At 48.5% G+C, this 461,373-nt stretch carries 432 protein-coding genes, 9 pseudogenes, 1 CRISPR repeat array and 1 riboswitch (2 of these 443 running past the window's edge); of the genes and pseudogenes, 367 read left to right on the top strand and 74 right to left on the bottom strand.

Annotation, left to right across the window (positions count from 1 at the left end):
- The 27 genes from VV089_RS13400 to VV089_RS13270 form a co-directional block, all read left to right on the top strand.
- Positions 1–132, top strand: partial view of a baseplate J/gp47 family protein gene (locus VV089_RS13400; protein ID WP_334336191.1) — the final stretch only. The gene continues 1,020 nt to the left of window position 1, outside the view; only the last 132 of its 1,152 coding nucleotides appear in the window; its start codon lies beyond the left edge, outside the window; its stop codon occupies positions 130–132.
- Positions 133–139: 7 nt separating this feature from the next.
- On the top strand, positions 140–1,441 hold the full coding sequence (locus VV089_RS13395) for a hypothetical protein (RefSeq protein WP_334336190.1): 1,302 nt from the start codon (positions 140–142) through the stop codon (positions 1,439–1,441).
- A gap of 1 nt (position 1,442) precedes the next feature.
- Positions 1,443–1,823, top strand: a complete 381-nt coding sequence (locus VV089_RS13390) for a phage tail-collar fiber domain-containing protein (RefSeq protein ID WP_150838366.1) — start codon at positions 1,443–1,445, stop codon at positions 1,821–1,823.
- A 14-nt stretch (positions 1,824–1,837) separates the two neighbouring features.
- The gene (locus VV089_RS13385) at positions 1,838–2,761 is read left to right on the top strand and encodes a hypothetical protein (protein ID WP_334336189.1); all 924 of its coding nucleotides are present in this window, start codon (positions 1,838–1,840) and stop codon (positions 2,759–2,761) included.
- Positions 2,762–2,812: 51 nt separating this feature from the next.
- A complete protein-coding gene (locus VV089_RS13380) occupies positions 2,813–3,403 on the top strand; it encodes a hypothetical protein (protein ID WP_150838368.1) in 591 nt (196 codons plus the stop codon).
- A gap of 307 nt (positions 3,404–3,710) precedes the next feature.
- The gene (locus VV089_RS13375; RefSeq protein ID WP_334336188.1) at positions 3,711–4,910 is read left to right on the top strand and encodes an RNA-directed DNA polymerase; all 1,200 of its coding nucleotides are present in this window, start codon (positions 3,711–3,713) and stop codon (positions 4,908–4,910) included.
- Positions 4,882–5,133 (top strand): hypothetical protein, encoded by a 252-nt coding sequence (locus VV089_RS13370; RefSeq protein ID WP_334336187.1) that lies wholly within the window; start codon positions 4,882–4,884, stop codon positions 5,131–5,133. The genes VV089_RS13375 and VV089_RS13370 overlap by 29 nt, the downstream gene beginning before the upstream one ends.
- A gap of 75 nt (positions 5,134–5,208) precedes the next feature.
- Positions 5,209–5,937, top strand: coding sequence for a DNA adenine methylase (locus tag VV089_RS13365; protein WP_334336186.1), 729 nt, complete (start codon positions 5,209–5,211; stop codon positions 5,935–5,937).
- Positions 5,938–6,064: 127 nt separating this feature from the next.
- Positions 6,065–6,337, top strand: coding sequence for a helix-turn-helix domain-containing protein (locus tag VV089_RS13360; RefSeq protein WP_334336185.1), 273 nt, complete (start codon positions 6,065–6,067; stop codon positions 6,335–6,337).
- Positions 6,338–6,415: 78 nt separating this feature from the next.
- Positions 6,416–6,556, top strand: a complete 141-nt coding sequence (locus VV089_RS13355; protein ID WP_334336183.1) for a hypothetical protein — start codon at positions 6,416–6,418, stop codon at positions 6,554–6,556.
- Positions 6,557–6,625: 69 nt separating this feature from the next.
- A complete protein-coding gene (locus tag VV089_RS13350) occupies positions 6,626–7,084 on the top strand; it encodes a PTS sugar transporter subunit IIB (protein WP_172541023.1) in 459 nt (152 codons plus the stop codon).
- 39 nt (positions 7,085–7,123) lie between these two features.
- Positions 7,124–7,879 carry a PTS mannose/fructose/sorbose/N-acetylgalactosamine transporter subunit IIC gene (locus VV089_RS13345; RefSeq protein WP_334336182.1) on the top strand — a complete coding sequence of 252 codons (756 nt, stop codon included), beginning with the start codon at positions 7,124–7,126 and terminating at the stop codon, positions 7,877–7,879.
- Positions 7,876–8,724 carry a PTS system mannose/fructose/sorbose family transporter subunit IID gene (locus VV089_RS13340; protein ID WP_334336181.1) on the top strand — a complete coding sequence of 283 codons (849 nt, stop codon included), beginning with the start codon at positions 7,876–7,878 and terminating at the stop codon, positions 8,722–8,724. The genes VV089_RS13345 and VV089_RS13340 overlap by 4 nt, the downstream gene beginning before the upstream one ends.
- Before the next feature lie 45 nt (positions 8,725–8,769).
- Positions 8,770–9,576, top strand: a complete 807-nt coding sequence (locus VV089_RS13335; RefSeq protein ID WP_334336180.1) for a BtpA/SgcQ family protein — start codon at positions 8,770–8,772, stop codon at positions 9,574–9,576.
- 10 nt (positions 9,577–9,586) lie between these two features.
- Positions 9,587–10,468, top strand: a complete 882-nt coding sequence (locus VV089_RS13330; protein ID WP_334336179.1) for a class II fructose-bisphosphate aldolase — start codon at positions 9,587–9,589, stop codon at positions 10,466–10,468.
- 9 nt (positions 10,469–10,477) lie between these two features.
- Entirely contained in the window at positions 10,478–11,644 is a 1,167-nt protein-coding gene (locus VV089_RS13325) for an iron-containing alcohol dehydrogenase (protein ID WP_334336178.1), read from the top strand.
- Positions 11,645–11,659: 15 nt separating this feature from the next.
- Positions 11,660–12,706, top strand: a complete 1,047-nt coding sequence (locus tag VV089_RS13320) for a zinc-dependent alcohol dehydrogenase (RefSeq protein ID WP_334336177.1) — start codon at positions 11,660–11,662, stop codon at positions 12,704–12,706.
- A gap of 111 nt (positions 12,707–12,817) precedes the next feature.
- Positions 12,818–13,768: a sugar-binding transcriptional regulator gene (locus tag VV089_RS13315; RefSeq protein WP_172541764.1), complete on the top strand. Its 951-nt coding sequence runs from the start codon at positions 12,818–12,820 to the stop codon at positions 13,766–13,768.
- 218 nt (positions 13,769–13,986) lie between these two features.
- Positions 13,987–15,801, top strand: a complete 1,815-nt coding sequence (gene lepA / locus VV089_RS13310) for a translation elongation factor 4 (RefSeq protein ID WP_172541765.1) — start codon at positions 13,987–13,989, stop codon at positions 15,799–15,801.
- A 52-nt stretch (positions 15,802–15,853) separates the two neighbouring features.
- The gene (gene hemW, locus VV089_RS13305; RefSeq protein WP_172541766.1) at positions 15,854–16,966 is read left to right on the top strand and encodes a radical SAM family heme chaperone HemW; all 1,113 of its coding nucleotides are present in this window, start codon (positions 15,854–15,856) and stop codon (positions 16,964–16,966) included.
- 290 nt (positions 16,967–17,256) lie between these two features.
- Complete coding sequence (locus tag VV089_RS13300; RefSeq protein WP_172541778.1) at positions 17,257–18,003, top strand: HAD family hydrolase; 747 nt, start codon at positions 17,257–17,259, stop codon at positions 18,001–18,003.
- Positions 18,003–18,917 (top strand): AAA family ATPase, encoded by a 915-nt coding sequence (locus tag VV089_RS13295; protein ID WP_172541784.1) that lies wholly within the window; start codon positions 18,003–18,005, stop codon positions 18,915–18,917. The genes VV089_RS13300 and VV089_RS13295 overlap by 1 nt, the downstream gene beginning before the upstream one ends.
- A gap of 75 nt (positions 18,918–18,992) precedes the next feature.
- The gene (locus VV089_RS13290; RefSeq protein WP_172541779.1) at positions 18,993–20,762 is read left to right on the top strand and encodes a cobaltochelatase CobT-related protein; all 1,770 of its coding nucleotides are present in this window, start codon (positions 18,993–18,995) and stop codon (positions 20,760–20,762) included.
- Between the two features lie 56 nt (positions 20,763–20,818).
- Positions 20,819–21,046 carry a hypothetical protein gene (locus VV089_RS13285; RefSeq protein ID WP_172541780.1) on the top strand — a complete coding sequence of 76 codons (228 nt, stop codon included), beginning with the start codon at positions 20,819–20,821 and terminating at the stop codon, positions 21,044–21,046.
- A gap of 258 nt (positions 21,047–21,304) precedes the next feature.
- On the top strand, positions 21,305–21,532 hold the full coding sequence (locus VV089_RS13280; protein ID WP_172541781.1) for a hypothetical protein: 228 nt from the start codon (positions 21,305–21,307) through the stop codon (positions 21,530–21,532).
- Positions 21,533–21,541: 9 nt separating this feature from the next.
- The gene (locus VV089_RS13275; protein WP_334336176.1) at positions 21,542–22,090 is read left to right on the top strand and encodes a phosphatase PAP2 family protein; all 549 of its coding nucleotides are present in this window, start codon (positions 21,542–21,544) and stop codon (positions 22,088–22,090) included.
- Positions 22,083–23,654 (top strand): flotillin family protein, encoded by a 1,572-nt coding sequence (locus VV089_RS13270; protein WP_172541783.1) that lies wholly within the window; start codon positions 22,083–22,085, stop codon positions 23,652–23,654. The genes VV089_RS13275 and VV089_RS13270 overlap by 8 nt, the downstream gene beginning before the upstream one ends.
- Before the next feature lie 256 nt (positions 23,655–23,910).
- On the opposite strand, the pseudogene VV089_RS13265 reads toward VV089_RS13270, so the two are convergent.
- From VV089_RS13265 to VV089_RS13245, 5 genes and pseudogenes are all read right to left on the bottom strand, one after another.
- Positions 23,911–24,123: pseudogene (locus VV089_RS13265) on the bottom strand (DUF4368 domain-containing protein); the annotation flags it as partial.
- Positions 24,124–24,467: 344 nt separating this feature from the next.
- A complete protein-coding gene (locus tag VV089_RS13260) occupies positions 24,468–24,905 on the bottom strand; it encodes a hypothetical protein (protein WP_172541683.1) in 438 nt (145 codons plus the stop codon).
- A gap of 166 nt (positions 24,906–25,071) precedes the next feature.
- A complete protein-coding gene (locus VV089_RS13255; protein ID WP_334336175.1) occupies positions 25,072–25,704 on the bottom strand; it encodes an ABC-2 transporter permease in 633 nt (210 codons plus the stop codon).
- Positions 25,701–26,558: an ABC transporter ATP-binding protein gene (locus VV089_RS13250; RefSeq protein WP_334336174.1), complete on the bottom strand. Its 858-nt coding sequence runs from the start codon at positions 26,556–26,558 to the stop codon at positions 25,701–25,703. The genes VV089_RS13255 and VV089_RS13250 overlap by 4 nt, the downstream gene beginning before the upstream one ends.
- A gap of 15 nt (positions 26,559–26,573) precedes the next feature.
- The gene (locus VV089_RS13245; RefSeq protein WP_120487389.1) at positions 26,574–26,945 is read right to left on the bottom strand and encodes a GntR family transcriptional regulator; all 372 of its coding nucleotides are present in this window, start codon (positions 26,943–26,945) and stop codon (positions 26,574–26,576) included.
- Between the two features lie 406 nt (positions 26,946–27,351).
- Here VV089_RS13245 and VV089_RS13240 point away from each other — a divergent pair, with 406 nt between their 5' ends.
- From VV089_RS13240 to VV089_RS13230, 3 genes are read left to right on the top strand one after another with little or no spacing between them, the layout of a single operon-like run.
- Entirely contained in the window at positions 27,352–28,062 is a 711-nt protein-coding gene (locus VV089_RS13240; RefSeq protein WP_334336173.1) for a hypothetical protein, read from the top strand.
- Positions 28,007–28,291 carry a hypothetical protein gene (locus VV089_RS13235; protein WP_334336172.1) on the top strand — a complete coding sequence of 95 codons (285 nt, stop codon included), beginning with the start codon at positions 28,007–28,009 and terminating at the stop codon, positions 28,289–28,291. Before VV089_RS13240 ends, VV089_RS13235 begins: the two co-directional genes overlap by 56 nt.
- A gap of 12 nt (positions 28,292–28,303) precedes the next feature.
- Positions 28,304–29,758 carry a hypothetical protein gene (locus tag VV089_RS13230; RefSeq protein ID WP_334336171.1) on the top strand — a complete coding sequence of 485 codons (1,455 nt, stop codon included), beginning with the start codon at positions 28,304–28,306 and terminating at the stop codon, positions 29,756–29,758.
- A gap of 212 nt (positions 29,759–29,970) precedes the next feature.
- Here the strand turns inward: VV089_RS13230 and clpB are convergent, their stop codons facing one another.
- Positions 29,971–32,562, bottom strand: a complete 2,592-nt coding sequence (clpB, locus tag VV089_RS13225; RefSeq protein ID WP_334336170.1) for an ATP-dependent chaperone ClpB — start codon at positions 32,560–32,562, stop codon at positions 29,971–29,973.
- 370 nt (positions 32,563–32,932) lie between these two features.
- Here clpB and VV089_RS13220 point away from each other — a divergent pair, with 370 nt between their 5' ends.
- From VV089_RS13220 to dnaJ, 5 genes are all read left to right on the top strand, one after another.
- Positions 32,933–33,313 carry a hypothetical protein gene (locus VV089_RS13220; protein WP_334336169.1) on the top strand — a complete coding sequence of 127 codons (381 nt, stop codon included), beginning with the start codon at positions 32,933–32,935 and terminating at the stop codon, positions 33,311–33,313.
- Positions 33,314–33,758: 445 nt separating this feature from the next.
- Positions 33,759–34,793, top strand: coding sequence for a heat-inducible transcriptional repressor HrcA (gene hrcA, locus VV089_RS13215; protein WP_334336168.1), 1,035 nt, complete (start codon positions 33,759–33,761; stop codon positions 34,791–34,793).
- Positions 34,794–34,818: 25 nt separating this feature from the next.
- Positions 34,819–35,454 carry a nucleotide exchange factor GrpE gene (grpE, locus tag VV089_RS13210; RefSeq protein ID WP_442891532.1) on the top strand — a complete coding sequence of 212 codons (636 nt, stop codon included), beginning with the start codon at positions 34,819–34,821 and terminating at the stop codon, positions 35,452–35,454.
- A 109-nt stretch (positions 35,455–35,563) separates the two neighbouring features.
- Complete coding sequence (gene dnaK / locus VV089_RS13205; RefSeq protein ID WP_334336167.1) at positions 35,564–37,423, top strand: molecular chaperone DnaK; 1,860 nt, start codon at positions 35,564–35,566, stop codon at positions 37,421–37,423.
- A gap of 189 nt (positions 37,424–37,612) precedes the next feature.
- Positions 37,613–38,776 carry a molecular chaperone DnaJ gene (dnaJ, locus tag VV089_RS13200; protein WP_334336166.1) on the top strand — a complete coding sequence of 388 codons (1,164 nt, stop codon included), beginning with the start codon at positions 37,613–37,615 and terminating at the stop codon, positions 38,774–38,776.
- 87 nt (positions 38,777–38,863) lie between these two features.
- Here dnaJ and VV089_RS13195 read toward each other — a convergent pair whose 3' ends face one another.
- Both VV089_RS13195 and VV089_RS13190 read right to left on the bottom strand, forming a co-directional pair.
- Positions 38,864–39,292, bottom strand: a complete 429-nt coding sequence (locus tag VV089_RS13195; protein WP_172541645.1) for a hypothetical protein — start codon at positions 39,290–39,292, stop codon at positions 38,864–38,866.
- 354 nt (positions 39,293–39,646) lie between these two features.
- Positions 39,647–39,889: a hypothetical protein gene (locus VV089_RS13190; RefSeq protein ID WP_172541644.1), complete on the bottom strand. Its 243-nt coding sequence runs from the start codon at positions 39,887–39,889 to the stop codon at positions 39,647–39,649.
- 368 nt (positions 39,890–40,257) lie between these two features.
- On the opposite strand from VV089_RS13190, the gene nifJ reads away from it, so the two are divergent.
- From nifJ to VV089_RS13035, 32 genes are all read left to right on the top strand, one after another.
- A complete protein-coding gene (nifJ, locus tag VV089_RS13185; RefSeq protein ID WP_334336165.1) occupies positions 40,258–43,794 on the top strand; it encodes a pyruvate:ferredoxin (flavodoxin) oxidoreductase in 3,537 nt (1,178 codons plus the stop codon).
- Between the two features lie 224 nt (positions 43,795–44,018).
- Positions 44,019–45,245 carry an L-rhamnose isomerase gene (locus tag VV089_RS13180; RefSeq protein ID WP_334336164.1) on the top strand — a complete coding sequence of 409 codons (1,227 nt, stop codon included), beginning with the start codon at positions 44,019–44,021 and terminating at the stop codon, positions 45,243–45,245.
- Between the two features lie 132 nt (positions 45,246–45,377).
- Positions 45,378–46,352, top strand: a complete 975-nt coding sequence (locus VV089_RS13175) for an aldo/keto reductase (protein WP_334336163.1) — start codon at positions 45,378–45,380, stop codon at positions 46,350–46,352.
- A 208-nt stretch (positions 46,353–46,560) separates the two neighbouring features.
- On the top strand, positions 46,561–47,352 hold the full coding sequence (locus tag VV089_RS13170) for a DeoR/GlpR family DNA-binding transcription regulator (RefSeq protein WP_334336162.1): 792 nt from the start codon (positions 46,561–46,563) through the stop codon (positions 47,350–47,352).
- 121 nt (positions 47,353–47,473) lie between these two features.
- On the top strand, positions 47,474–48,895 hold the full coding sequence (locus tag VV089_RS13165; protein ID WP_172544113.1) for a rhamnulokinase: 1,422 nt from the start codon (positions 47,474–47,476) through the stop codon (positions 48,893–48,895).
- A gap of 115 nt (positions 48,896–49,010) precedes the next feature.
- Positions 49,011–49,652, top strand: coding sequence for an orotate phosphoribosyltransferase (locus VV089_RS13160; RefSeq protein ID WP_172544114.1), 642 nt, complete (start codon positions 49,011–49,013; stop codon positions 49,650–49,652).
- A gap of 318 nt (positions 49,653–49,970) precedes the next feature.
- Entirely contained in the window at positions 49,971–51,296 is a 1,326-nt protein-coding gene (locus VV089_RS13155; RefSeq protein ID WP_172544118.1) for a phosphoadenosine phosphosulfate reductase, read from the top strand.
- Between the two features lies 1 nt (position 51,297).
- A complete protein-coding gene (locus VV089_RS13150) occupies positions 51,298–51,831 on the top strand; it encodes an IbrB-like domain-containing protein (protein ID WP_172544115.1) in 534 nt (177 codons plus the stop codon).
- On the top strand, positions 51,828–53,000 hold the full coding sequence (locus VV089_RS13145) for an FG-GAP repeat domain-containing protein (protein WP_334336161.1): 1,173 nt from the start codon (positions 51,828–51,830) through the stop codon (positions 52,998–53,000). The genes VV089_RS13150 and VV089_RS13145 overlap by 4 nt, the downstream gene beginning before the upstream one ends.
- Positions 52,997–53,650 (top strand): response regulator transcription factor, encoded by a 654-nt coding sequence (locus VV089_RS13140; RefSeq protein WP_172544116.1) that lies wholly within the window; start codon positions 52,997–52,999, stop codon positions 53,648–53,650. The genes VV089_RS13145 and VV089_RS13140 overlap by 4 nt, the downstream gene beginning before the upstream one ends.
- 215 nt (positions 53,651–53,865) lie before the next feature.
- Positions 53,866–55,290: a sensor histidine kinase gene (locus VV089_RS13135; RefSeq protein ID WP_334336160.1), complete on the top strand. Its 1,425-nt coding sequence runs from the start codon at positions 53,866–53,868 to the stop codon at positions 55,288–55,290.
- An 86-nt stretch (positions 55,291–55,376) separates the two neighbouring features.
- Positions 55,377–56,216 carry a hypothetical protein gene (locus tag VV089_RS13130; RefSeq protein ID WP_334336159.1) on the top strand — a complete coding sequence of 280 codons (840 nt, stop codon included), beginning with the start codon at positions 55,377–55,379 and terminating at the stop codon, positions 56,214–56,216.
- A gap of 179 nt (positions 56,217–56,395) precedes the next feature.
- On the top strand, positions 56,396–57,850 hold the full coding sequence (locus tag VV089_RS13125; RefSeq protein WP_334336158.1) for an N-acetylmuramoyl-L-alanine amidase: 1,455 nt from the start codon (positions 56,396–56,398) through the stop codon (positions 57,848–57,850).
- A 352-nt stretch (positions 57,851–58,202) separates the two neighbouring features.
- Positions 58,203–59,081, top strand: coding sequence for a YicC/YloC family endoribonuclease (locus VV089_RS13120; protein ID WP_172541700.1), 879 nt, complete (start codon positions 58,203–58,205; stop codon positions 59,079–59,081).
- A 10-nt stretch (positions 59,082–59,091) separates the two neighbouring features.
- Positions 59,092–59,718 (top strand): guanylate kinase, encoded by a 627-nt coding sequence (gene gmk, locus VV089_RS13115; RefSeq protein ID WP_334336157.1) that lies wholly within the window; start codon positions 59,092–59,094, stop codon positions 59,716–59,718.
- A gap of 46 nt (positions 59,719–59,764) precedes the next feature.
- Entirely contained in the window at positions 59,765–60,127 is a 363-nt protein-coding gene (gene rpoZ / locus VV089_RS13110) for a DNA-directed RNA polymerase subunit omega (RefSeq protein WP_172541702.1), read from the top strand.
- Positions 60,128–60,218: 91 nt separating this feature from the next.
- Complete coding sequence (nagB, locus tag VV089_RS13105; RefSeq protein ID WP_172541703.1) at positions 60,219–60,950, top strand: glucosamine-6-phosphate deaminase; 732 nt, start codon at positions 60,219–60,221, stop codon at positions 60,948–60,950.
- 273 nt (positions 60,951–61,223) lie between these two features.
- On the top strand, positions 61,224–62,843 hold the full coding sequence (gene ptsP / locus VV089_RS13100) for a phosphoenolpyruvate--protein phosphotransferase (RefSeq protein ID WP_172541704.1): 1,620 nt from the start codon (positions 61,224–61,226) through the stop codon (positions 62,841–62,843).
- 195 nt (positions 62,844–63,038) lie between these two features.
- The gene (locus VV089_RS13095; protein WP_172541705.1) at positions 63,039–63,296 is read left to right on the top strand and encodes an HPr family phosphocarrier protein; all 258 of its coding nucleotides are present in this window, start codon (positions 63,039–63,041) and stop codon (positions 63,294–63,296) included.
- Between the two features lie 205 nt (positions 63,297–63,501).
- Positions 63,502–66,423 carry an insulinase family protein gene (locus VV089_RS13090; RefSeq protein ID WP_334336156.1) on the top strand — a complete coding sequence of 974 codons (2,922 nt, stop codon included), beginning with the start codon at positions 63,502–63,504 and terminating at the stop codon, positions 66,421–66,423.
- A gap of 131 nt (positions 66,424–66,554) precedes the next feature.
- Positions 66,555–68,108, top strand: a complete 1,554-nt coding sequence (locus tag VV089_RS13085) for a Na+/H+ antiporter NhaC family protein (RefSeq protein ID WP_172541707.1) — start codon at positions 66,555–66,557, stop codon at positions 68,106–68,108.
- A 103-nt stretch (positions 68,109–68,211) separates the two neighbouring features.
- Complete coding sequence (gene era / locus VV089_RS13080; RefSeq protein WP_334336155.1) at positions 68,212–69,123, top strand: GTPase Era; 912 nt, start codon at positions 68,212–68,214, stop codon at positions 69,121–69,123.
- Between the two features lie 201 nt (positions 69,124–69,324).
- Positions 69,325–69,513 carry a hypothetical protein gene (locus tag VV089_RS13075; RefSeq protein ID WP_334336154.1) on the top strand — a complete coding sequence of 63 codons (189 nt, stop codon included), beginning with the start codon at positions 69,325–69,327 and terminating at the stop codon, positions 69,511–69,513.
- A complete protein-coding gene (recO, locus tag VV089_RS13070) occupies positions 69,458–70,108 on the top strand; it encodes a DNA repair protein RecO (protein WP_334336153.1) in 651 nt (216 codons plus the stop codon). Before VV089_RS13075 ends, recO begins: the two co-directional genes overlap by 56 nt.
- A gap of 92 nt (positions 70,109–70,200) precedes the next feature.
- Complete coding sequence (locus VV089_RS13065) at positions 70,201–70,794, top strand: hypothetical protein (RefSeq protein WP_334336152.1); 594 nt, start codon at positions 70,201–70,203, stop codon at positions 70,792–70,794.
- A 43-nt stretch (positions 70,795–70,837) separates the two neighbouring features.
- Entirely contained in the window at positions 70,838–72,226 is a 1,389-nt protein-coding gene (locus VV089_RS13060) for a glycine--tRNA ligase (protein WP_334336151.1), read from the top strand.
- A gap of 158 nt (positions 72,227–72,384) precedes the next feature.
- Positions 72,385–74,043, top strand: coding sequence for a diphosphate--fructose-6-phosphate 1-phosphotransferase (locus VV089_RS13055; RefSeq protein WP_334336150.1), 1,659 nt, complete (start codon positions 72,385–72,387; stop codon positions 74,041–74,043).
- A 270-nt stretch (positions 74,044–74,313) separates the two neighbouring features.
- On the top strand, positions 74,314–76,938 hold the full coding sequence (gene ppdK, locus VV089_RS13050) for a pyruvate, phosphate dikinase (RefSeq protein WP_172544370.1): 2,625 nt from the start codon (positions 74,314–74,316) through the stop codon (positions 76,936–76,938).
- A gap of 465 nt (positions 76,939–77,403) precedes the next feature.
- Positions 77,404–78,078 (top strand): response regulator transcription factor, encoded by a 675-nt coding sequence (locus VV089_RS13045; RefSeq protein ID WP_334336149.1) that lies wholly within the window; start codon positions 77,404–77,406, stop codon positions 78,076–78,078.
- Positions 78,079–78,092: 14 nt separating this feature from the next.
- Complete coding sequence (locus tag VV089_RS13040) at positions 78,093–79,346, top strand: HAMP domain-containing sensor histidine kinase (protein ID WP_334336148.1); 1,254 nt, start codon at positions 78,093–78,095, stop codon at positions 79,344–79,346.
- 60 nt (positions 79,347–79,406) lie between these two features.
- On the top strand, positions 79,407–79,550 hold the full coding sequence (locus tag VV089_RS25265; protein ID WP_442891531.1) for a WxxxWxxW domain-containing protein: 144 nt from the start codon (positions 79,407–79,409) through the stop codon (positions 79,548–79,550).
- Positions 79,551–79,623: 73 nt separating this feature from the next.
- On the top strand, positions 79,624–80,376 hold the full coding sequence (locus VV089_RS13035; RefSeq protein WP_334336147.1) for an alpha/beta fold hydrolase: 753 nt from the start codon (positions 79,624–79,626) through the stop codon (positions 80,374–80,376).
- Positions 80,377–80,654: 278 nt separating this feature from the next.
- Here VV089_RS13035 and VV089_RS13030 read toward each other — a convergent pair whose 3' ends face one another.
- Entirely contained in the window at positions 80,655–81,830 is a 1,176-nt protein-coding gene (locus VV089_RS13030; RefSeq protein ID WP_334334785.1) for an IS91 family transposase, read from the bottom strand.
- A complete protein-coding gene (locus VV089_RS13025) occupies positions 81,827–82,675 on the bottom strand; it encodes a tyrosine-type recombinase/integrase (protein WP_172544120.1) in 849 nt (282 codons plus the stop codon). Before VV089_RS13025 ends, VV089_RS13030 begins: the two co-directional genes overlap by 4 nt.
- A 408-nt stretch (positions 82,676–83,083) precedes the next feature.
- On the opposite strand from VV089_RS13025, the gene VV089_RS13020 reads away from it, so the two are divergent.
- The 27 genes and pseudogenes from VV089_RS13020 to VV089_RS12890 all read left to right on the top strand — a co-directional run bounded on the left by VV089_RS13020 (position 83,084) and on the right by VV089_RS12890 (position 111,871).
- A complete protein-coding gene (locus VV089_RS13020; protein ID WP_334336146.1) occupies positions 83,084–83,500 on the top strand; it encodes an AraC family transcriptional regulator in 417 nt (138 codons plus the stop codon).
- On the top strand, positions 83,497–84,087 hold the full coding sequence (locus VV089_RS13015) for an ATP-dependent Clp protease proteolytic subunit (protein ID WP_159749999.1): 591 nt from the start codon (positions 83,497–83,499) through the stop codon (positions 84,085–84,087). Before VV089_RS13020 ends, VV089_RS13015 begins: the two co-directional genes overlap by 4 nt.
- Positions 84,088–84,649: 562 nt before the next feature.
- On the top strand, positions 84,650–85,165 hold the full coding sequence (locus VV089_RS13010; protein WP_334336145.1) for a sigma-70 family RNA polymerase sigma factor: 516 nt from the start codon (positions 84,650–84,652) through the stop codon (positions 85,163–85,165).
- An 87-nt stretch (positions 85,166–85,252) separates the two neighbouring features.
- A complete protein-coding gene (locus VV089_RS13005) occupies positions 85,253–85,678 on the top strand; it encodes a sigma-70 family RNA polymerase sigma factor (protein WP_334336144.1) in 426 nt (141 codons plus the stop codon).
- A gap of 83 nt (positions 85,679–85,761) precedes the next feature.
- Positions 85,762–85,922: pseudogene (locus VV089_RS13000) on the top strand (sigma-70 family RNA polymerase sigma factor); the annotation flags it as partial.
- Positions 85,923–85,986: 64 nt separating this feature from the next.
- Positions 85,987–86,604: pseudogene (locus tag VV089_RS12995) on the top strand (hypothetical protein); the annotation flags it as partial.
- A gap of 15 nt (positions 86,605–86,619) precedes the next feature.
- On the top strand, positions 86,620–86,985 hold the full coding sequence (locus VV089_RS12990) for a PrgI family protein (protein ID WP_334336143.1): 366 nt from the start codon (positions 86,620–86,622) through the stop codon (positions 86,983–86,985).
- A complete protein-coding gene (locus VV089_RS12985; RefSeq protein WP_334336142.1) occupies positions 86,978–89,317 on the top strand; it encodes a VirB4-like conjugal transfer ATPase, CD1110 family in 2,340 nt (779 codons plus the stop codon). Before VV089_RS12990 ends, VV089_RS12985 begins: the two co-directional genes overlap by 8 nt.
- Positions 89,318–89,420: 103 nt before the next feature.
- Positions 89,421–89,828, top strand: coding sequence for a DUF6075 family protein (locus tag VV089_RS12980; RefSeq protein WP_334336141.1), 408 nt, complete (start codon positions 89,421–89,423; stop codon positions 89,826–89,828).
- Positions 89,829–89,875: 47 nt separating this feature from the next.
- Positions 89,876–90,667 (top strand): class B sortase, encoded by a 792-nt coding sequence (gene srtB / locus VV089_RS12975; protein WP_334336140.1) that lies wholly within the window; start codon positions 89,876–89,878, stop codon positions 90,665–90,667.
- A 76-nt stretch (positions 90,668–90,743) separates the two neighbouring features.
- Positions 90,744–92,477, top strand: a complete 1,734-nt coding sequence (locus tag VV089_RS12970) for a lysozyme family protein (RefSeq protein WP_334336139.1) — start codon at positions 90,744–90,746, stop codon at positions 92,475–92,477.
- Between the two features lie 482 nt (positions 92,478–92,959).
- Positions 92,960–93,670 (top strand): LytR/AlgR family response regulator transcription factor, encoded by a 711-nt coding sequence (locus VV089_RS12965; protein WP_334336138.1) that lies wholly within the window; start codon positions 92,960–92,962, stop codon positions 93,668–93,670.
- The gene (locus VV089_RS12960) at positions 93,667–94,965 is read left to right on the top strand and encodes a sensor histidine kinase (RefSeq protein ID WP_334336137.1); all 1,299 of its coding nucleotides are present in this window, start codon (positions 93,667–93,669) and stop codon (positions 94,963–94,965) included. The genes VV089_RS12965 and VV089_RS12960 overlap by 4 nt, the downstream gene beginning before the upstream one ends.
- A gap of 116 nt (positions 94,966–95,081) precedes the next feature.
- Positions 95,082–95,816, top strand: a complete 735-nt coding sequence (locus VV089_RS12955) for a hypothetical protein (protein ID WP_334336136.1) — start codon at positions 95,082–95,084, stop codon at positions 95,814–95,816.
- A 10-nt stretch (positions 95,817–95,826) separates the two neighbouring features.
- A complete protein-coding gene (locus VV089_RS12950; RefSeq protein WP_334336135.1) occupies positions 95,827–96,852 on the top strand; it encodes a hypothetical protein in 1,026 nt (341 codons plus the stop codon).
- Positions 96,853–96,937: 85 nt separating this feature from the next.
- Positions 96,938–97,948 carry a hypothetical protein gene (locus VV089_RS12945; protein WP_334336134.1) on the top strand — a complete coding sequence of 337 codons (1,011 nt, stop codon included), beginning with the start codon at positions 96,938–96,940 and terminating at the stop codon, positions 97,946–97,948.
- A gap of 619 nt (positions 97,949–98,567) precedes the next feature.
- Entirely contained in the window at positions 98,568–99,020 is a 453-nt protein-coding gene (locus tag VV089_RS12940; RefSeq protein WP_334336133.1) for an RNA polymerase sigma factor, read from the top strand.
- A gap of 792 nt (positions 99,021–99,812) precedes the next feature.
- The gene (locus tag VV089_RS12935; protein ID WP_334336132.1) at positions 99,813–100,328 is read left to right on the top strand and encodes a type II toxin-antitoxin system PemK/MazF family toxin; all 516 of its coding nucleotides are present in this window, start codon (positions 99,813–99,815) and stop codon (positions 100,326–100,328) included.
- Between the two features lie 44 nt (positions 100,329–100,372).
- Positions 100,373–100,522, top strand: coding sequence for a hypothetical protein (locus VV089_RS12930; protein WP_334336131.1), 150 nt, complete (start codon positions 100,373–100,375; stop codon positions 100,520–100,522).
- A gap of 40 nt (positions 100,523–100,562) precedes the next feature.
- Positions 100,563–102,473: a recombinase family protein gene (locus tag VV089_RS12925; RefSeq protein ID WP_334336130.1), complete on the top strand. Its 1,911-nt coding sequence runs from the start codon at positions 100,563–100,565 to the stop codon at positions 102,471–102,473.
- A gap of 111 nt (positions 102,474–102,584) precedes the next feature.
- Positions 102,585–103,691 (top strand): hypothetical protein, encoded by a 1,107-nt coding sequence (locus VV089_RS12920; RefSeq protein ID WP_334336129.1) that lies wholly within the window; start codon positions 102,585–102,587, stop codon positions 103,689–103,691.
- Between the two features lies 1 nt (position 103,692).
- Entirely contained in the window at positions 103,693–104,958 is a 1,266-nt protein-coding gene (locus tag VV089_RS12915; RefSeq protein ID WP_334336128.1) for a hypothetical protein, read from the top strand.
- A gap of 6 nt (positions 104,959–104,964) precedes the next feature.
- On the top strand, positions 104,965–105,828 hold the full coding sequence (locus tag VV089_RS12910; RefSeq protein WP_172544281.1) for an ABC transporter ATP-binding protein: 864 nt from the start codon (positions 104,965–104,967) through the stop codon (positions 105,826–105,828).
- 17 nt (positions 105,829–105,845) lie between these two features.
- Positions 105,846–107,057 carry an ABC transporter permease gene (locus VV089_RS12905; protein ID WP_334336127.1) on the top strand — a complete coding sequence of 404 codons (1,212 nt, stop codon included), beginning with the start codon at positions 105,846–105,848 and terminating at the stop codon, positions 107,055–107,057.
- A 113-nt stretch (positions 107,058–107,170) separates the two neighbouring features.
- Positions 107,171–109,180: a DUF5050 domain-containing protein gene (locus tag VV089_RS12900; RefSeq protein ID WP_334336126.1), complete on the top strand. Its 2,010-nt coding sequence runs from the start codon at positions 107,171–107,173 to the stop codon at positions 109,178–109,180.
- Between the two features lie 48 nt (positions 109,181–109,228).
- On the top strand, positions 109,229–110,074 hold the full coding sequence (locus tag VV089_RS12895; protein ID WP_334336125.1) for an N-acetylmuramoyl-L-alanine amidase: 846 nt from the start codon (positions 109,229–109,231) through the stop codon (positions 110,072–110,074).
- A gap of 90 nt (positions 110,075–110,164) precedes the next feature.
- On the top strand, positions 110,165–111,871 hold the full coding sequence (locus tag VV089_RS12890; RefSeq protein WP_172544284.1) for a methyl-accepting chemotaxis protein: 1,707 nt from the start codon (positions 110,165–110,167) through the stop codon (positions 111,869–111,871).
- Between the two features lie 69 nt (positions 111,872–111,940).
- On the opposite strand, the gene VV089_RS12885 is transcribed toward VV089_RS12890, so the two are convergent.
- Together VV089_RS12885 and VV089_RS12880 are read right to left on the bottom strand one after the other, a co-directional pair.
- A complete protein-coding gene (locus VV089_RS12885) occupies positions 111,941–112,249 on the bottom strand; it encodes an AzlD domain-containing protein (RefSeq protein ID WP_172544285.1) in 309 nt (102 codons plus the stop codon).
- Positions 112,246–112,959, bottom strand: coding sequence for an AzlC family ABC transporter permease (locus tag VV089_RS12880; protein ID WP_442891547.1), 714 nt, complete (start codon positions 112,957–112,959; stop codon positions 112,246–112,248). The genes VV089_RS12885 and VV089_RS12880 overlap by 4 nt, the downstream gene beginning before the upstream one ends.
- 322 nt (positions 112,960–113,281) lie before the next feature.
- Between VV089_RS12880 and argB the strand changes: the two genes are divergently transcribed.
- The 9 genes from argB to VV089_RS12835 all read left to right on the top strand — a co-directional run bounded on the left by argB (position 113,282) and on the right by VV089_RS12835 (position 123,488).
- Positions 113,282–114,169 carry an acetylglutamate kinase gene (argB, locus tag VV089_RS12875; protein ID WP_442891546.1) on the top strand — a complete coding sequence of 296 codons (888 nt, stop codon included), beginning with the start codon at positions 113,282–113,284 and terminating at the stop codon, positions 114,167–114,169.
- On the top strand, positions 114,156–115,349 hold the full coding sequence (locus tag VV089_RS12870; protein ID WP_334336124.1) for an aspartate aminotransferase family protein: 1,194 nt from the start codon (positions 114,156–114,158) through the stop codon (positions 115,347–115,349). The genes argB and VV089_RS12870 overlap by 14 nt, the downstream gene beginning before the upstream one ends.
- A gap of 95 nt (positions 115,350–115,444) precedes the next feature.
- Positions 115,445–116,854 (top strand): sugar ABC transporter substrate-binding protein, encoded by a 1,410-nt coding sequence (locus VV089_RS12865; RefSeq protein ID WP_172544287.1) that lies wholly within the window; start codon positions 115,445–115,447, stop codon positions 116,852–116,854.
- A gap of 137 nt (positions 116,855–116,991) precedes the next feature.
- Positions 116,992–117,423, top strand: a complete 432-nt coding sequence (locus VV089_RS12860) for a DMT family transporter (protein ID WP_334336123.1) — start codon at positions 116,992–116,994, stop codon at positions 117,421–117,423.
- 122 nt (positions 117,424–117,545) lie between these two features.
- Positions 117,546–118,133: a helix-hairpin-helix domain-containing protein gene (locus VV089_RS12855; protein WP_172544289.1), complete on the top strand. Its 588-nt coding sequence runs from the start codon at positions 117,546–117,548 to the stop codon at positions 118,131–118,133.
- 13 nt (positions 118,134–118,146) lie between these two features.
- Positions 118,147–118,833, top strand: coding sequence for a response regulator transcription factor (locus VV089_RS12850; protein ID WP_172544290.1), 687 nt, complete (start codon positions 118,147–118,149; stop codon positions 118,831–118,833).
- A complete protein-coding gene (locus VV089_RS12845) occupies positions 118,790–120,247 on the top strand; it encodes a sensor histidine kinase (RefSeq protein ID WP_172544291.1) in 1,458 nt (485 codons plus the stop codon). The genes VV089_RS12850 and VV089_RS12845 overlap by 44 nt, the downstream gene beginning before the upstream one ends.
- 31 nt (positions 120,248–120,278) lie before the next feature.
- The gene (locus VV089_RS12840; RefSeq protein WP_334336122.1) at positions 120,279–121,211 is read left to right on the top strand and encodes a GerMN domain-containing protein; all 933 of its coding nucleotides are present in this window, start codon (positions 120,279–120,281) and stop codon (positions 121,209–121,211) included.
- Between the two features lie 3 nt (positions 121,212–121,214).
- Positions 121,215–123,488: a ComEC/Rec2 family competence protein gene (locus VV089_RS12835; protein ID WP_334336121.1), complete on the top strand. Its 2,274-nt coding sequence runs from the start codon at positions 121,215–121,217 to the stop codon at positions 123,486–123,488.
- On the opposite strand, the gene holA is transcribed toward VV089_RS12835, so the two are convergent.
- Both holA and rpsT read right to left on the bottom strand, forming a co-directional pair.
- Entirely contained in the window at positions 123,485–124,468 is a 984-nt protein-coding gene (holA, locus tag VV089_RS12830; protein WP_334336120.1) for a DNA polymerase III subunit delta, read from the bottom strand. The two genes, VV089_RS12835 and holA, sit on opposite strands and share 4 nt — an antisense overlap.
- Positions 124,469–124,544: 76 nt before the next feature.
- Positions 124,545–124,808 carry a 30S ribosomal protein S20 gene (gene rpsT, locus VV089_RS12825; protein ID WP_172544295.1) on the bottom strand — a complete coding sequence of 88 codons (264 nt, stop codon included), beginning with the start codon at positions 124,806–124,808 and terminating at the stop codon, positions 124,545–124,547.
- A gap of 222 nt (positions 124,809–125,030) precedes the next feature.
- Here rpsT and gpr point away from each other — a divergent pair, with 222 nt between their 5' ends.
- Positions 125,031–125,888, top strand: coding sequence for a GPR endopeptidase (gpr, locus tag VV089_RS12820; RefSeq protein ID WP_172544296.1), 858 nt, complete (start codon positions 125,031–125,033; stop codon positions 125,886–125,888).
- Positions 125,889–125,950: 62 nt separating this feature from the next.
- Positions 125,951–127,231 (top strand): stage II sporulation protein P, encoded by a 1,281-nt coding sequence (spoIIP, locus tag VV089_RS12815; RefSeq protein ID WP_334336119.1) that lies wholly within the window; start codon positions 125,951–125,953, stop codon positions 127,229–127,231.
- A 5-nt stretch (positions 127,232–127,236) separates the two neighbouring features.
- On the opposite strand, the gene nrdG is transcribed toward spoIIP, so the two are convergent.
- The 4 genes from nrdG to VV089_RS12795 all read right to left on the bottom strand — a co-directional run bounded on the left by nrdG (position 127,237) and on the right by VV089_RS12795 (position 132,268).
- Positions 127,237–127,800: an anaerobic ribonucleoside-triphosphate reductase activating protein gene (gene nrdG / locus VV089_RS12810; protein WP_334336118.1), complete on the bottom strand. Its 564-nt coding sequence runs from the start codon at positions 127,798–127,800 to the stop codon at positions 127,237–127,239.
- A gap of 145 nt (positions 127,801–127,945) precedes the next feature.
- Positions 127,946–130,123: an anaerobic ribonucleoside-triphosphate reductase gene (gene nrdD, locus VV089_RS12805; RefSeq protein WP_334336117.1), complete on the bottom strand. Its 2,178-nt coding sequence runs from the start codon at positions 130,121–130,123 to the stop codon at positions 127,946–127,948.
- Positions 130,124–130,404: 281 nt separating this feature from the next.
- A complete protein-coding gene (locus VV089_RS12800) occupies positions 130,405–132,081 on the bottom strand; it encodes an IS66 family transposase (protein WP_334334951.1) in 1,677 nt (558 codons plus the stop codon).
- A 4-nt stretch (positions 132,082–132,085) separates the two neighbouring features.
- Positions 132,086–132,268, bottom strand: a complete 183-nt coding sequence (locus VV089_RS12795) for a hypothetical protein (RefSeq protein ID WP_172541642.1) — start codon at positions 132,266–132,268, stop codon at positions 132,086–132,088.
- Between the two features lie 463 nt (positions 132,269–132,731).
- Between VV089_RS12795 and rd the strand changes: the two genes are divergently transcribed.
- From rd to VV089_RS12780, 3 genes are read left to right on the top strand one after another with little or no spacing between them, the layout of a single operon-like run.
- Positions 132,732–132,890: a rubredoxin gene (rd, locus tag VV089_RS12790; protein ID WP_334336116.1), complete on the top strand. Its 159-nt coding sequence runs from the start codon at positions 132,732–132,734 to the stop codon at positions 132,888–132,890.
- Positions 132,890–133,459 carry an NUDIX hydrolase gene (locus tag VV089_RS12785; protein ID WP_334336115.1) on the top strand — a complete coding sequence of 190 codons (570 nt, stop codon included), beginning with the start codon at positions 132,890–132,892 and terminating at the stop codon, positions 133,457–133,459. Before rd ends, VV089_RS12785 begins: the two co-directional genes overlap by 1 nt.
- On the top strand, positions 133,456–134,325 hold the full coding sequence (locus tag VV089_RS12780; protein WP_334336114.1) for an alpha-1,2-fucosyltransferase: 870 nt from the start codon (positions 133,456–133,458) through the stop codon (positions 134,323–134,325). Before VV089_RS12785 ends, VV089_RS12780 begins: the two co-directional genes overlap by 4 nt.
- An 8-nt stretch (positions 134,326–134,333) precedes the next feature.
- Here VV089_RS12780 and VV089_RS12775 read toward each other — a convergent pair whose 3' ends face one another.
- Complete coding sequence (locus tag VV089_RS12775) at positions 134,334–135,497, bottom strand: alanyl-tRNA editing protein (RefSeq protein ID WP_334336113.1); 1,164 nt, start codon at positions 135,495–135,497, stop codon at positions 134,334–134,336.
- A 147-nt stretch (positions 135,498–135,644) separates the two neighbouring features.
- On the opposite strand from VV089_RS12775, the gene VV089_RS12770 reads away from it, so the two are divergent.
- Positions 135,645–135,923 (top strand): GNAT family acetyltransferase, encoded by a 279-nt coding sequence (locus VV089_RS12770; protein ID WP_172544303.1) that lies wholly within the window; start codon positions 135,645–135,647, stop codon positions 135,921–135,923.
- Between the two features lie 116 nt (positions 135,924–136,039).
- On the opposite strand, the gene VV089_RS12765 is transcribed toward VV089_RS12770, so the two are convergent.
- Positions 136,040–138,052, bottom strand: a complete 2,013-nt coding sequence (locus VV089_RS12765; protein ID WP_334336111.1) for a glycosyltransferase — start codon at positions 138,050–138,052, stop codon at positions 136,040–136,042.
- Positions 138,053–138,189: 137 nt separating this feature from the next.
- Entirely contained in the window at positions 138,190–139,068 is an 879-nt protein-coding gene (locus tag VV089_RS12760; protein ID WP_334336110.1) for a flagellin N-terminal helical domain-containing protein, read from the bottom strand.
- Between the two features lie 305 nt (positions 139,069–139,373).
- Here VV089_RS12760 and VV089_RS12755 point away from each other — a divergent pair, with 305 nt between their 5' ends.
- The 3 genes and pseudogenes from VV089_RS12755 (at position 139,374) to VV089_RS12745 (ending at position 144,507) form a co-directional block, all read left to right on the top strand.
- Complete coding sequence (locus VV089_RS12755; protein ID WP_334336109.1) at positions 139,374–141,071, top strand: AAA family ATPase; 1,698 nt, start codon at positions 139,374–139,376, stop codon at positions 141,069–141,071.
- Positions 141,072–141,095: 24 nt separating this feature from the next.
- Positions 141,096–142,796 (top strand): AAA family ATPase, encoded by a 1,701-nt coding sequence (locus tag VV089_RS12750; protein WP_334336108.1) that lies wholly within the window; start codon positions 141,096–141,098, stop codon positions 142,794–142,796.
- A 24-nt stretch (positions 142,797–142,820) separates the two neighbouring features.
- A pseudogene (locus VV089_RS12745) lies at positions 142,821–144,507 on the top strand (AAA family ATPase).
- A 164-nt stretch (positions 144,508–144,671) separates the two neighbouring features.
- On the opposite strand, the gene VV089_RS12740 reads toward VV089_RS12745, so the two are convergent.
- The 4 genes from VV089_RS12740 to VV089_RS12725 form a co-directional block, all read right to left on the bottom strand.
- The gene (locus VV089_RS12740; protein ID WP_334336106.1) at positions 144,672–146,681 is read right to left on the bottom strand and encodes a tetratricopeptide repeat-containing glycosyltransferase; all 2,010 of its coding nucleotides are present in this window, start codon (positions 146,679–146,681) and stop codon (positions 144,672–144,674) included.
- 103 nt (positions 146,682–146,784) lie between these two features.
- On the bottom strand, positions 146,785–147,654 hold the full coding sequence (locus VV089_RS12735; RefSeq protein ID WP_334336105.1) for a flagellin N-terminal helical domain-containing protein: 870 nt from the start codon (positions 147,652–147,654) through the stop codon (positions 146,785–146,787).
- A gap of 203 nt (positions 147,655–147,857) precedes the next feature.
- Entirely contained in the window at positions 147,858–148,493 is a 636-nt protein-coding gene (locus VV089_RS12730; RefSeq protein ID WP_172541099.1) for a recombinase family protein, read from the bottom strand.
- Positions 148,494–148,638: 145 nt separating this feature from the next.
- Positions 148,639–150,327: an AAA family ATPase gene (locus tag VV089_RS12725; RefSeq protein ID WP_334336104.1), complete on the bottom strand. Its 1,689-nt coding sequence runs from the start codon at positions 150,325–150,327 to the stop codon at positions 148,639–148,641.
- 272 nt (positions 150,328–150,599) lie between these two features.
- Between VV089_RS12725 and VV089_RS12720 the strand changes: the two genes are divergently transcribed.
- From VV089_RS12720 to VV089_RS12695, 6 genes are all read left to right on the top strand, one after another.
- Positions 150,600–151,475, top strand: coding sequence for a flagellin N-terminal helical domain-containing protein (locus tag VV089_RS12720; RefSeq protein WP_334336103.1), 876 nt, complete (start codon positions 150,600–150,602; stop codon positions 151,473–151,475).
- A 104-nt stretch (positions 151,476–151,579) separates the two neighbouring features.
- Positions 151,580–153,598: a tetratricopeptide repeat-containing glycosyltransferase gene (locus VV089_RS12715; RefSeq protein WP_334336102.1), complete on the top strand. Its 2,019-nt coding sequence runs from the start codon at positions 151,580–151,582 to the stop codon at positions 153,596–153,598.
- 78 nt (positions 153,599–153,676) lie between these two features.
- Positions 153,677–154,756 (top strand): tetratricopeptide repeat-containing glycosyltransferase family 2 protein, encoded by a 1,080-nt coding sequence (locus VV089_RS12710; RefSeq protein WP_334336101.1) that lies wholly within the window; start codon positions 153,677–153,679, stop codon positions 154,754–154,756.
- Positions 154,757–154,771: 15 nt separating this feature from the next.
- Positions 154,772–155,482, top strand: a complete 711-nt coding sequence (locus tag VV089_RS12705) for an IspD/TarI family cytidylyltransferase (protein ID WP_334336100.1) — start codon at positions 154,772–154,774, stop codon at positions 155,480–155,482.
- Between the two features lie 14 nt (positions 155,483–155,496).
- A complete protein-coding gene (locus tag VV089_RS12700; RefSeq protein WP_334336099.1) occupies positions 155,497–156,207 on the top strand; it encodes an IspD/TarI family cytidylyltransferase in 711 nt (236 codons plus the stop codon).
- A 13-nt stretch (positions 156,208–156,220) separates the two neighbouring features.
- Positions 156,221–157,522: a CDP-glycerol glycerophosphotransferase family protein gene (locus VV089_RS12695; protein WP_334336098.1), complete on the top strand. Its 1,302-nt coding sequence runs from the start codon at positions 156,221–156,223 to the stop codon at positions 157,520–157,522.
- On the opposite strand, the gene VV089_RS12690 is transcribed toward VV089_RS12695, so the two are convergent.
- A complete protein-coding gene (locus tag VV089_RS12690; protein WP_334336097.1) occupies positions 157,422–159,143 on the bottom strand; it encodes an O-antigen ligase family protein in 1,722 nt (573 codons plus the stop codon). The two genes, VV089_RS12695 and VV089_RS12690, sit on opposite strands and share 101 nt — an antisense overlap.
- 201 nt (positions 159,144–159,344) lie before the next feature.
- On the opposite strand from VV089_RS12690, the gene VV089_RS12685 reads away from it, so the two are divergent.
- Together VV089_RS12685 and VV089_RS12680 are read left to right on the top strand one after the other, a co-directional pair.
- Positions 159,345–161,042: an AAA family ATPase gene (locus VV089_RS12685; RefSeq protein ID WP_334336096.1), complete on the top strand. Its 1,698-nt coding sequence runs from the start codon at positions 159,345–159,347 to the stop codon at positions 161,040–161,042.
- Positions 161,043–161,055: 13 nt separating this feature from the next.
- On the top strand, positions 161,056–162,738 hold the full coding sequence (locus VV089_RS12680) for an AAA family ATPase (RefSeq protein ID WP_334336095.1): 1,683 nt from the start codon (positions 161,056–161,058) through the stop codon (positions 162,736–162,738).
- A gap of 19 nt (positions 162,739–162,757) precedes the next feature.
- Here VV089_RS12680 and VV089_RS12675 read toward each other — a convergent pair whose 3' ends face one another.
- The 8 genes from VV089_RS12675 to VV089_RS12640 all read right to left on the bottom strand — a co-directional run bounded on the left by VV089_RS12675 (position 162,758) and on the right by VV089_RS12640 (position 169,456).
- Positions 162,758–163,771 carry an ABC transporter permease gene (locus VV089_RS12675; RefSeq protein WP_334336094.1) on the bottom strand — a complete coding sequence of 338 codons (1,014 nt, stop codon included), beginning with the start codon at positions 163,769–163,771 and terminating at the stop codon, positions 162,758–162,760.
- 2 nt (positions 163,772–163,773) lie between these two features.
- Complete coding sequence (locus tag VV089_RS12670) at positions 163,774–164,775, bottom strand: ABC transporter permease (protein ID WP_334336093.1); 1,002 nt, start codon at positions 164,773–164,775, stop codon at positions 163,774–163,776.
- Positions 164,772–165,620 (bottom strand): ABC transporter ATP-binding protein, encoded by an 849-nt coding sequence (locus tag VV089_RS12665; protein WP_334336092.1) that lies wholly within the window; start codon positions 165,618–165,620, stop codon positions 164,772–164,774. Before VV089_RS12665 ends, VV089_RS12670 begins: the two co-directional genes overlap by 4 nt.
- Entirely contained in the window at positions 165,617–165,766 is a 150-nt protein-coding gene (locus VV089_RS12660) for a hypothetical protein (protein ID WP_172542188.1), read from the bottom strand. Before VV089_RS12660 ends, VV089_RS12665 begins: the two co-directional genes overlap by 4 nt.
- Positions 165,767–165,931: 165 nt before the next feature.
- Positions 165,932–167,008 carry a HAMP domain-containing sensor histidine kinase gene (locus VV089_RS12655; protein ID WP_334336091.1) on the bottom strand — a complete coding sequence of 359 codons (1,077 nt, stop codon included), beginning with the start codon at positions 167,006–167,008 and terminating at the stop codon, positions 165,932–165,934.
- Positions 167,005–167,673: a response regulator transcription factor gene (locus VV089_RS12650; RefSeq protein WP_172542192.1), complete on the bottom strand. Its 669-nt coding sequence runs from the start codon at positions 167,671–167,673 to the stop codon at positions 167,005–167,007. Before VV089_RS12650 ends, VV089_RS12655 begins: the two co-directional genes overlap by 4 nt.
- Before the next feature lie 225 nt (positions 167,674–167,898).
- Positions 167,899–168,696: an ABC transporter permease gene (locus VV089_RS12645; RefSeq protein WP_172542194.1), complete on the bottom strand. Its 798-nt coding sequence runs from the start codon at positions 168,694–168,696 to the stop codon at positions 167,899–167,901.
- Positions 168,689–169,456: an ABC transporter ATP-binding protein gene (locus tag VV089_RS12640; RefSeq protein ID WP_334336090.1), complete on the bottom strand. Its 768-nt coding sequence runs from the start codon at positions 169,454–169,456 to the stop codon at positions 168,689–168,691. Before VV089_RS12640 ends, VV089_RS12645 begins: the two co-directional genes overlap by 8 nt.
- A gap of 147 nt (positions 169,457–169,603) precedes the next feature.
- On the opposite strand from VV089_RS12640, the gene VV089_RS12635 reads away from it, so the two are divergent.
- From VV089_RS12635 to argH, 6 genes are all read left to right on the top strand, one after another.
- Positions 169,604–170,257, top strand: a complete 654-nt coding sequence (locus VV089_RS12635) for a response regulator transcription factor (protein ID WP_334336089.1) — start codon at positions 169,604–169,606, stop codon at positions 170,255–170,257.
- Positions 170,258–171,670, top strand: coding sequence for a sensor histidine kinase (locus VV089_RS12630; protein ID WP_334336088.1), 1,413 nt, complete (start codon positions 170,258–170,260; stop codon positions 171,668–171,670).
- A 21-nt stretch (positions 171,671–171,691) separates the two neighbouring features.
- Complete coding sequence (locus tag VV089_RS12625; RefSeq protein WP_334336087.1) at positions 171,692–172,537, top strand: hypothetical protein; 846 nt, start codon at positions 171,692–171,694, stop codon at positions 172,535–172,537.
- A gap of 84 nt (positions 172,538–172,621) precedes the next feature.
- Positions 172,622–173,485: a M15 family metallopeptidase gene (locus VV089_RS12620; RefSeq protein ID WP_334336086.1), complete on the top strand. Its 864-nt coding sequence runs from the start codon at positions 172,622–172,624 to the stop codon at positions 173,483–173,485.
- 43 nt (positions 173,486–173,528) lie between these two features.
- Positions 173,529–174,149: an epoxyqueuosine reductase QueH gene (locus tag VV089_RS12615; RefSeq protein WP_334336085.1), complete on the top strand. Its 621-nt coding sequence runs from the start codon at positions 173,529–173,531 to the stop codon at positions 174,147–174,149.
- 147 nt (positions 174,150–174,296) lie between these two features.
- Positions 174,297–175,688, top strand: a complete 1,392-nt coding sequence (argH, locus tag VV089_RS12610; protein WP_172542206.1) for an argininosuccinate lyase — start codon at positions 174,297–174,299, stop codon at positions 175,686–175,688.
- A gap of 64 nt (positions 175,689–175,752) precedes the next feature.
- Here argH and VV089_RS12605 read toward each other — a convergent pair whose 3' ends face one another.
- Positions 175,753–176,439, bottom strand: coding sequence for a response regulator transcription factor (locus tag VV089_RS12605; protein WP_172542207.1), 687 nt, complete (start codon positions 176,437–176,439; stop codon positions 175,753–175,755).
- Positions 176,440–176,602: 163 nt separating this feature from the next.
- Here VV089_RS12605 and VV089_RS12600 point away from each other — a divergent pair, with 163 nt between their 5' ends.
- The 14 genes from VV089_RS12600 to VV089_RS12535 all read left to right on the top strand — a co-directional run bounded on the left by VV089_RS12600 (position 176,603) and on the right by VV089_RS12535 (position 190,835).
- Positions 176,603–178,078, top strand: a complete 1,476-nt coding sequence (locus tag VV089_RS12600) for a sensor histidine kinase (protein WP_172542209.1) — start codon at positions 176,603–176,605, stop codon at positions 178,076–178,078.
- A gap of 64 nt (positions 178,079–178,142) precedes the next feature.
- The gene (locus VV089_RS12595) at positions 178,143–178,412 is read left to right on the top strand and encodes an acylphosphatase (RefSeq protein WP_334336084.1); all 270 of its coding nucleotides are present in this window, start codon (positions 178,143–178,145) and stop codon (positions 178,410–178,412) included.
- Positions 178,413–178,571: 159 nt separating this feature from the next.
- Positions 178,572–180,089, top strand: coding sequence for a 4Fe-4S dicluster domain-containing protein (locus tag VV089_RS12590; RefSeq protein ID WP_172542213.1), 1,518 nt, complete (start codon positions 178,572–178,574; stop codon positions 180,087–180,089).
- On the top strand, positions 180,086–180,631 hold the full coding sequence (gene yfcE, locus VV089_RS12585; protein WP_172542215.1) for a phosphodiesterase: 546 nt from the start codon (positions 180,086–180,088) through the stop codon (positions 180,629–180,631). Before VV089_RS12590 ends, yfcE begins: the two co-directional genes overlap by 4 nt.
- A gap of 108 nt (positions 180,632–180,739) precedes the next feature.
- Complete coding sequence (locus VV089_RS12580; RefSeq protein WP_334336083.1) at positions 180,740–182,107, top strand: TrkH family potassium uptake protein; 1,368 nt, start codon at positions 180,740–180,742, stop codon at positions 182,105–182,107.
- Between the two features lie 34 nt (positions 182,108–182,141).
- A complete protein-coding gene (locus VV089_RS12575) occupies positions 182,142–182,792 on the top strand; it encodes a potassium channel family protein (protein WP_172542217.1) in 651 nt (216 codons plus the stop codon).
- Between the two features lie 46 nt (positions 182,793–182,838).
- Positions 182,839–183,474, top strand: coding sequence for a peptidoglycan recognition protein family protein (locus tag VV089_RS12570; RefSeq protein ID WP_334336082.1), 636 nt, complete (start codon positions 182,839–182,841; stop codon positions 183,472–183,474).
- A gap of 122 nt (positions 183,475–183,596) precedes the next feature.
- Positions 183,597–184,850: a C40 family peptidase gene (locus tag VV089_RS12565; RefSeq protein ID WP_172542221.1), complete on the top strand. Its 1,254-nt coding sequence runs from the start codon at positions 183,597–183,599 to the stop codon at positions 184,848–184,850.
- 173 nt (positions 184,851–185,023) lie between these two features.
- The gene (locus VV089_RS12560; protein WP_172542223.1) at positions 185,024–185,398 is read left to right on the top strand and encodes a GntR family transcriptional regulator; all 375 of its coding nucleotides are present in this window, start codon (positions 185,024–185,026) and stop codon (positions 185,396–185,398) included.
- A gap of 246 nt (positions 185,399–185,644) precedes the next feature.
- The gene (locus tag VV089_RS12555; protein WP_334336080.1) at positions 185,645–186,511 is read left to right on the top strand and encodes an ABC transporter ATP-binding protein; all 867 of its coding nucleotides are present in this window, start codon (positions 185,645–185,647) and stop codon (positions 186,509–186,511) included.
- 49 nt (positions 186,512–186,560) lie between these two features.
- Complete coding sequence (locus VV089_RS12550; RefSeq protein ID WP_172542227.1) at positions 186,561–187,205, top strand: ABC-2 transporter permease; 645 nt, start codon at positions 186,561–186,563, stop codon at positions 187,203–187,205.
- 201 nt (positions 187,206–187,406) lie between these two features.
- A complete protein-coding gene (locus VV089_RS12545) occupies positions 187,407–188,684 on the top strand; it encodes a M15 family metallopeptidase (protein ID WP_334336079.1) in 1,278 nt (425 codons plus the stop codon).
- A gap of 169 nt (positions 188,685–188,853) precedes the next feature.
- On the top strand, positions 188,854–190,389 hold the full coding sequence (cls, locus tag VV089_RS12540; RefSeq protein WP_172542231.1) for a cardiolipin synthase: 1,536 nt from the start codon (positions 188,854–188,856) through the stop codon (positions 190,387–190,389).
- Positions 190,390–190,418: 29 nt separating this feature from the next.
- Positions 190,419–190,835: a CBS domain-containing protein gene (locus tag VV089_RS12535; protein ID WP_172542233.1), complete on the top strand. Its 417-nt coding sequence runs from the start codon at positions 190,419–190,421 to the stop codon at positions 190,833–190,835.
- Between the two features lie 199 nt (positions 190,836–191,034).
- Here the strand turns inward: VV089_RS12535 and VV089_RS12530 are convergent, their stop codons facing one another.
- Entirely contained in the window at positions 191,035–192,939 is a 1,905-nt protein-coding gene (locus VV089_RS12530; protein WP_172542235.1) for an ABC-F family ATP-binding cassette domain-containing protein, read from the bottom strand.
- Positions 192,940–193,164: 225 nt separating this feature from the next.
- Here VV089_RS12530 and VV089_RS12525 point away from each other — a divergent pair, with 225 nt between their 5' ends.
- From VV089_RS12525 to VV089_RS12470, 12 genes are all read left to right on the top strand, one after another.
- Positions 193,165–193,806, top strand: a complete 642-nt coding sequence (locus tag VV089_RS12525; RefSeq protein WP_334336078.1) for a redox-sensing transcriptional repressor Rex — start codon at positions 193,165–193,167, stop codon at positions 193,804–193,806.
- Between the two features lie 179 nt (positions 193,807–193,985).
- Positions 193,986–195,197 (top strand): alanine racemase, encoded by a 1,212-nt coding sequence (gene alr / locus VV089_RS12520; RefSeq protein ID WP_334336077.1) that lies wholly within the window; start codon positions 193,986–193,988, stop codon positions 195,195–195,197.
- A 126-nt stretch (positions 195,198–195,323) separates the two neighbouring features.
- The gene (locus VV089_RS12515) at positions 195,324–195,671 is read left to right on the top strand and encodes a type II toxin-antitoxin system PemK/MazF family toxin (protein WP_172542249.1); all 348 of its coding nucleotides are present in this window, start codon (positions 195,324–195,326) and stop codon (positions 195,669–195,671) included.
- A 98-nt stretch (positions 195,672–195,769) separates the two neighbouring features.
- Complete coding sequence (locus tag VV089_RS12510) at positions 195,770–196,498, top strand: YebC/PmpR family DNA-binding transcriptional regulator (protein WP_172542241.1); 729 nt, start codon at positions 195,770–195,772, stop codon at positions 196,496–196,498.
- 224 nt (positions 196,499–196,722) lie between these two features.
- Positions 196,723–197,505, top strand: a complete 783-nt coding sequence (locus VV089_RS12505) for a CFI-box-CTERM domain-containing protein (protein ID WP_334336076.1) — start codon at positions 196,723–196,725, stop codon at positions 197,503–197,505.
- Positions 197,502–198,773 carry an O-acetylhomoserine aminocarboxypropyltransferase/cysteine synthase family protein gene (locus VV089_RS12500; RefSeq protein WP_334336075.1) on the top strand — a complete coding sequence of 424 codons (1,272 nt, stop codon included), beginning with the start codon at positions 197,502–197,504 and terminating at the stop codon, positions 198,771–198,773. Before VV089_RS12505 ends, VV089_RS12500 begins: the two co-directional genes overlap by 4 nt.
- Before the next feature lie 119 nt (positions 198,774–198,892).
- Positions 198,893–199,627, top strand: coding sequence for a ClpP family protease (locus tag VV089_RS12495; protein WP_172543703.1), 735 nt, complete (start codon positions 198,893–198,895; stop codon positions 199,625–199,627).
- Positions 199,628–199,761: 134 nt separating this feature from the next.
- Positions 199,762–201,468: a sensor histidine kinase gene (locus VV089_RS12490; protein WP_334336074.1), complete on the top strand. Its 1,707-nt coding sequence runs from the start codon at positions 199,762–199,764 to the stop codon at positions 201,466–201,468.
- Positions 201,446–202,222, top strand: a complete 777-nt coding sequence (locus tag VV089_RS12485; protein ID WP_172543701.1) for a response regulator transcription factor — start codon at positions 201,446–201,448, stop codon at positions 202,220–202,222. Before VV089_RS12490 ends, VV089_RS12485 begins: the two co-directional genes overlap by 23 nt.
- A 108-nt stretch (positions 202,223–202,330) precedes the next feature.
- On the top strand, positions 202,331–203,434 hold the full coding sequence (locus VV089_RS12480) for an ABC transporter substrate-binding protein (RefSeq protein ID WP_334336073.1): 1,104 nt from the start codon (positions 202,331–202,333) through the stop codon (positions 203,432–203,434).
- 48 nt (positions 203,435–203,482) lie between these two features.
- Complete coding sequence (locus VV089_RS12475) at positions 203,483–204,571, top strand: ABC transporter ATP-binding protein (protein ID WP_172543700.1); 1,089 nt, start codon at positions 203,483–203,485, stop codon at positions 204,569–204,571.
- A complete protein-coding gene (locus tag VV089_RS12470; RefSeq protein ID WP_334336072.1) occupies positions 204,558–206,213 on the top strand; it encodes an ABC transporter permease in 1,656 nt (551 codons plus the stop codon). The genes VV089_RS12475 and VV089_RS12470 overlap by 14 nt, the downstream gene beginning before the upstream one ends.
- Positions 206,214–206,416: 203 nt before the next feature.
- Here the strand turns inward: VV089_RS12470 and istB are convergent, their stop codons facing one another.
- Both istB and istA read right to left on the bottom strand, forming a co-directional pair.
- Positions 206,417–207,193 carry an IS21-like element helper ATPase IstB gene (gene istB, locus VV089_RS12465; RefSeq protein ID WP_334336071.1) on the bottom strand — a complete coding sequence of 259 codons (777 nt, stop codon included), beginning with the start codon at positions 207,191–207,193 and terminating at the stop codon, positions 206,417–206,419.
- An 8-nt stretch (positions 207,194–207,201) separates the two neighbouring features.
- A complete protein-coding gene (gene istA, locus VV089_RS12460) occupies positions 207,202–208,740 on the bottom strand; it encodes an IS21 family transposase (RefSeq protein ID WP_334336070.1) in 1,539 nt (512 codons plus the stop codon).
- 403 nt (positions 208,741–209,143) lie between these two features.
- Between istA and VV089_RS12455 the strand changes: the two genes are divergently transcribed.
- Entirely contained in the window at positions 209,144–209,362 is a 219-nt protein-coding gene (locus VV089_RS12455; protein ID WP_172542961.1) for a hypothetical protein, read from the top strand.
- Positions 209,363–209,424: 62 nt separating this feature from the next.
- Here VV089_RS12455 and VV089_RS12450 read toward each other — a convergent pair whose 3' ends face one another.
- A complete protein-coding gene (locus VV089_RS12450) occupies positions 209,425–210,210 on the bottom strand; it encodes a Cof-type HAD-IIB family hydrolase (protein WP_334336069.1) in 786 nt (261 codons plus the stop codon).
- Between the two features lie 208 nt (positions 210,211–210,418).
- On the opposite strand from VV089_RS12450, the gene VV089_RS12445 reads away from it, so the two are divergent.
- The 6 genes from VV089_RS12445 to VV089_RS12420 all read left to right on the top strand — a co-directional run bounded on the left by VV089_RS12445 (position 210,419) and on the right by VV089_RS12420 (position 214,287).
- Positions 210,419–210,871, top strand: coding sequence for an NUDIX hydrolase (locus VV089_RS12445; RefSeq protein ID WP_172542963.1), 453 nt, complete (start codon positions 210,419–210,421; stop codon positions 210,869–210,871).
- Positions 210,872–211,015: 144 nt separating this feature from the next.
- Positions 211,016–211,357 carry a hypothetical protein gene (locus tag VV089_RS12440; RefSeq protein ID WP_172542964.1) on the top strand — a complete coding sequence of 114 codons (342 nt, stop codon included), beginning with the start codon at positions 211,016–211,018 and terminating at the stop codon, positions 211,355–211,357.
- Positions 211,358–211,385: 28 nt separating this feature from the next.
- Positions 211,386–212,375 carry a DUF2953 domain-containing protein gene (locus VV089_RS12435; RefSeq protein WP_334336068.1) on the top strand — a complete coding sequence of 330 codons (990 nt, stop codon included), beginning with the start codon at positions 211,386–211,388 and terminating at the stop codon, positions 212,373–212,375.
- 154 nt (positions 212,376–212,529) lie between these two features.
- Positions 212,530–212,934, top strand: a complete 405-nt coding sequence (locus VV089_RS12430) for a GerW family sporulation protein (RefSeq protein WP_334336067.1) — start codon at positions 212,530–212,532, stop codon at positions 212,932–212,934.
- Between the two features lie 118 nt (positions 212,935–213,052).
- On the top strand, positions 213,053–213,214 hold the full coding sequence (locus VV089_RS12425) for a hypothetical protein (RefSeq protein WP_172542967.1): 162 nt from the start codon (positions 213,053–213,055) through the stop codon (positions 213,212–213,214).
- Between the two features lie 188 nt (positions 213,215–213,402).
- The gene (locus tag VV089_RS12420) at positions 213,403–214,287 is read left to right on the top strand and encodes a TraX family protein (protein WP_172542968.1); all 885 of its coding nucleotides are present in this window, start codon (positions 213,403–213,405) and stop codon (positions 214,285–214,287) included.
- 60 nt (positions 214,288–214,347) lie between these two features.
- Here the strand turns inward: VV089_RS12420 and VV089_RS12415 are convergent, their stop codons facing one another.
- Positions 214,348–214,602: a helix-turn-helix domain-containing protein gene (locus tag VV089_RS12415; protein ID WP_172542969.1), complete on the bottom strand. Its 255-nt coding sequence runs from the start codon at positions 214,600–214,602 to the stop codon at positions 214,348–214,350.
- A gap of 109 nt (positions 214,603–214,711) precedes the next feature.
- On the opposite strand from VV089_RS12415, the gene VV089_RS12410 reads away from it, so the two are divergent.
- The 30 genes from VV089_RS12410 to VV089_RS12265 all read left to right on the top strand — a co-directional run bounded on the left by VV089_RS12410 (position 214,712) and on the right by VV089_RS12265 (position 248,657).
- Positions 214,712–215,950 carry a response regulator gene (locus tag VV089_RS12410; RefSeq protein ID WP_334336066.1) on the top strand — a complete coding sequence of 413 codons (1,239 nt, stop codon included), beginning with the start codon at positions 214,712–214,714 and terminating at the stop codon, positions 215,948–215,950.
- A 422-nt stretch (positions 215,951–216,372) separates the two neighbouring features.
- A complete protein-coding gene (locus VV089_RS12405; RefSeq protein ID WP_334336065.1) occupies positions 216,373–217,449 on the top strand; it encodes a PD-(D/E)XK nuclease family transposase in 1,077 nt (358 codons plus the stop codon).
- 252 nt (positions 217,450–217,701) lie between these two features.
- Positions 217,702–219,333 carry an ABC transporter substrate-binding protein gene (locus tag VV089_RS12400; protein WP_334336064.1) on the top strand — a complete coding sequence of 544 codons (1,632 nt, stop codon included), beginning with the start codon at positions 217,702–217,704 and terminating at the stop codon, positions 219,331–219,333.
- 109 nt (positions 219,334–219,442) lie between these two features.
- Positions 219,443–220,393 carry an ABC transporter permease gene (locus VV089_RS12395; protein WP_334336260.1) on the top strand — a complete coding sequence of 317 codons (951 nt, stop codon included), beginning with the start codon at positions 219,443–219,445 and terminating at the stop codon, positions 220,391–220,393.
- Positions 220,390–221,214 (top strand): ABC transporter permease, encoded by an 825-nt coding sequence (locus VV089_RS12390; RefSeq protein ID WP_442891530.1) that lies wholly within the window; start codon positions 220,390–220,392, stop codon positions 221,212–221,214. Before VV089_RS12395 ends, VV089_RS12390 begins: the two co-directional genes overlap by 4 nt.
- A gap of 124 nt (positions 221,215–221,338) precedes the next feature.
- On the top strand, positions 221,339–222,268 hold the full coding sequence (locus VV089_RS12385; protein WP_334336063.1) for an ABC transporter ATP-binding protein: 930 nt from the start codon (positions 221,339–221,341) through the stop codon (positions 222,266–222,268).
- Positions 222,269–222,338: 70 nt separating this feature from the next.
- Positions 222,339–222,956 carry an ABC transporter ATP-binding protein gene (locus VV089_RS12380; RefSeq protein WP_172540912.1) on the top strand — a complete coding sequence of 206 codons (618 nt, stop codon included), beginning with the start codon at positions 222,339–222,341 and terminating at the stop codon, positions 222,954–222,956.
- Positions 222,957–223,205: 249 nt separating this feature from the next.
- On the top strand, positions 223,206–223,538 hold the full coding sequence (trxA, locus tag VV089_RS12375; protein ID WP_334336258.1) for a thioredoxin: 333 nt from the start codon (positions 223,206–223,208) through the stop codon (positions 223,536–223,538).
- Positions 223,539–223,568: 30 nt separating this feature from the next.
- On the top strand, positions 223,569–224,459 hold the full coding sequence (locus VV089_RS12370; RefSeq protein WP_334336062.1) for an NAD(P)/FAD-dependent oxidoreductase: 891 nt from the start codon (positions 223,569–223,571) through the stop codon (positions 224,457–224,459).
- A 24-nt stretch (positions 224,460–224,483) separates the two neighbouring features.
- The gene (locus VV089_RS12365) at positions 224,484–225,287 is read left to right on the top strand and encodes a sirohydrochlorin cobaltochelatase (protein WP_334336061.1); all 804 of its coding nucleotides are present in this window, start codon (positions 224,484–224,486) and stop codon (positions 225,285–225,287) included.
- A 60-nt stretch (positions 225,288–225,347) separates the two neighbouring features.
- Complete coding sequence (locus tag VV089_RS12360) at positions 225,348–225,758, top strand: NifB/NifX family molybdenum-iron cluster-binding protein (RefSeq protein ID WP_172540901.1); 411 nt, start codon at positions 225,348–225,350, stop codon at positions 225,756–225,758.
- Positions 225,759–225,873: 115 nt separating this feature from the next.
- On the top strand, positions 225,874–226,626 hold the full coding sequence (locus tag VV089_RS12355; RefSeq protein WP_334336060.1) for a cyclase family protein: 753 nt from the start codon (positions 225,874–225,876) through the stop codon (positions 226,624–226,626).
- Between the two features lie 275 nt (positions 226,627–226,901).
- On the top strand, positions 226,902–227,615 hold the full coding sequence (locus tag VV089_RS12350; RefSeq protein ID WP_172540899.1) for a LytR/AlgR family response regulator transcription factor: 714 nt from the start codon (positions 226,902–226,904) through the stop codon (positions 227,613–227,615).
- A gap of 1 nt (position 227,616) precedes the next feature.
- Positions 227,617–228,927, top strand: coding sequence for a sensor histidine kinase (locus tag VV089_RS12345; protein WP_334336059.1), 1,311 nt, complete (start codon positions 227,617–227,619; stop codon positions 228,925–228,927).
- Between the two features lie 72 nt (positions 228,928–228,999).
- Complete coding sequence (locus tag VV089_RS12340; RefSeq protein WP_334336058.1) at positions 229,000–229,461, top strand: ABC transporter C-terminal domain-containing protein; 462 nt, start codon at positions 229,000–229,002, stop codon at positions 229,459–229,461.
- Between the two features lie 215 nt (positions 229,462–229,676).
- Positions 229,677–231,032, top strand: a complete 1,356-nt coding sequence (locus tag VV089_RS12335) for an MATE family efflux transporter (protein WP_334336057.1) — start codon at positions 229,677–229,679, stop codon at positions 231,030–231,032.
- A gap of 109 nt (positions 231,033–231,141) precedes the next feature.
- Positions 231,142–231,735 (top strand): helix-turn-helix domain-containing protein, encoded by a 594-nt coding sequence (locus tag VV089_RS12330; protein WP_334336056.1) that lies wholly within the window; start codon positions 231,142–231,144, stop codon positions 231,733–231,735.
- Positions 231,684–231,956, top strand: a complete 273-nt coding sequence (locus VV089_RS12325; protein WP_172540891.1) for a sporulation initiation factor Spo0A C-terminal domain-containing protein — start codon at positions 231,684–231,686, stop codon at positions 231,954–231,956. Before VV089_RS12330 ends, VV089_RS12325 begins: the two co-directional genes overlap by 52 nt.
- Positions 231,957–232,363: 407 nt before the next feature.
- On the top strand, positions 232,364–233,527 hold the full coding sequence (locus tag VV089_RS12320; protein ID WP_334336055.1) for an FprA family A-type flavoprotein: 1,164 nt from the start codon (positions 232,364–232,366) through the stop codon (positions 233,525–233,527).
- 191 nt (positions 233,528–233,718) lie between these two features.
- Positions 233,719–234,696 carry an NYN domain-containing protein gene (locus VV089_RS12315; protein ID WP_334336054.1) on the top strand — a complete coding sequence of 326 codons (978 nt, stop codon included), beginning with the start codon at positions 233,719–233,721 and terminating at the stop codon, positions 234,694–234,696.
- Between the two features lie 298 nt (positions 234,697–234,994).
- A complete protein-coding gene (locus VV089_RS12310; protein WP_334336053.1) occupies positions 234,995–236,239 on the top strand; it encodes an ABC transporter substrate-binding protein in 1,245 nt (414 codons plus the stop codon).
- Between the two features lie 141 nt (positions 236,240–236,380).
- On the top strand, positions 236,381–237,262 hold the full coding sequence (locus tag VV089_RS12305; RefSeq protein ID WP_172540911.1) for a branched-chain amino acid ABC transporter permease: 882 nt from the start codon (positions 236,381–236,383) through the stop codon (positions 237,260–237,262).
- 9 nt (positions 237,263–237,271) lie between these two features.
- On the top strand, positions 237,272–238,345 hold the full coding sequence (locus tag VV089_RS12300) for a branched-chain amino acid ABC transporter permease (protein WP_172540887.1): 1,074 nt from the start codon (positions 237,272–237,274) through the stop codon (positions 238,343–238,345).
- 3 nt (positions 238,346–238,348) lie between these two features.
- Complete coding sequence (locus VV089_RS12295; RefSeq protein ID WP_334336052.1) at positions 238,349–239,107, top strand: ABC transporter ATP-binding protein; 759 nt, start codon at positions 238,349–238,351, stop codon at positions 239,105–239,107.
- A 14-nt stretch (positions 239,108–239,121) separates the two neighbouring features.
- Positions 239,122–239,832: an ABC transporter ATP-binding protein gene (locus VV089_RS12290; RefSeq protein WP_172540885.1), complete on the top strand. Its 711-nt coding sequence runs from the start codon at positions 239,122–239,124 to the stop codon at positions 239,830–239,832.
- 281 nt (positions 239,833–240,113) lie between these two features.
- The gene (locus tag VV089_RS12285) at positions 240,114–240,479 is read left to right on the top strand and encodes a response regulator (RefSeq protein ID WP_172540884.1); all 366 of its coding nucleotides are present in this window, start codon (positions 240,114–240,116) and stop codon (positions 240,477–240,479) included.
- Positions 240,476–243,445 carry a response regulator gene (locus tag VV089_RS12280; RefSeq protein WP_334336051.1) on the top strand — a complete coding sequence of 990 codons (2,970 nt, stop codon included), beginning with the start codon at positions 240,476–240,478 and terminating at the stop codon, positions 243,443–243,445. The genes VV089_RS12285 and VV089_RS12280 overlap by 4 nt, the downstream gene beginning before the upstream one ends.
- A gap of 24 nt (positions 243,446–243,469) precedes the next feature.
- Positions 243,470–246,163, top strand: coding sequence for a DegV family protein (locus VV089_RS12275; protein ID WP_334336050.1), 2,694 nt, complete (start codon positions 243,470–243,472; stop codon positions 246,161–246,163).
- Positions 246,164–246,363: 200 nt separating this feature from the next.
- Positions 246,364–246,474, top strand: a riboswitch (glycine riboswitch).
- Positions 246,475–246,617: 143 nt separating this feature from the next.
- Positions 246,618–247,967 carry an alanine/glycine:cation symporter family protein gene (locus VV089_RS12270; RefSeq protein WP_334336049.1) on the top strand — a complete coding sequence of 450 codons (1,350 nt, stop codon included), beginning with the start codon at positions 246,618–246,620 and terminating at the stop codon, positions 247,965–247,967.
- A gap of 21 nt (positions 247,968–247,988) precedes the next feature.
- Positions 247,989–248,657, top strand: coding sequence for a DUF3786 domain-containing protein (locus tag VV089_RS12265; RefSeq protein WP_334336048.1), 669 nt, complete (start codon positions 247,989–247,991; stop codon positions 248,655–248,657).
- Between the two features lie 17 nt (positions 248,658–248,674).
- Here the strand turns inward: VV089_RS12265 and VV089_RS12260 are convergent, their stop codons facing one another.
- Both VV089_RS12260 and VV089_RS12255 read right to left on the bottom strand, forming a co-directional pair.
- Positions 248,675–249,928 carry a coproporphyrinogen-III oxidase family protein gene (locus tag VV089_RS12260; RefSeq protein WP_334336047.1) on the bottom strand — a complete coding sequence of 418 codons (1,254 nt, stop codon included), beginning with the start codon at positions 249,926–249,928 and terminating at the stop codon, positions 248,675–248,677.
- Between the two features lie 97 nt (positions 249,929–250,025).
- Complete coding sequence (locus VV089_RS12255) at positions 250,026–250,928, bottom strand: radical SAM protein (RefSeq protein ID WP_334336046.1); 903 nt, start codon at positions 250,926–250,928, stop codon at positions 250,026–250,028.
- Between the two features lie 270 nt (positions 250,929–251,198).
- Between VV089_RS12255 and pyrH the strand changes: the two genes are divergently transcribed.
- The 6 genes from pyrH to rseP all read left to right on the top strand — a co-directional run bounded on the left by pyrH (position 251,199) and on the right by rseP (position 256,713).
- Positions 251,199–251,894, top strand: a complete 696-nt coding sequence (gene pyrH, locus VV089_RS12250; RefSeq protein ID WP_172544095.1) for a UMP kinase — start codon at positions 251,199–251,201, stop codon at positions 251,892–251,894.
- A gap of 17 nt (positions 251,895–251,911) precedes the next feature.
- Positions 251,912–252,466 (top strand): ribosome recycling factor, encoded by a 555-nt coding sequence (gene frr, locus VV089_RS12245; RefSeq protein ID WP_172544094.1) that lies wholly within the window; start codon positions 251,912–251,914, stop codon positions 252,464–252,466.
- 459 nt (positions 252,467–252,925) lie between these two features.
- Positions 252,926–253,636 carry an isoprenyl transferase gene (locus VV089_RS12240; RefSeq protein ID WP_442891545.1) on the top strand — a complete coding sequence of 237 codons (711 nt, stop codon included), beginning with the start codon at positions 252,926–252,928 and terminating at the stop codon, positions 253,634–253,636.
- The gene (locus tag VV089_RS12235) at positions 253,637–254,461 is read left to right on the top strand and encodes a phosphatidate cytidylyltransferase (protein WP_334336045.1); all 825 of its coding nucleotides are present in this window, start codon (positions 253,637–253,639) and stop codon (positions 254,459–254,461) included.
- A 67-nt stretch (positions 254,462–254,528) separates the two neighbouring features.
- Positions 254,529–255,671: a 1-deoxy-D-xylulose-5-phosphate reductoisomerase gene (locus VV089_RS12230; RefSeq protein ID WP_334336044.1), complete on the top strand. Its 1,143-nt coding sequence runs from the start codon at positions 254,529–254,531 to the stop codon at positions 255,669–255,671.
- A gap of 1 nt (position 255,672) precedes the next feature.
- Positions 255,673–256,713 carry an RIP metalloprotease RseP gene (gene rseP, locus VV089_RS12225; RefSeq protein WP_172544091.1) on the top strand — a complete coding sequence of 347 codons (1,041 nt, stop codon included), beginning with the start codon at positions 255,673–255,675 and terminating at the stop codon, positions 256,711–256,713.
- A gap of 439 nt (positions 256,714–257,152) precedes the next feature.
- On the opposite strand, the gene VV089_RS12220 is transcribed toward rseP, so the two are convergent.
- Positions 257,153–257,692: a MerR family transcriptional regulator gene (locus VV089_RS12220; protein ID WP_334336043.1), complete on the bottom strand. Its 540-nt coding sequence runs from the start codon at positions 257,690–257,692 to the stop codon at positions 257,153–257,155.
- 127 nt (positions 257,693–257,819) lie between these two features.
- Here VV089_RS12220 and VV089_RS12215 point away from each other — a divergent pair, with 127 nt between their 5' ends.
- Complete coding sequence (locus tag VV089_RS12215; protein ID WP_334336042.1) at positions 257,820–258,950, top strand: aldo/keto reductase; 1,131 nt, start codon at positions 257,820–257,822, stop codon at positions 258,948–258,950.
- A 106-nt stretch (positions 258,951–259,056) separates the two neighbouring features.
- On the opposite strand, the gene VV089_RS12210 is transcribed toward VV089_RS12215, so the two are convergent.
- Positions 259,057–261,600 carry a hybrid sensor histidine kinase/response regulator gene (locus VV089_RS12210; protein ID WP_334336041.1) on the bottom strand — a complete coding sequence of 848 codons (2,544 nt, stop codon included), beginning with the start codon at positions 261,598–261,600 and terminating at the stop codon, positions 259,057–259,059.
- Positions 261,601–261,934: 334 nt separating this feature from the next.
- Between VV089_RS12210 and acsB the strand changes: the two genes are divergently transcribed.
- The 13 genes from acsB to VV089_RS12145 all read left to right on the top strand — a co-directional run bounded on the left by acsB (position 261,935) and on the right by VV089_RS12145 (position 276,396).
- Positions 261,935–264,070, top strand: coding sequence for an acetyl-CoA decarbonylase/synthase complex subunit alpha/beta (acsB, locus tag VV089_RS12205; RefSeq protein WP_172544086.1), 2,136 nt, complete (start codon positions 261,935–261,937; stop codon positions 264,068–264,070).
- Positions 264,071–264,148: 78 nt separating this feature from the next.
- The gene (locus VV089_RS12200) at positions 264,149–264,514 is read left to right on the top strand and encodes an ACT domain-containing protein (RefSeq protein WP_334336040.1); all 366 of its coding nucleotides are present in this window, start codon (positions 264,149–264,151) and stop codon (positions 264,512–264,514) included.
- Between the two features lie 30 nt (positions 264,515–264,544).
- Positions 264,545–264,982, top strand: coding sequence for a hypothetical protein (locus tag VV089_RS12195; RefSeq protein WP_334336039.1), 438 nt, complete (start codon positions 264,545–264,547; stop codon positions 264,980–264,982).
- A gap of 137 nt (positions 264,983–265,119) precedes the next feature.
- A complete protein-coding gene (locus VV089_RS12190; protein ID WP_334336038.1) occupies positions 265,120–265,932 on the top strand; it encodes an MBL fold metallo-hydrolase in 813 nt (270 codons plus the stop codon).
- A gap of 202 nt (positions 265,933–266,134) precedes the next feature.
- Positions 266,135–268,276 carry a CRISPR-associated helicase Cas3' gene (cas3, locus tag VV089_RS12185; protein ID WP_334336037.1) on the top strand — a complete coding sequence of 714 codons (2,142 nt, stop codon included), beginning with the start codon at positions 266,135–266,137 and terminating at the stop codon, positions 268,274–268,276.
- A gap of 34 nt (positions 268,277–268,310) precedes the next feature.
- Positions 268,311–268,991, top strand: a complete 681-nt coding sequence (gene cas5c, locus VV089_RS12180; protein ID WP_334336036.1) for a type I-C CRISPR-associated protein Cas5c — start codon at positions 268,311–268,313, stop codon at positions 268,989–268,991.
- Positions 268,988–270,706 carry a type I-C CRISPR-associated protein Cas8c/Csd1 gene (cas8c, locus tag VV089_RS12175; protein WP_334336035.1) on the top strand — a complete coding sequence of 573 codons (1,719 nt, stop codon included), beginning with the start codon at positions 268,988–268,990 and terminating at the stop codon, positions 270,704–270,706. Before cas5c ends, cas8c begins: the two co-directional genes overlap by 4 nt.
- Positions 270,707–271,597: a type I-C CRISPR-associated protein Cas7/Csd2 gene (gene cas7c, locus VV089_RS12170; protein ID WP_334336034.1), complete on the top strand. Its 891-nt coding sequence runs from the start codon at positions 270,707–270,709 to the stop codon at positions 271,595–271,597.
- Positions 271,579–272,268, top strand: coding sequence for a CRISPR-associated protein Cas4 (cas4, locus tag VV089_RS12165; RefSeq protein ID WP_334336033.1), 690 nt, complete (start codon positions 271,579–271,581; stop codon positions 272,266–272,268). The genes cas7c and cas4 overlap by 19 nt, the downstream gene beginning before the upstream one ends.
- On the top strand, positions 272,265–273,296 hold the full coding sequence (cas1c, locus tag VV089_RS12160) for a type I-C CRISPR-associated endonuclease Cas1c (RefSeq protein WP_334336032.1): 1,032 nt from the start codon (positions 272,265–272,267) through the stop codon (positions 273,294–273,296). Before cas4 ends, cas1c begins: the two co-directional genes overlap by 4 nt.
- A gap of 68 nt (positions 273,297–273,364) precedes the next feature.
- A complete protein-coding gene (gene cas2, locus VV089_RS12155; RefSeq protein ID WP_334336031.1) occupies positions 273,365–273,655 on the top strand; it encodes a CRISPR-associated endonuclease Cas2 in 291 nt (96 codons plus the stop codon).
- Positions 273,656–273,824: 169 nt separating this feature from the next.
- Positions 273,825–275,407: a CRISPR direct-repeat array (repeat unit 33 nt; unit sequence GTCATCCTCCGCATGGAGGATGTGGATTGAAAT).
- A 37-nt stretch (positions 275,408–275,444) separates the two neighbouring features.
- Positions 275,445–275,663: a family 1 glycosylhydrolase gene (locus tag VV089_RS12150; protein WP_442891529.1), complete on the top strand. Its 219-nt coding sequence runs from the start codon at positions 275,445–275,447 to the stop codon at positions 275,661–275,663.
- Between the two features lie 184 nt (positions 275,664–275,847).
- Positions 275,848–276,396: a flavodoxin family protein gene (locus tag VV089_RS12145; RefSeq protein ID WP_334336030.1), complete on the top strand. Its 549-nt coding sequence runs from the start codon at positions 275,848–275,850 to the stop codon at positions 276,394–276,396.
- A 185-nt stretch (positions 276,397–276,581) separates the two neighbouring features.
- Here the strand turns inward: VV089_RS12145 and VV089_RS12140 are convergent, their stop codons facing one another.
- On the bottom strand, positions 276,582–277,247 hold the full coding sequence (locus tag VV089_RS12140) for an NAD(P)H-dependent oxidoreductase (RefSeq protein ID WP_334336029.1): 666 nt from the start codon (positions 277,245–277,247) through the stop codon (positions 276,582–276,584).
- A 322-nt stretch (positions 277,248–277,569) separates the two neighbouring features.
- Between VV089_RS12140 and VV089_RS12135 the strand changes: the two genes are divergently transcribed.
- The 15 genes and pseudogenes from VV089_RS12135 to VV089_RS12065 all read left to right on the top strand — a co-directional run bounded on the left by VV089_RS12135 (position 277,570) and on the right by VV089_RS12065 (position 290,089).
- Positions 277,570–279,231 carry a ParB/RepB/Spo0J family partition protein gene (locus VV089_RS12135; protein ID WP_334336028.1) on the top strand — a complete coding sequence of 554 codons (1,662 nt, stop codon included), beginning with the start codon at positions 277,570–277,572 and terminating at the stop codon, positions 279,229–279,231.
- A 90-nt stretch (positions 279,232–279,321) separates the two neighbouring features.
- A complete protein-coding gene (locus VV089_RS12130; RefSeq protein WP_016307082.1) occupies positions 279,322–279,675 on the top strand; it encodes a DUF7768 domain-containing protein in 354 nt (117 codons plus the stop codon).
- Positions 279,659–280,753, top strand: a complete 1,095-nt coding sequence (locus VV089_RS12125; RefSeq protein ID WP_334336027.1) for a DNA cytosine methyltransferase — start codon at positions 279,659–279,661, stop codon at positions 280,751–280,753. The genes VV089_RS12130 and VV089_RS12125 overlap by 17 nt, the downstream gene beginning before the upstream one ends.
- Positions 280,746–281,465 carry an antirestriction protein ArdA gene (locus VV089_RS12120; RefSeq protein WP_334336026.1) on the top strand — a complete coding sequence of 240 codons (720 nt, stop codon included), beginning with the start codon at positions 280,746–280,748 and terminating at the stop codon, positions 281,463–281,465. The genes VV089_RS12125 and VV089_RS12120 overlap by 8 nt, the downstream gene beginning before the upstream one ends.
- Before the next feature lie 62 nt (positions 281,466–281,527).
- Positions 281,528–282,472 (top strand): DUF3991 and TOPRIM domain-containing protein, encoded by a 945-nt coding sequence (locus VV089_RS12115; protein ID WP_334336025.1) that lies wholly within the window; start codon positions 281,528–281,530, stop codon positions 282,470–282,472.
- A gap of 118 nt (positions 282,473–282,590) precedes the next feature.
- Positions 282,591–283,061, top strand: coding sequence for a PcfB family protein (locus VV089_RS12110; RefSeq protein ID WP_334336024.1), 471 nt, complete (start codon positions 282,591–282,593; stop codon positions 283,059–283,061).
- A pseudogene (locus tag VV089_RS12105) lies at positions 283,058–284,011 on the top strand (type IV secretory system conjugative DNA transfer family protein); the annotation flags it as partial. The gene VV089_RS12110 and the pseudogene VV089_RS12105, both read left to right, overlap by 4 nt.
- A gap of 94 nt (positions 284,012–284,105) precedes the next feature.
- Positions 284,106–285,986 carry a DUF4368 domain-containing protein gene (locus VV089_RS12100; protein ID WP_334336023.1) on the top strand — a complete coding sequence of 627 codons (1,881 nt, stop codon included), beginning with the start codon at positions 284,106–284,108 and terminating at the stop codon, positions 285,984–285,986.
- Between the two features lie 39 nt (positions 285,987–286,025).
- The gene (locus VV089_RS12095) at positions 286,026–286,379 is read left to right on the top strand and encodes a TnpV protein (RefSeq protein WP_334336022.1); all 354 of its coding nucleotides are present in this window, start codon (positions 286,026–286,028) and stop codon (positions 286,377–286,379) included.
- 243 nt (positions 286,380–286,622) lie between these two features.
- Positions 286,623–286,901, top strand: a complete 279-nt coding sequence (locus VV089_RS12090) for a CD3324 family protein (RefSeq protein WP_016289807.1) — start codon at positions 286,623–286,625, stop codon at positions 286,899–286,901.
- A gap of 200 nt (positions 286,902–287,101) precedes the next feature.
- Positions 287,102–287,677 (top strand): DUF1062 domain-containing protein, encoded by a 576-nt coding sequence (locus tag VV089_RS12085; protein WP_334336021.1) that lies wholly within the window; start codon positions 287,102–287,104, stop codon positions 287,675–287,677.
- A 435-nt stretch (positions 287,678–288,112) separates the two neighbouring features.
- On the top strand, positions 288,113–288,508 hold the full coding sequence (locus VV089_RS12080) for an RNA polymerase sigma factor (protein WP_016289805.1): 396 nt from the start codon (positions 288,113–288,115) through the stop codon (positions 288,506–288,508).
- A gap of 123 nt (positions 288,509–288,631) precedes the next feature.
- The gene (locus tag VV089_RS12075; RefSeq protein WP_334336020.1) at positions 288,632–289,081 is read left to right on the top strand and encodes an RNA polymerase subunit sigma-24; all 450 of its coding nucleotides are present in this window, start codon (positions 288,632–288,634) and stop codon (positions 289,079–289,081) included.
- A gap of 10 nt (positions 289,082–289,091) precedes the next feature.
- Positions 289,092–289,550: a sigma-70 family RNA polymerase sigma factor gene (locus VV089_RS12070; protein WP_334336019.1), complete on the top strand. Its 459-nt coding sequence runs from the start codon at positions 289,092–289,094 to the stop codon at positions 289,548–289,550.
- Positions 289,551–289,555: 5 nt separating this feature from the next.
- Positions 289,556–290,089, top strand: a complete 534-nt coding sequence (locus VV089_RS12065) for a DUF5720 family protein (protein ID WP_121708538.1) — start codon at positions 289,556–289,558, stop codon at positions 290,087–290,089.
- 47 nt (positions 290,090–290,136) lie between these two features.
- Here VV089_RS12065 and VV089_RS12060 read toward each other — a convergent pair whose 3' ends face one another.
- Positions 290,137–290,349, bottom strand: a complete 213-nt coding sequence (locus VV089_RS12060; protein WP_016220459.1) for a helix-turn-helix domain-containing protein — start codon at positions 290,347–290,349, stop codon at positions 290,137–290,139.
- Positions 290,350–290,583: 234 nt separating this feature from the next.
- Here VV089_RS12060 and VV089_RS12055 point away from each other — a divergent pair, with 234 nt between their 5' ends.
- From VV089_RS12055 to VV089_RS12005, 11 genes and pseudogenes are all read left to right on the top strand, one after another.
- A complete protein-coding gene (locus VV089_RS12055) occupies positions 290,584–290,871 on the top strand; it encodes a DUF3847 domain-containing protein (protein WP_334336018.1) in 288 nt (95 codons plus the stop codon).
- Positions 290,837–292,498, top strand: a complete 1,662-nt coding sequence (gene mobQ / locus VV089_RS12050; protein ID WP_334336017.1) for a MobQ family relaxase — start codon at positions 290,837–290,839, stop codon at positions 292,496–292,498. The genes VV089_RS12055 and mobQ (VV089_RS12050) overlap by 35 nt, the downstream gene beginning before the upstream one ends.
- Positions 292,495–292,665 (top strand): hypothetical protein, encoded by a 171-nt coding sequence (locus tag VV089_RS12045; RefSeq protein WP_016307058.1) that lies wholly within the window; start codon positions 292,495–292,497, stop codon positions 292,663–292,665. Before mobQ (VV089_RS12050) ends, VV089_RS12045 begins: the two co-directional genes overlap by 4 nt.
- Complete coding sequence (locus VV089_RS12040; protein WP_334336016.1) at positions 292,646–293,044, top strand: cysteine-rich VLP domain-containing protein; 399 nt, start codon at positions 292,646–292,648, stop codon at positions 293,042–293,044. Before VV089_RS12045 ends, VV089_RS12040 begins: the two co-directional genes overlap by 20 nt.
- Before the next feature lie 122 nt (positions 293,045–293,166).
- On the top strand, positions 293,167–293,919 hold the full coding sequence (locus VV089_RS12035) for a phage replisome organizer N-terminal domain-containing protein (protein WP_334336015.1): 753 nt from the start codon (positions 293,167–293,169) through the stop codon (positions 293,917–293,919).
- A complete protein-coding gene (locus VV089_RS12030) occupies positions 293,916–294,773 on the top strand; it encodes an ATP-binding protein (protein WP_016289087.1) in 858 nt (285 codons plus the stop codon). The genes VV089_RS12035 and VV089_RS12030 overlap by 4 nt, the downstream gene beginning before the upstream one ends.
- Positions 294,774–294,803: 30 nt before the next feature.
- Positions 294,804–294,986: a transposon-encoded TnpW family protein gene (locus tag VV089_RS12025; protein WP_016289088.1), complete on the top strand. Its 183-nt coding sequence runs from the start codon at positions 294,804–294,806 to the stop codon at positions 294,984–294,986.
- A 114-nt stretch (positions 294,987–295,100) separates the two neighbouring features.
- The gene (locus VV089_RS12020; protein ID WP_334336257.1) at positions 295,101–295,904 is read left to right on the top strand and encodes a PD-(D/E)XK nuclease family transposase; all 804 of its coding nucleotides are present in this window, start codon (positions 295,101–295,103) and stop codon (positions 295,902–295,904) included.
- Positions 295,905–296,034: 130 nt separating this feature from the next.
- Positions 296,035–298,380: an SIR2 family protein gene (locus tag VV089_RS12015; protein WP_334336014.1), complete on the top strand. Its 2,346-nt coding sequence runs from the start codon at positions 296,035–296,037 to the stop codon at positions 298,378–298,380.
- A 118-nt stretch (positions 298,381–298,498) separates the two neighbouring features.
- A pseudogene (locus VV089_RS12010) lies at positions 298,499–299,371 on the top strand (VirD4-like conjugal transfer protein, CD1115 family); the annotation flags it as partial.
- Positions 299,372–299,479: 108 nt separating this feature from the next.
- Positions 299,480–299,620, top strand: coding sequence for a Maff2 family mobile element protein (locus VV089_RS12005; protein ID WP_442891526.1), 141 nt, complete (start codon positions 299,480–299,482; stop codon positions 299,618–299,620).
- 275 nt (positions 299,621–299,895) lie between these two features.
- Here VV089_RS12005 and VV089_RS12000 read toward each other — a convergent pair whose 3' ends face one another.
- Positions 299,896–300,453: a TetR/AcrR family transcriptional regulator gene (locus VV089_RS12000; protein ID WP_016292402.1), complete on the bottom strand. Its 558-nt coding sequence runs from the start codon at positions 300,451–300,453 to the stop codon at positions 299,896–299,898.
- Positions 300,454–300,613: 160 nt separating this feature from the next.
- Between VV089_RS12000 and VV089_RS11995 the strand changes: the two genes are divergently transcribed.
- From VV089_RS11995 to VV089_RS11980, 4 genes are all read left to right on the top strand, one after another.
- On the top strand, positions 300,614–301,510 hold the full coding sequence (locus VV089_RS11995; protein WP_016289762.1) for a cation transporter: 897 nt from the start codon (positions 300,614–300,616) through the stop codon (positions 301,508–301,510).
- Between the two features lie 136 nt (positions 301,511–301,646).
- Positions 301,647–302,090, top strand: coding sequence for an RNA polymerase sigma factor (locus VV089_RS11990; protein ID WP_016292401.1), 444 nt, complete (start codon positions 301,647–301,649; stop codon positions 302,088–302,090).
- On the top strand, positions 302,077–302,289 hold the full coding sequence (locus tag VV089_RS11985) for a helix-turn-helix domain-containing protein (RefSeq protein ID WP_016289764.1): 213 nt from the start codon (positions 302,077–302,079) through the stop codon (positions 302,287–302,289). Before VV089_RS11990 ends, VV089_RS11985 begins: the two co-directional genes overlap by 14 nt.
- Positions 302,290–302,319: 30 nt before the next feature.
- A complete protein-coding gene (locus VV089_RS11980) occupies positions 302,320–302,724 on the top strand; it encodes a winged helix-turn-helix domain-containing protein (RefSeq protein WP_016289765.1) in 405 nt (134 codons plus the stop codon).
- Positions 302,725–302,769: 45 nt separating this feature from the next.
- Here the strand turns inward: VV089_RS11980 and VV089_RS11975 are convergent, their stop codons facing one another.
- On the bottom strand, positions 302,770–303,192 hold the full coding sequence (locus VV089_RS11975; RefSeq protein ID WP_125129105.1) for a hypothetical protein: 423 nt from the start codon (positions 303,190–303,192) through the stop codon (positions 302,770–302,772).
- 127 nt (positions 303,193–303,319) lie between these two features.
- Between VV089_RS11975 and VV089_RS11970 the strand changes: the two genes are divergently transcribed.
- The 10 genes from VV089_RS11970 to VV089_RS11925 all read left to right on the top strand — a co-directional run bounded on the left by VV089_RS11970 (position 303,320) and on the right by VV089_RS11925 (position 310,860).
- Positions 303,320–303,715: a plasmid mobilization protein gene (locus VV089_RS11970; protein WP_016283895.1), complete on the top strand. Its 396-nt coding sequence runs from the start codon at positions 303,320–303,322 to the stop codon at positions 303,713–303,715.
- A complete protein-coding gene (locus VV089_RS11965; protein ID WP_016283896.1) occupies positions 303,687–305,318 on the top strand; it encodes a relaxase/mobilization nuclease domain-containing protein in 1,632 nt (543 codons plus the stop codon). Before VV089_RS11970 ends, VV089_RS11965 begins: the two co-directional genes overlap by 29 nt.
- 25 nt (positions 305,319–305,343) lie before the next feature.
- Entirely contained in the window at positions 305,344–305,865 is a 522-nt protein-coding gene (locus tag VV089_RS11960; RefSeq protein WP_334336013.1) for a DUF5720 family protein, read from the top strand.
- A 4-nt stretch (positions 305,866–305,869) separates the two neighbouring features.
- Entirely contained in the window at positions 305,870–306,256 is a 387-nt protein-coding gene (locus VV089_RS11955; RefSeq protein ID WP_016227617.1) for a cysteine-rich VLP domain-containing protein, read from the top strand.
- Positions 306,257–306,370: 114 nt separating this feature from the next.
- On the top strand, positions 306,371–307,135 hold the full coding sequence (locus VV089_RS11950; RefSeq protein ID WP_016227618.1) for a phage replisome organizer N-terminal domain-containing protein: 765 nt from the start codon (positions 306,371–306,373) through the stop codon (positions 307,133–307,135).
- Between the two features lie 63 nt (positions 307,136–307,198).
- Entirely contained in the window at positions 307,199–308,053 is an 855-nt protein-coding gene (locus VV089_RS11945) for an ATP-binding protein (RefSeq protein WP_334336012.1), read from the top strand.
- Positions 308,050–308,241 (top strand): transposon-encoded TnpW family protein, encoded by a 192-nt coding sequence (locus tag VV089_RS11940; RefSeq protein ID WP_334336011.1) that lies wholly within the window; start codon positions 308,050–308,052, stop codon positions 308,239–308,241. The genes VV089_RS11945 and VV089_RS11940 overlap by 4 nt, the downstream gene beginning before the upstream one ends.
- Positions 308,242–308,374: 133 nt before the next feature.
- Positions 308,375–309,997, top strand: coding sequence for a recombinase family protein (locus tag VV089_RS11935; protein WP_334336010.1), 1,623 nt, complete (start codon positions 308,375–308,377; stop codon positions 309,995–309,997).
- Positions 309,998–310,250: 253 nt separating this feature from the next.
- Entirely contained in the window at positions 310,251–310,523 is a 273-nt protein-coding gene (locus VV089_RS11930; protein ID WP_004060877.1) for a helix-turn-helix domain-containing protein, read from the top strand.
- On the top strand, positions 310,483–310,860 hold the full coding sequence (locus VV089_RS11925) for a TnpV protein (RefSeq protein WP_103242552.1): 378 nt from the start codon (positions 310,483–310,485) through the stop codon (positions 310,858–310,860). The genes VV089_RS11930 and VV089_RS11925 overlap by 41 nt, the downstream gene beginning before the upstream one ends.
- Positions 310,861–310,900: 40 nt before the next feature.
- On the opposite strand, the gene VV089_RS11920 is transcribed toward VV089_RS11925, so the two are convergent.
- Positions 310,901–311,227, bottom strand: coding sequence for a helix-turn-helix domain-containing protein (locus VV089_RS11920; protein ID WP_103242553.1), 327 nt, complete (start codon positions 311,225–311,227; stop codon positions 310,901–310,903).
- Between the two features lie 138 nt (positions 311,228–311,365).
- Here VV089_RS11920 and VV089_RS11915 point away from each other — a divergent pair, with 138 nt between their 5' ends.
- The 3 genes from VV089_RS11915 to VV089_RS11905 all read left to right on the top strand — a co-directional run bounded on the left by VV089_RS11915 (position 311,366) and on the right by VV089_RS11905 (position 312,227).
- Positions 311,366–311,554: a hypothetical protein gene (locus VV089_RS11915; protein ID WP_103242554.1), complete on the top strand. Its 189-nt coding sequence runs from the start codon at positions 311,366–311,368 to the stop codon at positions 311,552–311,554.
- A complete protein-coding gene (locus VV089_RS11910; RefSeq protein WP_016292393.1) occupies positions 311,536–311,724 on the top strand; it encodes a SymE family type I addiction module toxin in 189 nt (62 codons plus the stop codon). The genes VV089_RS11915 and VV089_RS11910 overlap by 19 nt, the downstream gene beginning before the upstream one ends.
- Before the next feature lie 101 nt (positions 311,725–311,825).
- Positions 311,826–312,227 carry a hypothetical protein gene (locus tag VV089_RS11905; protein ID WP_103242556.1) on the top strand — a complete coding sequence of 134 codons (402 nt, stop codon included), beginning with the start codon at positions 311,826–311,828 and terminating at the stop codon, positions 312,225–312,227.
- A 91-nt stretch (positions 312,228–312,318) separates the two neighbouring features.
- On the opposite strand, the gene VV089_RS11900 is transcribed toward VV089_RS11905, so the two are convergent.
- Positions 312,319–313,128 (bottom strand): helix-turn-helix domain-containing protein, encoded by an 810-nt coding sequence (locus VV089_RS11900; protein ID WP_103242557.1) that lies wholly within the window; start codon positions 313,126–313,128, stop codon positions 312,319–312,321.
- 652 nt (positions 313,129–313,780) lie between these two features.
- Here VV089_RS11900 and VV089_RS11895 point away from each other — a divergent pair.
- The 25 genes and pseudogenes from VV089_RS11895 (at position 313,781) to VV089_RS11775 (ending at position 332,073) form a co-directional block, all read left to right on the top strand.
- A complete protein-coding gene (locus tag VV089_RS11895; protein WP_103242559.1) occupies positions 313,781–313,972 on the top strand; it encodes a hypothetical protein in 192 nt (63 codons plus the stop codon).
- Positions 313,962–314,300, top strand: a complete 339-nt coding sequence (locus VV089_RS11890; RefSeq protein ID WP_103242560.1) for a MarR family transcriptional regulator — start codon at positions 313,962–313,964, stop codon at positions 314,298–314,300. The genes VV089_RS11895 and VV089_RS11890 overlap by 11 nt, the downstream gene beginning before the upstream one ends.
- Positions 314,293–314,586 carry a DUF3847 domain-containing protein gene (locus VV089_RS11885; protein ID WP_103242561.1) on the top strand — a complete coding sequence of 98 codons (294 nt, stop codon included), beginning with the start codon at positions 314,293–314,295 and terminating at the stop codon, positions 314,584–314,586. Before VV089_RS11890 ends, VV089_RS11885 begins: the two co-directional genes overlap by 8 nt.
- A complete protein-coding gene (locus tag VV089_RS11880; RefSeq protein WP_103242562.1) occupies positions 314,583–315,098 on the top strand; it encodes a DUF5720 family protein in 516 nt (171 codons plus the stop codon). The genes VV089_RS11885 and VV089_RS11880 overlap by 4 nt, the downstream gene beginning before the upstream one ends.
- A 577-nt stretch (positions 315,099–315,675) precedes the next feature.
- Positions 315,676–316,215 (top strand): hypothetical protein, encoded by a 540-nt coding sequence (locus tag VV089_RS11875; RefSeq protein ID WP_103242563.1) that lies wholly within the window; start codon positions 315,676–315,678, stop codon positions 316,213–316,215.
- A gap of 18 nt (positions 316,216–316,233) precedes the next feature.
- Entirely contained in the window at positions 316,234–316,692 is a 459-nt protein-coding gene (locus tag VV089_RS11870; RefSeq protein WP_103242564.1) for a hypothetical protein, read from the top strand.
- Positions 316,693–316,768: 76 nt separating this feature from the next.
- Positions 316,769–318,358 (top strand): MobQ family relaxase, encoded by a 1,590-nt coding sequence (mobQ, locus tag VV089_RS11865; protein WP_103242565.1) that lies wholly within the window; start codon positions 316,769–316,771, stop codon positions 318,356–318,358.
- Between the two features lie 124 nt (positions 318,359–318,482).
- Positions 318,483–319,130 carry a CHC2 zinc finger domain-containing protein gene (locus tag VV089_RS11860; protein ID WP_103242566.1) on the top strand — a complete coding sequence of 216 codons (648 nt, stop codon included), beginning with the start codon at positions 318,483–318,485 and terminating at the stop codon, positions 319,128–319,130.
- Positions 319,096–320,463: a virulence-associated E family protein gene (locus VV089_RS11855; protein WP_172474441.1), complete on the top strand. Its 1,368-nt coding sequence runs from the start codon at positions 319,096–319,098 to the stop codon at positions 320,461–320,463. Before VV089_RS11860 ends, VV089_RS11855 begins: the two co-directional genes overlap by 35 nt.
- A 253-nt stretch (positions 320,464–320,716) precedes the next feature.
- Positions 320,717–320,914, top strand: a complete 198-nt coding sequence (locus VV089_RS11850) for a hypothetical protein (RefSeq protein WP_103242568.1) — start codon at positions 320,717–320,719, stop codon at positions 320,912–320,914.
- 6 nt (positions 320,915–320,920) lie between these two features.
- Positions 320,921–322,585 carry a recombinase family protein gene (locus tag VV089_RS11845; RefSeq protein WP_103242569.1) on the top strand — a complete coding sequence of 555 codons (1,665 nt, stop codon included), beginning with the start codon at positions 320,921–320,923 and terminating at the stop codon, positions 322,583–322,585.
- A gap of 91 nt (positions 322,586–322,676) precedes the next feature.
- A complete protein-coding gene (locus VV089_RS11840) occupies positions 322,677–322,760 on the top strand; it encodes a Maff2 family mobile element protein (RefSeq protein ID WP_084706264.1) in 84 nt (27 codons plus the stop codon).
- A gap of 20 nt (positions 322,761–322,780) precedes the next feature.
- Positions 322,781–323,647: a VirB6/TrbL-like conjugal transfer protein, CD1112 family gene (locus VV089_RS11835; RefSeq protein ID WP_334336009.1), complete on the top strand. Its 867-nt coding sequence runs from the start codon at positions 322,781–322,783 to the stop codon at positions 323,645–323,647.
- A 45-nt stretch (positions 323,648–323,692) separates the two neighbouring features.
- Positions 323,693–323,890, top strand: a pseudogene (locus VV089_RS11830) (septation protein SpoVG family protein); the annotation flags it as partial.
- A gap of 39 nt (positions 323,891–323,929) precedes the next feature.
- Positions 323,930–324,382 (top strand): SpoVG family protein, encoded by a 453-nt coding sequence (locus VV089_RS11825; RefSeq protein WP_334336256.1) that lies wholly within the window; start codon positions 323,930–323,932, stop codon positions 324,380–324,382.
- 45 nt (positions 324,383–324,427) lie between these two features.
- Positions 324,428–324,823, top strand: a complete 396-nt coding sequence (locus tag VV089_RS11820) for a PrgI family protein (protein WP_334336008.1) — start codon at positions 324,428–324,430, stop codon at positions 324,821–324,823.
- On the top strand, positions 324,765–327,176 hold the full coding sequence (locus VV089_RS11815; RefSeq protein ID WP_442891525.1) for a VirB4-like conjugal transfer ATPase, CD1110 family: 2,412 nt from the start codon (positions 324,765–324,767) through the stop codon (positions 327,174–327,176). The genes VV089_RS11820 and VV089_RS11815 overlap by 59 nt, the downstream gene beginning before the upstream one ends.
- A 63-nt stretch (positions 327,177–327,239) precedes the next feature.
- Entirely contained in the window at positions 327,240–329,330 is a 2,091-nt protein-coding gene (locus VV089_RS11810) for a C40 family peptidase (protein WP_334336007.1), read from the top strand.
- Between the two features lie 21 nt (positions 329,331–329,351).
- A complete protein-coding gene (locus tag VV089_RS11805) occupies positions 329,352–329,606 on the top strand; it encodes a DUF4315 family protein (protein ID WP_334336006.1) in 255 nt (84 codons plus the stop codon).
- Positions 329,596–330,219 (top strand): DUF4366 domain-containing protein, encoded by a 624-nt coding sequence (locus VV089_RS11800; RefSeq protein WP_334336005.1) that lies wholly within the window; start codon positions 329,596–329,598, stop codon positions 330,217–330,219. Before VV089_RS11805 ends, VV089_RS11800 begins: the two co-directional genes overlap by 11 nt.
- Entirely contained in the window at positions 330,216–330,407 is a 192-nt protein-coding gene (locus VV089_RS11795; RefSeq protein ID WP_334336004.1) for a hypothetical protein, read from the top strand. The genes VV089_RS11800 and VV089_RS11795 overlap by 4 nt, the downstream gene beginning before the upstream one ends.
- A gap of 2 nt (positions 330,408–330,409) precedes the next feature.
- Complete coding sequence (locus tag VV089_RS11790) at positions 330,410–330,826, top strand: cysteine-rich VLP protein (protein ID WP_304429076.1); 417 nt, start codon at positions 330,410–330,412, stop codon at positions 330,824–330,826.
- Positions 330,827–330,977: 151 nt separating this feature from the next.
- The gene (locus tag VV089_RS11785; RefSeq protein ID WP_334336254.1) at positions 330,978–331,535 is read left to right on the top strand and encodes a hypothetical protein; all 558 of its coding nucleotides are present in this window, start codon (positions 330,978–330,980) and stop codon (positions 331,533–331,535) included.
- A gap of 8 nt (positions 331,536–331,543) precedes the next feature.
- Positions 331,544–331,729: a DUF4316 domain-containing protein gene (locus tag VV089_RS11780; RefSeq protein WP_334336003.1), complete on the top strand. Its 186-nt coding sequence runs from the start codon at positions 331,544–331,546 to the stop codon at positions 331,727–331,729.
- A complete protein-coding gene (locus VV089_RS11775; protein WP_442891544.1) occupies positions 331,726–332,073 on the top strand; it encodes a plasmid mobilization protein in 348 nt (115 codons plus the stop codon). The genes VV089_RS11780 and VV089_RS11775 overlap by 4 nt, the downstream gene beginning before the upstream one ends.
- A 42-nt stretch (positions 332,074–332,115) precedes the next feature.
- Here VV089_RS11775 and VV089_RS11770 read toward each other — a convergent pair whose 3' ends face one another.
- Positions 332,116–332,451, bottom strand: coding sequence for a terminase (locus VV089_RS11770; RefSeq protein ID WP_334336002.1), 336 nt, complete (start codon positions 332,449–332,451; stop codon positions 332,116–332,118).
- 160 nt (positions 332,452–332,611) lie between these two features.
- Here VV089_RS11770 and VV089_RS11765 point away from each other — a divergent pair, with 160 nt between their 5' ends.
- Both VV089_RS11765 and VV089_RS11760 read left to right on the top strand, forming a co-directional pair.
- Entirely contained in the window at positions 332,612–333,379 is a 768-nt protein-coding gene (locus VV089_RS11765; protein WP_334336001.1) for a hypothetical protein, read from the top strand.
- 80 nt (positions 333,380–333,459) lie between these two features.
- Positions 333,460–334,863 carry a relaxase/mobilization nuclease domain-containing protein gene (locus tag VV089_RS11760; RefSeq protein ID WP_442891543.1) on the top strand — a complete coding sequence of 468 codons (1,404 nt, stop codon included), beginning with the start codon at positions 333,460–333,462 and terminating at the stop codon, positions 334,861–334,863.
- Positions 334,864–335,067: 204 nt separating this feature from the next.
- On the opposite strand, the gene VV089_RS11755 is transcribed toward VV089_RS11760, so the two are convergent.
- The gene (locus VV089_RS11755) at positions 335,068–335,427 is read right to left on the bottom strand and encodes a helix-turn-helix domain-containing protein (protein WP_334335999.1); all 360 of its coding nucleotides are present in this window, start codon (positions 335,425–335,427) and stop codon (positions 335,068–335,070) included.
- Between the two features lie 227 nt (positions 335,428–335,654).
- Between VV089_RS11755 and VV089_RS11750 the strand changes: the two genes are divergently transcribed.
- The 5 genes from VV089_RS11750 to VV089_RS11730 all read left to right on the top strand — a co-directional run bounded on the left by VV089_RS11750 (position 335,655) and on the right by VV089_RS11730 (position 339,031).
- Positions 335,655–336,242 (top strand): TetR/AcrR family transcriptional regulator, encoded by a 588-nt coding sequence (locus tag VV089_RS11750; RefSeq protein WP_334335998.1) that lies wholly within the window; start codon positions 335,655–335,657, stop codon positions 336,240–336,242.
- A gap of 32 nt (positions 336,243–336,274) precedes the next feature.
- Positions 336,275–337,072 carry a class I SAM-dependent methyltransferase gene (locus VV089_RS11745; RefSeq protein ID WP_334335997.1) on the top strand — a complete coding sequence of 266 codons (798 nt, stop codon included), beginning with the start codon at positions 336,275–336,277 and terminating at the stop codon, positions 337,070–337,072.
- Between the two features lie 505 nt (positions 337,073–337,577).
- Positions 337,578–338,000: an RNA polymerase sigma factor gene (locus tag VV089_RS11740; RefSeq protein ID WP_334335996.1), complete on the top strand. Its 423-nt coding sequence runs from the start codon at positions 337,578–337,580 to the stop codon at positions 337,998–338,000.
- 514 nt (positions 338,001–338,514) lie between these two features.
- Complete coding sequence (locus VV089_RS11735; RefSeq protein WP_334335995.1) at positions 338,515–338,718, top strand: hypothetical protein; 204 nt, start codon at positions 338,515–338,517, stop codon at positions 338,716–338,718.
- A gap of 136 nt (positions 338,719–338,854) precedes the next feature.
- Positions 338,855–339,031: a hypothetical protein gene (locus VV089_RS11730; RefSeq protein WP_334335994.1), complete on the top strand. Its 177-nt coding sequence runs from the start codon at positions 338,855–338,857 to the stop codon at positions 339,029–339,031.
- Positions 339,032–339,171: 140 nt separating this feature from the next.
- Here the strand turns inward: VV089_RS11730 and VV089_RS11725 are convergent, their stop codons facing one another.
- The gene (locus VV089_RS11725) at positions 339,172–340,995 is read right to left on the bottom strand and encodes an IS1634 family transposase (RefSeq protein ID WP_334335993.1); all 1,824 of its coding nucleotides are present in this window, start codon (positions 340,993–340,995) and stop codon (positions 339,172–339,174) included.
- 291 nt (positions 340,996–341,286) lie between these two features.
- Between VV089_RS11725 and VV089_RS11720 the strand changes: the two genes are divergently transcribed.
- The gene (locus VV089_RS11720) at positions 341,287–342,792 is read left to right on the top strand and encodes a recombinase family protein (RefSeq protein WP_334335992.1); all 1,506 of its coding nucleotides are present in this window, start codon (positions 341,287–341,289) and stop codon (positions 342,790–342,792) included.
- On the opposite strand, the gene VV089_RS11715 is transcribed toward VV089_RS11720, so the two are convergent.
- Together VV089_RS11715 and VV089_RS11710 are read right to left on the bottom strand one after the other, a co-directional pair.
- On the bottom strand, positions 342,745–343,224 hold the full coding sequence (locus VV089_RS11715) for a flavodoxin family protein (RefSeq protein WP_334335991.1): 480 nt from the start codon (positions 343,222–343,224) through the stop codon (positions 342,745–342,747). The genes VV089_RS11720 and VV089_RS11715 overlap by 48 nt on opposite strands.
- A gap of 109 nt (positions 343,225–343,333) precedes the next feature.
- Positions 343,334–343,909, bottom strand: a complete 576-nt coding sequence (locus VV089_RS11710) for a TetR/AcrR family transcriptional regulator (RefSeq protein ID WP_172542782.1) — start codon at positions 343,907–343,909, stop codon at positions 343,334–343,336.
- A gap of 240 nt (positions 343,910–344,149) precedes the next feature.
- On the opposite strand from VV089_RS11710, the gene VV089_RS11705 reads away from it, so the two are divergent.
- From VV089_RS11705 to VV089_RS11685, 5 genes are all read left to right on the top strand, one after another.
- The gene (locus VV089_RS11705) at positions 344,150–344,248 is read left to right on the top strand and encodes a PTS transporter subunit EIIB (RefSeq protein ID WP_172542783.1); all 99 of its coding nucleotides are present in this window, start codon (positions 344,150–344,152) and stop codon (positions 344,246–344,248) included.
- A gap of 594 nt (positions 344,249–344,842) precedes the next feature.
- A complete protein-coding gene (locus VV089_RS11700; protein ID WP_172541642.1) occupies positions 344,843–345,025 on the top strand; it encodes a hypothetical protein in 183 nt (60 codons plus the stop codon).
- A 4-nt stretch (positions 345,026–345,029) separates the two neighbouring features.
- Positions 345,030–346,706, top strand: a complete 1,677-nt coding sequence (locus VV089_RS11695) for an IS66 family transposase (protein ID WP_334334951.1) — start codon at positions 345,030–345,032, stop codon at positions 346,704–346,706.
- A gap of 425 nt (positions 346,707–347,131) precedes the next feature.
- Positions 347,132–347,902, top strand: a complete 771-nt coding sequence (locus VV089_RS11690) for a Cof-type HAD-IIB family hydrolase (protein ID WP_172542785.1) — start codon at positions 347,132–347,134, stop codon at positions 347,900–347,902.
- Between the two features lie 154 nt (positions 347,903–348,056).
- Positions 348,057–349,082, top strand: a complete 1,026-nt coding sequence (locus VV089_RS11685; protein ID WP_172542786.1) for a threonine aldolase family protein — start codon at positions 348,057–348,059, stop codon at positions 349,080–349,082.
- 101 nt (positions 349,083–349,183) lie between these two features.
- Here the strand turns inward: VV089_RS11685 and VV089_RS11680 are convergent, their stop codons facing one another.
- Positions 349,184–350,065 (bottom strand): DUF362 domain-containing protein, encoded by an 882-nt coding sequence (locus tag VV089_RS11680; RefSeq protein ID WP_334335990.1) that lies wholly within the window; start codon positions 350,063–350,065, stop codon positions 349,184–349,186.
- A 239-nt stretch (positions 350,066–350,304) separates the two neighbouring features.
- On the opposite strand from VV089_RS11680, the gene VV089_RS11675 reads away from it, so the two are divergent.
- On the top strand, positions 350,305–351,669 hold the full coding sequence (locus VV089_RS11675) for a glycoside hydrolase family 3 protein (protein ID WP_334335989.1): 1,365 nt from the start codon (positions 350,305–350,307) through the stop codon (positions 351,667–351,669).
- 216 nt (positions 351,670–351,885) lie between these two features.
- On the top strand, positions 351,886–352,398 hold the full coding sequence (locus tag VV089_RS11670) for a CarD family transcriptional regulator (RefSeq protein WP_334335988.1): 513 nt from the start codon (positions 351,886–351,888) through the stop codon (positions 352,396–352,398).
- A 172-nt stretch (positions 352,399–352,570) separates the two neighbouring features.
- On the opposite strand, the gene VV089_RS11665 is transcribed toward VV089_RS11670, so the two are convergent.
- A complete protein-coding gene (locus VV089_RS11665) occupies positions 352,571–352,915 on the bottom strand; it encodes a DUF1292 domain-containing protein (protein ID WP_172542800.1) in 345 nt (114 codons plus the stop codon).
- Positions 352,916–353,238: 323 nt separating this feature from the next.
- On the opposite strand from VV089_RS11665, the gene VV089_RS11660 reads away from it, so the two are divergent.
- The 6 genes from VV089_RS11660 (at position 353,239) to VV089_RS11635 (ending at position 359,870) form a co-directional block, all read left to right on the top strand.
- On the top strand, positions 353,239–354,147 hold the full coding sequence (locus VV089_RS11660; protein ID WP_334335987.1) for a dihydrodipicolinate synthase family protein: 909 nt from the start codon (positions 353,239–353,241) through the stop codon (positions 354,145–354,147).
- A gap of 100 nt (positions 354,148–354,247) precedes the next feature.
- Positions 354,248–355,636 (top strand): FAD-dependent oxidoreductase, encoded by a 1,389-nt coding sequence (locus VV089_RS11655; RefSeq protein ID WP_334335986.1) that lies wholly within the window; start codon positions 354,248–354,250, stop codon positions 355,634–355,636.
- Between the two features lie 55 nt (positions 355,637–355,691).
- Entirely contained in the window at positions 355,692–356,795 is a 1,104-nt protein-coding gene (gene dctP, locus VV089_RS11650; protein WP_334335985.1) for a TRAP transporter substrate-binding protein DctP, read from the top strand.
- Positions 356,796–356,887: 92 nt separating this feature from the next.
- Positions 356,888–357,388, top strand: a complete 501-nt coding sequence (locus VV089_RS11645; RefSeq protein ID WP_334335984.1) for a TRAP transporter small permease — start codon at positions 356,888–356,890, stop codon at positions 357,386–357,388.
- A 39-nt stretch (positions 357,389–357,427) separates the two neighbouring features.
- On the top strand, positions 357,428–358,720 hold the full coding sequence (locus tag VV089_RS11640) for a TRAP transporter large permease (RefSeq protein ID WP_334335983.1): 1,293 nt from the start codon (positions 357,428–357,430) through the stop codon (positions 358,718–358,720).
- Between the two features lie 130 nt (positions 358,721–358,850).
- Entirely contained in the window at positions 358,851–359,870 is a 1,020-nt protein-coding gene (locus VV089_RS11635; RefSeq protein ID WP_334336252.1) for a LacI family DNA-binding transcriptional regulator, read from the top strand.
- Between the two features lie 41 nt (positions 359,871–359,911).
- On the opposite strand, the gene VV089_RS11630 is transcribed toward VV089_RS11635, so the two are convergent.
- From VV089_RS11630 to VV089_RS11620, 3 genes are all read right to left on the bottom strand, one after another.
- The gene (locus tag VV089_RS11630; RefSeq protein WP_334335982.1) at positions 359,912–360,214 is read right to left on the bottom strand and encodes a type II toxin-antitoxin system RelE/ParE family toxin; all 303 of its coding nucleotides are present in this window, start codon (positions 360,212–360,214) and stop codon (positions 359,912–359,914) included.
- Positions 360,207–360,470, bottom strand: coding sequence for a type II toxin-antitoxin system prevent-host-death family antitoxin (locus VV089_RS11625; RefSeq protein ID WP_172542794.1), 264 nt, complete (start codon positions 360,468–360,470; stop codon positions 360,207–360,209). The genes VV089_RS11630 and VV089_RS11625 overlap by 8 nt, the downstream gene beginning before the upstream one ends.
- 317 nt (positions 360,471–360,787) lie before the next feature.
- Positions 360,788–361,366: a D-sedoheptulose-7-phosphate isomerase gene (locus VV089_RS11620; protein WP_172542795.1), complete on the bottom strand. Its 579-nt coding sequence runs from the start codon at positions 361,364–361,366 to the stop codon at positions 360,788–360,790.
- A 189-nt stretch (positions 361,367–361,555) separates the two neighbouring features.
- Between VV089_RS11620 and VV089_RS11615 the strand changes: the two genes are divergently transcribed.
- A complete protein-coding gene (locus VV089_RS11615) occupies positions 361,556–362,641 on the top strand; it encodes a GntR family transcriptional regulator (RefSeq protein WP_334335981.1) in 1,086 nt (361 codons plus the stop codon).
- Positions 362,642–362,855: 214 nt separating this feature from the next.
- The gene (gene xylB / locus VV089_RS11610) at positions 362,856–364,355 is read left to right on the top strand and encodes a xylulokinase (protein ID WP_334335980.1); all 1,500 of its coding nucleotides are present in this window, start codon (positions 362,856–362,858) and stop codon (positions 364,353–364,355) included.
- An 88-nt stretch (positions 364,356–364,443) separates the two neighbouring features.
- Here xylB (VV089_RS11610) and VV089_RS11605 read toward each other — a convergent pair whose 3' ends face one another.
- Genes VV089_RS11605 through VV089_RS11595 form a run of 3 tightly spaced genes read right to left on the bottom strand, consistent with a single transcriptional unit; the run spans position 364,444 to position 367,207 of the window.
- Complete coding sequence (locus VV089_RS11605; protein ID WP_334335979.1) at positions 364,444–365,256, bottom strand: alpha/beta fold hydrolase; 813 nt, start codon at positions 365,254–365,256, stop codon at positions 364,444–364,446.
- Complete coding sequence (locus VV089_RS11600; protein WP_334335978.1) at positions 365,249–366,355, bottom strand: Gfo/Idh/MocA family protein; 1,107 nt, start codon at positions 366,353–366,355, stop codon at positions 365,249–365,251. Before VV089_RS11600 ends, VV089_RS11605 begins: the two co-directional genes overlap by 8 nt.
- A gap of 36 nt (positions 366,356–366,391) precedes the next feature.
- The gene (locus tag VV089_RS11595; protein WP_172542799.1) at positions 366,392–367,207 is read right to left on the bottom strand and encodes a sugar phosphate isomerase/epimerase family protein; all 816 of its coding nucleotides are present in this window, start codon (positions 367,205–367,207) and stop codon (positions 366,392–366,394) included.
- Positions 367,208–367,511: 304 nt separating this feature from the next.
- Here VV089_RS11595 and VV089_RS11590 point away from each other — a divergent pair, with 304 nt between their 5' ends.
- The 6 genes from VV089_RS11590 (at position 367,512) to VV089_RS11565 (ending at position 375,409) form a co-directional block, all read left to right on the top strand.
- Positions 367,512–368,711 carry an ROK family protein gene (locus VV089_RS11590; protein WP_334335977.1) on the top strand — a complete coding sequence of 400 codons (1,200 nt, stop codon included), beginning with the start codon at positions 367,512–367,514 and terminating at the stop codon, positions 368,709–368,711.
- A gap of 388 nt (positions 368,712–369,099) precedes the next feature.
- Positions 369,100–370,623, top strand: coding sequence for a sugar ABC transporter ATP-binding protein (locus tag VV089_RS11585; protein WP_172542255.1), 1,524 nt, complete (start codon positions 369,100–369,102; stop codon positions 370,621–370,623).
- Positions 370,624–370,797: 174 nt separating this feature from the next.
- The gene (locus VV089_RS11580) at positions 370,798–371,763 is read left to right on the top strand and encodes an ABC transporter permease (protein WP_172542257.1); all 966 of its coding nucleotides are present in this window, start codon (positions 370,798–370,800) and stop codon (positions 371,761–371,763) included.
- A 108-nt stretch (positions 371,764–371,871) separates the two neighbouring features.
- Positions 371,872–372,930, top strand: a complete 1,059-nt coding sequence (locus tag VV089_RS11575; RefSeq protein ID WP_334335976.1) for a substrate-binding domain-containing protein — start codon at positions 371,872–371,874, stop codon at positions 372,928–372,930.
- A gap of 294 nt (positions 372,931–373,224) precedes the next feature.
- Positions 373,225–374,073, top strand: coding sequence for a MurR/RpiR family transcriptional regulator (locus tag VV089_RS11570; protein WP_172542261.1), 849 nt, complete (start codon positions 373,225–373,227; stop codon positions 374,071–374,073).
- A 28-nt stretch (positions 374,074–374,101) separates the two neighbouring features.
- Positions 374,102–375,409 (top strand): sedoheptulokinase, encoded by a 1,308-nt coding sequence (locus VV089_RS11565; protein WP_334335975.1) that lies wholly within the window; start codon positions 374,102–374,104, stop codon positions 375,407–375,409.
- A 250-nt stretch (positions 375,410–375,659) separates the two neighbouring features.
- On the opposite strand, the gene VV089_RS11560 is transcribed toward VV089_RS11565, so the two are convergent.
- The 3 genes from VV089_RS11560 to deoC form a co-directional block, all read right to left on the bottom strand.
- Positions 375,660–376,439 carry a DeoR/GlpR family DNA-binding transcription regulator gene (locus VV089_RS11560; RefSeq protein ID WP_334335974.1) on the bottom strand — a complete coding sequence of 260 codons (780 nt, stop codon included), beginning with the start codon at positions 376,437–376,439 and terminating at the stop codon, positions 375,660–375,662.
- 236 nt (positions 376,440–376,675) lie between these two features.
- Positions 376,676–378,157 carry a xylulokinase gene (xylB, locus tag VV089_RS11555; RefSeq protein WP_334335973.1) on the bottom strand — a complete coding sequence of 494 codons (1,482 nt, stop codon included), beginning with the start codon at positions 378,155–378,157 and terminating at the stop codon, positions 376,676–376,678.
- Positions 378,158–378,204: 47 nt separating this feature from the next.
- A complete protein-coding gene (gene deoC, locus VV089_RS11550) occupies positions 378,205–378,858 on the bottom strand; it encodes a deoxyribose-phosphate aldolase (RefSeq protein WP_172542269.1) in 654 nt (217 codons plus the stop codon).
- Positions 378,859–379,114: 256 nt separating this feature from the next.
- Here deoC and VV089_RS11545 point away from each other — a divergent pair, with 256 nt between their 5' ends.
- From VV089_RS11545 to VV089_RS11480, 14 genes are all read left to right on the top strand, one after another.
- On the top strand, positions 379,115–380,263 hold the full coding sequence (locus tag VV089_RS11545; RefSeq protein WP_334335972.1) for a substrate-binding domain-containing protein: 1,149 nt from the start codon (positions 379,115–379,117) through the stop codon (positions 380,261–380,263).
- 112 nt (positions 380,264–380,375) lie between these two features.
- On the top strand, positions 380,376–381,869 hold the full coding sequence (locus tag VV089_RS11540) for a sugar ABC transporter ATP-binding protein (RefSeq protein ID WP_334335971.1): 1,494 nt from the start codon (positions 380,376–380,378) through the stop codon (positions 381,867–381,869).
- Between the two features lie 3 nt (positions 381,870–381,872).
- Positions 381,873–382,817, top strand: coding sequence for an ABC transporter permease (locus VV089_RS11535; protein ID WP_172542273.1), 945 nt, complete (start codon positions 381,873–381,875; stop codon positions 382,815–382,817).
- Between the two features lie 35 nt (positions 382,818–382,852).
- Positions 382,853–383,875, top strand: coding sequence for a zinc-dependent alcohol dehydrogenase family protein (locus VV089_RS11530; RefSeq protein WP_172542275.1), 1,023 nt, complete (start codon positions 382,853–382,855; stop codon positions 383,873–383,875).
- 12 nt (positions 383,876–383,887) lie between these two features.
- Positions 383,888–385,024 carry a glycerol dehydrogenase gene (locus tag VV089_RS11525; RefSeq protein WP_172542277.1) on the top strand — a complete coding sequence of 379 codons (1,137 nt, stop codon included), beginning with the start codon at positions 383,888–383,890 and terminating at the stop codon, positions 385,022–385,024.
- On the top strand, positions 385,014–385,847 hold the full coding sequence (locus tag VV089_RS11520) for a transketolase (protein ID WP_172542279.1): 834 nt from the start codon (positions 385,014–385,016) through the stop codon (positions 385,845–385,847). The genes VV089_RS11525 and VV089_RS11520 overlap by 11 nt, the downstream gene beginning before the upstream one ends.
- A 10-nt stretch (positions 385,848–385,857) precedes the next feature.
- The gene (locus tag VV089_RS11515; RefSeq protein WP_334335970.1) at positions 385,858–386,808 is read left to right on the top strand and encodes a transketolase family protein; all 951 of its coding nucleotides are present in this window, start codon (positions 385,858–385,860) and stop codon (positions 386,806–386,808) included.
- Positions 386,809–387,131: 323 nt separating this feature from the next.
- Positions 387,132–388,067 (top strand): Rpn family recombination-promoting nuclease/putative transposase, encoded by a 936-nt coding sequence (locus VV089_RS11510; RefSeq protein ID WP_334335969.1) that lies wholly within the window; start codon positions 387,132–387,134, stop codon positions 388,065–388,067.
- Positions 388,068–388,295: 228 nt separating this feature from the next.
- Positions 388,296–389,804: a sugar ABC transporter ATP-binding protein gene (locus VV089_RS11505; protein WP_334335968.1), complete on the top strand. Its 1,509-nt coding sequence runs from the start codon at positions 388,296–388,298 to the stop codon at positions 389,802–389,804.
- Between the two features lie 33 nt (positions 389,805–389,837).
- Positions 389,838–390,815 (top strand): ABC transporter permease, encoded by a 978-nt coding sequence (locus VV089_RS11500; protein ID WP_334335967.1) that lies wholly within the window; start codon positions 389,838–389,840, stop codon positions 390,813–390,815.
- Positions 390,816–390,917: 102 nt separating this feature from the next.
- A complete protein-coding gene (locus tag VV089_RS11495; protein WP_334335966.1) occupies positions 390,918–391,973 on the top strand; it encodes a substrate-binding domain-containing protein in 1,056 nt (351 codons plus the stop codon).
- A 169-nt stretch (positions 391,974–392,142) separates the two neighbouring features.
- Entirely contained in the window at positions 392,143–393,987 is a 1,845-nt protein-coding gene (locus tag VV089_RS11490; RefSeq protein WP_334335965.1) for a cache domain-containing sensor histidine kinase, read from the top strand.
- The gene (locus VV089_RS11485; RefSeq protein WP_334335964.1) at positions 393,962–395,164 is read left to right on the top strand and encodes a response regulator; all 1,203 of its coding nucleotides are present in this window, start codon (positions 393,962–393,964) and stop codon (positions 395,162–395,164) included. The genes VV089_RS11490 and VV089_RS11485 overlap by 26 nt, the downstream gene beginning before the upstream one ends.
- 41 nt (positions 395,165–395,205) lie before the next feature.
- Positions 395,206–396,120, top strand: coding sequence for a substrate-binding domain-containing protein (locus VV089_RS11480; RefSeq protein WP_334335963.1), 915 nt, complete (start codon positions 395,206–395,208; stop codon positions 396,118–396,120).
- On the opposite strand, the gene VV089_RS11475 is transcribed toward VV089_RS11480, so the two are convergent.
- A complete protein-coding gene (locus VV089_RS11475) occupies positions 396,117–398,222 on the bottom strand; it encodes a hybrid sensor histidine kinase/response regulator (protein ID WP_334335962.1) in 2,106 nt (701 codons plus the stop codon). The two genes, VV089_RS11480 and VV089_RS11475, sit on opposite strands and share 4 nt — an antisense overlap.
- A gap of 215 nt (positions 398,223–398,437) precedes the next feature.
- Between VV089_RS11475 and VV089_RS11470 the strand changes: the two genes are divergently transcribed.
- Positions 398,438–399,022 (top strand): YdcF family protein, encoded by a 585-nt coding sequence (locus VV089_RS11470; RefSeq protein ID WP_334335961.1) that lies wholly within the window; start codon positions 398,438–398,440, stop codon positions 399,020–399,022.
- A 223-nt stretch (positions 399,023–399,245) separates the two neighbouring features.
- On the opposite strand, the gene VV089_RS11465 is transcribed toward VV089_RS11470, so the two are convergent.
- A complete protein-coding gene (locus VV089_RS11465; RefSeq protein ID WP_334335960.1) occupies positions 399,246–400,130 on the bottom strand; it encodes a hypothetical protein in 885 nt (294 codons plus the stop codon).
- A 435-nt stretch (positions 400,131–400,565) separates the two neighbouring features.
- On the opposite strand from VV089_RS11465, the gene VV089_RS11460 reads away from it, so the two are divergent.
- Positions 400,566–401,483, top strand: a complete 918-nt coding sequence (locus tag VV089_RS11460; RefSeq protein ID WP_172543895.1) for an AEC family transporter — start codon at positions 400,566–400,568, stop codon at positions 401,481–401,483.
- A gap of 120 nt (positions 401,484–401,603) precedes the next feature.
- On the opposite strand, the gene VV089_RS11455 is transcribed toward VV089_RS11460, so the two are convergent.
- Positions 401,604–402,083, bottom strand: a complete 480-nt coding sequence (locus VV089_RS11455) for an S-ribosylhomocysteine lyase (RefSeq protein ID WP_172543896.1) — start codon at positions 402,081–402,083, stop codon at positions 401,604–401,606.
- 529 nt (positions 402,084–402,612) lie between these two features.
- On the opposite strand from VV089_RS11455, the gene mgtE reads away from it, so the two are divergent.
- Together mgtE and trpS are read left to right on the top strand one after the other, a co-directional pair.
- A complete protein-coding gene (gene mgtE, locus VV089_RS11450; protein WP_334336251.1) occupies positions 402,613–403,959 on the top strand; it encodes a magnesium transporter in 1,347 nt (448 codons plus the stop codon).
- 338 nt (positions 403,960–404,297) lie between these two features.
- The gene (gene trpS / locus VV089_RS11445) at positions 404,298–405,302 is read left to right on the top strand and encodes a tryptophan--tRNA ligase (protein WP_172543447.1); all 1,005 of its coding nucleotides are present in this window, start codon (positions 404,298–404,300) and stop codon (positions 405,300–405,302) included.
- Positions 405,303–405,417: 115 nt separating this feature from the next.
- Here trpS and VV089_RS11440 read toward each other — a convergent pair whose 3' ends face one another.
- Positions 405,418–406,533 (bottom strand): anaerobic sulfatase maturase, encoded by a 1,116-nt coding sequence (locus tag VV089_RS11440; protein WP_172543446.1) that lies wholly within the window; start codon positions 406,531–406,533, stop codon positions 405,418–405,420.
- A 203-nt stretch (positions 406,534–406,736) separates the two neighbouring features.
- Here VV089_RS11440 and VV089_RS11435 point away from each other — a divergent pair, with 203 nt between their 5' ends.
- From VV089_RS11435 to VV089_RS11380, 12 genes are all read left to right on the top strand, one after another.
- Entirely contained in the window at positions 406,737–407,525 is a 789-nt protein-coding gene (locus VV089_RS11435) for a DeoR/GlpR family DNA-binding transcription regulator (RefSeq protein ID WP_172543445.1), read from the top strand.
- A 418-nt stretch (positions 407,526–407,943) separates the two neighbouring features.
- Entirely contained in the window at positions 407,944–409,254 is a 1,311-nt protein-coding gene (locus tag VV089_RS11430) for a PTS sugar transporter subunit IIC (RefSeq protein ID WP_172543444.1), read from the top strand.
- Between the two features lie 134 nt (positions 409,255–409,388).
- Positions 409,389–409,706: a PTS sugar transporter subunit IIB gene (locus VV089_RS11425; RefSeq protein WP_172543443.1), complete on the top strand. Its 318-nt coding sequence runs from the start codon at positions 409,389–409,391 to the stop codon at positions 409,704–409,706.
- Between the two features lie 2 nt (positions 409,707–409,708).
- The gene (locus VV089_RS11420) at positions 409,709–411,193 is read left to right on the top strand and encodes a sulfatase (protein WP_334335959.1); all 1,485 of its coding nucleotides are present in this window, start codon (positions 409,709–409,711) and stop codon (positions 411,191–411,193) included.
- Between the two features lie 7 nt (positions 411,194–411,200).
- Positions 411,201–411,977 (top strand): sulfite exporter TauE/SafE family protein, encoded by a 777-nt coding sequence (locus VV089_RS11415; protein WP_172543441.1) that lies wholly within the window; start codon positions 411,201–411,203, stop codon positions 411,975–411,977.
- A 172-nt stretch (positions 411,978–412,149) separates the two neighbouring features.
- Positions 412,150–412,782 (top strand): sigma-70 family RNA polymerase sigma factor, encoded by a 633-nt coding sequence (locus tag VV089_RS11410; protein ID WP_172543440.1) that lies wholly within the window; start codon positions 412,150–412,152, stop codon positions 412,780–412,782.
- A gap of 18 nt (positions 412,783–412,800) precedes the next feature.
- Entirely contained in the window at positions 412,801–414,369 is a 1,569-nt protein-coding gene (locus VV089_RS11405; RefSeq protein WP_334335958.1) for a hypothetical protein, read from the top strand.
- A 264-nt stretch (positions 414,370–414,633) separates the two neighbouring features.
- Complete coding sequence (locus VV089_RS11400) at positions 414,634–415,155, top strand: hypothetical protein (RefSeq protein ID WP_334335957.1); 522 nt, start codon at positions 414,634–414,636, stop codon at positions 415,153–415,155.
- Positions 415,156–415,673: 518 nt separating this feature from the next.
- Positions 415,674–417,362 carry a formate--tetrahydrofolate ligase gene (locus VV089_RS11395; RefSeq protein ID WP_334335956.1) on the top strand — a complete coding sequence of 563 codons (1,689 nt, stop codon included), beginning with the start codon at positions 415,674–415,676 and terminating at the stop codon, positions 417,360–417,362.
- Positions 417,363–417,466: 104 nt separating this feature from the next.
- Complete coding sequence (locus VV089_RS11390) at positions 417,467–417,628, top strand: hypothetical protein (RefSeq protein ID WP_334335955.1); 162 nt, start codon at positions 417,467–417,469, stop codon at positions 417,626–417,628.
- Between the two features lie 60 nt (positions 417,629–417,688).
- Positions 417,689–418,318, top strand: a complete 630-nt coding sequence (locus tag VV089_RS11385) for a cyclodeaminase/cyclohydrolase family protein (protein ID WP_334335954.1) — start codon at positions 417,689–417,691, stop codon at positions 418,316–418,318.
- A gap of 39 nt (positions 418,319–418,357) precedes the next feature.
- The gene (locus VV089_RS11380; protein WP_172541034.1) at positions 418,358–419,209 is read left to right on the top strand and encodes a bifunctional 5,10-methylenetetrahydrofolate dehydrogenase/5,10-methenyltetrahydrofolate cyclohydrolase; all 852 of its coding nucleotides are present in this window, start codon (positions 418,358–418,360) and stop codon (positions 419,207–419,209) included.
- 144 nt (positions 419,210–419,353) lie between these two features.
- Here the strand turns inward: VV089_RS11380 and VV089_RS11375 are convergent, their stop codons facing one another.
- Complete coding sequence (locus VV089_RS11375; RefSeq protein ID WP_334335953.1) at positions 419,354–419,806, bottom strand: DUF6194 family protein; 453 nt, start codon at positions 419,804–419,806, stop codon at positions 419,354–419,356.
- A gap of 243 nt (positions 419,807–420,049) precedes the next feature.
- On the opposite strand from VV089_RS11375, the gene VV089_RS11370 reads away from it, so the two are divergent.
- The 6 genes from VV089_RS11370 (at position 420,050) to spoIVA (ending at position 426,984) form a co-directional block, all read left to right on the top strand.
- Complete coding sequence (locus VV089_RS11370) at positions 420,050–420,571, top strand: RNA polymerase sigma factor (protein ID WP_334335952.1); 522 nt, start codon at positions 420,050–420,052, stop codon at positions 420,569–420,571.
- Positions 420,572–420,629: 58 nt separating this feature from the next.
- The gene (locus VV089_RS11365; RefSeq protein WP_334335951.1) at positions 420,630–421,409 is read left to right on the top strand and encodes a hypothetical protein; all 780 of its coding nucleotides are present in this window, start codon (positions 420,630–420,632) and stop codon (positions 421,407–421,409) included.
- A gap of 181 nt (positions 421,410–421,590) precedes the next feature.
- Positions 421,591–422,466 (top strand): ABC transporter ATP-binding protein, encoded by an 876-nt coding sequence (locus VV089_RS11360; protein ID WP_334335950.1) that lies wholly within the window; start codon positions 421,591–421,593, stop codon positions 422,464–422,466.
- Entirely contained in the window at positions 422,463–423,548 is a 1,086-nt protein-coding gene (locus tag VV089_RS11355; RefSeq protein WP_334335949.1) for an ABC transporter permease subunit, read from the top strand. Before VV089_RS11360 ends, VV089_RS11355 begins: the two co-directional genes overlap by 4 nt.
- A gap of 338 nt (positions 423,549–423,886) precedes the next feature.
- Positions 423,887–425,407, top strand: coding sequence for a PucR family transcriptional regulator (locus VV089_RS11350; protein ID WP_334335948.1), 1,521 nt, complete (start codon positions 423,887–423,889; stop codon positions 425,405–425,407).
- 95 nt (positions 425,408–425,502) lie between these two features.
- Positions 425,503–426,984, top strand: a complete 1,482-nt coding sequence (gene spoIVA / locus VV089_RS11345; protein ID WP_172542096.1) for a stage IV sporulation protein A — start codon at positions 425,503–425,505, stop codon at positions 426,982–426,984.
- 248 nt (positions 426,985–427,232) lie between these two features.
- Here spoIVA and VV089_RS11340 read toward each other — a convergent pair whose 3' ends face one another.
- Positions 427,233–428,138, bottom strand: a complete 906-nt coding sequence (locus VV089_RS11340; RefSeq protein ID WP_334335947.1) for a hypothetical protein — start codon at positions 428,136–428,138, stop codon at positions 427,233–427,235.
- A gap of 727 nt (positions 428,139–428,865) precedes the next feature.
- On the opposite strand from VV089_RS11340, the gene VV089_RS11335 reads away from it, so the two are divergent.
- The 7 genes from VV089_RS11335 (at position 428,866) to VV089_RS11305 (ending at position 435,939) form a co-directional block, all read left to right on the top strand.
- A complete protein-coding gene (locus VV089_RS11335; protein ID WP_334335946.1) occupies positions 428,866–429,354 on the top strand; it encodes an RNA polymerase sigma factor in 489 nt (162 codons plus the stop codon).
- A complete protein-coding gene (locus tag VV089_RS11330; RefSeq protein ID WP_334335945.1) occupies positions 429,344–429,805 on the top strand; it encodes a zf-HC2 domain-containing protein in 462 nt (153 codons plus the stop codon). The genes VV089_RS11335 and VV089_RS11330 overlap by 11 nt, the downstream gene beginning before the upstream one ends.
- Before the next feature lie 103 nt (positions 429,806–429,908).
- The gene (locus VV089_RS11325; protein WP_334335944.1) at positions 429,909–430,598 is read left to right on the top strand and encodes a response regulator transcription factor; all 690 of its coding nucleotides are present in this window, start codon (positions 429,909–429,911) and stop codon (positions 430,596–430,598) included.
- Positions 430,599–430,606: 8 nt separating this feature from the next.
- On the top strand, positions 430,607–431,590 hold the full coding sequence (locus VV089_RS11320) for a sensor histidine kinase (RefSeq protein ID WP_334335943.1): 984 nt from the start codon (positions 430,607–430,609) through the stop codon (positions 431,588–431,590).
- Positions 431,591–431,786: 196 nt separating this feature from the next.
- A complete protein-coding gene (locus VV089_RS11315; RefSeq protein ID WP_172542110.1) occupies positions 431,787–432,554 on the top strand; it encodes an ABC transporter ATP-binding protein in 768 nt (255 codons plus the stop codon).
- Positions 432,541–434,565 carry an ABC transporter permease gene (locus VV089_RS11310; protein ID WP_334335942.1) on the top strand — a complete coding sequence of 675 codons (2,025 nt, stop codon included), beginning with the start codon at positions 432,541–432,543 and terminating at the stop codon, positions 434,563–434,565. Before VV089_RS11315 ends, VV089_RS11310 begins: the two co-directional genes overlap by 14 nt.
- A 591-nt stretch (positions 434,566–435,156) precedes the next feature.
- A complete protein-coding gene (locus tag VV089_RS11305) occupies positions 435,157–435,939 on the top strand; it encodes a hypothetical protein (RefSeq protein ID WP_172542112.1) in 783 nt (260 codons plus the stop codon).
- 99 nt (positions 435,940–436,038) lie between these two features.
- Here the strand turns inward: VV089_RS11305 and VV089_RS11300 are convergent.
- A pseudogene (locus VV089_RS11300) lies at positions 436,039–436,236 on the bottom strand (radical SAM protein); the annotation flags it as partial.
- A 29-nt stretch (positions 436,237–436,265) separates the two neighbouring features.
- Here VV089_RS11300 and VV089_RS11295 point away from each other — a divergent pair.
- The 14 genes and pseudogenes from VV089_RS11295 to VV089_RS11230 form a co-directional block, all read left to right on the top strand.
- Positions 436,266–436,553: pseudogene (locus VV089_RS11295) on the top strand (GNAT family N-acetyltransferase); the annotation flags it as partial.
- 299 nt (positions 436,554–436,852) lie between these two features.
- Positions 436,853–438,553, top strand: a complete 1,701-nt coding sequence (locus VV089_RS11290; protein ID WP_334335941.1) for a leucine-rich repeat domain-containing protein — start codon at positions 436,853–436,855, stop codon at positions 438,551–438,553.
- An 11-nt stretch (positions 438,554–438,564) separates the two neighbouring features.
- Positions 438,565–439,701, top strand: coding sequence for a sodium ion-translocating decarboxylase subunit beta (locus tag VV089_RS11285; RefSeq protein ID WP_334335940.1), 1,137 nt, complete (start codon positions 438,565–438,567; stop codon positions 439,699–439,701).
- Positions 439,702–439,814: 113 nt separating this feature from the next.
- Complete coding sequence (locus VV089_RS11280; protein ID WP_334335939.1) at positions 439,815–439,961, top strand: hypothetical protein; 147 nt, start codon at positions 439,815–439,817, stop codon at positions 439,959–439,961.
- A gap of 111 nt (positions 439,962–440,072) precedes the next feature.
- Positions 440,073–441,095: a hypothetical protein gene (locus VV089_RS11275; RefSeq protein ID WP_334335938.1), complete on the top strand. Its 1,023-nt coding sequence runs from the start codon at positions 440,073–440,075 to the stop codon at positions 441,093–441,095.
- Positions 441,096–441,255: 160 nt separating this feature from the next.
- Complete coding sequence (locus VV089_RS11270) at positions 441,256–441,450, top strand: hypothetical protein (protein ID WP_334335936.1); 195 nt, start codon at positions 441,256–441,258, stop codon at positions 441,448–441,450.
- A gap of 387 nt (positions 441,451–441,837) precedes the next feature.
- A complete protein-coding gene (locus VV089_RS11265; protein ID WP_334335935.1) occupies positions 441,838–442,308 on the top strand; it encodes a pyridoxamine 5'-phosphate oxidase family protein in 471 nt (156 codons plus the stop codon).
- 108 nt (positions 442,309–442,416) lie between these two features.
- Positions 442,417–442,551, top strand: coding sequence for a hypothetical protein (locus VV089_RS11260; RefSeq protein WP_334335934.1), 135 nt, complete (start codon positions 442,417–442,419; stop codon positions 442,549–442,551).
- 172 nt (positions 442,552–442,723) lie between these two features.
- Positions 442,724–444,187 (top strand): MBOAT family O-acyltransferase, encoded by a 1,464-nt coding sequence (locus tag VV089_RS11255; RefSeq protein ID WP_334335933.1) that lies wholly within the window; start codon positions 442,724–442,726, stop codon positions 444,185–444,187.
- Between the two features lie 78 nt (positions 444,188–444,265).
- On the top strand, positions 444,266–445,576 hold the full coding sequence (locus tag VV089_RS11250; RefSeq protein ID WP_334335932.1) for a hypothetical protein: 1,311 nt from the start codon (positions 444,266–444,268) through the stop codon (positions 445,574–445,576).
- 68 nt (positions 445,577–445,644) lie between these two features.
- A complete protein-coding gene (locus VV089_RS11245) occupies positions 445,645–446,316 on the top strand; it encodes a response regulator transcription factor (protein WP_334335931.1) in 672 nt (223 codons plus the stop codon).
- A gap of 87 nt (positions 446,317–446,403) precedes the next feature.
- A complete protein-coding gene (locus VV089_RS11240) occupies positions 446,404–447,381 on the top strand; it encodes a sensor histidine kinase (RefSeq protein ID WP_334335930.1) in 978 nt (325 codons plus the stop codon).
- Between the two features lie 316 nt (positions 447,382–447,697).
- Positions 447,698–448,381, top strand: coding sequence for an ABC transporter ATP-binding protein (locus tag VV089_RS11235; protein ID WP_172544183.1), 684 nt, complete (start codon positions 447,698–447,700; stop codon positions 448,379–448,381).
- Positions 448,378–451,086, top strand: a complete 2,709-nt coding sequence (locus VV089_RS11230) for an ABC transporter permease (RefSeq protein ID WP_334335929.1) — start codon at positions 448,378–448,380, stop codon at positions 451,084–451,086. Before VV089_RS11235 ends, VV089_RS11230 begins: the two co-directional genes overlap by 4 nt.
- 118 nt (positions 451,087–451,204) lie before the next feature.
- Here the strand turns inward: VV089_RS11230 and VV089_RS11225 are convergent, their stop codons facing one another.
- Positions 451,205–453,766, bottom strand: coding sequence for a hybrid sensor histidine kinase/response regulator (locus tag VV089_RS11225; protein WP_334335928.1), 2,562 nt, complete (start codon positions 453,764–453,766; stop codon positions 451,205–451,207).
- Positions 453,767–454,078: 312 nt separating this feature from the next.
- On the opposite strand from VV089_RS11225, the gene VV089_RS11220 reads away from it, so the two are divergent.
- The 4 genes from VV089_RS11220 to VV089_RS11205 all read left to right on the top strand — a co-directional run.
- Positions 454,079–457,768 (top strand): MBG domain-containing protein, encoded by a 3,690-nt coding sequence (locus VV089_RS11220; protein WP_334335927.1) that lies wholly within the window; start codon positions 454,079–454,081, stop codon positions 457,766–457,768.
- 184 nt (positions 457,769–457,952) lie between these two features.
- On the top strand, positions 457,953–458,690 hold the full coding sequence (rpsB, locus tag VV089_RS11215) for a 30S ribosomal protein S2 (protein ID WP_334335926.1): 738 nt from the start codon (positions 457,953–457,955) through the stop codon (positions 458,688–458,690).
- Between the two features lie 101 nt (positions 458,691–458,791).
- Entirely contained in the window at positions 458,792–459,730 is a 939-nt protein-coding gene (gene tsf / locus VV089_RS11210; RefSeq protein ID WP_334335925.1) for a translation elongation factor Ts, read from the top strand.
- Between the two features lie 315 nt (positions 459,731–460,045).
- Positions 460,046–461,373, top strand: partial view of a hypothetical protein gene (locus VV089_RS11205; RefSeq protein WP_334335924.1) — the 5' portion only. 811 nt of this gene lie beyond the right edge of the window; the window shows 1,328 of its 2,139 coding nt (coding positions 1–1,328); its start codon is at positions 460,046–460,048; its stop codon lies beyond the right edge, outside the window.

Genomic DNA, 461,373 nt, shown 5'->3' with positions numbered 1-461,373 from the left:
GACAATTACAGGAAGACGGACATCTTGCAGCCATCAGGGGACATGCTGCTTGGACAGGATAAGGTCATCATGGCAGGGGACATCAATGTGACTGTCAGGAACGTAGCACAGGGCACAAGGGGGAAGGAGTGATGCCGCCATGATAGAGAACTTCATTGAATACATGTGGTATCTGCTCACCACTCCGCTGAAGAAGCTGAAGAAAGCCCTGAATAAGTGGTACATCCTCTGCAAGGTGTTCGGCAGGAGGTTTGACGAAGCGAAAGAGAACATCCTCCGGGCAAGGGATGAGGGCATGGTTGCCACATGCAGCCATGAGATGCTCCCGGTACATGGAGCGGACAGGAGGCTGACCCGGTATGAGGGGGAGCATCCAGAGAACTACCGCTCAAGAATAGCCATGTATGATGAGCTCTGCAAGCTTGGGGGCACCAATGAAGGGGTTCTGCTTGCGGTGAAGACCCTTGGCTATGTCTCCCCGGTTCTTGTGAGGGCAAATGAGCTGACGGGCTTTGTACACTTCACGCTTGACGGAAGCTGGCTCCTTGACGGGAGCCGGACATTGGAGTCCGACACCCTTGAGAACAGGTGGGCGGAGTTCTACATAGTCATTGCCATGGATGCGGATGAGGAGCATCCCATCAGCTTTGACATCATGCGGAAGACCGTCAGGAAGTGGAAAGAAGTGGGAGCGAAGGACAACTACTTCTTCAGATACAACTTGAGCATCCGGGAGATATACAGCTCTAGCTTCCTTGCTGTGCTTTATAAGAAGTACCTCTACTATTATGACTATCTGAAGACAGATGGCATGTGGGAACTGGATGGGAGCCATGTACTGGATGCACAGATGTGTCCCATCAGCACCTGGATAGGGTACCGATATGAGAGCAGCTATGGGCTCCATGAAGCCAGGCTTGCAGCCATGGCATACATTTATTCCTGCTGTATGGCGGAGAGTGCCATCCTGAAGGCGGCATACAGCTTCAGGATGCACTATTATGACTACCTGAAGATGGATGGCTCATGGATGACAGACGGAAGCCATACAGTGGATGCGGAGCTGTCCCCAAGGGACATGAGATGGGGTACAACCTTCCGGCATCAGCATGAAGAGAGTCTGCTCCTGAAGCAACGGTACCGGATGCAGCCCTGCAAGGGCTCACACAGCATCAGGAAGGCATTGGAGCGGTACCGGATGGTCACCCATTATTTTGACTATCTGAAGCTCAACGGGCTTTGGAAGCTGAATGGCTCCCGGCTCATGGGGGCACAGAGGAGTGAATACACCACCAAGCAGGAATACCGCTTTGGTGTAGGATATACAAGGGAGTACAGGGTCATATGGCATGAAGAACACAACCTCATCTTCCTTGATGGAACATGGAGCCTTGATGGTTCCAAGACAATAGATGCTTGGCAGAAAACGGAGGTATTGTAGAATGGCAACAAAAAGCGTAATAACCAAAATCAGAAGAAAGAAGATGGCTGAAGCAAGCCATACAACCGGGAGCATTGCAAAGATAACGCACATTGCACTTGGTTCCGGCGGTGTCAATGCAGATGGCACCGTGATTGTGCCGCTTGCGGAGAATGTGGCACTGAAGAATGAGGTGGTGAGAAAGCCCTATACTTCATCAACCAAGATTTCAGACACATCCTATGAGTACACCATCAAGCTTGAAGAGAATGAGCTTGTGGGCACCTTCATCAGCGAGATGGCACTGATTGATGAGGACGGTGATGTGGTGGCGTTCTCAAATTTCCTTGCAAAAGGCAAGGATGAGACAGAGGTGACATTCACCATTGAAGATAACTATTAAGGAGGCAGAGGAAAATGGCAAATTTAACAGCAGCAGCTAACCCGGAACTTGTCCTTGAGATGGAGGCAATGGAGCGGACTACCCCGGCACACTGTGATGAGTGGAACCGGAGGCATCAGCAGCTCCTTGACAATGACAAGTTCCTGCATGAACAGATGAAGAATGTCTTTGTGGACAATGCAGGAGCACATAACTCCATCTACAGGGGAAAGAACCTGACCAATGTGTATTCAATAGATGAAATCTGCAAACGCATTTCATCAGGAACCTTTGAAGACCTGTATGTGGGTGACTATTTTGATGTAAGCATCACTACAAGCTTGGGAGGAGCGGAAACGGTCAGACTGATACTGGCAGGCTTTGACCTGTACTGGAATAATGGGGATACTGCATTGACAAAGCATCATGCAATAGTGGTTCCAAGGGACTGTTTTAAGACAAAGGCGAAGATGAATGATAGCAATGTGACTACAGGCGGATATGCAGGCTCCAAGATGCACACAACAGTGCTCCCTATTTATGAGGCGGCATTGAAAAATGTCCTGAATAATCATATAATAGCATACAGGGGTCTGCTGACAACAAGTGTATCCGAAACAGGAAATTCCAATGCAGGAGCCGGGTATACTGGCTATGCAAATAATTGGGAGTGGAAAGACACCAAGCTTAGACTGATGAGTGAGATACAGGTATATGGTTCCAATGTGTTCAGCTCTTCATTCTATGATACAGGCGAAGCAAACATCCAGTTTCCGCTGTTCAGGTTAGCCCCTGACCTGAAGGTAGCAGGTCTTGGACATAACGGAAGCCGGATGTGGTATTGGTTGAGTGCTGTGGTGTCTGCGGCGGCGTTTGCTATTTGTGTCAGTTATGGTTATAGTAACAATCTCGCCGCCGCCGGGGATGGTGGAGTCCGCCCGCATTTCTGTATCGGCTAATCTTTAATCTGCCCCCTATATGGGGGCAGATGACCGGAGGGAGGAAAAAGGTTGAGCGTACTGAAAAACAAGCGAAGCGTGTCGAGCATGGAATTTTACCATAATGCCATAATGCTCCGGAAGGAGATAACCCTGTTACTGCTCCGGGACTTTGGCATCAAGGACAAAGTGCGGAGTATCAAGGCATTGTATGGTGTGCAGGGCATGGAACCGGAGGATGAGAAAAAGTTCCGGGAAATAATTGCAAAGTATGAAATGACTGCAAAAATTATTGAGGAATACCCGGCATGGCTCATAGACAAGATGCGGAGCAGCATGATGAACATAATGCACAACATGGTAATGAACATCACACAGGCGAACACCATATATCCAGTATGCGAAAGTGAATTTTATGACCGAAGGAACTTCCAAAACCATGCCATAGGCAACTGTGAGCAGCTCCTTCAGGAGATGCAGTACATCATTTCCATCATCCCGGTGGATGCACAGAAGTACATGAGGTATGTGGACATGATTGAGAAGGAGATAGCCCTCCTGAAGGGATGGCGGAAGAGTGACAACAAAATACTGAAGAAGATTAAGGAGACCGAGGCAAAAAAGGCAGAAGGGACTTTCCAAAATCCGAAAAAGCAAGTATAATTATCCGGGGCAAGCTTTGTATCAAGTGAAACAGCATCCCGTTGAGTGCTGTGGTGTCTGCGGCGGCGTTTGCTAATTGTAACAATAATGGTAATAGTAACAATAACGCCGCCGCCGGGGATGGTGGAGTCCGCCCGATTTCGTGTATATATGCTAAGTGTAGGCTACGAGCCGACATATGATACAGGAAAGGAAAGCTTGTCCTTCCGAAAGGTAAAGAAGCTCATCTTTTGTGTAGAGGGAAGGTGAGCAACATCTTGATGCACCCTGATACGTCAGTTGGTGCTAGGAACGAGGTGAAAACTCTATGAAAAATATGGAGTCTGTATATGATGCCAATTCCCTGATTGATGCTTTTAACAAGTCAAAGAAGGGGACAGCGTGGAAGGAGTCAGTACAGAGGTATGAAGCCAACCTTTTGAGGAATGTCAATCAGACACAAAAGGAGCTGAAGGATGGAAGCTATGAGCAGAAGGACTTTTATGAGTTTGACCTGAATGAAAGAGGGCATATCCGCCATATAAAGTCCATGCACATCTCTGACAGGGTAGTGCAGAGGTCGGTTTGTGACAATGTGCTTGTCCCGGAGCTATCCAAATACCTCACATATGACAATGGGGCATCCATGGAAGGAAAGGGTATCCACTTTGCAAGGAAACGGATGAGCACCCACCTTCACAAGTTCTACAGGAAGCATAAGAGCAATGAGGGGTATGTGCTACTGATTGATTTCAGCAAATTCTTTGACAACATCCCACATGATGGGCTGATAAAGGAGATGCGGAAAAAGATTGGCGATAAGGAGACCATGGGCTTCATTGAGAAGCTCATAGACACCTTCCGGGTGGATGTTTCGTACATGTCGGAGGAAGAATACGCTGACTGCATGAATACCCTGTACAACGCACTGGAACACGCTAAAATTGATAAGGCAGAGCTGACAGGCGAGAAGTACATGAAAAAGTCCGTAGGCATTGGAAGCCAAATATCTCAAATATCCGGTGTGTACTATCCAACAAGGATAGACAACTACTGCAAGATTGTGAGGGGCATGAAATACTACGGACGGTATATGGATGACATCTATATCATCCATGAAAGCAAGGAGTTCCTGAAGGGGCTCCTGAACGACATCAGAGGGATATGTGATGAGTATGGGCTGTTTATCAATCCCAAAAAGACACAGATAGTCAAGCTGTCCCATGGCTTCACATTCCTTAAAATAAAGTACAGTTTAACGGAAACAGGCAAGGTGATTGAACGTATCAGCAAGGACTCTGTTGTCAGGCAGCGGAGGAAGATGAAAAAGCTCCGGAAGCTATTGGATGAAGGGAAAGTATCCTTTGCAGATGTGAGATGCTCCTATGCCTCATGGAGGGGTGGTGTGCAGCATTATGACTCCTACACCATTCTCAAAAACATGGACAAGCTTTTTGATGAGCTTTTCATCCACCCATTTATTGAAGGAGGACACAGAAATGAGCAAACAAACAATGAGCAGAAATGAGATAGAGCAGAAAATAAGAGACCTGAAGACCAAGCTCTCCTGCCAGGAGTCGGAGATTGGGGACTGGAAAATTGCCAAGTGTATGGAGTATTCTACACTTGGGATGGAGCCGCCTTATGACCTTCAGGAGCTCCACGGACAGAGGCAGCTTGTAAGGGATGAGATTGGAGCCCTTGAAGAAGAGCTTGCCAAGTGCAAGGAAGGTGATATTTCAGAAGAGTAGGCAATATAGCGAGTATTCATGATTATTCCTTATCATAGATAATGCCCAAATTATTATGAAAGAAGGAATGTAATTATGGATAGCTTTATGACTTGGATTGGCGGTAAAAAGGCACTTAGAGGCAAGATTGTAGAACAGTTCCCTGAACCGGGGACATATGGTCGTTACATTGAAGTGTTTGGTGGAGCTGGATGGGTTCTGTTTTCTTCTGACAGTCACGCCAAGATGGAAGTGTATAATGATGTCAATGGAAACCTTGTCAATTTGTTCCGGTGTATTAAATACCACCCTGATGCGGTTCAGAATGAGCTGCAATATATACTAATATCAAGGGAACAGTTTTATGATGCAAGGGAACAGATTGAGATGAGGGGAATGACGGATATACAAAGAGCAGCAAGGTTTTTCATCTTGATTAAGGAGAGTTTTGGTGGGGATGCCCGGTCTTTTGGTTTACGTCCAAGAGATATGGATAAAGCTAAGGAATACCTTTTTCAAGTTTCTAAGCGGTTGAATAAGGTTGTCATTGAGAACCTTGACTTCCAAAAAATTCTCAAAAATTATGACAAAAGTGATGCGTTATTTTATCTTGACCCTCCATATTATGAAACGGAGAAATATTATCCGGACAGATTTATGCCGGAAGACCATGTGAGGCTGAAAGAAGCATTGGATGTGATAAAGGGTAAATTTGTATTGTCATATAACGATTGCGAGTATATAAGGGAGCTGTATGAGGGCTATCATATCATTGAAGTGGAGCGGATACATAATTTAGTGATGAAAGAAAGAAAGCCTAAGTAAAAAGAACTGATAATCAAAAATTTCTAATATCGAAAAATGATACAAAAATACCGGAAAACAATATAAATGCTCAAAAGACACTCTAAAAACCCGAATTATGATATTATTGCTCCCAAGGGGCATTATTATGATAAGAATACATCTATCAAAGCTTCTTGGGGAACGGCGTATGACGCAGAAAAGATTGTCAGAGCTGACTGGAATAAGGCGAAATGCCATCAATGAATGGTACCATGAAATTGTTGTCAGTTTGAAGGTAGAGCATATAGACCGGATATGTGAGGTGTTAAATTGCTCTGTTGAAGAACTGATAGAGTATATTCCAGACAAGGTACCGAAAACGGGAAAGCACTTGGTAATCGAAGAGCATGGGAACCGGAAGACAGGAAAGGGACAGTGATAAAATCACTGCCCCTTTTTCTGTGAGTAAAATCGGGAAATATTTCCCGAAAGTTTTTGACATTTATTTTGAAAATCTTTGACAAAAATTTTGAGCGGCTACATGGAGATTCTTCCCTTTGCGGAGGATATGTCCTGTTCAGAATTAAAGGAAATGGCGCTTCGGGCCGGACGTGAAGGTATCCATGATTTGATGGAAGAGCTTAAGAACTCAGGTTAAAAGAGCAATGCTTTATTTATGCGGACAACAGGAAGTAATTTCACAAACAGATTGGGGTGGTAAAGGAACATGGAAGTAGTACTGTATCGGATTGACGAGCGTTTGATTCATGGGCAGATTATGACTGCATGGCAGGGAAGAACGGGTGCAAAAACAGTTGTGATTGTAGATGATACTGCGGCACAGGATGAGTTTATGATACAGATTTACCGGCTTGCCGCACCGCAGCTTCGCGTAGAAGTGGTGGACACTGCAAAATTTCACGAGATGGCAAAGGATGCGGATACCGGACGGACGATTGTTTTGTTTAAAGGTCCGGCTGAAGCCTTAAAGGCTCTGGAAGAAAAGATTGTGCCGGATGAATTGATCGTAGGAAACGTAGCTACAGCTCCCGGTCGGAAAAAGTATACGAAATATGCTTATTTGAGCGACGAGGAGAAAGGAATGCTGGAAAAGCTGCAGAACCTGGGCTGGAAGGTAAATATGCAGCTTTTGCCGGACGATGCAAAAAGCAGATTTGAGAGATAAGAACTGGAATATCACGGAACTGGAATGGAGGAATGAAGAATGAATCATGTTGTACTTGCATTAGTAATTGCGTTCATCACATGGTATGTGGCGACAGCAATGCCGATGTTTCTGCGGTGGTCCTGTTATCTGGGCGGTCCCCTGGTAGGAGGCTTTGTGTGTGGAATTTTGTTTGGGAATATTACATATGGTCTGGAGGTAGGCGCAACGATTCAGCTTGCTTATCTGGGGGCTATTGCAGTGGGAGGAACCCTTCCCAGTGAGCTGGCAATCGCCGGCTATCTTGGGACGGCTCTTACCATGTCTGCAGGATTATCCGCTGAGGCAGGGCTGACAGTAGCAGTAGCGCTTGGATCACTTGGCTTATTGTGCAGAAATGCTTACATGACACTGAACTCAATTGTTGTGCATAAAGCAGATCAGTATGCAGCTGAGGGAAATGCACGGATGGTCCGCCTTATGAACCAGTATGGTTCCCAGGTGGTCCCCTTCCTTTGCTATTTCATTCCCGGTTTTCTGGCTATGTATTTTGGCTCCCAGGCCATTGAAAGCCTCATGGCTGTAATTCCGGCAAAAGTGATTACGGCTCTTGGAGTAACGGGAGGATTGATTCCCGCTCTGGGAATCGGGCTCTTGCTTACGTATGTCTGGGACAAGCGTTTTCTGCCGTATGCATTTATAGGATTTTTCCTTGTAGCATATTTGAATCTTAGTATTATGTTTATTGCAATTCTTGGGGCATGTATTGCAGTACTGTACATGTTTGCCGCTGACAGGAGGGAGGATTCCAAATGACTGAAGAAAAGACGATGGTTACAGCTGAAAACGGAAACAGGGTTTTAAAGAGGAGCGATCTGCTCCGTACCTGGTTAAGATGGATTTGCTGGGCTCAGCGCTGTTACAATTATGAGCGTCTGATGGGCCTGGGATTCTGCCAGGCAATCAGTGCAGTGATAGAAAAGCTTTTTCCGGAAAAAGAGGAACGTGCGGCAGCTTTAAGCCGCCATATGCGCTTTTTTAATACGGAAAACAACTGGGGAGCCATGATTCTTGGCGCAACGGTTGCGCTGGAGGAAGAACGCGCTATGGGACATTCCGTGACGACGGATGTAATTGACAGTATGAAGAATGCGCTGATGGGGCCTTTAGCCGGTATCGGTGATTCTATAACGCAATCTATTGTAAAGGTGATTCTCCTTGGAATTTCCATTGAGCTGGCTACCCAGGGAAATGTACTGGGGCCGGTTCTTTATCTGCTGGGTTTTACCGTCTATGCACTGGCGGTCAGCTATATTACATTTTTTTCCGGCTATCGGATGGGACGGGGAGCAGCAACAAAGCTTTTAGCCTCCAGCAGCACGAAGAGCCTGACAGATGCGCTGAAGATTGTCAGTATGATTGTAATTGGCGCACTGGCAGCGGGAAATATCAAAGTAAATACGATTGTGGCCGGCACTTTTGGAGGTTCAGAGGTGGTGCTTCAAAATGTGCTGGACAGCATTTGTCCCAAATTACTTCCCCTTGGAGTATTGGCGCTTGTGATTTACCTGTTGAAGAAAAAAAGGAAATCTTCCGTATTTATTTTGATTACCTTGTTTGTGATTGGTTTTGCTCTCACATTTTTGAATTTTCTGGGGTGATTTATAAATATTGAAAGGGATATTACGGAACTAGGAGGAATTGGAATGAATTTAATGGAAAAGCATCGTTCTATTTTTAAAACAGATAAGCCGGTTATCGGCTGTGTTCACCTTACGGCATTACCGGGAACGCCCCACTATGATGCTTCTGTCAGCTTTAAAGAGCAGGTAGAACGGGCGAAACGGGAAATTAAGGCATTGCAGGAAGCGGGCTTTGACGCAATTGTATTTGCCAATGAAGGGGACAGACCTTATTTAAGCAAGGTGGGACCGGAAATCATAGCTTCCTACACACGGATTGTATCACAGACTCTGGACACAGTACAGATTCCTTATGGCTGCGGCGTTCTGGTAGATCCTTATGCGGCCATTGCCATTGCCAAAGCCATTGATGCCGGCTTTATCCGTGCTTATATCAGCGGAGTATATGCAGATATGTGCGGTCTGACAGAGTATCGCCCCGGAGAGCTTATGCGGTTCCGCAGAAATATTGGCGCAGAGAATGTGAATATTTATTGCTACTGTGATGCCCATGGAGGAACCTCTCTGGATACCAGAAGTCAGTCGGATATGGCGGATACAGCCTTCAGTGTACTGGACCCGGCAGGCGTACTGGTGCCCGGCCAGCATGCGGGACTGGCTCCGGATTTTTCAGAGGTAGAGCAGATAAAAAATCGTTTCCGGGATAAGCCGGTAATGATTGCAAGCGGCGTGACGCCGGATAATCTGAAAGAAGCCTTACGTATTTCGGATGGCATGGTGGTCGGAACCTTTGTAAAGAAGGATGGGATTCTCTGGAATGAAGTTGATCCGGAACGGGCAAAACGATTTATTGATATAGCGAAAGGATGATACATACATTATGCTGACTACATTGAACGAAATTCTGGGAAAAGCAAAACGTGAAGGCTATGGAGTGGCAGCGCCGGATGCCTACAGCAGCAGTTCTGTTATGGCGTGCTTTAAGGCAGCAGAGAATCTGAAAGCGCCGCTTATTGTGTCCTGTCTTGGGACAACAAATATGGAGGAAACAGGGGAGAACGTAAAATTCTATGCCCGAAAATATCCGGATGCAGTTGTAACTCTTCATCTGGATCACGGCGGCCCCTTTGAAGAAATTATGCGGGCTCTGCGCAGCGGATATACATCGGTTATGATTGACCGTTCAAAGCTTCCTTTTGAAGAAAATGTCCGGGAGGTCCGGGAGGTTGTGCGCATAGCTCATGCTATGGGTGTTTCCGTGGAGGCAGAGCTGGGACATGTGGGAACCGGTACGGAATATGACAAGACGCGTGACAGCGGCCTGACCCACAAAGAAGAGGCCCGGCGTTTTGTGGAAGAGACGGGCGTGGATGCGCTGGCAGTGGCAGTGGGAACATCCCATGGTGTTTATAAAGGAACGCCGAAACTGGAGTTTGAGCTTTTGAGGGAGATTGCTTCCCTTGTAACGGTGCCCCTGGTTCTGCACGGAGGTTCCGGAACCGGAGACGAGAATCTGAAGAAATGTATTGCCTGCGGAATTCAAAAGATCAATTTGTTTACAGATATGGCAAACCCGGCCGGGGAAGCAATGGCCTTGTATATGAGAGGAGAAAGCAGTGAAGAGCCGGATATATCAGCGGCACTGGAAATGTTCTCCGGCAAGAAAAAAAATTACTATGTTGCCCCTATGGTCGGAGCAGAGGTATATCAAAGAAAACTGGAGCATTATATCAGGCTGTTTGGATCGGCAGGCAGGGCGTAGGAGGGACAAATGAAAAATTACAAGTTTCAGAACGCTACAAAGATTCTCTTTGGACGCGGAATGGAACAGTGTGTGGGGGAGGAGATTCTCCCCTACGGTAAAAAGGTGCTGTTTCATCATTATGGAGATGATTTTATCCGGAATTCGGAGATCTATAAACGGGTTGTACATTCCCTTAAGGAGAGCGGACTGGAGATATTTGAACTGACCGGCGTGCAGCCCAATCCGGTATTGAGCAAGGTAAAAGAAGGCATTGAGCTGTGCAAAAGAGAAAAGATCGATTTTATCCTGGCTCTTGGAGGGGGCAGTGTAATTGATTCTTCGAAAGCGATTGGCCTTGGCGCAGTCTATGACGGGGATGTATGGGATCATTATACGAAAAAACATATTATTCAGGAATCTCTTCCGGTCGGCGTTGTGCTGACGATAGCGGCGACAGGAAGCGAGTCAAGCGCCGGCTCCGTGATTACCAATGAGGATGGCCATATTAAGCTTCTGGGCTCTAATGGCCACAGCCGTCCGGTATTTGCCATTATGAATCCTGAGGTTACATTTACTGTGCCGCGTTATCCCATGGCTGTGGGCGGTGTGGATATGATGAGTCATGTGATGGAGCGGTATTTTACAAACGAACCGAATGTAGAGCTGACAGATCGTTTATGCGAAGCTACGCTGCGCACAATCATCAACAACCTTCCCAGGACGCTGGAAAATCCTGCAGATTACAATGCCAGGTCTGAGATTGTCTGTGCAGGTAATCTGGCACATAACGGTGTTTTGGACTGCGGCCGCACTCCCGACTGGGCCTGCCATTTTATTTCTCATATTCTGGGCGGTTTTACGAATCTGGCCCATGGAGCAACACTTTCTATTCTGACGCCTCATTGGATGGAGTATGTATACCACGCCAATGTAGAAAAATTTGCTCAGTTTGCGGTACGTGTATGGGATATTGAGTATGATGAGAAGGCTCCGGAAAAGACGGCCCTTGGAGGAATAGAAGCCTTACGTACATTCTGGAAGGGACTGGGAGTTCCGCTGACATTGACAGAGGCCGGTGTAAATTGTGATCAATTGGAAAAAATTGCAGAACTGGTAGTGGAGGACGGACCGGTAGGCAATGTACGTAAGCTTTATAAAGAGGATGTTCTGAATATCCTTAAGGCTTGTGTATAGGGGAGGAATTGGATTATGAAAATAGAAAAAATGCGTTTTGGGGTATTGACAGAAAAAGGACATGCGGAAGTCCGGGAGCGGGCTCTGCCGCCCGTGGGCCCGGAGGATGTGCTGGTAAAGCAGGAGGCATGCAATATCTGTACTACAGATTATCAGCAATGGCTGGGACAGAGGGAAGGACGGGGCTATCCCATGGCAAGCGGCCATGAAAGCTCCGGAATTGTGGTTGAGACAGGCGAGGATGTAAAGGATTTAAAGCCGGGTGACAGAGTTGCCTTAGCCTATGTGACCTGTGGAATCTGCGACGGGTGCAAACGGGGGACCGGATGCAGCAACAATGAGATTGGACCCAAAAAGGTAAGCGGGGACGGCTACCGGGGAATGTTTGCCTATGCGGATTATGCGGTACGTCCGGCCCGGGCGCTGATTAAAATGAGAAAGGATCTGGAACCTGGTGAGGCGGCTTTTATGGAGCCTCTGGCTGCTGTTGTGAAAGGGCTTTCCAAGCTTCGGGTACAGCCCCTTGAAACCGTTGTGGTGGTAGGGGCAGGCACTATGGGATTGTTGAATGCCCAGGCAGCCCGGGCGCTTGGATGCCGTGTAATTGTGTCAGAGCTGATGGAGAATAAAATAAAGACAGCAAGGGAAATGGGGTTTGAGGTTATTGACGGCAATGTGACAGATCCGGTGGAAGAGGTGAAGCGTCTCACAGACGGAAAAGGAGCCGATGCAGTTATATTGGCGGTGGCGGCGACGGCGGTGAACAGGCAGGCCTTTGAACTGGTAAAAAAACTGGATGGCCGTATCCTGTATTTCGGGGCGGCTTATCCGGCACCGGAGCTGTCGATAGATTCCAATGTGATTCATTATCGCCGGCTGGAACTGATTGGTACATTTGGAGCGGATCTGGCTGATTTCTGTACTGCGGCAGATATGCTGAATCAGGGAGTTGTCCGTGTTTCGGCTCTGATTGAAAAGAACAGATATCCATTGGACCGGATTCAGGAGGCGTTTGCGGAGGCAGCGGTTCCAGGAAAATTCCGGGTGAGTGTATTGCTTTAAAAACAGGCTTTCAAAATAAGGAAGAGAATGGGAATTTGCTGAGGAGTACTTGCAAATTCCCGTTTTTCGTTTAAAATGTGTAGTAGTAAATATTTTCCGGGAGATAAAAAGATGAACATCAATCAGCTGACAGATGCACAAATTTCAGAATATACACGTGTTGCCTATTATTATTATAAGGAAGGGAGTACCCAGGAACAGATTGCAAAGCGGATGAATATGTCCCGCCAGAGAGTGAACAGGATCTTAAGCGCCTGTATAGAATACGGAATTGTTCAGATTACGATTAATGCCAACAGCAAGTCAAGACTGCTGGAGCTGGAGAGCGGACTAAAAGAAAAGTACGGCTTATTGGACATCCGTATTGTGGATAATGTAAATGAGACAGACATTTTTTTAGATCTTGGAAATGCGGCCGGAGAGTATCTGGCTACGATATTAAGGGACGGGGATGTGGTTGGATTTACCAGGGGAAGCACTCTGGCTGCCATGGCGGCACAGATGCCGGTAGTACACAGGAAGAATGTTACGGTGGTACAGATGATTGGCAGCAGAAATCAGGACCCCCAGAATACGGCGGCTGACGAGATTGTTCATAATATTTCAAACCGGCTGGGTGCGAAGGCAGTGATGCTGTTTGCGCCGATTATTGTAAGCGATGCGGGGCTGAAAGCCTCCCTGCAGAAGGAGCCTGCGTTTCAAGATACCTACCAAGTAATCCAATCCTGCAATATTGCCGTAGTCGGCATCGGCTCCCACGACAGCATTGATCCGCATTATGCATTTGTAGGGGTAGACATTCACAAAAACATTCGTTTAAAAGAAGGCCAGAGAGTGGCAGGGGAAGTGAGCACTCACATTTTCGATCAGAATGGAGCGCAGGTAGAGAACACCAGCAGAGAACGCATCATTGCAGTGGAATTGGAAGATTATATGAAAATCCCGGTCCGGATTGGAGTTGCGGGCCTGCCGGAAAAGTCCGAAGCAATCCGCGCCGCGATGCTTGGAAAGTACGTGAATGTTCTGGTGACAGACACGGCTACCGCAGAAAGCCTGCTTTGAAAAGAAATTTACATTTCTTCCTGTTTATGCTATACTACCCTCGATTGGCAAGGATATAGAAAGGACCCTGTCAGCCGGGGGCATTTTATATCGGAAAAGCGGCATTTGTCAAATGTCCATGCAGGCATGCTGCAAAGTCTTTGGCTTTCCTGTTCACTTTCGTGATCGGTAACGCTTTCCCGGCTGCCTGTTGGAATAAAAATACGGAGGAATATTTAATGGCATCCATGGACCAGAGTAAAATCAGAAATTTTTGCATTATCGCCCACATTGATCACGGCAAGTCCACCCTGGCGGACCGGATCATAGAGATGACGGGGCTTTTAACCAGCCGGGAAATGCAGGCCCAGGTGTTGGACAATATGGATTTGGAGCGGGAACGGGGCATCACCATCAAGGCTCAGACTGTGCGAACGGTATACAAGGCGGAAAACGGAGAGGAATATATTTTCAACCTGATTGACACGCCGGGACATGTGGACTTTAACTATGAGGTATCCAGAAGCCTGGCAGCCTGTGACGGGGCCATTCTGGTAGTAGATGCCGCCCAGGGCATTGAGGCCCAGACCCTGGCAAATGTGTATCTGGCCCTGGATCACGATCTGGACGTACTGCCAGTGATTAACAAAATCGATCTGCCCAGTGCGGAACCCCAGAGGGTCATTGACGAGATTGAAGATGTAATCGGCATCGAAGCCCAGGACGCCCCCCAGATTTCCGCCAAGACCGGGCAGAATGTGGAGAACGTGCTGGAGGCAATCGTCAATCGGATTCCTGCGCCTGCAGGAGATGCCGGGGCGCCCTTGAAGGCTCTTATATTTGATTCCGTGTACGATTCTTATAAGGGTGTCATTGTATTCTGCCGGATCAAGGAGGGAACCGTAAAAAGGGGAACGCCGATCCGCATGATGGCCACAGGGGCGGAGGCGGACGTAGTGGAGGTCGGCTACTTCGGCGCCGGACAGTTTATTCCCTGCGGGGAGCTGTCTGCCGGCATGGTCGGCTATCTCACTGCAAGCATTAAAAATGTAAAAGACACCCGTGTGGGCGATACTATAACCAGCCGGGAGAATCCCTGCGCAGAACCGCTGCCCGGCTATAAAAGGGTTCTTCCCATGGTATACTGCGGCATGTACCCGGCGGACGGAGCCAAGTATCCGGATCTTCGGGACGCCTTGGAAAAGCTGCAGCTCAATGACGCTTCCCTCCAGTTTGAACCGGAGACTTCCATTGCATTGGGCTTTGGATTCCGCTGCGGTTTCCTGGGCCTTTTGCATCTGGAAATCATCCAGGAGCGCCTGGAAAGGGAGTACGGGCTTGATCTGGTGACCACGGCGCCGGGTGTTATTTACAAAGTCCATCGGACGAACGGGGAAGTAATCGAATTGACCAATCCCTCCAACCTTCCGGATCCGGCGGAAATAGAGTATATGGAAGAGCCCATGGTAAGCGCGGAGATCATGGTGACTACAGAATTTATCGGCTCCATTATGGAGCTGTGCCAGGAACGCCGGGGCGTTTATCTTGGCATGGAATATATGGAGGAGACCCGGGCGCTTTTGAAATACGATCTTCCTTTGAATGAGATCATCTATGATTTCTTCGACGCGCTGAAATCCCGTTCCCGGGGCTATGCGTCCTTTGACTACGATATGAAGGGATATGTCCAGGCAGAGCTTGTGAAGCTTGATATTCTGATTAACAAGGAAGAGGTGGACGCTCTGTCCTTTATTGTTCACAGCAGCACAGCCTATGAACGGGGCCGCAAGATGTGCGAGAAGCTGAAAGAAGAGATTCCCCGTCATCTTTTTGAGATACCCATCCAGGCGGCGGTAGGCAGCAAGATCATTGCCCGGGAAACGGTAAAGGCTATGCGTAAAGACGTTTTGGCAAAGTGCTACGGCGGCGATATCACCAGAAAGAAAAAGCTCCTGGAAAAACAGAAGGAAGGCAAGAAGCGCATGCGCCAGATTGGAAACGTAGAGATTCCCCAGAAGGCGTTTATGAGCGTGCTGAAGCTGGATGATAAGTAGAGGTGCCGGAGGGGCGGATAGGGAGCAGGAAAACCGCATCGGCCCATCGGGTGTGCAAAAGGAGTTAGAGCTCTATATCCATATCCCTTTCTGCGTACAAAAATGCGCCTACTGCGACTTCCTGTCAGCGCCGGCGGACGAAGCAGTGCGGGCCAGGTATGTGGAAGCCCTAAAAGGGGAGATTCATAAGCGGAAGGCCTTTGGAAAGAATAAAAAAGTGACTTCTGTTTTCATAGGAGGCGGAACCCCGTCTATCTTGGCGGAAATGCAGACAGCACAGCTTCTTAAGGCAGTACACGACAGCTTTCCCATTGAAACAGATGCAGAAATTACCATCGAATGCAATCCGGGCACGCTGACAAAGGAGAAGCTGTCCTGTTACCGGCAATGGGGGGTAAACCGTCTGAGCATGGGGCTTCAGTCGGCAGACAATGGGGAACTGAAAATGCTCGGGCGGATTCACACCTGGGAGGAATTTCTGGAAAGCTTTTCCCTGACCCGTGAAATGGGCTTTGAGAATCTCAACGTAGATCTCATGTCCGCCCTTCCCGGACAGACCAGGGAGAGCTGGCAGAGCACCTTAAAAAAGGTTCTGGCCTTAAAACCGGAGCATCTCTCGGCCTACAGCTTAATCATAGAAGAAGGAACGCCGTTCTATAAGCGCTTCGGCCCTGGGGCCTGGGAAGAATGCCTGCTGCCGGATGAGGATGCGGAGCGGCAGATGTATTATGACACCAGGGATATGCTGAAGGCAGAAGGCTATGAGCGGTATGAGATCTCCAACTATGCCCGGCCGGGCTTTGCCTGCCGTCACAATCTCGGCTACTGGGAGAGGAAGGAATACTTAGGCCTGGGCCTTGGGGCATCCTCTCTGACAGAAGGCGTGCGCTGCCGGAATCACAGGAAGCTTTCTGCGTATCTGGCCGGTGATTATTCCCATGAGGAGGAGCAGCGGCTTACCCGAAAAGAAGAGCTGGAGGAGACGATGTTTCTGGGGCTTCGAAAGGCAGAGGGAGTGCTGCTCACAAAGGAGATTTCGGAAGCTTATCAAGAGGTATTCCCAAGACTTGAGCAGCAGGGCCTCCTGATACGGGAAAACGGCAGGGCGCGGCTGACGGATCTTGGGATAGACGTGAGTAACTATGCATTGGCGGAGTTTTTATAGATCCGTAAGTCCGGCTTAGTGCGATTGCGCAGCGACTTTTAACTGGACGGTAAAGCTGCAAAGGCGCACGAGAGGAACTTTTATGAGTGCTTTTTCGAATAAAAGTTTCTCTCATAACCGGTGTGCCGAAGCAGCTTTGCCCTTTAGTGCCGTCGCGCAGCGACTTTAAAACAGTAATATCCCTCACAGTGCACAAATTCATTTCCAGACACATAGGTTTGGGGTTGGAAATGGATTTCGGACCAGTGTACTGGGAGGGATATTACGGAACTGGAATAGGAGGATGACATATGATAAAGGAAGTAATTTTCGACATTGACAATACCCTTTACAGCTATGACAAAGGCCACGGCGAGGGGCTGAAAGCTCTCTGCAGTTATGCCAGGGAGCAGCTTGGGGTGGATTCGGAAGAATTTCTGGAAATGGTAAAGAGAACGAACCAGGAGATAACAGACCGCCTCGGAAAGGACAATGCATCCATCCACAGCCGGAGTATCCGTTTCCAGAATCTTCTGGAAAAATGGGAAAAGCCTCTGTTCCCCCATGTACAGGCTATGTACCATGTCTATTGGGACACCCTTCTCAAGGTGAGCGGGCCGGAACCGGGAGCCATTGCCTGCATGGAGGAATTGAAGTCCATGGGCATCCGCATCGGAATCGGGACGGATATGACGGCCATGATGCAGTATGAAAAGCTGTCAGCCTTTGGCTTCGCCCCCTACATCAGCCATATTGTGACAAGCCAGGAGGCCGGAGTGGAAAAGCCCCATCCTGTATTTATGGAGCTGTGCATCAAAAAAGCGGAGGCCCGGCCGGAGGAATGTGTCTTTGTGGGAGATAATTTTAAAAAGGATGCCCAGGGGGCCTCTGCCTGCGGAATGCATGGCGTGTGGTACAACCCCAAGGGAAAAGAGCTTCCCGGAGAAATAAAGCAGTCAGACGGAAAATACAAGGAAATACGCCATTTTGACGAACTGGCGCCCTATGTCCGGACGCTGCAGCACAGATCACATATCAATCAGAGGAATGAAGCATGATGAAGGAATTACAATTTTTAGAGGAGCAGCAGGTATCGCCCAGCCTTATCCGGGAGGTAGAAATATTCCGGGAGTCGTATGAGGTTTCAAAGGAAGTAAAGAACCGGATTGTAAAACCGCCGATTCCCTTTTACGGAAAAGAGATATTGGAGATGGCCATAGCCGCGCTCCTTCAGGGAGAAAATCTCCTGCTGAGCGGCTCCAAGGCTACAGGGAAAAACATTCTGGCAGAAAACCTGGCCTGGATTTTCTGCCGTCCCTCCTACAACATTTCCTTTAATGTGAATACGGACAGCAGTTCCCTTATCGGAACGGACACCTTTGCGGACAATGAGGTGCGCCTGCGAAAAGGGCCCGTATATCAATGTGCCGTAAACGGCGGCTTTGGAATCTTTGACGAGATCAACATGGCCAAAAACGACGCAGTTTCCGTGCTTCACGCCACCCTGGACTACCGCCGCATTATAGATGTGCCGGGTTATGACAAGATAGAGCTCCACCCGGCTGTCCGGTTTATTGGAACCATGAATTACGGCTATGCCGGGACAAAGGAGCTGAACGAGGCCCTGGTTTCCCGTTTTCTTGTAATTGACATGCCTCCTCTCGAAGAGGAAACCTTGATGATGATTTTAAAGGAAAATTTTCCCGACGCAAAGGAGGAGGGTTTGAAGCATTTTGCCGGCCTCTTTCTGGATCTGCAGCTTAAGGCGCAAAACAGTGAGATTTCCACGAAGCCCATGGATCTGAGGGGAATGATCGGGGCTTTAAAGACCATCCGGGCAGGCATTTCCCCTCGAAAGGCTGTTACCATGGGAATTACCAATAAAAGCTTTGATATTTTTGAAAAAGAGATTATCGGGGATATTGTGATGACACGGATACCGGAGGATTGGACAGGGGAGGAAGTGTTCTAGCGGTCTGTACGGGGAATCAATCCCTTTCCGGTACGGGTTACCAGGCAGGAGTGAGCAGCAGGTTAGGAGGAATTCATGGAAGAAGAGGCATTTGAGATTGGACAGTTTGAAATTGAAAACCGGCTTCGGAACCTTTGCTGGACGGTCAGCGGAGATTACGGCCTTAACTTGAAGCTGGATACCATATCTTACTCAAAATCCGTTTATGTATCTCTCTACGATGCCGTTAAGCAGGGAGCGTTTTCCAAATATTTTGACCGGGACGCCTTCGGACTTTATCTGGTAAAAAAGCTGTACTGCGGCGCGGAGGAACAGCCCTTGACCAGCCTGGCGCAGCTCTGTGTGGACAGCGCCGTTTACAAAAAAATCAGTAAGGAACGGCCGGGCATCCTGGAGATTCGGAAAAAGGCCTTTGAGGAGCTGATGGAATATGACTTTACCAGGCTTGCTGCGTCCTTCATCGGGCAGATCCGGCTTTCCCTTATGCAGGAGGCGGTTTTGGGGCCGAGAACCATGCAGAGCCGTATCCGGAAGGCGGTAGATATGCTGGAAAAGCTTTGGGATACCAGGGATACCATGGCGGTGATCCGGACTGTGGACGCCCTCTACAACTGGCTGGAGGATCCGCATTTTGAGGAGCGCCGCGGCTCCCTGGAGGCGGTTCTTTCTGTGACGATGGAGGAGCTGAGGGAGTTTCGGTGGAAGGATTTTCTGGAGGAAGAGGCATACGAGGAGGATTTTGACCGTTATCTGTCCCAGGTGACCAATGCGGCAGCCCAGTTCCAGGATCAGGAGGCCCAGGCGGAGGAGAAAAAGCGGCTTCGTACCAAACGGGTGCTGGTTGACCAGGAAGCGGCGGATAAAATGTATTCCTATATTGAGCTGAATTACGGCCGCTCTTATCTGTCAAAAACAGAGCAGGAACGGGTGAACCGCAGCCTCTGCCGGGGAGCCCACGCGGACTGCAGCCTTTATTTTACGGAAGGCATTCTCTCAGGCATGGTGAAGAAAAATTACCAGTCGGAGTATGCAAGACGGGCCAGGTCAGAGAATCTGAAGGCTTACGGCCACTGTATGCGCGTATCCAGGAGAAACATTGAGCAGCTCTCCGACACCCTGCGCCGGGCGCTTACGGCGCGCAGCGAACGGGAGATTCTGCGATCGGAGTTTGGAAGGATTGTGCCTGCAAAGCTGTGGAAGATAGGGCGGAGCAGGGACAAAAAGCTCTTTGAGCGTGAGCTTCGCAAAGACAGCTCCGACTTTGCGGTGCATGTGCTGATTGACGCCAGCGGTTCCCAGAAGCGGCGGCAGAGCCTGGTGGCGCTGCAGGGGTACATTATCAGCGAGGCCTTGAGCATGGCAGAGATTCCCCACCAGGTTATGGGTTTTTGCACCTTTTGGGATTACACGGTAATGCAGCGGTACCGGGATTACGATGACCCAAGGGAGGCCAATCAGCGGATTTTTGAGTTTTATGCTTCCTCCAACAACCGGGACGGCCTGGCAGTCCGGGCGGCAGCCGACAGTCTGATGGGAAGACCGGAGGAGCACAAGGTGTTAATCGTCTTAAGCGACGGGCGGCCCAACGACATTATTGTAAACCGGCCCGGCAGCCGGAACCCCATGCCTTACTCCGGCGATTATGCGGTGAGGGACACGGCTTTGGAGGTACGGAAGATTCGGGCTGCCGGAATCTCCGTCCTTGGCGTATTCGCAGGGGAGGAGCAGGACTTGCAGGCGGAACGGCGGATCTTCGGACGGGATTTCGCCTATATCCGGGATATTATGAATTTTTCCGCCGTGGTAGGGCGCTACCTGCGGCGGCAGCTGGATGATGTGGATTAAAAAACAGCATTACGGAACTGGAAAAACAGCATTATGGAACTGGAATAGGAGTCAATATGAAAGAATATGAAGTAGTACACGAAATTTTCAATCAATGCTCCGGCAATCAGATGCGGGACGTATTTATCGAGGAGACAGAGATTGCGGATCTGGAAGCCTACGTAACCAGCCGCCACCAGGACAAGGACTTCACCTTTGAGCGGGAGGACTTAGCGGACGGAACCGTCATTTACCATGTGAACACCTCCGGCATCCTGCAGCGCTATACCTTTACGGAGCTGTAAAAAGGCGGTCTGTCACAAAAAGACGCATCTTTTATGAAGGCTAAAACTGCTTTTGGCGAGAGCAAAAACAGGCAAAATTGTCCGGGATACAGATTTTGACAAATAACGAGAATATTTTTTCGGAATTATCAGAAAAAACCTTGCCGTCGTCTTTTCATAGGTGTAAAATAGAACCATGAAACCTTGAACTCTGCCGCAGCCTGATTGCAAAAGGGGCCCGGCAGGATATTTTCAGATGATACCAGGGAGGTAATGGGTATGAAGGCTTATGAGATGACCATCGAGAACTTAAACAAGTGTCCGGGAAATCAGATGCGCGATACGGAGATTCGCGAGATTGAGACTGCGGATCTGGATGCTTATGTACAGGGCTTACATAAGGACAAGAAAGTAAATATTGACAAAGAAACCATGAATGACGGCTCCGTTGTATATCACCTGGATCTGTCCGGCACATTGGTTCGCTACACCTTTACGGAGATCTAGGAGCAGTAGATGGGTTGGGAAGAACGTTTTCTATTGTTTTTACAAGAGAGTGTCCGTAATCCGCTTTTGGATAAGGTGATGCAGTTCGTCACAGCTTTGGGCGATGCAGGCTTTTTGGCTATCTTAGTCTGCATTGTCCTTTTGTGTATCAAAAAATACCGGAGAACCGGAGCGGCGGCAGCCCTGTCATTGAGCCTTGATTTTCTGGTGGTGAACCTGATTCTGAAAAATCTGGTTGCCAGGATCCGGCCATATGATATTCTGGAGGAGCTGATTTTGATTACAAAACGGCCCTCGGATCTGTCTTTTCCCTCAGGCCATGCAGGAGCCTGCTTTGCGGTGGCAAGCGTCATGTTTTTATGCCTTCCAAGGCGGTTTGGGATTGGAGCGCTGGTAACGGCAGGACTGATTTCCTTTTCCAGGCTGTATGTAGGCGCTCATTATCCTACCGATGTGCTGGGAGGGATGCTGATAGGCTGCATTACCGGATGGGCGGCCTGCCGGCTGCTCCAGGGAGGCAAACAAGTTCAGAAAAATACGGAGGAAAGCGATGTTTGATCTTACACAGAATATTTTGACATACTTAATTCCTGTTGTTTTAATCATTCTTTTGATTATGATTCTAGCCGTCGGATACGTAAAAGCTCCGCCGGACAGGGCATTTATCATCTCCGGCCTTAAGAAGGAGCCTAAGATACTCATTGGCCGGGCCGGGATCCGCGTGCCTTTTCTGGAGCGTCTGGATAAACTGTATCTGGGACAGATGACGGTGGACATCAAGACGGAGCAGTCGGTGCCGACGACTGATTTTATCAATGTAAATGTAGACGCAGTGGCTAAGGTGAGGATTGATCCAACCACAGAGGGCATCCGTCTGGCAGCGAAAAACTTTCTGAATAAAAATTCCGAGCAGATTACCCGGGATCTGCAGGATTCCCTTCAAGGCAATATGCGTGAAATTATCGGAACGCTGACCCTGAAGTCCATCAACACCGACCGGGATTCCTTCTCTGACCAGGTAATGGAGAAGGCGTCTAAGGATATGAAGAAGCTTGGAATTGAGGTGGTGTCCTGCAACATTCAGAATGTGACGGATGAGAACGGACTTATCAAGGATCTGGGCGCCGATAATACAGCAAAGATCAAGAAGGATGCTTCCATTGCCAGAGCACAGGCAGAGAGAGACGTAGCCATTGCCCAGGCGGAGGCGAATAAGGCCTCCAACGACGCCAGAGTGTTGGCCGAGACAGAGATAGCGGAGAAAAATAACGAGCTTGCCATCAAGAAGGCGGAGCTGCAGCAGGTATCCGACACCAAGCAGGCTATGGCAGACGCAGCCTACAAGATCCAGGAGCAGGAACAGGAAAAGGTGATTCAGACAGCTACGGTGAATGCTCAGATTGCAAAGGCCGAGCGCGAGGCGGAGCTTCGGAAGCAGGAGGTTCTTGTAAAGCAGCAGGCTTTGGAGGCGGAGATTAATAAAAAGGCGGATGCAGATCGTTATGCCGTAGAGCAGGCGGCAGCGGCGGCGCTGGCCAAGCGCCAGAGAGACGCAGAAGCTAAGAAATACGAGGCGGAGCAGGACGCTATGGCCCAGAAGTATGAAGCCGAGCAGGATGCCCTGGCGAAAAAGGCCCAGGCGGAGGCAAAGAAGTATGAAGCCGAGCAGGATGCCTTGGCAAAGAAGGCTCAGGCAGAGGCGAATAAGTACTCCATGGAGCAGGAGGCAGCTGGTATCCAGGCCAGAGGTTCGGCGGAGGCGGAAGCCATCCGCGCGAAGGGTATGGCAGAGGCAGAAGCCATGGAGAAGAAGGCCGAGGCTTATCAGAAGTACAACAAAGCGGCTATGGCGGAAATGCTCATCGGCGTGCTTCCGGATATTGCCGGAAAGATTGCCGAGCCTCTGGCCCAGATTGACAAGATCACCATTATCGGAGGCGGAGAGGACAAGGGCGTAGGCGATGTGGCCGGAAACGTGCCGGCTGTTATGACGAAGCTCTTCGAGACAATGAAGGAGACCGTAGGCATCGACCTGTCCGAGATTATTAAGGCGGAGACTTATGACGCCAAGGTGACGCGGAATATCAATGTTTCTGGGCTGCCGGAGAATGGCGGTGAGTAAATGTTTTGCATCGTATGGATTTGGATTCTGGACTATCAAGTATTGGCACAGATATATCAGCGGCTCTCATTTCCTTATTTTATACAGTATTTATAAATGCCGTATTGGCGCCGCTGTGAAATATTTATGTATGGCAGGACTGTGACTGTAATAGGTTACAGCCCTGCCTTTTTTTGCTCATGTGAGATAAAGAAGTAAAAGAAGTGTAAAAAATTTTGCCGTTCCCTGTCCGGCTGACTGCCAGACAGGTCGGGCTTTAGTCGGGCAATTCTACCTTGCCGACAAAAGAGTAATAGATTTCGATTTCCTGTCTGCGGAGCTTCCCCCGGCGTTTCCCGTCAAGGGATTCCGATTCGTGGATTACGATTTTCTCCACAAACTCCCGCAACAGGGTAGGGGTGAGTTCCTCAAAGCTGGTGTACTTGCGGACTACTTTCATAAACTTTTCAGCGTTTGCCGTGGCTTCCAGCGTTTCCTGGCGTTTTCTCTGGCAGTCACATTCTTGCTCTTAAAAAGTGGCGGCTTCCTCTGTGCTGACTTTCGTCAATACCTTTAGTGCCGCAAGCGGGGATTTTGTCAAAGCTGCGGCGGTATTTCTCCCCTACTACCTACAACACCACGCAAAGCAAAAATGACGGAGATTTGCGGAAATTTCTTTCTATCCCCTTTGCACGGCATAATACTGGCAATTTTTCAAAATGCCAAAAATGGACGCAAAAAAACAGGAAACCTTTTCTTGATTTCCTGTCTTGTTATACCATTTTATGTAATGGCGGTTATTCAGTTTTTGACTGCAATTCCATAAGTGGGAATTTATCGCTCTGACATATATTTCTGTATTTCATCAAACGTTAATTTTCTTACCTGTGTATTTGGGTATTCTTTGTATTCATCAACAATGAAAATAGGCTTCATTGTTTCACAAGTTTTTCCGTTATTGTTTTTTAGATATAATTGCATAGCCTCGCTGTCCGCAAAGATTTTGTATGAAAGTCTGTCATTTTCACTTTTTATCTCATAAATGCCACATGGCTTTTTCATACTGTAATCAGCAGTACGCAAATACATTTTTGCAATTTCTAACGACTTAAAAGGGAAATTCCACCGTTGCAATCCACGCTTGGGGTCATGTTCAATACAAATACACCGCCCACAAGTTCCACAAATGTATTGTGTGTGATTTGCTAAACAATCCAATGGCTTTAATAATGGTGTTATTCTGTTTTTATCAATATAACATTCCATGCACATTTCAATTCCACTTCCTTTGCAACTTTTACTTTTCCATTGCTTTATTATATATCCTTTTATCGAAAAACAAAAGGACTTCTTAGACTTTCATAGGGCAAAAGGTTCGGATTCCCCATGTGAAAACACCCCCCTTTCTCCCACACGGGGCGGCGCATGGTTTCAGCTTTTATTTTTTTCTGTTATAACCTATCATGCTTACTACCATTGAAACTATAAAGAGGACAATTACTGCAATCCCTGCCACAACAGCATAAGAGAGTATGGAACTTGTCATAGCAGAAAATCCAGCCCCGTCTTCAAAATACTTAACAAAATAGAACATGGGAATTACTGCAATAAGCCCCATTGTCTGCGCAGAACGGAAACCAAACCAATAGGTTAATGGCAGACAGATTCCAGTCCATAATAACGGAACAATCAGAGATACAGCAGCAGACACTCCCCAAACAGTAACATTGAAACTCTGAAAAGCAATGCTGGGTAAAAGATTAAATATAATGCTTCCCACAATGCTGACTGCCAATGTGCAGATAACGGAAATATATTTGCTTGTTACTACTGAAACCGCATTTACAGGCATTGCTAACTGATATTTTTTCCAACTTGCCTTTTCATCGCTTGCAAAACTCATTACATTCTGCATACCTATTGTCATGGCAAGCATTACAGATGCGAACAGCCCCGCATAAACTCCGGTATTGACCATGAGCAATATAATTGCGCCAACTGCTATCAGAATCAGCTTTTTGTCAATACTCTTAAAGAAGATTATAATATCTTTGTAAACCAAACCTTTCATACTGCACCTCCTTTGATGTAAAAAAGCATAATATCTTCCAGTGTTGCATTATCAACCACAATATCTTTGTATTTGCGCTTTATTGCTTCTTTGTCACGGACAAGGCACTCCACACTGACATTTGTAATCCTGTGGATAATATAATCATTCGGGGAAATGGAAGCAAACTTTTCCCTCCCACACTTCACTATCCCAAAATGATAAACAAGGTCGTCTTTTTGTTCCTCAAAAATAATTTTGCCTTGATGAATCAAGATTACATAATCCGCAATCTTTTGTATGTCCGACGTGATGTGAGAGGAAAAGAAAATAGAACATTCCTCGTCTTGTATAAATTCTAAAAATAAATCTAACATTTCATCACGCACAACCGGGTCAAGTCCCGTAGTCGCTTCATCTAAAATCAACAACTTCGGTTTATGTGCCATAGCGCAGATAATGGATAGCTTCATTTTCATGCCCTTTGAAAAAGAGCCTATTTGTTTTCTTTCGGGGATTTTAAATTTTTTTAGGTACTGTCTGTAAAGGCTGCTATCCCATGACTTATATACGCCGGACAGTATTTTTTCAATGTCTGACACATTAAATACATCATGGAAATTGCACTCGTCAAAGACAACGCCTATATCTTCCTTGACAGAAGAACTTGTATGTTCCCTGCCAAAAATCTGTATTTGCCCATTATCCTTTTTTAATTCATCAAGTATTAGGTTAATGGTCGTACTCTTGCCTGCCCCGTTTTCGCCAATAAAGCCGACAATCCTGCCTTTCGGAACTTGAAATGAAATATGGTCTAACAAAAATTCGTCAAACTGTTTGCATAAATCCCGTACTAAAATGTTGTTTTTTTCCATGTCCTCGCCTCCTGTTTATTCTTCGTAAAACAACTTTAAAATATTTGTCATTTGTTCATAGCTGATTCCATGTGCTCTGCCGATTTCCGCAACCTTTTGTAACAATTCCTCTGCTACACGCAACTGTTCTTCTTGGATAAACTCCTTGTTTTGGGCTGCAACAAAACTCCCTTTTCCAGATACAGTTTCTATGAATCCGTCACGGGTCAAATCTTCATAAGCCCTTTGAACAGTAATAACGCTGATATGCAAGTCTTTTGCTAATACCCTCATGGACGGTAACGCTTCACCAGCAGATAAAGTTCCGTTCATAATCAGATTTTTGACCTGCATACATATTTGCTCATAAATAGGCTTATCACTGCTGTTGCTTATGATTATTTCCATTTATTCACTCCTCTCTATGCGTATCGCCTGTAATGTGTGTACTTATTCGATAAGTACAGTATATGCGCTTTTGATGTCAGTGTCAATACCATTTTTATGAAAAGGTGGAGAGTGAGTGAGATTCCGCAGTAGTTCTGTTTTGCCTAGTGTACCGAGCGGCATTCCTGTTGATTATGTCAGAGCACAGTTGCTATTATAGGGATTTTGGGGTAAAATATGAAAATATATTGGACAAGTTGAGATTGCAGAAAGACAGTCAATTATGCCGGATTACATCAGCTTTATTAACAGGCTCAAGCAATCTTTTACTTATATTCTCATTAAGCAAAAAACTTTGGGAGAGTGGAATAAGCATTTAAGCGAATAGTAAGAGTTTCCAATAAGGTCGATTTACGAGGAGGTATATATGGAAAAGGCTGATTTTCCAGAGTTATGGGACAAAATAAGATCTGGCACCGACGATATGGTTGGCAAGGTAAAAGATACAAAAGACGGCTTTGTAAAGGTTGCAAAGCAATCCAAGCTAGTAGGGAAAGGGCTAAAATCTGATACGAAAGAAAAACTGCCTAAGAAAGAGACAGAGCCCAAAATAAAACTGGACGATGCACTCCGCATGGCAGTCGATCAATATAACGATGCATATACCATGATGAACGATAATGGCACTGCGCTTCATCGGGAGCGTACTCGTGCTGTTGATATGATTGTACATATCGAGGATTTGGTTAATAGTATTGCTAACCGTCCTAAAGCGTTCGATACGGAAATTGTAGAAATTCGAACCCATCGTGAATCCTTTTTGGATGTATGTGAAATTGCGAAAGAAAAACTCGATGTGGCTAAAAAGTCAGCATTAGGTGCTGGAGCTGGTGTCGCCACAGGTGCGGCCATTGTTAGTGTTGCGCCGACAATGGCTATGTGGGTAGCTACCACTTTCGGAACAGCATCTACTGGAACAGCAATCTCTGCATTATCTGGCGCAGCAGCCACGAATGCCGCACTTGCCTGGCTTGGAGGCGGTGCATTGGCCGCTGGAGGAGGCGGCATGGCTGCTGGGCACGGTGCTTTTCAATTTAAACAAATTAAAGCTGGGAAAAAAGAAGAAAGAAGAAATTGAAGCAGTAAAAAATAACACTGCCAATGCACAAAAAGTTGCCGCACAGATACAGGAACTACTGGATGAGATTACTGACCTGCGCGATAATTTGAGTCAACAGTACAATCGTTGTCTTGCTGATTACGGCAAAGATTTCATGTCGATTCCAAGGGAGCAGCAAATTCAGCTAGGGGCATTGGTAAATAACACCAAGGCGCTTGCAGCGTCTCTCGGAAAAAATATTCAGTAAAAGGTGTAAATTATGAACGCAGAAAAAGTAGTGAAAAGCGGTCAAGAGCAAGCTGTGGGTGCGTGGATAAATTACCTGAACCAAGTGCGTTTAGACAGGTTGGCTGAGGCACTGTCAAAACAGAATATTAACTTTGCCACTGCGATGGAGACTATTGAAACGGCATTTGCCGCCATTCGACATGACATTATTTTTCGTAACCGTGGTGGTGACAAGGGGATGCACGGCTTTATTGCAGAAATAGCTGAATATGGTATAGCTAATGCACGTCAGCAGATTGTTGCCAAGTCTGCTATTTATGTTTGGATTAACGATAACGGCCCGGATGATTTGCATCGTGGAGCAGATGTAATTCAGCAGAAATTTGTCCAAGCGGGCGGTCATTTGTCATTACGGGCAGTAGCAGAGCATCTGCGCCGCTATCCGGAATACCTTACTGAAGGTCACAAATACCAGATCCCGAAAGATCACTATGACAAGATAATGACCTATCTTGCGATGCCTGCAGATGTTGCAAATAAGTTACCGACGTCGACAGGGGAGTTTTCGTTACGCCAGTGGAAAGAGGTTCATGATTTCTTTGAGATAAATGGTATTGATCCAAGCAAGTTAGAACCATCAATACTTGAATATTGTGATGTACAGCAAGATGCGATTGCAGCTGCTTTCGACAGAGAAAAAGGACACTTGCAAGAAGCAGATCAAGAGCAACGGGATACTGCCTATCAAGAAAGCAGGCCTACATTGGCCGAAGGATTGAAAGCAACAACTACCGCCGCTGCGATTGAAGGTGCGACTACATTTGTGATGACTGTAGTTCGCAAGTACAAAGCAGGCAAGAAAATTAAGGATTTTAATCAAGCTGATTGGATGGAGATTGCTGAAGATTCGGGCAAGGGAACTATTAAAGGCGGAGTCCGCGGTGCGAGTATCTATACACTTACAAACTATACTGCTACCCCTGCAAGTGTTGCAAGTGCAATTACCACAGCAGCCTTTGGCGTTGCGGAGCAAGCACATTTATTTAGAAATGGCACTATTGATGAAGTTCAATTCATTGAGAACTCGGAAATCCTTTGCTTAGATGCATCGGTCAGTGTATTGTCCTCGTTTATCGGACAAGTCCTTATTCCAGTTCCGGTTCTTGGTGCAGTTATTGGTAATACTGTCGGAACGATGATTTACCAAGTTGGTAAAGAAAGTCTTTCCACAAAGGAAAAAGAACTTATTGAAAGGTATCTTAAAGAACTTACGGATTTGGATGAAAAGCTGGTAACCGAGTATGGTCAATACATTGAACAACTGAACCATTGCTTTGCAGAATATATGGAACTATTGACAGCTGCCTTTGACCCTGATATTAAAAAGGCACTTGATGGTTCAGTTGCGTTGGCAAGGTATATGGGTGTGCCAGATAAAGAAATCTTAGACAGCTACGATAAGATTGTAAATTACTTCTTTGAATGAGTGAATCTTTGTTATTCATATAATTGAACTTTATTATAGTTAATAAAATCTCCAAAAATTTTAATATATGATAGAGCCGGGGAGTCATAGTTTATGCCATGGCTCCCCGGCTCAAACGTAAATTAGTTCATTACAAAGTATTTCCTACACCCGATTTTTGGACACTGTTCGTCGTCAAAAAGTAGAGAATTATAAATGGGTTCACGATGGATTCAAGTAGCTGAACGAAGAGAAGCAGTCAATCCCTCCCCATCCGTATCAATCACAATCGTATCTCCAGCAGCAGCCTCCCCGCCCAGGATAAGCTTCGCAGCCAGTGTCTCCACATGTTTTTGCATATACCGCTTCAAAGGCCGTGCCCCATATACGGGATCGTACCCATGCTCCGTAATAAAAGCCTTGGCTCTTTCCGTAAGGGTAAGGGTCAGCTCCCGATCCTTCAGGCGCCCGTTCAGCTCATCCAAAAGCAGATGAATAATAGAAGCAATATCACTTTTACTGAGAGGCTTAAAGAGAATGGTCTCATCCAACCGGTTCAAAAATTCCGGCCGGAAATGAGCTCTTAAGTCATTCAGCACCAATTTCTGAGCCTCTTCCCGGATATTTCCCTCCTCATCAATCCCTTCCAGAAGATAAGCAGAACCAATATTGGAAGTCATAATAAGAATGGTATTCTTAAAGTCCACCGTGCGCCCCTGAGAGTCCGTAATCCGGCCGTCGTCCAATACCTGCAGAAGGACATTGAACACATCGGGATGAGCCTTCTCAATCTCGTCAAACAGCACTACAGAATAAGGCTTCCGGCGGACCGCCTCCGTAAGCTGGCCGCCCTCCTCATATCCCACATATCCGGGAGGCGCTCCGATAAGACGGGAGACAGAGTATTTCTCCATATATTCACTCATATCAATCCGCACCATATTCTGCTCATCGTCAAAAAGACTGGCGGCCAGAGCCTTGGCAAGCTCCGTCTTTCCCACGCCCGTAGGCCCGAGAAACAGGAAGGAGCCAATGGGCTTACTCGGATCCTTAATACCGGCTTTGGAGCGGATAATAGCCTCGGAAACCAGGGTCACGCCCTCATCCTGTCCAATCACACGTTTGTGAAGCTCTTCATCTAAGTGCAGAGTTTTATTCCGCTCGCTCTCCGTCAGCTTAGCCACAGGAATTCCCGTCCACCTGGAAATAATACGGGCAATCTCATCCTCCGTAACAGACTCGTGAACCAAGGAGAGATCCTTTTTATGAATCGCTTCCTCCTCCTGCTCCAGCTGCTTTTGCAGCTGCGGCAATTTGCCGTACTGCAGCTCGGCAGCCTTGTTGAGATCGTAGTTCTGCTGCGCCGTCTGAATCTGCTTATTAATATCCTCAATTTCCTCACGCAGTTTGGAGAGACGCTCCACCGAAGTTTTTTCATTGTCCCACTGGGCCTTTTTCCCGTTGAATTCATCCCGAAGTTCCGCAAGCTCTCTTTGAAGATGCTCAAGACGCTCCTGGCTCAGACGATCCGTCTCCTTTTTCAGAGCCGCCTCTTCAATCTCCAACTGCATGATTTTCCGGCTCAGCTCGTCAAGCTCCGCTGGCATGGAATCAAGCTCCGTCTTAATCAGAGCACAGGCTTCATCTACCAGGTCAATTGCCTTATCCGGCAGAAAACGGTCGGAAATATACCGGTTGGAGAGGACGGCAGCAGAGACTAGGGCTGCATCCGTGATCTTAACCCCGTGGAACACCTCATAGCGCTCCTTCAGACCTCTTAAGATAGAAATCGTATCCTCCACCGCAGGCTCATCCACCATCACCGGCTGGAACCGACGCTCCAGGGCCGCATCCTTCTCAATATACTGCCGGTATTCATCCAGGGTTGTAGCGCCGATACAGTGAAGCTCCCCTCTGGCAAGCATAGGCTTTAACATATTGCCGGCATCCATAGCCCCGTCCGTCTTACCTGCCCCTACAATCAAATGCAGCTCGTCAATAAAAAGGATAATCTGTCCGTCACTCTTGCGAACCTCATCCAATACAGCTTTTAGACGCTCCTCAAATTCTCCCCGGTACTTGGCGCCGGCCACCAGCGCGCCCATGTCCAGGGCAAAAAGCTTCTTATCCTTAAGCCCCTCCGGCACATCTCCGCGGACAATCCGCTGGGCCAGTCCCTCAATGGCCGCCGTCTTGCCCACGCCAGGCTCCCCGATAAGGACAGGATTATTTTTCGTCTTTCTGGAGAGAATGCGGATAATATTGCGGATCTCCGCATCCCGTCCAATCACCGGGTCAAGCTTCTGCTCCCGGGCACGTTCCACCAAATCAGAGCCATACTTATTCAAGGTATCATAAGTAGCCTCCGGATTATCACTGGTAACACGCTGATTGCCCCGAACCGTAGAGAGTGCCTTAAGAAAACGGTCCTTTGTAATACCGTATTCCTTGAAAATATCCTTAACAGAGGGACTCGGGCTGTCAAGCAGGGCAAGAAACAGATGCTCCACAGAAACATACTCATCCCCCATCTGCTTCGCCTCATCCTCAGCGCTAATGAGTACCTTATTTAAATACTGTCCCACATAAGGCTGGCCGCCGGAAACCTTCACCCTCTTATTAAGAGCCTGCTCCACCCGGTTCACAAAATGCTCCGGCTGAATCTCCATCTTCGAGATCAGTTTCAAAATCAGACTATCCTCCTGCCTAAGAAGACTCATAAGCAGATGCTCCTGTTCCAGCTCCTGGTTACCATATTCATAAGCGGTTTTTTCCAAATCATTCACAGCCTGTATAGATTTTTGTGTAAATTTGTTAATATTCATAATCTGCCTCCTATTCCAGTTTCGTAATATCCCTCCCGGTACACGGGTATGAAATCCATTTCCAACCGCAAAACATGCGTCTGTAAATCGATTTGTGCACTGTGAGGGATATTACTGTTCCGGTTCCGTAAAATGCAAAAGACCCTATACCACACACTTATGCATGTGATACAGGGCCTTGTTCACTTGTCTATACCTAGTATATATCACTCTCTATCAAAAAATGCAATACTTAATTTCTAAAATAATTCTAAACATTTCTAAACAAAGCATTCCGGCCAAACGTTCTTCCCAGCAGCCATCCATTGCAGGCATCAGGCAAATACTTTATAATTAGCATACAACCCAGAAAAGGAGAAAGCAGCCATAAATGAACTATAAGATAATGTTAAGCAATAGTCTGAAAGCAGCCATAAATGAACTGAAAGAAATAAATAATATAACTTGTACACAATATCATATACATATTTATCCGGATACAAGCGAAAAAGAATTGTCGAGATTATCCAGTAAGGATTTGTATTACAAAACCGCATTTTTAAAAGGAAAATACGAATTAAAAACATTTACCATAGAAGAAACAGCAAAAATATTCTCACCGCCAATGGGCCTGCCCTTGTGGATGGAGATGTCATTGCTGTCGCATAAGGAAAGTGAAATGCATATCAAGCTAAAAATAAGCATCAGATTCAGAAAGCCAAAAGACCTGCATAACAAAGAAACAAGCCATCCGCCAATCAGAGTATTATAAAAATAAAAACACAAAAAACAGTATCCTTGTCCACTGAGGGTACCCACAGCGCAAATCCATCAAGCAAAAGCAGAATCAGCAATTAAATACCGAAACAGGCATGACACATCAAACAGCATACAGCAGAAACACACATCCGAAAAGACAAAAAACTTCCGTCCCCAAGCAGTTCATCCAGGAGGAGGCGGAGGGTCAGAGCAGACAGCGTGTACGCGAACCGTCCGAACACAGATATGGAAAAGCCTGTGCCCCGGCCCTCCGCCTCCTCCTGGATGAACTGCCTCCTCCCCCAATTTCTAAAAAAAACATAAACTCGCTTGACAAACGCAACCCATAGTGCTATTTTAATGTTAGCACTCAAAAGGGCCGAGTGCTAATAGGAAAAAAGACACACAAGAGTATTTCCAATAAAAAAGGAAATCCTCTATAAAAATGAGGTGACGAATTGGATCTGGACGAGAGAAAATTAAAAATCCTGCAGGCAATCATCCGCAATTATATGGAAACAGGAGAACCCGTAGGCTCCAGAACCATTTCCAAATATTCCGATTTGAATCTAAGCTCCGCAACCATCCGCAACGAGATGTCAGACCTGGAGGAGATGGGCTACATCCTGCAGCCTCATACCTCAGCCGGAAGGATTCCTTCTGACAAAGGCTACCGTCTCTATGTGGATCGCATGATGAAAGAGAAGGAACAGGAAGTCAGAGAGCTGAAAGAACTGATGATTGAACGAACCGATAAGATGGAACGGGTACTGAAGCAAGTGGTGAAGGTCCTGGCGGCCAACACCAACTACGCCACCATGGTATCGGCCCCTGCCTGTCATCGGAACAAGCTGAAATTTATTCAGCTTTCCAAAGTAAGCTCCACCCAGATTCTCACCGTCATAATGATGGAAGGAAATCTGGTACGCAACAAAGTCATTCCCGTTACCGAGGAACTGGATCAGGAGACAGTGCTGAAGCTGAATATCCTTTTAAACAGCGTTCTCAACGGACTGGCCATTGAAGAAATCAACCTGGCCATGATTAAGAACCTGAAGGAGCAGGCAGGCATTCACAGCGGTCTGGTGGCAGATGTCATTGACGCAGTGGCAGAAGTCATTCATTCAGAGGAGGAGGTAGAGATATATACCTCCGGAACCACCAACATTTTCCGCTATCCGGAACTGTCCGAGAACGGAAAAGCCAGCGAGCTTTTGAGCACCTTTGAGGAAAAGCAGGAGCTGACGGATCTGGTGAACCGGACCTTGGAGGGAAGCGGGGAAAGGGATATCCAGGTGTACATCGGCCAGGAGCTTCCCGTACAGGCCATGAAAGACTGCAGCGTGGTGACAGCCACCTACGAGCTGGGAGACGGGCTTCGGGGCACCATCGGAATCATAGGGCCGAAGCGCATGGATTATGAAAATGTGGTGGATACCTTAAAGACCCTCACAGATCAGCTGGATGAGATATATAACCGAAAGCAGGAATAAAAGGAAGAGAAAGGGGTAAAGACCCGTGGAAAAGGAAATGAATCAGGAAGAAGCCATCCAGGAGGAAGAGCTTCAAAGAGAAGCGGCAGAAGCCCAAGACGAGGCCGTGCAGGAAGAGCCGGAAGCAAAAGCAGAGGAAGAACAGGAGCCGTCGTCTGAGGCGTCCAAGGAGCCGAAGGAAAAGTCAGAAAAATCCTTCCTTGGCAAGAAGAAAAAGAAGAAAGACCCGAAGGACGAGAAAATTGAGGAGCTTGAAGACCGGGTAAAGCGCCAGATGGCGGAGTTTGACAACTTCCGCAAACGCACCGAGAAGGAAAAGTCCCATATGTACGAGATAGGAGCCAGGGATGTGATTGAGAAGATTCTTCCGGTGGTGGACAATTTCGAGCGGGGACTTGCAGCCGTTCCCGAGGAAGAAAGAGCTAATCCCGTCATAGAGGGAATGGATAAGATCTACAAGCAGCTGATGACCGTATTGACCGACCTGGGCGTGGCTCCCATTGAGGCGGCAGGACAGGAGTTTGATCCCAATCTTCACAATGCAGTGATGCACATAGAGGATGAAGAACTTGGGGAAAATATTGTGGCCGAGGAATTCCAGAAGGGATATACCTACAAAGAAACCGTTATCCGGCACAGCATGGTGAAGGTTGCAAACTGATGCGACAGCTTGTGCACTCGGAAAAGCAAAGCTTTTCTGAGTGCACCGTGGAGTAAATATATCATCAAACCAACAACTTACAATCAAAATAAATGAGGAGGTCTCTATTATGAGCAAAATTATTGGAATCGACTTAGGAACAACAAATAGCTGTGTAGCAGTTATGGAGGGCGGCAAACCGGTGGTAATCGCCAACACCGAAGGCGCAAGAACCACACCGTCCGTAGTAGCATTTACAAAGACAGGAGAGCGTCTCGTAGGCGAGCCGGCAAAGCGTCAGGCCGTTACCAACTCCGAAAAAACCATTTCCTCCATCAAGAGAGACATGGGAACGGATCACAGAGTAGCCATTGACGACAAGAAATATTCTCCCCAGGAGATTTCCGCTATGATTCTCCAGAAGCTGAAAGCGGACGCGGAGAACTATTTAGGCGAAAAGGTAACGGAAGCCGTTATCACCGTACCGGCCTACTTCAATGACGCCCAGAGACAGGCGACCAAGGATGCAGGCAAGATTGCGGGACTGGACGTAAAGCGTATCATCAACGAGCCGACGGCTGCGGCACTGGCTTACGGCCTGGACAACGAAAAAGAGCAGAAAATCATGGTTTACGATTTGGGCGGCGGTACCTTCGACGTATCCATCATTGAGATTGGCGACGGCGTTATCGAGGTACTGGCAACAGCAGGCGACAACCGTCTGGGCGGCGATGATTTTGACCAGAAGGTTACCGACTATATGCTTGCAGAGTTCAAGCGCACCGAGGGCGTGGATCTCTCCGGCGACAAGATGGCCCTCCAGAGATTGAAGGAAGCGGCTGAGAAGGCAAAGAAGGAGCTGTCAAGCGCAACGACCACTAACATCAACCTTCCCTTTATCACAGCTACCTCCGAGGGGCCCAAGCACTTTGATATGAACCTTACAAGAGCAAAATTCGACGAGCTGACCCATGACCTGGTAGAGCGTACTGCCAACCCGGTACAGGCAGCCTTGAAGGATGCCGGCATTACGGCCTCCGAGCTTGGCAAGGTATTGCTGGTAGGCGGTTCCACCCGTGTTCCTGCCGTACAGGATAAGGTAAAACAGTTAACCGGACATGAGCCCAGTAAATCATTGAATCCCGACGAGTGCGTAGCCCTTGGCGCTTCCATTCAGGGCGGCAAGCTGGCAGGCGATGCAGGTGCAGGCGATATTCTTCTTCTGGACGTTACGCCCCTGTCCCTGTCCATCGAGACCCAGGGAGGCATTGCAACGCGTCTTATCGAGCGGAATACGACGATTCCCACCAAGAAGAGCCAGATTTTCTCCACAGCGGCAGACAACCAGACAGCCGTGGACATCAACGTGGTGCAGGGCGAGCGTCAGTTTGCAAGAGACAACAAGTCATTAGGGCAGTTCCGGCTGGACGGAATTCCGCCTGCAAGACGGGGAATGCCCCAGATCGAGGTTACCTTTGACATTGACGCCAACGGTATTGTGAATGTTTCCGCAAAGGATCTAGGAACCGGCAAGGAGCAGCACATCACCATCACCGCAGGCTCCAACATGTCTGACAGCGATATCGAGAAGGCCGTGAAGGAAGCTGCGGAATTCGAGGCACAGGACAAGAAGCGCAAAGAGGGCATTGATGCAAGAAATGACGCCGACGCCATGGTATTCCAGACCGAGAAGGCCCTGGAGGAAGTGGGCGAGCAGATAGACGCCGCCGACAAGTCTGCCGTAGAGGCAGAGCTTACCTCTTTGAAAGCCGTGATTGAGAGAACCAAGGATCAGCAGGAGCTTTCCGATTCCGAGCTGGATGAACTGAAATCCGGCAAGGAGAAGCTGATGAATGCGGCGCAGAAGGTATTCGAGAAGGTATATGCCCAGGCACAGGCAGCACAGGGCCAGGCAGGCCAGGGACCGGATATGGGCGCAGGCGCAGGCCCGGCAGATGATGTGGTTGACGGCGATTACCGAGAGGTGTAAAGTAAGAAAGCGATAAGAATGAATTCCAAGGAAGGTGAACGAAAAAAGCGGTCCTCTTTCCTTGGAATTCGGCCGTATTAAAATGATTATGTCCGGCAGCGAAGAAAAAGATGAGGTCAAACGTCCCCTTAGGCTGCTGCCCGTGAGAGTGAAAGCTAAGAGTATTTGGATAAAGAGGAAGATAAAAGAATGGCAGAGCAGAAAAGAGACTACTATGAGGTCTTAGGCATAGATAAAAATGCGGATGACGCCGCGATTAAAAAAGCATACCGCCAGCTGGCGAAAAAATATCATCCGGATATGAATCCCGGCGATCAGGAGGCGGAGAAAAAGTTTAAGGAGGCATCCGAGGCTTATGCGGTCTTGAGTGATCCGGATAAGCGCCGCCAGTACGATCAGTTCGGCCATGCGGCCTTTGAGGGCGGCGCCGGAGGAGGAGGCTTTGGCGGCTTCGATTTTACAGGTGCGGATATGGGAGATATCTTTGGGGATATTTTCGGCGATCTCTTTGGAGGCGGCCGCAGCAGGAGAGCCAGCAACGGGCCCATGCAGGGGGCAAATCTTCGGGCACAGGTACGCGTGACCTTTGAGGAAGCCGTATTTGGCTGCGATAAGGAAATTGAACTGACCTTAAAGGATGAGTGCGGAAAGTGCCACGGAACAGGCGCAAAGCCTGGAACGTCACCTATCACCTGTACAAAGTGCGGAGGCAAGGGCCAGGTGGTGTATACCCAGCAGTCTCTCTTCGGCATGGTGCAGAATGTGCGTACTTGTCCCGACTGTAACGGAACCGGCAAGGTAATTAAGGAAAAATGTCCGGACTGCTACGGAACCGGATATATTTCCAATAAGAAGAAGATTGCAGTCACTGTGCCGGCCGGAATAGACAATGGTCAGAGTATCCGTATCCGGGGCAAGGGAGAGCCGGGAGTGAACGGCGGTCCCAGAGGCGATCTGCTGGTGGAGGTTCTCGTAAGCAGGCACCCTATTTTCCAGAGACAGGATACGAATATCTATTCTACGGCGCCTATCAGCTTTGTGACAGCGGCCCTTGGAGGCACGGTGCGGATCAAAACCGTGGACGGCGAGGTAGAGTACGATGTAAAAGCCGGAACCCAGACGGACACCCGTGTTCGTCTGAAGGGAAAAGGCGTACCGTCGCTGCGGAACAAAAATGTGCGCGGCGATCATTATGTAACCTTAGTAGTACAGGTTCCGACAGATTTGAGCAAGGACGCCAAGGAAGCATTACGGGCCTATGACGATGCGGTAAATGGCATTGCTCCTTCCGGAAAAGGAGGGAAGGGGAAGAAGCGCTTTATGGATAAGGTAAAGGAAGCGCTGGACGAATAAGCCTTGTCAGAGCTTTAAAACAGCCCTGGCATTGCAGAATTCCGGAAGTACCGGCGCTCTGCAATGCCAGGGCTGTCTGTTTTACCCTTAAGCAGTTTTTACTTCCAGGGCATTGAGACGTTTTTCAAAATTGTCCATTGTACGAAGCAGAATACTGATGGTCTCCTGTTCGTTTTTTGTGACACGATAGATGTCTTTTAATCCATTAAGCTCACGCTCAATTTTATCAAAACGTTTTTCATTCTTTTTATCGTAGCGTTCCATCTCGTCCAGAAGCATAGACTCTGATTTGAACAGCATTTTTTTCATGCGTCTCGTCATTCTGTCTTCAGAAGCCTGGATGGACGTCTGAATCAGCTTGGTCATACGGGCCTCGGAAGCCTGGATGGATTCTTGAATCAGTCCGGTCATGCGGGCCTCAGATTCTTGAATCAGTCCAACCATCCTGGCCTCAGATTTCTGGACGGCTTTCTCGACTATTTCGGCAATAGCCGAAAGATCTTTTGCATCTAACAAGGTATCCTCCTTTCTCTTCCAATTTTTAGGAAGGAATATGATTCGAACAGCATCTTTTGAAGAGGTACTTTTAAGTATAATTGATTTTTTTTAAAAATACCAGTCCATTTTTAAAACCTTTTACAATTTTACAATTACAATAACATGTGTTGCTTTGATACTCCGTGACCGGCAGTATAAAACCTTTTAAGCTCTTCCTGAAAGAATTTGTTTAGAAGGAAGCATCCAGCCGCCTTGCTGGCAGCAGGGATGGAAAATAAGATGAAGGGGAACCGACAGAAGGAAAAGGGCTTAAATGCTTTTAGAATGCCGGCTGTTTCGGCGGTTCTTGGCCGCTTTTACAAGCGGATTCTGTTACATCCGGTTGATAAATTCTTCAACGGACCGTACCTGGCGCGCTAAAAGGAACCAGCGATCCAGTTGGAAAAAACTTGTCTGGCGTAAGATTTGTTCCTGGATTCCAAGGGGAACTTTTCCGTGATCGGACAAGGTTTCCAGGATACATTCGGCTTTGCTTTTTGCAGCGCCTTGTATCCAGAGAAATAAAGGACCAAAGCTTGAAGCAGGCTGCTGCATTTGATAATCGTTCGCTTTCAAAAAATCTCCTCTCTGTGTAAAAGGGAACCATGGCGAATTGCCAGATAATTTAGAAGCTGTTACAAGAGGGAGTATAGCAGAGAGGTTTTGCAAAATCAAGGAAAGTGAACCAATTGTATGAGAATGTATAAAGATGTCGTAAAAGCTCATCCAGATCGCAGTGGAACAGACTTTCCGGTGCTTTGCCGCAGCCAGGCCGAAGAACCACAGAAAAGCCGATTTTGTACATCAAAAAATACAACATTGAAATGGACAATTCCAAGTCAATATGATAGAATAATTTACATATGGGGTACTCGCAGGTATCCCCCAATGCGCACCTGGGAAAGACTGACCGGGGCGAAACAATTTAAGGAGGAAAAGACAAAATGGCTAGAAAAATGAAGACCATGGATGGTAATCATGCAGCGGCTCATGTATCTTATGCATATTCTGACGTTGCTGCAATCTATCCGATCACACCTTCATCTGTTATGGCAGAGGCGACGGATGAATGGGCAACACAGGGAAGAACCAATATCTTTGGACAGACTGTACAGGTGACGGAGATGCAGTCCGAGGCAGGTGCGGCAGGCGCCGTGCACGGTTCTCTGGCAGCAGGTGCGCTTACCACCACCTTTACGGCTTCCCAGGGTCTGCTGCTGATGATCCCCAACCTTTACAAGGTGGCCGGCGAGCAGCTTCCCGGCGTATTCAATGTATCTGCCCGTGCTCTTGCAAGCCATGCATTATCCATTTTCGGAGATCACTCCGACGTATATGCATGCCGCCAGACCGGCGCGGCTATGCTCTGTGAGTCCAGCGTACAGGAGGTTATGGACTTGACTCCCGTTGCTCATTGTGCAGGAATTAAGGGTAAGATTCCGTTCATCAATTTCTTTGACGGTTTCCGGACCTCTCACGAGATTCAGAAGATTGAAACCTGGGATTATGAGGATCTGAAGGATATGGTTGACATGGACGCCATCGACGCCTTCCGCAAGAACGCACTGAACCCCAATCATCCCTGCCAGAGAGGTTCCGCTCAGAACCCGGATATTTTCTTCCAGGCAAGAGAGGCCTGCAACCCCTATTACGATGCCCTTCCGGCTATCGTACAGGAGTACATGGACAAGGTAAATGCAAAGATTGGAACAGACTATAAGCTGTTTAACTACTATGGAGCCGCAGACGCAGAGCATGTGATCGTGGCAATGGGTTCCGTATGCGATACCATTGAGGAGACCATTGATTATCTGACAGCAGCAGGCGAGAAGGCAGGCGTTGTAAAGGTACGTCTCTATCGTCCGTTCAGCGCAGAGGCACTGGTTGCTGCCATTCCTGACAGCGTAAAGAGAATCACTGTTCTTGACAGAACAAAAGAGCCGGGCGCTCTTGGCGAGCCTCTGTACCTGGATGTAGTGGCTGCTCTGAAGGGCACCAAGTTCAATGATACACCTATCTTTACCGGCCGTTACGGACTTGGGTCCAAGGATACCACGCCGGCACAGATCGCTGCCGTTTACAAGAATGCAGACAAGCAGAAGTTCACCATCGGCATCGTAGATGATGTAACCGGCCTCTCCTTAGATCCGGGCGCTCCTCTGGTAACCACTCCGGAAGGAACCATCAACTGCAAGTTCTGGGGTCTGGGCGCTGACGGTACGGTTGGTGCGAACAAGAATTCCATCAAGATCATCGGCGACAACACAGATATGTACGCGCAGGCATACTTTGACTATGACTCCAAGAAGTCCGGCGGCGTAACCATGTCTCACCTGCGCTTTGGCAAGAGCCCCATTAAGTCTACTTATCTGATTCACAAGGCAAACTTTGTAGCCTGCCACAATCCGTCCTATGTACGCAAGTACAACATGGTACAGGAGCTGGTAGACGGAGGAACCTTCCTTCTGAACTGCCCCTGGGATATGGAAGGCATTGAGAAGCATCTGCCCGGACAGGTAAAGAGCTTTATTGCAAATCACGGCATTAAGTTCTATGTGATTGACGGTATTAAGATCGGCAAGGAGATCGGACTTGGCGGACGTATCAACACCGTTCTGCAGTCTGCATTCTTCAAGCTGGCTAACATCATTCCCGAGGAGCAGGCCATTGATCTGATGAAGGCTGCTGCAAAGGCAACCTACGGCCGTAAGGGTGATGCCATCGTTCAGATGAACTATGACGCCATTGACGCAGGAGCAAAGCAGATCGTAGAGATCGAAGTTCCTGAAAGCTGGAAGAGCGCAGCAGACGAAGGCTTAACCACCACTCATGCAGAGGGCGGCAGAGCTGACGTTGTGAGCTTTGTAAATGAGATTCAGGCAAAGGTAAACGCACAGGAGGGCAATTCCTTACCCGTATCCGCATTCAAGGATTACGTGGACGGCACCACTCCCAGCGGCTCCTCTGCTTACGAGAAGCGCGGCATCGCCGTAGATATCCCTGTATGGCAGCCGGAGAACTGTATCCAGTGTAACAGATGTTCCTATGTCTGCCCCCATGCAGTTATCCGTCCTATCGCTATGACCGCTGAGGAAGCGGCTGCAGCGCCGGAAGGCACCAAGATGCTGGATATGACCGGAATGCCGGAGTACAAGTTTGTAATGGCTATTTCCGCACTTGACTGTACAGGATGCGGTTCCTGTGCAAATGTCTGCCCGGGCAAGAAGGGCGCCAAGGCGCTTGCCATGGAGAATATGGAAGCCAATATCGAGTCCCAGAAGCTGTTTGATTATGCCGTAACTCTGCCGGAGAAGGCAGATGTGATTGCTAAGTTCAAGGAGGCAACCGTAAAGGGCAGCCAGTTCAAGAAGCCGCTTCTTGAGTTCTCCGGAGCATGTGCGGGCTGCGGCGAGACGCCTTATGCGAAGCTGATCACCCAGCTTTTCGGCGACAGAATGTATATTGCAAATGCAACAGGATGTTCCTCCATCTGGGGCAACTCCTCACCCTCCACGCCTTACACCGTAAATCAGAAGGGACAGGGTCCAGCATGGTCCAATTCCCTCTTTGAGGATGCGGCAGAGTTCGGTTATGGTATGAGCCTGGCACAGCGCGCCGTAAGAGACGGCCTGAAGGCAAAGGTAGAGGCTCTGATGGCTAAGGCCGGTGATGATGTGAAAGCAGCGGCACAGGAGTGGCTTGACACTTACAATGTAGGGGCAGCCAACGGAGCAGCTGCCGATAAGCTGGCTGCAGCTTTAGAGGCATGCGGATGCGAGGAAGGCAAAGCGATTCTCAAAGATAAGGATTTCCTGGCTAAGAAGTCTCAGTGGATCTTCGGCGGAGACGGCTGGGCATACGATATCGGCTTCGGCGGCGTAGACCATGTACTGGCAAGCGGACAGGATATAAATGTAATGGTATTCGATACCGAGGTTTACTCCAACACAGGCGGACAGTCCTCCAAGGCGACACCTACCGGCGCTATCGCACAGTTTGCAGCAGGCGGCAAGGATGTGAAGAAGAAGGATCTGGCTTCCATCGCTATGAGCTACGGCTATGTATACGTGGCACAGATTGCTATGGGCGCTGACTACAACCAGTGCGTTAAGGCAATCGCAGAGGCAGAGGCTTATCCGGGACCGTCCCTTATCATTGCTTACGCTCCCTGTATCAACCATGGTATTAAGAAGGGCATGAGCAAGGCTCAGACCGAGGAAGAACTGGCAGTTAAGGCTGGTTACTGGCACTGCTTCCGCTTCAATCCGGCAGCAGCCGCAGAGGGCAAAGATGCCTTTACTCTGGACAGCAAGGAGCCCACAGGCGACTACAAGGAGTTCCTGGACGGCGAGGTTCGCTACAATGCTCTGAAGCGGGCGAATCCGGAGAGAGCAGAAATGCTGTTTGACAAAGCAGCGGCAACAGCCAAGGCAAGATATGAGTATCTGAAAAAGCTCGGGGATCTGTATAAGGCTGAGTAAGACACTTGAAAAGAGTTAGATAAAATAGAAAAGCGGATATCCCAAAGCCGTAGAGCGGCGGAGGGATATCCGCTTTTTTCTTCAAAAGAAATACTTATACAAATACCGAATTCTTTGTTCTGCTTTTCTTGACTTTCCCGATTGCAGCAGGTATTCTAAAAGCAGGAAAGCTCGTTAAGGCAGCTTTAAAGCTTGATAATCTATTAGAAGGAGGAAAATGCAGCATGACAGTAACAGGAGAAAATTATAAAGCCGCAAGGGAGATATATGCCAGGGCAGGCGTAGATACGGATGAGGCATTGAGACTGCTGAATGAAATCCCTGTAAGTATCCATTGCTGGCAGATTGACGATCTTGGCGGATTCGAGAATCCGGATCGCGGCCTTTCCGGCGGCATACAGGCAACGGGAAGCGATCCAAGCAAGGCGCGTACAAAGGAAGAATTTATGACAAATCTGACCAAGGCGCTGAGCGTGGTGCCCGGAAAGAATAAGCTGGCGCTTCATGCGGTTTACCTGGATAATCTGGGGAAGTTTGTGGACAGGGATGAGATTACTCCGGAGAATTTTGCTTTTTGGGTGGAGTATGCAAAAGAGCATCAGCTGGGATTGGACTTTAATCCTACTTATTTCAGCCATGACAAGGCAGAGAGCAATTTTACGCTGTCAAGCTATGATCCGGCGATCCGGGAATTCTGGGTGGAGCATGGAAAGAGATGCCGTAAAATCAGCGAATATTTTGGCCGTGAGCTGGGACAGACCAGCGTCAACAACCACTGGATTCCCGACGGCTATAAGGATTATACCATTGATAAGCTGAAACACAGAGAGCTCTTAATGGAGAGCATGGATGAAATCTTAAAGGAGAAGATTGACTGGAAATACTGCGTAGATTCCTTTGAGAGCAAGCTGTTCGGCTTAGGTTTGGAGAGCTATACCGTAGGCTCCCATGAGTTTTATTCCAACTATGCAGCTATACGGAACAACTGCATTGTCTGCATGGATATGGGGCATTTTCATCCTACGGAAGCAGTATCGTCAAAGCTTTCCAGCTACCTGGTATTTGACCGTCAGGTACAGCTTCATGTCAGCCGTCCGGTGCGCTGGGACAGTGACCATGTGGTAGTATTGGATGACGAACTAAAAGAAGTGATGCTGGAGATTAAGCGTCAGAATGCCTTTGACAAGGTACATATCGGCACCGATTATTTTGACGGTTCCATCAACCGCATTGCGGCCCAGGCCCTTGGAGCCCGCAGTGTGAAAAAGGCGCTTCTGTATGCATTGCTGGAGCCTACGGATAAACTGAAGGAATATGAGGAAGCAGACGACCTGGTACGCCGGCTTGTATACAGCGAGGAGCATAAGGCAATGCCCTTCGGCCTGGTGTGGGAGCAGTTCTGCGAGATGAACAATGTGCCGGGCTCGGATTGGCTGGAGAAGGTATTATAAAAGCGGAACTTAAAACAGTAATATCCCTCAAAGTGCACAAATCGATTTACAGACGCATGTTTTTGCGGCTGGAAATTGATTTCATAACCGTGTGCTTTGAGGGATGTTACGGAACTGGAATAGGAGAGAAGGATGGAAAAAAGAATTGTAATACCAAATACAGACCTCTCCCTGTTTCCCATCGGCCTTGGCACAGTGGATGCAGGTCTTAAATGGGACGGGCCGGAGGCGGATCGGATTTTCGGATCTTATCTGGAACAGGGGGGCAATGTGATTGACACGGCCCATGTCTATTCCGACTGGGTGCCCGGGGAGAAGGCCCGGTCTGAACGGGTGGTGGGCGACTGGCTGTCCAGAAGCAGAAAGCGCAGTGAGATTGTGCTGATCACCAAGGGAGGCCACCCGGATATGACAAGACCTGTTCCGGATCTTCACGAGAGCCGCCTGACCCGTCAGGATATGGCGGAAGACCTGGACGGATCTTTAAAACAGCTTCGCACGGATTACATTGATCTCTATTTTTATCACAGGGACAATGAGGAGCAGTCCGTGGAGGAAGAGATTGACACCATGGAGGCATTTGTGAAGGCCGGAAAGATCCGCTATTACGGCTGTTCCAACTGGACGGCTAAGCGGATGCAGGAGGCGGACGCCTACTGCGCCAGGATGGGATACCGGGGATTTGCGGCTGATCAGAGCCTTTTGAATCTGGGGATGAAATATATGAAGCCCCTTGCCGACGATACCTTAGGTTACATAAAGGACGAAGCATTTCAGTATCATATAGACAATGCAGACAATCTGGCAATGCCCTATATGGGAAATTGCAGCGGCTTTTTCCATATCCTGGAGGCGAAGGGCGAGGAAGGCGTCAAGGAAAATCCTTACTATACGCCGGGAAATATGGAAGCTGCCCGCAGAATGAAAAAACTGCGTGAAAAATACGGGTGTTCCCTCACTCAGGCGATCCTCGGCTTTTTCTTCTGCCAGCCCTTTACCTGCGTGCCGCTGTACGGCTCTTCCAGCCCGGAACGCATCGCAGATGCCTGCCGCACCATGGAGATTCCCTTTACGGCGGAGGACTATAGGGAGATTCTGGGAGAATAAAAGAGGCGCAAAAGAAATATTTTTACAAAATTACAAAAGACTGTTGTAATGCGGATACCAAAAATCCTGCCCTTTTTGGGCAGATGCGTTACAGCAGTCTTATTATTTTATGTGATTTATGTTGATTTCGAAAAATTTTTACCAAAATGTCAACAAAAAAACCTATAAAAACAAAAAGAAATGTGTTAAACTAAACAAAGAGAAGAAAATGGAAATAGAAATGGAGACAGGTATGCTGGCCATTGAACGGAAAAATGAAATTCTGGCGATTTTGCAGAAGGAACAGAGAGTGCTCGTATCGGAACTCAGCAAACGTTATGATGTGACGGACGAGACCATCCGCCGGGATCTGGAGAAGCTGGAGAGCGAGGGCTATGTAAAAAAGACCTACGGCGGCGCCGTCCTCAACCAGAACACCAAGGTAGACATGCCTCTTCGGATCCGGGAGAAGACAAACCGCAGCGAAAAACAGATCATTGCGAAGCTGGTTGCAGATCTCATTGAAGAGGGCGACCGGATTATGCTTGACGCTTCCTCCACCACCCTGATGATAGCCAAGGAACTGAAACATAAAAACAAGCTGACCGTAATCACCAATTCCGTGGAGGTGCTCATTGAGCTGGCAGGTCATGAGGGGATACAAGTGATTTCCACAGGGGGAAACTTAAATGAAACCTCCCTCTCCTTAGTGGGTAATGCAGCCCAGAAGGTCTTGAACGGCTACCACGTAGACAAAGCCGTCCTTTCCTGCAAGGGAATCGATATCCGCAACGGATTGACCGATTCCAATGAGCTGGACAGCGATATTAAAAATGTTATGTACTCCTGTGCGGACACGGCGGTTCTGGCTGTGGACAGCAGCAAGTTTGAGCATGTTTCCTTTGTAAAAACCATGCAGATGAAGGAAGGGGACATCCTGGTAACAGACCGTGATCTGTCGAAGGAGTGGAGAGCCTTTCTTGCAGAGCGCGGCGTGCGCCTGGTGGTGCCGGAGGAATAAGGGTTCGGGACAGGCGGAAGCCTGGGAAAGAGAACAGCAGTGAGCAATGAATCCGCAAGCGGCGTCTCGGCGCCTGAGAGCAAGGCTTGCGGAAATATAGAAAGGGAAAGGAATTTTTACTATGGGAGAGGTTTTTTACAATCTGGCGTTTGACTTTGGAGCATCAAGCGGAAGAATGGTTTTGTGTAAGCTTGAGGATGGAAAGATGGAGCTTGAGGAGCTGCACCGTTTTCCCAATAACGAGATACGAATCGGAGGCCATATTTACTGGGATCTGTTCCGCCTGTACCATGAGATGAAACAGGGGCTTAAGAAGGCAGCTGCAAGGAAGGTGCCGATTCAGAGCCTTGCGGTGGATACCTGGGGCGTGGATTACGGTCTCTTTGACAAGGACGGCAACCTGATCGGCAATCCGGTTCACTACCGGGATTCCCGGACAGACGGGATGATGGAGGAGATTGGGAAGATCATTCCTCTGGAGGAGCTTTACAACCGGACAGGACTGGAATTTATGTATTTTAATTCCATTTTCCAGCTTTATGCGGAGAAGGGGATGCGCCCGGTGATTCTGGATCACGCCAAAAGACTTTTGTTTATGCCGGAGCTTTTCGGATATTTCCTGACGGGAATCATGTATACGGAGTATACCTTTGCCAGCACCTCTCAGCTTCTGGATGCCAGAAAGAGGGAGTGGGATTTTGAATTGATTGAGAAGCTTGGATTGAATAAGGAGCTGTTCGGCGATATTGTAATGCCGGGAACGATCATCGGGGATCTGCTTCCTGAGGTAGAGGAGGAGACGGGGCTTTCCGGTGTGAAGGTGATTGCAGTGGGAAGCCACGATACGGCCTCTGCTGTGGCAGGCGCTCCTATGGAATCCCAGGACGCAGCCTTTTTAAGCTGCGGTACCTGGTCTTTACTGGGAATGGTTCTGGATGAGCCGATTCTAAATGAGGCCTCTTACAAATACAATTACACCAATGAGGGAAGTATTGACGGGAAAATTCAGTTTTTAAAGAATATCAACGGTCTGTGGATTATGCAGAATCTGCGGAAAAACTGGTGCGAATTTGAAGCAGAGGTATCCTTCCCGGATATCATCAAGGCAGCCCGGGAGGCAAAGCGGAAGGACTTTATCATTGACCCGAAGGATCCCAGATTTACAGCGCCCTTGAATATGATGAAAGAGATTGTGGCCTACTGTGAGGAAAAAGGCCAGGGATGTCCCCAGGGACTGGGGGAGATGGCGATGGCTATTTACAATGGCTTGACGGAGGAGTACCGGAAGTCTATCGAAGGTATGGAGGAGATTACCGGTAAAAATATCCCCTGCATCAATATGGTGGGCGGAGGCATCCAGGATGAGCTTCTGTGCGAACTGACGGCCAAGGCTACGGGCAAGCGCGTGGCGGCAGGGCCTACGGAAGGCTCTGTGCTTGGCAACAGCATTGTACAGTTTGTAGCTGTGGGAGCCGTAAAGAGCATTGACGAGGGACGCAGGATTATTAAGAATTCCTTTGAGCTTAAGTTCTACGAGCCGTAATTTTTACATGGATACCTTTATGCACAAAAAGCATGTGCAAATTAAGGAAACACCTTAGCAGGCATACCTCTATGCACAAAAAGCGTGTGCAAATCAAAGAAAGGAGGCAGGATTTATGGAAACACGTATGTACAAGATTCCGGCACAGGCGGACAGGGAGGTTCTTCTTCGGGTAATTCCGGGACATTTTGCAACGAACCACTCCCACATCAATTACTACATTGATCTGGCCATGCTGAAAACAAGGCAGAAGGAGGCCCAGGCTGCGGCCCGGATTCTGGCGCAGTACTGCAATTACACGGTGGTGGATACCATTGTCTGTGTGGAGGGCTGCGCAGTGATTGGGGCTTACCTGGCGGAGGAGCTGACCAATGCGGGAATTATGTCCATGAACCGGCATAAGACCATTTACATAGCAAGTCCGGAGTCCCATACGGACGGGCAGATTATTTTCCGGGATAATATGCAGATGATGATACGGGATAAGAATGTGCTGCTGCTTCTGGCTACGGCTACCACAGGAAAGACCCTGGAGCAGAACTTGCAGTGCATTGAGTATTATGGCGGACGCATCCAGGGAATCAACGCCATCTTCAGTGCGGTGAATAAGGCGCGTTCCATAGAGGTAAAGTCCATTTTTACCCAGAAGGATATTCCGGACTACCATACCTATGAGTTCCATAACTGCCCCATGTGCAAGAATAACCAGAGAGTGGACGCTATTGTGAATACTTTTGGGTACAGTAAGATTGAATAAAAGGCAGCAGGATAAGAGTATTTTGCAGCAGCGTACCGGCCGGTAAGACGGCCAAAGACCCTTCGATAAAACCGGAAATTTCGGTGCGGAGGGTCTTTTTTGTGTGTGGAAAAGGGTATTTTTGGAGAAGGAGTTTTTGGTTTTAAGCCGGATATTTTCTGCGCTGGTTGAATTTAGTCTATCAATGTGATAAATTATTTGTTAACGGACAATGTCTGCCTGTCCCGAAGGGATACAGGAATAACGTATTTTAAGGGATAGGTATATACCATGCGATAAAATGCAAGCGTACATAAGGCAGCCAGGAGGAGATTCATGATGGTACGGGAGTATTTGGAGCAGAATGTGTATGAAGCTCTCAGAAAACGGCTGAAATTTATTTTTGAGGAATTTGACAATATTTACATCTCTTTTTCGGGAGGAAAAGACAGCGGACTGCTTCTGAATCTGGTCTTGGATTACCGGGCGGAATGTTTTCCGGGAAAGCGCATCGGCGTGTTCCACCAGGATTTTGAGGCACAGTATACGGTGACTACGGAATATGTGAAAAGGACTTTTGAGCGTCTGAAAAAGGAGCCGGGGGTGGAGCTTTACTGGGTGTGCCTTCCCATGGCGACCCGGACGGCTGTGGGAAGCTATGAGATGTACTGGTATCCCTGGGACGATAAAAAGGAAGAAAGCTGGGTCCGCAGGCTTCCCAAGGGGGATTATGTGATACATATGGGAAACAATCCCATGACTACGTATCATTACCGGATGCACCAGGAGGATCTGGCCAAGCAGTTCGGCAGATGGTACCGGATGGCCCATGAGGATAAGAAAACCGTCTGCCTTCTGGGAACAAGGGCCAATGAGTCCCTTCAGAGATACAGCGGATTTTTAAATAAGAAATACGGCTATCACGGGGAATGCTGGATCAGCAGAACCTTTAAGGATGTGTGGTGCGCCTCCCCGATGTACGACTGGGCCCTGGAGGACGTGTGGCATGCCAACTATCTGTTTGCATACGATTACAACCGTTTGTATGATCTTTACTATAAGGCAGGCTTAAAGGTATCCCAGATGCGCGTGGCCTCTCCCTTTAATGACTATTCGAAAGACTCTCTCAATCTTTACCGGGTCATTGATCCGGAGATCTGGGTGAAGCTGGTGGGACGGGTTCAGGGAGCTAACTTTGCGGCTATCTACGGAAAAACCAAGGCCATGGGCTATCGGAATGTGACGCTTCCCGAGGGACATACCTGGAAGTCCTATACCCAGTTCCTTCTGGACACACTGCCGGCCAGGCTTCGGAATAATTATGTGAAAAAGTTCAATACTTCTATAAAATTCTGGCATGAGACGGGAGGGGGACTGGATGAGGAAACCATCCAGGAGCTTTTGGAGCACGGCTACCACATCCGGCGGAACGGGGTTTCCAATTATACCTTAAACCGGAAGTCGCGGATTGTATTTATCGGGAAGATTCCGGATCACACAGATGATATCAAAACCACCAAGGATATTCCCAGCTGGAAGCGGATGTGCTACTGTATCTTGAAAAACGATCATACCTGCCGGTTTATGGGCTTTGGAATCAGCCGCCAGCAGCAGAAGCAGATTGATATCATCCGCAGTAAATATAAAAGTTTAGAGGAAATGTAATATGAAATTTAAAAGTCCTGTTTACCAGGTAATATCTGTACCTATTGGAAAAATTGAACCGAATACCTACAATCCCAACACCGTGGCGCCGCCGGAGATGAAGCTTCTTTACGACAGCATCCGGGAGGATGGTTACACCATGCCGATTGTCTGTTATTACGATAAGGCTAGGGATGTGTACATCATTGTAGACGGTTTTCACCGCTACCGGGTGATGCTGGATTATCCGGATATCTATGAGAGGGAGGGCGGAAAGCTTCCTGTGTCAGTGATTGACAAGCCCATTGATCAGAGAATGGCCAGCACCATCCGCCATAACCGGGCAAGGGGAAGCCATGATGTGGATTTGATGAGCAATATTGTGAAGGAGCTTCATGATCTGGGACGTTCGGATGCCTGGATTTCCAGACATCTGGGAATGGATCGGGATGAGATTCTGCGGCTGAAGCAGATCACAGGGCTTGCGGCCCTGTTTCAGGATGTGAAGTTCGGACAGGCCTGGCGGCCGGCTGAGGAGGAATGGGAGCAGCCATGAGGCGGAAGATGGAGAAGGGAAAGGCAGGGAAAGGAAGCCGGGAAAGGGCAGGGGGATTTTTGGGAATTGCTCTTTTGTCTGCGCTGCTGTTTTTTCCTGTGCTGACGGGAAAAGCGGCGGACGGGGAGGAAGAGCTTCGAAGGGAATACCGCATGTACCAGGAGGAAGAGCTTCGAAGGGAATACCGCATGTACCAGGAGCGGTTTGCTGCTATTGAGCGCATGGAAGATCTGGAGGAAAACGGATATGAGGTCATGGAGGAGCAGATATTTCCCGTGACGCTGGAATCCATTTGTCCGGAGGAGCTGACTATGGTTCCGGCGGTTGACCGGGCCTGCCGGCGGCTGGCCTTGTTTTTTCTGGATGATGAGGGGCAGGTGGTGTACCGCTACAACCAGCTGGAGGCCAATTACCGGATTCCGAGAGAGCTTCTGCAGGCGGTGGCGGATGTGACGGGAGTTGCCTTTTCCGATGTGAACGGGGATGGGCTTAAGGATATTATTTTAATCAGCCGCTGTGAGAATCCTTCAGGAGATTACGCCGGGATTCCCTATAAGGTGGGAGACGTGATTTTCCAGGGAAGCGGCAGTCTCTACCGGGACTGGCGCATTTCCGATAAAATCAACCGGTTCAGTATGAACAAGAGCACCAATCAGATTCTCTTTTATGCAAGGGACGGAATCTCAACGGAATTTTTGTATACGGCAACCACCTTGGATGAGCTTACTTCGAAGGGATTTTCGGTCTTCCAGGATCAATGCTATACGAGAGAATTTGAGCGCCTGGGGAGCCTTAAGGTGGTGCCGGGAGTGTTCAGCATGGCCTGGTATGATTTTTTTCTCATTTATCTGGTAAATGGACAGGGGGAGATCGTGTGGAGCCTTCAGCCTATGCTGGATTACGACGGGCTGTATTCTTTAAAGGGAATCAACGGACGGGACGTGGACGGGGACGGCATGAAGGATCTGGTGGTTCTGGCCCGTTACAGCCGGGAGGACGAGTCCGGCGAGAAGGTGGTGGAGAATATCTGCTCTATTTATTACCAGAGGACAAGCGGTTTTGAGACAGACAAGGGATTTGAGGAGTATTACCAGTATACGGAAGAGGATACCATGGAGGACATGATACAGAAGATCCGGGAATACTGGGGATGGCAGGTAGAAGAATGATTAAGATTTTGATTGTGGATGACGAAAAGCCTATTTGTGATTTGATAGACATTAACCTGTCGGCGGCAGGTTATCAGTGCAAAAGTGTCCAGGACGGCCTTGCGGCCATTGATTTGATTGAACGGGAAAGCTTTGATCTGATTCTTCTGGATATTATGCTTCCCGGGGCGGACGGCTTTGATATTATGGAATATATCCGTCCTTTGAAGGTTCCCGTGATTTTTATTACGGCCCGGGGAGAGGTTAAGAATAAAATCAAGGGCTTAAAGCTTGGAGCGGAGGACTATCTGGTGAAGCCCTTCGACGTGCTGGAGCTGGCCGCCCGGGTGGAGGTGGTGCTGCGCAGGTTCCACAAGACGGAGCAGACTCTGACAGCCGGGGACGTGACGGTGGATCTGGAGGCCCGGAAGGTCACAAGGGGCGGCAGGCCTGTGGTGCTGACCAACAAGGAGTACGGCCTGCTGGTGCTCTTTATCCGCAATAAGAATGTAGCTCTTTTCAAAGAAACGCTGTATGAGAAGGTCTGGGGGGACGAGTACCTGGCGGACAGCCGTACCTTGGAGCTTCACGTACAGAGGCTTCGGCGGAAGATGGGCTGGGAGAAGAATCTGGTAGCAGTCTATAAGGTGGGATACCGGCTGGAGATCTGACAGGGCGTTTCTCTCATTACCGGTGTGTCGAAGCAGCTTTACCCTTTAGAGCTGTCGCGCAGCGACTTTTAACTGGAAGGTAAAGCTGCAAAGGCGCACGAGAGGAACTTTTATGAGAGCTTTTTCGAATAAAAGTTTCTCTCATTACCGGTGTGTCGAAGCAGCTTTACCCTTTAGAGCTGTCGCGCAGCGACTTTTAATAGGAGGGCCTGATAGTGAAATTTTCTTATAAAATATTGCTGAGCTGTATCATTACCATGGCTGCGGCATTGGGCATCGGCGGATATTTCTTTGTGAATAATGTGTTCGAGACTTCCATGGAGAGGGAAATGGAGCAGGCGGCGGACGAGAATAATATTCTCCAGTTTGCATTTGAGACGGCGGCTCTCAATATCCCGGCCAAATACGATCTGCTTCAGAACTCCGCAGTAAAAGAGATAGGGGCGAATCTGGAAAAAAGGGGCCAGGGCACCGGACGCCTGCTGCGGCTTTCCGATGAAAACCGTGAGATTCTCTATGCCAGCGAGGGCTTTGTGGAGGATACAAGGCTGCTGGCCAGCATTGAGCAGCAGACAAGGGCCTATCAGGTGATTCATCCGGACGAGCACTATTATATTCAGACAGGCGCCGAGATTACGGCCCTTGACCGTACCCTGTACCTGGAAACCATGCGGGATGTGACATCGGTTTACGAGGAACGCACAAGGGGCTTCTTAGTGTACCGGAATATGATGCTGCTGATTCTGGTGATAAGCTCGGTGATTATGTTCTTTATCTCTACCTGGCTTACCAGGCCCATCCGCCTTTTGACAAAAGCCGCCAGGAAAATGACAGACGGAGATTACAGCTACCGGGCGGAGCAGGTGAGCACGGACGAGATGGGGCAGCTTACCCGGGACTTTAACCACATGGCCGGGGTGCTGGAAGAAAATATCCATGAATTGGAAGCGGAAGTACAGGCCAGAGAGGATTTTATCGCGGCATTTTCCCACGAATTAAAAACGCCTCTTACGGCGGTGATTGGCTATGCGGATCTATTGCGCTCCCGGAAGATGGATGAGGAGAAGCATTTTCTCTCGGCCAACTATATTTATACGGAGGGGAAGCGGCTGGAGGCCATGTCCCTGCGGCTTCTGGATATTATTGTGACCAAGAGGGGAGAGCTGATTCCTCAGGAGATGGACGTGGAGGTGCTGTTCCGTTATCTGAAGGATATGTATGAGGAACAGCAGAAGCATCTCTTTGCGTTTCGATACGAGCCGGGCCGTATCTATGGAGAGGCCGATCTGTTGAAATCCGTTCTCTTAAATCTGGCAGACAACGCCTGTAAAGCATCAGAACCGGGCAGCACCATTGAGGTTTTCGGCGAGAAGCGCAAGGAGGGGTACCTCTTTGGGGTGAAGGACGAGGGCGTGGGCATCTCACCCGAGGACTGCCGGCGGATTACGGAGGCATTCTACATGGTGGACAAATCACGTTCCAGAAGCCACAACGGCGCGGGTCTTGGGCTGGCCCTCTGTGCGGAGATTTTAAAGCTTCACGGCAGCAGCCTGGAGATTACCAGCACTCTGGGAGAGGGAAGCACCTTTGCCTTTGTGATTCCTTACGGGACAGGAACAGAGGGCGCCAGGGAGCTATAGAGAGGATACGGAATCAGAGAACCCGGTGAGGCAGCAGGCTGCGTCCGCCAAAGGATGCAGCGCCATACTTGTGAGGAGACAAAAAGATGATGGAACAAAAGAAGGCGGGAAATCTGGCGGTTATTGCACTGACAGCGCTGATTCTGCTTGCGGCCGTCTTAGGGCCGGAGCAGATAGCCCGTTACAAAGACCGTTCGGCTTTGAATGAGATTACCTTTGAGGAAACGGAGAATCTCAATCAAGGCTACCGTTATACCTTAAGCAGCAACGAAAAACTGTATCTGCTGTCAGAGTGCTTAAGCCGGCAGGTGCTTCCGGAGAGCGAGCTGAGCGCCGTGACCAGGGCGGATACCAGCGACGCAGACAGAAGCTATGAGGGGCTTATGGGTTCTTATGCCTTTGTGACGAACCGGCAGGGACCCTCGGAAAAGGAAATTGCGGATGAGGAGATATTTTCCATATGCAACCAGGAGCTTGAAGCCTTGAAGGAGCTTGGGGTTCTCTCAAAGAGTGTGAAGGAGGTAGATCCTTCCTCCTACAACGCCGTGCTTTATTCGGCAATTGACGTGCTGGAGCCTCAGAACAACATGGCTGTCTGGAGGGTGAGCCTTTCCACCAGCCATCAGAACGCAGACAAGGCCAACCGGCTGATTGACGCCTATATTGATGCGGATTCCGGGAAGATTTACAGCTTTTACGCTCGGACAGACAGTCTTTGGCCGCAGATGAACCCGGAAGAGATGATGGATGCCTGGGGCGGATATCTGGGACTTACGGGGAGGGAGGCTTATGATTCGGACAATCCCCTGATGGAGACTACGCCTGATTTTGTAAAGTACCGTTTTCCAGGAATGGAGGAGCGCAGCACGGTGGTTACGATAGGGTTTTATGAGGGCATTAATGAGTGGTTTATTAAATTAACATAGTTTACATAATATAAAAGACTATTGGGAAATACAGCATCAGCCATTTCTGTATCCCAACAGTCTTTTTCTTATCTATGGAAAAAAGATGCAAAAATGATGCCAAAAATATGAAGTTTTGATGTTGCCCCTGAATATGATGTATATAGAGAGTAAAAGCAGGATAAAAGGGGGCAGTACAAATGCAAAAATCTGGTCTGTACCTGTGGGGGCCGTATGGAGATTACGCCGGAAAATCCAGTGATTATGTAAAGTGGAGGGAGAAATCCATAGGCAGAACGGGGAAAAATATCATGATCTTCTTGCTGGCGGTTGTTATGACGGTTGTTTCCGTCAACCCCATGGCAAAGTATCGAATCCAGATAAAATCCGCTTCCGGCCAGGCATCCCAGGCGGCCATAGGGGAAGGCGTTGCGAAAGAACAGCTCTTCCTGGTTCCGGACAACCGGCAGGAGCCCCTATCCGGAATCCCCGTGGGAGATCTGAAAAAAGAGCCGGGAGAAACACTCATCGTCCTGGATCCCGGACACGGAGGAGAGGACGAGGGCTGCTCCAGGAACGGTGTACAGGAAAAGGAAATCAATCTTCACATCGTATGCCAGATACAGAAAGAGCTTTTGGAAATGGGCTATCGGGTACGCCTTACCCGAAACGGCGACCAGGAGCTGACCCTGGAGGAACGTGCAAAAGCAGCCAACGAAACAGGAGCCGACCTCTACATCAGTATCCATCAGAACGCAAGCGAGGAAGCAGACGCAGAGGGGATCGAGATCTGGTACAGCAGCCAGAACCAGAGAGAAGAAAGCCAACGCCTTTCCCGTATCATCCAGAAATACGCTGTCCGGAGCACAGGAGCCGTTTCACGGGAGCTGGTAGAAAACGAGGAGCTCTACGTAATCCGGGAGTGCACCATGCCCTCCTGCCTCATAGAAACCGGCTTCCTCACCAACAAAGCCGAGCGGAAAAAGCTGGAAAGCCCAGAGTATCAGGAGCAGCTTGCAAAAGGCATTGCAGAAGGCATAGACGCCTACCTGCATCCCAAAACCATGTACCTGACCTTCGACGACGGCCCCTCCGAGGAAAACACCGCCAGAGTTCTGGACATCCTGAAAGCCAGGAACATCAAGGCCACCTTCTTCCTGGTAGGCGAAAATGTAGAAAAGCACCCGGAAATGGCAAGAAGAATCCTCCAGGAAGGCCACACCATAGGAATCCACTGCTACAGCCACGACTACAAGGCCCTATACGCCAGCGTAGACAGCTACCTGGCCGACTTCGAAAAAGCCCAGGAAGCCATCAAAGCCGCAACCGGCACAGAAGCAAAGATCTTCCGCTTTCCCGGTGGCAGCATCAACGCCCACAATAAAAAAGTCTGCCAGCAGATAGCCCAGGAAATGACAGACCGCGGCTACATCTACTACGACTGGAACGCAAGCCTGGAAGACGCCGTATCCAGCCCCAAAGCCGAGACCCTCATCCAAAACGCCGTCACCAGCACCCTGGACCGAAAAAAAGTAATCATGCTCGCCCACGACGTAATAACCGAAACCAGCCAATGCCTAGAAACCCTCTTAGACCAATTCCCAGAATACCAGATGGAACCCCTATCCCCCCAAACACCCCCCATCCAATTCTAATCCAACCAAACCTTACCCCATCAACTCACACGTCACCAAAAACAGCCGGGCCGCGGCGAGATCCGGGCTCCGGCTTTTCCAATATCCAGTGTCCGGCTGTTCACGCACACCCTGTCTGATATGGACGGACATTATCAAAAACACCAGCTAAAAACACCTTCCCAAATGTCCGTCCAGAGCAGGCAGCGTGTACGTGAACCGTCCGAACACAAGATATGGAAAAGCCGGAGCCCGGATCTCGCCGCGGCCCGGCGTCCGTCCCCCTCAACAAAAATCCCCAACACCCTTGACGCTCCCCCCCATTTCCACTATAATAAAACCCAAATGACCATCATACAGGAGAGAAACCACCATGGTAAAAAGCATGACAGGCTTCGGCCGCTGCGAGGTATCCGAGGGCGACCGGAAAATGACGGTAGAGATGAAATCCGTAAATCACAGGTATCTGGACGTAAACATCAAGATGCCAAAAAAGCTGAACTTCTTCGAATCAGCTGTCCGCAGTCTTTTAAAGACCTATCTCCAGCGGGGAAAGGTAGATCTTTTCATCACCTATGAAGATCTTTCCGAGACAAAGGGTGTTCTCCGGTATAACCGGGAGCTTGCGGCAGAATATCTGAACTATCTGAAGCAGATGTCAGAGGAATTCTGTCTGGAAAGCGCCATAGACGCCGCCGCCCTTTCCCGTTACCCTGAAGTCCTGGTAATGGAAGAAACCCGGGATGACGAGGAAGAGCTGTGGAAGCTTTTGAAAGAGGCGCTGGAGGGCGCCTGCAGGCAGATGGTAGAGACCCGGTCGAAGGAAGGGGAGAACCTTAAGCGCGATCTCACAGCCAAGCTTGACGAGATGCTGGAGCATGTGGCCTTTATCGAGGAGCGCGCTCCCCAGATTGTGGCGGAATACCGCGGCAGGCTTAAGGAAAAGGTAGAGGAGCTTCTGCAGGATGCACAGATAGAGGAAAGCCGTCTTGCCACGGAGGTTACCATTTTTGCCGACAAGATCTGCGTGGATGAGGAGCTGGTGCGCTTAAGAAGCCATATGGAGCACACAAGGGCTGTCCTGAACGAGAAGGACAGCGTGGGCCGCAAGCTGGATTTCATTGCACAGGAGATGAACCGGGAGGCCAATACCATTCTCTCCAAAGCAAATGACCTGGAGGTTTCCAACCGGGCTATTGAGCTTAAGACAGGCATTGAGAAGGTGCGTGAGCAGATCCAGAACATCGAGTAGAGGGAGATATATGGGAAAAAAAGGAATCTTACTGGTGGTATCCGGTTTTTCCGGAGCCGGAAAAGGGACGCTGATGAGAGAACTCCTTCGTCAGCATGAAAATTATGCGCTTTCCATCTCCGCCACCACCCGGGCCCCCAGAGAGGGTGAGGCGGAAGGAAGAGAATACTTTTTTAAAACCCGGGAAGAATTCGAAGGAATGATTGCCCGGGAAGAGCTGATTGAGTATGCCTGCTATGTGGGCAACTACTATGGAACGCCAAAGGCTTACGTGGAGGAACAGCTGGAGCGGGGCCGGGACGTGGTTCTGGAGATCGAGATCCAGGGGGCCAGAAAGGTAAAGGAGCGGTTCCCGGATACGGTTCTTCTGTTTGTATCGCCTCCAAGCGCCCAGGAGCTTCGCCGGCGGCTGACAGACAGGGGAACGGAAAAGCCGGAGATTATTGAGAGCCGTCTTGCCAGGGCGGTAGAGGAAGCGAAAGGAATCGAAGATTACGATTATTTTGTAATCAACGACGATCTGAACGCCTGCGTGGAGCATGTGCACCAGATTGTAGAGTGCGAGCGGAGCCGGACATGCCGGGGGGCAGAGCGGATTGAAGCCATCCGCGAGGACTTAAAAGCATTTTCCAAGTAAGAAAACAAAAAATATTCAGAATGTATAGAAAGGATAGGGTGATTGTATGTTACATCCGTCATACACAGATTTAATGAAGGTAGTAAACAGCGGCGTGGAGGAAGGAGAAACTCCCGTAGTGAACAGCCGCTATTCAATTGTGCTGGCAACCTCCAAGCGCGCCCGCCAGATTATTGCGGGAGAGCAGCCGCTGGTGCCGGACAACGGAAAGAAGCCCCTTTCCCTGGCTATCCAGGAGCTGGAAAGCGGCCAGGTGAAGATTGTCTCCGAGGAGGATGTGAATGCAGAGGAGATGACCGTGGAATTGGAAGAGCTTGAGGCAGGCACGGCAGAAGCAGGAGAGGAAACGGATACCTTGGAAGAGGAGGCGCAGGCAGAAGAGGAAGCAGAATCCGTTGACAAAGAATAGGGGGTTTGTTAAGATAGAATTAACCGTTTAAGGTATCAAATACCAGCCGGAAATCAGGGAGAGATTACGGAACCGGAATAAGGAGGAAAACATGAGAATTATCGAAGCGAAAGACTATGCAGACATGAGCAGAAAGGCAGCCCATATCCTGGCAGCGCAGGTGACCTTGAAGCCGGAGAGCGTACTGGGACTGGCAACAGGCTCCACCCCCATCGGAACCTACGACTGCCTGGCCGAGTGGTGCAAGAGCGGAGATTTGGACTTTTCCAAGGCGGCTACAGTGAATCTGGACGAGTACCGCGGACTGGATCACAGCAACGATCAGAGTTACTATTATTTTATGAATAAGCATCTTTACAGCCGGATTAACATCGATCCGACCCGTACTCATGTGCCCGACGGCACACAGCCGGATGCGGAAAAAGAGGGACAGCGCTACGAGGAGCTGATCCGTTCCCTGGGCGGTGTGGATATCCAGCTTCTGGGTATCGGACATGACGGACACATCGGATTTAACGAGCCGGGCAGCTTTTTTGACGGCGATACGCACTGCGTGGATCTGACAGAGATGACCATTGAGGCCAACAAGCGTTTCTTCGCCTCTGCAGACGACGTGCCCCGTCAGGCTTACACCATGGGAATCGGCACCATTATGCGCGCAAGAAAGCTTCTGATGATTATAAGCGGCGAGGACAAGGCGGATATTACGGCTGCGGCTCTCTGCGGAGAGGTAACGCCCCAGGTGCCTGCCTCCATCATCCAGTTCCATCCGGATGTAACTGTAATTGCAGATCCTGCGGCTCTGTCTAAGGTAAAGAGATAGAATGTAAGAAAAAGGAGTTTTTTTACGGAATGCTGCCATAAAGAAACTCCTTTTTTGCAATATTACGAAGTTTTACATAAAAAGCTCTGGAGCGGTGGACATAAGTCCTAATTGCCATTGACTTTTATGGCAATAACTAGTATACTATTTACAATTCAAGTGTTACCCTCATTGTGCAGGAAGGCCGGGCTTTTCTGTATATTGAGGGTATACTAAAGGTAAAGAAGCTTTACCGGAATATCAGGGAACTTGGAATAGGGAGGTACGAATTCTATGGAAACACGTCAAGGCAAGAGCGTATTTGCCGGAGTGGCAATCGGAAAGCTGTTCGTGTACAAAAAAGCGGCGCAGGTAGTGGAGAAGAGATCCATTGAAGATCCCCAGGCCGAGATTGCGCGCTATATGGCAGCAAAGGAGAAGGCGGCCGGACAGCTTGCGCTTCTGAAAGAGAAAACCATGCGCGATGTGGGAGAGGCAGAGGCTGAGATTTTTGAGGCTCATCAGATGCTGCTGGAGGATTTGGATTTCGTAGAAGGCATTACAGGCATGATTGAGCAGGACAAGGTCAATGCGGAATATGCAGTGTTTGTGACAGGCGAGCAGTGCGCAGCCATTTTCCTGAGCATGGATGATGATTATATGCGCGGCCGTGCGGCGGATATCAATGATATTTCCAGCCGTCTGATTGCTATCTTAAGCGGCACCCAGGTAAGCGCCGAGGCCATGCCTGAGCCGGTGATTATTCTGGCGGAGGATCTGGCGCCCAGCGAGACCGTGCAGTTTGAGAAGGATAAGATTCTGGCCCTTGTAACGCAGAAGGGCTCCGCCAATTCCCACACAGCCATCCTGGCCCGTATGATGAACATTCCGTGCCTTGTGACCACGGACATTGTTCTGGATACAGAGCTGAATGGAAAGATGGGCGTTGTGGACGGCTTTACGGGAGAGATCCACATTGAGCCCGATGAAGTAACCCTGGCCGTGATGCAGGAGAAGAAGAAGCGCGAGGAGGAGAGAAAGCTTCTGCTCCAGAGCTTAAAGGGACTGCCCACTGTGACCAAGAGCGGCAAGGTGGTACATCTGTATGCCAATATCGGAAGCGAGGAGGACGTGGATTCCGTTCTGGAGAATGACTCCGAGGGTATCGGCCTCTTCCGAAGCGAGTTCCTGTACCTGGGAAGAGATGACTATCCCACAGAGGAGGAACAGTTTAACGTATATAAGAATGTGATTTCCAAGATGAACGGAAAGAAAGTGATTATCCGTACTCTGGATATCGGAGCCGACAAGCAGGCGGATTATTTCAAGATTCCGAAGGAAGAGAATCCGGCTATGGGCTTTAGGGCTATCCGGATCTGCCTGGAGCGGACGGAAGTGTTTAAGACACAGCTGCGCGCTATTTTCCGGGCAAGCGCTTACGGCACGGCTTCCATTATGTTCCCCATGATTATCTCTGTGGATGAGGTAAAGAAGATCAAGGGAATCGTGGAGGAAGTGAAGGCGGAGCTTACCAAGGCGGACATTCCCTTTGGCGATGTGGAGCTTGGTATTATGATTGAGACGCCGGCGGCCGTTATGATTGCGGATATGCTGGCGGCAGAGGTAGACTTCTTCAGTATCGGAACCAACGATCTGACCCAGTATACTCTGGCCATTGACCGTCAGAACCAGTCTTTGGATAATATTTACGATCCCCATCACGAGGCAGTGCTGCGGATGATTCAGCGGACCATTGAGTGTGCCCATGAGCATGGCGCATGGTGCGGAATCTGCGGCGAGCTGGGCGCGGACATGGAGCTCACACGCCGGTTCCTGCAGATGGGCATTGACGAGCTTTCCGTATCTCCCGTATTTACGCTGGAGCTGCGCAAGAAGATTCGTGAGGCGGAGTAAAACCTCTCGGCGTTCTTGAAGGGAAGCAAAAAAGGCAGCCTGGTTTTTGGAGATATTCCGGGAATGAAGCCTTTGGAATTTGTGAATAATTGTACGGGGCGGTTCCGCCGGCCATCGGCATGACTTTGGCCAAAGGGCGCCGCGGCCGCACCAGACAATTGGAAATATGAATAAACATAAAGGAGAGACAGAACAATGAAAGAGTTTAAGTATGTAGTACAGGATGAGTTAGGACTTCATGCAAGACCGGCGGGACTGCTGGTAAAGGAAGCAGCAAAGTATAAGAGTGCAGTGACGCTGGACAGCGGCGCTAAGAAGGCAGATGCCAAGAGAATTATGGCAGTGATGTCCATGGGCGTTAAGAAGGGCGTTGAGCTTACCGTAACCGTTGACGGTGAGGATGAGGATGCTGCAGCAGAGGCAATTGAGAACTTCTTCAAAGAAAATCTGTAAAAATCAGTTAAGTTAGTAAGAATAGATGCCGGGAAATCTTGTTTGTGCAGGTTTTCCGGCATTTTTGACTGAGAGCGGATGTAAGATAAGAAAATTTTTCCTTTTAAACAAGGCAAAAAGGTGGTATACTATACCAGATATTATAAGGAGTGCATCGTTGCGGTGCCTCTGTAGTGTATGAAAGTAAAAAGCCAGGAGTATAAAAATGACAATAGAACAATTAGAAGCCTACCAACTGATAGAAAAAAGAGCAATTAATGAGCTGAAATCCACCGGTTACTATTTGAAGCACAAAAAGACAGGCGCAAAGGTCTGTCTCCTTTCCAACGAGGACAATAATAAGGTCTTCTACATCGGTTTTCGGACACCGGCGCCGGACGACACCGGCGTGCCTCACATTCTGGAACACTCGGTTCTGTGCGGTTCCAAGGAATTCCCGGTTAAAGATCCCTTTGTGGAGCTGGCAAAGGGTTCTCTGAATACCTTTTTAAATGCCATGACCTACCCGGATAAGACGGTCTATCCCGTGGCAAGCTGCAATGAACGGGATTTCCAGAATCTGATCCACGTATATATGGACGCGGTTTTTTACCCCAATATCTACGAAAAGGAGGAGATCTTCCGACAGGAGGGCTGGCATTATGAGCTGGAATCCGAGGACGCTCCCTTGACCTTGAACGGCGTGGTGTACAACGAGATGAAGGGTGCGTTTTCCTCCCCGGAGGGCGTACTGGAGCGTGAGATTCTGAATTCCCTGTACCCGGACACCACCTATGCCAATGAATCCGGCGGCGATCCGGAGGCTATTCCCACCCTTAAGTACAGCGAATTTCTGGATTTCCACAGCCGGTACTATCATCCGTCCAACAGCTACATTTACCTCTACGGTGACTGTGACATGGCGGAAAAGCTCGACTGGCTTGACAAAAACTATCTGAGCAGATATGATTGTCTCCCCGTGGATTCCGAAGTGCGTACTCAGAAGCCCTTTACAGAGACACGGGAGGTAGTAAGGGAGTATTCCGTCTCTGCAGAGGAGGGAACCGAGGACAAAACCTACCTTTCTTATAATAAATCCGTGGGCGATACCATGGACAAAAAACTCTACCTTGCTATGCAGGTGCTGGAGTATGTGCTCCTCTCCATGCCGGGAGCGCCCTTGAAGCAGGCTCTTTTAGACGCCGGAATCGGCAGGGACATTATGAGCTCCTATGATAATGGGGTGAAGCAGCCTATTTTCTCTATCATAGCAAAGGAAGCCAATGAGGAGCAGAAGGGTGCTTTTGTGGAAGTGATTGAGAATACCCTCCGCAGTCTGCTGGAAAAAGGGCTGGATGAGAAGGCTCTCAGGGCAGGAATCAACTATTTTGAATTCCGTTACCGGGAGGCAGATTTCGGCAGTTATCCGGCCGGGCTGATGTATGGTCTTCAGGCCTTTGACAGCTGGCTCTACGATGAAAACAGTGTATTTCTTCATCTGGAGGCGGTGGAGACCTTTGCCTTTCTGAAGGAGCAGGCGGATAAGGGATATTTTGAGGGACTGATACGGACGTACCTGCTTGACAATCCCCATGCCTCTATTGTTATCATACGGCCCGAAAAGGGGCTGACAGCCCGGCAGGACGAGGAGCTTCAGAAGCGGCTCCGGGAATATAAGGATGGTCTTGACAAAAATCAGATTGCGGAACTGATTGCATTTACCAGACACTTGAAGGAGTATCAGAGCGAGCCTTCCTCCCAGGAGGACCTGGAGAAAATTCCGCTTCTGGAGCGTGAGGATATCGGGAAGAAAGCCCTTTCTTTCCAGAACGAGGTTTACTCACTGGGAGATGTACAGGTGGTGCACCACGATCTGTATACCAACGGAATCGGTTATGTGAATCTGATGTTCCGGGCCAATGAGATTCCGAGGAAGCTGGTGCCCTGTCTGGGGCTTTTAAAGGCAGTTCTTGGAAATGTGGACACGGAGCATTATACCTACGGTGAATTTGCCACGGAGCTGAACCTTCATACAGGGGGGATTTCCTGTGGGGTCAATTCCTACGAGAGCCTTAAGGAGCCGGGAACCTATACGGCCATGTTTGAAGTGCGCTGTAAGGCGCTCTATGAAGAGCTTCCCAGGGCATTTTCCATGATAGAGGAGATGCTGCTGACCTCGAAGCTTTGGGACCGGAAGCGGCTTACGGAGGTCTCGGCGGAGACAAGATCAAGGCTGCAGATGGTATTTACCACGGCAGGCCATTCCATGGCAGCTCTGCGCGCTATGTCTTATTTTTCGGAGAGCTCCTGTTTTGCGGACGAGACGGGCGGCGTGGCTTTCTATGAGTTTATGGAGAGGGTGCAGGAGAAGCTCTCTGAAGACTGGGAGCAGATTGCCGGCGGCCTTTCGGAACTGGCCCGCTGCCTGTTCCGGAAGGAGAATCTGACAGTCAGCTACACGGCGGAGAAAAAGAGCCTGGAGGATTTAAAGAAACAGGTGGGGGCTCTTCTTACAAAGCTTTACCGTGAGCCGGTGGAGAAGGAGCATTGGAGCCTGAAGGCAGCCCGGACAAACGAAGGCTTAAAGACCTCTTCCCAGATCCAGTATGTGGCAAGGGCCGGAAGCTTCGGGGAGGCCGGACTTCCCTATACAGGGGCCTTGTCCGTGCTGCGGACCATTATGAGTTACGATTATCTCTGGAATAATGTCCGGGTGAAGGGCGGCGCTTACGGCTGCATGAACAATTATACCCGGACTGGAGCGGGGTATATGATGTCTTATCGCGATCCCAATCTGGATAAGACCAATCAGATTTTTGAGGAAAGCGCAGATTATGTGGAGCAGTTTGAGGTATCGGAGCGTGATATGACAAAATATATCATCGGCACGGTCAGCAATCTGGATACGCCTTTGAATCCCAACGCAAAGGGAGCACGATCCATGAGCGCCTGGCTGCAGGGACTAAAAGAGGAGACCGTACAGCGCGAAAGAGATCAGGTGCTTACCTGTGAAAGTAAGGACATCCGAGCCCTTGCGCCTTATCTGAAAGCAGTGCTGTCGCAGAATCATCTCTGCGTGATTGGAAATGAAGCGAAGCTGGAGGAGCAGAAGGGACTTTTTGATACGGTGCGGAACCTGTTCCATTAGGAGGTCTCTTACCGGACAGATGCAGCAAATGCCTCTACGAGCCGGGCGTTAGGCGTCCGGCTCTGTAAGGATAGATAATGAATGGGGATTCTGTCCAATCCCTGTGAAAGGACAAAGGAGGGAGTTTGTAAATGGATACTTTACAACTGATACTGTCAATTCTGCCGCCGATTATTGCAATCGGCCTGGCGCTGATTACGAAGGAGGTTATTTCCTCCCTGCTCGTCGGAATTCTGGCCGGAACACTGATTTACAGCCAGGGCAATGTGGTGGGCATGGTGACCTCGGCCTTTGGGCTGATGGGAAGCAAGATCGGCGACAATGTGAACATTTTGATTTTCCTGGGGCTTCTGGGAGCACTGGTAGTCATTGTGACCCGTGCCGGAGGCTCTGCAGCCTATGGAGAGTGGGCTTCCAGAAAGCTGACAACAAGAAGAGGCGCCGCCCTTGCAACAAGCGCCCTGGGCTGCCTGATTTTTATTGACGACTATTTTAACTGCCTGTCTGTAGGAACGGTAATGCGTCCCGTGACGGATAAGCACCGCATCTCCCGGGCAAAGCTGGCCTATCTTCTGGACGCCACTGCCGCGCCTATCTGCATCATAGCTCCGGTGTCAAGCTGGGGCGCTTCCGTGGCCTCCTATATGTCAGACGCTACGGGAATGAACGGAATGACCACCTTTGTAAAGACCATTCCCTATAATTTTTACGCTATTTTAACAATCATAATGATTCTGGTTGTGTGTCTGACGAAGATCAATTACGGCCCCATGGCGAAATTTGAGAAAAACGCCATTGAAAAAGGCGATCTCTTTACCCACACGGAAAATGTAGTGACGGATGATTTCGGCGGCGGCAGCAAAAAGGCTCTGAAGGGAAAAGTGTATGACTTGGTAATTCCCATTCTTGCGCTGATTGTATGTACGGTGCTTGCCATGGTTTATACCGGAGGCGGCTTCTCGGGAACGCCCTTCTTGTCCTCCTTCGGCGAGTGCGATTCCTCCTTCTCCCTGGTGCTTGGAAGCTTCCTGGGACTGGTAGTGACTTTTATCCTCTATATTCCCCGTAAGGTTTTAAGCTTTGTGGACTTTATGGGCGGCATAACCGAGGGAATCAAATCCATGGTTCCGGCCTTTACCATTCTGATTCTGGCATGGACCATCGGCGGCGTGTGCAGCTCCGATTATCTGAACACGGGCGAGCTGGTAGGAAACGCTATTTCCAATTCTTCATTCCCCGTATTCCTGCTTCCGGCGGTAATTCTGATTGTAGCTGCATTCCTAGGATTTTCAACAGGAACCTCCTGGGGAACGATGGCTATCCTGATTCCCATCGGAGCAGCCATTGCAGGCACGCCTCAGACACAGCATCTGCTGCTGCCTATTTTTGGCTGTACGCTGGGCGGAGCCGTTTACGGAGACCATGTATCACCCATTTCCGACACCACGATACTCTCCTCAACAGGAGCCGGCTGCAACCATCTGGATCACGTATCCTCCCAGATGTACTATGCGTCAACCGTATTGGTATGCTGTTTCGCGGGTCATATACTGATGGGGCTCATGGGCGGAAGCCTGGTGGTGCCTCTGATTGTATCCGTTGCACTGCTGCTGTCTATTCTGTACATACTGAACCGGATGCAGAGTAAGAAAGAAAATATTGATTATTCCCAAGTGAAGTTTTAAAATAAGAAAAGAACCATAAGAAAAAGCGGTTACCGCTTGCCAGACAACTGACGGGCGGTAACCATTGTACTTTTAGGGAACTTAAAATAGGAGCACAATTTATATGAAGGCAGATAATAAGTCCGGCTTTGTCACTTTGATTGGCAGGCCAAACGTGGGAAAATCAACACTGATGAACCGGTTAATCGGCCAGAAGATCGCCATCACCTCCCACAAGCCTCAGACCACCCGGAACCGGATACAGACCGTGTACACCAGCCAGGAGGGGCAGATCGTCTTTGTAGACACCCCCGGCATTCACAAGGCAAAAAACAAGCTGGGAGAATACATGGTCAGCGTAGCAGAGCGCACACTCCGGGAGGTAGATGTCATACTCTGGCTGGTGGAGCCCTCAGACTTCGTCGGTCCCGGCGACCGGCATATCGCAGAACGGCTGAAAAAAGTGAACACACCGGTGATCCTTGTCATTAACAAAACAGATACGGTAAAAAAGGAAGAGCTTCTGCCTTTTATCGACACTTATCGGAAGATACACGATTTTGACGAAATCGTACCGGTATCCGCCCTCAAAGGCGACAACACAGATGTTCTGATACAGCAGATCTTCAAATACCTGCCCTACGGCCCCAGCTTTTTTGACGAGGACACCGTAACAGATCAGCCCATGCGCCAGATAGCAGCCGAGCTCATCCGTGAAAAAGCCCTCCGCTGCCTGGACGAAGAGATTCCCCACGGAATCGCCGTATCCATCGAGAGCATGAAAACCCGATCCGGCGGAAAGGTAACAGACATAGAAGCTGTCATCATCTGTGAAAAAGACAGCCACAAGGGCATCATCATCGGAAAGCAGGGAGCCATGCTGAAAAAGATAGGAAGCGCGGCCCGCTATGAGATCGAGCAGCAGCTGGAGCACAAAGTAAACCTGCAGCTCTGGGTAAAAGTAAAAAAAGACTGGCGCGACAGCGATTATCTCATCAAAAATTTCGGCTACAACAAAAATGACATAGAAATATAACTATCACAAAGCGCCTGAGTCACAGCCAGAAGCTCTGTATGACTGCCTGTCAAGGCATTTCAGAAAAAAAGATCTGGTATATTTTTAACAGGATAAGAAAGCCTCTCATGGAGATTCTATTTGTATACCAAAAAGCCACATAAAAAATATCCGCTTTCGAGCGGGTAACGTATACTTAGAACTAGAACAGGGGCGATAAAAATGACATGGGAGCAATTTGAAGAAACAGGCGCGGTGGAGGATTATCTATCCTACCGGGAATCCACAGGAAGGATAAGAACCCGGGCCCAGAGGAGAGAACCGGAAAGCATCACAGCCCGAAAAGAGATGGAACATGGGACAGACAATCACAGTGACCGGCATGGTACTGGCGGCATATCCGTACAATGATTACGATAAGCGGCTGATCGTGCTCACAAAAGAACGAGGAAAAATCACAGTATTTGCGAAGGGAGCCAGACGTCAGAACAGCTCTCTTCTTGCTGTGTGCAGTTCCTTTGTATTCGGCGAATTCTTTGTCTATGAAGGCCGCAGCTCCTTCAACCTTATGCAGGCAAAGGTGTTGAATTATTTCTCCGACCTTGGAACGGATGTAGAAGGAGCCTGCTATGGCTTCTACTTCTGCGAATTGGCAGAGTACTACACCCGGGAAGCAAACGACGAGCTCCCTATGCTGAAGCTTCTGTACCAGTCTCTTCGGGCCCTGTTGAATAAGCACATCCCGGATGAGCTGGTCCGCTACATATTCGAGCTGAAAACCCTGGTCATCAACGGCGATTGTCCCGTGGAATTCGATGAGTTCGAGATCAGTGATTCCGCCCGGTACGCCCTGTCCTTTGTAACGGCGTCCCCTCCCGAAAAACTCTACACCTTCACAGTCTCCGAGACTGTATTGGGAGAGCTTCGCTTCGTGCTCCGCCGCTTTAGAGACCTATATATGGAAGGAAAATTCAAATCTCTGGAGATTCTGGAGGAAATGAGTTGAAAAAAAAGGAAAAAGACGCTATACTATCATGGAATGAAGCTCCGGCGCGGGAACAACAGGATCGGATCTTCATATTATGAGGAGGAAAGCGTATGAAAAAGTTAATAAGTCTGTGCCTTTTGGCGCTCGTTCTTCTTCTGACAGGCTGCTCCGAGGAGATTCCGTCGGTGAATACCATTTCCGTAGATAAAAAGGGAGTGGTGACCTACACCGTCATAGAAGAGTTTGGAAAGGATTTTTATGATGCGGAAGGACTTCGGGCAGATATCGAACAGGAGGTAGGAGATTACAACCGGAATTTCGGCACCGATCCCCTGACCCTCAAAAGCCTGGAGGTGGAGGACGGTTCTGCCGTTATGCAGATGCAGTTTACGGAGGCCCGGTATTATGAGGATTACTACAAGGCTTATTCCGGAGGCACGCTTTTTGTGGGAACCATAAAGGAAGCCATGGACGCCGGATACGATCTGGCCGGAGAATTTATGGCGGCGGACGGCGCTCTTACGGATGTAAGCCAGCTGCCCAAAGCGGAGAGCCTGAAGGTACTGATAACCAGCGAGGCCCTTACCGTCCAGGTGCCGGGAGACATTCAGTGTGTCAGTCCTTCGGGGAGCGTGGAGATTGTAGGAAAGAAGGAGGCAGTCGTCAGCGAAGAGGCGCTGCAGGCCTGTATTATCTATAAATAAAAACGAAATATTACGGAACATAAAGTAAAAAGGAGATAGAGTGATGGAAAAGACAATGGACAAAATTGCAGCCCTGGCAAAGGCGAGAGGGTTTATCTACCCTGGCTCTGAGATTTACGGCGGCCTTGCCAACACCTGGGATTACGGCAACCTGGGCGTGGAGCTGAAAAACAATGTAAAGCGTGCCTGGTGGCAGAAGTTTGTACAGGAGAATCCCTACAACGTAGGCGTGGACTGTGCAATCCTTATGAATCCCCAGACCTGGGTAGCCTCCGGACATCTGGGAAGCTTTTCCGATCCGCTGATGGACTGTAAGAGCTGCAAGGCCCGTTTCCGCGCAGATCAGTTGATTGAGGATTATATGAAGGAAAACAATGTCACGGCAGAGGGCTCTGTGGATGCCTGGTCTCAGGAGGAGATGAAGGCTTACATTGACGAGCATGGAATTGCCTGCCCCTCCTGCGGAAAGCACGACTTTACAGATATCCGCCAGTTTAACCTGATGTTCAAGACCTTCCAGGGCGTTACCGAGGATGCCAAGAATACCGTATACCTGCGCCCGGAGACGGCACAGGGAATTTTCGTAAACTTTAAGAATGTACAGAGAACCTCCAGAAAGAAGGTTCCCTTCGGCATTGCCCAGATTGGAAAGTCCTTCCGGAATGAGATTACCCCCGGAAACTTTACCTTCCGTACCAGAGAGTTTGAGCAGATGGAGCTGGAATTCTTCTGCAAGCCTGATACAGACCTTGAGTGGTTTGCTTACTGGAAGCAGTACTGCATTGACTGGTTAAAGGCCCTTGGCATGAAGGACGGCGAGCTTCGGGCAAGGGATCATGAGAAAGAAGAGCTGAGCTTCTACAGCAAGGCTACTACAGACCTTGAGTTCCTGTTCCCCTTTGGCTGGGGCGAGCTGTGGGGCATTGCGGATCGTACCGATTACGATTTGACGCAGCATCAGAATGTATCTAAGGCGGATCTCTCCTACTTTGACGATGAGACAAAGGAAAAATACATTCCTTACGTCATTGAGCCCTCCCTGGGCGCAGACCGCGTGGTTCTGGCTTTCCTGTGCGCAGCCTATGACGAGGAGGAGCTTGAGGGCGGCGATATGCGTACCGTGATGCATTTCCATCCGGCCCTGGCCCCTGTGAAGATCGGCGTGCTGCCTTTGTCCAAGAAGCTGAACGAGGGAGCGGAAAAGATTTACCAGAAGCTGTGCAAGACCTGGAACTGCGAGTTTGACGATCGGGGCAATATCGGAAAGCGCTACCGCCGCCAGGATGAGATTGGAACGCCCTTCTGCGTTACCTATGACTTTGAGTCTGAGGAGGATGGGGCCGTGACGGTACGCAATCGGGATTCCATGGCCCAGGTTCGTGTGAAGATTGATGAGTTAGAGGCTTATTTTGCCGATAAATTTCAGTTTTAAGCTGAAAGTTTGAAAATATAAAAAGAGATAAATGACTATCAGAAGGTGCTGCAAACAATTAAGGCGGGCGGCCTAAAGGTTGACGAAACTGCCAAATAGTGATAGTTTAGAATCAGAGTGTCTGAAGCTCTGTAAAAAAATAACAAAGGAGTATGATTATGAATCTTTCACCACTTCAGAAAGCAAGATATGAATATGTTCCGAAACTTCCGGCAATGCTCAGAAACGGCATTACCGAGATTGCCGCTAAAGAGGGAAGCGCTACGGCCAGTGCAGCGGATCAGGAGAAAATCAAGGCGCTGTTCCCGAATACCTACGGAAAACCGGAGGTTACCTTTGAGAAGGGACAGAATACTTCTGCCGCTAAGAAGCAGGTAGTCGGCGTGATTCTTTCCGGCGGACAGGCGCCCGGCGGACATAATGTTGTGTGCGGCCTGTACGATGCGCTGAAGGCGACCAACAAAGAGAATGTCCTGATTGGCTTCAAGGGAGGTCCCAGCGGACTGATTGAGGATCAGTATATTGTCTTTGATGATGCTTACATTGATCAGTACAGAAATACCGGAGGGTTTGATATCATCGGCTCCGGAAGAACCAAGCTGGAGACCGAAGAGCAATTTGCGGTTGCTGTAGAGGTTTGCAAGAAGCACGGCATTACTGCCATTGTTATCATCGGCGGCGACGATTCGAACACCAATGCATGTGTGCTTGCGGAGTACATGGCTGCGCACAACACGGGCGTACAGGTCATCGGGTGTCCGAAGACCATCGACGGCGACTTAAAGAACGAGGACATTGAGATTTCCTTTGGTTTTGATACGGCAACCAAGACTTACAGCGAATTGATTGGAAACATTGAGAGAGACTGTAACTCTGCCAAGAAATACTGGCATTTCATCAAGGTTATGGGACGGAGCGCTTCTCATGTTGCGCTGGAGTGTGCGCTGGAGTGCCAGCCGAATATCTGCCTGATCTCCGAGGAGGTTAAGGAAAAGAAGCAGTCCCTGTCTGAGATCGCAGATTATATTGCGGATTCCGTGGAGAAGAGAGCAGCGAAGGGCCACAACTTTGGCGTTGTCGTGATTCCGGAGGGCGTGGTAGAATTCGTTCCGGAGTTCTCCGCTTTGATCAGCGAGATCAACGAACTTCTTGCAGGCAGCAAGGCAGATGCCTTTAATGCGCTTCCCAATTGGGGCGAGAAGTATGCGTTTATCGAGAAAGGCCTTTCCAAGGAGTCCATGGAAGTATTTGCGATTCTTCCGCAGGCGATTCAGCAGCAGCTTTTCCTTGAGAGAGATCCTCACGGCAATGTACAGGTTTCCCTGATTGAGTCCGAGAAACTGTTTGCTGCTCTCGTAGGCGATAAGCTGAAAGCAAGAAAAGCGGCCGGAACTTATGTGGGTAAGTATGCAGTCCAGACGCATTTCTTCGGTTATGAGGGAAGATGCGCATTTCCGTCTAATTTTGATGCCGACTATTGCTACTCTCTCGGCTACAATGCGTTCATGTTAATCCAGTATGGCTACAATGGTTACCTTTCCAAGGTTTCCAACCTGTCCAGGCCGGCGGAAGAGTGGGTTGCGGGCGGTATGCCGATTACCAAGATGATGAACATTGAGAGAAGACACGGCGAGGATAAGCCGGTTATCAAGAAGGCTCTTGTGGAACTGGATGGAAAGCCCTTCAAGTACTTTGAGGCTCACCGAGATGAGTGGGCGGCAGAGACTGCTTACGTATTTCCGGGAGCTATTCAGTATTATGGGCCGGCTGAGGTGTGCGATCTTACGACCAGAACGCTTGCGTTGGAGAAATCATAAGACTTAGAAATGTGAATCAGAATAAATGTTAAAAAATAAACAAAATCGGGTGCTTTTGCACCCGATTTTATTGTCAAAATATGCTAAAAACGCCTTGACAATTTTTACAAATGTGTTACACTATTTATGTGCGCAGGGTTTGGTCGTTGACCACATATCCGGCGCTGTCTTTGCGTGTGGGTGCGTTTACCTGAACCTTAACCATGTAAAGGACAAGCTCCATGCGAAAACTGCACCGGTGAAACTATTTTTTAGGAGGGAAACAGATAAATGGCAAAATGGGTTTATTTATTCAAGGAAGGCAATGCTGAGATGCGGAACCTTCTGGGCGGAAAAGGTGCGAATCTGGCAGAGATGACAGGCTTGGGACTGCCGATTCCCCAAGGCTTTACTGTTACGACAGAAGCATGTACCGACTACTACAACAATGGAAAGCAGATTTCCGATGAGATCAAGGAGCAGATCTTTACTGCCCTTGCACATCTGGAAGAGCTTCAGGGCAAGACCTTCGGCGACACGGAAGATCCCCTTCTGGTATCCGTTCGTTCCGGCGCAAGAGCTTCCATGCCTGGTATGATGGACACGATTCTGAACCTTGGTCTGAACGACGAGGCAGTAGAAGGCTTTGCAAAGAAAACCGGCAATCCCAGATTCGCATATGACTCCTACCGCAGATTTATTCAGATGTTCTCCGATGTAGTTATGGAGATGAGCAAGACCTTCTTTGAGGGAATTCTGGACGAGATCAAAGAGTCAAAGGGCGCCAAGTATGACACCGATTTGACAGCAGATGATTTGAAAGAGGTTATTGCAAGATACAAAGCCATTTATAAGGAAAAGATGGGCGAGGACTTCCCCCAGGAGCCCAAAGTGCAGCTTATGGAGGCCGTAAAGGCCGTATTCCGTTCCTGGGACAACGAGCGTGCCATTGTATACCGCCGTATGAATGACATTCCCGGCGACTGGGGAACTGCCGTAAACGTACAGGCCATGGTATTCGGAAACATGGGCGACACCTCCGGAACCGGCGTTGCATTTACCAGGAATCCGGCTACCGGCGAGAAGGGTATCTTCGGCGAGTACCTGATCAATGCCCAGGGCGAGGACGTTGTGGCAGGTATCCGTACTCCCCAGCCTATCACCAAGCTTGAGGAAGATCTGCCTGAGTGCTTTAAGCAGTTTATGGAGATTGCGAACCGCCTGGAAGAGCACTACCGGGATATGCAGGATATGGAGTTCACCATCCAGGAAGGCAAGCTGTACTTCCTTCAGACAAGAAACGGAAAGAGAACGGCTCCCGCAGCCATTCAGATTGCCTGCGATCTGGTAGACGAAGGCAAGATTACACCGGAGGAAGCTGTGCTTCGTATTGAGGCCAAGTCCTTGGATCAGCTTCTGCATCCCACCTTTGATCCGGATGCACTGAAGGCCGGCGAAGTGATCGGAGAGGCGCTTCCTGCATCTCCGGGAGCAGCGGCAGGCAAGGTATACTTTACTGCAGAGGATGCGAAGAAGGCCCGCGGCAAGGGTGAGCGTGTCATCATGGTACGTCTGGAGACCTCCCCGGAGGATATCGAGGGTATGCATGCGGCAGAAGGAATTCTGACGGTGCGCGGCGGCATGACAAGCCATGCGGCAGTTGTAGCCCGTGGTATGGGTACGGCCTGTGTATCCGGCTGCGGCGAGATTAAGATTGATGAGGAAGCCAAGTACTTTGATCTGGGCGGACATCACATTGTAGAGGGCGATTACATCTCTCTGGACGGCTCTACCGGAAAGATTTATCTTGGAGATATTAAGACGATAGAAGCGTCTGTAAGCGGCAATTTCGGACGTATTATGGCCTGGGCGGACGAGTTCCGTACCCTGGGCGTGCGTACAAACGCAGATACTCCGGCAGATACCAAGAATGCGATCAAGCTTGGAGCAGAGGGCATCGGCCTTTGTCGTACCGAGCATATGTTCTTTGAGCCGGAGCGTATTCCGAAGATCCGCAAAATGATTCTCTCCGATACAGAGGAGATGAGAGAGGAAGCTCTCTGGGAGCTGATTCCTTATCAGAAGGGCGATTTCAAGGCCATGTATGAGGCTCTTGAGGGCAAGCCCATGACGGTTCGCTACCTGGATCCGCCTCTCCATGAGTTTGTTCCTACCGACCCGGCTGATATCGAGGCTCTGGCTAAGGATATGCATATGACCGTGGAAGAGGTTGAGGCAAGATGTGAGGAGCTCCGTGAGTTCAACCCCATGATGGGACACCGCGGCTGCCGTCTGGCCGTTACCTATCCGGAGATTGCAAGGATGCAGACCCGTGCGGTTATGGAAGCCGCTATTGAGGTAAAGGAAGAGAAGGGCTACGATATTGTTCCGGAGATTATGATTCCTCTGATTGGCGATCAGAAGGAGCTGAAGTTTGTAAAAGAGATGGTTGTGAAGATCGCAGAGCGGGTGAAGAAAGAGAGGAATTCCGATATTCAGTACCGCATCGGAACTATGATTGAGATCCCCCGTGCGGCTCTTCTGGCAGGAGAGATTGCAGAGGAAGCTGAGTTCTTCTCCTTTGGTACCAATGACCTCACCCAGATGACCTTCGGTTTTTCACGTGACGACGCTGGCAAGTTCCTGGATTCCTACTACAAGTCCAAGATTTATGAGTCGGATCCCTTTGCAAGGCTGGATCAGAACGGCGTGGGCAAGCTGGTGAAGATGGCTGTTGAGGAAGGCCGGGCTGTCAGACCGGATATCAAGCTTGGTATCTGCGGCGAGCATGGCGGAGATCCTTCTTCTATTGAATTCTGCCATAAGACAGGTTTAAGCTATGTGAGCTGTTCCCCGTTCCGCGTGCCCATTGCACGCCTTGCGGCGGCGCAAGCGGCTCTCAACTCACGTAAGTAAACGAGTGTTAGTGATTTTGCAGAACAATTTTTCCAATTTCGCAAAATTTAATTTTCGCTGAGACGGAACACGGAACTCAATAGAAATGAATCAAGAAGAGGATCCTGATAGACTATACTTTCAAGATCCTCTTCTTCTCTTTTTTTGGAGAAGAGAAGGAGAGAATGGTTTTTCTTTTTTGATGGTGGTGGAGTGAGGCAAAACTGACGATCCTTTGCCGCAGTCAGGAAAAAAGTGCTTAATATATATCGATATGTTGCGAAATATCATAGAATGTAGGCAAAGGAAGATATCATGGAAAATAAGAAAAATATAGACAATGGATCAAAGACCGTTGTTATTAATTAAAAAATATCAGCAGGGGTAAGTGAGAATATCGAAAAGGAAAACAGTATAGTTGATGAACAGAAAATTGACCACTTTTTGACTTATTTGCAGTATCATATTCTGGGAGAGGAGGTCACTATGGCATACAAAATACTCATTGTTGATGATGAAAAAATGCTGACAGAGTTATTGTCAAGTCACTTACGGAAGTGTGGATATGAGGCTTTTGTAGCGGAAAATGCACAGCAGACAATATCCATGCTGAATGTCTATCCGGATTTGATTCTGCTTGACATCAATATGCCGGAAATAGACGGACTGGAGCTATGTAAAATGATCCGTCAGAATGTCGTCTGCCCTATTTTGTTTCTGACAGCCCGGATTACGGAACAGGACAAAATAAACGGCCTGCAGGCTGGCGGTGATGATTACATAACCAAGCCGTTCAGCCTGAAAGAGTTGACCGCAAGAGTGGCGGCTCACCTGCGGAGGGATGAACGAAGCAAGTGTACGCCTAAAATCGTTTCTTCCCAGGGCTTGATCGTAAATCTTGCGGAACGTACTTGTTTTTATGGGGAAAGGCCGCTGAGCCTGTCAAACCGTGAGTTTGATATTGTGGAGTTTCTGATGCGTAACGTGGGTCAGATATTCGACAGGGAGCGGATCTATGAAGCCGTGTGGGGACTGAATGCCGAAGGAGACAGCGGAGTTATAAAAGAGCATATCCGAAAGATCAGGAATAAACTGAAGGAAGCTACGGGCAGGGAATATATCGAAACAGTCTGGGGGATGGGGTACAGATGGAAAAAATGAGGAAACCCGGATCAATGAAAAGAGCTTTTATCTGTGCGGTAGCTGCTACAATGTTTCTTGTTTTTGCGGCATCTGTCCTGACGATTTATGGATGCTACCGTATACAAAAAGTGATACTTCCCGATTCTCAGGAAGTCTGGCTGAATATGCGGACGGTCACAGCGGACGGGAGGGTATTAGAGGGAGGGCAGAGGGTTATCCTTGACGAACCCGCCCAGGTGGGTATGCTCGTTCCCACCGGAGTGGATGTAACTTTGGAGAATACGGAATTCATAATAGAGAAAATCGAGTCTGGCTTTGCGGCGCTTCGCCCAAAGCAAAAGTTCGTATACAGAATGGCAGGCATTTCTATGGTGTTGTTTCCTTTTGTCTATTCCATTACAGGTATCATGCTGTGCGCATGGTGGTTTTACAGGAAAGAACTGTCGCCGCCCATTCAGGTTCTTGCCGATGCAACAAAACATATCCGGGAGCAAGACCTTGATTTTAGGGTTGATTATAACAGGAATGATGAATTAGGAAGGCTCTGCACCGCTTTTGAAGAAATGCGGCAGGCGCTCTATGATAACAACCGTCAGCTATGGAACATGATTGAGCAGCGCAGAATCCTGCAGGCATCAGTGGCACATGACCTTAGAAATCCCATTGCGATTGTTGAGGGATATGTGGAATATATGCAGCAATGCCTGGCAGATGGAAATCTGAATGACGAAGAATTGCGGCATACACTGTCTAACCTTGCGGTAACGGCAAAACGGCTTGAACATTATACAGATTATATCCGTGACCTGAATGCGATTGAAGAAACGGAAACAAAGTATTCCGTAGTTCAATTACCGGACTTTTTAAGAAGAGCTACGGAAAGTTTTTCGTTTTTTGCCAAACAGCGCAGCCTGGAGATTGCATACCATTCTGCCATATCCGAATGTCAGGTAAAATTAGACGAGCAGATCTTTTACCGTATTGTCGAGAATATCTTTTCCAATGCCGTTCGATATGCCAAAAGCAAGGTGAATTTCGGGTACTCCCTTACAGATGATATGCTTATGATAACCATATCAGACGATGGCAAAGGCTTTTCAAGGGCAATGCTCCGTAAAAAGAACACTTTTCTTTATTCTGAGGATAAAACGGGAGAGCATATGGGCCTGGGATTGGCTACAAGCCGTGTCCTTAGCCAGAAACACGGCGGAAGTTTAGAACTTTCAAATATTGCTTCTGGTGGAGCTTGTGTAACAATTAAACTTGCAGTCCACAAAATGGGATGATATTTTTATTGGAGAAAAAAGTGATCGGCAAAGAATCAAATCAAGATTTGTTTTGGAAGAATGGATAAAAAAAGAACGGTGAATTGGATAATAGTAATTATAGTTACTGTTGGATATTTAACAATAAGTATTGTGCTTGATGCATGGACTTATTCTTGGCTTATATGGGTAATTTATGCGGTTTATAGATTTGTTGCAAAATAAGAAAATTTGAAAGTGAGTTGAAGTAATGTTTTATAATGCAAAAAACAATAATATAAAAATAGAGCAAAGTAATATGGATTATGTAAGTTTTGGTGTAGGAAATAAAAATTTAATTATAATACCAGGACTAGGAGATGGATTAAGAACTGTTAAAGGTATGGCTGTTTCACTTGCATTTATGTATAGACAATTTGCAAAAGAATATACAGTGTATGTGTTTAGCAGAAGAAATAATCTGGCAAAAGGATTTACAACAAGAAATATGGCACAAGATATAGTTGAAGCAATGAATTTATTAAATATATCAAATGCTGATATAATGGGAGTTTCTCAAGGTGGAATGATAGCACAATGTATGGCAATTAACAATCCAGAAAAAGTAAATAAATTAGTTTTAGCAGTAACATCTTCAAAGCCTAATGAAATCATAAATAATGTTGTTGGAAACTGGATTCAGTTAGCAAAGAAGGAAGATTTTAAAAATATATTCCTAGATACAGCCGAAAAATCTTATAGCGAAAAGCATTTAAAGAAATATAGAAAATATTATAATATTCTATGGAGAGTTAGCAAACCAAAAGATTATAAAAGATTTATTATTCAAGCTAATTCGTGTTTAATACATAATGTATATGATGATTTAGATAAAATTAAATGTCATACTTTAATAATTGGAGGAAAACAAGATAGTATTGTAGGAGTAAATTCTTTAAAAGAAATAGCAGATAGAATTAGTAATAGTGAATTATTTTTATATGAAGATTATGGACACGCAGTTTATGAAGAAGCAAAAGACTTTAATGAAAGAGTTTTAAAGTATTTATAGAGATAAATCGTTAAGGAAAGAATCGAAGGTGGTGCAAACGAAAAAGCAGCTTTGATCTTTCGATAACTGCCCTTTCGTTTGCATCAGTTTCGATTTTTCCTGGTTGAACAAAGGCGCGTCTGGGTAGCCGCTGTATATGGGCTTTCAATTTTGACGCTCTTTGCAAAACAGTATGTTGGATACCTGTGCATATGGAGAGGAATTTTTAAAAATCATTTCCAGCGCACCACGAATAAGCCCCCATAGGAAGCTTTTTTTAAATATTCAGCTACTGGTATTCAACATAATAAGTGTGGCTCAAGTCTTATGCAATACCTGCCAGATGGCAGAGGAATGATGTTCCCTCCGCAGGATGAGCATTTGCAGACATCCTTGTTGTAGAGCAGCTTGATAATAGCGGGCACATCAAGAGCCTTAAGTCTGGAAATGTATCTCTTACAGCCAAGCAGGTTGCGGCATAGTGTAATCTTCCTGTTTTTATTCCGGGAAGAAAGCAGACCGTAATGCCGGATCCGCACAAAACGCTTGGGAGGAACATGCATCAGAAACCTCCTGATGAATTCCTCCCCGGAAAGTGTGAGTTCCTTCCACTGCCCATGGTTTTTGTAATCCTTCACAGTAAACGTAACCGTGGAATCCGTCATACCCTTTATGCGGTAGTTGCTTATGGCAATCCTGTGGGTATATTTGCCAAGATATTTGATAACAGACTCCGCACCATGAAATGGCCTCTTGCAATAAGGAATCCATTCTTTGGCATAGCACGCGTCCAAAAGCTGTTTGAAAGCATAATGATTTTTGTAAGGTTCCGCTGTTCCATAGAACTCCAGCTTTCCATCCACCCATAGCTGTTTTAGCCCGGCAAGATACTTGCCCCGAAAAACCTTGGAAAGGACCTTGACAGGGATAAAAAAATCCTCACCGTTATCCTTCCAGTGGTTCTTAGCATCCAGACCTCCGCCTAACACGATGGTGTGGATATGGGGATGGAAATTCATTGCACTTCCCCAGGTATGGAGAATGCAGATATAGCCTATGTCTGCCCCAAGATATTTTTTATCTCTGGCAAGTTCGCTTAAAGTATCGGAGGCAGCATGGTAAAGGGCATTGTACAAAAGCTTCTGGTTGCTGTAAATGACGGGATTAAGTTCTTCCGGTACAGTGAAAACCACATGAAAGTATGGGGCGTCCAGTATATCCTCCCTGCGGGCATCCACCCATTTTTCCCTCGGGAACTCCTGACACATAGGACAACACCTGTCCCGGCAGGAATTATAATGGACGGAAATACAGCCGCAGTCCATGCAGACGCTTACATTGACACCAAATGCGCCGGTTTTGCAGTTCATGATGTGATAAACTGCTTTCTGCTGTGCTGCAGACAGTCCATGGGTTTTCTCATAGTCAGGATAAAAGCGGTTAAACACATCCTGTATCGTGCAGTTTTCGCTCATGACTCACCGCCTTCCGAAACATCAAAAGGGCTGCGGATTCCAAGCAGCGTTTTGTTGCTTACATGCAGATATACATCTGTAGAGCGGGGATCGACATGGCCAAGAAGTGACTGGATATATTTGATATCCACCCCGCTTTCGAATAAGTGACTGGCAAAACTGTGACGGCAGGCGTGGGAAGACACGCGGCGTATTATGCCGGCCTTTTTAGCGCTTGCTTTGAAAAACTGGTTAACGCTTGAAATATCGAGGTAATCCCCAGTCCATGAACTCGGGAAGAGAATGCCCTTTGGTCTGCCACACTGAAACCAGTATTCGGTAAGCAGGTCGAGATTCCTCTGGGAAAGGATCGTATATCTGTCGATGCGGCCTTTTGTTTCCCGGACATGAATGGTCATGTTAGTACGGGAAATATCATCATAGTGCAAATGGAGAGCCTCAGATACACGCAGCCCGGAAGAATACATGGTAGCGATGATGGCCTTATGCTTAAGGTTATCAGTCGCTTCAATGACAGCATTGATCTCCTGTGGCGTAAGCACAGTTGGAAGATTCCGCTCACGCTTCATGGCAGGGACTTCCTCGTCATCCCAGGCAATCTTCAGGACTCTTTTGTAGAGAAACTTGATAGAGGAACGATAGTGATTATGAGTTTCAGGGGATCTGCCCTCCAGACGTTTCATGGTAAGAAAGGCCTCTGCATCCTCAAGCGTGAGGTCAGTAACAGGCTTATTGGTGCAGCGCAGGAAATAGCTGACATTACTGCAATACAGTTGAATTGTCCGTTCTCTAAGGTTGCGTTTTTCCGCAGCATGGCGGATGGATTCAAAAATATCTTCGTACATAAAAAACCTCCATGATAAGTAGTATTGAGTGTTTAAAGTGACGTCTACTTACCAGGGAGGTGCATTGGCATCATAATTCCGGTTGCGGAAGACACCAAAAAATGATATTGTATTCATAGGCAGTGGAGGTCTCCGTATTTGATTGTTTTGTGTGGTAACTTAACAATACCGTATTGCGGAAGATTTTTCCACTGCTTTTATTTAGAGGAACGTAAAAACTGCGCCACAGCCCTGGCAGGCCATCGCGCAGCGATTTTGTTCAATCGGGATTTTACGGAGAAATAATTTATGCATAACAAAATGGCGGCAGGATTATTCTGTCGCTTTTCTGCTTTCTAATTAGGGCAATTTCTATTAAGATAATTTTAAAAAGTTATGTTATATTAAATAGGGAGAGGGGTGTCATATATGAACAATAATACAGTTGTAGAAAAAATAGTAGACTATATAGAAACGCACATTAATGAGGATTTGTCGCTTGATAAAATAGCAAAAGCATTAAATTATTCAAAATTTTATATAGCCAGAATTTTTACTGAAGAAACAAAATGTACGCTTTATAAATACATACAGGGGTGCAGGCTGTCTTTGGCTGCTCAAAAACTTGTAGAAACAGAGCAGCCCATTGTTGAAATTGCTTATGAAGCACATTATGATTCACAGCAAGCATTCACATTAGCTTTTAAACAGTTATATGAATGCACACCTAATATTTATCGAAAAAATGGTGTGTTCTATCCTAAACAATCGAAGATATGCATGATGGGTTCGTTTCATGGATACTCATTTATGTATCATTTAGCAGGGGGTAAATTGGCAGCATGAGTACAATTCCGTATGTTATTGAACAGACAAGTCGAGGAGAACGAAGTTATGATATTTTTTCAAGACTATTGTCCGACAGAATTGTTTTTTTAGGAGAAGAAGTAAGTGATGTTTCAGCAAATTTGATTATTGCACAAATGCTATTTTTAGAATCACAAGACCCAGGAAAAGACATTCAGTTATATATAAATAGTCCAGGCGGTTCTGTTTCGGCGGGATTTGCTATTTATGACACAATGCAATATGTCAAATGTGATGTTTCGACAATATGTGTAGGTCTTGCTGCAAGTTTTGGAGCTTTTTTATTGGCAGGAGGTACAAAAGGAAAACGTCTTGCTTTGCCTAATGCAGAAATTATGATACATCAGCCTGCTATTCATGGAAATGGGATTCAAGGGCAGGCAACAGATATAAAAATTACATCTGACCACATACAAAAAAGCAAAAAGCGATTAAATACCATTTTATCAGAAAACACAGGTAAAAGTATTGATGAGGTTGCTATTGCAACGGAACGTGATAATTATATGACGGCAATAGAAGCAATGGATTTCGGCTTGATTGATAAAATTATAGATAAGCGTTGATTTTTTATAAATAAAGCATTTTTTTCTAAATAAAAATCAGTATTATTACAAAGGAGAAAATATAAAGTCGATGAACATGTGATATAAAATCACGGTTTGTCGGCTCTATTTTATTTCATAAGGTTTTAAGGCAAACGCCCACCAAATAAAAAAAACGAGGTTCGGTGGGCGATATTGCTATGCCCGAAAAGACTTAACAGACACTCTCCAAACCTGTTTTAAAGTTTGGAGGGATTTTTTATGTCCTTTTTTCGGGCAGTAATCCATCTGCTCATGCAACGCAGATTTGACTTATACATAGCATATCGGGGATTGGCAGAAAGCCAGTTAAAAAAATCCCTGCCCATGCAACGCTACTTCTTACCATGAAACCAGAAGTAGAATCTCCACTTAATAGAATTAGAATCACTCATAACCGTAGAGGTCACAGAGCCTTTGCGGTTTTTCTTTTGTCGTTTTTTATCGGAATGTGCCGCAGGGCTGTTTCTGCTGTTGGCTGCCGTTCGCCGCCTTTCCCATCTGGATTTTAGCATTTCAAAAATTCAGATGGGAGGTACTTACGGTGAGATACGCACCAAGAAAAGTATATATCAAAGAAAGCAGCGGTTATGTGGAATTATCCTATACGGACTTCTGCCGCCGCAGGCAAGCCGACCAGAGTTACATGGACAAGCTGTTTATCCCCGTGCAGGGCTGTCTGCTTGAAGTCGTGCGGGAACAGTACACGGATTTCTATCGGGATAAAGAACGGTGGCGTTATCTGAAAAAACTGGACACAAGCCACAAACTGCTGTCATTGGAGGGATTTACAGACAGTGAGGGGAAGGTGCTTGATTTCATTGTTGATGAAGCGGTGGACGTTGCGGAAACCGTTGTCCATACGGTAATGGTGGACAGGCTGAAAGCTGCCCTGCCTTTATTGTCGGGTAGTGAGCAGACATTGATAAACGCCATCTTCTTTGAAGAACTATCCGAGCGGGAAGTCGGATTGCGGTTAGGCGTGACACAGAGCGTTGTCAATAAACGCAAAGCCAAAATCCTTGCGAAGCTGAGAAAGATAATCGAAAACAAAATTTAAGGCGTTCAGCCCCCTTATTTTTTCCTTTGGGAAAATGAGGGGGCTTTTTCCTGCCCTCTCAATCAATTCTGATTGGAGGAAATAAGGATGGCATACAACCACGGACGGGAAGACAGGAAATGGCGTATCTGGAAAGAAGCCGAGGAAAAGGTTTTGCGTGAGTGCGGTGTTGATGAAGCAACCATTGAGCAAATCCGCACAGACGACAGGGCAGATTTTAATTCCAACAGGCGGTTTTACCGATGGACAAGTGACTTCGGAGAATACCTTGAGGAAATGGCGGGCAGGGAGAAACAGCTAGAGGTAAGGTCGGTAATGGATTTACTGGATGAGATTGAGAGCGAAACGCTGTATTTTGCGTTAGTCACAGTGGACAGGCTTACATTACAAATCATCGTGCTGAAAATACAGGGGTATTCCACAAAGGAGATTGCCCCGCTTGTGCATTTGACGACGGGAGCTGTCTATGCAAGGTTAGACCATTTGCGGAAGAAGCTGCGGAAAATTTTATAGCGTCTTAGACAGCCTGCCGTCCTGCGGGCTACTGGGTGAGGGGTGGAAATTCTCTCACTCATATTTTTCGGGAGGTAAGCAGGATGGCATACAGAATTAAGGCTTACATGCTTCGGGAAGAATCCACGGAAAGCGGCACGAGGTATTCTATCAGCTTCAAGGATGGCAGGGAGGGTATCACGAGTTGGAAGTATCAGAACAGTTCTTTATGGAGTTTCGGCAAATGGAAAAGCATCTCAATAACTAACAGTTCGATAATTCTATTGTTTTTATGTTTGAGATATTTCCTTTATGTTCTATAACGAGCTTTCACAGAAGTAAAGAAACCGGAACACGCATTGAAACTTTTTGTCCGCTTTGCCCTTGCAAAAGGTGTAATCACTTACGGACTGGAACTGATGATGGCGTTATTTAACATCGTGCAGGGGACGATCAGCACGATCATGAATACCGCAGGATTTGGGAGCGCACAGCAGACCGTTCTTCCAACGGAGATTGTGGAAGCGGTGGAGGATTGCGGCTTTTTTGAAAGTATCCCGCTATGGGCGGTCACGTTGATTGGCGGGCTGTTTATCACGGTGCTGTCTTTCATTATGATCATGAGTGTGTACGGGCGGTTTTTCCGCCTGTATCTGTATACCGCTATCGCTCCGATCCCTTTATCATCGTTTGCCGGGGAACCGAGCCAGAACGTGGGGAAGAGTTTTCTGAAATCCTATGCGGCGGTGTGTCTTGAGGGGGCGATTATCGTATTGGCGTGTATCATATTTTCCGTATTTGCGGCGTCCCCGCCTGTGGTAGACCCGGATGCTGCGGCAGTTACAATGGTATGGAGTTATATCGGAGAGTTAATCTTCAATATGCTCGTTCTGGTCGGCACGGTCAAAATGGCAGACAGGGTAGTGCGTGAAATGATGGGATTATAACGGAGGTGTGATGAGTTGGAAGTAAAAATTAACCGGGAAATCCGTAATTATACGGAATCCATGTTTTTCGGACTGTCCATGCGGCAGTTCATTTTTTCGATTTTAGCCTGCGGCGTTGCTGTCGGGTTTTATTTTTTGCTCCGCCCGTATCTGGGAACGGAGACGGTAAGCTGGGTGTGTGTTTTGGGAGCAGCTCCCTTTGCGGCGATGGGATTTGTGAAGTATCACGGAATGAACGCAGAGCAGTTTCTTATGGCGTGGATCAAGTCAGAGTTTTTGATACCCAAACGCCTGCTGTTTGCCCCGGAGAATCTTTACTATGAAATCCTGAAACCAACGATTGAAATCCATGAAAAGGAGGAATTAAAGCGGCATGATTAAGACTTTGAACAACATTTTTAAGCAGGATAAGGAGAAGTTCGCAGTACCTGGAGGCGTCCAGCAGGCAATCCCGATTCAGGCGATATGGGAAGACGGAATTTTTCAGATAGGGAAGAACAAATTTGCCCGGACGTATAAATTCGTGGACATCAACTATGCGGTGGCAAGCCGGGAGGATAAAGAAGCGATGTTTCTGGAATATAGCGAACTTTTAAATTCCTTTGACAGTGGGGCAACCACAAAAATCACGATTAACAACCGTAGGCTGAACCGTCAGGACTTTGAAAAGGCAATTTTGATTCCTATGCAGGAGGACGGACTGGATTTATACCGGAAAGAATATAATGCTATGCTGCTTGAAAAAGTGACCGGAGCAAACAGCATGGTGCAGGAAAAATATGTGACGGTATCCGTCTATAAAAAGAGCATTGAGGAGGCGAGGACGTATTTTGCCCGTGTGGGTACGGATTTGACCGCCCACTTTATGCGGCTCGGTTCCAAATGTGCGGAGATGGAGGCAACGGATAAGTTGAGGGCGTTGCACGATTTTTACCGTACCGGGGAAGAAACAGGCTTTACCTTTGATTTGTCTAAGACCATGAAGAAAGGACACAGTTTTAAAGATTTTATCTGCCCGGATTCGTTGGAGTTTGAAAAAGATCATTTCCGTATGGGGAACCGATACGGGCGTGTGCTGTTCTTGCGAGAGTATGCCTCATATATTAAGGATAACATGATTGCAGAATTGACGGACTTAAACCGAAACCTGATGATGAGCATTGACATTATCCCGGTTCCCACGGACGAGGCGGTGCGGGAGGTGGAAAACCGTCTGCTTGGTGTGGAAACCAATATCACAAACTGGCAGAGACGACAGAACGCAAACAATAATTTCTCCGCAGTGGTTCCCTATGATATGGAACAGCAGCGAAAGGAAAGCAAGGAATTTCTGGACGATCTGACTACCCGTGACCAGCGGATGATGTTTGCGGTGCTGACCGTGGTGCATACCGCTGATACAAAGGAGCAGCTTGACGCTGATACGGATACGCTGCTGACGATCGCAAGAAAGCATTTATGCCAGATGGCGGTGCTGAAATATCAGCAGATGGACGGGCTGAATACCGTGCTGCCGATTGGACACCGGAGGATCCATGCGCTCCGTACCCTGACAACGGAAAGCCTTGCAGTCCTTATGCCTTTCCGGGTGCAGGAGATTATGGACGAGGGCGGCATCTATTGCGGGGAAAATGCTATCTCCCATAATCTGATTATGTGTAATAAAGAAAAACTGTTGAATCCAAACTCTTTCCTGCTTGGCGTACCGGGAAGCGGGAAGTCTTTCAGCGCGAAAATGCTGATCGTGTTCCTGGCGTTGGCTACCGGAGATGATATTTTGATCTGTGATCCGGAGCGAGAGTATGCGTCACTCATTGAGGCAATGGGCGGTGAAGTGATACGGATTGCAGCAGGCAGCCGTGACCATATTAATGCGATGGATATGGTAGAGGGCTATGGAGATGGAGGAAATCCGGTCATTGATAAGTCCGAGTTTGTGCTGTCTCTATTTGAGCAGTTGGATAAAAAAGGTGTCAGTGCAAAAGAGAAATCCATCATTGACCGCTGTACCGGGGACGTATATGAAGATTTCCGGAAGGGCGGCGCTGTGCCAACCCTGTGTGTTCTCCGTGAAAAAATGCTGGCGCAGCCGGAACGGGAGGCGAAAGACCTTGCGCTGGCATTGGAGCTGTTCACAAGCGGAAGTCTGGACGCATTTGCCCATGAGAGCAATGTGGACGTGAATAACCGTATGGTAGTGTATGACATCATGGATTTAGGAAAGCAGTTGAAAACAATGGGGCTTCTGGTTATTACGGACGCTATGTTAAACCGAGTGACGGAGAACTGGAAAAAGGGCAAGCGTACCCATATCTTTTTGGACGAGTTTCATGTAGTATTTGAAAACGAGTATTCCGGTGCATTTTTCAATTCCGCATGGAGACGGTTCAGAAAGAGGAATGCCTTTCCGAACGCCATCACGCAGAATGTGGAGTATCTTTTGGACTCCGTGCTTGCCAGTACCATGTTATCCAACAGTGAGTATATCGTTATGCTGAATCAGGCGGCGTCAGACCGCCAGAAACTTGCGGAGTTATTGAACATCTCCAATGAGCAGATGAGTTATATTACCAATGCAGACGCAGGGTGCGGATTGATTAAGTACGGAAGTTCCCTTGTGCCTTTTATCAATAAATTTCCGAAGAATACGAGGCTGTATAAACTGATGACAACCAAGCCGGGGGAGGACAGTATGAACCGGAACCGGACGTAATGTTACGCCTGAATAAAATGAAGAAACAATGAAAGCGAATGTGATAGGCAGTCTGGCCAGCGGTGGGAGCGTTGACAGGCTGCCCTTTTGAATGGAGGTATTTATGGCAGAATTTCGATTTGCGTCAAAAGAACATGAAAACTTTTTCTTTTCCATGCTAAAAAAATGTGATAACCACGACAGTTATCATCGTGCATTTTTCTATTGTGTCGGTATTTCTGATACAGCGAGGAGTAATGTGGGCAGGCTGTTTGATTTTGAAAAGCATCAGATCAAACCAGAGGGACTTCATGAGGGATGGCAGACAGGAGGAACCGTGCGGCTTACACGCCTTGCCTTTAACCTTTGGAATGGATATGTAGAGCCGGAAGATGAGCGGATGTCAACGCCGTATGAGATCTTTGATTGCGGATATGCCCCGTATTTTTACGAAGCGATCCGGCAGAGATATCCGGAGTATTGCCGGGAACTGCCGCCAGCGAAAGAGAAAAGCGCAGGGAAAGAAAGATAGGAAAAGAATAGCGTGGACGTGAAATGTCCGCGGGAATGGAGGGAACCTTGAAGAATCTCAATACAAAAAAGAAGTTGTATCTTGCAGGAGTGGTAATCTGCCTCCTGCTTTTTACCGTCTCCATGTATCAGATTATCAGTTATTATGCAAATGCAAACAAAGCGGAGGAGGAATTTGCACAGTTAACAGAAATGACAGAGCAGGCGGAGGATATGCCGGAAGAAAAACCGGAGGGAACAGGGGAGACAGAGGAACCGTCCCTATTGGAGCGATACCGGGAATTGTTTAACCTGAACAACGATATGGCGGGGTGGATTAGAATTGATGGGACACAGATCAACTATCCGGTCATGTATACGCCGGACAATCCCGATTTCTATTTGAAGCATAATTTTGAAAAAGAATACAGCGATTATGGAGTGCCTTATATTGCGGAGCAGTGTGATCTGATAGAACCAAGCGACAATGTTATCATATACGGACACCACATGAAGAATGGTTCTATGTTTACGGGGCTGATGGAGTATGAAAAGGAAGCGTTTTATAAAAACCATAAGATCATTCGTTTTGATACACTGACGGAAACTGCAGAGTACGAGATCGTTACGGTATTCAGGACTACGGTATATGGCGATACGGGATTTCCGTATTATCTGTTTTCTAATGCAGAAAAGCCGGAGGACTTTATCGGGTATGTAAAACGGTGTAAATCCCTTGCATTCTATGAGACAGGTGTGACCGCAGAGTATGGGGACAAACTGATTACCCTTTCTACTTGTGAGTATTCAAGGACGAATGGACGGCTTGTGGTGGTAGCAAAGAAAATCGTGGAGGAATAAGGAAAAATCTATATCCGAGTACCACAAGGATATTCCATAATGCCATCCGGCAGAATCAAGGAAAAGGAGGGCAGGCATGAGCAAAGAGATTAGGACACGGCAAGTCCATAGGAATATAAAAGCGCTGGACAAGACGGTTACAGGTGTGGAGTGGGTAAAACATGCCTATGTCCGTACAAAGGACGGTGCAGAGCATACACAGATACAGCATTATGATACACCGGAAGAATATGCCGGGGACAAAATCACGCATGGAACAGATAACGCCGCCCGTGAAACTGTTCATCAGATTACAAAACAGAGCGGCAGGGTTATCGACCATGTGAAAGAGAACGGCTATCAGTCGAAAGAGCAATTATCCAAAACCGCGAGACAGGAGGCAGGAAGAAAAGAGGCACAGAAACAAGCTGGGGAGAGGGCGCTGCGTCAAAAAGCAGTGGAGAAAAAAGCGTCACAGATGCGGGAACTTCCCAAACAGACCATTAAGACCGCAGACCGGAGCGAAAAGACGATCAAGACCGCTCATCAGGCAGGACAGACGGTAAAGAGTTCCGGTAAAGGAATCATCAAAGTCTCCAGTAGGACAGTGAAAACCGCTGAGCGGACAGCACGGACAACCGTGAAAACTACAGAACAGGCAGCAAAAGCGACACAGCAGGCGGCGAAAGCGTCTGCAAAGACAGCGCAGAAAGCGGCGCAGGCGACAAGACAGGCAGCAGAACGAACGGCGAAAGTTGCTGTCCGGGAAACAAAAGCCGCTGTCCAGGCAGTGATTGCATCTATGAAGTCTTCACTCGCGGCAATCGGCGTGGGCGGATGGATTGCGGTATTGATCTTGATGATTGTTGTACTGTTTGGAGGAATTCTCTGTATGGTGGGAGGAGATAATTCCGGCAGTGTCAGTCCGGTTAGTGCAGAGGTAGAGGCGTATGAGCCGCTGATCCGCCAGTATGCGAACCAATATGGAATCGGGGAATATGTAGAGCTGATCAAGGCAGTGATGATGCAGGAATCCGGCGGCAGAGGATTAGACCCTATGCAGAGTTCTGAAGGCGGATTTAACACACGCTATCCGAGGAAACCGAATGGGATCACGGATCCGGAGTATTCCATCCAGTGCGGGGTGCAGGAAGTAAAAAGCTGTCTTGTGAGCGCAGGAGTGGAGAATCCCATCGATATGCAGAACATCAGGCTGGCATTGCAGGGATATAATTTTGGAAATGGTTATATCTCATGGGCAAAAAACCGCTATGGTGGTTATTCCCTCGCAAATGCAGCGGAATTTTCCGATATGATGGCGCAGCGCATGGGATGGAGCAATTATGGAGATAAGCAGTATGTACCCCATGTGTTACGGTATTATGCTTTTGGAAGAATCCCAACGGGAACAGGCAACGGAGCGATTGTGGCGGTGGCGCTTACGCAGGAGGGAAACAGCGGGGATACCTATTGGAGCTGGTACGGGTTTGCCGGCAGGGTGGAATGGTGTGCCTGCTTTGTATCGTGGTGTGCCGATCAGTGCGGTTATATCGACAGCGGTGTAATGCCAAGATTCTCTCTTTGTTCGGACGGTGTTAGATGGTTTGAACAGCATGGGCGATTCCGAGATGGAAGTTATGTTCCGGCGGCGGGGGATATCATATTCTTTGATTGGGGAAATGACGGGACGATTGATCATGTAGGGATTGTGGAAAATGTTATAGATGGAGTGGTGCATACTGTGGAGGGAAACAGCGGAGATAAGGTGAGAAGAAAATCTTATTTGGTAGGCAGCAGCGTGATTTACGGATATGGAATTCCGACATATTAGAGATGTATTTGAGGAGGATTTGTTATTAAACAGTTTAAGGGCATATGTGCATAAACCGGGCTGGGGCTGACGGAAGATCAGATAAAGGTTTCAAGTTGCCAAGCATGCGATAAAACGATCCAGTGGATCGTTTTGAGCGAAGTAGAAGAAAAAAGACAGGCAAGAAACTGAAAGGTTCAGAAACGCTAAAGTGCATCAGGAAGTTTAGAAAACTGGAATAGATAAGAAGTGAGGGGGCAGTCTTTAAGGCTGTCCCTGATATATGGAGAAGCATTGATATACTTTATTGCTGGTATTTTTAACGAGGTTGTTGCTATGTCAAAAGTGAATGTGTTCCAGTTTGTCATTGGGAATATAAGAATATTTCGAGTAAAAGCCGATTACAACAAAAATTGAACCGTTCAGGCGATAGCCTTGTATACAAAATTCTTTTTCGTTATAATAGAAAATATTATTGTAAAGAGAAAAGGGAGCGGATAAAAGTGATTCGGATTGCAGTTTGCGAAGATGAGCAAATTCTTTTAGAACAGTTGACGGACGATATCAAAAATATATTGAATAAGCATTCTGTTATATACAGCGTCAAGGCATATGCAAATGGAAATGCACTTCTGGCGCATAAGGAATTTGATATTTTATTTTTGGATATTGCTATGCAACCCATCACCGGTCTGGAATTGGCAAAAAGGTTGCGAGCCAGAGGCGATGAAAGCAAAATGGTCTTTATCACGGCACACCGGCAATATGCGATAGATGCATATGATGTTCAAGCATTTCATTACCTTATTAAGCCTGTAGATCTAAATAAGCTTGAAGCTATACTCCTGAAGCTGTGTTCCCTTCTCAAAGGAGAATACGATCAAGCACTTTCAGTTTGTCAGGGAACAATGCGAAGAAGAATTCCTTTTGAACAAATATTATATCTGGAGGTTATAAATAGAAAAATTTATCTGCATAAGAATAATGAGTCTGTTCCATTTTACGGTAAATTAAATGAAATTGAGCCAATGTTACCAGATAGTTTTTTTCGTTGTCATCGGAGTTATATTGTTAATTTTGATCATGTGAAGTATTACAAAAAGGAAACGATTTGGTTAGACAATGAATACACTGTGCCGTTATCCAGACGCAGGCATCAGGCATTTGGTCTGGCATTCATGTATTATCTAAAAAAAAGGGGAGATGTCTTTTGAGTGTTTTAACAATATGGGCAACAGGCTGGGGAATTTTCTTAACTTTTTATCAATATCTCTTTTTAAAAGAAATGCTTGGAGCAAAGTATCGTTATACTTATCTTTGGTTTTATATGGGAAGTTGGCTATATGGACACATGAATGCATGGTTCGGTATTGTAGGCACTGCGTGGGGAAATATGATTTATTTATGCGTTTGTGCATTTACTCTGAATACACTGCTGTTTCATGGAAGTATCATAAAAAGGGGTTTCTTTACTCTGTGGATGTATGGGATTCAGGAAGTGGCAAGCGGTATATTTTACCAACTGTTTATGGTTGCAGTAGATTTAACCGGGCGGGAAGACTGTCTTGATATGGTACTGAATGCAGTTAACTTGATGGCAGGTCTTGTGCTTTTTTTTATGATGGAGGTTTTAAAACGTAAACTGCATTTGCTTAAACGCGATTTTGAGGATCGCGATGGCCTTTATCTTATGTGTATTATTACATTTATTTGTGTTGCAGTCAGTATGACACCAATGACATTTGACGAAGTAAATAATTGGGATGCCAGATATATACATACAGTTGTGATTCCAAGCGGACTGATCGTAATTGGCGGAGAAATGCTGAATGTCTATTCCGTTATCATGTTAGAACGACGTCTGGTGGAACGACTGGCAAAACAGCAATATCAGATACTGGGAGAACACTTAGAAGTTTCAAAGGAGCAATATGAACAACTGATGAAGATTCGGCACGACATGAAAAATCACAGTTTATGTCTTGCACAGTTATTGGAAAAAGGAAATGTAGAAGGAGCCAGACGTTATCTAAAACAATGGAATACCATCATAGAAGAGGGAGAGACTGTTATTCGGACAGGCTCTATTTTTGCTGATGCCCTGTTGAATCCGAAATACCAACAAGCAAAGAAACTTGGAATCGATATTTCGATTCAGATGAGTGTGCCTGGTGAGGAACTGATTGCTCCTGTCGATCTCTGCTGTCTGTTGGCAAATGCGCTGGATAATGCAATAGAAGCTTGTCAACGAGGAATTACAGCAGGGTATCCGGCAGGATGGATACGAATGAAATCACAGATACATGCCAAATACTGGGTATTTGAAATTTCAAATAGTACTTATTTACCAGTGAAATCACACGAAGGTAGATTTATATCTTTCAAACAGATTCCAGTAAGTGGAATTGGACTACAAAATATTAAGACGATTGTTGAGCAGTATGAAGGGGTACTTGACTTAAAGAGTGAAACATGTTTCACTCTCAATGCTATGTTTCCACTACCTTAAGCACCAAAAAACAGTCCATTCACAACATTCGTATAAATTTATATGATACATTGACCGATACTCTAATATAACTCATTACAATATTCAACTAAGATTTATATTAGGAGGACTTTGAGATGTTTATTGGAAAAGTAAATAATTTATTTAATGTAGATGCAATAAATCGTAAATTCAATCGAAATACAACGAATGAAGAAGAAAAGGGTTTTTTACGTAATGATATTGCAACAATATCGCCAAAAGGAAAAGCAATGAATACAATAGAAAGGCTAATGAAACAAAAGGATTTTATAAAAGAGTGTAAAGCCTCGTTGCTTGAACAGATGACGAATAATGAAACTGGATATTGCGCTGCTGATATAACAAAGAAAATAGAAGAGTATGAAAAGCAATTGGATTCACTTGATGAGCAAATTGCGAAGGAAATGGCAAAGCAAACAGATGGAATGGAAGAAGAGAGTTCAAACAGTATGTACAAAAAAAACCAACCTTTGACAAAACAGGAAGCCAATAATAAAAGAATGGCTGATATTACGAAGATGTCAACAGAGGTAGGAAAAGGTGAAATGATAAATTCAGTTAAAAATAGATTAGAGGGGGAGAAGGGAGTATTAGAAGCAGAATTGAAGTCAGGAGATTCTGAAATAAAAAGGCAGAGGATAGAAGAAATTGACAATAGAACGGCAGAACTATCAAAAAAAGCGGGTGAAACTTTAGCAAGAGTCAATAAGATATCCAATGATTCAGAAGAAACCTTAACAAAGGAAACATCAGCTAAGAGAGAGGATGAAACTGATAGTGAGGATGAAAAAAACAATCTTAAGGGTAGGGATAATGAGATATTAGTTTAAGGAGATAATTATGCGTATTGATATAGGACAGACCACCAATTTATTTCATGTAGATGCGTTAAATAAAAATAGAAACAGTAATGCACAGGAAAAAAAGGAAACTAAGGGAATAAACATATTGCCGCGTAAAGATGTTGCAACGATATCGCCAATGGGTAAAGCTTCAAGCGCATTGCAGAACTTAGTGAATCAGATAGAAGTTAATCAGGGAGGAATCAAAGATCAGAATCCTCAAAAAGACAGTGGGCATGTGAACGATGAAAATTGTCCGGAAACAGTACAATATAAGATTTCGAAAGAAGGACAGGAGCATTTTCAGAACCAAGTTGAAAATGGAACACAGGGAACATTCTCGAATCAAAATTTAGATTGGACAAAAGTACGGCAGGATTCTATATATGATGGGATAATAGAAAAATCCGATAATGGATTTAACAACCCTACAATAGAGATGGCGCTTCGTGGCACATATAATGTTTATCTGAATGAGGCATATGAGCAAGGAAAAGCCCCTGAAGTAAATATATATGATCATATTGTGAATATTCATAAAGATAGTCTTATGAAAGCCTATCAGGATGTTTATAATGACATTGTTACTGGATATGAAAATGGTACGCGGGAAGTATGGACACAGGATTTTGAAGGGGGAGCCGACTATATTGAGTTTGAAATGGATGGGAGAAACTACCGTTTTCATAAGCTTACAATGGAGGAAGAACTTGCCAGGCTTGACAGAGCATACGAGAAAGTGGCAAGGATTGCGGAAGATGGAGCAAATAGTATGATTAATACTCAAAAAATGCTAGAAAAGGTCATACCTGAGTATCAAGAAAAGATGAGAGAAATTGAAGCGCAGCGTGCAGGCAGAAAGCTATCTGAAATGGGGGAAAGTCCGGAGATAATGGCAGAGAGAATAAAGGATAGGCTCTCAATGATAGAGCAAAGTACGGAAAGAATCAATCTGTTTGAAATGTTCATGGAAGCGCGGAAAAATTGGTTGAACGTGAAAAATTTCACTTCATATAGTGAATAATCAGGAATGGCTTTAGCAGAAGCGTCGCTGTCAGTTTGGCTATAAGTGTTGCAATATACTTAGTAGAAACAGGAGGAATCGCAGAATGAATATATCAGGTGTTTCTTATAATGGAACTATGCAAAATACAGAGCAGAAATCCATTCAGTCATTGCAAAACGTGGGAAGCAAAGGCACGCTTACCGGGATGAGGCTGTCAGAAGGAAAAAGATTAGATAGCTGGGAAATTACACATGTGCAAAGTGAAAATTCTGTTTCATTGGCAAATAAATACCAAACAGGATCTATTAAGGTGGTACATACTGAAGATAGGCATTATTTAAGAAATACGGAACAGTATTTCGGAGTGTTTGAACAATATGCAAAAGGACAGATCAGTGAGGATGAACTTACAGCATATTCTGCTGCGTTTAGAAGTGAAGTTAAAAATACTCTGAACACGGATGATTGGGTAGGGGGTATCAACGCCCTTGTGAAAGAGATGAAAGAGAATATCTCGAAGGGAATTGCCAATACGCCGGATAACCTCAAAACAGAGTTTTCTGTAGACGGAATGAAGTTTACCTGGAAAGAATTGACGGATATGTACAAAACAGGAGCGTATATCGATAAATTTTTGGCTGCCGGAGGTTCGGGAACTTATACCACTTACTCCCACATAGGAATTGCAAAGGCATATGTGCATAAATCGGAGTTGGGTCTGACGGAAGATCAGGTAAAATTTTTAAGTGAAGCGGTAGAAAAAAAGATAGACAGGAAGTTGGAAAGTTCAAGGCTCATTTTAGAACTGGCGACAGCGGATAAACAAAATCCCATGTGGGAAGGGTACTATATCGGCGGAACCAGAACGCAGCCGGTTGCGTCCAATACGAAGATGATTTCCGAGATTGCAGAGGCATTTTCTAAGATTGATCCGAACGATAAAAGCACTTATGATGCGGCAGTGGACAGATTCCAGAAGATCATGCGACCCTGGGAGACGATTTTTGCAAGTTATGTAGCAAGGCAGGCGCCAGGATACGCAAGTTCTTATGTGCATGAGAAAGAGAGAAATTCCCGGGCAGGCTTTCAAACTATTTGGAATGGAACATATTAGGAGAATATCATCTTATGAATATTTACCGCAGGATTCTCATTGATCTTCCCGATTTTTTGAATACGAATGAGAAGAAAGCAATTATGAAAATACCGCAGATGAAAGCAGATGGCAACATAGCAAAAGAATAAAATCTGCTTTGCCTATTAACAGTGAATGGAGGACGTGTTCTGACCTATGCACAGATTTGATAAAATATGGGGGGAAATATCGTTGGATTAGGGGTTAGTTCTGTAACAATACATTTCTCCCGACAAAGGAGAAAATGTTATTCAATACAGTACAGGGCAGTGTCCGCCGAGAAAAAATAAGCAATACATAAGTGCCATAGTCTTTCAGGAGATTATGGCATTTTTTTATTCGACAAAATTTCTAAAATTCTGTAAAAAAATTACATTATCATACGGGAACATACAAAAGGGTGTATCCAAGAGAAAACGGATATGCTCTTTTTGTTGCCAAGTATGCGATAAAACAGTCCGGGGGACTGTTTTGAGTTGTCAAAGTATCCGAGAGGAGCTGCTGACGGCAGCTCCTTTAGGTTATTGGTTGCTTCATGCGGGGCGTTCACCGCCGTCCAATCTGGAATTTTTAAAAATTTCAGATTGGAGGAAACAGCATGGAAGGAAGACACCCTAAAAGAAGAAAAGATAAATACAATCCCTATAGGATATGGGAATTAGACGGGCATTATTACATTTCCTTTAAAGATGGGCAGGGAGCGTTGCATGAATTTGAGATCAGTGAGCAGATTTTCTATGCCTTTGATACGTTTGAACTGGAGGACTTGTCATATCTCAATGTGTGGGACAGACATATCGAACAGTCGGAGATATGGGAACCCACCTTAAGCCGGAGGGTATTCAGGAAACCGGAGGACTTTGAAAAAACTATCTTAGAGAGATTACAAATGGAGAAATTACATAGCGCAATCCGCCAGTTACCGGAAAAACAGAGGACAAGGCTGCTTATGCATTACTATGACGGTCTTACTTATGCAGAGATTGCAAAAAAGAAAGCTGTTCCATACGGGCGGCAGAATACAGTGTGCATGGGGCGATACGGAGGCTAAGAAAAATTTTGGAAAAAATTTAAAAAAGCACTTTTGGGTTTTTGCTTCTAAATGAGGAAACAGATGAGAGGGGAAGAAATCAAAACCCCGGCTCATCTGTTTTCCTGCTTTGGGAGGACAGAATTGCACTTTGACAATTCCATAATCATTTACCATGTACCTTCCTGTTGTTATCGTGATGAGCGTAAGCAACATTAGCGGATACGCCATGATCTACATGGGGTGAGGGCAGCGAAATCCCACTTATTAGAAAAATGGTTTGCGGCTGTCTTATCCCATGCGGTGAGCGACAACTATCCGGCTATAACTATCGGATTGCTACCGATAAGGCGATAACAGACAGCAGGCATAATGATACTCCCGTCCAGTCACAAGTCGAGCGTGAGCGCCTTTTGGGTGTGAAAACGCCGCAACTAATGAGGGCGGCTCCGGGCGATCCCCGGAGGGGTGTGATTCCCGTGGAGCTGATCCGCAACCAGCCACATGGTAATTTCCCTATGCCAGCCGCAGAGCATTTCAGCATAAGCGGAGGTGAACGCCGGGGTGTCGAGGACAAATAGGCTTATAAGGCTAAAAATGGTAGCCGGACACAAGCATGAAAATATTCTGAAGAATAATCAAAAAACTATGTTCTTGTGTTCGGCTGATACATACCTGAAATGCAGGAGAATTTTATTTTTCGACAGGTAAGGTGTATTTGCGTAAATTTTAATTTTCAAAATATTTTTTGCCCTGAAACAGAAAAAGAGAATTGAATTTAGAAAGTAAAAAATTATGGAGGAGAATCTTATTATGGAAAAAAGAGAAATCAAACGTGGAGATATTTACCATGCAGATTTAAATCCCATTGTTGGAAGTGAGCAGGGAGGATACCGTCCGGTATTGGTGATTCAGAATAATAGAGGGAATAAGCATAGCCCGACTGTAATTGTCGCCGCAATTACAAGCAGACCGAAGCATAAGATGCCTACTCATGTGCCATTAAAAGGAATTGAAGGATTAGAAAAGGATTCCGTCGTGTTGCTGGAGCAGTTGAGAACCATTGATAAAAAGCGTTTGGATGATTATGTGGAATCATTGGACAAGCAGCAGATGTTAAAGGTTGAGAAAGCATTATGTTCCAGTACAGGGATGAGAAAATTGGATAAACCGATATTGATGTGCCTTTGCCCGGTATGTGCAAAGCCATTTTTTGAATCTAGGGAGTATTTTATCCAAAGGGCAGACAAAAATCAGAACTTGAAAGAAACTTGTATGTTCTGCAATGTCAGGCAGGGGTATGACTATTTAATAAGAAGAAATCATTAACGGCAGATAAGACTTGACGCTGATTCTATATATGGAGGTAGGAAATGAGGTTAAATAAAGAATATGCAGTAATGGTGCTGATAGAAATTCTTTTTGAAAAAGGTTTAGTGAATGAAACTACTTATAAGAATACATTGCAGTATCAAAAGTCACAATGTAATGGAAGTAATTCGCACATTTCACAAGTAGCCTGATTTCAGATAGAATTTTAGTATTAACAGGAGGTGCATGATTATGAGTAATAACCATTTTGCATTTGATATGGCATTGCAGACGCCATTCAATACTTTTAAGGACAAAAACAGAAAAAGAAACATGGTGTTTTATGGACGGGTGTCCACGGAACATGAGGCACAGCTTTCAGCACTGGAAAATCAGATACAATGGTACGACGATCAGTCCAAATTCCATCCAAATTGGAATGTGCTGGACAAGTATATCGACGAAGGTATAACCGGAACTCAGGCAAAAAAACGTCCTGCTTTTCTTAAAATGCTTGAAGATGCAAGAGCCGGAAAATTCGATTTGATTGTTACCCGTGAGGTTTGTCGGTTTGCACGGAATACAGTTGATACGCTTGTGACAACGAGGGAATTAAAAAATATTGGCGTTGAGGTCTATTTTGTCGAAGATAATATATGGACTATGGATGGAGATGGAGAACTGAGATTGACGATTATGGCTACACTGGCACAGGAGGAAAGTCGAAAGGTGTCCGAGCGGGTAAAAGCCGGACAACATATTAGCCGTAACAATGGTGTGATTTATGGAACAGGAAATATTTTAGGATACGACCGTGTTGGCGATAAGTATGTAATAAATGAGGAACAGGCAGAAACAGTCCGCATGATTTTTAATATGTATCTGAATGAAGGGATTGGTGCTACCAAGATTGCCAATGAACTTTGCCGAAGACGGCGTGTCGCTGCTTCCGGTCAAATCAAATGGACATCCTCTAATGTCGGCAGAGTTTTGAGTAATCCCACATATATGGGATATATGGCGTATGGAAAGTCTTTCAGTAATAACTATTTGGAGCAGAAGCGGGTAAATAATCATAACAGTGATACTTATATGTATGTCAAAGCTGATTTCGAACCGATTGTTTCTGAAGAAGACTGGCATAAATGTGAAGCAATTCGAAAGCGCAGGCGTAAAGAATTAAGTATACCAATGAAGCGCAAGACACCGTTTGGAGAAGAAGCAGTTACGATTGCGAAAAAAGAAAGCCATGATAAGTGGAATAGAAAGTTACAATGTGCTTGTGGGGCATCGTTTCGGAAAAATCGCTGGCATAAAAATAAGAATAAAGACTGGTCATATGGTTATCAATGCTATAACCAGCTTAATAATGGTTCTGCAAAGAAGCGCAGGGAACAGGGACTAGATGACACTGGATTTTGTGATATGCAGATGGTAGCCGATTGGAAATTAGAGGTTATGTGTAAAAGGATCATGGAGGAAATCTGGCAGGACAGGAGCGAGGCGATTCAGGAAGCCTGCATAATTTTAAAGAAATGTTATCAGGCAAATATGGATAAAAAGACAGAATCAATCACTACTCAAAAGAAGATTTTGAAAATCAAAAATAAGATTGATAACCTGATTGATTTAAGAACGGAGGGGGACATTACTACTGAGGAATATCGAAGCAGGCGGAAAAAGCTGGAAGAAGAACTTGAGGGATATGAACTGGAATTGGAAGAACAGAGCCTTGCGTTAGAGACTACACCGGAGGACGGTTTGAATTGGGAGAAAATAAAAGCAACACTGAATGAGGTGGTTGATTTTTCCGGTCCCAAAGTGGCTGATAGTATTGTTGATAAATTTGTAGCGAGGATCATTCCACAGGGAAATAACCGTTTTGCGTGGTTTATGAATTTGAGTGCTATGGAACCGCAGCAGATTGATATGGCGGTGGAGGGCAGAAAAAATCATCCGACTGTCTATATCAAAGAGGAAAAGGAAGAAACTTCTGAGGACGGAGAGTCCTCAATACATAGCAATATGTTATTAGTGAGAGATATTGCACTGTTATTGCAGGGGAAAAAGTCATCCCCAGTATCAATACCGCACATACAGTTGCAGAGCCAACAGACTTGTGAGAAATTACAGTTTGTTGGCTCTCTTTATGTAAAGAACTAAGCTGTTTCTCCGTAAACTTTTTTCTATTACTTGACCACATTTTGACTTTTGGTTTTTATAATGGTATTTAGATAATAGAATCCGAATCTAAAACAACTAGGAGGATAGACGATGCGAAAGCGATTCTTATCATTAGCTATGATTCTTGTTTTGCCCTTTTGTGTGGCGGCCTGCGGAAATTATACTTTATCGGACAGCGAAAGCTGTCCGACCGCCCGTAAGGGCATGAATTCAGAGGGACCCGAAGGGTATAACATTGCGGACGAGAATGCCCCGCCGCAAACTATAGAAGAAGACCCATTCGCCGGGGCGCAGGAGGACGGAGATTTAGGGTTTCTCAGTCATGGGGAAGCGGATCCTGCCAGAGCCGATGACCAGAGTGTTTTGCCTTATGAGTATCATGGCGGAGAATTTGTCCTGGACTATCAGTTTGTGTCAGAAGGAAAATTGGACAGCATTGGCTTCCTGCTTTTTTTGGACGGAAAGCCGCAAGCCTACAAGGTGAACGACACAGGAGCGGAATATGAGTATCTCCACTGCTTCCGGACATCAGAAAAGCACGAAGAGAAATTTTCCTTTGTGTTCACACCGGACACAGGGAAAAAAGGCGATACCCTGAATATGACGGTCGTGAGTGTCACCAGGCCCGATTTCCAGCCTGATATGAAAGAAACCTCAAGCTATGGCTGGTATCATCAGAGTTTCGAAAGAGTGCTGAAACTGCATTTTAATGGGGATGCTCCGGAAAATGACAGAATCAATGGAGAAAGTATAACTGCTTTTCGTGATGTCAGCATTTCAGAGGAAAAAGTCACTTCCTCTTTTATTGAGAATGAGCTTGTGAGAGCAGGATGGAATGGCGTTACGATGGATACCCTGGATAACAGTGTCTATTGGACGCTTGTCTATGACGGCGAGGTGGTGTATGACAATATCAACCTTACCGGGAAAGATACGCTTACCGTGCGCTACACCCTTTGTGGAACGCCAGGCGCAAGATATGGCATATCATTTTTCTTAAACCATAAGCCCATATCTTTTGAGGGAGCGGTTTCCCGTGATGTCACATTAAGCAAAGGAAATGTGTGGATTATTGAAGCAACCATAGATACCGCTAAGCTGGATGGTTTCAATACTTTTTATGCGACAGCCGTCGCAGCGGACGGAAATTCAGTTACAAGTAAAACCAGTTCAATTTTATTATACAAGGAGGACTAAAATGAAAACAAAATGGATGTGTATGATACTTATGCTTGCTTTGGCGCTTCCTCTGTCGGCCTGCGGGGATAGACAGGAGAATGGGAACAGCTCTGAAAATGGAGCCATAAACATGGAGCCGCAATCCGTAGAAGATGATTCATCGGAAAATACCGGAAATGAAAGCAGCGAAATGAACGTGATTGATCAACAGGATAACGGTACGGATAAAAATATGATGGCGGTCGGCGGGGTCAAGGATTCCGCTTTTTCAGGAAAGGTCAGAGGCTGCTATTATGCCGATGGAAGCCGGATTATCGTTGCGGCGGATCAGCTTTATCTTTACGATACGGGGAAAAGCGAAACAATCGCAAGTGCGGATATTTCCATGGGAGACTTATGCGTACAGACCTTTACAGACGGCTACTTTGTTGTGGGCCAGGGAAAGGCTGGCGGCGGAGACAGCAACGGTTCATTTGCTGCATCAGACAGCGACGGAATCAATGGATACATACTGAATAAGGACTTTGCTATTCAGGATACCATTTCCTTTAGCGGATTATTAAGTGACGATTTTATCCCGCAGATCACAGGGATAGCTATTTCACAGGACGGAAAACAGGTTGCTTTCGGCGGACTTCAGGGGCTTTACCTTTATGATGTTTCTTCCCGGAAGGTTCGTACCATTCTGAACTATTCCGAAGAAGGCACGGCAGGTAATATGCAGATTGCAGCCATGGACAGCCTTACCTTTACGGGGGACAACACTTTAGTCTATGTAGGCATGGCTGCAGATACCTCCATTGGCGGGGATGGGGTCAGTGTTTATGGTACAGTATCCACAGACAGCGCAAAGCTCACGATTACCAAAAAGGGGGATTACAAGGTAGATACGGAAGAAGTGCAAAAGGGCGGAAACCTGCTTATTATGCCCCAGAGCTTTGACGAAAATAATGGAACCCTGCTGATGCTTGATACCATATCCAATACGGAAAATACGATGTCGTTCTCAAGCCGCAGTGAGGGAAAAGACGGTGTTTACTGCTCCGGGCAGGGAAAATATGTGGCTGCTGCTATTTTGGAGGAAAGCAGTGTTACAATCAACATTTATGATACGGCATCGGGAAAACGTATCCATACGAAAACCGTTCAGGACAGCAACAGTACCTATTTCCTGCGTGTTCCACAGATTTTGATTTTGGATGAATCCGGCACCTGTATCGTTGTGCTTGGACGGGGTATTGACGAGGTAAGCACCTTGATAACAACCTTTGGCTTTGCGGGGTGATTCCCTATGAAAATATCATTACGAAATGTTTCAAAGCAGTATAAGGGCAAGTATGCCCTGAAGGATTTCACTACGGAACTTACGGAGGGTGTCTATGGGCTTTTGGGCGCTAACGGTGCGGGAAAGACGACACTGATCAATATACTTGTGGGTATTTTGGGAAGCGATGGCGGAACGGTTTTGATTGACGGACAGGATGCAGGAACTTTGGGTAAGGACTTCCTGTCAAAAATCGGATATATGCCGCAATATCCTGTCTTCTACCGGGATTTTACTGTAATGGATTTTCTGCTGTATATGTGCGCACTGAAAGGAATCCCTGACGAACAGGGGAAAAAACGAGCTTTGGAGCTTCTTAGCATTGTCAATCTTTCAGATGCGAAAGAGAAAAAGATTGGCGCTCTTTCCGGCGGTATGCGGCAGAGGGTCGGCATTGTCCAGGCGATGCTGGGCGATCCTGAAATTCTTATTTTGGATGAGCCGACAGCAGGGCTTGATCCCAGTGAACGTATCCGTTTCCGCAACCTGATCTCAAAATTCGCACAGGGACGGACAGTTTTGCTGGCCACCCATATCGTTTCCGATGTGGAGTGTATCGCAAAGGAGATTATGATCTTAAAGGAAGGCTCCTTAATAACCCAGGGAACTACCGACACATTAGAACAGAATATCTATGGGAAAGTGTGGGAGGTGACAGTAAACGGGGAAGACGCCGCCAGACTTGGAAGCGAATATTATGTCAGCAATATGAAACAGCAGGGGGAACGCTTTTTGGTAAGAATCGTAAGCGATATGCTGCCTGCTTCAGACGCAGTAAAGGTTTCCCCTAATCTGGAAGATGTATTTCTGTATTACTTCCGCGGGCAATGAGTTAAGGGAGAGATCATATGACACGCTTAATCAAATATGAATTTTACAAATTATTCTGCAAGCGGTCAATACTTGTTGTATTCCTATTGTTCAGTGTAATAAACCTGTTCAAAATAAACAGCGAATTCCACTCGTATTCCTACCTGGCGGACGGAAATGACAGCCGCAGCTGGAACAGCGTGTATTGGCAGCTTTATGAGGATTACAGAGGGGAGATCACTGCTGAAAAAATCAATCATCTTCTTTCCATATATCAGCCGTTAGCAGACGCTACGGCTGATATGACAGCAAGCACAGCCAAAGACAATCCGGATATGATGACGGGGAATATATACAGTGACCGGAATATCTTGGAAAAATACTATGTGGAGCCTATGGAATATTTCTATCATTATCAGACTTATGCCCTTCAAGTGGCAGAGAGGGCAAAGGAAAATGCCGCTGTTTACAAAGAACGGGGGCAGACTGTAGAAGTACGTAAAAACAGTGTGATCTATCACCTTTATTCAGGGCGGAGCATAAAAGACTTTGCCTATGAGGAGATGTATAACTATTATCTGAACTATGATTTTTCGGTCATATTGGTTTTATTTCTTTGTCTGTACGGGGTTGTCAGTACCTTTGTCTGCGAAAAGGAAACACAGATGGATATGCTGCTGCTGACAAATCCGGGCGGCGGTAAAAAGACCACATTTGCTAAAATTACTGCGGCTTCTTTGTTTGTAATCAGTGTGGCCATATGGTTTTCTGTTGTGGATTATATTGGCTTTGTGTATTTCTTCGGAACGGCGGAAGGAGGAAATCTTCCGCTGTATGCTGTCAGCAATTTCAGCACGGCTGCGGTAAACTGTAATTTATGGCAATATGCGATTCTGTCCGCAGTGACAAAGGCAGTGGGCGTATGGACGATGAGCATGGTGTTTCTATTGATTTCCTTGTTTGGGCACAGTGTCCTTGTTCCGTTTGTCGCTGATTTCGGAGCAGCCCTGTGTTTTATTATTACAGGTGCGTCGCAGAGCTGTTTCAGTAATACCTGGCTCAAGATTATAAACCCATATTCGCTGCTTGCTAACCGCATACTATTTGGCAAGACCGAGTTTATTGATTTTGCAGGATATCCGGTACAGAGCTTCCAGGCAGCAATTATTTTTGCCATATCCGCAGGGGTGGTTTCCATAACGGCAATGATGATGCTTTCTAAAAGGAACTCTTATTGCCGGAATCAGTAATATCCCGCACTGTGCACAAATCGATTTTCAGACACATGCACTTTGTGGCTGGAAATTGATTTAGGAAAAGGTGTACAGGGAGGGATATTACGGGACTTTAATTGGAGGATAAAATGTCTGGATTTATGTACGAAGTAAAAAAGATTATGCTCTGGCAAAGGGGGCTGTTCTATATTGCCCTTGTCCTGCTTTTTGGCACGGTCTGGCTTGCCTTGTCCGACAACCCTGTAGACATAGCGATGGAGCAGTATAAAAATGAATATGACTGGTATCTGGAAAAGGTAAACGGATACTGCACCGAGGAATCTTCCCTTTATCTGGAGCAGGAGGCGGAGCGGATTGCAAAAGCGAAGGAGAGGCAGAACAGCCTTTTGGAGAACTACTATGACGGGAAGATCAGTGAAAGTGAATATAAAAAAGAGAGCCGGGAAATAGAGAAGGTTCTGGAGCGTCAAAATGGATTTGAGGTTATCTATCAGCAATATCTCTATATCTGCGAAAATGCGGGGAACCGCTGTTTTCTCCGGACAAACGGATGGATGGGGCTTCTTGGCAAAGGTACGCTTAATTTCATTCTCTTCCTTGGCATTTTGCTGATTGTTACGCCTGTTTTCTGTTCTGAGTACAGCTGCCAGATGGACACCCTGATCCTGACTGCAAGGGAGGGGCGAAAAAGCGCTCTGTATAAGCTGCTCATTATTACCACGGCCGTTCTTTTCCTGTCGCTTTGCATTTCGCTTATTGAATACGGATTTTACAGGTTCAAATACGGACTGCCGGATGGGGATTATCCGATTCAGAGTATTCGTTACTTTGCAGACAGCAGCAAGGATATGTCGCTGCTGGAGGGATATGTATCAATAGGGCTGCTCCGGATGTTTGGCAGTGTGTTTCTTGCGATACTCCTGATGTTTATTTCCGTTTTAGCAAAAAAATATGCGGTCACCCTGCTGAGTGGTGCGGTGTCCGTGATGATTCCCTATATAGGCTTATCAAAAACCGGCATTTACCGTCTGCCGCTGCCGCTGCCGTTTCTGCTTGGAACAGATTTTTTTGCAGGGGATATTGTTATGAGCGATGCCCTGACGGGTGATGAGAAAATTGTTTTTGCGGAGATTGGTACGGTTACGCTGTTGACCTTGCTCTTTGTATCTGTGCTTTTGTGTACTTTGGCCGTTGTCTGGATTTTACGGCGCAATTCTAACAGATGGCTGATGAAATCAGGGCAAAAGAAGCGTGGGGCGGCTTTCGTTGTCATGTTTGGCCTGGCATTGGCAGTGACGGGATGTTCAGGCCGTGGAAAAACGGGAAGCGTTGTCTATAATTCATCGGCAGGGTATGACTGTATGGGATATGAAATCATACAAGATGCAGGGGATTTTGATTATTCTCTCAAAAATATTTCCACGGGGGAAACATATCCTTTAGCACGTTCTCCTATGTTTGGGGTATTTTCTGATGAAGAAGAAATATGTGCGTTTTATGTGTGTCCGCCATATCTGTATTACACCACATCGGTTATGGAAAGCTATGTCAACCGGGTGGGAAACTATAACAGCAATATAACGAAAGTGTCGGTTGTAGAGCTGAATCTGAATACCTTTGAGGAAAAAACAATCTTTGAGCAGATGACGAATTCCGGGCGTTCTCTTTTGGGCATTGACTATGAAACGGGGGATAAATGGAAGTTCCTGGATTTTCACCACGCTTTTTTCCTGAATGACGATAACCTGTTTTTCATTGGCAATGACGGCATAACAAAAGTAAACCGGTATACCGGAAAAACTGTAAAGCTCGACATTCCTGTAAACGGAAATATTTCATTCGATGGGGAAAGCATCTTTTACAAAAATGAACAGGGGGTTTTAACAAGATATGACGTTTCCGGTAATGAAACTTACACTTATGAAAATATAGCTGCATATGATTTCTGCATGGATGAGCAGTCAATCTATTATATTTCCAGAACGGACGGCGGAGACTTGTATTCCTGCGGCAAGGACGGGAATAACAAGGAATTGATCAGTCATATACCTGCAATGTCTGTTACCTGTGATACAGAAAATATTTATGTGTTATCAAAAGAAAGTGGTGAGGAAATCGCTTTACCAAAAAGCCATTGATTTCCGCGGGGGTGTTGACTTATTCCAGATTGAGGAACAAATGCGGCAATGAACAGGAAACAATACCAAAAGAGGAAAAAACTCAGAAAGAGAAAGATGAAGCGGCTTATGATTGCGTATCTGCTGAGGGCAATCGTCATACTGATACCAATTATAATGATGATACTTATGGCTTGCGGATGTCTTTACATATACGAGAGATTTACAAAGGAAGATGAAAAGGTAAATAAATACACGGATATATACACAGGTAGAAACGCAGGCAGCGATGTTGTTCCTGTTGCTTCAGCAGAGAATAATGCCCCGGGGTTTTGTGTTGTCGTGGATGCAGGGCATGGAGGAAGTGACGGAGGTACTGTCAGCGGCAAGGCAGTAGAAAAGGATATTAACCTTTCGGTTGCGCTGAAGCTGAAAGCTATTCTGGAGAATGACAATATAGAAGTTATTCTGACCAGAAGCTCCGATGAAAATATGAGCCTTGCAGAGCGTACTTCCGTTGCAAATGCCTCCAATGCAGATTTTTTTATCAGTCTTCATTGCAATTATTATGAGAAGGGTGCCCAGATAGCTGGTTTGGAATGTTATTACAACAATTCAAATGCGACAGAAAGCAAAGGATATGCAGAAAGTATCATCAACGCAGTTTCGCTAAGTGAGGATATTGAAACGAGGTACGCAAAAACAGAGGGTTATTATGTTTTGCGAAACACGCAAATGCCCGCTGTTTTGGTAGAAATGGGATTTCTCTCAAATTATTCTGAGAGTCAAAAGCTGCTGGATGACGATTATCAGGAAAGTTTGGCACAGAGAATTGCAGAAGGAATTTCCAATGAAATGAAGGAAGGAGATTTTCCGTTTTACTTATCAAACAGAAAAAACATGCCGATATATTAAAAAACGCTGTGGGGAAAATAAGTAGAAAATAGCGATTATTTTCCGCAATTAGCAGTTACAAGCAGCAGAATATCAAAGGAGAATGGAGACATGATTAACTACTTACGTAATTTGAGAATCAGATTCAAGCTTTATGTCCTCATAGGAGTTGCGCTGATTGGCATGTTTATTATCAGCGGTATGTCGTTTTTTCTTATGGGACGGATGAACGACATGACAAATGATATTTCAACAAGCTGGCTTCCCAGTATCGATACGGCAAGGGAACTGACCAATACGCTTTCGAACATCCGTCTCAATGAATTAGGATATCTCACGGCAGTTTCTGATGAGGTAGAGGCATCCAGCCTTCAGTATCTTGAGAAGGAAAAAGGAAATATGGATGCGCTCTTAGCCGCATACAAGGAGTTAATTGATGAGGAGGAAACTGGTTTCTATAATAATGCAATGAACCTCTGGACCCAGTACAGGGAAGCAGATGAAGAAATAATTGCCTTAGCCCAGCAGGGCCGCATAGAGGATGCCCGGGCGCTCCTGGAAGGGGAATGCGTAGACCTTTACAATTCTTTAAACAGCGCCTTTCAGGAAATTGTGGCCTACAATACAGAGGGCAGTGATGCCGCAGCAAAAGAAAGCGCTTCCATTTACATAACTTCCAACGGTCTTATGACGGCAATTGTTATTGCGATAATCCTTGTGGGCGTCTTCTTCTCATTTGTGATTGTACGCCTGATTAAGCTTCCCATTTCCGAAATTGAGGATGCCGCTGTCAAAATGGCAAAGGGTGATTTGGATGTAGAGATTGCCTATACCTCTAAGGATGAGCTGGGAGTTCTTGCAGAGCAGGTACGCAGATTAATCCGCAAGCTCCAGGTGATTATTGACGATGAGAATAAATTTCTGGCTAAAATGGCAGCCGGGGATTTTACGGTGGACTCTGTCTGTGAGGAAGAATATACAGGAGGCTTTTATCCGCTGCTTATTTCTTTCCGGGGCATTGCAAAGAAGCTCAACGACACGATGCTGCAGATCAGCCAAAGCTCCTCTCAGGTTGCAAGCGGATCCGAGCAGGTATCGAATGGAGCCCAGGCGCTTTCCCAGGGAGCGACTGAGCAGGCAAGCTCCGTGCAGGAACTGGCCGCTTCGATCAGCGAAATCTCTGATAAGGTGAATGAGAATGCAGACAATGCACGGCAGGCCAATGCAATGGCAGGCAGCGTCAGCTCGGAAATGAATATGAGCAATGATAAGATGCAGCAGATGATACAGGCGATGGGCGATATCAGCAGCTGCTCCAGTGAAATCGGCAAGATCATTAAGACCATTGAAGACATCGCTTTCCAGACCAACATTCTTGCCCTTAACGCTGCGGTGGAAGCCGCCCGGGCAGGTACTGCTGGAAAAGGGTTTGCCGTGGTGGCTGATGAAGTCCGCAATCTGGCAAGCAAAAGTGCGGAGGCCTCGAATAACACCTCTGTTTTGATTGAAAATTCACTAAAGGCAGTAGAAAACGGGACACAGATTGCCGGAGAGACGGCCCAGTCCCTGCTTCAGGCAGTAAATGCCGTAAACGAGATGACAGGCATTATCGGAAACATTTCTGAAGCCAGCAGCAATCAGGCCGAAGCTATCTCTCAGATTACAATGGGAATTGACCAGATCTCAAGCGTCGTGCAGACGAATTCTGCGACTGCGGAAGAAAGCGCGGCCGCAAGCGAAGAACTGTCCAGCCAGTCGCAGCTTATGAAGAGCCTTGTGGGAAGATTTAAGTTAAAGGGCGGTTCTCAGACATTTTAAAAAGTATTTTTTCATGGGGCTGATGGCTTTTGCAACAGCCCCCTTTTTTATGGTACGCCCAGTATGTGTTTATACTAAAAACAACTCCAGCACAAACACCACCAGGCAGGCGCAGACCGACACCTGCAGAAGGCTCTTCCCCTTCCATGCCAGCACGATCCCAGTCAGCAGCGCAGCCCAGGCAGACCAGAGGCTTCCCGTCTCGGATAAAATGGCCGGAAAGGTCATCACGGCCAGGGTAACATAAGGCACGTAGAAAAGAAAAGAGCGGATAAAAGGATTGGTAATTTCCTTGCGTATGAGCACCAGCGGAAGCATCCGTATCGTATAGGTAACGGCCGCCATAACAAAGATGTAGAGATAAATATTGTGTGTCATGCTTTTTGCTCCTCCTTAACGGGAAATAAGACAGCTGCGCCCCCGGCAAGGAGCACCGTCAGTAAAATGGTACGTGTACCAGTGGATAAGTCCGCAGTCAGGGGCAGCTTCGTGAAGGCGAAGCTGGCCGCCATGGAAGCGAAAATCACCCCAGCCAGAACCTTGCTTTTTCTGGCAGGCGGAATAATCACAGCCAGGAACATCCCGTAAAGCCCCACACTCAGAGCGCGTACCACATTGGCCGGCAGCAGGTTCCCCATAAGCACACCCAGATATGTGCCCGAAGCCCATCCGGGAGCGGCGATGGCAATCAGCCCATAGGTATAGAAGGGATTCAGCTTTCCGGGAACGCTCATAGACACGCCGAAGATCTCGTCCGTCACATCAAAGCTGATCAAAAGCCGGTGGAGAAGAGAGGTGTCCGGGGACAGCTTCTGGCTCATGGCGCAGGACATGAGAAGATACCGTGCATTGGCTACCAGCTCCATGACAGCCAGCTCCAGGTATCCGGCCCCGGCGGCCACAAGGGTGAAGCCGGCAAACTGACCGGCGGAGGCGTTGTTGGTGAGGCTGGTGAGCATGGCCTGGAAAGGGGTAAAGCCGGCATTTTTCGCAGCAATGCCCAGAGTAAAGGATACGGCCAGGTATCCAAGAGAAATGGGAATGCCGTCACGCAGTCCCTTTAAAAACCAGTTCTTATTATCATAAATCATCATAGCAGCTCCTCTTACGTAATCGTAATCTATTTTAGCGCGCTTCGCCCAAACAGTCCAGAAAATTTTTTGATTTTTAGTAACGGCTGGGATGGGCAGCAGGACGGACAGTTACAGTTCACTCCGTGACCAGTAACGACAGACATTACCTTGTAAGTTTTTGAAATTAAGAAACTTGACATGTCCGTTCCAACGTTTATAATAAATGCCAGAGACATTATCACAGCTTACCCTTGGCAGGACAGCGGATTCTTTTTTGCCAGGGGAGGGCGGGACATTTGAGAAGTATGAGGAGATTATGATGAGCAGGGAAGAAGAAATGAAGCGTTCCCTGGAGAAGGCGCAGGTCTTAATCGAGGCTCTGCCTTATATCCAGAGGTTCAACCGGAAAATAATTGTAGTAAAATACGGCGGAAGCGCCATGGTAGACGAGGAATTAAAGCGCAACGTCATCAAAGACGTCACCCTTTTAAAGCTGGTAGGCTTCAAACCCATTATCGTCCACGGCGGCGGCAAGGAGATCAGCCGCTGGGTGGGAAAGGCCGGCATGGAGCCTCGCTTTATCAATGGTCTGAGGGTGACAGACGCAGATACCATGGAGATTGCAGAGATGGTTCTTGGCAAGGTCGGAAAGAGCCTGGTGCAGATGGTGCAGGAGCTGGGCGTCAAGGCTGTCAGCATCAGCGGCAAGGACGCCGGCCTTCTTAAAGTGGAGAAAAAATATTCCAACGGAGAGGACATTGGCTTTGTAGGGGAGATCACAGAGGTAAATCCCAAGATCCTCTACGATCTGCTGGAAAAGGATTTTCTTCCTATTGTGTGTCCGGTGGGAATGGACGAGGATTTTCAGACCTACAACATCAATGCAGACGATGCCGCCTGCGCCATTGCAAGGGCCGTCAATGCGGAAAAGCTGGCGTTTCTCACAGATATTGAGGGTGTCTACCGGGATCCGGAAGATCCTGCCACCTTGATTTCCGAGCTGCATGTAAAGGAAGCAAGGAAGCTTATCGAAGGCGGAACCATCGGGGGCGGTATGCTGCCGAAGCTTAACAATTGTATTGAAGCTATTGAAAACGGCGTATCCAGGGTGCATATTCTGGACGGGCGGATTGCGCACTGTCTGCTTCTGGAGATCTTCACCAACAAAGGAATCGGCACAGCCATCTTAAGCGAAGGAGAAAACAATTATTATGACGGAGAATAAAGAGACCATCATCAAGCGCGCGGAGGAAGCCGTCTTACATACCTATAACCGTTATCCTCTTGTGCTGGAAAAGGGCGAGGGCGTCTATCTCTGCGATACGGAGGGAAAGAAGTACCTGGATTTTGCAGCCGGCATCGCAGTTCAGGCTCTGGGCTATCACTATCCGGGCTATGACGAGGCATTGAAGAGGCAGATTGACAAGCTCTGCCACACCTCCAATCTGTTTTACAATATTCCGGCCATGGAGGCTGCAGAGAAGCTTGTGAAGGCCAGCGGCATGAGCCGGGTATTTTTCACCAACAGCGGCACGGAAGCCATTGAGGGAGCGTTGAAAACAGCCAGAAAGTATGCCTGGCTGAAGGATAAGAGAGAGGATCACGAGATCATTGCCATGAAGCATTCCTTTCACGGCAGAAGCATGGGCGCCCTGTCCGTGACGGGAAATGAGGCCTACCAGGCGCCGTTCCGTCCCCTGGTGGGGGGCATCCGTTTTGCTGATTATAACGATCTGGACAGCGTCCGGGCGCAGCTTACAGACAGAACCTGCGCCGTTATCCTGGAAACTGTCCAGGGCGAAGGCGGCATTTACCCGGCCTCGGAGGAATTCTTAAGGGGTGTAAAGGCGCTCTGTGAGGAGCGGGACATTCTGCTTATTCTGGACGAGATCCAGTGCGGCATGGGCCGCACTGGCCATATGTTTGCGTGGCAGGAATACGGCGTGGAGCCCGATGTGATGACCTGTGCCAAGGCCCTTGGCTGCGGCGTTCCCGTGGGAGCCTTTGTGCTGAATGAAAAAGCAGCAAAAGCATCCCTGGCTCCGGGCGATCACGGAACCACCTATGGAGGCAATCCTTTTGCCTGTGCGGCAGTCAGTGCGGTTTTCGACCTTTTTGAAGAAAATCAGATCATCGATCATGTCCGCAGGGTAAGCGCATATCTGGAGGAGAAGCTGGATGACCTGGCAGAAGCCTATGATTTTATAAAGGAGCGCCGGGGAAAGGGGCTGATCCAGGGATTGGAAGTCCAGGGTAGACCTGTGGGCGAAATTGTGGTAAAATCACAGGAAGCAGGTCTTTTGATTATCACGGCGGGAAGCAATGTCCTTCGCCTGGTTCCGCCTCTGATTATTGAAAAGAAGCATGTGGACGAGATGATCGAGAAGCTTGTGAGTGCATTTTGAATTTCATACGCCGAGGAAGATGCCGCTGCCGCAATGCGTCTGCGGCGCAGAATCCCACAGGCGGGATTCTTATTTACTTAGAAAAGGAATGATTTATGAGACAGAAATTATATCGCAGAGCCCTTGCCATTCTCTGTGTACTTCTGGTGTTTTCCCAGATGGTACAGGCGGCGGCTTCCTATCATAACGAGCAGCAGAGACTTCTGGAGGAAGAACTGACGAAAGAAAAGTCCAAGCTGACCCTCTGGTACACAGACGACAAGCTGAATGCCTATCTGGTAGAGGCGGCGGCAGAATTTGAGGAGCAGCACAAGGTAGAGATTACCCTTCAGCTTGTTACGGCAGTGGATTATATCGAGAATATCAATACAGCCAGTATATCAGACCTGGGCGGCCCGGATCTCTTTGTAACCTCCAGCGAGCTTTTGGAAAAGGCGAGACTGGCCGGCCTGGCAGTGGAGAATGACAGCTTTACAAAGCAGGAGCTGGAGGCGTTCTTCCCTCAGAAGGCTCTGGACGCAGCGACCTGCGGCGGAAAACTGATGGCTTACCCCTTTTATTTTGAGACTTGCTTTCTTCTTTATAATAAAGGCTACACAGATGCCGCTCCGAAAGCCATAGACGAGATTCTTGCCTATGCGGATAATTTTGAGTCGGGCGCAGGTACGGAAAATGTAGAAAGCATTTTTAAGTGGAATGTGGCGGATATTTTCTTTAATTTCTTTTTTATCGCCAATTATGTGAACCTGGGAGGGCCCACCGGGGATAATAAGGCGGAGGTACAGCTGTCTGCGGAGGAGATTATCGAGTGCCTGAAGTACTACCAGAGCCTGAACGCATTCTTTGCCATTGATGCGGACGAGGTGACTACAGACAATGTGCTGCAGGAATTTATTGACGGAAAGATTGTATATACCATAGCGAAAACCGACGCTATTGCAAGGCTGGATGCGGCGATTGCGGAGGGGCTGGTGTACCAGATTCCCGAGGAAGAAGCGCAGGAACCTGCAGAGGGAGAGGAAGGCGGGGAGGCGGAGCCGGAAGAAGGGGCTCCGGAGGCGGAAGTACCAGAGGAGGAAGTACCGGAGGAGACGCCTGCGGATAACGGGTATTTTTACGGAATCGCCCAGGTGCCGGATCTGACGGAAGGGCTTCATACAAAGGGGCTTTCCGTAACCAACTCCGTAGCTGTGAACGCTTACTCCAGAGAGCGTGATCTGGCGAAAGCTTTTGCAAAGTACCTTACCTACGACAAGGCAAACGACCTTTACACCATGACAGATAAGATGCCTGTAAAAATGGGAGTCAGCTACGCAAACAGTGAAATGGAGATTCTGATTGCCCAGTACGAGGATTCCGTGGAGGTTCCGAAGATCACGGATCTCTCCAATTATTGGATTGAGATGGAGATTGTCTTTGCCAACATCTGGCGGGGGAATGACGTACAGGAGGAGATTGACGCTGTGAATCAGTCTGTACAGACCCAGCTTCAGACAGAAGAGTAAGCACAGCGCAGACAGGCGCTGCCAGTCACGGAGTGAACAGTGACAGGGGGACAGAAGCTGCTGCTGTGTCAGGCGAATAGAATTCCAATCATAGGGAAAGCTAACACGAGAGAAAGAGACCGAAGGAGGCTTTTACTATGATTGGAATTTTTGTTGCCCTTATTTCCGGGGCGCTGATGAGTATTCAAGGGGTATTCAATACAGAAGTTACGAAGAGCAGCAGTATGTGGGCATCCGCAAGCTGGGTACAGTTTTCCGCCCTTCTCACCTGCCTGGCTGTGTGGGCCTTCCGGGAGCGGGAAAATCTGATGAACGTATTCCAGGTAAGTCCCAAATATATGCTGCTGGGAGGCGTGATTGGCGCTTTTATTACCTTTACGGTGATTCAGAGCATGAACAGCTTAGGCCCGGCCAGGGCAGTGATGCTGATTGTGATTTCCCAGCTGATTGTGGCCTATCTCATTGAGCTTTTCGGCATGTTCGGCGTGGAAAAGGCAGCGCTGGAATGGCGGAAGCTTCTGGGGATGGCCATTGCCATCGCCGGCGTCGTCCTGTTCAAATGGGAATAATTCAAAAGGGCTGTGCTCAAATGAAACGGAAATGAAAAAAAGGTTGTAATCATCTGAAAAATCAGCTACACTAAGAATGTCTGAATCAGAGGGGTCCGGGTCCGAAGGAAAGGATCTGGAAGATGAGGAAGAACGTAAAACGAATGGTATGGAGTCTGTGGGCAGTAGTGGTTCTGCTCTGTGCCGGCTGTAAGAGCCAGCCTGTGCTCTATGACAGCGAAGAGACCCTGGAGGAGCCCTTAAGGGCAGAGAAAAGCGAAGAGGATGAGGAGGCAGAGGAAAAAGCTCCCGCCAAAATCTGCGTCTATGTCTGCGGCGAGGTAAGGAATCCGGGGGTCTATGAGCTGGAGGCAGAGGCCCGGACGGCAGCGGCGGTGGAGGCAGCCGGCGGAATGACGGAGGAGGCGGCAGAAAGCTGGCTGAATCTGGCGGAGCATCTCGCAGACGGACAAAAGATAGAAGTTCCCTCCAGGGAACAGGAGGAGAAGCTTAAGGAGGAGGCTCTGGCGGCGGAGAGCAGCCTGGTGAATCTGAATCAGGCTTCGGCAGAGGAGCTTACAACGCTTCGGGGAATCGGGGAGTCTAAGGCAGAGGATATCCTTAAGTACAGGGAGACCCACGGGGGCTTTCAGACCATAGAAGAGCTGATGCAGATTCCCGGAATCAAGGAACGGGTTTTTGAAAAGATCAAGGATCAGATTACAGTGTGAAAGAGGCAGAAAAATGGCAAAAAAGGTATTGGTAGTTGACGATGAAAAGCTGATTGTAAAGGGCCTGCGTTTCAGTCTGGAGCAGGAAGGAATGGAAGTGGACTGCGCTTACGACGGAGAGGAAGCCCTGGAATACGCCCGAAGCAAGGAATACGATATGGTACTTCTGGATGTAATGCTGCCGAAGATGGACGGCTTCGAGGTCTGCCAGCAGATTCGTGAATTTTCCAATATGCCCATTGTGATGCTCACCGCCAAGGGAGACGATATGGACAAGATCCTCGGCCTGGAGTATGGGGCGGATGATTATATCACGAAGCCCTTTAACATTCTGGAGATCAAGGCCCGGATCAAGGCCATTATGCGTCGGACAGGCAGGCCGGAGAAGGGAAGCCAGGGCAAGGTTGTGGAGGCTTCGGAGCTTCGGATGGATCTGGAGAGCCGCCGTCTGTTCATTGCCGGGAAGGAGATCAATCTGACTGCAAAGGAATTCGATCTTCTGGAGCTGATGGCGCTGAATCCGGGGAAGGTCTATGGACGTGAGAGCCTTCTGAACACCGTATGGGGCTACGAGTATCCGGGGGATGTGCGAACCGTGGATGTGCATATCCGGCGTCTCCGGGAAAAGATAGAGACAAATCCAAGCGAACCTAAGTATGTTCACACAAAGTGGGGAGTGGGCTATTATTTCCAGGCATAGAGTTGTTATTACATATTTAAAAAGTTTAAAGTTCCGGGTGTTCCTGGTTCTTCTTCTGGCCGGCTGGCTGCCTATGCTCATTGTCGCATCCGGCATCCTGGACAGCTACCGGGAACGGGCAATCAAGGTCAGAGGGACGGATGTGCAGAACCAGTGCCGGATTCTGTCCAATCAGCTTATCAGCTATAATTATCTGAAGGATCCTTCTTCAGAGCTTATCGGCGGAGAATTGACGCAGCTTTCCAACCTGTATGACGGCCGGATTATTGTCATTGACGAGAATTTCAAGGTGATTCGGGATACCTACGGTCTCATTGAGGGAAAGCTGGTGGTGTCGGAGGAAGTGATCCGCTGTTTTCAGGGGGAGACCATCAACCAGCTTTCCACAAAGCGTTACATAGAGATGACCATCCCCATCCAGGAAGCAGACTCCCAGAAGATACAGGGGGTATTGCTGGTGAGCGTGTCCACAGACAGTATCTGGGACAATCTGGATGTGTTGACGGGGAATGCCCGGATCTTTGTTCTGATCTGCGGCGTGCTGGTGCTGACCTTTGCGGTGCTTCTGTCTTATTTTCTGGATCGGCCTCTTAAGCGGATGATACACTCCCTGCAGGAGATTGCAGAGGGACACAGTACAGAGGATTTGAAGGTTAAGACGTATACGGAGACAGAGCAGATTTCCCAGGAATTCAATAAGATTATGAATCAGATGCGGGTGCTGGATGAGTCCCGTCAGGAATTTGTGTCCAATGTGTCCCATGAGCTGAAGACGCCTCTGACCTCCATGAAGGTGCTGGCAGACTCGCTGTTGTCCCAGGAGGAGGTTCCCATAGAGCTCTATCAGGAGTTTATGAACGACATTGCGGAGGAGATCGAGAGGGAGAATAAGATCATTACAGATCTATTGTCCCTGGTGAAGATGGACAAGAAGGCGGCGAACCTGAATATCGAGCCGGTGGACATCAACGATCTGCTGGAGCTGATTTTAAAGCGTCTGCGGCCCATTGCCAGCCGGAAAAACATCGAGATGGTATTGGAGAGCTTCCGCCCTGTGACGGCGGAGGTGGATGCCGGACGTCTGACCCTGGCCTTTACCAACCTGATGGAAAATGCAGTGAAATATAACAGGGAAAACGGCTGGGTTCACGTATCCCTGGATGCGGATCATAAGTTTTTCTATGTGAAGGTTATGGATTCCGGCATGGGAATTCCCGAAGAATCCATTGATTATATTTTTGAACGCTTTTACCGGGTGGACAAGTCTCATTCCAACGAGATTGACGGAACAGGCTTAGGGCTTGCCATTACAAGAAGCGCCATACAGGTACATAAGGGCGCGGTTAAGGTAACCAGTCATCTGGGGGAGGGAACCACCTTTGCGGTTCGTATTCCCTTGAATTATATTGCATAGACGGTTCGTGCGGGTGCTTGGGAGGTAAGCGATGAGAAAAAACAGGCCTATGGCGTCTGCTATGCTTCTGGTTCTGCTGGCAATTGTCCTGGGGGGCTGCGCCCATCAGAAGGAGGAGCCCAGGGAGCCAAAAGGATATCAGGTTTATTATATCAACAAAGAGGAAACGGCTGTGGTGAAGGAGGCTTATGCCCCGGCCGCCGAGAATGGGCAGGAGCTGCTGGAAGAGTTCATTCTCTGCCTGCAGGAGGATTCTGTGGACGGAGAGCTGAAATCTGCAATTCCTGACAATGTGTTTCTTCTGAATTATACCCTGGAAAACGGACAGCTTTCCCTGTCCTTTGCCCAGCCTTATCTGGAGATGAGCAAGCCCTATGAGATTCTCTGCCGTTCTGCCGTTGTGCGGACGCTGTGCCAGATTCCGGAGGTGGAGTATGTATCCTTCCTGGTAGGGGACAAACCTCTTCTGGATTCCAACGAGACGCCCATCGGTCCCTTGAACGAGGAAAGCTTTGTGGAGAATGCCGGAAATGAGATCAACACATACACCATGACCACCCTGCAGCTTTACTTTGCCAACGAGAAGGGAGACAGGCTGGTAGGAGAACGGGTAGAGGTTCACTACAGCAGCAATATGTCTGTGGAGAAGCTGGTGGTGGAACAGCTGATCAAGGGACCCATTACAGAGAAGGCTTATCCGGCCATTCCTCCGGAGACAAAGATTGTCAGCGTATCCACCAAGGACGGAATCTGCTATGTGAATCTTGACAAGGGCTTTCTGGGGCAGGGCTATGATGTCCTTGAGATGGTGCCGGTGTACTCCATTGTGAATTCTCTTACGGAGCTGCCGGGAATCAGCAAGGTGCAGATTCTGATCAATGGAGAGACGAATATTACCTACCAGGAGAGTATCCGGTTTGAAACCATATTTGAACGTAATCTTGATATGATTGAGGAAAGTTAAACCATGATAAAAAAACGGCCGTTATGTATGGCTGCCCTGGCCGTGGCAGTTCTCTTGCTGCTTCTGCCCTCCGGAATCTGGATGCATGCATCCCCTCCGGAGGGTGTAAGCCCTACCGGAGGGATTACAGGAGAGATATGCAGGATTGAGAAAAGAGCAGAAGGACAGGCAGTCCATTTAAAGCATTCTAACATTTCAGATAAAGGGATTCTTCTCATTTACTTCGATGCCGAGCAGCCTTTTTCCGTCGGCAATACCATACGAATCGAACCTCCATACCGCATATGGGAGCCGGAAGCCCCGTCCAATCCGGGGCAGTTTGACGCCCGGCTTTATTACCAGACACAGCATATTACGCATCTGGGAAGTGCAGAGCATGCAGTGCTCACCGGGGACAGGGTATTCTGGCCAGGGGAGCTTCTGCGGCGGCTAAGGGAGAATTTAAGTACCAGGTGCACCCGTCTGTTTGGAGAAAAGCAGGGCGGCGTGCTAAGAGCGATGCTCCTTGGAGACAAGACAGAGCTTTTGGAGGAAACAAAAAATATTTATCAGAAAAGCGGCATGTCCCATCTGCTGGCGATTTCCGGGCTTCACATTTCTATCGCAGGCGCCGGCCTGTACAAGCTTCTGCGCAAAAAGGGATGCTCCTATGGCTTTTCCGGCGGCCTGGGGCTTACGCTGGTGCTCCTGTACGGGGCTATGACGGGAATGAGTGTTTCCACAGCCAGGGCCGCTGCCATGTTTGCCTTGGCTGTGGCTGCAGATTTTCTGGGCCGCAGCTATGACATGCTGACTGCCCTGGCGGCTGCGGCTCTGCTGCTTCTATTGGAACAGCCGCTGTATGTCCGCAGCGCCTCTTTTCTGCTCTCCTTTGGGGCGGTGCTGGGTGTGGGAGCCCTTTATCCGGCAGTCCGCAGACTTTTTCCTGTTTCCGGAAAGGTGTGGGAGGCTTTTCTTCTAAGTCTTTCCATCCAGCTTGCCACGCTTCCCCTGGTTCAGTGGTTCTATTATGAATTCCCCCTCTATTCCATCGGTTTAAATCTTCTGGTGATTCCCTTGATGGCGGCGCTGATGTTCTGCGGAATCGGGGCGCTGGGAGTAAGCTTTCTTTCCTGGCGGGCTGCTTGGGCGCCAGCCTTTGCCTGCCGGCTGATATTAAGCCTTTACGAAGGCCTGGGGAAGGGGACGCTTCGCCTTCCCTGGTCGGTGATTGTCTGCGGAAGGCCGAAGCTCTGGCAGATTATTTTGTACTATGGGGGGCTTGGGGGTCTTATCCTGTGGCAAAGCCAGGTAAGGGAGAGAGAAAAGTGGAGGCTGTGTGCGAAAGCGGCTAAGGGAGAAGAGGAAGGAGAGCCGGGGAGAGGAGCAGAGGAAGAGGGAATAAAGAGAAGGCGGAAAAAAGAAAGGGGGTTAAGTCTGGCGGCGGCATTTTTGCTGTGTGTCTGCCTGCAGTTTCGCTTTTCTGGAGGGTTTTCCTTTACCATGCTGGACGTAGGCCAGGGGGACAGTCTGTTTTTCCGCACACAGGGAGGAATGGCCTGCCTCATTGACGGGGGAAGCAGTGATGTGAAGCAGGCAGGGCGTTACCGGATTCTGCCCTTTTTAAAGGAGCAGGGAGTGGGAAAGCTTCACTTTGTTATGGTAACGCATACGGACAAGGATCACATTTCAGGGGTGGAGGAGCTGCTTTTGCAGGCCGCAGAGCCGGGGGGAGTGAGGATTGGAGCTTTGCTGCTCTCGGAGCAGTCTTACCGGGAGGAGGCCGGAAGAGAGCTTGCGGCCCTGGCGAAAAAAGCCGGCGCAGCCGTGAAGGTGATAAAGGCCGGAACGGTTCTGGAGGATAAGGGGGTGAAGCTGTTCTGCCTTCATCCCGGGAGGGAAGGACAGTATGCGGATCGCAATGCAGGCTCCCTGGTATTCCGGCTGGCCTACAAAGAGTTTTCCATGCTTTTAACGGGAGATTTGGAGGAAACAGGAGAAAAGGAGATTCTGGGACAGGGGACGGATATAAGATGTGAGGTTCTAAAGGCGGGACATCATGGCTCCCGGTTCTCTACCTCGGAGGAATGGCTTAGAAAGGTGCAGCCAAAGCTTACGTTGATTTCCTGCGGTCGGAATAATTCTTACGGCCATCCCCATGAAGAAACTCTGGAGCGTCTTGAGGACGCAGGAAGCCGAAAGCTTCTGACCATGGAGGAGGGAGCTGTGACCATACGAAGCGACGGAGTGTCTTTTTGGGCGGAGGGATATAAGAAGAGCAGCCGGCCGGCTCGTTAAGCCGCCTGGCTGTATTTGACAATCAAAAGCTCTACGCTTAGGATATCATTCATCCGGCCGGTTTTTACGGCCTCTTCCGCGTCTGCGCAGTCCCGGACGGCAGCTTCTAACTGCTCCAGGGAAAAGCTTCGGGCCTGGCCCATGCAGCGCCCGGCGATAAAGGGGGCAAGCTGGGCCTTTGAGGCGATAGCTCCCTTGTCGAAGCCCTTTGCCATAAGACTTTTTACCAGAAGGAGCTGCTGGAACTGCCGGGCAATCAGAAAGAGAATCCGCATGGGAGGCTCTTTCAGAGCCAGCAGATCGTAGTAGAGATCAAGGGCTTCCTTCTGCTTCTTTTCGGCAATGGCCCGAATCATGTCAAAGATCTGGCTGCTGGTGAGAACGGTGCAGATTTCCGCCACATCCTGGGGGGTGACAGCCTCTCTTCCGTGGGTGTAGCTGAGGAGCTTTTCCAGTTCGCTGGAGATATGCTCCATGTCTGTGCCGGTACGTTCCAGAAAGAGGGCGAGAGCCTGACGGGAGATCTGCTTTCCTTCTCTTTTCAGAGTGCCCAGGATCCATTTTGTGAGGGTGGCTTCGTCCTGGGGCTGGAATTCCGCAATCCGGCCTTTGCTCTTTACTGCCTTGTACAGGCGGCTGCGCTTGTCCACCTCGGTTTCCACAAAAAGCAGGCAGGAGGTGTCGGGCATGGAGGGCAGATAGTTGGCCAGGACATCGCATTTTCCTTTGAAAAAACCGCTGTTTTCTACAAGGATAACCCGGCGCTCTGCAAAAAAGGGCAGGGTTTCGGCCAGGTCGATAAGCTCCTCGGGCCGGATGCCCTTCCCTTCAAAACGGGATACGTTCATGGTATCCTGGGGATCGGCCAGGGCGCCAAGCAGGCGGTTCCGGTACTGGGTGCGCAGATAAGCCTCCTCTCCGCAGAGGAGATAAGAGGATTTAAAGGAACCGTTTTTGATATCTTCGGACAGCATTTTCATGGCGAGCGCCTCCTTGTACATGAAAAAAAGATACCCAACTGACGGTATTGGGCATCTTTTTATAAGGTTCTCTGATTTATGCGATGCTGTTTACAGCCTTGGTTAAACGAGAGATCTTTCTGGAAGTTGTGTTCTTGTGATACACTCCCTTTGAAGTCGCTTTGTTCATGGTTGCAATTGCAGCTCTGAGGCTTGTCTTTGCAGCCTCCGGATCCTTAGCGGCAATGGCAGCGTCAACCTTCTTGATTGCGGTCTTGACCTCGGACTTGATCGCCTTATTTCTTGCGGCTCTTGTCTCGGCTACCAGAATTCTCTTCTTTGCGGACTTAATATTAGCCAACCCGTACACCTCCAAATTGTTTATTTCTCTTATCTGATATATCCGTACATGCTCCGTAAAAGCCGGACACGGACGTCTTAACGGAACATGTCACTGTTTGGCTCATCCAAACATACTCATTTATTTTATGCCAGGAAAGGCATTCTGTCAATACATAAATCCTAAAAATAATGGAAAATACTAATAAAAAGAGCAAGGCAATGCAGAACAGGAGTATGGACTATGGAACGATTTCAAGTACGGACGGATCTGGCCCTGGAGGCCAGGGAGAGCTTTGAAGAGGACGGCGTGGAGATCCGCGGCGTAGCCATCGAGGAATCTTACGATGAGGAGCGGGACATCCGGGTGACGCGGGTGAATATTGAGACAGAGAACGGGGCAAAGGCCATGGGAAAGCCTGTGGGAACTTATCTGACTCTGGAGGCCCCCAGGCTTTCGGATCCGGACGAGGGGTATCACCGGGAGGTATCAAAGCAGCTGGCCCGGGAACTAAAAAGTCTTCTCGGAACCGAAGAAGAGAAGTCGGTACTGGTTGTGGGACTTGGCAACCGGGAGGTGACTCCGGACGCCCTGGGGCCGGAGGCGGTGAACCATCTGATGATCACCCGTCATGTGGTAAGGGAGTATGGAAAAGAGGCTCTGGGAAAAAGCAAGGTGCATCTGGTAAGCGGAATTGTTCCGGGAGTTATGGCCCAGACAGGCATGGAAACCTTTGAGATTATCAAGGGAATCGTCGATGAGACCCGGCCGGATGTGGTGGTGGCTATCGACGCACTGGCGGCCAGGAGCACAAAGCGTCTGAACCGGACGATCCAGCTTTCGGATGCCGGAATCCATCCGGGATCCGGAGTGGGAAACCACCGGAACAGTTTGACAAAAGAGAATCTGGGAGTTCCCATTGTGGCAATCGGCGTGCCTACGGTGGTGGACGCCGCTACGATTATTTACGACGCCACCGGAGACCGGGATGCGATTTCGCCCAATCTCAATGGGATGTTTGTGACACCGAAGGATATTGACGAGACCATAAGGCGCTTAAGCTTTACCATTTCAGAGGCTCTTAACATAGCGCTGGCATAGGAATTTCCGGAATAAGGCCGTCTCTTTTTGAATATATTAAAGAGAGTATGGAGTGATTGGAAATGAGCCGTCTGCATAGAATCGTAAATGCAATTGTATGGGGAATTATCATGGTGCTGGGAATCTATATTCTCGGTTATGGGGTAAAGGGGCAGTCTTTTGCAAAGGCTGCCTATGCTTGTGTGAAGGCGCTGTCCAACGGGGAAGGGAGCCTTCAGAGAGCGGCGGAAAAGACCCTGTATCCGGGTCTTGCCTTCGCAGCCGGGGATCGGGAGCTGTCCTACAGCCTGGAGGAGTTTCTTCTTCACAAGGCTGTGGGGTTATTTCCCTTGTACTCCTTTTTGGACGAGAAGGAGCTCTATGAGACGGAGATTGAAAGCCAGGCCGCCTATGACATTCTGGTGGAGGGCGGCGCCCACGATGAAAATGAGATCGACCAGCGCACGGGAGAGGCCTTCGATCTGGCAGAGAAGATGGAGGAGGAGAATCTGCAGGCCGCTTACGACCAGGAGCAGGCGGAGCTTTCGCAGGCCGGGGAGAATCAGCCGGCAGCTGGCACAGAGTATATGACGGAGCAGCTGGCAGATTTTGACTTTCTTAGAAATAATTTTTACATTGTGGAGAACAATACGGATATCAGCGGCGAGCTGCTGAATGCGGAGCTTCTCCTTAATAAGGATATGCAGATTCAAAATATGGATTCCGGGCCTCAGATACTGATTTATCACACCCATTCCCAGGAGGGCTTCGTAGATTCTGTGGCAGGCGACAACAGCACCACCATTGTGGGGGTAGGGGATTATCTGACGGAGCTTTTGGAGGATACCTACGGCTACCAGGTGATACATAATAAAAATGTCTATGATTTCATTGACGGAAAGCTGGACAGAAACCGGGCCTATGCCCTGGCAGAGGAGGAGGTACAGCGGATTCTGGAGGAGAATCCTTCGATCGAGGTGATTATTGATCTTCACCGGGACGGGGTGAAGGAGGGAACGCATCTGGTGACGGAGGTGAACGGGAAGCCCACGGCTCAGTTTATGTTTTTTAACGGGTTAAGCTTCAGCAAGAGGAACGGCGTGATTGATTATCTGCCGAATCCTTATATTGAGGATAATCTGGCGCTGTCGCTGCAGCTGAAGCTGGCTTGTGAGAAGTATTACCCGGGGCTTAGCAGGAAGATTTATCTGAAAAGCCTCCGTTATAATCTCCATCTAAGGCCCAAGTCTCTGCTGGTGGAGGCGGGAGCCCAGACAAACACGCTGGAGGAGATGATGAATGCGATGGAGCCGCTGGCTTTTGTGCTCCATGAAGTGCTGGGCGGGGGAATACAAGAAGAGTGAGGCATTTACACTTCGTCAATATTGCCGCTTCCCATGGTTCTTCGCCAGGTTCCGGCAAGGGGAACCATATGACCGCTTTCTAAAGACTTCGGCATGTCGATGATGTTCTGGTTGGAGGAACCGCGGAAGATTAGGCCGGGGTCTTTGAGGGATTCTATGAATTTTCCGTCTACCAGGACATCGAGGCAGGAGAGAATCTCTCCTACGGCCTGTGGGCTTTTGGTGCGGCCGGACAGAAGGTCCTTTTCCAGGGTGAAGCCGGTGTAGCACCAGATGGTTTTTTCGGGGAAATGCTGCCGTACCAGCTTTACCAGACGAAGGATGTCCGGCTGGTTTTCCGGTTCAAAGGGCTCCCCTCCTAAGAGGGACAGGCCGGCCACATAGCCGGGGGACAGGGCGGCGAGGATCTCTTCTATGGTTTTGTCTGTAAAAGGGGTGCCGTAGGCAAAGTCCCAGGCTTCTTCGTTGAAGCAGTTTTTGCAGTGGTGCCGGCATCCGCTGACGAAGAGGGACACCCGGACGCCGGGGCCGTTGGCAATATCGTTTTTTTTGATGACTGCATAGTTCATGGGGAAGTCCTTTCCAAAAGGCTTTGTGGCTGAAAAACGTGTTATGGGGCAAAAAAGAGCTGCCGCCGGGAAAGTGCCCTGCGGCAGCCTTGCTGTCTGCTGATACGGCTTGTGCAGACTGTGTTGTTTTTGTATGCGGTGCTGTTTACAGATGAAGCACGCGCTCTTTGATCTCCTGGGTACGTCCCTGGTTCCAGAACTGGGTTCCGATGTAGCCGCAGGTACGCCGGGCTACGTTCATTTTATTCTGATCTGTGTTGCCGCAGTTTGGACATTTCCAGATGAGCTTGCCATGCTCGTCCTCTTTGATCTCAATCTCTCCGTCGTAGCCGCAGACCTGGCAGTAGTCGCTCTTGGTGTTCAGCTCTGCGTACATGATGTTGTCATAGATAAAGCGCATCACGGAGAGTACGGCGTCCAGGTTGTTCTGCATGTTGGGAACCTCTACATAGGAGATGGCTCCGCCCGGTGAGAGGGCCTGGAATTTGGCTTCTAAGGCCAGCTTGTCGAAGGCGTCGATATTCTCGGTTACATGGACGTGATAGCTGTTGGTGATGTAGCTCTTATCCGTCACGTTCTTTACAATGCCGAAGCGCTTCTGCAGGCACTTGGCAAACTTGTAGGTGGTGCTCTCCAGAGGCGTGCCGTAGAGAGAGTAGTCAATCTGCTCGGCAGCCTTCCACTTAGCCGTGTATTCGTTGAGCTTCTTCATAATCTCAAGGCCCAGGGCTTCGCCTTCGGGCTCTGTGAGCTTCTTGCCGTTGAGGCTGTAAACGCATTCCCAGAGGCCTGCATAGCCCAGGGAAAGGGTGGAGTATCCGTTGTGGAGATACTTGTCAATGGTTTCGCCCTTTTTCAGACGAAGGAGGGCGCCGTGCTGCCAGAGGATGGGAGCTGCGTCGGAAAGGGTTCCGCTTAAACGTTCGTGGCGGCACTGCAGGGCTCTGTGGCAGAGCTCCATCCGCTCCTCAAAGATCTCCCAGAACCGATCCATATCGCCCTCTGCGGACAGTCCGATGTCCACCAGGTTGACGGTGACAACGCCTTGGTTGAAGCGGCCGTAGTACTTGGGCTTTCCGTTCTCGTCTACATAGGGAGTAAGGAAGCTTCTGCAGCCCATGCAGGTGTAGCAGTGGCCGTCCCCGTTTTTGTCAATCTTGTTCTGGAGCATGATTTTTTCAGAAATGTAATCCGGAACAAGGCGCTTGGCCGTGCATTTGGCCGCAAGCTGGGTCAGATAGTAGTATTTGCTGTCCTCGTGGATATTATCCTCCTCCAGGACATAGATAAGCTTTGGAAAGGCCGGGGTAATCCAGGTGCCCTTTTCGTTTTTTACACCCTGGTAGCGCTGGCGCAGGGTTTCCTCGATAATCAGAGCCAGATCCTTCTTTTCCTGTTCGTTCTTGGCCTCGTTCAGGTACATGAAGACCGTGACGAAGGGGGCCTGCCCGTTGGTGGTCATTAAGGTGACTACCTGATACTGGATCATCTGGACGCCGTTGCGCACCTCTTCCCTGAGACGCTTCTCTGTGATGAAGTCAATCTCTTCCTCGGTAACGGCCTCGTGGATGGAGTGAAGCTCATCCGCTACCTGCTTGCGAATCTTTTTCCGGCTGGTATCCACAAAGGGGGCCAGATGGGTCAGGCTGATGCTCTGTCCGCCGTACTGGCAGGAGGCTACCTGGGCAATGATCTGGGTGGCAATGTTGCAGGCGGTGGAAAAGCTGTGAGGCTTCTCAATCATGGTGCCGCTGATAACGGTTCCGTTCTGGAGCATGTCCTCCAGGTTGACCAGATCGCAGTTGTGCATATGCTGTGCAAAGTAGTCTGCATCGTGGAAATGAATGATTCCCTGATCGTGGGCAGACACAATCTCCGCAGGAAGAAGGATCCGCTTGGTGATATCCTTGCTTACCTCTCCGGCCATGTAGTCCCGCTGTACGCTGTTGACCGTGGGGTTCTTGTTGGAATTCTCCTGCTTGACTTCCTCGTTGTTGCACTCAATAAGGCTTAAGATCTGCTCGTCGGTGGTGTTGGACTTGCGGACCATGGCCCGGCGGTAGCGGTAGGTGATATAGCGTCTGGCTACATCAAAGGCCCGCTGGTTCATAATCTGATCCTCCACCATGTCCTGGATCTCTTCTACGCTTAAAGAACGGCTCATATTCTCTGCAGCGCTCTCTACATCCTCTGCAATCCGCTTGATCTGGATAGGGGTCATACGGGCGCTGGGAACTACTTTCTCATTGGCTCGGGTTACGGCAAGGACGATTTTTTCAGCATCAAATTCAACCTCGCTGCCGCTTCTTTTAATAATTTTCATAAAACTTCCCTCAATTTCTACTGTCGCTGTAATATGTGGTGACGAAACCTATTGTAACAAGATATAGTGGTGTTGTCAACAGTGATTACAAGATATTGTTTGCCATGTTTATAAGACTATAGGAAAATGTGAGGAAAATCAAGGGTTTCGGGCGAAAAAAATTTTGGAAAAGAGAAGAAATACCGGTATGCTCAAGGGGAAGAAGGTTACTGTTCAGAGGTCAGCTTGTGATAAACAAACCGATGGTGTAGACTAATCTTAGTCGAAACCATCGGTTTTCTTTATCCAAATATCTCGGATACTCTGTTATATAAATTTGATTCTTCGTTTTGGCGTATCTGAATAAGCATGCTCATGCATTCACAGAGATACTCGATGGACTCGAATCCCCTGAATGACACAGCCTGCTGCTGCTTGCGCTTATATCCTCTAAGCAGACGCTCCGCTTCATTGTTTGTAGCCGGAACTCTGTGATCATGCAGGAACAGAAGATGGTTGGACATGTATTCTTCCATCCGCAGATACAGGTTGTATCCGTCCTTATAATACTCACTTGCTGGAATGTATTCGTATTCCTCTTTCGCTTTTTGCAGTATTGCCCGGTAGCGTTCTTCATACTCCCTGACCTTTTCGGTGTCAGGAGGCGCCTCTTCCGGCAGGCCGTTCCGGTAGTGGATCATTTCCTGTACCAGAGCACGCATTTCCTTGTTCCAGGTCCGGTCAGCCTCATTATCTATGCTGTCCTTCAGATAGCGGAGGACATGCGCAAGACACTCCTGGTGTTGTGCACCATAGTTATAAAAGGTTTTCTCATGATCGTGAACCAGGATTCCCTGGTAATCTTCGACCGGGGTGCCTTTTACTCCTTCGTGCCCTTTTTTCCTGCGTGCAAAATACATCGCTTTTCCATCCGGGGCAGCGCACACAAATACATAAGCATTTTTTCCGTTTTCCTTTGCGTTGGTACAATCCGTATGAAGGACGGGGCTAAGCAGCAGATCGGCAAACGTCGCTTTTCGTTCCTGTTCCGTTTTTTTGGCAAATTCCCTGCCAAGCTTATTAACCATGCCCTTGGATATGCTGAGCCTGCCATCAGTCAAATCGGAAAGGAATTTCCTGCTTTTGTCGATGGAAGTGCAGCAGTCGTTATTCAACAGAAACAGGAAGGCCTTGACGCTTCCACCATAATTCACCTCGTCCACAACGCCGGGAGGAAACTCCGCATGGATCCGCTCGCCGGTTTTGGAATTATAATACACATCTGCGTGGTATTCCGTGACCTCCAGTATCGTACGTATGTTGACCAGCTGTTTCACGATCGTTTTTGAAGTCTTTTTGAAATCCGGATCTTCCAGCACTTCCCGGGGCGGCGGCAGCAGAACCGGATCCGTGGCAGGGATCTGCTTTTTCCTGCGGTGTCCCGGATGTCCCGGCTGGGCGCCCGGCTTACGGCCGCTTTTTTCCCGGCCGTTGGAGATCTTCTTGCGGCGGAGCGTTTTGGAAGAAGGGATGGAGGAATTTTCATAATCCCGGTTGATTTGCGCCCTCAGCTTCAAGTTCCTGCCCTTTTCCTCTTCCAGCGCCGTTTCCAGCCCATAGATCTTATGGCGCTGCCGGGTTGCCTTGTCCAGTGCGGCGTCTCTCTGTCTTTCTGCCTTTATGGCACGCCTTTCCATTCGTTCCAATTCTTTTCGCAAGGCCGACAGCTTTCGCTCGCATTCCTTTTGAAGTTCTTCAAATATCTCAAACCATTGATTGCGGACGGAAACGGTTTCACTGCGGGCACGTGAAAGCTCGTCCTTCAATTTCCGGATTTCCCGTTCCAAAGAACGTAATTCTTTCAGGTATTCCTCCTGCATGCGGACATATATTTCACCGGATTTGAAAGCGCATATCTGTGCGTTGGCCGCTTTCAGCCTGTATTCAAGAGTGGTGGTGTATTCAAAGGAAGCGTTCATGTGGTCAGCCCTTCTTTAAGGAGTCAAGAATTCTGTTCATCAGCGCCGATAATTCACCGTTGTGTTCCTGTTGGGCCTTAATGATGCGTTCCTGCTGCCTGATGATTTCATTTTTTGCCTGGACTTCCTCTTCGAGACAGGCAACGGCCTTGTTAAGCAGGACGATTTCATCTTCCATGTTTTTCATTCTCTCAATCCTCCGTTTTCATAAGGCAATTATACTATAGATGCCCTCAAAATGCGAATTTCCGTATTTGAGGGCATGGTCAATTTGACGGTGGATAATTTAAAAAAAGCGAGTAAATATTATCCATAAAAAGAGGGCAAGGAAGCATGCCTGGGACGAAACGGAAGACAGAAATGTGGATAACTTTCTGATAAATAAAGCGGACAGAAAAACTATAAACATCATTTTTCTGTCCGCTTTATTTATCCACATATAAAAAATTTAAATTTCGTCACTTTTCACAATCGTCAAATGTAGGGAGTGAACAGTAACGGAAGAAGAAAAAATTTTGGAAAAATAAAAAATACTATAGAATAAAGAATGATTTTTTGGTATATTCTAGTAGGACAGATCAGATGTGACAGCTTTGTCCGGGTTTGTCCGGCAGTCTGAATAATTGCAGGTAAGGAAAGGAGAACTTGTCATGAAAAAGTATGTATGCGAGCCTTGCGGCTATGAGTATGATCCGGAGGTAGGAGATCCCGATAACGGCATTGAGCCCGGAACGGCTTTTGAGGATCTGCCAGAGGATTGGGTCTGCCCCATCTGCGGCGTCGGCAAGGATGATTTTGCGGAGGCATAATGCACGAGTACCTGAGACAAATCCTGGATTACCGGCCTGCCTGTGAGCAGGAGGAGCAGGATCGGAAATTGATGCTTCAATATCTGGAGCTGTTTCCGGATACGATTGGGACAAGACAGTGTGAGATTGCACATATGACAGCTTCCTCTTTGATCTTTAACAGGGATCGGGGGAAGCTTCTTATGGTGTATCACAATATTTACCAGTCCTGGTCCTGGACGGGCGGACACGCGGACGGGGAGACGGATCTTTTGATGACGGCTGTCCGGGAGGCCAGGGAGGAGACAGGGCTTCAGGCGGTGCGCCCAATCCGGGAAGAGGCCCAGAGCCTGGATATCCTGCCGGTTTGGGGACATTTTAAGCGGGGGAGCTTTGTGAGTTCTCATCAGCATCTGAATCTGACGTATTTTCTGGAGGCGGATGAAGAGGCGGAGCTTCGGGTCAAGGAGGATGAGAACAGCGCAGTGGCATGGATTGCCCTGGAGGAGCTTCGTGAGAAGGTGACGGAGCGGGAGATGATGCCGGTGTATGGGAAGATGATTGAACGGATGTTGAGGGGGATAACATGAAAATACAGTTTTTGAACGGCGGTCTGGGCAATCAGGCATTTCAATATATATTTGCCAGATATTATGCATTGTCCCATCCGGGAGAGGTCATGTACCTGGATGACAGCTATTTCGCCCAGAATACAGTACATAACGGTTATGAGCTGGAAAAAATCTTCGGCATCAAGGCTCCGATGCTCAGTGAGTGTTTCAGCGGGGATGTATGGGCCTTTATTCTGGAGGAGAAGAAAAGAGGCAAGAGTGTACCGCAGATATTGGGGGAAAATGGAATTGACATCTATATGGTGTCCGAGGTGGGAGAGGATCATCGCCGTTTTAACCCGTTTCCTGGAAAAGTCTATTCCGTCCAGAAGGAAGAATACTGCCCGGAGGTTCAAAACCTGCCGGGGAATGTATACTACCATGGGTATTGGATTAATATAGACTGGTTTATGGCGTATAAGGATGTTTTTCGCCGGGAATTCCGTTTTCCGGAGATTACGGACGAAAAAAATCAGGAATATGCAAGGCAGATTCGGGAATCGAATTCGGTGTCCATTCATATACGGAGAGGTGATTTTGTAAGCCTGGGGTGGGCTTATGACACATCCGAATACCGGAAAGAGGTTGCAAAATTTCTGGACAAGGTTTTGGGGAAGTGGCATCTGTTTGTATTTTCCGATGATATTTCCTGGTGCAGGGAGCACGCGGGGGAAATGGATTTTAACCGCTTTGCACAGGTTACCTATGTAGAGGGAAATGTGCAGGGCAGAAATTATATAGATATGTGCCTGATGAGCAAATGTAAGAGGATGATCGTTTCCAACAGTACATTCTGCTGTCTGGCAGCGCTGCTAAACACGCGAAGAGAGTGGTGGGCGCGGTAAGCTGGGGCTTAAAGGGACGGAAGGCATTGGGCAAGGGCAGCTTCCAGGGCTTTTCTTGTTCCGTGAAGGGAGCCTTGCACCATCTCCGGCTTTCCGCCGCCTTTTCCCTGGAAAGCATCGTTGAGCCGGCGGCAGAGAGGGCGGACGTCTTCGGAAGAGCTTCCCAGGATGTAGCGGTAGCCGGTTTCGTCGTTTCCGATGAATACGCCGGCGGTGCCGGTGCAGCGTATAGTAAGGAGATTGACGAACTCACGGGCAGTAGCGGCATCCAGATCCTGTTCGAAAAATATGATATTTTTCGAACCTTCGGGGACGGCGGCGGCTTTTTGCTGAATCAGGGCTTTTTTCAGCTGCAGGATCTGGCCGGTGAGGCTGTAATTTTCCTGCTTTAAGTGTTCTGCGGCTTTGGCCGTGTCTTTTTCTTTGACGGAGAGGAGGGCGGAGATGGCTTTTGCGTTTTGTTCTTTTTCTTCGTAATCGGCCAGGGCTCTTGCTCCGGCCAGGAGGCAGACACGCACGCCTCCACGGTGGGACTGGACGCTGGTAAGCTTGATAAGGCCGATTTCTCCGGTCTGCTTTACGTGGGGGGCGCAGCAGGCGCAGACGTCGATGCCTGGGATGGTGACGATGCGCACCTGGCCTTCTATAGCGATTTTACTGCGGTATTTGAGCTCTGTGAGCGTTTTTTTGGAGGGATAGGTAATTTCTATAGGGCGGTTGTCCCAAAGGGCTCTATTGGCCTCCTGCTCGATTTCCAGGAGCTCTTTTTTTGTGATCGGGCCGTCGAAGTCCAGGGTGACTTCGGTTTCGCCCAGATGGAAGCCTACATTATTATAACGGAAATGCTTGTGGACAAGGCCGGATACAATGTGTTCTCCGGAATGCTGCTGCATGCGGTCGAAGCGTTTCTGCCAGTCTATCTGTCCTGTGACCTGTGTGCCGGGAGCTATGGCTTGTCTGGTGCAGTGCCAGATAAGGCCCTTTTCTTCTTGGGTGTCAAGGACTTCCAAGCCGCCCAGAAGGCCGGTGTCCCCGGACTGTCCGCCGCCCTCGGGAAAGAATGCGGTCTGGTCAAGATAGATGCGGAAGGTGTCTGCAAGGGGCTGGCAGCCGGTGACGACGGCAGTGAATTCTTTTTGATAACTGTTTTCGTAATAAAGTTTTCTGGTCATGGGGGCCTCCTGATTGTATTTTTAGTTACCGTCCATTGGGTGAACCGTGACATTTTTGTTCTTGTATCTGTTTTATGATACCATTGGAACAGGCTTTTGAAAAGTGAAAACATATGATAGGGCAGAAGATAAGGGAGGAATCATTCTATGATTGAACTGCATGGACAAGCTGGGTTGCCTTATGTAAACCGGAATGCTTATTCGGGAAGCTTTAGGGGAATGCGTTACCGGCTGAAAAAGAAGGCAGCGGAGGAAGGGACGTCTCTGGAAGCTGTGATTTATCCGGAGCCTTTCAGCTTTGAGGTGACGGCAGAGGAAGAGAAGACCTATCGGGAATTTCCCTTTACCCAGGAGGGATTTGATGAGGCGGTGGCCTGGCTGAATGAGGAGTATGAGAGACAGAAGGAGCGGTGGGAGCAGGGGTAGCGTGCAAAAAGGCAGCGCTGCTTTGCGGAGGATAAGAGGAGGCTGCAAAAATAAGCCGGCTTTTTGTGGAGCGCGACCGGCTTATCCTTTGCAATATTCCTTTTGAAGTCTGGTGCTTAATGAGTTCTGGCTAATAATTGCTGCTGTAGCTTTAGCAGCTCGGTGTCGTTGGGCAGCAGGGGCAGGAGCTGTGAAAGTACGGACATGGCTTCTTGGTACTGGCCGTTTTGGAGCATGGTTTTCAGTGCAGCCTTCATCTGAAGGGCTAACTGCTCAAATTCCGGTCCGGCTGCCGGGGCTGGATAATCCAGCTCGTTTTTCAGGAGACGTAAGGCCTCGCGGATGACGCCTGTCATCTGGGGATAGATTCCAAGAACCTGCCGGAACAGGCGGATGGTTTCAGCGGGATTTCCTTTTTCCCAATGGTCAAGGGCTTCCAGAACAGCCAGAGACATACGGCAGTCCGGCGGAAGCAGATGCCTGGCGCTGTCCTCGAACATAGCTTCTTGGTATTGGCCACTGTAAAAGGAGCTGATGCATAAGGCGTATTTTTCCAGATTTTCCAGAAACGCCTTTTTCATGGGGAAGCCTTTGGTAAGTCTTCGTTCTAAGAGAAGCTTTTCAAGCCACAGTCCCTGCAGTGGATGTTCTTTGGAGAGAAGTTCTCCGGCCTCCCACAGATGAGAGTCTTCTTCGCAGGCGGTTTCATTTACAATGCTGGAAATACAGTTTTTCCAGGATTCCAGATCCATCTTTTTCAATAATTCTGATAAGTCTCTTTTTTCCCTCAGTGATTTTTCTATCAGTTGTTTTTGGAGATAAGGCTGCGTAATCTCCTTTAAGCAGCGGTGAAACAGGAACAAATCTGCCCCGCCCTTTTTATTCTTCTCTTCATATAGAAGTTTTTGATATAAAAGGTAGGCCGAATCTTGGGGCAGCTTTGCCAGAAGCTCCTGTAAGTGGGGTGCATAGTGCTCCTTCCAGCGATCCAGAAGGGGATAATAGGTCTGGATTCTATATTCTTCCTCCCAGGGAAGCAGCTCCAGGAAATATTCGGCTTCCTTGTAATTATAAAGCTCCAGGGAGGCCCGGACACAGTTTAGGCGCGCGGGATACAGCCAGTCCGGATTCATTACCTTGTCCTTGTTTACGGTTCCCATCTGCTGCTTAATCCAAAGATCCGGGTGGCGATCCATATAAGCCAGCAGTTCCTCAAATTTAATGCCCCACTGGAGCTGCTTTTCATAATTCTTTCGCTGCTCATTGATTCCGATCAGAAGCTGGAACAGAAGCAGACGTGTGAGCTCCCCGGGTTTTTCTTTTTCCAGAATCTGCAGGGCTTCCTTCTCTGCTTCTTCAAACTTCTCTCTTTTATAGAGGATTTCTATCAGGCTGGACTGGAGCCAGCCCCGAAGAACAGCTTCGGACCTTTTACAGATGTCCAAGCCCTCCCGGCAGGCTTTTTCTGCCTTGTCCCAGCACTCCTCGATACAGTATTCCTGGGTGAGCTGGAGATAATTCTTGGTATAGTCTGCGCGTTCCTTAATATCCTCCTCCAAAAGAGGAATATTCCTTGAAGACTTTTCAGTACCTGTCCTTACTGTATGATTCACATAGCCATAATGATGGACATAGGTGCCAAAAATCCTGCAGGGAGAAAAATAAGGCTGCAGTTCTTCATGGATGGGATTCTCAAAGCGCTGCTCGGGAGTTCTTTTGACCATGCGATAAACAATAGCATCCGAGTGCTTGGAGCCTTCCCAATCCAGATAGTTACGTTGAACGTAGGCAGCGGAATTATACTGTTGGTATTCACCGCTTCGGAAGAACTCCAAGATCTCTGTCACATCATCGAACCATTCATCATCATCCAGGAAGAGAAACCATTCTCCCTTTGCCTGCTTCAAGCCTGCATTCCGGGCTGCGGAAAAGTCGTTGCACCAGGTAAAGGGGATGATTTGATCCGTATAACGCTCTGCGGCCTGCCGGACGCGCTCATCTGTTCCGGTGAATACGACAATGAGTTCTGCCGGAACCTGCCTTAGAAGAGGTGTCAAGGAATCCAGGCAGCGTTCCAGAGAGGCAATTCGGCTGGAAGCCAAAAGGGATATGGTGAGGGGCAGCTTCATAAGGGGTTACTCCTTTTCTAAAATAAATTATCTAAAGGCTGTCTTGTGAATTTTCAAAAAGCCTGACCATAGAGCTGTATATCTTAACAAAAAAGCACCGGTCCTTTGGACCGGCACTTTTTTGTTGTTTATTCAGCTTACTGCAGTAACTGCAGAACTCCCTGAGGAACCTGATTAGCCTGAGCAAGCATAGCCTGAGAAGCCTGAACCAGAATGTTATTCTTGGTGTAAGCCATCATCTCTTTTGCCATGTCTACGTCACGGATACGGCTCTCAGCAGAGGTAATGTTCTCGGTCTGAACACCCAGGTTGTTGATGGTATGCTCCAGACGGTTCTGAAGAGCACCGAAGGTGGAACGCATGGAAGAAATCTGGTCGATAGCGTTGTTTACGATATCGATAGCCTTTCTTGCGCTTGCTGCAGATGTGATACTAATGTTTGCAACGCTGCTGGTTCCTACGTTTGTAGCTCCCATAGAGGTTCCTGCTGTACCACCGATGGTTGAGGTGTTCATTAAGGTCAAAGAAATCTTTAACTGGTTATAAGTCTGAGAAGTTTCACCTACATGAAGAGTGATTCCGCCGCCGTTTGTTACAAGGGAACCGCTGAACAGAGTCATGCCGTTGAAGTTTGCACTCTGGCTGATTCTGTTGATCTCATCATTTAACTGCTCGATCTCCTTCTGCATCTCGTTACGGTTGGTGCTGGAGTAAGTTCCGTTTGCGGACTGTGTAGCCAGAGCAACCATACGGTTCAGCATGGAGTGAACCTCAGTTAAAGCACCCTCAGCAGTCTGTACCAGAGCAACGCCGTCCTCTGCGTTCTTGGTAGCAGTCTCAAGACCGGTAATCTGAGCTCTCATCTTCTCGGAAATAGCCAGACCGGCAGCGTCGTCGCCAGCGCGGTTGATCTTGTAACCAGAGGATAATTTCTCCAGGTTCTTTCCTACGGAAGAGTTGTTGTTGGTTAAGTTTCTGTGTGCATTTAATGCAGTAATATTGTGCTGAATTCTCATAGTTTTTCCTCCTTGATCATTGCAGGGAACATCCTTTTCCCCTTAAAAGTTATGGTAGTTATGATTCGGATGCCTCATAAGTGCCTCTGCGGACTGCCGGCTGTTGTCCGGTAAAGTACACTTAAGTAGATGGAATCTGCCAAGCTGCTGTTTACACACCACTGTTGAGTACAAGTGAATTCAAATAACGAATAACCATTGAATCAACAGCCTGAAGTTGTTATACTGAGAGCAACGAATCATTTTTCAATTATTTTTGTCAATACTGGTATACAGTAAAAAGCACAGGAAAGGATGGTGCAAAGATGGCAAGAACCGTAGGAATCGGATATCAGAATTTTGAACAACTGATTACAAATGATAATTTTTATATTGATAAAACCAAGTTTATCAAGGAGTGGTGGGAAAATCAGGATATGGTGACGCTGATTACCCGTCCCAGGCGCTTTGGAAAAACGCTAACTATGAGCATGACTGAGCAGTTCTTTTCCATAAAATATACCGGGCGAGGAGATCTGTTTGAAAGACTTTCTATCTGGGAGGATGAAAAGTACAGGAAACTGCAGGGAACTTACCCGGTGATTAGCCTTTCATTTGCCAATGTAAAGGAAAGCAGCTATGAGTCGACCGTGCAGAGAATCAATCAGATTCTTACGAATCTGTATTATGAGTATAATTTTTTGCTGGAGGGCGATGCTCTGTTATCTGAGGAAAAAGAAGATTTTCGCAGCGTTTCTAAAGGCATGCCGGAGGTTACGGCCACAATGGCTCTTCACCAATTATCAAGATTTTTGTATAAATATTATCATAAAAAGGTGATTATTCTTCTGGATGAGTATGATACTCCTATGCAGGAAGCCTATGTAAACGGATACTGGGAGGAGCTGGTTTCCTTTACCAGAAGTATGTTTAATTCCACCTTTAAGACAAATCCCCATCTGGATAGGGCTATTATGACAGGCATTACAAGGGTCAGCAGGGAGTCTGTCTTTTCAGATTTGAATAACCTGGAGGTCGTGACGGCTACTTCTGAAAAATATGCAGACAGCTTTGGTTTTACAGAGAAAGAGGTTTTTGCAGCGTTAGATGAATTCGGGATGTCTGATAAAAAGCTGGAAGTAAAAAGCTGGTATGACGGGTTTACCTTTGGAAATTGCACAGATATCTACAATCCCTGGTCTATTTTAAATTATCTGGACAAAGGAAAATTAGATACTTATTGGGCCAATTCCAGCTCCAACAGCCTGGTAGGAAAGCTGCTCAGGGAAAGCGGCACGGATATCAAACAGGATTTTGAAGCCCTTATTTCCGGCCAGTCAATCATAGCCCAGATAGACGAACAGATTGTGTATGGGGAGCTGGACGGAAGCGCAGAAGGAATCTTCAGCCTGCTGCTGGCCAGCGGCTATCTAAAGGTACTGCGATACGGTGAATACAACAATGAATATGTGGATGAATTGGACTATGAACTGTGTCTGACAAACCGGGAAGTAAGAAAGATGTTCCGCGTCATGGTAAAAAGCTGGTTCCGCAAAAGCCGGAAGGAGTATAACGGATTTATCCAGGCATTACTGGAGGACGACGTGAAGGGGATGAACTTCTACATTAATAAGGTAGCTCTAGCAACCTTCAGTATCTTCGACGCCGGAAACAAGCCTTCAGAATCCGCAGAGCCGGAACGCTTTTACCACGGCTTTGTGCTGGGGCTGCTGGTAGAGCTGTCTGACCGCTATACCGTAAGCTCTAACCGTGAAAGCGGCTTTGGCCGGTATGACGTGATGATGGAGCCAAAGGGAGACGACGACGCAGTCATTCTGGAGTTCAAAGTACAGGATCCGGAGGATGAGAAGGACTTGTCCGATACGGTAAGAGCTGCACTGGAGCAGATCGAGAAAAAGAACTATGAGGCAACCCTTGTGGAAAAAGGAATTCCCAGGGAAAAGATACGCAAGTACGGATTTGCTTTTTGTGGGAAAAAAGTTCTGATTGGATCCAAGATTTGAAAAAGTCAGGAAGGATTGAGCGATATGGCAAGAACAATAGGAATTGGGATTCAAAGCTTTGAAAAAATAATAGAAAATAATTATTTTTATATGGACAAGACAAAGTTTATAAAAGAATGGTGGGAAAGCGGGGATGACGTCACGCTGATTACCCGTCCCAGACGTTTCGGCAAGACACTCAACATGAGTATGACGGAGCAGTTTTTTTCCATAAAGTATGCCGGAAGGGGTGAACTGTTTGAAGGGCTGTCTATCTGGGAAAGCGAGAAATACAGAAAGCTGCAGGGAACCTATCCGGTAATTGCGCTGAGTTTTGCGGATATAAAAGAAACAAATTTTACAGATACAAAAGAAAAAATCTACCAGATTTTACAGAACCTTTATATTCAGCATGACTTTTTGCTGACAGAAGGCTTTTTAAAAGAAGGGGAAGAGATTTTTTTTCGGAAAGTAACTTCCGATATATCAGAGGTGACAGCCTCTCTCGCTTTAAAATCTTTATCTTCTTATTTGGAACGCTATTATGGAAAAAAAGTGATTATTCTTCTGGATGAGTATGATACCCCTATGCAGGAAGCCTATGTAAACGGATACTGGGAGGAGCTGGTTTCCTTTACCAGAAGTATGTTTAATTCCACCTTTAAGACAAATCCCCATCTGGATAGGGCTATTATGACAGGCATTACAAGGGTCAGCAGAGAGTCTGTCTTTTCAGATTTGAATAACCTGGAGGTCGTGACGGCTACTTCTGAAAAATACGCAGACAGCTTTGGTTTTACAGAGAAAGAGGTTTTTGCAGCGTTAGATGAATTCGGAATGTCTGATAAAAAGCTGGAAGTAAAAAGCTGGTATGACGGGTTTACCTTTGGAAATTGCACAGATATCTACAATCCCTGGTCTATTTTAAATTATCTGGACAAAGGAAAATTAGATACTTATTGGGCCAATTCCAGCTCCAACAGCCTGGTAGGAAAGCTGCTTAGGGAAAGCGGCACGGATATCAAGCAGGACTTTGAAGCCCTTATTTCCGGCCAGTCAATCATAGCCCAGATAGACGAACAGATTGTGTATGGGGAGCTGGACGGAAGCGCAGAAGGAATCTTCAGCCTTCTGCTGGCCAGCGGCTATCTAAAGGTACTGCAGTACAGTGAATACGGCGACAATGAAGATGTGGACGAATTGGACTATGAACTGTGTCTGACAAACCGGGAAGTAAGAAAGATGTTCCGCGTCATGGTAAAAAGCTGGTTCCGCAAAAGCCGGAAGGAGTATAACGGATTTATCCAGGCATTACTGGAGGACGACGTGAAGGGGATGAACTTCTACATTAATAAGGTAGCTCTAGCAACCTTCAGTATCTTCGACGCCGGAAACAAGCCTTCAGAATCCGCAGAGCCGGAACGCTTTTACCATGGCTTTGTGCTGGGGCTGCTGGTAGAGCTGTCTGACCGCTATACCGTAAGCTCTAACCGTGAAAGCGGCTTTGGCCGGTATGATGTGATGATGGAGCCAAAGGGAGACGACGACGCAGTCATTCTGGAGTTCAAAGTACAGGATCCGGAGGATGAGAAGGACTTGTCCGATACGGTAAGAGCTGCACTGGAGCAGATCGAGAAAAAGAACTATGAGGCAACCCTTGTGGAAAAAGGAATTCCCAGGGAAAAGATACGCAAGTATGGGTTTGCTTTTTGTGGGAAGAGGGTTCTGATTGGAGCCAAGATTTGAAGAAGCCAGGGAGGGTTGAGAAGTATGGCAAGAACGGTAGGGATTGGGCTTCAAAGCTTTGAAAAAAATAATAAAAAATAATTATTTTTATACAGACAAGACAACGTTTATAAAAGAATGGTGGGAAAATGGGGATGATGTTACACTGATTACCCGTCCCCGGCGTTTTGGAAAGACGCTTACAATGAATATGGTTGAGCAGTTCTTTTCCATAAATTGTAAGGACAAAAAAGGCATCTTTGAGGGTCTGGCAATCTGGAAGGAAGAAGCATACCGCAGGCTTCAGGGCACACACCCGGTAATTTTTCTTTCTTTTGCAAGTGTAAAAGGAAGTTCATTTTCAACCGTTAAAAAGATGATTTGCCAGAATATCAAAAGGCTTTATAACCAGAATGATTTTCTTTTGGAAGGAAACTGCCTGAACGCTGCTGAAAAAGAGGCATACAGGGCGGTTTCTCCAGAGATGGAGGAGTATCTGGCCTGCGATTCGCTGAAAAATCTGTCAGAGTATTTATATCGCTATTATGGAAAAAAGGTGATTATTCTGCTGGATGAATATGACACGCCTTTGCAGGAAGCCTATGTAAACGGTTATTGGAAAGAACTTACCGTATTTACCAGAAGCCTGTTTAATTCCACTTTTAAGACGAATCCTTCTCTTGAAAGGGCGATTATGACGGGGATTACGAGAATAAGCAAGGAATCCATTTTTTCGGATCTGAATAATCTGGAGGTAGTTACTACTACTTCCGAAAAATATGAGACCTCCTTTGGATTTACCCAGGAAGAAGTCTGGGATGCTCTGGAGGAATATGGTCTGTCTGAGAAAAAAGAAGGTGTAAAGAGCTGGTATGACGGCTTTACCTTTGGAACCAGAACGGATATCTATAATCCTTGGTCGATCTTGAATTATTTGGATAAGAAAAAATTTTCTCCTTACTGGGCGAACACCAGCAGCAACAGCCTTGTAGGAAAACTAATCCGTGAAGGAAGCAGAAAAACAAAGACGATTATGGAGGATCTGCTGGAGGGAAAGGCTCTTCACACAGAGATAGACGAGCAGATTATCTTTAATCAGCTGGATCAGAAGGAAAGCGCAATCTGGAGCCTTCTGCTTGCAGGTGGTTATCTCCGGGTGGAAAGGTTTTCGTTTGATGAGGAATGGGGCCGTGAAGAGTACGATCTGGTACTGACAAACAAAGAAGTCCGCACCATGTTCGAGGGAATGTTCCGCGACTGGTTTGCGGGTAGTTCGGCTTCTTATAATGAATTTGTGGAGTCGCTGCTCCGTGGTGACTTGGAGGAAATGAATGAATATATGAATTGTGTGACAGAGGAGACCTTCAGCTTCTTTGACACCGGAAAAAAGCCATCCAAAGCCCCGGAGCCTGAGCGTTTCTATCATGGCTTTGTGCTGGGACTCCTGGCGGAGCTCAGGGGCCGCTATATCTTAACCTCCAACCGTGAAAGCGGTTTTGGCCGCTACGATGTGATGCTTGAGCCCCTGCATGACACAGACGATGCCATCATCATCGAATTCAAGGTATTCCGCCCTGCAAAGGAAAAGAGCCTGGAGGAAGCACTGAAAGCCGCCCATGCCCAGATAGACGAGAAGAAATATACAGCTGTCCTGGAGACAAAGGGAATCTCGCCGGAGCGTATCCGAAAGTATGGGTTTGCTTTTGAGGGGAAAAAGGTTTTGATAGGTTAATATTTTAAATATAGAAAGAATTCCAGTTCCGGCTGCCGGAACTGGAATGTATATCTTTTCGGGATAGGTATTTATGGATAACCTCAGGGTAGGCTTTTAGAGAGCTTTTCAAGGACTGTTCTTTGGCTTGTGACAGCCCTTGGTGATTGAATTCTATGTGGCATTTAATAGATGTCAGCTAATAACTGCTGCTGCAGCTTTAATAGTTCCATGTCATCCGGCAGCAAGGGAAGAAGCTGTGAGAGCACAGACATGGCTTCTTGGTACTGGCCGTTTTGGATCATGGTTTTCAGTGCAGCCTTCATCTGAAAGGCTAACTGCTCGAATTCCGGTCCGGCTGCCGGGGCTGGATGGTCCAGCTCGTTTTTCAGAAGACGTAAGGCCTCGCGGATGACGCCTGCCATCTGAGGGCAGAAGCTAAGAATCTGCCGGAACAGGCGGACGGTCTCGGACGGATTTCCCTGCTTCCAGCTGTCAAGGGCTTCCAGAACAGCAAGGGACATACGGCAGTCTGCCGGGAGAAGGTGACAAAAGCTTTCCTCAAACATGGAGCTCTGGTATTGGCTTTTATAAAAGGAATGGATACATAAAGCATATTTTTCCAGATTTTCCAGAAACGCCTTCTTCATAGGGAAGCCTTTGGCAAGTCTTCGTTCTAAAAGAAGCTTTTTAAGCCATAGTCCCTGCAGTGGATGTTCTTTGGAGAGGAGTTCTCTGGCCTCCCACAGATGAGAGTCTTCTTCGTAGGCGGTTTCGTTTACAATGCTTGCAATACATTTCTGCCAGGATTCCAGATCCATCTTTTTCAATAATTCTGATAAGCTTCTTTTTTCCCACAGAGCTTTTTTTATCAATTGTTTTTGGAGATAAGGCTGTGTAATCTCCCTTAAACAGCGGTGAAACAGGAATAAATCTGTCTCGCCCTTTTTGTTCTTCTCTTCATATAGAAGTTTTTGATACAAAAGGTAGGCCGAATCTTGGGGAAGCTTTGCCAGAAGCTCCTGTAAGTGGGGCGCATAGTGCTCCTTCCAACGATCCAGAAGGGGATAATAGGTCTGAATCCTGCATTCCTCCTCCCAGGGCAGAAGCTCCAGAAAATATTCGGTTTCCTTATAGTTCTGAACCTCCAGGGAAGCCCGGATGCAGTTCAGACGCGCCGGATACAGCCAGTCTGGATTCAACACCTTGTCCTTGTTCATGGTTCCCATCTGCTGTTTGAGCCAAAGCTCCGGGTGGCGATCCATGTAAGCCAGGAGCTCCTCAAATTTAACACCCCACTGGAGCTGTTTTTCAAAGTCCTTTCGCTGCTCGTTGATTCCGATCAGCAGCTGAAAGAGCAGCAGGCGCGTCAGCTCGTTCGGCTTTCCTTCCAGTATTCCAAAGGCCTCCCTCTCTGCTTCCTCAAACTGCTTCTTTTGGTAGAGGATCTCAATCAGATTGACTTGGAGCCAGCTTCTGAGGGCGGCTTCCTTCTTTTTGCAGATTTCAATGCCCTTCCGGCAGATCTCCTCTGCCTCGTCCCATCTTTCCTCGATACAGTATTCCTGGGTCAGCTGGAGGTAATTCTTGGTATAGTCCGGCCGCTCCTGGATATCCTTCTGCAAAAGCGGAATATTCCGGGAAGTCTTGTCTGCGCAGTCCCTTATAGTACTGCCGATATAACCGTAGTGGTGCACATAAGCGTTGAAAATCTTACAGGGGGAATAGCAAGGCTGCAGTTCTTCATGGATGGGATTCTCAAAACGCTGCTGAGGTGTCCTTTTGACCATTCGGTAGACAAAGCCATCCGAATGCCTGGAGCCCTCCCAGTCCAGATAATTGCGCTGGATGTAGGCGGCGGAATTGTACTGCCGGCATTCGCCGCTTTGGAAAAAATCGCAGATTTCCGTCACATCATCAAACCATTCGTCATCATCCAGGTAAAGGAACCACTCTCCCTTTGCATGCTTCAGGCCTGCATTCCGGGCTGCGGAAAAGTCGTTGCACCAGGTAAAGGGGATGATTTGATCCGTATAACGCTCTGCGACCTGCCGGACTCGCTCATCTGTTCCGGTGAATACGACAATAAGCTCTGCCGGAACCTGCCTTAGAAGAGGTGTCAGGGAATCCAGGCAGCGCTCCAGAGTGGCAATTCGGTTGGAGGCCAGAAGGGATATGGTAAGGGGCAGCTTCATAGGTGTTTACTCCTTTTTCTGAATTTTTATACGTGAAGTCCAAATGCCGTAAAACAAAAAAGCGCTGATCCAAAGGACCGGCGCTTTTTGTTGTTTATTCAGCTTACTGCAGTAACTGCAGAACTCCCTGCGGAACCTGATTAGCCTGAGCAAGCATAGCCTGAGAAGCCTGAACCAGAATGTTATTCTTGGTGTAAGCCATCATCTCTTTTGCCATGTCTACGTCACGGATACGGCTCTCAGCAGAGGTGATGTTCTCGGTCTGAACACCCAGGTTGTTGATGGTGTGCTCCAGACGGTTCTGAAGAGCACCGAAGGTGGAACGCATGGAAGAAATCTGGTCGATAGCGTTGTTTACGATATCAATAGCCTTCTTTGCATTAGCGGCTGTTGTGATACTGATCTTTCCAACGGACTCTGCTGCAGATGTCTTGCCTATTGACATAGGTTTCAATCCGCCAAGTGTTGTGGTATTCATTAAAGTTAAAGAAACCTTCAATTGGTTGTAATCTTTAGAGGTTTCACCTACATGAAGGGTAATTCCCTTGCTAACAAGCCCGCCGCTGAACAGTGTCATGCCATTGAAGTTTGCACTCTGACTGATTCGGTCAATCTCTTTGTTCAGCTGCTCGATCTCTTTCTGCATCTCCTTACGGTTGGTAGTAGAGTAAGTTCCGTTTGCAGACTGTGTAGCCAGAGCAACCATACGGTTCAGCATGGAGTGAACCTCAGTTAAAGCACCCTCAGCAGTCTGTACCAGAGCAACGCCGTCCTCTGCGTTCTTGGTAGCAGTCTCAAGACCGGTAATCTGAGCTCTCATCTTCTCAGAAATAGCCAGGCCTGCAGCGTCGTCGCCAGCGCGGTTAATCTTGTAACCAGAGGATAATTTCTCCAGGTTCTTTCCTACGAAAGAGTTGTTGTTGCTTAAGTTTCTGTGTGCATTTAATGCAGTAATATTGTGCTGAATTCTCATAGTTTTTCCTCCTTGATCATTGCAGGGAACATCCTTTTCCCCTTAAAAGTTATGGTAGTTATAGTTAGGATGCCTTATAAGTGCCTCCGCAGACTGCCGGCTGTTGTCCTTTGAAGTACACTTAAGTGGACACCCTTAAAACTACTTTTCATATACATTATCGAGCAATAATAAAATAACTTAAGGGTTTTTCAAAATTTTTTTTATTTTTTTCTTATTCCCCTTTTAGCCATTATGTCTGCCGCTCTTTTATACTCTCCAATACACTTGTACATGGTGCTTCTGCCCATATTGCATAAGCGGGCAAACTCATTTATGGTAATGGATCCCTGTTCCCAGCTTCGATAGAGATCTGAAAAATTTTCGGGTACGGGAATAGCCGGTTTTCCAAACTTTACGCCTCGTTTCCTTGCTGCCTCAATTCCTTCCGCCTGCCGGGTGCGGATATTGTTCCGCTCATTCTCGGCCACAAAGGACAGAAGCTGCAGAACGATATCGCTGATAAAATTTCCTAATAGATCTCTGCTTTTTGTCGTATCCAAAAGAGGCATGTCTTGAATAATGATATCCGCTCCCAGCTCTTTGGTAAGCATCCGCCACTGTTCTTTGATTTCTTCATAATTACGTCCCAGCCGATCAATACTTTTTGTCACTACCACATCGCCGGCCGTCAGCTTTTTTATCATTCTTTGGTACGCTGGTCTGTGAAAATCTTTTCCACTCTGCCGGTCGATGAATATATTGGCCGGAGGGATTCCTGCTTTTTCCAACGAAATTAACTGACGTTCTACATTCTGTTCTCGGGTAGATACACGTACATAACCGTATACATTTTTCATCACAAAGCTCTCCTTCTTTATCTTCCGTATTTCTCTTTCGCTGCTGAGAAATATATTACCAAAGAAGAAACTTTATTGTGACACGAAATATATTTCAACTAAAGGGATTCTTCTTACTTGTTATGCCTGCCTGGCATTCTTATATTCAACCTATCAAAACCCTTTTTCCGCAAAAAGCAAACCCGTACTTGCGTATCTTTTCCCTGGGAATTCCTTTTTCCACAAGGGTTGCCTCATAGTTCTTTTTCTCGATCTGCTCCAGTGCAGCTCTTACTGTATCGGACAAGTCCTTCTCATCCTCCGGATCCTGTACTTTGAACTCCAGAATGACTGCGTCGTCGTCTCCCTTTGGCTCCATCATCACATCATACCGGCCAAAGCCGCTTTCACGGTTAGAGCTTACGGTATAGCGGTCGGACAGTTCCACCAGCAGCCCCAGCACAAAGCCGTGGTAAAAGCGTTCCGGCTCCGCGGCTTCTGAAGGCTTGTTTCCGGCGTCGAAAATACTGAAGGTTGCTAGAGCTACCTTATTAATGTAGAAGTTCATCCCCTTCACGTCATCCTCCAGTAATGCCTGGATAAATCCGTTATACTCCTTCCGGCTTTTGCGGAACCAGCTTTTTACCATGACGCGGAACATCTTTCTTACTTCCCGGTTTGTCAGACACAGTTCATAGTCCAATTCGTCCACATCTTCATTGTTGTACTCGCCGTATCGCAGTACCTTTAGATAACCGCTGGCCAGCAGAAGGCTGAAGATTCCTTCTGCGCTTCCGTCCAGCTCCCCGTACACAATCTGTTCGTCTATCTGGGCTATGATTGACTGGCCGGAAATAAGGGCTTCAAAATCCTGCTTGATATCCGTGCCGCTTTCCCTGAGCAGCTTTCCTACCAGGCTGTTGGAGCTGGAATTGGCCCAGTAGGTATCCAGCTTTCCGGTATCCAGATAATTCAGAATCGACCAAGGATTATAGATATCTGTATGGGTTCCAAAGATAAATCCGTCATACCAGCTTTTTACTTCCTGCATTTTATCAGACATTCCAAATTCATCCAAGGCTGCAAAAACCTCTTCTTCCGTAAATCCGAAGCAATCCGCATACTCAGCGGAGGTTGTTGTAACTACCTTCAGATTATTTAAATCTGAAAAGATAGATTCCCTGCTCACCCTTGTAATGCCTGTCATAATGGCCCGATCCAGATGGGGATTTGTCTTAAAAGTTGAATTAAACATGCTTCTGGTAAAGGAAACCAGCTCCTCCCAGTATCCGTTTACATAGGCTTCCTGCATAGGGGTATCATACTCATCCAGAAGAATAATCACTTTTTTTCCATAATAGCGTTCCAAATAAGAAGATAAAGATTTTAAAGCGAGAGAGGCTGTCACCTCTGAAATATCGGAAGTTACTTTCCGAAAAAAAATCTCTTCCCCTTCTTTTAAAAAGCCTTCTGTCAGCAAAAAGTCATGCTGAATATAAAGGTTCTGTAAAATCTGGTAGATTTTTTCTTTTGTATCTGTAAAATTTGTTTCTTTTATATCCGCAAAACTCAGCGCAATTACCGGATAGGTTCCCTGCAGCTTTCTGTACTTCTCGCTTTCCCAGATAGACAACCCTTCAAACAGTTCACCTTTTCCGGCATACTTTATGGAAAAAAACTGCTCTGTCATACTCATGTTGAGTGTCTTGCCGAAACGTCTGGGACGGGTAATCAGCGTCACCATATCCTGATTTTCCCACCACTCCTTGATAAACTTGGTTTTATCAATATAAAAATTATCATTTGTAATCAATTGTTCAAAATTTTGATATCCGATTCCTACGGTTCTTGCCATCTTTGCACCATCCTTTCCTGTGCTTTTTACTGTATACCGGCATTTGACAAAAATAATTTAAAAGTGCTTGATTACTTTCAGTATAACAACTTAAGACAGCTGATTCAATGATTATTCGACCTTAGAATTAAATTTATCCCTGTCCACTTAAGTGTACTTTACCGGACAACAGCCGGCAGTCCGCAGAGGCACTTATGAGGCATCCTAACTATAACTACCATAACTTTTAAGGGGAAAAGGATGTTCCCTGCAATGATCAAGGAGGAAAAACTATGAGAATTCAGCACAATATTACTGCATTAAATGCACACAGAAACTTAAGCAACAACAACTCTTTCGTAGGAAAGAACCTGGAGAAATTATCTTCTGGTTACAAGATTAACCGCGCTGGCGACGACGCTGCAGGCCTGGCTATTTCCGAGAAGATGAGAGCTCAGATTACCGGTCTTGAGACCGCTACCAAGAACGCAGAGGACGGCGTTGCTCTGGTACAGACTGCTGAGGGTGCTTTAACTGAAGTTCACTCCATGCTTAATCGTATGGTTGCTCTGGCTACACAGTCCGCAAACGGAACTTACTCCAGCACCAACCGTAAGGAGATGCAGAAGGAGATTGCTCAGCTGAACGAAGAGATCGACAGAATCAGCAAGAGTGCAAACTTCAACGGTATGACTCTGTTCAGCGGCACCTTGGCTACTGGCGGAAAGGGAATCACACTTCATGTAGGTGAGACTTCTAAGGCACATAACCAGTTGACAATTTCTTTGACTTTAATGGATACTTCAACGATTGGTGGAAAGACACCTATGTCTATAGGCAAGACATCTGCAGCAGAATCTGTTGGAAAGATCAGTATCACAACAGCCGCTAAGGCAAAGGATGCTATCGATATCGTAAACAACGCTATCGACCAGATTTCTTCCATGCGTTCCACCTTCGGTGCTCTTCAGAACCGTCTGGAGCACACCATCAACAACCTGGGTGTTCAGACCGAGAACATCACCTCTGCTGAGAGCCGTATCCGTGACGTAGACATGGCAAAAGAGATGATGGCTTATACCAAGAATAACATTCTGGTTCAGGCTTCTCAGGCTATGCTTGCTCAGGCTAATCAGGTTCCGCAGGGAGTTCTGCAGTTACTGCAGTAAGCTGAATAAACAACAAAAAAGCGCCGGTCCTTTGGACCAGCGCTTTTTTGTTTTACGGCATTTGGACTTCACGTATAAAAATTCAGAAAAAGGAGTAAACATCTATGAAGCTGCCCCTTACCATATCCCTTCTGGCCTCCAACCGAATTGCCACTCTGGAGCGCTGCCTGGATTCCCTGACACCTCTTCTAAGGCAGGTTCCGGCAGAACTCATTGTCGTATTTACCGGAACAGATGAGCGAGTCCGGCAGGTCGCAGAGCGTTATACGGATCAAATCATCCCCTTTACCTGGTGCAACGACTTTTCCGCAGCCCGGAATGCCGGCCTGAAGCATGCAAAGGGAGAGTGGTTCCTTTACCTGGATGATGACGAATGGTTCGATGATGTGACGGAAATCTGCGATTTTTTCCAAAGCGGCGAATGCCGGCAGTACAATTCCGCCGCCTACATCCAGCGCAATTATCTGGACTGGGAGGGCTCCAGGCATTCGGATGGCTTTGTCTACCGGATGGTCAAAAGAACACCCCAGCAGCGCTTTGAGAATCCCATCCATGAAGAACTGCAGCCCTGTTATTCTCCCTGTAAGATTTTTAGCACCTATGTGCACCACTACGGTTATATCGGCAGCATCGCAAGGAACAGCACAGGCAAGACTTCCCGGAATATTCCGCTTTTGCAGAAAGATGTCCAGGAGCGGCCGGACTATACCAAGAATTACCTCCAGCTGACCCAGGAATACTGCATCGAGGAAAGATGGGACGAGGCAGAGGAGATCTGCCGGAAGGGCATTGAAATCTGTAAAAAGAAGGAAGCGGCCCTCCGTGGCTGGCTCCAGGTCAATCTAATTGAGATCCTGTACCAAAAGAAGCAGTTTGAGGAAGCAGAGAGGGAGGCCTTTGGAATACTGGAAGGAAAGCCGAACGAGCTGACGCGCCTGCTGCTCTTTCAGCTGCTGATCGGAATCAACGAGCAGCGAAAGGACTTTGAAAAACAGCTCCAGTGGGGTGTTAAATTTGAGGAGCTCCTGGCTTACATGGATCGCCACCCGGAGCTTTGGCTCAAACAGCAGATGGGAACCATAAACAAAGACAAGGTGTTGAATCCGGACTGGCTGTATCCGGCGCGTCTGAACTGCATCCGGGCTTCCCTGGAGGTTCAGAACTATAAGGAAACCGAATATTTTCTGGAGCTTCTGCCCTGGGAGGAGGAATGCAGGATTCAGACCTACTATCCTCTTCTGGATCGGTGGAAGGAGCACTATGCGCCCCATTTACAGGAGCTTCTGGCAAAGCTGCCCCGGGATTCGGCTTACCTCTTATATCAGAAACTCCTTTATGAGGAACAAAAAAAGCAGGGTAAGGAGGAGGCAGATCTGTTCCTGCTTCACCGCTGTCTGAAGGAAATCGATCAGCCGTACCTTCAAAGACAGCTGATCGAAAAGGTGTTGATGGAAAAGAAGGATTTCTCGGTATTGCTGAATCGAATAGATCTGGATACCTGGAGAAATCATATTTCCCAAATTGTAAATGCGGCGGCCTATGAAGAAAACCAATATCTGTGGGAGGCCAGGGAGGTTCTTTTTAACGAGCATCCGCTGCAGGGCCTTTGGCTTGAGAAGCTTCTGTTGGAAAAAAAGCTTTCTCACGGTTTTCTGATGAAAAAGGATCTGCTGGAAGCGCTGGAAAGATACGCTTTTACCATTACTTCTTATTATGAAGCGCTGTATCAGCCTTCCATATTTCAATCAGACAAGCGCTGCCTTCTGCCGGCAGAATGCCGTCTGGCCTATGGACTCCAGGAAGCCTTAAGCTGCTGGGAACAGGGAAAGCTTGCCGAGACCATACGGTTTTTGCGAGAAGCTATTCTGATAGAACCCCGTATGACGGGAGTGGTTCGGGAGGTGATTCGCCTGCTGAACAACGAAATAGCCTGGCCTGTGCCGGATGCCGGGCCGGAGTTTGAACAGCTGGCCAAGCAGATGAAAGAGGCTCTGAGAGGTATGATAGAGGGCAGGAATGATAAAGAGGCCATGTCTGTACTTTTGCAGCTTCTTCCGTTGCTTCCAAAGGACAGGGAGCTTTTAAAAATGCAGCAGATCCTGCTGGCGCGGCTGGCAGACTAAAAACAACCATTGCAATTCCCTCCGGCTTGCTCTAAAATAGAGAGAGCAGACCATGAAGCAGAACTGGAGGATTGGCACATGAGTACTCTGGCCATTGTTATGATTGTAAAAAATGAAGAGAAAAGCCTTTCCCGCTGCCTTAAGCAGGCGGCAGGTCTGGCCGATAAACTATATATCACAGATACGGGCTCCACAGATCGAACCAAAGAAATTGCCGCTGCTTATGGGGCAGCGGTGACGGAATACGTTTGGAATCAGGATTTTGCGGCAGCCCGTAATTTTGCCTTGTCTCAGTCCGCCTGCGATTGGAATCTGATGTTGGACGCAGATGAATATCTGGCAAAGGGAAGCCGGAGAGAGCTGGAAGAATTTTTAAAGCATCCGGATCGGGTGGGAGCCATAGAGCGGAAGGACTACTATATGGAGGAGCTTCCCGGGGGCAGACAGGAGATGGCTTACGCATATTCCTACACTTCCCGGCTTCTTCCGCGAGGTGTGGGTTACACGGGGCGGATTCATGAGCAGGTGGATTCGGGGCTGCCTGTTTATCCGGTTCCTCTGCTGTTTGAACATGACGGATATCTGCGGCCGGGAAAGGCAGAGAGGAATCTTGCGATTCTTTTGGAGGAAGTGAAGGCTTCTCCGAAGGATTCTTATGTTCTCTTTCAGACTGCGGAGACTCTCCGGGGCCTGAAGCGTTATGAGGAGGCCTGCAAGTATTATGGAAGCTTCTATGAGTATGTACCTGGGAACGGCGCCGGATATCGTGCAAACGGAGTGATCAATTATCTCTATGCGCTGATTGGAGCCAAAGCCTGGGATCGGGCCCTGGAGGTAGCGGCAGAAGAGGAGGGGCGTCTGGGCAGCTATGCGGACTTTCATTTTGTCTGCGGAATTCTTTTTATGCAGGCGATTCTGGCGGATACTGCAAAATATATTTCCTATCTGCCGCGGATAGAGGCATCTTATTTAAAATGTCTGGAGATTGGGGAGGTCCCCGCTAACCAGGGGGTGGGAGGCACTGGTTCCTTCCGGGCAGCCTACAACCTGGGAACCTGGTATGAGGCGGCCGGCGATACAAAGAAGGCTAAAGCATACTATCAAAAAGCGGCTAAGGAGCAGTATCAGCCGGCTGTGGAGCGGCTTGGCTTATTATAAGGAAAGGATAAATATATGAATATAGCATTGATTTTGGCAGGGGGCGTAGATCCCAATTTCCGCATGGACGTACCAAAGCAGTTTGTGATTGTGGAAAATCGGCCGGTGATTGTATATACGCTGCAGGTCTTTCAGAATCATCCGGAGATTGATAGGATCCTGGTGTCCTGCCTGTCCGGATGGCAGGAGATGGTTAAGGCATACGGAAAGCAGTTTAATATCGATAAGCTTGAAAAGATCGTAGAGGGCGGCCCGGACGGACAGGAATCCATTCGAAGAGGAGTAATGTGGCTTAACGACAATTGCAGGCCCGACGATGTGGTGGTGATCCACGATGCTATCCGGCCTCTGGTGACAGAGGATCTGATTTCCGACAGCATTCATACCTGTCAGGAAAAGGGAATGGGCGTGGCGGCAGTCCGCTCCATGGATACGGTGATGCTGACGGTGGACGGACAGAGCGGGAGGGAGAGTATCTCCCGGTATCATATCCGAAGGATTCAGACGCCTCAGGCTTATCGCCTGGATTATCTGGAACAGGTACATCGGGAGGCGGCAGAGAAAGGAGTCTGCTGCTGCGTGGATAACAACAGTATGCTGGCGCGTCTGGGAGAGACCATCCAGTTTTCCAAAGGGTCTGATTTTAATATCAAATTGAATTCTGTGGAGGATGTGGAGATGTTCAAGGCTCTGTATCATATGAAAAAGCAGGATGATCATCAGTAGGAAGAGGAGTAGCTATGAATGTTGCGTTGATACTGGCGGGGGGCAGCGGCAAGCGTACGGAGCAGGATGTACCCAAGCAGTTTATTAATGTTTTTGATAAGCCTATTATTATTTATACGCTGGAGGCCTTTCAAAAGCATCCGGATATTGACGGGATCATTGTCTCCTGTCTGGAGGGCTGGGAGGAGATTCTGCGGGCCTATGCAAGGGAATACGGAATCACCAAGCTGAAATGGGTGGTGACCGGAGGAGAGAACGGGCAGGCCTCAGCAAGGATTGCTTTGTATGAGTTGGAAAAGGTTTGTACAGAGGATGATATTGTTTTAATCCATGACGGAGTCCGTCCTATGCTGGGTGGAGATGTTATTTCCGATTGTATTGTTACCTGCAGGCGCTATGGAAACGCCCTGTCGGCTATCCGCTGTCAAGAGACGGTAGTGGGAACTGAGGATGGAATCAGCGGAGACGTGAGCATTCACAGAAATACCATCATGCGTGTTATGACGCCTCAGGCGTATCGTTTCGGGAGGGTATTGTGGGGGCATAAGGAAGCTTTGAAGCGAGGTATTACCAACGCAGTTTATACCAATACGCTGATGCTGGAGCTGGGAGAGCGGGTATACTTTTCCACAGGATCGGCAAAAAATCTGAAGCTTACTACATTGGAGGATATTGAGATATTTAAAGCGCTCTACAGTGCGGAGCAGGAAGACTGGATAAAGTAAGGGAGAGAATGGGATGAGCCATACCGTACACAAACAACTTCTGTCAATGACAGATACATTGATTCGCGCAAACAAAGCATTGAAAATCAATCTGCCCAAGGCGCAGAAAAAGAAGGAAGGAATTATCCAGCTTTTGTCAGACTGCCAGGACAGCGCTATTTCCATCGGGGAAAATGTGGAGAAGCTGTACGGCGAGGGGACGAAGACGGTGGCGGAGCTGGAGGCTTACTGCGAGAATCTGTATCAGATGACCTTGGTGCTGGACAATCCGGTGCAGACGAAGGAGCTTCTAAAAGATCTTACAAGACAGCTGCTTCGGATCCGGCGGCTGGTTGCAGAAGAAGTGCCGGATCGCCTGGAAGCTGTGTTTCTGCCTTATAAGGCATCTATGTGGGATTCCCTGGAAAGTATCTGGAAAGCGGCCGATGCCGATGAGGAGTGTGATGCCTATGTGATTCCCATTCCCTATTATGACAGAAATCCGGACGGAAGCTTCCGGGAGGAGCATTACGAGGGAGAGCTGTTTCCGGAAGATGTGACAGTTACCTATTATGACGAATATGATTTCGGACTTCGGATGCCGGATGTCATATTTATCCACAATCCTTACGATGACGGGAATTTTGTAACCTCCGTACATCCTTATTTTTATTCCAAGAATCTGAAAAATTTTACGGAAAAGCTGGTCTATGTGCCTTATTTTATACAGAATGGGGAGGGAATTGACGAAGATTACGCAACCCCTTCAGCCGTTTTGTATGCAGATTATATCATTGCTCAGACGGAAAAGGAACGGGAGGATTATATCCGCCATTGCAGTAAACGGTATCCGGGCGTGAACTTTAAGGAAAAGGTTCTGGCCCTCGGCTCTCCGAAGATTGATAAAGCGCGCTCGGTGAACCGGGAAAATGTCAAGGTTCCAGAAGAATGGCTGGAGCGGATCGAGGGTAAAAAGGTGATTCTCTATAACACCAGCCTGAACGGGCTTTTAAAAGCCGGTGATGAATATTTGGAGAAAATGAAGGATGTGTTTGCCCTTTTTCAGAACAGGGAGGATGCGGTGCTTCTCTGGAGGCCTCATCCGCTGATGGAGAGTACGCTTCTTTCCATGCGGCCTGTACTGTATGCACAGTATATGGAACTGAAGAATTGGTTCCAGAAGGACAAGATCGGGATTTATGACGATACAGCGGATATGTATCCGGCTATCGGAATCAGCGACGCTTATTATGGCGATTGGAGCTCTCTGGTATGGCTTTACCGGGAGACGGGCAAACCGGTGATGATACAGGATGTGGATGTCCGGTCGGAGTAGAGCCGGCCATCCCCATACTGATAAGCAGCCACATAACAGGCGTCACAATAGGCAGATCCAGATTTACCAGGGACTGCGATACATAGCAGATTACAGCCAGCAATGCGCCGGCTATATAGGGACTTCTTGTCCGGTTCCGGAAAAGCCGGACAAAGGATGCGCCTAAAAAGAGCAGATAGAAGGCCAGCCCCAGTAATCCGATGGTTACCAGATATTGCAGGAAGGAGTTGTGGGCATTGTCAAAGAACATTCCTGTGTCGTTCTGCATCTGCAGCAGGATGGTCTGACTGACCAGACATCCAAAGGTATCCGGACCGCAGCCGAACAGCTTGCCCATGGGCGTCAGATGGCTGTAGAGCCATAAAGATTTTTTCCATATATAGCCCCTGCCGCTTCCCCATCTGTCATTGAAGATAAGGTAAGAACCAAGAGCGGCATACTTTTCTTCCTGTCCGCTTTTGTTGGCGTCAAAGAGAAGCAGGCAGATAAGCAAAAATGCCGTCAGTATCAGCGCAGCCCATATATATGTATAAGTTATCGTTCTATGTTTCTTTAGAGTTTCTTTTTTCGGATGTTTCCAGCAATAAAACCCCAGCGTTACAGTGAGTACCCATAAGACGGGCGCCAGAACAGAAAGGACCTTCAGATTGGAAATGACTTGGAATAGTCCAAAAAGTCCAAAGGTCCGGTCGGCAAATCGGACGTCGGCAATACGGATCATCTTAAGAGCCGTAAAAAAGGTTGTCACCAGAAACAGATATTTCCATCTGCCTTTTTTGTCAGAAAATAATACAAAAGGAAGAAAGATAAAGACTGCGGCAAGACTTAGATAGGCATTGTCACTGCGCCCAAGGATAATGGCTGTCAGAGAAACAATAAAACAGGCGTAATACCAGATAGATTTTTTTAGGTTTTTTTCCAATGCGAACAGAGCGGCAGACAAGCCGAGAAGCATCCCCACATAAGCCGTATAGGTATTGATATTGCCTAATGTGGAAGTAAAGCTTGCCATGGAAGCCGGGGAATCTTTGCGGAAATGGAGAATGTCCATCTGAAAATAATCTGTGATACCAAATAGGCACAGGATCATCCCACTGGCCAGAAACACATCAAAAAGCCGTCCGTTTAAGAACCAGAAACGGCTGATTAAAAAATAGGAAACAACATACAGAGTCAGCAGGAACAGGCCGCTGTAACGGCCTTCATTGCCCCAGAAGGCTTCATAAGGGAAGCGTGACTGTAATGTGGAAATAACTGCTGTCAGCCAGAAGCCCAGAACCATAGCATCTGCCGCGCAAAAATTTTTTTTCCAGCTGCCTGGGTGCAGCCGGGACAGCAAAGCTTTGGCAGGTACGCCCGGTAAGCTTTTCCGATGAATACCTGCCATATAAAAGGCCAGAAGGAGCATGGCGCCGCTTAAGATCAGAATACACAGTGTGTAGAAGCAATATTTTGTTTCCAGAATATCGTAGTAGGAATCGTGAAGGATCAATGGAAATACCGTAACCAGAAGGAAAATGACAGTTTCTATCATTTTGTTTGCCGCAGAGCGATATTGAAAGATAATTGCGTCTGCGTTTCGGCTGTTGTCCGGATTTGTATGGGAGGCGGTGATTTTCATAATCAAGGAGCCTTTCTGTTCTGTAATAAGTTAAGCAATCATTATTTTTGCTGAGGGTATGATACAATAACAAAATCAGTATAGCATTGGCAGAAGGAGGATGCAAGCAGCCGGAAGAGGCAGTGCAGCTGCGAAAAGATGCTGGATAGTGTACTAAAACTATGGTAAGATAAAAACATGGAAGGCGAGGAGGTGTGCCATATGACGAGAACTGTAGGAATAGGGCTGCAAAACTTTGAGAAGATACGAGAGAGACAATGCTTTTATGTAGATAAAACAAAATTTATAAAAGAGTGGTGGGAAAATCTGGATGATGTCACCCTGATTACCCGCCCCAGGCGCTTTGGAAAGACGCTGACTATGAGTATGACGGAGCAGTTCTTTTCCATAAACTATGAGGGCCGGGGAGAGCTGTTTGAAGGACTTTCCATCTGGGAGGATGAAAAGTACAGAGAACTGCAGGGAACCTGTCCGGTGATTAGCCTTTCATTCGCCAATGTAAAGGAAAGCAGCTATGAGTCAACCGTGCAGAGAATCAATCAGATTCTTACGAATCTGTATTATGAGTATAGCTTTGTGCTGGAGGGAGATTCTCTGTTATCCGAGGAAAAAGAAGATTTCCGAAGTGTTTCCAAAAGTATGCCGGAGGTTACGGCTACGATGGCTCTTCACCAATTATCAAGGTTTTTGTATAAATATTATCATAAAAAGGTGATTATTCTCTTGGACGAGTATGATACTCCCATGCAGGAAGCCTATGTGAATGGATATTGGGAGGAGCTGGTTTCCTTTACCAGAAGTATGTTCAATTCGACCTTTAAAACGAATCCCTATCTGAACAGGGCTATTATGACAGGGATTACAAGAGTGAGCAGGGAATCTATCTTTTCTGATTTAAATAATCTCGAGGTGGTGACAACTACTTCGGAAAAGTATGCGGATTGCTTTGGGTTTACGGAAGAAGAAGTATTCGCTGCACTGGATGAGTGCGGAATGCCGGACAGAAAGCAAGAGGTTAAAAGCTGGTATGATGGATTTACCTTTGGGGATCATACGGATATCTATAATCCCTGGTCTGTTTTAAACTATTTGGATAAAAGAAAGGCGGGAACGTATTGGGCCAATTCCAGCTCCAACAGCCTGGTAGGAAAACTGATTCGTGAGGGAAGTGCAGATATTAAGCAGGAATTTGAGGATTTGATTTCGGGTAAGCCGATTATAAAACCAATAGATGAGCAGATTGTGTATGGAGAGCTGGAAGGAAATGAAGAAGGGATCTGGAGTCTCTTGCTGGCCAGCGGTTATCTGAAAGTACTCGATTATGAAGAAGATTGGGAATCAGTGGATGCGCCGGACTACGAGCTGGCGCTTACCAATCGTGAAGTAAGGCGGATGTTCTGCGTCATGGTACGGGACTGGTTTGGCAGGAGCAGAAGGGAATATAACGAGTTTATTAAAGCTATGCTGGCAGATGATTTGAAAACCATGAATTATTATATGAATAAGGTGGCTCTCGCTACTTTTAGCAGCTTTGATGTTGGGAATAAACCCTCGGAAGCAGCAGAGCCGGAGCGTTTTTATCATGGGTTTGTTTTGGGGCTTCTGGTGGAATTGGCTGACCGTTATACAGTGACCTCGAATCGTGAGAGCGGCTTTGGACGATATGATGTGATGTTGGAACCAAAACATGAAGATGATGGAATTATTTTAGAATTCAAAGTGCAGGATCCAGAGGATGAGAAAGAGCTATCCGATACGGTAAAGGCGGCTTTGGAACAGATAGAAAAGAAGAAATATGAAACCATTTTGATGGAAAAGGGAGTTCCAAGAGAAAAAGTGCGCAAGTATGGCTTTGCCTTTTGTGGGAAAAATGTCTTGATTGGATCAGACCAAAGGTAAGGAGGTGCGAAGCATGGCGAGAACGGTGGGTATTGGTCTGCAAAGCTTTGAGAACGTACGAGAGAGACAATGCTTTTATGTAGATAAAACAAAATTTATAAAAGAGTGGTGGGAAAATCTGGATGATGTCACCTTGATTACCCGTCCCAGGCGCTTTGGAAAGACACTGACTATGAGTATGACGGAGCAGTTCTTTTCCGTAAATTATGAGGGCAGGGGAGAGCTGTTTGAAGGACTTTCCATCTGGGAGGATGAAAAGTACAGAGAACTGCAGGGAACCTATCCGGTGATTAGCCTTTCATTCGCCAATGTAAAGGAAAGCAGCTATGAGTCAACCGTGCAGAGAATCAATCAGATTCTTACGAATCTGTATTATGAGTATAGCTTTGTGCTGGAGGGAGATGCTTTGTTATCCGAGGAAAAAGAAGATTTCCGCAGTGTTTCCAAAAGTATGCCGGAGGTTACGGCTACGATGGCTCTTCACCAATTATCAAGGTTTTTGTATAAATATTATCATAAAAAGGTGATTATTCTCTTGGACGAGTATGATACTCCTATGCAGGAAGCCTATGTGAATGGATATTGGGAGGAGCTGGTTTCCTTTACCAGAAGTATGTTCAATTCAACCTTTAAAACGAATCCCTATCTGAACAGGGCTATTATGACAGGGATTACAAGAGTGAGCAGGGAATCTATTTTTTCTGATTTAAATAATCTCGAGGTGGTGACAACTACTTCGGAAAAGTATGCGGATTGCTTTGGGTTTACGGAAGAAGAAGTATTCGCTGCACTGGATGAGTGCGGAATGCCGGACAGAAAGCAAGAGGTTAAAAGCTGGTATGATGGATTTACCTTTGGGGATCATACGGATATCTATAATCCCTGGTCTGTTTTAAACTATTTGGATAAAAGAAAGGCGGGAACGTATTGGGCCAATTCCAGCTCCAACAGCCTGGTAGGAAAACTGATTCGGGAGGGAAACAAGGAGGTTAAGCAAAGGCTTGAGGGGCTGATGCACGGCGAGGCTTTCCGGGTGGAGATGGATGAGCAGATTGTGTATGGGGAATTGGCTGTAAAAAGAAACTCCGTCTGGAGTCTCCTCCTTGCCAGCGGTTATCTGAAAGCTCTGCAGGTAGAATATATAGAAACGGAAGGCCGCTGGTACTACACCCTGACCCTGACAAACCGGGAAGTGCGGATGATGTTTGAGAACATGATTCGGGGATGGTTTTCTGAGCAGGATGAGAATTATAATGATTTTATCAAGGCGCTGCTGTTAAATGACTTGAAGGCTATGAATTATTATATGAATAAAGTGGCCCTTGCTACGTTCAGTGCTTTTGATACAGGAAACAAGCCTTCAGAGGCTGCGGAGCCGGAGCGCTTCTACCACGGCTTTGTGCTGGGGCTGTTAGTAGACTTGTCTGACCGCTATGCGGTAGTCTCCAACCGTGAGAGCGGCTTTGGGCGGTATGATGTGATGCTGGAGCCCAAAAAGGACGATGACGGGATTATACTGGAATTCAAGGTACAGGATATGGAGGATGAAAAGGAGCTTGCGGATACGGTGAAGGCGGCCCTGCAGCAGATCGAGGAACGAAAGTACGAAGCTGCGCTTATAGCAAAGGGAGTTCCCAAAGAAAAGATAAGAAAATATGGGTTCGCCTTTTGTGGGAAAAGAGTTTTGATTGGCTGACGGTGCTGGGGCTGCCGCCTTATTTTGCGGCAGCCCCAAACTGACGGAGGGCAGCTGGATAGAGCAAAATCCAACCAATACAATGAATCGCAAGAATCACCAGATCTTTACCGGCGGCTGTCATGCTGCCGTTGGCCAGCTCCATAATTCCCTCAAAAGCTGCGCAGGATGGGATGAGATAGCAGATACCGGAGAGGATCTTATTTTCTGCCAGCGCCAGATATTTAAGAAGGGGAACCGCCATAAATACAATCATAAGAATTTTGATATAAACCACGCCTGCCATCATCCCGTCCGAAACACGGCCGATAAAGAGGCCGGCCAAAGACGACGCAAAGGCTGACAATACAGTTAATGCCAGCATTACCGCCATCCGGCCGGGAGAAAGCCGGAAACAGACTGCCGCCGTAACCATTGCGGACAGACAGCCAAACACAAAACCGATAAAAATTTTCTGAATTATATATTGCCTGGAGGTCATAGGCAGTATTTCATTGATCAGTGCAATCCCATCTTCTTTTTCGGAAATAATGTTCATTGCATTAAAAGTACAGCCCATGAACATGGCAGTAATCAGCGTCATTGCCATAAAAATATATTGAAATCCGGTCAGTACGTCAGGCTGTTCCAAGGTCTGTATACGGACTCCGGCCGACAGTTCCCTCTGTTCATAGAGAGCCGGAAGTGTGGCTGCCGTCTGCTGCCACAAAGGTAATTCATCACCAGATAAAGCTGTCTTGATGCTGTTTCCGTCCATTTCGACGCCAATCAGATTGGTAGACGGCTCCCGGATCGCCGAAAGCCATTCCTCCCTTGTCTGACAGACGGTAACATCGCCGTACCCCATAAGCCATTCCCTTGCTTCATCAGTGACTCCGCCGTCAACCACACAAAAGTAGTATTCGCCTAAAGAGGACAGGTCAATGGAACCGGCCATATTCAGTGCCATAGCGGCCATAACAGGCAGGAAAAACGACATGATGCAAAATTTATCTTTCCTAACGCTCTTCAGCTGATAGATCAATCCTTTCATAATTAACCCTCCTCCCCCATCTCTTTGCGAAACGCCGCAGCGGCAATGCCAAAGAGTAAAAGAATAACACACACTGCACAGATATAATAAACCGGGTTTGTAACAGGCGTGCCAAAAAAAGCATGTTTCAGCCCCATATACAGATGATAAAAGGGATGCCGGCAGATCCAGTCCATTTTAATTGCAGTGTTGGCCGACAGGAAAACCGGTGTTGCAATAAAAAGCGCAATCACCAGATAAGCCAGTGAAAATTGTTTAAAATCTTTTAACAGCATTGCACAGCTGAAGCCAGTGAGAGACATAATCAGAGATAAGATTCCTGTCTGTACAAGGACAGCAGGCAGCATACTGCCTGCTTCTTTTGGCCCGACATTGAACAGAGTCATCAAAGCTGCAAAAACGAAATCCGTAAGCAGAAAAAGGAAGACCTTGGAACATATAAACAGGCTCTTTTTCAGAGGCATAATAGCATGAATGCGTATCACTCCCATCTGTTTTTCTTTAAACAGCACAGACGCAATCCCCAAAAAGCCGACGGCAACAATCTCAATAAACAGCAGCTCACAGGTGATCTCCCTGCGCTGTTTCATTTCCGGAGTATGCTCCCCCACGGTTTCCGGCTTGTATCCGCTGCCGGAATGCAGAAGCGAGAGGGCATAGTCTGCTCTATGCCGGTCGGCTTTTGGGGTTCCCGCATAAAGTACAATATGGGGCCTGCCATCCTTTATGCGGATTCCGACACCGCCGCTTGTATCTCTGGCAAGCGCCTCATCCAGCTCTTCCTCAGAAGTTACTAGGTGGATAAGGGGCGATGCCTGTGTATAAGTCCTTTCTGGATCATAGAGATAGACGTTGTAGATATTGGCATGATCTCCCATAAGATTCAGATAGCCAAAGTGAATGAACCCTGTATAGAGCAAAAGGGATCCAAGTGCTATCAGGAAAAATTTTCCTGACGCCATCATGCGGCAGTCCTTTTTGAATAAAGAAAAAAGGTACTTCAAGACAGCCTCCTTCCTGCATACTGGATAAAAATGTCCTCCAGCGTCGGCTCCTGGGAGTGAATACTGATCAGTTCATCAAATGGAAAAGGAAAACCTGACTTCAGCGACTGTGCATCCAGCGTCTGTTCTTCCCTCCTGCCCTGATACAGATAATGAACAGCAATGCTGCGGCTGCTGTTCTGTTCTTTTAGATTTTCCGGCGTATCAAGCGCAACAATGTTTCCATCAGAGATAAAAGCCACTCTGTCACAGAGCAGATCGGCATCCAGCATATTATGGGTTGTTACAAATACCGTTGTCCCCTTTTGGCGTTCCTTCTCTATAATCCTGCGGAAGAGGACAGCCCCGGCTGGATCAAGGCCGCTGGTCGGCTCGTCTAAAAACAGGAGTTTCGGGCTGCTGATCAAGGCCCTCGCCATACTGACACGCTGGCGCATCCCCTTGGAGTAGGAGGACACCGGTTTCCTTAAGAAATCCTTCTTAAATTCCAGTTCATCAAGCACCTCCAGGGCATTGCGCAGCTGTTCTTTGGGATAGAAAGAGGAAAAATAGCGCAGGTTGTCAAGGGCGCTTAGATTGGCGTACAGATAGGGAAACTCAAACAGGACGCCGATTTTCTGGAAGAATTCCTGGTCAGGCACTTCCCTTAACTCTTTCCCGAAGAGGGACACCATGCCGCCGTGTTCCTTCAGAATGCCGGTCAGTATCTTTTGGGTGGTAGACTTCCCGGAGCCGTTCGGCCCCAGGAATCCAAAGATTTCCCCATCCCCCACAGAGAAGTTCAGGCCGTGCAATGCCTGTTTGTCTTTTCCATAGGAAAATGTCAGATCCTTTACTTCAATCATTCATCATCCCCCCATTTTCCATATCGCTCCTTTTTCCTGCCCTGTTCCCGAGTGCTCCACCATTTTATAAACTTTACCTTGAAAGGGATAGAGAGGATAAGCGCCGCAGTCACAAGCCACCAGTACCATTCCAAACCTAAGAACATAATCCCTGCCTCCTTATTTTGAGGACGTTTCTTTCCTCTTGATGGGGTAAGAATAAAAAAGTGCGTTGAAGTTTATGTGAAATTGGTGTGAATTCGGTGTGAAATCTTTTATACGATAAGAAAAAGCCTCCATTTCTTTATAGAAACAGAAGCCTTTGGCACGGTTTATTTTATAGAAGGAATAGAAAAATAGAAGGTCACGCCGTCCTGCCGGTTGGAAGCGCCATACTTTAGATGATGCATGGAAAGGATTTGTGCCACAATCGCCAGCCCTAACCCGGAGCCGCTGTATTTTGCGTTTTTATCGCGGTAAAATTTTGTCCAGATTTTTGGAAGATTTTCCTGTGGGATAGGTTGTCCCTGATTGTAGATAAAAAAGTCCAGCATCCCTTCCCGTTCTGTGAGCGAAAGCTTCAAAATACCGCCAGGGCGGACGTTTCGTTTTGCATTGACGATGAGATTGTTCAGTACCTGCTCCATTCTGCCCTTATCGGCATTGACATAGGCAGGCAGCTCTGGCAATTCATATTGCAGGTTAAAATCAGCATCTGGGGCATCAACCAGCAGCCGTCCGGCAACCGTTTCCAGAAATTCAACGAATTCAAAGCGTTCCGGGTGAAGCCCGGCAGCTCCGCTTTCCAGTGCAGATAAGTCGAGCAGAGTGGTAATCAGGCAGCTCATGCGTTCCGTTTCTTTTATAATGACTTCATAGTAATGCTGCCTTTTCGCTTCCTCTGTTTCATCCTGCAGTCCTTCCGTATAAGCCTGGATCACGCCCAGGGGCGTTTTCATTTCGTGGGAAAGGCTGTCTGCCAGCTCTCTGCGCTCAGAGAGCAGACGCTTTTTCTGTTCCACATCCTGCTCCAGTTTCCGGTTGGCGTGTTCCAGCGCCCCGAATGTATCCTGCAGATTCTGGGCCATAATATTCAGACTGTGGGAGAGTTCCCCAAACTCATCGCGTCCCGATACCTTACATAGATGCGAGAAATCTAAATTCGCCATCCGCCCAGCGGCTTCATTCAGTTCCGACACGGGCTTTGAGATAAACCGGGCCATCCATAAATCAACCGCGCAGATTAAGGCGGCAACAAATATCAGCCAGATGATAAGGGAGACATCTGCGCTTAAGGGCAGCCTGGTAGAAAACACATAAGATAACACCAGAATAATCCCCATCAGTTTGGAAGCCAGCAGTATTTTTTTCCGAATGGTAAAAACGTTCATTTGTCCACTTATTTTCATGCTGTCACCTCAAATTTGTAGCCGGACCGGATAAGCGTAACAATGTGCCTGCCCTCGCTTCCCAATTTCTGGCGGAGGGTTTTGATATGCGTATCTACGGTTCTGGTGGTTCCCTCAAAATCATATCCCCATATGCGGTTGAGCAATTGCTCTCGGCTGAAAATCTGGCCTGGATTCGACATGAAAAAGTAAAGAAGCTCATACTCCTTGTGGGTCAGCGTGATCTCCTTTCCCTCCAGAAAAACTTTATGTGAAGCGGCATTGATTGAAATTTTACCGGCGTTTATCGTATCGGCCAAAAGAGCAGGAGAGCGGCGCAATAAGGCATTGGCCTTTGCCAGCAGCACCTTGGGGCTGAATGGTTTTGTCATATAATCATCTGCGCCCAATTCATAGCCCTTTAGTTTATCGTCCTCATTGCTTTTCGCTGTTAACATGATAATAGGGATACTGCTCATTTCTCTTGCCATCCTGCAGACGGAAAATCCATCAACATGGGGCATCATAATATCCAGTATCATCAAATCCACAGGATTGCTTTTCAGCGCCAGCAGCGCATCCATGCCGTCGTCAGCGGTAAAACAAGTATGGCCGCCGCGCTGCATATATTCGGCGATAATTTCCTGCATATTTTTTTCATCTTCGACAATTAGAATTTTTGCCATAGTATGCTTCCTCTTTCATTTCACCTTAGTTTAACACATGCAACGTATAATTGCACGTATCTTCTGGTTTTCACAGAGCAGCTGGCAGAAAAGTGGAGGCGAAAGGGATATTAATTGAAGAAATTGGAAGAAAAATATGTATTCCAGGAGGTGCCGTCTGCATCTCCTGTTTTTTTGCGGCAGCGGCTTTTAGAACCCGTTCACGGATTCTTACAGGCCCAATGGTCAAAACCGCTTCAGACAATGCTTTTCCACAAGGTTAATCCCTTGATAAAGAATCATGGCCATCACACAGAGAATCACAATGGACATCAGCACCATGTCAAGCTGGAACACCTGGCTCCCATAAATAATCAGATACCCCAGCCCCTGCCGGCTGCCGATAAATTCCCCGATCACCACCCCAACCAGGCAGAGGCCGATATTAACCTTCATGGTATTGATAAAGATGGGAACGGAGCTGGGAAGTACAACCTTGCGGAGCACATCCCTCTTATTTCCGCCCAGAGTGTAGATTAGTTTAACCTTTTCTGGATCCACCTCGGAAAATCCCGTGTAAATCGTTAAAATACTCCCGAATACAGCCACAGACATGCCGGCTGCGACAATTGTTTTCATATTGGCCCCAAGCCATACAATGAGAAGAGGGGCCAGGGCAGACTTAGGCAGGCTGTTGAGCACCACCAGATAAGGCTCCAGAATCCGGGAAAGGCTGTGGAAGAGCCACAGCAGAACGGCAGTCAGCAGACTGAACAGAAACACCAGGAAAAAGCTTAAGAGCGTTTCCGCCAGAGTCGTGCCGATATGCATAAAAACAGACCGGTCGGCCATCATAGAAACAAATATTTCACAGACGCGGCTGGGGCTGCTGAAAATAAAGGCGTCAATCAGATGAAGCCTTGCGCTTGCCTCCCAGATAAGCAGGAACAAAAGGAAAATAAAGATACGGGCAAGGGTAATGGCCCGAAGCTTCCGCTTCCGCTGTTCCAGAAAGCTTTGCTGAGCAAGAGACGGTTCAGCCACTTATATTCAACTCCTTCCAGATAAGATTAAAATAGTCTTTAAATTCCGGCGCATTCCTGGATCGCATAGGCGTGCGTTCCTCCATGGCAAAGGCTACGGGAACCAGCCTCTGCACCCGTCCGGGCCGTTTGGAAAGCACCAGTACCTGATCCGCCATGCTGATAGCCTCTGACAAGTCATGGGTAACAAGAATGGCAGTTTTTTCTTCTTTTTTAATAATGGCGGCAATGTCGTCACAGACGGAAAGCCTCGTCTGGTAATCAAGCGCAGAAAAGGGCTCATCCAGAAGCAGAAGATCCGGCTCCAGGGCCAGGGTGCGTATCAGGGCCGCTCTCTGGCGCATGCCTCCGGAGAGCTGGGAGGGCCTGGCGTCCCGAAAGGAAGAAAGACCATAGGTTTCCAGCATGGCATCCACAGAAGCCAGGTGCCTGGGGGTCAGTTTTTTCTGTATCTCCAGGCCCAGTGTCACATTGCTGTAGACGGTGCGCCATTCAAACAAATGATCCTTTTGCAGCATATATCCGATGTTGGATCCGGCCTCCCTAAGGGACTTCCCCAGGAAGGAAATCGTGCCCTCCTCAGGCTCAAGAAGGCCGCTGATCAGTGACAGAAGCGTGGATTTTCCGCAGCCGGAAGGGCCGACAATGGCCAGGAAGCTGCCGCTCTCCAGCTGAAAGGAGATGTCGGACAGGGCCAGGGTTTCCCCGTTCACTTCATGGTAGGAGTAGCTGACATGGGAAAGCTCCAGTAAAGGGTTCATAAGCATGCCTCCTATTAATAGTTCCGTAATATATAGCTATTTTATGAGGGCAGCAGGAAATGGTGCTTTTTTGATGCAACTATGATACACTAATGATGTAAATTTTGTGATACAAGCTGTTAGTATTTGACGAGAAGAGGAAACAAAATGATACAGATTTTAGTAGTCGAGGACGAAAGACCCATTTCCAATCTCATAGCCGTAAACTTAAGAAAAGCAGGCTACTCCTGCCGCTGTGTCTATGACGGCATGGCTGCTGCGGACGCTCTGGATAAAGCCAGGTACGATCTGATTCTTCTGGACGTGATGCTTCCCAAGGTGGACGGCTACGAATTGATGAACTATATAACGCCCCTGGAGATTCCCGTGATTTTCCTCACGGCCAAGGCATCCGTCACAGACCGGGTGAAGGGCCTGAAGCTGGGGGCCGACGATTATCTCACCAAGCCCTTTGAGATCATCGAGCTGCTGGCCAGGGTGGAAACCGTGCTCCGGCGTTATCACAAGACAGAAAACATTCTCACCGTACACGATTTGGTTATAGACACCTCTTCCCGGATTGTAAAACGGGACGGTGCTCCCATCAATCTCACAAAGAAGGAATACGAGCTTCTTTTGCTGTTTGTCCGCAATAAAAACGTAGCCCTCTACCGGGAGACCATTTACGAACGTATCTGGGGAGGGGAATATATGGGAGACAGCCGCACGGTGGATCTTCATGTACAGCGGATGCGCAAAAAGATAGGCTGGGAGGATAAGATTGTCACAGTCTACAAGGTGGGATACCGCCTGGAGGGATAGATGAAATTTTCCTGGAAAATATGTTTTTCAACCATTATGCTAAGTCTTTTGATCTTCACCATTGGCGGATACGTGCTGATATCCGCCTTATTTCAGTCTACCTACCAGAGAGAGGCTGCCAACGCCGGGGAGGAGAACCGGATGCTTCAGTATTCCTTTGCGGCTTATTGGAGCGCTGCCATACAGGATATGGAGCCAAGCAAGGAAAATGTGCGGCGCACGGCGGACGCTATGGTGGACGGAATGGCGGGAAGCAGCCTTAAGATAAGGATTTCCGACAGGGAAGGCCAGGTGCTCTATGACAATACGGGGACGGGCCCGGATACAGGGCTTTTAAAAGCCATCACAAGAACCAGCCGGGGACATATGCTGCGGAAGACTCAAAGCGGCTATGAGCTTCAGACGGCAAGCATGGTCTGCCTGGGGGAGGATGCGTTTTTGTACTTGGAGAGCATCCGGGACGTAACCGAGCTTTTTGAGGAGAGGGAGTCCCAATACCGGATTTACGGACAGTGGCTTGCCGGGCTTCTGGCAGTTCAGAGTATTCTCTGCTATGCAATGGCCTCCTGGCTTCTGCGCCCCTTAAGGCGGCTGTCCAGGGCCACCCGGAGGATTGCCGGAGGAAACTTAAGCGTCAGGGCCAGGATGGAGAGTAAGGATGAGATCGGGGATCTGGCTGCGGACTTTAATCATATGGCGGATAACCTGGAACAGCAGTTTCAGGAGCTGGAGGATGCAGCCAGGAGGCAGGAGGATTTTATCGGAAGCTTTGCCCATGAGCTTAAGACGCCGCTGACCTCCATGATTGGATATGCAGATATGCTTCGGACCACACAGGTCACCCAGGAAGAGCAGTTCCAGGCGGCCAATTACATTTTTAAGGAGGGAAAGCGTCTGGAATCCCTCTCCTTTAAGCTTCTGGATCTGATGGTGGTAAAAAACCAGGAATTGGAGCTTAAGCCGGTGAAAATCCGCTGGCTTGCGGAGGACATCAAGGGGATGCTAACGCCTTCCTTGAAAAAGCTGGGCATCGGGCTGAAGGTGATTGTGGAGGACGCGACGCTGATGCTGGAGCCGGACTTAATGAAAACAGTGCTTTTAAACCTCCTGGACAACGGACGGAAGGCCATCGAAGGGGAAGGAACCCTTTACCTGCTGGGCCGCAGGGAGGAAGAGGGCTTTGCCATCTACGTCAGGGATACGGGAAAGGGGATTCCAAAGGAGGAGCTTTCCCGGATTACGGAGGCGTTTTATATGGTAGACAAGTCCCGGGCCCGGCAGCAGGGAGGAGCGGGGCTTGGCTTATCCATCTGCCAGGAGATTGTGAAGCGCCACGGGGGGATTATGACCTTTAAGAGCATACAGGGCAAGGGAACCATGGTGCGCATCTTCCTGGAGGCGGAACTGGAATAAGACTGGAATAGGAGGCACGTTGTGAAAAATTATGTGATTACCGGAGTTCTTCTGCTTTTTCTGACCGCAGCCAGTTTCTTTCTGCCCATTCGTGTTCTGAAATGGCAGGACGAACAGCGGACCGGAAAAAGTGAAATTGAGGAAGTGCAGGAGGTTGTGCTGAAGGAGCAGATTTCTATGACGCTGTCGGAGAAGCTTAAGCTTCGGAACCAGGAGACGGTCAACGCACTGACTCTGGTAAACGGAAAAAATTACAACAAGGACACCATAGAGGATCAGATAAGAAAGGAAATCGGGATTCTGGCAGACCAGGACATTCTCATAGATTTTGACATGGAATCAATGAAGATCAGAGAAGCTACGGTCACCTTTTATGTGGATATGGAGGACAGTGAAAGGTCGATTATGTTCTGGCAGGGATATGTGGAAACGCTGGAATATGACGTTTCATTTTTTCTGGATGACGAGACGGGAAAGATTGTAAGCTTTGCCCAATATGCGGCGGGGCCGGTTGCGGATTATGCAGGGGCAGCGATTGGATTAAGCAGGGATATGTCTATGGAGATGGAGGAACAAAAAGAGCTTGCCCGGCGCTGGGCAGAATATCTGGGCTGCGAGATGAAGGCCAGCAGCACCGGCTGGTATGGAATCGGGCAGGGAGCGGAGGAAGAGCTTTTTGAAAAAGAAATTGATATGCTCATAAGCAAAGGCTACAGCTATGAGGAGGCAGGGCTGAAGGTAGCCCTTGCCTGGGGAATATCTGTGGATAGACAGGTGCTCCGTGTGGTTTTTGAAGATAACGGTGATACCATACAGTATACGCTTGGAATTACGGAAAGCTTATTTCAGATGGATGTTAATATATAGGAGTAATCTCGGAACAAAAAGTTTAAAAATTGATGCTTTTTTGATGCAAGCCGCCTCTATGATAAAAATACGAGGTGATGAAATATGCGTAGATACAGAGAAGCAGAATATGAAAACAGAGGAACGAGAAAGAGAAAGAGAAAGCGTAAGCAAGCCATGCAGAGGAAGATTTTAGGCTTCTGTATGTTTACCTTCCTGCTGGGGGTATTGTGCGGAAGGATTGTATTTGCAAAGAATCCGGAGGAGAGACCTGCCCAAGCCGAGGCAGAAGATATAGGACAGACAGAATACGGCAGGAATAATCAGGAACCTTCCGAAGCGGAGGAAACTGCAGGAGACTATGCGTCTGCAGGAGAAGAGGCCGGCGATGAAGAGGCCTGGAAGCTGGTTCTGGTAAATAAATGGAACCCTATGGAGAACGGCTACAAGCCGGCGGTTGCGGAGATAGAGAACAATTACTATTTTGACGCCAGAGCCGTGGGGTATCTCCAGGAAATGCTTGCGGCAGGCCGGAGGGAAGGACTTGACTTCTGGGTTTGTTCGGCGTATCGTACCATAGAGAAGCAGACGGATTTGTTTGAGGATAAGGTACGCAGGGTGACGGCGGAAACAGGGCTTACCGGCGAGGCGGCCAGGGAAAAGGCGGGCACGGAGGTGGCCTTGCCGGGCACCAGCGAGCATAATCTGGGGCTGGCTGTGGATATTGTGGCAAGGGATTACCAGATTCTCGATGAAAAACAGGCCCGGACGGAGGAAGCCCGGTGGCTTGAGGAAAATTGCTGGAAATACGGGTTTATTCTGCGGTATCCAACGGATAAGACGGAGGAGACAGGCATTATCTTTGAACCCTGGCATTACCGTTATGTAGGCGAGAAGGCGGCGAAGGAGATCATGGAACGGGGCATCTGCCTGGAGGAGTATCTGGGCGTGACGGGCAGCAGTCTGTAGCTGCATGGGATAGATAGAATGAAAAACAGGATGTGTGCAGGAAATGAACAAGAGAAATTATCAGAGGGAACTAGAGGGAACCATTGAGAAGCTTGTAGAAGCGAGGCAGACGCCCAGGCTTTTACTGCATAGCTGCTGCGCTCCATGCAGCAGCTATGTGCTGGAATATCTTTCGGAGTATTTTTCTGTTACGGTTTTTTATTACAATCCGAATATATTTCCGGCTGAGGAGTATGAAAAACGGGTGAAGGAGCAGGAAGCGCTTATCTTGCGGCTGCCGGCAAAGCATAGGATTTCTTTTCTGGAAGGGCCTTATGAGCAGGAGCGGTTTTACGAGATGGCAAAAGGGCTTGAGCTTGAGCCGGAAGGGGGAGAGAGGTGCTTCCGCTGTTATCACCTGCGGCTTCTGGAGGCGGCGCAGATGGCCCGGGCCGGGGCGTTTGATTATTTTACGACAACGCTGTCGATCAGTCCGCTTAAAGATGCCGAAAAGCTTAATGAGATTGGGGAGAAATTGGCCAGGGAGTATGGGGTGGCTTATTTGAATAGTGATTTTAAGAAGCGGAACGGGTATAAAAGGTCGATTGAGCTGTCCAGGGAGTATGGGCTTTATCGGCAGGATTATTGCGGATGCGTGTATTCGCTTCGGGAGAGAAGCAATTAGAGTTTTTGGGGAAATCTTGAACCTGGGGGAAAACTGTGCTATATTTAGAGAAATGTTATTACAGATGGATGAAAATTACATGGCAGCGTCCGGCAGATGCTTTTTTGAAATCACAGGAACGGGCCGGGGAAAGATGAGGGAATGATTATGGCACAGCTTTGGGGAGGACGTTTTACAAAGGAGACCGATCAGTTGGTCTATAACTTTAATGCGTCTATTTCGTTTGATAAGAAGTTTTATAAGCAGGATATGAAAGGGAGCATGGCTCATGTGCGGATGCTGGCAAAGCAGGGGATTCTTTCGGAGGATGAAAGGGATGTGATCCTAAAGGGGATTGAGGGAATCCTTGAGGATGTGGAGAGCGGGAAGCTGGATATCAGCGATGAGTATGAGGATATCCACAGCTTTGTGGAGGCGACGCTGATTGAACGGATCGGGGATCCGGGGAAGAAGCTTCATACAGGGCGCAGCCGGAATGACCAGGTGGCTCTGGATATGAAGCTTTACACCAGGGATGAGATCTGTGAGATAGATGCTCTGGTGAGGGGGCTTCTTGAGGTGCTGCAGCGGCTGATGGAGGAGCATGTGCAGACAGTTATGCCGGGCTTTACCCATCTGCAGAAGGCTCAGCCGATTACGCTGGCCCATCACCTGGGGGCTTATTTTGAGATGTTTAAGAGGGATCGGGGGAGGCTTTCGGATATCTATGAGCGGATGAATTACTGTCCCCTTGGATCAGGGGCCCTGGCAGGGACGACGTATCCTCTGGACAGGGAGTATACGGCAGAGCTTCTTGGCTTTGCGGGGGCGACCCTGAATAGTATGGATTCGGTGGCGGATCGGGATTATCTGATTGAGCTGCTTTCGGCGTTGTCTACGATTATGATGCACCTGAGCCGGTTTTCGGAGGAGATTATTATCTGGAATACCAATGAGTACCGGTTTGTGGAGATTGATGATGCGTATAGTACGGGAAGCAGTATTATGCCCCAAAAGAAGAATCCGGATATTGCAGAGCTTGTACGGGGAAAGACGGGCCGTGTGTACGGCGCACTGGTTTCCCTGCTTACGACTATGAAGGGGCTGCCTCTTGCCTACAATAAGGATATGCAGGAGGATAAGGAGCTGACTTTTGATGCTTTTGATACGGTGAAGGGGTGTCTGGCGCTCTTTACGGGGATGCTGGATACGATGAAGTTCAATAAGCCCCAGATGGCTGCAAGTGCGAGAAATGGATTTACCAACGCTACGGATGCAGCGGATTATCTGGTGAATCATGGGGTGCCGTTCCGGGATGCCCATGGAGTGATTGGGCGCCTGGTGCTCTACTGTATTGAGCAGGGGAAGGCCATTGAGGAGCTGGAGCTTGAGGAGCTTAAGAGCATCAGCCCGGTGTTTGCGGAGGATGTTTATGAGGCTGTGAGCATGGATACCTGTGTCAATAAGCGTCTGACCCTGGGAGCGCCTGGGGAGAAGGCTATGAGAGAAGTGATCCGGAAGAACCAGGAGTGGCTTGAGAATCAGGGCTGCTTAAGATAGACAAAAAGGAGCCGCCGGGAAATACAGCATCAGCCATTTCCCGGCGGCTCCTTCTTTATGTCTCTTAAGAAGCTTCTTCCGTGGTAAATTTGTACCCCATCCCCCAGATGGTCTTAATCAGCTCCCCTTTTTCCCCCAGCTTGCTCCGCAGCTTTTTTACATGGGTGTCGATGGTTCGGGCATCTCCGAAATAGTCGTAGTTCCAGACGTTGTTGAGTATTTTCTCACGGGAGAGGGCGATGCCTTCATGCTCCATAAAGTAGGCGAGAAGCTCGAACTCCTTAAAGCTCAGATCCAGGGAATTGCCATCCAGGGTGACCAGATGGGCGGATTTGTTGAGCTCAATGCCGCCGGCAGCCAGAATGTCATCCACGCTTCGGGTGCTGGTTCTGCGAAGGATGGCTTCTACCCGGGCAACCAGAATCTTGGGGCTGAAGGGCTTGGAGATGTACTCGTCCACGCCCAGCTCAAAGCCTTGAAGCTCGTCCCGTTCGTCGGACTTGGCTGTGAGCATGATGATGGGGACTTTGGAGTATTCCCGTATCTCCCGGCAGGTCTGCCAGCCGTCCATTTTGGGCATCATCACATCCAGAATCACCACGGCGATTCCTTCCGTTTCAAAAAACAGATCCAGGGCTTCTGCGCCGTTTGCGGCCTCCAATACCTCATAATTCTGCTTTACCAGAAAATCCTTCACCAGCTTGCGCATCCTGCTTTCGTCATCCACAACCAGAATTTTCAATTTATCCATAAATGAACCCTCCGCTTATTTCCGTATCTTTCTATACTATAACAAAGAAATATGTCTCTTTTGTGAACAGACAGAAAAATCTCCAGGCAGCAGAGGGACGGTTGAAATCCGTCCCGATCTGTGATATGGTGCTTAAAGAAAACAATAGGGCTGAGGTAGAAGAATGAAGCATTCCATTAAGCGCCAGATGGCAGCTTGTTTTATCGGCGTTATGACGATAACGCTGATCTGCTGCTGGCTTGTGAACCAGTTTTTTCTGGAGGATTATTATATCAGGAATAAACAGAGGGTGATTTTAAAAGCATACAGTGTGCTGAACAGCGGAGTGGCCCAGGGGCGTCTGGAGGAGAGCGATTTTATCACAGAGCTGGATCAAATCTGCGTCACGGACAATATTTCCCTCTTTGTCATGGACACCAGCGGCAATCCCAGACTCTACAGCAACCGGGATTACAAGACTCTCCAGAGAAAGCTTTATGCCTATATTTTTGAGATGGAGGTGCCGGAGGCGGCCCACGTTCTGGTGCAGGGGGACGGCTATGTCATCCGTGAGAGCCGGGATATACTGACCCAGGCAGACTATCTGGAGCTGATTGGAACCCTGGATTCCGGGGAGCCTTTTATTATGCGGACGGCGGTGGAGAGCATCCGGGAGAGCGCAGAGCTTTCCAGCCGCTTCTTTGCCTACATCGGAGGGGCCGGGATTGTGGCAAGCTCCCTTCTTATCTGGTGGCTGTCCCGGCGGCTGTCCCGGCCTATGATGGAGCTGGCAGAGCTGTCAAGGCGGATGGCGGATCTGGATTTCAATGCCAAGTTTACCTCCCGCCAGAACAATGAGATCGGTCTTTTGGGCCAGCATATGAACCGGCTTTCGGAAACTCTGGAGAAGACGATTTCCGAGTTAAAGACGGCTAATAATGAGCTGCAGAAAGACATTGAGCATAAGATTCAGATTGACGAGATGCGCAAGGATTTTCTCTCCAATGTGTCCCATGAGCTGAAAACGCCCATTGCGCTTATCCAGGGCTATGCAGAGGGGCTGAAGGAATGCATCAACGATGATCCGGAAAGCCGGGATTTTTATTGTGAGGTGATTATGGATGAGGCGGGGAAAATGAATGCTATGGTGAAGAACCTCCTTGCCCTCAACCAGCTGGAATTTGGCAATGACATGACTTCTATGGAGCGGTTTGACATTGTGGATCTGGTGCAGAATGTCATTAATTCTGTGGGAATTCTGCTGGAGCAGAAGGAGATCCGCTTAAGCTTCAAGGCAGAGGGACCCCTCTATGTGTGGGCGGACGAGTTCAAGGCAGAGCAGGTGGTGACCAATTATATCAGCAATGCCATTAATCACTGTGAGGGCGACAGGATCATCGAGGTAAAGGTAGAGAGAAATGCAGATTCGGTACGGGTATCCGTGTTCAACACGGGAAGTCCTATCCCGGAGAGCGATCTGGATAAAATCTGGCTCAAGTTTTATAAGGTGGATAAGGCCCGGACCAGGGAATACGGAGGCAGCGGCATCGGTCTTTCCATTGTGAAGGCTGTGATGGAATCCATGAATAAGGATTATGGTGTAAGGAATTATGACAACGGCGTGGAATTCTGGTTTGAAGCCGACGGCAAGGCAAAGTGAGTGAAAAGCAGGCTGCCGGGCACGGGATGAGCAGTAACAAAAGCAGGGAAAGGAGACAGAAGACATGGTACGCAGGCATATTTATTTTTCCGGACGGGTTCAGGGTGTGGGCTTCCGCTTCCGGGCTTCCTGGGCGGCAAAGCGTCTGGGACTGACCGGATGGGTCAGCAATCTGCCCGACGGCCGGGTGGAGATGGAGGTTCAGGGGGAGACGGGAGCGATAGAAAAGCTGTTGGAGCTTCTGAATGAGGACATGTATATCCGAATCAGCAAAACCGAGAGTATGGAGCTTCCGATCAAAGAGAAAGAAAAGAAGTTCCGTACCCAGTATTAGAAGGGGGTTCTTTCAATGGTCTGAGAAAGTGTGATACAAAGCTTAATTTTTTATGAAAATTGTTCACAGCCTCTCTCAGATATGGTAAAATTTTTATAATTGGCTGGTACATACAGCACCTGTAGGTTTTTAAAAAATCAAAAAAGTGAGGATAAAAGCATGAGAGGTGTCTATACCAATGTAGTAGAAATCCGTCAGAAGATTTTCACTGAAGTTGCCCGTATGGCTTACGAGGGCGGCGACTATTCCCGGATCATCGATCTGCCCTACAAGATTATCCCCGGCGAGGTGGCAACCTACCGGGAGAGCGTATTCCTGGAGCGGGCCATTGTAGAAGAACGTCTGCGTCTGGCTATCGGTCTTCCCCTTCGGAAAATGACAGAGCACGCCCCGGTATCCCAGGGGATCGAGGAGAGCGCCATTGCCGAGAAGTACTACGATCCGCCTTTGGTAAACATCATCAAGTTTGCCTGCCACGCCTGTCCGGATAATGAGGTAAGGGTGACGGATGCCTGCCAGGGCTGCCTGGCCCATCCCTGTAAGGAGGTCTGTCCAAAGGACGCTATTTCCATTGTGGACGGCCGCTCCGTGGTAGATCAGGAAAAATGCATCAAATGCGGAAAATGTATGAAAAATTGTCCTTACAGCGCCATCATCCAGATGCAGCGCCCCTGCGCCAAGGCCTGCGGCGTAGACGCCATCGGCACCGATGAATTCGGCCGGGCGGACATTGATTATGATAAATGCGTATCCTGCGGTATGTGCCTGGTAAACTGTCCCTTCGGAGCGATTGCCGACAAGAGCCAGATCTTCCAGGTGATTCATGCCATCAAAAGTGACGAGCCCGTCTATGTGGCCCTTGCGCCGGCTTTTGTGGGCCAGTGGGGGAAGGAGCTGCCGGCAGAGAAGGTGAAGGAAGCCTTCCGCCAGCTTGGCTTTGCCGATGTGATGGAGGTGGCTGTGGGAGCCGATCTCTGTACCATCGAGGAGGCAAGGGATTTTATAGAAGAAGTGCCGAAGAAGCAGCCCTTTATGGGAACCTCCTGCTGTCCGGCCTGGTCTGTGATGGCAAAGAAGCTGTATCCTGAGTATGCACACTGCATTTCCATGGCGCTGACTCCCATGGTGCTTACCGGACGCCTGCTGAAAAGAGAGCATCCCGGATGCAAGGTTGTCTTTGTAGGGCCCTGTGCGTCCAAGAAGCTGGAGGCAAGCCGCAGAACCATACGCAGTGATGTGGATTTTGTTCTGACCTTTGAAGAGGTCATGGGTATGTTCGAGGCAAAGGGCGTGGACTTTGAGGCCATTACCCAGTCTGAGAAGCTGGCGGATGCAAGCGGCGATGGAAGAGGATTCGCAGTAACCGGCGGCGTGGCCTCCGCTGTAGTAAACTGCATTCACGAAATGGATCCGGATCGTGAGGTAAAAGTACAGAGCGCCGAGGGACTGCGTGCCTGCCGGGAAATGCTGGATCTGGCGAAAAAGGGACAGTACGACGGTTATCTTCTGGAGGGTATGGCCTGCCCGGGCGGCTGTGTGGGAGGAGCCGGCACCTTGAAGAGCCCCACTGCATCCAAGGGCCAGGTGAAGCTGAGCATGAAAAAAGCCGGAAGCCAGAGTGTATTTTCCAGTGATTACAAGGAATACCTGGAGATGCTGGAGGAAAAGAATCAATGAAAATAATGATTGCATCAGATATTCATGGGGCAGCGGGCTTTTGTGAGCAGATGCTTGCTGCTTATGATCGGGAGCAGGCACAGAAGCTGCTTCTGCTGGGGGATATTCTCTATCACGGCCCCCGGAACGACCTGCCAGAGGGCTATGCGCCCAAGGAGGTTCTTGCCATGCTGAATGCCAGGAAGGAAGAGCTGCTTTGCGTCAGGGGCAACTGCGATACAGAGGTGGATCAGATGGTTCTTGAATTTCCCATTCTGGCGGAATACTGCATTCTCTATGTGAATGACAGGATGATTTTTGCCACTCACGGGCATAACTTTAACGAAAAAAATCTTCCCATGCTGAAAAAGGGGGATATCCTCCTTCATGGCCATACCCATGTGCCGGTGTGCAGGGAGACGGATCATTATGTATACTTAAATCCCGGCTCTGTGTCCATTCCCAAAGAGGGAAGCTGGCATGGATATATGATTCTGGAGGAGGGGCTGTTTACCTGGAAGGATTTGGACGGGACTGTAAAACAGGAATTTTCATTTCATTGACGTGAATGCCGGGTTACGCAAAGCTTTTGCATTGCGGAGATGTGGATGGCAGCAGGAGGCGCCTGTGGGAACAGTAAAATTTTGCATGGATATGGTTGGTGAGGAGATTTGGAACAGACAGAACGGAAAATGGAACGGCTTATGCGGCCGTCCCGGTTTTCCAAAGTACAGATTATAGCACTAAGCTTTCTTGGAATCATTGTGGCGGGCACCCTTTTGCTGCTGCTGCCGTTTGCAACAAGAGAGGGGGAGAGCACAACGCTTCTGGACGCAGCGTTTACGGCGGTAAGCGCTACCTGTGTAACAGGGCTGATTGTGCATGATACCTTCCGGCACTGGACCCTTTTCGGACAGCTTGTGATCCTGGTGATGATACAGCTGGGGGGTCTGGGGCTTATGGCCTTCAGCGTTACCTTTTCCCTGCTTTTGCGGCGGAGAATCGGCCTGAAGGAACGGGGGATTCTCCAGGAAAGCGTCAATACCCTGCAGATCGGAGGCATTGTGAAGCTGGTGCGGCAGATGCTTCTGGGGACGCTGCTTTTCGAGGGCCTGGGAGCGCTGCTTCTTTCCATTCGCTTTATCGGGGACTTCGGAGTGGGAAAGGGCCTCTACTATGGGATCTTTCATTCCATATCCGCTTTCTGCAACGGCGGCTTTGACCTGATGGGCGTCCGGGAGGCCGGAAGCTCCATGACTTACTATGCAGGGGATCCGCTGGTGAATCTGACCTTGATCGCTTTGATTATGATAGGCGGAACCGGCTTTCTGGTATGGGATGATCTGCTGAAAAATAAATGGCATTTCCGCCGTTACCGCCTTCATACCAAGCTGGTATTGTCCATGTCGGCAATCCTCTTATTTGGAGGGGCCCTGCTGTTTTATCTTCTGGAGCGGGGCGGCATTCTGGCCGGGGAGCCGGTGGGAAAGCAGATCCTTTTAAGCCTGTTTCAGTCAGCTACTACCCGGACGGCAGGCTTTAATACGGCAAAGACAGCGGCACTTGGAGACAGCAGCAAGCTTTGGATGGCAATGCTGATGTTTGTGGGCGGCAATCCCGGATCTACGGCCGGAGGAATAAAGACAACCACCCTGGCAGTGCTCTTGATTTATCTGCGCTCCACCTTAAGGCGGACAAAAGGGGCGGAGATGTTCGGACGAAGGCTGGAGGAGGAAGTGGTGAAGCGGGCGGCTGCTATTCTGACCTTAAGCCTGATGCTGGATTTGTTTGGAACCCTGGCTTTGACGGCTCTCGAGCAGCTTCCTCTGGCGGATGTGCTTTTTGAAGTGGTTTCCGCTCTTGGAACCGTAGGAATCTCGGTGGGGATCACAGGCGGCCTGTCGGCGGTCAGCAAGCTGATTCTCATGTTTTTGATGTACTGCGGCAGGATGGGAAGCTTGACTTTTGCCTTGATTTTTACGGAAAACAGGCAGACCTCGCCGGCTCAGAAGCCTACGGAACGGATTTCGGTAGGGTGAGAGTTGACGGAATTTTAAGGAAGAGGATTTTTGTATGAAATCAATATTGATGATTGGTATGGGAAAGTTCGGCCATCTGCTCTGCATGAACATGGCAGAATTGGATAATGAAATTATGATTGTGGATGAGGAAGAGGAGCGTCTGGCAGACTTGCTGCCCATTGTCACCAGCGCCCAGATTGGAGATTGCACCAATGTGGAGGTGCTGAAAAGTCTGGGCATCCGCAATTTTGACGTATGCTTTGTGTGCATCAGCGGAAATTTTCAGAACAGCCTTGAGATCACCAGCCTGCTGAAGGAGATGGGGGCGGCCTATGTAGTCAGCAAGGCGGAGCGGGATATCCAGGCGAAGTTTCTGCTGCGCAACGGGGCGGACGAGGTGATTTATCCGGAACGGGATACAGCGGAGCGTGCGGCGAAGAAGTTCAGCTCGGATCATGTCTTTGATTATCTGGAGCTGACGGATGATTACGGTATTTATGAGATTCCGCTTTTGAAGGAGTGGCCGGGGCACAGCATCAGGGAGCTTAATTTTAGGGCAAGGTATCAGGTAAACATTCTTGGAATAAAGACAGGAGAGGAGTTAAGCCTGCTTCCTTCGGCCGATCATATCTTTGAGAAGGATCAGCATTTGATGGTGATTGGAAAGAAGAAAGATGTTGACAAGATCCTGCATAGAATGTAGAGAGGAAAAAAGTCAGCAGAAAATGAAACCGGGGCGTGGCAGAAGGATGAGCAGAAGAGAGTGGGAACGCAGAAAAAGGCAGCGGAGGAAAAAGATTATTTTTATCCGCATACTGGCGCTTTTTATCGTATTGCTTTTTGGGATAGGAATGGGCTTTGGCATCCACGAGATTTACCGGAAGGCCAAGCGGGAGCCGGTAGAGCCGCCGGAGATTCTGGAGGATCTGCTTACGGAGAATCCCTATTCCAGACCAGGGGAAGCGCTTCAAAAGGTGAAAAATATTTTTGTCCACTATACGGCCAATCCCGGAACCTCGGCAGAGCAGAACCGGAGTTATTTTGAGAATCTGAAGGATACCCAGGAAACGTCGGCAAGCTCCCATTTTATCATTGGGTATGACGGGGAGATTATACAATGCATTCCCTTAGAAGAGATTGCCTATGCGGTGAAGGGGCGGAATTATGACTCCATTTCCATTGAATGCTGCATTCTTGCAGAGGACGGAAAGTTTACGGATGCAACCTACCAGTCCCTTCTGCACCTGACGGACTGGCTGCTGTATGAGTACGATTTATGGCCAAAGGACGTGCTGCGCCACTACGATGCAGGCGGCAAGCCCTGTCCGCTGTATTATGTGGAGCATGAGGATGCGTGGGAGCAGTTTTTGGAGGATCTAAAATAGAATTTTTTTAAGATTTTTTTAAGGTTCACATAAATTCTGGAAAGTGTTGAATTCCCTATGGGAAGCAGTTATAATAAAACATAACTGTGATACCATAAGAAGATTTGTAAAGCGAGGGCAGGATGAAGAAAAGAAAAATACATAGCAGAGTGATAGCAGTCGTGTTGACGATGTGTCTTTGTTTTTCTATACAGGCATCCGCTACAGAGGCGGATCTGAAGAAGCAGCAGAAGGAGACGCAGCGCCAGCTGGACGAGATCAACAATCAGATGAAGACCATTGAAAGCCAGCAGAAGGCTGTGCTTGCAGAGATAGATTCCCTGGGCTCGGAGCTGATGGAGCTGGTGATGAATCTGGAGATTCTGGCCGGAGATCTGGAGCTGAAGCAGGAAGAGCTTGAACAGGCAAAGGCAGACTACGAAGCGGCCAAAAAGCGTGAGGAAGAGCAGTATGAGGCTATGAAGCTTCGGATCCAGTATATCTACGAGGAGGGCGAGGCTGACTATCTCACTATGTTTTTGGAGGCAAGCAGTTTTGCGGACTTTTTGAACCGGCAGGAGTATGCCAATGAGATTCACAAGCAGGATCGGGAGATGCTGACGGCTTATCAGGAGACCCGTGCGCAGGTTGCGGAGCTTCGAGATCAGCTGGAGCAGGAGAAGCTGGAGCTGGAGACGCTCCAGGCAGAGTACGAGGAGGAAAAGGCGGCTGTAGAAAGTACTCTGGCCCAGAAGAAGGCCCAGGAAGCCGACTATGAGAATCAGCTTGCCAGCGCCCAGGCAAAGGCAAAAGAATATAAGAACAAGATCAAAGAGCAGACGGCGCAGCTAAAGAAGCTGGAAGCAGAACGGCGGAGAAGGGAAGCAGAGGCGGCCGCAGCAGCTGCTGCTGCCAATAACAATAATTCCGGCGGTTCTACCGGGACAATTACAGGCGGCGCGGTTTCCAATGGAAACGGGGGCTCTGACGGAAGTTCCGGAAGTTCCGGAAACTCTGGAAGCTCCGGTGGGGGCACTTCTGTGGGCGGAGGCAGTTCTACAGGCAGTGCGATTGCCAATTTTGCGTTAAAGTATGTGGGGAGACCTTATGTATCCGGAGGGACGAGCCTCACGAACGGTGCGGACTGTTCTGGATTTACCCAGTCGGTATTTCGTAATTTTGGAATTAACATTCCAAGGACGTCTGATGCCCAGGGGCGTGCGGGCCGGGAGGTCAGCTATTCGGAGGCACAGCCGGGGGATATTATTTATTATGGAGGACATGTAGGAATTTATTTGGGAGGTGGACGGATCGTGCATGCGAGTACGCCGGCTACTGGAATTAAGACGGAGAATGCGTTGTATCGGTCTATTCGGTCGGTGCGTAGGTATTATTAAAGAGAATATGAATGGGTTTTGGCTGTGCTGCTGGTATGGATTGGCGGCACAGTTTTTTTGTTAGTTGATAAAATGTATATTGACAATAGAGTATATATATGATATATACAATATAACAGCTATATACAAATGCGGAATTTGTGTGCTTGGTATAGAGCAAAAGAGGTGGATATGTGAATATTATTATTAGTAATTCAAGTGGGAAACCGATTTATGAACAGATTACGGCTCAGATTAAGGCTATGATTATGAATGGGACTTTGAGTCCCGGTGATTTGCTGCCTTCTATGCGGCTTTTGGCTAAGGAGCTTCGTATTAGTGTGATTACTACTAAGCGGGCTTATGAAGACCTGGAGCGTGATGGGTTTATTACTACGATTGTGGGAAAGGGCAGCTTTGTTAAGGAGGCGGATCGGGAGTTTGTTAAGGAGGAGCAGTTAAAGGCTGTGGAACATCATCTCCAGGCTGCTGTTGACGCGGCCAGGCAGTATGGAATGTCAGAGGAGGAGCTGACGGAGGTTTTGAAGATGCTGTATGAGGAACTGTAGGGGACGGTAAAGCCGCAAAGGCGCACGAGAGGAACTTTTATGAGCGCTTTTTCGAATAAAAGTTTCTCTCATTACCGGTGTGGCGAAGCAGCTTTACCCTTTAGTGCTGTCGCACAGCGACCATAAAACAGTAATGTTCCTTGGAACGCACAAAACAGTTTACAGACACATGTTTTTGTGGCTGGAAACTGTTTTAGGCTTAGGTGTGTTACAAGGGACATTACGGAACTGGAATAGGAGGATATTATGGAATATGCTATAAAGGTAGAAGGATTGACGAAGTATTATAAGGATTTTACCCTTGACAATGTGAGCTTTGCGGTGCCTAAGGGCTCTGTTGTGGGATTTATCGGAGAAAACGGTGCCGGAAAAAGTACTACGATCAAAGCAATTCTGAATCTTATCCAGAAGGATGCCGGAATGGTAGAGCTTCTGGGGCAGAAGGATGGGGCTGGGAGCCGGGAGGTTAAGGAGCAGATCAGTGTTATATTTGACGAGTGTTACTTTCCGGAAGGCCTTATGACGGAGGATGTGAACCGGATGATGAAATATACTTACCGTAACTGGGAGCCGGAGACGTTTAGAAGCTATTGTGAGAAATTCGGGCTTCCCGGGAAAAAGCCGGTGAAGGAATTTTCCAGGGGGATGAAGGTGAAGCTGTCTATAGCTGCAGCCCTTTCCCATAAGGCGAAGCTGATTATCCTGGACGACGCCTGTGGCTCCTTGGATCCGGTGGTGCGCAGTGAGATTCTGGATATTTTTATGGATTTTATCCAGGAGGAGGATCACACGGTGTTTCTTTCCTCTCATATCACCAGCGATATTGAGAAAATCTGTGATTATATTCTGCTGATTCATAAGGGGAAGGTTTTGTTTTTTGAGAATAAGGATGCCCTTTTGTATGATTACGGAATTGTCAGGTGCACAAAAGAACAGTATCAAGGGCTTGAGCCGGCCTTGATTGTGGGGGTACGGGAAAACCGCTTTGAGGTGGAGGTTCTGGTAAATAACCGTCAGGTTTTAAAGGAGCAGTATCCTGACTATGTGGTTGACCAGGCCACTGTTGAGGACATTTTACTGTATATTGTAAAAAATGATATTAAGAAAATGTAACGGGCGTAAGAATCTTTGACGGGAGACATAAAAGAAGGGAGCGAACAAAATGAAGGGTTTGTTGTTAAAGGATATTTACAATTTGAGAAAGGTGGGAAAGCAGTATATTTTGATTCTGGCATTTTTTACAGTCTATTGCTTTTTCCTTAAAAATCCGTCTTTTTTTCCTATGATGACGGTTATGAGCTTTTCCATGCTGATTTTAACCAGTATGGGTTATGACGAGGCCGCTGGTTTTGACAAATATGCGCTGACGCTGCCGGTGAACCGGGAGGATCTGGTGCGGACGAAGTACCTGCTGCTTTTGCTGCTTCTGGCTGCCGGTTTTGTGGTGGGTATGACGGGAAATGTGCTGATAAACTTTTTTATCCAGGGGGAAAAGGCTTCCTTTACAGAGAATATTGTTTCCATTACGGCGGCTGCGGCTATCTTTCTTTTGGTCTATTCGACCGTGCTTCCTCTGGTATTTAAAATGGGGGTGGAGAAGGCGCGGATGCAGATGCTGATCTGTTATATTGCCGTTTTTGCCGGTGTGTTCGGCGTGTTTAAGCTGGTTGTGGGACTGGGGCTGGAAAAATGGATTACGGAGGATTTGATGATCGTTTTTGCAATATCAGCGGCGGTCCTGACGGCTCTCTATCTTTTTGGAAGCTACCTCGTCTCTATCCGGATCATCCGGAAACGGGAGTGGTAAAAGAGCCGGGAGGGGTTTGGGGCGCCGCAGAGGGGCCGGATTCCTGCCTGTTTGCTCCAAATAAGGAAGCAGAAGGAATTGCAGTCATAAATTATTAAGAAATTTTTGTAAAAAGCTACTTGCCTGGCGGTAATATTTCCTATATACTGTAGTAGGAACAAGACTTTTTCATAGATATTGAGGAAATGGGATAACAGGCGAATGAAAAGAAGGCAGAAAAAAAGACTGATTAATTTCCTGGCAGGAGTGCTCTGTATTCTCTCTCTGGGAATGGTGATAGGAACGGTATATGCAGGTAATCTGAATCGCAGCAATACGGAAGAGGAAGTCATAGACGAGGGGAAGCTTCTGGGAGAAGAGGCCTTTCGGATGGCGAAGGAGACGGATGCCAGCCCGGAGGAGGAGACGGAAGAGGTCTGGGAGGAAGATCTTCCGGATGACTGGAACTTGATTCTGGTGAACCGTACACATCCCCTTCCGGATGATTTTGAGGTGGAACTGAAAAGTATCGGCGGCGGCCATAAGATTGACGCCCGGGCTTATGAGGATTATATGGCTATGGTGAAGGCGGCAAGAAAGGACGGGGTATACATATATGTAACCTCATCCTACCGCACCATGGACAAGCAGATTGCCCTTCACGAGGCAAAGATCGAGGAGGGCGTGATGATGGATTACTCCTATGCAGAGGCAAAGGAACGGGCTGCGGAGGTGGTGGCTGTTCCGGGAACCAGCGAGCACCAGGCCGGGCTGGCTCTGGACTTTGTATCCTCAGAGTACCGCCGTCTGGATGAAAAGCAGGAAAAGACCAAGGGCTTCCAGTGGCTGAAGGAGAACTGCTACGATTATGGTTTTATTTTAAGATATCCCAATGGGAAAACGGAGGTTACAGGAATTATCTATGAGCCTTGGCATTTCCGCTATGTGGGCGAGAAGGCGGCTTTGGAGATGAAGGAGACAGGGCAGACCTTAGAGGAATATCTGGGCGCCATTCCTATTTCCAAGGGAACCCCGGTGGAATATGACAGTTCTATGGCAGAGAAGAAGAAGCAGTCCGGCCGCCAGGCTGTACCTGTACCTGTGCAGGTGCCGGAGGATACGGCAGTACCGGAAACCGAAGGAGAGGAAGATGAGACAGACGATGGGAATCACGATTCTTCAGAACCCCAGGAACCTGCAGCTCCGGTGATTCCGGAGGCGGCGGATCCCCCGGCAGCACCACAGGAGCCGGAGACGCCGGTCGTTCCGCCGGCAGAGACTGTGCCTCCCCAGGAACCGTCTCAGCCGGAACAGCCGCCGGAGGTACCGCCTCCGGTTACACAAGAGCCGGAGGCGCCTCCCGTCCAGCCGGAGACACCTCCCGAGCCAGAGGCGCCTCCCGAGCCGGAGACGCCGCCTCAGCAGGAAGCGCCTCCTGATCCGGAGCCCCCGGCAGATCCGCCGCAGGAAGCTCCTGTGGAGACGCCGCCGGTTGTCTGAGCAAGGCGGTATCATATCGCAAAAAAGATCCCTCACTCAATGAATGCAGCAGGAGCAGGCATTGGGATGGGGGATTTTGTGAAACTATTAAAATTTTGTGAAATAGGGCAGCGAACTTGGAAATGAATGAAAAATGTGGTAGGATGGAAGGGGACAGGAGATAAGAAATATGTTACGGAAGATATTAAAGCTCTTGACAAGCAGACTGGTGTTTTTCGGACTTTTGCTGTTGATTCAGCTTGTGTGGCTGTTGACCTTTTTGACCAGACTGACCACCTACTCTACGGCAATTTCCGCTTTGTTTACACTGGTGAGCCTTTTGGCAGTGCTGTGGATTATTAACAAGGGAGAGAATCCGGCCTATCAAATGGCCTGGATCATTTTTATCCTGGTATTTCCGCTGCTGGGCGGCCTCTTTTATCTGCTTGTGGGCAATAAGCAGCCATCGAAAAAGATGCGTCTTAAGCTGGAAGCAGAGCAGAGGCGCACACAGGAGTCCGTAAAGCAGGATCCTTCGGTGCTGGAGGAGATCGGGAGCCTGGATGCCGGGGCCAAAGGGCAGTTTTCCTATATGTCAAGAACCTGCGGCTTTCCTGTGTACGGCAATACCCAGGCAAAGTATTATAAGCTGGGTGATGAGCTGTTTCCGGAGCTTCTTTCGGAGCTTAAGAAGGCAGAGCATTTCATTTTCATGGAATACTTTATTGTGGAAGAGGGCCGGATGTGGAACAGTATTCTGGAGATTTTGGAGGAAAAGGCAAAGGCCGGCCTGGACGTTCGTTTTATCTACGATGATTTGGGATGTGTCTCCCTGCTTCCGGCAGGATATGACCTGCAGCTTGAGGCCAAGGGGATCCGCTGTATGGCCTTCAACCCCTTTATTCCCCTGTGGTCTCTGGTGATGAATAACCGGGATCACCGGAAGATTACGGTGATTGACGGACACACGGCTTTCAGCGGCGGCATCAATCTGGCGGATGAGTATATCAATGAGAAGATGCGCTTTGGCCACTGGAAGGATACCGGCTTTATGCTAAAGGGCGATGGAGTGTGGAACTATACGGTGATGTTTCTGCAGATGTGGAACGGATTACGGAAAACGGATGCTTCTTATGAGGCGTTTCGTCCGGAACGCTATCACCCAGAGCCTTTTGTGCCGGACGGCTTTGTGCAGCCCTACGGGGATTCGCCTCTGGATGAAGAGATTGCGGCGGAGAACGTGTATCTCAATATTCTGAATCAGGCCAAGGATTATGTGTATATTTTTACGCCCTATCTGATCATTGATCATGAGATGGAGACGGCTCTCTGCCTGGCGGCCAAGAGAGGGGTGGACGTGCGGATTGTGACCCCGGGAATTCCGGACAAAAAGGTGATTTTCCAGCTTACGCGGTCTTATTATCCTTCTCTGTTGCGGGCAGGGGTGCGTATTTATGAGTATTCGCCGGGATTCCTTCACGCCAAGTCTTATGTCTGTGACGACGAGACGGCGGTGGTGGGAACGATTAATATGGATTTCCGCAGCCTGTACCTGCATTTTGAGTGCGGTACGCTGTTTTACCGGAATTCGATTGTGGCTGATTTGAAGCGGGACTGCCTGGAGACCATTGGGCAGAGCCGGGAGATTATGCCCCGGGATAAGAGACAGGGCTTTTTCGACAGCCTGTTCTGTGCTGTCTTACGGGTTCTGGCGCCATTATTATAAGAAAGCTTGAATGAGAAAGGAACGAAGGAATGAACATTTTGTTTTTTTTGAAACCCAAAGGAGAGCTGGCTTATCTTTATGATGACAGTACGCTGCGGCAGGGACTTGAAAAGCTGGAGCGAAGCGGATTTACAGCGATTCCGGTGATTAACCGGAACGGGGAGTACATAGGGACGATTACAGAGGGGGATATGCTCTGGACTTTGAAGAATAAGTTTTCGCTGGATCTGAGGGCAGCGGAGGATGTGTCGATTCAGACGGTGCGCCGGAGGGCGAGGTTTGAGCCGATTTCTATTGATTCGAATATTGAGGATTTGTTTTCGAAGGCTATGAACCAGAATTTTGTTCCGGTGATTGATGATAAGCAGATCTTTATTGGGATTGTGACGCGGAAGGATATTATGGGGTTTTGTTATCGGGAGTTTATTTCGGTGAAGAATGGGTAGGGGGCGGACGGGTCTGAAGCAAAATAACCCATCAGCCTTTTCCATATCCCCAGCAATAAGGAATCCTCCCACTTCGTGGGTCCCTCCTTATTACAACGGTTCGGACGGTTCGCGAACAGCCGGACACTGGATATTGGAAAAGGCTGATGGGTTATTTTGCTTCAGACCCTGGTTGTGGGGGTGGTAGGTTGGGAGGTGGTCAGGCTAGGGTTTCCCATTGGGTGTAGAGGGTTTCTAGGCGGGTGGTGAGGGATTCTTTTTCTTGGTGGAGTTTCAGGCATTCGGTGGTGTTGGTGTAGATTTCTTCGCGGGTGAGGAGGGTGTCTATTTCCTTGGTGCGGGATTCTAGGGCGAAGATTTCTTGTTCGGTGCGTTTTAGGTCGTTTTCGCGTTTGCGGATTTGGGCTTGTTTTTCTTTTTGCTGTTTCCAGTCTAGCTTTCCGGCTGGGGCGGCTTCTTTTACAGGCTCTCTGGTGTCTGGGGAGAGGGCTGGGGATAGCTCTTCTCGTTTTTCCAGATAGTAGTCGTAGCTGCCGATGTAGTTTACCAGCTGGCGCTCGGTGAGATCCAGGATCCGGGTGGCGGTGGTGTTGATGAAGTACCGGTCGTGGGATACGTAGAGGACGGTGCCGGTGTAGCGGTTCAGGGCTTCCTCTAAGATCTCTTTGGATACGATGTCCAGATGGTTGGTGGGCTCGTCCAGGATTAGGAAGTTTGCTTCGGAGAGCATGAGCTTTGCCAGGGATACACGGCCCCGTTCGCCGCCGCTTAAGTCTCCGATCCGCTTGAATACGTCGTCGCCGGTGAAGAGGAAGGCGGCCAGGGTGCTGCGGATCTTGGTGTTGTCAAGGCTTGGGTAGGCGTCGGAGATTTCTTCAAATAGGGTTTTCTCCATGTGGAGTACGTGGTGTTCCTGGTCGTAGTAGCCGATCTTTACTTTTGTTCCCAGGCAGAAAGAGCCTTCATCAGCATCCAGAAGGCCGTTTAGTATCTTTAATATGGTGGTTTTGCCTGTTCCGTTATTTCCGATGAGGGCTACCCGTTCTCCACGTTTGATTTCAAAATTCAGATCCTGGAAGAGGGACAGGGAGCCGAAGGATTTGGAGAGGCCTTCTACGGTGAGTACGTCATTGCCGCTTACGATCTGGGGCTCCAGGTGGATGTGCATATCGGAGCGTACCTCTGTGGGTTTTTCCAGAACATCCATCTTGTCCAGCATCTTTTCCCGGCTTTCGGCCCGGCGGATGGATTTTTCCCGGTTGAAGGATTTGAGCTTTGCGATGACTTCTTCCTGGTGCTTGATTTCTTTTTGCTGGTTCAGCCAGGCTGTCATCTGTGCCTCCCGAAGCTGGGCTTTTTTGGCGGCGTAGTCGGAGTAGTTGCCCTGGAAAGCGGTTACCTGTCCGTTGTCGATCTCGATTACTTTTGTGACTACCCGGTTTAGGAAATAGCGGTCGTGGGCTACGATGATCACGGCGCCGTCGTAGTTCAGAAGAAAGGTTTCCAGCCATGCGATGGAGGCCATGTCCAGATGGTTAGTGGGCTCGTCCAGGAGAATGATATCCGGCCGGGAGAGGAGCAGCTTTCCCAAGGATACACGGGTTTTCTGGCCGCCGGAGAGGGTATTGACTTCTTTGTCGAATTCTTCCTCCGGGAAGCCCAGGCCTTTTAGGACGCCTGTCACTTCGCTTTGATAGGCGTAGCCGTTTTTCTGCTCGAACTCGTGGTTTAAGCGTGTGTAGGTTTCCAGGGCTATGCTCAGGCTGTTTCCGGAGAGCTCTTTCATTTCCTGTTCCAGGGCGCGGATGCGGCTTTCCAGCTCGATCACGTCTCGTTTTACTTCCAGAAGCTCCTGGTAAATGGTGCGGCTGCTCTCCAGATCCTGGTGCTGGGCCAGGTAGCCCAGGGTTCGGCCTTTTGCCAATACGACTTGGCCGGAATCGGGGGAGAGCTCGTGAACAATGATTTTTAAAAGGGTGGATTTGCCCGCTCCGTTGATGCCTACGATGGCGGCTTTTTCTCGTTCTTCTATATGAAAGGATGCGTCTTTTAATATGGTGTCGGCGCCGAATGAATGATGGATGCTTTGACATGCCAGTATCATGGGATATAAAACCTCGTCTTTCTGTATAAGCGTGCCCGGAATTCTTTTTTATGGGAATTTTGGGTCTTTCTCTATTATAACGAATGGGAGGGAAAAGTCAAACGGTTGTGCAGGGCGGATGTTGGGCTGCGGTTAGTTTGTGAAAAATCCTACAAAGTCATTGACAAGCCTGTGTGCGGCCGATATAATGATAGCAGAAAAATATTTTTGCAGGGCGGTGTTGTAATGGAAGAGCGTGAAATTTCGAAAGCGGTTATTAAAAGACTTCCGCGTTACTACCGATACCTAGGTGAGATTATGGAGAGCGGCGTGGAGCGTATTTCCTCCGGAGAGCTGAGTGACAGGATGCATGTGACGGCATCCCAGATCCGGCAGGATCTGAATAATTTCGGCGGCTTCGGGCAGCAGGGATATGGGTACAATGTCGCCCGCCTGTATGAGGAGATTGGAAAGATCCTGGGTCTGGACAAGAAGTACAATATGATCATTATAGGAGGCGGAAATCTGGGCCAGGCGTTGGCGAATTATGTGTCTTTTGAGAAAAGAGGCTTTGTGATTAAGGGCATCTTTGACGTGAATCCGGTGCTCAAAGGCTTAAGTGTCCGGGGAATACAGATTTATATGCTGGAGGAGCTGGAGGATTTTATTCGGGATCAGGATATTCAGATAGCGACTCTGACCCTGCCGAAGTCTAAGGCGTCGGAGATGGCGGAGCTTCTGGTGAGATATGGCATTAAGGCTATCTGGAATTTTGCTCATGTGGATCTGCAGGTTCCGGAGGATGTGCTGGTGGAGAATGTGCATCTGTCGGAGAGCCTGATGCAGTTGTCCTACAATATTAACCGGTATGAAAAGGAGCATTCTTAGAAAAGGAGTGTTTGCTGTGCAGAGTGCCCGTGTTTTCCGGGATGCTGTACCAGGGTAAGGGAGCTTAAAAGCAAGGCGGCTTTTGGTTCCCTTTTGCTATGTGTTTTTCGGAAACAGGGAAGGTTTCTGACATCTGTGTGCCGGGGAACATATACTATAGTCAGAAAGGAAGAATAGAAATGAGTACCTATACGCGTATTGGGGCTTTTGTGGATCTGAATGCTGTTGATGCGAATCTGGACGCTATTAAGGCAGGCTTGTCTGAGAAAACCAAGGTGACGGCGGTGGTGAAAACGGATGCCTATGGACACGGGGCCTGTGCCATTGCCCGGTACATTGAGAAGAGGGAGGAGCTGTGGGGCTTTGCCACGGCTATGCTGGAGGAGGCTCTGGAGCTTCGGGACGCCGGTATCAGGAAGCCTCTCTTGATTCTGGGATATGTGTACCCGGAGGACTGCGAAGAGATTGCAGGACTTTTGGAGGAGGAGCCGCTGGAGGACGGAAGCTTTTGCACGCAGATACGTCCTGCGGTGTACAGCCTTGAGACGGGAAGGGAGCTGTCAAAGGCGGCCATGAAGCAGAGCGCACTCCTTGGAAAGGAGATTCTGGTGCCGGTGCATATTAAGGTGGACACGGGCATGAGCCGTATCGGGTTTGCGGATACCAAGGAGAGTGTTGAGATGATAAAGGAGATTGCCGGGCTTCCGGGAATCCGGCTAGAGGGGCTGTTCACCCATTTTGCCCGTGCGGACGAGGCGGACAAAACCTCTGTAAACAGTCAGATTGCCCGTTTCCGGGTATTTGAGGAGGCATGCAGAGAGGCCGGGCTTCCTATTCCGATCCGCCACTGTTCCAACAGCGCCGGAATCATGGAATCAAAGGAGGCGCAGTGGGATATGGTGCGGGCCGGGATTATTCTCTACGGGCTTTACCCCTCGGACGAAGTGAAGAAGGAGGGGATGCGCCTTGTGCCTGTTATGGAGCTTAAGAGCCGGATCATCCACATCAAGGAGATTGAACCGGGGACGCAGGTAAGCTATGGAGGCATCTATGAGGCAGACAGTGTCCGCCGGATTGCTACGATTCCCACGGGCTATGGGGACGGATACCCCAGAAGCCTTTCCGACAAGGGCTATGTGCTGATTGCCGGAAAGAAGGCGCCGATCCGCGGCCGTGTCTGCATGGATCAGATGATGGTGGATGTGACGGACATTCCGGAGGCCCGGATGGGCATGGAGGTTACTCTGTTTGGAAAGGATGGAGGCGCAGAGCTTCCCTTAGAGGTCTTATGTGAACTGTCCGGGCGGTTTAACTATGAATTTGTCTGCGATATCAACAAACGCGTGCCGAGGATTTTTGAAAAGCCTGTCTCTCCAAGCCTGCAGAAATGACATAGATTACTGAATACTTCCGATTTTTTTGGAAATACTTCCGATATAACTGGAAACCAGTACAGGAAATCAAGTCGATTTCCTATACCAGTGAAAAGAATTTCAGAAAATCGGAGTGTGAGAAGATTGATAATCCGGCGGGGAGACATTTACTATGCGGATTTAAGGCCTGTGGTAGGATCGGAACAGGGAGGAATCCGGCCGGTTCTGGTGATTCAAAATGATACGGGAAACCGCCACAGTCCTACTGTGATTGTGGCAGCCATTACTTCAAAAATGAATAAGGCAAAGCTTCCCACTCATGTGGAGCTTAGCACCAGACAGTGCCAGATTGTAAAGGATTCGGTAATTTTGTTAGAGCAATTGCGTACCATTGACAAGCAGCGGCTTCGAGACAAGGTGTGTCATCTGGATGAGGGCCTTCTGGGGAAGGTCAATGAGGCCTTGAGGGTAAGCCTGGAGCTGGATACATAATGCTTGCCATCCCAGAAAAATAATGCTAAAATAGATAAAACTGTCTGCCCGCAGGAAGGGTACAGGCTGAAAGAACAAAAGGAAGAGGAGTGTTAGCAATGTCGGGACATTCAAAGTTTGCGAATATTAAGCATAAAAAAGAGAAAAACGACGCAGCCAGAGGGAAGATATTTACCATTATCGGCCGTGAGATTGCCGTGGCCGTAAAGGAGGGAGGCGCCGATCCGGCCAACAACAGCCGTCTTCGTGACGTGATTGCCAAGGCAAAGGCCAACAATATGCCCAATGATACCATTGACAGGGGAATCAAGAAGGCGGCCGGGAATGCAAGCGCCGTGAATTACGAGTATGTATCCTATGAGGGGTACGGCCCCAGCGGAATCGCTATTATTGTGGATGCGCTGACGGACAACAAGAACCGGACGGCAGCCAATGTCCGCAGCGCCTTTACCAAGGGTAACGGCTCTGTGGGAACGCAGGGCTGTGTTTCTTATATGTTTGACAAGAAGGGACAGATTATCATTGACCGGGAGGAATGCGAGATGGATCCGGATGATTTGATGATGCTGGCCCTGGATGCGGGAGCCGAGGATTTTTCCGAGGAGGCGGACAGCTTTGAGGTTATTACAGACCCTGATGCTTTCAGCCAGGTGCGGCAGGCTCTGGAGTCCGAAGGCATCGTGATGGCCCAGGCAGAGGTTACCATGATTCCGCAGACTTATGTAACCTTGACAGATGAAGGAGATATTAAGAATCTGCAGAAAACCCTGGATCTTCTGGATGAGGACGATGATGTCCAGAATGTGTACCATAACTGGGATGAATAAAAAGAGCAGCATAGTTTGAAGGATATTACGGAACTGGAATCGTCCAGCTAAGAAATGTTAAGTGCTTTTGAAAAATAATTTCTGCTGGACGGTAAAGCTGCAAAGGCGCACGAGAGGAACTTTTATGAGTGCCCTTTCGAATAAAAGTTTCTCTCATTACCGGTGTGTCGAAGCAGCTTTACCCTTTCGTGCTGTCGCGCAGCGACTTTTAATAGGAGAAGACAATGGATATTGTAGCGTACGGTGAGTATTATAACATAGCGATGCAGGGAATAGAGGACATGCTGTTTGAGGCGGAGAATCCCTTGGCCTCTTTCAAGAAGAGCCTCTACCCGGAGGCCTTTCAGACATATCTTCGCAGATACATAAATGTGATTGACGCCATTGAGCAGGTTTATCTCAAGTCAGAGACGCCGGATGAGGAATGGCTTGACAAGCTTGCGGATCGCTTGATAGAGCAGGCGTCAGTGCAGCTGGAGCGTATCCCCAAAAAGGGAAAGCGGAACGAACAGCTGATCAATTACAATATGATCCTGGCAGTCTATACATTTCCGGCCATTCTGGAACAGAAGGGACAATCTGCAGAGCCTCTCACAGACCGTATTGTGGAAAAGTGGAACACGGCTTTCCAGACCACGGTGGGAAAGGCAAACTATGAGAAGATTGAGGCCGGCTTCCACCGGAAGCTGTGCTATATCACTACGGCTGTATGTGAGAGCCAGGGAAAGGCGGATAACTGCTACGAGCTGGAGCTGCTCCGGAATTACCGGGATCAGTATCTACTTTCCACGCCGGAGGGGGAGGCCCTTGTAGAGGAATATTACAACATTGCGCCTACCATCGTAAGCAGGATCGGGCGCTCGGAGGCTCCGGCGCAGGTGTATGAAGAAATCTGGCAGAAGTATCTGTCCCCCTGTGTGAAGCTTATTGAGGCGGGAAAAGAGGAAGCCTGCCGGGAACGCTATATGGCTATGGTGTATGATCTGAAAGGCAGGTATATGGCATGAGACAGGATACCATCTGCGTACAGGGAGGCTGGAAGCCGAAAAAGGGAGAGCCGAGGGTGCTTCCCATCTATCAGAGCACGACTTTTAAATACGATACCACAGAGGAGATGGGACGCCTTTTTGCCCTGGAGGACAACGGATATTTTTATACGCGCCTGCAGAATCCCACCAACGACTGTGTGGCGGCGAAGATTGCGGAGCTGGAGGGCGGTGCGGCAGCTATGCTTACCTCCTCCGGACAGGCGGCTAATTTTTATGCAGTGACCAATATCTGTGAGGCAGGCAGCCATCTGGTGTGTTCCGCCAAGGTATACGGCGGCACCTTTAATCTGTATGCGGCTACTTTGAAAAAGATGGGAATCGAATGTACCTTTGTAGACCCGGACGCATCAGAGGAAGAGATAGAAAAGGCTTTTCGGCCCAATACGAAGGCGGTGGTGGGAGAAACCATTGCGAATCCGGCCCTGGTGGTTCTGGATATCGAAAAATTTGCCCGTCTGGCCCATGCTCACGGCTGTCCTTTGATTGTGGACAACACCTTTGCAACGCCTATCAATTGCCGCCCCTTTGAGTGGGGAGCGGACATTGTGACCCATTCCACTACAAAATATATGGACGGCCACGCCATGGCGGTAGGCGGCTGTATTGTGGACAGCGGCAATTTTGACTGGGATGCTTACAAGGATAAATTTCCGGGGCTGACTGCGCCGGATCCCACGTACCATGGGGTGGTATATACCCAGCAGTTTGGAAAGCTGGCTTATATTACCAAGGCTACTGCCCAGCTGATGCGTGATCTGGGCAGTATTCCTTCTCCTATGAATGCATTTCTTCTGAATGTGGGGCTGGAGACGCTGGCTCTCAGGGTGGAGCGGCACTGCAGCAATGCCCGGGCAGCGGCAGAGTATCTCCACGGCCATGAGAAAGTGGAGTTTGTGAACTTTGCAGGTTTAAAGGACGATCCCTATTACGAGCTGGCGCAGAAATATATGCCGGGCGGCACCTGCGGCGTGATTTCCTTTGGCTTAAAAGGCGGAAGGGAGGAAGCGGTGCGCTTTATGGACAGCTTGGAGCTGGCGGCTATTGTCACTCATGTGGCGGACGCCCGTACCTGCGTCCTTCATCCGGCCAGCCATACCCACAGGCAGATGACGGATGAGCAGCTTGCAAAGGCAGGCGTGACGCCGGGGATGATCCGGCTTTCCGTAGGGATTGAGAATCCGGAGGATCTTATTGCGGATCTGAAGCAGGCTCTTGAGCAGGCGTAGCTTCCGGATTTTTCCATAGGAACTGTACCCTTGTCCACTGAGGGTATGGGAGAATAAAAATCAGCCTTATATCTCATACTAATACACAAAATGTATGGGAAGCGAGGCTGATTTTATTTATGAGCGAGAATAAAAAGGAAAAGAATCAGAAGGAAAAGAATCAGAACCAGGAAGAAAAGCAGACAGGAGAGAAGCAGGAACGGCAGGATAAGCAGGTGGAGGAGTACGGACAGCTTACCCTGGAGGATGGGGAGGTGAAGATTCATCTCTTGAATATCATCGGGGAGATCGAGGGCCACGAATGCCTGCCGTCCAACTCCAAGACGACAAAATATGAACATGTAATTCCGCAGCTTGCGGCCCTGGAGGACAGCAAAACCGTGCAGGGGCTTCTGGTGCTTATCAATACGGTGGGGGGCGACGTGGAATCGGGCCTTGCCATTGCGGAGATGATTGCTTCCTTAAGCAAGCCTACGGTTTCTCTTGTTCTTGGGGGAAGCCACTCCATCGGGGTTCCGCTGGCAGTGTCTACGGATTACTCTTTTATCGTACCTACGGGGACTATGATGATTCATCCGGTGCGGATGACAGGTCTCATTATCGGGGTGGCCCAGACCTTTGACTATTTTCAGAAGATCCAGGATCGGATTTCCGGGTTTATCACTTCGCACAGTGGGATTTCCGAGGAGAGGCTGTTAAAGCTGATGCTGGAGACAGGCCAGCTTACGAAGGATGTAGGATCTGTCCTGGTGGGGCCTCAGGCTGTGGAGGAAGGGATCATCAATGAGGTCGGCGGAATTAAGGATGCTTTTGGAAAATTAAGGGAGCTGATACAGGAGCAGGGAGACTTATAAAGGCGGATAAAAGGTTCTTAAGGCTTAGAAGGTTTGGTATTGTCCTGTCTGACGGCGGATGCTATAATACTGCTGAAAGGGAAATGCATCTGTTAGATTATGAAAAGGACAAACAAAAGAGGATAAGCTGAAGGATGGCAAAAAAGAGCAGTTTTCAAAAGGAACTGGAGAGGCTGGCATCAAAACAGATTATCACAGTCATAGGGATTGGATGTCTGTTTTTTTGCGTTGCCATTTTCGGAAACACGCTGATTGAGCAGAGGATGAAACAGGAAAAGCATCTGGACGACGTGACGGGAACCTTCCGGCAGGTCTGTGATTCTGTGGCGTCTTTTCTCCAGGACGAGGAAAATGCAGCAACATTTTTAAACTGTATCCTTGGCCTGGAAAATGGAAACGGCCTTCAGTACCGGATTACGAAATACAATGTGGACGCCCTGGTGGGAATCAATCTGCTCCTGGCTGACCCTGAAGGACAGATTCTCTTCTCCAGCTTTTCCGAGGAAGTGCTGAATCTGCACAGGAAGGAGTTCAACCAGATTGCGGACACCAACGCCAAGGCCCAGGACGGGAAGCTGTACCGGACGGTTTACTTTTTCTCGGGGGAAACCTCGGAATATGTGCTGATTCAACCCCTTTACCAGAATGGCGTTTATGTGGGCAGCGTGGCGGCCTATCTAAAGGAAAGAGACTGGAACCGGCTTTTTCAGAAATACCAGTACGACATTATCCTGACCACGGCGGGGGGCGATGTGATTTACTGCTCCAACAGCAGCTTTACATCAGGCAGCACCGTGAACAAATACCGTCCCAGGAAAATGGAGCGCTACTGCCAGGTGAACGACAGCCGCTACCTTACCGGAAGGCGGTATCTTCCCGAGCAGAATGTATATCTTTACTCCTTTATCTATCAGCCGGAAAACGTAAGCTACATACTCATCGGTATTTTGATCATCTTAAGCCTGGGACTGGTCTGGATGATCCTCTTTTTCCACCTCCTTCAGAAAATGGCGGAGAAAACCTCCCAGTCTGTGCGGACCCTGGTGGAAGAGATACGCCTGATCCGAAAAGAGGATACAGAACATGTGATTGAGATTGAAACAGGCGATGAGATTGAGGAGATTGCCCGGCAGATCAATAAGATGGTTGTGAGTGTCAATGAACTGAACCAGAAAAATATGGATCTTCTGGAAATCAATAACCGCATGGAGATTCAGAACCTCCAGGCCCAGATCAATCCCCATTTTATATACAATACCTTGGACAACATCCGCTTCCTCATTGCCCAGGACGGGAAAAAGGCCGACGAGCTGATTGGAAGGTTTACCAGGATTCTGCGCTACAGCATCAACAATACGAAGCAGAGCACCTCCCTGCAGGAGGATATGGAGTATATAGAGGATTACCTGGTGATTCAGAAAACACGCTTTGGGGAGCGTTTTTTGTACGAGGTGGATATCAGGCCGGAGTGCAGCAGGGTTCTTGTCCCAAAGCTTCTTCTGCAGCCCTTGATCGAAAACAGCCTGAAGTACGGCTTTCGGAAGAAACCGGCCATCCATGTCTTAATCCGGGGATGGATTGAGGAGGAATACCTTGTTCTCAAGGTGGAGGACGACGGGCCGGGGCAGCCCAAATCTACGCTGGAGACTTTACGAGGGATCTTGCATTCCGGAGAAATCAATACCGTACACAACGGCCTTCAGAACATTAACCGGAGAGTGATTCTGGAATACGGCAACGACAGCGGCTTAAGTCTTGAGAGCCAGGAGGGGATGGGATTTGCAGTAACCATCCGCCTGTGGATAGGAGGTGGAAAAAATGTACCGTGTTTTGCTGGTTGAGGATGAGGAGATTATACGAAAAGGAATCAAAAATTCCATTCCCTGGGAGGAATTCGGCTGCAGCGTCATCGGAGAGGCAGGCAACGGGGAGGAAGGCGTAAAGCTCATCGAGGAGCTTCGGCCGGACATTGTGATTACGGATATCAATATGCCTCTGATGGACGGGCTTACTATGCTGTCCCGGACAAAGTTCCGGTATGATTATGCTGCTGTGATTCTTACGGGCTATTCGGAATTCGAATATGCCAGGGAGGCCATTCGCAACGGAGTTTCCAGCTATGTGCTGAAGCCCCTGAATATGGAGGAGATGAAAGAGGCCTTAGAGCAGGCGGTGCTGGAATCAAAGAACATCTATTATCTGCGGCAGCGGAATGAATCTGCCGGGGATACAGGCACACTGTCCCTTCTGGAGCAGGAGAGGGAAAAGAAGATCCAGGACCCTCTGGTAGACCAGGTGCTTGCCTATATTACGGCCAATTATCAGAATAAGATTACCCTCTCGGATCTGGAACAGAACCTTCATTATTCGGAGCGGTATATCAGCCAGAGGTTTCAGAAGGCTCTGGGAACCACGATCATTGAGTATCTGAACCGATACCGTCTCCAGAAAGCCCTGGGAATCTTAAAGGAGGGCGGCATACCCTTGTCGGAGGTGGGCTGGGAATGCGGATTCGGAGAGTACAAATATTTTAATTACGTGTTTAAAAAGTATATGGGCTGCTCGGCCAAAGAGTATCAGAGCAGAATCAGATGAAATACCGAACAGATTTGTTCGGTATTTTTTCCGATTGTTCTGAAATTTAGGTAGTTTACAGGAAAAGAAGCAGATAAAATAAGGGTATAAATTTTAAAGGAGGATTTTATGATGAAGAAAAAGAGTATTGCGTTACTGCTGGCGGCTGTTATGACCACTGGCTTACTGGCAGGCTGCGGCAAGAGCAGCACAGAGGAGCCGGCGGCTCCGGCAGAGACAGAAGCTCCTGCAGAGGAAGGCGGCGAAGAAGAGGGCGGCTCTGAGACAGCGCAGGTAGGCGGCGAGCTGGTGGTTTACTCCCCCAACTCTGAGGGCCTTATCAATGCAACCATTCCCCTGTTTGAGGAAAAATACGGCATTACCGTAGAGGTTATCCAGGCAGGAACAGGCGAGCTGGTAAAGAGAATTGAGTCTGAGAAGAACGACCCGTATGCAGATGTCCTCTTCGGCGGTTCCTGGTCCCAGATGTATGACAATCAGGATCTGTGGGAGCCTTATGTATCGCCGAACAATGAGACAGTCGTAGACGCTTACAAGAATGAGTGCGGCTTTATCACCAGCAACGTTTTGGACGGCAGCGTTCTCATTGTAAACACAGATCTTATTGGGGACATTGAGATCAAGGGCTATGAGGATCTTCTGAATCCGGAGCTGAAAGGCAAGATTGCCACGGCAGACCCGGCCAACTCTTCTTCCGCATTTGCGCATCTGACCAATATGCTGCTGGCTATGGGCGGCTATGAGGACGAGGCTGCATGGAAGTACGTAGAGGAGCTGTTTGCAAACATTGACGGAAAGATCTGCGAGAGCTCTTCCGGCGTCTACAAGGGAGTAGCTGACGGCGAGTATGTAGTTGGACTTTCCTACGAGGATCCCTGTGCACAGCTTGTAAAGGACGGAGCGCCTGTTGAGATTGTATACATGGAAGAGGGCACCGTATATCTGCCCGCATCGGCAACCATCGTAAAGGGAGCCAGAAATATGGACAATGCAAAGCTGTTCATGGACTTTATCTTAAGCGAAGAGGTACAGAATATCTGGGGCAGCACCCTGACAAACCGTCCGATTATGAAGGATGCACAGACCAGCGATTACATGGTTCCCCTGGCAGACATCAAGGTGCTTGAGGAGGATATCCCCTATGTAAGCCAGCATAAGCAGGAGATCGTAGATCACTACACTGAGATCTTTACGGATCTGCAGAGCAATTAAGACAGACAGGGTAAAGACCCGGACGTCAGCAAGGTTGTGGAGGATAAGATGAGCAGAATTATAATAAAAAATGCGGTAAAGAAATATGGTGAGAACACCGTGATTCCCGATTTGAGCGCCGAAATAGAGGACGGAGAGTTATTTACCCTCCTGGGACCTTCTGGCTGCGGAAAGACAACATTGCTGCGGATGATTGCAGGATTCAATTCCATTGAGGGCGGAGATTTTTACTTTAATGAGACCCGGATCAATGATATGGATCCCAGTAAGAGAAATATTGGCATGGTTTTCCAAAACTATGCCATATTTCCCAATCTGTCCGTGCGGAACAATGTTGCCTTTGGCTTGAAAAACCGAAAAATCGAGAAAGAAAAGATTAAGACAGAAACGGACAAATATTTAAATCTGATGCAGATTATGGAGTATGCGGAGCGGATGCCAAGCCAGCTGTCCGGCGGACAGCAGCAGCGTATCGCCCTGGCAAGAGCCCTGGTGATTACCCCGGATGTGCTTCTGATGGATGAGCCTTTGTCCAACCTGGATGCAAAGCTCCGCATGGAGATGCGGACGGTAATCCGTCATACACAGAAAAGCGTGGGAATTACCACTGTGTATGTGACCCATGACCAGGAGGAGGCCATGGCCATCAGTGACCGGATTGCCGTAATGAAGGACGGCGTGATTCAGCACATTGGAAAGCCCAAGGACATCTACCAGAGACCGAAGAATGTGTTCGTAGCCACCTTTATCGGGCGCACCAATATGGTTCCGGCGAGAATTGAGAAGGGCGGGCTGGTATTTGCAGACGGATACCGGGAGCAGATTGACGCTCTGAAAAGGGCAGAGGATCAGGAGGTACTCTGTTCCATCCGGCCGGAGGAATTTGTCATCTGCAAGGAAGGCAGAGACGGAATCAAGGGAACGGTGAAGGAGTTCGTCTACCTGGGCCTTAACACCCACTATTACATTGATACGGATGCCGGGGAGACTGTGGAGATCATCGAGGAATCGTCCCTTAAGGAGGAGCTGAAGGAAGGACAGTCTGTTCTTCTGAAGGTAAAGAAGGAAAAGATCAACGTGTTTAATCATACGGGGGAGCGAAACCTGGTAAGGAGCGAGGCCTATGAAAAACAATAATAAATTCCGTCTGGACGTATGGGGCTTTATCACGCTGTTTGTGATACTCCTGTATGTGCTGTTTCTCCTCTATCCCATGGGGTATCTCATCCGCCAGTCTGTGTTCGACGCAGAGACGGGGAAGCTGACCCTGGCTAACTTTGCGAAATTCTTTTCCAAAAGCTATTATTTTAACACGCTCTTTAACAGCTTTAAGATTTCCATTGCGGCCACGGTTCTGTCTCTTTTGATTGGAACGCCCCTTGCGTATCTCTTTGCCGTATACAAGATTCGGGGAAAAGCTTTTTTGAGCATTCTAATTGTGGTGGCTTCCATGTCGGCGCCTTTTATCGGGGCCTACTCCTGGATTCTGCTTCTTGGAAGGAGCGGCGTGATTACCACCTTCTTTAAAAATATGGGGATTGCCCTGCCGGATATCTACGGATTTGGAGGAATTGTCCTGGTTATGACCCTGCAGCTCTTTCCGCTGGTGTTCCTCTATGCAAGGGGAGCGCTGAAAAACATCGACAATTCCCTGATTGAGGCGGCGGGAAACCTGGGCTGTTCCGGCGTGAAATGCTTTGTGAAGGTGGTTGTTCCGCTGATTATGCCAACCCTTTTGGCGGCGGGCCTTCTGGTATTTATGCGTTCCTTTGCGGATTTCGGAACGCCGATGCTGATTGGAGAGGGGTATCGTACCTTCCCGGTTGTGCTTTACAATGAGTTTATCAATGAGGTAGGGGGAAATGACGGCTTTGCGGCTGCCATTGCTGTGATTGCCATTGTGATTACGACGGTGGTATTTCTCATCCAGAAGTATGTTTCCAACCGGAAATCCTTCTCTTTGAATGCGCTGCATCCCATGGAGGTACGGGAGGCCAAGGGGGCTGTCCGGTGGATGGTACATCTTTTTTCCTATCTGGTGATTGGGGTTGCCGTGCTGCCCCAGTGCTATGTGATCTACACTTCCTTTAAAAATACGGAAGGAAAGATTTTTGTGGACGGCTATTCCTTAAGTAGCTATGCTACGGCTTTTGGAAAGCTGGGAAAGAGCATTCAGAATACGATTATTATTCCAATCCTGGCTCTGGTGGTGATTATACTGCTGGCGATTCTCATTGCCTATCTGGTGGTGCGCAGAAGGAATTTCCTCACGAATATCACGGATATTCTGTCTATGATTCCTTACATTGTGCCGGGAACGGTTCTTGGTATTGCCCTTCTGGTGGGCTTTAATAAGCCGCCCCTTCTTATCAGCGGCACGATGCTGATTATGGTAGTGGCGCTGGTGATTCGAAGACTGCCTTATACGATTCGTTCTTCTGTGGCGATTCTGCAGCAGATTCCGATGAGCATCGAGGAGGCTGCCATTTCCCTGGGAGCGACGAAGATGAAGGCGTTTTTCCGCATTACGGTTCCTATGATGCAGGCTGGAATTGTGTCGGGGGCGATTTTGAGCTGGGTGACGATGATCAGTGAGCTCTCTACGGCCATTATCCTGTATACAGGCCGGACGAAGACCTTGACGGTGGCTATCTATACGGAGGTTATCCGGGGCAATTACGGGACGGCTGCGGCTTTGTCTACCATACTGACCCTGCTGACAGTGGCGTCGCTGCTGTTGTTTAACAAGATGAATGGGGGGAAGGAGCTAAGCCTGTAGGGCGCCTGTGGCGGACAGAGATAGATGATAAAAAGAAACCGGTGGCAAAGGCTGTAACGGCTGGTCTTGCCACTGGTTTTTTTGTGATTAGCGGTCTGGGAAATGGATTTGCCTCTGCAAATGAATATTCTTGTGCGATGAAATTGCACTTCCGGAAATCTGGAAATCAGATGTCCGGGAAGTGGAAATCATCTTATGCGAGTTTACTCGCGTAATGTTTTGTCTAATCCATAGACCTCACGCATTGAGATGTCATGCTTGGCATCTATGCTTGTGATATTAATGCGATAACTGTCATGGGCAATGCGGTCAATGATTGCATCTGCCAGAGGACTGTCATCACCGCCGAGCTGGTCATACCACTCCTCGAATTCATACTGAGAGCAGAAAATCGTTGAAGATTTCTTGCGTCTCCGGTGGAGCAGTTCGAAGATTTCCCTTTGTTCTGAATCCGTTGGTTTCAATAGAAGCCATTCATCCAGAATCAGGACAACTGGATTGGCGTACTTAGCCATGACTTTTTTGTAGTTGCCATCTGTCCGTGCGATCTCCAAGTCAATAAGTAAATCAGGAAGGCGGACATACTTGGTATTGTAATACTGCTTACAAGCCTCCATACCAAAGGCACAGGCCATGTAAGTTTTACCACAGCCTGTAGCACCGGTAATAAAAAGATTCCGGTGTTCGGATATATATTCGCAAGTTGCAAGTCTGCGAATCAGTTCCTTGTTCAACTTGCGTCCGGAAGTGTAGTTGATATCCATGATATTTGCTTCCGTCTGGTCGAATCCAGCATTCTTAATCAGTCTTTTAAGACGATTATTTTTACGACTGCTGAATTCGATATCCACCAGCATACCGAACCTATCCTCAAATGGAATCTCCTTGCATTTTGGATCATCCAGCTGGTTACGGAATGCATCTGCCATAGCTGTAAGACGCATTTCAATTAATTTATTAATCGTACTCTGATTGGTCATATGTGTATTTACCTCCGATAGTAGTCGGCACCTCTTGTGATGCCGTGTGCTTTCTGTGTGGTCCTGGTATTGGTTGTTTCCAATGCCAGCTTGTCAGAACCGGTTACAAGGATGTTTTTAATACTCTTGTAACTTGGCGATGCTGTATAGGATAAAGCTTTCTTACAGGCAGCTTCCAGCAATGCATCCGAGTATTTCTCTGCAAGTTTTAGAAGCCCCATACAACTTCGGTAGGTCTGTTGCTCCACGCCTTTGGAGGTTAATATCGCATTGACTGCAGTGTACGTATTTATACCAATCCGCTCAGCCCACTTACGGAAACGGTCGCCGTTCCATTCTAGATATTTCTGATGGTCTTCCGGCATATGCTCTGTAATGGTGCTGTACTGCCCGGGACGCCCTTTCAGACGGCGATGGGAAGCAATGCGGTTATGGTTATAGAAAATCTCAATAGTGGTATCTGTTACCTTTACATCAACTTTCTTTTTGATGTATTCATACGGAACTGAGTATAGCATTCCGTCCACGGATATGTGATAATTGAACTGGACGGTGGCTGTCTTCCAGTCACTCAGTTCAAAACGGGTAGCAGGTAATGGTGCCAGCAATGGTTTTTCTTCCCCAAGAAATAAGCTTTGCCGACTACCCTCTTTCTTCTGAAAGAGCCTTTGGTTGAACAGTTCTAGCTTATTCCTAATTGCACGGTTTAATTCGGCAAGGGAGAAGAACTGTTCATCCCGAAGTGCTGCTGTAATCCAGGTAGATATGTTTCCTACCGTTCCTTCAGCATTCGGCTTATCCTTGGGAGCCCTGACACGCGCCGGAATAATAGCGGTGCCATAGTGTTCAGCCATTTCCTGATAGGCTTCATTAATCTGCTGGTCTTTAAATCCACCATTATGAATAACTGCGGTTTTACAGTTATCCGGTACGAGAATCCTGGCAACACCGCCAAAATATTCGTACATGTGGATATGAGCATTAATCCATGATTTCTGTTTCATATCCAAAAAGGCTTCAACATAAGCATACTGGCTGTAGGTCATGACGCCCACAAAGATATATGCTTTGATGATTTCCCCCGTATCCGGGTCAATGATTGTTGCAGGATTCCCTGCCCAGTCTACTTCAACCTGTTCGCCGGGTTTGCGATTGATATGCATGGTAGCACGTCGTTTCTGCTCATCCTGTTGGATGTGATAGCAGAATTGGGAGTACATGAGCGGTTCCTCGCCGTTAGCACGGCAGTCCTCCATGTATTCTGTCCACAAGAGTTTTTTGCTGACTCCGTTGCGGATCATCTCCTTGTGGATGTAAGCGTAGTCAGGCATACGCTTGTTAGGTGATACCTTGTTCTCCTTGGAGAACATGAGCCTTTGAAGCTCTGTGTCAGTCATTGCTTCATCAAGTGGCCATGAAAGTGATAATTCTCTGGCACGTTTCTGAACTTTGACGACCGTTTTTTGCGCAACACCACAGCTTGCCATGATGTTACGTTGTGAGAATCCCAGGCCGGTAAGGCGAATGATTTCTCTGTACTTGGTCATAAGCGCGACCTCCTTATAATGAATTTACACCAACAGATGTATAACCTCATTATAAGGACTTTATAGATAAAGCGATTTCCTTTTTAGCGGAAACGCGATTTCCAGCAAAACGGATTCGTGATTTCCATACACCGGACAGGTGATGGATTTCGCTCCGGATTATTCAGCAAAAGAGACAGAAATCGGAGTGGCATGTGAGAGAAGGAATAAAATTTAAAGCTCATATGTTTTAGTATAACGTAAATTAACAAAATTTTTAAGTCTTTTATTTTAGGAAATATATAATATAATGTTAATATAAGGATAAAGAGTGGGCGTGATTGAAATGTGGAGGCAGCGTTTCAGTATCATATGGTTTGATCCGGTTAGGCCATAAATTGGAAAATGAAGGGGGAAAATGAGTATGAAAAAAATATTTTGGACGCAGCTTAACCCTCTGGAAAGATTAGATAGATATATTCATACCCTTTGGCTTTTGGTTTTGGCAGTTATGGTTTTGTTCCTGCGTGTGGAATTTATGTTGGCGTTGTTTCTGTCAGGAGTGCTTATATTTACAGCATATTTAGAATATAAATCGATAAAAAAGAAGGCTCTTGAGTTTGAAAAACAGAATAAGGATTGATTTTGACAGGCTTTTGGGAATGCTCTCAAAAGCCTGTATATGGATTTTGCAGCGGATTTTCTTTATGAGAAAGAAGCAGGAAGCAGATGAAAATGCTTCAATGCATTGGCGATTCCGTCGTCGTCTATGTCTGTGGTGACGTAGCCGGCGGCTTCCTTTGCTTTTTGGAAACCATTTCCCATGGCTACGCCGATCTGGGCGAATTCCAGCATGTCGGCATCATTGTCACCGTCGCCGAAGGCCATAATGCTGTCCGGACTTAGGCAGTAATGCTCTAAAAGCTTCTGGATGCCGACCGTCTTTCCGCCGTCTGCCGAGATAATATCAATTGCTCCGTCATCCCAGCTGGTATATTTACAGTTTGTAAGAGGGGAGAGAAGTTCTTTTGCGGCCTCTTCACAGAGAAAACCGGAAACCTGGTAGAGTTCTCCTCCCTGGTAGGCCTCCACAGGCGGCGAGAAGGAGGAGAGGCGTTTTAGGGCATCCCCAGAGGCCTGGCTGGTAAAATTGATATAGCGGCGGTTTTCCTCCATTAAGGTAAGAGGAACTGTTTTCTTGTTAAAAAAGGCTGCAATTTTTTCCGTATCCTCCCGGCAGATGGGATTTTTGTAAAAAATCCGCTTCTCACGGTCGAGGCAGATCTGCCCGGTGAGAGAGACATAACCGTCAAAGGGGATCTGGTTTCCCAGAAGATGCTCAATCATAATCATATGCCTTCCGGTGGATAGAAACAAAAGAACGCCTTGCTTCCTAAGTGCCTCTAAAGCCCATAAGGCGCTTTCCGGAATCCGGTGGTCTCTGTGGGAATATAAGGTTCCGTCAATATCGAAAAAGATAGCTTTTATCATGGAATTACCTCTCTTGATTTTGATAGGCGGACGCCGCCGGAAAAGAACGGCTGAGCTTTTTACTGGGTAATCTAATGATGACATAAAAGGGGTAAAAAATCAATAACATGTACCTTTATTTCTTTTCCGGCAGGGGTCTTGTCAAACTTCTCAAAAAGAGTTATACTGTTACCAGTCTAAGGGACACACCAGGCAGGGAGGTTTTGCAATGATTGAGGCAACCAGTTGTGGCGGTGTGGTGATATTTCGGGGGAAGATACTGCTTTTGTACAAGAATTATAAGAATCGGTACGAGGGCTGGGTACTTCCTAAAGGAACTGTAGAACCGGGAGAGGAATTCAAGGATACGGCGGTTCGGGAGGTGCGTGAGGAGACGGGTGTAGTGGCTTCCATTATTAAGTACATCGGAAAAAGCCAGTATTCTTTTTCAGTGCCGGAGGATACGGTGGAGAAGGATGTCCACTGGTATCTGATGATGGCGGATAATTATTACAGTAAACCACAGCGCGAAGAGTATTTTGTAGATTCGGGTTATTATAAGTTCCACGAGGCGTACCATCTGCTGAAATTTTCCAACGAGAAGCAGATATTGGAGCGCGCTTATAATGAGTATCTGGATTTGAAGAAGAGTAATCTTTGGGGAAATAAAAAGTATTTTTAAGGGAATGCCGCAAAATAAATCCTGTTTTTTCCTTTTGCGGTGTTCCTTTCGTGCTATTTTGGGAAATAATTTCTGGAAGGGCGGGGTCTTTTTGCATACCGGCCCAAAATCCCGGGAATCCGACAGGGAAAGGCGGCTATCTATATGAGATGGGCGAAGGAACTCTACTTAAGTGAAAAGACAGCCGGAAAAAAGGACAAGATTATCCGCAAGGCGGAGAGAGGGATTGGAATGGTCAGTATTTATTTTATTTCTCTGGCCTCCAACGAACAGAATCTCTTTGATATTTTTCATGCGGCTCATCTGAAGCAGCCGGGCTTTTACAGCCAGGATCCCTTTGTTGTGGGAATTGCCTCCGGCTATGAGGAGGCATTGGAAATGACGCAGCGGATGGTGGAGGATATTTACCGGGAAACAGGCGGCTTTGGGGTAAGGGAATATTTTGGGGAAGCGCTGCTTTTAGAGAGCGAAAAAGATCTGAAGTAAACGAAGAAATCAAAAACGGGAGAATTGGATGCTGCATGTATTTCTACTTATTTTGAAAATAATTGGTATCATTCTGGCAGCTCTTCTTGGGCTGTTGCTTCTGATCCTGCTTGTGCTGCTCTTTGTGCCGATTCGTTACCGGGGGCGGCTTCGCAGGGAGGGGGATTTTGAGGCGGCAGCCAAGGTGACGTGGCTGCTGCATATGGTAAGCGTCCCTTTAAGCTTCCGGGAAGGCGTTTTTACCGGGAAAATCAAGGTTTTCGGAATTACCGTTAAAAATTTTGCGGAGGATGAGGAGGAGCTTAAGGAGACGGCAGAGGAGCTGTTCCAGGATACGGAAGAGGCGGCTGTGGAAGGCGGGAAGCAGATTCTAAAGGCGGAAGAAGAGGAGACGGCTGACAAAGAAGAGACAAAGAAGAGTTCCAGTGAGCAGAACGGGAAAGACGAAATGTGTCTTCCGATGAGGAAAGAGGATACGGACAGGCTGCGGGAGGATAAGAAGCCTCCGGACAGCGCCAGGAAGCGTGACAGCCTGGCAGTGCGTATCTGGAAGAAAATAAAAGCCTTTTTTCTTAAGATTTTCGGAATCTGGGAAAAAATTAGAAATCTCAAATATACATTCCGGCGTTTTTGTGTTAAAATAAGGAAAGGCGTTCAGAAATACCGGGATACAAAGGAATTTCTAATGGATGAGCGGACAAAGAAGGCTTTTTCCCACTGTATGGAGGAGGGAAAGCTTCTTCTTGCCAGGCTGCTTCCGAAAAAGATACAAGGAGAGCTTCGTTTCGGTATGGAGGATCCGGCTCTGACAGGAGAGATTCTGGGCGGTATCAGTATATTCTATCCGGTTTTTAAGGATAATGTTAAGGTATACCCGGATTTCGAACAGAGTATTCTGGAGGGAGAGCTTTTTGTAAAGGGAGGCTTCCGTCTGGTGACAGCGGCCTTGATTCTGTGGAGGCTCTGGAGAGATAAAAATGTACTCTACGTATATCACAAGCTCCGCGGCAGGGAATGACAGGAGGATTGTGAGGGAGACTGTAAAACTTATTATAGTAATATCCTTTCTGGTGCACAGATCGATTAACAGGCCTGCGATTCTGGTCTGGAACTTGATTTAGAGGAAGGTGTATGGGAAAGAGTATTACGGAACTATATCAGGAGGACTTACCATGAATAATAATTTTGATACAACCGTACAATCTCTGTTCAAAGGAATGGACAGCTTCATTACTACAAAGACGGTGGTGGGCGATGCCGTAACAGTCGGCGATACTATCATTCTTCCTTTGGTTGATGTATCCTTCGGTGTAGGCGCCGGGGCCTTTGCAGGAGATAAGATGCAGAATGCGGGGGGAGGTATGGGCGCAAAGATTTCTCCCAGCGCAATTCTTGTGATCTCCGGCGGCGTGACCAAGCTTGTGAATGTGAAGAACCAGGATACGGTGACGAAGATTCTGGATATGGTTCCGGATTTTGTGAATAAGTTTACCAGCGGCAAGAAGGAGAACAGTCCTGTGGCCGACGCGATTCAGGATGCTGTGGATGTGATTGAGAAGGAAGAGGCGGATGCGTAGGAAGCGGCAGGGAAGTCCGCATATCTTAAAGGAGAAATATGGAAAGGGTTCGGCAGGTATCTGCCGGACCTTTTTCTGCATATAATAGAGTGAGAACTTTTTTGTGTCAGGAGCCGTTATGAAACAATTGCTTGGATTTGTCATGTTCTGGATCGGAGTGGGGATACTGACTACCTTTTTTATGCCCGTGCAGGGATGGTTTGTGCGTGCTCTGGCGGCTTTTTCGCTGATGCTGGTGGGATATAATCTTTTTTCCTCAGATGGGAAATGCGGAAGATAGAAGTGTTACGTTTTATTTCTTAAGAAAAATTAAATATTTGTAACAAATACTTTCCTTTTATGTAAGAATATTGTAAAATGTGTAGGATGTACGCTGCGGCGCTAAGAATGCTGCGGCAGAAGTAAGATGTACGCTGCGGCCTTGAGAGTGCCGCGGCAGAAGATACAAAAGGCTGGGGGTTCAGAAGAATGTCTGTGACAATGTTGAAGCGCATTGCTCTCTTGGCAATGGCAGTGAATTATATCGGAGCGTTTATACCGGGGATGCCCATCTGGTTTCAGTGGATTGGACGGCTGGCAGCGCCCTTGTTTTTTTATGGAATGGCCTGGAGTCTCGATAAGACACACGACAAAAGGCAGTATTTTAAACGCCTCTATATGTGCAGTGTATTGATGGCTTTGGTTAATCTGCTTCTATCCTTTGCTGTCCAGAAAACGGGATTGACGACGGCAGTTACCAACAATATTTTTGCCACTCTTTTTGCGGGGGCGCTTTTTATAGAGGTGCTGGAGTACGGGCGGAAGCATCCGAAGAAGCGGCTGCGGCTGTGGCTTATTTACGGGGGCTGGCAGATTGCATTTGCACTGATTTGGGCGGCTCTTTATGAGCTTGCGGAGGTTCCTTATGCGATTCTGAGTCTGTTTTCTTCTCTGGGCGGCAGTGCGCTGATGTGCGAGGGAGCCTTCCTGTATGTTCTGATGGGAGCGCTTTTTTACTACACCAAGGAGGAGAAGGGGAAGCTTACCGCCGGGTATCTGCTCCTTTGCCTGGTATTCTTCCTGAATGCAGCTTTTGGAATCTGGGGAAAGTTCTTTATGCTGATTGGCAATGACGTGCTGGTGGCTTTTATGGAGATCACCACGGGGCTTGTGCTCTGGGGAGCTTCCTTCCGGCCGATCCTGGATGTGACCCATATGCTGAATAATGATTTTCAGTGGATGATGGTTATTGCCCTGCCGCTGCTTTTGGCCTGCAACGGGAAACGGGGGCAGTGTAAAAAGTATTTTTACTACATTTTCTATCCGGCCCATGTATATCTATTGTGGTTTTTAGGAGTTGTGATATTGAAGTAGCGCTTAGGCGCTGCTGTCAGATTTTTATTTTCCATGTCTTTTTTCGTCAGAGGGGCTGTCTTATTTTGCGACAGCCCCTTTTTCCAGCAGCCATTCCAATTCAACATTTAATACCTTGGCGAAGGCCAAAAGCTCATAGTCGGCGACAAAACGGACGCCGTTTTCAATTCGGCTGATACTGTCGCGTTCCAGGAGAATTCCTTCTAACTGCATTCTGGCGGCCAGCTCTGTCTGGGAGATCCGCCGGATCACCCGGGCTTCCCGGATGTTGGTTCCACAGACATTCTTTTTTCCTTCATAATCATAGATTTTCATACTTCATTTCCTCTTTTGTGTTAATGTTCAGCATTTTTCTTGACATTAGCACATAAAGTGCGATAAAGTGTGTTAAAGATCAGCAGAATTTGATTTAGGGGAGGATGCCATGTACAAAGCAATTATAGCGGATGATGAGATTCATATTTGTATGCTGCTAAAGAAGCTGGTTGACTGGGAAAGCATGGGGATTGAGATCATCGGGCAGTACATGGACGGAGCGGCGGCTCTGGAGGCTGTTCGAACCTGCCGTCCGGATATTGTGATTACCGATATCCGAATGCCGAAGATTTCAGGTCTGGATATTGTAAAAACCTGTAATGCTGAGAAGATCAAATGCATTTTTCTGCTTCTGAGCGGACATGCTGAATTTGAGTATGCCCATATGGCGCTGAAATATAATGTGGAAAATTATCTTTTAAAGCCGGTAAATAAGGAGGAGCTGGAAAATAATCTGAGGCAGATTGTTACCCGTCTGGATCACGAGACAAAGGACAGGGAGGCACAGAAAAAGACGGAACATAAGCTGCGCATGAATAAGGAGCTCCTTAAGCAGCAGTTTCTAAGCAATGTGCTGTTGGTTCCGGGATGGCTAAGGAACCAGGATACAGCTCAAGTGATGAACAGCTATTCCCTGGACTTTCAGGAAGACGGTCTGTTTCGTGTGATTGCAGTGAAGTGTATCGGCAAGGGAGAGTTCAGCGGCAGCCAGTATCAGCGCCTTTTAAAGCAGGTTGTGAATTATTCGGAAAAATCCTTCAGCAAGCTGTTTTCCGGCATTGTTATCACGGACATAGAGTCCAGAATCTATCTTCTGGTTCAGTATTCAGAGGAGATTGATTTTTATGCGGTAGTGCAGACCTTTTTTGAAGAGCTGAAAATGCGTTTTTTTGAATATTGTGATATATCCGTAGGAATTTCACAGGAGATCAAAGGAATCGCCTGTCTCTTTTACGACATTCGCAGGCAGGCGGACATGGCAGTACAATACCGGCTGAATGGCGGCGTAAATAGGCTCTTTTTCTACGAGAAGCTGCCCTTGTGCAGTGAAAAGCTTCCGGTAGAGCGCATTCTTTCCGAACTGACGGCCTATATGGAGACGATACAACCCCAGAAAGCAGAGGCGCTTTTTGCCGGACTGCTGAAACAGGTATCCGGATCCGATCTTGATCTGGAAAGCCTTTTTGAACTGGAGAAAAGGATAAAGGAAGAGTTTATCAAGTGTATGCAGAAGCTCTATCAGGGAGAATTTTCAAAAGAAGACGTGGAAAAAGAACTGAATATATATCCACTGTCCGGACGTTTGCGTACAGGTTGTTTCATATTAGCAGATTCAAAGTTTGGTTAGAGCAAACGAAATGTACGCGAACCGTCCGGATACAAGAAATATCCTGGCAAAGGCGATAATTCCGTCTCTGGTTAAAATATGTAAAATACGTGTGAAGGGTATAAAAATTTCAATTTTGGATTGTAAAATTTTGGAATGTATGTTAATATACCTTAACGGAGGTAATCCGCCCGTCCCGAAGGGACATGCATAAATGGAGTATCCGCAGGGCATACATTTGTGGAGAGAAATATTTTCCGGCAGTAATTGTCTTTTGCTGAGTATCTTGTGTCAATATCTCCAGTTCGGAGAAGCTTTCAATAAGCAGGTGTAAGGGTATATAGGGAAAGAACGTATAAAATACGTGTAAAGATCAAGTAAATACCCTGCAGGTATACTTCTATGTGCAAAGAATATGTACAAATTAAGGAAGGAGCAGGTTTATGTCAGATTTAAAACGGTATTTTCCCATGATTCGGGAAAGAAAGGAGGTATTGGCGGATATACATAAAAACGAGAAGCTTTTGGACATGTTCCATTTCTGGACAGAAGAACAGCAAGAAGAATTCTTGAATTTTTGTACGGGAGTAAAAGGCCCAAGAGTGCTTTATGACGCTTTTTTTAAAGAGGTTATGAATCCTGAGAGTGCACCGGAACGCTTAAATGAATTTTTGTCACTTATTCTGGGAACACAGGTGAAAATCCATATGGTGCTTCCCAATGATTCTACCCGTCTTGCTGATGAAAGTTCCCTGTTGATTACAGATATTATAGTGGAACTTAAGGATGGAAGCCTGGCGAATGTAGAAATCCAGAAGATTGGGTATAAATTTCCGGGCCAGCGCAGTGCCTGTTATTCGGCGGATCTTTTGCTGCGCCAGTATAAACGCGTTAGAAGTGAAAAGCGAAAAAAGTTCAGCTACCGCAATATAAAATCTGTTTACAATATTGTATTATTCGAATCCAGTCCCGAAGAATTTCAGAAATTTCCCAATCATTACATACATCGGTCAGAACAGAAGTCAGATACAGGAATCAAGATAGAGCTTCTTCAAAAATACGTGTTTATCCCTATTGACATTTTTAAGAAAACACAGCAAAATAAAAATGTGACAGGGAAATTGAATGCATGGCTTATGTTTTTCAGTGCGGAAGAGCCAGAGGAGATTGTGAAGCTGATTCAAGCTTATCCGCAGTTTAAGCCCATGTATGAAGAGATATATGAGATGTTCCGGAATATGGAGGAGATCATGGGATTTTTTTCAAAAGAACTGCGGGAACTGGATCGGAATACGGTACAGTTGATGATTGATGAGATGCAGGAAGAATTAGAACAGAAGAAAAAGGAAGCAGAGCAGGTAAAACAAAAATTGGAACAGAAAAAGGAGGAAGCTGAGCAGGTAAAACAAGAATTAGAACAACAAAAAATCCGTGCCGGCAAGCTGGAGGAACGTGAGCGTCAAAAATCGATACAGCTCGAAGAAGCTCTGCGCCGGATTGCAGAATTGGAAAAGAGATAGGTTCGGCCTTTTGCAATAGAATCCCATCATACAAATATCGCTATTAATTAAATAAAATTGCTTCAGACAGGCTGCAAAAGCCGTCCCTCAGCTTTTATATTCAGAGAGGCGGTTTTGGTATCCTGTCTTAGTTTTTGGATGAATATAAAAAAATTGCAAAAATATCCCCCAGGGTGGCTTGTGAAGGTTTTAACGGATGTGTATAATCAAGATTATTGAGGAGACAAATATGAAAGCGAGGGAATACACGCCATGAAGAAAAAGTGGATTTTATTGATGACAGCATCAGCAGTGTGCATGAGCCTGTTTACCGGCTGCGGCACAAACAATAAGCCGTCTTTGGAGGAGGCCCAGAGTCAGACGGAACAAGGGACGGAGTCTTCAAAGGCTGGGGATTCGGTGATTGTGGCTATGGGGCCGAGCTCAGAGCCGGAGGCCGGATTTGACCCGGCATACGGGTGGGGAGCGGGAGAACATGTGCATGAGCCCCTGATTCAGAGCACGCTGACGGTTACGAATCCCGATCTCTCCATAGGATATGATCTGGCCACGGATATGCAGGTAAGTGAGGATGGCATGACCTGGACGGTAACCATTCGGGATGATGTAACCTTTACGGACGGAGAGCCTCTGACGGCCTCTGACGTTGCATTTACTTATAATACGGTGAAGGAAGCAAGCTCTGTCAATGATTTTACCATGCTCAAAGAAGCGGCTGCTCTTGACGATACCACGGTGGAGTTCCGCATGTCACAGGCTTATTCCATCTGGCCTTATACCATGGCTATTGTGGGAATTGTACCGGAACACGCCTATGGCCCCGATTACGGCGAGCATCCCATCGGTTCCGGGCGGTATCTGATGAAGCAGTGGGATAAGGGACAGCAGATTATCTTTGAGGCCAATCCGGATTATTACGGAGAAGAGATAAAAATGAAGCAGGTTACGGTTGTTTTTATGGAGGAGGATGCAGCTTTTGCGGCTGCAATGGCAGGCCAGGTAGATCTGGCCTACACAGCGGCAGCTTACTCGGATCAGAGCATCAGCGGCTATGAGCTTCTTTCTTTTGAGTCCGTGGACAACCGCGGATTTAACCTTCCGGCAATACCTGCAGGAACAGATACGGAAGGAAATCCCATAGGAAATGATTTTACCAGCGATCCGGAGGTGCGCAGGGCAATTAACATCGGCCTTAACAGACAGGAAATGCTGGAAAATGTGGTAAACGGCTACGGAACACCGGCCTACAGTGTCTGCGACAAGATGCCCTGGTACAACAGTGCGGCAGAGGTGGAATATAACCTGGAGGAAGCAAAGGCCATTCTGGATAAGGCAGGATGGATGGAGAGCTCTGACGGGATCCGGGAAAAGAACGGGGTACGGGCGGCCTTCAATCTGCTGTATCCGGCCAGTGATTCTCTGCGGCAGGCCCTGGCGGCGGATACTCAGAATCAGCTTAGGACGCTTGGGATAGAAGTAACCATAGAGGGAGTGGGCTGGGATACGGCATATGATCGGGCTCAGGCGGAGCCTCTGATGTGGGGCTGGGGAGCACATTCTCCCATGGAGCTTTATAACATTTATCACACCCTGGAAAACGGACTGGCAGGCTTTTCACCCTACTCCAATGAAACTGTTGACCGGTATATGGATGAGGCTCTGGCCGCCAGCGATCTTGACACATCCTATGAGCTCTGGCAGAAAGCTCAGTGGGACGGAACCACCGGTATCACACAGGAAGGGGATATTCCCTGGATATGGCTTGTAAATATCGACCATCTCTACTGGTCGAGAGACAATCTGCAAGTGGCAGAGCAGAAGCTCCATCCACACGGACACGGCTGGTCGATTGTCAACAATGTAGATCAGTGGACGTGGCAGTAATTGAAACTGGTAAAGATGGTAAAGATGTATGATACAAGTATTGCGGAACTGGAATAGAGGTGGCCAAGTGAAACATCATTTTATATTTATAACAAAACAGGCAGTCCGCATGCTCTTACTTCTTATATGCGTCAGCATTGCGGCATTTTTTCTGGTGTCCCTATCCCCGGTAGATCCCTTGCAGGCCAATGTAGGGCAGACGGCCTTAGGAAGCATGAGTCAGGAACAGATTGCAAAGCTTAACGCCTACTGGGGCGTAGGACAGCCTCCCGTGGAGCGGTTCCTGGCCTGGGCTTCAGACTTTTTCCGGGGAGATATGGGGATTTCCCTGTTATACCGGAGGCCGGTGGCAGAAGTGATTGCGGTGAAATTTGCCAATTCCATCTGGCTTCTTGCCATTGCCTGGGTGATTTCCGGTGTTATGGGCTTCTGTCTGGGAGCTCTGGCAGGGATGAAGCAGGGAACCTGGGTGGATAAGATTATCAAGGGCTATTCCCTGGTGATTGCCAGTACGCCTGCTTTCTGGCTGGCTCTGGTGCTCCTTATGGTGTTTGCAGTGTGGCTTAAGGTACTGCCTGTGGGCTTAAGCGTACCCATTGGCATGGAGGCCGCAGGAGTGACTCTGGCAGACCGTATCCGCCATGCCATCCTTCCGGCGCTGACCCTCAGCATTACGGGCGTTTCCAATATAACCCTCCACACCAGAGAAAAAATGATTGATATTATGGAAAGTGATTACGTACTCTTTGCAAGGGCAAGAGGGGAAAACGGATGGAGCATTTTTAAAAATCATAGTTTTCGCAACGTGATTCTTCCGGCGCTGACCCTGCAGTTTGCCTCTATCAGTGAGATTTTCGGCGGCTCCGTTCTTGTGGAGGAGATTTTTTCTTATCCCGGGCTTGGACAGGCTGCGGTGACGGCAGGAATCGGAAGCGATGTGCCTCTGCTTCTTGGGATTACGGTGATTAGTGCGGCAATTGTATTTGGCGGCAATCTGACAGCGAATATTTTGTATGGAATTGTAGATCCCCGGATTCGCAAGGGAGGTGCCGGACTGTGAGACGTATAAATGGAAGGCAGAGAACCGTTCTTTTATTTGGGGCGGCGGTGCTCTTTCTGGTGCTGATTACCATAGCCGGGCAGGTGCTTTTTAAGGCGGCTGTGGTGACGGATTTTTCCAGAAAGGACAGGCCTCCCTGTCTGGAATATCTGTTTGGGACGGACTGGATGGGACGGGATATGTTTGTGCGGACTCTGACGGGGCTGTCTATGAGCATCCGGATCGGGCTTCTGGCGGCGGGAGTGAGCGCACTTTTGGCTTTGTTTCTTGGTATTGTTTCGGCGACGATGGGGCGGACTGTGGATTCGGCAGTGACCTGGGTGATCGATCTGGTTATGGGAATTCCCCATATTCTGCTGCTGATATTGATTTCCTATGCCTGCGGCAAAGGCTTTAAGGGTGTGGTGATCGGGGTATCCCTGACTCATTGGACTTCACTGGCCAGGCTGATTCGGGGAGAAGTTCTGCAGCTGAAAGAGGCTTATTATATTAAGGCGGCAGGAAAGCTGGGGCTTAGTCCCTGGCAGATTGCCTGGAAGCATATGGTTCCCCATTTGTTTCCGCAGTTTTTGGTGGGATTGATTCTCTTGTTTCCCCATGCCATTCTTCACGAGGCAAGCATAACCTTTCTGGGCTTCGGCCTGTCCCCAGAGCAGCCGGCTATCGGGGTGATCCTTTCAGAGAGTATGCAGTATCTTGCTATGGGAAAATGGTGGCTGGCGCTGTTTCCAGGGCTTTTGCTGGTGCTGACGGTGGCGCTCTTTGATGTGGCAGGAGAGAGTCTGCGGAAGCTTTTGGATCCAGGGAGCGCGCATGTGTAGCGGTACAGACAGCCAGGCCGGCGGCTGGATGGATTTACGGGTATATTTTTAAGAGCTGGAATGCTGCTCGGCATTTGGGAGACATGCAAAGCTGAAATAGAATGAAGTATAAAAGGGACACAACATGAATGAGAAAAAAGTGATACTGGAAATACAAAACCTGTCCATTTCCTTTCAACAGTATGACAAGGGCTTCGGCCGGACAGACCTGGATGTGATCCGGGATCTGAATGTGACAGTCCATGAAGGCGAAATGGTGGCCGTGGTGGGCTCCAGCGGATCCGGAAAAAGCCTGCTGGCTCATGGAATACTGGGGATTCTTCCTTACAATGGGGCAATTGGCGGAACCATCCTTTATGACGGTCAGGAGCTGACCCAGAAGCGTAAGGAAGAGCTTCGGGGAAATGAAATTGTTCTTGTTCCCCAGAGTGTGGCATTTCTGGATCCTTTGATGAAAATCGGCCCCCAGATTCGAAAGGGGAAAAAAGATCCGGAATCAAAGGAAAAACTAAATCGGATTTTTGAGGGGTATCATCTGAAGCAGGAGGTTCAGGAGCTTTATCCTTTTGAGATGTCCGGAGGAATGAACCGGCGTGTCTTGGTCTCCACGGCGATGATGGGGAATCCCCGTCTGGTGATTGCAGACGAGCCTACGCCGGGGCTTCATATGAAAATGGTCCGCCGGGTGATGAGCCATTTCCGGGAGCTGGCGGATCAAGGGGCCGGTGTGCTGCTGATTACCCATGATCTGGAGCAGGCTCTGGAGGTGGCTGACCGGGTGGTGGTATTCTATGCCGGAACTACCGTGGAGGATGCGGATGTAAAGGATTTTGCCAGGGAGGAGACCCTGCGGCATCCCTATTCCAAGGCCCTCTGGAGAGCCCTTCCCCAGAATGGATTTCAGTTTATCAGTGGGACACAGCCCTATGTAAAGGAGCTTCCCCAGGGATGCCCCTTCGGGCCTCGGTGCGGGCTTTTTTGCGAGAAATGTAAAGGCGAGATTCCCTACCGGGAGGTACGCGGCGGAAAAGTCCGGTGCCTGCGCGGGGAATAAGGCTTCAGCGGACTGCTCTAGGGCATAAAATGCTTAACAGCAGACTGGAGAGCTATAAATGGAGGCAGAAATGGTACTGGAAGCAAAACATATTTCCTTCCGTTACGGAACGGACAGCAGACAGATTTTAGATGATTTCAGCTTGAAGCTGACCCAGGAGGAACGGGTGGGGCTGATTGCCCCCAGCGGCTTTGGCAAGACAACCTTCTGCAAGATTGTGGCCGGCTATGAGAAGCCGGATAAGGGTGAGGTTCTTCTGGACGGGCGTCCCTTGTCTGCATATAAGGGTTACTGTCCGGTACAGATGATCTGGCAGCATCCGGAGCAGGTGGTGAATCCAAGACTTCGCATGAAGGAGGTTCTGGCAGAAGGCGATCATCTGGAGCAGCGCATCGTGGAGGGCCTGGGCATTGAACCAGACTGGCTGAACCGCTATCCGGCAGAGCTGTCCGGCGGTGAGCTTCAGAGGTTCTGCATTGCAAGAGCCCTGGGAGAGCGGACACAGTTCATATTGGCAGATGAGATCAGTACCATGCTGGATCTCATTACCCAGAGCCAGATCTGGAGCTTTCTGGTTCGGGAGGCGGAGGAGCGGAGCATCGGTCTTCTGGCGGTGAGCCACAGCACGCCGCTTCTTTGGCAGGTGTGCACACGGGTAGAAGATTTGGAGAAAAACGGCGATACATGAATGGTAAAAAAAGGCTTTTTTTACATTTGTATTTGCGGTATACTATGAGAGAAGGTATCAAAAAGAAGCGTATTCCTTCTGACTGACGCATAAAACAGTTAAGGGGAATACCTTTAAAAAAGTATATACCACGGTACACAAAAACCATGTGCAAATTAAGGAAATACCCTACGGGCAAGGTGAATTTGCCTGGAAGGCAAAGAGAAGGTGCCCTGGGGCATATACCTGTATGCACAAAAAGATGTGCAGATCAAGGAAAGGAGAACGATTATGGCGCCGATTGAGATAACAGAGCAGAATTTTGAACAGGAGGTATTGAAGTCCGACATCCCTGTATTGGTAGATTTCTGGGCAGCCTGGTGCGGCCCCTGCCGGATGCAGGCTCCCATTGTAGATGAACTGGCAAAGGAGGTCAGCAGCGTAAAGTTTGCCAAGCTGGATGTAGATGCAAACGGCAGACTGGCACAGCAGTACGGAGTGATGAACATTCCTACCCTTCTTTTGTTCAAAGACGGCAAAATGGCCGGAAGCGCCGTCGGCCTGCAGTCCAAAGAGAGCTTAAAGGAGCTTATAGGGGTGTAAACGGCAATCGGAGGAAAGAGGGGCAGTATCATGTATGACGCAGTTATGATCGGGAGCGGCCCGGCAGGCTTGTCGGCGGCTCTCTATACCAGCAGGGCAAACCTCAGGACCCTTGTGATCGGCAAGGACCGGGGCGCGTTGGAGAAGGCGGATCGAATCGAAAATTATTTTGGCATGGCAGAGCCTGTTTCCGGCTGCGAGCTGGTAGAGAATACAAAAAATCAGGCCAGGAGCCTGGGCGTTGAGCTGGTGGAGGATGAGATCTTCCATATCACCTGGAACGGCCATTTTATCCTGGAAGGAAAAAACGGGACCTACGAGTCGCTGACCGTACTTCTGGCCACAGGAACCGGACGGAAAACCTTGAAAATACAAGGCTTAAAAGAGCTGGAAGGAAGAGGCGTCAGCTACTGCGCCGTCTGTGATGCCTTTTTTTATCGGGGCAAGGAAGTTGCCGTCCTTGGAAATGAGGACTATGCCATTCACGAGATGAGCCAGATTCTTCCGATTGTAAAGTCCGCCGTGCTTTTGACCAACGGCCAGGAATTGAAGACAGAAGTGCCGGAAGGCGTCCAGGTTATCCGGGAGCCTCTGCGTTCTGTGGACGGAACGGAACGGGTAGAGGGCATCACCTTTGAGGACGGAAGCAGGATTGCGGCGGAGGGTCTGTTCGTAGCCTTGGGAAGCGCCGGGGCCATGGAACTGGCAAGAAAAGCCGGAGCCTTCACGGAAGGACAGAATATCAAGGTAAATGAGCGGATGGAAACCAACATTCCGGGCTTGTACGCAGCCGGAGACTGCATCGGCGGACTTCTGCAGATCTCCACTGCCGTAGGGGAAGGCGCCCAGGCCGCCATGTCCATGATTCCCTTTGTCCGCAGGCAGAGGAAGGAAAATGAAGCGCACAGACAGGAGCCGTGAGCCTCGTATTCTATGGAGAAAACCATGAAACAGGATACAGAAAAAAAAGCAATTCTTGTGGTGAGCTTCGGCACAAGCTTTGCTAAAACCAGGGCAAAGACCATTGACCGGATGGAAGCCGATTTTGCAGAAGCATTTCCTGATTACAAGGTATACCGGGCATGGACCAGCAAAAAGATAATCGCAAAGCTTCTGCGCCGCGACGGAATCCGTATTCCTACGGTGAAGGAAGCTGTTGCTCAGATGCTCGCAGACGGTGTCACCCATGTGATCGTCCAGCCTACCCATCTGGTAGATGGGATCGAGAACGAGCAGATGAAGGAAAATGTAGAAAGCTGTGCCCAGTCTTTTTCGTCCCTTGTCTTCGGAGAACCTCTTTTGTCAACTGCAGAGGATCAACGCCAGGCAATTGAAGCCGTAATGGAAGAATTCAAAGATAGGAAGGCAGAGGAGGCACTGGTATTCATGGGACACGGAACCTCTCACCAAGTCAATTCCATCTATGCTGATTTGGACAGTATGCTGAAGGAACTGGGATATTCCCACGCGTTTCTTGGAACCGTGGAGGCTTATCCTTCCCTGGATACCCTGCTTGAGAAAGTAGCGGAATTCCGTCCCGGAAAAGTGCTCCTGGCTCCTTTTATGTTCGTGGCAGGAGATCACGCCATTCACGATATGTCCGGCGAGGGCAGGGATTCCTGGCGCAGGCGTTTCGAGGCAGCAGGCTTTACGGTAGAATGTATAATGAAAGGCCTGGGAGAGTATCCCGGCATACGCAGACTCTACATCGAGCACGCAAGGGCTGCAAAAGCTCTGGGTAAATTTTAGAAAATATAGAAAGAAAACGCAAAAACCATGTGCAAGTTAAGTAGGAAAGGAGAAAATGATATGAGAATCGCAGTTACCTATGAAAATGGAGCAATCTTCCAGCATTTCGGACATACGGAGCAGTTCAAGCTCTACGATATTGAGGACGGAAAAGTTGCTGCAGAAGAGATTGTGGGCACCAACGGCCAGGGCCACGGAGCTTTATCGGGATTTCTTACAGAGGCAGGTGTAGAAATCCTGATCTGCGGCGGAATCGGCGGAGGGGCGCAGATGGCGCTGGCAGAGGCTGGAATCAAGCTGTACGGGGGTGTATCCGGCATGGCAGATGACGCTGTGAAAGCATATCTGGCCGGAAATCTGGATTTTAACCCCAACGTACACTGTGACCATCACAGCCATGACCACGGCCATTCCTGCGGCGGGCATCACTGTGGGGAGAACAAACAGGGCTGTGGAGGGCATGGCGCATGAGAGGAACTTTTATGAGTGCTCTTTCGAATAAAAGTTTCTCTCATAACCGGTGTGTCGAAGCGGCTCTACCTTTGTATTGTGAAGGATATTACGGAACTGGAATAGGAGAATAAAAATGTACAAATTATGGGACGCATTAAAGGAAGCAAAAAAGTATAAATGGGTAGAGCTTTCCCATTCCATGAACAACGACAGCCCCTACTGGTCAGGCATTCCTGACGGAAGCGTGGAGCTGGCCAAAACCTGCTTTGACTGGGGAAATCCCATGCTGGACTGCCTGATTCAGACCTTTAAATTCCCAGGGCAGTTCGGAACCCACATTGATTTCCCGGGGCATTTTGCAAAGGGAGGGGAGCTATCCGAGAAATACGATGTCCATGACCTTATTTTTCCCTTATGCGTTATTGATATAACGGAAAAAGTAAAGCAGGACGATCGGTATGCCGTGACCGTGGAGGACATAAAAGCATACGAAGAAAAATACGGCCCGATTCCGGAAGGCGCGTTCGTAGCCCTTCGCACGGACTGGTCTAAGAAATGGCCGGATATGAATGAGATTTCCGGCATCAAAGAGGACGGAAGCGAAAACTTTCCGGGATGGTCCCTGGAAGCATTGAAATACATTTACGAAGTGCGCAGTGCAGCGGCAAACGGACATGAAACTCTGGATACTGATGCGTCTGCAGTTGCGGAAAAAGCAGGCGATCTCATTGGAGAGCGGTATGTTCTCGATCATGGAAAGCTGCAGGTAGAGCTCTTAAAGAACCTGGAACAGGTTACTCCGGCAGGAGCGGTGGTACTGGTATCCTATCCGCGCATTGAAGGCGCAACCGGACTTCCGGCGAGAGTGTGGGCAGTTACCGAATAGCCCGCCCCTTAACGGACGAAGTTTGTCCATCCTGAAGGGATGTGCCTTAACAGGGTATCTGCAGGGTATAAGTAAATAAATTGTGAACACGCCCCTTTTCTGATAAAATAAAAGAAAAGGGGCGTTGCTATATGAGTCCTCAACAGGCAGTAATGTTGGGGACTCATTTTGTCAAGAACATTTCATTGCATGATTTAGACATTCTGTGACAGTGCGGTTGTTCTTTGGCTATGAAACTGCTATTATAAAGCACACGGAAGAAAGTGGGTGAACAAATGATTAAATTCGCAATTTGCGATGACGAACCGATTATGGTGCATGAAATTTCAAACCGGCTTTCACAATACATGGATGGACGGAAGATTACTCCCTATTCCGTTACCAGCTTTTCAAATGGCTGTGCCCTTTTAGAAAGCGGCTGCAGCTTTGATATAGTTTTTTTGGATATTCAAATGGACAATTTGGATGGAATAGAAACTGCCAAAATATTGCGGCAGCGGAGAAATCGCAGCCTGCTGATTTTTGTGACTGTCTTGAAAGAATATGTGTTCAATGCGTTTGAAGTGGAGGCTTACGATTATTTGCTCAAACCTCTGGACGGCAGCCATTTTGAACGGACTATGGATAGGGCTGTCAGCACCTTGGCGCAAAGGACAGATAAAAGTATTGTCATTTGGCGGGGGAGTTCCTGTGATGTTGTTCCGCTGGCGCAAATCGTGTATTGTGAGGTACAGGGCCGAAAGGTTTATGTCCATCAAAGGGATGGGAAGGTAATCGGCTTCTACGACAGGCTGGAAAATTTTGAACGTCAGATGGACAGCCGTTTTTTCAGATGCCATAGGAGTTATCTTGTTAATCTTGATTATGTTCGAGGATGTGATACTGGACTGGTTACGCTGCCGCTGGGCGCTCAAATACCTGTTTCCAGACTGCGTGAACGAGATTTGACACAGGCCCTCTTACGCTATATGAAAGAGAGGGATAGCTGATATGGATTATTTTAGTATAGGGCTTAATATTTTTTGCCTGATAATCCAAGGCATCATGCACGTTTACTTTTGTGCCAGCCTCACCGGGAAAAAACAGAAGGCGTATCATTTTGCCATATACATTTTTATTTTCTTCATTTTGGACCGGATTGCAAGTGAGTTTTCTTTCCCGTGGATCATAGTGATTGGAATAGAACTGCTTATTTTGTATGGAGTAAACCGTTTTATTCTGGGCAATCGTCCCTCCGCATCCTGGATTGCGGCAATCCTCGCCGCTTACATCTCCCAGTTTTCCTTTGGGCTCATCAACTCGGTGGAGGCGGTGATATTTCCCCATGTGACGAACGCTCTGTTTTTGTATTCAATGGTTACAGCGGCAACAGCGGTCTCCCTGGTCATAAGTATTGCCTGTTATACAAGCGTAGTAAAATCCATATCGCCAGAAGAAATTGGACACATGACAAATATGGGCTGTTTATTGTTCCCAGTTCTGTTTTTCTTTACCGCAGAATTGTATATTATGCAGACCTCATATACACAGATTTACTATGATGTGTTGTCTCCTGCCCTTCTATTAGAACATACTGCGCTTCTGTTTTTGCAAGCCTTAGGGCTGGGAGCTTTACTCTGTACCTTGTATGCCTATCGTCACCTATGCCGCAGTTTACAGACCAAAGCAGAAATGCAGTCTTTGTCTCAAGCAGCCCAGGCACAGAAAATATATATTGCCGAGGCACAAACCCGCTATGAACAGACAAAAGCATTCCGCCACGATATTAAAAATCATCTTTCTGTACTGAGCGCCTTGCTTAACAATAACAAATTGGAAGAGAGCAAAGCCTATCTGCAAAAGCTGGAAACAGTCTCAACCACATTGTCATTTCCTTGTCAGACGGGTAATTCAGTGGTGGACATTTTGCTGGGAGAAAAGTTGAAGATGGCAAAAGCAGATGGGATTGCGGCTGAAGTCTCATTGTTCCTTCCAAACCCTTGCGGAATAGATGATTTTGATTTATGTGTGATTTTTGCCAATGCTTTGGATAACGCAATCCGTGCGTGTCAATCCATTGAGGGAGTGAGGTCAATTCGCATCAGCGGAGAGCGGCAGGGCGACTTCTATATGCTGGCATTTGAAAATACCTGTTCAGATAATCCGCTGCCGCCAACGGGAACCGGCCTTTCCAATATCAAGGCTGTAACAGAGAAATATCACGGTGCGATGCTGACAGAGAAAATTGAACGGCGGTTCTCTTTGAACGTGTTGCTGAACATTTCAATACATCCAGAGAGCATTTCAATACAAAGGCCTTGAAATTCTTTTTTTGCGGGGTAAACTGATAATAGCAATATCAGTTACTTATCTTGTGGATTGGAGGAATATATTGTGCAGTCTATTTCTGGAATAAACTCTGGCGCAGCGCAGCCGTCTGTGCCGATTGCTGGTGTGGATGAAACGAAAAAAGTCCGGCGGCCCGAAGATGAAACTCAATCGCACCGCCAAAAACCTGTGATGGATGAATATGTTCCGGAGGAAAAACCGGAACCATCAGGGCGTTACCGGCTGGGCAAAGACGAGGACGGCAAGCCTAAAATCGATTTCGATGGCCCGGAAAAAAGCGGCTCGGACAAAGATGGGCAAAGCTGCACCTGCAATACCGATAAGGTTGACCGTGAGATTGAAAAACTAAAAAAGCAGAAACAAGAGCTGGAGCAGCAAATCAACAGGGAAACAGATGAAAGCAAAATGGAGGATTTGAAAGCAAAATTGGCACAGATAGAAAAAGAATTGAGCCAAAAGGACAACGACACCTATAGGCGCCAGCACGCTGTATATACATACTCCTAATGCCTGCCCTGCGACGGCAAAAGAAAAAGCCGTCGTACAAGCAGGAAAATCGCTGCGCCCCGAACGGCGGCTTTTGAGAAATCGAAAGCCGCCGTTTTCCTCTTCAGAGGCGGCATTGGAGAAACAGAAAAAACTTCCCGATTCCCCCACTTTGTAATATAATGAAATAATGCACTGCGTCTGCAAAATGATTTCGGATTAGGGGAGGCAGCTTTATGTCGAACAACACAGCAGCAAAACATGACTTTACAAAAGGCGCCACAGCCGCAAGTATTGTGCGCCTGTCTCTGCCGATGATCCTGGCCCAGCTTGTGAATGTTTTATATAACATCGTGGACCGCATGTACTTAGGCCGCATGCCGGGGGACGGCCGTCTGGCCCTTACCGGCGTGGGCGTGGCATTTCCCATTATCACCATTATCAACGCCTTTGCCAACCTCTGCGGAAGCGGCGGCGCTCCCCTATGCTCCATTGAGAGGGGAAGGGGAGACGAAAAAAAGGCCGAACAGATTATGGGCAATTCTCTGACGCTGCTCGTCCTTTTCGGGATCCTGCTGACTGCGGCAGGCTATTTTCTAAAGACGCCTCTTTTGTACCTTTTCGGCGCCAGTGACGAGACGATCCCCTATGCCAATGCCTACATGGATGTTTATCTGGCAGGCAATCTCTTTGTTATGCTGGGGCTTGGCATGAATCCCTTTATCGAATCTCAGGGCTTTGCCAAAACAGGCATGCTCACTGTAGTCATAGGAGCTTTTCTGAATCTCATCCTGGATCCGGTTTTTATCTTCAGCCTGAATATGGGAGTACAGGGAGCTGCAGCCGCCACCATTCTTTCCCAGCTTGTGTCCGCACTCTGGGTTTTGAGTTTTCTGAGCGGCAGAAAAGCCATTCTCCGCCTGCGCCTGCCTGCCCTGCGCCTGAAAGCTGTTTTGGTAAAGCAGATTCTGGCCCTTGGGCTGTCTGGCTTTACCATGTCGGTTACGAACAGCCTGGTGCAGATTTTCTGTAACGCTTCTCTTCAATTTTATGGAGGCGATCTCTATGTAGGCGCTATGACCATCATTTACTCTGTCCGGGAGGTGGTTCAGATGCCTATGCAGGGCTTCACCCAGGGGGCCCAGCCTGTCCTTGGCTACAACTACGGCGCAGGGGAGAACAGCAGGGTAAAGGAGGGAATCCGCTTTATCCGCCGTGTAACCTTGCTGTATGCAGCTGCCCTATGGGCCGTCCTCATCTTGTTCCCTCAGATCATTGTAAGGCTGTTTAACAAAGAAGCAGAGCTTCTTGAGGTGTCTGTTATATCCATGCGCTGGCACTTTGCCCTGTTTTTCTTCATGGCCTTCCAGTATGTAGGCCAGACAGTATTCGTAAGCCTTGGCAAAGCAAAACAGGCAGTATTCTTCTCCCTGTTCCGGAAAGCTATCTTAGGCGTTCCCTTGATTCTGATTCTTCCCCGCCTTTGGGGGCTTGGAATCTACGGCGTTCTGGCCGCCGAGCCTGTCACCAATATCGTAGGAGGACTGGCCTGTTATTTTACTATGATGGCTCTTGTGTGGAGGAAGCTGTAGCTCCATGCAGGGAAAGCGTTCTCCCGTTTCAGTTATATTCCAAATCGCTAATATATCGGGTAGACCTGCTGGGATTTTTTTCCTATGCTTAAAGCAGGGAGGGATGATTATGCCGCATTTGGATGAGATTGGAAGAAACGTGGTACGGCTGCGCAAAGCACAGGGGCTGACCCAGGAACAGGTAGCATTTCACTCAAATATCAGCATCAGCCGCCTGCAGGACATTGAGTATGGATGCAAAAATACAACCATAGATACGCTCATACGTTTGGCAAGAGCGCTCCAGGTTGATTTCCGGATAATGGGCGTTTTTTCAATGACAGACAGGGATATTCTTTCGAAAATCCAGGGTTCATTCCGCCTGAAGCATTGTATAAACGGGCCGCTTCAAATATGTGAGAATATCGTTCAGCTTCGGAAAACGGAAAAACTGACACAAAAAGAGCTGGCGCAAAGGTCAAATGTAAGCATTGCCCGCCTGCGTGATATTGAGCATCGATGTGCGAATGTTACAACAGACAAGCTGTTTAACATTGCAGATGCTTTTGGCATGTCGCTGGTGGAATTAAGTGCAATGTCCATGTCTGAGGCGGAAATTTTTCATCTGATTCACAGGAGCCAGAATCACAGTGGGGATGGAGGTTCATATAGATGCAAAACGATTTTTCTGAGATATACGATCTTTTGTACAGCCTGGGCGTGACTGCAAATTATACTGGCTTCTTTCATATGGCCAGTGCAATAGCTCTGTGCCGGGAGCAGCCGGGCAGACTTCTCCTGGTGACAAAATGTCTTTATCCAGAGGTGGCAAAACAGTACAATACAAACTGGAAGGCAGTAGAGCGAAACATACGGACAGCACAGTTCTTATGCATTTTGGTTCAGTCCCTGGATGTTGGAGCATTGGAAACCAAAAAGATGTAATTTCATATAAATTTTCTGTAAATATTTATTTAACGAAAAAAAAGGAAGTTATTCCACATGATCCACACCCAACACCCAGGGGATGCAGGCTGAGGGGGAGGGGGATTTTCCAATATCCGGTGTCCGCGCGGTTCTCGTACAGTCTGTCTGCCCTGAGCGGACATTGCCCAAAACCCAGAACACGACAAAACCACCAAAGCAATGTCCGAGCAGAGCAGACAGACTGTACGAGAACCGCGCGGACACCGATATGGAAAATCCCCCTCCCCCTCAGCCTGCATCCCCGTCCCCAAAAAAACAAAGTACTTGCCAGAACCCCAAAAGTTGTGTACAATTTGAAAGAACCCAGGCAGATTGGAAGATAACGCCAATCCGTCCAAAACTAATAGAATCCGAGGAAAACTAAAATGAAAAACCAAATAGCAGATTCCGTATATTATGTAGGTGCAGACGACAAAACCATAGACCTCTTCGAGAGCCAGTACGTAGTCCCAAACGGCGTATCCTACAACTCCTACGTCATCTGTGACGAAAAAACCGCCATCTTAGACACCGTGGACCCAAGAGCCAGAGAACAATGGCTTGCCAATCTGGAAGAAGTCTTAGAAGGACAGGCCCCAGACTACCTGGTGGTATCCCACCTAGAGCCCGACCACGCCGGCAGCATCGGAAAGCTGGCCGAAAAATATCCCCAGATGAAGCTGGTAGGCAATCCAAAAACCTTCGCCATGCTCCCCCAGTTTTTCGGGATGGACTTAACTGACCGCTGCATCACCGTAAAAGAAGGCGGCACCCTAAGCCTAGGCGCCCACACCCTCACCTTTGTCATGGCTCCCATGGTACACTGGCCGGAAGTCATGGTAGCCTATGAGTCCAAAGAAAAGATCCTTTTCTCCGCCGACGGCTTCGGTAAATTCGGAGCCCTGGATGCAGAAGAGGAGTGGGCAGACGAGGCAAGACGCTACTACATCAACATTGTGGGAAAATACGGAACCCAGGTTCAGGCTCTGCTGAAAAAAGCCGCCGGCCTTGACATTGCCATGATCTGTCCCCTCCATGGTCCCATATTAAAGGAAAATCTGGGCTATTACCTGGAAAAATACCAGATCTGGAGCAGCTATGAGCCGGAAGAATCCGGCATTGTCATCGCCTACGCATCCATCCACGGCAATACCGCTGCAGCCGCAAAAGAACTGGCCCGCATACTGGAAGAGAAAACGGAAGCGCCGGTTAAGGTATATGACCTGGCAAGAGCCGATATGCCGGCCGTCGTTGCAGAAGCCTTCCGCTATGACCGCCTGGTACTGGCCGCTGCAAGCTACGACGGCGGCGTGTTTCCCTGTATGGAGGACTTCCTGCATCATCTGAAGGCGAAAACCTATCGAAACCGCAGGGTTGCCCTTCTGGAAAACGGAACCTGGGCTCCTTCTGCAGCCCGCACCATGAGAAGCGTCCTGGAAGAGATGAAGAATCTCACTGTCTGCGAGCCTGTAGTCACCATCCGCTCCACCATGAAGGAGGCAGACAAGGAGGCCATGAAAGAATTGGCAGAAGCTTTATTGGCTGAGTAGCCAAAAGAGAAACCTATCAATATACTTGGGAGAGACAGAAAGGAATGTCCGTTCTGTACGGACGTATGTCTTTTCGGAGAAAAAAGAGGGAAGCGTCACCACAAGCTTCCCCCTCTTTATAATAGGAAGAAACCACCGTCTTAAAAGATAAGGACAAAGGAGTTGAAAAAACAAAAAGGAGCTTATACTTTATGGAACAAATAGAAGACAAAAAACAATTCGCAGTCTTAATCGATGCGGACAATATCAGCGCCAAATACGCAGGCAGCATTTTCAATGAGATTGAAAACTACGGCTACGCCTCCTTCCGCCGTATCTACGGCAACTGGTCTACCAAGGGGAACGGCTGGAAGGAGGAAATTCTTCTGGAGAACTCCATCACCCCGGTACAGCAGTTTGCCTACACCTCCGGGAAAAATGCGACCGATATGGCCATGGTCATCGACGCTATGGACATTCTCTACTCCGGCAAGGTAGACGGCTTCTGCCTGGTGACAAGCGACAGCGACTTCACGCGCCTGGCTATGCGCCTCCGGGAAGAAAACATGTACGTTATCGGCATGGGGGAGTCCAAAACACCAATGGCTCTTACAAAAGCCTGCAACAAATTCATCCATCTGAACCTCATCAATAAGCAGGTCAATGATATGGAAAATGCGCCCTCTCCATCCTCCAGCCGGAAGGGCTCCAGGGCGGCAGAGGAGGAGCATGGAAGCGGCGTCACCCCCCTGCCCCAGATTGAGGAAGCCATCATTTCCTTTATCAACGATAATGAAAACAAAGGAAAGATCACCTACCTAGGCGAAATCGGAAGCCGCCTAAACGCCAAATTCACAGACTTTGACGTGCGTAATTATGGTTACACCAAGCTGGTTGTATTTCTTCAGGATACCTGCCCCCGGCTCTATCTGTACAAGATCGATTCCGCCTATGCAGTGGGCCTGGGCGGCCATCTGGACCGCCAGAAGCTGGAAAAAGAGATCCTGGTGTTCATCCGGGACAACGGCGGCCAGATAGAAAACCTCTCCATGGTCTACGAGGAGATCCACAAAAAGTACCCGGCCTTTGACCTCAAGGATTACGGCTACAACCGTTTGTCGAGCTTCCTTCGGAGTATCCGCCAGCTTTCCGTAAGCGGCAATATGGTCAGCATCAAGGATCGGAAATAGACGCAGGCAGAACGGTGTAGGCTTCACTTTTACAATTCAAATGCGCATCGGAAAGATGCATCGCAAAAAAGGGTAAATTCTGTTTGTTGCTTTAAAAAGACAGCGATTTGCCCTTTTAAAGTGCAAAAATGTAAAAAACAGGGAAAAACGGCAAAAAAAATTGATCTTTTCCTCAGAAAAGGAATTGACAAATTTATTTTAATGGTTGTAATATAGAGAGCGATATAAATACAGGCCATTGTTTCCATAGGGCGCGTACATATATCAAAAGAACGAAATAAAACAAGGAGGAAACATTATGAAAAAGAAAGCATTATGTTTACTGTTAGCATGTGCCATGACCTTCTCCCTTGCAGCCTGCGGCGGCAAGAGCCAGGACACAGAAGCACCTGCAGCAGACAGCACAGAAGCAGATAGTGACGCAGCAGGAGATGACGCTGCGGCAGGCGATGACGCAGAGGCGCCGGCAGCAAGCGGCGGAGCCGCATTCAAGATTGGCGGCATCGGACCTACCACCGGCGGAGCATCCGCTTACGGTATCGCTGTACAGAGAGGTATGGAGATTGCCGTTGAGGAGATCAACGCGGCAGGCGGCATCGGCGGAACTCCCATCGAGCTGAATTTCCAGGACGACGAGCATGACCCAGAGAAGTCCGTAAACGCATACAACACTCTGAAGGACTGGGGTATGCAGGTACTCGTTGGAAGCGTAACCTCCAACCCTTGTATTGCAGTTGCTGAGCAGAGCTACAACGATAACCTGTTCCAGCTTACTCCCTCCGGAACCGCAGTAAAGTGCGTACAGTATGACAACGCATTCCGTATGTGTTTCTCCGACCCTAACCAGGGTCTGGAATCCGCAAAGTATATTGGTTCCAACGGCCTTGCATCCAAGGTGGCTGTTATCTATGACAGCTCCGATCCCTACTCCGTAGGTATCTATGAGGCATTCCGTGCAGAGGCTGCCAACCAGAACATTGAGATTGTATCCGATGCGGCATTTACCGCTGACAACAAGACCGATTTCTCCACTGCAGTACAGGGCGCAAAGAATGCAGGCGCAGAGCTTTTGTATATGCCCTTCTACTACACAGAGGCATCTCTGGTACTGGCAGAGTGCAGCAAGCAGAGCTACACTCCCCTGTTCTTCGGTGTAGACGGTATGGACGGAATCCTGTCTGTAGAGAACTTTGACGCTTCTCTGGCAGAGGATCTGATGTACATGGCTCCCTTCGTTGCGAACTCCGACGACGAAATGGTAAAGAGCTTTGTAAGCAAGTATCAGGAGAAGTACGGCGAGGTTCCCAACCAGTTTGCAGCAGATGCTTACGACTGTGTATATGTAGTAAAGGCAGCGATGGAAGAGGCCGGCGTGACTGTTGATATGGACGCATCCGCTATCTGCGATGCCATGAAGACCGCTATGACTGCTATTACCTTTGACGGCATCACCGGCAAGGGCATCAGCTGGGAAGCAAGCGGCGAGCCCAACAAGGCTCCGCTCATTGTACAGATCAAGGGCGGCGAGGGCGTTGCACTGTAAGGAAATCAAGAAAGACTTTGGACAGAGGAGCCTTAGGGTTCCTCTGTTTTTCCGTTTTTCCACTTGTGCATGTTTGGCATCTATGCTATAATACAATGCAAATTGTGTAGAATTTTAATGGATAAAGAGGTGTTATGTATGATGGGATTTATATCCTACCTGGTAAATGGAATTAGTCTGGGCAGCGTGTATGCGATCATAGCCTTGGGGTATACCATGGTGTATGGAATTGCGAAGATGCTGAACTTTGCCCACGGCGACGTGATTATGATCGGCGGCTTTGTGGTGTTTACGGCTGTAAGCGGCATGGGACTTCCGCCCATACTGGGCGTGCTGATTTCTGTGGCGGTATGCACGGTGCTGGGAGTGGTGATTGAGCGGATCGCCTATAAGCCTCTGCGGGGAGCCTCCAAGCTGGCGGTGCTGATTACAGCTATCGGAGTCAGCTATTTTCTGCAGAATATAGCGCTTCTCATCTATGGATCCAATACGAAGTCCTTTACCTCCGTGGTGTCCATGGAACCTCTTTCTCTGGCTGACGGCGCGATTATTATATCCGGCGAGACTATTGTGACGATTCTTGCCTGTATTGTGATTATGGCTGTCCTGACCTCCTTTATCAAATACTCCAAGTCCGGAAGGGCTATGTTAGCCGTATCCGAGGACAGCGGCGCGGCTCAGCTTATGGGCGTTAATGTGAATGCAACCATTGCCCTGACCTTTGCCATCGGCTCTGCCCTGGCTGCCATTGCAGGAGTGCTTCTGTGCTCCGCTTACCCGGCGCTGACCCCTTATACGGGAGCTATGCCCGGCATCAAGGCTTTTGTTGCAGCCGTATTCGGCGGAATCGGTTCCATACCGGGAGCGTTTATCGGCGGAATCCTTCTGGGCGTGATTGAGATTCTGGGCAAGGCTTATATTTCCTCCCAGCTTGCGGATGCCATCGTGTTCGCCGTACTGATTATCGTGCTTCTGGTGAAGCCTACGGGACTGCTTGGCAGGCAGATTCAAGAGAAAGTGTAGGTGGGAAGGATGAAGGGAAAAGCATTGAATAAAAATACAAAGAGCAATCTGATTACATACGGTATGGTGATCCTTGCCTATGTGATTATGGAGATACTGATGAAGGCCGGAATGGTCTCCAGCCTTCTCCAGGGGCTTCTTGTGCCCCTGTGCACCTATGTGATCCTGGCGGTATCTTTGAATCTTGTAGTGGGAATCTCCGGCGAGCTGAGCCTGGGCCATGCGGGATTTATGTGCGTGGGAGCTTTTGCCAGTGCGTTTTTTTCCAATTATACTAAGGAGGCGATCACAGTCAGCGGACTGCGGTTTTTCCTGGCCATTCTCATTGGTGCAGCGGTGGCGGCTTTGTTTGGATTTCTCATCGGAATTCCGGTTCTCCGCCTGCGGGGCGACTACCTTGCTATTGTAACCCTGGCCTTTGGCGAGATTATCAAGAATGTCATTAATGTCATTTTCCTGGGACATGACAGCAAGGGATTCCACATATCCTTTAAGGATGCGTTTTCTATGAATATGGAGACGGACGGGGAGGTTCTTATAAACGGCCCCCAGGGAATTACGGGGACACCCCACGATTCCTCTTTCCTTATCGGCATTGTTTTGATTCTCGTTACTCTGTTTATCGTGATTAACATGGTGAATTCCCGGACGGGCCGGGCGATTATGGCTATCCGGGACAACCGGATTGCGGCGGAGTCCGTGGGAATCAACATTACAAAATATAAGCTTTTAGCCTTTACCGTATCGGCTTCCCTGGCAGGCGTGGCGGGCGTGCTCTATGCCCACAATCTGTCCACCCTGGCGGCCCAGCCGAAAAACTTTGGCTACAATATGTCCATTATGATCCTCGTCTTTGTGGTTCTGGGAGGAATCGGTAATATCCGGGGATCTATCATTGCGGCCGTCGTGCTGACGCTTCTGCCGGAGCTGCTTCGAAGCCTCAATGACTACCGTATGCTGATGTATGCCATTGTTCTGATTGCCACGATGATCTTCACCTCCAGTCCGGGCGGGCAGGACTTTAGGGAGCGTTATTCCTTGAAGGAGCTTTTCGGACGGAAGAATGAGAAAAAGGAGGCGTAACTTATGGCATTATTGGAAGTAAAAGAACTGGGAATCTCCTTCGGCGGCCTTCGGGCAGTGGACGATTTCCATCTGACCATAGAACCAGGCGAGCTTTACGGCCTGATCGGGCCCAACGGAGCCGGAAAAACCACAGTATTTAATCTTCTCACAGGGGTGTATAAGCCTACAGACGGCTATATTCTCCTGGACGGGGAAAATATCACAGGAAAGAAAACCATTGAGATCAATCAGCACGGCATTGCCAGAACCTTCCAGAATATCCGTCTCTTTGACGAGCTGACGGTTCTGGACAATGTGAAAGCAGGGCTTCACAACCACTACTGTTATTCCACGCTCACAGGTATTTTGCGTCTGCCCAGGTATTATAAAGTGGAAAAGGAAATGAATGAGAAGGCCATGGAGCTTCTGAAGGTCTTTGACCTGGATGGGGAGGCGGATTACAAGGCTTCCAACCTGCCCTACGGCAAGCAGAGAAAGCTTGAGATAGCAAGGGCATTGGCGACAAATCCGAAGCTTCTGCTTCTGGATGAGCCGGCGGCAGGTATGAATCCCAACGAGACCCAGGAACTGATGAACACCATTCGCTTTGTAAGGGATGAATTCCATATGACCATTCTTCTGATCGAGCATGATATGAGGCTGGTATCCGGAATCTGCGAGAAGCTGACAGTGCTGAACTTCGGCCAGATTCTCACGGAAGGAGAGACCAGCGAGGTGCTGAATGACCCGAAGGTAATTACGGCATATCTTGGGGAATAGGAGGGTGTTGAGTAATGGCAATGCTGGAAATTAAGGATATAGAAGTATTTTACGGAATGATACAGGCCATCAAGGGAGTTTCCTTTGAGGTAAACGAGGGAGAGGTTATTGCGCTTATCGGCGCCAACGGAGCCGGCAAGACAACGATTCTCCACAGCATAACAGGACTGATTGCGCCAAAGAAGGGACAGATTCTTTTTGAGGGGCAGGACATCACCTCTACCCCGGCTCACAAGATTGTATCCATGGGTATGGCTCATGTGCCGGAGGGACGCCGCGTCTTTGCACAGCTTACAGTTCTGGAGAACTTGAAAATGGGCGCCTTTACCCGGAAGGATAAGGACGAGATTGAGGAAAGCATGATTCGCGTCTACAAGCGTTTCCCACGGCTGGAGGAGCGGAAAAACCAGATGGCCGGGACCCTCTCCGGCGGCGAGCAGCAGATGCTTGCCATGGGCCGGGCGCTGATGTCAAGGCCCAGGATTATTCTGATGGATGAGCCGTCTATGGGATTGTCCCCCATTTTTGTAAATGAGATATTCGATATTATCCGGGAGGTAAGCGAGGGAGGGACTACAGTGCTTCTGGTAGAGCAGAATGCCAAGAAGGCTCTTGCAATCGCAGATCGGGCTTATGTGCTGGAGACAGGTAAGATTGTACTGGACGGAAAAGCGGAGGATCTGCTGAACGACGATTCGGTGAAAAAGGCTTATCTGGGTGAGTAGAAGGCATACAGCGAGAGGATGCGCATGTAGAGACAAAGGATATTGCGGCAGGCGGCAGGCTTGGAGCAATATCCTTTTTTTACCTGCTTTTTCCGTGTTTTACCGGAAAAATTTCCCCGTTACGGTTCACTCCGTGACCAGTGACTTTCCCCTGCATTGCCGGGGATGAAAAGCACCAAGAAGGTTGACTTTATGACGTTCCTGTTTTAGAATAAAAATAAGCAAAATCTCTAAGAGCGTATGATAAAAGAGATTACGGAACTGGATTAGGAGGCAGATAGATGGAAGTAAAGCGTATTTTGGTAGTGGATGACGACACAATGAATTTAAAAAGGACGAAGATGATTCTGGGAAAAACCTATGATGTGGAGATGGTGGAATCCGGAAGAGAAGCCCTTGAGAAGATGAGGAGAGAGGATTTTGACCTGGTGCTTCTGGACATAGCCATGCCGGAGATGGACGGTATCGAGACCTTTGAACGCATGAAGGCATCCGCTTATGATGTTCCCGTTATTTTCCTTACCGCGTCTGGATATGAGGACGATGTAAAAAGAGCAATCAATCTGGGAGCGGTGAATTATCTGAAAAAACCGTTTTTTCCCCAGGAATTGTTGAAACGGGTGGCAAAGGAGTTTGATAAAGAATGAGAACAGAGGAGCAAACCAGCATTCATCTGCTTCTGGCAACGATTGTAACAGTGTTCGGCGTGTTTCTGATAGTGATTACCCTTGCGCTGTCATGGGAATTCTGGATGATTCCCATTATTATAGTAGGCAATACCCTGGTGTGGTGCCTTCATATCGGAAGGTTTGGAACGGAATCATTTTATAAAAATCTGTGCGCAGGGCTGCTGATGATTGGATTTTTTTTCTTTGGCGTACATGAGAGCAGCCTGTACGATATTCCGGCTGTGGCCTGTATGGTGATTCTTGTTTTTTCCATGTTTGATAAAAAGCGGCTGTTGTATATGACGGCCGCCTTGTATATGGTGGAGCTCTTGTATCATTTTCTGATACTGAGTTCCATTTCACGGGATATGGAGCCCAAAGATGTTATACGTCTGGGCATTGACGTATCTGTGACTGTGGGAGCGCTGGCCATTGCAAGATACCGGATTAAGCGGAGGCTGGACGGAAGAAAGCAGATGGAGTCAGCCTATGCGGAGCTTGAGAAGGCAGGGCGGCAGAATGCGGTGTTCCTGTCCAATGTATCCCATGAGCTGCGCACGCCGATCAATATGGTTCTTGGAATCAGTGAGGTGGTACTGGAGAAGGAGCTTTCGGAGGAATTACGGGAGGATATGCATTCCATTCAGTTTGCCGGCAAGCGTCTGTCCAATCAGATCAACAATATGCTTGACTATACGGAGATTGTGGAGGGGACGCTGACGTCTTCCCAGCAGGAATACATTATTACTTCGGTGCTGAATGATGTGATTACCATGACAGCCATGCAGGGAAGCCGTAATCAATTGGAAATGGTATTTGACATGGATCCCAGAATACCGGCTGTGCTGATTGGCGATGCGGAGAAGATCTCCCATGTACTTAAGATTCTTCTGGAAAATTCCATTAAGTTTACGGAAGAAGGCGGCATCCATGTCTGCATTGAATGCCGGAAGGAAGACTATGGAGTCAATCTGATTATTGATATTTATGATACGGGTATCGGTATGACGAATTCCCAGCTCAATCAGATGTTTGACGAGTTTTATCAGGCGGATTCCGGAAAAAGCCGCTTTTCCGGGGGACTGGGGCTTGGTATCCCGATTGCACGGGGCCTTCTTAATTCTATGGGCGGATTTATCCATTTTGTCAGCAAGGAAAATGAGGGGCTGGAAGCCCATATTACCATACCTCAGAGAGTGGCTGATGATTCCCCGGCTATTGTGGTAGAGAATGCCGACAAGCTCTGCATTGCCTGTTATTTCCGACCGGAGAAATATAACTGCGATGAAGTAAAGGGCTACTATGACAGAATGATTCATCATCTGGTGGAGGGCTTTGGCTTAGAAGGCTATCTGGCCCACAATTTTGACGGACTGGTTAAGCTGCAGAAGAATCATTCGCTGACCCATGTATTTATCGCTCAGGCGGAGTATGAGGAGAACAGCGGTTATTATGAGGAGCTGACAAATAAGCTCCGTGTGGTTGTGATTGCAGAGAGAGACTTCAGCTTAAACAGAGGCAGCCGCCTTCAGGTGATTCATAAGCCCTTTTCTGCTCTGTCCGTTGCGAATCTTCTTAATGGAGATGCGGAAGAATTCGGCTTTATGGGAACGGATGGCCACAGGCCTTTCTCCTGTACCAATGTTAAGGCTCTGGCCGTTGACGATGAGGAGATGAATCTTGTAGTGGCTAAGGGCGTTCTGGGCAGCTACGGGATTGAGGTGGATACCTGCTCGAGCGGAAAAGAGGCTGTGGAGCGTTTGGGCAGCGATGACTACGATATGATTTTCCTGGATCATATGATGCCGGGATTCGATGGCGTGGAGACTCTGCGGCGTATCCGTGAGATCAACAACGGCATGTATAAGGAGCTTCCTGTGGTGGCGTTGACGGCCAACACCATCAGCGGAGCCAGAGAGATGTTCCGCCATGAGGGCTTTACGGAATTTATTCCCAAGCCCATAGAGCGCTCTACACTGGAGAGAGTGCTGCGCAAAGTACTGCCTGAGGAAAATATCCAGTACGGCATGGAACAGAAGCGGGAACAAAGGCATGAATCTGTGGTAGTGCGCCGCAGGGAAGAACCGGCAGGGGGACAGTCCGTGAAGAAGGTGCCGGTAGAGGAAAGCGTTGTACATAGAGAGCCTGTACAAGGCAAGCCAGAGAGGAAAGAGCAGGTACAGGAGCAAGAGAGACAGGAGTACAAAGAACCTCAGCGGAAAAAGCAGGAAAGGCCTGTACGAAAGGAAGCGGCCCAGAGGAAGCAGGAGCAAAAGGCGCAGCCGCAGGAGAAAGGGGCGCAAAAAGAATCCGTACAAGAGAAGCCGGTTCAGAAAGGACAGACACAGGCCAAGGCGGAACGAAAAGAGCCTGTACAGGAAAAACAGCAGCGTAAAGAGTCCGGACAGGAAAGGCCTGTGCAGAAAGAGCCAGTACGGCAGAAGCCGGTACGCAAAGGAGCCGCACAGGAAAAGCCTTCGCAGAAGCAGCCTGTCCGCGGGGAGCAGCCGGTACGGGAGAGTTCCCGGCAGAGAGAGCATGTATATGAGGAGCCTGCACAGAGGGATGTTTCTTCAACCGGGATTTCTTTCCTGCAGCTTACGCCTCTTGTGGAAGCCGGTATGAATGTGAGACTGGGTCTGGAGTACTGCTGCGGAGAGAAGGAATTCTACCTGGAAATGCTTCAGACCTTTGCAGAGCAGAGCGGGGCAAAGAAGACCGAGATCCAGGAGCTGTACGACACAGCCAATTGGGAGGACTATGCCATTAAGGTTCATGCCCTGAAGAGTACCTCCCTTACCATTGGCGCAGAGGAGCTTTCAGAGAAGGCAAGGCTCCTGGAGCAGGCAGGCCGAAACGGCGATACAGAATTCATCCATGAGTATCATAACGAGCTTTTGCAAATCTACGACAAGATCTGTGAAAGTATTATAGAACTGGAATAAATACTAGAATGGGAGGGCATTTAGGTGTTGGAAAAATGGTTTGAAATCATCTTTGACCATAAGATCAGCCTGCGGGAGCGAATGTTCCGCGTGGTCACGGGCATCTGTATGCTTGCATTGATTTTTATCCTGCCTCTGGGCAGAAGCTTGATAAATATGCTTTTACTTGCGGCCGGCCTTGTGATTATGGCGCTGGTAGTAAAATTCAGCATTAAAAAGGAATGTATCAATGGAGGAGCCACCGTTATCACGCTCCTGCTTCTTGTGCTGTTTCCAATCAGCTTTTTCTCGGCAGGCGGATTTTACAGCGGAATGCCGGAATGGTTTGTGCTCTGCTTCGTGTACATCAGCATTACGCTGGAGGGAAGGCGGAAAGGCTGGTTTTTTCTGCTTTGTACGCTGGAGACACTTGCATGTTATTATCTGGCCTTCTATTATCCGGAGCTGGCAGCCAAGAATACACAGAGCCATTCCTTTTTTGATTCTGCAATTTCCGTTATTATGGTGGGTGTGCTGACCAGTTTGATGCTGATATTTTTGAACAGGATTTACGAGGAAGAAAATAAGATTACCATACAGCAGAAAAAGGAAATCGAGGAGCTTAATAAGGCAGAGAATCATTTTTTCGCCAGTATGAGCCATGAGATCCGTACCCCTATTAATACTATCATCGGCTTAAACGAGATCATTCTCAGAGGAGATATTTCTCAGGATATTGCAGAAAATGCAAGAAATATCCAGGGCGCCAGTAAAATACTGCTGACCCTTATCAACGATATTCTGGATCTGTCCAAGATTAAATCCGGGAAAATGGAGATTGTGAACGTTTCCTATGAGACAGGAGAGCTTTTTTCGGAAATTGTTAATATGATCTGGATTAAGGCCAGGGAAAAGGGACTGGAATTCCGGCTTCAAGTAGATTCCTCCATTCCCAGTATGCTCTGTGGAGATGAGGTGCGTATTAAGCAGGTTCTGATTAATCTGCTGAACAATGCGTTGAAGTATACCAGTGAAGGATCTATCACCCTTTCCGTGCGCTGTGAGCGTCTTCGGCTGAACCGGGTGCGCGTATGGTACACGGTGGAGGATACGGGGCAGGGCGTGAAGAAGGAAAGCATTCCCTATATTTTCAATGCATTTAAGCGTGTGGATCAGGAGAAAAACCGTCATATTGAGGGCACGGGGCTTGGACTCAGTATTGTGCATCAGCTGGTGGAGCTGATGGGAGGCGAGATTAGTGTCAACAGTGTATATACAAAAGGCTCTACCTTCATTGTGATGTTAGAGCAGGATATTGTGGATGACAAGGAGCTTGGAACCTTTACGCTGACCTCCCGGGCAAGGAGCCGTGTGGGAGAGCAGTATCGGCAGAGCTTTGAGGCGCCGGAGGCTCATATCCTGGTAGTAGACGACAATGATATGAATCTGATGGTGGTGCGCAAGCTTCTTGCCGCAACAAAGATTCAGCTTGACACGGTTTTAAGCGGCGCAGAATGCCTTAGAAGAACGCAGGAGCAGCATTATGACGTGATTTTGATGGATCATCTGATGCCGGAGATGGACGGAATCCAGTGTCTTCACCGGCTGCGCGCACAGCCGGGCGGTCTTTGTCAGAGTTCGCCGGTCATCGCTCTTACGGCCAATGCTGGAAGCGACAATCAGCTTCTTTATAAGAAGGAAGGCTTCAGTGGTTATCTGGCAAAGCCAGTGAGCGGAGCGCTTCTTGAGGCGGCGGTGATGAGCCTTTTACCAAAGGAGTTAGTGAATATGTCGGAGGAGTCGGATTTGTCAGAGATTGGAAAGGATATTCTCATCTTTGAACAGACGCAGCGGCTGTCTATCATGGTGACTACGGACAGTGTGTGCGATCTTCCGGAATCTCTGCGGAAGGAATTCGGCATTTCTGTCTGCCCCTATTATGTCTGCACGGATAAGGGGCGGTTTCTGGATGAAGTGGAGCTGAGAGCGGATGAACTGCTGCTGCATATGCTGGACGGAAAGAGCGGACACTCGGAGGCGCCCAGGGTAGAGGATTACGAGCGGTTCTTTGCGGAGAAGCTTACAGAGGCTCAGAATGTGATTCATATTACGATGGCGAAGAATGCAAGCGAGGGGTATCAAAACGCTCTTGAGGCTGCGAAATCCTTTGAAAATGTGACGGTGCTTGATTCCGGGCATCTTTCCAGCAGTCTTGGGCTGATTGTGTTGTATGCGGCTTCTATGGCGGAACAGCATGCCACGAAGGCGCAGATTGTGAAGCTGGTGGACGAACTGAAGAAGCATATTTCTTCGGCCTTTATTATTAAAAGTACACATATGATGTGCCAGGCAGGGCAGATTCCAAAAAGGACACAGGTTGTCTGCGACGCCTTGCTTCTGCATCCGATTATTGAGCTTAAGAAGAGTAAAATGGTGGTGACCGGTGTGGAGATGGGGGATTTTGTGCATATGATTAAGCGGTATGTGCGCAGAGTGCTTCTGGACGCCCGGAATATCGACCGGAGGATTTTGTTCATTACGTATGCCGGGCTCGAGGATCGGAGTATTGCTTACATTCAGAAGCTGGTGAAGCAGTATTGTCCTTTTGAACGTGTTTATCTGCAGAAGGCTTCTTCGGCCATTGCCTGTAATTGCGGGGCCGGGGCTTTTGGGCTGCTGTTTATGAAGAAGAATGATGTTGCGGTTCATTTTATGCAGGCAGCGCCGCCGGAGGAGTAGAGGGGCGGACGCTTCACGTACACTCATTTGGTTAGGAACGAATATGGACCTCCCGGATCTTTTGGATTCGGGAGGCTTTTTAGGTCAATTGCGATTTTTTTGCTGCCAATCAATTTGCCATTTGCAAATTTGCCATTTGCAGTAAATAAAGATTGCGCTTTTGGGGGGATTGTGCTATGATATCTTCTGTCGGACAAAAATTGACAAACTCTGGAGAGTCTCAGTTAAGTGAGCGCCGAAGGTGTAACGCAGTTCTTCTCTTGGAATGGGAGGGCTGTCTATCTCTCAGGCAAAAGGACAGGGCGTAAGTGCAGATGTTCTAACTCTTTGGAGGGCTGATGGTAAATCGGCTCTTATTTTTGTGCAAAGTTTGGCTTTTGCAAAACTGGTTGTGCCTGGGCGGTCCGCAGGCCGGGCATAGGATATCACAATTAGGAAAAGAGAGGGAAAAATCATGTTGGAATTTGTGAAGAGTGCGAATGGAGTGATGTGGAGCTATGTGCTTCTGATCATTCTGTGCGGAACAGGGATCTATTTTACGGTGCGTCTGAAGTTTATTCAGGTGCGTAAGTTCGGCGAGGGATGCCGTCTGGTGTTCGGGCATTTTAAGCTGAATGGAGAGAAGCGTGAGCATGGGGAGATGACGCCTCTGCAGTCTCTGGCGACGGCCATTGCGGCGCAGGTGGGAACAGGAAATCTGACGGGAGCGGCTACGGCCCTGATTTCCGGCGGGCCTGGGGCCATTTTCTGGATGTGGGTGAGCGCTTTTTTCGGAATGGCTACGATTTATGGGGAGGCTGCCCTGGCTCAGGAGTATAAAACTACGGAGAACGGGGAGGTTACAGGCGGCCCGGTTTATTATATCCGTAAGGCTTTTAAAGGAACCTTTGGAAAGGCTCTGGCTGGGCTGTTTGCAGTGTTTATTATTCTGGCTCTGGGCTTTATGGGAAATATGGTGCAGTCCAATTCCATTGGCACGGCCTTTGCAGGGGTATTTCAGGCACGGAATATTAATTTGTCGCCGGTGGTGATTGGCGTGATTCTGGCGGTTCTGGCGTTTTTTGTGTTTATCGGCGGTACGAAGCGCCTGGCGGCGGTGGTAGAGAAGATGGTTCCTTTTATGGCGGGAGTCTATATTGTGGGAAGCCTGATTTTGATTTGTTTACATATTACGGCTCTTCCGGCGGCTATCCGTATGATTTTTGTAGGTGCGTTTCAGCCTCAGGCTGCTGCAGGTGCGGCGGCAGGCATTACGGTGAGGGAGGCGATTCGTTACGGTGTGGCGAGAGGACTGTTTTCCAATGAGGCAGGTATGGGTTCCACGCCTCATGCCCATGCAAGGGCAACGGCAAAGAATCCCCACGAGCAGGGCCTGACGGCTATGATCAGTGTATTTATTGATACCTTTGTGGTGTTGAATCTGACGGTGTTTTCCGTACTGACGACGGGGGCTATGTCCACGGGCGAGGACGGAATTGCCTTGACGCAGGCGGCCTTTTCTACGAGCTTTCATGGCTTTGGGGATATTTTTGTGGCTGTGTGTCTGCTGTTCTTTGCCTTTTCTACGATTTTGAGCTGGCATTTTTTTGGAGAGGTGAATGTGAAGTACCTCTTCGGGGCCAAGGCTGTGAAGGTGTACTCCTTGATTGTGGTGGTGTTTATTGTGGTTGGTTCTACTTTGAAGGTGGATCTGGTGTGGGAGCTGGCGGATTTTTTTAACGGTCTCATGGTAATTCCCAATGCACTGGCGCTTTTGGCGCTTGGCGGCGTGGTAGTGAATATTTGTAAGAAGTTTGGGAAATAAAGTATAGCCTGGGGGGTTTTGATGAGAACTAGTTTTCTAAACGGTGAAGAAAAGAATACCGATAATTATATAATGCTCTGTGAAAAATGGCGGAAGATTTATCGGGATCTGGAGCATGATGTTCTGGAACGGCAGTTTGGACTGGAATGTGATGAGGAAGCCCGTTATATTACGTACTTCCATGAGAAATACCGTTTGGATAAGGAGAGCGGTATGCTGACTCTGGTTTCGGATCCGGATCGGGAGCTGGGGTTTCATACGGTGATGACGATTTACCATTTATTTTATTACTCGAAGCCGGAGGCAAGGGTAAGCGGGGAGTTTGTGCCCTTTCGCCAGGTGAAGCGGGCGGCGCCTTTTGACGGAGCTTTCCGGAGAAATATTCTGGAGCCTTTGGCTAAGGCCTTTGACGGGCAGGCGGAGGCTCTTCGGAGAGCTTGTATTGCCCTTGGAGGCGAGGCTGTTTCCCAGGGGGACGTGGGGTATCGGATTCTGGCCTTTGACTGTATGCCGCTTGTAGTGGTGTTCTGGGACGGGGATGAGGAGTTTCCGGCGCAGGCGAATATTTTGTTTGACGGGGATATTACGGATTTTCTCCATGAGGAGACGGTGGTTTGCGTGGCTGCGGATCTTTTTCGAAGGCTGGTGGAGGAGGCCGGGCTTTCGGATGTGAAGAGGCCCTTTGCATAAAGGCTGTGAAGGTATGCTCACAGCTCTATATGGCTTGGGAAGGCTTCTTTTCGCATGATTCCCCACATTTTGTCGATGTAGGCCAGGGTATAGAAGTTTTCATAGTAGTGGTAATAGAAGGCCCCTTTTAGCGTCATATGGTAAAGAGGGCCTTCTTTTTTGATAAAGCCCAGAAGCCTTGCCAGGGTAAGCTCAAATCCGTACATCCTTTTCAAGGGAGTGCGGAAGAAGCGTTCGAAATCTGCCTCGTTTATTTGGGTGCTGTAGGCGGTCCAGAAGAGGTAGTACACCATTCTCTGACGCAGAGAAAACCGGAGTGTCAGGGAAGTCGGAAGCTGCCTGCGGTCAATCCGGCTGCAGTAGGCCTCGACGGAAAAGGTATTGATTTTGAACTGCTCTTGCAGGAGAGTGGTGGCGGAGCATCCGAAGCCCAGGAAGTTGTCTCTTGTCATGGAGGAGTAGCGGGCGTTTTTTTCGCTGGAAAAGGTCCAGATGGAGGTGCGTGTGTACCCCTGTTCCAGACAGTAGCCGGTAATCTTGTTGAGCAGCCGGTATTTTTCTTTCTTTTTCATAGCCTTTAGCGAGCTTGTTGTAAAGGTGAAGTCGATAAAAGGATAGATGGCTATGTGATTGGCTCCGTGATGAAAGGCAGTATCTATGTCCGTTTTCAGATCTGCAAAGGTCTGATTGGGCAGGGCAAAGATGAAGTCCATGGAAACCGTTTCAAAGGCAACAGCTTTTAAAGCGCCGTGCATTGCAGGAAGGTCAATGCTCCTGCGCCCCAGAAGTGTCTGGTATTTTTTCTGAAAGGACTGTATGCCGATGCTGATTTTTGTCACGCCGGCATTTTTAAGTTTCTGTAAAAGAGGAACGGTCACATCCTCTGGGTGCAGCTCCACCCCGATCCCTTCTGATATGATAAAATGCTGCCGGACTGCTTCTATGATCTCGGGCAGGCGTTCTGCTGCAAGGGCAGGACTTCCGCCGCCGAAATACAGACTGGTGACACGTTTCTTAGTATCTGTCTGTTCCCCGGTCATATGGATTTCTTTTAAGAGGGCGTCTAGATAGCGGCTGCATAAATCTTTGGAATATGTAACCTTGCAATAGGGACAGAAATTGCAGATGCTTCTGCAGAATGGGATATGGACGTACAGCCCCAGATTTTCGCAGGCTTCGAAGGGGAGCTGCGGATCGAATTCATTCGTAAATACAAAAGGTTTCCGGGAGCGGGTCAGCCACATTCGTGTTAAATTCGTAATTGTGCCCATAGTGTGTTCTCCATTTTAGTACCGTAATATCCTTCTCAATGCGCCTGTATGAAATCCCTTTCCAGCCGCAAAAAGCATGCGCCTGTACGAAACTTCTTTATATGTACTTCAAGTATGTCCGCAGCATTTCCCAGATGATTTTCACATTGCCGCGGAACAAAAGGGTGTATTCCGCTGCGAAGAAATAGCCGCATTGGCTGCACAGATCCGGGACGTCGATGCAGCGGCCGCAGATGCTGAGCCTTCCGTTTTCCATAACCACGCACTGGCGGCAGGGGGTGGGAAAGGTGTTGTTGATTAAGTAGGGAAATGCGTTTTTCAGATTAAAGACAGGCGCGCCTTCCTTCATCATCCGGGCGATTACGGCGCAGCAGCCGGCCTTATCCTCACGGCTTAAGGCCAGTTCCTTTGTGTCTGGGTAAGGCGTATGAAAGTTAAAAGAGACAGCCCGGACATTGGACAGCTCCATTGCTTTTTGGCATACGTCCTTTATCGTATCTTTGTTGATCTGATTGATTGCCATGTAAAAGCAGATGTTGTCGGAAGAGGCCTGCTGAATATTGTTGATAATGGTGTCGTAGGTATTGCCGCGAATCTGATTGTGCTTTTCCCGATTCCCGTCGAGACTGAGAAGAATCAGATCCGCCTCCGGCAAATCAATGGGAAATGTGCCGTTGGTAACTACATTGACGATCAAAAATCCTGCCTCTTTGGCCTCAACCACCAGATCGCGCAGGTTTTTTCCGCTGTCCTGCCACAAAAAGGTTTCGCCGCCGCAGAAGAATAGAATGCGCACGCCCATCTCATAAAGAAGCTTCATTTCCTGCTTGATCTGCTCATAGGGGTGAATCACGGCTGTAATGTTATTCACGGAACAATGCCTGCATTTTAAATTGCACTTGTCCGTCAGGATTATGGTTCCGAGAATCGGATCCTTTTTTCGCAGCAGCACTGTTTTGATTCCGAACTTGGCGAAATAGAGAAAAGACGACAGTTTCATAAGTTCTCCTTGTCTGAAGGGGCATATCTGGAAGGTATCTTGTAATGTAATGATTATAACTCATTTTCCCTAAAAGGGATACCAGAAAAAATGTTTGTTTCTTTCATTGAAATTTTCTGAAAATATGGTATAATGAGCGTTAGTGAGAAGAGTATGCCTGCATATTCGGCGAACGGCGAATGACGACTATGAATCTTCGATTCATAGTATAATGAGCGTTAGTGAGGGGAACATTTTATTAATTTGAAGAGTTTAGGAGATCCCGATTTTATGAAACGAGTATTGTTGAAATTGAGCGGCGAGGCCCTGGCAGGGGAGAAGCATACGGGCTTTGATGAGGCCACTGTGATCGGTGTGGCAAAGCAGGTAAAGGTTCTGGTAGATGACGGTATCCAGGTGGGAATTGTCATCGGCGGCGGTAACTTCTGGAGAGGCCGCACCAGTGAGAATATTGACCGGACGAAGGCGGATCAGATTGGAATGCTGGCTACTGTGATGAACTGTATCTATGTATCTGAGATTTTCCGTTCGGTGGGTATGGAGACGGAGGTATTTACGCCCTTTGAGTGTGCTGGCTTTGCAAAGCTGTTTACCAAGGATCGCGCTTTGAAGCGGCTGAACCGCGGCTGCGTTGCCTTTTTTGCCGGAGGAACGGGCCATCCCTATTTCTCCACGGATACCACCACAACGCTTATGGCCATTGAGATTGAGGCAGATGTGATTCTTTTGGCTAAGGCTGTGGACGGGGTTTACGACAGCGATCCCAAGCAGAATCCGGATGCGGTGAAGTATGACGAGATCTCCATTTCTGATGTGGTGGATCAGCGTCTGGCGGTGATGGATCTGACGGCTTCCATTATGTGCATGGAAAATAAGATGCCCATGATGGTATTCGGCCTGGGTGAGAAGGATAGTATTATCAATACGGTAAAGGGAGATTTTACCGGAACAAAGATTACAGTATAAAGCGGAGGGTATTTACCATGGATGAGAGATTAAAAGTGTATGAAGAGAAGATGACGAAGTCCTATGATTCCATGCAGAGGGAGTTTATCAGCATCCGGGCAGGCCGGGCCAATCCCCATGTACTGGATAAGATTCGCGTGGACTATTACGGAACGCCCACTCCCTTACAGCAGGTGGGTAATATTTCCGTGCCGGAGCCCCGTATGCTGCAGATTCAGCCATGGGAGAAGAGTCTCTTAAAGGCCATTGAAAAGGCCATACTTACCTCCGATATCGGCATCAATCCCACCAACGACGGTTCCATTATCCGTCTGGTGTTCCCGGAGCTTACGGAGGAGCGCAGAAAAGAGCTGGTCAAGGATGTGAAGAAGAAGGGTGAGGCCGCCAAGGTGGCTGTCCGCAATATCCGCCGGGATGCCAACGAGAATCTGAAGAAGCTGAACAAGGCCGGAGAGATTTCCGAGGATGATCAGAAAGATCTGGAAACCAAGGTTCAGAAGATGACAGACAAATACATTGCCGATATTGACAAGGCTGTGGACGAGAAGTCCAAGGAGATTCTGACCGTATAGAGCTTATGAGAGAAAGTGAATGGGGGAGCTGTGGCAAAAACAGGAAATACAACTTTTGTTACAGCCCCTTTTTTTGCGCGATGTCAATGAGCAGTGCGAAAACTGACAGGAGCAAATTGTCTGCTTGCAGACAAATTTGATCATGGCAGTTTTCATAGGGCGAAGCCCGCGAATGAGGAAAACGCAAGTTTTCCGAATGGCACTGCGGGGTAAAAGTTAAGCCAAGGAAAAGAGCAGTGCGAAAACTGACAGGAGCAAATTGTCTGCTTGCAGACAAATTTGATCATGGCAGTTTTCATAGGGCAAGGAGAGTCCTTTAGGGCGAGAAGGTCCCCTGGGGGACGAAGCCCGCGAATGAGGAAAACGCAAGCTTTCCGAATGGCACTGTGGGGTAAAAGTTAAGCCAAGGAGAGCCCTTTAGGACAAATGAATGAGAACAATCTGAAACAGGAGACGATTATGAAGATACCGCAGCACGTGGCGATTATTTTGGACGGCAACGGCCGCTGGGCGAAGTCAAAAGGGATGCCCAGGAACTACGGCCATGCCCAGGGAAGCAAGAATGTGGAGACCATCTGCCGGGAGGCCTGGAATATGGGCATCAAGTATCTGACCGTATATGCCTTTTCCACAGAAAACTGGAAACGCCCCCAGGACGAGGTAGCTGCGCTGATGAAGCTTCTGCGCAATTATATGAAAACCTGCTTAAAAACAGCGGAGAAAAATCATATGCGTGTCCGGGTCATCGGCGACAAGTCCGGTCTGGCGGAGGATATCCAGGAGCGGATTGCACAGCTTGAGGAGGCTTCGAAAAACAATGACGGCCTAAACTTCCAGATTGCCATCAATTACGGAAGCCGGGACGAGATGATTCGTGCCATGAAAAAGATGGCGGCTGATCAGGCGGACGGCAGGCTGAAGCCGGAGGATATTTCCGAGGAGATCTTCACATCCTATCTGGATACGGCAGATATTCCGGACCCGGATCTTTTGATCCGGACCAGCGGAGAGCAGCGGCTGTCCAATTTCCTTTTGTGGCAGCTAGCCTATTCGGAGTTTTATTTTGCAGATGTTCACTGGCCGGATTTCACCAAGGAGGAGCTTATTAAGGCCATTGAAGCCTATAACGGGCGCGACAGGCGCTACGGCGGGGTGAAGGAGGAAGCGTAGTTGAAGGCTTTTTTTACGAGACTGGTCAGCGGTGTTGTGCTGCTGGCGGTTATAATTGCAGCCGGAATCCTGGGCGGAGATTTTTTGTTTGCACTTACACTTTTAATCTCGGTGATCGGATACGTAGAGTTTGCCAGGGTGTTTGGAATCAGCCGGAATGTAATGGGAATTCTGGGTGTGGCTGTCACGGTTCTCTATGTGCTTGTAGTGAGAATGGGCGGCGCTGGAAACGGGGGAATGCTGATTCCTCTGGTCTGCCTGCCCCTTCTTGTGTTTGTATATCTGCTTGTACTTATGGGGATTTATGTATTTACATTTCCAAGATATCGGATTGAGGATGTGATGGCGGCTTTTTTCGGGGTGATTTACGTTCCGGCTATGCTGTCTTTTCTGTATCTTACGCGGATGACGGAGATTTTTGATGCGGGAATGTCCCTCTACTGGCTGATTTTTATTTGCTCCTGGGGATGCGATACCTGTGCCTATGCGACAGGGATGCTGCTTGGAAAGCACAAGCTGGCTCCCGTGTTAAGCCCGAAGAAATCCATTGAGGGGGCCATTGGGGGAACGGCCGGCGCGGCGCTTCTGGGCTTTTTGTACGGAAGCTTTTTTATGAGCGAAAGGGCCGGAACCTGTGCTCTGATTTGCGCTGTGGGAGCGGTGTTGTCCCAGATTGGGGATCTGTCGGCTTCCGCCATCAAGCGGAATCACGATATCAAGGATTACGGGCACTTGATTCCCGGCCACGGCGGAATCCTGGATCGGTTTGACAGCGTGATTTTTACGGCGCCGGTGATTTTTGTAATGGCTCTGCTGAGCTTGTAGGCAGATAAGATAATTCGATGCTTTGATGCAAAAGAGAATATGCATCCGGAAAGGAAATCGATAGAAGATGAAAAAGATTGCAATACTGGGTTCTACAGGGTCTATCGGAACCCAGACCTTAGAGGTTGCCGAGGAAAACGGGGATCTTGAGATTGTTTCTCTGGCGGCCGGATCCAATGTGGAAAAGCTGGAGGCGCAGATCCGAAAGTTCCGTCCAAAACTGGCGGCCGTGTGGAGCGAAGAGAGCGCTTTGGAGCTGCAAAGAAGAGTCAAGGATCTGGATGTAAAGGTGGTTTCGGGCATGGAGGGCCTTGTGGAGGTCTGTACCTGTCCGGAGGCCGAGATTGTGGTTACGGCCATTGTGGGTATGATTGGAATTATTCCTACCATCGAGGCCATGAAGGCAGGAAAGGATATTGCTCTGGCAAATAAGGAAACTTTAGTGACTGCCGGGCATATGATTATACCATTGGCGAAGGAAAAGGGCGTGCGCCTGCTTCCGGTGGACAGTGAGCACAGTGCTATTTTTCAGTGTCTCCAGGGGGAAAACCGGGGACAGCTTAAGAAGATTCTCCTCACAGCTTCCGGAGGGCCCTTCCGTGGCAAAAAGCTTGAAGAGCTTCGGAATATTCGGGTGGAGGACGCCCTGAAGCATCCCAACTGGGCTATGGGGCGGAAGATTACCATTGATTCTTCAACCCTGGTAAATAAGGGGCTTGAGATGATGGAAGCCAAGTGGCTGTTCGGGGTGGAGCCGAAGGATATTCAAATTGTGGTTCAGCCTAAAAGTATTATCCATTCTATGGTAGAGTTTGTGGACGGTGCGGTGATGGCCCAGCTTGGGACACCGGATATGAAGCTGCCTATTCAGTATGCTCTTTATTATCCGGAACGAAGGTTTCTGCCTGGAGAGCGTCTGGACTTTTGGAAATTGACGGAGATTACCTTTGAGAAACCGGATATGGAGACATTTTCGGGATTAAGGCTTGCCTTTGACGCAGCGGCAGCGGGCGGTTCTATGCCTACGGTGTACAATGCAGCCAATGAACGGGCGGTGAGCAAGTTCCTTGACAGGAAGATTGCCTATCTGGAGATTCCGGAAATCATCGGGGCCAGCATGGAAGCCCACAAGGTGACGGCAAATCCTACGGTGGAGCAGATTCTGGAGACAGAGCAGGCAGTTTACGAATTTATTGAAAGCAGGTGGTAGGTTGAAAATCTTACTGGCACTTATTATATTTAGCTTGATTATTGTGATCCATGAGCTGGGACATTTTCTTTTGGCAAAACGAGGAGGTATCCGGGTAAATGAGTTTTCCCTTGGGATGGGCCCCAGGATTCTAAGTAAGCAGCTGGGAGAGACACGTTATTCCCTGAAGCTTCTGCCCTTTGGGGGTTCTTGTATGATGGAAGGGGAGGACGGGACGGAGTATACGCATATTCCGGAGGATTCCTTTGCGGCGAAATCCGTGTGGACGCGGATTTCCGTGGTAGCGGCCGGGCCGGTTTTCAACTTTATTCTGGCTTTTATTTTGTCCTTGATTGTGATTGGGAGCATTGGGTACGATGCGCCGGTGGTAGTGGCCTTGACGGAAGATTTTCCGGCAGAGGAGGCCGGAATGCTGCCGGGGGATCGGATTGTGAAAATGAATAATACCCGGATACATGTTTACCGTGAGGTGAACATGTATGTGCAGATGAACCAGGGGAAGACGGTAGAACTGACCTACGAACGGGACGGGGAGCGGCATACGGTGACTCTGGAGCCGAAGCAGGCGGAGAACGGGATGTATTATCTGGGACTTCGGGGATCCGGAATCCGGATGAAGGGGAATATTCTTCAGACCATTGGGTACAGTGTTTATGAGGTAAAATACTGGGTTTCTACGACGATTAAGAGTCTGGGAATGCTTTTTGGCGGACGTGTAGGCGCAGATGATATTTCCGGGCCTGTGGGGATTGTGAATGCCATTGGGGATACTTATGAGAGCAGCCGGGCGGACGGGGCTTTTTATGTCTGGCTGAACATGCTTTATATCTCGATTCTTTTGACGGCAAATCTTGGAGTGATGAATCTTCTGCCTTTGCCGGCGCTGGACGGGGGGAGGCTGGTTTTTCTGATTCTGGAGGCAATTCGAGGGAGAGGGATTGATCCGGAGAAGGAAGGGATGGTGCATTTTGTGGGGCTCATGGTGCTGATGGCGCTGATGGTTTTTGTTATGTTTAATGATTTTCGGAATATATTGATGTGAGGGACGGGTAGATTAAAGCAAAACTGGGGATTATGATGTAAAAATGACAGGACGGCCTTGTGCTGTCCTGTCGTTTTTGTTAAAATGTATTTATGGGTGCTGCCATAACGGTAGGCGGCTAGTCCTTCTGCGGAGGGACTGTGACCCTCCGATTACATAGAAACCTGTGTGCAGGAATCTGGGAAAGGAGGGCTAAGTGGATGTTGACGATTGAAGGATTGATTTCAGTGCTTGGCTTATGCCTGACCTGCTTCGGTCTCGGATACGCCATCGGAAGCAAGGATAATAAGACACAAAAATAGCCGCCCAACAGTCCAGCAAACTTAGCGGCTATTTTTTGTAAGCTATGAACTGGGCCAGCCGTCTATCGGCAGCACCCTTTTATGCTTTTAGTGTAACAAATTCCCCTGCAGATGTCAAATGCCGGCAGTAATCATTTTTAGGGATTTTCCTGGGTATTCTTTAATTTTTGCTGAATGCTTCGGAAGCGGTCAGGGATTTCTTTGGGATCCAGGGTTTCGTGGATGGCGCAGGTTCCGGCCTGGGCGGCTGTTTCGTAGTACCATTCTTTGTAGTCGAGGATCTCTAAGGTTTCCTTAAGCTGGGTTATCTGGGAGAGGACCTGCTCTCTCTGGCGGCGGAACATGGAGAGACGCTTGGGGATGGTGGAGTCGCCTTCAGCGCACCATTCCATGAAGAGCCGGATGTCTTTGATGGACATGCCGGCTTTTTTCAGGCATTCGATGACAGAGAGGGATTCAAAGTCTTTGTCGCTGAACATGCGGATGCCGCCGCTGGAGCGTTCTACGAAGGGAAGGAGGCCTTCTTTGTCGTAGTAGCGCAGGGTGGAGGGCGGGATGTTTAGTTTTCTGGCGATTTCGCCTACGGTATAGAACATGGTGATACCTCGCTTTCGTAACCGTTCACATACAATTCTGTCTGCACTTGGCAGCCCTAGGGCCGCCAATACCTGTGTCAATATCTTTTTCTTGACTTAAAGTTCACTTTAAGTTGTATAATGTGAGCAAAGTTTAGAACTGGCTTGATTATAGCAGATTTTATGTCAGGCAGTCAAATCAGGGACGGAAGGAAAGGAGTTTGAGTATATGATTTATAAGAATTTTCAAGGTGAGAAGCTGTCGGCTCTGGGGCTTGGGTGTATGCGCCTGCCGGTGCTGGAGGGGAATGACGCCAGGATTGACGAGACGGCAGCCAAGGAGATGGTGGATTTTGCCATGGCCCAGGGGATTAATTATTATGATACGGCCTGGGGCTACCATGAGGGGAATTCGGAGCTTGTGATTGGCAGGGCTCTGGCGTCTTATCCCAGAGAGACGTTTTTTCTTGCTACGAAGTTCCCGGGGTATGATCTTTCCAACATGGATAAGGTGGAGGAGATTTTTGAGAAGCAGCTTGAGAAGTGCGGCGTAGAATACTTTGATTTTTACCTGTTCCACAATGTCTGCGAGATGAATATCGATGCTTACCTGGATGAGAAATATGGGATTTTTCCCTATCTTGTGGAGCAGAAGAAGAGAGGGCGTATCCGGCATCTGGGATTTTCCGCTCATGGAAGTGTGGAGGTGATGAAGCGCTTTTTGGAGGCTTACGGCTCTGAGATGGAGTTCTGCCAGATTCAGTTGAATTACCTGGACTGGAACTTCCAGGATGCCAAGGGGAAGGTGGAGCTTTTGAAGGAGTGGAAGCTGCCGGTATGGGTGATGGAGCCTCTGCGAGGCGGCAGGCTTGCGAAGCTTACGGATGATCAGGAGGCGAAGCTTCTGGCGCTGCGGCCAGAAGAGAAGATACCGGCCTGGGCCTTCCGGTTTCTGCAGACCATACCGGAGGTGACAGTGGTACTTTCGGGGATGTCGGATTTTTCCCAGCTTACGGAGAATTTACATACCTTTGAGACAGAAGAACCTCTGGAGGAACAGGAGTCGGAGGCGCTGCTTAAGATTGCAGACGGCCTTCTTGGAGGGACGCTCCCCTGTACGGCCTGTCATTACTGTGTGAGCCACTGTTCCCAGGGGCTGGAGATTCCCAAGCTTATTGCGCTCTATAATGAGCACTGCTTTACAGGCGGAGGCTTCCTGGCGCCTATGGCGCTGTCCGCAGAACCGCAGGAGAAACAGCCGGGCGCATGCGTGGGCTGCAGAAGCTGTGAGGCGGTTTGTCCCCAGGGGATTAAGATTTCGGAGGCTATGGCGGATTTTGCAGAGAAGCTTAAGGGATAATGGGGGAGTGAAAGGCCGGGAAAAATAGGATACAAGCTAAATCCCCATAAAGATTATGATAAAACCTCTCAGCCCTCCGTACACCCTTGTCCACGGAGGGCTGAAATTATAGATACTTTTCCAAGAGCTTCGTCATCTCGTCCAGATCAATGGGCTTTGCAATATGTGCATTCATTCCGCTGTTCAGACAGTTCTGGATATCCTCTGCAAAGGCATCGGCTGTCATAGCGATGATGGGAATGCTCAGGGCGTCTGGATGCTCCAGGGCGCGGATAGCCATAGAAGCTTCCAGACCGGTCATTACCGGCATCCGCAGATCCATTAAGATTGCGTCATAGAAGCCGGGCGCAGAGCCGGCGAATTTTTCCAGGCAGATCTGCCCGTTTTCAGCCCAATCCAGTTCCAGGCCCAGTTCCGATAAGAGCTCACTCGCTATCTCCCAGTTCAGATCGTTGTCTTCTGCCAGAAGGATTCTTTTGCCGGAAAGATCTGACTGGGATTTTTGTTCTGTCTTAAGGGCAGCATCCGCATGTTCCGGCAAAAGGTATGGTTTGAGGCCATAGTACAGGGTGGAGCGGAATAAGGGCTTGGCAATAAAGCCGGTTACGCCGGCGGCTTTGGCTTCATCGGCGATTTCGTTCCAGTCGTAGGCAGAGGTAAGCAGGATGGGAATCTGGTGTGTCAGGCGTTTGCGTATCTCACGGGTCAGTGTGACGCCGTCCGTCTCCGGAAGCTTCCAGTCCAGGAGAATCAGATCGTATTCCTGCTGATTTTCGGACTGGCTGCGAAGCATTAAAAGGGCGCTGTCGGCATCCAGGGTCCAGTCTGCATCAATGCCCATGGAGCTAAGAGCGGCAATTGTAGTTTCGCAGAGCTGAGGGTCATCGTCAACCAGAAGCACTCTGCTGCCAGGGAGAGCCATATCTGCTTCGTTAATCTGGGCCTTTTCCAAATCAAGAGTTACATGGAAGCAGGTGCCATTTCCCAGCTCGCTTTTCACCTCAATAGAGCCGCCCATCGCATCTACAATATACTTGGTAATGGCCATACCAAGGCCGCTGCCTTCGATTTTATGGACGCGTCTGCTGTCTGCCCGTGTAAAGGAATCAAATATTTTTTCCTGGAAATCTTTTGTCATACCGATTCCGTTGTCTTCCACCAGAATATGTATACGGATAAAAGGCTCCCCTTTTGGAGAGGTTTCTTCGTAGAGAGAAAGCTGGATGGAACCGCCTTCCGGTGTAAACTTTACAGAGTTTCCAAGAAGGTTCAGCAATATCTGTGTCAGACGGACGCTGTCGCAGCAGATGGTTTCCGCTGAAATGTCCCGGATAATTACATTGAAATTCTGGCTTTTTGTATGGAACTGAGGCTGGAGAATGCTTACAATCCCGTCGATTACTTCCCGGAGGGAAATCTGCTCTACAGACAAGGTCATTTTTCCGCTTTCGATTTTGGACATGTCAAGGACATCGTTGATAAGGCCCAGCAGATGCTTGCTGGACAGGCTGATTTTTTTCAGACAATTTTCCACTTTCTGCCGGTTGTCAAGGTTGGCAATCGCAATGGCGGTCATTCCTGTAATGGCGTTCATAGGCGTGCGGATGTCGTGGCTCATATTGGACAGGAATTCGCTTTTGGCCTTGCTGGCATAGACGGCCTCCTGGCTGAGCCGGTTCAGCTCCACGACCTTTTTCTTCATCTCCTGGAGATAAGCTCCGAATACCCAGAATAATGCGGCGATAATAATGATGCAGCCTCCCACCTCCATGTAGAGCCAGCTGTGGTTCAGCCGGGAAATCTCCTGATCCAGGGAGGTATAGGGCATATTCACAATCAGAAACCAATCGGAATAGGCCAGTTTGGTACAGTGCAGATGGCGGCGCTCTCCGTGGGTGGCGACTACGGCGGAATAGTGCTGCGTGCCGGTGAGGGCCGCACGGATATCTGTCACAAGAGCTTCGGCATCGTCGGGCAATTCTGCGTAGAGCTGTTCGAAATAATCGGCATGGGAAGAATCATCGGTTTTAATGGGAAAAGTTCCGTCCTGCCGGATAATATAAGAATAAACAGGGGAATCCAGGATATCCAGGGAAAGGGTGTTGCTGATATAATCCTTGGAAAGGCCGCCTACAAGAGCTATGTAGCGTGGATTGCGTTTTTGAAGGGCTGTGCTTGGGAGGCCGATTAGAACCTGGTTGTTTCCGTGGGAATCAAGGGCGGCATCAATTCTTTTTTCGCCGTTGTCAAGGGCATTTAGGAAGCTGTCCGGACATTTAGGAGTCAGGTCCCCGTAGATGGTTTCAAAGCGGCCGTCAGAGGTATAAAAGGCAAGACTTTCAAAGCCGTAGCTTCTGGCGTTTTCTGCAAGAAGCGTCTCCAGATGATGCTGATTGTAGCGGCGCATGTCAGAGGAGATGATAAGTGTCTCGAGCTGGGAAAAGCGCAGTTTAATGGTGGATGAAAAATGAAGGGCGCTTTCCTCGCTCATATTGTGCATATAGATATCACTGATTACACCGATTGTTTTTGTGCCTTTATGGTTCATATAGTAAGCAGAAAAAATGAAAATTCCTACGCAGAGTATGAGTACCAGAAAAAGCTTTGTGAGAAAGAGCTGATGATGCTTGTTCGCTGTATTTGTACGCATTTTTGCCTCCAGTTATGCTTTAAGCGGATGCACCTGCCTGCTGTCAGGATGGGCCGCTTAATCTTTTCTGTCAAGTTATCCTATCAAGGTCAAACTGTCATAAGACGGGCAGCTTCGGAAGATAAAATGTTTTTCTTCTCATTATACTAAGAAAGCCCGGATTTGTAAAAGGTTAATTGAAAAAGAGTTGATTGAAAAAAGGAGCGGTCTATTTTTTGTTACCAATTCACAAATCCCCTCCTGGGGGTTATTGACTTCCTTATGCAAGAGTGATAAAATTTAAGACATGTAGCAGTGTATTAAACACGATAAACCCAAGGAGGGACTGATTATTATGAGCGTATTGACAGATTTGATTTATGGCGGCTCCAACGCCGTTGCAGGACTGACTGAGAACGCAGTCAAGGAAGCCATTGCAAAGCACGGAGAGGATAAAAAGGTTGCGATGCCGGATACGGCGTATTTCCTGCCTACCATCTATGCGGCTACGGGCGTGAAGGTGAGCAAGCTGGGCGACCTGCCTGCCTGTGTCGGCGTGCTGAAGAGTCTGATTACCAACAAGGAGGATTTAGGCGATGCTCTGAACGCCGGTCTTGCCACAGCAGTGGGAGCAGAGATTATAGAGGCTCTGAAGTATGTGGAAAGTGCGGATCCTTACGGGGAGGACAGCGGAATCGGTTTTGTTCCCGATCCCATCATCCGTTCTCTTGGAGTTCCCCTTGTAACCGGCGATATCCCCGGAGTGGCCGTTGTGCTGGGCAAGGCCGATGATGCCGCTAATGTGGTGGATGTGGTAAAGGATTACCAGAGCAAGGGTATTATGACCTTTTTGATCGGCGATGTGATTGAGCAGTGCGTCGAGGGCGGTGTGAAGATTGGCCTGGATTTCCGTGTAGTTCCCCTGGGACATGATGTGACTTCTGTCATTCATGTTGTGACTGTGGCCATTCGTGCGGCTCTGATCTTTGGCAACGTAACGCCGGGCGATCTGCCGGGACTGCTTGCCTATACCAAGGAGAGAGTACCCGCTTTCGTCAACACCTTCGGCGCGTTGAATGAAGTTGTTGTATCGGCAGGCGCAGGGGCGATTGCCCTCGGCTTCCCGGTGGTGGCAGATGTAGATCTTGGAGAGAACCAGGTGCCTGGCGCACTGGAGTCCGTAACGGATCATTCCATGACGGTTAAGAAGTCCTTAGAGCTTCGCAACATTAAGATTAAGGTAAAAGAGCTTCCTATCCCGGTTGCATTTGCCTCGGCATTTGAGGGTGAGATCATCCGTAAGGGCGATATGCAGGTAGAGTTCAGCTCTCACAAGCAGCCCACCTGCGAGCTGGTTCAGACGAGAGCAGACGGGGAGGTTGAGGATCACAAGATCACCATTGTGGGCGGCGACCTGGATGAGCTGGAAGCAGGCGGAACCTATGCCCTGGCTACCTTTGTGGAGGTTGCAGGCGCTAAGATGCAGTCTGACTTTGAGTCGGTTATCGAGCGTAAGATTCATGCATGGTTCAACTATATGGAAGGTGTGATGCACACCGGACAGAGGAATCAGATTCGCGTGCGTATCAATAAGGAGGCGTTTGAGAAGGGCCTGCGCCTGACTCATTTTGCAGAGGTTCTCTATGCAATGATTATGGACGAATTTGATATTGTTGTGGATAAATGCCAGATTACTATGGTAACGGATGCTGCCAAGGTGCAGGAGATCCTGGACGGAACGGCTATGCCGGCCTACGCTTCCAGAGACCAGAGACTGGAGTCCTTGACGGATGAGAGCGTGGATGTATTCTATACCTGTACGCTGTGCCAGTCCTTTGCTCCCTCTCACTGCTGCGTGGTAACGCCTGAGAGACTGGGACTTTGCGGAGCTGTTTCATGGCTGGATGCAAAGGCAACCAAGGAGCTGACGCCTACCGGCCCCTGCCAGCCCATTTCCAAGGAAGGCTGCGAGGATGAAACGAAAGGTGTATATCCGGATGTAAACCGTATGGTAGAGCAGGCCACACAGGGCGCTCTTACCAAGGTTACACTGTACTCCATTATGGAGGATCCCATGACCTCCTGCGGATGCTTTGAGTGTATCTGCGGTATTGAGCCATTCTCCAACGGTGTTATTATTGCAAATCGTGAATATGCCGGCATGACGCCTCTTGGCATGACCTTCGGCGAGCTGGCCTCCATGACAGGCGGCGGCGTTCAGACACCCGGATTTATGGGACATGGCAGACACTTTATCGCTTCCAAGAAGTTTATGAGCGCAGAGGGCGGCTTTGAGCGTATTGTCTGGATGCCCAAGGAGCTGAAGGACGATGTGGCTGAGCGGCTGAATAAATCTGCCAAGGAGAAATACGGCATTGACAATTTCTGCGACATGATTGCGGACGAGACAATTGCGACGGATGAGGAGACCTTGATGGCGTTCCTGACCGAGAAGAGCCATCCGGTATTAGGACTGGATCCGATTATGTAAGCGCAGTAACAGGTAAATGAGAGATTCCCCCGTTTACAGCTTGAAAGGCTGGGACGGGGGAATTTTGGGAGTAAACGTATGAAACTGAAACGAATCAAAGGTGATTTTACCATATGTACAGTTGCGGATGAAAATGAAATTGATCTGACAAAAGAATTCTGCTTTGCAGGGAAGACGGATGAGGAGATTTCCCTTGTCTGTATGACGTGGGACGTGCCGGAGCGTACCCTGCGAAGAGAAGACGGGTGGAAGGCTTTTCGCATAGAAGGAGAGCTTGATTTTTCACTGATTGGGATTTTGGCGGAGATTTCTGCTTTGCTTGCGGCGGCAAAGATTGGGATTTTCGTGGTGTCTACTTATAAGACAGATTATGTGCTGGTGAAGAAAGAGCAGTATGAGAAGGCGCTTGGAACTCTTGGGGGGGAAGGGTATGAGATAGATTAAGAGAAATGTGCGGTTGAAGTAAAGGTAAAGATGATATACGATGGGGAAAAAGGGGATATCATTAATCAGTATGTAGCCTTTACCAAGATTTACAATGACCAGATAAAACTGCATGGAAGAACAAGAAAAGCAGTTTGGGAGACGATTCATATCTGCAGAAACCAGGATGTTTTAAAAGAATATCTGGAGCAAAGAGAAAAGGAGGTTGTGGACATTATGATGACATTGTTTGATGATGAGTATATCCTTCGGACTTATATTGCAAGTGAAGTGAAAGAGGCGTCAGAGAAAGCAGCCAAAAAAGCAGCAAAGAAAGCAGCAAAGGAAGCAGAAAAAGAAGCTGTCAAAAAGGCAATGTCAGCCGCAAAGAAGCTATATGAAAAAGGAACTTCCGTGGAGGACATTGCAGAGGTTCTTGAAGTGCCTGCAGAAAAAATAAAAGAATGGCTGGGACTGGCAGAGGGATAAGAGAAAACAGGCAATGGAAAAGCAGGCATTTGGAAGATTGGAAATGTGGGACTTTTGACAGTTCCACATTTTCTTAGCAGCCGGTATAAATGCAGCAAAGACGGCTGCCCATGGAGGCAACAGGAGGTGATAAACATATGCGTGCAGTAGTCTTAGTAGACAATCTGGCAAAAAACAATCTTTCCCCGGAATGGGGCTTATCCTTCTATCTGGAATACGAAGGCAATAAAATCCTTCTGGATACCGGGGCCTCCGGCCGTTTCATAAAAAATGCAGATGCCATGGGAATCGATCTTGCAGCCATAGAATGCGGCGTTCTGTCCCATGCCCACTATGACCATGCAGACGGCATGGGAGAATTTTTTCTTCGAAATCAAAAAGCCCTTTTCTATCTGAGGGAGGGAGCCGGGGAAAACTGCTACGGAAAGAGATGGTGTTTCCGCAAATACATAGGCATTCACAGGGGATTGTTGAAAACTTATGGGGAACGGATCCGATACGTTTCCGGAAATTATGAGATTCTGCCGGGAGTAACCCTGATTCCCCATACCACCAAAGACCTGGAGGAAATCGCAAAGGGCGTAGACCTGTATGTAAAAGAAGGCGGAAAGCTTCGGCCGGATTCCTTTGCCCACGAGCAGAGCCTGGTCTTTGATACAAAAAAAGGGCTTGTGATATTCAGCAGCTGTTCCCACGCAGGAGCAGATAATATCATCCGGGAGACAGAGGAAGCGTTTCCAGGGAAGAAGCTGTATGCCATGCTGGGGGGATTTCACCTCTACAAATCTTCTAAGGAGGAGGTTCGGGCTTTGGCAGAGCGCATCCGCAGAACAGGAATCAGAAAAATATATACAGGACACTGTACAGGAAAACCGGCATTTGCTATATTAAAGGAGGAACTAGGCAGCTGCGCAGAGCAGATTTATACAGGGATGGAGATGGAACTGTAGCTGTGCACTGATTTGAGAACATCGGGGTACTGGAATCAGTAATATTCCTCAGAGTACACAAATCAATTTACAGGTATATGCGTTTGTGACAGGAAATTGATTTCATTCTTCCGTATAACAGTTCGATAGCGGTTGAAAAGCAGATGATTTATGACTAAAATGTGAACTAATAATTTAATTGGAATAAATTTTGGAGAATACGATGAATAAGCAATCACAATACCTGGCTCATAAAACAGAAGACAGAGAACAAACAGTTTTACAGCATTTAACGGGAACTTCCAAACTTTCTGAGCAGTTTGCCTCATCCTTTGGAAAAGGAAAACAGGGTGAAATGGCAGGATACCTGCATGATATTGGAAAATATTCCCGATTATTTCAAGAAAGAATTCAAAATCCAGAATGTATAAAAAGATGTGACCACTCAACTGCCGGTGCAATAGAAGCTTTTAACCAAAGACAGCTCTATGTGGCAATGTGCATTTTGGGCCATCATGGCGGCCTCTTGAATATGGGAGGAAAAATGGATGCCAGTGAGGATGGAACGGTTCTGGGACGTTTGAGAAAAGGCATGGAGGGAAAGATACCGGATTATAGTATATGGAAAGAGCTATGTCCCAATGGGAATTTTGAGGATGTTCCGGAAATAGACGCTCACCAAACGCCATTTGAGCGGTATATGGAGATAAAGATGCTCTATTCATCTCTTGTGGATGCCGATTTTTTAGACACAGAGAATTTTATGGAGGAGGGGACGGTTCCAAGAGGAGGTTATGATAATTTAGAGCAGCTAAAAAAACGTCTGGAAAATTATTTGGAAAATAAGAAATGGCTGGGTTCAAAAGCAGGAATCAATGGGATGCGCACGGAGATCTTAGAGACAGCAGCAGAGCAGGGAAGAAAGCATACAAGAGGCATCTACACGCTGACCGTACCAACCGGAGGAGGGAAAACAATAAGCTCTCTGCGCTTTGCCCTGCACCATGGGGCAGAGCATGGATTAGAACGGATTATCTATGTAATTCCATACGTAAATATCATAGAACAGACTGCAGAGAAATTTCGAGAGATATTAGGAAGCAGGAACGTATTGGAACATCATTCCAATGTAATATATGAAGAGGAAGATGAGCAGGAGCAGCGGCGGTTTCAATTGGCAAGTGAAAATTGGGACGCGACGGTGATTGTTACAACAGCAGTTCAGTTCTTTGAGTCTCTATTTCATAACAAGCCGTCACGATGCCGGAAGCTTCACAATATTGCAAACAGCGTGATTATATATGATGAAGTGCAGATGCTTCCCGTAAGCCATTGGATTCCCTGTATTCATGCATTGGAAGAATTATCAAAATCCTATAGAACCACCCAGGTGCTTTGCACGGCAACGCAGCCGGCAGTGGAATTCCCAGAGAAAACATTTCCTTATGAAATAATAAAGGAACCCAAAAGGTATTTTGGAAGATTCAAAAGAGTGGCTTTCCGGAACACCGGTCTTATTACCCTGGAGGAGGCTGCAGAAAGGATAGAGGGCAGCAGGCAGGTGCTGTGTATTGTGAACACAAAGCGGACAGCACAGAGCCTGTATCATATGGTGCCGGAAAAAGAGGGCGTTTTTCATTTGACAACCATGATGATTCCCGTACATAGAAAAGAAGTCCTGAAACAAATCAAAGAAAGGCTTAAAGTGGGAAAGCCGTGTAAGGTCATTGCCACATCATTGGTAGAGGCAGGCGTGGACTTGGATTTTCCGTATGTTATGCGGGAACAGGCAGGCTTAGATTCCATTTTACAGGCGGCAGGAAGATGCAATCGAAATGGCAGCAGGAATTCAGGGGAGAGCATAACAGAGGTATTTGAGCTGGAGGGGCGCATTCCTCTATCTATCCGGCAGCAGGTGGATGCGGCACGTTATGTTATGAGGCAGTATGAAGAATGGGATTCTTTGGAGGCCATAGAGGCTTACTTCAAATTTTGGAGAGAACTTCGGGGAAAGGAGAACCTGGATCAGAAACGGGTGATGGAAAAGGTGAACCGGTTTGCATTTCGTGAAATAGCAGAGGTGTTTCGGTTCATTGAAAATGATACCTATACGGTATATATTCCCTGGAGGGAAGATGGCGAGGAATTGATAAACCGGCTTAGATACGGCTTCTGCGACAAGGCGTTGTTCCGGGCATTGGGAAGATATGGAGTGAATGTTTTCGAGCTTCATTACAGAGAATTGGTACGCTTGGGAAATGTTGAGCTGATAAATGGCATTGCGGTTTTGACAAACAGGAACCTTTACCATGAAGATACAGGATTAGAATTTCAGACAGAGGAGGGGATTGCTATATTTTGTTGAATAATGTGGAAAAGAAATCGAGAGGAGGAAAAAGATGTCCATAAGGTTGGAAGTATGGGGTGATTATGCATGCTATACGAGACCGGAGCTGAAAACAGAGAGGTATACCTATGACGTGATCACGCCGGGAGCGGCAGCCGGCATATTGGAAGCGATTTTCTGGCATCCGGGGCTGCATTATCAGATAGACAGAGTCTATGTATTGAGTCCTATACAATTTACCAGTATAAGGAGAAATGAAGTAAAATCAAAGATAGGAGGTTCAGGGATTAAGTCAGCCATCAAAAAGGGAGAATTCGGAGCGCTTTATCTGAACACGAAAGCCGAAATTGTACAGCGTGCCGCAACAGTGCTGAAGAATGTCCATTATGTGATCGAGGCCCATTTTGATATTGGATCCGAAGCAAATCAAACGGATAATGCAGGGAAATTCCAGGATATGTTAAAGCGCAGAGCCAGAAAAGGTCAATGTTATCATCAGCCATATTTCGGCTCCAGGGAATTTCCGGTTAACTTCCGATTATGGGAAGGAGGAGAAATTGTTACGGCGTACGAAGGCCAGGAGAAAGATTTGGGAATCATGCTGCATCATATGGAATATACACCAAGAAGATTAAAAGACGGTACGGTCGTTTATGATGCTAGTCCTGTATTTTTTAGGGCAAAGCTGAAAAATGGGGTTCTGGATCTTCGGGAGAGCGAGGTGCTGAGATGATTTTTTATGAATTGGTGCAATTGTATCAGCAATTGGTGCGGCAGGGAAAGATAGGCGCACCTGGATGGGTGAACGAGAAGGTTTCTTACGGCATAATGCTTGATGAGAATGGGACAATTGTACAGCTGATTTCTAAGAAAAAGGATAATGGAAAGGGAGATAAGATGCTGGTTCCCCAGCACCCGGGCAGAACAAGCGGAACGCTGGCATTTTTTCTATGGGATAACGAAAAATATCTGTTGGGCTTGGATGCGGAAGGAAAACCGGAAAAGGCAAGAGAACGGTTTGAGGCATCTAAAAAACGGCACCTGGATTTGCTGGAAAAACTGGACACAAAGGCCGCATTGGCAGTAAAAAATTTTTTCCTCACATGGGAACCGGAAAAAGCTTTGGAGAATGAACAGATAAAACCGGATTTGGAGGATTTGCTGAAAGGAGCTAATCTTGTTTTTTATTATCAAGCCAGACCGGTATTGGAAGATGTTAAAATAAGGGAAATGTGGGAACAACATATAAACCGTAAGGAGGAGAAAGAAGCAAGGATCTGTCTGGTGACGGGCAAAAAAGAGCCGATTGCGAGACTTCATCCCTTGATTAAAGGAGTGAGGGGGGCGCAATCCAGCGGCGCTTCTCTGGTATCTTTCAATGCGGATGCATTCTGTTCTTATGAAATGGAGAGCGGAAGCAATGCACAGACTAGTGAAGCTGCAGCAAGTGCATACGGAGCGGCATTGAATTATCTCCTTGCAGATACACAAAGAGTTTTTACGGCGGGGGATGTGACGGTAACAGGATGGGTGGAAGAAGGAGAAGGTGTATATCAAGATTTGCTTATGGCTCTGTTAAATCAGGATAAGACTATTCAGGATGCAGATATACAAGAAGCACTGAAAAAGCTTCTAAGAGGAGAAAGCATTGCATGGGAAGAGAAGGCGATTGATCCGGATCATACATTTTATATATTGGGTCTTTCTCCTAATGCTGCGCGTTTGTCTGTTCGGTTTTTTTTGAAAAATCGTTTTGGTGCATGGTTAGAGAATATACAGGCCCATGAAAAACGGTTAGAGATTGTATTACCGGAGCGTGTTGTACGGCCATACCTGCCTTTTTGGATGATATTGGAGGAGATGAAGGCTCCGGGAGGAAAGGATACAATACCGCCTTTGACAGCGGCGCTCCTGCAGTCAATTTTAAGAAATGCAAGGTATCCGGATGAATTATTATACTGTACAATTCGGAGAATTCGGGCAGATCACCATTTGAACTGGAAGCGTGCGGCAATTTTAAAAGCATATTTAAGTAAAAATAGTGTGAATCAGAAAAACAGGGAGGGATGCAGCGTGGGGCTGAACACAGAAACAAATAATCAGGCGTACCTTTTGGGAAGACTGTTTTCCATGTTGGAAAGTATTCAGGAAGCATCGGCAGGCGGAACACTCAATACAACTATAAAAGATCAGTATTTAAACAGTATGTGCAGTACACCGGCACTGGTAATGGCACAGCTTTTAAAATTGAAAGAAAGCCATACGAAGAAGCTGCGGAGGGATAAGCCCGGACTGGCAGTAAAATTAGAAAAGCAGCTTACGGAAATTGTGAGCAGGCTTGAAATCAATATTCCGACCCAGTTAAGTTTGGAAGAACAGGCTGTATTTATGCTGGGGTACTATCATCAGACACAAAAAAGATATGAGAAAAAACAGGAGGAAGAGTAGATGAGTGAAGTAATCAAAAACCGTTATGATTTTGTAGTTTTGTTTGATGTGGAGAATGGAAATCCTAATGGAGATCCGGACAATGGGAATGCTCCCAGGGTAGATTTGGATACCGGGCATGGAATTGTAACGGATGTATGTCTGAAAAGAAAGATTCGTAATTATGTGGAGACGGTAAAAGAGGAAGAAGAAGGCTACCAGATTTATATTAAAGAGGGAATTCCTTTAAATACCAGTGATGCGAAGGCTTTTGCGGAGCTGTCCATTGACGAGAAAAAAATACCTGCAATGAAAAAAGAAGATCCCACATTAGACAAGAAGATTCGGGACTTTATGTGTTCGAGGTTTTTTGATATACGGACGTTTGGTGCCGTGATGACAACATTTGTGAAAGCAAATTTGAATTGCGGACAAGTTCGTGGACCTGTACAGCTTGGATTTGCCAGATCTGTAGATCCCATTGTACCGCAAAGTCTGACGATTACGAGAGTTGCCATTACCACAGAGAAAGATGCGGAGAAAAAGAAAACAGAGATGGGGAGAAAAGAAATTGTTCCTTATGGTTTATACCGTGTGGAGGGGTTTGTTTCTGCAAATCTTGCACGAAAGGTGACGGGATTTACTGAGGCTGATTTGGAACTTTTGTGGGAAGCAATCATAAACATGTTTGAGCATGATCATTCGGCCGCCAGAGGGAAGATGGCTGTTCGGGATTTAATTATTTTTAAACATGATTCGGAATTGGGAAATGCACCGTCTTATAAGCTGTTTGACTCCGTGGCAGTAGAAAAGAAGAATGCCGAAACACAGGCAAGGTGCTATGGAGACTATGAGGTGCGGATTTATGAAGAAAAGATTCCGGAGGGAGTTACATGTATCCGAAAGAGCTGAGCAGATATAAGGAAGAAGACTATCTGATGCTCTCCGGAATTCAGCATTTTTCATTTTGCAGAAGGCAGTGGGCGCTGATTCACATTGAACAGCAATGGGATGAAAATTTAAGGACAGTAGAAGGAAATATTTTTCATAAGAAAGCCCATGACGGCTATTCATCTGAAAAGAGACGGGATGTTATCATATCCAGGGGGATGCCTGTATTTTCCCCTGCGCTTGGAATCAGCGGGGTATGTGATATTGTTGAATTTTACAGGGATGATAAGAAAGGCATTTCTTTACATGGAAGAGAGGGCAGATATCTGGTTTATCCGGTAGAGTACAAAAAGGGACAGCCAAAAGAGGATGAAGCAGATGTTCTTCAGCTGGCAGCACAGGCTATGTGTCTGGAGGAGATGCTGGAGTGTGAGATTGAGAAAGGATATCTGTATTATGGAGAAATACGGCGAAGAATTGAGGTGTGGCTGGATGAAAAAATCCGGCAGCAGGTAAGAGATACATTTGAGGAAATGCATCATTATTATGAACGCAGGTATACGCCGAAAGTAAAGCGGACGAAAGCCTGCAATGCCTGTTCTTTGAAAGACTTATGTATTCCCAAGTTAATGAAAGAACGATGTGTAAAAGAGTATATTTCCAAACGGATAGAAGAGGAGAGTGAGGATTGAAAAAGCTGCTTAATACACTTTATATTACTTCCTCAGATAAATATCTTTCTTTAGATGGAGAAAATGTAGTAGTTTTGTCTGAAAAACAGGAAGTGGGCAGAGTGCCGTTACATAACCTGGAGGCTATTGTGACATTTGGTTTTACAGGAGCAAGCCCTGTTTTGATGGGAGCATGTGCCAAAAGGAATGTGGCCCTTTCTTTCCTGTCCCAATCCGGACGTTTTCTGGCCAGAGTTTCGGGAGAAGTGCGTGGAAATGTTCTGCTAAGAAAGAAGCAGTATTTTCTGTCAGAGGATGAAGAAGCCAGTCTTACTATTGCAAAAAATTTTATAACAGGGAAAGTCTTTAATGCCAGATGGGTGCTGGAGCGTGCTGCACGGGATCATGCTATGCGTCTGGATATGGAGCGAATGAAAAGTGTTTCCGGACAATTAAAGAAGTCATTAGGAACTGTCAGAAGATGTGATTCTATGGGAACTTTGCGTGGAATTGAAGGAGAAGCGGCCGGCTTATATTTTTCCGTATTTGATGAAATGATATTGCAGCAGAAAGAGGATTTTTCTTTTCATAGAAGAAGCAGGCGTCCTTCCTTGGATGCGACCAATGCATTGCTTTCTTTTACCTATACTTTGCTGACAAATATGTGTGCGGCGGCATTGGAAACAGTGGGATTTGATCCCTATGTGGGTTTTATGCATACGGATCGTCCGGGAAGAGCATCTTTGGCTTTGGATTTGATGGAAGAATTGAGGGCGGTATTTGCTGATAGGTTTGTTCTCTCTTTGATTAATAAGCGGATGGTATCTTCCTCTGGATTTCGACAGAAAGAAAACGGGGCAGTTATCATGGATGATGACACTAGAAAGAGCGTTTTGTCTGCCTGGCAGATGCGAAAGCAAGAAGTGATCCGGCATCCCTTTTTAGAAGAAAAGGTGGAATGGGGGATGGTGCCATATACACAGGCATTGCTTTTGGCACGCTATATTCGGGGAGATTTGGATGAATATCCGCCGTTTATGTGGAAATAAGACTGATTCCTGGTGGGCAGCGAGCCGGACGGACATTTGGATAAGAAAGCGATGCTGGGGGGATTGAAATGCTTGTGTTGATTACTTACGATGTAAATACGGAAACTGATGCAGGGAAAAGACGCCTGCGCCGGGTGGCAAAGCAATGTGTGAATTATGGGAGGAGGGTACAAAATTCCGTTTTTGAATGTGAAATGGATGCGGCCAAATGCAGAGAGGTGAAAGCTATTCTGGAAGAGATTATTGATGCTAAGAAGGATAGTCTCCGCTTCTATTATCTGGGGAACAATTACAAAAATAAAGTGGAGCATATTGGTGTGAAAGAAAGTATGGATATGAACGGCCCTTTGATTTTTTAGTGCGAATCATAAGTGAACATAAAAAGCATGGGAGATTCGCACTAGGATTTGTAAGGTGTTTTTGGAATTTTGTTTTAAAAATATAGTTAATTAATAATGGGACAAATTATTTTTTGTGAAAATAGTCAGAAAATTGTTTTGGATTAATATTATTTTGGCTGTTTTTGCTGTCATCCTCCGCATGGAGGATGTGGATTGAAATTTTGGTAGCCGCCGCCAGGTAAAAAGGTAACCGGCGTCATCCTCCGCATGGAGGATGTGGATTGAAATCTCTGCGGTCTCGGCTTTCTCTTTCCAGGTGTCCGTCATCCTCCGCATGGAGGATGTGGATTGAAATAGGTATATCCCTCCCTCATCCATAATGTACACACCGTCATCCTCCGCATGGAGGATGTGGATTGAAATCATGCGTGAGAAAGGAAACCTCAGGCCGCTAAGGCGTCATCCTCCGCATGGAGGATGTGGATTGAAATATTGATTAAGTTCTTACTATCACTATTCAGACCGTGTCATCCTCCGCATGGAGGATGTGGATTGAAATTCCGTCTTTTGTGAATCCAGTTGTAACAATCTGCTTGTCATCCTCCGCATGGAGGATGTGGATTGAAATTTTACCGGCTTGTCTCCACACATGATGCGGTTGAGTCATCCTCCGCATGGAGGATGTGGATTGAAATTTGATTAAATACTACGGACAGGGGACAGGGCAGGAGTCATCCTCCGCATGGAGGATGTGGATTGAAATCAGGATGGATATATAATTTGCTCTTTAAAATATGGTCATCCTCCGCATGGAGGATGTGGATTGAAATAATTAAAAATAAATGAACTTACTTTGGCCTTTGAGTCATCCTCCGCATGGAGGATGTGGATTGAAATTTCGAATCCTTCATAAGTTGCCATGCGGATACATGTCATCCTCCGCATGGAGGATGTGGATTGAAATACCAATAAAGTAACTATTTCAATCCACAGCATACGTCATCCTCCGCATGGAGGATGTGGATTGAAATTGGAAAGAATGGTCTTTCTGTCGCCCGTGGAAATGGTCATCCTCCGCATGGAGGATGTGGATTGAAATCATTCTCTAATCCTCCTTAATCCAATTCCCGGAAGTCATCCTCCGCATGGAGGATGTGGATTGAAATCCCAGATGCGAGAAGGTATGACGCCGTTGATCTAGTCATCCTCCGCATGGAGGATGTGGATTGAAATTTTGCACTTGCATACATCAGGTCTTTAATATCCCCGTCATCCTCCGCATGGAGGATGTGGATTGAAATTGTTGCTGGACGTGATAGGGTTTTTTGGATAATCGGTCATCCTCCGCATGGAGGATGTGGATTGAAATTTTGCTGACGAATGGGAAACAGCGCAGAAACAAGTCATCCTCCGCATGGAGGATGTGGATTGAAATGCTTATATGTAAGCGTCTGCTCTGTCCCTGCATCCGTCATCCTCCGCATGGAGGATGTGGATTGAAATCATATGAAACGTTATTGTATGGCCAACCCTATATGTCATCCTCCGCATGGAGGATGTGGATTGAAATTGCCAAAAGATAAACATTATCCTTTGTGACCATAGGTCATCCTCCGCATGGAGGATGTGGATTGAAATCTGCAAAAGTCAATCCTATTTTGGTTTTTCCGGGTCATCCTCCGCATGGAGGATGTGGATTGAAATTGCGAAGATCACCCATCCGGAACTTTTGTCCTTGTCATCCTCCGCATGGAGGATGTGTCATGATACCTACCGGATTGAATATCTGCGTGAGCATATCAAGGCTATGCGGGATGCGGTGAATCTGGATGGCGTGGAGCTTCTTGGCTATACGGTGTGGGGCTGCATCGATCTGGTGAGTGCCAGCACAGGAGAGATGAAGAAACGGTATGGATTTATCTATGTTGACAAGGAGAATGACGGCTCAGGAACGTTAAAAAGAAGTAAGAAGGATTCCTTTGAATGGTATAAAAATGTAATTGCTGCCAATGGGGAATGTTTATAAAATAAAATGCATCATATTGTCTTTATATTGCAAATATGATAATTCCTGATATGCCTGTTGCTATTTACTTCTGGTGAGATACTTACCCAAAAGTGCGTACTTGTTTTTAATTCAATTCTAGTTATAATTACAATATCAGTAAGGGAAAAGGTTAAAAAACAATAAGTAATGGAGGAGTAAGTTCATGAGTAAGAAAATCATTATTTTAAATGGAAGTCCACGAAAGACAGGGAATACAGCGGCATTAACCTCAGAGTTTGCAAAAGGAGCCAGAGAAGCGGGAAATACTGTCACAGAATTTTTTCTTGGCAGCATGAATATTCATGGCTGCAAAGGATGTTTTGGGGGCGGAAAAAATCCGGACAGTCCATGTGTGCAAAAGGATGATATGGATAAAATCTATCCGGTGTACAAAGAAGCTGATATTGTTGTTCTTGCGTCTCCGCTTTACTACTGGACCATCAGCGGCCAGCTCAAAACTGCCTTTGACCGTCTGTTTGCCGTAGCGGAGTGTGATCCAAACTACCGCAATCCCAGGAAAGAAAGTGTTTTGATTATGGCGGCGGAGGGACATGGCTTTGAGGAAAGCGAGTACTGGTATGATCGTCTGGAAAAGCATTTGGGGTGGAAGAGTCTTGGAAAGATCCTTTGCGGAGGGGTTATGGCTGTTGGGGATATTAAGGATAAACAGGAATTAAAGGATGCTTATGAGTTGGGGAAAGCTATTGGCTGATTTGAAGCTCCGGTACATTGCCTGATACTATAATGAAAAAACAAAATGGTTCATATGGAAGATTCAGTTAAAGACCGGAGACATCCGGTCTTTTCTGATCTATTTGTGAATTTCTGTCGGCTCTGCGTCTATGCGTCTGGCTCTTTGATGATGTATTTGTTCTTCCCTACAAATGGAACTTTGAATTATCTTTTAACATAATTTTGATATGGCTTATCATTAAGTGATACTTTACAGCCTAATTTTTTAGCAAATACTTTCAGGAGCAATTTATTTAATGGACTTACTACATTGTTGAGAAAGATTTCTTTTTTAGAAAAATATTCTGGTTTAGCAAAGTCATTTACCGCTTCTTTATTAAAATAATTATTTTGAGCATAATATTTCCCCATGTTATAAAAAGGCTCTACCATTTGTTTTCCCATTTTACTGCCTATAAAACTTACTGCAAACATACCGCCTTTTAATAGCGTTCCGTTGTACTCACATCCTAATAAAGATGGTAATGTTTCTAAATATGATTCACAACACCTTAATTGGGATGCCTCTGCAAACCCACTTTGTAATAAAAATCCTATTTTGGTATTACAATTTTGCTTTGGTTTTAATGTTTCTAAAAATTCTGCCATAATTCCGGGAATACACTCTACATATACTGGTAAAGCAAACAAAATATTATCATTTTCATAGAATTTTTCTCTAATACTTTCCCATTTATTTCTTTTATATAAATATAATGTTTCTGTTGTATTTCCATTATACTCATATCCTTTTTTTAATTCATCTAATATTTTATCTGTATTACTTTTTTCTTTCGCCCTCGGAGTACAACTAACAATTAATAAGTGCATTTAAAATTTCCTCCTCATTCTCAATATTGTATGTGCCAATCGATGTTCCGTCCAAATTTATCATAACTCTTTCAAGCCATTTTTCTAAAAATTCCCGATTCCCATTTCCTTTATATATTAACCCCATTTTGCAAAAGTGTACAAAGGGATACATATAAAAAAACAAAATAATGGACTGCCAACCTACTGAAAAACCGCTCTTTCACAACGAAGGGCGGTTTTTTCATGGGCGCAGGGAAAGGAGGCAACCCAACTACCGGGGCTTGACAAGAGAGGTCAAGCCCTTTTTTCATGCCAGAAAACCAAGAAGGAGGTATTGCGAATGGCCGATGAAAAATCGAAAAACCTGACTGGCGCAGACGGTCCGGACAAAGATCCGGCGCAGCTCGAGGCGGGCGGCTCCCCCGCTCCGGGGAAAGCGCAGAAAGCGCCCGAAGCCGCCGCACCGGAAAAAACGGTAAAGGAGCCGGAAAAGGCCACTCCGGAAAAAGCGGAAAAGGAACCGGAAAAGGTCGCTCCGCAAAAAGCAGCAAAGGAACCGGAAAAGCCTGCCCCGGAAAAGGAGGCGAAGGAGCCGGAAAAGGCCGCCCCGGCGAAGGAAGAAAAGAAACCGGAGATTCCCAAAGAGCAGAAGGTGGAGGCCCCGGAAGGCAAGGAGGCTCCCAACGTGTCCTTCTACAACTTCTCCGAAATCATGGCGGGGAAGAAGGAGGCGCAGAAAGCCCCTCCCGGGCAGGACGGGAAAGCACCCGGCAAAGCGGCTCCCACTTCTCCCGAAAAAGAAGCCGCCAAAGGGACGAAAGAGGCAGCCCCAAAGCAGAAGGAGGAAAAGGGAACGGAACCGCCGAAGCGGAAGGGCCGCCCTCCCAAAGAGGCAAAGGACAAGGCGGCTCCCACGAAGAAGGGGCCCACGGCAAAGAAGCAAAAGGAGGGGCAGAAAACGGCCACGGCCACGAAAGCGGAGAAATCTTCACCGGCTGGGAAGGCAGAAAAGGCAGAGAAAGCGCCCCAGCCCCAGAAGCCGGCAAAGGCAGCGCCGGAGGTCAAACCTGCCACACAGCCTGAAAAGGCGTCCCAGGCACCCACGGAGGCGCCCCGGCGCGGTGACGAGCAGATCGTCTACCTGAAGCTGTCCGAGCTCCACGCCTTCAAGAACCACCCGTTCCAGGTCCGCAACGACGAGGAAATGCGGGCTATGGTCTCCAGCGTCAAGGACAAGGGCGTCACCCAGCCCGCCATTGTAAGGCCCCGTGAGGACGGCGGCTATGAGATCGTGTCCGGCCACCGCCGCCAGAAGGCCAGCGAGCTTGCAGGCTACGCGGATATGCCGTGTATCATCCGCAACCTGACAGACGAGCAGGCCATCACGCAGATGGTGGAGGACAACACGAACCAGAGGGAGAACATCCTCCCCAGCGAGCGGGCCAAGGCCCTGAAAATGCAGCTTGAGGCCATCAAGCACCAGGGGGCCAAGAACTTCACTTCGGGCCAGATTGACCCGAAGGATGCCGGGAAACGCTCCAACGAGATCGTGGCCGAGCGCAACAAGATGACCGTCAAGCAGGTGCAGCGCTACATCAAGCTCAACGACCTTGTGCCCGACCTGCAAAAGATGATGGACGAAGGGCAGGTCAAGTTCACCCCGGCGGTGGAGCTCTCGTACATCAAGCCGAAAAACCAGCAGTACATCGCCGTCGCCATTGAGAGCCAGCAGTCCAGCCCTTCGCTCTCCCAGGCCCAGCGCATGAGGGAGCTTGACCAGAAGGGGGTCCTCAACGGGGACGTAATCGACGGAATAATGATGGAGGATAAGAAGGAGGTAGACAAAGTGATTCTGACAGGAGCGGAGCTTGGGAAGTATTTCGGGAAGGAGACCACCCCGAGGGAAATGAAGGACCAGATCATCAAACTTCTGGACGACTGGAAGGGCCAGCAGAAGGAAATGGCGAAGCCGGAGAAAAAGAAGGCCCAGCCGGAGAAGTAGGGGCCGCTTCGGGCCAACTTGGCCCGAGGCCGTAACCGGGCCGGGCTACGGATACCAGCCATTTCAGAAACAGAAACGGAGGGAAAAAGATTGAAACGACCTTTAGCGTACATCACCGCCGCATGGTGCGGCGAACCGGACACGGACACAGAGATGGGGGCCCGCTACAGCCGCATGGCATACGAGGCGGGCTTCTCCCCCGTCTGCCCCGTCCTCTACATGCCGCTGTTCCTCAACGACAGCATACCCGAAGAGCACAAGGCCGGGATTGACATGCGTCGGGACCTGCTCCGGCGCTCCCATGTGCTTGTGGTCTGCGGCGGGGACGTGGACGAGGACGTGAAGAACGACATCGCGGTGGCCGGGCGGCTGGGAATAGCCGCCACCACCCTTGACGGAATCCTGGCCGTGAAAGGGCTGGGGAAGGATGGCGGCGGACATTAGGCTGGGGAGCCTCTTTGACGGGATAGGGGTATTCCCCCTTGCGGCCTCACGCTGCGGCATACGCCCGGTGTGGGCCAGCGAGATCGAGAAGGCCCCGGTCTCCATCACAAAGAGGCACTTCCCCGACATGCTGCACCTGGGGGACATCACGAAGCTGGACGGGGGGAAGGTCCCTCCCGTCCATGTGATAACCTTCGGCTCCCCCTGCCAGAACCTTTCCCTGATCGGGAACCGCAAGGGCCTTGGCGGGGCGAAGTCCAGCCTCTTCTACCAGGCCATGCGTATCATACAGGAAATGAGGGATGCGACAAGACATGTATATCCAGTTATCGCTGTTTGGGAAAACGTCATGGGAGCGTTTTCTACAAACGACCGGATGGATTTTAGAGCCGTCCTATCCGCCTTCACGGACGCCGAGGTTCCAATGCCTCCTTCTGGAAGATGGGCGGGGGCCGGAATGGTGCGAGGGGGAACGCCTGACCTGTGCTGGCGGCTCATGGACGCCCAGTATTGGGCAGGAGCCAGGCGGCTGGCGAGAAGGCAGCGGATTTTCATCGTGGCGGATTTTGGAGGGAGGCGTGCCGGAGAGATACTATTTAAGCCCCGTCCACTGCTCCCGCTTCCTGAACCTTGCGAGCCGGGCGGGCTGCCCTCCCCCGGCGGAGATAGAACACCTTTTATTGAAGCAGGGGGGCGCGTACCCGTCGTCCGGCCCTTCCAGTGCTTCCGTATGCGGGGAGCGTCCAAAAGGAAGGAGCAGGCGGCCTTCCAGAACAGCTTCGGACTGCCAGCTGACCCTTTTCCCACTCTCTTAGCCAGCGACCTGACGCCCTTCGCCTTCTGGTTCGAGGACGACCCGGAGGGCGGCTGCGTGCGGTTTCTGACGGAACGGGAAAGCGAGCGCCTTATGGGGCTCCCGGAGGGCTGGACGGCATACGGGGCGGAGGGCGTGGAGATACGGCCCCTTGCCCGCTACAAGGCGCTGGGGAACTCTATCGCCCTCCCCTGCGCCGACTACATCATGGCCGGGATTTATGAAGCCCTGGCCGGAAAGGAGGGAACCTGCGGAAATGTTTGAAGCCTATGTGACGAACCCCGGCCTTTACCCGGAGCTTGGCGTGGAGGCCGGGGAGACCCTGCGCTTCCCCACGACCACGGAGGAAGTGCGGGCCCTGTTCTCCCGGATTGGCATAGACGGGGAGCGGTACGGGGAGTATTTCATCACCAGCTATGACAGCGACGTGCTGGGGCTGTATAACTGCCTGGACGAGTACGCCGGCCTGGACGAGCTCAACTATCTGGCGCATGTGCTGGAGGAAGTGCAGGAACGGGGCGAGCTGGAGAAATTCGAGGCCGCAATGGCCTTCGGGGAGCATACGGACGGGGCCGGGGATTTAATCAACCTGGCCCAGAACCTGGACTGCTATGACTTCTATCCGGGGATTGGGGACGACGAGGCCCTCGGGCGCTACTGCGTGGAGGAAATCGGCGCAATCGACATCCCCGAACATATCCGGGACTATTTCGATTACGAGGCCTACGGGCGGGACATTGACCTGAACTCTACCGGGAGCTTCGTCCCCGGCGGCTATGTGCTTCGGAACGGGGAGCCTTTCCGGGAATGCTACGCCGGGCGGGAGGACATACCGGAGGAATACCGGATATGCGGGACCCCGGCCCAAAACGAGAAGGAGGAAACACGCTCCATACTGGAGACCATCAGACAATTCAAGGAGGCCCCGCCCGCTCCCCACAAGGACAGGGAAGGGCCTTCCCATGAGGGGCGGTAGGCTTCGGGACAAGTTGGCCCGAAGCCCGGCCCCCGTGCAGAAAGGAGGTGCGCCATGCCGGGGTGACAGAGGAACAGATCGCGGAGGCGAAGCGGTGGGACCTGCTTTCCTACCTGCAAGCCTATGAGCCGGGCGAGCTGAAAAAGTCCGGCCCCCGGGAATACCGGACCAGGAGCCATGACAGCCTGGTGATCTCCAACGGCAAATGGCACTGGTGCAGCCGGAACATGGGCGGGAGGACCGCCCTGGACTATCTCATAAAGGTGCGGGGGCAGGATTTCGTCTCCGCTGTGGAGACGCTCTGCGGCGGGGGCGCCTCCCCTTTTCTTTCCCAGCCGGTAGACCTTCCGCCGCCAAAGCCTTTTGAGCTGCCGGAGCCGGGCCGCTACGCCACAAGGGTCATGGGCTACCTGCAAGGCCGGGGGATTGACGGCGGAATCATCAGCCGCTGCCTGAGGGACGGCTCCCTCTATGAGAGCTTCCGCTACCACAACTGCGTATTTGTAGGCCGGGACATGGAAGGGAAAGCCCGGTTCGCCTGCCTGCGGGGGACCTTCGGGGACTTCAAGATGGACGTGCCGGGCAGCGACAAGCGCTTCAACTTCTGCCTTGCCTCCCCTTCCCCGGACTGCCAGAAGGTGGCCGTCTTTGAGAGCGCCATTGACGCCCTCTCCGGCGCCACGCTGACAAAGCTGGCCGGGAAGGCGTGGGAGGACGCCTGCTACCTCTCCCTTGGGGGCACCTCGCCGCTGGCGCTGGTCCAGTTCCTAAAGGACCGCCCGGGAATCCGGCATGTGGCGCTCTGCCTTGACAATGACGGGGCCGGGAAAAGCGGGACGGAAAAGCTCATGGAAACGCTGCGCTCCGACCGGGAGCTTTCCGGACGGATAGAAACGCTCCGAGAAGCGGCCCCGCCGGAACGGCACGGGAAGGACTATAACCAGCACCTTCTGGGGGTGATCGGGGAAATGAGAGCAAGGAGGAAGGAAAAAAGTTTTGAGAGATAACGCCATACCCTATCGACATAAAGGACGGCTTCGGGCCAACTTGTCCCGAGGCTCATTTATCCGGGCAGTCCCGAGGGGCCCTCCCCGGCTCCAATGAATCCGGCAGAAAGGAGGAACCATGCAGGAATATGTAGAACAACAGACGGTGGCCGTCTCCGTCAAGGCGGCGAAGCTCACAAGCCGGGCACTTGCCGCCGCCTTAAAAAAGACGCTGGCGGAAATGGAGAAACAGCGCCGGGCCGCACGGACGCCCCACGGGAGGCAGTCCGTCAAAAAGCTGATGAACCATTACGGCGCGAAGAACGCCATCAAGCTGGTAGGGGCCCCGAAGGATTTTGACCGTATCGCCAGGGAGTACCATGTGGACTACGCTTTCCACAAGACCAGCCCCGGCCAATACCTGCTTTTCTTCAAGGCAGACCAGGCGGACGCCATCACGGCGGCCTTCTCCCGGTATACGGAAAAGGTCATGGGTCGCGGGCAGGAGAAGCCTTCTATCCTCGGGCAGCTGCGGCGACTCGTGAAGGAGCTGGCGGCAAAGCCCCGGCAGAAGGAACGGGCCAGGGAGCCCGGGAAGGAGGAACGTTGAACCAGAAAATCAAAAAATATCTGCTCCCCAACTTCCCCTACCTCATGGCCTTCTGGTTCTTCTCGAAGCTGGGGACCGCCTACCGCATGGCGCAGGGTGGGAACGCCGGGGAAAAGCTGTTCGGCATGATGGAGGCTATAGGGCCGGTATTTCAGAATTACGCCCCCGGCCTGGGGCTGTTTGACCTGGCGGCAGGCGTTGCCGGGGCCGTGGGGCTTTATTTCATGGTGCAGTCCAAAATCAGGAAGGCCCGGAAATTCCGGCGGGATATGGAATACGGGAGCGCACGTTGGGGCGGGCCTAAAGACATCGCCCCTTTCGTCGATTCCAGGTTTGAGAACAACGTGATACTGACCGGGAGCGAGTTCCTGACCATGAACACCCGGCCGAAGATTCCGGCCAATGCCAGGAACCTGAACGCCTGCGTGATCGGCTCCTCCGGCTCCGGCAAGACAAGGTTCTGGCTCACGCCCCAGCTTTTACAGGCCCATTCCTCGTATGTGGTGGTGGACCCGAAGGGCGGGACCCTCGCCCAGTGCGGCTGTTTCCTCCAAAGGAAGAAGGGCTATAAGGTCCGGGTTTTCAACAGCATAGACTTCTCAAAGTCCATGCACTACAACCCCCTTGCCTATATCAAGACAGAGAGCGACGTCTTAAAATTCGTGAACGCCCTGATTGCCAACACCAAAGGGGAGGGCAAGGAGGGGGACCCCTTCTGGACGAAGGCGGAAACCCTCCTTTACTGCGCGCTGGTGGCCTATATCGTATTCGAGGGGCCGGAGGAAGAACGGAACATGAACACGCTGGTGGAGATGATAAACAGCATGGAGGTGCGGGAGGACGACGAATCCTTCAAGAACGCCGTGGATTATATGTTCGACGGCCTCGCCAGAAGGAGCCCCCAGCACTTCGCCGTGCGCCAGTATGCCAAATACAAGCTGGCAAGCGGTGATATATGCTCTAAATGACTTCTTAATCACGAGATTTTCTCATGGTTAGTGAAGGACACATTTAGAGCATATTTCATGTAAGGAGGCAGACGCTATGACGAAAACCAAGATTACCCCGCTGTACGAGAGGCTCTCTCGTGACGATGAACTCCAAGGTGAGAGCAATTCCATCAGCAACCAGAAATCCATGCTGGAAGATTACGCCCACCGCAACGGTTTTCCCAACCCGACCCATTTTACGGACGACGGAATCTCCGGAACCCGGTTCGACCGCCCCGGATTCACCGCCATGATGGAGGAAGTGGAGGCCGGGAACGTGGAGGCAATCATCATCAAAGACATGAGCCGTCTGGGACGTGACTATCTCAAAGTCGGCCAGGTCATGGAAATCCTGCGACAGAGAGGCGTACGGCTGATCGCCATCAATGACGGAGTGGACAGCGCCAACGGAGAGAATGATTTTACACCATTCTTGAACATCATGTATGAATTTTACGCCAGAGATACCAGCCGTAAGATTAAATCCGTGTTCAAGGCAAAAGGCATGAGCGGCAAGCACCTGACCGGTACGGTCATTTACGGCTACTTGTGGGACGAAAAGCGGGAACACTGGATTGTGGACGAAGAAGCCGCTGACGTGGTGCACCGGATATTCGCTATGACTTTGGACGGATACGGCCCCTACCAGATTGCGAACCGGCTGTCACAGGAAAAGATTGAGATACCTTCCCTGCACCTTTCCCATTACGGGGAGGGCGTGAATCAATCCAAGACGTTTAAAGACCCTTATGGCTGGGGTTCTTCCACTATCGTCAATATCCTGAAAAAGCGTGAGTATTTAGGCCACACCATCAACTTTAAGACCCGCAAACATTTCAAGGACAAGAAAAGCCACTATGTTGACGAAAATGAATGGGTAATCTTTGAGAACACCCACACCGCCATTATTGACCCGGAAACCTTTGAGAATGTGCAGAGAATCCGCTCCAATGTGAAGCGTTACCCGGACGGGTGGGGAGAAGCCGCCCCGCTCACCGGTCTGCTCTATTGCGCCGACTGCGGCGGCAAGATGTATGTCCACCGCACCAACAACGGCAAGCGTATTTCACAGTATACCTGCTCCCGGTACAGCAAGGTTCCGGTTGGCGTCCTCTGCGCCACACAGCACCGAATCAACGAAAGCGCCGTCCTGACACTGGTTTCCGATATGCTCCGGGCGATTGCGGAGTATTCCAGGAATGACCGGGCAGAGTTTATCAAAGCGGTTCAGGAAACCCAGGCCGAGCAGCAGGCCAGCGACATCAACAGAAAGCGGAAACGGCTGGCGGCAGCACAGAAACGAGCCGGGGAACTGGAAAAACTGATATGCAAGATTTATGAGGACAATGTGCTGGGCAAGCTGCCGGACGCAAGATATGCCGCCCTGGACGCACAGTACGCAAAGGAGCAGGAATCCCTTTCCGGTGAGATTGCCGAACTGGAAAAGGTAATCGCCGGATATGAGCAGAGCCGGAAAGCAGCGGAGAAATTTATCGCCCTTGTTGACAAGTACGAGAATTTTAATAACCTGACTACCACCATGCTGAATGAGTTTGTGAAGAAAATCCTTGTCCATGAGCGTGACCGAAAAGGCAGTGCTGAAACCACGCAGGAGGTTGAGATTTACTTCAATTTTGTCGGGAGGTACATACCGCTCCATTTCGGGGAAGTGAACCTCACTCCGGAGGAACTGGAAGCCCTGCGGAAAAAGGAGGAACGCAAGGACAAGCTGCACCAGGCGTATCTCCGGCGCAAAGCCAACGGGACACAAAAACGGTACGAGAATAAAATCAGGGCAAAGAAAAAGGCTGAAATCGAGGCAAAGAAAGCCGCTATCCGTGCCGAGGATATGGAAAAAGGCGTGTTTATCCCGGCCAGCAGCCTGCCAAAAAAAGAACCCCAAAAAGCACCAGCACCGGACAGAGCCGCTATGTAGGCGGCTGGCATATCACAGAAAGGACAAGGAGGCATACACATGAATGGACTGACTTATACAAAAGTTGGCGATTACTATATCCCGAATCTGGTATTGAAGGAGCAGCCGGACACGCCAATCGGCAGGTATGGGCGCATGAGGCTCCGCTATCTGAAAGAACACCGGAAAGGGCTGTATACCAGCCTGCTCCTAACGGAAAAACTCTATCCCCATTTGTTGGAGATTGACGAGGCAGCCAATGAGCGAATGGATATTCTTATGCCACAGTTGATGAAGGCCGCCGGTGTGGCCGAGGAACTGAAAGCGGCCGACCAGATGAAATGGGTGGGGCTGGCAAATAACTGTAAGGCGCAGGCGGAAGAAATCATTTGCACAGAATTGATTTATAACTAAAGGCAAGGTATAATAATAAAATATTCCTCATTTTCTTTTCATAAATGAATTTGAGGTTTCACCTTGTCGCACTCTGCAATAAAATTTTTTAGTGTGGAGTAAAAGGAAAGGAGGATTGGGGATTTATGCTTAATCCTATCGTTATTGTTGCGTAAGCAAGGCTATCGCAACGATTAAAAAGTGAATAGGTGTTGCGGATAGACCTTGCAGTTCCTGGTAGACAAATCACATTAGGAGTGCAAAATGGGTTACAAAAAAGCAACACACGTTCTGCCGCATGATTTACTTCTGAAAGTTCAGGAATACATTGATGGAGAATTTTTGTATATCCCCAGAATTTCTGATAACAAAAAAAGCTGGGGAGAAACAACCTCAACACGTCAGGAATTACAAGATAGAAACCAACGTATTTATGATGACTACCTTGCAGGGAAACGAATGGAATTCCTTGCCGAAAAATATTTTCTATCTTTGAAAAGTATTCAGAGAATTATCGGGCAGTTAAAAAAAGAATATAATTGACAGAAATGGGCTGGTATTATTTCAAAATACATCAGCCCATTTCTTATGTTTATTTATAAAAAGAGTATTGGGTTTGGTTCTGTATTGTATGATGATACAATTTATTTGCAAGAAACATAAGGAGGTATGGCTTTTATGAAAAAATGTTGTGACAATCCGCCTTTTAGTTTTTAGATTTAAGAATCAGGAGGAATTACGGAGTGAAAAAAATTATATGGGAAGTACAAAGCCTTTCCTTGTTGCCTGTATTAAAATATTGCAAGAAATGTGGAAGAAAAAATCTGTTTGCTTGTTCACGGCAATTCCGGGTAAATGCCCAGCGCAGATACTTGGATATTTGGTTAATTTACAAATGCTGTGATTGCAATACCACATGGAACGCTACTGTTTATTCCCGTATTTCTCCACAAGCAGTAAAGCCGCAGCTATTGGACGGATTTTATAAAAATGATAACGAACTTGTAGAGAAATATGCAATGGATAGCCAGTTTTTACAAGAGAATGGTGTGGAAGTCGGTTTGCCCCAATATTCTGTTATTGGTGATTGCTTTTCTCTGAATGAAACCGTACAACTTGAAATCAAAAGTAAGTATTCTCTTTCTGTTAAGGTATCTTCTGTTGTGAGAAGCAAATTACTTCTGTCAGAAAAGGAATATCTACAACTGATTACAAGTGGGAAAATAAAGAGTTTTCCCAATCAGGATTTAAAAAAATGTAAATTGAAAGAAGGTGTTACCCTTGTTTTTGATAATGAACTACAAATGAGTAGAATTTGAATTAAGAAAAATCATCTGCCGAATAATGGCGAAAGAAAAAAAGCCGTTATACAGCAGACATATTTGTATGTGCCCATAAGACAGCGGTTTTGAGAAAGGCAAAGCCGCTGTTTCTTTATTTACAAAAAGATTGTTGCCCTAGTATTTCCCAAAATGGCGGCTGGTGAAAGGAGCCGTCATGAATCATAACCTGTTTTTACAAAATCGGCTAAAAAATAAGCGATTAAAAAAATCCATTTCCCACAAAGGGAACTGTCTACACACAAATGCGAAATTTGTCATATTCTAACTGAATACCGTATCTTATGCGTCCGAATGGAATTTAACCATCCGGGCGCTTTTGTTTTCTTGGGAGGCGCACATGCTCCCCACTGCCGTTCCCCGCCTCACTCCGTTCAGGAATCTTTGCAAAAAATCTGAACGGAGGAAAGGAAGATGGAAGTCACCATCAACATAGACGGACAAGCCCTGTCCGTGGAGGTCACAGTCGAAGTATACGAGTATCTGGACAAAGCCGGCCACAAGGAAGAAAACCTTGCCCATGAAAAGCGGAGGCACTGGGACAGCCGGGAGTTTGATGAGTACATAATCCTCACCGAAGGGCGCTCCTGCTACTACCAGACACCGGAACAGTGGGTATGCAGGAAAGAAACCATGCTGGAGATTAAGGCCGCCCTTGCGCTCTGTACCGAGGCGCAGCGCCGCCGGTTCCTGCTCTACGCATTGGACGGTTTGAGTTATGCCGAGATTGCCGGGCTTTGCCGCTGCTCCAAAGCTGCCATACAGGACAGCATTGAGGCGGTACGGAAGAAAATCAAAAAATTTTTCTGATACAGACCCTACGCTTGACCGATTTTGGGCTAACCAGTGAAGGGAACTTTTTCCCTATCATATTTTCGGGGAGGACAAGCAGGAAACCGCTGCCTGTCCTCTCTGTATTTTAGGAGGTCAGTCATGAAAACAATCAATCTAAGGTACTGTTATCCCTACTACACCGGGGACGTGTTTGTGGAGGTATCGGACGAAGTGGCCGAGGCCATGGTGCAGTCTGTCCGGGAGATGTACAACTATGACCGCCGGACACGTTACCACAAGGCATTTTACTCTCTGGACGCTTTTGACTGGACGGAGAAGTACGCACTGGAACACAGCCCGTCAGCGGAAGAAATTATCCTGTTGAAAGAGGAACAGGCCGCCCATGAAAAGCTGCTTGCCATGCTGGACGAGGCGCTCTCCATTATCACTCCCATGCAGGCAAGACGTGTTAAGGGCTATTACATCAGGGGATTAGATTTTACCCGAATTGCCAAAGAGGAAGGCGTTGACAAAAGTGTGGTAAACCGTTCCGTACACCGTGGCCTGAAATGTATGCGTGAGTTTTACAGCCGCCAGCAGACGGAATGAGGTGCAGCCTATGCAGACAATCAATCTGAAAAAATATTATTACCCGCTTTTTGCCACGGACACAATGATTGAGGTATCGGACGAGGTGGCCGAGGCTTTGCTGCTTATGCAGAGGGAAGAAAACAATCGTTCCCGCAAAATCTGGTATCACAAGGCGTACTATTCCCTTGATTGTGAGGACGGGATTGAAAACTGTGCCTTTGATTTTACCGCCAAATCCCCGGAGGAGATTCTACTGGAACAGGAGGAAGAACAGCTTTTCCTTGCCACACTGGAACATCTGTCCGAAGCTATGGATAATCTGACGGACATACAGGCAAGGCGTATCCACGCACGCTACATACTTGGCAAAAAACTGATTGAGATTGCCGCAGAGGAAGGCGTGAGCGTATCTGTAGTACAGCAGACCGTTAAGAGCGGATTAAAGCGAATGCGGAACTATTTTGAGAAAAAGAAGTGGAGGGAATAAGGGAAATGAATTTTACCAAAAGCGAACTGGAAATGCTCTACCAGTATGCCGCACCAACGAAGGAAGAAACCCTTGCCGGGCTGAAAGAGATTGTGCCGGTTCTGGAAAGGAAGGACGATCTACTCTCAAAAGTGATTGTCGAGAATACTATACGGAAACTGGAAAAACTGGCGGAGCCGGAGTGCAGCCGGTTTATTGCGGATAACCGGGCAGCCTTTATCGAAAAACGGGATAATTCTATCCGCCAGAGGCTTGCCGCAGCCAAAGCCAGGAAGGGGGAGCCGGTTCTGCAGGGGCATGACCTGGCAGGCATGGAGCGATTCCTGCCGGAAACAAGGCACATGGTAACGGTGGATATTCTGAACAGTGACAGCCCAGTGGGATTCCCCGGAGAGCGATACCGATTTTTCCTCTCTGATGAGGGCTACAAAAACGCCAGAGCCAGTGAGAAGCGGGGAGAAATCAAAATCAGGAACCATGCCGCTGTCATGGCCGGGAAACTCTACCTGGATAAGAAACCGCCGGCGCAGGAACGGTGAAGGCAATAAAAAAAGAGGCTCTGCAAATCCAAATCTGCATTGCCCCTTTAATCCGTATCTTCGTCTGGTACATACTCCATGATGTCCTCAATACGGCAGTTTAGAATCCGGCACAGGTTGTTTAGAATCATGGTTTTGACAACCATGTTTTTCCGCAGCCGATGAAGCTGTGCTTTATCTATGCCGAAATCCTTGATTAGTCTGTACTGGCTAATCTCCCGCTCTTTAAGGGTAGACCAGAGCCGGTCATATTTAATCATGCTGTCAGCTCCCTTCCCTTGTATTTTAACTGTCGGTAAGCCTTAATCATATGGTGCGTGTATACTCCCTCTTTTATTCAAAATCGAAAAGATAAAAACGATTATCAGAGAATATTGACCGTGTGTGGGGAAAGAAATTAGTTTGCTTGTGAATTGTAAAAACAGAACATTTTATCACATGAGGCAACCGGAAACGGCTGTCTTTTTTTGCCATCTGAAAGGAGGTGATTACAAATGCCGGATATAGATAAGCTGAAAGCCCAGCAGGAAAAAGTAAAGACAGAAATCCGCCAGTTGGAGAATAGACAGAAGATTCTCCTGAATCGAAAAACGGACGCAGAACGAAAAGCCAGGACACGCCGCCTGATTGAGCATGGGGCGGTTCTGGAAAGTATCTTCCCTGCCGCTGCCGCCATGACCGGCGAAGAAGTCAAGGCGTTTTTATCTGCTATTTCCCGCCTGCCGGAAGTCATGTGGCTGCTGAAAAATGAATCTGACAGTCAGGATTTACAGCAGCTTTAAAAATCCAACGGCGCACTTATACACCGTTCCGGTGCGTGCGCCCTGCCGGGGGCGTGGCGTCCTTTGGACGCAATGGGGAGCTACACTCCCCAAACCCCTTGTACGCTCCGCCGGAAAGGACACCCGCTCTGCGTCTGCCCTTTCCAGCGAAGCCAATCTATCCCCACCCGAAAGGAGGCGAACCGCCATAGCCATATTCCATATGCCCGTCCAAATTATCAAGCGCAGCAAGGCAAAGTCCGCCGTGGGCGTTGCCGCATACCGGAGCGGAACCAAAATGACCAACGAATGGGACGGGCTTACCCATGATTACACCCGGAAACGTGGCGTAGTCCACTCTGAAATCATATTACCACCCCATGCCCCGCCGGAATTTCAAGACCGCAGCACTCTCTGGAACAGTGTGGAGATGGTTGAAAAGACCCGTGACGCACAGCTTGCCCGTGAGATAGAGATTTCCCTGCCGGTGGAACTGAACCGGGAGGAACAGCTGCGGCTTGCCCGCTCTTTCATCAGCGATACCTTTGTCGCCGCCGGTATGTGTGCGGATTTCTCTATCCATGACAAGAAAGACGGAAATCCCCACTTCCATGTCATGCTCACCATCCGACCGCTAAAGGAAAACCGACAGTGGGGAGCGAAATGCCGGAAGGCCTACGAACTGGACGAAAACGGCCAGCGAATCCCCAACGGCAAAGGCGGCTGGAAGAACCACCGGGAAGACACCACCGACTGGAACGACAAAGGAAATGTAGAGAAGTGGAGGGCTGCCTGGGCAGCTTACGCCAACAGAGCGTTGGAGGCGGCGGGAAGGCCGGAACGGATTGACCACCGCTCCTACGAGCGTCAGGGCATTGACAAGATACCTTCCATCCATCTGGGCGTTGCCGCAAGCCAGATGGAGCGGAAAGGCATTGCCACAGAGAAAGGAAATATCAACCGCCAGATTGCTGCCGACAATAAGCTACTGAAGGAAATCAAAGCACGGATTACTCGGCTCTATAAATGGACAAAGGAGCAGGCGGGGAAACCGGAAGGAAAAGACAGTATCATAGCGCAGCTTTACGAGACGCAGCTGTTAGCCGGATTACCCGGCTCCCGGTATGGGAAGATAAGGAACCTGAAAGAAAGCGCCGCCCTGTTCAATTTCCTGAACGGCAACCACATTACTTCCATGGAGCAGCTTTATGAAAAAGTGGCCGCCATGAACAAAGATTACTATTCCCTTCGTGGGAAGATTGTCACCGCCGAGCGGCGTATCAAAGTGCTGGGCGAACATCTCTCCATGTGGGAGAAATACGAGAGGAACAAAGGAACCCGCCGCCAGCTTGACAAGATGAAGCCGGGAAAGAAAAAGGAGCAGTTTGAGCAGAAGCACAGTGCGGAACTGGCGTTATATGAGGCCGCCGTCCGGTATCTGGAAAAACTGAAAACCACCGGCGAAGAAATCACCCCGAAGAAATGGCAGGCCGAGGCCGACCGCCTGAAAGCGGAGAAATCGGTACAGTACCAGAAAATGAAATCCATGAGGGAGGACATCAAGGCGGTGGAGAACCTGAAAAAGACAGCGGAGCAGTTGGCCAGGACGGAAAATGAACCGGCCAGAAAGGAGGAACAAGAATTATGACACAGCAGTTTATCACCATGACAATCACTATCACCGTAAAGATACCCGTGCCGCCCACGCCGCCAGCGCCTACGGGGGCGAAAGTGCCGGAGCCGGTTTTCCTTTTCAGGGAGGGGCAGCCGCCTTTATGCCGATGCAAGGTGAGATATGGGAAACAGGCGGCATGAGCGAATCCCGGCCATGGACTACCGGCAGTACCGCAGGGCGAGGCGGCTGGTGCGTGAGTGCTGCAACTATGACAATGGCCAGTGTATGGTGCTTGACGAGGGGGACGGGTGCGTCTGTGTCCAGAGCATTTCCCACTCCCTGCTCTGCCGCTGGTTCCGTGCGGCGGTGCTGCCTTTAGACCACCAGCTGGAAACGGCCCTTTACCACCGGCTGGAAAGCAGGCGGTGCAGCGAGTGCGGCGCTCTTTTCCTGCCCGGCTCCAACCGGGCGAAATACTGTAGGGAATGTGCCGCCAGGGTGCGCCGGAGGAAGGAGGCAGAACGCCAAAGGAAAAGATACCATGATTCTACGCATTTAGGAGTGGAAAAAGCCTTGTAAATCAAGCGCTTTCGGAGCGTGTCGGAGGGGAGGCAATACTTTTTATCACTGACACCCCAAAAGCCCCATTAAAATGCGTACATAGGCTTAAAAAAGCTATTCAGAACAAAAGGAGCAACTAAATGACAGAGAACCGACGATTTTATTACCTCAAGCTGAAAGAGAATTTTTATAACAGCGAAACCATGGTCATTCTGGAGAGTATGCAGGACGGCCTTCTGTACTCCAATCTCCTTCTCAAGATGTATTTGATGTCCCTGAAAAGCAGCGGCGTACTCCTGCTGAATGACTGCCTGCCCCATACGGTGCAGACCATAGCCACCTTTACCCGGCATCAGGTAGGCACGGTGGAACGGGCTTTGAAGATATTCCAGGAGTTTGGGCTTGTGGAGATACTGACGGACGGAGCCTATTACATGAGCGACATCCAGCTGCTGATCGGCCAGTCGTCCAGCGAGGGGGAGAGGAAGAAAAAGGAGCGCATGAGGCTGAAACGCCAGAACCTGCTCCCTGCCGGGGAAGCGGACATTTGTCCGTCCAATGGCCGGGTGGACAAATGTCCGCCTATATTAGAGTATAGAGATAAAGAGATTAGAGATAAGAGTATAGAGAATAGAGAGGGGGATAAGACACACGCCTATGGGAGATACCGGAATGTATTTCTATCTTCTGCAGAACTGGCAGAACTCCAAGCGGAACTGCCCTCTCTCTGGGAACAGTACATTGAGCGGCTGTCCGAGTATATGGAATCCAGTGGAAAGGGATATAAAAACCATGCAGCCACAATCCGGCGCTGGGCGAACGCCGACAAAAAGAAAGAGGAACCGCCTGCCCGGAACCGGGATTACAGCGTGGAGGAAGGAGAAACCATATGATAGAGATTACCGCAGAAGTCCGGGCAGCCATTGACCGGGCAGCCGGGGATATGGAACTTGCCGGGGACGAATACATAGAACCGGCTGACGGGCTTATCCACTGTAAGAAATGCCATGGCAGCCGCCAGACTGTCGTGCCTAGGTTCGGAGGCTCCGGCTATTTCATGCCCCGCTGCCTCTGTCCCTGCCAGCAGAAGGCGCAGGAGGAACGGAAAGCCATGGAGGAACAGAAGGAACACATGGAGCGTGTCAAACGCCGGAAGGCGCAGGGGCTTCAGGACAGATACCTTTATGATTACACTTTTGCCAATGATAACGGCCAGAATCCCGTCATGGAGAAAGCCCACGCCTATGTGGAGCATTGGAAGGAGGCATACCGGGACAATGCCGGCCTTCTGCTTTTTGGTGACGTGGGAACCGGGAAATCCTTTTTTGCCGGCTGTATCGCCAATGCCCTGCTTGACCGAGACGTGCCGGTTCTGATGACAAATTTCCCGTCTATCCTGAACCGGCTGACCGGCGTGTTTGCCGAGGACAGGGCGGCCTTTATCGCCAGCCTGGACGATTACAGCCTGCTTGTCATTGATGATTTAGGAGTGGAGCGCAGTACCGAGTATGCCATGGAGCAAATGTTCACCGTCATTGACAGCCGATATCGGAGTAAGAAGCCGTTGATTGTCACAACAAACCTGAAACTGGAAGAAATCAAGAACCCGCCAGACCTTGCCCACGCAAGGATTTATGACCGCATACTGGAACGGTGTGCTCCGATTCTTTTTTCCGGTAAAAATTTCCGGGAGGAAGGAGCCAGGGCGACCAAAGCGGCGGCGAAAGAGATTGTGAGTAAGGGATAACAAAACCTGATTGTATGTAAAGGAGAATTTATGGGCAGCGAGAAAATCACAGAGGACATTACCACCACGACACCGGCTAAGGACGCTCCCGCACTGGTGAAGAAGATTGGCCGGACTACCTACATTGTGAGGGTTCATTTCAGTAAGACCAGCAGGGAAACCATGAGCGACAAAATCAAGCGTATGCTGAAAAATGAGATACAGCAGATGTAAAAACGATAATAGAAACAGGCCGGGAATCAGAAATGCGCTGGCTCCCGGCTTGTAAAATCAGGAGGTTTATGGTAGTATGGAGATACGAAAACAGAAGGAAAGCAGGTGGGAAGATTGACAGTGACGGAACAGATAGACCAGAAACATCAGGAAGATTTACAGAGGCTAAGAGGCTTTCGCCTGCTTGATGATGATTTCCTCACAAAGTGTTTTGAGGGAGATACGGCAAGCATAGAACTGGTATTGCAGATTGTTCTGGAAAAACCGGATTTAAAGGTGCTGGACGTCCGCACCCAGGTATTTGTGGAGAACCTGCTGAACCGTTCAGTGAGGTTGGATATTCTGGCTACAGACAGCACAGGGGCAAAACTGAACGTGGAGGTACAGCGCTCCGACAAAGGAGCCGGGAGAAAAAGGGCAAGGTACAACAGCAGCATGATGGACGCAAACCTTTTGAAGAAAGGCGAAGACTTTGACAAGCTGCCGGAAACGTGGGTAATCTTTATCACAGAGAATGACGTAATGGGAAAAGGGCTGCCGCTTTATCCGATTGAGCGGTGCTTTTTAGGAACCGGGGAAAGATTTGAGGACGGTTCGCACATACTGTATGTAAATGGCGCTTACCGCAGCGATACGCCAATCGGGAAGTTAATGCATGACTTCTCCTGCACAGACGCAGCGGATATGTACTATGGGACACTGGCGGACAGGGTGAGATTTTTCAAAGAGAGCAAGGAGGGAATCGAGATTATGTGCCGTGCTATGGAAGATATGAGGAATCAGACATTGAAAGAGGGAATGAAAGAAGTTGCGCTCCGTATGTTGGCGGCTGGCAAATATGCTTTAGAGGAAATCGTTAATATTTCAGGGCTTTCTCTTGAGGAAGTCAAACAACTGAAAGCTGATAGAAGCGCATAGGCAGAGTTATAGAGCCGGGAAACTAAAAATGGTTTTCCGGTTCAATTTAAAAGAATTAACTTTTTTTAGATTATTATAAAAAGGGATACTAATATTACAACTGTTTTTTGTAAATAGAATGGAGTACAAGATGAACCAAATAGATATTATAGAATATGAAGAAGGTATTAAGCAATTAGTAAAATATGCAGTAGAGAAAAAGCTCATTCCTGTATTTGGTGCAGGATTTACTGCTGGATGTCAATCTATCAATGGAATTGTTCCTAATGGGAAAAGGGCTACAGAAAATATGTGTGACATGATATTAAATTCTGGCTCATGCCCATTACGGGAATGTGAGATTAAAGAAATGGATTTTTCTGAAATTTCAGATTTGTTTTTTGAGTATGTATCTCGCGATGAGCGTGCAACATATTTTGAGAATTTTTATACGGGTGTTGTTTTGTTTCAACACCAAGTAGATTTTTTGACAAAGATAAATTGGCCGTATGCATATACTCTTAATGTAGATGATGGGATAGAGAAAAACTCGGATTTTAATCCTACATTACCTTATCATAAATTTCGGCGTCCAAAGACATCTAAAAGAATACTGTATAAATTACATGGTGATGCAGAATACGAAAGCAAATATATAGACAAAATACAAGATAATATAGTTTTTAGTCAAAGCCAGTATTTGCAAGCGATAACAAGTGAAGATAATACAGATATTTATAAAGCATTGCTTGCTGATTATGCACAAGAGCATTTACTATTTATTGGTTGTAGCTTACAGGAAGAAAGAGATTTACAATTTGTTTATGATAAGAGTAAAAGTAGCCAAAAAGATGCATACAGAATTGTATTGCGAAATGAAATCCCCTCTTCACAAGAACAGCGCAATTTAAAGAAACATGGTATAAATGAAATAATACTCGTTGAAAACTATGAGAACTTTTATACAGACTTTTTGTTGGCATATCAGGAATATCAAACAGAAAACAAAGAAAAAATATATAAACATATAAATCCGGAAATCACCATTAAAACTGGAAAAAAAGAATCTTTAGAGTTGATTTCAAATGCAAATATATTTAACGCAGAAGCCAATGTCTTTTTGAAAGGAGCATTGCATATTTTTCGGAATGCATTGCGTAATATACAACGTGAATTAAACGCATCATCGTTTGTGCTGTTAAAAGGTCGTCGTTTTAGTGGTAAAACGTATGTATTGTGTAGTTTAGCAGAATATTATAAGAAAAGGGATGTTTTCTATTTCCCTTCCGAATCATTTGCCGATGAAGAAGTAGTTGAATTAGTATTATCATCCCAAAAGAATAGCCTATTTCTGTTTGATAGTAATTCTATTTCACCTGATGTGTATGCATTAATAATAAAATCAAGTATTGCGTTAAAGGAAAACAATAATTATTTAGTAATTGCTATAAATTCTAATGATAATTACCTTCTAACAAAGTTAAATTGTAATGTTGTGGAATTAAAGAATCAATTCTATGGTGATGAACTTTCTATGAGCGAAAAAGCACAAGATTCATTTGGGCTTGCTAGAAGAAAGTATGGACAAACTAATATTGATTATTTATATGTATTAAGAAAAGACCAAAATCTTAATATACCATTTGCACCTGCTAAAATGTTAAAATTATTGTCAAAGGAACGAAGTGTACTTATAGCATTATGTGCATTGGATAAATTATACTATTCAGATTTGATAGCACTTGATTTGAACCGCCAAGAGATTGAAAATATGTGTAGAAAACTTTCACCTTTTGTTGAAATGATTCCTACTTCAGAAGATGAAGTTACTAGGCACTCAACAACAAAAATGGTTCATAATAGTAAGATAGCAATAGTAGAATTGCTGAAACGATTTCAGATAAAAGAAATATCAGATAGTATTTTTACGATTGTTAAGAAATACAAATCAGATTACTCACGTAGACGTTTATATATTGATGTTATCCTTTTTGATACTTTGAATCAGATTTTCTCTGGAAATGATAATTCAAAAATACTTATTTATACTATTTATGAAAATCTGCAATCATTACTTGAAAATGATTTGCATTATTGGCTGCAACGTGCAAAGAGTATATATAGAACGCAAAATGGACTTGAGAATTATGAAGAGGCTTATACTTATGCAAAAAAAGCTTATATAGATGGTGATGATGCTCTATCTACAAAGGCAGCACTTACCACTGCTTTAATTTCATGTGCGATTGCTGAATATAAGCAGGAAAAAGAAAAATTGGGTTATTATGTGGAAAGTGTTTATTTAGCATATGAAGCTGTTTTTTCAGAGTATTTTCACCGTTACCCTACGTATTTGAATTTGGAGCTACCAGTAGGGAAAAATACAATGAGTGAACGTAGAATTACAGAGGCTTGTAAATATGTAAAATCATATTCTGTGCAATCATCTGACATAGAGAAAAGTAATGAATTATTAAAATACTTTGAGAAGAAATGAAAGCACTTTTAAAAACTAACAATAGGTTGGGAATCTAAAAAATAGGTTCCCAGCTCTTTTTTTGTCCTAAATTGTAAATTTTCTGTGAATATGATTAAAAAGTCCTTTACAAAACGTCACTGGCAAGACCGCGAAAAGCATTTTAATTAGCTGTGGCGCACGTTTGGCACCCTTCGACGTTGCGGAGCTTCGGGAGATTATGAGCTATGACGAGCTGGGGCTGGACACCCTTGGGGATGAAAGGACGGCCCTTTTCTTCCTTATCAGCGACACCGACACCACCTACAACTTTATCGTGGCCCTTGCCTTCTCGCAGATGTTCAACCTTCTGTGCGAGCGGGCCGACAGCAGGTACGGGGGCCGCCTGCCCCACCATGTACGGGTACTCTGGGACGAGGCGGCCAACACCGGGCAGGTGCCGGGGCTGGAAAAGCTGGTGGCCGTCATCCGGTCAAGGGAAGTGAGCCTGACTTTGTTCTACCAGGCCATGAGCCAGTGCAAGGCGCTTTATAAGGACAACGCCGAGACCATCATGGGGAACATGGATTCCATTGTGTTCCTCGGGGGCCGGGAGGCCTCCACCCTGAAAGACATTTCCGAGAACTGGCTGGGGAAGGCGACCATCTCCATGCAGACGGACAGCCGCACAAGGGGCCAGTCGGAAAGCTACGGGCTCAACACCCAGAGGCTGGGCCGGGAGCTCCTTACCACGAGCGAGATCACCACCATGCCCGGGGACAGGTGCCTGCTACAGCTTAGGGGGCTGCCCCCGTTCTTCTCGCCAAAGTATGACTTGAAGCAGCACCCCAACTACCGCTATACAGCGGAACATGACAGCAAACGGAACGCCTTCCGCCTGGAACGCCTTATCTCCCGGCGACTGAGACTGAAGCCGCAGGAGGAATACACGGTGTACGAGGCGGACGCCTCCGACGAGGACGCTGACATCCTCAACTATGAGGACCTGGACAGCGAGGACGGTTCCGTCTGACTGACAGACGGCTTCGGGCCAACTTGGCCCGGGGCACGCTGCCGCCTGAAAGGGCGGCTTTTTGTTACCCAAAACCCACAATCATTCATCAAAACGGAGGAAAACCATATGGCATTTTTCGCAAGCGCAATCGACACTTTGAAGGTACTGGTCATGGCTATCGGCTGCGGCCTGGGAGCGTGGGGGATCGTGAACCTGCTGGAAGGCTACGGGGCGGACAACCCGGCCAGCAATGCTCATGTACGGTAAAGAAGCAAGCAACCGAAAACAAGAGATAGACCGCCAGCACCACACTATTCCGAACAAAAGAACTAAAGACCAAAAGACAAGCACCGTGGAAATGTGTATAACTTGCTATTCCGTCATGGAAAAGTCCGTTCACAGAACATGGAAAAGCTAAAGTGCAGCTTTCCCACATTCTGCAAACGGACTTTCCCACAACTCCATAAGACAGCAAGTTATGCACATTCCCACAGTGCCGACTACTACGGAATCCCTCTTTATCTCCACACAGATTATTTCTTTTATGGCATATTCCAACTTGCGTCAATAGAATAAATAAGCTGGATTATTTTTTCCTTTGGGGTAGAAAAATTATTCTTAATCCAAAGTGAGATTATTGAGAGGCAGCCTTGAATATGATATGTCGCCATATAGAGCATTTCTTCTGAAACGGAAGATATATTTTCTTCTTGCATCCATATTTCAAGATATTTTTCTTCGATGATGTCATACATATGCTCTTGAAATTTGTGGTCAATTCCCTTTCCGAAAAAAAGCAAACGGCTTAGGGCAGGATTTTCATAAATATAATCAATAATGGAATTATAAATATTTTCGTAATGACCTGCTGGATTATCGTTAATAAATTTAGTGAACTCAGATATAGCGTCATGTTCCATTTGCTCATATAAGTCATACACATCATGGTAGTGCGAATAAAAAGTAGCTCTATGTATGTCTGCCTTGTTGACTAATTCCTGTACTGTAATTTTTTGAAGTTCCTTATCAAGCATTGCGTCAGCAAGAGCAGACTGTAATGCTTTTATTGTCTTTTTGACCCGCCTATCATGTTTATTCATAGTTTTCTCCTTTAAACAACAGTTTCGAGCGGCAGTGTCGTTTAGGCAACAATTATAGATAAAATTGAAGATAGAAAAACGACACATGTTATAGTATACTGCTTGTTGTACGGATATGTCAATCTGAATACTATAAAATTCCAAGGCAATGGAGGTAACCATGACACAAAAACAAATTGAACGCAAATCGCTGATAGTAAGCTGCATTGTAAACTTAATAATGGCAATAGGTGGGTTTTGGATTTTTTCGATAACAAATATTCAAGCTCTGTTTTTAGACTGTTCCTTTTCAATGATTGCTTCCTGCTCTTGTTTGGCAGCATTGGAAATTTCAAAAATTAGTAATAAAAAGACAAAGAATTACCCGGACGGTCTTTATTTTTTAGAGCCATTATATTCTATTTTTAGAACTTTATTAACATTGGTGCTGCTGTTTTCTTCTGTTGCTCGTACTGCAAAAGCAGCATGGGGGTATTTTGCATATGGCGTTGGAACCCCTTTGATGATTGAACCTGTAATTCCTTATGAGATACTTATGTGTATCATATGTTTTGGGCTGTCTTTTTTTAACAGAAGCCAGAGCCGTAAAACTAATGATTCCAGTACACTTTTAGCAACAGAATCGAAAGGAAATTTTATCGACGGCATATTATCTTTGGGCGTAGCACTGTCTGCGTTCTTGATAAAACTGATAGATATTAACGGAAGTTTGGGTTTTCTTCATTATACTGGAGATTTTTTCATTACGACAATCATAGTCTTGCCTGCAATAAAAGAACCAATAAGTGTTTTCATATCTTCTTTCCGCGAATTGTCAGGAGGGTTGACAACGAATCAGGAACTAAAAAGAACAGTTTTCCAATTTGTAGAAAAGAATCTTAGCGGTATTATGACATTGCAAAAATGTGACATATATAAAATTGGTATGCACATAAAAGTTTGCATTTATATTACCAATAATATTGATTATAAAAAAATACAAACTGTCAAAAGGAATATCTTGAAAGATATATGTCCTATTTACGAAAATGCTGAAATTGTTTTTTGTGAATGGTAAAATGTGATACCGGGAGAAGATAATTAAAGTAGCGAAACGAGTTAAGACCTGCGCATAGAGTTGTTGTTACTTTGAATTATAAACAAGCAACCGTAAACCATGCACCGCCCTATGTGGGAGAAAGGGGGAATCATCTATGCCTTGCACAGAAGCATACAAGGAACATATCATGTATACGTTCAATGGCTTTTGCAAGACCGTCATACGCTTTGCGGCACTCAACGCATGGCGTGACAGGAGCAGACGGCGGCAAAAAGAAATATCCCTTGAATACCTCACAGAAGAAAAGTTTTACCCTTTAGGCACGACAGACGAATATTTTGAAGCACCCTATGAAGAATATCCCATTACGATATGCGGTCAGACAGTTATCCTCACCAATGGGGAACTTGCCGCCGCCCTGTTATCTCTGCCGGAAAGAAAGCGGGAAATTATTTTCCTTTACTTTTTCGGAGATTATACACAACAGGAAATCGGGGAAATGTACGGACGCTGCCGGAGTACGGCGTGGCATCACATACACAGTGCCTTGCAAATGCTGCATAAAGAAATGGAGGTGCTTTTCCGTGAGGAATCCTAAACTTGTGCCGTATGAAACGATTGTCCGGGCGACCAGCGGCGAGCCGGAAGCCATTGACGAGGTTTTGCGGCATTACAGCAAGCGAATCCGGCTTGCTTCCCTTGAAAACGGACACGTCAACAAGGACACCGAGGACAATATCAAACGGCGGCTTATCGCTGCCCTGTTCCAGTTCCGCTTTGACGGACAGCCTACCTAACAGGAGGTGAGATTTGTCGCAAAAATAGTCATGCTTATATTTAATGACACAGAAGAAAAAGCGGTTGAGAAAGCCATAGCCGCCCTTGCGGATATGATACCGCTGGAAGCCATGCAGCCGCCCCACTCCCCGGCACTTACTTTTCCGGGATTGGAAATAAAATTGCACCAACGCCGAGTATTAAAAAACGGCACAGACATTCCCCTCACCCGTTTAGAGTACGGCGCACTCTGCTACCTTGCCGCCAGTCCGGGGCGGGTATTCACAAAGGCGCAAATCTTTGAAGCCGTGTGGAGCATGGAAAGCGAAAGCTGCCAGTCAAGCGTGTCAAATGTGATATGCAATCTACGGAAAAAGATAGAGCCGGACAGCGGCAAGCCCACTTACATAAAAACCGTTTTAGGCGTGGGCTACAAGTTTGCTTCCGGGGAATGATAACAGAATAACCGCCGCCCATCAGCGGCAGCCAAAGACAGGAAATCAAGAAAAGGTTTCCTGTTTTTTTGCGCCCAAAACCAAGCCGGATTTTGCACCGTAATAAAATAATTCAACTACTTTCTGAAAACATTGCCTAAATTTCCTTTTTTCCCGTAGTAGGTAATAAGGGGAAAAATAATTGCCGGAAAGTTTGGCGTTTTTTGAAACTGTCCGTATATCACTACAAAACGGAACTGATTTCAAGCCAAAAAAGGCTTCCAGTTTTCCGTTTTTGTCAAATGCTGTTGTGAAAACACGAAAAGAAATTCCGGGGAACTTTGCCAGATTTGCCTTGCCGTGCGTAGTAAGTAATAGAGGGAGAAATACCGCCGCATAATTGGCAGAATCCACGCCGAGCAAGCCGGGGGTATCAGCAAAAGCCCACACAGAGGAAGCCGCCACTTTCTTAGAGCAAGATTCTACCACAGTACCAAATTTCGCCTACCGGCTCATTTTGTCCTGCGGGAATCTTGTTGGGGTTGCCACCCCAAGCCCGCCTTTTTGCGGCTTGCGCCGCTTGAAAAAATCCACCCACGAAAGGAGGTTCACAGCCATGAAAAAATATAACACGCCCCACCGCCATAGGGTAATCAAGACACGCTTAACCGAGGAAGAATACGCCGAGTTTGCCGAGCGTGTCACCCTCTGCAAAATGAGCCAAGCCGAATTTATCCGGCAAGCCCTCATTAAGTCAAGCATACGCCCGGTTATCACCGTTTCCCCGGTCAATGATGAATTGCTCTCTGCCGTTGGGAAGCTAACCGCCGAGTACGGGAAAATCGGCGGCAACTTGAATCAGATTGCCCGCTGTCTGAACGAGTACGGCGCACCTTATAACGCACTCTCAAAAGAGGTACAAGCCGCCATAGCGGAGCTTGCCGCCTTGAAGTTTGAAGTCTTGCAGAAAGTAGGTGAAGCCGTTGGCAACGTTCAAACATATCAGCTCTAAAAATGCCGACTATGGGGCGGCTGAACAGTACCTAACTTTTGAGCATGACGAGTTTACTATGAAGCCCACTCTTGATAAAAATGGGCGGCTTCTTCCCCGTGACGATTACCGCATAGCTTCCCTTAATTGCGGCGGGGAAGATTTCGCCATAGCGTGTATGCGCTCCAATCTTCGATACGGCAAGAACCAAAAGCGGGAGGACGTAAAGAGCCACCATTACATTATCAGTTTTGACCCCCGTGACGCTGCCGACAATGGGCTATCCGTAGACCGGGCGCAACAGTTAGGCGAGCAGTTCTGTAAAGAGCATTTCCCCGGACACCAAGCCCTTGTATGCACCCACCCGGACGGGCATAACCACAGCGGCAATATCCATGTGCATATCGTAATCAATTCTTTACGGATTGCGGAAGTGCCGCTGCTTCCCTACATGGAAAGACCAGCGGACACAAGGGAGGGCTGCAAGCACCGCTGTACGGACGCAGCTATGGAATATTTCAAAGCGGAAGTCATGGAGATGTGCCACCGGGAAAACCTCTATCAGATTGACCTGCTGAACGGGAGCAAGAACCGCATTACCGAGCGTGAGTATTGGGCGAAGCGGAAAGGACAAGCCGCACTGGATAAAGAGAACGCTTCCCTTGCCGCCACAGGAGAGCCGCCCAAACTTACGAAATTTGAAACGGACAAGGAGAAGTTACGGCGCACGATCCGCACCGCCCTGTCCTCTGCTGTTTCCTTTGAGGACTTTTCCGGGAAGCTGTTACAGCAAGGCGTGACCGTTAAGGAGAGCCGGGGGAGGTTATCGTATCTCACGCCGGACAGGACAAAGCCAATCACCGCCCGGAAATTGGGTGATGATTTTGACCGTGCCGCCGTACTGGAAGCACTCACCCTAAACACGCAGAACGCCGCCAGAGCCGCCGAAACACCCGCACCCAAAGAGGAATACCCCCGCAGCATAAAAGACCGTTTACAGCGCAATAAAGCCGCTATAAATGCCCCGAAGAATGACGGAGTACAGCGCATGGTAGACATAGCCGCCAAGAGAGCCGAGGGCAAGGGGAAAGGCTACGAGAAGTGGGCGACTTTGCACAATCTGAAGCAAATGGCGGCGACCATGAGCGTATACGAGGAATCCGGCTTTTCTTCCCCGGAAGAACTGGAAGCCGCCCTTACCGCCGCCAGTGCGGGACTGAACAGCGTCCACGCCGAACTGAAAACCGTGGAAAGCACTTTACGGGAGAAAAAAGACTTGCAGAAACAGCTATTAGCGTACATCAAGACCAAGCCAGCCCGTGACGGACTTAAAGCGCAGAAAACGGAGAAAGCCCGGAGAGCCTACCGGGAGCAGCATGAAAGCGAGTTTATCATTTCTGAATCTGCCGCCCGGTATTTCAAGGCACAGGGAATCTCCAAGCTGCCAGCGTCCAAGACATTACAAGCGGAGATTGAGCAGCTTACACGGGAGAAGAACACGCTTTACAACGAGTACCGGGAGAAGCGGGAAAAAACAAAGGAATTACAGACAATCAAGGGAAATATCGAGCAGATTTTGAGGGGCGCACCGAGCCAGCAGAAAAAGCATGAACAGGAGCGATAATAAAACAGCCACAGGAGGTAGCACAATGAGATTTATGAACAGCGAGCTTGAAATGATTTACCAGTACGCCGCACCCACCAAAGCGGAAACCATAGGCGGCATGAAAGAAACCGTACCCGTGATTAAAGACCTTTTGACAAGGGTAATCATGGAGAACGCAATAGAAAAGCTGCAAAAGATACCAGAGCCGGAGTGCAGCCAGTTCATAGCCGACAACAAAGCCCGTTTCCTTGCGGGGCATGAAAACTCTATCCGGCGGCGGCTTGCGGAAGCAAAGGCACAGACGAAACAGCCGATAATGCAGGGGCATGACTTGACGGGCATGGAGCGTTTTCTCCCCGAAACCCGCCACATGATTGTCCTTGACGTAAAGACCAGCGACAGCCCCGTGGGATTTCCGGGGGAACGCCACCGCTATTTCCTCTCTGATGAGGACTATAAGAACGCAAGAGCCAGCGAGGGGCGGGGAGAAATCAAGATAAAGAGCCATGCCGCCGTAGCCGCCGGGAGGCTGTACCCGGACAGGAAGCCGGAAAGGGAGCGTTAAAGGCATGGGCGCAAAAACACCATACATGGACTACCGCCAGTACCGGGCGGCGTGTCGGCTTGTGCATGAGTGCTGCAACTACGATAACGGCAACTGTATCTTGCTGGATAACGGCGAGCCTTGCGTATGTGTACAGAGTATCAGCTATTCCCTCTTGTGCCGCTGGTTCATTGCCGCCGTGCTGCCGCTGGACGGGAAACTGGAAGCCGCCCTGCTCCACCGGGCAGACAGGAAACGCTGTACCGAGTGCGGCGGGTATTTTCTCCCTAAGTCCAACCGGGGGAAATACTGCCCGGATTGCGCCGGACGCATGAAAAGAATCAGAGCCACACAGCGCAAGCGGAAACAGAGGGATAAATGTCACGCTTTAGGATATTCCAAACCCCCGTAAATCAAGGCTTTTTTGACCGCCCTCAACGGGTAGGCGGTACATTTATCCTTTACCCCCACAAAAGCCGCTTTAATTGCGTAACAGAAGCCACAGAACAGACCAAAGGAGGAACGAATGGCAGACAACCGCAAATATTATTACCTAAAGCTGAAAGAGAGCTATTTTGACGAGGACGCTATCGTGCTGCTGGAAAGTATGCAGGACGGTATGCTCTACTCAAACATTCTCTTGAAGCTGTACCTAAAATCACTGAAAAACGGGGGAAAGCTCCAGCTTGCCGAAAATATCCCCTACACCGCACAGATGATAGCCACAATCACCCGCCAGCAAGTCGGCACAGTGGAGAGGGCTTTGCAGATTTTTATGAAACTGGGGCTTGTAGAACCGTTGCAGAACGGGGCTTTATACATGAGCAACATTGAGCTTTTAATCGGTCAGTCCTCTACCGAGGGGGAGCGCAAACGCCGGGCAAGGCGGGCTTTGCAGGAACAGAAAGCCTTGCCGGAAGCCGTGGCGGACAAACGTCCACCATATGGGGCGGACATTTGTCCACCAGAGATAGAGATAGAGAAAGAGATAGATATAGAGTTAGAGATAAAGAGAGAGGGAGAGATAAAAACAGGACAGACAGCCCCCGCCCCTTTTGGCAGATATGAAAATGTATTCCTGTCAGAAAAAGAGCTTGCGGAGCTGCAAGAGGAACTTCCCGGCAAATGGGAGTATTACATAGACCGCCTATCCGGCTATATCGCTTCCAGCGGGAAGAAATACAAGAACCATGCCGCCACTATCCGGCGTTGGGCGGCTGATGACAGGGCAAAGGGGAAGCCGAAAAAGGGAATCCCCGATTATTCCTACAAAGAGGGCGAGAGCCTTTGACCGCATAGACACAACGCCCCGTAAACAGGGCGTAAAAGACCATGAACAAGGAGGAACGATTTTATGAGTGATTATGATAACGCTATTTTCCGGCTTGCCACGGCACAGGAAACAGAGCCGGAGGACTACATAGGCGAGGACGGGCTTTTATACTGCGGGAAATGCCGCCAGCCCAAAGAAGCCTACTTTCCGGAGGGCAAGACCCTTTTCGGACGTGACCGACACCCACGGGCGTGTGACTGCAAGCGGAAAATCCTTGACGAACAGCAAGCCGCCGAGGATATACGCAGACATTTTGACACGGTTGAACGGCTGAAACGGAAAGGCTTCACCGACCCGGCTATGCGGGAATGGAATTTTGACAATGACAACGGGAAATGCCCGCAAATGGAATTTGCCCGTGAATATGTGGAGCAATGGGGGCATATGAAAGCGGAGAACCACGGGCTGCTGTTATGGGGGAATGTCGGCACGGGCAAGAGCTTTTTTGCCGGGTGTATCGCCAATGCCCTTATGAAACTGGAAGTGCCTGTCTGCATGACAAATTTTGCCCTTATCCTCAATGACCTTGCCGCCAATTTCAAGGACAGGAACGAATACATAGCCCGCCTTTGCAGCTTCCACCTGCTTATCCTTGACGATTTCGGCATGGAGCGTGGCACGGAATACGGTTTAGAGCAAGTCTATAACGTGATTGACAGCCGATACCGCAGCCAAAAGCCGCTGATTGTCACAACGAATTTGACGCTGGAAGAATTGCAGAACCCGGAGGACACCGCCCACGCCCGGATATATGACCGCCTTACGGAAATGTGTACCCCCGTCCGCATTACCGGGGAGAATTTCAGAAAAGCCAAAGCACGGGAGAAAATAGAACGCCTTAAAAAGCTGCTGAACGGAAAGGAGATTTGCCTATGACCGACACCACGAAGAAAGACCGCCCCACCCGCCGCCCGGATTGTGTGACCGAGGTACGCCGGGGGAACACCGTCCTTGTGGTTTCCGGCTACTTCAAGCAAGGCACTACCGCCACCGCCGCCGACAAGATGATGAAAGTGCTGGAAGCCGAAAGCGCAGCCGGGGAAAGAGCCGCCCACGTTATATAATGCGATAAACCTTGATAAAAAAACGTGATATTTTTCGACATAAAGTAGCAAAAAGGACTGTACAGCAAGCCCCGCCCTATGGTATAATAGACCTACGGAATAGTGGGGCTGGCTGTCGGAAACGGAGGACATTATGCCAAGACAGACCACCCAACAACTCATTACCGCCCTTTATCCGAGATTGTCGCACGAGGACGAGCTTTCCGGGGAATCCAATTCCATAAGCAACCAGAAGCGGATTCTGGAAGCCTACGCAAAACAGAACGGCTTTTCCAACCTCAAATGGTACACGGACGACGGATTCTCCGGGGCAAACTTCCAAAGACCCGGCTTCCAGTCCATGCTTGCCGACATTGAAGCGGGGCTTGTGGGAACGGTTATCGTAAAGGATATGTCACGGTTAGGGCGAAACTACTTACAAGTGGGAATGTACACGGAAATGATTTTCCCACAGAAAAACGTCCGTTTTATTGCTATCAATGACGGCGTTGACAGCGCACAGGGCGAAAATGATTTTGCCCCTTTGCGAAATATTTTTAACGAATGGCTGGTGAGGGATACGAGCAAGAAAATCCGGGCGGTAAAACGCTCAAAAGGCATGAGTGGGAAGCCTGTCACAAGCAAGCCCGTGTATGGCTACCTCATGGACGAGGACGAAAATTTCATCATTGACGAAGAAGCCGCCCCCGTGGTAAAGCAGATTTACAGCCTTTGCCTTGCCGGGAACGGACCGACCAAGATAGCCCGTATGCTTACGGAACAGGAAATCCCTACGCCGGGAACGCTGGAATACCGCCGGACAGGGAGAACCCGCCGCTACCACCCCGGCTATGAGTGCAAATGGGCGGCGAACACCGTGGTGCATATCCTTGAAAACCGGGAATACACGGGCTGCCTTGTGAACTTCAAGACCACCACCCAATCCTACAAGTGCAGCAAGATTATCTACAACAGCGAGGACAAACAGGCAATCTTTGAGAATCACCACGAGCAGATAATCGACAAGGACACATGGGAGCGTGTGCAGGAGCTACGCAAGCAGCGCAAACGCCCCAACCGCTATGATGAAGTGGGCTTGTTCTCCGGCATACTGTTTTGTGCGGATTGCGGCAGCGTCATGTACCAGCAGAGGTATCAGACGGACAAACGGCGGCAGGACTGCTATATATGCGGCAGCTACAAGAAGCGCACGGCAGACTGTACAGCGCACTTTATCCGCACCGACCTGTTGACCGCCGGAGTGACCGAGAATTTACGGAAAGTCACCAGCTACGCAGCCAAGCACGAAGCCCGGTTTATGAAGCTGTTGACCGAGCAGACCGAGGACGGGAGCAAACGCCGGAACGCCGCCAAGAAGAAAGAGCTGGAAGCGGCAGAAAAACGGATTGCGGAACTTTCCGCTATCTTCAAGCGGCTGTATGAGGACAGCGTGACCGGGCGCATATCAGACGAGCGTTTCACGGAGCTTTCGGCAGACTACGAAGCCGAGCAAAAGGAACTGAAAGAGAAAGCCGCCGCCTTGCAGAGCGAGCTTTCCAAGACGCTGGAAGCCACGGCAAACGCTGAAAAGTTTATGAAAGTGGTACGCAAGTACACCAGCTTTGAGGAACTCACCCCTACCCTGTTGCGGGAGTTTGTGGAGAAAATCATAATCCACGAATCGGAAGCCCTTGACGGGAAACGCCGGGGGAAGCTCCGCAGACAGGAAATCGAAATCTATTACTCTTTTGTCGGCAAGGTAGAATTGCCCGACTAAAGCCCGACCCGTCCGGCAGTCAGCCGGATAGGGAACGGCAAAATTTTTTACACTTCTTTTACTTCTTTATCTCACATGAGCAAAAAGCCAGGGCATGAAGCAGGTCATGGCTAATTAGAGGTAATCAAAAGAGGAAAGGAAAAGCACAATCCAGACGGAACCGGCGATACCGTCAAGAAATATTTGTGAGTTAGCAAGAAACCTGATATAATGGGGGCAAGCGCCCATCCGGGGCAGAAAGGCAGGGAGAAACATGCACATCAGCTACAAACCGCTCTGGCACACACTGATAGAGCGCAACATGAGGAAAGAAGATTTAAGGCTTGCCGCTGGCCTGACCACAAATATGATTGCCAACATGGGCAAAGAAGGGAAACATATCAGCATGGACACACTTGCCCGTATTTGTGAAACACTGGATTGTGGCATTATGGACGTGATTGAGCTGGCCAGTGACGAGCCTTCCGCCACAGGAGGGAACGATAATGGAAAAACTGAAAGAAAGAATCACAGAGAACGGCATTGATTATATTCTGGCAGGTGATTACTATATCCCGGACTTGAAGCTGCCGGAGGAGAACCGCCCCATCGGACGCTATGGGAGGCTGCACCGGGAATATCTCAAACAGGAGCATCCGGCACGGTACAGTTCCCTTATTTTGACCGGGACATTATGGATATACCTTGCCGACCTGAACGAGCAGGCGGAAGAACGGCTTAACTTAATCATTGAGCAGATGAAAGCCGCCGAAGGAGTGACCGAGGAACTGAAAGCCCGGAACCAGCTTGAATGGGTAGGCCGGATGAACAATATCCGCAACCGGGCAGAGGAAATCATAAACAGTGAGTTGATTTATATTTGATTGGATGTGGAAAGACCAGCCGACTACCCGGCTGGTCTTTCTAACCTTCCCTGCGCTCCAATACCGCCCGAATCATGGCAACGGCGATTTCCTGCTGGCTGGGCGACGTGCTTTCCCACAGCTCTGCCAGCTCCCGTATCTTGCTGACCTCATTATCTTCCAGCGCATCCCGCAGCAGATAATCAGGGGAGATTTTCAGTGCGTTGCAGATATTGATAAATACGGGCAGACTGGGAACCTTTATCCCGCCTTCAATCTGCCGGAGGTAAGTTGCGTTGATATTGCACAGCTCCGAGAGCCTGTCCGCCGTGAATCCCCGGTCTTTCCTCACCATGTTGATACGTTTGCCTAATCCTTTACCTTCCATAATGCCACCCATTTCATAAGCTATTAGCATTTATTTTGTACACTTTTAGACTACATCACACTTAGGGATTGCAATAGATTCTAAAAGACTATATAATATTAGCTAGTAGACTATAAACTATGAAAGGGGAACAACAGAATGGAACTGAACTATTTTAGGGACAGGCTTTTTGATTTACTAAACGACAGTGAAGGGATGGGGATTGTTGACCTGAACGCAGATGAGCGGAACAGCCTGCTCACTGTCAGGACAGAGGACGGGAATGTATTTGAAATCGTATGCCGACAGGCAGCGGGGAAGGAGGACGGATGGACGACCGCAAACTGACTGTATGCTATGGACGTGGCAATTACAAGCAATCTCCGCCGCAGATTCTTTTACAAGGTAAGTGGCTGGAACAGGCTGGATTCTCCGCAGGGGACAAAATCACCGTGAAATGCCAGCAGGGGCAGCTTATCATCACAAAAAACGGAACAAGAGCAGATTCAACAGAATAATGTTTATGATACAATGATTTTTTCGGAAAATCTATTCCCTCTGGAAAGTGACTGCGGTATAATGAAGCTATCGACAAATCGGAATAGGGAGGTAAATTTATATGAGTGATTTTGCTATTCGTTTTCTTAATAGTGAAGGGGAACCTATTACACAAGAAACTGTAGACAAACTGGTGTGCAAAATTCGGGAAAATCATTGTAGGTCTGCATGGTTAGCTTTGGATGAATATGGCGAAGAGGATTTTCTATCTGTAGATATTGAGAATGATTGGGCGGCTCTGGCTTTTAACACATATGGTGAAGATGAAGAGGCTCATATGTATATGCCTGTCAATTCCGAATATGGTACATCCAAAGAGGACGCTCCTGTAAATATCAGCGGACAGACTCCAGTTCTCAAGCGAAATGCGCTCAATGATTTGAATCTGGTTGCTGAATGTGTTCTCCATTTTGCTAAAACAGGAGAGCTGTATCCAAAGTTGAAGTGGGAGGAAGTAGCGTAAAAAACACAACTTCCAGTTTGTGCGCTTAAAAATTGAATAAGAACCACCCAAAATGCCGTTGCATGGAAAAATCCCAAGCAACGGCATTTCCTTATCTCCGTTTCATTCTGCTCAACGGTGAATCCTTATATGCCGGAGTTTTCTTCATAACATTTTTCAGAACCGTGCGCTCCTGCTCCGACAGCTTCTCATACCGGATTTGTAGCTGCGTACACATCAGGGCAGTGAACACATCCAGATAGGAACCCGGCACGGCCAGCGCCTTCTTTGCGTCCTTGATTAGCTTCATGCCATTGGAGCCGTCCGGCGCACTATCCGTATCATTCTTGTGCGTTTCCCTTATGGCATGGAGGATAGTGTCCCAAGTCCGGTGCGTGACCTGACAGAAATAATCTTCTTCCTGTACCTGCATAGCTTCCAACGCCTTTAACGCAGCATCTTCCTCCACCGGCTGATATTGGGAAAGGACTTGCCCCCGCAGGACTTCCAGAAGGCTGTTGAAGTTTTGGAAGTGGGCGGTTGCCACACCATCTACATAAATTTCCGTGTCCGTCATCAGGGTAATAAAATCCTCATGTGTGGCAATCTCACACAGCAGCCGGTTGTTGATACGCCCGCTTTTCAACAGCTCCACCATGCTGTCACTCAAATGCAGCTCCGTAAGTTCCATGCCCGGATGGTTCCGGTTCTCTGTCAAGCAGAGCAGGTAATCCGTTGACACACCGTAAAACTTTGCCAGCTCCACAAGGTTTTTGTGGCTGATTTCCTTTAGTTCGTCATTCTCATAGCTTCCCAAGGCTGATTTGGAAATCCCCGTAACCGCCGCCAGTTCCTCTAATTTTAAATGCCGCTCCGTCCTTAAATCCTTTAACCGCTCCTGAACCGTTATCCCCTGTTTCATGGCTTCCTGCTCCTTTCCAGCGGCCAGCTTTTGCCGCCATCCCCATTGTACCACATATCCATGCCGGGCGCATTTCCCTTTGTGATTCTTTTCAAAGGCGCAAAATGCGCTTTTGATTTGCCCGGATTTTCAGAAGTGCAAAATGCACATCTGATTTTTGCACCCGTCCAGCAGGAAGCCTTTTCCGCAATCGTGGAATTTTTCAGATTTTGGGCTTCATTCCTGATTCGTGGACATACGGCACATGGTACAAAAATGTCATATGATATAGGCAGTTCATCGATGGATTATTCCAATCGAATGACCGGCCTGTATGGGATATGCTCCCCGGCGATGTAACGCAACGACTTCCGGCAGGGAAACGGAGGAACCCTGACCGGAACGAGCGTACCAAGGAGAGCGAAACGCCGCCAAAGACGGGGGCAGGAACGACAGCAGAGGGAACCGGCAAAATGAACACCGAAACGATACCGAAACACAACAATTTCACGGGGCATAGTCTGCCCTGTCCGTAATACTAAGGGGGATTTTGGGGCGGCTCTACGGCTGTATTTCCCCTGAAAATCGCCCCGAAACGATACACAAAAAACCACTGCCCGCCCATTCCGGCTGTTACTGCTGAATCGGGCGGTTTTTCTATGAAGGAGGCACCATGCCGAGAATGTCAAAGAAGTTGAAGAAAGAGCTTGCTTTCTTCCTGAACGACCGGGGGCGCAGAAGCTACAATGAACTCTGCCGGAAATGCCAGCATGAATGTAAGCAGGGTTTCCGGGCTGTCATTATCGACTGCCCCCGCTACCAATCCAAACGAGCCAAAAGGAGGACACCATCCAATGAATTGTGAATTTATGATAGCCAGTACGCCCCTGCCGCCCTGTATGCCGCTCCCAAAGGCAATGCTCCGGCTTCCGGTCAGCAATACGGCAAAGGTCATGTACGCCCGCCTGTTGGATGAAATCCTGACAAGGGGAACCGAGGACAGCAACAGGATTCTGTTCATCCGCTTCCCCGTCATGGAGATAGCGGCGGCACTCTCCCGAAGCCCCCAGACCTGCAAGCGTTCACTGAACGAGCTGGAACAGGCCGGGATGATTATGCGTGTCCGTCAGGGCATCGGGGAGGTCAGCCATATGTATATCCTGCTCCCGAAGGAGGACACCGCCCATGAATGAAAAGCTGGAAAAACTGAATCAGGAAATTGAAAAGACCGAAGCCAGACTGCGGCGGGCGCAGCATAAGGAGAAAATGCTGGAACACCAGATAAAGACGCTGAACCGGAAGGAACGGACACACCGGCTATGTACCAGAGGGGCTATGCTGGAAAGCCATCTCCCCCACCCGGAATCCGTGACGGATGGGCAGGTCAGCACCATCTTAAAAGTCCTGTTCTGCCGGAGCGACACCAAACGTCTTGTGGAACAGGTTCTTGCAGAAAACTGGAAGGAGGACGCAGAGTGAAATTTTCAAAAAGTGAACTGGACATCATCTATCAATATGCCGCACCGACCAAGGCGGAAACCCTTGCGGGCATGAAAGAAACCGTGCCGGTGATAAAGGACTTACTGACAAAGGCAATCGTGGAGAACGCCATCCGAAAGCTGGAAAAGATACCGGAGCCGGAGTGCAGCCAGTTTGTTGCCGCCACAAAAGCCCGGTTCCTTGCAGAGCGTGACAATTCCATCCGCCAGCGGCTTGCGGCGGCAAAGGCACAGGAGCCAATCATGCAGGGGCATGACCTGTTAGGGATAGAACGGTTCCACCCGGAAACCCGGCACATGATTACGCTGGAAGTACAGAAGCAGTGCTTTGTCGGTTTTAAGGGGGAGCGGTTCCGTTTCTTCCTCTCCGATGAAGGCTACCGGAACGCAAAACGCAGCGAGCAGGAAGGGGAAATCAAGATAAAGAGTCATGCTGCCGTTGTCGCCGGGAAGCTCTATCCCGACAAGAAGCCGAAACAGCAGGAACGGTAAAAAGCCCGTTCCAGAATCAAAGTGCGCCGGGCGCGTCTTGATTTTGCAAGGGAAGTTTTAACGTGGACGAGTCAGGCGCGCTCACATTGGCGGCTTTCCATGTGTGAAAAATCAGAACGAGCCGGGCGCGTTCTGATTTATGCCGCCTATGGCGTAATTGGTACGGCTGATTTCCAACTGCCATAAACTCCACTTGCAATTTTGGCTTCCAAAGCGACAAGCTGGAAAATCCCCCTCTGAAAGAGGGCGCAATTATACACCACCCAGAGGTTGGTGAATTGCGTTCTCCGAAGGCTCCTTGCCGGAGGGCTGTGATTTTCCGCAGTCATGGTCTGCTCCAAATCAAACAGGGGACGCTACGCTTCCCCTGCACTGGCTGCCGCCAGCTACCCTTTTGCCTTTGAATAATCGAATAAATTTATTAGTTTTTTGTTGTGCTTATTCTATAATGATATTGACATAAATAAAAAAATATAGTAGAATATGCACAAAAAGAGGAAAAGGGAGGGATACTGATGATTTTATAAAATAAGCCGTAATTGTAATCTATGTGTAATAATGATTAAGGAGGATACCCATGAAGAAGTTTTTAACATTTTTATTAACTTGTGTTCTTTTTATTACATCTTCAATGCCAGTTTTTGCAATGACAAATGATAAAGTTTCTACAGAAACGCAAGTTGAAATTCCAGTTTTACAGTTTGACAGTAAGGAAGATTTTGAACAATATTGTTATACTCTTTCAAAAGAGAAATCAACCAGAGGGGCAACCGTTATTTATGCTTCCGTGATTAGAGATGGCACAAGTGAGGATTGTGAGTTATACCTATTGTGGGAAGGTGACGAAATGTACAATGCTTTTAGATATAAAAAAATACAGGTTAAAAGTGCTAACCTATTATCAAGTAAAGTTTATAAAACATTTGGAGACGGCACCAATTACACTACCAAAAATACAACCGCTGCGTCTGTTGGGTCTGTAAAAATAGGTGATTTCAAATTAGATAGTGATATTGAAAAAGTTAAAGTAACTTCAAAAGGCTTACAGGGGTATAATATGAAATCTCTATCATGGTTATCAGGAGTAGAATTTTCGGGAACTGTTACCATTAATTAAGCAGGAAAAATATATATTATGAAGCAAAGATATGAATTTATAAGAAATTATAAATCTCAAATTATTCCGGGTTTTAAATCTTTTGAGGAAACATTGAAATGGTTGTCTGAAAAAGTTGATATTATAGAAATACCATTAAGTAGTTTTACAAATTTCTTTTTAGAAAGCCAAAAATTTAATGCTATAAATGCAATTACTAATAACAATTTGCATTTATCTTCAGAAGATTTTGAGTTTATAGCATACAAATTACTATCTACATCAAAAAATGAGGCTTATAATGAAAAATTAGAAGATGAAAAATTTGTTTATATTTTATTTGAGCTAAGAACAAGGTATGTTATAAGCAATAGTGCTAAACTTCAATTAGAAATAGTGATTCAGCAAGGTATTGGTCAATATGATTATGAAAATAATACAGAATATTTGTTGTATTATATTAGCTGTATTGATAGACTAAAAAACAAGGAATATTAAGCAATAAGCAGGAAATCTGAAAAAAGGTCTCCTGCTTTTTTTCTGCCCGGAATCCGGGAGAAAGGAGGGCGCACACTTGCCATGCCCGCACTGTAAAATCACAATCATTAAGCGGAGCAACAATGAATCCGCTGTTTCTGCCGCCGCCTACCAGAGCGGCGAGAAACTGTTCTCTGAATACGACCAAGAGCAGAAACACTATCCCTACAAGAACGAAGTCACCCACAAAGAAATCATGCTCCCGCCCCATGTGCCGCCGGAGTATGCAGACCGCAATACTTTATGGAACTCTGCCGAAGCACAGGAAAAGCAATGGAACTCCCAGCTTGCCCGGAGGTTCGTGCTTGCCATCCCAAGGGAAATCCCATCGGAACAGCACGCCGACCTTATCCGTGACTACTGCCGGGAGTTTTTTGTTTCCAAAGGCATGATAGCCGATTTTGCCATCCATGACAAAGGGGACGGCAACCCCCACGCCCATATCCTGCTCACCATGCGGGCGATGGACGAAAAAGGCAGATGGCTCCCCAAATGCCACAAGGTATATGACCTTGACGGGAACGGCGAAAGAATCCGGCTCCCGTCCGGCAGATGGAAAAGCCACAAGGAGAACACCGTAGACTGGAACGACCGGAAGTATGCCGAAATCTGGCGGCAGGGATGGGCGGACACGGCCAACCGCTATCTGGAAGCCAACGACCGCCCGGAACGGCTTGACCTGCGCTCCTATGCCCGACAGGGGATTGATAAAATCCCCACCGTCCACATGGGGCCAGCCGCCTGCCAGATGGAGAAGAAAGGAATCCAGACCAACGTTGGCAACCTGAACCGGGACATCAAAGCCGCCAACTCCCTCATGCAGTCCATCCGCCAGATGGTGCGCCACTTAAAAGGCTGGATTGCCGATTTAAAAGAGAAAAAAGCCGCCCTGATGGAAGCATTGGAGCAGACGAAGGAACCGACCATACCGGAGCTGCTCTCACAGTATTTAGAACTGCGGAGCGGACAGCGTGCCGACTGGACTTCCAGAGGGAAGCTCAAAGGCACAGTTGCCGACTTCAACAGGGTACAGGCGGCAATGGAGTTTCTGCGGGAAAAAGGAATCTCCACCATAGAGAGCCTTGACACCCGGCTGGACGAAATCAGCCAGACCGCCGTTTCTGTCATGGAGAGCGTGAAAAAAAGCGAGAAGCGTATCAAAGCCATCGACACCATGTTGTCCTATATTGACAAATACGAAGCAAACAAGCCAGTCCATAAGGAGTACGCCGCTATCGGCTGGAAGAAGAAAAAAGAGCAGTTTGCAGAGAGCCACCGGGAGGAACTGGACGCTTACCATGCCGCCATCCGGTATTTTAAAGCCAACCTGAAAGGCAATTCCTACTCTCGCAAAGATTTGGAAGCGGAACGGGAACAGCTTGCTTCTGCCCTGCCGGAACAGGGGGAGGAACTGGAAGCGGTTCAGGCAGATGTAAAAGTGCTGCGGGATGTGCGCCGCTGGCTCAATCAGGTATTGCCATCCGAGCAGTACCGACAGACCGCCGAGCCGGGGAAGAAACCGTCCGTACAGGGGAACCTGAAAGGGCGGCAGGAACGCATCCGGCAGGAGCAGGCAGAGAAACGCCAGCCGCCCCGGACACAGAAACAACAGAATATGGAACTTTAAACAGGCACTTGTTTTGTGATTGTAAATCGCTGGCAAGTGCTTGTTCATTTGAACAAGACGGATTTACAGACAACGTGAACGACATTGTGTCGCTCACGTTGGGATTATCAGGAGGGAACGCCTATTGAACGTATTTGAAGCCGTGAAACAGTCCGTCACCACAAGGCAGGCTGCGGAGCGTTACGGAATCAAAGTAAACCGGAATGGGATGTGCGTCTGTCCATTCCATAACGATAAGAACCCAAGCATGAAGGTTGACCGCCGCTTTTACTGTTTCGGCTGCGGAGCCACCGGGGACGTGATTGACTTTGTTTCCCGGCTCCACGGTATCGGCAGTAAAGAAGCCGCACTCATGCTGGCACAGGACTTCTCCATCCCCTATGAGGACGGGAGGAACGCCGGGAAGCAGCCCATAAGGCCACGCCTGCGGAGGGAAACGGAGGAACAGAAATTTAAGCGCATGGAGCGGCACTGCTTCCGGGTGCTGTCCGACTATTACCATCTTCTGCGCCGCTGGAAGGAAGAATACGCCCCCAAACAGCCGGATGAAGCATGGAATCCCCGGTTTATAGAAGCCCTGCAAAACATGAGCCGTCTGGAATATCTGATGGACGTACTTCTATCGGGGGAACTTCCAGAGCGGGCAGCCCTTATCACAGGACACGGAAAGGAAGTGAGGAACCTTGAAAGACGGATGGCAGAACTTACCGCCCCAGATACGGCAGGAAATAGCGAACATGGCAGACAGCGCAGAGCCGCCCCGGAGCATTGAGGAAGTAAAGGCCATGCTGGAAACCACCGAGAAAGGCGGCTTCCGCAACAGCATGAGCAACTGCCTGACCGTGTTCCAGTGCGACCCGCTCCTTTCTGGGGCGGTTGCCTACAACCTGCTGACCGACCGCACCGATATTTTAAGGCCAATCGGCTACAAAAGAGCCACCGGAAGCCCCATGACCGACACGGACATGAAATATATCCGGCTGTATCTAGAAAAGACCTATGGCCTGACAAGCGAGAAAAAGATACAGGACGCCGCCGACCTTGCCGCCAATGAGAACAGCTACCACCCTGTCCGGGATTATTTAAACGGCCTGACATGGGACGGAACCGGGCGGATACGCTCCTGCCTGCGTCACTTTCTGGGAGCCGGTGAGGACGATTACACATACCAATCCCTGCGCCTGTTTTTGTTGGGAGCCATCCACCGGGCATTTTCCCCTGGCTGCAAGTTTGAAGTCATGCTCTGTCTGGTAGGCGGTCAGGGAGCCGGGAAGTCCACCTTCTTCCGTCTGCTGGCAGTCAAAGACGAGTGGTTTTCGGACGATTTGCGGAAACTGGACGATGACAACGTATACCGGAAGCTGCAAGGTCACTGGATAATCGAAATGTCGGAGATGATTGCCACCGCAAACGCAAAGAGCATAGAGGAAATCAAGTCATTTTTGAGCCGCCAGAAGGAAGTCTACAAGATACCCTACGAAACCCACCCGGCAGACCGCCCAAGGCAGTGCGTGTTTGGCGGCACGTCCAATGCCCTTGACTTCCTGCCCCTTGACCGCTCCGGCAACCGCCGTTTTATTCCCATACAGGTATGCCCGGAGCAGGCGGAAACACACATTTTAGAGGACGAAGCCGCTTCCAGAGCCTATTTAAACCAAGTGTGGGCGGAAGCGATGGAGATTTACAAAAGCGGCAGATGGAAGCTGACATTCAGCCCGGAAATGGTGCGCTATCTAAAGGAACATCAGCGGGACTTTATGCCGGAGGACACCAAAGCCGGGATGATACAGGCTTTCCTTGACAGCTACCCCGGCGATACGGTCTGCTCCAAACAGCTATACAAAGAAGCCCTGAACCATGATTTTGACGAGCCGAAACAATGGGAAATCCGGGAAATCAACGAGATAATGAACCAGTGCGTCACCGGCTGGAAGTATTTCTCCAATCCCCGGATGTTTGCCGGATACGGCAGACAAAAAGGATGGGAACGGGAGCAAAAGGCAAAAGCTGACGCTTGCGCCTTGACAACGGACACCGGCAACGGGGCGGGAAAAACCCCGGAGGGATTTATGCCGGTGCCGGAGCAGATGGAACTTCCATTCTGAAAAAATCCGGCAAAAGACAGCCCGTTGCACACTTCGTTGCTATCCCGTTGCCGGGCCGGTTGCCGGGGAAAATCCCGTAACTATCGGCTTTTCTCCCCTTTAACAACCAAAGCAACAGAAAAATAAAAGAAAAAGTATAAAATAACCCAACTGCCAGACAAGGATTCGTTCCAAGGTTTTTTGAAGCCCGTTGCCGGACTTCGTTGCCGACCTTCCCTGTCTGGCTGTTTTCATGTATGGAGGACAACTGCCTATGGCGAAAAATAAAACAGAGATTCATGTCACCACAGTATTTGACGGCGAGCTGGACGCTACGGACGTTTTCGTGAGCCTTATCGCACAGAAGCACAGCAGAAAAATAGATAAAGAATATCTTGCTAAAACACAAGAAATGAGATATAATAAAGACGAGGTTCAATGTGACCGTGTTCCGTCTGGATTGTGCGGGTAAACGGTTATGATGAACACTTTTGAATATGCAGGGATGGACACACTTCTTGCCGGGAGCTTCCGGGCGGCTATCTATTGCAGGCTGTCCAAGGACGACGACCTTGACGGGACGAGTGCCAGCATCGAGAACCAGCGGGATATGCTGGAAAAGTTCTGCCAGAAGCAGGGATGGGAGGTTACGGCAGTCTATCAGGACGATGGCTTTACCGGCTTGAACATGGAACGCCCCGACCTGAAACGGATGTTGAAAGCCATTGAGCGGAAACAGGTAAACCTTGTCATTACAAAGGATTTATCGAGGTTAGGACGGAACTACTTGCAGACCGGGCAGCTTATCGAGGATTTCTTCCCAAGGAACGGCGTGCGCTATATCGCCATGAATGACGGCATCGACACCATGCGGGACAACAACGACATTGCGCCCTTTAAAAATATCCTGAACGAGATGTACAGCAAGGATATTTCCAAGAAAGTCCATTCTTCCTATGTGCTAAAGGCGCAGAAAGGGCAGTTCACCGGCTGTATCGCCCCATTTGGCTACAAGAAAGACCCGGAGGACAAGAATCACCTTCTCATTGACGGGGAAACCGCCCCCGCTGTCCGGCAGATTTTTGGGTGGGCATTGGAAGGGAGAGGCCCCAACTACATCCGGCGCAGGCTGGAGCAGCAAAAAATCCCCTGCCCCACATGGTGGAACCGGAAGCGGGGACACCGGAACATCCGCACCAAATGGGAAAAGAAAGACCCGGAAAACGGGCGGTACGTCTGGGACTTCTCCGTGATTAAGGAAATCCTGATGAACCCCGTCTACACCGGCGCAATCGCTTCCCAAAAGACCGAGTACCGCTTTAAAATCGGCACTATCCGGGATAAGAAGCCGGAGGACTGGATTGTGGTGGAGGGGACGCATGAGCCGCTGGTGGACAAAAAGGACTTTGCGATTGTGCAGGAAAAACTGAAATCCCGCCAGCGACCGGGCAAATCCGGGGAAATCAACCTCTTTGCAGGGCTGATAAAATGCGGGGAGTGCGGAAAGGCTCTCACCATCCGCACCACGCATGAGAAGTTCCCGAAGCGTATTTTCTCCTGCAAGACCTATAATGCCTATGGGAAGCAGCACTGCACACAGCACCGGGTTGAATTTGACACGCTCTATTCTCTTGTGCTGAACAAAATCCGGGAGTGCGCCGCCGCTGCCCTGACAGACAGTGAAGCAGTAGCCGGACGGCTGACCGATACCTGCCATGCCAGGCAGAAAGACCAGCGGGAAGCGATGGAGCGCACCCTTGCCAAAGACGAAGAACGGATTGAAATGCTGGAAAAAATGGTGCTTCGGCTCTATGAGGACATGGTAGCCGGACGAATCACAGAAGCAAACTTCAATCTCCTGCTGGAAAAGACACAGAAGGAACAGGCGGAATTAAAAGCCAAGGTTGAGGAAGGCCGGAAACGCCTTGCCGATGAAATCCGGCTTGCCGTGGACGCAAGGCAGTGGGTGGAATCCATACAGGAATACCGGGACATCACCGTGCTGGACGCTTCCATCCTGAACCGCCTGATGAAAGAAATCGTTGTCCATGAAACCATAGACAGCGACAAGACAAGACACATTTCCATCGAAATTCATTTTAATCTCAAACCCATACCGGAAGTGGAGCAGGTCACAGGCTGACCGCTCCCCGCTCCGGGGAGGTTCTTTAAAAACTCCATATATATTTCTTGACGTGCCGCCGCCCGCCAGAAAGCTGTATTGTTCCTACTAATTGGGGATAACACAGCTCATGGCCGGCGGGGGCATCGTCCTCCTTGGCATGAACCTGATCCCGCTGCTGGCTGACCTGTTTTAAGTTTCCCAAAGGAGTGACCTATGCAAAGTATCTTCGACGCCATCACGGAATGGCTCAAAGCCCTTCTGGTCGGGGGCATCATGGAGAACCTCGGCGGGCTCTTCACGGGGGTGAACGAGCAGGTCGGAGAGATCGCGGCACAGGTAGGGATGACCCCGGCGGCATGGAACGCCGGGGTGTTCTCCATGATACGCCAGCTCTCCGAGACCGTCATCCTCCCCATAGCGGGGCTGGTGCTGACATTCGTGATGACCTATGAGCTCATCCAGATGCTGGTGGACCACAACAACCTCCACAACTTCGACACCTGGATTTTCTTCAAATGGATTTTCAAGACCTTCGCCGCCGTGCTGGTTCTCTCCAACACCTTCAACATCGTCATGGCGGTATTCGACGTCTCCCAGCATGTAGTGCAGCAGTCGGCGGGGCTGATACAGGGCTCCACCGCCGTCACGCCGGAGGCGCTGGAGGACATGCAGGCCCAGCTTGAGGCAATGGAGCTTGGCACCCTGCTGGGGATATTCCTGCAATCCTTCTTCGTGCAGTTCACCATGACGACCCTGAATATCGTGGTGTTCGTCATTGTCTACGGGCGCATGATAGAGATTTATTTAATGACCAGCCTTGCCCCCATCCCATTCGCCACTATCGCCAACCGGGAGGCCGGGCACATGGGGCACAACTATTTCAAGTCCCTTTTCGCCGTGGGGTTCCAGGGGATGCTTATCATGGTCTGCATGGCGATCTACGCCGTGCTGGTGCAGGGTATCGCCACGGGCGGCGACCTGATGGGGGCCATCTGGACCTGCGTGGGGTACACGGTGCTGCTGTGCTTCGTCCTCTTCAAGACCGGGAGCCTCTCGAAATCCATATGGGGAGCGCACTAAGGGGCCTCGGGCCAACCTGGCCCGAAGCCGGAAAGGAGGGATACCATGCAGGGACGGGCACCTCGCCGCTACAGGACAGACGGGAACGGGGACACGCGCCCCGCCTTCCACGGGAAGCTCCCGGAGGAATTTAACGAGCGGGACATGCTGGCCTTCGCGGCCGACACGGATCTTCTTCTTTTCCAGAAGGTATCAGAAGAGACCCTCGCCGCCATCCACGCGGCGGGCTACGACTATCAGGGCGGGGCCGTCATTCCCCGGCCCGGAAAGGAGGAAACAGACATGAACGGACAGGAAACAGCAATCCCGGCGCAGGAGGAAACAAAGGAAGCGCCGCCCTTAAAGCTGGACGTGAGCGTCCGGGCCATCCAGCCTATGGGGAACCTCTTAGGTTTCGCCAGCGTGAAGTTCAACGACTGCTTCGTGGTGGAGGACTTCAAGATATTGCAGACGGACAAGGGGCTCTATGTGGGGATGCCCAGCAAGCCCGACAAGACCAGCCGCACCGGCTACCGGGACACGGCAAAGCCCGTCACCGGGGATTTCCGGAAACAGCTGCAAGGGGCCGTCCTGAAGGCCTACTCGGCGGAGCTGGGACGGCTCCGGGCGGTAGCCGCCGCTCAGGAACAGCCCTCTATCAGAAGCCAGCTGGAGGCCGGGGCAAAGGAAGCGGCCAGGGAGAACGCCGCACGCTCCCCGAAGAAGGAGAAGCCTGCAAAGGGCGCGGAGCGGTAGGACGGGCTTCGGGCCAACCTGGCCCGAAGCGGAAAGGAGGGCTTTATGGCCTATGTGCCGGTGCCAAACGATTTGAACCGTATCAAGACCAAGCTGGCCTTCAACCTGACGAAGCGCCAGCTTATCTGTTTTTCCATAGCGGGCGGGATAGGCGTACCCTTTTATCTTCTCACCCGCTCCCATATCGGGAACAGTATCGCGCTGTTTTTGATGATCGGGCTCATGCTCCCGTGCTTTATGTTCGCCATGTATGAGAAGGACGGCCTTCCCTTTGAGAAGGTGCTCCGAAACATCATCCGTACAAGGTTCTTAACGCCACGGGTGCGGCCCTACAGAACTGAAAATTTCTACGCTTTTTTGAACCGAAAGGAGGAAACGCCGATTGCAGACACAAAAACGGGCAGCAAGGCCGGACGCAAAAAGAAAGCGGCCCGCCGGTAGGCCCACGAAAAAGCCCCGGGCGGGGAAAACGTCCGGGCCCCAGACCGCCCAGCAGACCCTTCCCTACCGGGAGATGTACAAGGACGGTATCTGCCGGGTGGACGGAAGGCTCTACACAAAGAGCATGGAATATGAGGACATCAACTACCAGCTGGCGCAGGCAGACGACCAGAGCGCCATTTTTGACGGCTACTGCGCCTTCCTCAATTCCTTTGACAGCTCCCTCCCCTTCCAGCTCTCCTTCATCAACCACCGGAGCCGCCCGGAGGGCAGGTACCGGATAAACATCCCCCGGAAAGCGGACAGCTACAGTGAAATGCGGGACGAATACGTGGATATGCTGGAAGGCCAGATTGCAAAGAGCAACAACGGCATTGTGCGGACGAAGCTCATCACCTTCGGCGTCACCGCTGACAGCCCGGCGGCGGCAAAGCCCCGGCTGGAACGGGTGGAGGCCGACATTTCCGGCAACCTTAAAAAGCTGGGGGTCCAGTCAAGGCCTCTCACTGGGCTGGAACGGCTGGAGATCCTCCACGGCCAGCTCCGCCCCGGCGGCACGGAGCCCTTTTCCTTCACATGGGGCCAGATTCCGGCCACCGGGCTTTCCACGAAGGACTTTATCGCCCCGGAAAGCTTCGACTTCCGGATGGGCCGCCTCTTCCGCATGGGGGCCACATGGGGCGCCGCCTCCTATATGCAGATCATGGCCTCGGAGCTTTCCGACAAGCTCCTTGCGGAGCTGCTGGAGGTGGATGCGGAAATGACCATCACCATGCACATACAGACGGTAGACCAGGCGAAGGCCATCAAGACCATTAAAGGGAAGGTTTCAGACATTGACAAGATGAAGGTGGAGGAACAGAAGAAGGCGGTCCGCTCCGGCTACGACATGGACATCCTGCCCCCGGACCTTGTGACGTTCAGCCAGGACGCCAAGAACCTGCTGACCGATTTGCAGAGCCGCAATGAAAGGATGTTCCTTCTGACCTTCCTTGTGGTGAACACGGCCGCCACGCGCCGGGAGTTGGACAACGACCTGTTCACGGTATCGGGCATCATGCAGAAATACAACTGCGTGCTGAAACGGCTGGACTTTCAGCAGGAGCAGGGCCTCATGTCCAGCCTCCCATTAGGCTATAACGGCATTGAGATCCAGCGGGGCATGACCACCAGCTCCACCGCTATCTTTGTGCCCTTCATGACCCAGGAGCTCCGCATGGACGGGGAGGCGGTCTATTACGGCCTCAACGCCCTTTCCCACAACGTCATCATGGCGGACCGCAAGAAGCTGAAGAACCCCAACGGGCTGTACCTGGGGGTGCCGGGGAGCGGCAAGAGCTTCGCCGGGAAACGGGAGCTTGTGAACGTGTTCCTCGCCACCAGCGACCGCATTATCATACTGGACCCGATGGGGGAATATTCCCCTCTGGTGCGCCAGTTCGGGGAGGACGGGCTTGTGGTGGAGATCGCGCCAAACAGCCCCCACCATATCAACCCGATGGATTTGGATGTGAGCGTGGACGACGAGGTCTCGCCCATCAGCCTGAAATGCGATTTCATCCTTTCCCTCATGGAGCTCATTGTGGGAGGCAAGGACGGGTTGCAGCCCGTGGAGCGTACCATCATTGACCGGTGCGCCCGGATGGTGTACCGGGATTTCCTCAACGACCCGGAGCATACGCCCCTCCCCACCTTGCAGGACTTCTACGGCCTTCTCTGCAAGCAGACGGAGGCCGAGGCCAAACGGCTGGCAACGGCCCTTGAAATCTATGTGTCCGGCTCCCTGAACATCTTCAACCACCGGACCAACGTGGGCTACCAGGACGCCCGGGTGGTGTGCTTCGACCTGAAACGGCTGGGGGCGGGGCTCCGTACAATAGCCATGCACATCATCAACGACCTGATGAACAGCCAGGTGTCCCACAACTTCGCCCGGGGCATTGCCACCTGGTGCTACTATGACGAGTTCCATGTGCTGTTGCAGGACGAGCTGACTTCCAGCTATTTCGTGACCATCTGGAAGATGCTCCGCAAAAAGGGCTGCGTCCCCAGCGCCCTGACCCAGAACGTGAAGGACCTCCTTGCCTCCCGGCAGATTGAGAACATCTTCGAGAACAGCGATTTCATGGTGCTTCTCTCCCAGGCGCAGGGGGACCGGCAGATTCTGGCGAAGCAGTTAGGGATAAGCCCCCACCAGCTTTCCTATGTGACCCACTCCAATTCCGGGGAGGGCCTGCTGTTCTTCGGGAACGTGACGATTCCCTTCGTTGACCGTTTCCCCAAGAATACCAGGCTGTATTCCATTATGACAACCCGGTTCGAGGACAGGAAGGCGGAGGCGGCAAAGGAATAGCACAGCCGGGCTTCGGGCCAAGTTGGCCCGGAGCTCTCACCTGCCAGAGCGATACCGGAGGGTATGGGCTGGCTTTTTTCATATGCAGAGGAAGGAGGTGCTTTTATCGCCAGACAACCAGAGGGGCCGCCGGGAAAGCGCGTAAAGCGGGGGCGGCTCCATTTTTCCGAGGAAGAAATGACCGGGCAGTCCGGGGAAGGCACTCCGGGCCAGGTTGGCCCGAAGCCCCAGGGCACCGGGAAATTCAAGCAGGACGGGGAACGGGAGAAGTTCTCTTCCAGGCTCCACCGGGAGGGCTCCCCGAAAGAGACGGAGGCCGCAAAGGAGGAACGGGCAGACGCCAAAGCAGACACCCACCAGAAGAAAAGGGCGGACACTGGGAAGGGAGCCTATCGGGAGAAAGTGGCAGATTCCGGGAAGGAAACCTACCGGGAGAAAGAGACAGACACCGGGAAAGGAGGCAGCCGGGAGAAAGCGGCGGATTCCAGCACGGACACCCAACGGGAGGAAGGCCGCACCTCCAAGGAAAAGAAGTCCCGGCAGGAGAAGAAACAGGAACGGGCCCAGAGCCGGGCGGAACATTCGGCTGTCCGGCTGGAAAGGGCAAAGGAAAATCTGGCGGCCCAGAAGCCTTACAAGCCTCCCGGCCCGGCAAGGCGGGCGGCCACGGCGGCGGGAGGCTCCGTCTGGGTCTACGGCCACCGGAAAATCCATGAGGCCGAGCACGAGAACGTGGGGACAGAGGCCGCCCATAAGAGCGAGTTGCTGGCCGAGGCCGGGGCCCATAAGGCAGTCCGCTACGCAAAGCGGCGTATCCGGGAGCACCCGGCCCGGCAGGTGGAAAGATGGGAGCACAGGACCATGAAGGCAGACGCCGAGCTCCGTTACCAGCAGGCGGCCGCCGAGCACCCGGAGCTCCAGAGCAATGCCCTCTCCCGCATGGCGCAGAAGTGGAAAATCAAGCGGCAGTATGCCAAAGAGGCCAGGGAGGCGGCAAAGCAGGGGGCCAAAGCGGCGGGGAAGGCGGTCGGCACGGTGGAGAAGGCGGCGGAAAAGCTGGCACTGCTTGTCCGTAACCATAAGGGCGGGGCTGTGGTAATCCTGCTGCTGTTCTGCGTATTCTTGATTATCAACTCTGTCTTTTCCGCCCTCCCTTCCCTGGGGACGGGCATGGTGAACGCCGTGGTAGGCACTTCCTACACCGCCGAGGACGGGGATATTTTAGGGGCCGACGAGGACTATACCGCCCTTGAAAACGCATTGAGGCAGGAAGTGGCTGGCATTGAGCGTACCCACCCCGGCTATGACGAGTACCGCTACCGCGTGGACGAGCTGGGCCATAACCCCTATGAGCTGACCTCCTATTTGATTGCAAAGCTCCGCACCTATACCCGTGAGGACGTGCAGGGGGAGCTCCGGGCATTGTTCGAGGCCCAGTATAAGCTGACGCTGACCGAGGAAGTGGAGACGCGCTACCGCACGGAGACCCGGACCGGCACCTCCACCAGCACGGACCCGGAGACCGGCGAGACCACCACCGAGGAATACGAGTACGAGGTGGAGGTGGTCTATGAGTATTACATCCTTCATGTGCGGCTGGAGAACCGGACGCTCCCGGCTGTCATTGCCTCCCGGCTTGACACGGAACAGAAAGAACTCTATGACGTCCTGCTGGAGCTGAAAGGCAACAAGCCCTATCTGTGGGACGACATCTACTCCGGGAACGGCGGCAATGCACCCGGGGGAGGCTACACCGTGCCGGGGGAGGCCCTTTCCGACCCGGCCTTTGCGGCCCTTATCACGGAGGCGGAAAAGTATCTGGGCTATCCGTATGTGTGGGGTGGCTCCTCCCCCAGCACCAGCTTCGACTGCTCCGGCTTTGTCTGCTGGGTCTATACCCACTCCGGCGTCCATAACCTGCCCCGCACCACTGCCAACGGGATTCTGGGCCAGTGCTCCCGGGTGTCAAGGGCGGACGCAAGGCCGGGAGACCTGATCTTCTTCCAGGGCACCTACAACACCAGCGGGGCCAGCCATGTGGGGATTTATGTGGGGGACGGGATGATGGTCCATTGCGGCAACCCCATCAGCTACGCCAGCATCGACACGCCCTACTGGCGGCAGCATTTCCTCACCTTTGGACGTTTCAACTGATTTTTCTGAAAGGAGGGCTGCATGAACAGGCTTGAAAAAATTGAAAAGGAGCTTCTGAAGGCCCGGGAGAAGGCCGCCGAGTGGCAGGCCAGGGTCCGGGATTTGGAGAAGCAGAAACAGGAGGAAGAGAACGTGATGATCGTGCAGGCGGTCCGCTCTTTGAAGCTGACCCCCGCCGAGCTCCTGTCCTTCCTTGACACCCCCAACGTTTCCGCTCCGGGCCAACTTGTCCCGAAGCACGGCACCAGAAAGGAGGATTCCGAACATGAAGAATAACCTGATCCGCAGGGCGGCGCTTATCCTCTCCGCGCTGCTCTCCCTTACCGCCATGCCCCTGACGGCCTACGCCCAGAGCAGCGAGCCAGCGGAGGAAGCACCCACGGAGACGGCGGAGGAAACCACCGCCAGGCCCTTCACCCCGGAGGGCACCGGGACCGTGGTGGACAACGCCACGGACGGGGACGGCAAGGAGTTCTTCACCATCACCACCCCCAGCGAGAACGTGTTCTATCTGATTATCGACCGCCAGCGGGACGGGCAGAACGTCTACTTCCTGAACGCGGTCACGGAGAAGGATATGCTGGCCCTCGCGGAGAAAGACCCGGAGCCGGAGGTGACGGAGCCGGTCATGGAGCCGGAACCGGAGACAGAACCTCCCACGGAACCGGAGACAGAACCCGGGCCGGAGAAAACATCCGGCTTCCCTATGGGAAACATTCTGATGATTGCCGCCGTCCTGCTGGCCGGAGGCGGGGCCGGGTATTATTTCAAGGTCTACCGCCCGAAGCATGAGGTCCCTGACATGGACGACGAGGAATATGACTACGAGGACGAGGCCGACCCCTACGGCGATATAGAGGAAATCGAGGAAACGGAGGACGGGGAATGAATTTTACGGACAGCGAATTTGAAAGGATGATGAAGGAGACGCCCCGCCCGGGCCGCGGAGGCACCGACCCATGCGCCGGGTGCCGCTACTTAAAGGAGTGCAGAGGACGGCGGGGGCGGTGCCGGAAGAAGTTCCGTACCCTGATCGTGGAGCCCCGCACTTCGGGCCAGCCTGGCCCGGGGCATTGACCGTGGGCCGGGAGCTGGCCCGGGACGAGAGGAAAGGAATCCGGCGGCTTGTCACGGGCTGGTGCGCCAACTATGACAGCGGGGAGGACATCTGCCTTCCGCTGGACTGTTCCTGCTACATGCTGGGGAAAGGCTGGACGGGTTCTTTCTGCCATTATTTCCGTGAAAATGTGCTCCCGCTGGACCCGGTGCTGGAAAAGTCCGTCTGTGAGGAAGGGCCGCCGCCGGATACGAAACCCTGTGCCGTCTGTGGGAAACCTTTTCTCCCGGAGGGACGCCAGGCCTACTGCTCCCCGGCCTGCAAGGACGAGGGGAACCGCCGCAGGAGCCGGGAGCGCATGAGGAAGAAACGCTCAAAACCCGGGCAGGGGCGTTACGATTTGGGCCTGCCGAAAGCCCGGGATTCCAAGGGGTCCTGACCCTGTTTTCCGGGTGGAGGTATCTTAATACCTTCCGTTCCGGTTTACGGGGGTATTTCGTAACAATGGGCGCTTCGGGCCAAGTTGGCCCGAGGCCGGAAAGGAGGGAACTGCCATAGAAACAAACGAGGGATATGAGATTTTGCAGTTGGTGGCCTTCACCAACGACCGGGGGTATGCGCTGGGCCACAACCCAAACGCGCCTTCCCCCTTCGTCACATGGACGTTTTATGAAAATGCCGACGGGAGCCGTGACTATAACTGGGGCCATTACTTCAAGGACGAAGATGCCGCCGTCCGGGACTTCGCCCACCGGGCGGCAGAACACCGCTACCAGTTCGGCGTGGAGGAACGGGAGACGGACAGCCGGCGGCAGGGGCCGGGGCATTACCGCTATTACTCCACCCAGCGGCCGGTGGACATAGGGACCTATCCGAAGCCGCCGGGCAATAGCCCCATAGAGATATTCAACTATGACGGGAGGATTCCGGTAGAAGGCGGGAATCTGCTGGCGTGGGGCGAGCTGATCTATGGAAAGCCACTGATTGAAAAGCAGATGTGCGATTATGAGCTCAAGCCGTCCAGCCATAACCCGGACCGGGCGGAACGGCCATCCATCACCGCGCAGCTGAAGGAGGCGGCCAGGAGGGCGGAACCGCCAAAGGAACCGGAGAGACAGAAAACAGGGAAGTCCCATGAGGACAGATAGGAGGATCTATGAACGGGAGAGACAATCCTTTATTGAATGCGGAGCTTACCGAAGAACAGAACGGGAACATGCTGGACGGCATACTGAACAACCTTCCGCCTTCGCCCCTCCCCCAGAGGCCGGAGGAAAAAGAGCTTGACAGAGTGAAGGAGCCGCCTGCCCCGAAACGGAGCCGGGAACGGGAGGAACGCTGACGGCAGGGAGGAAACGGGACAGGCACCTGAACGTGATGGTGACGGCGGACGAGCTGGCCCAGATACACGGGCGCATGGCCGAAGCCGGCATCTCCAACGCCGGGGCCTATATGCGGAAGATGGCCTTAAACGGCTATATCCTCCATGTGGACCTTGCGCCGGTACGGGAGCTGGTCTCCTTGCAGCGGCGGTGTTCCAACAACTTGAACCAGATAGCCGTCCACGCCCACACCTACGGGCTGTACCCGGAGGAGATAGACGGGCTGAAAGAGGACTATGAAAAGCTGTGGGGGCAGCTGTCCGGGGTATTGAAGGAGCTGGCGGCGCTGGTGGGGAAAATATAGGGGCGATCAACGAAGATCGCCCCACTCTTTTGATTTTCATATTTACATTCTTGAATACTTTGACACTAAAGATTGTGATATGCCCAACATATCCGCAATCTCTTGCTGTTTATAACCTTGCCTACGAAGATTTTTAACTTGTGAGATAAGTGCTTCTTTTCCAAGGTTACATTCAAACATAGATTCTGTTCGCACCATGCCATGTGTTTCTTTTTGCATAGTTGTAGTATACTGATATCCATCTTTTGAACCAGTAATACTTGCTGTACCTGTTTTGGTATTAAGGGTTGTCTTTACATTCTCAAGTTCTGTTTGTGCTACAAAATTTTCGAGCATTTGAATTACATTGATACCTTTTTTTACTAAATTATTTCCCATTTGGTTATACCTCCGATATTACAAAGTTATATATTTTATTACATTATGATATTTTTTAAGCAGTTTGTCAAGATACACTTATATATAATACATCATTAACACAACGATTGACGGATACGAGTTGATAGTATAAACTAGAAGAAAATTGGGGAGGTACATAATGAGTTCGCTTTTTCAAAACCATTCATGGAGTTCGTGTGTATATAAGCATATAGAACTGCCTATATATAAAACACAAGAATTTGATTTTTTTAGGTGCGTAAATGTTAAAGACTGGGTATATGGGAAAACAATAAGTGTCTTACACTCTGGAAATTTAAGAGATAACGACCACAAGGGCCGATACTCAAAATTATTTCCAAATGAAAAAATATCATATTGGGCCGATAGTAAAGAAACAGCTTTAGCAGAGATAAAAAGACACAATGGAAATAATGATTATTTGACGTTTTGGGCTTACGATGATGTGAGTAGTACATTTCCCACCTTGGGCATAGACGACTTGCCCACCATTATAGACGGTAGAGAATTAGGATTCCACTCTATACTTTTAAAGATTGAGCAAGGCGAAAATTTGACGAAGGCAGAAAATGAAATTATCCTTTCAATTCAACATGAATCTCCTGATTGTCTGGCCTATTCTTCATATGCTAAAAAGAATGGTGTAAATTTTTTGTTTTTTGAAAAAGGATTTAATACTCTAGCATTACGAGAAGTCACTCTATATCTCGGAGAACGTAAAAGTAAAAATACTAAAACCATCCCATGTGCTGTGACTTGTGATTATGCCCCTATTCTTGAAGGATATGGTTATTATTTTGAACCTATAGCAAAGACAAAATTTGATAACAATTATATTAAATCAAAAGAATTTCAGTTTCGTTCCACCAACTACAAAAATGCAGGTATTTTTCATCAATCAGAATAATTTTTATAATTATTAAGGGTGCCATAATGGCACTCTTTTTTCGGGTCAACTTGACCCGAAGCTGGAAGGGGGGATGAAGCATAGCGACCACGCGACTGATGAAACGCAAGACCACGCCGGGGCTTTCCGTGGCGCAGTCCCTAAAGGACTGTACCGACTATGGGAAGAACCCAGTCAAGACGGAAGAAGGGAAATATATCTCCGCTTATGAATGTGACCCGGCCACGGTGGACGCTGAATTTCTCTTGTGGAAAAGCAGGTACAAGACCGCCACGGGCCGGGAGCAGAAGGCGGATAGGGACGTGCTCTGCTACCAGATACGCCAGTCCTTCCTTCCCGGGGAGATCACGCCGGAGGATGCCAACCGTATCGGCTATGAGCTGGCTATGCGGTGGACGAAGGGAAAGCACCAGTTCATCGTCACCACCCACACCGACAAGGCCCATATCCATAACCACATTTATTACAATTCCACTACCCTTGACTGTACCCATAAATACCGGGATTTCCTCGGTTCCGGCCGTGCCCTCGGGCGACTGTCTGACACCCTCTGTCTGGAAAACGGCCTCTCTGTCGTGAAGCAGCCGAAGATGAAAAGTCAGGGGAAATATAAGAACTATGGGGAATGGGCCAAGGGCCGGGAAAGGCCGCTCACCTTCCAGCAGAAGCTGTGCGCCGCCATTGACGCGGCCCTTGAAAAACAGCCCTCCGGCCTTGCCGCCTTCCTCTCATTTATGGAGCAGTCCGGCTATGAGGTGAAACAGCAGCGGGGCGCAATCAGTTTCCGGGCTCCCGGCCAGGAACGGTTTACCCGTCTGCGTTCCTCCACGCTGGGGAAGGGCTACGGCCAGAAGGATATAGAGGCGGCGCTGTCTGGCTCCCGAACAGGCACGGGCCAGCCCGGCCAAAGGGTCAACCTGATTATCGACATTCAATCCAGGCTCCAGGGGAAGGGACCGGGATATGAGAGGTGGGCCAAGGTTTTCAATCTGAAACAGATGGCCGCCACCCTGGCTTTTTTGCAGGAAAATGATTTGATGGAGTATGGGCAGCTGGAAAAGAAAGCGGCAGAGGCCACGGAACGTTTCCACACACTTTCCGGCCAGATCAAGAGTGCCGAGGCAGCCCTCCAGATCAACCGGGAATTGAAGGCGGCCACGGTTCAGTATGCCAGGACCCGGCCGGTGTTCCAGGAATACAAGGCCCGGAAATACAGCCGGAAGTTCCTTGCGGAGCATGAGGGCGACATTGAACTCTACCGGGCGACCTGCGCCGACTTCAAGCGGATTCTGGGCGGGGCGAAGCTGCCAAAGATGGACGAGCTGAAGGAGGAAGGCCGGGAGCTAGCGGAGAAGAAAAAGAGGCTCTATGCCGAGTACCGGAAAGCCCGGGAGGAAATGCGGGAGGTCACGGCGGCGAAGGCGAACATTGATTATCTGCTGGGCTATGCGGAGCCGGGCAAGAAGAAGGAGCAGGAACGTTAGGGGGGGGGGGTAAAAATAAGGAGCAAAGCGACGCTGACATTTCGGGCCAAGTTGGCCCGAAGCCGGGTTTGGGGAGGCTCCCCAACAAGCAGATTTTTGCGTTCTGGCCGGAAGGCCGGAACGTCAAAAATAGCAACTGTGGCTACAGTTGCCCTGCTTGCCATTTAGCGGAACCCTCGATAAACGCCGCAAAAACGGAGGCCCCTACTCGGAAACCTCCGTTTCTCTGGCTTTCTTCAAGCCTTCGGCAGTTGCTTTCATTACAATGAGCTCCTTTTCATTCATGGCATTGAGCAGGACGTCAATCTGTTTGCGGCAACTACTTTCTACCTGACCGCTATCCGCATGAATGAACTGGTCTACCGGAATGTCAAACATGGTAACAAGTTTGACAAAGACTCCAAAACTTGGGTACTGCCCCTTGTTCTCGATATTCATAATAGTCCGGGCTCCACGTCCCACAAGCTCCGAAACATATTCCTGCGTCCAGCCTCGTTCTTCTCTGGCCTTCCGGATTGCCTGGCCCAGCCCGTGAAAATCAAACCTTCCTTCGTAATCTTCCATATACTATCACCCTATGTCATTTTATATTTCCGACATTAGTATGTGAATGTAATTGCATTTCATGTATTGTTCAATTTTATTTCAGTCACATTCATTATATCGCTTCGGGACAAGTTGGCTCGAAGTAAAAATAAGTAACAATTTCAAGATATCCTTGACAAATCACTTATGTTATGCAACAATAGTTACATAACATAAGTGACACAAAACTAGAAGGAGAAGCCAATATGCCACCAAAAGCAAAAATAACAAAAGTAAAGATATTGAATACTGTCTTAGAAATCACAAGAGAAACCGGCTTTGAAACGGTGAACGCAAGAAGTATTGCCAACAAATTGCAATGTTCTACTCGACCAATTTTCACTTGCTATGAAAATATGGATGAACTAAAAAAGGATTTTCTTAACTTTGCATACAACTACTATGAACAGTATGTTACATCTTATCGTGATTCAGAAAAAATCAATTCTTATTTAGTTTATCCGCTATCATACATTGAATTTGCCCAAAAAGAAACCTGTTTATTTAAATTTCTGTTCATAAGTGATATGGACCTGAATATGACAAAAACAACAGATTTTTATAAAGAAGAAGATAATGAAAAAAAAGCTAGGGATTTTTCTGAATCTATCGGAATTAGGTTGGAAAAGGCAAAAACGATTTTTTTGGATCTATTTCTATATTCTCATGGTATTGCTGTTCTTACGGCAACTAAGAAAATGAAATTGGATAAAGATAGTGCTCAAAAAATGGTCATAAATATATTGTCTATTTTGATAAGGCAAGAAAAAGCTGATTGGAATTTAGAAATATAATTTTAGTAACTTAAACAAAGGAGGTTTGTAACATGCAATCAAATCAATATTTAATTGATTTTTATAGCAATTATGATGAAGAAAACCGTTTGATATTAAAGCATGGTTCTGTTGAGTTCCTTACCACTATGCGTTACATTGAAAAGTATGTGACGCCAGGCAATCACATACTTGAAATCGGAGCTGGAACAGGAAGATATTCACATGCGTTAGCACGTCAAGGACATATCATAAACGCAGTAGAATTAGTAGCGCATAATATAGAAATCTTCCGTAAAAACACACAGCCAGAAGAAAACGTAACAATTATGCAAGGTAACGCCCTTAACTTATCTGCCTTTTCTGATAACACATATGATATTACCTTGATTTTGGGGCCGCTTTATCATTTATACAATGTTGCTGATAAACGACAAGCTTTAAAGGAAGCAATTCGTGTAACAAAGCCGGGAGGAATTGTTTTTGCTGCTTATGTTATATCAGACGGCTGCCTCCTTGACGAAGGATTTATGCACGGTAATATCAATGTTGCTGAATATATAAAAAATGGTTTGCTTGATTCAAAAACATTTGCTGCAAAATCTGAGCCAAAAGATTTATTTGAACTTGTTCGCAAAGAAGATATTGATCACATAATGTCTGTATTTTCTGTTAATCGTTTACATTATGTCGCAGCAGATGGGACCGCATTGCTTATGCGTGATGCCATAGATAAAATGAATCAAGATACTTTTGAATTATATTTGAAGTATCATTTTGCTACCTGTGAGCGAACAGATTTAATGGGGATTACAAGCCATGCTATTGATATATTTAGGAAACCAGCATAAATAACTCAAATTAGCATTATATAGCTATGAAACAAATGATATAAAATTTCAAAATTCCTGCCACTATAACGGTGAAAGAAAAAAACCGTCGTTGTGGTGGTATTTCGTGTTGCTTCTTAAAAAGAGGCGGCGGTTTTGAAGAAATTCAGACCGCCGTTTTCTTTTTTGAAAAAAAGAATATAGAGGGTGTGTTAAAGTTGCCCACTTTTAAGGATATGGCGGTATCCGGGAGGTATCGCTGTGTCCTTATTTATTTTCCAACTATCTGAATCGTTAAAAAAAGCCCGCCCCCTTGGAAGGATAATTCTGGCAATCAATATGAAATAATTCAGTCCAAAAACGATAGTTATATTTCATGCGTCCAAATAGCGCCATGCTGTTTGGGCGCATTTCTGTTTTTATGGGACAGCCTCGGGCCAACCTGGCCCGAAGCCCGGCCCCGGTGCCGTTCCCCACCGCCTCCGTTTCGGTAACTCATTCACCAAACACCGAAACGGAGGTAAACATGACTATCATCAATCTTCGGGATTTCTACCCGTACTATACAGCGGATTCCTTTATTGAAGTGCCTGACGAGGTAGCGGATGCAATGGCGGAGTTTGACCGCAAGGAGGCGGCCTACCGTCTGCGTACATACCGCCACAAAGCCTACTATTCCCTTGACCGGGAGGACGGCATTGAGCACTCGGCCTTGTTCGTTTCCCTTTCCCCTTGTGAGATTTACGAGCGCAAAGTCACCATGCAGGAACTCCACGCGGCTATTTCCAGCCTGCCCGACAAACAGGCAAAACGTATCTACGCCCATTTCGTCCTCGGCATGAGCAAGACTGACATTGCCAGAGCCGAAGGCGTGGACGAAAAGGTGGTGCGCCTGGCAATCGAGCGGGGGCTTCGGAACATGGAAAAATTTTTGAAAAATAATCTCTAAGGTGTACCGAAAAAGCCCTGAAAATGAAATGGTATATAGAAAGGCGGAAGCGCCCCGGGACAAGCTGGCCCGAAGCGTGGACGGACCTTTCCGGCAGATTGAAAACTGAATAAAAAGATACCCGGATACGAAGGGTGGATGTGCCAGGCGACAGGCCCGCCGTGACTTCCGTTTCCATTGTGGCTTTCACTTTGGGGGCGGGAATAGCGATAAAGCCCATGCCGCAGGCGGGGCCGTGGCTGGTCCCGCCGGATAAGGCACGCCCCCGGATACTTGCGTTCAGTCACAGTCCGAGCGTTGAAGCGGCCTTGCAAGCCGTGAGCCGTCGCAGGCAATGAGGACGCCTTGCCATAAGAATGGGGAGAGTTGAGACACTATGGGGTGGACAAGCCTACACCCGTCCGGGAAATCTGTTTTACAAAAACCATCAGGGAGCCGCCCGCTCTCACTGTCTTGTGACAGGCCAACAAAAACGGCGCGGCTCCCTGAACTTTTATGAAAGGAAGTGCAGGTTATGGCAAAATCTTTGCAGGAAATCCAGGACATGCTGACAGACAAATGGAGCAACAATGCCTGCCGTGGGTATGTCATCAAGGCAATGAAAAGCTGCGGCTATAAGTCAAAGGACATCCGGGAGGTTCTCATAGAGCTGTACGAAGTGTTTGACTTCTGCTCCGTGGAGGAAGCGGCGGCCTATTATGAACACTGGCAGCCCTAACCTCGGGCCAAGCTGGCCCGAAGCGTGGAGAAAGACGAAGGGGCAGCGCTCTTTACCGGGCGCTGCTTTTTCGTGTTTCCCCATAGGACAAGAGGGAAACGGAAGGCTTCAACCCCGATTCGGAAAGGAGGCCCAGATGGTACAATCTGTAACCTACCAGAGAGAAACAAGGACCGTCCCCTTCCAGGGAAAGACGATTGTGCTGGAAAGCCTTACCCCGGTGCTTTCCCCAAAAGAGAAGGAGAAACGGAAAAAAGAGATTGAGCGCTGTCTGTATGACGTGTTCAGCAAGTACCGCCAGAGCCGGCGCTGACCCCGACAACATTGCCCTCCGGGGCTATCAATGGTATCTCAAGTTTGGAAAAAAGACGGCTCAAAGCCTCTCAATTAGGGCTTTGAGCCGATTTGTCTACATAGGTTATACGGGCCGTTTTTCGTAATGAAAAAATTTTTTTAGTACCGCAGGAGCTTCTTCATTTGCAGCTGAGTCCTGTACTTGTTATTAAGATCTATATGGAAGATATCCCCGCAATCTTTGAGTATCTCGTCAAAATACAGAAGTTGATACAGTCCGGTGTCTATCTTGGTGCAATTGTATTTACGGAGACTGTCAAGTATTCTTCCAACAGGATATTTGTTCCCAAGCTTTGCCTGAAGAAGACGTATCAGAACTAAAGCGGTGAAGCATGTGGAAAAATGTGCGTCTATGTGGTCATTCGTAGATACATAGACCGGGCGAGATTTGAAGTCTGATTTAGAAACCTTAAAAGTATCTTCAATGTGTATAAGGCCTCGGTATATGTCCCGCAGTTCAAAATCACTCATATTCAATTCGCTTGTAACGATTGCATAGTATCCGTCATAAAGTTCCTGTTCCCGGATCTTTTCTTCATCCAGCTCAAGAACCTTTCCTTCCAGGATTTCCCCCGTGGTTTTATCAAACGATATATTTTTTACATATGCAGCACTTCCGGCAGAAGTCACTTTGTCGTATTTTTTAGGGTGTTTAATCAGATCCCTGGCACGTGCAACCATAACGTCACGATCTGCTTTCTGTTTTTTCGCATATTTTTCAGAATAGTAAGCCATCTGCTTCTGGTCAGCGCGGACTGTTTTCTTAGAAGTTTTTTTGCTTCCGGGTTTTGTTGTGTTTACATGCAATTCTTTTGGATATATGCGCGATTTATGCTTGAACGCAATCTCTTTCCCGGCGTCGTCCTTTACTTTATCGATTATATAATCTTCTGCGAGCACCCATGCTTTAAATTCCGCGTCGGCGCCCCGGACGGATTGTCCGTATACATAACCATCACGTTGATTGTTATCCCCTTTGTTGCTTCCATTAATCCAATAGATATTGTCCGACGTGTTGAGCCCGCGGTCCGCTACGAATATGGTACGGGTATTGGAATAATCTTTCTTTAAGCGGTTTATAATAGGGCGCATATGGAGTTTTTCCGACTCATTTCCAGGAAACAGGTCGTAGGCCATAGGGATGCCGTTTTTATCTATAAGAAGTCCCATTTCAACGATTGGGTCGGGACGGCGGTTTTTCTCCGGTCCTCTTTTTCTATACTTTGGCTGGATTTCGCCGCCGTTTTTATCAACCGGTTTTCCGTCATCATTCAAAATGTCTGCATCGGGGCGGCCGATATCAAAGTAATAGTTGGTACAGTCAAAATAAGCAACCGAAAGGTCGCGTTCCGAGATTTTTCCGGAATGGTCAAAGATCCATTTTTGGAGGGCTTCCTGGTTTCTGGCAATGATGTCAAGAGAATAGTAAACATCATCGAGACAGAAGCCGTTGAAACCCTCAAAGAAAATATTCCGCCTGTCATAGGCTTTTTTCTTAGAACCGGGGTAGAGTATTCTGGAAAATACAAGAAGGCGGAAAATCTTGTCAATGCTGTAATCAATCGAAAGATGCCTTGTTTTCCAGTTCCAGAACTTATCGAGTTCTAATTCCTTATAAAGCGCTTTAAGAATCCCATAGCCGATATTTTTAAGACTGTCTTCGCCTATGGATATTTTCGCATCCAGATCAATGATGACGGACTGCTTACGGATTTCCCTGTTTTGGGCAGTGCGCAGTTCGCATACTGTTTTGAAATGTGCGACAGGATCGTCATAAATTTTTTGGAGTTCATCAAGCCGCCCCAGACTTTCGAGCATTTTGCTTCGGACTCTGCCTTTTCCAGTAGTAGTATCTTTATCGTAATAGGTTTCGTATATATACAAACGGGAAACACCTTTTGATGTAATAACTTTGACATGCATAGTAGACCCCTCCCTGGATATTAGTATACCACAAATCGAAGAATAAATCAATATAACCTATGTAAAATATACAACATATTGACAAAAAAATACCAGCAATCACAAGGGCTGCTGGGTCTATATGCTGCTAAGCAATTCCAAATTCAGGAGATTGAGCGCTGTCTGTATGACGTGTTCAGCAAGTACCGCCAGAGCCGGCGCTGACCCCGACAACATTGCCCTCCGGGGCTATCAATGGTATAATATACTTGTAAGGTTGGTAGCTCCATTCCCATAGGAAAGGAGCCTACAATGAACATTAGAGAAGATTATATTTATGCCAGACAGTCCGTTGACCGCAAGGACAGTATCAGTATTGAGAGCCAGATTGACTTCTGCAAGTACGAGCTGAAAGGCGGCAGCTGCAAGATTTTCAAGGACAAGGGCTATTCGGGGAAGAACACCGACCGGCCCGAGTTCCAGAGACTGCTTGACGAGATCCGCAAAGGGAAGGTGCGGCGGGTAATCGTCTACAAGCTGGACCGGATCAGCCGCTCCATTCTGGATTTTGCGAACATGATGGAGCTGTTCCAGGAGTACGACGTGGAGTTTGTTTCCTCCACGGAAAAGTTCGACACCTCCACCCCAATGGGGCGGGCCATGCTGAATATCTGCATTGTGTTCGCCCAGCTGGAACGGGAGACCATCCAGAAGCGCGTCACGGACGCCTACTATTCCCGGTGCCTGAAAGGCTTCCACATGAGCGGCCAGGCCCCCTACGGCTTCCGGCTGGAGCCGACCACGGTTGAAGGCATCCGTACAAAAATGATGGTGCCGGACCTGGCAGCCGCAGACCATGTACGCCTGATGTTTGAAATGTACGCCGAGCCTGGGACCTCCTTCGGGGACATCAGCCGGTACTTTGAAGAAAACGACATCAAGGTTCACGGAAAATCGCTGTTCCGTCCCTTCCTCTCCCAGCTGCTCCGCAACCCGGTATACGCACAGGCCGACCTGGAATTGTATGAGTTCTTCAAGAGCCAAGGGGCGGCAGTTATCAATGACGTCGCCGACTTCGCCGGGACAAATGGCTGCTATCTCTATCAGGGGCGGGACGTGAAGGAGGACAAGGACAGGAGCCTAAAAGACCAGATACTTGTTATCGCTCCCCATGAAGGGATTGTTTCCTCTGACACCTGGCTGAAATGCCGGAAAAAGCTCATGGCGAACATCACCTTCCAGAACGGGAGGAAGGCCCGGAATACATGGCTGGCCGGTAAAGTGAAATGCGGAAAATGTGGTTATGCTTTAAAAGTCACCCGCAACCCTTCCGGCTATGAATACCTTCGGTGTAATAAACGGTCCGACCACAAGGGCTGTCCGGGGTGCGGCACTCTCCGCAAAGTGGAATTTGAGCAATTCATTTTTAACGCTATGGGGGAAAAATTCCGGGATTTCAAGTACCTTCGGGGCTGTGAGGAAAAGGCCAACCCGAAATTGACCGCCTATCAAGTGGAGCTGGCACAGGTAGAGGCGGAAATTGAAAAGTTACTTGATACACTGACCGGGGCAAACGCTACTCTGCTTGCCTACGCCAACAAGAAAATCGAGGAGCTGGACATGCGCCGCCAGAAAATCACAAAAGCGATTGCCGATTTATCCGTGGAGACCATTTCCCAGCAGCAGATTGATCTGCTGTCCGGCTATCTGGACGACTGGGAGAATATCAGCTTTGAGGATAAGAGGAAAGCCACGGACGGCTTGATTTCATCAATCAGCGCAACCAGCGAGTATGTAAAAATAGAGTGGAAAATCTGACTTTTCCACTCTGCATATCTGAAACATTTCTTTATATCGTTTGTAGCCCCTTGTACACTGATGTTTATAATGTTTTTTATATCTAAGGTAATGCCTCATTTGTCCATTTTTAAATCGTAAATTCATTGTCAAAAGAGGTAATATTCTATCAAAAATATTTTTTAACTTATATGATACAAAGCCTAATCTTAAATCTGTTATAAAAACAACTTGTTTTGATTGCAAAAATTTGATAAGCAATCTTTCATAATCATCTTTTATAGTGCATATTCCCGGTGTTACAAGCCAACAACGATTACAACCTATGCAGCCTTTTATATTCATGTCTTCTGCATAAATAACCTCAACATTATTTATGTTTTTTTGTATATTTTCAATTATTTTTTTATTATATAAATCATCTTTCTTAAGTGTTGAAATAATTAAATTCATAACATCATCACCCGTTCAAGTTCTGGTTTGTCGCTTTGTTAATCAGTTTTGCATTTTTACTTATTCTCATTCCTTGCTTCCTTACTGAAAAAGTATTTGTGTTGCTTTTTCATAATAAACTTCCTTCTTCTATCAGATGCATTGCTCCAAAATAGGCATTAGACAATGTCTTTATACAATATGCTTCATCATAAACCATTGCATTGTTGGCAAGCAGACTGGTTATTCCATGTGTTACTAAAAAAATTTGCGAAAATATGCTATATGCCTGTTGCTCGTCTACCTTTGCTTGTTTCCTTAGGATAGGGAATAAAAAATCAAAATTTTTCCCGGTAAGCCAATCAGAAAGGGAAATGCCTATACAATAGTTTGAATGATACAAAAAGCGAAAAAGATTTTTTTCTTCTACGGCAAATTGAATATATCTCATACCCACTTCCAACATAGGGCGTTCGTATTTGCCGCTTAAATTTGTTACATAGTTAATATGAAACTCACTTGCTTTTTTATATGTTGCAATTCGGACATCTTCAATCGTTTTAAAATGATATAAAACGGGCTGCGTGGAACAGCCGAGTTTTTGTGAAACTGTCCGGGCGTTTATGTTTTCTGCTCCCATTTCTTTTACAGTTTCAAAAGCTGCGTCTATAATCATTTCTTTTGTGACTTTCGCGATTGCTGGCATATTTGCACCTCCATTTATAATTTATATTATATATAACTAAAATTATAAATCAAGGCAATTTTTCTGTCAATCCTTCCGGAAATTTGCAATTTTATTTGAAGAAAAAGCAGAATATAAAAGGCATTTATGAAGAAAACGGCCAGAAGTATGTCAAACCATTGTGGAATAAAAGCTGATTGGTTAAAGTGGATTTATCAACAAAAACAATATGAACAAGAAAGAGAAAAGGAAGGTAGGAAAATGGATTATGCAGGTGTTGCAGCCCGGATTATGGAGCTCTGTGGCGGAAATGGTAATGTAAGCAGTGTTACACATTGCGCAGCCAGATTGAGACTGTGAAATTACATAATATAGGGGGCAGCGGCGATGTGAAAGAAGCAGCTCCCCATAAAGCTGAATCAGGGGAAAAACTGACAGGTAAAGCAAGGGCTAAGGAATTGGGCGAGACATCCACTTATACGCTGCTTGGCACGGCTGAGGATGGGACGCATATGGACTCTTAGGGAATGTGAACTTCAAAACTTTGGAGAAAACCAATTGCATTCCCGGGAAAACAGCTGTATGCTATACTAAGCGGCTTTTATTTTACAAATCTTCCGAGGAAGAGGTTCGCATCCGCAGGTTACTGTTCACTCCCTACATTTGACGATTGTGAAAAGTGACGAAATTTAAATTTTTTATATGTGGATAAATAAAGCGGACAGAAAAATGATGTTTATAGTTTTTCTGTCCGCTTTATTTATCAGAAAGTTATCCACATTTCTGTCTTCCGTTTCGTCCCAGGCATGCTTCCTTGCCCTCTTTTTATGGATAATATTTACTCGCTTTTTTTAAATTATCCACCGTCAAATTGACCATGCCCTCAAATACGGAAATTCGCATTTTGAGGGCATCTATAGTATAATTGCCTTATGAAAACGGAGGATTGAGAGAATGAAAAACATGGAAGATGAAATCGTCCTGCTTAACAAGGCCGTTGCCTGTCTCGAAGAGGAAGTCCAGGCAAAAAATGAAATCATCAGGCAGCAGGAACGCATCATTAAGGCCCAACAGGAACACAACGGTGAATTATCGGCGCTGATGAACAGAATTCTTGACTCCTTAAAGAAGGGCTGACCACATGAACGCTTCCTTTGAATACACCACCACTCTTGAATACAGGCTGAAAGCGGCCAACGCACAGATATGCGCTTTCAAATCCGGTGAAATATATGTCCGCATGCAGGAGGAATACCTGAAAGAATTACGTTCTTTGGAACGGGAAATCCGGAAATTGAAGGACGAGCTTTCACGTGCCCGCAGTGAAACCGTTTCCGTCCGCAATCAATGGTTTGAGATATTTGAAGAACTTCAAAAGGAATGCGAGCGAAAGCTGTCGGCCTTGCGAAAAGAATTGGAACGAATGGAAAGGCGTGCCATAAAGGCAGAAAGACAGAGAGACGCCGCACTGGACAAGGCAACCCGGCAGCGCCATAAGATCTATGGGCTGGAAACGGCGCTGGAAGAGGAAAAGGGCAGGAACTTGAAGCTGAGGGCGCAAATCAACCGGGATTATGAAAATTCCTCCATCCCTTCTTCCAAAACGCTCCGCCGCAAGAAGATCTCCAACGGCCGGGAAAAAAGCGGCCGTAAGCCGGGCGCCCAGCCGGGACATCCGGGACACCGCAGGAAAAAGCAGATCCCTGCCACGGATCCGGTTCTGCTGCCGCCGCCCCGGGAAGTGCTGGAAGATCCGGATTTCAAAAAGACTTCAAAAACGATCGTGAAACAGCTGGTCAACATACGTACGATACTGGAGGTCACGGAATACCACGCAGATGTGTATTATAATTCCAAAACCGGCGAGCGGATCCATGCGGAGTTTCCTCCCGGCGTTGTGGACGAGGTGAATTATGGTGGAAGCGTCAAGGCCTTCCTGTTTCTGTTGAATAACGACTGCTGCACTTCCATCGACAAAAGCAGGAAATTCCTTTCCGATTTGACTGATGGCAGGCTCAGCATATCCAAGGGCATGGTTAATAAGCTTGGCAGGGAATTTGCCAAAAAAACGGAACAGGAACGAAAAGCGACGTTTGCCGATCTGCTGCTTAGCCCCGTCCTTCATACGGATTGTACCAACGCAAAGGAAAACGGAAAAAATGCTTATGTATTTGTGTGCGCTGCCCCGGATGGAAAAGCGATGTATTTTGCACGCAGGAAAAAAGGGCACGAAGGAGTAAAAGGCACCCCGGTCGAAGATTACCAGGGAATCCTGGTTCACGATCATGAGAAAACCTTTTATAACTATGGTGCACAACACCAGGAGTGTCTTGCGCATGTCCTCCGCTATCTGAAGGACAGCATAGATAATGAGGCTGACCGGACCTGGAACAAGGAAATGCGTGCTCTGGTACAGGAAATGATCCACTACCGGAACGGCCTGCCGGAAGAGGCGCCTCCTGACACCGAAAAGGTCAGGGAGTATGAAGAACGCTACCGGGCAATACTGCAAAAAGCGAAAGAGGAATACGAATACATTCCAGCAAGTGAGTATTATAAGGACGGATACAACCTGTATCTGCGGATGGAAGAATACATGTCCAACCATCTTCTGTTCCTGCATGATCACAGAGTTCCGGCTACAAACAATGAAGCGGAGCGTCTGCTTAGAGGATATAAGCGCAAGCAGCAGCAGGCTGTGTCATTCAGGGGATTCGAGTCCATCGAGTATCTCTGTGAATGCATGAGCATGCTTATTCAGATACGCCAAAACGAAGAATCAAATTTATATAACAGAGTATCCGAGATATTTGGATAAAGAAAACCGATGGTTTCGACTAAGATTAGTCTACACCATCGGTTTGTTTATCACAAGCTGACCTCTGAACAGTAACATCCGCAGAACAGGAATCAAAAAAATATATACAGGACACTGTACAGGAGAACCGGCATTTGCTATATTAAAGGAGGAACTAGTAGTCCGTACCGGAAATCCTTGTGCATATTTCCGGTCTATTTCTCCGATAGCACAGGTCAAAAAGCCTCGCCGTAGCACCACTACGTCTGCGTTTTTTGACCTGCACTCTCGGAAAAATATCCTCAGAAATATGCACAAGGATTTCCGATACGGACTACTAGGCAGCTGCGCAGAGCAGATTTATACAGGGATGGAGATGGAACTGTAGCTGTGCACTGATTTGTGCATTCTGAGGAATATTACGGAACTGGAATAGGAGAAAACACATGAGTATAAAGGCAGCATTTTTTGACATCGACGGAACACTATTATCCCATAAGACACACGCCGTTCCAAAGGACACATTAGAATCTCTTGCACGGCTTCGGAGCCGCGGGATCAAGCTCTTCACCTCCACGGGGAGACATATTCTCGAACTGGACGGACTTCCTGTCCGTGATATAGAGTTTGACGGATATGTACTGCTTAACGGCCAGCTTTGCCTGGATGAAAAACGGAATATCTTGTCGGGAGAAGCCATTGACAGGACAGATATAGAGAATATTCTTCCTATATTTGAAGAAAAGCAGCTTCCCCTGGGTTTTGTGGAACTGGATCGGCTGTACATGAATGTTGTGAATGAAAGGGTAAGATGGATTCATCAGGAGATTTCAACCAAGGTTCCGGAGATAGACGTGTATCGGGGCGCTCCGGTGTATCTCATCAATGCCTTTGTGGACAGAAAAGAAGCGGAAGGGCTGCTCGAGCAGCTTCCCCACTGCAAAATGACTTGGTGGAATGCCCTGGGTTCCGATTATATTTCCAAAAGCGGCGGCAAGGTAGTCGGCATACAGAAAATGCTGGAGCATCACGGCATTGAAAGAGAGGAAATCATAGCTTTCGGAGACGGGGAAAATGACATTGAAATGCTGAAATACGCTGGAATCGGCGTTGCCATGGGAAATGGGGAAGAGTGTGCCAAGCAGAGCGCCGATTACATAACGGATGACATAGACGCAGGCGGAATTCTACACGCCCTGCAGCATTATGGAATCTAAAAATATTTTTATTTGATGGTAAAGCCGCAAAGGCGCACGAGGGGAACTTTTATGAGTGTTTTTTCGAATAAAAGTTTCTCTCATTACAGGTGTGCCGAAGGGACTTTGCACTTTAGTGCTGCCGCGCAGCGACTTTTAATAGGAGGACTAAGGTATGATATCGTTTGAAAGCGATTATGTGGAAGGCGCCCACGAACAGATTTTAAAGCGCCTGACAGAAACGAATCTGGAGAAGCTTACCGGCTATGGGCAGGATTGGTACTGCGAGCGTGCAAAGGAAAAGATACGGGAAGCCTGCCAGTGTCCCGAGGCAGAAATCTTCTTTCTGACAGGCGGCACGCAGACCAATATGATAGCCATTGATTCCATGCTGAAGTCCTATGAAGGCGTAGCGGCGGCAAAGACAGGCCATATAAGCGCCCACGAGGCCGGAGCCATCGAATACCACGGTCATAAGGTACTGGAGCTTCCGGAGCACCAGGGAAAAATATGCGCCAGGGAATTAAAGTCCCTGCTGGAAAGCTTCTGGCAGGATGAAAACCATGAACACATGGTATTTCCCGGAATGGTCTACATTTCCCATCCTACCGAGTACGGAACCCTCTACAGCCAGGCAGAGCTCAAGGAGCTTTCAGACGTTTGCAGAAGCTATGAGATTCCCCTCTACCTGGACGGAGCCCGTCTGGGCTATGGACTGATGAGCCGGGAGACGGATGTGAGTCTTCCTATGATAGCAAAATACTGCGATGTCTTTTACATCGGAGGAACCAAGGTGGGAGCACTCTGTGGGGAAGCGCTGGTGTTTACAAAGAAAAATATGCCCAGGCATTTTTTGAGCATTGTAAAGCAGCACGGAGCGCTTCTGGCAAAGGGGCGGCTTCTGGGGATACAGTTTGATGCCCTGTTTACGGATCGGCTTTACTTTGAAATCAGCCGCCATGCAATAGAGATGGCAGAGCTTTTAAAGGAAGGATTGGAGAAAAAGGGGTATACGCTCTATCTGAAATCACCCACCAACCAACAGTTTCTTCTCCTGGAAAATGAGACTTACCAGGCGCTGCAAAAAGAAGCGGCCATGGGCTTCTGGGAAAGGCCGGATCCGGAGCATACCGTGGTGCGCCTGGCAACAAGCTGGGCTACAAGGCGGGAGGATGTAGAGGCGTTTCTGGATTTGCTGTAGTATCGGTAAGGAACGGCTTTGGATGTGAAATACATGCAGGGCTGTTTTTTTATGTATCAATCAAACAGCCCTGCATTTTTCACAGCCCCAAAATATTGTTTTTAATCCAGGGTCACAAGCTCATATTCCCGTGTGCCAAGCCCCAGTTCCACAGCAGCCTCAATGGTATGAATCCCGTTTCTGGACTCCATACGCTCAATCAGGGCAGCCTTTCCGGGATCGGGAGAATTGTAAACGGCATCCACGCAGGCCTGGTCAATTGCAACCGGGTCAAGAGAAGCGAAGATTCCAAGATCTGCCATCTCTGGGTCATGGGGATGGGCATCGCAGTCGCAGTCTACAGACAGGCGGTTCGCCACATTGACATAAAGCATATTCCGCGTTCCCAGATAATCCATCACGGCGCTGTCTGCATCGGCCATAGATTCCAGGAAGGAGTCGTGATCTGCCGTAAAGAGATCATCAAATTTTGTCATAGGCGCGCCATTGCAGTGAATATGTCCTTTTCCATGGGCAGAAGCAATTCCGATTGCCACGTTCTTGAGAGCGCCGCCGAAGCCGCCCATAGCATGCCCTTTAAAATGAGACAGTACCAGCATAGAGTCGTACCGCTCCAGATGGCTGCCCACATAGTTTTCCTTCAGCTGCTTTCCGTTCCGGACCGGCAGCGCCAGTTCCCCGTCCTCGTCCATCAGATCACAGGGAGCAATGGCGGCGAAGCCATGATCCTTGAAGGTCTGCCAGTGAGCTTCGGAGGTGTTGCGCCGTCCCTCATAGGCCGTATTGCATTCCACAATGGTTCCCTCAAGCTTCTGAACCAGAGGCCCGATAAGCTGCGGCTGCAGAAAGTTGCGGCCTCCGGGCTCGCCGGTGGAGATCTTAACGGCCACCTTTCCGTGAAGCTCCCGTCCCAGAGCCTCATAAATGCGAACCAGGCTCTTAGGTGTGATTTCCTTTGTAAAATATACCTTTGCTTTTTCCATAATCACTCGTCCTTTCCGAATTGATATTAGACACTACTGATATGATAAATTTTCCAGGTCTTCTTGTCAAGACTGGATCTAAAGAGAGCTGAAAATGTCTAAAATAGAGGAATAGCGCTTTTAAAACAGAAGATGATTGTAGAAATAATTTCAGATATGGTACAATACCCTCAGTGAACAAGACGTATGTTTCTTGTTCCCCAAGCTGCCGTCAGCGGACATGAACAGGAGAGAGTGCTATGAGAAGACGCAGAAGAAAGCGCAATAGAAGAAACGGAAGATTTCATTACAGGCTTTTTGCCGGCATGATGTTTCTTTTCCTGGCAGGCATAGGCGTATTTGCCTGGAGCTATATACAGAAAAACCTGGATTTGCAGAAGGAAAAAGGCACCTTAACCAGCGCCGTTCTATACAGGCTTAAGGAAGAGGAAAAATGTTCTGACTTTGCGCAGACGGAATCGGATCAGAGAGGCGGTCAGCCAGAACAGGAATCCCATCTTGCGAAATCCCAGGAGGAGCTTCTGGAGCAGGAAATAGAAGCGTTTCTCGATAAAATGACATTAGACGAAAAAATTTACCAGATGTTCATTCTTACACCGGAGCAGCTCACCGGCATATCACCCGTCACGGCAGCCGGAGACGCCACAAAAGACAAGCTGGCCCAATATCCCGTAGGCGGCCTAATCTATTTCGCTTCCAATCTGCTCTCGGAAGAACAGACAAAGGAAATGCTTAACAACACCAGAGCTTACGGTGAGGAGATAGAAGGCCTCCCCCTGTTTCTCTGCATTGACGAGGAGGGAGGCCGGGTAGCCCGGATAGGGAAAAATCCTGCTTTTTCAGTGAAGCAGGTAGGACCTATGGGACAGCTTACTACAGAAGAAGAGGCATATCGGGCAGGCACAGTTATAGGAGCATATCTCCGTGAACTGGGCTTCAACACAGACTTCGCCCCAGATGCTGACGTGCTGACAAATGAGAAAAATACAGTCATAGGCGACCGCTCCTTCGGAAGCGATCCCGATAAGGCTGCACGAATGGCGGCCGCCGTATCCAAGGGGCTTCACACAGAGGGCATTCTAAGCACATTCAAGCACTTTCCGGGTCATGGGGCAACGGAAGGCGACACCCATGACGGATATGCTTATACGGAAAAAACCTATGAGGAATTGAAGGCGGCGGAGCTGGTTCCTTTTGCGGCTGCCGGAGAATGCGGTGCAGACATGGTGATGGCTGCGCATATTTCCCTGCCGAAGATCGTGGGAGACAGCACGCCTGCTTCCCTGTCTTATAAAATGATAACAGAGATATTAAGGGAAGATCTGGGCTTTCAGGGCCTGGTCGTCACAGACGCCATGAATATGGGAGCCATTGGGGAACATTACAGCGCAAAGGAGGCGGCGGTAAAGGCCGTGGAAGCAGGCGTAGATCTCCTGCTGATGCCGAAGGATTTCCAGGAAGCCTTCCAGGGTATAAAGGAAGCTGTTTCCAGCGGAAGGATAGGGGAGGAGCGGATAGAGGAATCCCTTCAAAGAATTCTGCGCGTTAAGCTTCAGATGGGGCAGGCGCCTGCGGCAAAAGCTGCGGAGGAACAGCGGCTTTAAATAGGAGAAATCTTTGGCAAAATAGCCAAAATCCTCCCCACATGTATCAGCTAAATGTAACAAAAAAGGAAAAACAAGAAAAAATTGTTAGAAAAATCCGAAGTTTTCTGCTATAATATTAGATAGAAGTTGGAAAACACAAACCGCAATGCTTTGTATTTGACAGCAGGCGGTTTTTCCTTTTTGTGCGTGACGAGCCAGGCAGGAGGTAAGAATATGTTTGAAAAAGGAGGGTATATTGTATACGGAACGACAGGCGTGTGCGAGATCGAGGACATCACCTCGCCGAATATCGAGGGGGTGCCGGGGAATCGCCTTTACTATGTGCTGAATCCCTGTTTTAAAAAGGGAAACCGCATTTTTACGCCTGTGGACAATGAGAAGGTAGTCATCCGGGCAGTGATGACCCAGGAGGAGGCTGCTTCTCTGGTGGACGAGATTCCCCACATCGAAGAGCTGTGGGAGAAGGATGACAAGGTCCGGGAGCTGCGCTACAAGGAAGCCATCCGCAGCTGCAATCCCAGGGAGTGGATTCAGATTATCAAGACTTCATATCAGCGCCAGCAGCAGAGAAAGGCGGTGGGGAAGAAGGCGACCACCGTGGACGAGCGTTACTTTAAGGCTGCGGAGGAGCACCTGTATGCGGAACTGTCCATTGCTCTTGGGGTGCCCAAGGATGAAGTGAGGGACTATATTCAGAAGCGGCTGGGGAAGGAGCAGGGAAATTAAGTTTTGGATAGTTTGATGCAGAATATTTCTGAGAGCGCTGCTTCACAGACGCAGGCGCAGCGAAGGCTGCAGCAAGACATGGGAGCAGTATTATCGGCATCAAAAAGAGGGGACTGTGGGAAATAAGATATCAGCCTTATTTCCAGGCAGCCCCCTCTTTTTTGCGTACCGTTTATTCCGCTTCTTCCTCGCCCACCAGCTCGTCGTACTCCGCTGCGTCCAGCATCTCGTCAAAAGCGTCCGCCACAGCCTCGTACTCCTCGTCGTCCTCGATGTTCTCCAGAACCGGGGATTCCTGGCTGTTGTCGTAGCGGTAGATGAATACCTCTCCGTCCTCATTTTCCCCGTTCTCATCCAGAGGAAGCAGAGCGATATAATCCCTTCCGTTCACCGGAAAGATGGTGAGAATCGCACATTCCACCTGCTCATCGTTATCCAGGGTCAGCGTGACCGTGATATTCCCGTCACAGGAATCGCAGTTTCCATTGCAGGAAGCAGTATCACATTTATTGTCCATTCCCATATTCGTACCTCGCTTGTTCTCTATAAAAATATTTAGGTGTCTGGCTGCTGTTTACCGTCCTTGGGACAAAAACAAAAGCCATTTTTACTCTAGCAGAAGAATCTGGGAAAAGCAAGAAAAATAGATAAAAAAATTCAATCATATGGATTTGAGTTTTTGCTAGATAACGTTTACTTAAAAATAATTGGTTATATTGTATAAAAATCAAATGAATAAACTAGATGTTATGACGAAAATAAGAAAAAATGTTGATATTTAAAGAAAAACAAGTACTATCGAATAAGAAAACGTTTTATCAAAAAAGGAGGAATGAAAGCATGAAAAAGCTGCATGGGGTTACGGTGGCAATGGTTACCCCGATGGATTCCCGTGGGGCCTTCCTTAAGGAAGCCATGGAACAGCTTACAGAAGCATTGATTGCCCGTGGGGCCGACTGCCTGTATCCCTGCGGAACTACGGGAGAAATGTCCCGTCTGAACCTTAAGGAGCGCAAAGAAATTGCCTCCGTTGTTGTAAAAACAGCGAAAAAGAGGGTGCCTGTGTACATACATGCAGGGGCGGACACACCGAAAGAAACCATAGAGCTGGCCCTGCATGCCAGACAGATAGGGGCAGACGGGGTTGGGGTGGTGACGCCGGCGTTTCTGCACATGAGCTCCAGAGAGATGCAGAATTATTATCTGGAAGTAGCAGGGGCCCTGCCAGAGGGTTTTCCCCTCTATCTCTACAATATCCCACAGTGTTCGGGCAATGATTTACTGTACAAAGATGTGAAAACGATTTATGAGAATGCAGAGAATGTGGCAGGGATCAAGTACAGCTATCTGGATTTGAATAGAACGCTGGAGTATCTCCAGGTGGGGGAAGATTTTTCCGTGCTTCATGGCTGCGATAAGGTTTTTGCAAGTCTCTTGGTGCTGGGGTGTGGGGGAACCGTTTCCGGAGTGGCAGGGGTGTTCCCGGAGCCTTTTGCGGAAGTGTACCGGGCCTATCAGGAGAAGGATCTTGAGCGCATGGAGCGCTGGCAGAAGGTCTGTGTGGAGATCTGCGATATTTTGAAATGCGGAAGCAATATGGCGTATTTCAAAAGCGGATTGGAGTTTAGAGGGATTCCGGCCGGCCATATGCGCAGCCCTCAGATGGATCTGGAGGAGCTGGAACGGGAACATCTTTTCTGCATTTTGCGGGATTTCTGCAGGAAATTTCAGATTTCGGAGAAACTATAGTCAAGGACAAAAAGAAAATAAGCTGTCTTTGGTTATAACAGGAAACAAAGGAGACGCATTGCACACATTCCGGGAAACCGGAACAGGAAGGAGGAAGAAAATGACTTATAAGGAACCGGCACAGGAGCTTCCAGTATATGGAACCTATGACGTAGTGGTTGCGGGAGGCGGCACGGCAGGAATGATTGCCGGACTGGGAGCGGCCAGAAGCGGAGCAAAGACACTGGTGATTGAACGGATGGGGTATCTGGGCGGACAGTTTACCGGATTTATGAATACCTCATGGACCTGCAGCGATCAGGTAAAACGCTGTGTGGGCGGAATTGCCTATGAATATTTTCAAAGAATCGAAGACCTGGGCGGCGTGGAAAATCCCAACTACGAAAAGGATGCCTATATCCTCTATGACAGCGAGCGTGCCAAATACGCCATTGTGGAAATGTATGAGCAGGAGGAGAAGCTGGATACCTTGTATCTTACTATGGTTACAAAGGCCATTATGGACGGCAGAAAGCTAAAAGGCGTGATCATTGAAAATAAATCCGGCAGACAGGCTGTATTTGCAAAGCAGTTTATCGACTGTACGGGAGATGGGGATCTTCTCGAATTTTCCGGCTCTCATTACGAAGAACTGGATCCAAAGCATCAGCATCCGGCCAGCCTGATTGCCAAGATTAGCAATGTGGATGTAAAAAAGCTTAAGGAATATTACGGGGCCCGTCCGAAGCTTCAGAAGGGGGAGCGGTATCTGGGGCATCTTCCACACGCGGGCTTTTACGGCTTCCGGCTTGCAGAGGAGCTGGAAGGGATTTCCCTTCCGGAAGAACTGGAATACCTTCGGGACTGGTTTATTCTCTTTTACAGCACGCCGAATCCCGGTGAGATGATTTTAAATATGACAGGCACTACAGCCCTTGACGGCACGGACGCAGACGCAGTTACCAAAGGAACGGATATGAGTATAAAAAGGATGTGGCAGGTTCTGCCCCTGTTCCAGAAATATGTTCCGGGGTTTGAACATGCATTTATTGCCGCTACAGCCCCGGCTCTGGGAATCCGGGAGAGCCGCAAGGTAATCGGGGGCCTGCGTCTGACAAGTGAAGCCATTCTCAATGCAAGCAAGTATCCGGATGCCGTGTGCAGCTACCAGTCGCCCCTGGGATACCATACGCCGGACGGCAAGGATATTACTTTTGCCCGCATGGAGCCGGGAACGGCTTATGACATTCCCCTGCGCAGCCTGGTGCCGGCAGATGTGGACGGAGTGATTGCGGCGGGACGAAACATCAGCGTGGAGTCAAAGGCCTGTGGTTCCACCCGCAGCATGAGCAATTGTATGACCCTGGGACACTGCGCCGGCGTGATCGCGGCCTGGGCGGCGGAAAATAACAAGGAAATGAGAGAGATTCCCCATGAGGTTCTGCGGAAAGTCTTAAAAGAGCAGGATATCTACTTTGCAGAGGAAGAAAAGGAAACAACGGAAGCATAATAAGGAAGAGACGGCGCTCTTTTTTGGAAGAGGCAAAGTGAAAGGAGAATGTGATATGAAAAAATTGTTGGCGCTTTTGATGGCACTAGTTATGGCAGCATCCATGGCTGCATGTGGAAATTCCACACAGAACGAAACGGCTGATACAGATAAGGAGGCGGCGGATATGCCTGCAGAGACAGACGCAGAGGAACCGGAGGCAGACGGCGAAGGGGCAGAGGCGGAATATGTGATTCGCTATGCATTTACCTCGCCTCAGAATTCCCAGGTGGGCAGGATTGCAGAAGGCTTTAAAGAGCGTGTGGAGGAGCTGTCCGGGGGACGCATTACGGTGGAGATGTACCCCGACGCCCAGCTTGGCGACAAAGCGGCCAATCTGGAAAGCGTGCGTGCGGGGGAGCTGGAGATGTGCGATGCTTCTGCTTCTGATATGTCAAGCTACTGTCCCAGGTGGTCTGTATTTTCCTTCCCTTATATGTTTGACAATTCCCGGGAAATGCTGGACGTAGTGCGAAGTGAGGCGGTATTTGAAAAGCTGGATGCAGATACTACGGCAGCAGGCTTTAAGATTGTGACCTTTGCGGATTTTGGAAGCAGGAATGTATTTGCCAACAAAGCAATCCGCACCCCGGAGGATGCGAAGGGGATCAAGATCCGTGTTATGAATGATCCCATTCTGGCCAAAACCATGGAGCTTATGGGCTTTAGCGCCATCAGTCTGGGGTGGAGCGAGGTGTACACGGCCATGCAGCAGAAAACCATTGACGCACTGGAGCAGAATGAAGCCCTCTGCGCGGACAATATGCTCTTTGAGGTGGCGGATACTTATTCTTATACGGAGCAGTTTCGGATTCCGGGAATCCAGTATATGAGCGCGAAGTTCTTTGACAGTCTGCCTGCGGAGCTTAAGGAGGCAGTGGTGCAGGCGGGAATCGAGAATGAAGAGTCTATCTATGAGTGGTTCCCAGAGTATAACCAGGCGTCCATTGATGTGCTGAAGGAGAACGGGGTAGAGTTTGTTGAAGTGGACAAGGGAGCCTTTATAGAGGCCACGGCGTCCATTAAGGATTATTACTTTGGACTGGATACTACGCCGGAGGACGCGCAGGAATTGTACGACGCCATGATGGCTGCCCGTGACGAGATCCGCGGCGAGTAGAGGCCGGTGCGTTTGAGAACTGCCGGTTTGCTGCAATCGTTTGTTCCCATGGGGGAAGGCCCGGGCTGTTCCCCCCATAATAAGGAGAGCGTATGAAAAAGATAATTTCCATAATTCATAAATTGGAGGATATTCTGCTTGTGGCCGTGCTGGTCTATATTGTGGTAATGGTTCTGCTGGGTGTTGTACTCCGTTATTTCTTCCATTACAGTATTTTGGGAAGTGATGAGATTATCGGCTACCTGGTGGTGTTCCTGGGGATGATGGGATCAGCGGTTACCATCCGGGACGACAGCAATATCTGTCTGGACGCCCTGGTGTCAAAAATGCCGAAGGAAAAGCAGAAATATCTCTATGGGCCCATTCAGGCTGCTATTGTTGTGATTCTGCTGTTTTACATCTACTGTTCCTGGAATCTGACAAAATCCCAGGCGGATGTCCTGGCTCCCATGACCCGGATTTCCATGGCGTATCCCTACGGGGCCATGACGGTCAGTCTCTGTTTTATGGTCTTTGAACAGGTGGTTATGCTGGTGAAAAAGATAAAAGATAAGACGCTGTTCTGGCCCCAGTCCGACTACGAGAATCGGTGAAATGTGCACAGGAAGCATGTGCAGAGGAAGGAGGATAAAATGCTGGAAACTATAATTCTGATAGGCTTGATGTTTCTGCTGATTTTTGTGGGAGTGCCCATCTGCTTTGCGTTTGCGGGCGTCAGCGTGGCCGGCCTGCTTTTGATAGGAAACAATCCCATTAACGTGATTCCCCAGGGGCTGTTCGGGGGAATGAATTCCTTTACCATTCTGGCCATTCCCTTTTTTGTGTTTGCAGGAGAGCTTATGAATTACGGCGGCATTACCAGAAGGCTGGTGCGCTTTTCTACCCTGCTCATCGGGCGGATGAAGGCCAGCCTGGCCCAGGTAAATATTGTGGCCAGTATGTTTTTCGGCGGAATCACCGGCTCGGCTGTAGCGGATACCTCTTCTGTGGGAGGTATGCTGATTCCGGCTATGATTGAGGAGGGATATGAACCGGACTTTTCCGTTGCCGTGACAGCTTCCTCCTCTGTTATCGGGCCGATTATTCCGCCTTCGATTGTAATGGTGGTCTATGGGGCTACCGTGAGCACGTCCATCGGAGCCATGTTCCTTGGGGGGATTATTCCTGGAATCCTGGTAGGGCTTGCCCTTATGACGGTTGTGGCCCTTATGGCGGGAAAACAGGATTTTCCAAGGAGAACAGAAAGGTTTTCCAGGAAAGAGGCGGTTGAAATTATTCTGGCTGCCATTTTTCCTCTGGGAATGCCGCTGCTGATTCTGGGGGGGATTCTGTCCGGCATTTTTACGCCCAGTGAGGCAGGCGCTGTTTCGGCGGCCTATTCTCTGGCGGTGGGAGCTTTTATTACCCGTGGGAAAATTTTCAGGGCTGTTCCTCATATGCTTTTAAAGACGGCCAAGACAACGGCAGGCATTCTGTTTATTATGGGAAATGCCATGATCATCAGCCGGATTTTTGCCTATCTGCGTGTGCAGCAGAGTCTGGGGCTGTTTGTGAGCACTTATCTGGATAATAAGATCTTATTTTTGATTTTTGTCAATATCCTGCTGCTCTTTATGGGGATGTTCATGGAAGGGAGCGCAACCATTATTCTGCTGGCTCCTATTCTGGCTCCCATTGCAGCGTCCCTTGGAATCCATCCCGTTCAGTTCGGACTTATTATGTGCATGAACGCTGTGATTGGAAATGCAACGCCCCCTGTGGGAGTCTGCCTGTTTATCGGCTGCGGCATCGGGCGGATTAAGCTGTGGGAAGGGGCGAAGAAGATAGCGCCTTTTATTCTGGCGGAGATTTTGGTGCTGCTGATGGTATCCTATATTCCGGCCCTTACCATAGCTCTTCCCAGGGCGGCCGGTCTGATTAAGTAGCGGGGAACCTTGCCTGCCGCTGCGCTTCGCGCCGTGACCAGCAATTGCCCTGCGCGGCCATGGATCTTGAATTGACAATGTTCGGAATCTATTATATCCTAAGAAATGGAAAAAGTAATTTTATGATTACATTCGGGTTAAATTTATGGTGACAATAAAAGACGTTGCGAAAAGAGCGGGAGTATCCATTGCCACGGTTTCCAGAATCATCAATGGGGCGGACAATGTGGGAGAACAGTACCGGACGGCAGTGCGGCAGGCGATCGAGGAACTGGACTATCAGCCAAATGCAGCTGCCCAGTCTATGAAAAAACGAACATTCCGTACCATTGGTATGGTAATGTCAGATTTCTCTGTGCCTTTTTTTGAAAAAATTCTGAAGCAGATTGAACGGGCTTACCGGAATAACGGAAATCTGGTTCTGTTTGTGAATACATATGAGGATCCGGAGATTGAGAAAAAGGGAATCCAGTTTATGGTGGAAAAGCAGGCGGACGTGCTGGTGATTGCCTCTACCGGAAAGAATGAGGATTATCTGGCACGTCTGCAGGAGAGGGGCATGTCCATTATTTTTATTGACAGGCGTTCCCGGGAGCACCCCTTTCCCGCTATCTATGTGGATAAGCGGAAAGCCATGTACCAGGTGCTGGAGCATCTGACCCTTATGGGGCATGAGGAGATTGTGTTTATCACAGGCCCCCGGCATCTGTCCACCAATTATGATCGTTACAGCGGCGCATCGGATTTCTTTTACGAAAAACTTCTGGATCCCGGCAAAATGCGGTACTTTTTTGGTGAATTTTCTGAGGAGTACGGGTATTCGGTTATGGGGGAGCTCATCAAAAGGGGGAGTCTTCCCACGGCAGTGCTGGTGGGCAGCGCAATCCTGGCGTCCGGGGTGATTCTATGCTGTAAGGATCACGGAATCCGGATACCGGAGGATGTTTCCCTGGTGTCTTTTGGAGATCTGGCCTGCGGAAAGCTCATAGAGCCCCGTTTGACTTATGTGTACGACGGGCACAGGGAGATTGGGAAAAGTCTGGTGGATATGATAGAGACTTCCTTTTATCAGCCGCTGGAGCGGAAAAATATCGTGCTGCAGCCGGAACTGGTGGTGCAGCAGTCGGTGGGGAAGGTTGAGAGAATATAGGGGGAGACCGGGAAATAAAGGCCTCACAAAATTTTTTTGGTTTATAAATTACGTCCTTGGTATTGTATCGTTACAATATAAACTATTTTTTCAATTTCATCAATTCGAAAAATGGCTATATAGTTGTCAACTAACAACTGCCTATAACCTTTTCCGGCATATCTGCCTTCATTACGTTCCTGGCGGGACTGGGGAAAAGTGTCCAATTTCAAAATGGCCTTTTTGATTCTGTCAACTTGCCCTTTTGCATTTTCAGGGGCAAGTTTCTCATTTGCGATATATTTGTAAATACTGTCTAAGTCACGTACTGCTCTAGGGTTGATTTTTATCTTGTATTTATCCAAAATGCTTTTTCTCCAATTCCGCAAAAACTATTTCTGCATCAACTGCTTCTGCTCCGTTTGCCAGTTCCTGTTCAGATTCATAAATGGCTTGGTCGATGCGGTTAATTCTTGCGAATTTATCATACAATTCGCTGCTCATTACCACTAAGTCGCTATACCCGTTTTTGGTAATAAAAATTGGCTCCTGTTCCTTGTGTGCGATATTAGAAATTTCGGTTGTATTGCGTAAATCCTTGATAGGCATTATAAGCGGCATGATTCTTCACTCCTTTCACTGGCATAATTATAGCATAATTATGTGACGGACACAATGGGAATATGCATTCTGGTTATAATAAATTTCTATATGGTGTTCCTGTTCACTCCGTGACCAGGAAAAGGGAATGGACTTTGCCGTCTTGATCCACATGGCAGCCAGCGGACTTTGGTTTTGGAGCTTGGCGCTGACTGCCCCAAAGAAATGATATATGGAATCCGCAGCACAGCTGCGTGAAATGCGGCGAAGGATGTCGGATCGAGCAAGTCATTTGCAGCGGTGCGAATTATGACGGTGCAAGACTGTAACAAGGCGTTTTACCTGACCGGATCCAGCTCCAGCTCAATGCTTTCTGCGATGCTGTGTATATAGAAGAGATGAAGGGCCTCGGCAAGCATAGGCTCGTCTGTGTTCACCGGAACCCAGATATCGGCCATATCCTTTAACTTTCCGCCGGATCTGCAGGTGAAGATAACGGTTTTAATGCCTGCTTTTTTGCAGGCTTCCACGGCCAGGATGACATTTTTGGAATTGCCGCTTGTGCTGAAGCCCCAGAGAATATCCCCTTTGACGCCCAAGGTCTCCACCTGGCGGGAAAAGACGGCGTCATAGCCGAAATCATTGGTCAAGGCAGTCAGCACCGAGATATCGGCAGTCAGGGCAATGGCCGGATATCCTTTCCGGTTCCAGTTGGCCATATGGCCGACAAAATCATTGGTGATATGGGAGGCTGTTGAGGCGCTTCCGCCGTTGCCGCAGAGCAGAATCTTGTTTCCGCATAAAAGGGCTTCCTTTGTGGCCTCGATACATTCCAGAGCCGGGGCCGTATATGCGGCGGTGGTAGTGTTGACGGCTTCTTTTAAGTGTTCGAAATTGGTCTGAAAAACAGAATTCATAGTAATCCTCCTGGTTGAAAAAATCTCTTTCTTCCTGTATAATATGTACGTATAAGTTTTTGTACTTGTATTATACAGGAAACAAAAATGAAAGTCAATGAAAAATCCGGCTGCCCATGAGGCTTGCGTAAGGCTTCATGTTCCTTTATGATGGAGAAAAAGAATGTCAGTAAAGCGGGAGAATAGGAAATGGAAATAAAAGAGACGGCTTCAAAATACCAGACGGTATACGACGAATTGAAACGGGAGATTGTATCCGGACGCCTTGCGCCGGGGGAGAAGATGCCCTCGGAGCTGAAGCTGATGGAGCGGTATGATTTCAGCAGGCAGACCATCCGTAAGGCCTTGGAGGAGCTGACGAAGGACGGCTATATTCATAAAGTACAGGGAAGCGGCAGCTTTGTAAAAAGCCCTCATGCAGGCGGAAAAAATGCAAAAACGGTTATCTTCATAGCTCTTTTTGCCCAGCACTATTTTTTCTCCCAGTATATCGCTGGAGTAGAAAAAGTGCTGAAAGAAAACGGATATGCTTTAAACATCAGCTTTTCCAATAACCGGCCGGAGGATGAGGCCCGCTGTCTTCAGGAGGCCATGGAAAAAGGCTGTGCCGGAATCCTGCTCATACCGGCCAGAAGCGCCTGCATCTATTCCAACCTTCATCTTTACAAAAAGATAAAGCAGCTTAGGATCCCCTGCATTACCATGGGCGGACAGCTTCCCTATGCCGGGCTTCCCTGCGTGATTATGAATGATTTTGAAGGCGGAAAGATGGCGGCGGAATATCTGATAGACAAGGGGCATACCCGGATTGCCTGCATTATGAACCGGACGGAAGGCAGCGGCAGTATGCGCTATGCCGGTTACCAGGCGGCCCTTTGCGGGGCCGGAATCCGTGAGGAAGATGGGTGGGCCAGGTGGTATGAGTATGAGTCCTTTCAGGAGTTCCTGGAGCAGGAAAGGCTGGTTGAAGATTGTCTTTCCAAGGTTACGGCGGTGTTCTGCTTTAACGATGAGATGGCCCTAGGCATCATGGGGATTCTGGAAAAACGGGGAGTCCGTGTGCCGGAGGATGTGTCCGTAATCGGATATGACGATTCCTATATGTGCATGTTCGGAGCGAAAAAGCTGACTTCCGTCCGCCAGGAACCGCTAAAGCTTGGAGAGAGAGCCGCCCGGAACCTCCTTGGGCTGATAAAGAATCCCAATGGAGACGCAGATGCTTTTTTTGAGCCTGAGGTGGTGGAACGGGAAACTGTGAGAGATTTAAACGGATAAGACTGGACGGATCTGCGGTGAAAAAGTTACTGGTCACGAAGTGAACAGTAATGTAAAAGAGATTGACACCTATCATAATATGTGTTTGAATATATACGTACAAGTTGTTTTTGACATATACTTTTGAAACATAATTTCTGTTGAACGGTAAAGCCGCAAAGGCTTTACCCTTTAGTGCTGTTGCGCAGCGACTTTAATAGAAGGGGGAGAAGGAATGTCCTGTTTTTTAGGAATTGATGTGGGAACCTCAAGCTTGAAGGCAATGGTGGTAGATGAGAGGGGCAATATAGCCGGCCTGGCCAGCAGTCCCTATTCCATCCTGTGCAGACGGAGCGGATATGCCGAGCAGGAGCCGGCGATCTGGTGGGAGGCTTTGAAAAAAGCAGTAACACTTGTGACAGCCCAGCTTAAGGGTACAGGAAAACGTATTGCTGCAATTGGATTTTCAGGGCAGATGCATGGTACCGTGCTGCTGGATCGGGAATATCAGGTGATACGCCCGGCCATTATCCACTGTGATGCCCGGACGGGAGAAGAGGTGGAAGAGATTCGGGCCATTCTGGGATCGGATATCGAGCGGATACTGATGAATCCCATTGCGCCGGGAATCATGCTGCCCACCCTTCTGTGGCTTAAGAAAAGGGAGACAGAGAGCCTGGAACGGGCGGCTTACGCACTGCTTCCCAAGGATTATCTCCGCTTCCGGATAACCGGGGAGATTGGGACGGACTATTCGGACGCCTCTGCCACATTGGCCTTTGACTTAAGGAAAGGGAAATGGGCGGAGGAGATATTAGAGAAGCTGAAGCTTCCTAAGGAGATATTTCCGCCCTGCAAAGACAGTATCCAGATTGCCGGAAGCGTCACAGGGGAAGCGGCCCGTGAGCTTGGACTGGAGCAGGGAATCCCGGTGGTTCTGGGCGGAGGAGACCAGGCTATGCAGAGCATCGGATGCGGAGCCGTGACAGAAGGAGAGGCGACAGTTAACATCGGAAGCGGAGGCCAGGTCTGCGTTCAGACGGATAGGCCGGAGGGAAATATTGCTCTTGGATTAAATACCTTCCAGGGATACGGCCGGGAGCGCTGGTATGTTATGGGAGCCACAACCAATTCGGGTTCCAGCCTGAAATGGCTCAATCAGCTTCTGGGCCAGACAGACTACGAAGCCATGAACCGGGAGGTGGAACAGATACGGCCGGGCTGCGACGGACTGGTTTTCCTTCCCTATCTAAGCGGAGAGCGCTGTCCGAGAATGAATGCGGATATCAGCGGCGTATTCTGGGGCTTAAGCTTTCTCACGGACAAGGCCCGGATGACCAGAGCCGTTATGGAAGGGGTGGCCTTTGCCCTGTATTCCTGTCTGGAGGCCTGCGAGAAGGCGGGAACCAGGATTGCTTCTATGACGGCCCTTGGAGGAGGGAGCAGGAGCGGCCCCTGGCTGCAGATGCAGGCGGATATTTTTAACAGGGAGCTTCGGACAACCTGCCACCAGGAGCAGGCCGTATTCGGGGCAGCCGTTGCGGCGGCGGTTGGGACGGGGCATTTTGACGACGTACCGTCTGCCTGCCGGGAAATGATCCGGTATAAGGATACGGTGATTGAGCCGGATCCAAAGATTCATAGACTGTATGAGGAATATTACGGCATTTATAAGGAGATCTACGAAAAGGGAAAGGAGACGCTGGTAGCAGTAACGCGCCTGGGCCGCCGATAAGGAAAGAGGGGGCTGCCGGGAAATATGATATCAGAAAAGTCTGATGTCATATTTCCCGACAGCCCCCTCTTCATTAATAGAATAAGTGTTACTTCCCACTGTGTTCCAGCAGAAAATCCAGCGTAACCTGATTATACTTCTCAAGCTGCTCCCAGTGCTGGACGTGTCCGCCGTCCTTTGCCGTATAGAGCCGTGCCCCGGGAATGGCGCGGCACATTTCTTCGGAGACGGATATGGGCACAAAGAGATCCTTATCGCCTGCCACGACCAGGACGGGAGCCTTTATGTTGGGAAGCTTGGGCAGGATATCAAAGCCCAGGATGGCATTGCACTGGGCCTTGAAGGCGTAGGAAGGCATGGGGTGGGGATCGTTCATATCGGCCAGCTCGGATTCCAGCATAAAAGCTTCATGTTCCTCCTGGAAGGGCTGGGCGAAGATAATCCACTGGGTCAATCTTCCGGCAGTCACCGGATCCAGCTGCCCGTTAGCCTCCCGGAGAATCTCGATGGAGCGCCGGAAGCTGACGCAGCAGTTTGGAAAGGTGTTGGTCAGGATCACGGAGCGCACCCGATCCGGGTAATGGACGGCAATATACTGGGCAATGGCTCCCCCCATGGAGATGCCGTTAAAATGAGCGGATTTTATTCCCAAAGCATCCATCACGCCCACGGCATCCTTTGCCATCTCTTCGATGGTATAAGCATAAGCTACCGGCTTATCGGAAAGCCCGGCGCCCCGGTTGTCCAGGGCATAGACGTGAAAATGCTTTTCATAGGCCTCAATGTGCGGTGCCCATTTGCTCCCGGGAGCGCCCAGTCCCATAAGAAGGAAGAGCGGCTCGCCGGCTCCGCTTTCTTCATAGCTGATGGTTATTCCGTTTGATTTACACTGTTTAGTCACGTTCTTCTCTTGGCTCCTCTCCTGTATATAATGCCCGCAGCAGTGTTCCGCATTGGGGAAGTTCTCGTTCCATGCGCGCAAGCACCGGCTCATAGCTGAAATCCGTCAGCGGAAGGTCGATCCGCTTGTTGTCAAGAGCGCTCAAGCAGATGGCTTCCAGGATTTCATAGCCGTGGAAGGCCGTCTCGATATTGCAGGAATGAGGTTTGCTGTCATCGTCAAGCCAGTCGGCATACTCAGTATAGTAGGGAGTCTGAATCTGTTTTTCCTGGTGATGATACCAGCCGGGTTCCTTGCCGGAGATAAATTCTCCCTTTGTAGCTTTGCTGCATTCTCCCCAGAAGCCGTCGGTCTCCGCGTAAGCATACCCGTTGGTTCCCCATAGGGTAAGGCGGTTGTCGGAATCCGCATACATTTCCGGATTGTGGCGTTCGGAGAAGTAGCCGCACTCCAGATAACCTCTTGTTCCGTTTTCAAATAAGATCTCTCCCATAAGAAAATCCGGTGAAGGGTGGTTGTCCTTCAAAGTAGCCGGCCCGTGCACATGGCCGATAACGGATTTTGCCCGGCAGCCTCCGTTGGCCCAGATGATATAATCCATGTAGTGGGTTCCAAGCTGTGCCAGCCAGGGCTGGGTTTCCGCAAAAATCTTTTTGATCTCGCCCAGATCTCCGCGATCTGCTTTTTTCTTTAATTCCTGCATCTGGGAAAGGTATTTCTGCTGGTGGCAGACAATGGCCTTTATGTGGTTTTGGACGCAGAGGTCTGTCATTTTCCTGGCTTCCGGCATATCCTCGGCCATGGGCTTTTCAAAGGAGACAGCCCGGATGCCGTGCCGGACGGCCAGCTCGATCATGGAGAGACGGAGATTGGGATAGGTGACAAATACGAATACCTCCGGCTTGGTTTCTGCCAGCATCTCTTCCACATCTGTAAAAAGCGGAACAGAAAGGCCGAAGGATTTTGCGGCGGCCTTCATCACGTCCTCCCGGATATCGCATAAGCCGACAACCTCATAGCGGTCCGGATTTTCCAGGATTCCTTTGAGATGCGTCTTTCCACGCACCCCGAGGCCCATAATTGCAACGGTGTGTTTCATTAAATATACCCCCTTATGTATGTAAAATGGTGTATCTTATTGATTCTGAATGCTTTTCATGTACTTCCCGTCAGCCAGTACCACCTGGTCGGAATCATGCTCTGCTTCCGGGGACTCGTCCTCGGTCATAATCCAGCCCTCATAGCCGGTTTCATCAAGAAAATCCACGATGGACTTAAAATCTCCGATGCCTTTTCCCATGACAGCCCACCTATGAGCTGCCGTCATATCCTTGAAGTGGACGTGCCGCACAAGATCCCGGTGTGCTTTGATGGTCTTTAGGGGATCGATGCCTCCGTTCAGCATATGGCCTACGTCTGGAGCATAGCCGATACCTTTTGCATACAGTGTGTCAAACATAATGTGGTAATCGTTTTCATAACGGAAGATGGAATTATCTCCGGAGTTTGGATGAAAGACCGTCACGATTCCGTTTTCCGCTGCTCTCTTGGCAATGGCAGAGATGCACTGCAGCTGGTTTTTCTGCTTTTCGTAAAGATTATGCTCCCGGACGGGATCGGCGGCCACATGTCCAAGCATCAGTTTGGCAGTTGGGAAATGAGACAAAAATGCGATTGCTTCATCCAGCCGTTCTTGTTCCTCCTTCGTTTCTTCGGGAAAAAGCCAGTCCTCGTGGACGGCCAGGGCAGCCAGGGCGATCTGCTTTTCCTCCAGAAGCGCCTTTAGCTTTTTCCAGTCCGTGTAGTAATCCTCCAGCATACAGATCTCCGCTTCCATGCCAGTGAAGCCTGCCTTCGCCAGGACATCTGCCATATGGGGAACCTGTCCGTGAAACTTGAGGATGTTCATCTGCCAGGGATAGGTCTGGCTTCCATATTTGATTTTTGACATGATAACCTCCTTTTATGTATTAATCTGATAAAGGAATTAATGAAATAAAAATATAAATAGATTAAATGGTTATGATTCCATTATAGGATTGAGGTTTGGAATATGTCAAGAAATTTTTTTTCTTAATGGTAAGATGCAAGAAATATGATTTTTTCTCTTTTGTGAAAATATTAAATGAATTAATTATTAAATAAAATAAATGTATTTGACAGAGAGGTATATGAAATGTTATTCTTATAACAATAACCGTGATATTGCGGAACTGGAAACAGCGGTATGCGGTACTGGAATGGAGGACTGAAGTATGAAGCAGGGAGGTAAAAATCTGGAGGTAATACAGGCGATGAACCGAACGCTGCTGCTGAGGCTTCTGCAGCAGAATCACATATGCTCCAGGGCGAATTTGTCAGAGCAGTCGGGGCTTAAGCAGGCAACCATCACCAACATTATCAATGATTTTATTTCCTGGGAGCTTGTAGAGGAGACGGGGCTGATTGAAGGCTGCAAGGGGAGAAGGGCTATCGGAATCCGCCTGAACACGGAGGTGTTTTACGTCATCGGCGTCCGGCTGTCCAGAAAATATTTTGAAGTGGGAATCTTTACGCTCATGGGAGAGCTGGTGGAGGAAGAGTATCGGGAATACATCACAGATACAAAGCCAAGCACCGTGATCCCGAAGATACAGGAGAGCATCCGCAGACTCATAGCCAGGTATGCCGGAAAAAAGGTTCTGGCTGTGGGCGTGGCAGTGCCCGGCCCTTACTACTTTGAAGAGGGCGTGATAGAAGCAGTCTTCACGGATTGGGAACAGGTATCCATAAAAAGCATGCTTCAGGAGGGGATGCCCCTTCCGGTTGTGATAGACCACGATGCTAATGCAGGAGTTCTGGCAGAATGCTCCTTCGGCCTGGATCCCAACTTGTATGAGACGGTAGTGTATCTGGCTGTAGGACAGGGAATCGGGGCGGGGATCTACCACGAGGGAAAGATTTTCCGCGGAGCTGCCGGGATCGCCGGGGAGATCGGCCACGCCAGCATCAATATGGATGGCCCAAGATGCGAATGCGGCAACCGGGGATGCCTGACCTGCTATGCTTCTACCATAGCATTTATGGACAGAGTGAACAAAAGACGGAAAGACTTAGGGTTTTCGCCTCTTCTGCAGTTTCAGGATCTGATAGAGCCTGCACAAAAGAAGGATGAGGTGGTATACAGTGAATTCCGCACCAATATGCGCTATCTGAGCGTCGGAATCATCAATTTGATCTACAGCTACAATCCGGATCTCATTATTATCGGGGATGAGATGAGCAGGATTGGGGAGCGAGTGCCGGAAGAGATCAAGTATAACATTTCCCGGCTGATGGAGCGCAAGGTTCTGAAGCAGGCGGAGATCCGATTGGCTGCTTTTGAGAAGGATTCCGCTTTTATCGGTGCGGCGGAGCTGGCCATTGATTACGCCTTTGTACATACGGAATTGTTTCGCGGAGAAAAAATATTTTAGGGAATTTAAAAAATAAATGAATCGATACATTGGCTTGGAAAATGCGCAGGTATTTTCCAAGCCAATTTTTTATGCAATTTGCACATAAATGAAGTGGAAAAACTGGATAACTATACAAAATTCATCTATCCATATTCTGAAACACAAATATCGTGTTGACAAATACCACAAAAGAGTATATTATTAATTTGATTAATAAATAAATGCAATAAATAAAGAAGGACATAGAGTAATAAAATTTTTTTTCGCATTTTGATTGACAACGGAGACTCTAAGAAATATAATTTCATATCAAGAAAGAAAATTTCTTATGGAAAACCGGTACATCACGCTGGATTTTATATGAAATGAACACAGCGGGGCGCCGGGAATAAAAAGGAGCGGAAAAATGGGAGGAAATGCAAAAGCTGCAGGAGGCAGTGATTACATTTTGGAATGCAGGGATTTGTCAAAGTCTTTTGGAGGTACAAAGGCCCTCCGGAATGTGGAGCTGCACATCAAAAAGGGAGAAGTCCATGCCCTGGTGGGGGAGAACGGCGCAGGCAAATCAACCTTGATGAAAGCCATCATCGGTCTTCACAAGATTGATTCCGGCACTATTACCTTTGAGGGAAAGCCTTACAAGGTAAACGGCCCGGCGGAGGCTATCCGGAAAGGCATTACCATGATTCACCAGGAGCTGAACCCGGAGCCGTATCTGACTGTTGCGGAGAATATTTTTCTTCACAATGAAGATGCAAAGGGGATTTTTTTGAATAAAAAAGCCACCAATGAACGGGCGGAAAAGATTCTCAAGGAATTTGATTTTCCCATCAGCCCCACGCATCTGGTGGGAGATCTGTCTCTGGCACAGGCCCAGATGATCGAGATTATGAAGGCGGTGTCTTCCGATGCCAAGCTGGTTATTATGGACGAGCCTACCTCCTCCCTGGACAACGAGGAGACGGAGCGTCTGTTTCAAACCATCCGTCAGCTCAAGGAAAAGGGTGTGAGTGTTGTTTACATATCCCACCGTATGGAAGAGATTTTCAGCATCTGCGATACGGTTTCCGTATTCCGGGACGGGCAGTACATTGACTGTAAGCCCATCGGGGAAGTGACCCAGGAGTCCCTGATCTCCATGATGGTAGGCCGGGAAGTGAAAAATGTATTTCCCAAGACGGAATGCGAGATTGGAGACGTTGTATTCAAGGTGGAGGGGCTGACGGGAAAAGGCTTTACCGATATCAGCTTCGAAGTCCGCAAAGGGGAGATTCTGGGGCTGACAGGGCTGGCAGGCGCGGGAAGAAGCGAGACCATGCGCGCCATTTTCGGTCTGGATCCGCTGGTTTCGGGAAAAATGTATATGGACGGAAAGGAGATTGTCAATAAGAATCCCCGGCAGGCGATCAACCATGGAATTGCCATGGTAAACGAAGACAGGCGCGAGTATGGCCTGTGCCTGTACCGTTCTATCAGCGAGAACATCTCTCTTCCCAACCTTCCGGTATACCAGAAGGGACTGCTGCTGAATAAGCGGAGGGAAAAGGCAGAGAACCGGAAGTATGCCGAAATGCTCACGGTAAAAGCAGCCTCTCTGGAGGAGGACGCTATAGCGCTGAGCGGCGGCAACCAGCAGAAGGTTGTGCTGGCCAAATGGCTGATGTCCGACCCCAAGGTTCTCATTCTGGACGAGCCCACCCGGGGCGTGGATGTGGGCGCAAAGTCAGAGATTCACTCCCTGATGTGCGAATTTGCCAGGCAGGGGCTTGCGGTGATTATGATTTCTTCGGAGCTTCCGGAGGTGATGGCCATGAGCGACCGGCTTCTGGTCTATCACGAGGGAAGGATCAACGGAGAACTCTTAAGAGAAGATATCCAGAACGGAAAAGTGACCCAGGAAACAATTCTGGCGAAGGAATTTGGGAATTGAATGTGTGTCGAAGCGGCTTTACCCTTTAGTGCTGTTGCGCAGCGACTATTAAACAGTAATATCCCTCACAGTGCACAAATCGATTTCCAGACACATGGGTTTGTGGCTGGAAATTGATTTCAGACCAGTGTACTGGGAGGGATATTACGGAACTGGAATAGGAGGATTAGATATATGAATACAAAGCTTGCAGGAGATAAAAGCTATCAGCGGCAGCTGTTTTTTAAGCGGTATGGGATTGTCTTTATTATGATAGGGATGATCCTTCTGCTTACCTTTACTACAAAGAATTTCCTGTCTTACAATAACATTCTCAACGTACTTTCCACCATCTCCATCAACGGCTGCATAGCCCTGGGCATGTGCATCGTGATCACGGCGGGAGGCATTGATCTTACGGTGGGCGCTCTTCTGGCCTGGGGTTCCATTGTGGCCGGTCTGGTGCTGCAGTCCACCGAGAGCATAGCCCTGGCATGTCTGGCGGCGGTGATTACCTCGGCGCTTATGGGGCTCCTTACTGGCTTGATGATTGCCCAGTTTAACCTCTTTCCCTTTGTGGCAACCCTGGCCATGCAGCTGGTAGTCCGGGGGCTTGCGACGGCCTTAAGCGGCGGCGCTTCCTTTCCCATTGCTGTATCTGCATTTACAAAAATCGGTCTGGGCAAGGTGTTCAATGTCATTCCCATACCGGCAGTTATCCTGCTTGCGCTGATTATCATAGCCTACATACTGATGCACTGGACAAAGTTCGGGCGCTATGTGTACGCAATCGGAGGCAATAAAAATGCAGCCGTGGCCTCCGGCGTCAATGTGTACTGGGTAACGGTCTGGACCTATGTGATTTCCGGCCTTTTTACTGGGATTTCTTCCCTGATTATGACGGCAAAGATCAATGCCTCCCAGCCCAACATCGGCGTAGGCTATGAGACGGACGCCATTGCAGCCTGCGTAATCGGCGGTACCTCCTTTGCAGGGGGCGTTTCGACCATACCCGGAACAGTGGTGGGTATCATTATCATCGGCTTGATCTACAACGGCATGAATCTTATCGGCGTACAGTCTTACTGGCAGACTGTGTGCAAGGGGCTCCTTATTGTTCTGGCCGTGCTTCTGGACAAGGCGGTGAATAAGAAGCGTTAACCGGTATTTTCTGCATTTCTGCCGGGGCGGGCAGACGGCCGAAGGGTTCCGGCACAGGCAGTAAATATAAAAACTATTTATCATTTTATTTATGAAGGAGGTTTTATCATGAAAAAGAGAAACGTGTTGGCTGTGATTCTGGCTGCGGTGATGGTGACAGGCATGCTGTCAGCCTGCGGCGGCAAGTCCCAAGAACCGGCAGAAGCTCCTGTGCAGGCAGAGACGGAAGCTCCGGCAGAGAGCGGGGGCGGAGACGAGGCAGAGGCGCCAAAGGCAGCGGCAGCGTCTGAGGTTAAGGTGGCTTATCTGGCAAAGAACGTTGTTGACGCATTCCATGTAACCATGAATGCTTATGTGGGCGAGCAGCTGGACGCTATGAAGGCAGAGGGGCTGATTGCAGACTGGCAGCTCTTTGACGCTACCACCGATCCGGTGCTTCAGTGCAGCGAGCTGGAGGATGCCATTAACAACGGATTCAATTTTGTGCTGATGCAGCCCTGTGAGGCGGCAGGCTCCGACCCCGTTGTTACCCGCTGTGCGGAAGAAGGAATCCCCTGTGTAGTTATCAATTCCACCACAGAGTCTACCATGGAAAAGGCATCGGGATATTCCGGATCCGATGATGTACAGGCTGGGGAAATGATGGGCGAATACATCAACGAAAAGGTTCCGGAGGGCGGCACATACGTTCATATGCAGGGTGTGCTGGGTTCCTCTGCGCAGATTGACCGCGGACAGGGCATTGCCAATACGATGACTGCGGACAAGGGCTGGACCAGCGGCGGAGATTTCGCAGCGGAATGGCTGGCGGAGAAGGCGGTGGCATTTGCAACCGATGCCCTGACACAGTACGGAGATAAGCTGAAAGCCATCGTATGCGACAACGACGATATGTCTTCTGCAGTCCAGGCATACTGCAATTCCGTAAACAGAGAAGACATCGTATGCATCGGCGTTGACGGCAACAAGGGACCCTTGACTATGGTAAAAGAGGGAACTCTGGGAGCAACTGTATTCCAGGACGGCGTTGCCCAGTGTGATTATGCAATCAATACCATTGCAAGGGCAATCATCACCGGAGAGACGGAGGGAGTTGAGATGTACAAGACCGACATTCCCTTTGTGTTGGTAACCTCCGAAAATGTAGATCAGTACCTGACAGATTAAGAGGGCAGGACGGCCTGCAGCAGGACGGCGGCAGGCTTCGGTGAAAGAATAAGGATGGGGCTGCCGGGAAATAGCTGATGTGATATTTCCCGGCAGCCCCATTGCTGCGGTTTGTTCCGCCGTCTGTCTGAACTGCCGCCGGAAAGGATAAAAATGTCTTGAAAGCCCAATTGGAAAATTGATATTCCTGTGTTTTGTGATATAATGAGAAAAGATGTGGGGATTTATGGAAACGGGCGTGTGCGGCCGGCGGGCAGAAGCGCAAAATACAGGAACGGATGAGGGGAGAGCGGCATGGCTTATAACATCAATATGACAGACGAGTATACGGTGTGGGAGAATATTAAGAATAATTACGAGAGTCTCTATGCTGCGGAAGCCAAGGTGGCTGATTTTATTCTCAATAATCCGGGCCAGGCTCTGGAGGCCAATGTTTCGGAGACGGCGGAGCTGAGCGGCGTCAGCGATGCGACGGTTGTCCGGTTCTGCAAGCGCATCGGCTACGGGGGCTTTTACCAGATGAAGATACAGCTTTCCCACGATATGGGGAAGAACTGGACGATGAACAAGGAGAGGGAGATCCAGAGGTATGATTCTGCCCAGGAACGGATTCTGGCCATTACCAACAACATTGCCACCATATCCAGGCATATGGATACGGAGGTGATAAAGAGCTGCGCCAGGGCCATTGACAACAGCGCCACGGTGTTTGTGATTGGAAACGGGTATGCAAAGATTATAGCCTGCGATATTATATACCGTCTGACCCGGAAGGGCATACGCTGCAGCGGGGGCGGATACTCGGAGACGGATTTTGAAAATCTGTATCTGGGTCAGGAGAAGGATGCGGCAATCTTTATTTCCCGTTCCGGGGAGGACAAGAAGACTTACAAAGAGATGCAGCTGGCGGCGAAAAAGAAGATGATCACCATTTCTCTGACGGACGCTGTCAAGTGCCCTATGACACAGCTTGCGGATTATTCCCTGACTACGGGCATAGAGGACCGGGCCAGGGTATTTATCCATGAAAACAGCTCCAGCCTGAATATGATGATTCTGGTGGAGGTTCTGCTGGACTATGTGACCCAGCGGCATGAGGATAAGAGCTACCTGGACGAGGTTGTGTCCGGGGATCGCCTGTAGAAAATAAGGAAAGGTTTACGGATAACGTATGAAGACAATCGGAATTGATATTGGCACCACAACCATCAGCGCTGTGGTTATGGAGACGGAGGGCAGAAAGCTTCTGGCATCAAGAACCATTCCAAACGGAAGCTTTATCCAAACGGATCGGGAGTGGGAACGGATCCAGGATGTATCTCTTCTTATGAATAAGGCAAAGGAGCTTCTGGATTCCTTTTTGGAGGAATTTCCGGACACAAAAGCTATTGGCCTGACCGGGCAGATGCACGGCATGCTGTATACGGATGCGGCAGGGCGGTGCGTAAGCCCTCTGTATACCTGGGAGGACGGAAGCGGCGATCAGCCGGAGTTTGACGGAGAGTCTGCGGCGGAGCTGGTAACCAGGAAGTATGGAATCTTTGCGGCCACGGGCTTTGGGCTGGTGACTTACCTCTATCATGTGAAAAAAGGGCTGGTTCCGGAGGGGAGCGTCTCTCTGTGTACGATATCCGACTATCTGGGAATGTGGCTTACCGGAAGAAAAAGGCCTCTTGTCCATGCAGGCAACGGGGCAAGCCTTGGCTTTTATGATACGAAGAACTGGCGTTTTCGTGAGGAAATGATTGCAGATGCAGGGATGGATCTTTCCATGCTGCCAGAGGTGACGGCGGATGTGAAGGAGCTGGGGACGTATAAGGGCAGAAAAGTCCTTACGGGACTTGGTGACAATCAGGCGAGCTTTCTGGGAGCCGTTGGAATGCAGGAACAGGTATGGCAGGTGAATGTGGGAACCGGGGGACAGCTCTCGGTTTTGTCGGATCGGCACTTTGAGGCTCCGGGGATTGAGGCCCGGCCTTTTCTTGAGAACCGGTATATTCTTACGGGGGCGGTGCTCTGCGCAGGAAGAGCTTATGCGATCCTGGAAGGCTTTTTCAGAAGCTGCGCGGCGGCTATGGGGCTTGAGGACAAGGAGCAGTACGGCCTGATGGAACGGCTGGCCGGAGAGGCCCGGGAAGATGCGGGCGGACTTCAGATTGTGACGAAGTTTAAGGGGACTCGTGTGAATCCGGAGGTCAGAGGGAGGATTGAGGGACTCAGCGAGGAGAATTTCCGGCCGGAGAATCTGGTGCTTGGGGTGATTGAAGGGATTTCCAGGGAGTTTTATGATATTTATGGGGAGATTTATAAGGGGACTGGGATTCGGGCGGAGAAGCTGATAGCGTCTGGGAATGGAGCTAGGAGGAATCCTGCTCTTCGGGAGGCTTTGAAAAGGATGTTTGGGGCGGAGCTGGAATTGACGGAGTTTCGGGAGGAGGCGGCTTGTGGGGCGGCTTTGAGTGTGTTGTATGTGAGATAGGGGGGGGCAGGAGCTGCCAGCAGGAATAAGCCCTCCGGCGTTTCCGTATCCTGTGTTCGGACGATTCGCGTACACTCTGTCTGCTCTGGACGTACATTGCCTTTTTGGTTTTGGGAACTGTAAGGTTTTGGGGTAATGTACGTCCATATCAGACAGGGTGTTCGCGAACAGCCGGACACTGGATATCGGAAACGCCGGAGGGCTTATTCCTGCTGGCAGCTCCTTGGATGTGGAAGGGGCGTGGTGGGGGTCAGACGGTGAAGACGGGGATTTTGTGGTCTTGGTAGTAGTGGAGGTATCTTGGGTCTATGCAGGAGTTGGTGATGATGTTTGGTATTTCGTGGAGGCTGGAAAAGCGGGTGAAGGTTCTTTTGTTGAATTTTCCTTCGTTGGCCAGGAGGTAGACCTGGAGGGAGTTTTGTATCAGGTAGTTGTAAAGAGGCAGCTGGGCCCGGTTGATGATGGAGTATCCGTAGTTGAGGTCGATGCCGTCTACCGTGATGAAGACTTTGTTGAAGTATAGTTTTTCCAAGGTCTGTATGGTGTATTCGTCCAGGGTCTCCAGGTGGTTGACGCCTGCGTGGACGCTGCCGCCCAGAAGGAGGGTGGAGATGCCTGGGTTCTGGGCTACTTCTATGATTCCTGTTATGTTGGTGGTGACGATGGTCAGGTTTTCCAGGCCGCTTTCGTTGAGATAGCGGCACAGGAGGTTGCAGGTCATGCCTGCCCCGATGAAGATGATGTCGTTGGAATCTATGAATTCCAGAGCCTTTTGGGCGATTGCGTCTTTGTATTCCAGGAAGGGATCGTATTCCAGCCCGGGAAAGATGCCGGGACGGGTGGGCGGGGCCTGAAGGCTCTGGGCGCCGCCGTGTGTCTTTTTCAGCAGGCCCTGGCTGTCCATGAGATTCAGATCTCTTCGAAGTGTTGCCAGTGAAGCGCCTGTCAGCTGGCTGAGCTGCTTGGTTGTGATGATTCCGCTTGAGGCCAAGTGTTTTAATATGATTTTTTGCCGTTCCGGTGCTAGCATAGGTGTCCTCCCGGTAATAGGTTCTCTTTTTTCGTTATTTATTCCTATTATAATGGAAATGGATTTTTCTTTCAATAAAACTGTTGTAACTTTTCTTTAAAATTGGATAGTGGTCGGAAAATATACATCAGCCATTTCTATATCCTGTGTTCGGACGGTTTGCGTACATTGGATATCAGAAAAGTCTGATGTTATATTTTCCGACAGCATTTTTAGGACGGCAGGAGCGTTGAAGCCTATTTGTACAGATCTTTTACCGCTTCATACAATTGCTTGTACACAGCGTATTTTTCTTGATAGAGGGCTGCGTTTTCGGGGATGGGGCGGTAGACCTTTTCTTCCAGCCGGATGTATTTCTGGCAGGCGGACTCCAGACTGTCCAGGAGCCCGGTTCCTGCGCCGGCCATCATGCAGGCGCCCAGACAGGCTTGTTCTTTGTTTTCGCAGACCTGGACTTCTTTGTTCAGGATATCAGCCTGGATCTGGAGCCATGTGGGGCTTTGGGCGCCGCCTCCGCAGGCGATGATTTTGGGGCAGTCGATGCCGATTTCCCGAAAGATGTCCAGCGCTTCGTGGAAATCATAGATGACGCCTTCCATGACTGCCCGCACGAAATGGTTTTTGTTGTGACGCAGCTGGAGGCCGAAGAACAGTCCCTGGGCTCCGGCATCCATCCGGGGCGTTCTGCTTCCGGTCAGATAGGGGAGATAGAGCAGCCCGTCGGAGCCTGCCGGAACTTTTTCGGCCATTTTATTCATCTGGGCAAAGCTGTCCAGGCCAAGCACCTGGTTTTTCAGCCATTTCAGGGACATTCCGCTGCACAGATGGGCGCCGAAGATGGTGTAGGCCCCGGGAAGGCCATGGCAAAAGGTGTGGATCCGCATTTCGGGATCGTAGGCGTCTGTGGGGGAATATACGGCTACCTGGCCGCCGGTTCCGATGTTGGAGACAAAGACGCGGCCGTCGATTACGCCGGATCCGATGGTGTGGGCCGGCTGGTCGCCGGCTCCGTATATAACGGGAATGCCGATTGGAAGCCCGGTCTGTTCTTCGCATTCTTTTGTTGTGTATCCTGCAATTTCCATGGACTCATGGCATTCTGGAAAAATGTCTTCCGGAAGGCCGAGCCGCCCAAGGATCTCCCAGGCCCAGTCTCTTTTTTTCATATCAAATCCGGTGGTTGAGGAGGCGTCTGAGACATCTGTCCCGAAGACGCCGGTCATTTTCAGCCGGATGAAATCCTTTGCTGTCATGATCTTATAGATACGGCGGAAGCTTTCAGGCTGGTTTTCTTTCATCCATAAAAGGGAGGGGAAGGCAAAGCCGGTGAAGACTCTGTTGTGTATCACCCTTGCCAGTTCTTCTTTTTTCACATGACGGTTGATCTCCTCCAGCTGTTTCTGGGAGCGCTGATCCAGCCAGACGATTGCTGGATAAACCGGGTTCCCTTCTTTGTCTGCCGTGACCAGGCTGTGCATTTGCCCGGAAAAGCCTATGGCTCCCACAGAGGCATAGGCCTCAGGCTGCTGGCTTTTTATGGTGAGGAGGATGTTTTGGACAGCCTTCCACCAAATCTCCGGATCCTGCTGGGCGTATCCCTCCTGGGGGATGTCCACATCATAATCCTCGGCCTGGAGAGAGAGGACTTGCCCGTCCAGATCCATTAACATTGCTTTGGCGCTTGAAGTTCCGATATCGATTCCCAATAATGTTTTCATATGCCTTCTCCTTTTTGTAGAATTTTCAGAAAACTTTTCTGATTTGCCTATGCTTGTGCCTTTTCGAGCTTGACCAGGCGGCTTGTGCCAAGACGGGATGCGCCGAGTGTTAAAAACCGTTCTCCGTCCTCGAAGGATGAGATTCCGCCGGCGGCCTTGATCTGGACACCGGGCCCCACATGGGCGGCAAAAAGCGCCACGTCCTCAAAGGTGGCCCCTGCGCTGGAGAAGCCGGTGGAGGTTTTGATGAAATCAGCCCCTGACTGGGTCACGAGACGGCACATGGTGATCTTTTCCTCCTGGGTGAGCAGGCAGGTTTCGATGATGACCTTTAAGATTCTGCTGCCGCAGAGCTTCTTTAGTTCTGAGATTTCCTTTAAAACAGCGGCTTCGTTCTTTTCTTTCAGAGCGCCGATGTGGATGACCATATCGATCTCGTCGGCCCCGTTTTCCAATGCGTTTCTGGTCTCAAAGGCTTTTGCTTCAGTGGTGTGATAGCCGTTTGGAAAGCCGATAACCGTACAGACTGCCATGGAATTCCCGGTGTATTCCTTTGCCCTTTTCACAAAGGCAGGCGGAATGCAGACGGAGGCAGTTCGGCAGGTGACGGCGTCGTCGCAGAGAGATTTAATGTCCTCCCATGTGGCTGTCTGGGAGAGATTGGTGTGATCAACCTTGGATAAAATTTCTGAATGTGTCATATTCTGCTTCCTTTCGATTTTGAATGATTTGTTTTTGCTTCTATAGTATAGAATTTCCCTCCTAAAATGTCAACATAAATGATTTAAAATGAGTGAAAATGATTTAAAAAAGAAAAGTCGTACAATAATATACAAGATAAAATAAAAAAATGAACAAAAAAATTCGAGATTTGTTGTAAAAATTGTTACTATGTGCTAATATAAAGACGCAATAAGAAACAAAAACGAAAAAAATCAATCAAAAGGAGGAAGAGGAATGAAAAGGAAACTGTTATCGATGGTGTTGGCGTTTGTACTGGTGTTTGCGGCAGGCTGCGGTAAGAGCGGTGGAGAAGGCGCGGCAGAACCGGCTGACAATGCTCCGGCAGCAGAAGGGGCGGAGGCGGAAGCTCCGGAAGAGTCAGGCACAGAAGATGCGGCAGGAGAAAGCTTTTCCGTTGGATTTGCTTTAAGAACGGCCAACGGCTCCTACTATGCGGCCATCGGAGAGGTAGTAAAGGCAAAATGTGAGGAGCTGGGCTGGGAATGTACCATTCTGGATGCGAACAACGATACGACAAAAGAGCTTGAGAATATGGAGAGCCTGGCAGCCTCCGGTGTGGATCTGATTTTCTTAGACTGCGTGGATCCCAGTGCGGCAACGGCCAGCCAGAAGGTGGCTGCAGACGCGGGGATTCCTCTGATCAACCTGGATTCCGGCGTAGATGATATGAGCATGCAGATTACCACGGTATATTCCAACAATGAGCAGAACGGTCTGGAAGTAGGGAAGTATTACGCAGCCGCATTGGCGGATGATTTTGAGATCAGCGCAGTGATGCTCAGCGGAAATACAGGCTCTATCGCCGGAACCCAGCGGCGCGACGGCATGTTTGCCGGAATCATTATGGAGCGTACCGGCTGCACCGAAGAGGAAGCATGGACGGCGGCAGAAGAGATGGAGGCATCCCTTGTGAGCACCGGAAAAGCTTCCAATGCAGATGCGAAGTTTACCATCACAGGCCAGGGCTGGGGGAACTGGACCATTGACGAGGGCCTGATAGCGGCGGAGGATCTGATTACGGCGAATCCCAGTCTCAATCTCATCATGGGTGAGAATGACCCCATGCTTATCGGAGCGCTGACGGCTCTGGACAATGCAGGCATTACCTACGGAGCAGAGGGAACCGTGCAGCTGATCAGTGCGGCGGACGGAAGCAAGGACGGATATGATCGGGTAAAGGCCGGGGATATCATGGCCATAGGAGAAAACAGCCCCTCCAAGATTGGAGAGCTGGGCGTGGAGATTGCAAAGGATATTCTTGTAAACGGCGCTTCCCCCGACAGCTATGAGGACATTACCATGACAGAGGCAGTTGCGGTTACGGCTGACAATGTGGAAGAGCGTTATGAATTTGGCTTTTAATCAATAAAAATCAAGGTCAGTGTGGCTGTCGCAAAATCAGCCATCAGTCATTTCCGTATCCAGGAAAAGTCTGCAGTCTTATTTTGCGACAGTCCTATATAGGGGTGAGAATATGGGAAAAGGACAATACCGCCTGGAAATGGAGAATATCAGTAAGCATTTTGGAGGCACCCGGGCGCTGAATGAGGTCTCTGTCCGGGTAGAGCCGGGAGAGATTCATGCACTGATTGGGGAAAACGGCGCCGGGAAATCTACGCTGATCAAGATTTTATCCGGCGCTTACACAAAGGATCAGGGGACGATACGGATAGACGGAGCGCCTGTGAGCATCAGTTCTCCGCTGGATGCCAAGAACCTGGGAGTGGCCGTTATCTATCAGGAGTTCATGCTTGCGCCGGATTTAAGCGTTGCAGAGAATATCTTTATTGACCGGCTGTCTGAGAAGGGAAAGCTTATCAATTGGAAGAAGCTTAACAGCGATGCCAGAGAACGTCTGGAGGGCCTGGGCTTTGGAAACATTTCTCCGCAGAAAAAGGTGGGAAGCTTAAGCGTGGCCCACCAGCAGATTGTTGAAATCTGCAAATGCCTGACCCGGAACGCCAAAATCCTGATTCTGGACGAGCCTACGGCGGTGCTGACAGTGGCGGAGATTGAGAAGCTGTTCCGTTTGATTGGCTTTTTGAAGGAGCAGGGAGTGAGCATTCTCTTTGTTTCCCATCATATGAATGAGATTTTCGAGCTGTGCGATTCCTACACGGTGCTCAAGGACGGATGCTTTGTGAGCACCGGAAAGGTAAAGGATGTTCATAACGATGATTTGATTCATATGATGATTGGAAGAGAGCTTAAGAACATGTATCCGGAACGGAACGCCAGGAAGGGAGACGTGGTCTTAAGGGTTGAAAACCTGAACGCCGGCGACCGGGTCCGCAATATCAGCTTTGAAGTCTGTGCCGGCGAGGTTCTGGGATTTTCGGGCCTTGTGGGATCCGGGCGGACGGAAACCCTGCGCGCTGTATTCGGCGTGGACAAGAGGGATTCCGGGAAGATTGCATTTCTGGGGGAAGAGGTTGACTTCAAGGAGCCAAGGGATGCGGTGAAAAAAGGGCTGGGATATTTATCTGAGAATCGCAAAACTCTGGGCCTGCTGGTCAATCAGAGCATACGGATCAACACGACCATGTCGTCCCTGGGAAAGGTTACAAGAAGAGGCTTTTTGAAGCATAAGAAGGAAAAAGAATACGTAAAAGAGCTTTTGTCGAAGCTGTCAACAAAATACGGCTCTATGGAGGATGACGTCAGCAGCTTAAGCGGAGGAAACCAGCAGAAGATCAGTTTTGCCAAATGGGTATCCGCAGACTGCAGATGCATTGTGTTTGACGAACCCACCCGGGGCGTTGACGTGGGGGCAAAGGTTGAGATATATGAGATTATCAACAGTCTGGCAGAGCAGGGGGTGGCTGTTATTATTATTTCCTCTGAGATGACAGAGATCATCGGAATGTGCGACCGGGCGCTTATTATGGCGCAGGGAAGGATTACCGGAGAAGTGGGGAAGGAATTCTTAAATGAAGATACAATTATCAAACTGGCAATGGAGGGTTAAAGCATGAAAAAGGATCATAAAGCGGTGCGCTTTCTGCTGGACAACAATACCTATATTATTTTTTTTGCACTGTTTCTTATCTGCTGTCTCATTTCGGACAAGTTTTTTTCCTATCTGAATCTGCGGAATATCCTTCTGCAGCAGGCGGGCCCGATTCTGGTGGCCTTAGGGATGCTCATGGTCATTCTCACCGGGGGAATTGACCTGTCCGTAGGCTCCGTGATGGCAGTGGGCTCTTCCCTGACGGCCGTACTTATGACCAGCTTTGGGATTCCCTGGATTTTGGCCATTCTGATTGCCCTGGCTGCAGGCACGGCGCTGGGAACCTTTACGGGAATGATGGTGGCTTATCTGAAATTCCAGGGTTTTGTGGCATCCCTGGCGGTGATGACCATTGCAAGAGGCATTGCCTATACCATTACCAATGCCACGCCTATCAACTTGGAAAACGGCACTTTAAATACACTGTCGTCAAAAGAATCCGGTTATCCGATTATTCTGATTATGCTTGCGGTTATTGTTCTTTTTGTAATGATTGAAAAATATACAGCCTACGGCCGCCTTGTCATTGCCTCCGGCAGCAATGTGGAGGCGGTGAAGCTTTCCGGAATCCGGACACAGCGGTATATTCTTTCTGTATATATGATCAGCGCGGCGCTTGCCACACTGGCCGGGGTCTTCGTGGCGGCCCGTTCCAATGTGGGGAATTCCACCATCGGCGAGGGACAGGAGCTGGATGCCATCGCAGCATGCGTCATCGGCGGCGCAAGCCTGGCGGGAGGAAAAGGTTCGGTGGCCAAAACGGTTATAGGAGCTCTGATACTGGCGCTTATCGGCAACATTATGAATCTTCTTGCCGTTCCGGCATATCCGCAGCGGATCATCAAAGGGTGTATTATCATTGCAGCAGTTCTTCTGCAGGTACTGACGGATAAGAAGGAAGATTGAGAGATATTACGGAACTGGAATAGGAGCGAATAGAGATGAAAGCAGCGCGTTTTTATGAAAAAGGAAAACTGGTAATTGATGATGTCCCCGTGAGGGAGCCCAAAGCCGACGAGGTAGTCATCCGAATCAAATATTGCGGCATCTGCGGAACGGACGTCCACATTTTCAACGGAGAAAAAGGCTCGGCCAAGGTTCAGCCCCCGGTCATTCTGGGCCATGAATTTTCCGGCGATGTGGAGCGGACGGGAAGGGAAGCGACCAAGTTTCAAAAGGGCGATCGTGTGTCGGCAGATCCCAATGCCTACTGCGGAAAATGCTATTTCTGCGCAAACGGAAGGCCGCATCTGTGCGAACATATGGCAGGGCTTGGAACGTCCCTGGACGGAGGCTTTGCAGAATATATTACCATCTCGGAAAAGCTGGTGTATCCGGTGGCGGACAATGTCAGCTATGAGTCGGCCGCCATGACGGAGCCTCTTTCCTGCTGTCTCCACGGCCTTGACCTTACACAGATAAAGCTTGGAGATACCGTTATGGTGGTAGGAACCGGCAATATCGGACTCATTATGGTTCAGCTTGCAAGGTATGCGGGCGCAGCCGCAGTCATAGCAGTGGAGCCAAACGAAAAGAGGAGAAAGAAAGCCCTGGCCCTCGGAGCTGATTTCGGGATTGATCCGCTGACAGAGGATACCGATGCAGTTCTTGCAGAGCATCACATCTCCAATGTTGACAAAGTCATTGACTGTGCCGGATTGATTTCCACAAACGAGTATTCCGTCCGCTATGCTGGAAAAGGAGCGGTGGTGATGCTGTTCGGCCTGACCGGCCCAGATGATACGATGAGGCTGAAGCCCTTTGAGCTCTTCCAGAAGGAGCTGACTGTCAAGGCTTCCTTTGTAAATCCCAATGCATTTGAACGGGCCGGGAGGCTTCTGGGAGCAGGCGTGGTAAAGACAGAACCGATTATCACGGATATTGTGGAGCTTAAGGATATACAGCAGGTATTTGAGACAAAGCAGTATGCAAAGGACGGAAAAGTACTGATTAAATGCTTTTAGGGAGGTAGAAGAATGTCGGAACTTTCAAGATTTTCAAGAGGATGGTGCTCGCCGGAGCGGTATGTGCAGGGCCCGGGGGAGTTTGACAATCTGCGGTTTTATACGGATAAATTCGGAAAGCGGCTGGCTGTATTTATCGACCGGTTTCTATATGAAGAGTACGAAAAAAGGCTGAGGAAGCTGTATGAGGGCCTGGATTATGAGCTTTTTACCTTTGCCTTTGCATCGGAGGTGACAGAGGAGCTGATTGCCGCAAGGACGGCGGAGCTGGAAAAAGCTTCTCCCGATGCAGTTGTGGGCGTGGGCGGTGGGAAAACCATTGATGTGGCAAAGGCTGTGGGAACAAGACTTGGAGTGCCTTTTGTGGTGGTGCCTACCATTGCGGCTACGGATGCCCCCACCAGCTCTCTGTCCGTTATCTACCGTGAGGACGGTTCCCACGCCGGGGAATTTTTCTACGATCACAGTCCGGCCCTTCTGGTGGTAGACAGCCGGATCATTGCAAATGCGCCCGTGCGCTTTCTGGTATCCGGCATGGGAGACGCCCTTGCAACCTTGATTGAGGCGGATTCCACCAGAAAATCAGGCACGCCCAATCTGGTATACCATACAGCCGGCGGATTGAAGCAGACCCTGGCTGGACAGGCTATTGCGAAGGCCTGCTATGAGTCTTTGATGAAATACGGGGTTCTGGCAAAAGAGGCCTGCAGCCAGAAGGTGGTTACAGAGGCTCTGGAACATATTATTGAGACAAATATCCTCCTAAGCGGCTTAGGTTTTGAGAACAATGCCACCTCCGGCGCCCACTCGGTGAATGACGGGCTTACAGTGATGGAGAACAGCAGCAAGACCATGCACGGGGAAAAGGTTGCCTTCGGCTGTATCGTACAGCTGATTGCGCAATGTGCGGATCGGGCGTATCTGGATGAGGTACTGGGTTTCTGTATGAGCGTGGGGCTTCCGGTCTGCTTAGAGGATGTCTATGTGGAGAATTCCGAGGAGAATATCCGGAAGATTGCTGCGGCATCCATGCACAGCAATTGGGAAAACATGCCTTTTGCTGTGGATGAGGAGCTGGTATTCTCGGCCATTCGGACAGCGGATCTCTATGGGAAAAAATTCAAGGCGAGGTGGCAGGATGAGATTTGAGAAACGGGAAGCAGATTTACTGGCAGTCAGGATACGGAAATATATTCTCCGCACCATTGCTTCAAAGGGAACGGGACATGTGGGCGGCTCCCTGTCCATTGCAGACGCCCTGGCGGTGCTCTATGGAAGTGTGATGAACATTGATCCAAAGGATCCAAAAAAAGAAGACCGGGATTATCTCGTTCTTTCCAAGGGCCATTCCGGCCCGGCCGTGTATGCGGCCCTAGCGGCAGCAGGGTATTTTGAGGAAGGGGTTCTGGATACGCTGAATCAGAATAACACGATTCTGCCCAGTCACACAGACCGCATGAAGACACCGGGGGTCGATATGACGACAGGATCTCTGGGACAGGGGGCTTCTCTTGCAGCCGGAGCGGCTTTTGCGGATAAACTGAATCAAAGGGAGAATGATACCTATCTGATACTGGGAGACGGGGAGCTTCAAGAGGGACAGGTATGGGAGTCCTTTTTATTTGCAGCCCATCACCGCCTTTCCCATCTGATTACCCTGGTGGACGCCAATGGGAAGCAGCTGGATGGGACGACAGATGAGGTATGCGGCCTTGGAAGCATTGAAGAGAAGTTTGCCGCCTTTGGATATCATGTGATATCCGTAAAAAACGGCAATGACACCGGGGACATTTACGCGGCGCTGGCAGAGGCAAAGGAAGAAAGGGACGTTCCCTCGGTGATTGTTCTCCATACGGTAAAGGGAGCGGGCGTCCAAAAATACGCCGGGATGGCCAACTGTCACTCCACAACCGTGAAAAAGGAAGAGCTGGATGTGTTCTATCGGGAGCTGGACGGACAGAAAGAAGTGTGAGGTGGCAGAAATGAGCAGGGTGAAAACAGGAGACAAGGAATTGCGGAAGGTGTTTGCCGAGACGCTGGAGGAGCTGATGCGCGGCAACAGGGATATTATTTATCTGGAAGCGGATCTGGCCGGGGCCATTGGGACTGCAGGGCTTTTTTCTTCCATGCCGGAGCAGGCCTTTGACGTGGGAATTATGGAAGCCAATATGGTGGGAATCGGCGCGGGAATGTCGGTGAAGGGCAAGATTCCGTTTATGCATAGCTTTGGAACATTCATGTCCAGAAGATGTGCGGATCAGACATTTTTGTCCGGATGCTACAATCATGCGAATATTAAGCTTGTGGGATCGGATCCCGGCATTACGGCGGAGACGAACGGCGGCACGCATATGCCTCTGGAGGATATGGGAATCTACCGGAGCTTTCCGTGGATTACGATTCTGGATGTGGCGGAGCCTTGCCTGCTCCGGAAGATGCTTAGAAGTATGGCGGAGGAATACGGGGTGATGTACATCCGGTTTCCCAGGAAGGGGAAGACTTGTTATTATGAAGAAACCCAGACCTTTTCCATAGGGAAAGGCGTGGTGGTACGTGACGGAGCGGACGTGACGGTGATTGCCTCGGGAATTGAAGTGCCGGAAGCAATCCGGGCGGCAGAGGAGCTGGCGGAGGAGGGAATCCAGATCCGCGTTGTGGACATGTTCACGGTGAAGCCTCTGGATGAGGAGCTGGTGCTTGCCTGTGCCCGGGAAACGGGAGCTGTTGTGACGGCGGAGAATCATAACCAGATCGGAGGATTGGGATCTGCTGTGGCCGAGGTTCTGGCGGAGAACGGAGCTGTGCCCTTTAAGCGCGTGGGCGTTCCGGACTGCTTCGGGGAGGTGGGAAGCCTTAGCTTCCTTTCGGAAAAGTTCGGGATATCCGGGAAAGCCATAAAAGAGGCGGTCCGGGAGGTTCTGAAGAAAAAATAGGACAGGGTTTTCTTGTTTTTTTATAGCGGAAAAGCTCACGGTTGGGAGCTTTTCCGTTATTTTTTATAGCTGCAGCCTGTCAAAAGGGATACATTTCTTGATAAGAAATTTACAATTATTGGAATTTTTTGATTGACAATTGAGTATATAGCCAGTATAATAACTATAATTTCTTTTACATAAGTAGAGGAAAGCTTTTATTCACAGCCGTTTCGGCTAATTTCCCAAATGGATTTATAAGAGCAGAACGAGCAGGAGCTTTAAAAGGGGCTCCTGGATTGCAAAAGATAAGAAAATTAACTATAATAGAAAGGAATTCATACATGACAGAAGCAAAAAAACTGAATAAGCAGATGCAGGAAGAGGAGAGACTGTTTAAGCCTTTAAAGGACTTGAATTTGATAGACGATTTCCTCTTTGACGTAACCACAACGGATCTGGAGGCCTGCAAGATTATCATCGAGCTTTCCCTGGGAATGACATTAAAAAGCATCAAGTGGAAGGAGGGCCAGAAGGTGGTCCGCAACCTGCCTGGAAAGCGCGGAATCCGGATGGATTTCTGTGTGGAGGATGGGGAAGGAAACTTCATTGATGTAGAAATGCAGAAGCGCAATGAAGGAAACATTCCCAAACGTACACGGTTTTACCAAGCGCTGCTGGATGCACCCATGCTGAAAAGCGGTGAGAAGGGCTTTGACAGTCTGAAGCCCTCGTATCTAGTCATTATCTGCAGCTTTGACTTTTATCAATGCGGAAAGTACCGCTATAGCTTTGAAAACTATTGCGAAGAGGTTCCAAAGCTGCGTCTTGGGGATGAATGCAGAAAAATCATTTTAAATACCCAGGGCAGAAACGACGATGAGGTGGATCGGACCCTGATTGATTTTCTTCATTATGTAGAACACAGCGATGAAAAGAAGCTTCCCAGAGATTGTGACGAGCGGTTAAAGCGTCTGCACAGCAAGATTGCACAGATTAAAGTGAGTGAAGAAGTGGAGGCGACGTATATGAGAATGGAAGAGAGAGACCGGCTGATTCGTGAGGAAGGAGAATTGAGAGGAGAGAAAAAGGCAAAAATCCAAATCATCTGCAAGATACTCCAAAAGGGAAAAACTCCGGAAGAAATAGCGGAATTGCTGGAGGAGGATTTGGAAGAGGTTCAAGGAATCTGCCGCGCGGCCCGGGAGTGCGGGCCAAAATACGATGTGACAGAGATATACCGCAGATTAAAGGCGGCCGAAGAAGCAGGGCTTTGCTAAAAGGAAGCTGCTTATAAAAGAATTGTATAATATATAAAAAGAGAAGGGAGTATCCTTTCTCTTTTTTGATGTTCTGCCCATGAATAAGAAAAAAGTGAAATTAAATACAGGTAATTATAAACAAAAAGTCATGTTTTTATAATTATTTCTACGAAAATTATAAATACAGAAGGAAATTTCAAACCTATAATAAACCTAATGAGAAAAAAGACCAAAGAAGGTGAGAAGATGGGAAAGGTTCTTTTGGAAATGAAGCATATCAGCAAAAGCTTTGGAGCAGTCCAGGCCCTAAAGGACGTTTCTATAGATTTGCACGAGGGAGAGGTGCTCGCCTTGATGGGTGAGAACGGAGCCGGGAAATCTACGCTGATGAATATTTTAAGCGGCTCCCTGCTTCCCCAGGAAGGTGAAATCTATGTGGAAGGCCAAAAGGTGAATGTGACGGATCCGGTGATGGCGAAAAAGCAGGGAATCGCCAAGATCCACCAGGAGCTGCAGGTGGTTCCGGAGCTCAGCGTGGCGGAGAATATTTTCCTGGGACGCTGGTTCAAAAAGAAGCTGCCGGTAGTAGACTTTGAGAGCATGCTCACAGAGACCCAGAAGTATCTGGATATGCTGGATCTGGATGTAAAGCCTGCTCAGAAAGTAAAAGACCTGCGTATCGGAGAACAGCAGCTTGTAGAGATTGCTAAGGCTCTTTCCCTGGACGCAAGGATTCTTGTTATGGACGAGCCTACCTCCGCTATTAGCGAAAAAGAGGCGGAGAAGCTTTTCACCATTATCCGCAGGCTTCGCAGCGAGGGACGGGGCATTATCTATATTACCCATCGGATGGAAGAAATCTTCAAGATTGCCGATCGTCTGACTGTTATGAGAGACGGTGCATACATAGGCACAGTTCATGCGGCCGAGACGGACACCGACGAGATTATCCGGATGATGGTGGGCCGGGACGTGAGCGAACAATATCCCAAGGATCCTACGGAAAAAGGGGACGTAGCCTTTGAGGTAAAGAACCTTACCTACACCCCGGCGCCGGGAAGCTTCCGGCGTTCACTTAAAAATATTTCCCTGGAGGTACGCCGTGGGGAAGTCTTGGGAATCGCAGGACTGGCAGGAGCCGGAAGAACCGAGTTCTTTGAGTGCGTGGCAGGAGTTCATGCAAGGGAAGTAACAGGCGAGATTTATATAGAAGGAAAACCTGTGACCATACGAAAACCAGGAGATGCCATTCGGGCAGGGATTTCCTTTGCCACAGAGGATCGCAAGGGCAGCGGCCTGGTACTGCAGCGATCTATCGGAGAGAATATTTCCCTTCCCCTTCTTCGGCAGTTCAGCAGATATTTTGTTATGGATCGAAAGGATGAGGGAAAAGCATGGAATGAGCAGATAGAAGCTCTTAAGGTGAAAGCGCCTGGAAGTAAAACTTTGGCAAGCGCCCTGTCGGGAGGAAATCAACAGAAGGTAATTCTGGCCCGGTGGCTTTTGACGAAGCCGAAGCTTCTGCTGCTTGACGAACCTACCAGAGGAATTGACGTAGGCGCCAAGGCGGAGATTTACCAGCTTATCAATAACCTTGCAAAGACGGGAATGGCCATTATCGTCGTGTCCTCGGAGCTGCCGGAGGTCATCGGAATTTCCGACAGGATCGTGACATTCTGTGAGGGAGAGCTGACAGGAGAATTCCTCCAGGCAGAGGCTACCCAGGAGAAACTGCTTCACAGCGCTACGAAGTAAGTTGTAAAACTTTAATAACAGGGAGAGGCAGAAATGAAAACAGACCAGACAAAGGTATTAATAAAAAAGATGCAGAGCGTAATTGCGCTGATCCTTATATTTATTGTGGCAAGCGTCATCTGCGTGCAAGATGGAAAAAATGTGTTTCTGGATGCCAGAAACTTAATGAATGTGCTTCGTGCCGTGTCGGAAAACGGCATTATCGCCATTGGTATGACTATGATATTGATTTTAGGAGATATCGATCTTTCCGTAGGATCCGTTGTAGGTCTCGTATCTACCGGCTGTGCGGCTTTGATGGTGTGGAACGGTCTGGGCTTTGTCCCGGCAGTTCTTGCAAGCCTTCTCATCGGAGCGGCTTTCGGCTTCTTTAACGGTATTTGTGTTACCAAGCTGAAATTGCAGGCCTTTATTGTTACCCTGGCCAGCATGAACATTGCAAGAGGCCTTGCCAGATTCTGGGCCAACGGCGTGGGAATTCCGTTGACCTACGGCAAGGGAGAAGGGCTTGCACCGCCCCAGTTTGAGGTGCTTCAGATGCGGATCAAGGGCTTGATACCTGTACCGGCTATTATTTTCCTGGTACTGCTTCTGATATTCCATTTTATTATGACAAGAACCAGGTTTGGCCGCCAGATCTACGCCATCGGCGGCAACCGCCAGGCTTCCTATCTGGCAGGCATCAACGTGGATCGGATTAAGCTGTTTACCTTTATGCTGTGCTCTATGCTTGCATCCGCGGCGGCCATGATTCATGCGGCTCAGATAAGCCAGGGCGGCCCAAACGAAGGCTCCGGCTACGAGCTGAACGCGGTGGCAGCCTGCGCCATCGGCGGAACCAGCCTGGCAGGGGGCAAGGGAACTATGCTTGGAACCTTAATTGGAGCCTTGATCCTGGGAATGCTGGATAATGTGCTGGGATTAAAAGGCGTAAACTCCAACCTGCAGCTGATGGTAAAGGGCTTCCTCATCATCATTGCCGTATTTATGCAGGCAGAGCGGAAGGAGTAGAGGGAAGTCGTTTTATGTGATTGTGCGCAGTCTGTAGGAAGCTGATCGATAGCAGCTTTTTACAGATTAAAAAATAAAAAACTATCGAAGAAAGAGGAAAATATGAAAAAGAAAATTTTAAGTGTGGTACTGTGTACGGCAATGCTGGCATCTCTTATGGCCGGCTGCGGCAGCAAGGCAGAGGAGCCGGCAGCGGCAGAGCCCTCCGGTACCGAGGAACCGGCAGAGGAACCAGCGCCGGAAGAAGCAGAGGAGCCGGCAACAGATGCAGAAGCAGGCGCAAAGGACAAATACGTGATCGGCATGTCGCAGTGCAACCTGGGCGAGCCCTGGCGTGTAGCCATGAATGATCAGATTGCGGCAGCAGCGGAAGCGCATCCCGAGTTCGAGATTATCTACGCAGACGCGGCGCAGGATAACTCCAAGCAGATTGCAGACATCGAGAACTTTGTACAGATGGGCGTGGATCTGATTATCACCTCCCCAAACGAGGCAACCCCTCTGACCAATGCAGTTACAGCAGCATATGAGGCAGGAATCCCGGTTATTCTTCTGGACAGAAAAATTGACGGAGACGGTTACACACAGTTTATCGGCGCAGATAACGTGGCAATCGGAAAACAGGTAGGCGAGTATGTGGCAAATACACTTCTTCCCGATGGAGGAAAGGTATGCGAGATCAAGGGGCTTGAGGGAACCTCCGGCGGTATCGACAGAGACAACGGCTTCCGTGAGGGAATCAAGGCAAATCCGAAGGTGGAGATCGTAGCGGCAAATAATGCAGATTGGCTTCGTGAGAAGGCTATCACTGTTGCAGAGGAAATGCTGCAGACCAATACAGAGATCGATCTGTTTTACTGCTTGAATGATCCTATGGCAGAAGGCGCTTACATTGCGGCAAAGAACGCAGGCCGCGAGCAGGATATCATCTTCATTGGCGTTGACGGACTGCCCACTCCCGACGGCGGCATCCGCAGCGTAATGGAAGGCAGACTGAGCTTGTCCATGGTATACCCCACCGGCGGCGCAGAGGCCATTGAGAGCGCATATCAGCTTCTGGTTGAGGGCAAGGAGCTTGAAAAAGAGATTACTCTGGAATCCGAGATTATCACTCCGGAGACTGCTCCCGATTTGTTAAAGAAATACGGCGGCGAATAAAGATGTTACGGATTTGGACAAAATCCACAGCATAAAGACTGCCTGCGGGGAAAACGGCCTATCTGTGTATAGCAGGTGGGCCGTTTTAGTTCACATAATGTTTTTCCTTGACGTAATGCCGCAAATTTTTTAGTATATAATAGTTCAAAAAGGCTCAAAGCAGGTACATATGGAAAAAATACAGGAATTACTTTTTACGAAAAATCTCAGACGTTCTTTACTGGCATTCGTTTTTACGGCAGTTATATCCGTGGCGCTTGTACTGACGATGGCAGGCAGCAGGATTTACATAGAATCCATTGAGGAACATGCCTATGCCAATACAGCAGAGATGCAGAACCAGGTGCAGAAGACGGTGGATCTGAAGCTGGAGGATATTGAAAAGACGCTGAAGCTTCTGGGGGAAAGCCGTGAGGTTCAAGGGTATCTTGTGGTAGACGAGGATCGGGAGCAGGGAAAGAGAGTGGAGCTGGAGACGGCCGTCCGGAACCTTCTGCTGGCATATTCTGCCGTTCACAGGGATTATCTGAATATTGTGATTGCCAGCAGCAAAGGACACTATCTATCTAATGATTCCTACCGGATTCAGAAACAAGAGCTGAGCGAGGAAGAATGGTATCAGGACGCAGTCCGTGCGAAGGGAAAGCCTGTGGTTATTAGCTCGTCCATAGGGAGGAATCTCCAGGACTGGAGAAATTACAGTTCGGACAGCTATGTTTCCGTAGCCCAGGCAATCTACGGAAAAGAGAGCCGGGAGCTTATCGGCGTAGTTCTCATTGACCTGGATAAACACAGTATCCAGGAGCTGGTAGGCGACATTACCCTGGGACAGACAGGTTTCGTCTTTATCATGGACAGTAAGGGAAATATTCTCTATACTCCGGAAAATAAGATTGTGTACCGGATCAATCCGGCCTGGTTCCAGGAAGCCGGAAGAGGAAGCTTTAAGTGCCGGATTCAAGAGGGAAAATACAGGATTATTTACAATCAGTCAGAGTATACAAAGCTTACAACTGTAGGACTTTACGATATGGGAAAAACAATCGAGGGAGTTTCCAGGGTTCAGAGGGTTTCCGTTTTGCTGGCAGTACTCTGCTGCGGTGTGGCTCTTGTCTGGTCTACCTTTTTTTCTAAAACAATCACCACGCCGATCTCGAAGCTTTCCAGGCTGATGAAACGCGCCCAGACAGGGGATCTGACAGGGCGTTTTGATAACCATTACCAGGGGGAGATCGGACAGCTTGGAAATGCCTTCAACGCTATGGTGGACAAGATTGATGAGCTTCTCCGCCTGGTATACGAGGAGCAGAAGCAGAAAAGGGAGGCGGAGATGAAGATCTTAAGAGAGCAGATGAAACCTCATTTTCTCTACAATACTCTTGACAGTATACAATGGATGGCAAAGAAATACCAGGCCAGGGATATTGCAGAGACTGTCCGCGCTCTTTCGAATTTTTTCCGCATCAGTTTAAGCAGCGGAAAGGAGTACATTACCCTCCGGGAGGAAATGACGCTGGTCCGCAGCTATCTGGAGGTACAGAAATTCCGGTATGAGGATTTGTTTGAATATGAGCCGGTATATGAAGAGGAGCTTCTTGACTGTATGGTGCCAAGGCTGATTCTGCAGCCTCTGGTAGAAAATGCTTTATACCACGGAATCAAGGAGTCGGAACGGGAACGAGGCAACATTCGTATCTGCGCCTTGAGGGAGGAGGGGGATATCCTTTTGATTTCCGTAACGGACGACGGGGCAGGCATGAGCCGGGAAGAATGCGCCAAAATGAACAAAATCCTGCGGATGGAGGAACGTCCGGAGGAAATCCGGGCTTTTGGCGTGCTGAATGTCCATGACCGTATCCGCTTTTCTTATGGGGAGGACTATGGTCTTTTTTATCAGCCCGGGCCGGAGGGCGGTACAATTGCAGAGATACGGCTTCCGCTGAAGGGCAGACACAGCGCTGCATTAGAAGATCTGGAGGTATTAGAATATGTGGAAAATAGTGATTGCAGATGATGAACCGAAGATACGCCAGGGGTTAAGAGAGCTTGTGGAGAGCTTTTCGCTTTCTCTTAGAGTCTGCGGAGAGGCAAAAAACGGGCTGGAAGCATTAAAACTTATTGAGAGGGAACAGCCGGATATTGCCCTGGTAGATATCTGTATGCCCAAGCTCAATGGGCTGCAGCTTTTAGAACGGATTCGGGATACCCATACGGGCTGTAGGACGATTATCGTATCCGGATACAATGAGTTTACTTACGCTAAGGAGGCTCTGACGCTGGGAGTGCGCAGCTATATTTTGAAGCCCATTGAGGAGGAAGAGCTGTACGAGGCTATCTGCAGTCTCACAGAGGAGTTAAGCCGGGAAAGATCAAAGCAGCGCTTTATTGATTTGGCCAATTACCAGTTAGAACAGCACCGGGAATACCTTCAAGGCGTATTTTTCAATGATTGGATCGAGGGAAAGCTTTCCAGCGGTGAGCGCCAAGACCAGAAGGAGCTGTTGTCGGTGCATATCGGGGAGGAGGCGGCCCTTATCCTGGTTTCCACCCAGAATAACAGAAACTTAAGCCTTCGTATGGGAGACGGCCGTATTTCCGACGATGTGTATCAGTTTGCGTTGAAAAATATCTTAAGAGAGCTTTTGGGAAAATGCGAGCCAGTTTATCTCTTCATGGACCGCTACCAGAATGTGGCCGGAATTTTTCACTGTCCGAAGCAGGAAGAGAGCAGCATTAAGCGGCATGTGGAGGAAAGTCTGGAACAGACCTTGGGAGGAACATGTACGGTTGTAACGGGAACCTGTGAGGAGGCGCATTTTCCGGAAGCATATGGGGAGGCACTCAGAGAGGTGCAGAAAGCGCTGGAATGCCGTCCTGTTGTAACGGAGGCCAAGAAGTATCTCTATGAGCATTTTAGGGAACCGGATATGGAGCTCAACCTGGTGGCTCGTTCCATCGGCATCAGTCCGGCCTATTTAAGCCGCCTGATGAAGCAGGAGCTTGGAATGTCCTTTAAGGATTTTCTCACCAGCCTGCGGATCAACGAGGCCATTGTGCTGATGCGGAGTACAGGCTGTTCCATCAATGAAATTGCAGATATGGTAGGCTATAAAAGCCAGCATTATTTTTCCACGGCCTTTAAGAACAGCATGGGGATTTCGCCATCAGAGCATCGGAAGAATATTGGTTAGCACGGCTTTTTAAAGGAACGGGATATTACGGAGGAGCGCATATGGGAAAAAGGCTTCTGGCGCTGTTTTTAAGCCTGCTGCTTTCTTTGGCGGCAGGCTGTAAGGAGAAAGAGCCTGTACAGGAAAATGAATATGAGTATCTAATTGGTGTCAGCCTTTCCAATGTTATGGAGCCATGGCTGCGCCATACCATAGACAGCATGTCGGATCGGCGGGCAGCAGACAGCCAGGTGAATCTTATTTTTAAGGATGCGGCCGGGAGTCCGGGGAAGCAGCTTGAGAATATTGACCAGCTTATGGAATGCGGCGTGGATCTTTTGATTGTGGCCCCAGGTGATACCGGGTCTCTGGGTGAGAAGCTTGAAGAGATTTCCGAGGAAATTCCGGTGGTAGTGATGGGGATTGATCCGGGAACGGAAAGCTATAGGGCATTTATTGAATTCAACGATTATGAGATAGGGCGTCTGGCCGGGGCCTATATTCTGGAAAAACAGTATCGGCCGGGGAATGCAATTGTAATCCTTACAGGCCCGCCGGGCTCGACCATTTCAGACAGAAGGCTTAAGGGCTTTCAGGATGCCGTGTGTGGGAAAATCGGTGAGGAGCAGATTCATTATCTGGACGGAGAGTGGCTTAGAGACAAGGCGGAAAACCGCATGAAGGATTATCTGGTTGCAAATCAGAAGGCGGATATTGTATTTGCTTTAAACGATGAGATGGCTTATGGGGCTTATCTGGCACAGAACCAGTACCGGATTACAGGAACCTGCTTTCTGGGCGTGGATGGCTTCGCCGGAAATCTGGGAGGGATTGATCTGATTGAAAGGGGCATTCTGGACGCAACAATCCAGTGTTCCGAGATCGGCAGCCTGGCTTATGAAACGGCTGTCCGTATCCTGGATGGGGAGGAGGTGGAAAAGCACCTGGTCATAGAGCCAAAGCTGATGACGGACTAAATAATGTCCATCATCAGCGAAAGAAGCTGATCTGTATCCAAGGGCTTGGCCATATGAGCGTTCATACCGCTTCTTCTTGACATGCGCCGATCCTCGTCAAAGGCATTGGCTGACAGAGCAATGATAGGAATACTGCAAAGAATCGGGTCTTCCAGGCTGCGGATCAGCTGCGTGGTTTCGTAGCCGTTCATAACCGGCATCTGGATGTCCATGAGAACCAGCCCGTAGCAGTCGGGAGCAGAGCCTGTGAGCTTCTCGAGGGCTTTCTGGCCGTCCATGGCAGTATCTACCTGGAAGCCCAGATCTTCCAGAAGCTCCGAAGCCAGTTCCAGATTCAGATCGTTGTCGTCTACCAGGAGAATCCTGCGGCCGCCCATACGCTTAAGCAGAAGCTCTTGGGCAGATTCAGGCCGAAAGGCCTTCTGGTTCTGGATGCGCAGAGTGAAGGTAACGATAAACCGGCTTCCTTTTCCGGGAGCGCTCTCTACGGCAATGGAGCCGTCCAGAATCTCAACCAGGCGTTTGACGATGGTGAGGCCCAGTCCGGTGCCGTGGATGCCGCTGAAGGTGGTGTTCTTAAGCCGTTCAAAGGGCTCAAAGATGCGATCCAGATTTGCCGGATCGATTCCGATTCCATTGTCCTCCACACAAAACTGATAGGAGGCATAATTGTTGGAAGGGGCTTTTTGCTCGGTAATCGAAATGCACACATTGCCCTCCCTGTGGGTATATTTGATTGCATTTGTGCCAAGACAGGCAAGAATCTGCTTCAGCTTGTCCGGATCGGTATATACATAAGGATGCTCAAGTCCGGAAAGGTCAAAGGTTATGGAGATGTGGTTCTTTTCTGCCCGAAGGGACAGAGACCGGCAGACATCCTGTACCAGCTCGGACAGGCAGCAGGAGCTTTCCTCTGTCTGGAAGCTTCCGGATTCCATGCGGGATATTTCCAGAATATCGTTGAACAGGGAGAGCAGAAGCTCACTGGAGATCTGGATCTTGCCGATGTATTCTTCCAGCTTTTCCTGCTCCAGCATGTGATTCTGGGCAAGGGTAACAAAGCCCTGAATGGCGTTTAAGGGCGTGCGGATGTCATGGGACATATTTGCCAGAAAGGTGTTCTTGGCAGTGTTGGCCAGCCGGGCCTCTTTCAGCGCTTCCTCAAAAAGCTTTTTCTGTTCCATCTCCTGACGGAGCTCCGTATCAACCAGGCGGAAACCAAGAACTATCCGTTTGTAAGGAGTCTGGGTGCCCACACCGGCGATGCGCAGCTGGTAGTAGGCCAGTTCCTCGTTCTGCAGCACACGAAAGTTTACATAATATTCGTCCAGGGATGCAAGGCTCTGCTGGATATGGGAGGGCTCCATAGCTTGTGCAACCACTTCCCGATCCTCAGCGGAAACCCAGGCATCTACATAAACAGAGCGGAACCAGGAAAAGGTGTAGGGCAGGGACCCGGACTCAAAAAGCAGGGTGGTCCGGCTGCTCATGCGGTAGGGCATAATGCTGTCTTCCGCCAGATTCACATAGAGGATGGACTCATAATTGCTGCTCAAGCCTTCAATCACTTCCAGCCGGCGCAGCAGCTCATCAGTCTGCTGCTTCCGCTTTTCTGTTGCGTCTCCTGCAAATACATAGAAAAAATCTCCGGCGGAATCGTTGTGGATAAAATGTCCGTAGTCCTCCACCCAGCGGATCTGTCCGCCCTTTTGGATAATCCGGTATTCCACATAATCCAGATCATACTGGCTCTTGTGTATCTGTTCCCAGATACTTGCCTCTACAGCCTCCAGATCCTCCGGGTGAACCATGCCCCGGAAGGAATTGCCTGTGAGCTCTTTAAATTCTTCTATGGAATTGCAGTTGAAAAGGCGGAGTATGGCCTGGTTTACATAGAGAAGCTCTTCGCTGCCGTCTGCATGGTAGATAAAGAAGCCTCCCGGCATCTGGTTCAAGAATTCCCTAAGCTCCAGGGAGACCTGTCTCTTGGAGGGATCGGGGGGAGTAAAAGGAGCTTCCGCTGTTTGGCCATAATCTGAATCGTATAGTATGGACAGAATGTGCTCCATTAGGTTGTGATCTGCTTTCGTTTGTCCGCTCATAAGGAATCCCCCTGTGAATTGAATCTTTTTAGTATATATTATGAATCAAAGATTTCGAATCGTCATTCGCTGTTTGCTGAGTATATGGGCATACGCTCGTCATTAAAATTTATTATACCATTATTTTACTGAATTGAAAATAAAAAAGTGCGTCTTGATCTTCTTTCTTTTTCCCCGTTATAATGAGAAAAGGAAATGGGAAGGGGAGTGGGAATGTGAAATTTATTGAGGATATAACAGATTTTATTTTTGTGGAGCATCAGCCGGAAAAGGCGGATGTGATTTTTATTCCGGGAGGGGACCAGGGAGCCCTGGCTGTGACGGCGGCGAAACTGTACAGGGGGGGATATGCGCCCTGGGTGCTGCCTTCAGGGCGGTTCAGCAAGCCTGTGGGGCGGTGCATGATTCCGGGGTATGAGACGGAATGGGAGTTTCTTCGGGATATTCTGGTGGAGCATGGGGTTCCGAAGGAGGCGGTTCTGGAGGAGCGGCAGGCGACTTTCACTTATGAAAATGCGATTTTTTCCAGGAAGGTGACGGATGCTTTTGGGATTGAGGTTAAAAGGGCGATTCTTTGTCCCCAGGCCTGCCATGCAAGGAGGGCTCTTTTGTATTATGAGGTTTTGTATCCGGATGCGGAGTTTTTTGTCTGTCCTACAGTCACCAGGGAGATAAGCAGGGAGAATTGGTTTTTGGAGGATTGGAAGATTGATGTTGTGCTGGGGGAGATGGAGAAGTGTGGGGGGCAGTTTTATGGGATTTTGAAGGAAGGGAGGTGGGACGGGTCTGTTGAAAAATAAGGCAGCAGGCTTTTCCATATCCGCTGTCCGGACGGTTCGCGTACAGGCTGTCTGCTTGGAACGTACATTACCTTGAAGGATTTTTATGCTTTTTTGTTTCTTGGTAATGTTCGTTCCTATCAGACAGCCTGTTCGCGAACAGCCGGACACTGGATATTGGAAAAGCCTGCTGCCTTATTTTTCAACAGACCCTGGGGTTGGGGGCGGGTATGTGGGGGAATGGTTAGTCTATGGTTATGTCTAGGGTTTTGGAGGGGGTTGGGAGGTTGGGTGTGGTGGAGGATTGGGACTCCTGGTAGGCGGCGCGGGCTTTGGCTCGTTTTACTTTTAGGGCTTCGGGGGTGGATTCGGCTTCCTGGCGGGTCATTTCTCTTTTGGTTAGGGCGGCTTTGGCTTTTTCGGTTTCTACTTCTTTTTCGCCGGGAAGTTTTGGGTCGGGGATGGGGGAGGCGGCTTCGGTTTGGGATTCCTCGCTGTCTTCTTTTGGGGTGTCGGTTTTGGAGGGATCTTCGATGCCGAGCTCGGCTTTTTTGGCTTCTTCCAGATCTTTTTCGGCTTTTTGCTTTTCGGCCTCGGTGGGGAGCTTGGTGTATTTGCCGCTCTCTATGAATTCCTGGGTGCTTTGCTGGAGGGCCATGTTTTTGCGGTGCTCGTTCCAGACGAGCTCGAGTTTTTTGTTTTCTGGGATGTTTGGGTTGTTTTTGATTTCGTTTACGGTGTTTAAGGAGGTAGCGGCGTGAGCCATGCGGACGCGCTGGACTTCTTCCTTGGTTTTGCAGCGCTTTAGCTCCTGCTCATAGTTTTTCTGCTCCATCTCTGTGGATTTGACCCGCTGGTAGGTCTGGGGGTCGTGGTCTCTTAGATAGGCCATTTCCTCGGCGGTCAGCTTCTGGCCGGAGTTTAGCTTGAGCTCGATCTGGGCGGTCATTTTGGTGGTGCCGTCCTGGTTGGCTTTGCGGATCTCTTCTGCCTGCTGTTTTACGGAGTCGGCGATGGTCATGGCGCCGTCGGCGGTGAAGTCACCGGTGGCTTTTTTCTTCTGCCATTTCATCTGCATTTCCATATTTTTTGTGTAGGTGTTTAGTGACTGGACTGTAAAAAAATTCATGGAATATCCTCCTATTCTAAGTCGCTGCGCGACAGCACTAAAGGGTAAAGCCGCTTCGACACACTGGTAATGAGAGAAACTTTTATTCGAAAGAGCCCTCATAAAAGTTCCTCTCGTGCGCCTTTGCGGCTTTACCGTTTCTAGTTCCGTAATATCCCTCAAAGTACACGGATATTACTGTTTCTAAGTCGCTGCGCGACAGCACTAAAGGGTAAAGCCGCTGTATGGTTTCTATCGGACATGGGCTGTCCGTTATTGCTCTTTCTTATAATAAAAATATCGGCAATTTTTGTAAAAACTTAATTTTTTGGCAGGTCATAATCTTTGGTTTACGGCAGTAATTTCATATAGTATAATGGCTTTTGGATAAAAAAGGATATGGATAGCACTTTTGAAAATCTATAACAGGTGATATACAAAGGAGAATAGAGGAAAATGACGATTTTTACGGTGTTCTTTCAGATGCTGGCGTTTTTGCTGATGATTGGCGCGGGTTATTTTATTACCAGACGGGGGATGCTGGATGAGCATGCCAACAGCCAGATATCGGGGCTTCTTGTTCATGTGTTTAATCCTTTGCTGATTGTTTCCAGCGCAGCTGATTCGGTGGGGCTGATTTCTTCAGGGGATCTGCGCACAGTGGGCTTGATTGCTTCTGGGATGTTTGCGGTTTTTATCCCTGTGGGTATGATGTTGTCGCCTCTTTTTGATAAGGATCGGGATCAGCGGAAGATTTTTCAGCTGATGTTTGTATTTTCTAATCTGGGATTTATCGGGATTCCTGTTGTCTCCAGTATTGTTGGGGCAGAGTATGTGGTCTATGTGACGGAATTTATTTTGATTTATACGATTTTGCTTTACACCTATGGGGTGGGGCTTTTGAACAGGAAGTTTTCGCTGTCTGCTTTGAAGGAAATGGTGAATCCGGGGACGGTTTTAAGCCTGGCGGCCCTGGTAATTATTATCTGGGAAATACAGGTGCCGGATTTTCTTAAGACGGCGGCTTCTTATATGGGAAACGCCACGTCGCCGCTGGCTTTGATTGCAATCGGGTTTCAGCTTGCCAAGGCGGATCTAAAGAAGATATTCGGCCAGCTGCGTCTGTATGTGTTTGCGGTTGTGAAGCTTTTGGTTCTGCCGCTTCTGCTGCTGCCGCTTTTAAAGCTTATGACAAGTGATGTCCATTTGATTTCGGTTTGTATGGTGATGTTCGGGATGCCGGTTGGGAATATTCCTTTGATGCTGGGAATGCAGAAAGGGATTGATGTGTCTACAGGCAGCGCGGCGATTATTCTGACGACAGTGCTCTGTGTATTTACCATTCCAGTGCTCATGTTTGCTGCGGCGTATTAAAGATTTTTTGCAGAATAAGTCCCCAGGCCTTTTCCTGTCAGTGCCGGATGCTATGTATGCACCGCATAGGGGAAAGGCCTGGGGACTTATTTTTGCAATGCTGTATGATCCTGCGGCCGCTTATTGGGGATAAATCAGGCGGTCTTCCTGAATTCCATACAGTACTTCCTCAAGATACCGCTTTGCCAGCCAGTTGGCCATGGGAAGATTCATATCCAGGTAATTTCCGCAGTCTTTGGCGCAGGCGCCTGGAACTTCGCCGGCAAAGTCACGGATGAATTCCCACATTTCTATCATCAGGGGAACAATGTCCCGGGATTCATAATCTCCGGACAAAAGCAGGTAAAAGCCGGTCCGGCAGCCCATGGGCCCAAAGTAAATGGTCTTTTGGCCAAAGTCCTTATGATTCCGCAAAAAGGTGGCGCCCAGATGTTCAATGACGTGCATCTCGGCCGTGTTCATTACAGGTTCCTCGTTGGGGCTGGTCATTCGCAGATCAAAGGTGGTGATCAAGGAGCCTCCCACAGGGTCTTTCCGGGATACGTAAACGCCGGGCTGCAGTTTGTTGTGATCGATGGTAAAGCTTGTGATTTTTTCCATGATTCTTGTCCTTTCTATCGTGTCGTTTTCCGATGGCCTATGGCAGACGTCCCTTGGGACAGTTCAATGACGCATCGGAGATTTTATTGAGAACTCTTGAAAAAAGTTTACCACATTTACCGGAAAACAGAAAGAAGAAAAGTTGTTATTGTTCACTCCGTGCCCAGTAACCGAAAAGTTAGGGCACGAGGGAAATTTGAGAACCTATGGTTGACGATAACCATAAAAAAGTGCTATGATTAGTCATGCAGGTTTTTAAGCCTAATTTATGCAGAAGAAGGATGTGAAGAGTCCGTGGACGGACGAAGTCGAAGGTGTAGCTTAAGACGGAACAGAATATGGATGGACATGGGCTCTTCGTGTTTTTGGATTGGAAGCATGCATGGCGGGACTTTATCAGTCCGGTAAGGAAGTAATGCTGTGGAATAGAGAAGAGCAGGAGGACATTCACGGGAACTGTCTCTATGGGGCGGGGGTGTGAATGGTTTTGTCATGTCCATCGACAGAAATGGAGGAGATTGACATGGCAATGGGAAATTTTGACTGGGAGCTCTTGACAGAGCTCTTGGAGAACCGGCAGTTCCGGAAGCTTAGGGAAACCATGGCCGATATGAACGAGGTGGATATTGCGGAGTTCATTGAGGAGCAGGAGCTGGAAAAGAAGGTGCTGGTGTACCGGATGCTTCCAAAAGAGCTGGCGGCGGATGTGTTTTCTTTTCTGGAGGTTGAGGATCAGGAGCACATCATCAACAGTATTACAGACTATGAGCTGGGAAAAATCATCGAAGATTTGTATGTGGATGATGCGGTGGATATGCTGGAGGAGCTTCCGGCGATTGTGGTAAAGCGTGTGCTTAAGAATGCGGCACCGGATACCCGGGCACTTATTAATCAGTTTTTACAGTATCCGGAGAACAGCGCCGGAAGCATTATGACGGCGGAGTACATCGGCCTTAAGCGGAATATGACCGTGGAACAGGCCTTTGCCTATATCCGGGAAAACGGCGTAGACAAGGAGACTATTTACACCTGCTTTGTGACGGACAGCAAGCGGCAGCTTCAGGGAGTTGTGACGGTGAAGGATCTGCTGATGAATCCGTACCATACCATCATCAAGGATATTATGGATGAGAATATCATCTATGCAGTGACTACGGAGGATCAGGAAGAGGTTGTGGAGGCCTTCAACAAGTACGATCTGCTTTGTCTGCCGGTGGTAGACCATGAGGACCGGCTGGTGGGAATCGTCACCGTAGATGATGTTGTGGAGGTTATGGAGCAGGAGGCCACGGAGGACTTTGAGAAGATGGCGGCTATGCTGCCCTCGGAGAAGCCGTATCTGAAGACCAGTGTGCTGGAGCTGGCTAAGAACCGTATTCCCTGGCTGCTGCTTTTGATGTTCACTTCTCTTCTGACAGGGGCCATTCTGGTGACTTATGAAAATGCCCTCCAGGTGGTGCCGCTGCTCATCAGCTTTATCCCCATGCTGATGGACACCAGCGGAAACTGCGGCAATCAGAGCAGTACCATGGTGATACGTGGTATGGCGGTGGGAGATATCGAGCTTCGGGATGTGGTGAAGGTGGCCTGGAAGGAGCTTCGAGTAGGCTTTCTGTGCGGCCTTGTGCTGGCGGCGGCGAATTTTGCGAGACTGCTTCTGCAGTATCCGGATCAGATCCTGGTGAATCTGGTGGTGGTGCTGTCCCTGGTGCTCACGGTGATTCTGGCCAAGACGATCGGCTGTACCCTGCCGATGCTTGCGAAGCGGATGAATCTTGACCCGGCCATTATGGCGGCCCCACTGATTACGACCATTGTGGATGCGTGCAGCCTGATGATTTATTTCCGGCTGGCATGCGCTTTGTTAAAAATATAAAATCAGTAATATCTTTTACAGTGCACAAATCAATTTACAGACACGTGCTTTTGCGGCAGGAAATTGATTTTATACCTGTGCACTGTGAGGGATATTACGGAACTGGAAACAGTAAGCTCCCTCCCAGTGCACAAATCGATTTACAGCTGCATGCTTTTGCGGCTGGAAATTGATTTCATACTCGTGTACTGGGAGGGGGCTTACGGAACTGGAAACAGTAAGCTCCCTCCCAGTGCACAAATCGATTTACAGCTGCATGCTTTTGCGGCTGGAAATTGATTTCATACTCGTGTACTGGGAGGGGGCTTACGGAACTGGAATAGGAGGAACACTATAAGATGTTAGGAGACAAAAAAGTTCTGTACAGCGGAATGCAGGCTACAGGCAATCTGACTTTGGGAAATTATCTGGGAGCTTTGAAGAACTGGATTACATTGAGCAGTGAATATGAATGTTTTTACGGAGTGGTAGATCTTCACTCTATTACCGTCCGCCAGGACCCGGCGGAGCTTCGCCGGAGGGCGCGTGCTCTTTTGACGCTGTATATTGCGGCAGGACTGGATCCGGAGAAGAATTGCATCTACTATCAGTCTCATGTGTCGGGACATGCGGAACTGGCATGGATTCTCAACTGCTTTACTTATATGGGAGAGCTGAACCGGATGACCCAGTTCAAGGATAAGGCGGCAAAGCATGCGGACAATATCAATGCAGGGCTCTTTACTTATCCGGTACTGATGGCTGCGGATATTCTGCTGTATCAGGCGGATGTGGTTCCGGTGGGTGTGGATCAGATGCAGCATCTGGAGATTACCAGGGATATTGCACAGCGGTTTAACGGTATCTATGGGGATGTGTTTACAATTCCGGAAGCCTACATCGGCAAGGTGGGAGCGAAGATTATGAGCCTTCAGGATCCGTCGAAAAAGATGTCCAAGTCTGATGAGAATCCCAATGCCAGCATTTATCTGATGGATGATCCGGATACGATTATGCGCAAATTCAAGCGCGCCGTGACGGATTCCGAGAGCCAGATTCTCTACCGCGACGAGCAGCCGGGGATTAAGAACCTCATTGATATCTACTGCGCCTGCACCGGTAAGACCCCGGAGGAGACGGTTCGGGAGTTTGACGGCAAGGGCTATGGAGAGTTTAAGCCGGCGGTGGGCGAGGCTGTGACGGCCGTGCTGAAGCCTCTGCAGGAACGGGTTGCCGAATTGAATAAGGATAAGGCATACATTGATTCTATTATTAAGAATAACGGGGAGAAGGCCCAGTACTTTGCCAACAAGACTTTGCGGAAGGTGCAGAAGAAGGTGGGCTTTCCGGAAAGAGTGCGGTAGGAGTTCCGGCTGCCTCAGGCTTTATAAAGTGAGTGAAAGGCAGAATCGTCGTCTTAGGCGCTGCTGATTTTCAGGCATGAGCGGATATTTTAGCTCATGCCTTATTTATATGACGTCATGTCTGACTTTTGGCAGCCGCAAGATAAGCCAGCTCTTTAAGCTGCGGAAGGCACTGTCCAAAGAACCTTTTGTAACTGTCACAGAAAAAATGGATCCCGTCTTTTTCACTTCGGTGTCGGTAACAGCCGTTTCGACAGAGAGGAAGAAAGTCACATTTTTTACAATTCTCTGGCAGAGGTATAGAGCGCTTCAGAAAAGTCTGCTGCTTAAGGGAATGCTGCAGCTCTTCAAAAGATGAATCCTTTACATTGCCCAGGCAATGGGAATCAGTCACATAGAAATCACATGGATAAACGGAACCGTCCGCCTCGATCACAATCTGATATCCGCAGTTTCCGTTCTGCTCGCAGGATTCGGGAGGTATGCCAAGGAGAATTCCGATGTAATTTTCAAACTGACGGATATAGGGGGCGCAGCCCTTTAGAGCATCCTGGTACCATAGTTCAAACAATTCTGTCAGAAAAGAACCGTAAAGCTCTGGAGTGAGCGACCAGGGATGAAGTCCTGGTTCTTCTTCCAGGGGATCCAGGCAGACAATATATTGCTGGTAACGAAATGCCTGCTTTTGAAAAAAGGCGTAGATTTCCCGGATTTCCGGGGCGGTTTTCCTGTTTATTACGGTTAAAATGTTGTAGTCTGCATGGAACTGCTTTAGGAGCCCGGCGGCAGCCAGAACAGAAGAAAAACTCTCCTCTCCCTGTCTGGTTTTGCGAAAAGCATTGTGTGTGCTCTCGATTCCGTCCAGAGAAAGACCTGTCAGAAAATGATGCTTAGACAGAAAAGCGGCCCACTTCGCATCCAGTGCAAAGCCATTGGTCTGGATGGCCCGGTGCACGGGGATTTTTTTCCTGTTGCAGGTTGTTTCCAATTGAAGATAGTCCTGGAAAAATGACAGACCTGCCAGGGTGGGTTCTCCGCCCTGCCAAGCAATTGTACATTCCGTATCTGCATATTCAAAAATGCGTTTCACAACCTGTTCAAGTGTATCCAAAGACATTGTGCCCGGATTGGCGGCCTGCCGGTGAGAGGATACGTCCTGGTAAAAGCAGTAGCTGCAGTTCAGGTTACACAGAGATGAAACGGGTTTGATTAAAACATTTAAGGGCGGCAAGGTAAGAACACTCCTTTATGATTCATAGATCTATATTTTAGGGGAACAGGATATAGCCCCTTGGAGGGTATCATAGCATAAAAGGAAATCATGCGCAACTCACATGAGCAATTGATTGAAAAATAATCAAAAAGTAATTGCACCTTGGGGAAACAGTCGTTATAATGGTATAGTACTTAATATGAGATGAAGGATGTGTGACTATGAAATTTGCAGCTCGGAAAGAAAAAATGCTGTCTCTTCTGGATGTATATGAGACAATGACTGTTCAACAGCTGGTAGATTTGCTGGGAGCTTCACCGGCTACGATCCGCCGGGATATTGTGCGGATGGAGGAAAGCGGTGAACTGCAGCGCTATTGGGGAGGAATCCGAAGAAAGCAGACGCCGGAGAGCCGTAGAAAAAATAGCCTGCAGCATCAGATTTCGGATATAAACCATACAGTGATTGCCCAGATTGCAGCAGAGCAGATTCAGGATAATGAGCTGATTTTTATTGGCTCCGGCACTACAACGCTGGCTATGATTCCGTTGATTAAGAATAAAAACATTCATGTGATTACAAACGGCATCCCACAGCTTGAGGCGCTTCACCGGAAAAACATACAGGCACTGCTGCTGTGCGGTTTTTTTAAGGAGTATTCCAGATCCCTGGTAGGGAAGGAGACTGTGCAGATGCTTCAGAGCTACCGGTTTGACAGGGCTTTTCTGGGCGTGAATGGAATAGATGATCAGCTTTCTCTGCTTTCTGCGGATGAGTATGAGGATTCCATTAAAACACTTTGTATTCATCATTCCAAAAATACCTATGTTCTGGCTGGAAAGGAAAAATTCCATCGGACGGCATATTATGCGGTTTCCAATAAGACAGCCAGGGATGTTATGCTGATTACCAACTATCCGGAATATCCTTCCAATGACTGGGTCAGCATTTCGGGAGGATATATGGGGAGATTGGGCTCTCTGTTGATAGATAAAATGATTGAAATATAATCATATTTCATTAAAATAAATCAAAATATGATTAAAATAATGATTTATTGATTGACAATTTGACGAAGCAATGCTATAGTAAGAGTACGAGGTGAAGCTGAAGCTGGCAGAAAGTGAAACCAAAAGTACTCTTTTTTTGTTACAAATAACAAAGAAAGGGCACAATGAAACAGAGAGAAAGTTACGGAACTAAAACAGTAATATCCGTTCAGTGCACAAATTGATTTACAGATGCATGCTTTTGCAGCTGGAAATTAATTTAATGCAGGGTGTACTGAAAGAATATTACGGAACTAAAAACAGTAATATTGTTTCAGTGCACAAATTGATTTACAGATGCACGCTCTTGCAGCTGGAAATTAATTTAATGCAGGGTGTACTGAAAGAATATTACGGAACTAAAATGGAGGAAGGACAAATGAGTGTTGTTAGTTTTCTGGTAAATGATTTATTAACCACACCAACTATTTTGATTGGACTGCTGATTCTTCTTGGTTACATATTGCAAAAGGCCGGTATTGTGAAGGCAATTACCGGAACAATCAGTGCAATGGTGGGCCTGCAGCTTATTATATTCGGTGGTAATCAGTTTTCTGCAGTTTTCAAACCGATTACCACTGCAGTATGTGAGGCCACGGGCATTCAAGGCTACATTATGGATTCCTATGCAATGAAAGCGGCCAGCCAGGAGGCTCTGGGGGATGCCTTCGGGTGGATGGCCTATGTGTTTCTGATTGCATTTGCAGTAAATATTGTTTTCGTTATGTTGGGGAAATACACAAAAGTAAAGGGCGTTTTCTTAACCGGAAATGCGGGCACGGCTCATTCCCAGGCAATGCTCTGGCTGATACTGGCTAATTTTGCATTGCCCTCCATAGCGACGATTGTGATTTCCGGCGTACTGGTAGGTATCTACTGGGCATATTCCACGACACTGGCTGCAGGCGTGGTGGACGAGGTGACGGACGGAGGCGGATTCACGGTTGGGCACAATCAGCAGATCGGCATCTGGTTTTTCGGGCGGCTTGCGCCAAAGCTTGCAGGCAAAAAGTCCATTGACTGTGAGGACATGAAGCTTCCTGGATGGCTGGCTGTATTTAATAACAATGTGACCTCTGTAGCTCTCCTGATGTTCGTGTTTGTAAGTTTATTCTGTATTCCTCTCGGAATTGACGGAATTACGGAGCTTTCCGGCGGTACCCACTGGCTTATTTATCTGATTATGGTGGGCATTCAGTTTTCAATGTATATGGTTATACTTCTTCAGGGTGTTCGTATGCTGTGTTCTGAACTGACTGCATCCTTCCAGGGGATTCAGCAGAAGCTTGTACCGAATGCAATCCCGGCGATTGATGTTGCGGCGCTGCTTCCGTTTTCTCCCAATGCGGCAACTATCGGATTTTTGTTCTGTACTCTGGGAACCGTATTTTCTATGGCAATCCTTCTGGTGACCGGCAGTTCCATGATGATGCTTCCGGGCTTTACCCCTTTGTTTTTTTCGGGCGGACCTATCGGTGTGGTTGCCAACAAGAAGGGAGGACTGCGGGCTGTAATTATCTGCTGCTTCCTGCTCGGTGTGATTCAAACCTTTGGAACCTGCTGGGCAATTACACAGATTCATTTTGCATCAGCTACCGGCTGGTCGGGCATGTTTGACCTGTCCACCATATGGCCTGCAGTGATTCAGATAATGCGTTGGATTGGCAGCATGTTTGGAATTACGATATAGCAAATGATTTAAAAGCGCCTTTCAGACGGTGCCCGGATAATTTTCCGAACCCATTTTCTGGAAGCCGGAAATCCATCTGGGAAACCGGGTGCAGTCTGAATGGTGCGGAACTGGAATAGAAAGGAGAACGAGAAATGGAAAACAATAAAATCAATGTATTATTTGTATGCGGTATGGGAATGGGAACCAGTACCATGGCGGAGATAGGAGTGAAAAATAATCTGAATAAGCTTCATATTTCTGCAAATGTACAGCATACCTCCTTAGGACAGATGGAATCCTTACGGGAATGGGCGGATGTTGTTGTGATTTTGAAGAATCTCTTTAATCAGATCACAGTGAAGGAAGGGGAATTTATACTTCCAGTGGTCAATGTAATGGACGGAAAGGGCATTGCGGCCCGGATTGAGGAAATTGTGATTCAGCATTTTCCGGAAGCGAAAGGATCCTGAGCATGAAAGCGATTATTGTATTTTATGATACATTGAACCGCCGGTATCTTCCCTGCTATAATCCGGAGTCAACGACCATTGCCCCCAATTTTACAAGGCTTTCCCGGCACAGCGTCTGCTTTGAAAACAGCTATGTAGGGTCTATGCCCTGTATACCGGCCCGGAGAGAGCTGCACACGGGACGGTATAATTTCCTCCATCGGGAATGGGGGCCCCTGGAGCCTTTTGACGATTCCATGCCGGAGCTTTTGAAGGAAAACGGCATATATACGCACCTGATATCGGATCATCTGCACTACTGGGAGGACGGTGGAAGCAATTACCACACGCGATATTCCTCCTGGGAAATTATCCGCGGACAGGAGGGGGATCACTGGAAGGGACAAAAGGCCGAACCAGAGATTCCTTTGGTAGTCAAGGTGCCCCAGAAGCAGCAGGGCAGCGGAACCTCCGGCCTGTGGCGGTATGACTGGGTAAACCGTCAGCACATTAAGGAGGAGGAGGATTTTCCTCAGACAAAATGCTTTGATCGGGCCTGTGAATTTCTGGAGGTAAACCATGGGGAGGATAACTGGCTGCTTCATCTGGAAACATTTGATCCCCATGAACCCTTCTATGTGCCACAGAAATATCTGGATATGTATCCGGAGGATTATGAAGGGAAGCACTTTGACTGGCCGAGAGGGGCCGCAGAGGAGACGACAGAGGAGATCGCCCACTGCCGCAGGCAGTATCAGGCCTTGGTGACCATGTGCGATCACAATCTGGGGCGTATTCTGGATCTGATGGATCAATATCGGATGTGGGACGATACCTTACTGATTGTAGGTACGGATCATGGCTTCCTTCTGGCGGAACATGGCTATTGGGGAAAGAACCAGATGCCTTACTACAATGAAGTGGCTCATACTCCGCTTTTTATCTGGGACCCAAGGTATAAGGAGCAGGATGTCCGACGGCAGTCTCTGGTGCAGATGATTGACTGGATGCCTACATTGCTTCACTATTTTGATGCGCCGATTCCGGAGGATGTGCAGGGCAGCGTTCTGGATAATGTAATTAAAGAGGATGTTCCCAACCGGGAGTATGCATTATATGGCGTATTTAGCGGGCATGTAAATATTACGGATGGCGATTATGCTTATATGCGGGCGCCTTTGCCGGAGAAAGTTGACGAGATTTATAACTATACTCTGGAGCCCCGGCATATGAACAGCCGCTTTAGTCCAGAGGAAATGCAGACAGCAGTCCTTGTTCCTCCGTTTTCATTTACGAAGGGATGCCCTGTCCTGAAGGTTAAGAGTAAGGATAAATATAAGGTGGGGCGTTTTGGCACCAGGCTGTATGATCTGAAGGCTGATCCAGAGGAAAAGACCCCTATTCAGAATGAAGAGGTGGAAAAGAGGATGATCCGTGCCATGATTAGGGCGATGAAGGACAATGATTGTCCCCGGGAGCAGTTTGAGCGGCTGGGGCTTAAGGTATAAACAGACGATGAGTATATTTTTCAGCTTTATTATTTGTGTGGCGGCTACGGTTATCGGCAGTATCAGCGGGGTGGGTGGAGGCGTCATTATCAAGCCGGTCATGGATGCGGTGTCGGGGATGTCCGTATCTTCTATCAGCTTTCTTTCCGGCTGTACGGTTTTGGGTATGACAACTACATCCATGCTCGGCAACAGGAATGGGCAGGTTAAGATTGAAAAATGCAGGGGAACGCTTCTGGCTGTTGGTGCGGCAGCCGGGGGCGTGATGGGGAAGGAGCTTTTTGAGCGTGCGGTTTCTGCCGGAGGTCCTGGTATTCATGCGGCACAGCAGGTATTGATGGTGGTTCTGACTGTTGGGGTTTTGATTTATACGGTTTATAATGGGCGGATACATGCTCTCAAGGTGGAAAACAAAGCTGTCTGTGTGCTGATTGGACTGGTACTTGGAGGTGTGTCAGCTTTTCTGGGAATTGGAGGCGGCCCTGTTAATCTCGTGGTTCTTTATTACTTTTTTTCTATGGATAGTAAGACGGCGGCGCTGAATTCTCTGTATATTATTTTGATTTCCCAGAGTGCGAGCCTTTTGAATACGCTGATGAGTGGTAATGTGCCGGAATTTCAGTGGAGTATTTTGATTACTATGGTGGCAGGAGGGATTCTGGGAGGGATGATTGGGCGAAGGGTGAGCAAAAAGATGGATAATAGAGGTGTTGACAGACTTTTCCGGGGCCTCTTGGTTGTGATTGCAGGGATTAGTTTTTACAATCTTTGGTGTCTGGTTTAGGTTACATAGTTTTGATATATAATTGGGGACGGAAGCCGCAAAATAAGCTCACAGACTTTTCCAGTTCTGTGGGCTTATTCTGCGGCTGCCTGTTTTTTAAAATATTTTGTATTTTTGTGACATATGCAGTTCTTTAAAAGTATAATAGATACAGGCCTGGAAGGAGGAGCATATGAATCGGGATGTACAACGGAAACAGCAGATAGAAGCTCTGATTTTGAAATATGAGAAAACGGTATATAAGCTGGCTTATTCCTATATGAAGAATAGGCAGGATACCGACGACATTTATCAGGAGGTCTTCCTGCGGTTTTTCCGGAAGAAACCGGAGTTTGAGAGTGAGGAGCATGAGAAAGCATGGTTTATCCGAACGACGATTAATTGCTGTAAGAGCTATTTTTTGTCGGGGTGGGTGAAACGGACGATGGCTATGGAGGAACGGACGATGGGCCGGGAGGACAGCTATGAGATGGAAGAGCGGAGCGAGCTTTTTTATGCGGTGATGGAGCTTCCTGTGAAGTATCGGACGGTGATTCATCTTTTTTACTATGAGGGGTACACGGTGAAGGAGATTGCCGGGCTTCTGGAGGAAAAGGTGACGACGATTACGACCAGGCTGAGCAGAGGACGAGAGCGGCTCCGGGAGGTGCTGGATGCAGAGGCGGCCGGAGAGTCCAAGGTGTATGGGAATGCGGCCTGCAAAAAACGGGCCGGTTCCAAAGGTACGGGAGGCAGAAGTCAGAGTGCTAAGAGTATGGGAAAATTGTCAGTGGCTGGACAAAAGGAAACTTATATTAGATTTTAGAAAAGGAGGAGTGTTGGCATGAGTATAAAAGGATATAAGAATGCATTTTGGGGTATTGAGCCTTCTAAGGAGCTGCACGACTCTTTGCTTCAGGCGGTTTTAAATGAGGAGAATGAAATGAAAATAGAGGATAGAGGAGAAAAACGGGTGAAACGAAGCAGGCGTGTAAGAGCCAGGATGATAGCGGCCTGTGCGGCGGTGATGATTCTCTGTGTATCTATGACGGCAGCGGCAGCCTTTGATTTTAATGAAATTTTCCAGGGCTTCTTTAAAAAGGAAACGGTTGTGGAAGAAGAGGGAAAAAATGAGGTTTCGGCGGTGCCACTGGAGGCTGGAGATGATTTTCTTGCAAGCGCTGGGAATGTGATTCAGGAGGAGACGGTGGGAAACGGCCTTAAGCTGACGCTTCGGGGAACGGTGGGAGACGGCAATGCTCTTTATGCGGCTCTTGATGTGGAGACTGAGGACGGAAGCCCTTTTAGCGCAGAGCAGGAGAGCAGTGTGCAGTCCTACAGGTTTGAGGAGGTTATGCTTGAGGGCGAGGGCATTGGCGGCGACGGTATTGATCGGTGTTACTGCGGCCTGGAGCGGATTGATGATGGCAGCGTGCCGGGGAAGGCGACCTTTTTGCTGTCGGAGATTTTTGAGAATGATTTGAAAGGAAAAGAGATTAAGATGTCCCTGCGGAATCTGATGGCAGAGAGCAATGAGATTGTTGACATGGGCATGGACAAAACCATCTGGGAGCTGCTGCAGGAGTTTGAGCCTTTGGAGATCTGTGAAGGGAGTAACGGAGGCTTAGGGATCGGAATGTGTACAGAAGAAATGGATGCAGATGGCAATATGGAGAGGCATGAGAACTTTATGGTAGAAAAAACTGATAAGCGGATTGCTTTTTCCTCCCAATACCCGGAAGCACGTATTTCCAATATGGGGATCTTTAGAGGGCAGTATGAGGATAATCTGATTGTCAATCTGGATTTTGGGGGAGAGTTTGACTGGGATCTCCTGGATCAGAAGTCTTTGATTGTAATGGATCGCCGTACCGGACAGGTGATCAATGGAAACTCTGGAGCTATGGCTATCGGAAACGGAGCCGAGGAAGATTATTTTCCCGGCATGGAGGGCCAGGCGGATATTGTGGGAGACGATTACGTTTCTTGTCGTTATTGCTTTAACGATATCAGTGAGAGCCAGGCGAAAAATGCAGTCTTTGCCCTGGGCGGCGACGGTTCCTACGACGAATTGTTCGGCGGTGAATGGACTTTGAGCTTCCGGGTGGACTATGAGGACACGATGAAAACCTGGGAATTGCAGGAAAAGGCGGTAGTCGGAAATATAGAAATCAAAAAAGTTCAGATTTCTCCCGTGTCTGCCGTGATGGAATTCGACATATTGTCGGATGACACGGTGGAGTTTGACGATGTTTCGCTGAAGCTTAAGAACGGAAACCAGGTGAAATGGAATGCTATGAGCTGGGATGAGGAAAGAGAAGAAGCCAAATCCTGCCGGATACTCTGGAAGAGTGTGGTGGAGCTGGAGGATATTGAAGGCATTATTGTAAATGGGACAGAGATAGCGTTATAGAATTACGTTTTTGGTCACATGGGAAGGCTATGAAAAAGAACCGCGGCCCTTATCAGGCTGCGGTTCTTTTTCTGGAGCCGGTAATTTATTGATGCTGTTGTCTGTTTCACAGTAATAATTTTTAATTATTTTTTTAATTATTTTTAAGATCTGGAGTGATGGTTTCCGATTGAGTAAATTTATATAATGTGATAAAATATATCTCATTCTGCCGTATTGTTTTTAAGGTGCCATGCATCAACGCCGGATACGCTGAAGATTCGAATGGTCACGCCGGGCGGAACGGTAGAGTATGATATTTTGGTGATGAAATCCCAACAATACACATTGGAAGAGATTTTTAAGAAAGAGCTTCTGCTGTTGATTCCGTTTTATATTTTTTCCCATGAAACACGTTTTGAGGACTACGAGAAAGATGAGATAAAGTTAAATGCATTACAGAGCGAGTACGAACAGATTAAAAATAAGTTAGAAGAACTTTCAGAAAAAGGAACCATCAGCGAGTATACAAGATGTACCATAATTGATATGTCAAATAAGGTATTGGAGCATATAGCTAAAAAGTATCATGCTGTTAGGGAAGGAGTGAAATCGGTTATGGGCGGAAAGGTTCTGGAATATGAAGCAAAGACGATAAAAAGAGAAGGCATAAAAGAGGGTATAAAAGAGGGCATAGAAGGTACCGTATCCATTTTAAAGAATTTAGGCGTACCGCAGCAGACAATCCTGGCTAACATTCAGGAGCAGTATAACTTAAGCCCGGAAGACTCTAAAAAGTATTTGTAATAATGAGTACCCTCAGTGTCCCCTTATCCACTGAGGGCAGGAAGATGCCGGAAAAAACACTGGACGCTTTGAATACAGAGGAGATATAAACACTTTGTAGGACATGCAGAGAATGAAAAAGAGGAAATGTGCTAAAGTGGTATTGAAACACTTGAAATGAGGGATTGACAGCTGCTCTTTTTTAATACGAACCAGTGATTCTGCAAGAATAGTGAAAGCTTATATCTGTTTTCCAATTATAAAATCAGGTTAAATTTCTATTTGAACAGGGAAGAAAGACAGAAAACATCCGACAGTTTGTACGATTGTCGGATGTTTTTCTGTGGAATATAATGGAGACAACGTAGATAAGGACAGTACATAATGGATTGTTAAATTATCTACAAAATAACACCTAACAAGGAAACACCCTTCGGGCAGGGCGGATTTACCTGTAAGGCGAAGAGAAGGCGCCGCAGGAAATGTACCTTGTATACTCGAAAAATTATGGGTGGGTCAAGGAAAGGAGACGTTTCGAAATGGGATTCAAATCAGACATCGAAATTGCACAGGAGACAGTCATGCAGCCGATCACGGAGATCGCGGCAAAAGCAGGGATTGACGACAAGTATCTGGAGCAGTACGGAAAGTACAAAGCAAAGATCGACTACAATCTGTTAAAAGAGAGCAATGCAGAGAACGGAAAGCTGATTCTGGTAACGGCTATCAACCCCACACCGGCAGGCGAGGGCAAGACCACCACAACCGTAGGTCTGGCAGACGGTATGCAGAAGCTTGGCAAGAAGGTTATGGTAGCGCTTCGTGAGCCATCCCTTGGCCCTGTATTCGGTGTAAAGGGCGGAGCAGCAGGCGGCGGCTATGCACAGGTAGTTCCCATGGAGGACATCAACCTTCACTTCACCGGCGACTTCCATGCAATCGGCGCGGCAAACAACCTGCTGGCAGCTATGATCGACAATCATATTTTCCAGGGCAATGCACTGAACATTGATCCCAGAAAGATTACCTGGAGAAGATGCGTGGATATGAACGACCGTCAGCTCCGTAACGTAGTGGACGGCCTTGGCGGCAAGACCAACGGTATGCCCAGAGAGGACGGCTACGATATTACCGTTGCTTCTGAGATTATGGCAGTTCTGTGTCTGGCAAATGACATCACAGATTTGAAGGAAAGACTTGCAAGAATCATCATTGGATATACTTATGGAAAGGCTTCCGAGCAGAAGCCCGTAACGGCAGGAGATCTGAACGCACAGGGCGCTATGGCAGCTCTTCTTAAGGATGCCTTAAAGCCCAATCTGGTACAGACCTTAGAGCATGTACCGGCTATCGTTCACGGCGGACCTTTCGCAAATATCGCACATGGATGTAACTCTGTAACGGCTACCAAGATGGCTATGAAGCTGTCCGACTACACCATCACAGAGGCAGGTTTCGGCGCTGACTTAGGCGCTGAGAAGTTCCTGGATATTAAGTGCCGTATGGCAGGCTTAAAGCCCAATGCAGTTGTTATTGTAGCGACCGTTCGCGCTCTTAAGTACAATGGAGGCGTTCCCAAGGCAGATCTCAACAATGAGAACCTGGAGGCTCTTGAGAAAGGACTTCCCAACCTGCTGAAGCATGTAAGCAATATTAAGGATGTATACAAACTTCCCTGCGTAGTTGCTATCAATGCATTCCCCACCGATACCAAGGCCGAGCTTGACCTGGTAGAGAGCAAGTGTAAAGAACTTGGCGTTAACGTTGCTCTGTCTGAAGTATGGGCAAAAGGCGGCGAAGGCGGCGTGAAGCTGGCTGAAGAAGTAATCCGTCTGGTTGAGGAGCCCAACGACTTCACCTTCTCCTATGAGCTTGAAGGCACCAGCATTGAGGATAAGCTGAATGCAATCGTTCAGAAGATCTACGGCGGTTCCCGTGCAGTTCTGACTGCTAACGCTCAGAAGCAGGCTAAGGAGCTTGAGGCACTCGGATTCGGCAGCTGCCCCATCTGCGTGGCAAAGACACAGTACAGCTTGACAGACGATCAGACCAAGCTGGGCGCTCCCAAGGATTTCGAGGTTACCGTGCGCAATCTGAAGATTTCCGCAGGTGCGGGCTTCATCGTAGCTCTGACCGGCGAGATTATGACCATGCCCGGACTTCCCAAGGTTCCGGCAGCAGAGCGCATCGACGTAGACGAGACCGGCAAGATTTCCGGATTGTTCTAAGTATATCTGTCAGAACTATTATAAACCTATAAAGAACACAGTCGGGAAGGACCCTAACAGGCCCTTCCTGCTTGTGGGTAAAGCAAAAAACAGCAGAAGCCCATATGTGCACAGAAGGATTTACGGACGCAGGTAAAGCGGGCGGAAATTCCCCTCAGAGAGGTGCGGCGGATGGGCGGATGCGGTACTGGAAAAAACAGCAGGAGCCCATACGACGCACAGAAGGATTTACGGACGCAGAGAAAGCGGCCGGAAATTCTTCTTAGATAGGTGTGGCGGATGGGCGGATGCGGTACTGGAATAAGATCTGGAATAGGAGACAAATTATGGGATTTTCAACCAGCAAATGTGATGAATTTGTAGAGGTTTTGGCTTCCAAGGCGCCCGTACCGGGCGGCGGCGGAGCTTCCGCACTGGTAGCGGCAGTCGGCACGGCGCTTGGCAACATGGTAGGCAGCCTTACCGTTGGAAAGAAGAAATATGCGGACGTAGAGGAAGAGATGTACGCTTTGAAGGAGAAGGCGGCAGCCCTCCAGGCAGATTTCCTGCGTCTGATTGATCGGGATGCGGAAGTTTTCGAGCCCTTGTCCAAGGCATACGGAATGCCCAGAGAGACAGAGGAGGAAAAGGCAGAGAAGGCGCGTGTGATGGCCATTGTTCTGAAAGACGCCTGCTCCGTTCCCATGGAGATTATGGAGAAATGCTGTGAAGCTATCGATTTAATCGTAGAGTTTGCCGCTAAGGGTTCAGCCCTGGCAATCAGCGACGCAGGCGTAGGCGTGGCATTCTGCAAGGCAGCACTTCTTGGGGCATCCCTGAATGTATTTATCAACACCAAGTCCATGGCGGACAAGGAATATGCGGCAGAGCTGAATGCAAAAGCAGACGCTATGATTGAAAAGTATACAAAGATTGCAGATGATGTATTTGCGAGCGTGAATGGAAGACTGAGATAGTTTCGGATATTACTGAACTTGAAATAGGAGATTAAGACAATGGCAAAACAGTTATTAGGAAAAGAAGTAACCGCTGCCTTAAATGAGAGAATCAAGGCAGACGTAGCAGCATTAAAGGAAAAGGGTGTCAATCCCACCCTGGGAATCATCCGTGTAGGCGAGCGGCCCGACGATCTCTCTTATGAGCGTGGAGCAACCAAGCGTTGTGAGACTCTGGGCGTAGAGTTCAAGAAGTACCTGCTTCCTGCCGAGGTAACCCAGGATGAGCTTTTGAAGGTTATTGAGGAAGTGAACAACGACGACAATATCCACGGCGTCCTGATGTTCCGCCCACTTCCCAAGCATATTGATCAGAGTGTGGTTGAGAATGCGTTGTCCGCAGAGAAGGACGTAGACTGCCAGACAGACGCTTCCCTTACCGGCGTATTTACCGGCAAGCAGATCGGCTTTCCGCCCTGTACGCCCCAGGCCTGCATGGAGATTCTGGATCACTACGGAATCGACTGCACCGGCAAGAAGGCTGTTGTGATTGGCCGTTCCCTGGTAGTAGGAAAGCCTGCGGCCATGATGCTGATTAAGAAAAATGCAACTGTAACCATCTGCCATACCAGAACCAAGGATATGCCCAGCGTAACCCGTGAGGCAGAGATCCTCATTGTAGCAGCCGGACGCGCAGGCGTGGTAGGCAAGGAATACGTATCCCCGGGCCAGACGGTTATTGACGTAGGAATCAATGTGAACGAGGAAGGCAAACTCTGCGGCGACGTGGCTTTTGCAGAGGTAGAGCCCATCGTAGAAGCCATCACCCCTGTACCGGGCGGCGTAGGCAGCGTGACAACCTCTGTACTGGTTGGACATGTGGTAGAAGCAGCTAAGAGGAAATATTTGTAAAAATGGTGAGATAGGGTAAACCTATTTTCATATGAATTTTAAGCATGTTAAAAACCAGGATACTCCTTTTTGTGGAAGGCGTATTCTGGTTTTTTAACGCTTTTTTATAAAATGGATTGAAAAAATAGGCTGCCGTGCATACCATTAAGGCTGTTTCCTGTTTTTAAATTTCTCCATAGCATATTCATAAGATTCCTGTATCAGCTCTTTCAGCTCCTCAAAGGTTTTCTCCGACGGATTCAGAACACACACCCATCCCATCCAGGCATAAACCGGGTGTGGGAGGATGGTATCTAAGGAAGTAAAATCAAAATCCATATTCACAACATCTCCCCCAGAGGGGCGCTTAGGAATGACGCCGAAGCGTTTAAGGAAACTCTGTTTCCTCAAACCTACATTGACGCGGTATACATCCATACGATTCAGCATAGAAGCCTTGTCATGCTCCCCATCCTTTTCTTTGATTGTTAAAACATAGACGCCCCGTTTCAAGGCGCCGCCCGGATTATAAAAAATTCCTTTCTCTCCCCAGCTTTCTACGAAAACCACATCCTTTAAATGAGATAAACAGTAAGATAATATTTCATTACTAGTCATAGATTCTCCCTTTGGTATCTTTGATGTTATCGAATTATTTTTGAAACACAGGTAGATTATCATATTAATAATGACATCATGTGTCATGGTTTTGCATAAAAGCAGAAAAAGATTTATAATTTCTTAAATCTTTTTCCGCTTTTTTTCCGTTATAGTTATTGTAAGACGTTTTACAAAAGGATATTTTTAAAAATACATACCAGCTAGATTTTTAAAAGCGCTCCATAAGGGAGAGGACAAAAATTGAAGGACAGCGAGCTGATAAAGAAAATCAAACAGGGCGAGACAGAGCTTCTGGATGTTCTGATTGAAGGGCATTACGATGGAATCTACCGGTTCTGCTATTATAAGATCGGAGACCGGGAGGCGGCCTATGACTGTGCGCAGGAGACCTTTTTGCACCTTCTGCGGTATCTGGACACTTATGTGGAGCAGAAGAAGTTCAAAGCATATCTGTACCGGATAGCAGGAAATGTGTGCACGGACTGGTTCCGGAAAAATTCCGTACAGTTTGCAGGAGAGGAGCTTCTGGAGACGATTGCAAAGGAGGATGGGGAGCTTAAAAGGCTGGAACTGTCCGATGAGGTATTCCGGGCCCTTCAAGTTCTTTCGCAGGCACAAAAAGACGTGATCATGCTTCATTTCTTTTATGATTTCAAGCTTCGGGAGATTGCACAGATTATCAATGTTCCCATGTCAACGGTTAAATCACGCCTGAAGCAGGGGATGGATAAGCTGAAGGCTTATATGGACAGGAGCATATAAAGAAAAGAAACCAGGGCGGATAGAAAAGAATGAAAACAGAAAGGCGGTGTCGGAAGGTTTGAACAATAAGGAAATAAATGAAAAACAGATAAAAGAGATTCGTTCTCTTCTGGAACATGCAAAGCAGCCGGACATAGACGAAGGAAGGAAACGCAAGACCTTAGAATTGCTGCAGGCGGAGAGAAAGCGGCTTCATATACGGTCGAAAAAGCCCTACGGACAACGGGTATGGGAGCAGATACCTTATATTTCTCCGGCTGCCTGGCTGCTCCAGGGAATTCTGCTTCTGATGATAGGATGGGGATTCTATGCAGAGAGGAGAGAAGAGGTTCTATTGTATCTGCTGTTCTGCGCGCCGATGGTAGGAGTTGTGGGATTCACGGAGATTATGCGAAGCTACCGGCAGAATATGTGGGAGCTGGAGCAGGCATGCCGCTACAATCTGCGTCAGCTTATGGGGATGCGGATGCTCATCTTTGGAATTGCCGACACTCTGGCGGCGTGCGGCGTGGCGGTTATGGGATTGGGAGCAGGAGTACAGGTATGGGAGGTGGTATTTTTTTATTTTATTCCTCAGATACTTTCCGACTGTGTGTATCTGTACCTGATGGCCCGGTTCCGGCGGCGTTTCCAGGGAACGGCCCTGCTTGGCTCGGCGGTGCTTATGATGTTCTTCTGGATGAACTTACTTCAGGGCGTTCCGTATAATAAGCAGCTGATGCAGAGAATTGCAGAGCCTTTCGCATTGACACTGATGCTGTCTGCAAGCGCAGGGCTGCTGGCATGGTGCTGCGCGCACTTTTTAAAAGGAATGGAGGCAGAGTGCTGCGAAGCGTAGAATTACGGAACTGTCGAAGCGGCTTTACCCTTTAGTGCTGTAGCGCAGCGACTTTGAATCAGTAATATTCCTCAAAGTGCACAAATCCATTTACAGACACATGGTTTTGTGGCTGGAAATGGATTTCATACCCGTGTACTTTGAGGAATATTACGGAACTGGAATAGGAGGATTGTGATATATGGAACTAAGGTTAGACCGGCTGACAAAACAATATAAGCAGAAGCTGGCGGTAGATAGAATTGATCTGGAACTAAAATGCGGAGTATACGGGCTCCTGGGAGCAAACGGAGCAGGCAAAACCACCTTAATGCGCATGATCTGCGACATCCAGGAGCCAACTTCCGGCGAAATATTCTGCAATGGGCAGAACATCCGGGAAATGGGAGAGGAATACCGGGACCGCCTAGGCTATCTCCCCCAGAATTTCGGCTACTATCCGGAATTTACAGCCTACAAATTTTTACTGTACATCGCATCCCTAAAGGGGCTGGGAAAAGAGCAGGCAGCCGTCCGGGCCCTGTATCTTCTGGAAATGGTAGGCCTGGCAGATCAGAAAAAGCAGAAAATCAAGACCTTTTCCGGCGGTATGAAGCAGCGTCTTGGAATCGCCCAGGCCATGCTGAACGAACCGGAAATCCTGATTCTCGATGAGCCTACGGCAGGCTTAGATCCCAAGGAGCGCGTGCGCTTCCGAAACCTTATCAGCTCCTTTTCCAAGGATAAGATTGTGCTGCTGTCTACCCATATCGTATCGGATGTGGAGTACATCGCCGATGAAATCCTGGTTATGAAGGACGGCCGTCTGATTCACAAAGGCGCCCCGGAAGTGGTGACACAGGAAGCAAAAGGACTGGTATGGGAGTGCAAAGTGGAGTCTAAAGATGCAGAACGCTATATAGAACAATACAATGTGGGGAATCTGAAAAACGTAGGAGATAAGACCACGCTGCGTATCATCTCTGATACCTGTCCCTGTGAGGGAGCCGTTGAGGTGGAACCGACCTTGGAGGATCTGTATCTTTATTATTTCAGCGAGGAGGGAAAGAGAATATGATGCGTCTGATTCGATTTGAATTTGAAAAAATAGTGAATAAAAAGATTGTGTATGCAGTCATTGCATTTATCCTGATTATGGGCTGTGCCATGTGCACAGGCAGAGGAGCGGGCGCCCAGATTGTTAGAAAGCCAGACGGCAGCTATCTGGAGGGACGGGAGGCAGTCAGGTACGACAAGGAAATTGCGGCTGAATATGAAGGCGTACTGACAGAGGAAAAGGTGGAGGAGATTCTAAAGACCTATAGTCCCAATGCAGAGGACGGTTCTTTCTGGGGCATAAATAATATCTATAATTCTCTGGTTAGTCATTGGGGAGAAATGGACGGAACCTATGACGGCACGGATGTTTTGTCAGAATTTCCCAATTATCGGGATGACAGGCCCATGGTATTGGGGTACAACGAAGGATGGTTAAGCTTTCTGGAAACAGGGGCTTATATGATGATATTTATAGGATGTCTGCTGGTGATAGCGCTGGCGCCGGTGTTTTCCGAGGAATACACCAGAGGGACTGATGCTCTGATTCTCACATCGCGGCATGGAAAGCGCAAATGTGCCTGGGCTAAAATCATAGCTTCCTATCTTTTTACCTTCTTAAGCGTGGGAGTCTGGCTCCTGTTTCAGAGCTTTGTCTATTGGAAAGATTTCGGACTTGACGGGAGCGGAGGCAGTGTACAAATCAATAACCATTTTTTGTTTTATGATGTTCCGTATTTTTTGACTAATATGGGGGCGGCAGGCTATTGCCTGATACTCTGGATAGGGGGCTCTCTGATCCTGACAGCCCTTGTGCTGCTTCTCTCCGCACTTTGCAGATCCTCCTTTGCAGCGGTAATTGCGGCCCTGGCCTGTTATGCCCTTCCGTCCACCCTTGGACAGATGGGAGTGCCGGCGGAGATTTTAAGCCTCAATCCCACCTGGGACTTTCTGATGGAGACGCCTATGACGATTCCAAAGCTTTCCCTTATGGGAGGAGTGCAGGTCTCCTACGTGTGGGTGACGGCAGCCTTTGGCCTGGGGATGTCAGTGCTATCCTTTGTCCTTTGCCGCAGAATCTTTGCAAAGCATCAGGTAACATGAAATAATTTCGCTGATTCACGGTCAAAAACCATTCATTGAAGCCGCTTTTGGATCTTCTATTGATTTGCTGGTTTTTTGTGTTATGATATAAAAAACGTATCACAGTTGTGATTTTCATATTTTTCAAAAACAGAATAGAGGCATAGTTGACTTTCCTTCGCATTTTTCATACAATCTGTATGAGGGTGCAAGCTGCTAAATATCTTCTTGAGCCAGGAGAGGGGAATGGCACGTTCCCCCTCTCTATATGGCTGAAAGCCCCAGCGCATTCAAAGAGATGTGCTGCCGCATCCGCCTGGAGACAGATTTCGGAAAGAAACAAAGGAGGAATGCAGACTATGAAGCTCAGTACCTCGATTCTGGCCCACAAGCTTAAGTCAAAATTTACACTTCAGAATAAGAAGGCTCTCTCAGACGAACTGCACTTAGAGCAGGTTTTATTTTTCTGCGACGGAGACGGTATGCAGAACCATAAAATCTATATCTGTTCCCAGGAGCAGGTGTCCGAGCAGGATTTGATTGTGCCGGAAGAGGCCGTGCTGTTCTGCATCGGAAAGGTGCGTACCCGGAATACGGGAAGGAACGGGCAGGTCTTTCAGCTTGTGGACGATACCTCCCCCTTTGTGCTTTTTAATGAGATTCAGCGGCTGTTTGAATACTACAGCCAGTGGGACGAGCGGCTCTATGAGCTTGCCAACCAGGAGGGAAGCATCCAGGAAATGCTGGACGAAAGCTTCCGGGTATTTCACAATCCGGTGATAGTCAATTCTGCGGATTACTTTGTCATCGGCTATTCCAGTATCATTGACACTCGTTCGGATCTGTCCGGCCTGGTGGATCCGGATGCTATTTTTGAGTATAGCGGCGAATACCGCAATACGGAACAGCAGCAGAATCTGATGAAAAAGAAGGGGGCTTATTTTTTCCCGGACTATATTACAGGGGCCAGGAGCCTCTGTGTGAATATTTTTGAGCATGATCGGTTTACCTACCGGGTGACCATGGTGGAGAGCTTAAGCCGTTTTGAAGCCTACGACGGGGCTCTTTTAGAGCATCTGACAGAGTACATAAGGCTGGCGCTGTCCAAGCAGATGACCCTGCAGACGGATATGGGCTATCGTCTCGACCGCATTCTTTCCGACATTCTGCTGAACCCGGATCAGGACGGGGAAGTGATCCGGCAGTGGTTCTCGGAATTCGGCTGGCTTCCGGAGCACCGGTATTTCTGCATCAACTTGAAAGTGGCAGCCCTGGATCTGGAAAATATGACCGTGCGCTTTATCTGCAGCCACATTGAAAATATGCTGGGCCACTCCTGCGCCTTCCAGTATGAAAATAATATTACCATTTTTGTAAATCTCACCCGGTTTGGGGGCAGTTCTGAGGATGCCATGGAAAAGATCGTTTATTTCCTCCGGGACAGTTTTTTGAAAGCTGGCTTAAGCAATGAATTTGTGGGATTCGAGACCTTGTACCACCATTACCGGCAGGCGGCGGTGGCTCTGGAGGTGGGAAGCAGAAGAGCGCCTTTCCGTTGGATTCACCGGTTTGACGAGATTGCCCTTGATTACCTTCTGGAGGAGAGCAGGGGGGAACTGCCGCCGGAGCTGGTGTGTTCCAGGAAGATTCTTAAGCTGCGTTCTTTTGACGAGCAGCACAATACCGACTACTACAATACCTTAAAGCTCTATGTAAAAAATCATCTCAATGCAGTGCAGACGGCAAAGCAGCTCTACATTCACAGGAGTACCTTTCTTTACCGGATGGAGAAGATCAAGGAGCTGATCCGTATGGACTTGGATGATTACGATACGCTGCTTTATGTGATGATTACCTTCCGGATGATGGAGCTGGAGTAAAAGAAAGTGGAAATTCGGTTGTTTCCGATTCCTTAAGGTATATAAACAACCCCCTTCACATATATTGTAAAAGCATATATGGAAGGGGTATTGTTATGGATAAAAGTTCCGAATATAACTTGTATAAAGACATACAGACCCGGACCGGCGGCGAGATTTATCTGGGCGTGGTAGGGCCGGTACGCACCGGAAAATCTACCTTTATCAAACGGTTTATGGATCTGTGCGTGCTTCCGGGCATTGAGGATGAAAATGCAAGAACAAGGGCCAGAGATGAACTGCCCCAGTCGGCGGCAGGAAAGACGATTATGACGACAGAGCCCAAATTCATCCCTAAGGAGGCCGTAGAGGTACGGATTTCCGGCGATGTTGCGGTGAAGGTACGGATGATTGACTGCGTGGGTTTTATGGTGCCTGGATCTGAGGGTCATATGGAGGACGACGCAGAGCGGATGGTTAAGACGCCCTGGTTCGATTATGAGGTGCCCTTTACCCAGGCGGCAGAGCTGGGGACAAAAAAGGTAATTACGGATCATTCCACCATCGGAATCGTAGTGACCTGCGACGGTTCCTTTGGGGATATTCCCAGGGACAACTACATAGAACCGGAGGAGCGGACGGTAGGGGAGCTTAAAAAGCTTGGAAAGCCTTTCGTCATCCTCTTAAATTCCGAGAAGCCCTACAGCGACGCCGTTTCCGGCATGGCAGCCAAGATGGAGGAGAAATACGGCGTTTCCGTGCTGCCGGTGAACTGCGAGCAGCTCCGTAAGGAGGATGTCACCCGGATACTGGAGCAGATTCTCTACGAATTCCCTCTGGCTAAAGTGGAATGCTATGTACCGAAATGGGTAGAAATGCTGCCTATGGAGCACCGCATCAAGCAGGATGTGATTGCAAAGCTTAAGGATCTGGCAGGGAAGCTCAACACCATCCGGGATGTAACACCGGAAAACCTTTGGATGGAGAGCGAATTCATTGATCGGATGAAGCTGGATCAGATTCACATGGACAGCGGAACCGCCCGGGTAAATCTGGAGATTGACGATCGCTACTATTATGAGCTTTTAAGCGAGCTGACCGGAAGCGAAATTCTGGGCGAATACGAGCTGATGTCCTTGATCCGCGAGCTCTCCAGGATGAAAAAGGAATACGAAAAAGTAGCCACCGCCATCACCTCCGTGCGGCAGAAGGGCTACGGCGTCGTGATGCCGGATCAGGAGGAAATCACCTTAGAAGAGCCAGAGCTTATACATCAAGGGAACAAATTCGGCGTCAAAATCCGGTCCATTGCGCCAAGCATCCATCTAATCCGTGCAAACATCGAGACAGAAATCGCACCAATCGTAGGAAGCGAAGATCAGGCCAAAGATCTCATTACATATCTAAAAGACAGCAGCGGAGAAAACGAGAGCATCTGGAGCACAAACATCTTCGGAAAATCAGTAGAAGAACTAGTAGAAGACGGAATCCGCGGAAAGATCTATCAAATAGGCGACGAAAGCCAAGTAAAACTACAAGAGACAATGCAAAAAATAGTAAACGACAGCAACGGCGGGCTAGTTTGCATTATTATCTAGCTACAAGCCGGGCACAAAAGGAAAAGCAAGAGCCGAATGGGGTGCTGGCACACCAGGCGGCTCTTGCTTTTCCTTTTGTATGCGGCGCCAGCCGCAAACCGAGGAAAGCCTTCGGCTTTCCGAGGTGCCCGGCGACCGGAGCCAAAACCCAAAAAGCACCCCCTATAAACAAAAAGAGCACAAGTTTTACATGTTACTCCCCCATGCACCTTTTATCCTGCTATCTTGATATGAAATCGTTTTGCTAGTTACACTAATTGTAAGACCTCTGCTTCAAGTTCCTTTAATTCCTCTATAGATAAAGACGGTAGATAGCATGCAATCTTTTCAAGAGATATTTCCCCATCTTTAATCATTCTTTCTGCAGTTTCCCTATCTGCATCATGCCTTTCACTTCTGATAAAAGACTTCATAATCTGTTCTTCATTAAACAAACTCATCATAATCGTCACAACCTCCTTTTCCCTGTCAAGCAAATATTCCCTTAAAACATTCCTGTCCTTGCATATGCGGATTGTTTCCATAACTGCCTTTTGTGTCATTCCATGCTGTTTTGTCTGCTCGTTAAAAACTTTGCAGAAAATAATATACTGATTGATGATATCGCCCTTATCACTTTCATAAATAACCTTTGCTTTTACTTCAATGTCAATATCCGCACCCTCAAAAAACTCTTTAGATAAAGATATTTTATCGGGTTTCCTCCCTTTGTTTCCTGAAAAAATCACATAAAGTTCAGGCTTCGGCATTTTTACTTTCTTGCTTTTGTAATAGTTTTGGCTGGTACGTTGAAAATATTCGTGATAACTTTGTGCCAGATACAGCAAAACTCTTACTAAAATATTCATTGTCCATGTAGACTGTGCTTCTATAAGAATCATAAGTTTATTATTGACAATAAAACCTAAGTCATTATACAGATTATCAGTCAACACATTTTCTATCGTTACATCAGTCAACGAGTCCTCCGTTGCTGTGGTGTCTTCTGGGTGGAGCGTTTTATACAGCTTTAGCAGATAACTCTTATTTTGAAAAAGGTCAAGGAATACGCTGTTTTTTGCGGTACGCTTTGCCATGACCTCCTGTGCTTGCTTTGTATCGTCATGCACTTTATCACCTCGATTTCTGAAAATATGTGACACAAGATATGACATATCCTACTCCTGCTATACTTCAATTATACAAAAAAGTGTCTTTCTTTACAATAAAATTCACATGAAAGCTCGTGTAAAATTCATACAAAAACCGACATTACATGTTAAGAACACAGCAAAAAGAAGCAGTAACAATAGATAAATTCCAATGAAATCACCGAAACGATTACAAAAAGAATAAAGCCTCCAAAAACGCCCAAAAACAATGAGACAGAGCAGCTTGTAAAAGCTAGATTGCTATGGTATGCTATAACTTGCTTGCACCAGCTTCAATAGCAGATAAAGATTTTGGAAAATTTCAGAGTTCTTTGAAAGAAGTGTTGTCATTTATCAAGTATGCAAGAGATAAGGATAAATTGAAAAAGGTATTGGAGGCAGACAAATCTTTCCATTATTTAGGAAGAGAATGTTCGCTAACATTAAGAACCTTATGGAAAAAATGGGATGGTCTGCGGAACAGTCTATGGATGTATTAAGCATTTCTGACAGTGATCGAAAAGCACTTTGGCAGTTACTTAAATAAAAAGCAGATTGGATACCCCCAATGGATAGGAGCTCGTTTCCTGTAAATTGGGGGTATGTGTTTGCCATGGGCGGGGTTTTGGGATAAAATAGGATTTAAATTTATTTTTTTTATTGATAACTGTAACGAACCCTCTTTTTTTAACACCTATTTATGAAAATGCACAAAAAACATGTGCAGATCAAGGAAAGGAGGATACGGAAAATGGAGTCTCTTGAGGAAATCTATCAGAAGCATGCCCAGACCGTGTATGCGTTTTTGCTGAGCAGAACCCGGAATCAGGATTTGGCGGAGGAATTGACCCAGGAGACATTCTTCCAGGCTGTCAGAACCATTGATACCTTCCGGGGCGGCAGTAAGCTTTCCACCTGGCTGTGCGGAATTGCCAAAAATCTCTGGCTTGCACACCTTAGAGAGAGCCGCAGGACGCAGCCCCTGGAGGAAACGGCAGATATGGCAAAAGCCTCTTCGCCGGAGGAAGAGCTAAGCCTTCAGTGGGACAATCTGGAGATCCTAAAGCTGCTTCACGGCCTGAAGGAGCCGGCCCGGGAGGTCATGTATCTGCGGCTGATTGGAAATCTCACCTTTGGGCAGATTGGAGAGATTATGGGAAAGAGTGAAAACTGGGCCCGGGTGAATTTTTACCGGGGAAAAGAGATCATTAGAAGGGAGGCAGAGAAGCATGAAACATAACATTTCCTGTGCGCTGGCACGTGATCTGGCGCCGCTGTATGCGGAAAACCTTGTATCCGGGGAGACCCGGGGAGAGCTTGAGGCACATTTGGAGACCTGTGAATCGTGCAGAGCCTATTATCAAAGAATTACGGAGAAAATGGAGGGGGATTCTATGGAAACGGCAAGACAGGAAGCAATGGAAATTGATTATATGAAACGGATACGGGTATATCAGAGAACCAATGCCATTCTGGGAGGCATTGTAAGCTTCTTACTGGGGATGCTTCTGCCTGTTGGGTTTCTTGGATTGTCTGTATTTGTGATGCAGAGCGGATTCAGCGATTACCATTGGGCCCGCCTGCAGTTGATGTGGCCCATAGTGCTTTTGCGGATGGCGGTGTCGGGGATTGTGGTATGTCTTATTTATTGCGGGGTGAATCGGATGCTTCGCAGGAAATTTTCTTTTTAGCCTTAAAGCCGAAGCTAAGCCTTTCACTTGCACAAACTCCGGAACGTGCTATACTAAAACAGAAAATAACTTACAAGAAGAAAGCAGGGGAACGGAGATTATAATGAGGAAAATATTGATTGTAGAGGATGACGAAAAGCTCTGCCGTGAGCTTGGGATTTTTTTGACAAATAACGGCTACCAGGCGGAAAGCCTGCCGGAAGGGGACTATACGGTGGCGGCGATTCTGGAAGCGAAGCCGGATCTGGTGCTTCTGGATCTGGGGCTTCCGGGGACGGACGGCCTGTATCTCTGCCGTGAGCTTCGAAAAACCTGTGAGCTTCCGGTGATTGTGATCACCAGCCAGGATACCCAGATGGCGGAGCTTATGAGCATGAGCCAGGGAGCGGATGATTTTGTCACAAAGCCCTTTCACCTCCAGATTCTGCTGGCGCGGATAGAGGCCGTCCTAAAACGGGTTTACCGTGAACCGGTCGTGAAGGAACAGCAGCAGCTTGGGGTCTTTACCCTGGATGTGGCCAGAGCCGTTATTGCCTCAAAGGAGGGGAGCGCGGAGCTGACCAAAAATGAACTGCGGATTCTGGACTGCCTTGCCCGCCGCCGGAACGAGATTGTATCAAGGGACGATCTCATTTCCCATCTGTGGGACAGTGAGCTTTTTGTGGACGACAATACCCTGACGGTCAATATGACCCGTCTTCGGGGAAAACTGGAAGCAATCGGAGTCCGGAATGTGATTCAGACAAAGAGAGGATTGGGGTACGTGCTGTTATGCGATACGGAGTCTATGTAAGAGAGCGTGTGGGACAGATTTTATTTGTGAGCGGCGTGCTTGCCACGGTGGAGATTTTTCTTCTTACAGTCCGGGCAAGCCTTTGGATCGGCATATATACGGCCCTTTGTTTTTATGGGACGTATTTTCTGGTTTCCTGGCAGGAGTTTCGCAGGAAGAAGATTTATTTTCAGAATATAATGGAAAGCATTGGGAGCCTTGATAAAAAATATCTTTTGCCGGAAATGCTTGGATACCCGGCAAACCAGGAGGAGCGGATGCTAAAGGAGCTTCTGGAGGATCTGGGAAAGTCCATGACGGATCATGTGAATTATTACAAAAATGCGGAACAGGAATACAAGGAATACATTGAACTGTGGATTCACGAGGTAAAGACGCCCATTGCCGCAGGAAAATTGATGGTAGAGAATCACCAGACGGAAAACGCAAGGGAATTGGAGGCGGAGCTTGAGCGGATAGAGGACTATACGGAGCAGGCTCTTTTCTATGCCCGGAGCGCCCATGTGGAGAAGGATTATCTCATCCGCCGGGTGAAGCTGAAAGACCTTGTGACCTGGGCGGTAAAAAGGAACAAACGGGCCTTGATTGCGAAACGTGCTTCCATTGAGATGAATGGGCTTGAAACCGTTGTGTACAGCGATGAGAAATGGCTTGCTTTTATACTGAATCAGATTTTGTCCAACAGTGTGAAGTATGGGGATAAAGAGACCTTGAAGCTCTCCTTTACGGGAAATGAGGAGCAGGAGCAGGTTACGCTTGCCATAAGGGACAATGGACGGGGGATTAAGAGCAGGGATTTGGACCGGGTATTTGAGAAGGGTTTTACGGGCAGCAGGGAAAGACAGGCAAGGCAGGCCACGGGACTGGGGCTCTATCTCTGCAAGAAGCTGTGCGGCCGGCTGGGGCACGGGATTGAGATTGCTTCCACGGAAGGGGAGGGCTGTGAGGTAAGGCTTATTTTTCCCCGGGGGAGCTATGCGGATGTAATATAAAAGGCAAAGCTTACGAAAATGAAAGGCAGGAGTAAGGAACTTCGATGGTACGAAGAGAGGAAGCTTCCTATAATCAGAGTATGAAATATTTCAGAAGCTTCAAAAAACGAAAACAGCGCCGGCCGGTAAAGTCGAAGCAGCTTTACCCTTTAGTGCCGTCGCGCAGCGACTTTTAATAAAAGGAGTGAGACGTACCATGAGTGTAATTTTAAGTGTCAGCAATATTGAAAAATATTACGGAAGCAAGGGAAGCGTCACCAAGGCCATCGACAATATCAGCTTCCAGGTTGAGTCCGGCGAGTTTGTGGGAATTATGGGGGCCAGCGGAAGCGGAAAGACCACCCTTTTAAACTGCATTTCCACCATTGACCGGGTAACAAGCGGAGAGATCAGGGTAGGAGGGAAGGATATCACAAAGCTTCGGGGCAGTGCCCTGAACAAATTCCGCAGGGAGGAGCTAGGCTTTGTGTTCCAGGATTTCCACCTTCTGGATACCTTGACGGTCTATGAAAATATCGCCCTGGCCCTCTCCATCCGGCGTGTGGCGCCGGGGAAGATTGAGAAGCGTGTCCGTGAGGCTGCGGCAAGGCTTGGGATCTCCGGGATTTTAAATAAATATCCATACCAGATCTCCGGCGGCGAGAAGCAGAGAACGGCTTCTGCCCGGGCAATGATTGGAGACCCAAAGCTGATTCTGGCCGACGAGCCCACGGGTGCGCTGGATTCCAGGGCATCCCGTATGCTGCTTAAGTGCTTTGAGGAGATGAACGGGAAGCTTGGGGCTACGATTCTTATGGTAACCCACGATGCTTTTACGGCAAGCTATGCCTCGCGCATCCTCTTTATCAAGGATGGCGGGATTTTTACGGAAATCTGTCGGGGAGAAGAGGACAGGAAGAGCTTTTTCGGCCAGATTATTGATGTGGTTACGCTGCTGGGAGGTGATTTAAATGATGCTGTTTAAATTATCGCTCCGGAATATCAAAAAGAGTATCAAGGACTACACCATTTATTTTCTCACACTTGTATTGGGGGTTGCGATTTTTTATGTATTTAATGCTTTGGATTCTCAGGGGGTTATGCAGTCTGTGTCTGCTTCCACAAGAGAAATTATTCAGCTTATGCTTGCAATGCTTGCAGGGGTTTCTGTTTTTGTGTCCGTAATTCTGGGGTTTCTGATTGTGTATGCCAACAATTTTCTGATCCGCAGGCGGAAAAAAGAGTTTGGGGTGTATCTGACGCTTGGTATGAGCCGGGGAGCCATTTCCCGGATTCTTCTGGGGGAAACGGTGCTGATTGGGGTGATTTCCCTGGGGGTCGGCCTTGTGATTGGCGTATTTGCCTCTCAGCTGATGTCGATTCTGGTGGCCCGGATGTTTGAGGCGGATATGTCGGCCTATACCTTTGTGTTTTCTCCTAAAGCGGCAGGAAAAACCATGGTTTATTTTGGAATCATGTATCTGCTTGTGATTCTCTTTAATGCAGCGGCCATTTCCAGATATAAGCTTCTGGATCTTCTGACGGCAGGCAGGAAAAACGAGAAGGTGCGGATGAAGAATCCTGTTGTTTCCGGGGTGCTGTTTGTGATTTCTCTGGGAGTTTTTGGGTATTGTTATCTCAGTGTACTGGGGCTTTTTGGAACGCTGAATCGGAACCGGACGCTGCTTTTGATTTTTCTGGGAAGTGCGGCAACATTTTTGTTTTTCTGGTCTTTGTCGGGGATTCTGCTTCGGGTTGTCCAGGCGAGAAGGAGCTTTTATCTGAAGGATCTGAATCTCTTTGTGTTCCGGCAGATGAACAGCCGGATCAATACGATGGTTTTTTCTATGACAGTGATTTGCCTGATGCTGTTTATGACGATTGGCGTGCTTTCCTGCGGGGTGAGTGTGAATCAGTCCATGACAGCGGAGCTTGAGGCCATGACGCCCCGGGATGTGTGTATGACGAAGGGGATGGAGGCGGATGAGAGGCAGTCTTTTGAGGACGCAGGAAAGGGGATTGAAGAGTATCTTTTGGGAGAGGGGGTTGCTCTTGGGGAGGTGCTTCAGGAGGGATATGCGGAGGCTACCTCTTATGTGCTGCCTGGGCTGACCTGGGAGAGTACCCTGGGGGCGAGTAAGGAGCAGGTGATGGAGCAGTTCCCGATGCTGGACTGGTCTCAGAGGGAGGAGCTGGTGCCGCTCTCGGCGTATAACCGGATGGCGGAGGTTTATGGGATTCCCGCTTATGAGCTTGAGGAGGATGAGTATCTGCTTTTGTGTACCTTTGATTCCATGAAGGCGATTCGGGATATGGCTCTTCGGGCCGGGGCGCCTCTTACCATTGGAGGGAGGCAGTATGTGCCGAGGTTTGAGGAGTCTCAGGAAGGGTATCTGAGTATGAACAGCTCACGGTCGCTTCTGGGGCTCTATGTTTTGCCGGACAGCGCTTTTGAAGACGGGGAATTTATGCCTTACAGCAATTATCTGGCCGGGGATTACGGAGCGGATTCTGAGGAGGAAAGGGAGGCTTTGGAGGCCCGGATTGAGGCTGCCACAAAGCGGACGCCGATTTATGTGTTTTCGAAGATTGCCCTTCGGGAGAGCAGTATCGGGATTGGGGCGATTATGACGTTTATAGCGCTTTATCTTGGGGTGATCTTTTTGATTTCCAGTGCGGCGGTTTTGGCTCTTAAGGAGTTGTCGGAGGCTTCGGATAACCGGGATAGGTATCGGATTCTGCGTGAGCTGGGGGCAGATCAGGGGATGGTTCGCGGGGCGCTGCTTCGGCAGATTGGGATTTTCTTTTTGCTGCCGCTTTTACTGGCTTTTGTGCATGCGGTTTTTGGGGTGCAGTTTGTGAATCGGATGCTGGTGATTCTTAATGGGGGGTCGCAGCTTGGGGCTATTTTGTTTACGGCGGTTTTTATTGCACTGATTTATGGGGGGTATTTTTGGGCTACTTATGTGGGGAGTAGGAGGATTGTGGAGGAGTAGGTGTGGGAGGGACGGAACCGGAGCAGCCGGAGGATTTTCCATATCCGGTGTTCGGACGGTTCGCGTACACGCTGCCTGCTCTGGGCGGACATTGACCTGGGGAGTTTTTTATGGCTTCCCAGGTTTTTTGGTCAATGTCCGTCCATATCAGTCAGCGTGTTCGCGAACAGCCGGACACTGGATATTGGAAAATCCTCCGGCTGCTCCGGTTCCTGGTTTTTGGGGGAGGGGAGATGTTGATGTTTTTTGGTTTTTTTATTCTTGGGTGACTAATATAATGGACAGTATGAATGCTGAAAAGTCGGCAAGGGGTCCTGCGAATAATACGCCTAGGATTCCGAAACGGAGCGGAAGAACCAGGATAAGGGGGATTAGGAAGAAAACCTGCCTGGTCAGCGCTGGTAAGGCCCCTTTTGCTGCTTTTCCTATGGCGGTAAAAAAGCTGGAGGAAAGCATTGTAATAGGAAGAAGCCGATTGCGGAAACAACCAGGGATATTAAGAAAATCTTAATTGAATTGTGTGCATGTGCAAGTATAATAAAATTGTTTGATTCCATAAAAATTGTAGTGATGATTTACTGGGAGGCATCTATGTACAGATATAAAATGATAATGATATGGGCATGTTCTTTTCTAATGGCTTTGAATATTGCTGCTTGTGGGCGGGCGAAAGGGGATGATACGGTTGATATGGAGGAATTTGCCGCAAATCAGCAGGAAGACAGTGCACAGGCGGCTGAATCTGCAGATTCAGAGACAGAAGAAGAGGAAGCCGTCAATGAAGGGGATTCTGTTATAAATCAGCAGGAAAGCAGCGGGCGGGAGGATGGAGATACAGATTTAGAAGCAACAGCGGATGAATTGTTGGATTCGTTTATCAATGGCTCAATAAATGCAGTTGATTCCGCGGATTTGACATCGGGGTTTTCCATTACAGATTTAAATATGGATTCTGGGGAGTGGGACTCTTATTCTATTGGGGAGAAAGCCGATCTTGACAATGATGGAGAAAATGAACTGATTATTAACGGGCCCTATGGCGGAATATATCTGGATGCGCGTGATAACAAGGTATATGAATTTGCTGTGGCGGGGGGGACTGCTCTCGAGCTTTCTTATACCTATTATAATGGGGCCGTATGGATTATGTATAGCAACAGATCGAGTGCAGGATTTGAATATTACCATATGGAAAAATATGAAGGGGCGGATAACTTAGCTGCAGAAATGAATTTCGGTGAAGAGTTTGACGTCAATGATGCGGAGGCTGGGGTGAAATATACGTGGAATGGGACTGAAATTTCTTATGATGAATATGCAGAATTGTGCGGCAAAATTTTCGCTGCTCAGATGGATACGAATGCTCAGAATTAAGTAAAAAGTGATGAGCAGATACATGGGGATGCCGGGAAATACAACATCCCCATATATCTGGGTTTGATGAATTTTTTAGTTATAAGTGTTTCAGGTTTTTGCGGTGGCTTTTGCGCTCTCCTGGCCTCTTCCTGCGCCGGATATGCCGGTGAGGTAGAAGAAGTGGTAGTGGATACCTGCCTGGTCAAGACGCCTGCATTGGATCAGGATGTCCTGGGACAGATAGCCTTTGTGCATGAAGCTGAGGGCCTTGTCGTCTCCTGTTTCGATGCCGATGGTGATGCAGTCGTAGCCGGCGTTGGGGGTTATTTACTCTTTGATTATATGTGATTGTGATCTTCGGAAGTCCTGCGAATTATGTGAGCAGCGGCTTTCAGTGCTGCAAAAAATACAATGTCTGCCTGGAGAATAAGAAATTCCCGGCGGCCATGATGGTGAAGGAGCTAAAGGAAGGCGCACTGGACGGCAGGACATGGTTTTACTATGACAGTCCAGTGATGCGCATTGATGAGGAAGAGGCAGGGCGCTATGACGATGGCCTGGAGAAAATGGAAAAGGCGCACCGCGCCAGCCAGGAGGAATTCTATATTATGAGCCGTTCCTTTGTGGAGTGAAGACGAGAAAGGGAATGCTCTGAAAAAAAGAAAACAAGAATTTTCCCTGATTGACAGAATCCGGGGAGTGTGTTAAGGTAAAAAGAACAAAAGGGAGTAGTTAAAAAGTGCAATCAACATTCCCTGGCGCAGATATCGGCAGAAGCAGCCCGCTGAGGGCAATGCCGTACCGCGTCATGGTTGCACACTTTCCGGTGCGAAAGAACGAGACTTTTGGCAGAAGATGCCAGAGGTCTCTTTTTTTCCGATACCGGGGATTGGAGGGAGATACGGGCAGAGAAACAGGGGAGGATGTACGGATGAGAATGATAGGGAGAAAAAAGCGGAAGACATTTTTGTGCCAGATGCTTTTGTGTGCTCTGCTTTTGGCCGGATGTCATTCGCTGCCAGCGGAAAACAGGGAAGAGCCAAAGAGTAAAGAGCAGAGGGAAGGGGAAGAAGAAGCGCCGAAGGATGCAAAGACAGAAGAGGAGGCCAAAGCTGCCTTCAATAAGGAGAAGCTGCTGTCGATAGACCCAGGCTTTTGGAATTGTGTCTGTTATTGTGCAGGAATCGAAGAGGAAGATACAGAGGCGGTGATCCAGGAAAAATTGGATAAATGTGAAAGTCTGGAATTGTGGTGCCCCGCTTATGGGACGCCCTTCTGTTCCCTGGAGTCTTTGGAGTATCTCCCTCATCTGAAAAATTTGTCAATTGAATTTAAACCATGGGACGATTCCGGAATTGACGATTTCTCGCCGATTGCAAAGCTATCTGAACTGAAGCAGCTGCAAATCAGCTATGCAGAAGGGGAAGAAACCGACCTGTCCTTTCTGGGAGAAATGCATACTGTCACGGAGCTTTTTTTAATCAACTGTCAATTAAAAGACACTGTATTTTTAAAGGAAATGCCTCAGCTTGAGAGTCTGTCCCTTTTTATGACCCCTGTGGATGACATGGCAGTTCTGGAAAATCTCACAAAGCTTAGGGAGCTGTCCCTGGCCGGAAATCAAGAGGCAGCCCACATGGAAACCGTTGGAAAGCTGTCTAAGCTGGAGGACTTGGGGCTGCAGGAGTGCGGAATAAGTGACATATCATTTTTAAGCAGCCTGTCAAAGCTGCGTGGAGTGAATCTGAATTTTAATTCCGTTACAGATATAACGCCGCTGTCAGGCTTGTCCCGGCTTGAGAGACTGGGACTGGCTATGAATGAAATCCATGATTTATCACCTATTGCAGGACTTAAAAATCTCTATGATTTGTCATTGGATGGAAATAAGATTCGTGATATCTCCCCGTTGGCAGGGCTGCCGCATTTAAATCAGGCAGGGCTTTCTGGTAATCAGATTGAAGATCTTTCGCCCTTGGAAGGAAAGGAAGAGCTGATGTATGTATCTGTGGGCGGAAATCCCTGTAAGAATCTGAAATCCCTATTGTATGTCCCGATACTTTTTATCCAGCCTCAGCTGCCGTCAGAGGAACAATTGAAAATAGTCTCAGATCAGATAAAGAAGAAGTGGCCGGAGCTGGGAGAATATAAGTGTATCGATTATGCAGAAGGGGATATAAACGGCGACGGACGGCTGGATGCTGCCTTTGTTGTGGATGGGGCATTTGGAGAGATAGAAGGAGAGTATGGTTACAATTATCCTCGCCGCCTGGTGATAATTTTAGGGCAGGCGGACGGATCCTTTAGGGAGCTTTTGCATAAGGTTGACATATGGGATAGGGATGCCGGAGGAATGAGGGGAGATCCTTACCGGGGAATTCATATGGAGGAAGGCTGCTTTTTGCTGCAGCAGGCCTGGGGAAGCAGCAGCGGAGGCACGCAGACAGAGCTTTACCGCTATCAAAATGACAGCCTGGAGCTGTCGCATACTACAAGGGTCTATGACAGTATTTTTACAGAGGACTATGATGTGACAATATGCGAAGAAGAGAGCGGTGAGGAGCAAAGGTTTGCTATCATCATGGAAGACGGCCGTCGGATGACCAGGGGCGGCTTGGAAAATGGGGAGTAGGAGGAGATGATATGGAATTTTTATGGGAAGGTTTTTTGCAGATTACCTGGCAGCAGGCAGTGATGTATGGTATCGGCATTCTGCTGATTTATCTGGCAGTAAAAAAGGGCTATGAGCCGGCACTGTTACTGCCTATGGGTTTTGGAGCGATTCTTGTGAATCTGCCCCTGTCCGGCGTGATCAATCAGAATGTGGAGGGAATCGGAGAAGTAAACGGAATCATTGAGTGGCTTTTTGATGTGGGAATCGAGGCGTCGGAAGCTCTGCCCATCCTGCTTTTTATCGGGATCGGAGCCATGATTGACTTCGGTCCGCTTTTGTCCATGCCCTCGATGTTCCTGTTCGGGGCAGGCGCCCAGTTTGGCATCTTCTTTGCCTTAAGCACGGCGGTGCTCCTGGGCTTTGATTTAAAGGACGCAGCATCCATCGGAATCATTGGGGCGGCAGACGGGCCCACCTCCATTCTGGTGTCCCAGATTCTTCATTCAAAATACGTAGGAGCCATTGCAGTGGCAGCTTATTCTTATATGGCGCTGGTGCCTATCGTTCAGCCCTTTGCTATCCGTTTGGTGACAACAAAAAAAGAACGCTGCATTCGGATGGAGTACACGCCGGGCACAGTGTCCAAGGGGATGCGGATTGCATTTCCCATACTGACTACCTTCCTGGTGGGGCTGGCGGCTCCCCAGTCTGTGGCCCTGGTGGGATTCCTTATGTTCGGCAATCTGATTCGGGAGTGCGGCGTACTGGGAACTCTGTCAGATACGGCCCAGAATGTGCTGGCGAATCTGATTACGCTGCTTCTGGGGCTCACTATTTCCTTCAGCATGCGGGCGGAGGCCTTTGTAAATGTGGATACCCTTGTAATTATGGGCATTGGCCTGATTGCCTTTATCTTTGACAGCATCGGCGGCGTGCTGCTGGCGAAGCTTCTGAATTTGTTCCGGAAGAAAAAGGTTAATCCCATGATTGGCGCTGCCGGAATTTCCGCATTTCCCATGTCAGCCAGGGTAGTGCAGAAAATGGCCCTGGAGGAGGATCCGGGAAATATCATTCTCATGCATGCAATCGGAGCCAACGTATCCGGACAGATTGCATCCGTGATCGCCGGCGGCCTAATCATCGGGCTGGTGTCGGCGTATCTGTAGATCGATTTACAGGCACAGCATTAAGTGGCTGGAAATCGATTTAGATCAAGTGTACAGTGAGAAATATTACGGAACTGGAAAACATTACGGAACTGGAATAGGAGGCGAAAAGCATGTGGCAGAATTTTATTATTTCATTGGAAATAATGGGAAAGGGAATGTTGGGGATCTTTGTAGTCATCGGACTGTTAACCCTGGCAGTAAGCGTGATGGGGAAGCTGTCCCACAAGGAAGATCACGAATCGCACATTGATGCTTGAAATTAACTGTGCTATAATCAATGCGGCAAAGCGGATTTTAACAAAGAGATCCGAAACTTGGAAGCTTGCAGCAGACAAAGACCCTATAGAAATGAAAAGGAGCTGATAATAATGGCCGAATCCCCGTATATCCCGCCCAAGGACTGGACTCAAGAGCAGGTTCAGGAAAAATTACAGAACCTCATCGATCATGTAGAACGTTTGAAGGACGACTGGTGGGACAAGGACTTGAAGGGACTCATCAATGTCCATGGCGTATTTTCTCCACAGCTGGCTCGGGCGGCTCTGGAGAAAGAAGTGTTTCAACCCAGCGAGATCTACTATCATGCCCCAGAGGACGTGCGTGATGGCTTGACTGCCAAGCTGCTGGAGACAGAAGACTCGCGGATGGCAGGAGCTCTGATGTGCTGTTTGGCCATGCAGGGGGACGATAAGGCGCTGGAGATTCTCTTTGAGCTGGAGCAGCACCCACGCCCCTGGCGGAAGAAGTTATATGTGGATCCTTCGGTGTATGCTCAGTGCGGCGGCTGGACCTTTGACAAGGCCGGGAAGCGGCGGCAGCTGAATTTCGACACCTGCTATCCTCTCGTCAAGGGAGATCGGGCCCGGAACGGCGCCGCCCGTATTTTCCGCTCCCGAAAGGATCGGTGCCCACAGTGCGGCGGCAGGCTGTCGGATTTTCTAGTGCTGGACGGCCGGGACGAGCGTTTGCGCTTTCTGGGCATAGACGGCATCTTCACTGCAACTGCCTGTCTTGGCTGCATCCCCTGGGCCAGCCCGTCCTACTCCCGTTTCACTCTGGACGGAGGCAGCACACCCATTTTCCCCTATGAGAGCGGTTGTGAGGAGGCCATGGAGGACGAGTGCGTGGAGCAGATGGGAGACAATCCCTATGTGCTGGCAGAAGAGCCGGCCCCGCTCTTCTATGGGGCGGACTGGGATGAGAGCAGTACCATTGGCGGCTTCCCCTTCTGGATCCAGGACTGGGAGTACACGCCCTGTCCTGATTGCGGCAGGCCCATGAAGCTTGTGGCTAAGCTCTCATGGGAGATGCTGGATTTTATGGAGGGTAACTGCTATGTGGAGGTGTGTCCGGAGTGTCAGGTGGCCTCCGTGCACCATCAACAGACTTGAAGTTAGGCAGATGAACCGGAAAGGACTCTTTTCTTTTTTGCAGTCTTACAAAAATGTAAGCTGCTGCGCAAAATTGTAAGGTAGATCGATGGAACGGGAAACAGGAAGCTGGTATTCTTATATCAGAAAATAAAAACAAAAAAGAAAAGGGGTTTTCAAAATGAAAAAAATAGTAAAAGAAATGTCAAAGGCAGCAGCAATGATAGCAGTTATTATCGCAGTCCACATGATGTTATCCTATGTATTTACCTACCATGCGGCAGAGGTATTCTCCAAGACAGCTCTTAATATATTGTTCTTTTATTACCTTCTTAAGGGCGTCAGAAAATGCAGGAGCGCCGCTGCAGCCAGATAGAACAAATATTCCGCAGAATTTTGCAAAAATGTTAAATATTGTTAAATCTTTTTGAAACGCTTGACAAGAACGAAGGAAAACGTCATAGTAGAGTTAATCACAGGGTGGGAGATACTTCCACCCTGTTGTTACGTGAGCAGGTATTGGGTGTTACGGAACTGGAATCAGTAAGCATCAGTCAGTGCACAGATCGATTTACAGACGCAGGAATTGCGGCTGGAAATTGATCTAGAAGAAGGTGTACTGATTGATGCTTACGGAACTGGAATCAGTAAGCATCAGTCAGTGCACAGATCGATTTACAGACGCAGGAATTGCGGCTGGAAATTGATCTAGAAGAAGGTGTACTGGCTGATGCTTACGGAACTGGAATGGAGAAAAAGAGAAATGAGAAGAAAAGACAGGGAAATTTCGGATTTTGACGAGATGATAGAGGTGATAAAAAAGTGCGATGTCTGCCGTGTGGCCATGCAGGGAGAAGAGTATCCTTATGTGGTGCCGCTGAATTTCGGCATAGAGACGGACGGAACCCAGGTTGTGTTGTATTTTCACGGGGCTTTAGAGGGAAAGAAGTATGAGCTTCTGGCAAAGAACAATAAGGTCTGCTTTGAGATGGACTGCGGGCATACCCTTTATACGGATATGGAGCAGGGAAACTGTACGATGTGCTATGAGAGTGTGATCGGCTTCGGCGTGATGGAGGAGGTGCCGGAGGAGGAGAAACTGGAGGCTTTGGATATTTTGATGGAGCATTATCCCGTTCCTGCAGGATTCCGTTATAATGAGGCAGTGGTTCCAAGGACGAGACTGCTGCGGCTTAGGGTAAAAGAGATGACAGGGAAGAGACGGGAAAAGTAGGAGTGCGCCGGGAGCAATGGATGCAGGCGCAGAGGAAGCCCCTATGCAGGATACAAAATGATTGAATTGTAAGTAGATTCCTTCGCCGCAGGGCGGAGGATTTTTACCGTGATAAGCCGACTGCCTGCGGCAAAAAAATCCAGGGAAACCGAAGAAGTGACATTGCAGGAAGGGACGGCTTATGTTATTGTAGAGGAAGCACAAATCGATTTACAGACACACGCTTTTGTGGCTGGAAATTGATTTTATACCAGTGTACTTTGAAGGAAATTACGGAACTGGAAACAGTAATATCCTTCAAAGTGCAAAAATCGATTTACAGACACATGTTTTTGTGGCTGGAAATTGATTTTATACCAGTGTACTTTGAGGGATATTACGGAACTGGAATGGAGAACTGGAATGGAGGATACGTATGCTGTTTAATTCCATGGGATTTTTAATATTTTTTCCCATCGTGGTACTAATGTATTTCCTTATGCCGCGCCGGGTCAAGAATCTGTGGCTGCTTGGGGCGAGCTATTACTTTTATATGTGCTGGAATGCAAGATACGCATTGCTGCTGCTCACGTCAACGGCCATTACTTACTTAAGCGGCCTGCTCATCCAGCGTGCAAAAGAGAACGCTGCCTGCAGAAAATGGGTGGTAGCGGGAAGCTTTGTGCTGAATCTCAGCATTTTATTCTATTTCAAATACATAAACTTTATGCTGGATCTCCTGGGACAGCTGTTGAGGGCAGTCCATGTTGAGCTCCAGGTTCCGGCCTTTGACATCCTGCTTCCGGTGGGAATCTCCTTTTACATCTTCCAGGCCCTAAGCTACACCATGGATGTGTACCGGGGAGACATTTATGCGGAGAAGAATTTTTTCCGCTATGCCCTGTTCGTGTCCTTCTTCCCCCAGCTTGTGGCCGGCCCCATCGAGCGTTCAAAAAATCTCTTGCGGCAGCTGTCCGAGCCGAAAAAATTTGATTACTGCCGGGTACGTGAGGGGCTTCTTTTCATGCTCTGGGGCTTTTTTCTGAAAATGGTGATTGCCGACCGATGCGCTGTTCTGGTAAATACCGTTTACGGGGATTACGCCTCCTACCGGGGCTTCCAGCTGATTCTGGCAAATGTGCTGTTTGCCTTCCAGATTTACGGGGATTTTATGGGCTACTCTGTGATCGCAAAGGGAGCGGCCAAGGTTCTGGGCTATGAGCTGATGGAGAACTTCTCACAGCCCTATTTTGCCGAAACCATAAAAGATTTCTGGAGAAGATGGCATATTTCCTTAAGCTCCTGGCTTCGGGATTATCTCTACATTCCCCTGGGAGGAAGCAGAAAGACAAAGGGGCTTAAGTACCGGAACATTCTGATTACCTTTCTGGTCAGCGGCCTCTGGCATGGGGCCGATATTACCTTCGTGTTCTGGGGAGCTCTTCACGGACTGTACCAGATCGCCGGGGAGCTTTTGGAGCCTGCGGCCAGCGGCATTTGCCGAAGCCTCCATGTGAATACCGGAACCTTTTCCTGGAAAGTCTTACGGATTCTGAAAACCTTTTTCCTGGTGGACATTGCCTGGATCTTCTTCCGGGCAGACACCATGGCGGCGGCGTTTCAGATTCTGCGGCAGTCCTTTGAACTGTCCAATACAGGACTTTTGCTGAACAACGGTCTCTATGAGCTTGGGCTGAATGAGAGAAATATATCCATTCTCCTGCTGGCCTTTCTCCTGCTGGCTGCTTACAGCATATTGGGGGAGTGCAAAATCAATGTTATGGAGCAGCTTTCCAGGCAGAACGCCCTTTTCCGGTACGCCGTATATTGGACAATCGTGGTTTTGATCACATTTTCCCTGGATATCACAGGACAGGAATTTATATACTTTCAGTTTTGAGCAAGGCTTACATAGATTGAAAATGAAAAATGTTATAAGCTTTTATGCCTGAGCCAAGGGAAAGGAATGGGTATCATTATGAAACATATCATAAAATTAGCAATAAAGGGCATCTGCGTCATGCTTCCCATGATTGCCATCTATGCCTATACATGGTTCAATCCTCTGGGTTATATGGATGAAGAGTCCCCTCATTATCTCTGGAACAAAGAAAAGGTCAATTCGGAAGAAACCTGTTATTACGACACCATTATTCTGGGAGATTCCATGGCAAATGCGGCCTATATGCCGGAAGTGCTGTCGGATACCGCCATCAATCTGTCCCTGGGCGGAATGACGCCGGTTGAAAATTACTATGTCCTCCAGGACTGGCTTACCACCCATAGGGCGCCCAGGGTCTGTTATCTCAGCTTTCAGGACGCTCATATGATTATGGAGGACTGCTTTTGGACAAGGACGATGTACTCCCACCGGTTCCGGAGGGAGCAGAATCTGGAGATCCTGCGGACAGCGGAGATTTTCCGGGAGCCTACCATAATTACGGATACGTATAAGACGGACTTTATCTCTTATGAGTTGTTCCTGCCTAACAAATATATTGCATCCATTATGAATTCCGGCTTTAACCAGCGCTATGAGAAGAACGTGGAAACCCAGAAAAGAGATGAGCTCCACCGGGGGCGCTATGTGGCAAGGGGGGCGGATGAATTTGAAGGAGGCGAAAAGGCAGCTTTGGAGGAATTCTATGTCAATCCCATCTTTGAGGACTACTATAGAAGGCTGATTGCAATGTGCGTGGAAAATGGCATCCAGGTACGCATTGTAAAGCTGCCTCATCCAGAAAATGTGGGCTTTACAGAGGAATACAAGGCCCAGTTCCATGAATTCTACGGCAATCTGCAGAAGGATTATCCCGAAATCACTGTAGACTGGATTACCAATTATGACAGGAAATGCTTTGTAGATGCCAATCATCTCAATACCTACGGAGCGCTTAAGCTCAGCAGCGACATCAGAGTGCTTTATCCGGAGGATTTCGGCACAGTGCCCTTTACCAAAGGGCAGGCAGAGGCTGTCAATGACTCCATACTCACCGTAAGGAGAGGCGAGCAGCTCATAGACTGGATCTGCGGAAGAGACTATACCCTCTTTCTGAACGACGGCGCAGGGGTCTATTCTATTTCCGGGCTCAACAACCGGAAGGAAGGCCAGGAGGTCTTGGAGCTGGAGAACGGGCTGAAGGTCTGGCGGGAATCCGCTGACACCTGGAGATGGGAGGAGCATGTGCTGGGAGATTTCAGCGTTGTTGTGATAGATAATTATAATCAGAAGGAAATCTGTCGAAAATCCTTCTGGAGAGAAAAAGAGACCTGCCGTCTGGCAGAATAAAAAGCAGACTCAATGGGCGTCTGGTGCAAGGACGCCCATTGGGCGGAACCGGAATGGAAAGGGGAGCTATGGCAAAAATACTTCTGGTAGAGGATGACAAAAACATCGTGGAAAATTTAAGCGCCGTTCTGGGGGCAGAAGGCTTTCAGGTAAAGACAGCTTCCGGCCAGAAGGAGGCTCTGGAGGCGGTGGAGCAGGAGAGCTTTGACCTTCTGCTTCTGGACGTGTCCTTAAAAGACGGCAACGGCTTTGCAGTCTGTTCCGCTGTGAAGGGAAAGGGAGATCTGCCTGTGATCTTTCTGACCGCCTCGGGGGATGAGTACAGCGTAGTGACCGGACTGGAGCTTGGGGCAGAGGATTACATCAGCAAGCCCTTCCGCCCAAGAGAGCTGGTATCCCGGATACGAAGCGTTCTGCGCCGGTGCGGAAAGACCCAGGCAGTGCTGGAGATAGGGGATCTGCGGGTGGACACGGTGCGGGCCCTGGTGACAAAGGGAGGACAGGAGTGCTTCCTCTCTGTGCTGGAATACCGTCTTTTGCTGTTTTTCCTCAACCACAAGGGCATGATCCTTACCAGAAACCAGCTCCTGGAGGAGATCTGGGATGCGGCAGGGGAATTTGTCAATGACAATACCCTTACGGTCTACATCAAGCGTCTGAGGGAAAAGATAGAGACCGATCCCCAGAATCCGCAGATTATCCGCACGGTACGGGGGATGGGGTATAAGCTTGGGGATTAAAAAACCAGCGGCACAGTCATGGGGCTGCGGAACAGGAACAGGTATTTTGCTATGAGCCTTTTTCGGAATCAGGAAATCAGAAACCAGATGGCGGTTTCGCTGTTCATTCTTATCATTGCAGGAAGCATAGATTTTTTCTTTTTTCCCGGCAGCCGCTCCGGTATAGCCTATACCTTTTTGTGCTGTCTGGCTATGGGCCTTAGCTGGCTTATCTTTACAAAAAAGCGTTATAGGAATCTGAAAAAGCTGGCTGTGGATGCAGACCGGATGCTTCACGGAGAGCGCAATCTGAATTTTACAAACTACCAGGAGGGGGAGCTTGCCATCCTGGCCAATGAGGTGGAGAAGCTTCTTTGGCGCCTGACGGAGCAGTCGGATAAGCTGCAAAGGGAGAAACGCTATCTCAGTGATTCCCTGGCGGATATTTCCCACCAGCTTCGCACGCCGCTTACGTCTCTGCAGCTTCTGCTGACCAGGCTTTTGGAGGCTCAGGACGAGGGCGAGAAGCGCCGTCTGGCCTATGAGGGGGCCAGGCTTTTGGAAAGGGTGGACTGGCTGGTGGACGCCCTTCTTAAGATTTCGAAGATTGACGCAGGGACTGCTGTGTTTGCAAAGGAGAGGGTGGATGCAGAAGCCCTGGTTGAGAAGGCTCTGAACCCTCTGGGAATCCCTATGGAGCTGCGTGAACAGAGGGCCCTCCGGGAGGTGGAGGCCGGCGCAGGCTTTAGGGGGGACGCAGCCTGGACGGTGGAGGCCCTGGGAAATATTTTGAAAAACTGTATGGAGCATACGGGACAGGGGGGAACCCTGTGGATCCATGTATTGGAAAATCATCTGTACACGGAGTTTCAGATTGAGGACAATGGAGAGGGGATTGATCCGGAGGATCTGCCGCATCTCTTTGAGCGTTTTTACAAGGGGAAGAATGCGTCTGATTCCAGTGTCGGTATTGGGCTGGCGCTTTCAAGAATGATCGTCTGCGCCCAGAACGGAACTTTGAAGGCGGAGAACCGGGATGAGGGAGGCGCGCGGTTTACGATGCGGTTTTATAAAGGGGTAGTGTAGGGGGGACGCAAAATAATCCGGCAGGCATTTCCATATCCTGTGTTCGGACGATTCGCGTACAGTCTGTCTGCTAGGATCAGACATTGTTTGGTTTTTGAAGTGGGGATGGGCTTGTGGGGAATGTCTGTTCCTATCAGACAGACTGTGCGCGAATAGCCGGACACTGGATATTGGAAATGCCTGCCGGATTATTTTGCTGTGTGTTGTTAAAAGGGAGTGTAAAGTGACGTTTTTGTTATATGGGTGTCACTGGAATGTCATTGTGGGAGGTTATACTTCAAAATAGAAGTTGATTTTGATAAAGGAGTGGATGGTTATGGAGTTGTTGAAGGTGGAGCATCTTTCTAAGGTGTATGGGAAGGGTGAGAATGAGGTGAAGGCGCTGGATGATGTGTCTTTTTTGGTGCAGCAGGGGGAGTTTGTAGCTATTATCGGGCCTTCGGGGTCGGGGAAGTCTACGCTGCTCCATATTTTGGGCGGGGTGGATCGGCCGACCTCGGGGCATGTGTATCTGGATGGGAAGGATATTTATAGTCAGAATGAGGAGCAGCTGGCGATTTTCCGGCGCAGGGAGATTGGGCTTATTTATCAGTTTTATAATTTGATTCCGGTGCTGGATGTGGAGGAGAATATGACGCTGCCTGTGCTGATGGACGGGCGGGAGGTGAATGAGGAGCGGCTTTTAGAGCTTCTTCATGTGCTGGGGTTGGAGGGGCGGAAACGGCATCTTCCCAATCAGCTTTCCGGGGGACAGCAGCAGAGGGTGTCTATCGGGCGGGCGCTTATGAATGCGCCGGCGATTGTGCTGGCGGATGAGCCGACCGGGAATCTGGATTCTAAGAATAGTCAGGAGATTATGGAGCTTTTGAAGCTTTCTAATCAGAAGTATGGGCAGACGCTTCTTGTGATTACTCATGATGAAAGCCTGGCGCTGCAGGCGGATCGGATTATTTCTATTGAGGATGGGAAGATTGCCAGAGATGAGGTGATCCGCAGATGAATGTATTTACGAAGACGACGATTAAGACCTTGAAGAAGAATAAGATGCGGACGCTGGTGACTATTATAGGGATTGTTTTGGCTGCTGCTATGCTGACTGCAGTGACGACCTTTATTTCCAGTCTGCAGAATTATATGCTGCGGGCGGTGGTTGCGCAGATGGGCAACTGGCATGGAGCGGTCTATGAGCTTTCCGGGGAACAGATGGGGGAGCTGGAAGGTGATGAGAGGGTGGAGGAGACGGCGGCCATTCAAGAGATTGGCTTTGCTGTGCTTCCCGGTGCGACGGATGAAAGCTGGCTGGACAGACAGGCGCCCTACCTGTTTGTGCTGGGTATGGCGGAGGAGGCAGGGGAAATGCTTCCTGTGCGTCTGAGTAAGGGGCGGATGCCTCAGAATGAGGGGGAATTGGTGGTTGCTTCTATGGCGATTGCATCAGGACGGGCGGATATTGAGGTTGGAGATACGGTGACTCTGGAAATCGGGAAACGTATGTCTACGGGGAAGGAACCGGAGGAGCTTTTTCTGTACAATCCGCTGCTTATGACAAAGGAGGATGACGGTGCGGAGCTTGAGGTTGCGGAAGAGCTGATTCCCCGGGAAACGCGGACTTATAACGTAGTGGGACTTATGGAGACGCCTGGCTTTATGGATGCCGGAGGCAGGGAGGCTTACCTGGCTATTACTGCGGCGGATCAAGAGCCGGGGGAAGACAGCCGTTTTGTCGGTTTCTACCGGTGCCGCAAATCGTCGGATGTATATGAGGTTGCGGATACGTATATGGCGGGAAGCTCCTATGCTACGAATAATTCGGAGCTTCTGCGCTACCAGGGGGTATCTCTGAACCGGCCTTTTATGCGGATGCTTTATGGGCTGGCGTCGATATTGATTGTTCTGATTATGACGGGAGGCATTTCTCTGGTGTATAATTCCTTTGCTATTTCGGTCAGCGATCGGACGAGGCAGTTCGGACTGCTGGCTTCTGCCGGAGCGACGCCGAGACAGCTTCGGGGGACGGTGATTCGGGAAGCTCTTCTTGTAAGTGCCGTCGGGATTCCGCTGGGGATTTTCAGCGGTATTGTGGGGATTGGAATTACGCTGCATTTTACGGGAAACGCTTTTTCTTACCTGTATTATTCTTCCTCGGAGGTATTGCGGCTTTCCGTTTCCTGGCCGGCGGTGGTGATTGCCGCTGTGACGGCTCTGGTTACGGTTCTCATTTCGGCCTGGATTCCCTCCAGACGCGCGGCCAGGGTTTCGCCTATGGAAGCGATACGCCAGACCGGGGATGTTAAGGTGGCCAAGGGGATTGCCCGGAAGGGAAAGCTTTCCTACCGCTTGTTTGGATTGGAGGGGATGATTGCCGGGAAGCATTTCAGCCGGAGCAAAAAGCAGTACCGGACGACGATTTTTTCCTTATTTATCAGTATTGTGCTCTTTATCTCCGCAAGCTCCTTTTCCTCTTATGTGAAGAGCAGTGTGGACATGGTTAATGATATTTCGGAAAATGATATTTCCATGTATATTGAGGAGGAGAAGGAAGGCGAGATAGAGGAAATCCGGGAGCGTGTGCGGGGGACGCAAGGAGTGGATCATATGCTTTCCGAGAGCTGCATCAATATGGATGTTCCCATCGACCCGGAATTGGTGTCGGAGGACTACCGGGCTTTTCTGGAAACACAATATAATGGGGATGATACGGGATGGGGAGGGCTTTACCGTGAGGATGGAAAGCTGATGTTTTATGATTCCCGGATTCTGGTTCTGGAGGACGCGGCGTATGAGGCTTATGTGGAGGAGCTGGGACTTTCGAAGGAGGAATATCTGGGAGCGGAGACGGATAAGGTAATTGTCCTCAATCAGCTAAAGGGGTATATTTCCGAACAGCAGCGTTTCCGGCTTTATGATATTTTGAAGGCTCCCGGAATGGAGATTGAGATGCTGATGACGGATTACGATGCCTGGAATGAGGCGGAAAGGGCAGCGGGGAAGGATTTGGCACGGACCGATTTCCAGAAGCCCTGCAGGGTAACGGTGGGGACATTTGCCGAGCACGCGCCTATGAATCTCTATGGGGAGTGGGGCGGAGGTTTCTCTGTCTTTCTCTCGGAGAGTATGCTTCAAAGGCTGACAGGGGAGGAGTATCCTTATTTTAGTACCGTGCGGTTCTATATACAGGCCGAGAATCACCGGGAGACGGCAAAGCGTCTGGAGGCGCTGGCTCTGGACGGAGGCTATGAGAGTTATTTCATTGTGATGGATGAGGCGGAGACGCGCCAGACTCACAGAAGCCTGCTTTTGACGGTGGATGTGTTTACCTTTGGATTTATTACACTGATTTCGCTGATTGCGGTGGCCAATGTGTTTAATACCATTTCCACGGGAGTGCTGCTGCGGAGGAAGGAGTTTGCGGTTCTAAGCTCTGTGGGTATGACGCCTAAGGGACTTCGGCGGATGCTGAATTATGAATGTGTGCTCTATGGGTGCAAGGCTTTGCTCTATGGGCTTCCGGTGTCGCTTTTGGTTACCTGGCGGATCTACCGGGTGGTGGCCGGGAGTATGGACGTGGGCTTTTACATTCCCTCAGTCAGTATCCTGATTGCCGTGTGCAGCGTGTTCCTGGTGGTGTTTGCCACGATGATGTATGCCAGAAGCCGGATGAAGGGAGAGAATATCATCGACAGTATCCGGCAGGAGAGTCTGTAGGAAGAGGAAAAAATAAAAGAAAAGGGTCTGTGGAGAAAGATAAGATCAGATTTTCTGATATCATATTTCTCCACAGGCCCTTTCTCTTTATAATCTTAACCCTCCGGAAATAAAGGTGTTACAGAATGAACTTCTTCAAGAGGGAAATGACCTCGTCCAGGTTGATAGGCTTGGCAGTGTGGGCATTCATTCCGCTGTCCAGGCAATGCTTGACGTCCTCGGAAAAAGCGTCTGCGGTCATGGCAATGATGGGAATCGTCTGGGCATCGGGACGTTCCAGGCTGCGGATTGCTTCGGTGGCTTCGTAGCCGTTCATAACCGGCATCCGGACATCCATCAGAATGGCCTTGTAATATCCGGGCTCAGAGGCCTCGAATTTTTCCAGACAAATTGCTCCGTTTTCCGCCCATTCCAGCTCCATGCCTACATCAGACAGCAGCTCTTCAAGAATCTCCCAGTTGATTTCATTGTCCTCTGCTGCCAGAAGGCGGCATCCGGCCAAATCCATATCTTCGGTTATCGTGTTTTCTGCTTCTGCCATTCCCATATACTGCTTTAATCCATGGAACAGCGTGGATTTAAACAGCGGTTTCGATATAAAACCGTTGATACCGGCTTCCCGTGCTTCCGCTTCAAACTCATCCCAGTCATAAGCGGAGATGAGGATGATAGGCATATTCTCCCCTACAATCCGCCGGATCTGTCTGGCGACCATGAGGCCGTCCATGCCGGGAAGCTTCCAGTCCAGCAGGACAATCTGGTAATCATCCCGAAGCTGGTGCTGCTTGCGTACCAGTTCCAGGGCGGATTCTCCGCTTAAGGTCCAGTGGGCCTGGATTCCGATGGATTTCAGAGCATCTACGGCTGTATGGCACAGGATCTCATCATCATCCACCACAAGCATCCGCCAGGGTGGGAGAACCATATCAATCTCTTCGATCTCAGCCTTTTCCAAATCCAGAATCACATGGATCTCGGTTCCCTTGTCAGGCTCGCTCTCTATGGCAATGCTTCCGCCCATGGTATCAATAATGTACTTTGTGATTGCCATCCCAAGTCCGGCACCCTCTGTCTTCTGCACCCGTTTGCTGTCGGCTCTTGAGTAGGAATCAAAAATCTGGCTGAGGAACTCCGGCGTCATGCCGATACCGTTATCCTTTACAATGATATGATTGCGGATATAGGCACTTCCTTTATCTTCCGGCGCTTCCTCCTGGAATAAGGAGAGCTGTATGGTGCCGTTTTCATGGGTGTACTTCACTGCGTTGGACAGCATATTCAGTAAAATCTGGTTGAGCCGGACACTGTCGCAGTACACATCCTCGGCCATTATGTTATCAATATGAACGTTAAAGTTCTGGCTTTTTGCCTTGACCTGCGTCTGTACAATGTTGACGATTCCTTCTATGACTTCACGTAAGGAAATCTGCTCTACGGTGAGGGTCATTTTGCCGCTCTCGATCTTGGACATATCCAGGACATCGTTGATCAGCCCTAAGAGGTGCTTGCCGGAGAGGGCAATCTTTTTCAGGCAGTTCCGTACCTGCTCCTTATCGTCGATATGGGCTGTGGCAATGGCCGTCATGCCCACAATGGCGTTCATGGGAGTACGGATATCATGGCTCATATTGGAGAGGAAGGTGCTCTTTGCCCTTGTGGCAGCCAGGGCGTCCTGGCGGGCCGCTTCCAGCTCTATCAGCTGCTGCCGGGTCATACGGAAATAGCTGTAAAAGATAATAACCAATACAATAAGGATTACAGCGATGACAAGCATGGTGGTTCCTGTCCGCTCTGCGTTCATGTTCTCTACGGTTTCGTTGAGAACCCCGAAGGGAAGAATGGTCAGGAGATGCCATTCGGAGTAGGGCAGAGACGTACAGTATATCTGCTGGCTGGCAGAATTGAGATTCAGCACGTTGGAATAGCTCTCCTTCTTCTCCATGGCATCGGAAAGCTTTTGGATATGAACCTCTATTTGACCGGCATCTTCCTCCGGATACCGTTCATACAGGCTGGTAAAATAATCGGGATATTCGTCACTCATATCGCTTATAATGAAGCTTCCGTCTTTCCGGATAATATGGGAATAGATGAGTGCGTTGTCTTCTTCGGTACTCAGCATGGTGCTGATATATTCTATAGGGACTGCAGTAATAAGGGCTATGGACTTCTGGCCGTCCGACATGGGGTAGCCGGCGCTGACGCCGAACAGAACCACATCGCTGCCGGTGGTGCTGCGGCCTACGGCGACCTTTTTTTCACCTTTCTGCAGAGATTCAAAGAAAGGCTCCGGATCGGCAAGCTCAATCTTTTCCCCATAGATCATTTCCAGGGAGTAGTCTTTGGAACAAAGAGCCAGATAATTAAAGCCCCTGACACGGATACGGTAGATAAGATCCTCATATATGGCGTCCGTACTCTCCTGATCGGCAGATACGACTTCCGTTACAGCTTCCACCTGCTCAAGCTTTAAGTCAATCAGGGTCCGGAAATGGGCGGTGATATGGTCATTGATTCCGGACATGTACAGGTTGCCTACTTTGTTGATAGCTTCTGTACTGACGGTACGCATGTGCCGGCCCAGATATATAAACGCCCACACGCTGATGAGAAGAAGCAGGACAAAGCTTCCAATCAAAAACTGGGTGGTGCGTGCCTTTTTGCTGCATTGGATATTCATGTGTATCTTTTCCTCCTGTTGCTTCTGTTTTCGGACAAACAGAGGTAATTATCGGATATTTCAAGGATAATGATTGCCTGGTTTCTACAATTATTAGAATTATATCAGATTCCTAAAGATAATTCCAGTGCTTCCTTGCAGTATTTTATTTTACACGGTAAGGAAAGAGTGATATAATAAAAGTAACAAGCAAAAACCCCTGCATTTTGGACACTTTAAGGAAGGCGGTCTCTCTGCTTTTGGGGACATGTATGAATGGGGCGGATGCAGAGTATATATCTTTATAGAAGCGTAACAGGAAAGGCAGACAGTATGAGAGTGTGGAAGCATAGATGGAAGAGAGGTTTTGCGCTGGTTCTGACAGCGGCGGTTATAGGAGGGAGCTTAGAGAGCAGAGCTTTGCCTGTGTGGGCAGCTTCCCGGAATATGCCGGAAGCGGAGGAGACGTTTACAAAGGTTCTGGAATGGGAGGAGGATCTGCCAAAGAGCGGGGAGCTTCTGGAAGGATACCTGCACCAGAGGGCTGCCGGTGAGCTGGGAGACGGGGCTTCACTGTATGGAAATGCAGGAGGAACAAGGCTTACCGGGGATGAAAAGAGAATTTATGAGGAACTGAAGAGGCAGATACAGGCGGCGGCTTCGGGAGCAAGGGATTCTACGGTATTTTCTGTGGATCCAGGCAGTCTTCCAGGCAGCGAAGGCGAGGTGGATGCTGCAGCCAGAAGGATTATATACTATCTTTTGATGGACTGTCCCTACGACTTGTACTGGTATGACAAAACGACAGGGAATGGATATGAGGTCAATTGGAGCAGCGTAAGCGGCAAGATTACGTCCTTAACATTTTCTCTGGCCGTTGGGGAGGAATACCAAAAGGGAACGGAGGCTTATCGGATAGATACGTCAAAGACGAAGGCAGTGAATAAAGCAGCCGACACGGCAAAACAGATTGTCAAGGCCAATGAAGGAAAAACGTCTTATGAGAAGCTTGCGGCTTATCTGGCAGAGATCAAACGCCTTGCTTCTTATAATGAAGCGGCCGCCGGCGATGCTTCTACCCCTTATGGGAATCCGTGGCAGCTGATCTGGGTGTTTGACGGAGATCCGTCTACCAAAGTGGTCTGCGAGGGCTATGCCAAGGCTTTTCAGTATTTATGCGATTTGTCTTCTTTCTATAATGCTGCGTGCTATACGGTTACCGGAACCATGGACGGCGGCAATCATATGTGGAATATTGTGACGCTGAACGGCAGCAATTATCTGGTGGATGCAACTAACTGCGATGACGGAACCGCTGGTGCGCCGGATAAATTGTTTCTGGCAGGCGCCCAGGGAAGCGTGGAGGGAGGATATGCCTTTTCCCTTGGCGGCAGGACGGTTACCTATCAGTACGACCCCAGTCAAAAGGGGCTTTTGGGAGATGTCTTAAAGCTGGCTTCCGATTATTATGAGAATGTGCCGGGACAAGAGCTTAAGATTCAGCAGGCGCCGACGGTCAATGGGAAAGTGACCTTCGGAGAACCGGCGAACAACAGCCTTCTGACGGGAGGCGCTGCAGTGGATGGGGCAAATAATACCGTTCAGGGTTCTTTCCAATGGGTAGATTCCTTTTACAGAGAGGCCGGAACGCCTTCTCTAAAGGTGGTTTTTATACCGGCGGATTCCAGGTATGAGCCTGCAGAAGCTTCCGTAAATGTCAAGGTGGAGAAGAAAACAGTTACCGTGAAGGCGGATCCGCAGAGCAAGGCAGTCAACCAGCCGGATCCGGAGCTGACATATACGGCAGAGGGCGTTGTAGACGGATGCCCCCTGCAGGGGGCTCTGACCCGCCAGGCCGGGGAATCAGTCGGAACTTATGCGATCGAGCAGGGAGATCTGACGGATGCGGAGAACCCCAATTACGAGATTCAATTTACGGGTAATACTTTGACGATTACTGCGGCGGACTGCAATGTCGCAGTGAATGAGAGACAGAATATCCGGCCCGGGACAGGAGAGTTTACAGAGCCGGTATTCACAGATGAGAATGGAAGCAGTATCGAGGGGACGATTACCTATACCTATAGCGGGCAGACCTATGATTATGCCGGCTTGAAAAATGTGCTTGCAGGACTTGCAGAGGGAAGCAGCGGAACAATTGCATACACCTTTGCGCCCACAAGCCCGGACTATGCTTCCCAAAGCGGAGAGATTGCTTTTACCATGAGCACGCTCACCTTTACCGTGGGAGGGACGGAGGCCACGGCAGAGAATGCGGTGACAATCAAAAAGGATGCCGTATACGGCGATTCCTGGTCTGAGATTGTAAAAATCGGCAGTATCACAGCCGGCACAGGCGCAGGAACGGACAGTGATTCTGCGCATTTTACCCTGCGGGAAAGCGGCCGGCCGGATGCCGGAGACGCTCAGAGCTTTCAGGTCCTTTACAACGGAACCATAGAAGGGAAAACCTATACGGACGAAGTAGTTCTGACGGGGAAGGCGGATGTGGCGAAACGCACTGTTACGGCGGAAGCCGGAAGCTGCCGGATCACCAAGGTTTATGATAGGACACGGGATCCGGGAACTGCATCCGGGGAGCTGGCGATTCAGAATCTGGCATCTGGGGACGAAGGCCTCCTTACTATTACGGTAACACCGGGAGCCTATCCGGACGCTAATGTGAATGGACAGAAGAAGGTGGCTGTGACCCTTGCCCTGGAGGGGGAGGGCCTTAAGAACTATGAGCTTCTGAATGATACCTTGGAGCTTCCGGGGGAGATTAAGCCGAAATCTATCGCGCCTGTTGTGAAGGTTTCAGGCAGCTACAGCTTTACAGGCAGTGCGGTAACGCCTGCGCTGACGGTTTCGGACGGAACGGATGTGCTGGCTGAGACAGATTATGAGGCGGTTCTGAGCAATAACAAGAGCGCCGGGACGGCCAAGGTGTCGGTGAGCCCGAAGGCCGGGGGGAATTATACCTGGAGCCCTGCCGTTGAGGCGTCATTTACCATTGACAAAGGTAATTATACCGGAACAAAAACCATGGCGGTGTCGGCCAGACCAGGGGAGACGGCTTCCTTTAATCTGTCCTCTGTGCTTCCTGCCGGATATAAGCTTGGCAGCATCCGGGTGGAAGACCGGGATCGTATTTTTACAGGCACGCCTTCTCTTTCAGGGTCTAAGGTGACCGGAAGCCTGGTGAATGACAGCTCAAAGGCCGGAAAGAAGGCCGTGATTACAGTGCCGGTAACGGAGACGGCGGACTATCAGGCTTTTGAGCTGACGCTTACGGTGAATGTGCTGGCCTCTGCACAGAATCCGGGGTCGAGCAATAATAACAATAACAACAATAATAACAATAACAACAATAATAATGGCAATAATAATGTGAACGGCGGAAATAACAGCAATAACAATACCACTGCCAACGGGACGGATAAGGTGGAGTACAGCCTGTCTATGGAGACGGGGATCTCCAAGGTGCCAACGGCCCTTAGCAGTATAGAGGACTTGAATACAACGGAAAAGATTGAGTCGAAGATGAAGCAGGAGCTGCAGAAACGGGCGGCAGGCGTTGCTTCGGATAAGGTGGTGGTCTATGATGTTGTCCTTATGGTGAACATCAACGGGACCGGATGGAAGACGGCCACGAAGGACAATTTTCCCCAGGGAGGGCTTACAGTGGTGATTCCTTATCCGGAGGGAACAGATCGGACGAAGCATGATTTTGTTGTGAGCCATATGTTTACAGAGGAGATGAACGGGCATAAGGCCGGGGAGATCGAGTATCCTTCTGTGACCAAGACGGGGGAGGGGCTTGAATTTAAGGTAAACGGTCTGTCACCGATCTCCGTGGGCTGGTCGGAGGTCGGGAAGCTGAATGATCCCAGCGGGGCCGTTAAGAGCCCGAAGACGGCGGATATGAGCCCTGTGGAGATGTATCTTGGACTGCTTGTGCTTGCAGCATCTGCGCTGGCCGGTTTGCTGCTTTTGGAGCGCAGACGGATGAGGGAGCGGTGATGGCCCGGATGCACCGGATGGCCCGGATATGAAAAAAGGCTTGCAAAGGTTTGTTTCCCATGATATACTTTCTAAGTTAGCGAAAAATCACGCGGTCCTTGCCAAGAACGGTGCCGGAGCATTTGCTCGGGTCTTTGCGGCAGACAGGGCTTGCGGAAGAACAACCACATGGAGGTAAAGAAACATGAGCGTTATTTCAATGAAGCAGTTACTGGAGGCAGGTGTTCATTTCGGACATCAGACAAGAAGATGGAACCCTAAGATGGCTCCCTACATCTACACCGAGAGGAACGGCATCTACATCATCGACCTGCAGAAGTCTGTAGGAATGGTAGACGATGCTTACAAGGCTGTATTTGACATTGTGGCAGACGGCGGCACCATTCTGTTCGTAGGAACAAAGAAGCAGGCCCAGGACGCCATCCGTACCGAGGCAGAGCGCTGCGGCATGTTCTATGTAAATGAGAGATGGCTCGGCGGCATGCTGACCAACTTCAAGACTATCCAGAGCAGAGTAAACCGTCTGAAAGCCATCGAGAGAATGTCCGAGGACGGAACTTTTGACGTACTGCCTAAGAAGGAAGTTATCGCACTGAGAAAAGAGTGGGAGAAGCTGGAGAGAAACCTTGGCGGTATCAAGGAAATGAAGAGAGTTCCGGATGCAATCTTCGTAGTTGACCCGAAGAAGGAGAGAATCTGTGTTCAGGAAGCGCATACACTGGGAATCCCCTTGATTGGCATCGCAGATACCAACTGTGATCCGGAAGAGCTGGATTACGTAATCCCCGGCAATGACGATGCAATCAGAGCCGTGAAGCTTCTGGTATCCAAGATGGCTGACGCCGTAGTGGAGGCAAACCAGGGACAGGCAGAGGACGTAGAGGAAGCTTATGACGAGGCTGCCGTACCGGCAGAGGAGTAATCCAAAAGCTTTCCAAGAGGTCATTTACGCTGCAGCGTATGCAGTTCGTGCGGAACGGGCCGTCATATGTCTGTGGGAATATATAGATGGAGGAAAAAACAATGGCAGTAACAGCAGGAATGGTAAAAGAATTAAGAGAGACAACCGGCGCCGGCATTATGGACTGTAAAAAAGCCCTGGCCGAAACGGATGGAAATATGGAAGCAGCCATCGACTGGCTGAGAGAGAAGGGACTTGCAAGCGCCCAGAAGAAGGCAGGCCGTATTGCAGCAGAGGGTATCGTAGCAACCCAGCTTATAAATGATGACAAGAAGGCCGTAGTGGTTGAGGTCAACGCAGAGACAGACTTCGTAGCTAAGAACGCTAAGTTCCAGGCTTTTGTAGCGGATGTAGCGGCACAGGCAGTAAATACCGGCGCAGCTGACATTGATGCATTTATGGCTGAGACCTGGGAGAAGGACAGCTCCATGACTGTGAAGGAGGCTCTGGCCGCTCAGATCGCAGTTATCGGCGAGAATATGAACATCCGCCGCTTCCAGCAGATGGAGGAGGAGAACGGATTCATCGCTTCTTATATCCATGCAGGCGGCAAGATTGGCGTTCTGGTAGATGTTGAGACAGATGTGATCAATGACGATGTAAGAGAGATGGCAAAGAATATTGCTATGCAGGCAGCTGCTTTGAAGCCTCTGTACACCAGCGATAAGGAAGTGGATGCGGAGTATATTGAGAAGGAAAAGGCTATTCTGCTGGCGCAGATCCAGAACGATCCCAAAGAGTCCCAGAAGCCGGAGAAGGTGATCGAGGGCATGATTAAGGGACGTATTAATAAGGAGCTGAAGGAGATCTGTCTCTTGGATCAGGTTTATGTGAAGGCTGAGGATGGAAAGCAGTCTGTGGCCGCTTATGTGGCACAGGTGGCTAAGGCGAATAGCGCTAACATCACGATCAAAGGATTCGTTCGGTTTGAGACTGGGGAAGGTATGGAGAAGAAGAACGAGGACTTTGCGGCTGAGGTGGCTAAACAGATGAATATGTAATCGCTGTCAGGCGGTAGAAGAGAATAAGAGCTTAAAACCCTTGGAAATCCCGGAAAATGGGCGTTTTCGAGGGTTTTTTGTGATCTTGAGTGAGGAGTGTAACTTATCATAAATTACCGTATTTTGACCAAAATTTTGGGGATATCGCAACTTCCCCCAAATGTTCATAAGTTTCCCCTAAAACGTTCATGTTTTTTTAGGTTATGTATCTTATTGTAGGTTATCAGATAGAAATATAATTAAGAATGTTCATCTCCTTGATTTCCTTTTGCACATACGATAAGATAATAATAGATATTTATCTGGGAGGAAATCATGGGGACAAAGGATGAATTCGCTACAACGATACAGCTTTCCTATTTGTTGGCGTCAGATATTGGAGTCTTAGGTGATGAAGCTACTGTTATTGATGCTATCCATCATGCAAAAGAAAAAGTGACAGAGGATAATATACAACAAGTTATTGAAGAATTATTTCACGTTAATATTTCTCTTGAAAATTTAAAAAGAACTATTTCGTCTTTACATAATCAGAATAAACTATGTAGAGAGGGGCAATGCTTAGTTATATCGCCTCAGACATTGGAGGAAATAACAAAAGTGGCATTGGAAAATGGAAAAATAGAGACAGAAGCTTTGTTAGAATGGTTTTCGGATTATGAAACTTTAACAGGTGAGCTTTTGTCTAATAAATCAAGAGAAGATTTGAAAAATAGTATTCTTGTTTTTGTACGGACTTTTTTCCTCACGCATGGTGCAGATTGTTATGAGTTTATTTCTGGACAGAAACAGAGAGAATACAATGATATTTCTACCCTTGCAGACAAAGCGGTAGTAGGAAATGACTTAGAACAAAAAAATGTAATTGAATTTTTAACTACACTTTTTTCTCGTGATTTGTCAGAAATACAAAAATTATTTTTATTAACGTTATTAAAGAAGGCAGTACATTATTTATCAATGGTAGTAGATCACTCTACTCAAGAAACAATTGTTCGTCAGGTAGATGGAGCCTCTATTTATTTAGACACAACTGTCTTATACCGTTTATTTAATTTGCAAGGAGAGGAACGTTATCAATCGATAAAGCGGTTGGTAGATTATTGTAAGAAAGCAAATGCTAATATAAAGGTTTTTCGTACAAGTGTAGAAGAACTGGAAAGAAGAATTGATTATGATAGCAAGATAATTATTGCTCATCCGATTCCAGTTTCTTTTGCATCTATAGGCTATAAAAGTCGGACTGAAGAAAATTATATTAGTACGTTTTGGAAAGAGAAAGCAAAAACAGGAGTTTCAGCAGAGGATTTTAATTTTCGGTTCAAAAATGTAAAAACATTATTGGAGGAATATGAACTGGAAGTTGATGATGTGGATTATATTGCCGAAAATAATTTAAATGGGAATGTAGAAATATTAGAGGGTAAAGTAAGTCGTTTTAGTAGATCATCTCCTGATTTTTCAAAATCGGATAATGCAATTAGTCATGATGCAAAGTGTTTGGCTATGATTTCTCATTTGCAGGAAAAGGGAGCAAGTTCAGTAATAGATGCAAAAACATTCTTTTTGACTACTGATTGGAGTTTGATTCGGTTACAACGATTGGATAATGATTACAAGGATAGTATTGATATGGCGGTATT

Source organism: Candidatus Merdisoma sp. JLR.KK011 (assembly GCF_036941125.1).
GTDB lineage: Bacteria > Bacillota > Clostridia > Lachnospirales > Lachnospiraceae > Laedolimicola.
Note: the sequence above shows the minus strand (reverse complement) of the source record. Positions and strands in the feature narration are given on the sequence as shown.

Bases quoted from the DNA above. Each gene is read 5' to 3' on its own strand.
- VV089_RS13245 (WP_120487389.1), bottom strand. From the start codon at position 26,945: ATGGAAATAATCATAAGCAACAGCAGTGATAAGCCTATTTATGAGCAA.
- VV089_RS11355 (WP_334335949.1), top strand. From the start codon at position 422,463: ATGATGCGTCTGATTCGATTTGAATTTGAAAAAATAGTGAATAAAAAG.
- VV089_RS11495 (WP_334335966.1), top strand. From the start codon at position 390,918: ATGAAAAAGAAAATTTTAAGTGTGGTACTGTGTACGGCAATGCTGGCA.
- VV089_RS11395 (WP_334335956.1), top strand. From the start codon at position 415,674: ATGGGATTCAAATCAGACATCGAAATTGCACAGGAGACAGTCATGCAG.
- VV089_RS11855 (WP_172474441.1), top strand. From the start codon at position 319,096: ATGGCAGACAGCGCAGAGCCGCCCCGGAGCATTGAGGAAGTAAAGGCC.
- VV089_RS12135 (WP_334336028.1), top strand. From the start codon at position 277,570: ATGGCCGATGAAAAATCGAAAAACCTGACTGGCGCAGACGGTCCGGAC.
- istA (WP_334336070.1), bottom strand. From the start codon at position 208,740: ATGACCAAGTACAGAGAAATCATTCGCCTTACCGGCCTGGGATTCTCA.
- VV089_RS11875 (WP_103242563.1), top strand. From the start codon at position 315,676: ATGAAGAAGTTTTTAACATTTTTATTAACTTGTGTTCTTTTTATTACA.
- VV089_RS11485 (WP_334335964.1), top strand. From the start codon at position 393,962: ATGTGGAAAATAGTGATTGCAGATGATGAACCGAAGATACGCCAGGGG.
- VV089_RS12555 (WP_334336080.1), top strand. From the start codon at position 185,645: ATGGAATATGCTATAAAGGTAGAAGGATTGACGAAGTATTATAAGGAT.
- VV089_RS12040 (WP_334336016.1), top strand. From the start codon at position 292,646: ATGGGAAACAGGCGGCATGAGCGAATCCCGGCCATGGACTACCGGCAG.
- dctP (WP_334335985.1), top strand. From the start codon at position 355,692: ATGAAAAAATTGTTGGCGCTTTTGATGGCACTAGTTATGGCAGCATCC.
- VV089_RS11280 (WP_334335939.1), top strand. From the start codon at position 439,815: ATGTGGCAGAATTTTATTATTTCATTGGAAATAATGGGAAAGGGAATG.
- VV089_RS11315 (WP_172542110.1), top strand. From the start codon at position 431,787: ATGAGTGTAATTTTAAGTGTCAGCAATATTGAAAAATATTACGGAAGC.
- VV089_RS12475 (WP_172543700.1), top strand. From the start codon at position 203,483: ATGAGCAGAATTATAATAAAAAATGCGGTAAAGAAATATGGTGAGAAC.
- VV089_RS13170 (WP_334336162.1), top strand. From the start codon at position 46,561: ATGGAAATAGAAATGGAGACAGGTATGCTGGCCATTGAACGGAAAAAT.
- VV089_RS11925 (WP_103242552.1), top strand. From the start codon at position 310,483: ATGGAAAAACTGAAAGAAAGAATCACAGAGAACGGCATTGATTATATT.
- VV089_RS12110 (WP_334336024.1), top strand. From the start codon at position 282,591: ATGCAGGAATATGTAGAACAACAGACGGTGGCCGTCTCCGTCAAGGCG.
- VV089_RS12210 (WP_334336041.1), bottom strand. From the start codon at position 261,600: ATGCGTACAAATACAGCGAACAAGCATCATCAGCTCTTTCTCACAAAG.
- VV089_RS12100 (WP_334336023.1), top strand. From the start codon at position 284,106: ATGACGAAAACCAAGATTACCCCGCTGTACGAGAGGCTCTCTCGTGAC.
- VV089_RS11385 (WP_334335954.1), top strand. From the start codon at position 417,689: ATGGGATTTTCAACCAGCAAATGTGATGAATTTGTAGAGGTTTTGGCT.
- VV089_RS11825 (WP_334336256.1), top strand. From the start codon at position 323,930: ATGAACGGACAGGAAACAGCAATCCCGGCGCAGGAGGAAACAAAGGAA.
- VV089_RS11795 (WP_334336004.1), top strand. From the start codon at position 330,216: ATGAATTTTACGGACAGCGAATTTGAAAGGATGATGAAGGAGACGCCC.
- VV089_RS12365 (WP_334336061.1), top strand. From the start codon at position 224,484: ATGAAACAGGATACAGAAAAAAAAGCAATTCTTGTGGTGAGCTTCGGC.
- VV089_RS12070 (WP_334336019.1), top strand. From the start codon at position 289,092: ATGCAGACAATCAATCTGAAAAAATATTATTACCCGCTTTTTGCCACG.
- VV089_RS12970 (WP_334336139.1), top strand. From the start codon at position 90,744: ATGAGCAAAGAGATTAGGACACGGCAAGTCCATAGGAATATAAAAGCG.
- VV089_RS13350 (WP_172541023.1), top strand. From the start codon at position 6,626: ATGGAAGTAGTACTGTATCGGATTGACGAGCGTTTGATTCATGGGCAG.
- VV089_RS12985 (WP_334336142.1), top strand. From the start codon at position 86,978: ATGATTAAGACTTTGAACAACATTTTTAAGCAGGATAAGGAGAAGTTC.
- VV089_RS13395 (WP_334336190.1), top strand. From the start codon at position 140: ATGATAGAGAACTTCATTGAATACATGTGGTATCTGCTCACCACTCCG.
- VV089_RS12430 (WP_334336067.1), top strand. From the start codon at position 212,530: ATGAATAATAATTTTGATACAACCGTACAATCTCTGTTCAAAGGAATG.
- VV089_RS11915 (WP_103242554.1), top strand. From the start codon at position 311,366: ATGGAACTGAACTATTTTAGGGACAGGCTTTTTGATTTACTAAACGAC.
- VV089_RS11500 (WP_334335967.1), top strand. From the start codon at position 389,838: ATGAAAACAGACCAGACAAAGGTATTAATAAAAAAGATGCAGAGCGTA.
- VV089_RS12240 (WP_442891545.1), top strand. From the start codon at position 252,926: ATGAAGATACCGCAGCACGTGGCGATTATTTTGGACGGCAACGGCCGC.
- VV089_RS11725 (WP_334335993.1), bottom strand. From the start codon at position 340,995: ATGCATGTCAAAGTTATTACATCAAAAGGTGTTTCCCGTTTGTATATA.
- VV089_RS12545 (WP_334336079.1), top strand. From the start codon at position 187,407: ATGAAAAGAAGGCAGAAAAAAAGACTGATTAATTTCCTGGCAGGAGTG.
- VV089_RS11275 (WP_334335938.1), top strand. From the start codon at position 440,073: ATGGCCGAATCCCCGTATATCCCGCCCAAGGACTGGACTCAAGAGCAG.
- VV089_RS12765 (WP_334336111.1), bottom strand. From the start codon at position 138,052: ATGAAGCTGCCCCTCACCATATCCCTTTTGGCTTCCAGCCGAATTGCC.
- VV089_RS13255 (WP_334336175.1), bottom strand. From the start codon at position 25,704: ATGAAAGGTTTGGTTTACAAAGATATTATAATCTTCTTTAAGAGTATT.
- VV089_RS11465 (WP_334335960.1), bottom strand. From the start codon at position 400,130: ATGAATTTTTTTACAGTCCAGTCACTAAACACCTACACAAAAAATATG.
- VV089_RS12530 (WP_172542235.1), bottom strand. From the start codon at position 192,939: ATGATACTGGCATGTCAAAGCATCCATCATTCATTCGGCGCCGACACC.
- VV089_RS11945 (WP_334336012.1), top strand. From the start codon at position 307,199: ATGAGTGATTATGATAACGCTATTTTCCGGCTTGCCACGGCACAGGAA.
- VV089_RS13130 (WP_334336159.1), top strand. From the start codon at position 55,377: ATGATGGAACAAAAGAAGGCGGGAAATCTGGCGGTTATTGCACTGACA.
- VV089_RS11805 (WP_334336006.1), top strand. From the start codon at position 329,352: ATGAACAGGCTTGAAAAAATTGAAAAGGAGCTTCTGAAGGCCCGGGAG.
- VV089_RS12855 (WP_172544289.1), top strand. From the start codon at position 117,546: ATGAGGAAGAACGTAAAACGAATGGTATGGAGTCTGTGGGCAGTAGTG.
- VV089_RS13025 (WP_172544120.1), bottom strand. From the start codon at position 82,675: ATGTACGAAGATATTTTTGAATCCATCCGCCATGCTGCGGAAAAACGC.
- VV089_RS13230 (WP_334336171.1), top strand. From the start codon at position 28,304: ATGAACGCAGAAAAAGTAGTGAAAAGCGGTCAAGAGCAAGCTGTGGGT.
- VV089_RS12095 (WP_334336022.1), top strand. From the start codon at position 286,026: ATGAATGGACTGACTTATACAAAAGTTGGCGATTACTATATCCCGAAT.
- VV089_RS11590 (WP_334335977.1), top strand. From the start codon at position 367,512: ATGAAGCAGGGAGGTAAAAATCTGGAGGTAATACAGGCGATGAACCGA.
- VV089_RS11330 (WP_334335945.1), top strand. From the start codon at position 429,344: ATGAAACATAACATTTCCTGTGCGCTGGCACGTGATCTGGCGCCGCTG.
- VV089_RS11780 (WP_334336003.1), top strand. From the start codon at position 331,544: ATGAACGGGAGAGACAATCCTTTATTGAATGCGGAGCTTACCGAAGAA.
- VV089_RS12380 (WP_172540912.1), top strand. From the start codon at position 222,339: ATGGTACTGGAAGCAAAACATATTTCCTTCCGTTACGGAACGGACAGC.
- VV089_RS11290 (WP_334335941.1), top strand. From the start codon at position 436,853: ATGAGAATGATAGGGAGAAAAAAGCGGAAGACATTTTTGTGCCAGATG.
- nrdD (WP_334336117.1), bottom strand. From the start codon at position 130,123: ATGAAAATTATTAAAAGAAGCGGCAGCGAGGTTGAATTTGATGCTGAA.
- VV089_RS12980 (WP_334336141.1), top strand. From the start codon at position 89,421: ATGGCAGAATTTCGATTTGCGTCAAAAGAACATGAAAACTTTTTCTTT.
- VV089_RS11935 (WP_334336010.1), top strand. From the start codon at position 308,375: ATGCCAAGACAGACCACCCAACAACTCATTACCGCCCTTTATCCGAGA.
- VV089_RS13160 (WP_172544114.1), top strand. From the start codon at position 49,011: ATGGAAACACGTATGTACAAGATTCCGGCACAGGCGGACAGGGAGGTT.
- dnaK (WP_334336167.1), top strand. From the start codon at position 35,564: ATGAGCAAAATTATTGGAATCGACTTAGGAACAACAAATAGCTGTGTA.
- VV089_RS12190 (WP_334336038.1), top strand. From the start codon at position 265,120: ATGCGTGCAGTAGTCTTAGTAGACAATCTGGCAAAAAACAATCTTTCC.
- VV089_RS12350 (WP_172540899.1), top strand. From the start codon at position 226,902: ATGATTAAATTCGCAATTTGCGATGACGAACCGATTATGGTGCATGAA.
- VV089_RS11710 (WP_172542782.1), bottom strand. From the start codon at position 343,909: ATGCCAGCAATCGCGAAAGTCACAAAAGAAATGATTATAGACGCAGCT.
- trpS (WP_172543447.1), top strand. From the start codon at position 404,298: ATGTTAGGAGACAAAAAAGTTCTGTACAGCGGAATGCAGGCTACAGGC.
- VV089_RS12405 (WP_334336065.1), top strand. From the start codon at position 216,373: ATGTCAGATTTAAAACGGTATTTTCCCATGATTCGGGAAAGAAAGGAG.
- VV089_RS12060 (WP_016220459.1), bottom strand. From the start codon at position 290,349: ATGATTAAATATGACCGGCTCTGGTCTACCCTTAAAGAGCGGGAGATT.
- VV089_RS12770 (WP_172544303.1), top strand. From the start codon at position 135,645: ATGATTGAACTGCATGGACAAGCTGGGTTGCCTTATGTAAACCGGAAT.
- mgtE (WP_334336251.1), top strand. From the start codon at position 402,613: ATGGGAAATTTTGACTGGGAGCTCTTGACAGAGCTCTTGGAGAACCGG.
- holA (WP_334336120.1), bottom strand. From the start codon at position 124,468: ATGAAAATGCTGTCCGAAGATATCAAAAACGGTTCCTTTAAATCCTCT.
- VV089_RS12835 (WP_334336121.1), top strand. From the start codon at position 121,215: ATGATAAAAAAACGGCCGTTATGTATGGCTGCCCTGGCCGTGGCAGTT.
- VV089_RS11220 (WP_334335927.1), top strand. From the start codon at position 454,079: ATGAGAGTGTGGAAGCATAGATGGAAGAGAGGTTTTGCGCTGGTTCTG.
- VV089_RS13140 (WP_172544116.1), top strand. From the start codon at position 52,997: ATGATTAAGATTTTGATTGTGGATGACGAAAAGCCTATTTGTGATTTG.
- VV089_RS13045 (WP_334336149.1), top strand. From the start codon at position 77,404: ATGGCATACAAAATACTCATTGTTGATGATGAAAAAATGCTGACAGAG.
- VV089_RS12485 (WP_172543701.1), top strand. From the start codon at position 201,446: ATGTACCGTGTTTTGCTGGTTGAGGATGAGGAGATTATACGAAAAGGA.
- VV089_RS13240 (WP_334336173.1), top strand. From the start codon at position 27,352: ATGGAAAAGGCTGATTTTCCAGAGTTATGGGACAAAATAAGATCTGGC.
- VV089_RS13300 (WP_172541778.1), top strand. From the start codon at position 17,257: ATGATAAAGGAAGTAATTTTCGACATTGACAATACCCTTTACAGCTAT.
- VV089_RS11890 (WP_103242560.1), top strand. From the start codon at position 313,962: ATGAATTGTGAATTTATGATAGCCAGTACGCCCCTGCCGCCCTGTATG.
- VV089_RS11265 (WP_334335935.1), top strand. From the start codon at position 441,838: ATGAGAAGAAAAGACAGGGAAATTTCGGATTTTGACGAGATGATAGAG.
- VV089_RS13320 (WP_334336177.1), top strand. From the start codon at position 11,660: ATGAAAATAGAAAAAATGCGTTTTGGGGTATTGACAGAAAAAGGACAT.
- VV089_RS12755 (WP_334336109.1), top strand. From the start codon at position 139,374: ATGGCAAGAACCGTAGGAATCGGATATCAGAATTTTGAACAACTGATT.
- nrdG (WP_334336118.1), bottom strand. From the start codon at position 127,800: ATGAACTATGCAGTCATCAAAAAAAACGATATTGCCAACGGCCCCGGC.
- VV089_RS12270 (WP_334336049.1), top strand. From the start codon at position 246,618: ATGTTGGAATTTGTGAAGAGTGCGAATGGAGTGATGTGGAGCTATGTG.
- VV089_RS12730 (WP_172541099.1), bottom strand. From the start codon at position 148,493: ATGAAAAATGTATACGGTTATGTACGTGTATCTACCCGAGAACAGAAT.
- VV089_RS12715 (WP_334336102.1), top strand. From the start codon at position 151,580: ATGAAGCTGCCCCTTACCATATCCCTTCTGGCCTCCAACCGAATTGCC.
- istB (WP_334336071.1), bottom strand. From the start codon at position 207,193: ATGACCAATCAGAGTACGATTAATAAATTAATTGAAATGCGTCTTACA.
- VV089_RS11250 (WP_334335932.1), top strand. From the start codon at position 444,266: ATGAAACATATCATAAAATTAGCAATAAAGGGCATCTGCGTCATGCTT.
- VV089_RS11570 (WP_172542261.1), top strand. From the start codon at position 373,225: ATGGCTTATAACATCAATATGACAGACGAGTATACGGTGTGGGAGAAT.
- VV089_RS11325 (WP_334335944.1), top strand. From the start codon at position 429,909: ATGAGGAAAATATTGATTGTAGAGGATGACGAAAAGCTCTGCCGTGAG.
- VV089_RS12200 (WP_334336040.1), top strand. From the start codon at position 264,149: ATGAAACTGAAACGAATCAAAGGTGATTTTACCATATGTACAGTTGCG.
- VV089_RS12940 (WP_334336133.1), top strand. From the start codon at position 98,568: ATGGAAGGAAGACACCCTAAAAGAAGAAAAGATAAATACAATCCCTAT.
- VV089_RS12125 (WP_334336027.1), top strand. From the start codon at position 279,659: ATGGCGGCGGACATTAGGCTGGGGAGCCTCTTTGACGGGATAGGGGTA.
- VV089_RS12370 (WP_334336062.1), top strand. From the start codon at position 223,569: ATGTATGACGCAGTTATGATCGGGAGCGGCCCGGCAGGCTTGTCGGCG.
- VV089_RS12570 (WP_334336082.1), top strand. From the start codon at position 182,839: ATGAGCAGAAGAGAGTGGGAACGCAGAAAAAGGCAGCGGAGGAAAAAG.
- VV089_RS12930 (WP_334336131.1), top strand. From the start codon at position 100,373: ATGAGGTTAAATAAAGAATATGCAGTAATGGTGCTGATAGAAATTCTT.
- VV089_RS12525 (WP_334336078.1), top strand. From the start codon at position 193,165: ATGGAAGAGCGTGAAATTTCGAAAGCGGTTATTAAAAGACTTCCGCGT.
- VV089_RS13220 (WP_334336169.1), top strand. From the start codon at position 32,933: ATGAACTATAAGATAATGTTAAGCAATAGTCTGAAAGCAGCCATAAAT.
- VV089_RS12300 (WP_172540887.1), top strand. From the start codon at position 237,272: ATGAAGGGAAAAGCATTGAATAAAAATACAAAGAGCAATCTGATTACA.
- VV089_RS12935 (WP_334336132.1), top strand. From the start codon at position 99,813: ATGGAAAAAAGAGAAATCAAACGTGGAGATATTTACCATGCAGATTTA.
- VV089_RS12760 (WP_334336110.1), bottom strand. From the start codon at position 139,068: ATGAGAATTCAGCACAATATTACTGCATTAAATGCACACAGAAACTTA.
- VV089_RS12725 (WP_334336104.1), bottom strand. From the start codon at position 150,327: ATGGCAAGAACCGTAGGAATCGGATATCAAAATTTTGAACAATTGATT.
- VV089_RS12510 (WP_172542241.1), top strand. From the start codon at position 195,770: ATGTCGGGACATTCAAAGTTTGCGAATATTAAGCATAAAAAAGAGAAA.
- VV089_RS11800 (WP_334336005.1), top strand. From the start codon at position 329,596: ATGAAGAATAACCTGATCCGCAGGGCGGCGCTTATCCTCTCCGCGCTG.
- VV089_RS12860 (WP_334336123.1), top strand. From the start codon at position 116,992: ATGATTGGAATTTTTGTTGCCCTTATTTCCGGGGCGCTGATGAGTATT.
- VV089_RS12630 (WP_334336088.1), top strand. From the start codon at position 170,258: ATGAAATTTTCCTGGAAAATATGTTTTTCAACCATTATGCTAAGTCTT.
- VV089_RS12335 (WP_334336057.1), top strand. From the start codon at position 229,677: ATGTCGAACAACACAGCAGCAAAACATGACTTTACAAAAGGCGCCACA.
- gpr (WP_172544296.1), top strand. From the start codon at position 125,031: ATGGAACGATTTCAAGTACGGACGGATCTGGCCCTGGAGGCCAGGGAG.
- VV089_RS11960 (WP_334336013.1), top strand. From the start codon at position 305,344: ATGAGATTTATGAACAGCGAGCTTGAAATGATTTACCAGTACGCCGCA.
- VV089_RS11460 (WP_172543895.1), top strand. From the start codon at position 400,566: ATGACGATTTTTACGGTGTTCTTTCAGATGCTGGCGTTTTTGCTGATG.
- nagB (WP_172541703.1), top strand. From the start codon at position 60,219: ATGAGAATTATCGAAGCGAAAGACTATGCAGACATGAGCAGAAAGGCA.
- VV089_RS12310 (WP_334336053.1), top strand. From the start codon at position 234,995: ATGAAAAAGAAAGCATTATGTTTACTGTTAGCATGTGCCATGACCTTC.
- acsB (WP_172544086.1), top strand. From the start codon at position 261,935: ATGAGCGTATTGACAGATTTGATTTATGGCGGCTCCAACGCCGTTGCA.
- VV089_RS11520 (WP_172542279.1), top strand. From the start codon at position 385,014: ATGAGATTTGAGAAACGGGAAGCAGATTTACTGGCAGTCAGGATACGG.
- VV089_RS11765 (WP_334336001.1), top strand. From the start codon at position 332,612: ATGAGTTCGCTTTTTCAAAACCATTCATGGAGTTCGTGTGTATATAAG.
- VV089_RS11400 (WP_334335957.1), top strand. From the start codon at position 414,634: ATGGTCACGCCGGGCGGAACGGTAGAGTATGATATTTTGGTGATGAAA.
- VV089_RS13180 (WP_334336164.1), top strand. From the start codon at position 44,019: ATGACAGTAACAGGAGAAAATTATAAAGCCGCAAGGGAGATATATGCC.
- VV089_RS12025 (WP_016289088.1), top strand. From the start codon at position 294,804: ATGGGCAGCGAGAAAATCACAGAGGACATTACCACCACGACACCGGCT.
- VV089_RS12775 (WP_334336113.1), bottom strand. From the start codon at position 135,497: ATGACCAGAAAACTTTATTACGAAAACAGTTATCAAAAAGAATTCACT.
- VV089_RS12285 (WP_172540884.1), top strand. From the start codon at position 240,114: ATGGAAGTAAAGCGTATTTTGGTAGTGGATGACGACACAATGAATTTA.
- VV089_RS12090 (WP_016289807.1), top strand. From the start codon at position 286,623: ATGGGTTACAAAAAAGCAACACACGTTCTGCCGCATGATTTACTTCTG.
- VV089_RS11835 (WP_334336009.1), top strand. From the start codon at position 322,781: ATGCAAAGTATCTTCGACGCCATCACGGAATGGCTCAAAGCCCTTCTG.
- VV089_RS12075 (WP_334336020.1), top strand. From the start codon at position 288,632: ATGAAAACAATCAATCTAAGGTACTGTTATCCCTACTACACCGGGGAC.
- cas4 (WP_334336033.1), top strand. From the start codon at position 271,579: ATGTATCCGAAAGAGCTGAGCAGATATAAGGAAGAAGACTATCTGATG.
- VV089_RS11335 (WP_334335946.1), top strand. From the start codon at position 428,866: ATGGAGTCTCTTGAGGAAATCTATCAGAAGCATGCCCAGACCGTGTAT.
- VV089_RS11845 (WP_103242569.1), top strand. From the start codon at position 320,921: ATGATGAACACTTTTGAATATGCAGGGATGGACACACTTCTTGCCGGG.
- cas2 (WP_334336031.1), top strand. From the start codon at position 273,365: ATGCTTGTGTTGATTACTTACGATGTAAATACGGAAACTGATGCAGGG.
- VV089_RS11530 (WP_172542275.1), top strand. From the start codon at position 382,853: ATGAAAGCAGCGCGTTTTTATGAAAAAGGAAAACTGGTAATTGATGAT.
- VV089_RS12410 (WP_334336066.1), top strand. From the start codon at position 214,712: ATGTACAAAGCAATTATAGCGGATGATGAGATTCATATTTGTATGCTG.
- VV089_RS13370 (WP_334336187.1), top strand. From the start codon at position 4,882: ATGAGCAAACAAACAATGAGCAGAAATGAGATAGAGCAGAAAATAAGA.
- VV089_RS12950 (WP_334336135.1), top strand. From the start codon at position 95,827: ATGCGTATTGATATAGGACAGACCACCAATTTATTTCATGTAGATGCG.
- VV089_RS12915 (WP_334336128.1), top strand. From the start codon at position 103,693: ATGAAAACAAAATGGATGTGTATGATACTTATGCTTGCTTTGGCGCTT.
- VV089_RS11490 (WP_334335965.1), top strand. From the start codon at position 392,143: ATGGAAAAAATACAGGAATTACTTTTTACGAAAAATCTCAGACGTTCT.
- VV089_RS13060 (WP_334336151.1), top strand. From the start codon at position 70,838: ATGGAAAAGACAATGGACAAAATTGCAGCCCTGGCAAAGGCGAGAGGG.
- frr (WP_172544094.1), top strand. From the start codon at position 251,912: ATGGATGAGAGATTAAAAGTGTATGAAGAGAAGATGACGAAGTCCTAT.
- VV089_RS12795 (WP_172541642.1), bottom strand. From the start codon at position 132,268: ATGAAAAACATGGAAGATGAAATCGTCCTGCTTAACAAGGCCGTTGCC.
- VV089_RS11750 (WP_334335998.1), top strand. From the start codon at position 335,655: ATGCCACCAAAAGCAAAAATAACAAAAGTAAAGATATTGAATACTGTC.
- VV089_RS12445 (WP_172542963.1), top strand. From the start codon at position 210,419: ATGATTGAGGCAACCAGTTGTGGCGGTGTGGTGATATTTCGGGGGAAG.
- VV089_RS13125 (WP_334336158.1), top strand. From the start codon at position 56,396: ATGCAAAAATCTGGTCTGTACCTGTGGGGGCCGTATGGAGATTACGCC.
- yfcE (WP_172542215.1), top strand. From the start codon at position 180,086: ATGAAAATAATGATTGCATCAGATATTCATGGGGCAGCGGGCTTTTGT.
- VV089_RS11360 (WP_334335950.1), top strand. From the start codon at position 421,591: ATGGAACTAAGGTTAGACCGGCTGACAAAACAATATAAGCAGAAGCTG.
- VV089_RS12470 (WP_334336072.1), top strand. From the start codon at position 204,558: ATGAAAAACAATAATAAATTCCGTCTGGACGTATGGGGCTTTATCACG.
- VV089_RS13260 (WP_172541683.1), bottom strand. From the start codon at position 24,905: ATGTGCATGGAATGTTATATTGATAAAAACAGAATAACACCATTATTA.
- VV089_RS13005 (WP_334336144.1), top strand. From the start codon at position 85,253: ATGGCATACAACCACGGACGGGAAGACAGGAAATGGCGTATCTGGAAA.
- VV089_RS12910 (WP_172544281.1), top strand. From the start codon at position 104,965: ATGAAAATATCATTACGAAATGTTTCAAAGCAGTATAAGGGCAAGTAT.
- VV089_RS12840 (WP_334336122.1), top strand. From the start codon at position 120,279: ATGAGAAAAAACAGGCCTATGGCGTCTGCTATGCTTCTGGTTCTGCTG.
- VV089_RS11565 (WP_334335975.1), top strand. From the start codon at position 374,102: ATGAAGACAATCGGAATTGATATTGGCACCACAACCATCAGCGCTGTG.
- VV089_RS12575 (WP_172542217.1), top strand. From the start codon at position 182,142: ATGAAATCAATATTGATGATTGGTATGGGAAAGTTCGGCCATCTGCTC.
- VV089_RS12450 (WP_334336069.1), bottom strand. From the start codon at position 210,210: ATGATAAAAGCTATCTTTTTCGATATTGACGGAACCTTATATTCCCAC.
- VV089_RS11380 (WP_172541034.1), top strand. From the start codon at position 418,358: ATGGCAAAACAGTTATTAGGAAAAGAAGTAACCGCTGCCTTAAATGAG.
- VV089_RS11665 (WP_172542800.1), bottom strand. From the start codon at position 352,915: ATGGACAATAAATGTGATACTGCTTCCTGCAATGGAAACTGCGATTCC.
- VV089_RS12500 (WP_334336075.1), top strand. From the start codon at position 197,502: ATGAGACAGGATACCATCTGCGTACAGGGAGGCTGGAAGCCGAAAAAG.
- VV089_RS12865 (WP_172544287.1), top strand. From the start codon at position 115,445: ATGAGACAGAAATTATATCGCAGAGCCCTTGCCATTCTCTGTGTACTT.
- argH (WP_172542206.1), top strand. From the start codon at position 174,297: ATGGCACAGCTTTGGGGAGGACGTTTTACAAAGGAGACCGATCAGTTG.
- VV089_RS11475 (WP_334335962.1), bottom strand. From the start codon at position 398,222: ATGAGCGGACAAACGAAAGCAGATCACAACCTAATGGAGCACATTCTG.
- VV089_RS11670 (WP_334335988.1), top strand. From the start codon at position 351,886: ATGTTTGAAAAAGGAGGGTATATTGTATACGGAACGACAGGCGTGTGC.
- dnaJ (WP_334336166.1), top strand. From the start codon at position 37,613: ATGGCAGAGCAGAAAAGAGACTACTATGAGGTCTTAGGCATAGATAAA.
- VV089_RS12215 (WP_334336042.1), top strand. From the start codon at position 257,820: ATGATTTATAAGAATTTTCAAGGTGAGAAGCTGTCGGCTCTGGGGCTT.
- VV089_RS11375 (WP_334335953.1), bottom strand. From the start codon at position 419,806: ATGACTAGTAATGAAATATTATCTTACTGTTTATCTCATTTAAAGGAT.
- VV089_RS11940 (WP_334336011.1), top strand. From the start codon at position 308,050: ATGACCGACACCACGAAGAAAGACCGCCCCACCCGCCGCCCGGATTGT.
- VV089_RS12920 (WP_334336129.1), top strand. From the start codon at position 102,585: ATGCGAAAGCGATTCTTATCATTAGCTATGATTCTTGTTTTGCCCTTT.
- VV089_RS11245 (WP_334335931.1), top strand. From the start codon at position 445,645: ATGGCAAAAATACTTCTGGTAGAGGATGACAAAAACATCGTGGAAAAT.
- VV089_RS12000 (WP_016292402.1), bottom strand. From the start codon at position 300,453: ATGAATAAACATGATAGGCGGGTCAAAAAGACAATAAAAGCATTACAG.
- VV089_RS11255 (WP_334335933.1), top strand. From the start codon at position 442,724: ATGCTGTTTAATTCCATGGGATTTTTAATATTTTTTCCCATCGTGGTA.
- VV089_RS11405 (WP_334335958.1), top strand. From the start codon at position 412,801: ATGAGTATAAAAGGATATAAGAATGCATTTTGGGGTATTGAGCCTTCT.
- VV089_RS12665 (WP_334336092.1), bottom strand. From the start codon at position 165,620: ATGATTGAAGTAAAGGATCTGACATTTTCCTATGGAAAAGACAAACAG.
- VV089_RS12945 (WP_334336134.1), top strand. From the start codon at position 96,938: ATGAATATATCAGGTGTTTCTTATAATGGAACTATGCAAAATACAGAG.
- VV089_RS12505 (WP_334336076.1), top strand. From the start codon at position 196,723: ATGGATATTGTAGCGTACGGTGAGTATTATAACATAGCGATGCAGGGA.
- VV089_RS11435 (WP_172543445.1), top strand. From the start codon at position 406,737: ATGAAATTTGCAGCTCGGAAAGAAAAAATGCTGTCTCTTCTGGATGTA.
- VV089_RS12395 (WP_334336260.1), top strand. From the start codon at position 219,443: ATGCTCTTACTTCTTATATGCGTCAGCATTGCGGCATTTTTTCTGGTG.
- VV089_RS12685 (WP_334336096.1), top strand. From the start codon at position 159,345: ATGACGAGAACTGTAGGAATAGGGCTGCAAAACTTTGAGAAGATACGA.
- VV089_RS13335 (WP_334336180.1), top strand. From the start codon at position 8,770: ATGAATTTAATGGAAAAGCATCGTTCTATTTTTAAAACAGATAAGCCG.
- VV089_RS13120 (WP_172541700.1), top strand. From the start codon at position 58,203: ATGGTAAAAAGCATGACAGGCTTCGGCCGCTGCGAGGTATCCGAGGGC.
- VV089_RS11620 (WP_172542795.1), bottom strand. From the start codon at position 361,366: ATGAATTCTGTTTTTCAGACCAATTTCGAACACTTAAAAGAAGCCGTC.
- VV089_RS13040 (WP_334336148.1), top strand. From the start codon at position 78,093: ATGAAAAGAGCTTTTATCTGTGCGGTAGCTGCTACAATGTTTCTTGTT.
- VV089_RS11920 (WP_103242553.1), bottom strand. From the start codon at position 311,227: ATGGAAGGTAAAGGATTAGGCAAACGTATCAACATGGTGAGGAAAGAC.
- VV089_RS12290 (WP_172540885.1), top strand. From the start codon at position 239,122: ATGGCAATGCTGGAAATTAAGGATATAGAAGTATTTTACGGAATGATA.
- VV089_RS13390 (WP_150838366.1), top strand. From the start codon at position 1,443: ATGGCAACAAAAAGCGTAATAACCAAAATCAGAAGAAAGAAGATGGCT.
- VV089_RS12650 (WP_172542192.1), bottom strand. From the start codon at position 167,673: ATGGCAAAAATTCTAATTGTCGAAGATGAAAAAAATATGCAGGAAATT.
- cas8c (WP_334336035.1), top strand. From the start codon at position 268,988: ATGATTTTTTATGAATTGGTGCAATTGTATCAGCAATTGGTGCGGCAG.
- VV089_RS13020 (WP_334336146.1), top strand. From the start codon at position 83,084: ATGAACAATAATACAGTTGTAGAAAAAATAGTAGACTATATAGAAACG.
- VV089_RS11225 (WP_334335928.1), bottom strand. From the start codon at position 453,766: ATGAATATCCAATGCAGCAAAAAGGCACGCACCACCCAGTTTTTGATT.
- VV089_RS11680 (WP_334335990.1), bottom strand. From the start codon at position 350,065: ATGGAAAAAGCAAAGGTATATTTTACAAAGGAAATCACACCTAAGAGC.
- spoIIP (WP_334336119.1), top strand. From the start codon at position 125,951: ATGAGCCGTCTGCATAGAATCGTAAATGCAATTGTATGGGGAATTATC.
- VV089_RS11885 (WP_103242561.1), top strand. From the start codon at position 314,293: ATGAATGAAAAGCTGGAAAAACTGAATCAGGAAATTGAAAAGACCGAA.
- VV089_RS11560 (WP_334335974.1), bottom strand. From the start codon at position 376,439: ATGCTAGCACCGGAACGGCAAAAAATCATATTAAAACACTTGGCCTCA.
- VV089_RS13345 (WP_334336182.1), top strand. From the start codon at position 7,124: ATGAATCATGTTGTACTTGCATTAGTAATTGCGTTCATCACATGGTAT.
- VV089_RS13075 (WP_334336154.1), top strand. From the start codon at position 69,325: ATGACATGGGAGCAATTTGAAGAAACAGGCGCGGTGGAGGATTATCTA.
- VV089_RS12295 (WP_334336052.1), top strand. From the start codon at position 238,349: ATGGCATTATTGGAAGTAAAAGAACTGGGAATCTCCTTCGGCGGCCTT.
- VV089_RS12420 (WP_172542968.1), top strand. From the start codon at position 213,403: ATGTCTGTGACAATGTTGAAGCGCATTGCTCTCTTGGCAATGGCAGTG.
- deoC (WP_172542269.1), bottom strand. From the start codon at position 378,858: ATGACACATTCAGAAATTTTATCCAAGGTTGATCACACCAATCTCTCC.
- VV089_RS12735 (WP_334336105.1), bottom strand. From the start codon at position 147,654: ATGAGAATTCAGCACAATATTACTGCATTAAATGCACACAGAAACTTA.
- era (WP_334336155.1), top strand. From the start codon at position 68,212: ATGAAGGCAGATAATAAGTCCGGCTTTGTCACTTTGATTGGCAGGCCA.
- VV089_RS11420 (WP_334335959.1), top strand. From the start codon at position 409,709: ATGAAAGCGATTATTGTATTTTATGATACATTGAACCGCCGGTATCTT.
- spoIVA (WP_172542096.1), top strand. From the start codon at position 425,503: ATGGATAAAAGTTCCGAATATAACTTGTATAAAGACATACAGACCCGG.
- VV089_RS13085 (WP_172541707.1), top strand. From the start codon at position 66,555: ATGGATACTTTACAACTGATACTGTCAATTCTGCCGCCGATTATTGCA.
- VV089_RS12680 (WP_334336095.1), top strand. From the start codon at position 161,056: ATGGCGAGAACGGTGGGTATTGGTCTGCAAAGCTTTGAGAACGTACGA.
- VV089_RS12440 (WP_172542964.1), top strand. From the start codon at position 211,016: ATGAGATGGGCGAAGGAACTCTACTTAAGTGAAAAGACAGCCGGAAAA.
- VV089_RS11350 (WP_334335948.1), top strand. From the start codon at position 423,887: ATGAAGCTCAGTACCTCGATTCTGGCCCACAAGCTTAAGTCAAAATTT.
- VV089_RS11870 (WP_103242564.1), top strand. From the start codon at position 316,234: ATGAAGCAAAGATATGAATTTATAAGAAATTATAAATCTCAAATTATT.
- VV089_RS11705 (WP_172542783.1), top strand. From the start codon at position 344,150: ATGGATTATGCAGGTGTTGCAGCCCGGATTATGGAGCTCTGTGGCGGA.
- mobQ (WP_334336017.1), top strand. From the start codon at position 290,837: ATGAATCTGACAGTCAGGATTTACAGCAGCTTTAAAAATCCAACGGCG.
- VV089_RS13315 (WP_172541764.1), top strand. From the start codon at position 12,818: ATGAACATCAATCAGCTGACAGATGCACAAATTTCAGAATATACACGT.
- VV089_RS12455 (WP_172542961.1), top strand. From the start codon at position 209,144: ATGAAAAAAATATTTTGGACGCAGCTTAACCCTCTGGAAAGATTAGAT.
- rpoZ (WP_172541702.1), top strand. From the start codon at position 59,765: ATGTTACATCCGTCATACACAGATTTAATGAAGGTAGTAAACAGCGGC.
- VV089_RS13065 (WP_334336152.1), top strand. From the start codon at position 70,201: ATGAAAAAGTTAATAAGTCTGTGCCTTTTGGCGCTCGTTCTTCTTCTG.
- VV089_RS11895 (WP_103242559.1), top strand. From the start codon at position 313,781: ATGCCGAGAATGTCAAAGAAGTTGAAGAAAGAGCTTGCTTTCTTCCTG.
- cls (WP_172542231.1), top strand. From the start codon at position 188,854: ATGTTACGGAAGATATTAAAGCTCTTGACAAGCAGACTGGTGTTTTTC.
- cas3 (WP_334336037.1), top strand. From the start codon at position 266,135: ATGAATAAGCAATCACAATACCTGGCTCATAAAACAGAAGACAGAGAA.
- VV089_RS12260 (WP_334336047.1), bottom strand. From the start codon at position 249,928: ATGGGCACAATTACGAATTTAACACGAATGTGGCTGACCCGCTCCCGG.
- VV089_RS11430 (WP_172543444.1), top strand. From the start codon at position 407,944: ATGAGTGTTGTTAGTTTTCTGGTAAATGATTTATTAACCACACCAACT.
- VV089_RS11720 (WP_334335992.1), top strand. From the start codon at position 341,287: ATGAACATTAGAGAAGATTATATTTATGCCAGACAGTCCGTTGACCGC.
- VV089_RS11930 (WP_004060877.1), top strand. From the start codon at position 310,251: ATGCACATCAGCTACAAACCGCTCTGGCACACACTGATAGAGCGCAAC.
- VV089_RS12870 (WP_334336124.1), top strand. From the start codon at position 114,156: ATGACGGAGAATAAAGAGACCATCATCAAGCGCGCGGAGGAAGCCGTC.
- VV089_RS13330 (WP_334336179.1), top strand. From the start codon at position 9,587: ATGCTGACTACATTGAACGAAATTCTGGGAAAAGCAAAACGTGAAGGC.
- VV089_RS12895 (WP_334336125.1), top strand. From the start codon at position 109,229: ATGAACAGGAAACAATACCAAAAGAGGAAAAAACTCAGAAAGAGAAAG.
- VV089_RS11240 (WP_334335930.1), top strand. From the start codon at position 446,404: ATGGCGGTTTCGCTGTTCATTCTTATCATTGCAGGAAGCATAGATTTT.
- VV089_RS11310 (WP_334335942.1), top strand. From the start codon at position 432,541: ATGATGCTGTTTAAATTATCGCTCCGGAATATCAAAAAGAGTATCAAG.
- VV089_RS13090 (WP_334336156.1), top strand. From the start codon at position 63,502: ATGACAATAGAACAATTAGAAGCCTACCAACTGATAGAAAAAAGAGCA.
- VV089_RS12435 (WP_334336068.1), top strand. From the start codon at position 211,386: ATGCTGCATGTATTTCTACTTATTTTGAAAATAATTGGTATCATTCTG.
- VV089_RS13015 (WP_159749999.1), top strand. From the start codon at position 83,497: ATGAGTACAATTCCGTATGTTATTGAACAGACAAGTCGAGGAGAACGA.
- VV089_RS11230 (WP_334335929.1), top strand. From the start codon at position 448,378: ATGAATGTATTTACGAAGACGACGATTAAGACCTTGAAGAAGAATAAG.
- VV089_RS12720 (WP_334336103.1), top strand. From the start codon at position 150,600: ATGAGAATTCAGCACAATATTACTGCATTAAATGCACACAGAAACTTA.
- VV089_RS12325 (WP_172540891.1), top strand. From the start codon at position 231,684: ATGCAAAACGATTTTTCTGAGATATACGATCTTTTGTACAGCCTGGGC.
- VV089_RS12425 (WP_172542967.1), top strand. From the start codon at position 213,053: ATGAAACAATTGCTTGGATTTGTCATGTTCTGGATCGGAGTGGGGATA.
- alr (WP_334336077.1), top strand. From the start codon at position 193,986: ATGAGTACCTATACGCGTATTGGGGCTTTTGTGGATCTGAATGCTGTT.
- VV089_RS11995 (WP_016289762.1), top strand. From the start codon at position 300,614: ATGACACAAAAACAAATTGAACGCAAATCGCTGATAGTAAGCTGCATT.
- VV089_RS12140 (WP_334336029.1), bottom strand. From the start codon at position 277,247: ATGCACTTATTAATTGTTAGTTGTACTCCGAGGGCGAAAGAAAAAAGT.
- nifJ (WP_334336165.1), top strand. From the start codon at position 40,258: ATGGCTAGAAAAATGAAGACCATGGATGGTAATCATGCAGCGGCTCAT.
- VV089_RS12620 (WP_334336086.1), top strand. From the start codon at position 172,622: ATGCGTAGATACAGAGAAGCAGAATATGAAAACAGAGGAACGAGAAAG.
- VV089_RS12330 (WP_334336056.1), top strand. From the start codon at position 231,142: ATGCCGCATTTGGATGAGATTGGAAGAAACGTGGTACGGCTGCGCAAA.
- VV089_RS11950 (WP_016227618.1), top strand. From the start codon at position 306,371: ATGGCAGACAACCGCAAATATTATTACCTAAAGCTGAAAGAGAGCTAT.
- VV089_RS13250 (WP_334336174.1), bottom strand. From the start codon at position 26,558: ATGGAAAAAAACAACATTTTAGTACGGGATTTATGCAAACAGTTTGAC.
- VV089_RS13175 (WP_334336163.1), top strand. From the start codon at position 45,378: ATGGAAAAAAGAATTGTAATACCAAATACAGACCTCTCCCTGTTTCCC.
- VV089_RS11850 (WP_103242568.1), top strand. From the start codon at position 320,717: ATGGCGAAAAATAAAACAGAGATTCATGTCACCACAGTATTTGACGGC.
- VV089_RS12080 (WP_016289805.1), top strand. From the start codon at position 288,113: ATGGAAGTCACCATCAACATAGACGGACAAGCCCTGTCCGTGGAGGTC.
- pyrH (WP_172544095.1), top strand. From the start codon at position 251,199: ATGAAACGAGTATTGTTGAAATTGAGCGGCGAGGCCCTGGCAGGGGAG.
- VV089_RS11645 (WP_334335984.1), top strand. From the start codon at position 356,888: ATGAAAAAGATAATTTCCATAATTCATAAATTGGAGGATATTCTGCTT.
- VV089_RS11415 (WP_172543441.1), top strand. From the start codon at position 411,201: ATGAGTATATTTTTCAGCTTTATTATTTGTGTGGCGGCTACGGTTATC.
- VV089_RS11980 (WP_016289765.1), top strand. From the start codon at position 302,320: ATGCTTATATTTAATGACACAGAAGAAAAAGCGGTTGAGAAAGCCATA.
- ptsP (WP_172541704.1), top strand. From the start codon at position 61,224: ATGGAAACACGTCAAGGCAAGAGCGTATTTGCCGGAGTGGCAATCGGA.
- VV089_RS12400 (WP_334336064.1), top strand. From the start codon at position 217,702: ATGAAGAAAAAGTGGATTTTATTGATGACAGCATCAGCAGTGTGCATG.
- VV089_RS12605 (WP_172542207.1), bottom strand. From the start codon at position 176,439: ATGGATAAATTGAAAATTCTGGTTGTGGATGACGAAAGCAGGATGCGC.
- VV089_RS11480 (WP_334335963.1), top strand. From the start codon at position 395,206: ATGGGAAAAAGGCTTCTGGCGCTGTTTTTAAGCCTGCTGCTTTCTTTG.
- VV089_RS13290 (WP_172541779.1), top strand. From the start codon at position 18,993: ATGGAAGAAGAGGCATTTGAGATTGGACAGTTTGAAATTGAAAACCGG.
- VV089_RS12885 (WP_172544285.1), bottom strand. From the start codon at position 112,249: ATGACACACAATATTTATCTCTACATCTTTGTTATGGCGGCCGTTACC.
- VV089_RS11700 (WP_172541642.1), top strand. From the start codon at position 344,843: ATGAAAAACATGGAAGATGAAATCGTCCTGCTTAACAAGGCCGTTGCC.
- VV089_RS11600 (WP_334335978.1), bottom strand. From the start codon at position 366,355: ATGAAACACACCGTTGCAATTATGGGCCTCGGGGTGCGTGGAAAGACG.
- VV089_RS11625 (WP_172542794.1), bottom strand. From the start codon at position 360,470: ATGCCGCTTATAATGCCTATCAAGGATTTACGCAATACAACCGAAATT.
- VV089_RS25265 (WP_442891531.1), top strand. From the start codon at position 79,407: ATGGATAAAAAAAGAACGGTGAATTGGATAATAGTAATTATAGTTACT.
- VV089_RS12740 (WP_334336106.1), bottom strand. From the start codon at position 146,681: ATGAAGCTGCCCCTTACCATATCCCTTCTGGCCTCCAACCGAATTGCC.
- VV089_RS12635 (WP_334336089.1), top strand. From the start codon at position 169,604: ATGATACAGATTTTAGTAGTCGAGGACGAAAGACCCATTTCCAATCTC.
- VV089_RS11575 (WP_334335976.1), top strand. From the start codon at position 371,872: ATGAAAAAGAGAAACGTGTTGGCTGTGATTCTGGCTGCGGTGATGGTG.
- VV089_RS12550 (WP_172542227.1), top strand. From the start codon at position 186,561: ATGAAGGGTTTGTTGTTAAAGGATATTTACAATTTGAGAAAGGTGGGA.
- VV089_RS11745 (WP_334335997.1), top strand. From the start codon at position 336,275: ATGCAATCAAATCAATATTTAATTGATTTTTATAGCAATTATGATGAA.
- VV089_RS12320 (WP_334336055.1), top strand. From the start codon at position 232,364: ATGAAAAACCAAATAGCAGATTCCGTATATTATGTAGGTGCAGACGAC.
- VV089_RS11715 (WP_334335991.1), bottom strand. From the start codon at position 343,224: ATGAATTTAATTATTTCAACACTTAAGAAAGATGATTTATATAATAAA.
- VV089_RS12600 (WP_172542209.1), top strand. From the start codon at position 176,603: ATGAAGCATTCCATTAAGCGCCAGATGGCAGCTTGTTTTATCGGCGTT.
- VV089_RS13035 (WP_334336147.1), top strand. From the start codon at position 79,624: ATGGATTATGTAAGTTTTGGTGTAGGAAATAAAAATTTAATTATAATA.
- VV089_RS12955 (WP_334336136.1), top strand. From the start codon at position 95,082: ATGTTTATTGGAAAAGTAAATAATTTATTTAATGTAGATGCAATAAAT.
- VV089_RS12565 (WP_172542221.1), top strand. From the start codon at position 183,597: ATGAAGAAAAGAAAAATACATAGCAGAGTGATAGCAGTCGTGTTGACG.
- VV089_RS12065 (WP_121708538.1), top strand. From the start codon at position 289,556: ATGAATTTTACCAAAAGCGAACTGGAAATGCTCTACCAGTATGCCGCA.
- VV089_RS12690 (WP_334336097.1), bottom strand. From the start codon at position 159,143: ATGAAAATCACCGCCTCCCATACAAATCCGGACAACAGCCGAAACGCA.
- VV089_RS11740 (WP_334335996.1), top strand. From the start codon at position 337,578: ATGACTATCATCAATCTTCGGGATTTCTACCCGTACTATACAGCGGAT.
- VV089_RS12345 (WP_334336059.1), top strand. From the start codon at position 227,617: ATGGATTATTTTAGTATAGGGCTTAATATTTTTTGCCTGATAATCCAA.
- VV089_RS13365 (WP_334336186.1), top strand. From the start codon at position 5,209: ATGGATAGCTTTATGACTTGGATTGGCGGTAAAAAGGCACTTAGAGGC.
- VV089_RS11615 (WP_334335981.1), top strand. From the start codon at position 361,556: ATGGAAATAAAAGAGACGGCTTCAAAATACCAGACGGTATACGACGAA.
- VV089_RS12705 (WP_334336100.1), top strand. From the start codon at position 154,772: ATGAATATAGCATTGATTTTGGCAGGGGGCGTAGATCCCAATTTCCGC.
- VV089_RS11595 (WP_172542799.1), bottom strand. From the start codon at position 367,207: ATGTCAAAAATCAAATATGGAAGCCAGACCTATCCCTGGCAGATGAAC.
- VV089_RS13280 (WP_172541781.1), top strand. From the start codon at position 21,305: ATGAAGGCTTATGAGATGACCATCGAGAACTTAAACAAGTGTCCGGGA.
- VV089_RS11820 (WP_334336008.1), top strand. From the start codon at position 324,428: ATGGCCTATGTGCCGGTGCCAAACGATTTGAACCGTATCAAGACCAAG.
- VV089_RS12800 (WP_334334951.1), bottom strand. From the start codon at position 132,081: ATGAACGCTTCCTTTGAATACACCACCACTCTTGAATACAGGCTGAAA.
- VV089_RS11910 (WP_016292393.1), top strand. From the start codon at position 311,536: ATGGACGACCGCAAACTGACTGTATGCTATGGACGTGGCAATTACAAG.
- VV089_RS13030 (WP_334334785.1), bottom strand. From the start codon at position 81,830: ATGAGCGAAAACTGCACGATACAGGATGTGTTTAACCGCTTTTATCCT.
- VV089_RS11515 (WP_334335970.1), top strand. From the start codon at position 385,858: ATGAGCAGGGTGAAAACAGGAGACAAGGAATTGCGGAAGGTGTTTGCC.
- VV089_RS11390 (WP_334335955.1), top strand. From the start codon at position 417,467: ATGTGCACAGAAGGATTTACGGACGCAGGTAAAGCGGGCGGAAATTCC.
- VV089_RS11270 (WP_334335936.1), top strand. From the start codon at position 441,256: ATGAAAAAAATAGTAAAAGAAATGTCAAAGGCAGCAGCAATGATAGCA.
- VV089_RS12195 (WP_334336039.1), top strand. From the start codon at position 264,545: ATGATATACGATGGGGAAAAAGGGGATATCATTAATCAGTATGTAGCC.
- VV089_RS11770 (WP_334336002.1), bottom strand. From the start codon at position 332,451: ATGGGAAATAATTTAGTAAAAAAAGGTATCAATGTAATTCAAATGCTC.
- VV089_RS12055 (WP_334336018.1), top strand. From the start codon at position 290,584: ATGCCGGATATAGATAAGCTGAAAGCCCAGCAGGAAAAAGTAAAGACA.
- VV089_RS12305 (WP_172540911.1), top strand. From the start codon at position 236,381: ATGGGATTTATATCCTACCTGGTAAATGGAATTAGTCTGGGCAGCGTG.
- xylB (WP_334335973.1), bottom strand. From the start codon at position 378,157: ATGAAAACATTATTGGGAATCGATATCGGAACTTCAAGCGCCAAAGCA.
- VV089_RS12710 (WP_334336101.1), top strand. From the start codon at position 153,677: ATGAGTACTCTGGCCATTGTTATGATTGTAAAAAATGAAGAGAAAAGC.
- VV089_RS13340 (WP_334336181.1), top strand. From the start codon at position 7,876: ATGACTGAAGAAAAGACGATGGTTACAGCTGAAAACGGAAACAGGGTT.
- VV089_RS13325 (WP_334336178.1), top strand. From the start codon at position 10,478: ATGAAAAATTACAAGTTTCAGAACGCTACAAAGATTCTCTTTGGACGC.
- VV089_RS11905 (WP_103242556.1), top strand. From the start codon at position 311,826: ATGAGTGATTTTGCTATTCGTTTTCTTAATAGTGAAGGGGAACCTATT.
- VV089_RS12905 (WP_334336127.1), top strand. From the start codon at position 105,846: ATGACACGCTTAATCAAATATGAATTTTACAAATTATTCTGCAAGCGG.
- VV089_RS12150 (WP_442891529.1), top strand. From the start codon at position 275,445: ATGCGGGATGCGGTGAATCTGGATGGCGTGGAGCTTCTTGGCTATACG.
- VV089_RS12315 (WP_334336054.1), top strand. From the start codon at position 233,719: ATGGAACAAATAGAAGACAAAAAACAATTCGCAGTCTTAATCGATGCG.
- VV089_RS11900 (WP_103242557.1), bottom strand. From the start codon at position 313,128: ATGAAACAGGGGATAACGGTTCAGGAGCGGTTAAAGGATTTAAGGACG.
- VV089_RS13270 (WP_172541783.1), top strand. From the start codon at position 22,083: ATGTTTGATCTTACACAGAATATTTTGACATACTTAATTCCTGTTGTT.
- VV089_RS12890 (WP_172544284.1), top strand. From the start codon at position 110,165: ATGATTAACTACTTACGTAATTTGAGAATCAGATTCAAGCTTTATGTC.
- VV089_RS12360 (WP_172540901.1), top strand. From the start codon at position 225,348: ATGAGAATCGCAGTTACCTATGAAAATGGAGCAATCTTCCAGCATTTC.
- VV089_RS12255 (WP_334336046.1), bottom strand. From the start codon at position 250,928: ATGAAACTGTCGTCTTTTCTCTATTTCGCCAAGTTCGGAATCAAAACA.
- clpB (WP_334336170.1), bottom strand. From the start codon at position 32,562: ATGAATATTAACAAATTTACACAAAAATCTATACAGGCTGTGAATGAT.
- VV089_RS11640 (WP_334335983.1), top strand. From the start codon at position 357,428: ATGCTGGAAACTATAATTCTGATAGGCTTGATGTTTCTGCTGATTTTT.
- VV089_RS11235 (WP_172544183.1), top strand. From the start codon at position 447,698: ATGGAGTTGTTGAAGGTGGAGCATCTTTCTAAGGTGTATGGGAAGGGT.
- rpsB (WP_334335926.1), top strand. From the start codon at position 457,953: ATGAGCGTTATTTCAATGAAGCAGTTACTGGAGGCAGGTGTTCATTTC.
- VV089_RS11685 (WP_172542786.1), top strand. From the start codon at position 348,057: ATGATATCGTTTGAAAGCGATTATGTGGAAGGCGCCCACGAACAGATT.
- VV089_RS11410 (WP_172543440.1), top strand. From the start codon at position 412,150: ATGAATCGGGATGTACAACGGAAACAGCAGATAGAAGCTCTGATTTTG.
- VV089_RS13145 (WP_334336161.1), top strand. From the start codon at position 51,828: ATGAGGCGGAAGATGGAGAAGGGAAAGGCAGGGAAAGGAAGCCGGGAA.
- VV089_RS11285 (WP_334335940.1), top strand. From the start codon at position 438,565: ATGGAATTTTTATGGGAAGGTTTTTTGCAGATTACCTGGCAGCAGGCA.
- VV089_RS12280 (WP_334336051.1), top strand. From the start codon at position 240,476: ATGAGAACAGAGGAGCAAACCAGCATTCATCTGCTTCTGGCAACGATT.
- VV089_RS12490 (WP_334336074.1), top strand. From the start codon at position 199,762: ATGGCAAAAAAGAGCAGTTTTCAAAAGGAACTGGAGAGGCTGGCATCA.
- VV089_RS11695 (WP_334334951.1), top strand. From the start codon at position 345,030: ATGAACGCTTCCTTTGAATACACCACCACTCTTGAATACAGGCTGAAA.
- recO (WP_334336153.1), top strand. From the start codon at position 69,458: ATGGGACAGACAATCACAGTGACCGGCATGGTACTGGCGGCATATCCG.
- VV089_RS12035 (WP_334336015.1), top strand. From the start codon at position 293,167: ATGACAGAGAACCGACGATTTTATTACCTCAAGCTGAAAGAGAATTTT.
- VV089_RS11540 (WP_334335971.1), top strand. From the start codon at position 380,376: ATGGGAAAAGGACAATACCGCCTGGAAATGGAGAATATCAGTAAGCAT.
- VV089_RS13360 (WP_334336185.1), top strand. From the start codon at position 6,065: ATGATAAGAATACATCTATCAAAGCTTCTTGGGGAACGGCGTATGACG.
- VV089_RS12780 (WP_334336114.1), top strand. From the start codon at position 133,456: ATGAAAATACAGTTTTTGAACGGCGGTCTGGGCAATCAGGCATTTCAA.
- argB (WP_442891546.1), top strand. From the start codon at position 113,282: ATGAAGCGTTCCCTGGAGAAGGCGCAGGTCTTAATCGAGGCTCTGCCT.
- VV089_RS13150 (WP_172544115.1), top strand. From the start codon at position 51,298: ATGAAATTTAAAAGTCCTGTTTACCAGGTAATATCTGTACCTATTGGA.
- VV089_RS11690 (WP_172542785.1), top strand. From the start codon at position 347,132: ATGAGTATAAAGGCAGCATTTTTTGACATCGACGGAACACTATTATCC.
- VV089_RS11735 (WP_334335995.1), top strand. From the start codon at position 338,515: ATGGCAAAATCTTTGCAGGAAATCCAGGACATGCTGACAGACAAATGG.
- VV089_RS11955 (WP_016227617.1), top strand. From the start codon at position 305,870: ATGGGCGCAAAAACACCATACATGGACTACCGCCAGTACCGGGCGGCG.
- VV089_RS12595 (WP_334336084.1), top strand. From the start codon at position 178,143: ATGGTACGCAGGCATATTTATTTTTCCGGACGGGTTCAGGGTGTGGGC.
- VV089_RS11305 (WP_172542112.1), top strand. From the start codon at position 435,157: ATGTACAGATATAAAATGATAATGATATGGGCATGTTCTTTTCTAATG.
- VV089_RS12615 (WP_334336085.1), top strand. From the start codon at position 173,529: ATGAACAAGAGAAATTATCAGAGGGAACTAGAGGGAACCATTGAGAAG.
- VV089_RS11425 (WP_172543443.1), top strand. From the start codon at position 409,389: ATGGAAAACAATAAAATCAATGTATTATTTGTATGCGGTATGGGAATG.
- VV089_RS12660 (WP_172542188.1), bottom strand. From the start codon at position 165,766: ATGTTCTTAGGTTTGGAATGGTACTGGTGGCTTGTGACTGCGGCGCTT.
- rd (WP_334336116.1), top strand. From the start codon at position 132,732: ATGAAAAAGTATGTATGCGAGCCTTGCGGCTATGAGTATGATCCGGAG.
- VV089_RS12480 (WP_334336073.1), top strand. From the start codon at position 202,331: ATGATGAAGAAAAAGAGTATTGCGTTACTGCTGGCGGCTGTTATGACC.
- cas7c (WP_334336034.1), top strand. From the start codon at position 270,707: ATGAGTGAAGTAATCAAAAACCGTTATGATTTTGTAGTTTTGTTTGAT.
- VV089_RS11755 (WP_334335999.1), bottom strand. From the start codon at position 335,427: ATGGAAGATTACGAAGGAAGGTTTGATTTTCACGGGCTGGGCCAGGCA.
- VV089_RS11525 (WP_172542277.1), top strand. From the start codon at position 383,888: ATGTCGGAACTTTCAAGATTTTCAAGAGGATGGTGCTCGCCGGAGCGG.
- VV089_RS11730 (WP_334335994.1), top strand. From the start codon at position 338,855: ATGGTACAATCTGTAACCTACCAGAGAGAAACAAGGACCGTCCCCTTC.
- VV089_RS12850 (WP_172544290.1), top strand. From the start codon at position 118,147: ATGGCAAAAAAGGTATTGGTAGTTGACGATGAAAAGCTGATTGTAAAG.
- VV089_RS12675 (WP_334336094.1), bottom strand. From the start codon at position 163,771: ATGAAAGGATTGATCTATCAGCTGAAGAGCGTTAGGAAAGATAAATTT.
- VV089_RS11510 (WP_334335969.1), top strand. From the start codon at position 387,132: ATGACAGAAGCAAAAAAACTGAATAAGCAGATGCAGGAAGAGGAGAGA.
- ppdK (WP_172544370.1), top strand. From the start codon at position 74,314: ATGGCAAAATGGGTTTATTTATTCAAGGAAGGCAATGCTGAGATGCGG.
- VV089_RS13275 (WP_334336176.1), top strand. From the start codon at position 21,542: ATGGGTTGGGAAGAACGTTTTCTATTGTTTTTACAAGAGAGTGTCCGT.
- VV089_RS12045 (WP_016307058.1), top strand. From the start codon at position 292,495: ATGACACAGCAGTTTATCACCATGACAATCACTATCACCGTAAAGATA.
- VV089_RS12845 (WP_172544291.1), top strand. From the start codon at position 118,790: ATGTTCACACAAAGTGGGGAGTGGGCTATTATTTCCAGGCATAGAGTT.
- VV089_RS13155 (WP_172544118.1), top strand. From the start codon at position 49,971: ATGGTACGGGAGTATTTGGAGCAGAATGTGTATGAAGCTCTCAGAAAA.
- VV089_RS11970 (WP_016283895.1), top strand. From the start codon at position 303,320: ATGAAAAAATATAACACGCCCCACCGCCATAGGGTAATCAAGACACGC.
- VV089_RS11455 (WP_172543896.1), bottom strand. From the start codon at position 402,083: ATGGAAAAAATCACAAGCTTTACCATCGATCACAACAAACTGCAGCCC.
- VV089_RS12535 (WP_172542233.1), top strand. From the start codon at position 190,419: ATGAACATTTTGTTTTTTTTGAAACCCAAAGGAGAGCTGGCTTATCTT.
- VV089_RS12265 (WP_334336048.1), top strand. From the start codon at position 247,989: ATGAGAACTAGTTTTCTAAACGGTGAAGAAAAGAATACCGATAATTAT.
- VV089_RS11990 (WP_016292401.1), top strand. From the start codon at position 301,647: ATGCCTTGCACAGAAGCATACAAGGAACATATCATGTATACGTTCAAT.
- VV089_RS12695 (WP_334336098.1), top strand. From the start codon at position 156,221: ATGAGCCATACCGTACACAAACAACTTCTGTCAATGACAGATACATTG.
- VV089_RS11810 (WP_334336007.1), top strand. From the start codon at position 327,240: ATGGGCTGGCTTTTTTCATATGCAGAGGAAGGAGGTGCTTTTATCGCC.
- lepA (WP_172541765.1), top strand. From the start codon at position 13,987: ATGGCATCCATGGACCAGAGTAAAATCAGAAATTTTTGCATTATCGCC.
- VV089_RS13055 (WP_334336150.1), top strand. From the start codon at position 72,385: ATGAATCTTTCACCACTTCAGAAAGCAAGATATGAATATGTTCCGAAA.
- VV089_RS12355 (WP_334336060.1), top strand. From the start codon at position 225,874: ATGTACAAATTATGGGACGCATTAAAGGAAGCAAAAAAGTATAAATGG.
- VV089_RS12230 (WP_334336044.1), top strand. From the start codon at position 254,529: ATGAAAAAGATTGCAATACTGGGTTCTACAGGGTCTATCGGAACCCAG.
- VV089_RS11655 (WP_334335986.1), top strand. From the start codon at position 354,248: ATGACTTATAAGGAACCGGCACAGGAGCTTCCAGTATATGGAACCTAT.
- VV089_RS12030 (WP_016289087.1), top strand. From the start codon at position 293,916: ATGATAGAGATTACCGCAGAAGTCCGGGCAGCCATTGACCGGGCAGCC.
- gmk (WP_334336157.1), top strand. From the start codon at position 59,092: ATGGGAAAAAAAGGAATCTTACTGGTGGTATCCGGTTTTTCCGGAGCC.
- VV089_RS11505 (WP_334335968.1), top strand. From the start codon at position 388,296: ATGGGAAAGGTTCTTTTGGAAATGAAGCATATCAGCAAAAGCTTTGGA.
- VV089_RS13165 (WP_172544113.1), top strand. From the start codon at position 47,474: ATGGGAGAGGTTTTTTACAATCTGGCGTTTGACTTTGGAGCATCAAGC.
- VV089_RS13375 (WP_334336188.1), top strand. From the start codon at position 3,711: ATGAAAAATATGGAGTCTGTATATGATGCCAATTCCCTGATTGATGCT.
- cas5c (WP_334336036.1), top strand. From the start codon at position 268,311: ATGTCCATAAGGTTGGAAGTATGGGGTGATTATGCATGCTATACGAGA.
- VV089_RS12700 (WP_334336099.1), top strand. From the start codon at position 155,497: ATGAATGTTGCGTTGATACTGGCGGGGGGCAGCGGCAAGCGTACGGAG.
- VV089_RS11660 (WP_334335987.1), top strand. From the start codon at position 353,239: ATGAAAAAGCTGCATGGGGTTACGGTGGCAATGGTTACCCCGATGGAT.
- VV089_RS11545 (WP_334335972.1), top strand. From the start codon at position 379,115: ATGAAAAGGAAACTGTTATCGATGGTGTTGGCGTTTGTACTGGTGTTT.
- VV089_RS12005 (WP_442891526.1), top strand. From the start codon at position 299,480: ATGGCATTTTTCGCAAGCGCAATCGACACTTTGAAGGTACTGGTCATG.
- VV089_RS12900 (WP_334336126.1), top strand. From the start codon at position 107,171: ATGTCTGGATTTATGTACGAAGTAAAAAAGATTATGCTCTGGCAAAGG.
- VV089_RS11580 (WP_172542257.1), top strand. From the start codon at position 370,798: ATGAATACAAAGCTTGCAGGAGATAAAAGCTATCAGCGGCAGCTGTTT.
- VV089_RS11585 (WP_172542255.1), top strand. From the start codon at position 369,100: ATGGGAGGAAATGCAAAAGCTGCAGGAGGCAGTGATTACATTTTGGAA.
- VV089_RS11675 (WP_334335989.1), top strand. From the start codon at position 350,305: ATGAGAAGACGCAGAAGAAAGCGCAATAGAAGAAACGGAAGATTTCAT.
- VV089_RS12120 (WP_334336026.1), top strand. From the start codon at position 280,746: ATGTTTGAAGCCTATGTGACGAACCCCGGCCTTTACCCGGAGCTTGGC.
- VV089_RS12655 (WP_334336091.1), bottom strand. From the start codon at position 167,008: ATGAAAATAAGTGGACAAATGAACGTTTTTACCATTCGGAAAAAAATA.
- VV089_RS13295 (WP_172541784.1), top strand. From the start codon at position 18,003: ATGAAGGAATTACAATTTTTAGAGGAGCAGCAGGTATCGCCCAGCCTT.
- VV089_RS12385 (WP_334336063.1), top strand. From the start codon at position 221,339: ATGAATGAGAAAAAAGTGATACTGGAAATACAAAACCTGTCCATTTCC.
- VV089_RS12750 (WP_334336108.1), top strand. From the start codon at position 141,096: ATGGCAAGAACAATAGGAATTGGGATTCAAAGCTTTGAAAAAATAATA.
- VV089_RS11340 (WP_334335947.1), bottom strand. From the start codon at position 428,138: ATGTCATATCTTGTGTCACATATTTTCAGAAATCGAGGTGATAAAGTG.
- VV089_RS12590 (WP_172542213.1), top strand. From the start codon at position 178,572: ATGAGAGGTGTCTATACCAATGTAGTAGAAATCCGTCAGAAGATTTTC.
- VV089_RS13285 (WP_172541780.1), top strand. From the start codon at position 20,819: ATGAAAGAATATGAAGTAGTACACGAAATTTTCAATCAATGCTCCGGC.
- tsf (WP_334335925.1), top strand. From the start codon at position 458,792: ATGGCAGTAACAGCAGGAATGGTAAAAGAATTAAGAGAGACAACCGGC.
- VV089_RS12925 (WP_334336130.1), top strand. From the start codon at position 100,563: ATGAGTAATAACCATTTTGCATTTGATATGGCATTGCAGACGCCATTC.
- VV089_RS12785 (WP_334336115.1), top strand. From the start codon at position 132,890: ATGCACGAGTACCTGAGACAAATCCTGGATTACCGGCCTGCCTGTGAG.
- VV089_RS13095 (WP_172541705.1), top strand. From the start codon at position 63,039: ATGAAAGAGTTTAAGTATGTAGTACAGGATGAGTTAGGACTTCATGCA.
- VV089_RS12145 (WP_334336030.1), top strand. From the start codon at position 275,848: ATGAGTAAGAAAATCATTATTTTAAATGGAAGTCCACGAAAGACAGGG.
- VV089_RS12495 (WP_172543703.1), top strand. From the start codon at position 198,893: ATGAGCGAGAATAAAAAGGAAAAGAATCAGAAGGAAAAGAATCAGAAC.
- VV089_RS12640 (WP_334336090.1), bottom strand. From the start codon at position 169,456: ATGAACCCTTTACTGGAGCTTTCCCATGTCAGCTACTCCTACCATGAA.
- VV089_RS12015 (WP_334336014.1), top strand. From the start codon at position 296,035: ATGAACCAAATAGATATTATAGAATATGAAGAAGGTATTAAGCAATTA.
- VV089_RS13385 (WP_334336189.1), top strand. From the start codon at position 1,838: ATGGCAAATTTAACAGCAGCAGCTAACCCGGAACTTGTCCTTGAGATG.
- VV089_RS12415 (WP_172542969.1), bottom strand. From the start codon at position 214,602: ATGAAAATCTATGATTATGAAGGAAAAAAGAATGTCTGTGGAACCAAC.
- VV089_RS11535 (WP_172542273.1), top strand. From the start codon at position 381,873: ATGAAAAAGGATCATAAAGCGGTGCGCTTTCTGCTGGACAACAATACC.
- xylB (WP_334335980.1), top strand. From the start codon at position 362,856: ATGTCCTGTTTTTTAGGAATTGATGTGGGAACCTCAAGCTTGAAGGCA.